We start from the raw sequence: 453,940 nt of genomic DNA, 5'->3' as shown, positions 1-453,940 counted from the left end.
CCCGGGTCACCCTTTTCCTCAAAACTGAGGAGTCAAGCGTCTTTCCCCGATCAATACGGCACTCAGCGCGAGCAACCCGCGTCGGCATTGAGGATGCGGGCCGAAACTGCTCGCGAGGCCGCGCCGATGCAGCGTTTGCGATGCATCGGCAGGCTGCGCGAAACGCGCCGCCAGGTATTCAAGCAGGGCAAATCCCGAGGGCTTGATTCATATGAATTGCGGGCCGAGCGCCGGGCCGCTCCCTAGCCGGCCCGCCTTGGGCGATGTGCTAGCGGCTCAACGCCGCTGGCATCGCCGCCCCCTCGGGGGACCGGCCAGGCTCGCGCGCGTTCAGCGCCGCGAGACTGGACGAGGGGTCAACTGTCACCGGCCGAGATCGCCAGCCGCGCCATGCGATAGCGGATCTGGCGCAGCGACAGACCCAGGCTGGCCGCCGCCGCCGTTCGATTGAAGCGGTGCAACTCCAGCGCGCGCAGCAGGATGGCCCGCTCGACCTCGTCGAGATAACGCGCGAGGTCCGATGGCAGTTCCTCGGGCAGGGACACACCCTCGGCCACCGGCACCGCCTCGACGGGCACGTCCAGCGCGCTGAACTGCGACTCGTTGCGCCCCTCGTCCAGCAGCGTGTCGGGTAGACCCAGATCATCGGCATCGATCCACTCGCCGCCCGCCAGGGCCAGCGCGCGGTGCAACAAGTTCTCCAGCTCACGCACATTGCCGGGGAAGGCATAGCGCGACAAGGTCTGCAGCGCGCCTGCTGTCAGCCGGGGCGCGGGTGACACACCAGCATCCTGGGCGATGCGGGTCAGCACCCGCGTGCTGATGAGGCCCAGATCCCCCAGCCGTTCGCGCAGCGGCGGCACGCGGATCTGGATGACGTTAAGGCGGTAGAACAAGTCCTGGCGGAAGCGCCCGGCCGCGACTTCGGCGGACAGGTCCTTGTGCGTCGCGCTGAGGATGCGCACATTGATGGGGCTCTCCGCCGTGGCACCCACCGGCCGCACCGAGCGCTCCTGGATGACGCGCAGCAGCTTGCTCTGCATGGCCAGGGGCAGATCGCCGATCTCGTCAAGGAATAGCGTGCCGCCATCGGCGACCTGGAAGAAGCCCTCGCGGTCCTCGTTGGCGCCGGTGAAGGCGCCCTTGCGGTAGCCGAAGAACTCAGCCTCCAGCAGGTTCTCTGGAATGGCGCCGCAGTTGACAGCGACGAAGCGATGCTCGGCCCGCACGCCATGGTCGTGGATGGCCCTTGCGACCAGCTCCTTGCCGGTGCCGGACTCACCCTGCACCAGCACCGGCGCCATGCTGCGCGCGACCTTGTCGATCAGGGCCCGCACTGCACGGATGGCCGTCGACTCGCCCACCAGGCGCAGCGCGGTTGCGGGTCCGGCGGCGGGCGCAGGCGCCTCGGCCACGGGGATGGGCTCGGGCAGCACGCGGCCCAGGGCCGAACCGACGACCAGGCGGAACTGACGCAGGTCCACCGGCTTGGTCAGATAGTCGAAGGCCCCCGCCTTCAGCGCCTCGACCGCGTTCTCTGCCGAACCGAAAGCGGTGATGACGATGGCCTTTTCCGTGCGCCCCGCCTGCTCCAGCCAGCGCAGCAGGGCCAGGCCCGAACCGTCGGGCAGCTTCATGTCGGTGATGACGGCGCTGTAGGTCTCGGCCTGCAGATGCTCCAGAGCCTCGGACACCGAACCGGCGCTGTCGATCTCATAGCCCTCGCGCAGCAGGGTCAGCTCATAGAGCGTGCGCAGGTCGGGTTCGTCGTCGACGACCAACAGGCGAGCAGGCGTTGTACTCATGCGGATGGAGGCGTACGCAGGCGCACGCAGAACTCGTTGGCCGCCACGTGGGCGGCGCGGCGGTAGTCGATGTGGGCACCATGGCGCTCACACAGCTCGCGGCAAATATAGAGGCCCAGGCCTGAACCGCGGCTGCGCGTCGAGAAGAAAGGCTCGAAGAGATGGCGCTCGATCTCGGGCGGCACCGGCGGCCCAGCACTGCGCACGACCAGATTGAGCGCCTCGCCGTCGCGGTCCAGCGCGACGCCAATGGCCCCGGCGCCCGGCTCGGCATGTCGGTGGGCGTTGTCCAGCAGATTGACGAGAACGCGGCGCAGATGCTCGGCGTCAAAGAGACCCAGCAGCCCCGCCTCGGCGATCTGCAGCCTGAAGCGGCTGTGCTCACCCGGCCGCACATCGTTGACCCGGGTCCACTCGCTGCAGGTCTGCTGCACGATGGCGCCGACGTCCAGGGCCTGGGTGTCGGGCTGCACACCGGGCGCCAGCTCGCTGACATCGTCCACCAGGCGCTTGAGCCTTTGCACATTGGAGGCCACCATGCGCGTCAACTGCTCGGCCCGCATGCCGGCCACGTCCTCGGCGATCAGCGCATTCGCCTGGGCGATGGCGGCAAGCGGGTTGCGGATCTCGTGCGCAATGCCCGCCGACACCCGGCCCATGGCAGCCAGCTTCTCCTGGCGGGTGCGCGCCAGCAGCTCGCGGTTGTCTTCGACGAAGAGCACGCACAGCTCCTCGCTGCCCTCGCGCTGGCGCGTGAAACGCAGCCGCAGCCGCAAGCTGCGCGTGGCGCCGTTGTCCAGGGCCAGGGTCACATCGAGCTCGGCGCCGGCACCGCCCGCATAGGCCTGCTCCAGCGCCTGGACCAGCGGCTGCCAGTCGACGCGGCCGCGCAGCTGCCAGCTGAGTTCGCCATCGGCCGCGCCGAGCAAAGCATGCGCCGCCGGGTTCATCGCCCGCACGCGGCCGCGCCGGTCGACGACGAGCACGCCCTCCTGCATCTCGTCGATGACGAGGCGGTTCAACTGCTCCTGCTGGCGCGCCAACGCCAGGCTGCCGCGCGCCGCCTTCTCCTCACGAGCCAGGCGGGCGCTGAGCTCGCCGGCCAGCAAGCTGACGGCGAACAAGCCGCTGCCGACCAGGCCGGCCTGGGTCGTCTTGAGGCCCACGTCCAGGCCCGCCAGCCAGGACCAGCCCGCGGCGCCCAGCAAGCCCAGCGTGGCCATGGCGGCGGTCGCCAGCGCCAGCAGACGCGGGCTGAGCACGGCGGCCATCAGCACTGGCATCACAAAGAGGGCGCCGTAGTTCACACCGCTCGGGTCCAGGGCATGCAGCACGCCAAACAGCAGCAGGTCGACGCCGATGGCGCTCCACCAATGCGGGCTGCTGATGCGCGCCAGGCTGCGCGCGGACGCACCGCGCCGCAACTGCGGCAGCAGCCAGAGCGCCAGCGCCGCCAGGGCATAGGAGACGCTCAAGGCCAGCGTCGAGCGCGCGGGCGTCGTGCCCAGGATGGCGGAGATCAGTTGGGCGGCCACCAGGGCCAGGCCCAGCGCTGCCCGCGCCGACAGGAAGGCGCGGTAAAGGCGGTCGAACGAGGCGCTGGCCTCGGCTGGCGGCTCCGCCGACGGCTGCTCGACGAACCAGCTTCCCGCGACGGCCACCTTCAGGCCTGGCCCCCGCGGGCCTCGAAACTGCTGCGATGCGCGGCGCTGCAGAACACGCCGCCCTTGCCCGGCAGGGCCTCGTCGGCCGGCAGATGCATGCCGCATTCAGCGCAGCTCAGCATGGCCTGTGGCGCGGCGGGCTGCTGGGGCTTGCGTGCCTCGGGCTCGCTCGGACGCCCCCGTCGGGCACCCAGCACGAAGAAGAGCACGCCCAGGCCGATCAGCAGCAACAGGTATTTCATGCCCCACCTCCGCTGGCACCGCGCTGCAGGATGACCTCGAGCACGAAGCGCGAACCGGCATAGGACAGCAGCAGCAGGGCCGCGCCGGCGTACAGCCAGCGCGTCGCGCGCCTGCCGCGCCAGCCGTAGATGCGCCGACCGACCAACAGGCCGGTCAGCACCAGCCAGCCCAGCACCGCCAGCAGATTTTTGTGGTCCCAGCGCCAGTGCGGCGTGAACCACCAACCGAGCAGGATGGCCAGGGACAGCACGCCGACGCCGGCGGCGACGAACTGGAAGGTCAGCCGCTCAAGTCGCAGCAGCGGCAGGCCCGCTGGCGTCGACTGTTTGCGGCGCAACTGCGACTCGGCGCGGTTCATCAGCGCCGCATGCAGCACTGCGACGCCGAACAGCCCGTAGGACGCCAGGCCCAGCACCCAGTGCAGCGGCGCCCAGGGCGAGGCGGCCGTCGGCCGGCTCTCACCCGGAAAGCCCCAGGCCAGCAACACGGCCGCCGCTGCCAGCCAGGCCAGCACGCGGCGCACGCTGTGCAGGGGCAGGAAGCGGCTTTCAACCAGATAGACCGTCAGCACCAGCCAGGCCGTCATCGACAGGGCCGGCGCGAAGCCGAAGCGCGCGCCGGGCTCGGCCAGGCCGTAGCCACTGATATCTATATAGAGGGCGACGAACTGGGCCGTCCAGGCCAGGGCCATGGGCGGCACGGAGCGCAGCGGCCGGCGCACGGCCGCATCGGCATCGCCCGCGCGCGAACGCAACAGGCCGACCCAGATATAGCCCAGCAAGGCCAGCACGCTGGCCACCGCCAGTGCAGGGCCCGGCCCGACGGCGCCGACCGTGGCGGCGTCTCCAAGAGGGGCGGGCGATAAACTCATGGCTGCAGTGTACTTTTGGGTTCCGCGCGTTCTGCCGGACTTCCCTCCCCTACCGATGGCATCCACCCTCACCGACCGCCTGAGTCGCCTCGTCAAGACGATGCGCGGGCAGGCCCGCATCACCGAGAGCAATGTGCAGGACATGCTGCGCGAAGTGCGCATGGCCCTGCTGGAGGCCGACGTGGCCTTGCCGGTGGTGCGCGACTTCATCGCCCGCGTGAAGGAGAAGGCCCTCGGCCAGGAGGTTGTCGGCTCGCTGAACCCGGGCCAGGTGCTGGTCTCCGTCGTCCACAAGGAACTCGCCGCGACGATGGGCGAAGGCGTGGCCGACATCAACCTCGCCGCCCAGCCGCCCGCCGTCATCCTGATGGCCGGCCTGCAAGGCGCCGGCAAGACGACGACGACCGCCAAGCTGACCAAGCACCTGATCGACAAGCGCAAGAAGAAGGTGCTGACAGTCTCCGCCGACGTCTACCGTCCGGCCGCCATCGAGCAGCTGAAGACCGTGACCAAGCAGGCCGGCGGCGAGTGGTTCCCGTCCGCGCCCGAGCAGAAGCCGCGCGACATCGCGCTGGCCGCGCTGGACTACGCCAAGCGCCACTACATCGACGTGCTGCTGGTCGACACGGCCGGCCGCCTGGCCATCGACGAAGCGCTGATGGCCGAGATCAAGGAGCTGCACGGCATCCTGAACCCGGTCGAGACGCTGTTCGTCGTCGACGCCATGCAGGGCCAGGACGCGGTCAACACCGCCAAGGCCTTCAAGGAAGCCCTGCCGCTGACCGGCGTCATCCTGACCAAGCTGGACGGCGACTCGCGCGGCGGCGCGGCCCTGTCGGTGCGCCAGATCACCGGCGCGCCGATCAAGTTCGCCGGCGTGTCCGAGAAGATCGATGGCCTGGAGGTCTTCGATGCCGAGCGCCACGCCGGCCGCGTGCTGGGCATGGGTGACATCGTGGCCCTGGTGGAGCAGGTCACGCAGAACGTCGACCTGGCCTCGGCCCAGGCCATGGCCGAGAAGCTCAAGAGCGGCAGCGGCTTTGACCTGAACGACTTCCTGCAGCAGATCGCGCAGATGAAGAAGATGGGCGGCCTGGGCGGCCTGATGGACAAGCTGCCGCAGAACATGATGGGCAACAAGCAGCCCGGCCAGGCCGACATGGATCGCGCCGAGCGCGACATGAAGCGCATGGAAGGCATCCTGCGCGCCATGACCGCCAAGGAACGCGCCCAACCCACGCTGCTGATGGACGGCAAGAGCAAGGCCAGCCGCAAGCGCCGCATCGCGGCCGGCGCCGGCGTGCAGATCCAGGACGTCAACCGCCTGCTGAACCAGTTCGACCAGATGCAGGGGATGATGAAGAAGATGAAGGGCGGCGGCCTCATGAAGATGATGAAGCGCATGGGCGGCATGAAGGGCCTCCCCGGGATGTGATGGCCTGATGGCCTAGGGTCAACCAGCACCCAATCCTTCGTCGGCCTGTCCGGCGTCACAAGTGCTCACACTTGGTCCCAAGGTCCGGGGACAGCTGGCCATGGTCAAGACCCGGCGCTGCCGATAGCGTCGCGCGCATGCTGAATCTTCACCTTCCCCGTGCCGTGGGCGACTGGCTGAGCAACCTCACCGGACAAGGCCGCACCACCCGCCGCGTCGATGCGTCCGACACCGTGATGCACTGGCCGCCCACCGCCGCGCGCGTGCTGGTGAGCGCTGAGCGTCATGCCCACAAATGCCTCGCGCAAGCCCTGGCCCTGGAACACCCCAAGGGCTTCCTGCTGGCCCATGTGCCGCTGCACAAGCTGGTGCGCGTGCCCAAGCAGTACTCCTACCGCGAGTGGCTGTCGCGCACGGGTCTGCTGACCGTCGACTTCGCCCTGTGCGACGAGCACGGCTATGTGCGTTCCGTCGTGCTGCTGCCCATCGCCGAGGACCAGCCCCGCCATTCCCGCAAGCGCGAGCGGCTGCTGCGCGTGCTGGGCGCCACCGAACTGGCCGTCACGCATTGGCAGCGCGAATGGCAGAACGAGGGCAGCGACCGCCTGCGCGACAAGCTTTTCCCCAAGGCGCGCGCGTCCGGCTACTACGCGGACACGCCGCACGCCCACTGAGCTGCGGGCGCCTGAGACCTCAGCGCCTCAGGCGCACTTGGCGTCCTTGCGCAGTTGCAGGACGCGGTGGCGCTCTGAATACTGCTGCTTCGTCGGGCGCTTGCTGTCCTCGGCATCCAGCCGGTCCAGCATCGGCAGGGCCTTGCCGCTCATTTCGCAGCTTGTCGCCAGGTCACCCGTCTTCAGCGCGGCGATAGCCCCATTGAAGTAGATATTGACCAAGGTGCCCGGTTGGTTGGCGGGCAGCGACTGCGCCTCGGCTTGCTTGTACGAGGCCAGCGCCTTGCCGTAGTAGTGCTGGGCCGCCGCCTTGGGGCCGTCGAAACGGTCCTCGGCGCGCAAAGGCCCGACCGAAACGAAGTAGCCCGAATACCGTGTGTCTCGGGTTGCGATATCGGCGAAATCCGCATAGGTCCGGTAGGCGTGCCCCAGCCAGAGCTGATCCTGCTTGGCTTCCAGCATCGGGATGGCCTCGCGCAGCAGCGCGGTGGCGGGTATGGGGCGCACCAAGCCGTACAGGCTGTCGGCCTGGTTCACCTTCACGACGGGGTTGTCGCTGGCCGGCACCATCATGGCGGAACAGCCGGCCAGCAGCAGCACGCCGCCCGCCGCACCGAGATGCCATGTCGTTCGCTTCTTCATCTTGTCCTCCCTCAAGGCAGGCCAAGTATGCCGAGGCGGGCACCGCACGCCGTCCAAGGAAACACCGAGGTGCGCCAGACCTGGCGCCTCAGCTCACTCCAGCAGGGCGCGTGCGAACTCGCGGGCGCTGAAGGTCTCGAGGTCTTCCAGCTTCTCGCCCACGCCGATGAAATAGACCGGCACGGGACGCTCGCGCGCGATGGCCGCGAGCACGCCACCCTTGGCCGTGCCGTCGAGCTTGGTGACGACCAGGCCGGTCAGGCCCAGGGCCTCGTCGAAGGCCTTGACCTGGTTCAGCGCATTCTGACCGGTGTTGCCGTCCACCACCAGCAGCACTTCATGCGGCGCGCCCTCCTGGGCCTTGGTGACGACGCGCTTGATCTTCTTCAGCTCCTCCATCAGGTGGAGCTGGGTAGGCAGGCGGCCCGCCGTGTCGGCAATGACGACATCGGCGCCACGCGCCTTTCCAGCGTTGACCGCATCGAAGGACACGGCCGCCGGATCGCCACCCTCCTGGCTGACGATCTCGACCTGGGCGCGGTCGGCCCAGACGCCGAGCTGCTCGCGCGCGGCGGCGCGGAAGGTGTCGGCGGCGGCCAGCAAGACCTTCTGGTTGGCCTCAGCCAGGTGGCGGGTCAGCTTGCCGATGCTGGTCGTCTTGCCGGCGCCGTTGACGCCCACGACCATCATGACGGTGGGCGTATGGCGGCCGACTTCCAGGCCTTTTTCCAGCGGCGCCAGCAGCTCGGCCAGCGCGTCGACGAGCAGGCCACGCACGGCTTGCGGATCGCTGGCCTTGGCCTCCTTGACGCGGCGCTTCAGGTCATCGAGCAGGAACTGCGTCGCCTTGACGCCGGCATCGGCCATCAGCAGGGCTTCCTCCAGCTCCTCATAGAGCTGGTCGTCGATCTTGGTGCCGGTGAAGACACCGGCAATGCTGCCGCCGGTCTTGCGCAGGCCGGCGCGCAGCCTGTCCATCCAGCTGGCGCGAGGCGGCGTGGCAGGCGCCGCCACGGGCATCGGGGCCGGTGCAGCAACGGCAACTGGCGCGGGGGCCGGTACGGGGACAGCAACAAAAACAGGCGCTGGGGCCGGTGCAACGACGGGGGCAGCCACGGGTGCGGGCTCCGGCGCTGGCTGGCTGGCGGGCTTGGTCACCCAGCCTTCCGGCAGCAGGGCCGGCGCCTCGTCGGCAGGCGCGGGCGGCGGAGGCGTCTTCTTGAAGAAACTGAACATAGGCGGCCATTTTCGCTGGCTCTTTGCACTTCGATGCCGCGCCGCCTGGAAGCCCTCGTTTCAGGGCTTGCTCGACCACCCGGCAAATCGCCGAGAAACTGGATGTTCCAAACTTCGCCTAACCTTGCGCGCTTGTCGGGGGAACGAAGCAAGCATGTTGCAAGAGATCAATACCTGGGCTGACTACCGTTCAAGGGTGCGCGAATTTGATGCCGTGCTGGAGCATGGCAAGGCTGTGGCGTCGGCGCTGGCCGGCATGACGGCCACCACACCGCGCATCGGCTACGGTGCGCAGATCTTCATCAAGCTGCTCTCCCACTGCATCGCGCTGCGCAGCATGGCGGCCGATCCCAACAAGAGAAGCCCACGGGAACTGCTGGATATCCCCTCGATGTGCGCCATCACCCGCTGCGTGGTGGAGGCTCACGATGCCTTCGAATACATCGCCGGGCACGAGGTGACGGATGTCGAGCGCGCGTTTCGCGTGCAACTGTGGGAGCTGCAGGACAAGACCCGCCTGCTGAAGCTGCTGGATCGCGACGACCTGCGCGCCGACATCGCCCGACGCCGCAGGGATCTTGAAGTCCATGAGTTCTTCACTGCCATGCCCACGCGTCTGCAGGCCTTGCTGAGCGAGCGGCTGGCCAAGGGCGATCCGCCGGCCTTCCACCTGAACCAGCGCAAGCGCTGCGAAGCCAGCGGCGTGAATGCCGACTGGCACAGCACCGTCGCGCTGCAGCTGGCGCAGCATGTGCACACGCTGCCGTCGGCCATGCACCAGCTGTTCGAGCTCAAGCCCGACACACCCGAGGCGCTGCGCCAGATGGCTCTGCCGCTGCTGGTCGCCCTGCCCCTGCTCGCCCGTCTCATCCAGGCCATGGAAGTGCTGATTCCCAGCAAGGTGCCCAAGCCGCCCAGCCGCACGGCCCGCACCATGGCGCTGTGGCGCGCTGAGACCGAGGGCAACCCCGGCGTCTAGGCGCGGGGCCGGGTCAGCGCGATGCCTTGTTCAGGTGATAGGTGAACGAAGCCGCGATGCAGAAGGCCAGCGAGTCCAGTGGCAGCCGCTGCGCCAGGTCCAGGACCAGGGCCCGGTTGCCCTCAAAGCGGAAGTCGTGCGGGAACAGCTGCCGGAACGTCGCCACCAGCGTCGTCTGGCAGTTGAAGTACACGGCGACCTGTTCAGGCGCCCGGGGTTTCCACTCGATGCGCACCGTGCTGCCCGCCTTGTTGGGCGTGACATAGGCTGGCTCGCCCCATTTCCAGGTTTCCTCGACAGCACCGACGCCGGGTGTCTGCGCCGCCGTCTTCAGGACCAGCTCACGCAGCGCCAGCATGCGCCGCCGTGCAGTAGGCGGGTAGGCATCAAACCTGGCCAGTACATCGTCACGGCGAAAGGGTGTCATGGAGCGCCCCGGGGTCGGCCCATGAACCACTGCGCGAGCCCGGGCACTGATTTTTTGCACCCGACTTGTCAGCACCGAAAAACTTCGCTTAGAATAGCGGGCTCAGGCGCTTTAGCTCAGTTGGTTAGAGCGATGGAATCATAATCCACAGGTCCGGGGTTCGAGTCCCTGAAGCGCCACCAGAACAAAGCAATAAAAAGAGAAAACGGCCCGAGCACACCTCGGGCCGTTTTCATTTCCGCAGCGCTTTCGTCGAGTTCTCGTCGAAGATGCCTGCTCCCGCAGCAGCCCTCAGAAGCGGCTGCTTCCGCAGCAGCCCTCAGAAGCGGCTGCTTCCGCAGCCACTGGACATGCCATGTACCGCTGTGTTCTTCCCGCCCTCGGCGTAGCCCTCGCCGCCAGCTGCCTCGTCGCCCAGGCGCAGACCCATCGCTCCTTCCCCGCCACCGCACTGCGCGGCGAGTTCATCGTCACGCAATACCCCGACGTGCTGCTGAACGGCAAGCCCGCGCGCCTGGCGCCCGGCAGCCGCATCAAGGGCGACACCAACCTCTGGGTGCCGCCGGCCGGCCTGACGGGCCAGAAGTTCATTGTTCACTACACCGTCGAACCCAACGGCCTGATCATGGACGTCTGGATCCTCAACCCCGCGGAGCTCGCCAACAAGACCTGGCCGACCACGCCGGCCGAGGCCGCGAGCTGGCAGTTCATCCCCGCCAACCAGCTGTGGGTGAAGCCGTGAGCGAAGCGAACTCCAAGAAGGTCTACATCAAGACCTTCGGCTGCCAGATGAACGAGTACGACTCGGACAAGATGGCCGACGTGCTGGGCGCCGCCAAGGGCTACACGCCCACCGACGACCCCGAGCAGGCCGACCTCATCCTGTTCAACACCTGCTCGGTGCGCGAGAAGGCGCAGGAGAAGGTCTTCAGCGACCTCGGCCGCGTGAAGCACCTGAAGGCCAAGGGCGTCATGATCGGTGTCGGCGGCTGCGTCGCCTCACAGGAAGGCGCGGCCATCATCGAGCGCGCGCCTTATGTGGACGTGGTCTTCGGCCCGCAGACCCTGCACCGCCTTCCTGCCATGCTGGAAGCCCGCCGCGAGCAGCGCCGCCCGCAGGTGGACATTTCCTTCCCCGAAATCGAGAAGTTCGACCACCTGCCGCCGGCCAAGGTCGAAGGCGCTTCGGCCTTCGTGTCCATCATGGAAGGCTGCTCCAAGTACTGCAGCTACTGCGTGGTGCCCTACACCCGCGGCGAGGAGGTCTCGCGGCCGTTTGACGACGTGCTGACCGAGATCGCCGGCTTGGCCGACCAGGGCGTCATGGAGATCAACCTCCTCGGCCAGAACGTCAATGCCTACCGCGGCAAGATGGGCGACACGAGCGAATTCGCCGACCTCGCGCTGCTGCTGGAATACGCGGCCGAGATCCCCGGCATCCAGCGCCTGCGCTTCACGACCAGCCACCCCAACGAGTTCAGCCCCCGACTCATCGAGGCCTACGGCAAGATCCCCCAGTTGGTGAACCACCTGCACCTGCCCGTGCAGCATGGCAGCGACCGCATCCTGATGGCCATGAAGCGCGGCTACACGGCGCTGGAGTTCAAGAGCATCGTGCGCAAGCTGCGCGCCATCCGCCCGGATCTGCGCCTGGCCAGCGACTTCATCGTCGGCTTCCCCGGCGAGACCGACGAAGACCATGCCAAGCTGATGAAGCTGGTTCACGACATCGGCTTTGACGCCTCCTTCAGCTTCATCTTCAGCCCCCGCCCCGGCACGCCGGCCGCGGCCTTGGAAGACACGACGCCCTACGAGGTCAAGGTCAAGCGGCTGCAGGAGCTGCAGGCCGCCATCGAGGCCCATGCCATCACCATCTCGCAAGGCATGGTCGGCAAGGTGGAAAAGGTCCTCGTCACCGGCAACGCCCGCAAGGACAGCTCCGAGCTGATGGGCCGCACCGAGTGCAACCGCATCGTCAACTTCCCCGGCTCGCCGCGGCTGATGAACCAGCTCGTCGACGTGCGCATAACGACGGCCTTCGCGCATTCGCTGCGCGGCGAAGTGCTGACCGCCGAAACCATCACCGCCTGATGATGCCCCTGATGCTTCGTATCGCCCTGCTGGCGACGGCGACCTCTGCCCTGTTCCTGAGCGGCTGCTCTTCACCCGCAGCCGGCAAGGAAATCATGGGCTCCATGATCGGGCGTCCCTACACCCCCACCGCCGAGGACAGGGCCCAGCTTCCGACCGACCCCAACTTCAAGCTGCAGCCGGCATCGAGCGGCAAGGCCGTCGTCTACGTCTATCGCAACAGCCAGGTCTTCGCGTCCGCCATGGACTACGAGATCCACATCGACGAGCGGCTGGCCGCCAAGCTGGCCAATGGCCGCTACGTCAGACTGGAGCTGGAGCCTGGCGCGCACGTCCTGCACGCACAGATTCCGCAGTACGTGCCCGATACGCCCGCAGCAGCCGACGACCTGAACAATATCCAGCGCGTGCCCAGGGCAGTCAGGAACCTCAATCTGCAGCCCGGCGAGATCTACATTGCCCGCCTCAACCGTGGCCAGAAGTATGTCGACACCGTCCATGTGTCCAAGAGCAAGGACGTGACGCTGCTGAGCAAGGTTTTCAATCTCGAACCGATCAGCGCCGAGGAGGGGTTGTTTGACATGTCGCGGCTTCAACCGAGCGACAAATAGGTCACCTCAGCGCCTGAAGCTGAGGGCATACCACTGCGGCAAGGCAACGCCAAGTACCAGCAAGGCGTAGCCGGCCATCCGGCCGTCGCGACCCAGCAGGATCAGGGCAACGATGTTGGCCGCCGTGCCGCCGGCCGCGCCCCAAAGCCACAATCGCCGCCAACTCAGAGACTTCGCCTCACGCCGCCACAGCCCCTTGATGGCCCCCGCCAGCAGCGCCGCCAAGCCCCAGGCGGGCGCAAACAAGTTGGCGATATGCCAAAAGGCGTCGAGTGGACTCATTTCGAGAAAGCTTAGGCGGCGGCTGAAAAGGCCGCGAATCCTACAATTCAACCCATGTCGGTCTTTGCTCTCGGCCTGAACCACAACACCGCCCCGCTCGATCTGCGCGGGCGGTTCGCGTTCACCCTCGAGCAACTGGCGCCTTCGCTGACCGGTCTGCGCCAGAAGCTGTCGGGTCCCGAGGCCGCCATCCTGTCGACCTGCAACCGCACCGAGGTCTATGTTGCCGCGCCGTCGGCCCTGGTGCAGCCGGCCATCGCCTGGCTGGCCGACACTGGTGGCGTGCAGGCCGGCGAGCTGCGCGAGCATGCCTATGTGATGCAGGGCAGCGACGCTGCCCGCCACGCTTTCCGCGTCGCGGCCGGCCTGGACTCCATGGTGCTGGGCGAGCCGCAGATCCTCGGCCAGATGAAGCAGGCCGTGCGCGAGGCCGAGAACGCCGGCGCTCTTGGCACGACCCTGCACCAGCTCTTCCAGCGCAGCTTCTCGGTCGCCAAGGAAGTGCGCTCCTCCACCGAGATCGGCGCCCACTCCATCAGCATGGCCGCCGCCGCGGTGCGCCTGGCCGGCCAGCTCTTCGAGGACCTGGCCAAGACGCGCGTGCTGTTCGTCGGTGCCGGAGAGATGATCGAGCTGACCGCGACCCATTTCGCGGCCAGGACGCCGCGCCAGATGGCTGTGGCCAACCGCACGCTGGAACGCGGCGAAAAGCTCGCGACCCATTTCGGCGCCGAGGCCATGCGCCTGGCCGACCTGCCCGAGCGGCTGCACGAATTCGACATCGTCGTTTCCTGCACCGCGTCCAGCCTCCCGCTGATCGGCCTGGGCGCCGTCGAGCGTGCGCTGAAGAAGCGCAAGCACCGCCCGATGTTCATGGTCGACCTGGCCGTGCCGCGCGACATTGAGCCCGAGGTCGCCCAGCTGGACGACGTCTACCTCTACACCGTCGACGAACTCGCCGCCCAGGTGCAGACCGCCGGCGAGAAGCGCCAGGCCGCTGTCGCCCAGGCCGAGGCCATCGTCGAGACCGGCGTGCAGAGCTTCATGCACTGGCTGGACCAGCGCCACACCGTGCCGCTGATCCAGGCCCTGCACGCCCAGGCCGACGACTGGCGCGCGCTGGAGATCGCCCGCGCCCGCAAGCTGCTGGCCAAGGGCGCGGATGTGGACGAGGTGCTGGATGCCCTGTCCAAGGGCATCACCCAGAAGCTGCTGCATGGCACGCTGGCCGAACTGAACAGCAGCGACGGCGAGCAGCGCCTGCAACTGGCCCAGACCGTGTCGCGCCTCTTCCTGCGCGGCAAGCAGTCTTAGCGGCGCTCTCAGCCGCCGCCCGGCGCTGCCTGCGCCGCCCCTGACTGCCTTCCCGTATTGCCGCCATGAAAGACTCCCTGCGCCAGCAGTTCGAACGCCTCGGCTTCCGCCTCGCCGAGCTCGACGCCCTCCTCGCCGACGGCAGCATCGCTGCCGACATGAAGCGCTACCGCGCCGTGACCAAGGAACAGGCCGAGGTGTCGGGCCTGGTCGAGCGCTATCGCCGCTACCAGACGCACGAAACCGATCTCGCCGCCGCGCGCGAGCTGCTGGATGACCCGGAGATGGCTGAGATGGCCCGCGAGGAGATCGCCGCCAACGAAGCCGCGCTGGTCGCGCTGGCTCAGGAACTCCAGCTCGCGCTGATCCCCAAGGACCCTGACGACGAGCGCAACGCCTTCCTCGAAATCCGCGCCGGCACCGGCGGCGACGAATCGGCCCTGTTCGCCGGCGATCTGGCGCGCATGTATCTGCGCTTTGCGGAAGGCCAGGGCTGGCGCACCGAGATCTTGTCCGAGAACGTGTCGGACCTGGGCGGCTACAAGGAGCTCGTGGTGCGCGTCGAAGGCGACGGCGTCTATGGCCGGCTGAAGTTCGAGAGCGGCGGCCACCGCGTGCAGCGCGTGCCGGCGACCGAGACCCAGGGCCGCATCCACACCAGCGCCTGCACTATCGCCGTGATGCCCGAGCCCGACGAGGCCGAAGCCATCACGCTGAATCCGGCCGACCTGCGCATCGACACCTTCCGCGCCAGCGGCGCCGGCGGCCAGCACATCAACAAGACCGACTCCGCAGTGCGCGTCGTCCACCTGCCCACCGGCATCGTGGCCGAATGCCAGGACGGCCGCAGCCAGCACAGCAACAAGGCCAAGGCTCTGCAGGTGCTGCAGGCGCGCATCCAGGAGAAGGAACGCAGCGAGCGCGCCGCCAAGGAGGCCGCCACGCGCAAGGGGCTCATCGGCACGGGCGACCGCAGCGACCGCATCCGCACCTACAACTTTCCGCAGGGCCGGCTCACCGACCACCGCATCAACCTGACGCTGTACAAGCTCGGACAGATCATGGACGGTGACCTCGACGACGTCATCCAGGGCCTGCTGGCCGCACAGGCTGCCGAGCAGTTGGCCGAACTGGAAGCCGGGCGCGCATGACCATCGACGAGGCCCTGGCCCTCGCGCGCCAGCTTGGCGTCGAGCGTGGTGATGCCCAGAGCCTGCTCGGCCATCTGACCGGCCAGAGCCGCGCTTGGCTGATCACTCACGGCGATGCGCCCGTGGACGCCGAAACCGCCTTGCGCCGTCTCGCCGCCGGCGAGCCCCTGGCCCACCTGACCGGCTGGCAACCCTTCCACGGCCTGGAGCTGCAAGTCACTCCGGCCACGCTGATTCCACGCCCGGACACGGAAACGCTGGTGGACTGGGCGTTGGAGTTGCTGGCCGACCTGCCCGGCCAGCCGACGGTCGTCGACCTGGGCACCGGCAGCGGCGCCATCGCTTTGGCCATCAAGGCCGCCTGCCCGCGCGCCCGGGTCGCCGCCGTCGACTTCAGCGCCGGGGCGCTGGCCGTCGCCCGCGCCAACGGTGAGAGGCTCGCGCTGGATGTCGACTGGCGTCTGGGTAGCTGGTTTGAGCCGCTGGCAGGACAGCACTTCGACCTGGTCGTCAGCAACCCGCCCTATATCGCCGGCGACGACCCGCATCTGCCGTCCCTGCACCACGAGCCCCTGACGGCACTGACCCCCGGCGGCGACGGCCTGGCCGATCTGCGCACCCTGGTTGATGTTGCGCCGCAACATCTGAATGCCGGCGGCTGGCTGCTGATGGAGCATGGCTGGGATCAGGCGGATGCCGTGGCGGCTCTGCTCGCCGCCCGTGGTTTCACCCAGGCTACGCTGCGTCGCGACCTGGCCGATCGCCCCCGGGCGAGTGGGGGGCGCTGGGGTGCAACCAGCTGAAACCTCCCCGAAATGTGTGATGTATTGCTGCCAGTTCCTGTTTCCCGTAACTGATCAGCGGGCGTAGTATCAAATCCCGGTGCCACCCGATGCACCGCGCAGGAGACGATCATGGCCCGCCTCGCCAGCGCTGCAGTACTGAGCCTCACTGCCCTTTTCACCGCGTCCGCCCTGGCGGCTGACAGCGATGCCAATCCGCGCTGGCAGGCCCGATTGCAGTTGAGCAGCGTGGACGGCGGCAGCGAAGCCCAGCAGCCCCACCTTGGTGGCTCCCGCGTCCTCAGCGCCAACCTGCTCGGCGACTACTACCTCACCAGCTCCGGCTTCTCCAGCGTGCGCGGCGGCTTGCGTGCCACCGGCGGCCTGCTGATGGGCCCCCTGTCCATGTCGCAGAGCAGTGGCGGCCTGGCCCTGGGCAGCGGCCCGGTCGCCGCCGGCAGGCGCAGCCTGTCGCTGAGCGGCCCGGATGGCTATTCGGTGGACAACGCCAATCTCTCCTATGTCGGCATCGGCTACACAGGCCGTGTAACCGGCGGCGGCCTGGCCTTCAGCGCCGACTTCGGGCTGATGTCAGGCTCCTACGGGGGCCTGCGCCTGGGCCGCAGCAGCGCCCAGGGCTTCGAGGACGCCATGCGCGACCTGCGCTTCAAACCCCTGCTGCAACTGGGTCTGGCTTACAGCTATTGAGAACGGGCGAGGTCCGTCCGGGATAATTGCGGTTTTGCCTTTCCGAGAACTGCAATGAGCGACGTTCAGCAACGCATCGACGACCTGGTCAAGTCCAACCGTGTCGTGCTCTTCATGAAGGGCACGGCCCAGTTCCCCATGTGCGGCTTCTCCGGCCGCGCCATCCAGATCCTGAAGGCCGCCGGCGTCACCGACCTGAAGACCTTCAACGTGCTGGAAGACGAGGAAGTGCGCCAGGGCATCAAGGACTACGCCAACTGGCCCACCATTCCGCAGCTCTACATCAATGGCGAGTTCCTCGGTGGCTCGGACATCATGATGGAGATGTACGAGTCGGGTGAGCTCCAACAGGCCCTGGCCACGGCGTGACCCGCCTTGTCGTCGGGCTGACGGGCGCCACGGGTGCGGCCTATGCGCTGCGCCTGCTGCGCCGCTCGCATGAGCTGGGCGTCGAGACCCACCTCATCGCCACGCCCGCCGGCATCCTCAACGCCCACCACGAGCTGGGCCTGGACCGCTCGGCGCTGGAAGCCGAGGCCGACCATGCCTACGCCCCCGGCGACATCGGCGCCTGCATCGCCAGCGGCAGCTTCGCCACGGCCGCGATGGTCGTGGCGCCCTGCTCGATGAAGTCCCTGGCCGCGATTGCCCACGGCCTGGGCGACAACCTGCTGACCCGCGCCGCCGACGTGACGCTGAAGGAGCGCCGCCGCCTCATCCTGATGGTGCGCGAAACACCCTTCAACCTGGCACACCTGCGCAATATGGTCGCCGTGACCGAGATGGGCGGCATCTGCTTCCCGCCGCTGCCGGCCTTCTATCACCACCCCAAGACCATCGAAGAGATGGTCAACGAGACGGTGGAGCGGGTGCTGGAACTGGCCGGCGTGGCCCAGGCCCAGCCCAAGGCCTGGACGGGTCTCTGAGCCGCCGCACACCATGAAGCTGAGCAAGATCATCTGGTGCATGGTGGGCCTGCTGGCGCTGGACTGCCTGATGCGGATCGCCGCCCTCGCCTACTGGGCATGGGCTCCCGAGGCCGTGCCTGGCATTCCCATGCTCTCCAAGGGCGTGCGCTACCCAGAAGTGCAGGCCATCCTGCTGCTGCTGACGGTGCCGGTGCTGACCGCCATCGCCTGGCCGCCACTGCGATCGCCACACCGCTTTCTCTGGCTGGGCGGCGGCTTGATGCTGCTCGGCCTCGCCGCGTTTGTGCTGGGCCTGTTCCTGTCCTTCAACGTCGTGGGCAGTGGCGTCATCTACTGCGGGCTGGGCCAGGCGCTGATCCAGAGTTCGCGTTCACGCGGCTTGCAGTCCAGCTGAAAGCGCCAAGCCCGGCCCCGGGGCCGAGGCGTCAACGCCGATCAGCGCGGCGATCCCCGTCCAGTTGGACCGTTTGACATCGCGCGGCTCCCGCAAGATGCCGGCATCAACTGCCTCGACAGGTGCGCCATGCTTTCTGGCCTCAACAGCTCCCTGCTCAGCTATCTGAGCCCGCAAGGCCAGGACAGCACAGCGACCAACAACGGCAGCGCCGCCGCCGCCAGCAAGACCGGCTCGCCGACCATCTCGTCGGCCGCCATGCAGCGCGCCGCGGCCACCACCAAATCGGCAACGGCCGTCCACAACCTCAATGTCAGCCAGAAGAAGCTGGGCACCGAGTTGCGCGCCGCCATGGACAAGGCCGGCGTGCATCTGTCGGGCGCCGTCGAGTTCTCGGTGAAGAGCGACGGCAGCGTCGACATCAAAGGCTCGGATGCCGACAAGGCCGCCGCCCAGGCCTTCCTGAAGGCCGATGCCAGCCAGCCCAACTTCGCCACCCGCATTGCGACGCAGGCGCGCGACGCCATGAAGCTGTCGACCAGCATCCAGCAGAGCGCCGCCATCTCGCAGGCGGCCAAGCTCGCCAGGAGCTCGGGCGGCGTGATGTCGCTCTACACCTCGCTGATGCAGCAGAGCGCCAGCACCAGCGTCGTGTTCTCGGTCTCGGCGAACTCGAGTTCGCTGAGCTACCCAGGCTCGCTGGCGACCAACGCCTGACGATCCCGGGCCGCCCTTGGCTCAGGGCTTCTGCACCACCAGGCCGCGACGTTCCAGCAGCGGCTTGATGTCGGGCTCATGGCCGACGAGGTTGCGGAACAGCACCATCGCGTCTTCCGATCCGCCACGCGACAGCAGCTTGGCGCGCAGCGCATCGCCGTTGGCACGCTTCAGGCCGCCATGGGCCTTCAGCCATTCCACCGTGTCGGCATCCAGCACCTCGCTCCAGATGTAGGCGTAGTAGCCGGCCGAATAGCCGCCCATGATGTGGCTGAAGTAGGGCAGGCGGTAGCGCGGCGGCACGGGGCCGAAGGCGATGCCCTCGTCCTTCAGCACCTTGGCCTCGAAGGCCATGATGCCGTCGGCAGCCGGCACCTCGCCGGCCTTGAGTTGATGCAGGCGCTGGTCGACGATGGCCGCGCTCAGATACGAGAGCGTCGTATAGCCCTGGTTGAAGCGCTTGGCGCGCGCCACCTTGTCCAGCAGCTCGCGCGGCATGGGCTCGCCGGTCTTGTAGTGCTTGGCATAGTTGGCCAGCACGCTGGGCCAGTCGGCCCAGACCTCGTTGACCTGCGAGGGGTATTCGACGAAGTCACGCGGTACGCGGCCGAGGCTGGGATACAGGCCCTTGTTGAACATGCCGTGCAGGGCATGGCCGAACTCGTGGAACAGCGTGTTGACCTCGTCCCAGGTCAGCAGCGTCGGCTCACCCGCCGGCGGCTTGGGGATGTTGAGGTGGTTGGCCACGACGGGCTGGGTGCCTTCCAGCGGGTTCTGGCCCACATAGGCGTTCATCCAGGCGCCACCGCGCTTGCTGGGGCGGGCGTAGAGGTCGGCGATGAAGATGGCGAGCTGCTTGCCGTCCTTGTCGAAGACGTCATAGGTGCGCACGTCGTCGCGGTAGACCGGCAGGTCGGTGCGGCGCTTGAAGCTGATGCCGTAGAGCTGGTTGGCTGCGTAGAACACGCCCTTCTCCAGCACGCTGGTCAGCTCCAGATAAGGCTTGAGCTGGCTTTCGTCAAAGCCGTACCTGGCGGCGCGCAGCTTCTCCGAGTAATAGCTCCAGTCCCAGGGCTGCAGCTCGAAGCTGGTCTGCTGCCTGGCCGACTGGTCGGCGTCGATGAGCTTCTGCAGCTCCGCCGCTTCCTGCTTCGCCGAAGCGACGGCGGCCGGGCCCAGCTTGCCGAGCATGGCGTTGACGGCATCGGCCGACTTGGCGGTCTCCTCCTCCAGCACGAAGGCCGCCGGCGTCGCGTAGCCGAGCAGGGCCGCGCGCTCCTGGCGCAGGGCGATCACGCGGGCAATGATGCCCGTCGTGTCATTGGCATTGCCGCGGCTGCCGCGTGCGACCGAGGCCAGGTGCAGACGCTCACGTACGGCACGGTTCTGCAGCTCGGTCTCCTGCGGCTGGATGGTGGTGTTCAGCAGCGTCAGGACGTATTTGCCTTCCAGGCCCTTCTTCTTGGCCACTTCAGCGGCTGCGGAGATCTGGGCTGGCGTCAGGCCGGCCAATTCCTCGGCGCTGTCGACGACGACGGCCGAGTCGTTCACCTCGGCCAGCACGGCCTTGTTGAAGCGCGCACCCAGCGTCGCCAGCTCGGCGTTGATGGCCTTCATGCGCACCTTCTGCTCGTCGCTCAGCTGGGCGCCGGCGCGCACCATGTCGCGGCGGTAGCGCTCGATGAGGCGCTTGCCTTCGGCGTTCGGGGCGGCCTTGTCGCGGGCGGCGTACAAGGTCTCGATGCGGGCGAACAGCTTGGGGTTGAGCTGGATGGCGTCGCGGTGGGCAGCCAGCTTGGCGGCGTAGTCGGTCTGCAGCTGCTGGCGGGCCGGGTTGGCATCGGCGCCGATCAGGCTGAACAGCAGAGTGCTGGTGCGGCCCAGCAGGCGGCCACTCTTCTCCATCGCGATGATGGTGTTGTCGAAGGTGGGCGCGGCGGGGTTGTCGGCGATGGCCTGGATCTCGGCCAGCTGCTCGGCCATGCCCTTGTCCAGGGCCGGGCCGAAGTGCTCGTCCTTCACCTTGTCGAACTGCGGGTATTGCAGCGGCAGCGGGCTGGGTTTGAAGAGCGGGTTGTCCGCAGCCTGTTGGCCCCAGGCCAGGCCGGTGGCGAGCAAGGTGGAGAGGAGAAGAGGCGCGAAGCGTCGGACGGCAGGTTTTGCAGCGTGCATGGGCGACTTGTCTTGTGGACGAAACCGCCAAGCCTAACGCCGCTATCCACCCCAGCCACAAGCCACGCCGGGTAAGCCCTGAGGGCTTTACCCGCTCTTCACTTCTCACCGGGCAGCAGCCACTGCCGCCTGGCGGCAAACACCATGTTCGGATATTCGGGCTTGCCGCGGCTGCCGTTGTAGCGGCCCAGGGCCATGTACATGTCGCCCTTTTCCAGGTCCAGGTAGTGACGCAGGATGACGCAGCCGAAGCGCAGATTGCTCTGCATGTGAAAGAGCCGCGCGGCGTCGCCATCGCCGATCAGCTTGGCCCAGAAAGGCATGACCTGCATATAGCCGCGCGCGCCGGCGATGCTGATGGCGTACTTGCGAAACCCGCTCTCGACCTGCACCAGCCCGAGCACCAGGCTGGGCTCCAGGCCGGCACGCTTGGCCTCGTACCAGACCGTCTCGAGGAACTCGATGCGGATCTGCGTCTCGGTCTTCTTTTTCTTCAGCCGCTCGCTCATGGTGCTCAGCCAGAGCAGATAGGCCAGGCGTTCGTTGTCCTGGCCGACCTCGAACTTCGGCCGCGGCGGTGCGCTTTGCGCGATGGAAGCGCTCAGCGCCGAGCGCATCGAGTCCGCCAGCGGCTCCTCGACCTGGGCGCCCGCCCGCGCCGCCAACGGCGCGGCGAGCAGGCTGGACAACAGAAGCCGGCGCTTCAAAGCTTGAGCAGGCCCTTCAAATGGCCGACCACATCGTTGACCCCAAGCTTGGTGGCCGCCTCGTCGCGGCGGCCCTGGTACTCGACCTGGCCTTCCTTCAGGCCGCGATCGCCCAACACCACCCGGTGCGGCACGCCGATCAGCTCCCAGTCCGCGAACATCGCGCCGGGGCGCTCGCCACGATCATCCAGCAGCACGTCCACGCCCAAGGCCTTCAGCTCGCCGTAGAGCTTGTCGGCGGCGTTCTTCACGTCCTCGCTGCGATCCGCGCCGATGGGGCAGACCACCACCGTGAACGGCGCGATCGCATCCGGCCAGATGATGCCGCGCGCATCGTGGTTCTGCTCGATGGCTGCGCCCAGGATGCGGGTCACGCCGATGCCGTAGCAGCCCATCTCCATCAGGGCCGGCTTGCCGTTCTCGTCCAGGAAGGTCGCATTCATCGCCTTGCTGTACTTGGTGCCGAGATAGAACACATGGCCCACCTCGATGCCACGCTGGATGGCCAGCAGACCCTTGCCGTCGGGCGAGGGGTCGCCGGCGACGACATTGCGGAGGTCCGCGACGACATCGGGCTCGGGCAGGTCGCGGCCCCAGTTCACGCCGGTGAAGTGGAAGTCCACCTCGTTGGCGCCGCAGATGAAGTCGCTCATGACGGCGACGGTGCGGTCGGCAATGATCTTGACGGGCTTGTGCAGGCCGATGGGGCCCAGGTAGCCGGGCTTGCAGCCGAAGTGGTCGACGATTTCGCCGCCGGTGGCGAAGCGGAAGCCGCCCTTCAGGCCTTCCAGCTTGCCGGCCTTGACCTCGTTCAGATCATGGTCGCCGCGCACCAGCAGCAGCCAGACCTGGGTCTTGACGATGTTGCCGTCCTTGTCGAGTTCGTCGGTGGCCAGCACCAGCGATTTCACCGTCTGCGCCAGCGGCAGGCCCAGCAGCAGGGCGACCTCTTCGCAGGTGGACTTGCCCGGCGTGGGCGTCTTGGCCAGGGCCTGCAGGGCGTCGCCGCGCGCGGGCATCAGCGCCACGGCCTCGGCCAGTTCGATGTTGGCGGCGTAGTCGCTGGTCGGGCAGTAGACGATGGCGTCTTCGCCGGTGTCGGCAATGACCTGGAATTCATGCGAGCGGTCGCCGCCGATGGCGCCGGTGTCCGCCGCCACGGCACGGTACTGCAGACCGAAGCGGTCGAAGATCTTGCAATAGGCCGCGTACATGTTCTCGTAGCTGCGGCCGGCGGCGTCCTTGTCACGGTCGAAGGAGTAGGCGTCCTTCATCGTGAACTCGCGGCCGCGCATCAGACCGAAGCGGGGGCGCCGTTCGTCGCGGAACTTGGTCTGGATGTGATAGAAATTTTTCGGCAGCTGGCGGTAGCTGCGCAACTCCTGGCGAGCGATGTCGGTGATGACCTCTTCGCTGGTGGGCTGGACGATGAAGTCGCGGCCATGGCGGTCCTTCACGCGCAGCAACTCAGGCCCCATCTTGTCGAAGCGGCCAGTCTCCTGCCACAGCTCGGCGGGCTGGATGACGGGCATCAGGCATTCGACGGCGCCAGCGGCGTCCATCTCCTCCCGAATGATCTTCTCGACCTTGCGGATGACGCGAAGACCCATGGGCATGTAGTTGTAAATGCCGGCGCCCAGGCGCTTGATCATGCCGGCGCGCATCATCAACTTGTGGCTGACGACCTCGGCATCGGCGGGAGCTTCCTTGAGCGTGGAGATGAAGAACTGGGAGGCTTTCATGGGCGGTACTAAATGCGAAGGCCGGGTGAAAACCCGGCCAAGTCACGACAAAACAGGGAGAAATCTTCGGGTTAGCGAGGGCGCTGTGGCGATCGTGGCCCGATGCAATAATCGAACCAACTAGAGATTTGAGGTTGATTATGCTCGACCGTGAAGGCTTCCGCCCCAACGTCGGCATCATCCTGCTCAACCAGCGCAACGAGGTGTTTTGGGGCAAGCGCATCCGAACGCACTCGTGGCAGTTCCCGCAAGGGGGCATCAAGCACGGTGAAACGCCTGAGCAGGCGATGTTCCGAGAGCTCCACGAGGAAGTGGGGCTCACGCCAGAGCATGTGCGCATCATCGCGAGAACTCGCGACTGGCTGCGCTATGAGGTGCCTGAGCACTTCATCCGCCGCGACGCACGCGGCCACTACCGCGGCCAGAAGCAGATCTGGTTCCTGCTGCAGATGATGGGCCGCGACTGCGACATGAATTTGCGCGCCACCGACCACCCCGAGTTCGATGCCTGGCGCTGGAACGAGTACTGGGTACCGCTGGAAGCCGTCATCGAGTTCAAACGCGGCGTCTACGAGATGGCGCTGACGGAGCTGGCGCGTTATCTGCCCCGCATCAACCACCACAACCGCTATCTGCGGGCAGGCATGCGGCCGGCGCATCGGGAGCGCAACAGCAGCGGGCCCATGCCGCTGGATACCGGCAGCGGGCCGTTGCCCCTGGAGGCAGCCGTGACGCCGCCCGAAGGCGAGTCGCACGACTGAGCGCCGCAACCTGGTTCGTCTAGCGAAGGACCAGGTTGTCCCGGTGAATCAATTCAGGCTCTGCGGCATAGCCCAGCAGCGCCTCGAATTCCGACGATGGCTTGCGCGCGATGAGGCGCGCTTCCGACGCCGAGTAATTGGCCAGGCCACGTGCCAGCTCCACACCTTCGGTCGTCTGCACCGCGATGACATCGCCACGATGGAAGCCGCCCTGCACTTCCACGACGCCAATCGGCAGCAGGCTCTTGCCCTCATCGCGCAGCTTGATCGCCGCACCGGCATCGACCTTGACCGAGCCGCGCAGCTGCAGGTGATCGACCATCCACTGCTTGCGCGCCGCCAACTTCGGCGTGGCCGCATGCAGGGCTGTGCCGATGGCCTCGCCAGCAGCCAGGCGCAGCAGCACATCGGGCTCACGCCCCCAGGCGATGACGGTACCGGCACCACTGCCGGCTGCGCGCTTGGCGGCCAGGATCTTGGTGAGCATGCCGCCACGGCCGATGCTGGAACCCGCGCCGCCGGCCATCAACTCCAGCTCCGGGTCGCCCGCCTGGGCGTTGTCGATGAAGCGGGCGTTGGGGTCCTTGCGCGGGTCGGCCGAGTACAGGCCACGCTGGTCGGTCAGGATGACGAGGGCATCGGCTTCGACCAGGTTGGCCACCAGGGCCCCCAGCGTGTCGTTGTCGCCGAACTTGATCTCGTCATTGACGACGGTGTCGTTCTCGTTGATGACAGGCAGCACGCGATGGGCCAGCAGCGTCAGCAGCGTCGAGCGCGCATTCAGATAGCGCTCGCGGTCGGCCAGGTCGGCGTGGGTCAGCAGCACCTGGGCGCTGGCCATGCCCTGGGCACTCAATTGACTCTCATACATCTGGGCCAGGCCCATCTGGCCGACGGCCGCCGCGGCCTGAAGCTCATGCAGCTCTTTGGGGCGCGTCGCCCAACCGAGGCGCTTCATGCCCTCGGCAATGGCACCGCTGGACACCATCACCAGCTCGCGCCCTTCGCCGGCCAACGCCGCCAGCTGGCGACTCCAATTCGCGATCGCTTCGGCGTCAACGCCGCGGCCCTCGTTGGTGACGAGGCTGGAACCGACTTTGACAACGATGCGGCGCGCGCTGGAGAGCAGGGTCATTCTGTGGCGTTGGGGGACTCGGGCGAGTCGAAACGAACGTCGCGCTCCTCGATCACGCGCTGCTGGGCGGCGACGTGGTCGTAGATGGCGTGGATCAGCGGCTGGCAGCCTTGGCGGGTCAGGGCCGAGATCTCGAAGACCGGGCCCTTCCACTTGTAGCGCTTGATGAAGTCCTTCACGCGGGCGGCACGCTCTTCCTCGGGCACCATGTCCAGCTTGTTCAGCACCAGCCAGCGCGGCTTCGCGTGCAGCTCGGGGTCGTACTTCTTCAGCTCGGCGACGATGGCCTTGGCTTCCTTGACCGGATCGACTTCGGGGTCGAAGGGCGCCAGGTCGACGACATGCAGCAGCAGCCGGGTGCGCTGCAGATGGCGCAGGAACTGGTGGCCCAGGCCAGCGCCTTCCGCGGCGCCTTCGATGAGGCCGGGGATGTCGGCGACCACAAAGCTCTTTTCCGGCGCGACGCGCACGACGCCCAGATTGGGATGCAGGGTCGTGAAGGGATAGTCGGCGATCTTGGGCTTGGCATTGGACACCGCCGTGATCAGCGTGGACTTGCCGGCGTTGGGCTGGCCCAGCAGGCCGACGTCGGCCAGCACGCGCAGTTCCAGCCGCACCTTCTTGATCTCGCCCGGCCAGCCCGGCGTCTTCTGGCGCGGCGCACGGTTGGTCGAGGTCTTGAAATGCAGATTGCCGAAGCCGCCGTCGCCGCCCTTGCACAGCAGGATGCGCTCGCCGGGCTCGAGCAGTTCGCCGATGACGGACTCGGTCTCGAGGTCGGTGATGATGGTGCCGACCGGCATGCGCAGCACGATGTCGTCGGCCGCGGCGCCGAAGCAGTCCGAGCCGCGACCGGCCTCGCCATTGCGCGCCTCATGGCGGCGGGCATAGCGGTAGTCGATCAGCGTGTTGAGGTTGCGATCGGCCTCGGCCCAGACGCTGCCGCCCTTGCCGCCGTCGCCGCCGTCCGGCCCACCAAAGGGGATGAACTTCTCGCGGCGAAAGCTCGCGCAGCCTGCGCCACCGTTACCGGCGGCGACATCGATGGTGGCTTCGTCAACGAATTTCATGGCGGAGGAGCCATCGTAATGGCTGAGGTTGCGACCGATGCGCCGTCGTGTGGCGCAGCAGACTTCAGAAATGACAAAGCCCCGGCGAGCCGGGGCTTGGGCTTTCGGGCGATGTGGCCGCCCGAACTGCTGACCTTAGGCGGCCAGCGGGGTCACGACAACCGTCGAACGGTTGTTGGCGCCCTTGACGGTGAAGCTCACGTGGCCATCGACCAGCGCGAACAGCGTGTGGTCCTTGCCGATGCCGACGTTGACGCCGGGGTGGAACTTCGTGCCGCGCTGACGGACGATGATCGAGCCAGCGGAGATCAGTTCACCGCCGTAAGCCTTGACGCCCAGCATCTTGGGCTTGGAGTCGCGGCCGTTCCGTGTAGAACCGCCGCCCTTTTTCTGTGCCATGTTTAGCTCCTAGAAATTAGCGAAAGAAGAGGGATCAGCCGTTGACCGCGCTGATTTCCAGCTCGGTGTAGTTCTGGCGATGGCCCTGGCTCTTCTTGTAGTGCTTGCGACGGCGCATCTTGAAGATGCGAACCTTGTCGTGCTTGCCGTGGCTGACGACCTTGGCGCTGACCGTAGCGCCGGCGACCAGCGGAGCGCCGACCGTCAGGCCGTCACCGCTGCCAACTGCCAGCACTTGGTCGAGGGTGACCTCAGCGCCAACTTCCGCGTCGAGCAACTCGACCTTGATCTTTTCGCCGGCAGCAACCTTGTATTGCTTGCCGCCGGTTTTGATGACCGCGTACATATTCATCCTTCCGCACCTCGGGGGTGCATTCACCCGGCTCCAGCGGCGTGGCACCCGTCATCAGACTTGCGCCGCCGCCCTCGTCGGGCCTTTTTGTCGGTTTTGGTCTCTCGACAGCCGCACACCAAAGGCGCACGAAATGCAAAGAGCCCACGAGTATACCCTGAGCCCTCGGAGAATGGCAAACGCCACCGCCGCCGAGCCGTATACGTTCACCCAACGGCGCGTCCCCGCCTTGCCGGAGGGCGGGTGGACACCGTTTCTATAATCCGCCATCCCTTGCCTGAGAGTCCAGAGTGCGCGTCGAGACTGCCTCGCCCCCATCCCAAGTCGCCGAGGTACTCGCCCTGCTGGCCGCCGAAATGGCCCAGGTCGACGCCGTTATCGCACAGCGCCTGTCCTCCGACGTGGCGCTGATCGACCAGATCGCCCACTACATCGTGCACGCCGGCGGCAAGCGCATGCGCCCCAAGCTCGTGCTGCTGTTCGCCAATGCGCTGGGCTTCGACAAGCCGACACGCTTTGAGCTGGCCGCCGTCGTCGAGTTCATCCACACGGCCACGCTGCTGCATGACGACGTCGTCGACGAGTCCTCGCTGCGCCGCGGCAAGCCAACCGCCAATGCCCTGTTCGGCAATGCCGCGAGCGTGTTGGTCGGCGATTTCCTGTACTCGCGCGCCTTCCAGATGATGGTCTCGGTCGACCGCATGCGTGTGCTGGAGGTGCTGGCCGAAGCGACCAATGTCATCGCCGAGGGCGAGGTCCTGCAGTTGATGAACATGCACGACCCGGACATCACGGTGGAGAGCTATCTGCGCGTGATCCGTTTCAAAACCGCCAAGCTCTTCGAGGCCAGCGCACGCCTCGGTGCGGTGTTGGCAAACGCCTCACCCGAAGTCGAAGAAGCCTGCGCCGCCTATGGCCGGGGCCTGGGAACGGCCTTCCAGCTCATTGATGACGTGCTGGACTATGAAGGCGACGCCCTCGAACTCGGAAAAAACATCGGCGACGACCTGCGGGAAGGCAAGACGACGCTGCCCCTGCTGATCGCCATGGAGCGCGCGACGCCCGAACAGCGCGCCCTGCTGCGCCACGCCATCGAGGAAGGCGAGCAGGAAAAGCTGCAGGAGATCGTCGCCATCGTGCGCTCGACCGGCGCGCTCGAATCGACTCGCGAAGCCGCCCGCACCGAGGCGCGCCACGCAGCCGACTGCCTCACGCATCTGCCTCCAAACAAGTGGACAGAATCTCTGCTAGAATTCGCAATTCAGTCGGTTGAGCGGCATTCCTGAATGCCCACCAACAGAGAAAACATCGGGGTGTAGCTTAGCCTGGTAGAGCGCTACGTTCGGGACGTAGAGGCCGGAGGTTCGAATCCTCTCACCCCGACCAGTTTTCTGGCACTCCCCTCGGGACGAGGGTTGAGACCGCCGCACAGGGCCACCGTTTGGCCCATAAAACCTGACGTTATCCCTGGAAATCGTTTGCTTCGGACCCGCCTCACGGCTGGCACAATCGGTGGACTCCGCCCTTTCCGTCGTCGACGCCGCCGCTTGTGGAAACACCTCTCGCAGAGCCACTCCAGTCCTCCCTGTCGGGGGTCGCTCGCATGTTGGTACATGCCGGCAAGCTCCAGGCGAAGGCGGCTGAAGATCTCGTCAGGCTGGCGAGAGAAAAGAAGACGAGTTTCGTCAACGCGGTGATCGCGAGCGGCCAGGTCTCCCCTGTCGATCTGGCGCATACGCTCTCCAGTGCGCTGGCATTGCCGCTGCTGGATCTGTCGGCGATGGACCCGCAGCGCATGCCGCAGAACGTCATCGAAGGCAAGCTGGCCCAGCAATACCAGGTCGTCGCCCTTTCCCGGCGCGGCAATCGACTCTTCGTCGGCGGCGCTGATCCCACCGACCTCGAGGTCATCGAGCGCATCAAGTTCGCGACCCAGTTGCAGCCGGAATGGGTCATCGTCGAGCATGACAAGCTGGCCAAGATGCTGACCAGCGCCGGCGCGAGCGCAGCCGAATCGCTGGAAAGCATGGCCGGCGGGGACTTCGACTTCGACATTGCCGAAGAGGATGCGACACCTCAGCAAGAGGCTGCAGAACTGGCCGACGTCGAGGACGCGCCCGTCGTGCGTTTCCTGCAGAAGATGCTGGTCGACGCCATCAATCTGCGCGCCTCCGACCTGCACTTCGAGCCCTACGAATACCACTACCGCGTGCGCTTCCGCGTCGACGGCGAATTGCGCGAAATCACGCAGCCGCCCATCGCCATCAAGGACAAGCTGGCCTCGCGCATCAAGGTGATCTCGCGGCTGGACATCGCCGAAAAGCGCATTCCGCAAGACGGGCGCATGAAGCTGAAGTTCGGCGCCAAGTCCATCGACTTCCGGGTCAGCACCCTGCCCACGCTGTTCGGCGAAAAGATCGTCATCCGTATCCTGGATTCGTCTTCGGCCAAGCTGGGCATCGATGCCCTGGGCTACGAGAAGATCGAGAAGGAGCGCCTGCTGGCGGCCATCTACCGCCCTTACGGCATGGTGCTGGTGACCGGCCCGACGGGTTCCGGCAAGACGGTGTCGCTCTACACCTGCCTGAACATCCTGAACCAGCCCGGCGTCAATATCGCAACGGTGGAGGACCCGGCCGAAATCAACCTGCCGGGCATCAACCAGGTCAACGTCAACGACAAGGCAGGCCTGAACTTCGCGGCCGCGCTGAAGTCCTTCCTGCGCCAGGATCCGGACATCATCATGGTCGGCGAAATCCGCGACCTGGAGACGGCCGACATTGCCATCAAGGCGGCACAGACGGGCCATATGGTCATGTCGACGCTGCACACCAATGACGCGCCCAAGACGCTGACCCGTCTGCTCAATATGGGCGTGATGCCGTTCAACATCGCATCCAGCGTGCTGCTCATCACCGCCCAGCGCCTGGTGCGGCGCCTGTGCGAGAACTGCAAGGCCCCGGCCGACTACCCGCGCGAGGCGCTGCTCAAGGCCGGCTTCGCCGAGGACGATTTCGACGGCAGCTGGAAACCCTACCGCGCGGTTGGCTGCAGCAGTTGCACAAATGGTTACCGTGGCCGTGTTGGTGTTTACCAAGTCATGCCGATCACCGAGGCAATCCAACGCATCATCCTGGCTGAGGGAACGGCGATGGACATCGCCGAGCAGGCCAAGAAGGATGGCGTGCGGGATCTGCGCCAGTTCGGTCTGGTGAAGGTGCGCATCGGCGTTACGACGCTCGAAGAAGTGCTGTCGGCCACCAACGAATAATCAGACTCGAGGAGAGCGCATGGCCACTGCCACCGCTGCAGCAGCAAAAGGCGTCAAGGACTTTGTCTTTGAGTGGGAAGGCAAGGACCGCAACGGCAAGATCGTCAAAGGCGAACTCCGTGCCGGTGGCGAAGCCATGGTCAGCGCCACCCTGCGACGCCAGGGCATTCTGGTCAACAAGGTCAAGAAACGCCGCGTCAGTGGCGGCAGCGCCATCAAGCAAAAGGACATCGCCGTCTTCACGCGTCAATTGGCGACGATGATGCGCGCCGGCGTGCCTCTGCTGCAGGCATTCGACATCGTCGCGCGCGGTGCCACCAATCCTCGCCTGACGCGGCTGCTGAACGACATCCGTCAGGATGTGGAGACAGGTACCAGCCTGTCGTCGGCCTTCCGCAAGCATCCCCTGTATTTCGATGCCCTGTACTGCAACCTCGTCGAGGCCGGCGAGTCGGGCGGTATCCTGGAAGCGCTGCTGGATCGTCTGGCCGTCTACCAGGAAAAGACGGTGGCCATCAAGAACAAGATCAAGTCGGCCCTGACCTACCCGGTCGCCGTCATGGTCGTCGCCTTCATCGTCGTCGCGGTGATCATGATCTTCGTCGTGCCGGCCTTCGAGGACGTCTTCAAGTCCTTCGGCGCAGACCTGCCGGCCCCGACGCTGATGGTCATCGCGCTGTCGAAGTTCTTCGTCTCCTACTGGTGGGCCATCTTTGGCGTCATCGGCGGCGGCATCTACTTCTTCCTGCAGAGCTGGAAGCGCTCCGAGAAGATGCAGAAGCGCATGGACCGGCTGCTGCTGAAGGTGCCGGTGTTCGGCGACCTCATGTACAAGTCCGCCGTCGCACGCTGGACCCGCACGCTGTCGACCATGTTCGCGGCCGGCGTCCCCCTCGTCGAGGCGCTGGACTCCGTGGGCGGCGCCTCGGGCAATGCCGTGTTCCAGGAGGCCACCGAGCAGATCCAGCGCGACGTCTCGACCGGCGCGGCGCTGACCACGTCGATGCAGACGGTGGGCATCTTCCCGACCATGGTGCTGCAGATGGCCTCCATCGGCGAAGAGTCCGGCTCGCTGGATCACATGCTGGGCAAGGCGGCGGAGTTCTACGAGGACGAGGTCGACGAGGCCGTCAAGGCGCTGTCCAGCCTGATGGAGCCCTTCATCATCGTCATCCTGGGCGGCCTGATCGGCGGCATCGTGGTGTCGATGTACCTGCCGATCTTCAAGCTCGGCCAGGTGGTCTGAATGGCGGTGGACACCGGTCTGCTGCTGTCACCCTGGTTCCTCGGCATCTTCGGTCTGTGCATCGGCAGCTTCCTGAACGTCGTCATCCACCGCCTGCCGCTGATGCTGGAGCGGCAGTGGCTGCATGAGTCCGCCGCCCAGTTGACCGATGCGCCCGCCATGGCGCGCGTGGCCAGCGTGCCGCTGCCCGAAGCCGAGAAGCTGGCCAAGGCCGTCGACGCCTACGGCACCAAGATCGAGGCCTTGCCGCCCTTCACGATCGCCTCGCCGCGCTCCCGCTGCCCGCATTGCGGTCACCAGCTGCGTTGGCACGAAAACCTGCCCCTGGTCGGCTGGCTGCGCCTGGGGGGCAAATGCGCATCCTGCAAGGCACCGATCTCCAAGCGCTATCCCCTCGTCGAACTGACCACGGGCCTGGCCTTTGCCGCCCTGTCGTGGCGCTTTGGTGCCCAGCCGACAACGCTGCTCTGGTGCGGCTTCGTTGCCGCACTGATCGCGCTGGCGATGATCGACTGGGACACCACCCTGCTGCCCGACGCCATCAACCAGCCCCTGCTCTGGGCCGGTCTGGCCGCCGCGCTGATGGGCTGGACCATCCCGCTGGACAAGGCCCTGATCGGCGCCCTGGCGGGTTATCTGTCGCTGTGGTCGGTCTACTGGGTGTTCAAGCTCCTGACCAAGAAGGAGGGCATGGGCTACGGCGACTTCAAGCTGCTGGCGGCCCTCGGCGCCTGGCTGGGCTGGCAGATGATCCTGCCCATCGTGCTCGGCGCCTCGGCGATCGGCGCCGTCATCGGCATCATCATGAAGATGAACGCCAAGCTGCGCGAAGGCCGCTATGTGCCCTTCGGCCCCTTCCTGGCGGGTGGCGGCCTCGTCGTGCTGTTTGCCGGCCAGGCGACGGTGCTGGGGTGGTTGGGCTGGGCCTGACGTCTCCATGAGAGTCGGGCTGACCGGCGGCATCGGCAGCGGCAAGAGCACGGTCGCCGGCTTTCTGCGCGAGGCCGGCGCCGCCATCGTCGACACCGATGGCATCTCCCGCACCCTGACCGGCCCGAGCGGCGCGGCCATGGCCGCGATTGCAGAGCAGTTCGGTGCTGGCTTTGTCGGCCCCGACGGCGCCCTGGACCGTGACCGCATGCGCGCCCTCGCCTTCTCTGACACGGGTGCCAAGCGCCGCCTCGAGGCCATCCTGCATCCGCTGATCACCGCTGAAGCCCTGACCCAGGCCGACGCAGTCACATCCCGCCTCGTCGTCTTCGACGTGCCCCTGCTCGTCGAATCCGGTCGCTGGCGGCCCCGGCTGGCCCGCGTGCTGGTGGTCGACTGTTCGACGGAGACCCAGATCGAACGCGTGCTGCAGCGCCCCGGCTGGACGCACGAGCGCGTGTTGGGGGCCCTGGCCGCGCAGACGACGCGCGCGGCCCGCCGCGCGGCCGCCGATGTGGTGCTGCTGAACGACGGCCTGCCCCTTGTTGCGCTCAGAAACGAGGTCCTCGGCCTGGCCGAACGCTGGGGGTGTGGAACAATCGCCCGGCCCTGATTGCAGTCCATCCCGAGGCGCCCTTTGGTCCTGTACGAGTACCCGTTCAACGAAAGCATCCGCACGATGCTTCGCCTCGAACATCTGTTCGACCGTCTCGGAACGCTGATGGCGCGCGAACCCGCGCTGGACCATCACTTCGCCCTGGTCACCTTGTTCGAAATCATGGACGTCGCTTCCCGCGCCGACCTGAAGAGCGATCTGCTCAAGGAGCTTGAGAAGCACAAGGCGCAGTTCATGGCCTACCGTGGCAGCCCCGGCGTCGACGAGGCGCGGCTGGACGAGGTTGTCGCCCGCATCGACGGCGCCTTCGGCCGCCTGAACGCCCTCGCCGGCAAGGCCGGCGCGGCTTTGACCGGCAATGAATGGTTGATGAGCATCCGCAGCCGCATCAGCATTCCGGGCGGCACCTGCGAGTTCGACCTGCCGGCCTACTACAACTGGCAGCAGCTGTTGCCGGTGCGCCGCCGCAAGGACTTGATGACCTGGTCGCAGACGCTGATGCCGCTGGCCGAAGCCCTGCAGGTGCTGCTGGGCCTGCTGCGCGATTCCGGCACGCCGCACAAGGTCGCCGCGACCGCCGGCCAGTTCCAGCAAAGCCTGCCGGCCGGCCGCGTCTACCAGTTGCTGCGCATGCGCATCGACCCCAGCCTCGGCCTGATTCCGGAAATCTCCGGCCACCGCCTGATGATCTCCATCCGACTGATGCGCCAGGACGAGGAAGGACGGCTCAAGCTGGCTGCCGAAGACAGCGGCTTCGAGCTCGCCCTGTGTCAATGAAGCCCGTGAAGACGAATGCCCAAGGCGAACGCCTGGTGCGCTGCCCGCAATGCGGCGGCGACAGCGTGTTCGCCCCCAGCAACAAATGGCGACCCTTCTGCAGCGAGCGCTGCCGCCAGATCGACCTCGGCGCCTGGGCCAGCGAGTCCTTTCGCGTGCCGGCCACGCCGCCCCAGGATCCCGATGAGTTCGGGCCGGACGGCGAGCCACTGATGCATTAGGCGCTGAGCAACTGCCGCGACACCAGTTCCCGCCGCACGGTGGCGGTGTCGGCAAACAGCACGGACTGCCAGCCGCGCGCCCGGGCCGCCTCGACGTTGACCGGATGGTCGTCCAGGAACAGCAGTTCCTCAGGCGGCACGCCAAAGCGACGCTCGGCGATGGCGTAGATCTCGGCGCTGGGCTTGATCTGCTTCACGTGGCTGGAGAACACGCCCGACTCGAACCACTCGGCCAGCGGATGCGTCCTGGCCAGATGGCTGGCATAGGGCTCGGGCATGTTGGACAGGAAGTGCAGCGTGTGCCCGGCAGCGCGCAGATCGCGGATCAGGACGGCGGTGGAGGGGATCAGCATCAGCTCGTCCGGCACGGCACGCACCACGGCCGCGACATCGCCCAGCGGCCAGCCGGTGCGCGCCGAGATGCGTCGCGCCACTTCGTCGGCCCCGATGAGCCCCTGGTCGAACAGACCCCAGTCGCCACCATAGTTCTGGAAGAAGGTCGTCGCCGCGGCCGCGCCCTGCTCCAGCGTCTCGATGCGGTGGGGCCACATGCGCGCAAGGAAGCTGGCGGGATGCCAGCGGAACACCACGCCGCCGAAGTCGAAGACGATCCTCATGCGGACACCAGTCGCTTCAGCAGGCCGGCGGTCGAGCCATCCAGGCCCACCGTGTCGCCCGACTCCAGACGCGGCAGCAGCTGGTTGCACAGCGCCTTGCCGAGCTCCACACCCCATTGGTCGAAGCTGTTGATGCCCCACAAAGCACCGGTGACGAAGACGCGGTGCTCGTAGAGGGCGATCAGGGCGCCGAGCGAGCGCGGCGTCAGCGCCTCCAGCACCAAGGTCGTGCTCGGGCGGTTGCCAGGGAAGCTGCGGTGACGGGACAACACCTCGCGATCCAGCGTGGCCGAAGCCGTCGGCGCCTTCTCGGTCAACGCCTCGGCCGCCGTCTTGCCTTGCATCAAGGCTTGGCTCTGGGCCAGGCAGTTCGCCAGCAGCTTGCGGTGCTGGTCAGCCAGCTTCTCGGCCAGCTCGCCCTCTTTTGCAACGCCTTCGCCATGGTTGGTGCGCTTCACGGCGATGAACTCGACCGGGATCACGTCCGTGCCCTGATGCAGCATCTGGAAGTAAGCGTGCTGACCGTTGGTGCCGGCCTCGCCCCAGACCACCGGCGAGGTGCCCAGCGACAGCGCGTTGCCGTCGAGGTCCACACCCTTGCCGTTGCTCTCCATCTCCAGCTGCTGCAGGTAAGCCGGCAGGCGACGCAGGCCCTGGTGGTAGGGCGCCACGCTGCGGCTCGTAAAGCCGTGGAAGTTGCGGTACCAGATGTCGACCAGGCCCAGCAGCACCGGCAGGTTCACGTCCAGCGGCGCGGTCGCAAAATGCTGGTCCATGGCATGCGCGCCGGCCAGCAGTTCGCGGAAGTTGTCGGCGCCGACGGCGATGGCGATGGGCAGGCCGATGACCGACCACAGCGAATAGCGGCCGCCCACCCAGTCCCAGAAGCCGAAGGCCGTGTCGATGCCGAAGGCCGCGGCAGCCGCGGTATTGCTGCTGGTGGCAACGAAATGGCGTGCCACGTCCGTGCCACCCGCAGCCAGGAACCAGGCCTTGGCGGCTTGCGCATTGGCCAGCGTCTCCTGCGTCGTGAAGGTCTTGGACGCGATGACGAACAGCGTGTGCTTCGCATCCAGACCCGCCAGCACGGGCGCGAGGTCGTGGCCGTCGACGTTGGAGACGAAATGCAGCTTCAGCTCGCGGCGGCCAAAGGCCTGCAGGGCCTGCACGACCATGGCCGGGCCGAGGTCGCTGCCGCCGATGCCGATATGCACGACATCGGTGATCTCACCGCGCTCGCCACGACGCACGCTCTCGGCAAAGGCCAGCATGGCGTCGAGCGACGCCTGCACCTCTGCGTTGAAAGGCGCATCGCTGCCGGCCGGAGCGCGCAGGGCCGTGTGCAGCACCGCGCGGCCTTCGGTGTGGTTGACGGGGTTGCCGCGCAGCAGCGCATCGCGGCGCGCCTCCAGGCCGCAGTCGCGCACCAACTTCAGCAGCAGCGCCAGCGTCGGCGCATCGATGCGGTTCTTGGACAGGTCGGCAAAGACCTCGGGCGCCTGGAAGGACAGCGCGCCGAAACGGCCCGCATCGGCCTTGAAGGCGTCGCGGATGTCGAAGCCGCGACCGCTCGCGGCGTAGTGGGCCTGGAGTTCGGCCCAGACGGGCGATTGGTCGCAGCGCTTCGTCATGGTCAGGCTTGTTGGATGAGCTTGTCGAGCTTGCCGGCGTCGACGGCGAACAGGCGGATGCCTTCGGCCAGCTTCTCGGTCGCCATCGCGTCCTCGTTGAGCGCGAAGCGGAAGGCGGCCTCGTCGAGATGAACAGCCGGCGTGGCGGCGGCCTTGGCCGGATCGAGTGCGCGTTCCAGTTGGGCCTCGGAGGCCTGCAGCTGCGCCAGCAGATCGGGGCTGATGGTCAGCAGATCGCAGCCGGCCAGCGCCTGGATCTGGCCGATGTTGCGGAAGCTCGCGCCCATGACTTCGGTCTTGATGCCGTGCTGCTTGAAGTAGGCGTAGATCTGGCTCACCGACTTCACGCCCGGATCGTTGGTGCCAGCCATCGCGGCCTCGTCCCAAGAGGCACCGGCCGATTTCTTGTACCAGTCGTAGATGCGGCCGACGAAGGGCGAGATCAGCTGCACCTTGGCCTCGCCACAGGCCACGGCCTGGGCGAAGGCGAACAGCAGCGTCAGATTGCAATGGATGCCCTCGCGCTCCAGTTCGGCGGCGGCCTGGATGCCTTCCCACGTCGAGGCCAGCTTGATCAGCACGCGGTCGCGGCCGATGCCGGCAGCTTCGTACAGCGCAATGATGCGGCGCGCACGCGCCAGGGACGTGGCCTTGTCGAAGGACAGGCGGGCATCGACTTCGGTCGACACACGGCCTGGCACGACCTTGAGGATCTCGAGGCCGAAGCGCACGAGGACGTGATCAACGATCTCGTCCAGCGGCTTGCCGCGGTGGGCCTCGACGGTTTCCTTCAGCAGCGGTGCGTAGTCGGGCGACTGCACGGCCTTCAGGATCAGCGAAGGATTGGTCGTCGCGTCGCGCGGGGCGAACTGCGCGAGCTGCAGGAAGTTGCCCGTGTCGGCGACGACGGTGGTGAAGGCCTTGAGTTGGTCGAGCTGGTTCATGGTGGGGCTGTCCTCGGGTCGACTGGATTGACCCGGCGAAGAAACTGCTGCATAGTATTTCACGAAACTTAGTTACACAACGGTTAGCGCCTCCTGTGAAGCGCTGGCCTGGAGACCCCGCAGATGTCCTTTGATCTCGTGTTCTTTGGCGGTACCGGCGACCTGACATGGCGCAAGCTGATGCCCGCGCTGTTCCAGGCCTTCCGGCACGGCAAATTGCCCGAAGGCGGTCGCATTCTCGCCGTCGCGCGTGACGACCAGTCCGACGAGCGCTACCGCGAATGGCTGAAGGAGCGCTTCCGCGAAGTGGACGGCGCCAAGCGTCCCAGTGACGAGGAATTCGAGAAGTTCGCGGACCTCATCCACTACCGCCGCATGGACCTGTCCCAGCCCGAGCATTACCAGGGTCTGAAGGACTGGCTGGATGCCCGCAATGCCGACACCGTCGTGCTGTATCTGGCCACCAGCCCGCATCTGTTCACCGGCATCTGCCAGCAGTTGGGTGCCGTCGGCCTGAACCACGACAAGGTGCGCGTGGTGCTGGAGAAGCCGCTGGGCCACGACCTGGCCAGTGCCCAGGAAATCAACCGTGCGGTACGCAGCGTCTTTGCCGAAAGCCAGGCCTTCCGCATCGACCACTACCTCGGCAAGCCCTCAGTGCAGAACCTGATGGCCCTGCGCTTTGGCAATGCGCTGTTCGAGCCGCTGTGGCGCCGCGAGAGCATCGCCAACATCCAGATCACGCTGGCCGAGCGCCTGGGCGTGGGCACGCGAGGCGCCTTCTACGACGGCACCGGCGCGCTGCGCGACATGATCCAGAACCATGCGCTGCAACTGCTGACCATGATCGCCATGGAGCCGCCGTCCAGCAACGACGCCGACGCCATCCGCGACGAGAAGCTCAAGGTGCTGCGCTCGCTGAAGCCCTTCACGTCCGACAGCGTGGCCCGCGACGTGGTGCGCGGCCAGTACCGCGCCGGCAACATCGAGGGCACCGCGGTCCCGGGCTATCTCGAAGAGGTCAAGGTCCCGCCCGAAAGCACCTGCGAGACCTTCGTCGCCCTGCGCACCGAGATCAACAACTGGCGCTGGGCCGGCGTGCCCTTCTATCTGCGCACCGGCAAGCGCCTGGCCGAGCGCGACGCGCAGATCGTCGTCAACTTCCGCCCAGTGCCGCACAAGATCTTCGCCGGCGGCAGCCAGCCGAATCGCCTCGTCATCAAGCTGCAGCCCGAGGACGGCCTGGAGTTGCAGCTGCTGGCCCAGAAGGGCGCTGGTGCCGGCGAACAGCTGACACCGGTGTCCCTGGACCTGGACTTCGACAAGGCCTTCGCGACGCAGCGCGTCGGCGCCTACGAGCGCCTGCTGCTGGACGCCATCGCCGGCCGCCTCAACCTCTTCGTGCGCAGTGACGAGCAGGAACAGGCCTGGCGCTGGGTTGAGCCCATCCTCGATGCGTGGGCGGCCGACGCCAGCGGTCCGCGCCCCTACTCCGCCGGCTCCTGGGGCCCGGCCGCCGCGAGCGCGTTGGTCGCCAGAGACGGTTTTTCCTGGGCTGAAGAACAATGAGCATCCTCGAGCGCGTCAAGGCGGCCCTGCCCGCCCTCCCTCCGGCAGAACAGCGGGTCGCCAAGCTGCTGCTGGCCGACGCGCGCAGCTTTGCCAGCCTGCCGGTCAGCGAGCTGGCCGACCGCTCCCACGTGTCCAAGCCAACCGTGGTGCGCTTCTGCCGCAGCGTCGGCTATGACGGGCTGGCCGACTTCAAGCTGAAACTGGCCGGCAGCGTCAACGAGGGTGTGCCCTTCGTGCACCGCGCTGTGGACGAGGACGACAAGCCGGCCGACATCATCGTCAAGGTCGTCGACAACGCCGTTGCGGCCCTGCTGCACTACCGCAATGACGCGGCCAGCCATGCCTTCGAGCGCGCCATCGAGGCCCTCGCCGATTCGGCCCGCCACAACAAGCGCATCGAGTTCTATGGCGTCGGCAACTCCGGCATCGTCGCCCAGGACGCGCAGCACAAGTTCTTCCGCCTCGGCGTGAACACCGTCGCCACCAGCGACGGCCATGTGCAGCTGATGAGCGCCACCATGCTGCAGCCGGGCGACTGCGCCGTCATCATCAGCAACTCGGGTCGCAGCCGCGACCTGTTGGACGCGGCCGAAATCGCGCGCAAGAAGGGCGCGACCATCATCATCATCACAGCCAGCGCCTCGCCGCTGGCACAACTGGCGCTGGGCCCCAGCCAGATCCTGCTGGCGGTGGACCACCCCGAAGACTTCGACCGCTACAGCCCCATGGTGTCGCGGCTGCTGCACCTGATCGCGGTGGACATCCTGACGACGGGCGTTGCGCTGAAGCTGGGCCAGCAACTGCGGCCCATGCTGCAGGAGATCAAGAAGAACCTGCGCGCGAAACGCTACGCAGGCTGACTGGACAACCCCTCGTCCGGTCTCGCCCCGCTGAACGCGGGCGCGCGCCCAACCGGTCCCCCGAGGGGACGGCGATGCTCACCGTCTCGAACGGTGAGCACATCACCAGACGGGCCGGCTAGGGGCGGCCCGGCGCTCGGCCCGAAACGTCAGGCGCCTTGGACGCTCACCGGCCAGAACAGCTCCGACACACCATAGACGCGCGCCAGCTCGCGCAGCTTCTCCGGGGCGTCGTCCAGCTTGAGCGTCGCGCCCTGCTCGGTGCATTGGCGAGCAGCTGACAGCAGCAGGCTGAGGGCGGACGAGTCGAAGTCGGTCAGACCGGCTGCAGACAACCTGACCTCACGGCCGGCTGCCGCCAGCACCTGGGCCGCCTCGGCACGCAGGGCCGGCGACATCTGCGCCCAGGCGGCGCGTGCGCCGTCCATGCGCAGCCGCGAAGGCAGCTTCAGACCGCTCATGGCTGTTGCACCCTTCGCGCTGCGCGCTGTCCCGCCAAGCGGGAGCGAGCCCCTTCGGGCGGCTGCGCGGGGCTCATCAGCCCTTGGCGGCCGGTGCGCCGGCCTTGGCGTTCTTGTCGGCCAGGCTCTTGATCAGGCCATCGATGCCGTTGGCGCCGATCTCCTGGGCGAAGCTGTTGCGGTATTGGTCGGCCAGCCAGATGCCCAGCACATTGACGTCGTAGATCTTCCACTCGGCGCCGGCCTTCTCCAGGCGGTAGTCGAGCTGGATGGCGTCACCCTTGCCGCGGATCTCGGTGCGCACGACGACTTCGGTGTCGGTCGGCTGGGCACGCAGCGGCTTCAGGCCGATGGTCTGGTCCTTGACCTGGGTCAGCGCGCCGGCATAGGTGCGCACCAGCAGGGTCTTGAACTCGGCCTGCAGCTTGGTCTGCTGCTCGGGCGTGGCCTGACGCCAGAAGCGGCCAACGGCCGACGCCGTCATGCGCTGGAAGTTGACATGGGGCATCACCTTGGCGTCGACCAGGGCAATGATCTTGTTGATGTTGCCGGCCTGGATCTCCTTGTCGGCCTTGACGGCTTCGATGGTTTCCAGGGACAGCTGGCGGATCAGCTGGTCAGGTGCGCCGGCATCGGCCGCATGGGCGGCGTGCACGAGGCCAAGGCCCAGGGTGGCCACGGTCAGCAGGCGGCGCAGGGAGGTCAGCAAAGTCATGGTGTCGCTTTCTCTGAACAGGGACGGGCACTCAACGCGCCAGCCCGGGGTTTGGTTCACCGCGTCGCCGCGGAGGCGGGTTCGGCGGGCTTTTTCACGCCGATCGCAGGTTCGGATGCGGCGGCCGCCGAAGCGGGCGCCGTCGCGGCCGGTGCCGAAGCCCCACTGCCAGGCACCAGCACCTCGATCTCATCGTCATCATCGAAGCTGCCGCGCCGTTGCAAGTAAGCGTCCCGGTAAAAGGTGTATTTGTCCAGCGCAATGCCATCCAGCATTTCGCCCGCGCGCAGGAAGTTGGAGCGCGTATTGATGAGGCTGAGCGCGGTGATGGCGACCTTCTTGCGGCCATCATCAAAGATCACGCCCGGCGAGGCCTGCCAATCCACCGGCAGCGCCAGCGAGTCGCGCACCGACGACGGACCGAACAAGGGCCAGACGATGTAGGCCCCGGTGCCCATGCCCCATTTGCCCAAGGTCTTGCCGAAGTCCTGGCTGTTCTTTTCCAGACCCGCTTCAGTGGCGATGTCCAGCACGCCGGCCAGCCCCAGGGTCGAATTGACCGCAAAGCGCATGCCCTGCTCGACGCCCGCCTTGAAACGACCTTGCAGGAAGAGATTGATCGCTGACCAGGCGTCACCGATGTTGCCGAAGAAGTTGTCGATGCCGGTGCGCACGGGCGAAGGCACGATCTCGGTATAGGCCGTCGCGACGGGCTTGAGCACGGCCTCATCGAGTTTCTCGTTGAAGGCGAAGACCTTGCGGTTCCAGGACTCCCAGGGGTCCAGCCTCTGGCCCTTGGAACCCATGACCTTGTCGACGGCGCGCTCGATGCGCGAGCCGACGCCCTTCACCGTCTGGCAGCCCGCGAGGCCCAGCGCCAGGGTGAACAGGACCAGCAGTCGAATGACGCGGTTCACGGCTTGCTCCCCGAAGCGGGAACCGCCGCCGGTGCGCTGCCCATGTCCGAAGCCTTGCTGTTGATGAACTGGCCGATGAGGTTCTCCAGCACGACGGCGCTCTGCGTCTGCTTGATGACGTCGCCGGCAACGAGGTTCTTTTCGTCGGCGCCGGGCTCCAGGCCAATGTACTGCTCGCCGAGCAGGCCCGAGGTCAGGATCTTGGCCGAACTGTCCTTGGGGAACTGCGTGTTCTTGTACATGTTCAGCAGCACCTTGGCCTGGAAGGTCTTGTCGTCGAAGTTGATCGACTCGACCCGGCCGACGACGACGCCGGCGCTCTTGACCGCCGCGTTGGGCTTGAGGCCGCCGATGTTGTCGAAGCGCGCCGACACCTGGTAGGTGGCGTCGAAATTGAGGCTGAGCAGGTTGCCGGCCTTGAGCGCCAGGAACAGCAGGGCCGCGCCACCGATCAGCACGAACAGGCCCACCCAGGCGTCATAACGAGAGGATTGCATCCTTCCTTCTCCCTAAATCGAAAACATCATGGCCGTCAGCATGAAGTCCAGGGCCAGCACGGCCAGGGACGACAGCACGACGGTCCGCGTGGTGGCCGCAGACACGCCTTCGGGCGTGGGGCGGCAGGCATAGCCTTGCAGCAGCGCGATGAAAGTCACCGTCACGCCAAACACCAGACTCTTGATGACGCCGTTGCCGACGTCCTTGAACACATCCACGCCGCCCTGCATCTGCGACCAGAAGGCGCCGGCATCAATGCCCAGCAGCGGCACATCCACCAGCCAGCCGCCGATGATGCCAAGCGCCGAGAAGACCGCGGCGAGCAAGGGCATCGCGATGAAGCCGCCCCAGAAGCGCGGCGCCAGCACGCGCTGCACCGGGTCGACGGCCATCATCTCCATGGCGGTGAGTTGCTCGCCGGCTTTCATCAAGCCGATTTCGGCCGTCAGCGAGGTGCCGGCGCGGCCCGCGAACAGCAGCGCGGTGACCACCGGCCCGAGCTCGCGCACCAGGCTCAGCGCCGTCAGCAGGCCGACCGCCTCGCGTGAACCATAGCGCTGCAGCGCATAGTCGCCCTGCAGGGCCAGCACCGAACCGACGAAGAGGCCCGACACGCCGATGATGAGCAGCGAGCGGTTGCCCAGATAGAAGAGCTGCTCGCGCACCAGCACGAAGCGCATCAGCGCTCGAGGCGATGTGGCCAGCAGGGCGCCGAACAAACGCGCGGACGCGCCCCAGTCGGCGAGCAGCTTGCGCACGCCGAGTCCGATATTGGCGGCCAGGCTCATCATGACGCCACCCCGAAATCCTCGGCCACCGGACGGGCCGGTTGGTGGAAGCGCACCGGCCCGTCGGGCTCGGCGCCGACAAACTGGCGCACCAGCGGGTCGTCACTGTGGCGCAGTTCCTCCGGCGTGCCCTGGGCCACGACGCGGCCGTTGGCGACCATGGCCACCTCGTCGGCAATCTCGAAGGTCTCGTGCAGATCGTGCGAGACGATGATGCTGGTCAGCCCCAGCGCATCATTCAGGTCGCGGATCAGCCGGGCGGCGACGCCCAGGGAAATCGGGTCCAGGCCGGCGAAGGGTTCGTCGTAGAGCACCAGGTCGGGGTCCAGCGCGATGGCGCGGGCCAGGGCCACGCGGCGGGCCATGCCGCCGGAGATCTCGCTGGGCAGCAGGTCGCGCGCGCCGCGCAGACCGACGGCATTCAGCTTCATCAGCACCAGGTCGCGGATCATGGCCTCGGGCAGGTCGGTGTGCTCGCGCAGCGGGAAGGCCACGTTCTCGAAGACGCTGAGGTCGGTGAACAGGGCGCCGAACTGGAACAGCATGCCCATGCGCCGGCGCACGGCGTACAAGCCCTGCAGGTCCAGTGGCGCCAGGTCCTGGCCGTCGAACAGCACCTGGCCGCTCAGGGGCCGGAGCTGGCGGCCGAGCAGGCGCAACACCGTGGTCTTGCCGCCGCCCGAGGTGCCGATCAACGCCAGCACCTTGCCGCGCTCCAGCTTCAGGTTGACGCCATCCAGGATCACGCGGTCGCCATAGCCGACGCTGACGTTGCGCAGTTCGATCAGAGGTGCGGTTGCCAATTGATTCACGCGGGCGGGCCGGAGCCGGGGCGGGAGAAAGGGCGCCATGATAGGGGAAACACCAAGGACCCCGGGGAGTCCCCCTCGACAAGCCCGTCAACCCTCCGATACACCCCTGGATTTGGGCGCGGAGCTGTTACGTCTGCTTGCGTCCGTCAACCCTTCGAACGGCCGTTTCGGCCCCGCCAAACGTGCGCCAGTTCACGAATCGCGCTCAGCCCGCGACCAGCGTTCGTTGGTTCGCGACGAGCGGTATCCCGCCCAAGCCCCTCGCCACCAAAATACTGACACCCGCCATGCAAGCCACCACCATGCGCCACCGCCCCCCCTCCCCTGTCAGCCGCGGCTTCACGCTCATCGAGCTGATGATCGCGGTCGCCATCATCGGCATCCTCGCCGCGGTCGCGATCCCGCAGTACAGGGACTATGTAACGCGCAGCCGCCTGGCCGACGCCAGCTCGGGCCTGACGACGATGCGGGCGCAGATGGAGCGCTACTACCAGGACAACCGGACCTATCTCGACACCGGGACCTTCGTTTCGCCCTGCAACAACGCCACCGCGTCTGCCCGCACCTTTGGCAACTTCGTGATCACCTGCAGTACGTTGACCACCACCACGTTCACATTGCTGGCAACAGGCGGCGGTGCCTCCAACGGCTTCAACTACACCATCAACCATCAGGACATACGCGCAACAAACAACACGCAACCCGGCTGGGGCGGCGCCTGCTCCAGCAAGTGGATGATGAAGAAGGGCGACTCGTGCTGACGCGCCGCCATTCGGGCTTCAGCCTCATCGAGCTGATGGTGGCCGTCAGCGTCATGGCCGTCCTGACCGCTGTCGCCATGCCCAACTTCACGACCTGGATCCGCAATGCGCGCATGCGGACGGTCGCGGACGCCCTGCAGTCCGGCCTGCGCCTGGCCCAGGGCGAAGCGCAGCGCCGTACACACAACGTCGTCTTCTTCCTGACTACTAGCAAGGCATGCGACTTGACGGACACGGCCACGGCTGGAGGCCTTTACTGGCAGATTCGCACCGTGCCCATGAACCTGCTGGCCAACGATCCCGCCGAGGTCGTGCAATGCGGCGTGCTCACGGACGTGTCGAGCGGCGTCCAGTTCCAAACATCACCAACAGCACCGCCCACCGCGCTCTGCTTCAGCGGTGATGGCCGCCAGACCACGCTGACGGACCCAACCACCATCGGTGCGAACTGCACCGCCGGCGCCGCCGCCTACAACGTCGTTTCGGCGACGAACGGCGTCGGCGACCGACCGCTACGGGTGCTCGTCAGCCTGGCCGGATCCATCCGGATGTGCGACCCCGGCAAGGCCTCGACGGCACCGGACGGATGCCCATGATGAAACAGCGCTTCATTTCCAGCCGGGGTTTCTCGTTGATCGAGATGCTGGTCGGCATCCTGATCATCTCCTTTGGCCTGCTCGGGCTGATCACGCTGCAGGCCCGTGCGCTGCAGGTCTCGGTCAGCAGCGAGGATTCTCAACGCGCGGCCATCCTGGCCAGCGAGATGGCCGCAACGATGCTCAACCGGAACAGCGTCAACGTCGACGCTGCGGTGGTGGCCGCCTGGGCGGCTCGCGCCTCGGACCCTGCCAGCGGCGGCCTGCCCAATGGCGCCGGCACCGTGTCCGTGACCAACGCAACGACGGCGAGAGTCACCTTGACCTGGACGCCCGTTCAGTCCAACGGCGCCGCCAACGACACGCACAACTACTTCACCGACGTGGTGATCCCGTAATGACGCGCCGATCTCCAGCCGCCGATCGCGGCTTTTCCCTCATCGAGCTGATGGTGACCCTGGCCATCGGCCTGGTGCTGACCCTGGCCATCTCGATGATGGTGGCACGGCAGGAATCGCTGCGGCGCGGCGTGACTTCGGGCAATGACCTGACGAGCAACTCCGCCTATGCCTCCTATGTGCTGGACCGCGAGCTGCGTAGTGCCGGTGCGGGCTTCAGCCAGTCAGCGGCGGAAAACTACGGCTGCTCGTTGAGAGTCTCGAAGAGCAACGCCCAGATCCTGCCGCGCAGCGCTGCCTTCCCGACGCCTTTCGCCTCCGTTCCACAGACCTTCGTGCTGACGCCGCTCGTCGTCCATGCCGGCGCGGGCACCAATGGCTCGGACGTCATCGCGGTGGCCACGGGCAACTCGGGCTTGAGCGAGTCGGCCCTGCCGGTCATTCCCAAGTCGGCTGCGGCGGGCCTCTTGAAGCTGTCCAACACCCTGGGGTTGAAGGGTGGCGATCTGATCCTGCTGGCCCAGCAGGGCGTCGGCTGCATGGTGCAACAGGTGAACACGGGCTTCACCGGTGGTGCCACCCAGACGCTGAACTTCGGCGGCACCTATGCCGCCAACACCATCGGCACCACCGCGCTCACGGGCTTTTCGAATGGCAACGCCTTTGTCTCGGTGCTGGGCAATGTCACCGGCAACCAGCCGCGCTTCTCGCTGATCGGCATCGACGCCAACGCGACGCTGATGTCCTATGACCTGCTGCGCCTGAATTCAGACAGCCCGCAGGCGATTGCGGACGGCGTCGTGGACCTGCGCGTGCTTTACGGCGTGCACACCGTAGTGAGCGGCCCGACACAGGTCGACTCATGGATCGCGCCAACTGCGGCAGGATTTACGGCGGCCGAGTTGACGGCCGACACGGCGGTTGCCCAGAGCCGTCTGCAGAACATCCTCGCCGTGCGCGTGGGGATGATCGTGCGCAGCGATCTGATCGAGAAGACCGACGTCACGCCGTCTTCGCTGACCATGTTCAGCGACCTCGGCAGCGGTCTGGCGTACACCTACACCGTGCCCGCGGGCACGACCAATCAGCGCTACCGCGTCGTCGAGTTCACGGTGCCGCTGCGCAATATCCGCTACTCCCGCTGATGGCCGTGATGATGCGCACCACTTCTTCTTCCCGTCTCCTGCGGCGACAACAGCGCGGCATCGTGCTGATCTTCGCCCTCATCACGCTGGTGATCCTGCTCATCGGTGCGGTCGCGATCTCGCGCTCCATCAATTCGAGCCAATTCGCTGTCGGCAACATTGGCTTCAAGCGCGATCTGACCAACCAGGGCGAGCGAGCCCTGCAGGCCGCCATGGATGCGGTGCGGGCCGGCGGGCAATTGGACACCGTGACAAAACGCAATGCCAACCTGCTGGCCGCCAACTACAGCGCCACGCTGCTGCCCACGAATGCACAGGGTATCCCGACTGCATTGCTGGCGTCGGATACCGCCTTTGCGGCGGTAGGAACGGCAGCTGACATCACTCCTGCCGGCACCGGCGTGACGATCCGCTATGTGATCGACCGCCTGTCCACGGCAGCCGGCGCCTGCACGAGCGCCACCTGCACCATGGTCAACCAGTCGGTCTTTGGCGGGAGCTCCAGCGAATGGATCAATTCCCAGACCAACAGCGGCGCGGCCAACAACGCCAATCCGTCCGCGGTGCCTGAGCAGCCCATCTTCCGCATCACGGTGCGTGTGAAGGGGCCGCGCAACACCCTGTCCTTCTTCCAGTCCACCTTCACCACCAACTGAGCTTGCTCAGGACGTATCGAGGTTTCCCATGAATGCAGTTCGCCTTGTTGTCTTGGTGCGCGGCCTGGCGTTGACTGCCAGCCTCGTGACGCTGGCAGCCACATCCTCCGCGCAGGTCTCGCTGGCGGATCAGCCGGTGTTCACCTCCGTCAACGTGCCGGGCAACCTGGCGCTGGCGCTGTCGGTCGAGTTCCCGACGGCGATCAGCGTGGCCCACCCCTCGCGCACCTACTCGGCGGCGAACACCTATATCGGCTACTTCGACCCCGCGAAGTGCTACTCCTATCGCTATACCGACGGCACCAGCACCGACAACTACTTCTACCCCAACGGCGCGGCCAGCAGCCACGCCTGTTCGGGCAAGTGGAGCGGCAACTTCCTGAACTGGGCGTCGATGCAGACCATCGACCCGTTCCGCTGGGCGCTGACCGGTGGCTATCGCGTCATCGACACGTCCACGCTGACGGTGCTGGAGAAGGCCTGGGCCACCAACCAGGGCAGCACGAGCAACTTCCCCGACAGCACCACCACCACCTCATCGACGGTGTCCGGGGCCACGCCGTATGGCAGCGCGACGAGCTTGTCGACGCGCATCTGGGCGCTGGGCAACAAGATCCGCTTCCAGGTGCCGAGCACGGGCGGCGCCAACAACGCCAGCTTCACGGCGAGGTACTACAACAACAAGACCCAGAGCAATCCGGTGGCGGTCACCCGCAATGAGGGCTACATCAACTACAACATCAACGGTGACTGGCCCGCTGGCGTGAGCACGACCAATATGTCGGCCAACTGGACCGGCACGGTCAAAGCACCGACCAGCGGAACCTACACCTTCAAGATCCGTGGCGACGACGGCGTGCGGCTGACGGTCCGCATCAACGGCAGCGGCACCACCTACACCATCAACGATACCGGGTGGCATGACCAGGGCGCCACCGACTACACCCTCACCGTGCCGGGCGTGAACGCCAATGACACGCTGAACATCACGGCGCAGTTCTACCAGGGTGGTGGCGGTGGCGAGATCAGCCTGCAATGGCAACTCCCCAACACCGCCGTCTACACCAATGTGGGCGGCGGCGGCGCGGTTGACCTCTACGGCACGGCCACTCACTACAACCCGGCCAACGCGCTGGTGGAAGGCACGCTGTACGAGGCCTTTGTACGCGTGAAGGTCTGCGATCCCGCCGGTTCCTCCACCGATCGCGAAGACAACTGCACGCAGTACGGCACGTCCTACAAACCGACAGGCCTGATGCAGAAGTACTCGGACAAGATCCGCTACAGCGCCTTCGGCTATCTCAACGACAGCGACATCAACCGAGACGGCGGGGTGCTGCGCGCCAAGCAGAAGTTCATCGGTCCGACCAGCCCGGTGCCCGGTGGCATTCCGGTGACCAATGCCAAGGCTGAATGGGACGCGACCACCGGTGTCATGGTGACCAATCCCGACACGGCCGACGCGACGGCGACCGGCGTGACCAACAGCGGGGTGATGAACTACCTGAACAAGTTCGGTGAAATCTCGCCCGGCAGCTACAAGACCTACGACCCGGTCGGTGAGCTCTACTACGCGGCCCAGCGCTACTACCGCAACCTCGGCAACGTGCCCGCATGGACGAATAACGCCACCGCCACGCACATCGATGGCTTCCCGGTGATCACCGCCTGGGACGATCCCATCCTGTACTCCTGCCAGCGCAACTTCATCCTGGGCATCGGTGACGTCAACACCCACGCTGACCGCAACCTGCCCGGCGCGACCGGTCTCTCCGAACCCACCAAGCCCACTGAAGTCACCGCCGACACCGGCGTCAACGCCTACGACTGGACCAACCGGGTCGGCGTGCTGCAGGGCAGTGGCCTGGGCACTACGCTGGGCGCCACCCAGCCCTTCGGCGGCTGCTGCACGAACAACGGCGCACTGATGGCCGGCCTGGCTTATTGGGCCAACATCAACGACATCCGCAGCGACAAGGCGGGCATCCAGACCATCCAGACCTATTGGCTGGACGTGCTGGAGTTCCAGGTCTTCAAGCCCTACAACCAGTTCTACCTGGCCGCCAAATACGGTGGTTTCAAGCCGCCCACCGGCTACTCGGATGCCACGGCAACGACCGCGCAGTTCGACAACAGCGCCGCCACCAAGACCTGGTGGACCACGACGTCGGACACCACGCCGGACGGTGCGCCGCGCCCCGACAACTACTACACCGCAGCGCGCGCCGACCAGATGGTGGACGGCCTGACCAAGACCTTCTCCAGCATCGCATCCCAGCTTTCCGCCTATTCGACCTCATTCTCGACGGCCCTGCCGCAGGTTTCGGCGCTGGGTGTCGCCTCCTATTCGACGAAGTTCGACGCGAAGACCTGGACGGGCGAACTGGAAGCCAGCCTGACCACCTTCGACGCCAACACCGGCGAGCCGAGCCTGACGAGCCAATGGACGTTCTCCGGCAAGCTGGACACGCAGGCGGCCGGTACGGGTTGGAGTAACTCGCGCAATATCGTCACCTACGACACGGTGAACAAGGTGGGCGTGAAGTTCCGCAGCAGCGGCGCCGGCAGCATCCCCTCCGCGCAGCTCGGGCTTCTGAACACCTCCTATGTGGCCGGCGACGACTCCGTCAACTATCTGAACTATCTGCGTGGCGAGCGCACGGGGGAGGTCTCGTCCACCACGACCGGCGTGGCCCACGTCTATCGTGACCGCGCCAAGCTGCTGGGTGACATCGTCAACGCCAAGGCACGCCCGGTGGCGGCGCCCGCCGCGCCCTACTCCGCCGTCAACAACCCTGGCTACGACACCTTCAAGACCACCTACGCGAATCGTCAGCCGATGGTCTATGTGGCCAGCAATGACGGCATGGTGCACGCGGTCAACGGCAGCCTGACCGGCACCGACGCAGGCAAGGAAGTCTGGGCTTATGTGCCGGGCGACCTGTTCAACGGCCCGAACGGCACGCCCAGCGTGGACGGCCTGGCGTCGATCGGCAACCCGACCTTCTCTCACCATTTCCTGGTGGATGCCACGCCGCTGACCATCGACCTGGACTTTGGCGGCACCTACGGTGGCAGCGGCACCGCCGACTGGCGCACCATCCTGGTCGCCGGCCTGGGCAAGGGCGGCAAGGCGATCTACGCCTTGGACATCACCGACCCCGCGTCGGTCACGTCGGAAGCGGTCGCCGCGCAAAAGGTGCTGTGGGAGTTCAAGGACGCCGATCTCGGCTACACCTACGGCCAGCCAGTTGTCGTGAAGACCCGCAAGTACGGCTGGGTGGTCGTTGCCGGCTCCGGCTACAACAACACTGACGGCAAGGCCTACTTCTTCTTCATCAACCCGCGCACCGGCGCGCTGCTGGAGAAGGTCGCCGCCCCCTGCCCCGCCCTCACCGGACCGACGGTCGCAGCCTGCTCGGCGACCAACCAGGCCGGCATGGCCCACGTCAACGCCTTCGTGCTGGACCTGACCGACGGCTATGCGGATGCGATCTATGGCGGTGACCTGATGGGCAACCTCTGGCGCCTGGACGTCACCGGCACGGTCGCCGCCACGGCCTACCCGACACCCGTCCGGTTCGCGCGGCTGGTGGGCTCGAACGGCAATGTGCTGCCCATCACCAGCAAGCCGCTGCCGGTCGTGCAGCCCGGCACCAACAACCGCTACATCACGGTTGGCACGGGTCGATTGCTGGATGGGACCGATCTGAGCAACAACCAGGCGCAACGCTTCTTCGCCATCATCGACGGCACCAATGCATCGTTCAGCCACGACGGCACCATCTCCGGCGAGACGCGGGACCTGACCCTCACCACGGGCAACTTCCCGCTGACGGTGTCCAACCTGCTGGAGCTGACCGACCTGAACACCAAGATCCTGCTGAACCTGACGACGCAGGTGGGCTGGTATGTCGACCTGGGCGTCTCCGCGAGCGGCCCGGGCTGGCGCGTGCTGTCCGATCCGACGTCCTTCTACGGCACCGTTGCATTCGCGGCAACGTCCCCGACGTCCAGCGACCCCTGCGCCCCCAACGGCACCAGCCGCATCTATGCAATCGACCTCGGCTCGGGCTATTGCGGCCTGACCGGCGGCGGCAACAACTGCTATGTCAGCAAGACCGACGGCGTGGTCATCGACCTCACCTTCTACAGCGTCAACATCAACGGCGTCGGCAAGTCGGTGCTGCTCGCGGGCAAGGACAACTGCTCCGGCAACAACTGCCAGCCAGTGGAAAAGGTCGGCACGCGCACGCCGGTCAATCTGGGCCTGCAACGCCTGAACTGGCGCGAAGTCCTGATCAACAACTGAGCTGCAATCGCAGCCCCAAAAACAAGGCCGCCCTCGGGCGGCCTTGTTGCTTTTGAGATCCGGAGCGCTCAGCGCGGCAGCGTCGTCGAGCCCATCAGGTATTCGTCCACCGCGCGTGCGGCCTGGCGGCCTTCGCGGATGGCCCAGACCACCAGGCTCTGCCCGCGGCGCATGTCGCCGGCGGCGAAGACCTTGTCGACATTGGTCTTGTAGGCGTTGGCGCCTTCGGTGCTCGCCTTGCCGTTGCCGCGCGCATCCTTGTCGACGCCGAAGGCCTCGAGGATGGTGGCAACCGGCGACACGAAGCCCATGGCCAGGAAAGCAATGTCGGCCTTCAGGATTTGCTCGCTGCCCTCGACCTCGGTCATCTTGCCGCCCTGCCACTGCAGGCGCACGGTCTTGACGCCGGTCAGCTTGCCCTTCTCGCCAATGAATTCCTTGGTGGCGATGGCGAACTCGCGCTCGCAGCCTTCTTCATGGCTGGACGAGGTGCGCAGCTTGATCGGCCAGTAGGGCCAGGTCAGCGGGCGGTCTTCCACTTCGGGCGGCTGGGGCAGCAGCTCGAACTGGGTCACGCTCTTGGCGCCATGGCGGTTGCTGGTGCCGACGCAGTCGCTGCCGGTGTCGCCGCCGCCGATGACGATGACGTGCTTGCCGGCCGCGGTGATCTGGCCCTTGAGCTTGTCGCCGGCGTTGACCTTGTTCTGCTGCGGCAGGAACTCCATCGCGAAATGCACGCCGGCGAGGTCGCGGCCGGGCACCGGCAGATCGCGCGACTGCTCGGCGCCGCCGGTCAGCACGATGGCGTCGAACCGGCTCTTCAGCTCGTCGGCGGTGACGGTTTCCTTGGCCCAGTTGGTGACCTTGCTGCCTTCCGGCAGCGCAGCGACCATGACGCCGGTGCGGAACTCGACGCCCTCGGCCTTCATCTGCTCGACGCGGCGGTCGATGTGGGACTTCTCCATCTTGAAGTCCGGGATGCCGTAGCGCAGCAGGCCGCCGACGCGGTCATTCTTCTCGAAGACCGTGACGCTGTGGCCGACGCGGGCCAGCTGCTGGGCCGCCGCCAGGCCGGCCGGGCCGGCGCCGACGACGGCGACCTTCTTGCCCGTCCGCAGCTTGGGTGGCTGGGCCGTGACCCAACCCTCGGCCCAGGCGCGGTCGATGATGGCGTGCTCGATGGACTTGATGCCCACCGCGTCGTCATTGACGTTCAGCGTGCAGGCCGCCTCGCAGGGCGCGGGGCAGATGCGGCCGGTGAACTCGGGGAAGTTGTTGGTGCTGTGCAGCACGTGAATAGCGTTTTTCCAGTCTTCCGCGCGGCCCTTGTAGACCAGGTCGTTGAAGTCGGGGATGACGTTGTTGACCGGGCAGCCGCTGTTGCAGAACGGCGTGCCGCAGTCCATGCAGCGGGCGCCCTGCTGCTTGGCCTGGTCGACGTTCAGCGCGATGACGAATTCCTTGTAGTTCTTGACGCGAGCGACGACGGGCTCGTAGCCCTCTTCGAGGCGCTCGTACTCCATGAAGCCGGTGACTTTTCCCATGCTTCCTCTCCTCAGGCCTTGGCGGTGACGACCTCAGGCGACTTGGCCTGGGCGATGGTTTGGGCGGCTTCCTTGGCGGCGTTGATCTCGCCCAGGGCACGGCGGTATTCGTTCGGGAACACCTTGATGAACTTGGCGCGCGACTCGGCCCAGTGGTCGAGGATGTCGCGGGCGCGCTGGCTGCCGGTCCAGCGGTGGTGGTCTTCCAGCAGCTTGCGCAGGATGGCCTCGTCGGTCTGGGCCTCTCGGTCCACGCCGTCGACCGCCTTGGTCTTGTGCCAGATGGCCTTGTCGACCGTCGCTTCCTGCTCGTGGGCCGGCAGCAGCTTCTCCAGCGACACCATGCTGGTGTTGCAACGCTTGGCGAAATGGCCGTCCTCGTCATAGACGTAGGCGATGCCGCCACTCATGCCGGCGGCAAAGTTGCGGCCGGTCTTGCCCAGCACGGCGACGGTGCCACCGGTCATGTACTCGCAACCATGGTCGCCCGTGCCTTCGACGACGGCGGTCGCACCGGACAGGCGCACCGCGAAACGCTCGCCGGCCACGCCGCGGAAGAAGGCCTCGCCGCGCGTCGCGCCGTAGAGCGCGGTGTTGCCGACGATGATGTTCTTGGTCGCGTCGCCGCGGAAGTCGATGCTGGGTCGCACCACGACGCGACCGCCGGACAGGCCCTTGCCGGTGTAGTCGTTGGCATCACCGATCAGGTAGAAGGTGATGCCCTGGGCCAGGAAGGCGCCGAAGCTCTGGCCACCGGTGCCTTCCATCTGGATGAAGATGGTGTGGTCGGGCAGGCCCTCGGGCTTGCGGCGGATCAGCTCGCCGGACAGGCGCGCGCCGACCGAGCGGCGCACGTTGGTCACTTCCTGCATGAACTGCACCTTCTCGCCCTTCTCGAAGGCGGGCAGGCACTTCTCGATGAGCTTGACGTCCAGCGCGCGCTCCAGGCCGTGGTCCTGCACATCGTTGTGGATGCGCGCGACGTCCGCCGGAACATTGGGGCGATGGAAGATGCGGGCGAAGTCCAGGCCCTTGGCCTTCCAGTGCGAGATGGCCTTCTTGGTGTCCAGCCAGTCGCTGCGGCCGATCAGTTCGTCGAACTTGCGCACGCCGAGCTGGGCCATGATCTGGCGCGCTTCCTCGGCGACAAAGAAGAAGTAGTTGACGACGTGTTCGGGGCGGCCGGTGAACTTCTTGCGCAGCGCCGGGTCTTGCGTGGCCACGCCCACCGGGCAGGTGTTGAGGTGGCATTTGCGCATCATGATGCAGCCCTCGGCCACCAGCGGCGCGGTGGCGAAGCCGAACTCGTCGGCGCCCAGCAGCGCACCGATGACGACGTCGCGGCCGGTCTTCATCTGGCCGTCGGCCTGCACGCGCACGCGGCCGCGCAGGCGGTTCAGCACCAGGGTCTGCTGGGCTTCGGCCAGGCCCAGTTCCCAGGGCGTGCCGCAGTGCTTGATGGAACTCCACGGCGACGCACCCGTGCCGCCGTCATGGCCGGCAATGACGATGTGGTCGGCCTTGCACTTGGCCACGCCGGTGGCGACCGTGCCGACGCCGACTTCCGACACCAGCTTGACCGACACGTCCGCCTTGGGGTTGACGTTCTTCAGGTCGTGGATGAGCTGGGCCAGGTCCTCGATGGAGTAGATGTCATGGTGGGGCGGCGGGCTGATGAGGCCGACGCCCGGCACCGAGTGACGCAGCATGCCGATGTACTCGGACACCTTGCCGCCGGGCAGCTGGCCGCCCTCACCGGGCTTGGCGCCCTGGGCCATCTTGATCTGGATCTGGTCGGCACTGACCAGATATTCGGTGGTGACACCGAAGCGACCCGAGGCGACCTGCTTGATCTTGGAGCGCAGGCTGTCGCCCTCTTGCAGCTCGTAGTCGGCCTCCATGATCTTGTGGCCGAGCACGTCACCGACCTTGCTGCCACCGGTGATCTTGATGCCCTTGAGCTCGTTGCGGTAGCGGGCCGGGTCTTCGCCGCCCTCACCCGTGTTGCTCTTGCCGCCGATGCGGTTCATGGCGACGGCCAGCGTGGCATGGGCTTCGGTGGAAATGGAGCCCAGCGACATGGCGCCGGTGGCGAAGCGCTTGACGATGTCGGCGGCCGACTCGACCTCTTCCAGCGGCACGGCCTTGGCGGGATCGAATTTGAACTCGAACAGACCGCGCAGCGTCATGTGGCGCTTGCTCTGGTCGTTGATGATCTGGGCGTATTCCTTGTAGGTCTCGAACTTGCCGCTGCGCGAGCTGTGCTGCAGCTTGGCGATGGCGTCCGGCGTCCACATGTGCTCTTCACCACGGGTGCGCCAGGCGTACTCGCCACCGGTCTCCAGCATGCTGTCCAGCAGCGGGTCGTCGCCGAAGGCACCTTCGTGCATGCGGATGGCTTCTTCCGCCACCTCGAACACGCCGATGCCGCCGACCTGGGTAGCCGTGCCACGGAAGTACTTTTCGACGAAGTCCGCCTTCAAGCCGATGGCCTCGAAGATCTGCGCGCCGCAGTAGGACATATAGGTCGAGATGCCCATCTTGGACATGATCTTGGACAGACCCTTGCCCACGGCCTTGATGTAGTTGTAGCGAGCCTGTTCGGCGCTCAGCTTGGCCGGCAGCTCGTCACCCATGGACTCGAGCGTTTCCAGCGCGAGGTAGGGGTGGACGGCTTCGGCGCCATAGCCGGCCAGCACGGCGAAGTGGTGCACCTCGCGGGCCGTGCCGGTCTCGACGACCAGGCCGGCCGTCGTGCGCAGGCCTTCACGCACCAGGTGGTGGTGGACGGCGGACAGGGCCAGCAGCGCGGGGATGGCGATGCGGTCGGCGCTGAGGTGGCGGTCCGTGATGATGAGGATGTTGTGGCCGGTCTTGATGGCGTCCACGGCCGAGGCGCACAGCGAAGCGAGTTGCGCTTCGACACCGGCACGACCCCAGTCGCGCGGGTAGGTGATGTCGAGTTCGCTGGGCTTGAACTTGCCGTTGGTAGGCGCCTCGATGCCGCGCAGCCGCGCCATGTCGTCGAAGTCCAGGATGGGCTGGCTAACTTCCAGCCGCATCGGCGGGTTGATGGCGTTGATGTCCAGCAGGTTCGGCTTGGGGCCGATGAAGCTGTTCAGCGACATCACGATGTTTTCGCGGATCGGGTCGATCGGCGGGTTCGTGACCTGGGCGAAGAGCTGCTTGAAGTAGTTGTACAGCGGCTTGTTCTTGCCCGACAGCACCGCCAGCGGCGAGTCGTTGCCCATGGAGCCTATGCCCTCTTCGCCATTGGCGGCCATGGGGGCGAGCAGGAACTTGATGTCTTCCTGCGTCGTGCCGAAGGCCTGCTGGCGATCCAGCAGCGTCGTCGTGAAGCCGGGGCGGGCCGCGTCGGGCACGCTGATGTCGTCCAGCTTGACGCGGACGTTCTCGATCCACTGGCGGTAGGGGCGCGCGTTGGCGAACTGGTTCTTCAGTTCCTCGTCGTCGACGATGCGGCCCTGCTCCAGGTCGATGAGGAACATCTTGCCGGGCTGCAGGCGCCACTTCTTGACGATCTTGGCTTCGGGAATCGGCAGCACGCCCGACTCGGAAGCCATGACGACGAGGTCGTCGTCGGTGATGCAGTAGCGGGCCGGGCGCAGGCCGTTGCGGTCCAGCGCGGCGCAGACCTGGCGGCCGTCGGTGAAGGCCATGGCGGCGGGGCCGTCCCACGGCTCCATCATGGCGGCGTGGTACTCGTAGAAGGCGCGGCGGCGCTCGTCCATGCCTTCGTGCTGCTCCCAGGCTTCCGGGATCATCATCATGGCGGCATGGGCGAGCGGGTAGCCGCTCATCGTCAGCAGCTCGATGGCGTTGTCGAAGGTGGCCGTGTCGGACTGGTGCTCGAAGCTGATGGGGTAGAGCTTCTTCAGGTCGTCGCCCAGCACCGGCGACTTCATGACGCCTTCACGGGCGCGCATCCAGTTGAAGTTGCCCTTGACCGTGTTGATCTCGCCGTTGTGGCAGACCATGCGGTAGGGGTGGGCCAGCGGCCACTCCGGGAAGGTGTTGGTGGAGAAGCGCTGGTGCACCAGCGCGATGGCCGAGACGACGCGCGGGTCGGCCAGGTCCAGGTAGTACTTGCCGACCTGGTCCGCCAGCAGCAGGCCCTTGTAGATGACCGTGCGGCAGCTCATCGACGGCACGTAGTACTCGCGGCTGTGCGTGAGCTTCAAGGCCTGGATGGCGCTGGAGGCCGTCTTGCGGATGACGTAGAGCTTTCGCTCCAGGGCGTCGGGCACGATGATGTCCGGGCCGCGGCCGATGAAGATCTGGCGAATCACCGGCTCCTTCTCGCGCACGGTCGGCGACATCGGCATGTCGCGGTCCACCGGCACGTCGCGCCAGCCGATCAGCACCTGACCTTCGGCCTTGATGGCGCGCGCGAGTTCCTGTTCGCAGGCCAGGCGGGACGCGTGTTCCTTGGGCAGGAAGATCATGCCGACGCCGTACTCGCCGGGGGGCGGCAGGTTGATGCCCTGCTTGGCCATCTCCTCGCGGTAGTACTCGTCCGGGATCTGGATCAGGATGCCGGCGCCGTCGCCCATCAGCTTGTCGGCACCCACCGCGCCACGATGGTCCAGGTTCTCGAGGATCTTCAGTCCCTGCTGGACGATGTGATGCGCCTTCTGGCCCTTGATGTGCGCCACGAAGCCCAGGCCGCAGGCGTCTTTTTCATTGCCCGGCCGGTAGAGCCCATGTTCGGCAAGGTCTTGGATCTCGGCTTGAATATGCGCGGCGTGGCTCATGGCGCCCTCCTGGAACACAACAGGGCGCGAGATTAATGCAGTGCAGCAAATGCAGCAACTTGATTAAATTAGGGTCAGAGTCAATTATTTAATTCCCAAGACTTCAAAATCAAATAATTGGGGCCACAGTCATGCGCTCGACGTGGAACTTGGTGGCGGCGGCATGAGCGGCACCTTGCGCGGGCGGCCGCGCGGCCGCTTTACCGCAACCTTTGGGTGAACGTCAGCCAGATTCGCCAGGAAAGCCACGCTACCAACAGGCCGCCCACGCAACACGGCTTCGGTGAACTGCGCCTGCTCCAGAGCCGGGGTGCCCTGCCCCATCAGCTCGGCGTAGGCATGTTCGCGTTCGAAGGGCGTGTTTCCGAGTGACCAATACAGCTCATGCTCCGTCACCAGGGGGCTGCGCGTCCGCCCCAGATGGTGGGCAGCACTGGACCAGGGCCATTGCGCAGCCTCCTGGCACAAACCGGCACGGACTGGATTCAGCTCGATATAGCGCATGCAGGCCAACAGATGCCGCTCGCCCTCGATCAGGCCGGCGCGGAATCGCCCTTCCCACAGAGTGCCGCTGCGGTGATGACGAACGTTGAACCACGCCACGTAGCGCCGCCCCAGCGCCTGCATCATGCGGCTGAGCGCGTCGGCTTCGGGAGGCGTCAGCAGCAGATGCAGATGGTTGTCCATCAGCACATAGGCATGGATGGAGACTCTGTACAGCGCCGCGACCTCGCCCAGCGTCGCCAGCATGTGCTGGCGGTCGTGATCGCTGAAGAAGATGGCCTGGCGGTTGTTGCCGCGCAGGATGACGTGGTGGGGCTGACCCGGCAGGATCAGTCGCGGAAGACGGGCCATGGGAGACTCCCTGTCGGCACTGCGGCTTTAAAGAGAAGCGCCCAGGATAATCGACTCCGACCCCAATTTAATGATCGAGCGCTAGAAAAGGCTTTTGCCCGTCAATCTCAGGTGCTCGCGGATGGCAAACCGGTCGGTCATGCCCGCGATGTAGTCGGTACAGGCGCGCTCGGGGTCGCCGCGCTCGGCGAAATCGGCCGGCATTTGCGCCGGGTCCGACGAATAGGCCGCGAAGAGGTCGCGCAAGACCTGCTCGGCACGGCCGCGCGTGGACTGGACCTGGGGATGCCGGTAGAGATTGGCGAACAGGAAGCGCTTCAGCGCCGTGCTCTTGACGCGCATCTCGGCACTGAAACGCAGCAAGGGCTTGTCGGACCGGCGCACGGCCTCGACGTCGGCCGGTGACGCTTCGGCAAGCGCCGCCCGCGTCGCATCGATGATGTCGTAGACCTGGGCCGACAGCATGCGACGGATGGTCTCGAACAGCAGGCGCTTGCCGGCCAGGCCGGGATGGGCGTCCAACGATGCCCGCCAGTGCTCGCGCACCAGCTCGACCTCCAGCAGTTGCTCCAGTTCGATCAGGCCCGAACGCACGCCGTCATCGACATCGTGAGCGTTGTAGGCCACCTCGTCGGCCAAATTGCAGAGCTGGGCCTCGAGGCTGGTCTGTCCGCCATGCAGGAAGCGTGTCGCGATGCCGCCCGGCTCATCCGCTTCTATGAGTTCGGCATTGCGGCGCGAGCAGTGCTTGAGGATGCCCTCACGCGTCTCGAAGCAGAGGTTGAGGCCGTCAAAGTCCGGGTAGCGCTGCTCCAGGCGATCGACCACACGCAGCGACTGCAGGTTGTGCTCGAAGCCGCCGTGGCCTTTCATGCATTCGTCCAGCACGTCCTGCCCGGCGTGGCCGAAGGGCGTATGCCCGAGGTCGTGGGCGAGGGCGACGGCCTCGACCAGGTCTTCGTCCAGGCCCAGGCTGCGCGCGATCGAACGCCCCAGCTGCGCGACCTCCAGCGAATGCGTCAGCCGCGTACGGAACAGATCACCCTCGTGGTTGAGAAACACCTGGGTCTTGTAGACCAGGCGCCGGAAGGCCGTGCTGTGGATGATGCGGTCGCGGTCGCGCTGGAACTCACTGCGCGTTGGCGCAGCCGGCTCGGGAAGGCGACGGCCGCGGCTGCGCGCCGGGTCAGCGGCGTAGGCTGGGCGCGCTGCCGCCATCAGGCCGCTCCGTGGGCGGCCAACGTCTCGACGATGCGCGCATCGGGCACGGAGTGCAGCCCTGCCCGGCCCAGCGCCTCGATGAGCACAAAGCGGATCTCACCGGCCTCGGCCTTCTTGTCTACGCGCATCAGCGACAGATAGCGTTCCGCACCGAGCTTGGGCGGTTGCACCGGCAGCCCTGTCCTCTCGACGAGTTGGCGCAGGCGTTCGACGAAGCCGGCGGGCATCAAGCCCATGCGCTGCGACAGGTCCGCCGCCAGCACCATGCCGCAGCCGACAGCCTCGCCGTGCAACCACGCGCCATAGCCCATGCCGGCCTCGATGGCATGGCCGATGGTGTGGCCGAAATTCAGGATGGCACGCAGGCCCCGCTCACGTTCGTCCTGGCCGACCACGTCGGCCTTGATCTCGCAGCTGCGCCGCACGGCGTACCCCAGCACGGCCTTGTCGCGGGCCAGCAGCGCATCGAGGTTGTCCTCGATCCAGCACAGGAAGCCGGCATCCGCGATCGGGCCGTATTTGATGACCTCGGCCAGTCCGGCACGCAGTTCCCGGTCGGGCAGGCTGTCCAGGGTGTCGAGGTCGGCGATGACACGCTCGGGCTGGTAGAAGGCGCCGAGCATGTTCTTGCCCAAAGGATGGTTGATGGCGGTCTTGCCCCCCACCGACGAGTCGACCTGGGCCAGCAGCGTGGTCGGCACCTGCACAAAGGGCACGCCACGCATATAGATGGCCGCCGCGAAACCGGTCATGTCACCGATGACGCCACCACCCAGCGCAAACAACACGGTCTTGCGGTCCAGCGCCTCGCCCAGCAAGTGGTCGCAGATGCGGTTCAGGCTGGCCCAATCCTTGTGTTGCTCGCCATCGGGCAGCACGACGACATCGACGCGCTTGTAGACAGCCAGCAGGCGCTCGCGCAACCGGGACGCATAAAGAGGCGCCACCGTCTCGTTGCTGACGATGACGGCCGTCGAGGCCTTGGGCAATTGCTGCCAGCTGCCGGCCTCGTCCAGCAGGCCCGATCCGATGCGGATCTCGTAGTCGCGGTCGTCGGGAAGCTGGATGCGGACGGTATCGGTGGCAGGCATGCGGCCAAGTGTAAGAGCCGCCTTGCCGGCCGCCCTCTGCTTCCCGTCAAGCCGGCATCAAAGCGGCTCGGCGCCGACGGTCGCGGCCACGCGCGCCGGGTCGAGCAGGCCCGCCAGTTCCAGTTGCATCAGCGCCATGTTGACCAGGGCGTGCACCGAGGGGCGAGCGCTCTCCAACACATAGTGGGCGCAGCGGCGGTAGAGGGGGTCGCGCTGCTGGTGCAGCTCGCGCAACTTGGCCAGGGGGTCGCGCACCTGCAGCAGGGGCCGCGTGGTGTCATGGCGCAGGCGACGGAACAGGTCTTCGGGCGTCGAGCGCAGATAGAGCACCGTCGCGCCGCCATGCAGCAGTTCGCGATTGCGCTCCCGCAGCACGGCCCCGCCTCCGGTCGCCATCACGCATTCGCCGGCACGTGCAATCAGTTCGGCAATGACTTCGGTCTCGAGGTCGCGGAAGGCGTCTTCGCCGTGGCGCTCGAAGAACTGCTTGATGCTGCCGCCGATGCGCTGCTCGATTTCATGGTCCGAATCGACAAAAGGCACGCCAATTTGGCGTGCCAGTTGTTTTCCGACGGTGGACTTGCCACCGCCGGGCATGCCCACCAAGGCGAACACCTCAGTTGACCTTTTTGCAGTCGGCTGATAGCCCGCCATAAGGGCTGGTGACAAAGGCCGGCGAAGGCGACTCGCTTGCCAGCACATCCGCCGCCACAGGCAGCCAGAGATAGGTGCTCAGATAGGACTCAACGTCGGCCGCAAACGTTGCCTGGCTGAAACCGTCCACAGCCCTCGAGGGCAAGCTCACTGGGACGCCTAGCGGATAGTAGGCTGGGGGACTCAGGACGCCAGCAGCTGTCACGGTGATCTTGTACCGGACCCAGCTTGCCAGGCTTTGCGGGTACTCGAGTTGAAGAATGGCCACGCCATTGGCATTCGTCTTCGTCGAACCCGTCAGGGCGATGGCGACGTCGGATTTGCGCGGATCCAGTTGCTTGTTGCCGTTGACATCCTCACCGGTATCGATGACGCCGTTGCGGTTCAGGTCTTCATTCGGGCAAGTGGCCAGCAGCGTCGTGCTGTTCACGATGGCATTCGTCACAGGATTTGTCACCAGCACCGTGCTGTCACGGAACCACGCCTTCTTGAGGCTATCAAACCCCCACTTGCCCTTGCCGAAGCCACCCAGGTCTAGCGAAGGCGTGATCTGCACATCGGACTTCGGGTTGCCCGCGGAGTCCACGACCAGCACCACATACCGCTTGATATAGGTCAAGCCGGAGCTGCCGCTGGAAATGGTGTTGTCCGTACCAATGGAGATGGAGACAGGGTTCGCAACGATGGTGAGGGTGGTCGTCATCAACGTGCCGCCCGCTGCTGCGCAGTTTGCCGCCGTGTCACTTACGGCGAAATCGCTGGTCTTCCAGCAGGCCTGCACGGTCACACCGTTGGTGGGGCTGCTGACGGCGCCCGGGGAATAAGTGGTCGAAGCTGCTCCCGAAGCGTCCGACAGCACCGTGTTGTTGCCCGAGCCCACGACACCGGTGTTGTTGTCGCCCGTGACGCCAAACAGCACGCGCACATTGGGAACCGGCGCGTTGGCGCTGTCCCGGAAGAAGGCATTGACGGTCACCTGGTTGCTGGTGGTGCCCGTGTTCACGGTTACCACATCGGCGGACAGGTTCAGCGTCTTGGACACCGGGGTCGCAGAATTGGGCACGCCCGTGCTGCCGCCGCCCGAGATCGGCACCGTCACCGTCGAGGTAAGTCCACCGGCCACCGCCGTGATGGCCAGGCTCGTGCCTGGCGCGTTCGGTGCGGTATAGGTGAAGTCGTAGCCGCCGTTCAGATCGGTCTTGCCCGTCGCGCTGGCCACGCCATTGCCCGAAACACTGATCGGCACGCCGACCATCGGGTTGCTGTTGACGTCCGCAAGTTTGTACTGAACCTTGTTGCCCGTGCTGCCCGGGGCAGCCACCGCCGGCACCGGGCTCGCCTGCGCGAAGCGCGCACCAGTGATCTGGAAGGCCGCTGTGCGGGTCAGCGTACCGCTGGTGGCAACCACGGTGACGGTGCGATTCGACCGGTCTTGTCCGATGCTGACCGTACCCGTGACCTGACCGTTGTTGTCGGTCTGGGTCGTTGGCGTCACGATGAAGGCGCTGGTATCGGTCACCGCCAGTTGAACGGGGATGCCGGACAGCGCGCTCCGGTTGCTGTCGACCGCCGTTGCCGTCGCGACAACCGTCCTGCTGCCCGAGTTGTCGATGTTGGTGGCACTCAGCGTCAGCGTCAGGTCATTGGCCTGCGGATTGGTCGACGTCGTGTTCTGGACAACGTTGAACGTGACGGCCCGCGTCAGCGCGCCCGACGTGACGGTGAGGGTCACCGGCCGGACGGACGTGTCCGAACCCTGCGTGACGGTGGCCGTCAGCACGCCCTTCGCGTCTGTCGCCGTTGCACTCGCCGTCACGACTGCGCCGGCATTGGCAGCAACGGTGACCGGGATGTTGCCCACGGTCGCACGGTTGGCGTCGATGGTGGTGACCGTTGCCGTGATCGAGTCGGTGCCCGAATTCGTCATGGTCGACTTGCTCAGCACGACCACCAGGTCTGCCGCGCTGGCCGCACTCGAGGGGCTGGACGCCCCCGTATCGGGGCCGACGACAGGAGTGCCCGCCGATCCACTGCCACCGCCGCCACAGGCGGTGAGAGCAGCGAGGAGCGCGGCTCCCAACAGCGTACGGATGGCACTGCTGCGCCAAATATCAAACTTCAACATCTCTGGTCACTCCCGTGTGCAGCCAAACCAGCCGGACACATCGTCAATTCAGGAATCCTCAGCGGACCGATTGCCGTTCGCTGACAACCTTGGGCGTCAGGAAGATCAGCAATTCGGTTTTCGCCGTCGTGCGCGTCTTGTTCTTGAACAGATTGCCCAACACAGGCACGTCGCCAAGCAGCGGCACCTTGTTGATCGTCTCGCCTTCGTCTTGGGTGTAGATACCACCGATGACGACGGTACCGCCGTTCTCCACCAGCACCTGGGTCTGAACATGCTTGGTGTTGATGGCGTAACCCTGAGGCGTCAGTGTGCCGCGGCTGTCCTTGTTGACGTCCACGTTCAGAATGACGCTGCCTTCGGGCGTGATCTGCGGCGTGACCTCCAGCTTGAGGTTGGCCTTGCGGAACTGCACCGATGTGGCACCGCTAGCCGTGGCGACCTGGTAGGGCAGTTCCTCACCCTGCTCGATCAGGGCCTTGACCTGGTCGGCCGTGATGACGCGGGGGCTGGACACGATCTTGCCCTTGCCGTCGGATTCGAGTGCCGACAGCTCCAGATTCAGGAAACGATTCGCCGTGGCGCTGAACAACGACACTGCAAACGTCTGGGCGATTGCGCCGGCAAAGCTGTCGGACGACACATTGGCGCCAAGGTTGACGAAGTTCGAGTTGTTGTAAGCGCCGGGATTGGCAGCATTGGAGGGCGCCGAGGACCCAGGCTGGTTGGTCTGGTAGGTGACGCCGTTGTAGTTGCTGCCGAAGGTGACGTAGTTGTTGCCACCCACGCTGTAACCCGGAATGCCGCCCTGCTGACCGCGCAGATCGTTGGCACCCAGCTTGACACCCAAGGCCCGTCCGAAGCGGTCATTGGCCTCCACGATCCGGGCCTCAATCAGCACCTGGCGCACCGGAATGTCGATCTTGGCGATCATGCTCTGAATTTCTTCGAGCTTGCTCGGCACGTCGGACACGAAGAGCTGGTTGGTGCGCGGCTCGAAGATGACGCTGCCGCGTGCCGACAGGATGCGAGTACCGGTTCCGGCACCGCTGCCGCCACTAGCACCGCCGCTTCCACCGCCGCTCCCGCTGTTGGCAATGCCCTGACCGGTCAACCCGCCAGCGATATCCTGGGCCTTCACGTAGTTCAGCTGGAATGACTGTGTGCGCAGCGGCTCCAGTTGGGCAATGTCCGCCTTGGCCTGCAAGTCGAGCTTTTCCTTGGTCGCAAGCTCTTCCTTGGGCGCGATCCACAGCACATTGCCGGACTTCCTCAGCCCCAGACCCTTGGCCTGCATGATGATGTCCAGGGCCTGATCCCAGGGCACATCCTTCAGGCGCAGCGTGACGCTGCCGGTCACCGTGTCGCTGGTCACGACGTTGAAATTCGTGAAGTCGGCGATGACCTGAAGCAGCGCGCGCACTTCGATGTTCTGGAAGTTCAGCGACAGCTTGTCGCCGGCGTAGCCAGGACCTTGGGTCAGCTTGTTCGGGTCGACCTTCTGCGGCCTCACTTCCAGCACGAACTGGTTGTCGCTCTGATAGGCGCTGTGCTCCCAGTTGCCCTTGGGCTCGACAACCATGCGGACGCGGTCGCCCACCTGAATGGTCGAGACCGTCTGCACCGGCGTGCCGAAATCGACGACGTCGATCTTGCGCCTCAGGTTCTCGGGCAGGCTGGAACGAAGGAATTCGACGACCAGGCTCTGGCCCTGCTGCTGGATATCGACACCCACCTGATTGCTCGGCAGATTGACGATGACGCGGCCGGCATCGTCAGCACCGCGGCGGAAGTCGATATCGCGCAAGGGCTGAGGCGCAGCGTTCAGGCTCTGGGCGAAATGAACGGGCTCGTTGGGTGCCTGCGTCTGCGCCACGGTGGGCTGTGCGCCCTCCAGGACCAGAACCAGCGCATTGCCTTCCAGCTTGGCGGTATAGCCCGAAGCGTGGCGAAGGTTCAGCACGACCCGGGAACGCTCACCCGCCTGGGCCACGTTGGCCGAACGCAGATTGCCCTGGTTGATGTCGACCTGGTTGCGACCCATGGCGTTCACGACGCCCGGCAGATCGATGGCGATGCGCGGCGGCGTCTGAATGGTGAAACCTGTCGGCACTGCCGCCAAGGGTTCACTCAGTTCGAGACGCACCACATCCACCCCGGCCTGCTGGCTGGTGTTGATTGCGCGTATCTGCGTTTGCGCCCAGGCCGCTGGCACTGCCAGCAGCGTGAACGCGACTCCCAGCAACCAGCCACGGCACATCGACTTGCTCTCCTGCATTGTCCTGTTCATCGTCCCTTCTCCTGTAGCTGGAGGGTACTGGTGCGCTCGATCCACTCGCCCGCAGCGTCCTGGACGACTTCTCGCAAAGTGATTTCGGTTTCGCTGATCTTGGTGATGCGGCCAAAGTTCTGGCCGAGGTAGTCACCACTCTTGACTTGGTAGAGCAGGCTGTCGACACGGAGCAGCGCGTAGCGCCGACCCTCACGCGTGACACTGCCCACCATGGCCACACTGTCCAGCGGATAGGCCTCCAGCGGCTCCTTGCGGCGGTTGATTTCCGCCGTCAGCAAGGAATTCGGCTGAGCAGCCTCCTGCTTGATCGCGACGCTGAGTTTCTGCGGACTGAAAGGGTCCACGCCGGCAGCCGATTCATAGGGCTGGGGCAAAAACTTCTTGGGAGGCACCAACGGCGTGACCGTGGTTTTGGCCTCCTTGCGCTCCTGCTCCATCCATTGGCGAATTTCGTCCATGTCACTGCCGCAGCCCGCCAACGGCAGCACCACCACAAGAGGAATCAGCAAGCGCTTCATTTCTTGGCCCCCGCCTTGGTCGCGGCCTTCTTCTGCTCGGCAACCTCGGCGGCATCGAGATACCGGTAGGTACGCGCCGTCGCCTCCATGCTGAGGGCGGCATTCGCATCACGCGGGCCACCAGGAGCGAGGACGATGAGGTTGTGCAAGGTGACGATGCGCGACAGGTTGGACACGTCGGCGGCGAAGGCGCCGATGTCGTGATAACGGCCGGACACCTTCACGGAGATAGGCAATTCCGCGTAGTAATCCTTGATCAGCACCTGACCGGGGCGGAACAGCTCGAACTGCAGACCGCGGCCAACACCGGCGCTGCTGATGTCGGACAGCAGCGAGTCGATCTCGGCCTTGCCGGGCAGCTGCTTCTCGAGCTGGGTCACGTACTCCTCGACCTGGCTCTTCTGTTTGCGCAGTTCGGGCAGGTTGACGGCCTGGGCCAGCTTGTTGTGATAGTCCTGGCGCAGTTGCGGCTCACGATCGCGCTCGGCGTCGAGACCCGCCTGCACGTCGGCCAACAGGAAGGCATAGCCAGCGCCGGCGACAGCCAGCATGACAACCAGCGAAGCCGCAAGCTTGGGCAGCAGCGGCCACTGGCCCGGTTCCTTGGGATTGAGGCCCTGGAACTGGCTCGCGACGCCGGCGAACCAGGCATTCAGGTCGAATTTGGATGTGGAGGTGGCCATGGCGATCAGCTCTTCTTCGGCGCGGACGCACCCTGCGCTGCCTCACGCGGCGGGGTCTTGATCGAGACCTTCATCGAGAACTCAAGCAGGCGACGCTGGTCACGCGTGTTGGTCGTGACCGCAGCCAGCTTGACTTCGATGAGATCGGGCTTCTCCAGCCATTCGGAGCTGCGCGACACATTGCGCAGGAACTCGGACACGCGCTCATTGGTCTGGGCAAGGCCGCTGATGGTGACGACCTTGGCCTCCTGGCGGATGGACGTCAGATAGATGCCTTCCGGCGCCAGCCGGGCCAGCTCGTTGAGCAGCTGCACCGGCGTGTTGCGATCGGTCTGCAGGTCTTCGACGGCGCGCTGGCGGGCCTTGAGCGACTCGATCTCGGCCTTCAGGTCGGCGATGTCCTTGATCTGGGCTTCGAGCCGCGAGATCTCGTTCTGGATGTACTGGTTGTGCGACTGTTGCTCTGCAGTCATGAACTGCAGCAGCAGATAGGCGGCCACCACCAGCCCGCCCCCGACCAGGGCGGCAAGCCCCAGGCCTGCAAAGAAGGCTGCCTTGCGCCGCTTGCGCCGCTCTTCGCGGTAAGGCAGCAGGTTGATCAAGATCACTGGAAGAACCTCCGCATCGCGAGGCCACAGGCGGTCAGATAGGACGGCGCTTCACGCTGCAGCCTGGACTCCCGCACGGCCGGGCCCATGCCCATGTTCTCGAAGGGATTGACCACCATGCAGGCAAAGCCCGTTAGGTCGGTCACACGCTCCTTCAACCCGGGCAGCGTTGCCGTGCCACCAGCCAGCATCACGTAATGCACCTTGTGATGCGGCGTGCTCGTGAAGAAGTACTGCAGGGCCCGGCCGATTTCCTGGGACAGGCTGTCGACGAAGGGGTTGAGCACGCTGCTCTCGTAATCCTCGGGCAGTTCGTTGGCCAGCTTCTTCTGCTCGGCCTCTTCGAACGAGAAACCGTACTGGCGTGAAATGAGCTGTGTCAGCTGGGATCCCCCAAAGGACTGGTCCCGGTCGTAGAGCAGCTCATCATCACGCAGCACCTTGAGGCTGGTGGTGTCGGCACCGATCTCGAACAGCGCCACGAGGGCATCCTTGCCTTCATTGGGCAGAGCCGCGATGAGGCGGCCCATGGCCATGCGCGACGCATGAGACTCGATGTCGAGCACGACGGGCTTGAGACCCGCAGCCTCGGCCAGGCCCTGGCGGTCCTGCACGCGATCCTTGCGCGACGCGGCGATCAGCACCTCGACGTCACCCACCGACGTGGGGCTGGGGCCGATGACGCAGAAGTCCAGGCTCACCTCATCCAGAGAGAACGGGATGTACTGGTTGGCCTCGGCCTCGACCTGCAACTCGAGCTCTTCTTCGCGCAGCCCGGCGGGCAGCATGATCTTCTTGGTGATGACGGCCGACTGCGGCATGGCCAATGCCGCGTCGCGGGTCTTGCTGCCGCTGCGCGCCACGACCCGACGCACGGCGTCAGCCACTTCGTCGAACTTCTCGATCTGGCCGTCAGCGATCCAGCCCTTCTCAAAGGGCTCGCTGGCAAAACGCTCCAGAACGAATTCACCGTTCTTGGTCTGGCTCAATTCCACCAGCTTGACACTGGACGAACTGATATCCAGGCCAATCAGGGGGGGGTGCTTGCGACCCAAAAGTGCGTCAAGTATTCCCATGCCCTTTGTTCCCCGACACGCGAGTTACGTATCGGACTATTAATAAGTTACTTGAATGCTAGCAGCAAAGCCGTTGACACCGAACGGAAATTCGGCGCCAGCTGGTAACGCCACGTTGCTAAACATACACGATTCAACTGACTTGCAAGCTACTGAAAAACACATGGGAAGCGGTCGTTTGGCACGCGGCCCGAGGCGTCGCTGCGTATACAAGGAGGCTTCACCGCCCCTTCCTATAATCCGCCGCCTCCTCCCAACGCGCCCGCGGGCGCGCCCCGCCGGCTCATGAATGACAAGCCCCGCTCCGCTGCACCCAGTCCTTCGTCCGCCGGCACGCCCCCATCCAGTCCCCTCGCCCGCCTGAGGCCCCGTCTCGGCCGCTGGGCCTTGTGGGGTCTGGGTCTGCTGGCGGGCGGCTTTGTAGCGGTCGCCCTGCTGCTGGGCCTGGGTCTGGCCCTGGCCTATCCCAACCTGCCCGACATCAGCGGCCTGACCGACTACCGGCCCAAGCTGCCCATGCGGGTGCTGTCCAGCGACGGCGTGCTGCTGGGCGAATTCGGCGAGGAGCGCCGCAGCTACCTGCCGATCAAGGAGATCCCGAAGGTCATGCAGGAGGCCGTGCTGGCCATCGAGGACTCGCGCTTCTATCAGCATGGCGGCGTCGACTACCTGGGCGTCATCCGTGCCGGCCTGGCCAACGTCGGTGAATCGCGCAGCCAGGGCGCGTCCACCATCACCATGCAGGTGGCGCGCAACTTCTACCTGAGCACGGAGAAGACCTTCACGCGCAAGATCTACGAGATCCTGCTGGCGCTGAAGATCGAGTCGGCCCTGTCCAAGGAAAAGATCCTCGAGATCTATATGAACCAGATCTTCCTGGGCCACCGCGCGCACGGCTTCGCGGCGGCCAGCGAGATCTATTTCGGCAAGCCCATCGACAAGCTCAGCGTCGCCGAGGCGGCCATGCTGGCCGGCCTGCCCAAGGCACCGTCGGCCTACAACCCCATCAACAACCCCAAGCGCGCCACCATCCGCCAGCAATACATCATCGAGCGGATGTACGAGACGGGCTACATCACCGAGGAGCAGCGCGACGAGGCCAAGGCCGAGAAGCTGCGCATCCGTCCGGTGCAGGAGTCGGTGTCGCATGCCGAGTTCGTCGCCGAGGCGGCGCGCCAGCTGATCTTCAACCAGTACGGCGACGAGGCCTACTCGCGCGGCCTGAACGTCTATCTGACGCTGAACAGCGCCGAGCAGAACACCGCCTATCGCGCCCTGCGCCGCGGCATCCTGGACTACGAGAAGCGCCAGGTCTACCGCGGCCCCGAGGCCTATGCCGACCTGCCCAGCGATGCCAAGGCCCTGGACACGCGCATCGCCGAAGCCCTGGCCGACCACCCGGCCAACGACGAGTTGCTGGCAGCCGTCGTGCTGGACGCCGACCCCAAGAAGGTAACGGCCGTGTTGCAGAGTGGCGACGCCATCACCATCCTTGGCGAGGGCCTGAAGCCTGCCACCTCCGGCCTGTCGGACAAGGGCAATCCCAAGACGCGCATCCGCCGCGGCGCCGTCATCCGCGTCGTCAAGGGTGTCAAGCAGAAGGACGGCAACGAGTGGACCATCACCCAGCTGCCCGAGGTCGAGGGCGCCTTCGTGTCCATGGACCCCAAGACCGGCCAGGTGCACGCCATGGTGGGCGGCTTCGACTACAACAAGAACAAGTTCAACCACGTCACCCAGGCCTGGCGCCAGCCGGGTTCCAGCTTCAAGCCCTTCATCTACTCGGCGGCACTGGAAAAGGGTTTCACGCCGGCCACGATCGTCAATGACGCGCCGCTGTTCTTCGACGCCGGCACGACCGGCAGCCAGCCATGGGAGCCCAAGAACTACGACGGCAAGTTCGAAGGCCCGATGCCACTGCGTACCGCCCTGGCCAAGTCCAAGAACATGGTCTCCATCCGCGTGCTGCACTCCATCGGCGTGAAGTACGCGCAGGACTGGATCACCCGCTTCGGCTTCGAGGCGGAGAAGCATCCCGCCTACCTGACCATGGCCCTGGGCGCCGGCTCGGTCACGCCCATGCAGATGGCCCAGGGCTATGCGGTGTTCGCCAACGGCGGCTACCGCGTCAGCCCGCAGCTCATCAATCGCATCACCGACAACAAGGGACGGCTGCTCTACGAAGCCCTGCCGACGACGCTGGGCGACGACGCCCGTGCCATCGAGCCGCGCAATGCCTTCCTGATGAGCAGCCTGCTGCAGGAGGTCACGCGCAGCGGCACAGCGGCGCGCGCCCAGGCGACGCTGAAGCGCCCCGACATCTACGGCAAGACCGGCACGACCAACGACTCCATGGACGCCTGGTTCGCCGGCTACCAGAAGGACCTGGTCGCCATCGTCTGGATCGGCTACGACCAGCCGCGCAAGCTCGGCGACCGCGAGACCGGCGGCGGCTTGAGCCTGCCGGTCTGGATCGAGTACATGGGCTTTGCGCTGAAAGGCAAGCCGGTCGACGAGATGACGCCGCCGGAGGGCATCGTCAACGTCAATGGCGAGTGGTTCTACGAGGAATACACCAGCGGCAACAGCGTGCGCGAGCTGTCCAACGAACCGACGGCCGTGCCGGGCGCGGCCACCGAGGACGAGAAGAAGTCCATCCTGGACCTCTTCAAGCGGTGACGCCTGTCAGGCGCTGAACTTCAGCGCCTGGCCGGACTGTTCGCTCGCGCACCGGGAGAGGCGCGCCAGGAACTCCTGACCTTCGCGGTCCACCCACTGCGAGCCGTCCCACTTGAAGTGGTAGCCGCCCGAGCGCGCCGCCAGCCAGAGCTCCTGCAGCGGCGGCTGGGTGTTCAGCACGATCTTGCTGCCACCCGGCAAGCTGAGCTCCAGCAGGCCGCCGGTGCGGTGCGTGTCGATGTCCACCACATCGGCCTCGAGCCAGGCATCGATCTGCTCCTCGATACTGGCGAGCAGGGCATAGGCCTTGGCGTGGTAATCGGCGTCGGACAGGGACATAAACTGGGCGGATGAAGAAGACTGCCGTCAGTTTAGGTGCCCTGCTGATCACCCTTGTTGCCCTCATGGGTTGTGGGCAGAAAGGGCCGCTGACCTTGCCCAAGCCGGCGGATGCCGCGTCGGCGCCCGCATCCGCTCCGTCGCGTTAAGCCCGACCCTCTTCCACCGCGTGGCAGGCCACGCGCACGCCCTTGATCTCCAGCAGCGCCGGCCGCTCGGCCTTGCAGCGCACATTGGCCAGCGGGCAGCGCGGATGGAAGCTGCAGCCGCTGGGCGGATTCAGCGGATTGGGCACCTCGCCCTGCACCGGCGTGCGGGCGCGGCCCGTCATGTGGATGTCGGGAATCGCGTCCAGCAGCATGCGCGTGTAGGGATGGCGCGGGCGCGCAAACAGCTCGACCTTGTCAGACACCTCGACGAGACGGCCGAGGTACATGACGCCGACCTGGTCGGCCACATGACGCACGACGGCCAGGTTGTGCGAGATGAAGAGATAGGTCAGCCCCTGCTGGCGCTGCAGATCCTTCATGATGTTGAGGACCTGAGCCTGCACCGACACGTCCAGGGCCGAGGTCGGCTCGTCGCAGACCAGGAACTCGGGCTGGGTCGCAAGCGCCCGCGCAATGGAGATGCGCTGGCGCTGGCCGCCGGAAAACTGGTGCGGAAACTTTTCGGCGTCCGCCGGGTTCAGACCCACCGAGCTGAGCAGTTCGGCCACACGTACGCGTGCCTCGGCGTTGTCGCGCAGCAGGCCATGCTCACGCAGCGGCTCGGCGACGATGTCCAGCACCTTCCAGCGCGGATTCAGCGAGGCATAGGGATCCTGGAAGATCATCTGCATGCGCCGGCGCAGCTTGGACGCCCCGGAGCCGGCCAGCGTCTTGGCAATGTCTTCACCGTCGAAGCGCACCGCGCCGCGTGTCGCGCCATACAGGCCGACGAGCAGGCGCGCGACCGTGCTCTTGCCACAGCCGCTTTCGCCGACCAGGGCGAGCGTCTTGCCGCGTTCGATGCTGAAGGACACACCGTCCACCGCATGCACAAAGGCCTTGGGCTTGCCTTCGACGACGCGGTTCAGCCAAGGCGGCGAGACGTCAAAGATCTTGGCGAGATCCTGGACCTCGACGAGGGGCGCGCTCATTGCGGAGCCTCCACGGTGACGGGGCGCCAGCAGGCGGCGCTCGTGGCACCGACCTCGGCCAGCTCGGGCCGCTCGCTGCGGCAGCGGTCGAAGACACGCGGACAGCGCGGGTTGAAGGCACAACCGGGCGGGATGGCGGTCAGACGAGGCATGGCGCCGTCGATCTGCAGCAGGCGCTCGCGGTCCTCGTCCATGGCCGGGATGGAGCCCATCAGGCCGACCGTGTAGGGATGGGCCGGGCGGTGGATGACGTCGGCCACCGGGCCGATCTCGGCGACACGGCCGGCGTACATCACGGCGACGCGGTCGCAGGTCTCGGCGATGACGCCCATGTCGTGGGTGACCAGCATGACAGCCGCGCCCTGCTCGCGACAGACCTTCTTCAGCAGCGCAATGATCTGCGCCTGGATGGACACGTCCAGTGCCGTGGTCGGCTCGTCGGCGACGATGAGCTTGGGATTGGCAGCCAAGGCCAGCGCAATGACGACGCGCTGGCGCATGCCGCCCGAGAACTGGTGCGGGAAGTGGTCGACGCGCGCCTCGGGCGCCGGAATGCCTGTCGATGCGAGCAGCTCGATAGCGCGGGCGCGCGCCTGCGATGCGGTCAGGTCGAGGTGGGTCGTGATCGTCTCGGTCAGCTGGTGGCCGACGGTGTAGAGCGGGTTCAGCGAGGTCAGCGGGTCCTGGAAGACGGCGCCGATCTCCTTGCCGCGGATGCGGCGCATCTGCGCGTACGGCAGGTTATCGATGCGCCGGCCGGACAGCTTGATCTCGCCGGCAGCAATGCGCCCCGGCGGATCGAGCAGGCCGATGATGGCGGCACCCGTCAGCGACTTGCCGGCACCGGATTCGCCGACGACGCCGAGGATCTCGCCCGGCGCGATGGAAAAGGAGATGTCATCCAGCGCCAGCAGCGTGCCGCGGCGGGTCGGGAACTCCACCCGCAGGTGGCTGACTTCGAGCAGAGGTGCAGTCATCGCAGGCGGGGATTCAGGGCGTCGCGCAGCCAGTCGCCGAGCAGGTTCACGCTGAGGGTGATCAGCACCAGGGTCAGGCTGGGCCAGGCGGTGATCCACCACTCGCCCGAGAACAGATAGTCGTTGCCGTTGCGGATCAGCGTGCCCAGGGAGGGGCTGGTGGCCGGTACACCGACGCCGAGGAAGGACAGGGTCGCCTCGGTGATGATGGCGGAGGCAATCTGGATGGTGGCCAGCACCAGCACGGGGCCCAGCACATTGGGCAGCACATGGCGACGCATGATGCGCAGCGAGCCGACGCCGATGACGCGGGCCGCCTGAACGTATTCCTTGTTGCGCTCCACCAGCGTCGAGCCACGCACGGTGCGGGCGTATTGCACCCAGCCCGTCAGCGCGATGGCCAGCACCAGCACGACGAAGGCCAGCATGTCGGGCGCGTGCGGGAACAGGCTGCGCCCGATGCCGCTGATCATCAGCGCGACCAGGATGGACGGGAAGGACAGCATCACATCGCACAGGCGCATGATGAAGGCATCGATGCGGCCGCCGACGAAGCCGGCCAGCAGGCCGAGGCTGACACCGATCAGGATGGACAGCAGCACCGAGGCGATGCCCACCAGCAGCGAGATGCGCGCGCCATACATCAGGGCCGACAGGATGTCGCGGCCCTGACCATCGGTGCCGAGGCTGTACTTGGATTCGCCGCCTTCGACCCAGGCCGGCGGCTTCAGCGAATCGAGCAGCTCCAGCGTCGCAAGATCAAAGGGGTTGTGGGGTGCCACGAATTCGGCGAGCAGCGCACAGACCAGACAGGTCAACGCGATGGCGGCGGCCAGCATCGCAACCGGCGAAGTCCGGAAGGAATACCAGACGTCGCCGTCGAAGAAACCGCGCAGGGCCGAGGCCGAAGCGGTGGGTTTGGGATCGGCGTCAACGGCCATGGTCAGTGGGCCTTCCCTTCGACACGCAGGCGCGGGTCGACGGCGAAATACAGCAAATCCACGCCGAGGTTGATGACGACGAAGATCAGCGAGATCAGGCAGAGATAGGCCGCCATGACAGGGATGTCGGCGAACTGCACGGCCTGGATGAAGAGCAGGCCCATGCCGGGCCACTGGAAGACCTGCTCGGTGATGATGGCAAACGCGATCAGCGAGCCGAGCTGCAGGCCGGTGATGGTGATGACGGGTACCAGCGTGTTCTTCAGCGCATGGCCGAAATAGACGCTGCGGTTGCTCAGGCCGCGGGCGCGGGCAAAGCGGATGTAGTCGGTGCGCAGCACCTCCAGCATCTCGGCGCGCACCAGGCGCATGATGAGCGTCAGCTGGAAGGCCGACAGCGTGAATGCCGGCAGGATGAGGTGCAGCAGGCCGTCCCGCGTCAGCAGGCCCGAGGTCCACGAGCCGAGGGCGACCACGTCACCGCGACCGAAGCTCGGCAGCCATTTGAGCTCGACGGCGAAGACCCAGATCAGCACGATGCCGATGACGAAATTGGGCAGGCTGACGCCAAACAGGGTGCCCGTCATCAACAACTGGGCGCTCGCCTTGCCGCGTCGCAACGCGGCAAAGACGCCCAGGGGAATGCCCAGCCCGAGAGCAATCAGGCCGGCCACAAGGGCGAGTTCCAGCGTTGCCGGAAAGCGTTCGACGATGAGGCTGGAGACCTTGCGACCCTGGCGCAAGCTGATGCCGAACTCGCCCTGAGCGGCATTGATGGCAAAGCGGGCGAATTGCACCGGAAAGGGCTGATCCAGGCCCAGGTCCTTGCGCAGCGCCACGCGCTGTTCTTCCGTCGCGTCCTGGCCCAGCAGATTGGTGACCGGGTCGCCCACGTACTGGAACAGCATGAAGGCGATGAAGGCCACCGTCAGCATGACGACGAGAGCCTGGACCAGACGGCGAAGGATGAATACCAGCATGAGGACTTCTGAACGGGCGCGTCGTCTGTGCCGCGCGAAGGCGGGATCATGTCTAAGCGCAAAGGCCTCAGCCCCCCGGGGAAGCCCTAGCTGAGGCACCAATGAAAACGGGCCGCTGTCGCGGCCCGTCGGCAGGATGCGAGCGGGGACCGGCCCCGCAAAGCATCAGAAGCGGTGACGCAGGCCCACCATGGCGCCGCCACGCTTGCTGGCACCGTTCAGGAACAGAACTTCACCCTTCAGCTTGGTGTAGTCCGCTTCCAGGTAGGCGTCCGTGCGCTTGGAGAAGGCGTAGTCCAGAACAACCGCGAAGAAGTCAGCCTTCGACTTGGTGTTGGCGTCCGTCGAGAAGCCCAGCGCGTTGCGGAAAGGCACGGCCAGGTTCTGGATGGTGCCGTAGTGGGTCTGCTCGGTCAGCCAGGCGTTGGCGCCGATGTTGAGCTGCGGGGTCAGCTGATACGTCGCACCGAACATGATCATCGTGCGCTTCTTGATGTCGGCCGAGTCGGTGTTGAAGATGTTGGCGCCCAGGATGCCGCTGGTGTAAGCGCCACGGGTCGTCAACGCGATATTGGCCAGCGAGCCTGCGCCTGCGGAGGCCGCAAAAGCTGCCGCGCTGGTCTGGTTCAGCAGCGTGAAGGGGTTCTCAAACTTGTTCTCGCCCCACGAGGCGTGCACATACAGCGGACCGTCGGTGTAGGACGCGCCCAGCACCGTGGCCTTGATCTTCTTGCCGGTCTGCTCGGTGGCCTGCAGGTAGGCGCCACCCGCGCCGAACTTGCCGTCGTTGTAGCGAACCAGGCCGCCAATGGTCTTGTTCGGTTGCGCAGCTGCGGCACCGGACTGGCCTTCGCCAGCGCTCACCTGACCTTCGATGAAGACGTTGCCGAACTGGGCCAGGTACTTGACCATATTGTCCTGACGAGCCGTCATGGACATGCCGATTTCGGGCTTGTAAGCCTCGATATAGGGCGAGTAGCGGAAGGAAGCGAAGGTCGACGTGTAGACGTCGAACAGGATGTTGTACTGGCGACCGAGGCGGATCTGGCCGAGGTCAGCAGATTGCAGGCCCACCCAGGCCTGGCGCCAGAAGTCGGTGGCCGACGAAGGAGCGCCCGTGTCCGAATTCAGGCGGTGCTCCATGTTCACCAGGGCCTTGAGCCCGCCACCCATGTCTTCCGTGACATTGATACCCAGACGGCTCTGCGACATGCCACCAGGGATCAGTTGCTTGTTGGCGACGCCCGGATTGGCATTGCTGGTGTAACGCGCAGCAGCGTCCACGATGCCATACAGGGTCACGCTGGACTGGGCCCAAGCGGAAGAAGTGCAAGCGGCCAGGGCGGCGACTGCCAGAGTGGCTTTTTTCATCAAGGTTGTCTCCTGCGAAGAAAAGTGAACCTTTTCATTCTCAGCGAAGCGCCCTGCCATAACGCCGCGGCTGTTGTTGATTACCCACAGCAATTCCCCTGTCTCCCACGGGACAAATTAACGGCCAAAAGAAAAGCCGCCCGAAGGCGGCTTGGCTGATTCGCAGCGGCCCGCAGGCCGCGTGGGATCAGAAGCTGTGGCGGACGCCGACGTCGTAGCCGGTCGACTTTTGACCGTTGGCCGTGGCGGCAGGTGCGCCACCCAGAGCGAAGCGGGTCGTACCGTCGTTCTTGAGCTGGGCGAACGTCGTGTACAGCGCGGTACGCTTGGACAGGTTGTAGATGTAGCCGAGGGCGAACAGCTTGGGCGTGCCGACCGTGGCGAAGCCGACTTCGCCGCTGGTCTTGGCTTGGCTGTAGGAACCCCACAGCTGGCCTTGGCCCAGAGGAGCCGTCAGCGAAGCCGTCAGGACCTTCTGCTTGCGCGCCAGGTACTTGGACTCGGTGTACGACAGCGACGGGCGGACCACGCCGAAGTCGTAAGCGCCGCCGATAGAGGCCAGCTTGAACTTGTCGCTGTCAGCGGCATTGGACGTGCTGGCGTAGGCGCCCGACACGTGCAGGGGACCCTGCTTGAAGCCCAGACGGACCGACTGGCCCTTGTTGGTGCCCACGCCTTCACCGGCCGACACGTCGACGCCGCCGTAGAAGCCGCCGATGTTGTTCGGCAGGGAGTAAGACGCGAGGTTGTCGGCGCGACCGAAGGAGGTGCCGTTGCCGCTGCCCAGGTTGCTGTACAGCACGCTGACGCTGCCCAGACCGGTGAATGCGGACGGGTCGAAGTCTTCGATGTGCAGGCGCGAGACGGTCTTGTTGCGGCCCAGGCGCACTTCACCGAAGTCGCCGGACAGGCTCACCGTGGCGCGACGGCCCCAAAAGGCGCTGCCGCCGCCGGCCACGCCGGTGTCGACATCCACCTGGGATTCCAGCCAGAAGCCAGCCTTCAGGCCGCCACCGAGGTCTTCAGTGCCGCGCACGCCGAAACGGCTGGTGTTCAAGCCACTGGAGTCCAGCTTCTTCATCGCGAGGCCGCCGGTCTTGACGTACTTCACGTCGGCATCGAGGACGCCGAACAGAGTGACAGACGATTGCGCGACGGCTGCGCCGCCAGTCAGGCCCAGAACGGCCAGGGCAATCAGAGCTTTTTTCATTCAATACTCCTAGGTATTCATCCGAGCCGGGGCTGGGACAGCGCAGCGACTCACCTCCTGTGAGGAAGTGGGCGTATTCCACCAGAGCTTGGGGGCCCTCGGGAATTCACGGATATGAAATTATGTGTTGCCGTTGCTGGACCACAACGTCACCCCTAGTTCACGAATTCTTCATAGCAACACTGCTTAACTGAATGCATCCGCCTGCAAGCACTCTTCATCCGCGCCAACTCAGTTTCAGTGACCGCTGGCTCAGCGCGCTGGATTCCGGCCTGCGCACCGTCTTTGCACCCACCCGCGCCGCGCGCCCGTCGCCGGCGGCGGGCGTTGATGCGCCAAGCCTGAGCCCCGAGCAGATGCGCGAGGCCGGAGCCCTGATGCGCGTCAACCATGTCGGCGAAATCTGCGCCCAGGCCCTGTACCAGTCGCAAGCCCTGTTCAGCCGCAGCGACGACCTGCGTCAGCACTTCGAGACCGCCGCGGAGGAGGAACTCGACCATCTCGCCTGGACGGCCGATCGCATCGCCGAACTTGGCACGCACACCAGCCATCTGGCCCCGCTGTGGTGGGCAGGCGCCTTCGCCTGGGGCAGCCTCGCTGGGCTTGCGGGCGACAAATGGAGCCTGGGTTTCGTCGTCGAGACCGAGCGCCAGGTCGAAGCCCATCTGGCCTCGCATCTGGACCTGCTTCCCGCAGAAGACGAAGCGTCGCGGGCCATCGTCGACCAGATGAAGCGCGAAGAAGCCGAGCATGCCGAAGCCGCCCTCGCGGCCGGGGCCCTGCCACTGCCGGCGCCCATCCAGGATCTGATGCGGGCAGCGGCCAAGGTCATGACGACCGTGGCTCACCGCGTCTGATCAGACCCGGCTCAGACTTCAGCGATCTCGAAGGAGGTGCTGATAGCCGAGGTCTTGGCCAGCATGGCGGTCGCGGAACAGTATTTCTCGTGCGACAACGCCACGGCGCGCTCGACGATCTCTGACTTCAGCCCCTTGCCGCTGACGACAAAGTGGAAATGGATGGCCGTGAAGACCTTGGGATCGCTGGTGGCCCGCTCGGCCTTCAGCGTCACCTTGCAGCCGCGCACATCATGGCGGCCACGCTTGAGGATGAGCACCACGTCATAGGCGGTGCAGCCGCCGGTGCCTGCCAGCACCGTTTCCATCGGCCGCGGCGCCAGGTTGCGCCCGCCCCCGTCGGGGGCCCCATCCATGGACAGCACATGACCGCTGCCGGTCTCGGCAACGAAGCTCATGCCACTCGGGCCCTCGGGACCCAGCCAACTGACCGTGCATTCCATGCTCATCTAGAGTCAAAGCTCCAATTCGTTCACGAAAAATATTGCAGCGCAGCATAACTCGGCGCTAAACTGCCACCCAAGCGAAAACGTTTTCGCACCGATTGTCTCCTCCACCGCCTCCATGGTGGATTCAACCCGAGCTTGCAAGAGCTCGGGTTTTTTTTCGCCGAAGGCAGACAGCGGCGCCGCATGAGGGGTCTCCCCTATCATGCGGCGCCGCAACAAGACTGTTTGGAGACCCGATGAGCTCGCCTTCGCGACGCCGCCCGTCCGCCGCCAAGGTGACGCCCCAGGTGCCCGCGATGCTGCCGCCCGGCAGCAGCTATCTGCAGCGAATTCTGAACGCCCGGGTCTACGACGTCGCCCGCGAGACCCACCTCCACGCCGCCGCCAAGCTGTCCAAGCGCCTGTCCAACAAGGTCTGGCTCAAGCGTGAGGACGAGCAGGACGTCTTCAGCTTCAAGCTGCGCGGCGCCTACAACAAGATGGCGCATCTGTCGGCCGAGCAGCGCGCCGCCGGCGTCATCTGCGCCTCGGCCGGCAATCATGCCCAGGGCGTGGCGCTTTCCGCCAAGAAGCTGGGCTGCCGCGCCGTCATCGTGATGCCGGTGACCACGCCCCAGGTCAAGGTCGACGCCGTGCGCGGCCATGGTGGCGAGGTCGTGCTGTTCGGTGAGAGCTTCACCGACGCCTACGGCCACGCCAAGGAGTTGGAAAGTGCGCAGGGCCTGACCTTCGTCCATCCCTTCGACGACCCCGACGTCATCGCCGGCCAGGGCACCATCGCCATGGAGCTGCTGCGCCAGCATCCCGGCCCCATCGATGCCATCTTCGTCGCCATCGGCGGCGGCGGCCTCATCTCGGGCGTCGCGGCCTATGTGAAGGCCTTGCGCCCCGAGATCAAGATCATCGGCGTGCAGACCACCGACTCCGACGCCATGCTGCGCTCGGTCAAGGCCGGCAAGCGCGTCACGCTGACCGACGTCGGCCTGTTCGCCGACGGTACGGCCGTCAAGCTGGTCGGCGAGGAGACCTTCCGCATCGCCCGCGAGCTGGTGGACGACTACATCGTTGTCGACACCGACGCCGTCTGCGCCGCCATCAAGGACGTCTTCGAGGACACCCGCTCCATCCTGGAACCCTCCGGCGCCATGAGCGTCGCCGCCGTCAAGCAGTACGCCGCCAGAACCGGTGCCAAAGGCCAGACGCTGATCGCCATCACCTGCGGCGCCAACATGAACTTCGACCGCCTGCGCTTCGTCGCCGAGCGGGCCGAGGTCGGCGAGCAGCGCGAAGCCCTGTTCGCCGTCACCATCCCCGAGGCGCGCGGCAGCTTCAAGCGCTTCTGCGAGCTGCTCGGCCCGCGCAGCGTCACGGAGTTCAACTACCGCATCGCCGATTCGGACGTCGCCCACATCTTCGTCGGCATCGCCATCTCCAAGCCCGACGAGGCCGCCAAACTGGCCCGCACCTTCACGAAGGCCGGCTTCGAGACCCTGGACCTGACCAACGACGAACTGGCGAAGCAGCATGTCCGCCACATGGTGGGCGGCCGCAGCGAGCTGGCCCGGCATGAGCGCCTCTACCGCTTCATCTTCCCCGAGCGGCCGGGCGCGCTGATGCGCTTCCTGTCCAGCATGCACCCGGACTGGAACATCAGCCTCTTCCATTACCGCAACCAGGGCGCCGACTACGGCCGCATCCTCGTCGGCATCCAGGTTCCCAAGGGTGACGCGGGCGCGTTGCGCGAGTTTCTCGACGGTCTGAACTACCCCTTCGAAGACGAAACCTCCAATCCGGTCTACCGCTTGTTCCTCGGTTGAGTTGAAATGCGGGGTCTGACAACGCCTGCGCCATGACCGTTGCCCAACAGTCGCTGATCTCCCCCACCGCCAATCCCGAGCTGGAAAAAGCCCTGCGCGACCGCGTCGACCGGCGCTCGGCCATCGCCGGCGGCCTCGGTGAACTGGAACCGCTGGCCGTGCGCCTCGGGCTCGTGCAAAACAGCCTGACGCCGCGCTTCCGCGACCCGGTACTCGGCCTGTTCGCGTCCGACCATGGCATCGTGGTCGACGGCGTCGGCGCCCAATGGGGTCGCCCCACCAAGGACCAGATCCAGATGGCCCTGCACGCCCAGCTGCCGGTGTCGGTCTTTGCCCGGCTGCAAGGCCTGCACCTGACCGTCGTCGACTGCGGCGTGGCCGAGAACCTGCCGCCGCACGCCCGCCTGCTGGCGCGCAAGGTGGCCCACAGCACGCGCAACGCCCGCACCGCCAACGCCATGAGCGTCGAGCAGGCCCACGCCGGCGTACGCGTCGGCATGGAGATCGCCGACAACCTGCCCGGCAACGTGCTGGCCTGCGCGGGCATGGGCCAGGGCTCGTCCGAATGTGCCGCCCTCATCCTGGCGCGACTCTCAGAGCAATCGGTACGCGACTTCATCGTCTCCGGCCCGACCATGCGCCAGGACGACCTGGTTCATCTGCTGGACGTGCTGCAAGGTGCCCTGGCCCGCCACCGCGAGGCCAAGGAACCCATGGACATCCTCGCGGCCTTCGGCGGCCACGAGATTGCCGTCATGGTCGGCGCCATGCTGGTAGCCGCCAGCAAGCGCAGCCTCATCATCGTGGACGGCATCGCCGCCTGCGCGGCCCTCAAGCTCGCATCATTGATCTGCGCCCCGGTGACGGACTACGCGGTGTTCTGCCGCAGCCATGTGCACCGCGGCCTGGACGAAGCCCTCTCGCTGTTCCACGCCTCCGCGCTGCTGGAACTCGGCATGGACAGCGCCGACGGCACCGGTGCGGCGCTGGCCTGGCCCATGATCCGCGCGGCGGCGGCCCTGCTGACCGACCTGCATGAGGTCGCCGAAGCGCGCGTCGCATCGCGTCCCGAACCCGGCACTCACGTGCCGACGCTGGGCGCCTGAAATCGGCTCAGCGCTGCAGGTCCTCGCCGCGCGCCTGTGACGACGGTTGCGCCGGCGGCGCACCGTAGACCGAAGGCATGGTGGCCTGCACCGGCGGCGGCACATTGGCGCGCAGCGGCACGCCCGGCGCACTGTTGGGCGGAGGATTCGGATTGCCGCCCAGCACCACCGGTGAGGGCGCTGCCGGCGCCAGGGCGCCCGTGGCCGCGGCCGCCGGTGGAGCGATCTGCAGCGTCTGGCTGGGCGCCTGGCCCAGGCGGCCCAGGCTGGCGCTGCGTGCATCCACCCTCAACAGCAGCAACTCGCCATCGACCGGGGCGCCGACGCGCACCGTGCGCGCCACGCCATCCACCTCGATCAGCGCCACCCCCTCGCCGGCCTCGGCCGCCTTGGCGTTCTTGGGCGCAACCACACCCAGCAGACGCAGCCGCGTGGAAGCTGGCGCCTCAGGCTCGGGCGTCGCTTCCGCCGCCGTCACGCCGAGCAGGCGGCCCAGGTCGACCGAGCCGCCGCGCGACTCGCCGGCCGACAGCACCGAAGCCGGCATGGGCAAGGGCTTGGCAAGCAACTGCAGGCTCCAATAAGCCACCGAGCCGCCCAGCAGCAGCCACACCGTAAACGACATCGTTCGAGCAAGCATGGCCCATTATGATGGCCCGCTCACCGCTGCCCAGCGCTCCCACGCTCCCAGACATGCGCCGTTCCTCTCTTGCCCGCGGCTTCACGCTGATCGAACTGCTGGTCGTGCTCGTCATCATCGGCGTGCTCGCGGCCCTCGTCGTGCCCAATGTGCTGGATCGCGCCGACGATGCACGCGTCACCGCCGCCCGCACCGACGTCAACATGCTGATGCAGCAGCTCAAGGTCTACAAGCTCGACAACCAGCGCTATCCGAGTTCTGAACAGGGCCTGGACGCCCTCGTGCACAAGCCCACCGCCGGTACGCCGCCGTCGAATTGGAAGCCCTATCTCGACAAGCTCCCCAACGACCCCTGGGGCCACCCCTACCAATACGCCAACCCCGGCGTGAAGGGCGAGATCGATGTCTACAGCTTTGGCGCCGACGGCCGCCCCGGCGGCGAGGGTCGTGACGCCGACATTGGCTCCTGGCAATAAGCCGCGCCGTACGGCCCGCGGCTTCACACTGATAGAGCTGCTGGTTGTCGTTGCGCTGATTGCCATCACCAGCGCCACCATCACGGCAGCGCTGCGCGATCCGATGGAGTTGCAGCTGCAACGCGAGGCCCAGCGCCTGGCCGCCTTGCTGGAGACGGCGCGTGCCGAAAGCCGCGCCTCCGGCCTGGCCGTGCGCTGGATTCCCAAGGGCATCAAGACCGGCGACGACTTCCGCTTCGAAGGCCTGCCGCGCACCATCCAGCTGCCCACGCGCTGGCTGGGCGAGCCCGTCGCCGTGACCATCGAGAACGCGACCGCCGCCAATCCTGGCCTGAGCCTCGGACCCGAGCCCCTCATCCCGGCCCAGCGCCTGCGCCTGCAACTCGGCAGCCAGCACCTGGTGCTGGCGACCGACGGTCTCGCCGCCTTCGACGTCGTCACCCCCCCATGAAGCAAGAACGCGGCTTCACGCTGATCGAGGTCCTCGTCGCCCTCGTCATCGTCGCCATTGCGCTGGGCGCCGGCATCAAGGCCGCCGGATCCCTGGGCAACAACGCCGAGCGTCTCGCCCTGGTCAGCGCGGGCCAGTGGTGCGCCGAGAACCTGCTGACCGAGCTGCGCCTGACCCAGCAATTCCCGGACATCGGCGAATCGCCCTTCGGCTGCGAACAGCTCGGTCGCGCCTACACCGGCAAGCTCAAGGTCAGCCCCACGCCCAACCCGCTGTTCCGCCGCGTCGATGCCGACGTCGTCGACGACCAGGGCCGACCGGTACTCACCCTCTCCACCATCATGGGGAAGTTCTGATCGTGAAGGGACGCGGCTTCACCCTTGTCGAGGTCCTCGTCGCCCTCGTCGTCATGGCGACGATGGCGGCCATGGCCTGGCGCGGCATCGACGCCCTGGTCAGGAGCCGCGAGATCGCCCAGGCCCACCTGGCCCAGACGGCCCGGCTGCAGACCGTGCTGGCGCAGTGGGAGGTCGACCTGCGCGCGCTGCAGGACAGCCACAGCATCGTCGCGCCGATCGCCTTCGACGGCGGCAATCTCGTGCTGACCCGCCAGGCGCCGACCGGCCTGCAGGTCGTCGTCTGGAGCCTGCGCGAGGGCAGCCTGTGGCGCTGGGAGAGCCCGGCCCAGCGCACCGTGCAGGACCTGGAAAACCAGCGCCAGCGCGGCCTGCAGCAGCTGGCCCAGCGCAACCCGGCCCTGCGCGCCTTCGACGGCGTGGCCGGCTGGCAGTTCTATTGCTACTGGGGCAATGCCTGGAGCAACTGCCAGTCCACCGGCGGTGACGCCAACAGCAGCAACAACGGGCCGGTCAACAGCAAGACGCCCACCCAGACGCCCGCCGGCCTGCGCGTGGCCATGCAGTTCGCCCCGGGCAGCGGACTGGCCGGCACGCTGACACGCGAGCTCGAGGTGACGGTCCGATGAGTCCGCCGCGTTCAGTTCAGTTTGCGGTTCCGGGCCGAGCGCTGGGCCGCTCCCGAGCCGGCCCGCTTGGGCGTGTGCTCGCGGCTCGATGCCGCGAGCATCGCCGTCCCCTCGGGGGACGGACCAGGTTCGCGCGCGTCCAGCGCTGCGGGACTGGGCGAGGGGCAGAGCAGAAAGGCGCGGCCCTGCTGACCGCCATGATCATCGTCACGCTGATCGCCAGCCTGGCCGCCGGCATGGTCTGGCAGCAGTACCGCGCCGTGCAGATCGAGGCCGCCGACCGCGCCCGCGCCCAGAGCGCTTGGATCCTGCAGGGGGCGCTGGATTGGGCCCGGCTGATCCTGAAGGAGGACGCCGGCGGCAACCGCAATGGCGGCGCGAAGATCGATCACCTCGGCGAGCCCTGGGCCGTGCCGCTGGCCGAGGCGCGCCTCTCCACCTTCCTGGCCGCGGACAAGAGCGCGGCCAGCGATGACGACGGCCCCGAAGCCTTTCTGTCCGGCAATATCGAGGACGCCCAGAGCCGCTACAACCTGCAGGCCCTGCTGACCGGCCCCAAGGTGCCGGAGGTCGAGCAGCGCGTGCTGGAGCGCCTGTGCAACCAGGTCAACGCCGCGCCGAACACGGCCACCCTCATCATCAACGGCCTGCGGACGGCCTTCCCGGCCCAGGCGGCCAGTGGTGCCAGCGCTCCCGGCACGCCGGCAAGCCAGACGGCCATCAGCGAATCCGGTCCGCTGCGGCCCGCCGGCATCGACCAGCTCGCCTGGCTGGGAGTGGACGAAGCCACCATCAAGCGTCTGCAGCCCTATGTGGTGCTGCTGCCCAAGGCCACACCGGTCAACCTGAACACCGCGCCGCGCGAAGTCATCGCCGCGCTGTTTGACGGCGTCGACCTCGCTTCCGCCGAGCGCCTGGTGCAGGGCCGCAAGGCCCAGCCGCTGCAGGCCGTGGACGACGCCAAGAAGTTCCTGCCCGCCAGCGTCGAGTTCGGCACCGACCGTGCGTCGGTGAACTCGTCCTATTTCATCGTCACCGGCCGGCTGCGCCTGGACGAGCGCCAGCTCGAGCAGCGTTCGCTGATCGAGCGCCAGGGCTCGAACATGGTCGTGCTGGCCCGTGAGCGCATCAACCAGCTGCTGGATCGGTGATTCCTTGAACTTGAACCCGGCTACACATCTTCACCGCCAGCCCCGCGCGCCAGCCGGGAAGGTCGTCGCCCCCTCCTAGAATGCGCCGCCCCCTGATTGCCCCATGAGCACCCTGCTGCTGTTCCTGCCGCCAAGGACGCGCCTGCGCGCCCTGGGCAAAGCCGCGCCTGCCGCGGCCGAGCTGCCACGCACCGACGCGGGGCGCGAATACGACTATGCGCTGACGTCGGACGGCCGCCAGATCACGGCCGAGGGTCGCGCTGCGCCGGCCGGGCTGCCCGCTGCGGACAGCGTCATCGCCCTGGTGGGCGAATCCGAGGTCAGCTGGCGCCGCGTCGAGCTGCCGCGCGCCGGCCGCCAGATGCGTGCGGCCCTGGCCGGCAAGCTTGAAGAGGCCCTGCTGGACGACCCCGACACCCTGCATTTCGCGCTGGAGCCCGATGCGCTCGGCGGCGATACGGCCTGGGTCGCCATCACGTCACGCCCCTGGCTGGCCGATCATCTGGCCCAGCTCGAGGCGGCCCAGGTCTTCATCGACCGCGTCGCGCCCCTGTCCTGGCCCGACGAACTGGCGCGCGGGCATTTCCATGAAGCCAACGGCACTGGCATCGCGCTGCGCTGGAGCCACACCGAAGGCGTCGCGACCCTGCCGCTGGACGGCGGCCTGGCCCGCCAGTTCTTCCCACCCGGCCTCGTGCACGCGGCGCAATGGACGGCGACGCCCGGCGTCGCCACCGCCGCCGAGCGCTGGCTGGGCACCACCGTCACCGTGCAGACCCCCGCCCAACGCGCCCTCGCCGTCGTCGACAGCGCCTGGAATCTGCGCCAGTTCGAACTCGCGCCGCGCGCCCGGGGTGTGCGCGCCTTGCGCCTCGTCACTCGCGGGCTGATGCGCAAGCCCTGGCAGCCGGTGCGCTACGGCCTGGCAGCCCTGCTGGTGGTGCAATTGCTGGGGCTCAACCTCTGGGCCTGGCATCAGCACCGCGAAGTCGCAGCGCGCCGCGAGGCCGTCACGACGACGCTGACCACCGCCTTCCCGCAGGTGCGCGCCGTCCTCGATGCGCCGGTGCAGATGCAGAAACAGCTCGACCTGCTGCGCGCCAGCGCCGGCAGCGTCGGCGAGCAGGACCTCGAAGCCCTGCTGGCGGCCGCCGCTACCGCCTGGCCGGCCGACCGACCGCCCACCGAGGCCCTGGCCTTCGAGCCCGGCCGCCTGACGGTGTCGGGCCAGGGCTGGGCCCAGCCCCAGATCGACAACTTCCGCAACCAGTTGCGCAGCGAAGGCTGGCAGCTGGACGCCAGCGAAGGCAAGCTGACCATCAGCCGCGCCAGCGCCCAAGGACGCAGCTGATGGCCCGTTTCAATTCCAGCGGCGGCGACGGCCTCGCTGCCCAGTACCAACAGGCCAAGGCCCAGGCCCTGGCGCAGTGGCAGGCCCTGGGCGAGCGCGAACGCCTGGCCCTCGGCGCCGTCGGCGTGCTGCTCGGCCTGCTCGTGGCCTGGAGCCTGCTGCTCGCACCGGCCCTGCGCACGCTGAAGACGGCACCTGCCGAGCTCGAAAGGCTCGAACTGCAGTTGCAGCAGATGCAGGCCCAGGCCCAGGAGGCGCAATCCCTGCGCGCCGCAACACCGGTTCCGCCGGACCAGGCGCAGGCGGCGCTGAAGGCCTCCGTCGAACATCTGGGCCCGGCCGCCCGCCTGAGCCTGACCGGCGATCGTGCCGTCGTCAGCCTCAACGGCGTCGCCCCCGAATTGCTGCAGGGCTGGCTGGGTGAGGTGCGCGCCGCCGCGCGGGCCCGCACCGTCGAAGCCCAGTTGACCCGTGGCCCCAAGGGCTATTCCGGCACCCTGGTGCTGAGCCTGGGAGGTGCCTGATGGCCTGGTTCGGCAAAAGAAGCGGTCACACCACGCAGCAGCTGAGCGACTCGGTGCTGGGCAGTGGCAACGCTGCTGGCGGCCGGGCCGTGCGCCACCGCACGCCGCTGCGCTGGAGCGTGGCGGGTGCCCTGGTCGGCGTGCTCGCCGCCCTCATCGTCTTCGCTCCGGCCAGTTGGCTGGCACGCACGCTGGCCTCGGCCACCAACGACCACCTGCTCATCGTCGACACGCGCGGCAGCGTCTGGAACGGCTCGGGCGTGCTGGTGCTGACCGGCGGCGCCGGCAGCCGCGACGCTTCCGCCCTGCCCGGCCGGCTGCACTGGCGCATGAGCTTGAAAGGCCTGGGCCTGCAGCTCGCGGCGCGCCAGGATTGCTGCATCAACGGCGACCTGCTGCTGGGCATCAAGCCCGGCCTGGGCCGCATGGAGATCAGCGTCGACAACCAGTCCGACTGGCTGGCCCGCCTGCCCGCCGGCCTGCTCGCGGGCCTGGGCACGCCCTGGAACACGCTGCAGCTGGGCGGCTCGCTGCGCCTGTCGGCGCGCGAGCTGAAGCTGGAGTCGGTGCAGGGCCGCTGGCGTCAGTTTGGCGAGCTGCAGCTGGACCTGCTCAACCTGTCCTCGCGCGTGTCCACCGTCGCGCCGCTGGGCAGCTATCGCTTCACGGTGACGGCCGACACGGCCAACCCCGGGGTCAGCACGATGCGCCTGTCCACGCTGGAAGGCGCGCTGCAGCTCTCGGGTGCCGGCACGCTGAACACCGGCGGCAAGAGCCGCTTCGTCGGTGAGGCCGGCGCCGCGCCGGGCCGCGAAGAAGCGCTGAACAACCTGCTGAATATCATCGGGCGCCGCCAAGGGGCGCGCTCCGTCTTGACGATCGGATGATCATGAATCTCCCACGCAACGCCGTTGCCGTCGCGATCAGCGCGACGCTGCTGGTCACCGGCACCACCCAGGCCCAGCCCGACAGCGCCACGGTGCAGCGCGGCCGCCCGGGCTCGGGCAAGGGTCCGGCCGTCAAGGCCAGCTCGCCGGTCACGCTGAACTTCGTCAACGCCGACATCGAGGCCGTGACCCGTGCCATCGGCGTCATGCTGGACCGCCAGATCATCATCGACCCGCGCGTCAAGGGCACGATCACGGTCTACAGCGAGCAGCCGGTGTCGGTGCGCGATGCCTATCTGAACTATCTCGCCGCCCTGCGCGGCCTGGGCTTCACGGTCGTCGAAGTGGGCGGCCTGCTCAAGGTGCTGCCAGAACCCGAGGCCAAGCAGCAGGCAGGCACCGTCGTGGTGGAGACGACCAACGCGCGCGGCGACCAGATCCTGACGCAGATCTTTCGCATCCAGCACGAGAACGCCAACAACCTCGTCGCCGTGCTGCGCCCGCTGATCACGCCCAACAACACCATCAACGCCAACCCCGGCAACAACAGCCTGGTCATCACCGACTACGCGGACAACCTGCAGCGCATCGCCAAGATCATCGCGGCCATGGACACGCCGGGCACCAGCGACATCGAGATCGTGCCGCTGAAGAATTCCGTGGCGGCTGACCTGGCGCCGCTGGTGCAGCGCCTGGCCGATGGCGGCGGCGCCGTGGGCGCGGCCGTGCCGGGCCAGAGCAGCAGCGCCGTCAACGTGCTGGTCGACCCGCGCTCCAACGGCCTCATCCTGCGCGCCAGCAACCCGGCCCGCCTGGCCGCCGTGCGCGCCATGGTCGACAAGCTGGACCAGCCCAGCGCCGACAGCGGCGGCAACACCATCCGTGTCGTCTACCTGAAGAACGCCGACGCCACCAAGCTGGCCACCGTGCTGCGCGCGGCCTTCGGTGCGGCCGCCTCGGGCAACAGCAACAGCGGCAGCTCCTCGGGCACGTCCAGCCTCAGCGGCAGCGGCTCGCTGACGGGCGCCTCGAATTCGCTGACCGGCGGCAACGCCAACAACAGCAACACCGGCGGCATGACCTCGGCCGCGGCGACGACGCCGCTGACGCAATCGGCCGGCCCGTCCACCGGCGGCTTCGTGCAGGCCGACCCGTCGACCAACTCGCTGATCATCACGGCGGCCGAGCCGCTGTACCGCCAGGTGCGCGCCGTCATCGAGCAGCTCGATTCGCGCCGCGCCCAGGTCTACGTCGAGTCGCTGATCGTCAAGATCGACAACACCAAGGCCGCCCAGTTCGGTGTGCAGTGGCAGAACCTGTTCGGCAACAAGGGCGACAGCACCATCACCGGCGCCGGCACCAACTTCGGCTCCGGCCTGGCCAACATCATCAATGGCACGGTGGCCGTGTCGACCGGCCGCGGCGGCGTGGGCACGGCGCTGAGCTCGGGCACGGCGCCCACGGGCCTGAACATCGGCATCCTGAAGAAGGTCGGCGACTTCTACACCCTGGGCGCGGTCGCCAACTTCTTCGAGAGCCAGAGCGGTGCCAACGTGCTGTCCACGCCCAATCTGGTGGCCCTGGACAACGAGGAAGCCCGCATCGTCATCGGCCAGAACGTGCCCTTCGTGACGGGCTCCTATGCCAGCAGCGGCGCCTCGACAGGCGGCACGGTCAATCCCTTCACGACCGTGGACCGCAAGGACGTCGGCCTGACGCTGAAGATCAAGAGCCAGATCGGCGAAGGCGGCACGGTGCGCATGGTGGTCTACCAGGAGAACTCCTCCGTGGTGCCGGGCTCCAACAGCACCACCGGGCCGACGCTGGACAAGAGCGCCATCGAGACCTCGGTCGTCGTCGACGACGGCGACATCATCGTGCTCGGCGGGCTGCTGAAGGACGAATACACCGACGGCGACGACGGCGTGCCGGGCCTGTCCAAGATCCCGCTGATCGGCAACCTCTTCAGCAGCAAGAACCGCAAGCGCGTGAAGACCAATCTGATGGTCTTCCTGCGCCCCGTCGTCATGCGCAACGCCGAAGGCGCCAACCAGCTGACGCTGGACCGCTACGAGAGCATCCGCGGCGTGCAGCAGAACAGCCAGCCGCAGAAGAGCCTGGTGCTGCCCGACACCGGCGCGCCAGTGCTGCCCGAACCCAAGATTGCGCCGCCCAACAAGGCCCTGCCGCAGCCCTCGCTGCAGACGCCGCCCCAGCAACAGCAGTCGACGCAGTAAGCGAGCCATGCCCGCGACCCGCCACCCCCTGCCCTATGCCTTTGCCAAGGCCAACACCGTGCTGCTGGAGGACGACGGCAGCACGCTGACGCTGTGGGCCCCGCCCGAGGTGGGTTGGGCGACGCTGTCGGAAGTGCAGCGCCTCTACCTGGTGGACAGGCTTGAATCCGAAGCGGCAGGCCCGCTGGCCGAGCGCATCAACGCCGCCTATGCCGGCAGCGAGAGCAGCGCGGCCGTCGTCGTCGGCGAGGTCGAGAGCGCCGTGGACCTGTCGCGCATGATGCAGGACCTGCCCGCCGTGGAGGACCTGCTCGAGGCCGCCAACGACGCGCCCATCATCCGCATGCTGAACGCGCTGCTGACCCAGGCGGCCAAGGACGGCGCCAGCGACATCCACATCGAGCCCTATGAGCGCGCCTCATCGGTGCGCTTCCGCGTCGACGGCACGCTGCGCGAGGTGGTGCAGCCCAACCGCGGCCTGCACGCGGCGCTGATCTCGCGCCTGAAGATCATGGCCGAGCTCGACATCGCCGAGAAGCGCCTGCCGCAGGACGGCCGCATCTCGCTGCGCATCGGTGGCCGCGCCATCGACGTGCGCGTGTCGACGCTGCCCAGCGCCCATGGCGAGCGCGCCGTGCTGCGCCTGCTGGACAAGAGCGAATCCAAGTTCACGCTGGAAGGCCTGGGCATGGACGGCAATGTGCTGTCGGCCTTCAAGAAGCTGGTCCAGCAGCCCCACGGCATCGTCCTCGTCACCGGCCCCACCGGCTCGGGCAAGACGACGTCGCTGTATGCCTCGCTACAGACTGTCGACACCAGCACGACCAATGTGCTGACCGTCGAGGACCCGATCGAATACGAGCTGCCCGGCATCGGCCAGACCCAGGTCAACAGCAAGATCGACCTGACCTTCGCCAAGGCCCTGCGCGCCATCCTGCGCCAGGACCCGGACGTCATCATGATCGGCGAAATCCGCGACTACGAGACAGCGCAGATCGCCATCCAGGCCTCGCTGACGGGCCACCTGGTGCTGGCCACGCTGCACACCAACGACGCGCCCAGCGCCGTCACGCGCCTGACCGACATGGGCGTCGAGCCCTTCCTCCTCAGCAGCTCCCTGCTCGGCGTGCTGGCCCAGCGCCTGGTGCGGCGGCTGTGCCCCGTCTGCAAGCGCCAGGACGAGCACCAGCGCTGGCACCCGGTGGGCTGCGACGCCTGTGGCCACACCGGCTACAAGGGCCGCACCGGCGTCTACGAGCTGATGGTGGCCGACGACGCCGTGCGCAACCTCATCCACAACCGCGCGCCCGAAAGCCAGTTGCAGGCGGCTGCCGAAGCCGCCGGCCTGCGCTCCATGCGCGAGGACGGCGAGCGGCTGATCAATGCTGGCGTCACCTCGCTGGAAGAAGTCCTTCGGGTCACCCGAGAGTAAGCCGTGCCGGCCTACAAATACGAAGCCCTCACCGACGCCGGCCGCCAGAGCAGCGGCCTGATCGAGGCCGACAACCCGCGCGCCGCGCGTGCCCTGGTGCGGGCCCAGGGCCTGACACCGCTGAGCATCGAGATGGTGCAGCAGCACGGTACCCAGGAGGGCAGCCGCTTCACGCGCCGCGTCTTCAGCCCGACGGCCCTGGCGGTCTGGACGCGGCAGCTCGCCGGCCTGGTTGGCTCCAGCCTGCCCATCGAGCGCGCCTTGACGGCCCTGGCCGACGAAAGCGAAGACACCAAGCAGCGCGAACTCATCAGCCAGCTGAAGGCCGAGGTCAACGCCGGCTCGGCCTTCGCGCGTGCGCTGGCCTTGGCGCCGCGCGAATTCGACGAGGTCTATCGCGGCGTCGTCGCCGCCGGCGAACAGAGCGGCGCCCTCGGCAAGGTGCTGGAAAAGCTCGCCGATGACCTGGAAGAACGCCAGGACCTGAAGGCCAAGCTGATTGGCGCCATGGCCTACCCGGCCATCGTGTCCTTCATCTCCGTCCTCATCGTCATCTTCCTCGTCACCTATGTGGTGCCGCAGATCGCGACGGTGTTCACCGGCTCCAAGCGCGCCCTGCCCGCGCTGACGGTGGGCATGCTGGCCATCAGCGACTTTGTGCGCAGCTGGGGCTGGGCCATGCTCGCCGTCCTCATCGCTGGCGGCGTAGCCCTGCGCTTCGCGCTGAAGGCCCCGGCCTTTCGGCAACGCTTCGACGCTGCCATCCTCGGCCTGCCCCTCATCGGACGGCTGGCGCGCGGCTACAACGCGGCACGCTTCGCCGGCACCCTGGCCATGCTGGCCGGCGCCGGCGTGCCCATCCTGAAGGCCCTGCAGGCCGCGGCCGAGACCCTGTCCAACCGGGCCATGCAGGCCGATGCGCTGGACGCCCTGGTGCAGGTGCGCGAAGGCGCGCCGCTGGGCCTGGCGCTGGCGGGCAAGAAGCGCTTCCCCGGCATCCTGGCCATGTTCGCCCGCCTGGGCGAGCAGACCGGCGAATTGCCCGACATGCTGGGCCGCGCCGCGCGCCAGCTCGGCACCGAGGTGCAGCGCCGCTCCATGGCCGCCGCAACGCTGCTGGAGCCCCTGCTCATCGTCGCGATGGGGGCTGTCGTGCTGCTCATCGTGCTGGCGGTGCTGCTGCCCATCATCCAGCTGAACACCTGGGTGAAATAACCGCAGCGGCGCTGCGGCTAGATCTTGCCGATGGCCTTGAGGAGGCTGGTCACGACCGTCAGGACGACCACGCCCAGGCCGAAGCGCAGCCAGGAGGCATCGCGCGCCTTCAAGGCCTGGCTCAGCCACAGCACGCCCAGGATGAAGAACCAGGCGCTGCGCTGGCTGAGGGCCAGCAGGGCCAGGCCGAGCAACTGGGCGGCGAAACGGCCCCACAGCACCGGCGGCAGCCCGTCATCCGCAGCGCGGCGCACCTCGCTCGGCTGAGGCGCGCGCGCCGTCCTGGCCGACGCGGCCTGCGACGGGCTGGGTTTCTTCGCTTCATTGCGCGCGGCACGCTCGGTGTTCAGCCTTTGCTGACGCGCCGCCTTCATCTGGCCGGCGGTCAGGGCCAGTTGCGGTTCGGGTGGCGGCGCCACCAGCCACCAATCGCCCTGCCGGCGCGCCGGCGCCTGGCCTTTGGCGGCCTGGTTGCGGAAGAGATCGGGCTTGCGGGCTGGACCGGCGCTGCCCGACAAGGCCAGCGCACGCTGCAACAGCGGCTGGCCCTGCTGGGCGTTGACCATGTGCACAAAGCGCGCGTAGCCCACCAGCGTGTCGCGCGTGGCAGCCTGGCCCTGCCAGCTGGCGGCCTGCAGCCCTTGCTGGCCGGCGCGGTGCAGGGCCGCGCGCAGCTTGCGACGCTCCTCGCGAGACACCGAAGGCTTGGCGTTGACCACCACGCCGGTCACTTCCTGGCGTGCGCCGCGCCGCATGACACGCTGCTTGTCGGGATGAGGCGTGAAGCCTTCGTCGCCCAGCACATGATGCACCTGGCGCAGCAGCCGGCCCACGCGCGCAGCGGCCTCGCCCGAAGCCGAGAACGTCAGATCGTCGGCATAGCGCGTGTAGCCAAAACCCAGCTTGCCGGCCAGGCCCGCCAGGCGGCGGTCCAGCTTGCGGCACAGCAGGTTGGTCAGCATGGGGCTGGTCGGCGCCCCTTGGGGCAGCACCCGCTCGTGACCCTTGCCGCCGACGAAGAAGCGCTCGCCATCCACCGTAAGCTCGTCGCAGGCGTTCTCGCTGCACAGCAGGGCCAGCAGGCTGGCCACGGCCTCGCCGTAGCCCAGGCCGCGGAACACGCCCTTGATGCGCGGAAAGTGGATGCTGGGGAAGAAGTCCTTCAGGTCGAGGTTGATGACCACGTCCTGGCCGCAATGCGGCACCGCATTGCTGACGATGCTGCGCCCCGGCAGGAAGCCATGGGCGGCCGCATGGCAGGGCACCTTGGCCAGCAGGTTGTCCAGCACCCAGTACTGGGCGCGCTTCAGGCGCGGCATGGGCGCGGAGATGGTGCGCACGCCGCCGGTCTTCTTGGGCAGGTTGAAGCGCCGGTAATGCGTGCTGCGCGCCACCTCGCGGTGGAAGCACAGGAACTTCAGCTCGGCCAGGCTCAGGCCCATGGCCTGGGCCAGCTCCAGCGGCGTGGTCAGCGCCGGCAGGCCGGCCGCCAGGAGGCCAGCCTTGACAGCTTCGGGGTCGGCCTCGGCGCCCAGGCCGCCGGACACGCCCTCGCCCAGATAGCCGGCCTCGGTCTTGCGCGTCTCGTGCCAGCGCAGCGCACGCTCGTAGCGCTGGCGTTCGCGGGCTTGGGCCCTCGCCTCGCGCTGCTCCCGGGCACGCGCCATGCGTTCCCGGCGCATGGCCTCCAGGGCCGCCTGGGGGTCGCCCTTGACGCGCAGTTCCTCCTGCAACGCGTAGAAGGCCTTGTTCAGTTCCTTCTCGCGCGCCAGCAGCGCGGCATCGATGGTGGGCTGGGCGGCGTCGGCGGGCCAGTAGCCCAGGCGCTGCATCTCGGAGAGGACGACGGCGTCCTTGCTGCTCGCGGCGATGCGGGCCAGCAACTCCATGCGGGTCGGCATGCGCTCTGTCATGCCGTCAGCCCTGAAAAGTTGAGTGCAGTGCGCTTCTCATCGAAGAGCCTGAAAGGCTTGAGGGACGGGGGCTGTCCACTCGACGCCGGGCGCCACCCATAGCGCGCATGCGTTCGAAGCGAACCCCATCGGCATGGCGCTATGGGTGGCAGCCCGGCACAGTGAAGACGGCCCCCGTGGTGCGTAGAACGGCAGTTCACAAGGGCGGCGAAACACCGCCCGGATTGCAAGAGCCCACGCACTGCACTCGCCGGCAGTGTAGCGACGGATCTCGTCATGCCGCCTCCCCTGTTTTTGTGGCTTCGTCCAGCTGCGGCTGGGCCAGCTGGCGCAGCGCCAGCATGTGGGCGCACGGCCCGCGCCGCAGCTTGTTCTGGCTGTAGAAGTTGCAGCCGCAATGGCCATCCTGCAGTTGCTGGTCGGCGTTGAGCACCAGCCGCGGTGCCCAGTGGTGGGCGCCGTCGTTCACCGTGCCCTCGATGAGGGTGCGCGTCGCCTCGCGGCGGATGCCGCCCACCCGCACGCCGCGGGCGTGGACGAGGGCCAGCGCGGCCTCTTCTTCCGGGCTGGCAAAGCGCAGGCTCTCCAGCGGCAGCGGTTCGCGCGACAGCTCGCGCCAGGCATAGCGGCCGCTGGGCAGGTCGAAGATGGCGCGGCCCGCCTGCACCCACAGCGTCATGGCGGCATCCACATCGGCCTGCGGCAACCCCGTGCTTGCGGCCAGTTCGGCCGGTGTGGCCAGCCAGCGGGCCTGCAGGGCCTGGGCCACGGCCAGCTTGCTGGCCTCGCTGACCTCGTGGCGGGCCTGCAGCAGGTCGAACCGGCCGGCGGCCGACCAGTCGTTGGACGTCCAGCCCGACAGGCCCAGCGTCACGGTCACGTCGCCCATCTCGACCACCCAGAAGCTGGGCATGCCCGAACCCAGCAGGTGCACGCGCACGCGGGTGGCCAGCGCAATCAGCCGCTCCAGCGTCAGCAGGCGGCGCCGCCCCCACAGCCGGACGCTGCGCGGCTCGGTCAGCGGTGCACCGACGATGGCGCTGCGCTGCGCCTTCAGCTCGATCCCCCACGGCTCCATCACCAGGCGAGCGGGCTGCCCCGGCGCCAGCTCGAAGCGCAGCGAGCGCGGCCCGGCGCGTTCCTTGCGCTGGCGCAGCAGGCTGCACAGGTTGTGCAGGTCCATGGGATGCAGCTCCAGCACGGTGGCCGGCAGCGTCATCGCGCTGGACACCTGCAGGAAGCCGCGCACCCAGCTGTCGGGCAGGTCGATCTTTTCCTCGTGGAATGCTGGGTCGCCCGCCGTGCTGACGGTGAAGCCGGTCGGATCCACCGCGAAGCGCGTGGCCTTGTAGTCGCGGATCTTCTGGAACTCCTCGAACAGGCTGGCCGAGTAGTCGATGTTGGTGGTGCCGCAGGCCATCTCGCCGACGCGATCGAACACATCGTGCCTGATGCTGACGGCGCAGTAGGTCGATTCGTCCTGGCTGAACGCCTCGAACAACAGCCGCTCCGGATGCACGCTGATGACCGGGTCCAGCACGAACCACATGTCGCGATGGGCCTTGTAGAGCCAGTCGAAGTAACGCTGCCGGGCCTTGTAGAACGGCGCCAGCAGCGACACCTTCTTGTTGCGCAGTGCGGTCAGCTCGGCAGAGACTTCCGCCGACCTGGCCTTCAAGGACTCGGACTGCGCCATGAAGCCGGCCAGCAGCTGGCCCTCGTTGGCCTGCAGCCAGGTCTGGTAGGCGCCCGGGTCGCGACCGCGAAAGCGTTGGTCGCTGACCACCACCGAGTGAAGCGCCGACAGCGCCTCGCGAAACACCAGGTGGGCGTGCGAGTCGCGCCGCAACAGGCCCTCGAACCAGGTCGGCGGGCGCAGGGTGTCGGGCGCAAAGCTGAAGGCCTGCGTGGTGGCCGTGTCGTCCACCGTGCTGGCGCCGTAGTACTTGTAGCGGAATTCCATGGCTCAGTGGGGCTGGACCGCGGGCGGCGTCCAGGTGACGAAGGGCAGCGCCAGCTGCGGGTGACGGCGGCTGATGTCGCGCAGGCCGGCGATGTATTGCGGCTTGTCGGTGAGGCTGGCGGTGACGACCTGGCGGGCGAAGATCTCGGCCACCACGGCAGCCGTCTCGGGCGCCTGGACCTGGGCGCGCAGGAACTCGGTGACGCGCGTCTTGGCCACGCGGCCGCGGTGCACCTGGCTCAGCACGGTCAGCAGATAGGGCGTCAGCGCGCGCAGCTGCCGCGCCAGCGCGGCGGGGTCGTCGGCGGGCAGCTCCAGCAGCCATTGCGTGACGAAGAGCTGCACCTGCGTGCTGGGGTGCTGGCTCAGCCGCGTGAGGCACAGCGCCGCGTCGGCCGCGCTCATGCGGCGCACCAGCCGGGCACGGCCCAGCGCCTGCACCCAAGGTTGCGGGTGGTCCACCCAGGCGATCAGCAGTTCCACGTCCAGCGACTCGTCGGCCAGCCGCTCGCCGAACAGTTGGCGGGTGTAGGCCTGCGCATCGTCGAAGCCGGTGTCGGCCAGCGGCAGCAACTCGGCCGACTGCGCCGGCGTGGGCTGCGCGGGCAGGCTGGCGTCCAGGCCCTGCAGGGCCCAGCTGCGCACGCCCACGTCGGCGTGGCGGGCCAGCGTGGCGAGCTGGCGCAGGCTGTAGTCGCTGGCGGCCAAGCCGGGCAATGCCCAGGCGCCATACCGCTGTGCGCCGGTGCTGCGTGCCTGCAGGGCCCGCCATACGCCGGAGGGGTCGCGCGCCGGGGCGAAGCCGGACAGGTCCTGCGTCAGCCAGCGCAGCACGTCGTCGTGCATGCCCTCGCCGGTCTCGCTCTGGAACAGGGCGGCGTGCAATTGATCGGCCAGTCTCCGGCCCAGCGAAGCGTCGCGCGCGGCCAGCCGTGGCAGCGCCGGCGCCACCGCGGCGCGCACGCTGGCGGCGGGTTGCGTGGCCAGCGCGACGAGCAGGTCCACCTGCTGCGCCAGCACCTCGTCGGGGAAGGCAGCCAGCAGCCGGGCACCGCAGGCGCGCAACTCGCCGTCCTCGGCCGACAGCAGGCGCGTGAGCGTGGCCGGCGGCACTACGGCCAAGCCGGCCGGGTGCAGCAGCAGCCATGTCGTCGCCAGGCGCACGACCGGCACGGACGGGTGATCCAGCAGCGGCAGCAGCTCACCCAGCCCCTGCCAGTCTGAGGCGGCGGCGCCCAAGGGGCCTTGCAGCAGTTGTTCGGCCAGTGCGGCGCCGGCGGCCAGGCCCGGGTCATGCTCGTCGGAGGCCAGCAGGGCCGCCAGCAGTTCACGCAGCAGCGGCTCGGCAGGCGCCAGCAGCGCCAGCCCCCGGCCCTGCCCGCGCACGCGGCCGTCGGCCGCCAGCAGCAGCGCCACGACCAGTTCTGCGTACTGAGCAAACGCGGCCGGGTCGCCGGCCATGTGCATCAGCGCGTGCTCGCGCGCCGGGGCGTGCACGCTGGTTGCCATCAGCACCAGCCAGGGCACTTGCTCTGCGGTGTCGGTGAGCGCCGCCAGGCGGGTGCGCACCACGTCGAACCCCAGCGCCGCGGTTGGCTCGTAGGCGCTTTGCAGCAGGCATGCCACCACGCCAGGGGGCTGCTGCCTCACGAAGTCGGCATGGTCTTGCAAGGCGCGCACCACCACGGCCTGCACCAGCGCGCTGCGGCTGCGCAGGGCCAGTTGCAGCAGGGCCTCGGGGTGCGCGTCCCACATGGCCTGCAGCGCTTCGGGGCGCTGCTCGAAGGGGCGGCGGGTGTCCAGGGGTTGGTAGGTCCACCAGCGGCTGGCGCGGGCGCTGGTTTGCAGCGCGGGCCAGCGCGGCAGCAGCAGCTTGGCCACCAGCAGCCAGCCCGCGCCGCGGTGATGCAGCCGCGTCGTGCGCTCGTAGCTGCGGTTGACATAGGCCCAGCGCTGCTCTTCGCGCGGCGGGGCTTGTTCATCGTCCACCAGGCCCAGCAACAGGCTCACGGCCAGCTCGGGGGCCTGCGGATGTTCCAGCGCCGCCCGGCGGCGCAGCTGGCGCCAGGCGCGCAGCCGGAGGTAGTCGCGGGTCTTCTTGCCGAAGGCCTGGGCCGGCGCACGTGCACCGCCGTGGGCGCGCTCGATCCACGCCCCGGTGTCGGGCGACACGTATCGCCGGCCGCTGGGTTTGCCCAGCACCGGCACGCTGTTCTCGAAGCGCGCGTGCAGCAGGCCTAGAGCCTCGGCATCGCGTCGCATCTCGGCGGCCTTGTAGACATAGCGGACGCCCTGGAAGTAAGGCGCCTGCAAGGGCAGGATTTTCAGCAGCCGCAGCAGCGCGGCGCGGGGCTCGGGCTGCGTCCAGGCCACGTCGTACCAGTTGGTGAGCAACTGGGCCCAGTTGGCGGCGCGCGGTGCCAACTGCGCTTCGACCTGGGCCAGCAGCCCTTCGCCGGGCAGGTCGCTGTTCAGCTCAGCGGCCCAGCCTGGCAGCAGCTTGTCGGCGTCGGCGACGCGCTCGGCCGGTGTCGCCAGCATCAACCACGCCTGGCGTGCCATGCGGCAGGTCGCCGGGCTGCGGCCGCGTTGCGACAGCTGCTGCATGGCCTCCGCGGCACCGGGGTCGCCCAGGCGGCCGATGGCCACGGCCAGGCACAGGTCGAGCAGGTCGTCGCCGCTGCTCAGCAGCTCGACCAGCCGCGGTACCAGGCCGCGCAGCGCCTGCTGTGCCGCACCGCCCGACGCCGCATCGCTGACCTCACCGACCCGCCAGGCGGCGCGCGCACGCCGGGCCGGAGCTTCCAGCTTCCAGCGTGCAGGCTGGAAACGCGCCACCAGCGCGGTGATCGAGGCAGGCACTGCGCGGGCGGGCGGCGGGGCCGCGGGCTTCAGGACGGTGGGTTCGGGCGAAGCGTCGGCCAGGTCCGGGAAGCCTTCATGCGACAGCAGCTGGTCGCCCGCGGCCAGGCGCCGGCAGATGAAGTCCCGCGCCCGGCGTTGCGCTTCGGGCAACTCGCAGGGCCTGGGCGTGAGCGACGATTCCCGCGTGGCCTCCCGCACCGTGACGATGTGGCGCGCCGCGGCCGCTAGGTCCAGCGCCACCAGTTCGACCACGCAGCGTTGTGCCGGATTGCGCGACCGCACCAGCGTCGCACGCGCCATCTTTTGCATCGGGAGCCTCCCTGAGCTCGCTCTTGGACTTGATCAGGGGCGCATGGTAGAGCCGTGCAAGCCCTTGCCGACACTGCCCCCTAGCTTCGAGCCCGCTCAGCTGGCGAGGCGGCGCTCGGCCAGCCTGGCCACGCGCGTCAATCCGAAGCACATGACGAAGTAGCTCAGGGCCAGCGTCAGATAGATCTCCACCGGCTTGACCAGCACCTGGGCATTGATCTGGTTGGCGATGAAGCTCAATTCGGACAGGCCGATGATGGTGCCCAGCGACGTCTCCTTGATGGTCGCGACGAACTGGTTGATCAGCGAGGGCAGCATGTGGCGCAAGGCCTGGGGCAGCAGCACCGAGCGCAGGGCTTGGCTGCGCGTCATGCCCAGCGACATCGAGGCCTGCAACTGGCCGCGCGGCAGGGCCTGCAGGCCGGCGTGCACGATCTCGGCGAGGTAGGCGGCGTCGAAGACGATCAGTGCCATCAGCATGGTCCAGAACTGGTCGGTCTTGTGGCCGGTGACCGTGGGCAGGAAGAAATAGGCCCAGAACACCACCATCAGCAGCGGCGTGCCGCGCACGACCCAGACCCAGGCCGTCACCGGCCGACGCAGCCCCGCGCGCGGGCTGAAGCGGGCCAGGCCGAGCAGCACGCCCAGCGGCAGCGCCAGCACCAGGCCGAGCGTGGCCAGGATGACCGTCAATGCCAGGCCGCCGAGCGGGCCGTGCGGGTACTGGCCAACGAGGAAATACAGCCAGTAGGTGTCAACCAACTCGATCATCGCCGGGCCTCCCGCGGCGACACGTGGTGCTGCGCCCATTGCGCCAGGCCCGTCAGCACCAGCGACACCGACAGATAGGCCACGGTGACAAGGGCAAAGGTCTCGAAGCCGCGGAAGGTCGCGGACTCGACGCGCTGGGCCTCGGTCATCAGCTCGGCCGCGCCGATGACGGTGGCGATGCTGGTGTTCTTCCAGAGGTTCAGCGTCTGCGACAGCAGCGGTGGCAGCGTGATGCGCAGGGCCTGCGGCAGCACCACCAGGCGCATGCCGGCCAGATAGCTGAAGCCCAGGGCCATGGCCGCGTCAAGCTGGGCGCCGGGCACGGCGCGCACGCCGGAGCGGATGTCCTCGGACATATAGGCCGCCGTGTACAGCGTCAGCGCGGCCCAGGCACTGAAGACTTCGATATTGCCCGCATAGACCTGGGCCTTGATGCCGGCCGGCAGCAGTTCGGGCACGCCGAAATACCAGAACAGCATGTGCACCAGCAGCGGCACGCAGCGCACCGCCTCGACATAGCTCTCGCCGACGACGCGCAGTGGCGCCCAAGGCGACAGGCGCAGCAGCGCGATGAAGACGGCCAGCGGCAGCGCGGTCAGCAGCGTCAGGCCGGTCAGCAGCAGCGACAGGCGCAGGCCTTCGAGCAGCCAGCTGAGGTAGTCGCCCTGCAGCAGCGGGGCAAAGGACAGGACGGGCATGGGGTTCACGGACAAACAAGACAGCCGCCGGCCCTCGTGAGGCGGCGGCTGCGATCAATGCGACAGGTGCTTAGCTTTCAACCTTGTCGCTGTCGATCTTGAAGGTGCGCTTGGGGAACTTCAGGCGCGTGTCGGGGCCGTACCACTTGACGAACAGTTTGTCGGCGTCGCCGCCCTTCTCCAGGCCGGTCAGCGCGGCATCGACCTCGGCCTTCAGGCGCTTCTCGCCCTTCCTGATGCCGATGGCCAGCGGCTCGACGCTGATGTTCTGGTCCAGGATGCGGTACTGCGCCGAGGCAGCACCCAGCTTGGCATGCTGGTCCAGCAGCGAGACCTCATCGTTGACAAAAGCCACGCCCTTCCCCTGCTGCAGCGCCTGGAAGGCCTGGGGGCCGGTGTCGAAGGTGACGACGTCGACCTGGGGCACGGCCTTGCGGATGTTGGGCTCCTGGGTGCCGCCCTTGATGGTGACGACCTTCTTGCCCGTCAGCGCGGCGAGGTTCTGGATGCCGCTGTCGGCCTTGACTAGCACCTTCTGGCCGGTGACGAAGGTGGTCAGCGAGAAGTCGATGACGGCCTCGCGCTCCTTGTTGTGCGTGAGGGACGCGGCCAGCAGGTCCACATGACCCTGCTGCAGCTCGGGGATGCGTGCGGCCACGGCGAGCTGCTTGATCTGCAGCTTGACGCCCAGCTTGGCGGCGATGGCGCGGGCCAGGTCGACTTCGTAACCAATGATTTCGCGCGTCTTGGGGTCGATGAAGCTGTTGGGCTCGTCGGTGCCGAGCACGCCGACGACCAGTTCGCCCTTCTTCTTGATGTCGTCGAGTTGGTCGGCGTGGGCGACCTGGACAGCCAGCAGGCCGGTGGCGATGAGGGCCTGGGTCAGCAGGCGGCGGGAGAGGGACATTTCAGCTTCCTTGTGGGATCAACGTGGCCGCACTCTAGGAATCGCATAAGCGCTCGTGAACGACGCTTTTCGCATTTGCTTGTGCGGCAGCGCTTTCATCGAAAAACGTGCAAGCTCAGGTGAAAAACGGGATTGCGCGCGAAGCCTGCCTTCGTATCCTGCGAGGACTACCAAAATTGGCCGCGCCCGACCCGCGGCCCGATTCGTCATGACCGCTCGCCCCCCGCTCGAGGCCCGCCCCGCCGTGCTGGACCTCATCGGCAACACGCCGCTGTTGCCCGTGCAGCGCCTGGATACCGGCCTGTGCCAGCTCTTCCTCAAGCTCGAATCCCAGAACCCCGGCGGCTCCATCAAGGACCGCATCGGCCTGGCCATGATCGAGACGGCCGAACGCGAAGGCCTGCTCAAACCCGGTGGCACCGTCGTCGAAGCCACCGCCGGCAACACCGGCCTGGGCCTGGCCCTGGTGGCCCGCGCCAAGGGCTACCAGGTGGCCCTGGTGGTGCCCGACAAGATGTCCGCCGAGAAGGTGCTGCAGCTCAAGGCCCTGGGCGCCCAGGTGCACCTGACGCGCTCCGACGTCGGCAAGGGCCACCCGGCCTACTACCAGGACGTCGCCGCCCGCCTGGTGCGCGAGATCCCCGGCGCCTGGTATGCCGACCAGTTCAACAACCCCGCCAACCCGCTGGCCCACGAGACGACGACGGCGCCAGAGATCTGGCAGCAGATGGGCCATGACGTCGACGCCATCGTCTGCGGTGTCGGCTCCGGCGGCACCATCACCGGCCTCTCCCGCTATTTCCAGCGCGTGCGGCCGGGCGTCGAGATGGTGCTGGCCGACCCGGTCGGTTCCATCCTGAAGGACTACATCGACACCGGCAAGTTTGGTGACGCCGGCTCCTGGGCCGTGGAAGGCATCGGCGAGGACTTCATCCCGCCCATCGCCGACCTGGGCCCCGTGCGCACGGCCTACAGCATCAGCGATGCCGACAGCTTCGGCACCGCGCGCGAGCTCTACCGCGCCGAGGGCATCCTGGCCGGCTCGTCCACCGGCACGCTGCTGGCTGCGGCCCTGCGCTACTGCCGCGAGCAGACCACGCCCAAACGCGTCGTCACCTTCGTCTGCGACACCGGCACGCGCTATCTGTCCAAGGTCTACAACGACCATTGGATGTTCGACCAGGGCCTGCTGACCCGCCCCCGCCTGGGTGACCTGCGCGACCTGATCTCGCGCCCGGTGACCAGCGGCGGTGTCGTGTCGGTCGGCCCGGACGACACGCTGCAGACGGCCTTCTCGCGCATGCGCCAGGCCGATGTGTCGCAGCTGCCGGTGCTGGACGGCGGCCGCCTCGTCGGCCTGCTGGACGAATCCGACCTGCTGGCCCGCCTCCATGCCGACGCCACGGCTTTTGGTGCCTTGGTACAAAGCGCCATGAACACCGATGTCATCACGCTGGCGCCCAGCGCCTCACTCACTGAACTGAACGAGCAACTGCGCCGCGGCCTCGTCGCCGTCATTGCGGACGACGCCGGCTTCCATGGCCTCGTCACCCGCTTCGACCTCATCAACCATCTGCGCAAGGAGGTCGCGCGATGAGCAGCAGCAGCGACACCCGCCTGGACTTCAACACCCGCGTCATCCACGCGGGCCAGGAGCCCGACGCCGTGACGGGCGCCGTCATGCCGCCCATCTCGGTCAGTTCCACCTACCGCCAGAACGGCCCCGGCGACCACACCGGCTACGAGTACGGCCGCACCCACAACCCGACCCGCCAGGCCTGGGAGCGCGCCGTCGCCGACCTCGAAGGCGGCGTCCAGGCCTATGCCTTCGCCTCCGGCCTGGCCGCGATGGCGACGGTGCTCGACACCCTGCCCGCCGGCGCCCACATCGTCGCGGGTGACGACCTCTACGGCGGCAGCTACCGCCTCTTCGAGCGGGTGCGCAAGCACAGCGCCGGCCTGCGCGTGACCTATGTGGACAGCCGCGACACCGAGGCCGTGCGCGCGGCCCTGCAGCCCGACACGAAGCTGATCTGGATCGAGACGCCCAGCAACCCGCTGCTGCGCCTCTCCGACCTGGCCGCCATAGCCAAACTGGCCCGCGACCACGGTGCCCTGGCCGTGACCGACAACACCTTCGCCAGCCCCTGGGCCCAGCGCCCGCTGGAACTGGGCTTCGACCTGGTCGTGCACTCAGCGACGAAATACCTCAACGGCCACAGCGACGTCATCGGCGGCATTGCCGTCGTCGGCGGTGAACCGCGCCAGGCCGAGCTGCGCGAGAAGCTGGAGTTCCTGCACAACGCCGTCGGTTCGGTGTCCGGGCCCTTCGACAGCTTCCTGGCCCTGCGCGGGCTCAAGACCCTGGCCCTGCGCATGGAACGCCACAACGCCAGCGCTGCCGAACTGGCCACGTGGCTGGCCCAGCAACCGCAGGTCGAGCGGGTGCTCTACCCTGGGCTGGAAAGCCACCCGCAGCACGCCCTGGCCAAGCGCCAGATGCGCGGCGGCGGCGGCATGATCAGCGTGGCGCTGAAGACCGACCTCGCCGGTGCACGCCGCTTCCTGCAGCGCGTCGAGCTGTTCACGCTGGCCGAGAGCCTGGGCGGCGTCGAAAGCCTGATCTCGCTGCCGGCACTGATGACCCATGCCTCCATCCCGCCCGACACGCGGGCGCGCCTGGGCATCACCGACTCGCTGGTGCGGCTGTCGGTAGGTATCGAGGCCGCGGACGACCTGCGTCGCGACCTCGCCACCGCGCTGGCCGTGATCTAGCGGTAGAAGTAGTAGGCCGCCGTGTAGGCCACGCGGGCCTGCTGGCCGAGCTTTGCCGTCGTGCAGGGCTCGGCCGGCTCCACGCCGCCGCCGGTGTTCAGACGCTGGATGCTGCGCACATTGGCGAACACGCCGCTGCCGCTGTTGCTCTTGGCGCTCAGCAGCAGCCAGGGGATGGCGCTCTCCGGCGTCGGGCTGGGCGCGCGCGCCTTCACTTCGCCGACGACCTTGCTGCCGTCCGGCGCCTCCCAGGTCGGACCGGCGTAATGCTTGCCCAGCGGGTTGCTGCGCTGGTCGGCCAGCGTGGCCTCCGGCGCCTTGAACACCCAGCCCGGGCCGCTGCCGTCGGCCTTGTTGGCGCAGTCGTAGATCTGCACCCCACTGGCCAGGGCTTCCATGACGAAGGTCTGGCCGGCGGGCGGCTGCAGGTTCGCCGGTGCCTGGGGCGGCGTGGGCGGGGACGCGCAGGCGGCAAGCACGAGGACGGGAGACAGGGCGAACACGACGCGCATGGAGAAACCTTTCGAGGGCTGAAGGCCGCAGTCTAGAAAGCCGCGGGGGTGGAGTCGCCCCCTATCATCGCCCGCCATGCCAGCCTCGCTTTCCGGTCAGCTCGTCGTCGCCATCTCCTCGCGCGCCCTCTTCGATTTCGAGGCCGAGAACGAGGTCTTCGAGGCCGGCGACGATCATGCCTACATGGCCCTGCAGCAGCAGCGTCTGGACGAGCCGGCCCCGCCCGGCGTGGCCTTCTCGCTGGTCGAAAAGCTGCTGGCCTTCAATGCCGGCGGCGCGCCGCAGGTCGAGGTCGTCGTGCTGTCGCGCAACGACCCCATCTCCGGCATGCGCGTGTTCCGCTCGGCCAAGCACTACGGCCTGCCCATCGAGCGCGGCGTGTTCACGCGCGGCGCCTCGCCGTGGCGCTATCTGAAGCCGCTGTCGGCCCAGCTTTTCCTCTCCACCAACGAGGCCGATGTGCGCCAGGCCCTGGGCGCCGGCGTCGCCGCGGCGCGCGTGATGCCGCTGGCCGCGCGCGCCTCGGCGGCCCATCCCCAGGAACTGCGCATCGCCTTCGACGGCGACGCCGTGCTGTTCTCGGACGAAGCCGAGCAGGTCTTCCAGCGCGACGGCCTGGCGGCGTTTCGCGAGCACGAGCTGCAACGCGCCCACCTGCCGCTGCAGGCCGGCCCCTTCAAGCCCGTGCTCGAAGCCCTGCACCGGCTGCAGCAGTCGCGCGACAGCGGCATGACGGTGCGCACCGCCCTCGTCACGGCGCGCAGCGCGCCGGCGCACGAGCGCGCCATCCGCACGCTGATGGACTGGCAGATCGAGGTCGACGAGGCCATGTTCCTCGGCGGCCTGGCCAAGGGCGAATTCCTGCGCGAGTTCGAACCCGACTTCTTCTTCGACGACCAGGTCGGCCATGTCACCAGCGCCGCGGCCCATGTGCCGGCGGGTCATGTCAGCGCCGGCATCGCGGGCGGCCGATGACCGGATAGCAACGCAGGCTGCGTCTGTGCATGCAGGGGCCTTCTGTGGGGCTCCGGGGAGCATGCCGTGGCGAATCTGGACTTCTTTGCGCCTCCTGCCGGCCAGCCGGCACCTCAGGCCTTCGGCTTCTACTGGGAGATGCTGCACGAGCGCTCCGGAGAAGTCGTCGGCGACGGCTTCAGCCGCGCCACGCTGCCGCAGCTGGAAGCGCGGCCCGGCTACAGCTATCGCATCACGCCACTGAGCCCCCAGGCGCCCCGGGAGGTCGTATGGCCGTCCTGATCGCCACGCTGCTGGACGCCGACGCGCTGGCCTTTGCGGCCGAGCCGGCCATGCTGGGCGTCAGCACCCGGCTGGAGCAGGCGCTGAACGCTCATCTGCAAGACGTCGGCGGCAGCTTCGAGGTGCCGCTGGCCGACCTCGTCGACGCAGCAGACAGCCTCATCCTGGCCCAGATGCTGCTGGCCCAGCTGCCACCGGGCCTGGCGCGCCTGGGCGCGCGCGACGTGGCCGGCAGGACACTCGAAGGCAGCGCCGCACTGTCGGCGTGCGAAGCGGGGTCCGGCGTGCAGGCCGTCTACTACCGCTTCGACCTGGACCTGTTGCGCGAGCGCATGCGCCCGCTCAGGGCAGCAGGCTGAGGCCGAAGCTGCGCTCGACGCACCAGAGCAGCGCGAGAGCAGCGACGGCGCTGGATCCGCCGGGCACGATCCAGCGCCGGTAGATGGTGGCCGAGCGCAGGGCCAGCGCCACCGGCAGCAGCAAAGCGACGACGGCCAACTGCCCCAGCTCGACGCCGAGGTTGAAGCCCAGCAGCGGCAGCACCAGCTCGCTGCCGCGCAGGCCCAGGTCCTTCAGCGGCCCGGCAAAACCCACGCCGTGCACCAGGCCGAAGAGCCCGACCATGCTCCAGCGCGGCCCCGGCACAAAGGGCTTGAGGTTGTCGACGGCAGCCAGCAGCACGGTCAACGCGATCAGCGATTCGATCACGGCGGCCGGTGGATCGATGGCCCCGCTGGCGGCCAGCGCCAGCGTGATGGAGTGGGCCAGCGTGAAGGCGGTGACGAGCTTGAGCGTCTCGGCCAGCGCGGCGCGGCCATTGGCGCGCGGCGCCCAGCCCTTGCCTTCGCGGCGCCAGACAGCCACCAGCAGCAGCGTGACGAGGAAGAGCACATGGTCCAGGCCACTGGCGATATGGGCCATGCCCTCGACGAAGAAGCCGCCGAAGCCGCGACTTTCGAGGTTGAGGCGCTGCGGGCCGGCACCGGGTGTCAGTACCAGGGGCTCACCGGCCGCGCCGGCGAGACGGGCCAGGCCGCGGTGCGCCGTGTCGGTGGTGGCGAAGAGGCGGTAGTCGATGTCCAGCTCATGCACGGCGGCCGGGCAATGCCAATGGCTGACGAGGACGGCATGCATGCCGTCGCTGTGCTGGTCGAGCTGAGGCGTCGGGCGATCCTGGAGCGTGCAGGCCGCGCCATCGGCCGTGAAGCTAACACCAGCGCTCGCCAGAGCCTCGATATCGGGCCAACGCTGGCGCACCTCGCCCCAGCTCAGATTGCCATCGCCATCGGCGTCCAGGGCGAGATCGCGGTCGAGGTCGCGCAGCGCGATGTCCAGGCGCTGCTCGACGTCCGCGCCATCGACGCGGTAGTTCAGATAGGCCTCGCTGGCCTGGTGGGCCTGGGCCGCGCCGCACAGCAGCAGCGTCAGCCACAACAAGCAACGGATCACAGCGCAAAGCTCCGGTCGAGGGCGGCAAGGCGTGCATCCTGCCACCCCTTGGCGCGCAGCGCCCGCGCCAGCTCCTGGCGCGCCGCATCGCCCTCACGGCCGGCGGCCAGGGCGGCACGCAGCAGCAGCACGGCATCGACGGGTTCGCGCTGCATCGCCCAATTGACCTGGGCCAGGCGCAAGGCCTCACGCGGCTGCTGCTCGACGTCGAGGGCGAAGCGGGCCCGCTCGCGTGCATGCTTGCCGGGCTCGCGGCGGTCGGCGGCGGCGAGCCGCTCACGCATCAAGGCGGCGGGCACCGACGCATCACGGCCCAGCTGACGCAGGGCAATGACCTGGCGCAGCAGCAGCGCGTCCGCCTCGGCATCGGCGCTGCGCTCGACCAGCACCAGCGCCTCGGCCGCACGCTGGCGTGCCAGCAGCCAGTCGGCCAGCGCGGCGCGGGTGTAGACCTCGTCCTCGCCGGCCAGCGCCGCGCGGTAGAGGGCGGGCGCCGTGGCCTCGTTGCCGAGGCGCTCGGCCAGCTCGGCACGCATCAGCGCCAGCCAGGGCGCCATGGAGCGGCCGGGGCTCAGCTGGGCCAGGGTCTGCTCGGCGGCGGGGCCCTGGCCCGACAGGCTGGCCAGCTCGGCCAGGCAGGCCGTGGCCGGCACGGCGGCCAGGGGATGCAGCTGCTCGCACAGCGCGCGGGCCTCGGGCAGCTCGGCGCGCAGCTGGTGCAGGGCCGCGGCGTCGAGCAAGGCCTGGGCGCGCTGGTCGGGCGTGAGCTCGCTGCGCGCCAGCAGGCGCTTCAGCTCGGCCAGGGCCGGCTCGAATTCGTGCCGCGCCTGCAGCACGCGGGCGCGCAGCAGCACGGCTTCGGCGGGCGCGTCGGCCTGGCGCCACCAGGGCGCCAGTGCCGCCTGCGCGGCGCCGAGCTCGCGGGGGTCGCCATGCACGCGGGCGCGCTGCAGCGCCGCTCGTGCGGTGACGACAGCCAGCGGCAACTGCGCCGGGTCGCGCGCCAAGGCCGCACGACGCGCGCGCTCGGCGGCGTCGATGCGGTAGGGCAGTCGCTGCACGATCTCGGCGTCGTCCTTCGGCACGAAGGGCTCGGCCAAGACCGTGAGCGGCAGCGCCAGCAGCAGTGCCAGCAGAAGCTTCACAGCGTTTGCGGTTCCTCGGTCTCGCTGACCGAGACCGTCACCGTCGGCAGCGTCAAGGCCTCCGTGGTCTCGTCATCGGTCTTCTGCGCCTTCAGGTAGGCGACGAGTGCGGTGGACGAAGCCACGGCGCTGTCGGGCACCGCGGTGGGCGGGGGCGGCGGCGGGGGCGGTGGGCTGATGATTTCAGTGTCACTGTCACTGCCGCCGCAGGCGGACAGCGCGATCACGGCGCCAACGGCAACCGCGGCAGTCTTGCGGGTCAACATGGCGGCCCCTTTCACTTGGTGCCCGGGATGGGCGTGTTGAGGTAGGGGAAGCTGCTGAGCAGCGGCACGACGGCCTGGTCCACCGCGTCATGCAGCTTGAAGCTGGTCGCGCCCAGCGGCACGGCGCTGGGCTTGCAGGCCGCGCCGAAGCCGAGCTTGTCGGTATCGCCATTGGCCACGCACAGGCCGCCCATGACGGCCACCAGCGAGATGTCGACGACGTCGTCCTTGGGCCGGCGGCCGTTCGGGTAGCCGGCGTTGTCGGAGCCGCCGGCGAGGATGTTGCCGACGATGCCCAGGCGGTTCTGCTGACCGAAGGGCACGGCCGGGATGGCGGTGTTCAGGCGCAGCATTTCGGAGGCCGTCACGGTCTTCTGCTGGTTGACGCCCTTGATGCCGGTCAGGAAGGTCGTGACCAGGTCGTTGCGCGGGAAGTTGCTGGGCGCCGTGTTGGGCAGGGCCAGCGCGATCTCCAGCAGGGCCGGCAGCGTCGGGTTGGTCACGTAGTCGGCGAACTGGGCATCACCCGAGGGCTTGGAGCTGTTGAACTTGTCCTTGTCCTTCAGGCCGATGACGACCTCGTTGACCAGGGGCATGCCCAGGCGCGAGACCTGCACCCAGGCACCGCCGGCCTTCTCGCTGGCCTGGTGGCCCGAGCCCGGCTTGGGATCGAGCAGTCGGCCCTGGCGCAGGCTGGCCGTCGTCCAGCCGCCGATGACGTCGTCGGTGGCGGACTTCAGGCAATCCTTGTGCACTTCCAGCGCCAGCGTGGTGACGTTCTTGTCGCCGATGGTGTTGGGCGCGGCATTGATCAGCGACGGGTCGGTGATGACGGAGACCGGCGCGTTGACAAGGTCGAAGATGGTGCCCAGATTGACGGCGAACGGGTCCTGGCGCTGGCCGACGAAGACCTTGGCCTGGGTGGTGCAACCCGGGATGGTGATGGGGTAGACATGCTTGGCCGCATAGGCCGCGTAGTCGGCGATGGTCTTCTTGCCGATGTTGTCGACCGGCTTGTCGAAGGTCGTCGCACCGCTGGTGGCATGCGCGACCGCCTGGGCCGTGCCGCTGCGGCGGTCGCCGCGCACCACGGTCAGCGTGTAGCTCTCGTTGAGCTGCAGGTTGGCATCCTTGACGTTGGCGACCGCGCCCGACTGGATCAGCGGGATGTTGACCATCTTGCCGCCCACGCTCAGCGAAGTGCCGGCGCCGCTGCTGGACAGCGTGTTCTTGAAGCGGAACTGGAAGGTGATGTGCTCCTTGGCGTCACCGACGTTGTCGATGTGGATCTCATAGAGCGCGTTGGGGTCCATCGAGAAGTAGTTGGGCCCGCCGTAGCCGTCCTGCAGCGGCTGGTAGTTCGCGATCAGCGTCACGTAGCCGGCGCGGGCGTTCTCGTAGCTGTTGAACATGTAGAAGTCCGTCGCATCGACCTTGGGCACGGTCGTGATGAAAGGGGCTTCGCGATGGCTGGAGGCCTGGGCGCCAGCGGCCAGGCAGAGCAGCGCCGTCGCCAGTGCGCTGCGGGTGAGACGAGCATTCATCGAGGGCATCCTGTGGGGCAATGCCGGCTTGGCATCTGGCGGGTGTTACGCGGCCAGTCGCCCCCCGGATTCACCCGATGTGACGAATCGCCTCCCATCCCCCTAGCAACACAATGGCGGCCCTGATCAGGAGAGCCAAATGACCCGCTTCCGTCTTGCCGCGCTCGCCGCGGTCCTGTGCGCCACGAGCGCCTGGGCCGGCACCAGCGGCTTCTATCGCCAGCCCACCCTGCGCGGCGACATCGTCTATCTGGTCGCCGAGGGCGATCTGTGGCGGGTCAATTCGAGGGGCGGCGAAGCCCAGCGGCTGACGACGCACGCGGGCCAGGAAAACCAGCCTGCCGTCTCGCCCGACGGCCAGTGGCTGGCCTTCACGGGCCAGTACGACGGCGGCACCGAGATCTATCTGATGCCGGCCGCCGGCGGCGTGCCCAGGCGGCTGACCTGGGAAGGCGGCGGCATGCGCGTCTGGGGCTTCACGGCCGCGGGCGAAGTCCTCTACACCGGCCTGGATGCCCGCCCCGGTGCCCAGCTCTTCGCCATCGACGTGAAGACCGGCCAGCGCCGCCAGCTGCCGGTCGGCCAGGCCAGCGACGCGGCCCTGGGCGCCGACGGCAAGACGCTCTACTTCACGCGCAGCGGCCTGCGCGGCGACAACGCCCGCCAGTACCGCGGCGGCGCCATCTCGCGGCTGTGGTCGCTGGACCTGGGCGGCAATGCCGAGGCCCGGCCGCTGGTCGCCGAAGGCAACAACGACCGCCGCCCCATGCCCTATCGCGCAGCGGGTGGTGAGCGCATCGCCTTCCTGTCGGACCGCGACGGCACCGTCAATCTGTGGTCGGTCGACGCCCAGGGCGGCAACCTGAGCCAGCACACCACGCACAAGGGCTGGGACATCCGCCACGCGTCCATCGACGGCACGCGGGTAATCTACGCGGTGGGGGCCGACCTCTACCTCGTCGACCTGTCGCAATCCGGCGCGCCGCAGAAGCTCGACATCAGCCTGGGTGGCGACTTCGACCAGCAGCGCGAGCGCTGGATCAAGAAGCCCCAGGACTTCCTGACCGACACGGCCTTCGCGCCCAACGGCGAACGCGTGCTGCTGGCGGCGCGGGGCCACCTCGCCACGCAGGGCGTGCAGGCGCTGCGCCGCGCCGAACTGCCACAGCCCGCCGACGGCCGCTGCAAGAAGGGCGAGTTCAGCAGCGACAGCAAGAGCGTCTTCGCCACCTGCGACTTCAGCGGCGAGACCGAGATCTGGCGCTTCGCCGCCAATGGCACGGGCCAGCCCGAGCGCATCACCAGCGGTGCAACGACCCAGCGCCGGGATCTGCTGCCCTCGCCCGATGGCCGCTGGCTGGCGCACACCGACAAGGAGGGCGCCGTCTACCTGACCGACCTGAAGGCCCGGACGACGCGCGAGATCGCCCGCAGCACGGTGGGCGAGCCGCCGCAGTTGCAGGGCTGGAGCCCCGACGGCCAGGCCCTGGCCTGGACGCTGTCGCTGCGCCAGCCCGACCGCGGCCAGCTGCAGCTCTACAACACGGCCGATGGCCGCACGCACACGCTGACCAGCGACCGCTACGACAGCGCCGCCGCCACCTTCAGCCCCGACGGGCAGTGGCTCTACTTCTCATCCAACCGCAACTTCGCCACCACCGGCGGCGGCAGCCCCTGGGGCGACCGCAACACCGGCCCCTTCTTCGGCTTCCGCGCCAAGCTCTATGCGCTGGCCCTGCAGCCCGGTTTGCGTTCGCCCTTCGCCGCCAAGGACGAACTGGAGTCGGCCAATGACAAGAAGGCGGACGAACAGCGCGCCGAAGACAAGAAGGCCACCGACAAGGCCCCGACCGAACGCAAGCCCGATGACAAGGACAAGAAACCGGCCGCCGACAAGAAGGGCAAGCCGGCCATCCAGTTCGAGGGCCTGGCCGAGCGCCTGTACGAGCTGCCCGTAGCCTCCGGCAGCTATCGCGATCTGCGGGCCGATGGCAAGCGGCTGTGGTTCCTGGACCGCGACCTGGATGGCAAGAGCCAGCTCAAGTCCATTGGCATCGACAACCAGGGCGGCCCGGCCGAGGTGCTGGCCAGCGATGTGCGCAACTACGACATCAGTGCCGACGGCAAGAAGCTGATGGTGGTGCGCAACCAGGGCCAGAACGCGCCCGAGGTGCTGATCGTCGAGGCCGCGCCCAAGCTGCCGACCGACCTGAGCAAGCTGCAAGTGCGCTGGAGCGACTGGCAGATCGCCACCCAGCCGCGCGCGGAGTGGAAGCAGATGTTTGCCGATGCCTGGCGCCTGCACCGCGACCACTTCTATGACAAGGCCATGCACGGCGTCGACTGGACGGCGATGCGCGCCAAGTACGAGCCTTTGGTGGACCGCGTCACCGACCGCTTCGAGCTGGCCGAGCTGATGGCGCAGATGGTCGGCGAGCTGGGCGCCCTGCACAGCCAGGTCGGTGCGGGTGACACGCGGCCCGCGCCGGACGAGCCCGGCCTGGCCGGCCTGGGCGGCCGCTTCTCGCGTGTGCCCGACGGCTGGCGCATCGACGCCATCTACCTGGCCGACCCCGAGCTGCCGTCCGAAGCCCCGCCGCTGGCCGCACCAGGCCTCGGCCTGAAGGTCGGCGACGTCATCACGACCGTGAATGGCCGCCCCACCGCGGATGCGCCGCATCTGCTGGAGCTGCTGCGCGGCCAGGCCGGCCGCCAGGTGCTGGTCGAGGTCAAGCAGGCGGGTGGCAAGACGATGCAGCGCATCGTCACGCCGGTGGCGCAACTGCGCGAGAACCAGCTGCGCTACAACGACTGGCGCTTCAGCCGCGCGCGCGCCGTGGAGCAGACCGGCCAGGGCCGCATCGGCTATGTGCACCTGCGCGCCATGGGCCCGGCCGACATCGCCGACTTCGTGCGCGAGTTCTACGCCGCCAGCGACCGCGACGGCCTCATCATCGACGTGCGCTACAACAACGGCGGCAACATCGACAGCTGGATCCTGGAGAAGCTGCTGCGCCGCGCCTGGGCCTTCTGGCAGCCGCGCTCGCCGGGCGGCGCCCCCGTCTACGCCAACATGCAGAACGTCTACCGCGGCCACACCGTGATGCTGATGAACGAGGACACCTATTCCGACGGCGAGACCTTCGCCGAAGGCTTCAAGCGCCTCCAGCTCGGCCCCGTCATCGGCAAGCGCAGCTCGGGCGCCGGTGTCTGGCTGTCCGATCAGAACCGCCTCCTCGACAACGGCATCATGCGTGCCGCCGAGACAGGGCAGATGGACGCCTCGGGACGTTTCCTCATCGAAGGCGTCGGCGTCACGCCGGACATCGAGGTCGACAACCCGCCACGCGCCACGGCGGCGGGGCAGGACGCGCAGCTGGAGGCGGCACTTGCCGAGCTGAAGCGGCGCATCGCCGCCGAGCCGGTCAAGGAGGTCAAACCGGGGCCCTATCTGCGGCCGGTAAAGCCCTGAGCAACAAGGGAGGCTGCGGCCTCCCTTTTGCATGGAGGGCGAGCCGAACGCCGCCGACCGTGCAGCAATCGACGCTTGCGACTCGCGGCGCTGCTGAAACAGCCTCAATACGCGGCACCATCAGCCCCTCACGCGGCCGCGCGGGCACGGCTGCGTTCGCATCACAAGACTCGAGGAGGGGCCGCATTGACGCACAGCAAGGAAGACATCGCCCTCCGTCGGGCCCATGAAGCCCTGGAGGTCGGCGATGTGGATCAGGCGACCTATCTGGCACGGCAAGTCCTGAAAGAAGCGCAGAGCAGCCGCGACGCACTGGACGAGGGCCGGGCCCTGGCCTGCCTCGCCGACTGCGACCGGCAGCTGTCCTATCTGCGGCGCGCCCAGCGCAACAGCCAGTCCGCCGCTCTCCTGCTGCAGCAGGCGCGGGATCTCCCCGGCGAGGTGATGGCGCTGACGACGTTGTCGCACACCGCCGCTGACCTCGGCCAGGTCGACGAGGCCGTGGAAAGCGCCCGGCTCGCCGTGTCGCTGGCCGAAGGGCTGCCGCCTTCCCACCTGCAGCCGCTGGCCCACAACGCCCTCGGCATCGCACTGCTCTGGTGCCGGGACTTCGCGCGGGCTGAGTCGGCCTTCGAGCGCTCGGCAGACCTCGTCCACGCCGATGAGCCGTCGGCCAGTCCGCTGCAGCCGCTGCTCAATCTCGCCCTGCTGGAGGCCGTGCGCTGCGTGACGCTGCGCTTCGACACTGGCAACGCCCCTTTCGTCTATCAGCTGAACGCGCGGCTGACGGATTGCACCGACATCATCGAGCGCCATGGTGACGACGGCCTGCTGCCCGGCACGACGGCCCCCATGCGCACCCAGTTGCACCTGCTGCGCGGACTGGCCGCCGCCTGGGTGGGAGATCTGCAGACCACCTCCGCAGAGCTGCTGTGGTGCGACGCCTGGAACGCACGCCCGGGCGCGGCGAGCTGGCTGACCGGCCTGCGGCGCTGGCTCGAGGCCGAGGCGGCCTGGTCCTGCGGCGACACCGACCTGGCCCTGGAACTGGGCCGGGAGTTCGTGGCAGCCGCTGCGGAGGCCGAGCACGAGTCGCTGGCCTGCCTGGGGCATCAACTGGTCGCGACGCTGGCCCGTGCGCGCGGAGAAAATCGTATCGAGGCCGACGAATTGCGCCAGCTGCACCAGCGGGAGCAGGCGCTGCGCCTCGAGGCCCTCGACAGCCGGGATCGCGCCCGGGAATGGCAGCTGCAGGCCCGTGCCTCGGCCAACCAGATCGAGCGGCTCGAGTCCCGCTCGCGCATGCTGGAGCGGCTGTCGCTCGAGGACTGCCTCACGCGCATCCCCAACCGGCGCGCGCTGGACCGGCAGCTGACGGTGCGCGCCGCGTCCGGCGATGACGATGCCCCGACCTGCGTGGCCCTCATCGACGTCAATCGCTTCAAGCACATCAACGACAACTTCTCGCACCAGGTCGGCGACCAGGTGCTCAAGGTCGTCGCCGACGTGCTGTCCAGCTCGGTGCGCAGCAGCGATTTCGTCGCCCGGCTCGCGGGCGACGAATTTGTGGTGCTGTTCGGGCACGCCACGCTGCCGGTGGCCGAGCAGATCTGCGCCCGCATGAAGGCGGCGGTCCGCGACCATGACTGGCAGGCCTTCGCGCCGGGCCTGGAGGTCAGCATCAGTGTCGGCCTGGAGCAGGGGCGCAAGGGCGAATCCATGCAGGCCCTGCTGCATCGCAGCGACGCGCGGATGTACGCAGACAAGCGGCGCACGGCCGCCTGAGACGCGCGACACCGGCCGCCAATCGGCCTCGCGCTAGACTTTTGCGCAGGGGACTCCATGGCCACGCGCAGCGACATCCGCTTCATCACATCGTCCGACGGCGTGCAGATCGCTGCCGCCCGCCATGGCGAAGGACCGCTGGTGCTGAAGGCGGCCACCTGGCTGACCCACATCGATCCCGTCGTGCCGGGCACCATCCAGCACGCGCTGATCGACGAGTTCTCGGCCTCGCACACCTATGTGGAATACGACACCCGCGGCTGCGGGCTGTCGCAGCGCCGCGTCGACGATCTGTCGTTCGAGTCCTGGGTGCGCGACCTCGAGGCGGTGGCCGACACCTATGGCCGCGACGAGCCGTTCACGCTGCTGGGTTTCACCTGCGGCGCCGGCGTGGCGGTCGAGTACGCGGCGCGCCATCCCGAGCGCGTGCGCAACCTCATCCTGTTCGGCGGCTTCGCCACGTCCTACTACAGCACCAGCCACCCCGACCCGGCCGTGCGCCGCGAGGGCGACCTGATGCGCGAGCTCGCCGCCGTGGGCTGGGGCAACAGCTCGCCGGCCTTCCGCCAGGTGTTCGTGTCGCGCTTCCTGCCCGATGCCTCGCCCGAGCAATGGGCCGCCTTCGACAAGCTGCAGCGCGAGACCTGCTCGCCGGACGTGGCGGCGCGCTACCTCGATTCGCTCTACGGCATCAACGTCAAGGACGCCGCCCGCCGCGTGCGCTGCCCGGCGCTGCTGCTGCATCCCAAGGACGACCAGATGGTGCCCTTCGAGCAGGGCCGCCGTCTGGCCTCGCTGGTGCCCGGCGCCCGCTTCGTGCCGCTGGAGGGCCGCAACCACATCCCGCTGCCGACCGAGCCCGCCTTCGCCGGCTTTCTGCGCGAAGTGCGCGAGTTCCTGGGCACCGGGCATGAGCCCGCCGCACCCGCACCCCGGCTCACGCCGCGCCAGACCGAGGTGTTGCGCCGCATCGCCGGCGGCGAAACCGACAAGCAGGTCGCCGGCGCACTGAGCCTGAGCCCGCGCACGGTGGAGATGCACGTCGCCAGCGCGCTGAAGACCCTGGGCTGCCGCACGCGCGCCGAGGCCGTGCACCGCGCCACGCGGCTGCGCCTGCTGCAGGACTGACTACCGTGATCGCCCGGTAGGCGGGCCGGGCGCTACCGTAGGGCGCCGACTTGTCGACACGAGGCCCCGCGCGCCACAGTCTCCTCACTCGACGGGAGGCTGAATTGGACGATGCAGGACCGGCGTTGCAGGACGCCCTCAAGGTGCAGTGTTTCGGCTGTGGCACGCTCAACGAGCACGGGCTGCAGATCAAGAGCCGCTGGCAGGGCGACGAGCTGGTGTGCCGCTGGCAGCCGCCGCCGCACTACATCGGCCACCCCGGCGTGGTCTATGGCGGCGCCATCGCCTCGGTGGTGGATTGCCACGCCGTCTGGACGGCCATGGCCGCCCATTGCCGCGACCACGGCATCGCTCTCGGCGCCGGCGCATCGCCGCCAGCCTTCGTCACCGGTCGGCTGAACGTCGACTACCTGCGGCCCGCGGATATCGAGCAACCGCTGGAACTGCGGGCCCATGTGGTGGAGCACAGCGGCCGGCGCAGCACCGTCACCTGCCGGGTGCTGCAGGGCGACGTTGAATGCGCAACGGCCGAGGTGGTCGTCGTGCGGCTAAAGGAGGCCTGAGATGCGCGCCGTCCTTTGCCACGACTACGCCGACCCGCCACGCTTTGCGCTGGCGGAGCTGCCCTCGCCCACGCCCGCCGCTGGCGAGGTGCTGGTGGACGTCCACGCCGCCGCGGTCAGCTTCATGGACCTGCTGATGGCCCAGGGCCGCTACCAGATGCGGCCGCCCCTGCCCTACACACCGGGCAGCGACGCGGCCGGCGTGGTGCGCGCGGTTGGCGCCGGCGTCACCCACCTGCAGCCGGGGGACCGCGTCGCCTGCGGCGGCTGGACCGGCGCCTGGGCCGAGCAGATGCTCGCACCGGCCACGCAGGTGACGCCGCTGCCCGCCGGGGTGGACTTCGAGACCGCCTGCACCGTGCGCTACGCCTACGGCACGGCGCATTACGCGTTGGTGGAGCGCGCCCGGCTTCAACCGGGCGAGACCGTCTTCGTCAGCGGCGCTGCGGGCGGCGTCGGGCTGGCAGCGGTGGACCTGGCGCATCACCTCGGCGCACGCGTGATTGCCGGGGTCAGCACCAGCGAGCGTTCCGAGGTGGCTCGCAGCCGCGGCGCCGACGCCGTGGTGGCCTACGCCGAGGAAGACCTGAAGGCGCGAATCGCCGCGCTGACCGACGGCCAGGGCGTGGACGTGTGCTTCGACAACGTCGGTGGCGACGTGTTCGCCACCATGTCCCGCCTGATGGCCTGGGGCGGCCGGCTGCTGACGATCGGCTTCACCAGCGGCGCCATTCCCTCGCTCGCGGCCAACCTGCCGCTGCTGAAGAACTATTCCCTGGTGGGCGCCTTCTGGGGCGCCTGGGCCATGCGCCACCCCGAGGCCAGCGCCCGCGCCGACGCGCAGCTGATGCAGCTCGTGGCCGAGGGCCGGCTGCGCCCCCAGGTGGCCGCGGCGCTGCCGCTGGCGCAGTTTGACGACGCCCTGACCCAGTTGCGCGACCGGCGCGTACAGGGCCGCATCGTGCTGCGCCTGCGCTGAACGCTGATTCGACGGAGATTCTCGACATGCCCTGGCTCGCCATGCTGTACGCCCTCGCGGCCTACGCCTTCTCCCTGGTCACCTTCGTCGGCGCGATCGGTTTCGTCGGCAACCTGCCGGGGTGGCCCAGGACCATCGACGACGGTGCCACGGCGCCGCTCGCCGAGGCCCTGCTCGTCAACCTCGCGCTGCTGGGACTGTTCGCGGTGCAGCACAGCGTGATGGCGCGGCGCGGCTTCAAGCGCTGGTGGATCCGCGTGGTGCCCGAGTCGGTGGAACGCGCCACCTTCGTGGCCGCGGCCAGCGCGGTGCTGGCGCTGCTGCTGTGGCAATGGCGCGCCATCCCGGCACCGCTGCTGTGGTCGGTGCAGGACCCGACCGGCCGCCTGGCGCTGCAGGCGGTGTTCTGGGCCGGCTGGGCCGTGCTGTTGATCAGCACCTGGCTGCTCGACCACTTCGAGCTGTTCGGGCTGCGCCAGCCCTGGGCCCAGCTGCGCCGGCAGCAGATCGCGGCACCGGTGTTTCGCACGCCGCTGTTCTACCGGCATGTGCGCCATCCGATCTACGTCGGCTTCCTGCTCGCCTTCTGGGCCACACCGCGGATGACGGCCGGCCACGCGCTGTTCGCAGCGGCCAGCACGGGCTACATCCTGGTGGGCATCTGGTTCGAGGAGCGCGACCTGGTCGCGCAGTTCGGCCAGCGCTACCTGGCTTACCGCCGGCAGGTGGGCATGCTGTTCCCGAAACTGCGCCGCCGCGGCGACTAGCCCTTTTGACGGGTTCGGGATCTCAGGCGGCGCGGAAGAAGCGATGCACCGCCGTGGCACGGGCCGCGAAGGCGCCGCTGAACAGGCCCAGCACCGCGCTCACCGCGGCGACGAACCAGACCTCCTGCAGGACATGGGCACCCATGCCGGTGGCGAAGCCCAGGCCGAACTTGGTCATGAAGATGCCCAGCATCAGGCCCATCGGCACCCAGCTGCCAGGCATGCGCACGGCGGCACCTTCCTTGGCCAGACCGCGCGGCGCCAGCAGCGGGCCGCCGAAGAAGACCGCCGCGGCAAAGGCCACCGCCCAGGCCAGCACCGGCACCATGTGCGCACCGAAGGCCGCGGTGACGCCATACAGCGACAGGGCCAGCATGACCAGGGCCACCTTGGCGAGGGTGCCGGGCTGGACGACACGGTCACGTGACTGCCGATAGCCCAGCATCACGAGACCGGCGAGGAGGAAGAAGGGCCAGACGGGGAGGGAAGCAGTCATGGGGGTTCTCCGTTGCGTTGCGATGGAGCGGACTGTGCTGTCGCCTCGATCCCGGCGCGATCCGCTTGCGACGAATCGACAGGGCGGGCCGTGAATCGCGACCGGTGGTCGTGAACGGTGCGGAGCGGCCACCGAATCGCCAGAATGGCGCCCCGAGCAGACAGCAGAACAGTGAGGGACGGGATGAGCACACGTCGCTGGGTGATCCCGGCTTCCTTCTTCAGCATGGTGCTGGGCCTGGCGGGCCTCGGCACGGACTGGCGCGCGGCGGCGCGGCTGTGGGGCCTGCCCGCCTGGGCAGGTGAGGCCGTAATGGCGGTGGCCGCGGCCGTCTGGGTGACGCTGGTGCTGCTGTACGGCCTGAAGTGGCTGCGCCATGGCGCCGAGGCGCGCGCCGAGATCGAGCACCCCATCCAGTGCTGTTTCGTGGCCCTGCTGCCGGTCACGACCATGCTGGTCGGCATGGCGGCGTTTCCACATTCACGCCCCGTTGGAGTCGCGCTGTGCACGGCGGGGTCGATCGGTGCGCTGGTGTTCGGCGCCTGGCGCCACGGCGGCCTATGGCGCGGTGGGCGCAGCGTCAACGCCACCACGCCGGTGATCTACCTGCCCACGGTCGCCGCCAGCCTGGTGTCGGCCATGGCCGCGGGCGCCCTGGGCTGGCCGGAGCTGGGGCAGCTGTTCTTCGGCGCCGGCGTGCTGGCCTGGCTGGCCATGGAGTCGGTCATCGTGAGCCGCCTGCTGACCGCCGAGCCGCTGCCCTTGCCGCTGCGGCCGACTCTCGGCATCCAGCCCGCGCCGCCGGCCGTGGCGCTGCTGGCCTATTCCGCCGTCACCTCCGGCCCGCCGGACCTCATCGCCCACGGGCTGCTCGGCTACGCCCTCGTGCAAGCCCTGACCGTGCTGCGGCTGACGCCCTGGGTGCGCCAGCCCTTCACGGCCGGCTACTGGGCCTACACCTTCGGCGCGACGGCCATCGCTTCCGGCACGATGCGCTTTGCCGCCCGCGGCGACGACCGGGTGTTCGCCATGCTGGCGCCGGTGCTGTTCATCGTGGCGAATGTGCTGGTCGTGAGCCTGTTCATCGCGACTCTCGTGGCGGCGCTGCGGGGACGGCTGTTGCCGCCGCCCGCCCCTACGCCCTGACGAGGCTCAGCTCAGCACGACGCGCGCGAACTTGCGCTTGCCGACCTGCAGCACATGCTCGCCGGCGTCGAGCTTGAGACCCTTGTCAGCGATGACCTCGCCGGAGCGGCGCACGCCGCCCTGCTCGACCATGCGCAGGCCTTCGCCCGTCGACGCGACCAGGCCGGCGGCCTTCAGCACCTGGGCAATGCCCATGGGCGCGCCGCTGAGCTGCACCTCGGGGATGTCGTCCGGAATGCCGCCCTTGGCGCGGTTGTTGAAGTCCGCCTCTGCCGCATCCGCCGCCGCGGCGCTGTGGAAGCGCGCGGTGATCTCCTTGGCCAGCATGACCTTGGCGTCCTTGGGGTTGCGGCCGCCCTCGACCTCGGCCTTCAGCGCGGCGATCTCGGCCAGCGACTTGAAGGACAGCAGCTCGAACCACTTCCACATCTGCACGTCGCTGATCGACAGGATCTTGGCGAACATGGTGTTGGCCGGCTCGGTGATGCCGATGTAGTTGTTCTTGGACTTGGACATCTTCTCGACGCCGTCCAGGCCCTCGAGCAGGGGCATGGTCAGGATGCACTGGGGCTCCTGGCCGTATTCCTGCTGCAGGTGGCGGCCCATCAGCAGGTTGAACTTCTGGTCGGTGCCGCCCAGCTCCAGGTCGGACTTCAGCGCCACCGAGTCATAGCCCTGCATCAGCGGGTAGAGGAACTCGTGCACCGAGATGGGCGTCTGGGCGGCGAAGCGCTTGGTGAAGTCGTCGCGCTCCATCATGCGGGCCACCGTGTACTTGCTGGCCAGCTGGATCATGCCGGCCGCGCCCAGCGGCTCGCTCCATTCCGAGTTGTAGCGGATCTCGGTGCGCGCCGGGTCCAGCACCAGCTTGGCCTGGGCGTAGTAGGTCTCGGCGTTGGCCTGGATCTGCTCCTTGGTCAGCGGCGGGCGGGTGGCGTTGCGGCCGGACGGGTCGCCGATCAGGGATGTGAAGTCGCCGATCAGGAAGATGACCTGGTGGCCGAGGTCCTGCAGCTGGCGCATCTTGTTCAGGACAACGGTGTGTCCGACATGGATGTCGGGCGCCGTTGGGTCCAGGCCCAGCTTGATGCGCAGCGGCACGCCGGTGGCCGCCGAGCGAGCCAGCTTCTTGGTCCATTCCGCCTCCGGCAGCAGCTCGTCCACGCCGCGGCGCGTGACGGCCAGGGCCTCCAGGACGGCATCGGTGATGGGGAATTGGGCAGCAGCGGACATGGGGCATCGTGCCCGGTCACAAGCCGGACAAAATTGTTAAGTTATTGATCCATCGGGGTTAACCGGCATGTCGGGTAGGACAAAGCCGTTAGAATTCACCCTTCGTTTTGGGGGTGTTGTTTCAACACAACCAATCCAGGGATTTTAAGGGCCGCCCACGAGCGGCCTGCGCGTGGAACCGGCTCGGCCGGGATTGCCCCAGCGACAACCCCGGGAAACCGAGAGTGACCGTTCAGTATCGCCTTCAGCAACTCAAGACCAGCCTGCAGCGTGCCGAGGCCTTTGCCGCCAAGCACCCGCGTGCGCTGACGGCGTCCGTCGTGGGCGCCCTGAGCTGTTTTGCCGTGACCGCCTTCGGCATCGCGCCGCTGGCCCCCGATGCCGCCGCCCTGCCCAAGCGCACCCTGGTCGAGACGCTCGCCACGCCCGACATCGAGAGTCAACTCGATGAACTGGCTGCGCACGCCATCGGCCTGACCCGCGCCGAAGCCACGCGCTCCAGCGACACCCCCGACAGCCTGCTCAAGCGCGCTGGCGCCTTCGACCCGGCCGCCGCCGCCTTCCTGCGCACCGACCCGCTGGGCCGCCGCGTGCTGCAAGGCCGAGCCGGCAAGATGGTGCACCTGACGGCCGACGCCTCCGGCCAGGTGCAGAAGATCGTCGTGCGCTCGCCCGCCGAGAAGGTCGAGCAGCAAGGGAGTCACTTCACGCGCCTGACCATCGAGCGCGATGGCAGCCGCTTCACGGCCCGTACCGAGACGGCGCCCCTGCAGGCCCAGGTGGCCCTGGGCAGCGGCAGCATCCGCACCTCGCTGTTCGCCGCCACCGACGACGCCAACATTCCCGACGCGATCGCATCGCAGATGGCCGACATGTTCTCGGGCGACATCGACTTCCACCGCGAACTGCGCAAGGGCGACCGCTTCAGCATCGTCTACGAGACGCTGACGGCCGACGGTGAAGCCATCACCTGGGACGGCGGCGTGGGCCGCCTGCTGGCCGGCGAGTTCACGAACAACGGCCGCACCTACTCGGCCGTCTATTTCAAGGACAGCGCCACCGGCAAGAGCAGCTTCTTCGGCTTCGACGGCACCAGCAAGCGCCGCGCCTTCCTGGCCAGCCCGATGGAGTTCTCGCGCATCACCAGCGGCTTCGCGATGCGCCTGCACCCCATCATGAACACCTGGCGCCAGCACAACGGCGTCGACTACGGCGCGCCGACCGGCACGGCCGTGCGTTCCGTGGGTGACGGCACGGTCGAGATGGCCGGCTGGCAGAACGGTTTCGGCAATGTCGTGCAGGTGCGCCACAGCGGCGACCGCAGCACCGTCTATGCCCACCTGAGCCGCATCGACGTCAAGAAGGGCCAGCGCATCGAGCAGGGCATGAAGCTGGGCGCCGTCGGCATGACGGGCTGGGCCACCGGCCCGCACCTGCATTTCGAGTTCCGCGTCGGCGGCCGCCACATGGACCCGCGCACCATCGCCAAGGCCTCCGAGGCCGTCACGCTGCCGGGCTACGCCAAGTCGCAGTTCCAGCAGACCGTCGCCAGCGTCAAGACCCAGCTGGCCGTGGCCGAGACCATGGATGGCGTCGCTGCCGCTGACTGAAGCTCGTCGGCTCTACATCGGGCTGATGTCGGGCACCTCGCTCGACGGTGTTGACGGGGTTCTCTTCGACGCACAAGCGCTGGCCGTCACCGGCCATGTGCACGCCCCCTTCTCCCACGCGCTGCGCGACGAACTGCTGGCGCTGAACACGCCCGGCGACAACGAGCTGCACCGTGCCGCCCTGGCCGCCAATGGCGTGGCCCGCGCTTATGCCGATGTCGTCTCGCAGCTGCTGGAAGCCACGAGCACGACGCGCAGCCAGGTCGCCGCCCTCGGCGCCCATGGCCAGACCGTGCGCCATCGGCCGGATGGCTTCGACGGCTACACGACCCAGTTGCTGAACGGCGCCCTGCTGGCCGAGCAAACCCATATCGACGTCGTCTGCGACCTGCGCAGCCGCGACGTCGCCTCTGGCGGCCAGGGCGCGCCGCTGGTACCGGCCTTCCATCGCGCCGTGTTCGGCACGGGAGGCCAGGACGGCGCCGTGCTGAATCTCGGCGGCATCAGCAACCTCAGCCTGCTCTTTGCCGACGGACGCACCGGCGGCTTCGACTGCGGGCCGGCCAACTGCCTGATGGACGGCTGGATCGCCCGCCACCGCAACCTGACTTTCGATGCCGACGGCGCCTGGGCCGCCACCGGCCGGGTGCTGCCCGAGCTGCTGGCCGCCCTGCTGGCCGAGCCCTGGTTCGCGCTGCCGCCACCCAAGAGCACGGGCCGCGACCTCTTCCACCTGCGCTGGCTGGATGCCAGGCTGACGCCCGGGCTGGCGGCCGAAGACGTGCAGGCCACGTTGCTGGAGCTGAGCGCTCGCTGCGTCGTCGACGCGCTGAAGGCGCAGATGCCCGACGTCCGCACGCTGATCGCCTGTGGCGGCGGCGCACTGAACGGCCGGCTGATGCGGCGGTTTGCCGAACTGCTGCCCGGCGTTGCGGTGCAGACCAGCGCCGAGCACGGCCTGCCCGTCGACCAGGTCGAGGCCGCGGCCTTTGCCTGGCTGGCGCATTGCTTCGTCACGCGCCAGCCGGGCAATCTGCCGGCCGTCACCGGCGCCGCCGGGCCGCGCCTGCTCGGCGCCCTGTATCCCGCCTAGCCGGCTTCCACTTCCTGCTCAGGGTTGGCGGCCGCGGCCACGCTGTCGCGGGCGTCCAGTTGCCAGAAGATGGCCGCCGAGGCCATGGTGATCAGGGCCATGCTGGCGAAGGTGGCGCGGAAGGTCTGCAGGGTCTGCACGCCATCCATGCCGAAGTGGGCTGTGAAGGCCGCCAGCACCGCGCCCGCCGCGGCGACACCCATGCCCATGGCCAGCATCTGCACCATGGACAGCAGGCTGTTGCCGCTGCTGGCGTTGATGGGGTCGAGGTCCTTCAAGGTCAGCGTGTTCATGGCCGTGAACTGCATCGAATTGACGGCCCCGAAGAGGGCCAGCTGGAGGACGTTGATGACCACCGGCTGCCCCGGGGAAACGAGGGCGAAGCTGGCCATCGTCAGCCCGACCAGCAGGGTATTGACCGTCAGCACACGGCGGTAGCCATGTCGCATGATCAGCGGCGTCGTGATGCGCTTCATCGACATGCTGGCCAGGGCAACGGGCAGCATCATCATGCCGGCCTGGGCGGGCGAGTAGCCCATGACGACCTGCATCAACAGCGGGATCAGGAAGGGCATGCAGGAGCTGCCCAGGCGCGAGAACAGATTGCCCAGCAGGCCGATGCGCAGCGAACCGACCTGGAAGAGCCGAGGTGAAAACAGCGGGTCGGGCCGGCGCAGCGCATGCAGCCAGTAGGCGGTCAGGCTGGCGAGGCCGAAGATCATCAACAGCAGCACCGAGGCCTGACGCAGGCCCAGGCCGGACAGGCCGTCCAGGGCCAGCGACATCGCCACCATGCCGAAGGCCAGCAGCAAATAGCCGGCGAGGTCGAAACGCCCCGTGGAAACCGGCGCCGGCACCGGCATGTAGCGCAGCGTGGCCAGCGCGCCGATGACACCCACCGGCACGTTGATGAGGAAGATCCAATGCCAGGACGCCACCTCGACGAGCCAGCCGCCCAGCGTCGGGCCGATCAGCGGGCCTACCAGGCCGGGAATGGCGACAAAGCTCATCGCCTGCAGGAAGCGCTCGCGCGGGAAGGTCCTCAGCACGACCAGTCGCCCGACCGGCAGCAGCATCGCGCCGCCCGCCCCCTGCACGACGCGCGCGGCGACCAGCATCGTCAGGCTGGACGCCAACGCGCACAGCACCGAGCCGATGACGAACAGCACGATGGCACCGACGTAGACGCGCCGCGTGCCGAAGCGGTCGGCCACCCAGCCGGTGGCCGGGATCAGCATGGCCATGGTCAGCGAATAGGCGACGACGACGGATTGCATGCGCAGCGGGCTCTCGCCCAGGCTGCGTGCCATCACCGGCAGGGCGGTGTTGACGATGGTGGCGTCCAGCGTCTGCATGAAGAAGCCGAGGGCCACCAGCCACAGCAGCATGCGTTGATCGCGTTCCTGGTCCATGCGAGCCTGGGGCAAGTGAGGTGCCGCGAAATGCAAAGAGCCGCCACAAGGGCGGCTCTTCAGCAGCGTTGCGTCGTGCTCAGACCGAGAAGCTGGAGCCGCAGCCGCAGGTCGTCGTGGCGTTGGGGTTCTTGATGACGAACTGAGCGCCCTGCAGATCTTCCTTGTAGTCGATCTCGGCGCCGGTCAGGTATTGCAGGCTCATCGAGTCGATCAGCAGCGTCACGCCGTTCTTCTGCATCTGCGTGTCGTCTTCGTTGACGGCCTCGTCGAAGGTGAAGCCGTACTGGAAGCCGGAGCAGCCGCCGCCCTGCACGAAGACGCGCAGCTTCAGGTCCGGGTTGCCTTCCTCGGCCACCAGGTCACGCACCTTGTCGGCGGCGCTGTCTGTGAAGACCAGAGGCACGGGAATGTCGGAGACGGGGGTATCAAGCACGGCACTCATGGCGAGGCTCCTGTGAATCTGTCCTGAGACGAATATGGGGATTGTCGGCGCAAAAACAAAAGGCCGCTTGAAGCGGCCTTTTGTGTCCAAAGCGTATGAATTAACGCTTCGAGAACTGCTTCCTGCGACGGGCGCCGTGCAGGCCGACCTTCTTACGCTCGACTTCACGCGCGTCACGCGTGACGAAGCCGGCACGGCTCAGTTCGGGCTTCAGGGCGGCGTCGTAGTCGATCAGCGCGCGGGTGATGCCCAGGCGCAGGGCGCCGGCTTGGCCGGATTCGCCACCACCGTGCACGTTCACCTTGATGTCGAAGGCTTCGCCATTGTTCGTCAGCAGCAGGGGCTGCTTGGCGATCATGATCGAGGTCTGACGACCGAAGTAGGTGTCGATGGTCTTGCCGTTGACGATGATCTGGCCCGTGCCCTTCTTGATGAAGACGCGAGCAACCGACGACTTGCGGCGACCAGTACCGTAATTCCAATTTCCGATCATGGCCGTTCCTTAGATCTCGAGAGCCTTGGGCTGCTGGGCGGTGTGCGGGTGCGTGGGACCTGCGTAGACCTTCAGCTTCTTGACCATGGCGTAACCCAGCGGGCCCTTGGGCAGCATGCCCTTGACGGCCTTCTCCAGCGCGCGGCCGGGGTGCTTGGCTTGCATGTCCTTGAACTTCGTGGCGTAGATGCCGCCAGGGAAGCCGCTGTGACGGTAGTACACCTTGTCGGTGGCCTTGTTGCCGGTCACACGGAGCTTTTCGGCATTGACGATGACGATGAAATCACCGGTGTCGACGTGAGGCGTGTAGATGGCCTTGTGCTTGCCGCGCAAACGGAGTGCCACTTCGCTGGCAACACGTCCGAGCACCTTGTCGGTGGCGTCAATCACAAACCACTCGTGCGTCACTTCGGCCGGCTTGGCGCTGAAGGTCTTCATGAGAGTAGCTTTCGCTGTGTCGACCCCTCAAAGAAAGGCCGACGATGTATGGCTGAATACTGCCCGGCCTCGGTGCTGCTTCTAAGCGCAGCCTCTCAACACGGTTCTTTCCCGCAGCCTTTTGACGGAAAAGCCCACGAGTGTACCAGCGCCGCCGATGGTTTGGAAAGGCTCGACGCGTTAACCTTGTCATATCCGCAGACCCGACATGTCCACCCCCCCGCCCGCCCCTCCTGATCCGCCCGCCGAACTCACGGCGGACTGGGTTCACGAGCTGTCGGCCTTCGGCCCGGATCCGAATGTGCCGCCTGCCCCCGCCCCTGCCGAAATCGTCGGCCCGCTGGCCAGCGCCCGGGCCGCACTGGAGCGGCTGTCGACCTGGGTGCCCATCCGGTCCCTGGCGCGGCGCCACCGCCGCCGCATCATCGAGCACCTGCTGGCCCTGGAGCCCCACGACCGCTATCTGCGCTTCGGCTACCCGGCGTCGGACGAGCAGATCCGCAAATATGCGCTGAGCATCGATTTCGCCCGCGACGAGGTGCTGGGCATCTTCAACCGCCGCCTGCACCTGATTGCACTGGCCCACCTGGCCTATGCCCCACCCTTGAATGGCGGCAGCGAATCCGACCGCAGCATGGCCGAATTCGGCGTCTCCGTGCTGCCGCAGTCGCGCAGCCGGGGTCTGGGAAGGCGGCTTTTCGATGCCGCTGCCCTGCACGCCCGCAACCGCGGCGTCGACACCCTCTTCATCCACGCCCTTAGCGAGAACCGGCCCATGCTGCGCATCGCAGCGGCGGCCGGCGCCCTGGTCGAGCGCGACGGCGGCGAATCGGCCGCCTGGCTGCGCCTGCCGCCCGACTCCTTCAGCTCCCAGGTCGAACAGGCCCTGGAGCGTCATCTCGGCGAACTGGATTTCCAGTTCAAGCGCCAGGCCCAGGTGCTCAGCGGGTTCGTCGACAGCGTGGCCGAGGTCAAGGCCCATTTCGAATCTCCCGGACGCGCCGCCAAGGAATAAATGACGGCCTGACAGGCATTTGCAAGCGTCTTGATCCCCTGAGCACGGGGGCATCAGGACTAGCGAGTAATGTCTTTTGGGGACGTTGCGCTTACATTGACCGCCCATTGCGCCGCGAATCCAACAGGTCGGCGTCATCCGCCGAAATCCCTGCAGGGTATGCCGTACGCCATCTATTGGATCGCCGCGCTGGCTGTTTGCGTCCTGGGTCTGGCCATCAGCCTGATCTGGGCGCTGCGTCGCCCCGCGTACGCCAATAAAGGCCTGCCGGCGGAGTGGTCACTCACGGCACGACCGGTGTTCACGACCGACGAGCGGCGCGTCTTCCGCCTGCTGCGCGAGGCCCTGCCCCATCACGTGGTGCTGTCCAAACTGCCCCTGGTGCGCTTCTGCCAGCCGACCGAGGCCAAGGAAGTCCGTTACTGGTTCGACCTGCTTGGCGCCTCCCACGTCACTTTTGCCATCTGCAGCCCCAACGGCCGCGTGCTGGCCGCCATCGACCTGGAAGGCGAGCGCGGCGTGACGTCTCGCGCCCTGCAGATCAAGCATGCCGTGCTGTCGGCCTGCCGCGTGCGCTATCTGCGCTGCGCCATGGACCAGTTGCCCAGCGTCGCCGAACTGCAGCTGCTCGTGCCGCAGAGCAGCAACTCACGCGGCCCGCTGCCGGCACCGGCTGCGACGTCCGGCCTGTCGCGCCGCCGCTCCAGCAGCGGCGAGGACGAGTTCGGCAGCGACTGGGGCCAGTTCTCCCAACCCCTGCCGCTGTGGCAGGACGCCGGTGTCTTCGGTGGCAACAACAACGAAGGCTATGGCGACCGGGAACGCGAACGCGAGCAGCGCTATCAAGCCGCCCGCATGCCGGCGCAGCCCGCGCCGCAGCAGCATCAGCGCCGCCTGCCCCAGCGCAACCTCGACACGACGCGCTACAACCCGCGCAGCCTGCCCGTGCTGGACGACGCCGATGAGGAGGCCATGATGGACGACATCGTCGGTGTCGTCGTCGATGCCCCGCGCTACGCCACCCAACGTCCGCGCAGGGGATAAGCCCATCCCGGCGACACTCGCCGGATGCATCACGCGACCCCTGACCTCAGCTTCGGCGACTTGACGCCGGAGTTCATGCTCGACGCCCTCGATGCCGCCGGCCTGCGCGCCGACGGCCGGCTGCTGCAGCTGAATTCCTTCGAGAACCGCGTGCTGATGCTGCATCTGGAAGACGGCGGTGCGGCCGTCGCCAAGTTCTACCGCCCGGCGCGTTGGAGCGATGCGCAGATCCTGGAAGAACACGCCTTCGCCGCCGAGCTGGCCGCCGCCGAGGTGCCCGTTGCCGCACCCTGGTCGCTGGACGGCGGCTCCACCCTCTTCCACTACCAGGGTCAGCGCCTGGCCGTCACGCCGCGTCAGGGTGGCCGCGGGCCGGAGCTGGAAGACCCGGAAGTGCTGCGCTGGATAGGCCGCTTGCTGGCCCGCCTGCATGGCGTCGGCCGCCAAAAGCCCTTTGCCGAGCGCCTCACCTGGGCCAGTGCCGCGCCAGCCCAGACGGCACGCGACTGGCTGATGGCCAACGACGCCATCCCGCCCGAGATCGCCGCCACCTGGGATGACGCTGCCCAGCGCTGCATCGCTGCCATCCAGGCCGCCTTCGACAGCCTGCCCGACCTGCAATTGACCCGCCTGCATGGTGACTGCCACCCCGGCAACATCCTGTGGACGCCCGACCGCGGCCCGCATTTCGTCGACCTCGACGACGCCGTCACCGGCCCCGCCGTGCAGGACCTGTGGATGCTGCTGCCGGGTTCCAGCGAGGAGCCCGATGCCGCCCGCCGCCTTCTGAATGCCGTGCTGGACGGCTACGAGCAGATCGCCGAATTCGACGACCGCGAACTGCGCCTCATCGAGCCGCTGCGCACGATGCGCATGATCCACCACAGCGCCTGGCTGGCGCGCCGCTGGGGCGACCCGGCCTTTCCCCTCGCCTTCCCCTGGTTCGGCACGCCCAACTACTGGCTGGACCAGGTCGCCAAGCTGCGCGAACAACTGGAGGCGATGAAGCCCAAGGATGCGCCACCCACGCTGGCGCGGGACGAAGACGTGGTGGACTTCGACGGCGACGGCTTCTCCTAACGCCAGGTCGCCGGCGTCTCGTTGGTGTGCACGGTCACGTCGGAGCGGCTGCCGTCCAGCGGACGGATCTCCAGCGTCAGGCCGAACTGCAGGCAGGGGTTCTCGGCCGCAATCGCCGCGGCCTGCTCCAGCGTCTCGGCGACGATGAACCAGTAGCCACCCACCCATTCCTTGGTCTCGGCAAACGGGCCGTCGGTGATGAGGCCGCCCTTGGCGATGACGCGGCAGCCCGTCTCCAGGCGGCTGCCGGGCTTGAGCCTGCCCTGGGCCAGGCCCTGTTCGTACCAGACGTAGAAGGCGTCGACAGCCGCCTGCACGGCCTGCGGGCTGGCGTCGGCATCCCACTGGCCGCGGGACAGCACCAGATAGTCATTCATCGGCATCAAGCAATCTCCTGCAAGTCGGGGCGCATCATCAGGGCAAGGGGCTGGTCAGCACCACGGCATAACCATCGGGGTCGCGCAGCCAGAACTCCCAGTTGCCGTTCTCGCTCCAGCGCCGTGGCCTGACGACGTCGACATTCATCCCCTCGGCCCGCGCGACGGCGGCATCGAAATCCCGCAGTTCGAACCACAGCAGCATGCCGTTGCCATGCGGCAATTCAGGGTCGCCCAGCGGCCCATGGTCGTGGCCGATGTCCCAGCGGTGCAGCTGCAGCACCAGGCGCCCGTCGACGTCGTTGATGCGCTCGTACTCGTCACCACCATGGCCGCTGTGGGCGCCCAGCAGGTGTTGATACCAGCGGCTGCTGGCGGGCACGTCGCGGACGCAGATCAGCGGGGCGAGTTGCATGGCGGCTCTCCACAAGATGCATGAAATGCTAGCGGCACTGGCTGAGCGATTGGCAGAAAATACTGGATATACATACAGTATTGTGCTCTCATTCAAGCTCCGGTTCCTTCCCTCTGACCTGCTTGCTTCCCGGCCATGCTGCCCGCCTCCGTCGCCACTCCCGCCGCTCTTTCAACGCCACCCATGGGCCGCCTGCCGCTGGACGACGTCCGCCTGCAGGGCCGGCTGTGGCGCGGCAGCAGCCTGGGCGCCGTAGCCGATCCGACCCTGCCCAGCGGCTTTACTGCGCTGGACGCCGAACTGCCCGGCGGCGGCTGGCCCACGCGGGCGGCCATCGAGCTGCTGGCGCCGCAATCCGGCGTGCTGGAATGGCGGCTGCTGGCGCCGGCCCTGCAGGCTTGGTGGGCAAGGCAGGCGCTTTCGCCCCTGTCACCAGGCCGACGCTCGCGCCAGGCCGCCGAGCCGGCTCTGCGTTCCTTGCTCCTCATCAACCCGCCGCACACGCCGCATCTGCCGGGCCTGAGCGCCCTGGGCCTGCCGCCGTCGGCCCTGGTCTGGGTGGAAGCCGGCACGTCGGCCCAGGCCCTGTGGGCGGCCGAGCAGGCCATCAAGTCGCGCGTGGCCGTGCTGGCCTGGCTGCCCGAGGCGCGGCCCGAACAGATCCGCCGCCTGCAGGTCAGCGCCCTGAGCTCGGATGCACCCACCTTCCTGATGCGCCCCGAAAGCGCCGCCCGGCAGTCCTCGGCCGCGCCGCTGCGCCTGGTTGTGCAGCCGGGCGAAGGCTGGGATCTGGCCGTGCATCTGCTCAAACGCCGCGGCCCGGCGCACGAGGGCTGGCTGGCCCTGCCAGCCGTGCCGGGTGAGGTCGAGCCGCTGCTGACGGCGGCCAAGCGCAAGCCCCTGCCCGCGCCCGCTCCGGAACCCTTGCCGGCGCCGGTCACACCTTCGACGGAGCGCTCCCATGCGCTGGCTCGCCCTGTGCTGCACGCCTGATGCGCCGGCTGGCGATGTCGACGCACTCGGCTGGCTGGCGCTGAGTTTCACGCCGCGTGTCGCGCGGCTGGAGGAGGCGGTCGTCGCCGAGGTGTCGACCAGCCTGCGGCTGTTCCGCGGCGCGCGGGCGCTGCGCCAGCGGCTGCAGCAGCAGGCCTCACAGGCCGGCCTGGCTCTGGGCGCTATGGCCTGGGCACAGACAGCCGTGGGCGCATTGGCCCTGGCTCGCACCGCCGATACCACACCCGGCCGACTGGGCGAACGCCTGGACGCCCTGCCGCTGTCGGCGCTGACGGCCGCTCACACCCACCACGCCATGCTGGCCCGCCTGGGCTGCACCCGCCTGGGCGAACTGCGCCGCCTGCCGCGCCCGGCCCTGGCGCGGCGCTTCGGCCCGGCCCTGCTGACGGCTCTGGACCGGGCCTATGGCGACCTGCCCGAAGTACACGAATGGCTGAGCCTGCCCGACCGCTTCGATGCGCGGCTGGAGCTGCCTTATCGCGTCGAGCATGCGCCGGTGCTGCTGCATTTCGCCGAGGTGCTGCTGCGCCAGCTCTGCATCTTCCTCGCCGCCCGCCATGCCGGCGTGCGCACGCTGCGCCTGTCCTGGCAGCACGACGCCATGCGCGCGCGGGACGTGGCCGGCAGCGGCGAGATCGACATCGCCACGGCCGACACCACGCGCGACCTGCCGCGCCTGACGCGGCTGCTGGGCGAGCACCTGGCCCGCACGGAGCTGGCGGCGCCGGCCGGCGAGATCCGCCTCAGCGCCGACTCCGTGCTGCCCCTGCAGGAAGCCAGCGTCAGCCTGCTGCCCGGCCCCACCGACCCGGCCGAGCGCACGACGACGAATGCGCTGCTGGAGCGGCTGTCCGTGCGCCTGGGCGCTGATCACGTGCGCGAGGGACGGCTGCGCGAGGATCACCGGCTCGACCATATGCAGCGCTGGCAGGCTTGGCCGGCCCCACCGGCCGCCGCCTCGCGCCGCCCTTCCGGCCCCCAGCCCACCTGGCTCGTCCAGCCGCCGCGGCCGCTGCGCTCCGATGCGCGTGAACAGCCAACCTATTGCGGCCCCCTGAGCCTGGTCAGCGGCCCGCACCGCATCGAGGCCGGCTGGTGGGAAGGCCCAGGCGGCATGCAGGCGCGCGACTACTTCGTGTACCGCAGCGCCACGCGCGGCCTGCTGTGGGTCTATCACGAGCGGCCTTCCTCCACCCCTGCAGCCTCTCCAGGCTGGTTTCTTCATGGAGTGTTCGCATGAGCGCAGCGCAGGGCCGCCCCAAGCAAGCTCGTTCCCGCTTGGCGGGACAGGCCGCAGGCCGAAGGGTGCACCAATGACCCCGCCCATGTCCGATCGCGACGAGAGACTGGCCATGCTGCGCGAGCAAGGCATTGCGTCGGAGGCCGAGTTGCGGCGTGCGGCCGATGGCGGATGGCCTTCTCCATTCCCCGGTTCAGGCGGCGATCTGCCACGCTATGCCGAGCTGCACTGCCTGTCGGCCTTCAGCTTCCTGCGTGGCGCGTCCGAGCCGGCCGAGCTGGTGGAGCGCGCGGTCGAGCTGGGCTACGAGGCCCTGGCCCTCACCGACGAATGCTCGCTGGCCGGTGTCGTGCGGGCGCACAAGCAGTTGCGGGAGATGCGCGAGGCGGCACACCATGCCCTCAAGGAGGAGGCAAAGAAAGCCGGGCTGCCCATTGACGACATCGAGCAACCCCCGCTGATGAAGCTGCTGATCGGCAGCGAATTCCTCGTTCGCGACGACGCCGGCACGCCGCGCTTCAAGCTCGTGCTGATCGCGCAGAACCTCAACGGCTACGGCAACCTCAGCCAGTTCATCACCCGGTTGCGCCGCGCCAGCCCGGTCAAGGGCGAATACACCCTGCCCTGGCGCCAGATCGCGCCCGAGAAGCTGGGCGACTGCCTGGCCCTGCTGGTGCTGCCGCGCGAAGCCCCCGATGCCGAGCTGGCACCGGCCGCGCATTGGGTGCTGCGCCATTTCGCCGGCCGCGCCTGGATCGCCGTCGAGCTGATGCGCGAGGCCAGCGACGCGCTGTGGCTGCAGCGCATGCAGCAGCTTTCCGAAGACACCGCCCTGCCCCTGGTGGCCGCTGGTGACGTGCACTTCCATGTGCGCTCGCGCAAGTCACTGCAGGATGTGATGACGGCCACGCGCCTGGGTCGCACCGTGGCCGAGTGCGGGTTTGATCTGCAGCCGAATGCGGAGCGGCATCTGCGCAGCACTTACCGCATCTCGCGGGTCTATCCGGAAGCGTTGATGCGGGAAACGCTGCAGGTGGCGACGCGCTGCGAATTCAGCCTGAACGAGATCAGGTACCACTACCCCAGCGAGGTCGTGCCACCGGACGTCACGGCCGCTCAACACCTGCGCAACCTGACCTATGCCGGCGCCGAGAAACGCTGGCCCTGGGACGAGCAGGGCGTAGGCGGCGTACCCGACAAATGGAAGCACCGCATCGAGTACGAACTCGATCTGATCGAGGAGTTGGGCTACGAGCACTACTTCCTGACGGTTGGCGAGGTCGTGGAGTTCGCACGCGGCATCAAGATCCTCTGCCAAGGCCGTGGTTCGGCGGCCAACAGCATCGTCTGCTACTGCCTGCATGTCACCTCGGTCGACCCCGACCGCAGCACCTTGCTGTTCGAACGCTTCATCAGCCGCGAGCGCAACGAGCCACCCGACATCGATGTCGACTTCGAGCACGAAAGGCGCGAAGAGGTGATCCAGCACCTCTACAAGAAGTACGGCCGCGACCGCGCCGCGTTGACGGCCGTCGTCATCTGCTACCGCCCCAAGAGCGCCATCCGCGACGTGGGCAAGGCGCTGGGCTTCAGCGAAGAGCAACTGGAAGTGATGAGCCAGGACCACAGCGGCTGGTCCACCCAGGTGCTGCCCGAGGAGCACCGCGTCGAACTGCTGCAGAAGCTGGGCTTGCCGGAGGACGACCCGCGCCTGCTGCAACTCATCACGCTCGGTCGCCAGCTCAATGGGCTGCCGCGCCACCTGTCCCAACACGTCGGTGGCTTCGTGCTGACCGAAGGGCCACTGGAGCGGCTGGTGCCCATCGAGAACGCGACGATGAAGGATCGCAGCGTCATCGAATGGGACAAGGACGACATCGACGAGCTGAAGATGATGAAGGTCGACGTACTGGCCCTGGGCATGCTCAGCGCCATCCGGCGCTGCTTCGACCTCGTCAACCCGATGCGCGGCACGTCCATCGACCTGACCATCCCGGACAACGACATCCCCACCTACGACATGATCTGCAAGGCCGACACCATCGGCGTGTTCCAGATCGAGTCGCGGGCGCAGATGTCCATGCTGCCGCGACTGAAGCCACGCAAGTACTACGACCTCGTGGTCGAGGTTGCCATCGTGCGGCCCGGCCCCATCGAAGGCGGCATGGTGCACCCCTACCTGAAGAATCGCGCGCTGGACCCCAAGGACATCAAGTACCCGAAGGAGGCCTTGAAGGAAGCGCTCGAACGCACCTGCGGCGTTCCCATCTTCCAGGAACAGGTCATGCAGGTGGCCATGATCGCGGCTGGCTTCACTGCGACCGAAGCCGATGGCCTGCGCCGCGCGATGGCCGCATGGAAGCGCCCTGGCGTGCTCGAAAAGTACTACGGCAAGGTCATCAAGGGCATGCGCGAACGCGGCTACGAAGACTCCTTCGCTGAGCAGATCTTCAGCCAGATCAAAGGCTTCTCTTCCTACGGCTTCCCCGAGTCCCACGCCGCCAGCTTTGCCCTGCTGACCTATGTCAGCTCCTGGCTCAAATGCCATGAGCCCGCGGCCTTCCTGTGTGCGCTGCTGAACTCCCAGCCGCTGGGCTTCTACACGCCCAGCCAGCTGGTGCAGGACGCGCGCCGGCATCAGGTCGAGGTGCGCAGCATCGACGTCAACCACAGCAACAAGGACAGCACGCTGGAACTGCGACCGGGCCAGCACCAACCCGCGGTGCGCCTGGGCCTGCGCCTGGTCAGCGGCTTGGGCGACGAGGCGGCCGATCGCATCGAGCAGGCCCGCACTCGCGATGGCGATTTCGCTCACCCGCAGGATCTCGCCTTCCGCGCTCGCCTGACCCAGCAGGACATGCAGCAGCTCGCCGCCGCCGATGCGCTCACCTCACTCGCCGGCCACCGCCGCCAGCAGGTCTGGCAAGCCTCGGCACTGCACGCCATGCCTGAGCTGCTGCAGGGCAGCCTGCTGCCCGAGGACGATCTCGCCCTGCCCGCCGCGCAGGAAGGCGAAGAGGTGCTGTGGGACTACGCCGCCACCGGCCTGACGCTGCGACGCCACCCGCTGGCCCTGCTGCGCCCGCGCCTGGCGAAGGAGGGGCTGCTCAGCGCCCAGCAACTCGACGGCGTCAAGAGCGGCCGACGCGCCAAGGCCTGCGGCATCGTCACCGGCCGCCAGAAGCCGCAGACGGCCAAAGGCACCCTCTTCGTCACGCTGGAGGACGAGACCGGCAACGTCCAGGTCATCGTATGGCCCAAGGTTTATGAAGAACACCGCGGCACCATCCTGGGCGCGCGGCTGCTGGCCGTCGAAGGCGTCTGGCAGCGCGGCGACGGCGATGTGAGGCATCTGCTGGCGCAGGGCTTCATCAACCTCAATCCGTTGCTGGGCAGGTTGCCGACGGAGAGTCGGGATTTCAAATGAGGGTGGTCTGTCGGCGATGGCTCATCCTGCCTTCGCTGAAGGCAACCAAAGCGTCGAGCGCTGATCGAGCCCTTCATAATCAAGATGGCCTCGCTGGTTCGAGGCGCCTAGCTTTCATCATGGATAAATTCTTGCTGCAGCAGCAGGTGCTGGAACGCCTCGCGCAAGACCTGCTGCAAGTCGAACAGGCAGCGCGGACGGCGCATGAAACGGCGACTCACGAAGAGAACATCGCCGAAAACAAATACGACACCTTGGGTCTCGAAGCCGCCTACCTGGCCAGCGGCCAGGCGCGCCGCGCCGAAGCCATCCGCCAGGCAATCGCCAACTGGCGTCAATTCCGCCCGCATGCCTACGACCCCAGCCAGGGCATACAGATCGGCGCCCTGGTCTGCCTGGTCGATGCCGACGACAAGCAGCAACAGCTCTTTCTCGGTCCGGATGGAGGCAGCATGAAGTTGGTGAGCGGCGCCCAGCTCGTCCAGGTCATCAGCCGCGAAGCCCCGTTGGGCAGGGCCATGCTCGGCAAACACGAAGGGGATGAGGTGTCGATACAGATCGCTTCCGTCCGACAGAAGTTTGAGGTGCTGCGGGTTCATTGAGCCACAGCCGCGCTCACGCCGGTGACTTGATCGCGCAACCGCACAGACCTTGCCCATGCACGCATCGACGCCGACACCGCAGGCACCGTTCGCCCTCCCAGGCCCACAGCTGCCGCGGCTCTACACCTTTCGCCGCTGCCCCTACGCGATGCGCGCACGGATGGCGCTGCTGCAAGCCGGGCGCGACTTCGAGGCGGTGGAGGTCAGCTTGCGCGACAAGCCCGCGAGCTTGCTGGCCCTGTCTCCCAAGGCGACGGTACCCGTGCTGCAACTGCCCGACGGCAGCGTGATCGAGGAGAGCTGGGACATCATGCGCTGGGCACTGGCTGCGTCCGATGCGCTGGGCTGGTGGACGCGGGCGCAGTCGCCTGCGAACCTTGACCTGGTGCAGCGAAATGATGGTGACTTCAAGCTTCACCTGGACCGCTGGAAGTACCCCCAGCGCTACGCGAGCGAGACCCTCACGCCAGACGCACACCGCGACAGGGCGCTGGATGTGCTTCTGCGACCACTGGAGGCAAGGCTGCAAGGCACACCCTTCCTGGGCGGCGCCACAGCCTGTGCCACCGAGCTGGCCGTGATGCCCTTCGTCCGCCAGTTCGCCTCGGTGAACCCGGCATGGTTTGCAGCGCTGGACTTGCCGTCGCTAAGGTCATGGCTGAACGGCTGGCTCGTCAACCCGCTGTTCGTTGCTTGCATGGTCAAGTTGCCGGCGGAAGGTGCAAATCGCTTCCCGCCGATCCCGTCGCCCATGCCTTGAGCCGCGGCGCAACCTCATCTCTCGAAATCAACCCACCACCGCTCCAACCTCCCCCGCGCACCCGCCTGCACATTCGCCCTCCCCAATTCGCCGCCGTAATGCGCCATCACCCTCCGGTCCATCAGCCGGAACCACAGCGGCGGCACATAGGCCACCAGCAGCAGGCCGGCATAGCCGCTGGGCAGCTGCGGCGCCTGCGCGAAATGCCGCAGGGCCTGGTAGCGGCGGGCCGGATGGGCATGGTGGTCGCTGTGGCGTTGCAGGTGGTACAGGAACAGGTTGGACATGCGGTGGTTGCTGTTCCATGAATGCTCGGGCGCGCAGCGCTCGTAGCGGCCGTCGGGCCCGCGCTGGCGCAAGAGGCCGTAGTGCTCGATGTAGTTCACCACCTCCAGCAACTGGGCCCCGTAGAACGCCTGCACCAGCAGGAAGGGCAGCACCGCCAAGCCCAGCCAGATGACCAGGCCGGCGTAGAGCACCACCGTCAGGCCCCAAGCCTGCAGGCATTGGTTGCGCCAGTGCCAGGGACCGTGACCGCGGCCAGCCAGACGGTCGCGTTCGAGCTGCCAGGCCGAGCGCAGGCTGCCCCACATGGTGCGCGGCAGGAAGGCCCAGAAGCTCTCGCCCAGGCGCGCGCTGGCCGGGTCCTCGGGCGTGGCCACGCGCCGGTGGTGGCCGCGGTTGTGCTCGACGAAGAAGTGGCCGTACGCCACCGGCGCCAGCACCAGGCGCGACAGCCAGCGCTCCCAGGCAGCGTGCTTGTGGCCCAGCTCGTGGGCGGTATTGATGGCCACGCCATTGATGCCCCCCACCGTCAGCACCAGCCCCATGAAACCCACCACGCCGAGCCCACCGTGCACCGCCAGCCAGGCGCCGAGCAGCGTCAGCCCGAACTGCAGCGGCACAAAGAGCAGCAGCACGAAGAGGTACCAGCGGTCGGCCTCGATCGCGGGCACCTGGGCCTCGGGCGGGTTGCTGCGGTCCTCGCCCAGCAGCGTGTCCAGCAGCGGGATCAACGTGTACATGACGCCCGGCAGCAGCCAAAGCCAGAAGGCGTCGCCGCTGCGCCCGGCCTGCCAGACATTCAGCCACGCCAGCCCCGGGAACAGGCCCGACAGCAGCCAGGCATGACGCTTGGTGTCGCGCCACCGAGTGGGGGAAGGCGCGGGCTCAGGGGCCGACAGGGTGGCAGGCATGACGGCATGCTCGGCCGCCCGCCTGCGGCCGTCAAGGTAGGCGGACGGCGGGTTTACACAGGACCTCGTACGGGCCGGCGCCTGCCGGTGTAAGTTCCGACTGTCCCTGGCCGACCTAACACCAGATCCATCGAAATCGCACCCGCCATGCTGATCAAAACCACCGCCGCCCACGAGCCCCTGTCCAGCGAGATCACGCCACGCCGCGTCTACCTGAACCGCCGCGCAGCACTGGCCGGTCTCGGCCTGGTGGCCACGTCGCCACTGGCCCTGGCCCAGGCCGCGCCGGGCGGCGGCAAGCTGCCAAAGCTGCCAGGTGGCCGCTCGGCCGTGCCCGGCTCGCTCGTCATGGACAAGCTCACCAGCTACAGCGACGCGACCTCGTACAACAACTTCTACGAGTTCGGCACCGACAAGGCCGACCCGGCCGCCAACGCCCACACGCTGAAGCCCCGGCCCTGGACGGTCAGCGTCGAAGGCGAATGCGCCAAACCCGGCCGCTATGACCTGGACGCCCTGCTCAAGCTCGCCCCCATGGAAGAGCGCGTCTACCGGTTGCGCTGCGTCGAGGGCTGGAGCATGGTCATCCCCTGGGTGGGCTATTCGCTGGCCGAGCTGATCAAAAAGGCCGAGCCGACCTCCAAGGCCAAGTACGTCGAGTTCACGACGCTGGCCGACCGCAGCCAGATGCCCGGCCTGCGCTCAGGCGTGCTGGACTGGCCCTATGTCGAAGGCCTGCGCATCGACGAGGCCATGCACCCGCTGGCCCTGCTGGCCTTCGGCATGTATGGGGAGGTGCTGCCCAACCAGAACGGCGCGCCGCTGCGCCTCGTCACGCCCTGGAAGTACGGCTTCAAGTCGGCCAAGAGCATCGTCAAGATCCGCTTCGTCGAGAAGCAGCCCGTCAGCAGCTGGGAGCACAGCGCGCCGCAGGAATACGGCTTCTATTCCAACGTGAACCCCAGCGTGGCCCATCCGCGCTGGAGCCAGGCCACGGAGCGCCGCATCGGCGAGGACGGCCTGTTCGCCAAGAAACGGCCGACGTTGATGTTCAACGGCTATGAGGCCCAGGTCGGGCAGCTCTACGCGGGCATGGACCTGAAGCGCAACTTCTGATGAAGGCCGCGTTGACGCGCGCGCTGCTGCACCCAGCGGCGAAGGTGGTGCTGTTCCTGCTTTGCCTGGGCCCGCTGGCCTGGCTGGTCTACGGCGCCGTCGCCAACCAGCTCGGCGCCAACCCGGCCGAGGCCTTGATCCGGCGACTGGGCGACTGGACGCTGCGCGGCCTGTGGCTGACGCTCACCATCACGCCACTGCGCGAGCTGACCGGCCTCGCCGCACTCGCCAGATTCCGCCGCATGCTGGGCGTGTTCACGTTCAGCTACGCCACCCTGCATCTGCTCGCCTATGGCTGGCTGGACCAGGGTCTGGACCTCGGCGTCATCGCCGCCGACATCGCCAAGCGCCCCTTCATCCTGATGGGCTTCACGGCCTGGGCGCTGATGCTCCCGCTGGCCGCCACCAGCTTCAACAAGGCCATCAAGGCCCTCGGTGCCAAGCGCTGGCAGGCCCTGCATAAGGCCATCTACGCCATCGCCGTCATCGCGCTGATGCACTTCATCTGGATGCGCGCGGGCAAGAACAATTTCGCCGAGCCGGCCGTCTACGGCGTGATCCTTGCCGCGCTGCTGGGGTGGCGCCTCTGGAAGCGCTTGCGCAGGAAATAGCCCCCGGCTGGGATAATCCGGCGCTTTGCCCGGCCTGTCCCATGCCCGACCCCACCTCCATCGACGTTGCCATCCTCGGCGGCGGCCCAGCGGGCTGCAGCGCCGCGTCGTGGCTGGCGCAGCTGGGAATGTCGACGCTGCTGGTCGAGCGCGAGACCCAGCTCTGCGCCGCATTGCGCGGCCTGGATTTCCGCCAGGACTGGGTGCTGGGACAGCCGGCCGCCGCCCTCGCCGAGCTGGCGCTGCACTACGCAAAACAAGTGGAATCCACATCGGGCATCGCGTTGCGCCTGGGCACCAAGGCCGAATCGGCACGCCATGCGGCCGGCGCCTGGACGCTGCAGCTGGCCACCGGCGAGCATGTGCAATCGCGCGCCCTGCTGGTCGCCACCGGCCTGCGCCTGCTGCGCCCGGCGCGCTATTTCGCCGTGCCCCACCCGCGGGTACTGGACGCCACCTCGCTGACGGCCCGCCGCGAAAACCTGGCCCCCGGCAGCGTGCTGCTGCTCGGCGCCGGCGACAACGCCGCCGAGAACGCCCTCTTCCTGGCCGAGCGCGGCTTTGCCGTGACGCTGTGGGCCCGCGGAAGCTGGCGCGCCCAGACCCATCTGGTCTCGCGCGCAGAGGCCCACCCGCGCATCCAGCTGCGCCTGGCCACGCCCCTGCCCGATGCGCTGCGCCCCGATGACAGCGGCGTGACCGTTGGCGATGAGCGCTTTGATGCCGTCGTCGCGCTGCTGGGCTTCGAGCCCGAGCCCTCGGCCTTCACCCTGCTCAGCGAGCACGACCGCCCCCACGCCTTCGTCGCCGGCGACGCCAGCGCCCGCTGGCACCCCTGCGTGCAGACGGCTCTGGCCGACGGCGTGCAGGCCGCCAAGCTCATCGAGCAGGCCCTGCGCCCGGAAGGCCCCGCCGCTGCGCCGCAGCGCTTCAACAACCGCCAGGTCATCCATCTGCAGGGCCTGCGCTTCAAGGCCAACCTGGGCATCCTGGACTTCGAGCGCACCGGCCCCCAGCCCATCCAGGTGGATGCCGAAGTCAACCTCGGCGCCCTGCCCATCGTCGCGCGCGACGCCGACATCGGCCGCGTGCTGGACTACCGCCGCATCCGCGCGGCCATCATCGACGAGTGCACCACCGAGCACACCGACCTGGTCGAAGCCCTGGTGGGCAAGCTCAGCAACCGCCTGATGAGCCTCGCCGGCGTCGTCGGCGTGCGCGTGAAGCTGACCAAGCTCGAAATCTTTCCGGACTGCGAAGTCGCAGTCAGCTCCGAAACTGGAATCTGGTGAACGCCATGTCTGAAGTTGTCGACCTTGACCAAGCCGCCGCCGAGAAGAAGGCTGCGCACGAGATCAACAAGCTGTCCAAGCGCCTGCACCGCCAGGTTGGCCAGGCCATCACCGACTTCAACATGATCGAAGACGGCGACAAGGTCATGGTCTGCCTGTCGGGCGGCAAGGACAGCTACGCGATGCTGGACATCCTGCTCAACCTGCAGGTGCGCGCGCCCATCAAGTTCAGCATCGTCGCCGTCAACCTCGACCAGAAGCAGCCCGGCTTCCCCGAGGAAGTGCTGCCCAACTACCTGCGTTCGCGCGGCGTGGACTTCCATATCGAGAACCAGGACACCTATTCCATCGTCAAGAAGCTCATCCCCGAGGGCAAGACGACCTGCAGCCTGTGCTCGCGCCTGCGCCGCGGCATCCTCTACCGCGTGGCCGGCGAGTTGGGTGCCACCAAGATCGCGCTGGGCCATCATCGCGACGACATGGTCACGACGCTGTTCCTGAACATGTTCTTCGGCAGCCGCATGAAGGGCATGCCACCCAAGCTGGTCAGCGACGACGGCAAGAACGTCGTCATCCGCCCGCTGGCCTATGTGAAGGAGCCCGACCTGGTGCGCTGGGCCGAGCACCGCGAGTTCCCCATCATCCCGTGCAACCTCTGCGGCAGCCAGGAGAACCTGCAGCGCGTGCAGGTCAAGGCCATGATCAACGAGTGGGAAAAGCGCTACCCGGGCCGCATCGACAACATCTTCACGGCCATGGGCAGCATCGTGCCCTCGCACATGATGGACAAGAAGCTCTTCCCCTTCGAGACCATGAAGGCGACGGGCCACGCCGAGCCCAACGGCGACATCGCCTTCGACGACGATGAATCTTGCGCGACGCCTTCGCCGGCCGCTTCGGTGATCACGCTGCAACGCTGATTTACATCCGGGAAATCTGGCGGGGTCAGAATGCCTCCATCGCCAAGATGGAGGTGTTCCATGAACCGCCGCCTGCTCCTGTCCGCCGTCGCTGCCGCGTCGGTCCTTGCCATCACCGGCTGCGCCGGTCCCTACACGGTCTCCGCTGATGTCTCCAGTTATGGCAACTGGCCGGCCGACCGCAAGCCCGGCACCTACGCCTTCGACCGCCTGCCCTCGCAGCAGCAGAGCGAGGAAGCCGCCAAGCGCCAGGAAATTCTTGAGAACGCCGCCAAGGCCGCCCTCGAGAAGGCCGGCTTCAAGCCCGCCGCCGACGCCAAGAGCGCCGACGTCCTCGTGACGCTGGGCGCCCGCGTCACCGCCTACGACCCCGTGCCCTGGGACGACCCGCTGTGGTGGCGCTGGCGCGGCCGCCTGCTCTCGCCGCGCTACGGCTACGCGCCCGGCTGGGGCCGCTTCGGCTGGCGCCAGGATCCCTTCTTCGACCGCCGCTACGACCGCGCCGTGGCCGTGCTGATGCGCGACCGCGCCAGCGGTGAAGCCCTGTTCGAGACCCACGCCAGCAACGAGGGCTTCACGGCCGGCGGCGAATCGACCATCAGCACGCTGTTTGACGCGGCCCTGGCCGAGTTCCCCAAGGTCGAGCCCAAGTCGCACCGCGTGTCCGTTCAAGCAATTCGCTAGCCCGTAGGAGGCGTCCCGCCTGCCCATAATCGCGACTTCGTTCAAACGCAGTCGCAAGGCAGGCATGGCCCTCAATATCGTGATCATGGCGGCGGGCAAAGGGACCCGCATGAAGTCGGCAACGCCCAAGGTGTTGCACAAGCTCGCCGGCCGCTCGCTGCTGGGCCATGTGCTGAAAAGCTGTGAAGCCCTGGCCGCCGACGCCCGCATCGTCATCACCGGCCATGGCGCCGACCAGGTCGAGGCCGCCACCCAGGGCGTCTCGTTCGTGCGCCAGATGCCGCAGCTGGGCACCGGCCACGCCATCCAGCAGGTCGTGCCCGCCCTCGTCGGCGAAGGCACGACGCTGATCCTGAACGGCGACGTGCCCCTCATCGAGACGACGACGGCCAAGGCCCTCATCGAGGCCTGCGCCGGCCACGCCCTCGTGCTGCTGACCGTCGACCTCGCCGACCCCACCGGCTACGGCCGCATCATCCGCGACCCCGATGACGGCGGCGTGCTCGCCATCGTCGAGCACAAGGACGCGACACCGGAGCAGCGCCTGATCCACGAGGGCTACAGCGGCATGATGGCCGCCCCCACCGGCGCGCTGAAGCGCTGGGTCGGCGCCCTGACCAACAACAACGCCCAGGGCGAGTACTACCTGACCGACATCGTCGCCATGGCCGTCGCCGAAGGCCTGCCGGTGCTGGGCATCAAGGCCCACAACGAGATCGAGGTGCTGGGCGTCAACGACCCGGTGCAGCTGTCCCAGCTGGAGCGCGCCTTCCAGGCCCGACAGGCCGAACAGCTGATGCGCGCCGGCGTGCGCCTGGCCGACCCGGCCCGCTTCGATCTGCGCGGCACGCTGACCCACGGCCAGGATGTCGAGATCGACGTCAACTGCGTCTTCGAGGGCGACGTGAGCCTGGGCGACGGCGTGCGCGTCGGCGCCCACTGCGTGATCCGCAACGTCAAGATCGCTGCTGGAGCACGCATCCATGAGTTCACCCACATCGACGGCGAGGCTGCCGGCGCCAGCGTCGGCGAAGGCGCCCTGATCGGCCCCTTCGCCCGCCTGCGCCCCGGCGCCCAGCTCGGCGCGGAAGTCCACATCGGCAACTTCGTCGAGGTCAAGAACTCGACGCTGGCCAAGGGCGCCAAGGCCAACCACCTGGCCTATCTGGGCGACGCCACGGTCGGCGAACGCGTCAACTACGGCGCCGGCTCCATCACCGCCAACTACGACGGCGCCAACAAGCACCGCACCACCATTGGCGACGACGTGCATGTCGGCTCCAACTGTGTCCTGGTTGCGCCCATCTCTATCGGCAACGGCGCCACGATTGGCGGCGGCTCCACCATCACCAAGGAAGTTGCACCCGGTGATCTGGCTGTCGCCCGCGGCAAACAGGTTTCAATTGCTGGCTGGACCCGCCCGACCAAGAAGCGTTGAATAGAGGCGTCGCTGTGACTTAGTTCCGGCGATTGCGTCACGGGGCCCGGGTTGAGGGGAAGCCCGCCGGCCCGGCCCGCCGTTACGATGGCCCTGCCTCACGAAAGCCGCTGTATCCATGGCCCACGAACTCGACTTTGCCGCGCTCTCGCTTGACGATGCCGTCCCGGCCGATCTCGGTGCCTATGAGATCGTCCAGGCGCAAAGTGAAGCCGATGCGCGCAACCGTGCCCTCGAACTGAAGGCCCAGGCCTGCGACAACGCGGCCGAAGCCTGCTGGTATCTGGCCCGCAGCCTCGGTGCCGCACGTGACCTGCCCCAGGACGGCGAAGCCAGCCTGGAACTGCTGTTCCAGCTGATCGGCGCCCTGGCCGACCTGCCCACCGACATCGCCACCGCCCCCCTGCCTGAAGTGGTGGGCGGCCGCGACGACGGCATCACCGAACTCTGCCTGCAACTCGAGGCGGCCCGCGAGGTGACCGAGGAAGCATTGATCGACGCCGAGCTCGCTCCGGCCCGCAGCCAGCACTGCCACTGAACCGAATCGCACCAAGCAAAAGGCGCCCCGAGGGGCGCCTTTTTCATGGCTCAACAGCTTACTGCGGCTGGGCGGGAGCTTGGCTCACCACCGTGGCAGGCGGCAGGGTCAGGCGGTTGTCGACCGCCTTCACGCCATTCGCGGAGGAGGCGACCACCGTGGCGCGCTCCCGGGTCAGGGCATCCGGGGCCTGACCTTCCAGCTTCACGACACCATGGTCGGTGCTGACGGCGATGGGGACGGCGGCCAGCGTCGAGTCGGCGGCCAGGGCGATGCGCACCTTGGCGGTGATGCCGCTGTCCTCAACCACCGGCTGAACCGGCGCTTGCGGCATGGCCTGGGCCAGCGGCGGCGTGCCCGTCGCGGCCGAACTGGCAGCCGTGTCAGGTGTGGCCGAGGCCAGAGGCGCCGTCGTGGGCGGCACGACCTGCGGCGGGGTCACCGTGGCCGGGCCGGCGGCGGTCGGCGGCATCACGATGGGCGCGTTCCCGGGCGGCACGCTCAGGGGCTGGGCCTCCACCGGCGCAGCAGCAACCGTCGTCGGCGGCGGCAGCGTGGCGATCACAGGCGCGGCCGGCGTGATCGGCGCGGAGCGCTGGACCATCTCAGGACGCGGCGAGGGCGTCGGGGCCTGGGCCACCACCGGGCGCGGCTCGACGGCCGGGCGGGTGGTCGTCACGGGCGGGCCCAGGCGAGCCGGCGCGACTTCTTCGGCCGGAGCCGGCGTCGGCGTTGCAGCGGCCACCGTGGTCGTCGCGCTGTCCTGAGCCTGCGACGCGGCGGGCGTCTCAGGGGCGGGCGTCGCGTCGGCCACCTGGGTCGGCTGCTCGGCGCTGCCCACCACGAGGGCGGGCGGCGTCACCGGCGCCTCGCTCGGACGGTTCATCGCCCAGATGGCGACGGCGGCAATGATGGCGGCGCCGGCACCGGCCGGAATCATCCAGCTCATCTGGCGGTCGCGCTGGATCGCGGCGGCCGAAGGTGCCGTAGACACGGTCGGCTGGGGACGGACGAAGACGGGGTCCACGCGCGGCTTCTGCGGCGCTGCCGCCTCGGCATTCAGCGGCGCGTGGATATCAATCTTGGCGCCCGCACCGGTGGGCTTGAATCGCGCCGGACCGATAGCGGGCTTCGCTTGGCCGGACTTCAGCGCGTCGGGCAGATGCTCGGGCTTGGTTTCTTCCAGGTGGCTGGCCCAACCCTCGGCGTGCATCGATTTCGGGAATTTCATATCTGCCTCCAGATCGTCGTGATCGACGTTTGCGGTGGAGACAACTTTGAGGTGACCCGGCCCTGTGCCTTGCCGGTGCAGCGTCCTTAGGCTTGTAGGACAAGGGGACCGGGATGTGAGCGCTTGTTAGCGCTGTGAGGAAACGGGCTTAGAAGCCGCGCACAGGCAACTTCTCGTCACGCTGCAACCAATTGCGTGGCGAGTAGCGACTGGCGCCGTCGGTCACGTGCAGGGTGTAGGCGTGGCGCGACTTGTCGGAGCGGTTGGCCGCCGAGTAATGCGGCAGCAGGCCGTGGAAGACGACCAGGGAACCGGCCTCGACTTCGAGCGGAATGGCCTGCTTGGAGTCGGCTGCCGGCCAAGGCGTGGCGTCGATCTGCTCCATCCAGGCCTTGCGGCCCTCGCGCACAAAGCGCTCGCGCAGCACGCCGCGCTGGCCCTTGTGGCCGCCGGGTTCGGTCCACAGGCAACCGTTCTGCAGCGTCGCGTCTTCCAGCGCGAACCAGAAGGTCGTCACGGTGATGGGATCGCTTTCGAAGAAGCTGGCGTCCTGGTGCCAGCGCACCTCGCCGCCAATGCCGGGCTGCTTGAAGATGAACATGCTCTGCCAGACCTGGGGCTGCTTCAGTCCCAGTTCGGCCGCGACACCGCGCAGGGCCTCGCCCTTGGAGAAGGCGCTGAAGACGGGGTCGAGGTCATGCATGGCATGCCCGATCTTGTTGATGGCCAGTTCCTTGGGTACGCGCAGCTTGCCTTGCGCGTCGAAGGCCTCCTCCTCGAAGAAGCAGCGCATCTGGTCGCCGCTGTCGATGAAGTAGTCGTCGACGTGGCGCTGCTGTTCCTCGGTCGTGAAGACGGGGCGCTGCTCGCCGGGGTCGAAGGCGTCGACAAGGTCCAGGGCGCGCTGGCGCAGCGCGGCAATGTCGGCGGCGGACTTGAAGCCCGGGATGACGAGGAAGCCTTGTTCGGCGTAGCGGGCAGCGTCAATAGTCATGGGGATGCTCAGGGAGTTGTGCGGATTGTGTAGCCGGCGAGAGGCGCCCACAGTGCGCCACCTCAACACCCCGGGAGAGTCCCGATGAAAGCGCTCAAGGTCCTGCTGATCGTTGTCGTCGCGCTGGCCCTGCTCATCGGCGTGGGCGGCCTGCTGCTGTCGCCCAAGTACACCGTCACGCGCACCCTGGTGATCAACGCGGCGCCGGACAAGATCTACGCCCTCATCGCCGACCCGCGCGGCTGGAAGCAGTGGAGCGCCTGGAACCAGCGCGACCCGGCCATGGCCATCGAATACAGCGGCCCGGCCTCCGGCGCCGGCGCCGTCTGGGCCTGGAAGAGCAAGAGCCAGGGCGACGGCCGCATGACCTTCACGACGGCCGAGGCACCCAAGCGCCTGGCCTATGAGCTCTTCTTCCCCGACTTCAACACCACCTCGACCGGCGACTTCCGCCTCGACGCCAACGGCGGTGCGACCCAGGTCACCTGGTCGATGGACGGCGACATGGGCAGCAACCCGATGTACCGCTGGATGGGCCTGTTCATGGACAAGATGGTCGGGCCGGATTTCGATGCGGGACTGGCGAACCTGAAGGCGCTGGCCGAGAAGTAGGGCCTGTTAGCCCTGCGGCGATGGGCCGCGAAGGCCCGCCGCAAGGGGGCCAATCTAGACGCAGCGCGCCGCCCGCACTCGTGTGCGGGCCAGGGCTGCAACAACGAGTGGCCCCTTGCGGCGGGCCTTCCCGAAGGGTTGAGGACAGAAGGGCCGCAGGCTGTGTTGCAAATCCTCGATGGGTATCAACCCAGCTTGCGGTTTGCTGTCGTGCCTGCGACCCTTCTGGCCACAACGCGACCCATCGCCGCAGGGCTAACAGGCCCTCTGAAGAGGCCCGCGGCGCCCAGCAGGATGGCCGCCGCACCCAGCCACTGCAGCGCCGCCAATTCATGCCCCAGGGCCAGCCAGTCGACCCCGATGGCCACGACCGGATAGAGGAAGGACAGGCCGCCCTGCAGGGCGGTCGGCAGGCGCTGCACGCCTGCATACATCAACGCATACATCGCCCCGGTATGCACGGCGCCCAGCACCACCAGCGGCATCCAGCCCCGGGCCGTCTGCGGCAGATGGCCGAAGTCGGCGAAGGGCGCCAGCATCAGCAGGCCCACGGCCACCTGGATCAGCGCGATCAGCGGGGCCGGCATGCCGGCAAGCCGCTTGGTGATGACGGCCGCCACCGCCCACAGCGCCGCGGCGCCCAGGGCCATGGCCACGCCCAGGCCGAAGTCGCCACCGACATAGCCGGCGCTCGGCTTGGCCTGCACGATGAGCACCATGCCCGCGAAGGCCAGCCCCACCCAAGCCAGTCGCCCCACGCTGAGCTTTTCGCCGAAGAACACCACGCCCAGGCCCATCAGCAGGAAGGGCTGCAGGTTGTAGACCGCCGTGGCCACGGCCACCGAGGCGCGGCCATAGGCGCCGAACAGCAGCACCCAGTTCAGCACGATGGCGACGCCGCCCAGCACGGCCAGGCCGAGTTGCGAAGCACTGGGCCGGCGCCACAGCCGCAGGGCCGTGCAGATCAGCGCCAGCGTCAGCAGGCCGAAGCCGCAGCGCCAGAACACCACATCCAGCGGCGCCAGGCCCGACAGCAGCACGAAATAGCCGATGGAGCCCAGCAGGCTCATTGCGCTGCCCATCTCGAGGGCGCCACGGGTGGTGGGGGACACGGTGCTTCCTTGCAATGACGAGGGAGGCCATTGTTCCAAGGCGGCCTTCATCGATACATGCAATTTGCACGGCCATTTGATGACTTGGCAGAATCAGCAACGGAGAATTGCAATCCGGACCTAATCATGATCGATGACACCGACCGCCTGCTGCTGGCTGCCCTGGCCGCCGACGCCCGCGCGCCGCTGAAGGACCTGGCCGAGGCTATTCGGCTGTCGCCGCCGGCCACCTCGGAGCGGCTGGCGCGCCTGAAGGAGCGTGGCGTCATCCGCGCCTTCACCATCGACATCGACCCGCTGGCCCTGGGCTTCACACTGCAGGCTATCGTGCGCGTGCGGCCCATGCCTGGCGCCCTGGCCCAGGTACAGCAGCGCATCGAGGACATGCCCGAGGCGCTGGAATGCGACAAGGTCACCGGCGACGACTGCTTCGTGCTGCGCCTGGCCCTGCGCTCCATCGAGCACCTCGACCAGGCCCTGGATCGCCTGGCCGACTGTGCCCAGACCAGCTCCAGCATCGTCAAGGCCCAGCCGCTGCGCCGTCGCGCGCCGATGCTGAAACTCGCCGGCTGACTTCCTCAATCGACAGCCGTCTTCCCCCCGGAAGCGGTGGCGGCGGCGCCCCCGACGATTGACCCCGGCGTGGCGCAGGCGCAAGGTCCGCAAGCCCCTCCAGGAAAGGACGCGTCATGAAGTCTCTGCTCCACCGCGCACGGCTCTGGCTCGCTGCGCTGCTGTTCGCCCCCACGCTGCTGCTGGCCGCGCCCTACGAGGTCATCGGCGCCATCGGCACGCACCAGACGGGCGGCCCCTTCATCACCAATCTCGGCAACGGCACCTCGCGCTGGGTCACGCCACTGGACTGGACCAACAACAACGCCTTCGCGACCGGACCGGTGTTCTTCATCGCGACCATGCAATGGGTCGGCGGCTCGCCGGTCAATGCCAACGCCATGCAGTGGGACAACGCCGCCGGCATGTTCCGGCAGGGCAATCTGACGGCCGAGGCGGACAACGAGGACCGCTTCATCAAGCTCAGCGATACCGACATCAGCTTTGCGGCGCTGAACCCGGTGTTCGGCATCGGCGCCGGCGACAGCCTGGCGGCCTTCGCCCTCGGCTCGTTTGCTCCCGGCCAGACCCTCAGCGCTGCCATCAATTTCCTGCTGACCGATTCCATCGGCGAGATGTGGTTCAACGGCGTCTTCGTCCAGCAGAAGCTGCCCCTGCCGGGCAGCCTGCCGCTGGTGATCGCCGCCGCGCTGGCCTGGGGCGCAGCACGCACCCGGCGCCGCGCCGGCTGAGCCCGGTCAGCGCAGCGACTCGCGCAGGAAGGCCAGCAGCCGCGGCCAGCCCTCGCCTTGGGCCTGGGCATCCGCATCCGCCTGGCCGCCGAACTTCATGAAGCCGTCGTTGTAGGTCGTCGTCGGCGCCCAGCCGTGGCCCGAGATGGCATGGCCGGCGCGCGGGTAGACCAGGCTCACCGTCTTCAGCCCCGAGGCGGCACGCCTGGCGGCGATGGCCTGCGCCATGCCGGCGGAATCCCAGACCTGGTCGTCGCCACCACCCAGCAGGAAGACCGGTGCGGCGATCTTCTCGACCGGGATGCGAGCGGCCTCCACACGCTCCGGATGTGCCGCGCGGCCCTTGTCCAGCGGGCGGCGGATGATGATGGCCAAGCCCCGCGCCGCGCCGGCAAACTCCTCGCCGAAGCCCTCATACGGCACCCACGGCAGAGCCTGGCCCTTCCACGCGAAGCCGGAGCGCTTGTCGGCCTGCGGCGCCTGGTTGCCCCAGCCCTCCCAGACCACGTCGCTGGGCACGATGGCCGCGACAGCCTTGATCCAGGGCATGCGGCTGGCTGCCGACAGCGCAAACTCCGCGCCCTTGGAGACGCCGTAGACGCCGATGCGGCTGGCGTCCACGCCGGGCTGTTTCGCCAGCCAGTCGCGCGCTTGCTCGAGGCGCACCAGGTCGATATCGACGAAGGAGTCGGGCAGGGCCGGCAGCTCGGGCGGTGTCGGGCCATTGGCGCCCCAGCCCGGCGGCGAGTAGTAGGGCAAGCCGAGCACCGCATAGCCCTGCGAGGCCAGCAGCGGCGCCGAGGTGCGGGCCGCGTTGCTGCCGCCTTCGGAGCCGCCCAGCACGATGAGAGCCGGGCGCTTGGCCGCGCCGCCCTGGGTGGCGAAGCGCGCGCCGGGAAACTCGGCCGGCTCGGTGACGACCACGTCGGCAGCCCGCGGCAGCAGGCGCACCCGCTGCTCGGCCAAAGGCTTGTCACCGTCGAGCAGTTGCAGCACGACCTCGTCGGCGCGCGCCTTGTCCAGCGTCGGCAGAGTCGTCGTGGCGCTGGCCGGTCGCATGGACCAGAACAGGCCGCGAGCATCAACGCGGGCATAGCTGCCTTCGATCGGCGCCTGCGTGTCCACATCGACCCGGCCGGCCGCGTCGGCAACGAAGATGGCCTGCGACTGGAAGGGCCGCGTGCCCCAGTCACTGCTGACGATGCGGCTGGCGCGCAGCGTCAGGCGGGCACCGGGCCTGGCGCCTTCGATGGCCAGGTGCAGCGGGTCGCCCGCGACGACCTCGGGGCCGGGGCGGACGTTCAGCGTCTGTGCGGCCAGTGGCAGGCAGGCCAGCAGGGCGGCGCCGAGGATGAAGGCTTGGCGGTGGGACATCGGGATCTCTGGTTGAGTTGCGATGCCCGCATGCTGTCGACGCCCTCATGCCGCCTCCAGCCGGCCGCGACGAATCGCCAGCCGAAGCGACGGGTGGCGAGGAATCAGCCCGGTTCGGAGACCAGGGCCAGGGCCAGGGCCGCTTCGGTGACGGCGCGGCCCAGCGGCGTGGCCGGGTCGGGCCGGCGCAGTCGCGGCACGGCGCCGCTCAGGTCCAGGCTGCCGACGACGGTGCCCTGGTGCAGCATCTCGTAGCCCACGGCCACGGTCTGCGGCTGGGTATTGCCTTCGAGCAGGTGCACGGAGCGCAGTCCCACCGTCAGCTCGCCGCGGCGGTAGGCCCCCTCGCGGCTGAGCTTGCCGCGACGCATCTGGCCTTCGCCGATCTGCAGCATGGCGGCCGGTGCGCTGCCCCATTTGCAGCTCAACACCCAGGGCTTGCTGTCGGTCAGGCGGCCATTGGCGCTGGCATCCTGGGCCCAGGCTTCGCAGACCGTCGCGCTCTCGCCCGCCGGGCCCTGCCAGCTGAAGTTCAGCGGCGCGCGCAGATTGCCCGGCAAAGGCTCGAACAGGGCCAGCCGGTCGGCGCCGCGCTCGTAACGAACGCGCTGGCCGCTCAGCGAGAAGTCGCCCTTGCGCGACCAGGCCGACTTGCCAAAGCTCTCCTCCGCCACGCCCGCCACGGAAGGCGCCTGGGCCATGCGGGCGTCGCGCCGCTCGGGCGCGCGGCCGTCGCGCGTTGCCGCGCAACCGGCGAGCAGCAGGGCCAGAAGAGCCGGAGCGGAGGCGGACAGGAAGCGATGGCGCATGGGCAGGAACCCGAGTTGTGATGGAGCCCCGACTCTAGGGCCGCGCCGGCTCGGCAGCTGTTACCCGGCGTTGCTTCCGTTAAACACCACACCAGCCATGCTGCGGCCGCAACAAGCCGGCGCTGTCGCCATCCCTGATCACGGGCAAACACCGGGTTGCAGTTGCCACCGCCGGCCCCAGGTCGGCTTGCATCACCACTTGCCTCGCAGCCATGAGCGATACCGCCGTCCCCTCTCTCTACGACTGGCTGGGCGGCCTGCCCGCCCTGCAGCGCCTGACCGAGCGCTTCTACCAGCGCGTCAAGGACGACGCGCAGCTGGCGCCCGTCTTCGCCCACATGAACGGCGAGCATCCAGCCCATGTCGCGGCCTTCCTCGCCGAAGTGTTGGGCGGCCCGGCCACCTACTCGGCCGAGCATGGCGGCCATCCGCACATGGTGCGCCAGCACCTGAACCGCCACCTCAGCCAGGAGCAGCGCCGCGCCTGGGTCGCCCCGCTGCTGGACACCGCCGACGAGCTCGACATGCCCGATGACCCGGAGTTCCGCTCGGCCCTGGTGGGCTATCTCGAATGGGGATCGCGCCTGGCGGTCCTGAACTCCCAGCCCGGCGTGACGGTGGATGCCGACGCGCCGATGCCGAAGTGGGGCTGGGGCGAGGTCAAGGGGCCCTGGCAGGGCTGAGACATGCTGAAATCGCGCGACTTCAGGAGACTCCCATGAAACGCGTGACCGGCATCGGCGGCATCTTCTTCAAATCCAGCGACCCCAAGGCCCTGGGCGAGTGGTACCGCAAGCACCTCGGCCTGGACGTCGAGGCCTGGGGTGGCGTCACCTTCGAACCGGCAGTCGCCGGCGAGCCCGGTGCGGGGTCGACCAACTGGTGCCCCTTCAAGGCCGACTCGACCTATTTCGCGCCCAGCACCGCGCCCTTCATGATCAATTTCCGCGTCGCCGACCTGCACGGCCTGCTCGCCGCCCTGCGCGAGGAGGGCTGCAACGTCGTCGGCGAGCCCCAGGACTCCGAGTTCGGCAAGTTCGGCTGGGTCATGGACCCCGACGGCAACAAGCTCGAGCTGTGGGAGCCACCCGCCGGCTCATAAGCCTTACTGGTTGATGGGCGGCGCCGTGGTCACCGGCTCCGACGCGGCCTCGTCGACGCTGGGCGGCGGGGCCGGCAGGCCGATGCGCGCGATCGCCAGATCGCCGGCGAACTCCGAATAGAACCAGTTGCCGTCCTGCTGCACCAGGCCCTCGGCGGGCGGGGCAAGCTGGGTGTTGGGCTGGCCCTTCAAGGCCACAGCCATGGTGGCAGCCCAGACCGGCAGGGCCAGGCCGCCGCCGCTTTCGCGCTCGCCCAGGGAGCGCGGCTGCGGATAGCCTATCCACACCGCGCCGGCCCGCGTCGCCTGGAAGCCGCAGAACCAGGCATCGATGGCGTCGTTGGTCGTGCCCGTCTTGCCATAAAGGTCCCAGCGGCCGAGCAGGGAACTGGCCCGGGCACCCGTGCCTTCGCGGGCGACGGCGGCGAGCAGCTGCGAGGTCATGAAGGCATTGCGGGCGCTGATGGCCGTCCTCAGCTTGGGCGGCTCGGCCTTCCACAGCACGCTGCCCTGCGCATCCTGCACGCGGTCAATGAGCCAGGCCGTCGGCAGCTGGCCGGCGTTGGCAAAGGCGGCATAGCCCTGCGCCATCTGCAGCGGCGTGACCGAGCCCGTGCCCAGGGCGATGGTCAGGTTCAGCGGCTGCTTCTCCTCGTCCACACCGAAGCGCGCGGCCCAGGCGCGGGCGCGCTGCGGGCCCAGGGCCTGCACCAGGTGGATGGTGACCATGTTCTTGGAGCGGGCCAGGCCCTGGCGCAGCGTCAGCGCCTCCTCGTACTGGCCGTCGTAGTTGCGCGGCGACCAGTCGCCCACCTGCACCTGCTCGTCGCTGACCAGGGTGCCGGCCCAGGCGCCCTGCTCGATGACGGCCGAGTAGATGAAGGGCTTGAAGGCCGAGCCCGGCTGGCGCCAGGCCTGGGTGGCGGAGTTGAACTGGTTGCGCGCGAAGTCGAAGCCGCCGACCAGGGCGCGGATGGCGCCGGTGGCCGGGTCCAGTGTGACGACGGCGCCTTCGGCCTGGGGCGTCTGGCTGAGCGACCACTGCTTGCCCGACTCCAGCACGCGCAGCACGGCGCCGCGCTTGAGGTTGGCGATGGGCTTCAGGGCCTGGCCCTTCCAGGTGATCTTCTCGCCGTCGGCCATGACCAGCTCGGCGGCGTTCTTGTCGACCTGGAGAAGCACGGCGGTGCGCAGCTCACCCAGGTCGGGGTGGGCATCGAAGGCCGCGTCCAGGGCCTCGTCCTGCTCATCACCCTCGGGCAGCTCGACCGTCGCCTCGGGGCCGCGGAAGGGCTGGCGGCGCTCCAGCTCGAACAGCGCATGGCGCAGCGCCTCCTGGGCCGCCGCCTGCTCGGCATAGTTCAAGGTCGTGTAGACAGTCAGGCCACGCGTGTAGGCATCCTCGCCGTAGCGCGTGACCATCTCGGCACGCACCTGCTCGGCGGCATGGTCGGCCACACCGGACAGGCGCTTGGGCCGGCGCACTTCCAGCGGCTTCTCGTTCGCGGCGTCGGCCTGGGCCTGGGTGATCTGGCCCACGGCGACCAGGCGGCCCAGCACGACGGCCTGGCGGCGCTTGGCGCGGCTGGGGTAGAGCACCGGGTTGTAGCCATTGGGGTTCTTGGGCATGCCGACGAGGACAGCAATCTCGCCCGTCGTCAGCTTGTCCAGCGGCTTGCCGAAATAGCGCTCGGCCGCCGCGCCAAAGCCATAGGCCTTGTTGCCCAGCGGGATCTGGTTCATGTAGATCTCGAGGATCTGCTCCTTGGTCAGGTTCCTCTCGATCTTGATGGCCAGCAGCCCCTCCTGGGCCTTGCGCGCCAGGGTCTGCTTGTTGGTCAGGAAGATGTTGCGAGCCAGCTGCTGGGTGATGGTGGAAGCGCCCTGCAGCCGGGTCGGGTGCAGGACGTTGTGCACCATGGCGCGGCCAATGCCGCTGTAGTCGATGCCGGAGTGGGTGTAGAAGTCGCTGTCCTCGACGGCCAGCAGCGCATCCTGCAGCGGCTTGGGGATGTCCTTCAGCGCCACGAAGCGGCGCCGCTCGGCGCCGAACTCGCCCAGCAGCTGGCCGTCGGCGCTGAGCACGCGCAGCGGCTGGTGGGGCTGGTAGTCGGTCAGCGCATCCAGGTCAGGCAGCTGGGCCCAGATCAGGGCCGCGACGATGGCGCCCAGCAGCACGAGGGCCAGCGGCACGCCGACGAGGGCGGCCAGCCAGGGGCGTTGGAGCAGGTACTTCAGCATGGCGCGCATCCTAGGGGCTGGACGCCACCCGGCGGTGTAGGCCGCAAGCTGTTATTTCGCCGCCGCGGCGATGGCCTTCTGCAGGTCCTCGCGCTGCTCGCAGCCCGCCGGGCAGACCTTTTCCAGCACCGCCAGCCGCTCGCGGGCCTTGGCCAGATCGCCCTTCATCACATAGAGCTCGCCCAGGTATTCATTGGCGCCGCGATGGTTGGGATCGATGCGCAGGGCCTGCAGGTACTCGGCCTCGGACTCCGCCAGCTGGGGTGTGGCCTGCTTGCGCAGCGTGTAGCCCATCAGGTTGTGCCAGTCGGCGCTGGCGGCCTGGGGCTGGGCGCGCAGAGCGGCCAGGGCACCGGTCCAGTCCTTGGCGGCGATCAGCCGGCGCGGCGTCGCCAACGGGTCGGCCGCGGCCGGCTTGATCTCGGGCGGCGGGCTCATGTCGGCGGCACCGGCCGAGGCGGCCAAAAGCAGGGCCGTCAGGGCGGTCAGGGCAGCAGCGAAGCGCATCTTGTCTCCTCGTTGTGGGAGCGAGCTTAGCGCCCTCTGCCGGAAGTCACGGCGAGGCGGTTGCCGTCGGGCCCGGCGCAGGCTTCGTCGGCTGATTTCCTACCTTGGTCCGGCGGCTGCTGACCCGGGGGGCGGCGATCTCTAACTTAGCGCCATCGCCACCCACGGAGGAATCCCCATGAAAGCCATCCTGCCCTTGCTGCTGCTCGTCGCCGTCCCCGCCTTCGCCGCACCCGCCAACCCTGACACCTGCCCCCAGGTTGGCGAACAGCTCAGCGAATACCTTGCCAGCGCCAAGCAGCGCATCGGCTCCGACGGCGAGGTGCGCGTCGAATTCGAGGTCGATGCCAGGGGCCGGGCCCAGATCGTGGCGCTGGACGGCACGCGCCGCTACCGCGCACCGGTGCGCATCGCCGTGGACTCGCTGGACTGCCAGCGCGGCGCGCCGGGGCGCTACGTCCTTAACATCCGTTTCGCCGATCCCATGGCCACGATGGCCGCCCTGCCGGCCTCCGCCGCTTCCGCCACCATCGCTCAGGCTTCCCCGACACGGTGATCCTTGCGCTGACCGCCTGCATGCCCCCGCCTTCGCCACACCACGCATTGCTCAGCCCCGCGGCCCTGGCCGTTGCGGCCGGCGCCTGCCTGGTGCTGGCGGGCGGGCTGCTGATGCCCGACCTGGTGAACTGCAAGTTCGCCGGCGAAGACCAGGTCTGCGCCGCCACCCCTTTGCACGGCGTGCGTTCCTGGCTGGCGGTGAGCTTCATGCTCTATATGCTGTGGCTGGCCGCCGCCCTCAGCCAACCCTGGCTGCCGCGCGCCCCGCGCCAGCGCCGCTGGGGCCTGGGTGTGCAGATCGTGGCGCTGACGGTCCTCAGCACCTTCGTCGGCCTCGTCGTGCACCACCGCTTCGGTGGCCCCGACATCAATTTCGCGCCTTACAGCCTGCAGATCCAGGCCACCATCACGGCATGCGTGTGCCTGGCACTCGACTACCACCAGCGCGGCCGCCGCCAGCAGGCCGACGCCGAATCCCTGCGCCTGGATGAGCAGGAACAGGCCCGCCAGCTCGACGCGGCGCGTGCGGCCCTGCTGCAGGCCCAGGTCGAGCCGCATTTCCTGTTCAACACCCTGGCCCATCTGCGCCGCCTGGCCCACACCGACGCCCGGGCCGCACGCGCCATGCTGGCCGAGCTGCGCCTCTATCTCGCCGCCGCCCTGCCAGAACTGCGCCAGGCCGAGACCTCGCTGGCACGCGAGATCGAATTGGTGACCGCCTTTCTGGCCCTGCACCAGCGCCGCATCGGGCCCGAACGGCTGACGCTGCGCTACGAAGTCGCGCCCGGGTTGGGGGATGTCGTCGTCCCGTCCACCTGCCTGCTGACCCTGGCCGAGAACGCCATCAAGCACGGCATCGGCCCGCAGGTGGAGGGCGGCGAGATCTGCGTGCGCGCCCTGCCCGACCCTGACGAACCCGACCTGCTGCGCCTGGAGGTGGCCGACACCGGCGCCGGCATGGGCAGCAGCAGCGGCAGCGGCACGGGCCTGGCCACGCTGCGCGCCCGCCTGGCCTCGGCCTATGGATCGGCCGCACGCCTGAGCCTGCACCTCAACCAGCCGCGCGGCCTCATCGCTCGCGTGCAAATGCCGTGGCGCTGAACGTCGTCTTCAAGCCTGGCGACCTCGGCTGGATGCTGCTCGTGGGCGCCGCTACGCTGGTGGCCAACGGCACGCCGCTGAGCAACGGCATGAGCCTGCTTCAGATGACGAACGCGCTGGCTTTCAATGTGCTGCAGTTCGGCGTGCCGGCCGTGCTGCTGCTGCGCCTGGCGGACGCCCTCGTCGATGCGCGCCGCCTGCCCGCCTGGGTGGCCTATCCGGCCGTCGTGCCCATCACCGTCATCAGCGGCGTCTGGTTCATCGCGCGAGCCCTCTACCCGGTGCTGGGCAAGGTCGACTGGTGGACCGAGGCCAATGACTACGCGCTGGCCAGCACCACCTTGGTCTGGCATGCCCTGGGCGTGACGGTCTATGTGCAGCTGCGCTTCTCGCTGCGCGCCCAGGCGCGGCTGCAGGCGCTGCAGGATGCCGCCGCCCAGCGCGACCGCCAGCTCGCCGCGACCCAGCTGCTGGCGCTGCAGGCACGCGTCGACCCGGCTCTGCTGTCGGAGCGCCTGGCCGCCATCGACGCCGAGCTGGAAAGCGACCCGCGTCGTGGCCAGGCGCGCCTGGCCGCCCTCATCGAGCTGCTGCGCGCGCTGCAGCCCCACGTCGAGGCCGAGGTGTCGACGCTGGCGCGCGAGATCATGGCGCTGCGGGCCTATGCGCGCCTGGTCAGCGCCGACGCCCAGCACACCGAGCGGCTGCACCTCGCCGGCCTGAACGAGGTGGCCGACTGGCCGCTGGCACCCATGGTGCTGTTGCCGCTGGTGCGGCCGCTGCTGGACGAGGGCACGACGCTGTGGAGCCTGTCCCTGCACAGCAGCTCCGGGATGGCGGAGCTGCAGCTGCGCGCCCTGGGGCCCGACCTGACGCTGACCCGGCTCGCCGCCGAGCGCGTGCCGCTGTCGGAGCTGGCCCGACGGCTGCAGGCAGTCCACGGCGATGCGGCCGAACTCGGTCTGTTCATCGAAGATATGCCGCTGTTCAAGCTGAGCTGGCCCCTGCCCCCATGACGCGCATCCTGATCGCCGAAGACGAAGCCCTGCTCGCCGCCGAGATCCGCGAAGAGCTGCTGCGCCAGTGGCCGGAAGGGCAGATCGTCGGCATGGCGCGCGATGGCCACGAGGCGCTGCGCCTGGTCGAGCAGCTGGCGCCCGAGGTCTGCTTCCTGGACGTGCAGATGCCCGGCCTGTCGGGGCTGGAAGTGGCCCAGCTGATCGGCCGCCGCGCCCATGTCGTCTTCATCACAGCCCACGAGCGCTATGCCGTGCAGGCTTTCGACGAGGGCGCAGTCGGCTATCTGCTCAAGCCCCTGGACCCGGTGCGCATGGCCAAGACCCTGCTGCGGCTGAAGGAGAGGCTGACCCTGCCGCCGGCCGACCTGGCCGGCCTGACGGCACGCACGACATCGGCCGCGACCGTGGAGCCGCTGCGCTGGATCACCGTGCAGCGGGGCCGCGAACTGCAGCTCATCACCGTCGAGGACGTGGCCTATTTCCGCGCCGACCACAAATACGTCGCCGTCGTCACCGCCGACAGCGAGGCGCTGATCTCGGTGCCTTTGAAGGAGCTGGTCGCGCGCCTGGACGGCGAGCACTTCTGGCAGGTGCACCGCTCCACCATCGTGAACGCCAAGGCCATCAAGTCGGTGAGCCGGTCCCTGAGCGGCAAGCTCAGCATCGCGCTGAAGGACAGGCCGGAGACGCTGGAGGTCTCGCCCGCCTACGCGCACCGGTTCAAGCAGTTGTGAGCTTGAACAGTTCGGCCGCATTGCCCCAGGCGATGCGCTGCGCGACTTCAGCCGGCAGTTGCCCGAGCCAGCCACGGTAGTCGGCAAACAGGCCCTCGTAATGCTGCCAGCGCGGCGTGACCCAGGTGTCGGAGCCGATCAGGAAGCGCCCTGGATGCTGGGTGAACAAGGTGCGCCAGTCGTCGTTGAGGCGGCCATCGAAAGTGATGCCAGGGCGATAGGACAGCTCGCCGCGCAGGCCCGGGTGCTTGGCCAGCAGCTCGCGCACCCGCGGCAGCGGCTCGCCCGAGATGCCGGAGTGGGCCCAGATCAGGGACGCGCCCGGCGCATGGCCCAGCAGCTTGTCGACGGCGACGTCGTCCACATGTGCCAGCACGGTGAGGCCGCGCTCGCGCGCCAGCTTCATCAACGCAATGGCCGTCGGCCCGTCGGCATGGACACTGTCATAGAGATGGAATTCACCCAGGCCGCGAAAAGGGCCGGCCAGACTGCCGCGCTGGAGCAGCTCCAACACCATCAGCCGGATGCTGTCGTCGTTGAACCAGCCGGTGTAGTCGGCGCGGTTGCGATACAGGCGGATGAAGGGCACCCACTGCGGCCCAGGCTCGGCCACCAGGCGCAGCGTGCCGTCATTGGGCCGGCTGTTGACCAGGGCGCCACGCACGCCGGCGCGCTGCATGCGGGCCAGCACGTCGGCCGGCGGATGCGGCGACTGCGCGTCGTCGTTGTAGTGCAGATGGGCGTCGAACAGCGGGCCCGCGTAGTCAGCGGCACGAGCCGCCCACCCCATGACAGGCAGCCCCGCCAGCAGCAGGGCGCGGCGTTTCAAACAGCCCTTTCCGCAGCCGCAATGAGCCGGCTGATGCGCGACACCGACAAGCCAAGCTGGCCAGCCAGATCCGTCATGGCGACACCGCCCTCGGTATGTGCCAGCCACAAGGCCTGCTCACGGATGCCGCCAGCGCGCTTCATCCAGTCGCCAAAGCCGGCGCGGGACACGCGCCGCGGCGCAATGGCGGCGCCGCGCATGCGGGCAGCGAAATCGGCGTCACCCAGGAAGATCTGCTCGCGCAGCCGCCCCGGCCACAGCTGCAGGCCCGGATCGGAGGCGACGAGGCGGGCGTAGCGCTCGCCGGCCAGCCGGTGCTGCGCCGGCGTCGTGGCCGGCTTGCCCAGCAGATGGGTGTGCAGGCCGTCGACGTCCAGCCAGTCGGGCGCGACCTCCATGCCGGCCAGGGCACGAAAGCTGGAGCCCGCCCAGTCCGCGGCGCCGCGCGCCAGACGCAGGCGCACCGGGTTGAGATCGATGTAGCGGCAGGCATCGAGCAGATAGCGCTCGCGGTCCACCAGCACGGCATGGAAGCGCCCCTGGAAGAGCGGGCCGCTGAAGCCGTGGCGGCGCTGGTGGTGCTGGGTGTAGACGCCGTTCACATGCCGCATCAGCTGCGACAGATTGGCGCGCCGCGTGAACAGCAGCAGGTGGTAGTGGTCGGGCAACAGGGCATAGGCCAGGGCCTGGGCGTCGAAGCGGTGCAGGGCCTGGGCCAGCAGCGACCGCATCTCGGCGCGGTCGGCATCGTCGACAAAGGCAAGCTGCCCGCTCTCGAACGGGCAATGGGCGCCGACCAGATAAACGGCGCCGGCAATCTCCAATCGAGCAGGCCTTGCCATGCGCCACCTTAAGTCTCGCCGCCCGGAATGGCAAGATGGCGGCCTGCCGGCCCCCTCATTCGTCCGGCACGCCCCATGAAAACTCATCAGATCGAAATCCAGAAGTTCAAGGCCGCCGCCAACAACCAGCATGGCCAGGTCCTGTTCAAGGTGGACGCGACGGTCGCGCCCAAGACGCCTGTCGAAGGCATCGAGCCCAGCAGCGTCATCGTCATGACCGAACAGAACGCCCGCGTGCTGATGGCCCTGCTGAAGGCCCAGCTCGCCGAATTCGACAGCAAGAAGCCCAAGAGCCGCCACGGCCGCCCCGGCTGAACTCACGAGCCCCCATGCAATACCCGCAATACAACCCCGCCTCCGACAACCGTCCGCTGGCCGACGAAGAACTCAACGATCTGGACGAGTTGCTCTCGGTCCTGCCCAGCGACAGTGCGATGAACATCGAGGCGCTGGACGGCTATCTGACCGGCCTGCTGCTGTCACCGCAAAGACTGGCCGACCTGCCCGGTGACACCTGGATTCCGGTCGTCTGGGGCGGCGACCAGGAGCCCGATCCCAAGCCTTTTGTCAGCGGCAAGCAGCGCAAGAAGGTGGTCATGGCCGTGCTGCGGCATGTGCAATCCATCGCCATGGCCTGGGAGCACGCGCCCAAGGCCTGGGAGCCGATCTTCAGCTTTGCGGATGGCGAGGACGAGAACACCGAATACGCCGACGCCGAGGACTGGGCCGTGGGTTTTCTGACGGCCGTGGACCTGGCACCCGAGGCCTGGGCGCCCTGGTTTGACGGCGCCGAAACGGGCCCGCTGCTGGCTCCGATCGCCGCCCTGGGTGGTGAAGACGGTCCGCTGGCCGAGGCCTCGGCCGAAGCCCGCGACGAAGCCAGCCGGAAGATTCCTGACGCCATGCTGGCGTTGTGGGCTCTGCGCGAGAAAAGGTAAACATCCCCTTAACGAGGGTGTCTGCAGGTGGTCGCCAGCGCTGGTTTAGGTTAAGTTCAGGCCATGTTCCAGACCGTCCTCGCCGCCACCGGCCTTGCCGTCTGCATCGCCCTGGGTGTGCACATGGCCCTGCCCTACCGCTGGCAGGCGCGGGTGGATGCCGGCGTGGCCGCTGTGGTGTCGTGGGTGCAGCTTCAGATGACCCGCCTGACCGGCTGGCGCCGCCGCCAGCGCCAGACGCGCGCGGCAGCCCTGGAGGCGGAGCGCGTCATCCGCCGCGCCCGCGAGTCGGCCCTGCACGATGCGCGCGACAGCCGCACGGGCGGCGAGTGGGACGGCAACGTCTACCGCCCCAAGAGCTTCGAGAAGCCCAGAAAGCCCCACTGAGCAGCGGCCGAAGACAGCGCCTGCGCGCTGTCTGACGCTCTGCGAAGGACCGCGGCTTGCAAGCCGCGGGCATGATCAGTCCGCGGACTGCTGCAGCTTCCACATCTCCGCATAGCGGCCATTCCTGGCCAGCAATTCGTCGTGCCGGCCGCGCTCGACGATGTGGCCCTGCTCCAGCACGATGATCTCGTGGGCGTCGACCACCGTCGACAGCCGGTGGGCGATGACCAGCACCGTCTTGTTCTGCCCCACCGACTCCAGCTCGGCCTGGATGGCGCGCTCGTTGGTGGAGTCCAGCGCCGACGTCGCTTCATCAAAGATGAGGATGGGCGGGTTCTTCAGCAGCGTGCGGGCGATGGCGACGCGCTGCTTCTCGCCGCCCGACAGCTTGAGCCCGCGCTCGCCGACCATTGTGTCGTAGCCCAGCGGCGTCGCCGCGATGAAGGCATGGATGTGGGCAGCGCGCGCGGCGCCCTCCACCTCTTGCTTGCCGGCGCCGGGGCGGCCATAGGCGATGTTGTAGGCCACCGTGTCGTTGAAGAGCACGGTGTCCTGGGGCACGATGCCAATCGCCTTGCGTACGCTGGATTGCGTGACGGCGCGGATGTCCTGGCCGTCGATGCGGATGGCGCCCGAATCGATGTCGTAGAAGCGGTAAAGCAGCCGTGCCAGCGTGCTCTTGCCCGAACCGCTGGGGCCGACGACGGCGACCTTCTTGCCGGCCGGGATCTCGAAGCTGACGCCGTGCAGGATGGGCCGCACCGGGTCGTAGGCAAAGCGCACGTTGTCGAAGACGACGGATGCGCCCCTGACCTGGAGGTCCTCCGCACCCGGTGAATCGGCCACCTCGCGCTCGCGGTCCAGCAGGCGGAACATCTTCTCGATGTCGGTCAGGGCCTGCTTGATCTCGCGGTAGATCACGCCGAGGAAGTTCAGCGGGATGTAGAGCTGGATCATGAAGGCATTGACCATGACGAGGTCGCCCAGGCTCATGCGCCCGTCCACCACGCCCTGGGTGGCCCGCCACAGCATCAGCACCAGGGCGGTGGCGATGAGGAGCTGCTGGCCGGTGTTCAGCATGGACAGCGTGCGCTGTGACTTCAGCTGGGCCTGGCGCAGCTTCTCCAGGCTCTCGTCATAGCGCGCCGACTCGAAGTTCTCGTTGTTGAAGTACTTGACCGTCTCGTAGTTCAGCAGCGAATCGATGGCCTTGCTGTGGGCCACCGAGTCGAGTTCATTGAGCACCTTGCGGAACTTGGTGCGCCACTCGGTGACGACGACGGTGAAGGCGATGTAGAAAACCAGCGCCGCGATGGTGATGCCAGCAAACCAGACGTCGAACTTGACGCCCAGCAGCGTCAGCACCAGCACCACTTCGATCAGCGTCGGCACGATGCTGTACAGCGAATAGCTGATCAGTGAATGCACGGCCCGGGTGCCGCGCTCGATGTCGCGCGTCATGCCGCCGGTCTGGCGCTCAAGATGGAAGCGCAGGGACAGGTCGTGCAGATGCCGGAACACCTGCAGCGAGATGCTGCGCGCCGTGCCCTCCGTCGCCTTGGCGAAGATCAGCTCGCGCAGCTCCGTGAACAGCGACGTCGACAGCCGCAGCGCCCCATAGGCCAGCAGCAGGCCCAGCGGCACCACCAGCAGGGTCTGGGGCGCACCGGGCTTGAGGTCCAGCGCATCGATGAGGTGCTTGAGCAGGATGGGCACGCCCACATTGCTGACCTTGGCGCCCACCATGAAGGCCAGGGCCAGGGTCACGCGCCAGCGGTAGCGCCACAGATAGGGCAGCAGGCGGCCGACCGTGCCCCAGTCCCCCTGGGCGGCGGGAGCGGCGGTGCCCGTGGCTGGCACGGAGGATGCTGATGTGAGGGATCTCAAGCGCAGGACCGAGAATGTGGATCGATGAATTGTTGCAAGTGGAAGCGATGACCCAGGAATCAAGCCCCGCACCAGGCCAACACCATGCCCGTGAGCTGGTGCTGCGCGTCATGCCCATGCCCGCCGATTCGAATGCCAACGGCGACATCTTCGGCGGCTGGATCATGGCCCAGGTCGACATCGCCGGCTCCATCCTGCCGGCGCGCATCTCGCGCGGCCGTGTCGCGACGGTGGCCGTCAACGAGTTCATCTTCAAGCAGCCGGTCTCCATCGGCGACCTGTTGAGCTTCTACGTGACCGTCACCCGCGTGGGTCGCACGTCCGTCTCGGTGCATGTGGAAGTCATGGCCGAGCGCGACCCCGAGAACCTGCATGTGGTCAAGGTGACCGAGGCCAACCTGACCTATGTCGCCATCGACCGCGAAGGCAAGCCCAGGCCGATCACGATCTGATCGGCGATGGCCTCGGCCCACAGCGCATAGCCGGGCGGGCCGGGGTGGAAGCCGTCTTCGGCCATAAGAGCCGCCGCATTGCGCTGCATGGATTCAGGCATCTGCAGCACGTGGCGCTGCGACTGCCCGGCCACGGATGACATCAGCGCTGCATTGAAGCGCGCCGCCTGGCGGCCGAAGAACCAGCGCAGCGGCTGGGGCAGCAGCGGGAACTCCTGCATGGGCGGCGCCGCGCAATGCACGCTCAGGCGCACGCCGGCGCGCTCGGTCGCCAGGGCATGGATGCGGTCCAGCGCGGCCAGAGCCTGGGCTGGCGCGATCTGGTCGACGACGTCGTTGACGCCCAGGGAGGTGATCAGCACATCGGCCGGCGTGACTTCGGCGGCCTCGAAGGCGGCGAGGGCCTCTTCGCTGCGATGACCGCTGGTGGCGATGACCTGCCAGCCGACGGACTGGCCGAGACGCGTCGCCAGGGCTTGAGCCAAACGGCCGGCCAGCGCTTCGTCCTGGTGACGGGCACCGACTCCAGCGGCGGACGAGTCGCCGACGATGAGCAAGCGCAATGCCGAGCCGCTCGCCGCGCGCGGCCCTGCGGCCTCAGGCAGGCGCAGGGCGGTGGCCCGCACGCGGCGGCCCTGCCAGAGCAGGAGCGGGCCCAACAGCAATTTGGCGACGAGCAACTTCATTCGGCTTTGGCGAGAACGGCTGGGATCAAGACGCGGCGAGTGTACGGAGACGCCATTTTTCAAGGAGGGTTTGGCTCAATGTCGAAATGATTGACAGCTGAGGACTGCGGCTTGGCCGCTGGTGCGCCAAGTCCTTGAATGCAGTGGATTTGTTCAACACGGCACGGGATATGCAGGTCCGATATTGAAGCCCTTCCGGGCCAAGGAGCCGACGATGCGTGCGCCTTTCAACCCCTTGTCCTGGGCAGCAGTCCTGCTGCTGTCGGCCACCTTCAGCGCCGCGAGCCCAGTGCCCGTGGGACTCAGCATCAACGGCTCGGTGACGCTGGACACGGTCAATTCCGCGGCAGCCACGGGTGCGGCGACCCAGGGCGGCCAGCTCAAATACCGCAACGGCGGCAGCGACAGCCTCGCCTCCTTCAGCGGCGCGCCGGCGGGCATTTCGCCGTCGAGCTCCCTGAGCGGAGGCTTGAGCGCGACGGGTGACGGCTTCGGAGCGCAATTCAGCGCGGCCGGCAGCGGCCTGTCATCGGTGGGACCGCTGTTCGTGGACTACGCGCTCAGCCTGACCAACAGCTCGGCCACCGACACCTTCACCATCCTGCTTCGCGGGCTGTATTCGAACGCTGTCAACGCCAGCGGTGCCGACGCCTACGCCCATTCGCTGTGGAGCTTCAAGGACGCCGGCCTGAACGAGCTGGTCGCCACCGAACATTCAGTGGACACCCTCAACACCGGGCCCAGCAACAACTTCAGCTTCGACAGTGTGAGCAACGCCGTCCTGATCACGCTGCTGCCGGGCGCATCGGCGAGCTATACGGCCTTCCAAAGCCTGGTGGGAGGCAGCAGCGACGGCAACTTCACCAGCTTCTTCGACGTCTTCGTCGAGCTTGAAGACATCCGGTCCAGCGGCGTCGTCAACCGCGTGCCCGAGCCGGCCACGCTGGCCCTCACGGCCGTGGCCCTTTGGGCCTTGTTGCGACGGCCCCGCAGGCGCTGAGCGGACACGCGGGCCGCGGCTGCTGCCGGCCCGAGGCCGTTCAGCTTTCGACGGCGGCGCGCTTCTCCAGCCCGGAGCGGAGCGCCCTTCTTTCTCGACACCCCCTGAAAGGCATACCCCATGAAGCTGCGCCCCATCGTTTCGCTGGCCGGCGGATTGCTCGCCAGCCTCGCCGGCTCTTCGGCCATGGCCTGCTCAGGCGCTGAGCCCTATCTCGCCACCGTGTGCATCACGGCAGCCACCTTCTGTCCGCGGGGCTATATGGAGGCCGACGGTCGTTTGCTGTCGATTGCGCAGAACACCGCGGTGTTTTCGCTGATGGGCACGACCTATGGCGGTGACGGCCGCACCACTTTCGCCCTGCCCGATCTGCGCAGCCGGGTACCGGTTGGCGCCGGCATGGGTCCCGGCCCGGGCCTGGCCAATGTCGACCAGGGCGAGGTGGCCGGCGTGGAAAACGTCACCCTGCTGCAGAGCCAGATGCCGATACACAGCCACGTGGCGCAACTGCGGGGTGTGTCGGGCACCGGAACCACCGACACCCCGACCGGCGCTTCACCCGCCCGGCTGGCGCGCTCCAACAACTACAGCGCGGCCGCTACCGACGTCAACATGGCCGCAGGAACCGTCTCGGTCACCTCGGCGGGCGGCGGCTTGCCCTTCTCGGTGCGCAACCCCTATCTGGGCCTGCGCTACTGCGTGGCCATGGAAGGGATCTTCCCCTCGCGGCCCTAGGCGCAAGCAGCGCGCCTGGGCTCAGCTGAACTTCGAAAAGTCCGGCGCGCGTTTCTGGAAGAAGGCCTGGAAAGCCTCCATCGCCTCGGGGCTGCGCAGGCGCGCGCCAAAGATCTCGGCCTCGCGCGTGATGGCGGCCTTGACGGCGTCGCGCTGGGCGTCCCGGATCAGCTTCTTGCTGTCGCGCACGGCGCCCGGGGCCAGCGTGTTGAAGCGTTCGGCGATGCGGCGGGCGTGGTTCAGCACCTCGGAGCCCGGCAGCACGCGGTTGGCGATGCCGCACTCCACGGCCTGCTCGCCGGTGAAGGGGTCGCCCAGCAGCAGCTTCTCGGCCGCACGGCGGTTGCCGATCAGCTGGGGCAGCACAACGCTGGAGGCAAACTCGGGCACCAGGCCCAGGGCCACGAAGGGCATGGCCAGGCGGGCCTCGTCCGAGACAAAGACGAAGTCGCAGTGCAGCAGCATGGTGGTGCCGATGCCGATGGCGGCACCGGTCACCGCAGCGACGACGGGCTTGCCGCAATCGACCAGGGCATGCATGAACTGGAAGGTCGGCGCGTCTTCGCCGCGCGTCGGGCCGGCCATGAAGTCTTCCAGGTCATTGCCCGACGTGAAGATACCGGGCTGGCCCGTGATCAGCACGGCGCGCACGGCCGGGTCGGCGTCCGCCGCACGCAGCGCATCCGCCATCGCCTGGTACATGGCCTGGGTGATGGCGTTCTTCTTCTCGGGGCGGGCGATCTCGATGGTCGCGACGCCATTGACGGTGTAGCTCTTGATGGTCATGTGAGGTCCTTCAAGCAGTGGCCGTCTTCGACTGGAATTGGGTCCAGTGATTGGCCAGGTGCATCAAATGGGCTCGCTCGTACTGCGGCTTGGTCAGCTCGCCGTAGGCGAAATGGGGCCGAAGCGTACCGTTGAATTGGGCGAAAGCATCCATCGCGCCGAGCAGGCGATTCACCGAGATCTTCAGCGCTTGCGATGGGTCCAGCGCCGGGGCGCCGGGAATGGGCTCGTCCAGGCTGTGGCTCATCGCGCCGCGTGCGTTGAACACCGCGAAGGCGGCCGAGCCGATGGAGGAACGGAACCAGGCGCCCTTCAGCGCCGGGAAGCCCTGCATCGAGAACTCGATGCTCTGGGCCAGATGCTGCAGCACTTGGCTGAGGTTCCAGGGGTTGCCCTGGACGACCTTCTCGCTGAACAGCAGGTCCAGCACGGCCTGCTGGGCCTGCTTCCAGCTCGTGAACGTCTGGAGATGGCCCGTACAGGCGGCCAATGGTGTCGCCGCGAGCAACACCGTGGACGATCTAAGAAGCTTGCGTCGATCCATGCTTGGCCATCCCTGTCATGAGCACCCACCCATTGTCGGATAGTGCCTTCCCCAGCGGCCCTCACGGAACTGGCTTTGCCAGGCCGTGGAGGGCGCCCCCTCGAGGGGGCCGGCGCAGCCGGTAGGGGGTGGGCCGGTTACAGCCTTTCGAAGATACCGGCGGCGCCTTGGCCTGCGCCCACGCACATTGTGACCATGCCGTACTTGCCGCCGGTGCGACGCAGATTGTGGATGACCGACGCGGCGCGGATGGCACCGGTGGCGCCCAGCGGGTGGCCCAGGGCGATGGCGCCGCCGTTGGGGTTGACCTTGGCGCGGTCCAGCTCGATCCCCTTGCTGTCGAGGTCGTTCAGCACGGCCAGCGATTGGGCGGCGAAGGCTTCGTTCAGCTCGACCCAGTCCAGGTCCTTGGCCGAGATGCCGGCCATCTTCAGCGCGGCGGGGATGGCTTCGATGGGGCCGATGCCCATGATCTCGGGCGGCACGCCCTTGACGGCGAAGGACACGAAGCGGGCCAGCGGCGTCAGGTTGTAGCGCTTCAGGGCCGCTTCGCTGACGATGATCAGGCCGCCGGAACCGTCGGAGGTCTGCGAGCTGTTGCCGGCGGTCACGCTGCCCTTGGCGGCGAACACGGGCTTGAGCTTGGCCAGGCCTTCCAGCGAGGTGTCGGGGCGGGCACCTTCGTCGAGCTTGACGGTGCGGGTCTTGGTGTTGACCGTGCCGTCCGCCAGGTTGGGCGTGCGCTCGATGACGTCGAAGGGTGTCATCTCGGCATCGAAGTAGCCGGCCTGCATGGCGGCCACGGCGCGGCGGTGCGATTCCACCGAGAAGGCGTCCTGGGCCTCGCGGCTGATCTTCCACTGGGCGGCGACCTTCTCGGCCGTCAGGCCCATGCCGTAGGCGATGCCGATGTTCTCGTCACGCTCGAAGATCAGCGGGCTCAGGGACGGCTTGTTGCCGCCCATGGGGATCATCGACATGCTCTCGACGCCGCCGGCGAACATCACGTCGGCTTCGCCAACGCGGATGCGGTCCGCGGCCATCTGCACGGCGGTGATGCCGGAGGCGCAATAGCGGTTGATCGTCACGCCGCCGACCGTCGGGCCGAAGCCGGCCAGCACGGAGGCGACGCGGGCGATGTTCATGCCCTGCTCGCCTTCGGGGAAGGAGCAGCCGACGATGGCGTCTTCGATCGCCTTGGCTTCCAGGCCCGGGGCTTGCGCCAGGGCGGCCTGCATGACCTTGACGAGCATCTCGTCGGGTCGGGTGTTCTTGAAGTAGCCACGGCCGCTCTTGCCGATGGGCAGACGGGTGGCGGCAACGACGTAGGCGTCTTGGACTTGCTTGCTCATGTTGATTCCTTTTTAGACCTGGGGCTTGGGCACCCAGGCCCAGACAAATTCACACTCGATCGGCTCGATGCCGGCTTCGTCGGTCACGGTCACGGCGACAGTGACTTCACCCTTGATTTCGTTCGCCATCGTAAAGCGCTGCGCCGCCGTCAGATGCGCCTTGGCGACCAGGCCGCCGGTGGCGCGCTTGCGGAAGTTCACCTGCAGCGACTTGCACAGCGGCAGGCAGTCGTCACGCACATTCATGCCCACCACCATGCCGGTGGCGGTCTCGGCGAGCAGCGACATCGCGGCCGCATGCACGCCCTTGATGTGGTTCTGCACCGGGCGCTTGTTGGCGACGCGGATCTCGCTGCGCTCGGGACTGAGCGCAATGAAATCCAGCGATGCCGTGCCGGTGAAGGGCACGGCGCGGCGCAGCGCGAAGTTGCGCGCGGCGCCCCGCAGCGGCCCGGGCAGGCCGTCCAGCTTGGCAAGGGTGCGTTGAAGCCGGTTCACTTGTTGTTCCTAGTCAGTTGAGGACAGAGCTACGCGCTGCGCGCTTCGGTCTGTCCCGCAATGTCATTAGTTTCGAACCGGCTTGCCCGTTTGCAGCATCCCCATGATCCGCTCTTGCGTCTTGGGGTTGTCCAGCAGCGAGCAGAAGTGCTTGCGCTCCAGGGCCATCAGGTATTCCTCGGTGACGAGGGAGCCGGCCTCGACCTCACCACCGCAGACCACGTCGGCAATCGCCGCGGCCAGGTGGTAGTCGTGGGCGCTGACGAAACCGCCGTCGCGCATATTGGCGACCTGGCCCTTGATCGTCGCGATGCCGCTGCGGCCGGCGACGGGGAACAGGGCCTTGTGCGGCGGGCGGTAGCCGGCTTCGGACATGCCGATGGCGGTGGCCGTGGCCACATGCAGCAGCTCGTCCTTGTGCGGCACGATGATGTCGCTGTCGAGCAGGAAGCCGTTCTTCCTGGCTTCGTGGGCCGAGGTCGCGACCTTGGCCGTGGCCGCGGTCAGGAAGCCGTCCTTCAGGAAGCTCAGGATGTCGGCGCCGGCATTGCCAGCGGCGGCCATCTCGGCAGCGCGGCGGGCGATATAGGTCAGGCCGCCACCGCCGGGCACCAGGCCCACGCCGACTTCGACCAGGCCGACATAGCTCTCGACGTGGGCGACACGGCGTGCGCAGTGCACGGCCAGCTCGGCGCCACCGCCCAGGGCCAGGCCGCGCATGGCAGCGATGACCGGCACGGAGGCGTAGCGCAGGCGCAGCATCATGTCCTGCAGCTTCTTCTCTTCCGGCGCGATGCCCTTGCTGCCCATCTTCATGAAGACAGGCATCAGGCTTTCGAGGTTGGCGCCGGCGGAGAACACGTCGTCCGGGCTCCAGATCACCAGGCCCTTGTAGTCGGCTTCGGCGATCTCGACCGCCTTCAGCAGGCCCTCGGTGACAGCCGGGCTGATCAGGTGCAGCTTGGCGGTGATGGACGCGATGACGACCTTGCCGTCCAGCGTCCAGACGCGCACTTCCTCGTTCTTGAAGAGCTCGGTGCCCGACTTCAGCGGGTCGGCGGCGCCGGTGCCCAGCAGGCTTTCCGGGAAGGCCTGGCGTTGGTAGACCGGCAGTTCGCTGCGCGGCTTGAACTTGCCTTCAGCGGCACTCCAAGAACCGGCCGGCGTGTGCACACCACCGGCTTCGGCCACGGGGCCTTCGGTGACCCAGGCCGGCAGCGGGGCGCTGGACAGGGTCTTGCCGTCGGCGATGTCGGCCGAGATCCATTCAGCGACCTGCTTCCAGCCGGCGGCTTGCCACAGCTCGAAGGGGCCTTGCTGCGTGCCGAAACCCCAGCGCATCGCAAAGTCGATCTCGCGGGCCGTGTCGGCCACGGTGTTCAGGTGCACGGCGGCGTAGTGGAAGCTGTCGCGCAGGATGGCCCACAGGAACTGGGCTTGCGGGTTGGTGCTCTCGCGCAACAGCTTGAGGCGGTCGGCCGGGGCCTTCTTGAGCATGCGGGCGACGATCTCGTCGGCCTTCTTGCCGCCGGCGACGTATTCACCCGTGGCGAAGTCCAGGCGCTGGATGTCCTTGCCGACCTTCTTGTAGAAGCCCGCACCGGTCTTCTGGCCCAGGGCGCCCTTCTCGATCAGGCCCGCCAGCACCTTGGGCGTGGCGTAGGTGCTGTAGAACGGGTCGTCCTTCAGGTTGTCCTGCATGGTCTTGACGACGTGGGCCATGGTGTCCAGGCCGACGACGTCCGCGGTGCGGAAAGTACCGCTCGACGCGCGGCCCAGCTTCTTGCCGGTCAGGTCGTCGACGACGTCCACCGTCAGGCCGAACTTCTCGGCCTCGATCATCGTGGCCATCATGCCGGCGATGCCGACGCGGTTGGCGACGAAGTTGGGCGTGTCATGGGCGCGCACGACGCTCTTGCCCAGCGATGTGGTGACAAAGGCTTCGAGCTGGTCGAGGATTTCGGGCTGCGTGGTCGGCGTGTTGATCAGCTCGACCAGGGCCATGTAGCGCGGCGGGTTGAAAAAGTGGATGCCGCAGAAGCGCGGCTTGATTTCTTCGGGCAGCACTTCGGAGAGCTTGGTGATGCTCAGGCCCGAGGTGTTGGACGCGACGATGGCGTGGGGTGCCACGAACGGCGCAATCTTGGTGTACAGGTCGAGCTTCCAGTCCATGCGCTCGGCGATGGCCTCGATGATGAGGTCGCAGCCCTTGAGCAGCTCGAGGTGCTCTTCGTAGTTGGCCTGCTGGATCAGCGACGCCTCAATCGCGTCGCCCAGCGGCGCGGGCTTGAGCTTCTTCAAGCCGTCGACGGCCTTGGTGACGATGCCGTTCTTGGCACCTTCCTTGGCGGGCAGGTCGAACAGCACGACCGGCACCTTGCAGTTGACGAGGTGGGCCGCGATCTGCGCGCCCATCACGCCGGCGCCGAGCACGGCGACCTTGCGGACTTGGAATCGACTCATGGGTTTATCTCCTGGGAATCTGATGAACTTGCGGGACTGACCAGGCGGGCTTGCCCGACTGCTCTGTCCCCAACTGACTTGTTACTCGACGCGGATCCACGTCTGCGTGCGGTAGAAGGGGCCGATATAGCCGCGCATCTCCAGTTTCTTGCCACCGTCCACCGGCTTCAAGCGGGTGCGGTAGGTCTTGCCGTTATTGGGGTCCAGGACTTCGCCGCCGCCCCAGATGCCATCGCCCTCGGCCTTCACGCCGCGGATGATCTGCAGGCCGACGATGGGCTTGTCCTTGCGGTCGTCCGAGCACTTGTCGCACTTGGCGTCGACCGGGTCCTTGGGGTCCAGCAGCTTGTCGATATTGCCCACGATGGTGCCCCCCTGTTCGTTGATGCGGACCAGCGACTTCGCGGTTTTGCCGTCGTCGTCAATGGTCTTCCACAGGCCCACGGGTGAAGTCTGCGCGAACGCAAACGCGGGCAACAGCAGGGCAGCAGCGAACAGGAATTTCATCGGGGGCATCCTTGTCGTCGAGCAGTGTCGAAAGCGGGGGTCAGAACAGGGCTTCTTCCATTTCCATCAGCGGCGCCAGGCCCGCACGGCAGGTGCGGATCAGGCTGGCCGTCTCAGGCAGCAGCTTGGCGAAGTAGAAGCGGGCCGTGGCCAGCTTGGCCGTGTAGAACGGGTCGCCGCTGTCCTTCTTGGCCAGGGCGATCTTGGCGGCCTGGGCGAAGAAGAAGGCGAAGGTCATGTGGCCGACGACGCGCAGGTAGTCCACGGCCGCCGCGCCGACTTCGTCGGGGTTGCCGAAGGCCTTCATGCCGATTTCCTGCGTGAGCTTGTTGACCTTGTCGCCGAGGTCGGCGAGCGGGTTCACGAACTCCTGCATGGCTTCGTTGGTGCCTTCCTCTTCGATGAAGGCGGCGATCTTCTTGCCGAACTTCTTCAGCGTGGCGCCGTTGTTGCCCAGCACCTTGCGGCCCAGCAGGTCCAGCGACTGGATGGTGTTGGTGCCTTCATAGATCATGTTGATGCGCGCATCGCGCACGAACTGCTCCACGCCCGTCTCATGGATGAAGCCGTGGCCGCCGAAGACCTGCATGCAGTGCGAGGTGGCGAGCCAGCCGTTGTCGGTGATGAAGGCCTTGATGATGGGCGTCAGCAGCGCGACTTCAGCGTCGGCTTCCTTGCGCTCGTCCTCGTCGTCGCTCTTCAGCGCCTTGTCGAGTTGCAGCACGGTGTAGCCCTGCAGCATGCGGCCGCCTTCGGCGAAGGCACGGGCCGTCAGCAGCATCTTGCGCACGTCGGGGTGGACGATGATGGGGTCGGCCGGCTGGTCGGGCGACTTGGGGCCGCTCAGGGCACGCATCTGGATGCGGTCCTTGGCATAGGCCACGGCGTTCTGGTAGGCCACTTCGGTCAGGCCCAGGGACTGGTTGCCCACGCCCAGGCGGGCGGCGTTCATCATGACGAACATGGCGGCCAGGCCCTTGTTGGGCTGGCCCACCATGGTGCCGACAGCGCCTTCCAGCGTGATCTGGGCGGTGGAATTGCCGTGGATGCCCATCTTGTGCTCCAGGCCGGTGCAGAAGACGGGGTTGCGCGAGCCGAGCGAGCCGTCGGCGTTCACGTTGAACTTGGGCACGACGAACAACGAGATGCCCTTGCTGCCCTGCGGCGCGTCCGGCAGGCGGGCCAGCACCAGGTGGACGATGTTGTCCGCCATGTCGTGCTCGCCGGCCGAGATGAAGATCTTGGAGCCGGTGATCTTGTAGCTGCCGTCGGCCTGCGGTTCAGCCTTGCTGCGCAGCATGCCGAGGTCGGTGCCGCAGTGGGGCTCGGTCAGGCACATGGTGCCGGTCCACTCGCCGCTGGTCAGCTTGGGCAGGTACAGGGCCTGCTGCTCGGGCGTGCCATGGGCGTGGAGGGCCTCGTAGGCGCCGTGCGACAGGCCGGGGTACATGGTCCAGGCCTGGTTGGCCGAGTTCATCATCTCGTAGAAGAACTGGTTCACCAGATGCGGCAGGCCCTGGCCGCCGAACTGCGGGTCGCAGCTCAGTGCCGGCCAGCCGCCTTCGACGTACTGCTTGTAGGCTTCCTTGAAGCCCTTGGGCGGCTTGACCTCGTGCGTGGTCTTGTCCAGCACGCAGCCTTCGGCGTCGCCGCTCAGGTTGATGGGGGCGATGACTTCGGCGGCGAACTTGCCACCTTCCTCGAGCACCGCGTTGATCGTGTCGGCGTCGATGTCGGCATGAGCCGGCAACATCTTCAGCTCGTCGACGACGTTCAACAGCTCGTGCATGACGAACTGCATGTCACGCATGGGCGGGGTGTACTGGGGCATCGGGTACTCCTGGAACGGTCAGTGGGTCAAGAAAAGGGGTCAGCGCTTGGTGGCGCTGGTCTTGGGGGCCTTGCGGCTCTGCTCGATGTCGAGGCCGGCCGGCGTGGCGTAGAACTGGATGGTTCGGTCGAAACCGAGGCCGGCGCGAGCCAGCGCCCCGGGGATGCGCATGAAGCGCGCGTCGTGGTGCAGGGACAGGATGAGGCCGTGCAGCTCGAAGCAGATCTGCTCGACGTCGGCATCGGCCTTCAGATGGCCTTCGCTGATGGACAGCTGGATGGCCTTCTGCAGCGCCGCATGCCAGGCCTTGACCATGGCGACCAGCGCGTCGCGCACGGGGCCGGGCCGGTCGTCGAATTCGACGGCGCCGCTGATGTAGATGCAGCCGGAGTCCACTTCGACCGACACGCGGCGCACCCAGCGCTCGAACATGGCGCGCAGGCGCGGCAGGCCGCGCGGCTCGCGGATGGCGGTAAAGAAGACTTCTTCCTCGAACTTGGCGTGATACTCGGTCACGACCGCAATCTGCAATTCCTCGCGCGAGCCGAAGTGGGCGAAGACGCCCGACTTGCTCATCTGCGTCACATCGGCGAGGGCGCCGATGGACAGGCCTTCCAGGCCCATGTGCGAGGCCAGGCCAAGAGCGGCCTCGAGGATGGCGGCGCGGGTCTGCTGGCCCTTCTGCAGCGAGCGCGCAACGCGGGCCGGCTTCGCAACGCGCAGCGGGGCGGTTTTCTTGGGCGGCAGGGGCAGCGTGCTCACGGACAGACCAGGCAGGAATAAAACGAACGATCGTTCTATTTTGCAGGTCGCTTCCGTGACAACGCCAGCCTTGCGCCCCCAAATCCTAGGGTGATGTGCCTAATACTGCCACCAACCTAGGGAACACCCGGAGTCGCGGGCTGTCATGGCAGCAAGCTTGAGCGCCGGGTCGCTTCTGAAGTAGTCTCCGGCAGGAGGTTGACTTCTGTGGATGTGCTCCAACTCGATGTCTCCGGCCGGCCCCAGGCCTGGATCACCACCCGCGAAGCGGCCGTGATCTACGCCTGCGACGGCGTCGCCTGGACGCTGGGCGACCCCTGCCAGGTGCTGCGTGGGGGCTGGCAGCGCATCTCCGGGCGCCAGTCGCGTATCGAGGTCCACCCCATCATCGCCGTGCGGGGGGCCGTCCCCAGCCGGGCCTGGCGCCAGGCGCCGGCGCTGACCAACAGCAAGCTGTTCGTGCGCGACCGCTTCGTCTGCGCCTACTGCGGCCACCACTGCCTGCCCGAAGACCTGACGCGCGAGCACATCCACCCGACATCCCGCGGCGGCTACGACAGCTGGATGAACTGCATCACCGCCTGCCGCCCCTGCAACGGCCGCAAGGGCAACCGCCTGCCGGAGGAGGCCCACATGAGCCTGCTCTACCTGCCCTATGTCCCCAGCCTGCACGAGGACATGATCCTGCGCGGCCGCCGCATCCTGGCCGACCAGATGGAATTCCTGCTCGCCAGCGTGCCGCGCAGCTCACGCCTGCATGGCTGATGCCCGTTGACCGTCAACGGTAAAGAGTTGTAGTCGAGGGCATCGAGCCGTCAACGGCAGGACAATTGCCGGCGTTGGGCTGCCGTATCGCCCAAGGAGTACTCGAATGTCCAAGCTCATGACTTCCCTCACCCTGGCTGCCGCGGTTGCGCTGTCGGCCTGCTCGACGACCAGCCCCGACGTCGTCCAGCGTGGTGACGCGCAGCGCCTGTCCCAGATCCAGGACGCCACCGTGCTGTCCACCCGCCCCGTGACCGTCGACGGCACGCAGAGCGGCATCGGCGGCGCGGCGGGCGGCGTGACCGGCGCCATCGCCGGCTCCTCCGTCGGTGGTCGCCGCGAGGGCGCCGTCGTCGGCGTCATCGGTGCCGTGGCCGGCGCCGTCATCGGCAACGCCATCGAGCGCTCCGCCACCAAGGAAGATGCCCAGGAAATCATCGTCCAGTTGCGCAATGGCGAGCGTCGCGCCATCGTCCAGGCCAAGGGCGCCGAAGCCTTCAACAGCGGCGACCCCGTCGTCCTCGTGACGACCGGCGGCAAGACCCGCGTGCAACGCGCTCCGGCTGTCCAACCGGCCCCGGCCGCCAGCAACGGCTGACACGCCACTCGGCGACAGACAATGGCGGGCTTCTGAAGCCCGCCATTTTTCATGTCTGATACCGACAACGAACCCCTGTATGAAGCGCGCCTGTGGCGCGACAACGGCTGGACCGCACAGGTCATCAAGAACGAAGACGACGAAGGCTGGGCCGTCGCCATGTTCAAAGCCGGCGAAAGTGAACCGGCCCTGGTCGGCCCCTGGACCATGGGGCGCGACAAGAAGAACCCCAAGCCCCTGGACGTCAATGCCTTCAACACCCTCGTGAAGACGGCCTCCGAAGTCATCCGCCGCCACGAGCAGCAGCTGCACGCCCAGCTTAACAAGGCCCTCTACGTGGCCCGCGACGGCAACTGGCTGAAGATCTCGCTGGAGATCGTGCCCGCGGAAGACGACCCCTACGCCTGGCTGCGCGCGCATGACGGCGCCGGCGAGCAAATGGCCCAGGTCAAGGTGGGCGCCGGCTTCCGGCTCAGCCAGTCCGCCGCGGAAAACTGGGTGGACAACGGCTTCGAACGCCCCGCCGGAAGGGACTGACTCCATGTCCGGATGCGGCCAGACCCCAGCGGGCTGGTTGCGAAGAATGGCGTCCATCCCTACCAGGAGCACGCCATGTCCTTCCGCATCACCGGGCTGTCCGCCCAACCCTTCGCCCACCTTTTCGGCCTCAGTGACGCCGAGCTCGCCCGCCACGGCGCCCTGCGCCTGATGACGGCCGAGGGCGACCGCCATCCCGACCGCGTCGAATTGCGCCTGGCCCGCCCCGGCGAGGCCGTCCTGCTCGTCAACCACGAGCACCAGGGCGCCGACACGCCCTACCGCTCCCGTCACGCCATCTTTGTGCGCGAGCATGCCGAGGCCACGTTCGACGCCGTCGGCCCACTGCCGATGATGTTGCGCAGCCTGATGTCGCTGCGCGCCTTCGACGCCGACGGCATGATGGTCGACGCCGACATCGCCGAGGGCGACGCCGTCGAAGGCCTGATCGAGCGCCTGCTGGCCCAACCCGAAGTCGACTACGTGCATGCCCACTACGCGCGGCGAGGCTGCTATGCGGCCTTGATCCGGCGCGCCTGATCCCCCGCGGCTTGGGGGCGCCTCCCAGGTTCATGGGACATGGCCTGGAGCGGCGGCAGTTAGATTTCGCCGGACGCTCACCCAAAGGCCCAAAAAATGATGACCAAGACCCGTCTGTCCCTGCTCGCCGCCACCGCCCTGCTGGGCGCTGCCCCTGCCTGGGCCGCGACGCTCTACACGCTGCCCGCAGCGACGGGCGCCCTGGCCACGTCCACGGCCGTGACGGCTGACTTCTCGGCCGGCGCGGGCGCCGGCCTCATCGACTTCACGCTCGCCGGCTACGCCACGCTGGACGGCGACAACTTCTACGTCGACATCCTGCACGTGACGCTGAACGGCCATGAAGTCTTCAGCGGCACCTGGGACCTCGGCGGTGGCGGCGCCAACCGCGTGCTCTTCAATCCCAATGGCGCGACGGTCGGCCCGGTTGCCAACCAGCAGCTGACCATCAGCCTCCCCGTCACCCTGGCGGCCGGCACCAACCACCTCGTCTTCAGCTACGAGAGCCCGACCAGCTTCGAGGGCAGCGGCCGCGCCGGCTTCCAGGATCTCGGCGACGAGGGCTGGGGCCTGAAGGCCGCGGCTGTCACCGGTGCGGTGCCCGAACCCACCAGCGGCGCCCTGCTGCTGGCCGGCCTCGGCCTGACCGGCTGGCTGGCCAAGCGCCGTCGCGGCTAAGCCAGGTCCACGACGGCCAGCGCGGCCTCGTCGCGCGGCAGGGTCTGGACGAGGCGGCCATCCGGCGCGATGACGACGCCCGCGCCGAAGCCGCGCACGCCCGGCTCGTTCAGCGACTCGGGCCAGTTGCTTTGCAGCACCGTGGCGCCCAGCCCGCGCGCCAGGGCTGCGGCCCCGTCGCGATAGGCCTGGCAAAGCCCGGCATCGGCATCGCTGATGTAGCTGGGCCAGAAGATCACGCGCGGCCGCGCATCGTCCGGCACGACGCTCAGCTCGGGCAACAGCGCGTCGCCATCCAGCGTCTCGCGGCACAGCACCGACGTGGCGAGCACGCTGCCAATCGGCAGCCAACCCCGCGCCGCGCCGCGAGTGAAGAAGGTCTCCTCGCTGTCGGTCAGGCCGCGCTTGTGCACGCGGCCCAGCTCATGGCCCGTGGCATCGATGTAGAGGTGGCTGTTGAAGACAACACCCCCCCCCGCCCAGCGTCGGCACGCCGAAGACGGTCGCGATGCCCAGCCGCGCACAAGCCGCGCGGATCTGCGCTTCGGCGTCGGCCAGGGCCTGAGCCTCCAGCAGCTGCGGCATGCGGCGATGGAATCCCGTCAGCGCCAGCTCCGTGCAGACGCAGCCCTCGGCACCTGCCGCCGCGGCGGCCTCCAGTGCACCCAGGATCTCGCGCAGGTTGCCCTGCAGCGTCCAGTGCATGCGCGGCTGGGCAATCGCCCAGCGTGGCACGACCGTCAAGCCGCGATCTCGAACGTCAGGCCGGCGCGCTCCTGCAGGCGGCGCACCAGGGCCAAGCCCATGGCCGCGCCCGGCGTCCAGACGCCACCCGGCGTGGCATCACGGTTCACGTCCTGCACCAGGCACAGGGCCGTCTCGCTGATCAGTTTGCACGTCGAGCCATAGCCGGGGTCGCGATCGCCCTTGACGACGGCGCGCAGCAACTCGCCGCGGGCCGACTTGCCAGTGAACCAGCATTCGTAGTGGCCGGCCTCGCGCGCCGCCTTGTCCGGCCCCTCGCCAGGCTTGGCCAGCACGAAGCGGCGCAGCAGGGCCCGCGTCGGCGTGAAGCCCAGGGCCAGGTTCTGCAGCTTGTTGAAGCGGGCCAGCGCGACCGCCTTCTTGCGGCCCTTGTCGGCCTGGCCGGGCTTGCCGGTCAGCAGCTTCTCGCTGTAGATGAAATCGGTGCCCCAGGGATGGCCACGCAGCGCATTGCTGCGATGCACGTTCTTGGTGTTGATGGTGGCCATGAAGAAGGGGCCGCTCCAGCGATCGGCCCAGTCGTCGAAGTCCGCCCCCTGGCCGCCGGGCTGGCGCGGCCCCTTGAAGCCGGGCGTCAGCGCAAACGGGTTGGCCATGACCTTGATGAGACCGGGCTCCCGACGCACCGCCTCGATGGTCTCCATCATGCTGGCCAGGGTGCCGCCGGAGGCCGTGCCCTTGACGCGCGCGACGCGGCCGCGCACCTCCGGCAGCGGGGCGCCGAAGCGCTTCTGCGCCTCGGCCTGCAGATAGACAACGCCGAGGTCGAAGGGGATGGAGTCGAAGCCGCAGGAGAAGACGATGCGCGCGCCGCTCTTTTGCGCCGCCGGCGTCAGCTTGTCGATCATGCGTGCCATCCACAGTGGCTCGCCGCAGAGGTCGACATAGTCTGTGCCGCCTGCGGCGCAGGCCGTGGCCAGAGGTTCGCCATGCAACTGGTAGGGACCGACCGTCGTGATGACGCACCGCGCTCGCGCCACCAGCGCCTTCAGCGCCGCCGCATCGCTCGCATCGGCCTTCAGCAGCGCGACGGAGGCCGGCAGATGCAGCTCGTCGCGCACCTGGCCGAGCTTGTCGAGATTGCGCCCCGCGATCGCCCAGCGCGCGCCGCCGGCGCCGCTGAGGTGCAGGTACTCGGCGACGAGCCGGCCGGTGAAGCCGGTCGCGCCGAAGACGATCAGGTCGAATTCCCTCTTGTTGTCGCTCACTCGCTCTTGCCCTTCATCGCCATCCACTCGCTGCGCAGCAGCGACAGCGAATGGCAGTCCACATACTCGCCGCCGACAAAGACGACGCCGCGCTGGATGCCCTCGTGCGTGAAGCCGCACTTCTCGGCCACGCGCCGCGACGCATGGTTGTGCACCGACATGCCGCAGGACAGCCGGTTCACCGGCCAGTTCTCGAACAGATAGTCCACCAGCAAGGCGGCCGCCTCGCTGGCCAGCCCCTGGCCTCGCATTGCGACGTCGGCCAGGGTCCAGCCGATCTCGCGCGCCGTCGTGTAGCGGGCCGCGTTGAAGTGCACCACGTCACCGATGACGCTGCCGTCGTGCAGGTGACAGATCAGCAGGCGCTCGGCGTCCTCGTTGGCGAAGCCGTTGTCTTTCCAGCGCTGGTCCACCGCATGCGGCGTCATCATGCGCGAGCCCAGATAGGGGCCTCGCACCTGCGGATCGCCCACCGCACGCTTGAGCCAGGGCAGGTCGTCCTCGGTCACGTAGCGCAAGCCGACGCGTTCGCCTCTCAACATGGATCGGGTCCTCTCCAAACAAAAAAGCCCGGCCGAGGCCAGGCTGCGGGGCATTGTGAATCACCTGAAATACGGCCGTTCGTGGTCGAACAGCAGGCGCTTGGCCAGCTGCCGCCAGGCCGGCGGCGTGCGGTCGCCCAGGCGCACCGTGGCCATGGCATAGGCCTGGCCGCGCAGTTCCGCCGACAGGCCGCGCAGATGCTGCTCGGCCGCGCCAAGGGCCACCGGATTGCGCAGCGCCGCCTGGAAGGCCCGCAGCCGGCTCAGCTCGTCGGCATCCAGGCCCGGCAAGCCGCCGGGGGGCAGCGCCAGCGTCGGCCAGCCTTCGCGCTCGGCCAGGGCGGCGGCCACCCAATAGGACTGGGCGTTCAGCCCCTGGTCGTCGGGCAGGGCACGGGCACGGCCGCGCAGTTCCGCCGAGGCGCCATCGGAGGCGGCAGCCAGGCGCAGCAGATAGGCACCCGGCGGCCCGTCGACCGCGATGGCGCGGTCGGGCTGGCCGGCCGCCAACAGCTCGAAGGCCTGCGGCTGCGAGACCACCGAGCCCGCGCGGACCTGCATGCCGAAGGCTTCCTGCAGGCGGCTGGGCGGCCCGATGCGCTCGGCGCTGGCGTCCAGCGGCTTCTCGCCCAGCAGACGCCGCATGCGGTTGGACTCGATGCTGGCGAAAGGCGCCAGCGCCGGCTCGGTGCGCGCGAGCTCGAAGTCGCGCAACGCGACGCGCCAGTTCGCCGCACCGGCCTCGGCCCAGGCCGCGCCGTAAGCCAGCCACGCATGCGTCGGGAAGCGCGCCAGCCCGGCCTGCATGGCCGCGCCACCCGCGCCGAGGCGTGGCAGGCAGCGCGCGGCCAGGTAGACGGCATCGCCGGTGGCATCAGGCGCCGCGGCGGCGGCACTCAGGCGTGGACACAGGGCCTGACGTTCGTCGGGCGGCATGGTGTCGAAGCGCTCCCGCTGCAGGTCGATGCTGGACGGCTCACGGGCCAGGGCCGCGGCCAGCAGCTTGTCGTGAGCCGGCTGGCCGCGCAGCTGCGACAACCAGCCCACGCGCACCGGCGAACCGCGCTGATCCCAGCGCAGATGGACATCGGCCAGGCGCTCGGCGGCGGCGGCTTCGTCCTTCAGCAGGCCGAGCTGCAGCCCCGGCGCCGCATCGGCCCCGCTGTACAGCACACGGCGCAGCTCGGTTCGTCCCTGCTTGACGGAGACGCTGTGCGGTGGGTCCTCGAAGAAGATGTCGGCATTGCTGGTGGACCAGCGCGGCGCGCCCAGCATGCGCGGCGGCACGGCACCGTTGTCGACGCCATAGCTGTAGGTCAGCTCGACCAGGGGCGCGGCGCCGGCGATGTTGTAGAGCGGGCTGCCCGCGCCATGCTCCAGCGCCACCTCGAAGTTCTCGATGACCGCGCCCTCCTCCGTCTCGGCCTTGACGGCCAGATGGTCGCTGGGCCCGCGGCTGACCGCCGCATGGCCATAGGCCGGCACCGTGACCGTGCCATGGTCGCCCAGCGTCACACGCACCGGCCGGTCCAGGCCATTGAGAACCTGCACCGTGACATCGCCATAGCCGCCGCCAAAGCCCAGCACGCCGGCCACGATGCCGCCCGCCACGGCGACACGCGCCGCGGTGGCCGTCGGGCCCTGGGCGGCGAGAAAGCGCGCCCACAGGCTGGGACGCAGATCGCGCGGGCGCTCGGCGCCGTCCAGCAGCGTCGCGTAGCTGCGCGGCGTGGCAGGCAAGGCGCTGCCGTCGTCGGGTTGCCGGCTGGCCACGCGGGCCTCGGTCGCCAGCAATTCGCCCAGCACCGCGGCCCGCAGCTGGCCGAGGGCCCGCTCGGCCGCATTCATCCAGCCGTCGATGACACCCAGCCAGTCGCCCAGGTTGGCAATTTCGGGCGGGCCGAGCTTCAGCTCGCCCAGGGCCGCGGCCCAGCTGTCGAGCTTGAGCCGCGCCCGCGTGGCCTCGTCCAGCACGACATCGGGCGCCTCGGCATGGACCTGGCGCAGCGCGTGATAGAGGGTCGCCGCGGCATCCAGCACACGCTGGCGGCCCGCATCGCTGACGCGACCGGTGGACTCGACGCGCACGGTGTGCGCCGCCAGGCCGCGCAGGTCGCGCAGATTGGCTGTCGTGTGCTCGGCGTAATGCAGCTGGGCCAGCAAGGCCCGCAACCGCGCCTCACTGCCATCACCCTGCACGCGGGCCAGCGCAAGATGGGCGGCGCGGGCAGCCTGGTCGTGGCGGCGCAGCTTGGCGAGCAACTCGGCGTGTTCCTTGGGCTCCTTGTCGGCGTCGATGCGGCGCCAGCGCCGCACGGCCTCGCCCAGGCTGGCCGGATAGAGGGCAGCCAGGCGCTGGATGCCCTCAGCGGCGCCGGGCAGATCGCCGACGAGCTGGCCGGGTTCGGCCACATGGCGGGTCAGCGCACGGCCCAGGTAGGCACCGCGATAGCGCGGCTGCAGCAGCTCGCCGCCGAAGTGGTCGTCCAGGGCGGCCTGCACGGCGGCCTCGTCCAGTGTCTGGACAGACTCTGGCGTGTCCAGCAAGCGACTCGTGACCTGGCGGCGCAACTTGTCAGCCTGCTCGAACAGCGTCCAGGCACTGCGCTCGTCGACGTCGCTGGCCTGGTAGGCCGCCTTGGCGCGGGCCTCGCGCTCGTGATTCATCGGATGGGTGCGCCACATCAGCGGCACGGCGCTGTCGGCAGCGTCGAACAGGCGGGCCGACCCGCCCTGGGACGGGGGCACGCGGCCATAGGCCTGGTCGTCCAGCATGCGGCCGGTGCGCTCAGCCACACCGGATTGCAGCGCGAACAGGTCGGCGACCCACTGCTCCTTGCCGCGCAGCTCGCCGGCCAGGTCGGCGGCACGGTCCCAGTCCATGTCGGCCGTCTGCAGTTTGTAGAGGGCGTGGATGAGGGCGTCGCTGCCGGTCAGCGCCACGGCCACCGCGTCGGCGCCGTATTCCATCTCGCGGCCCAGGCTGCGCTGCAGCAGCTGAACCCCGGTGAAGACGCTGTCGACCAGGCTGCGGATGGCCCAGACGATGAGGCTGAGCACCCAGCCCACCCAGGCAATGCGGAAGTCGAAGCGGCTCAGGCTCTGCAGGAAGCTGTCCAGCATGTCGCGCTGGGCGACCAGCCGCGCCGCGATCTGCTGGGCCACATAGACCCAGCGGCCCACCGCCATGGCGCGCTGCGCGAAGTGGCCGAACTCGTGCGCGAGCACGGCGCGCAGCTCGCTGCGGTTCAGCACATTGACCAGGCCCAGGCCGATCTCGAGGTTCTTCTTGGTCGGCCACAGCAGGTTCAGTGGCGACAGGTCGTAGAACACCGCCGCGTTGACGCGGGCCGACACCAGCACGCGGTGCGGCCGCGGAGCGCCGACGGCGTCCGCAATCGCATTCAGCTCGACGAAGAGGGTGGGCTGGTCGCTGGACTGGATCTCGACGCTGTGGTCTTCATCGCGACGCTGGCGGAAGAACAGCGCCTTCAGCATGAAGACGGACAGCAGGGCCGCGCACAGCGCCACCAGAAATGCCCAGAAGCCGTCGTTGCGTCCGGCCATGGCGCTCTGGGCCAGCCGCCAGGCCGTCAGCGCAAACCAGCCGGCCAGGCCGAAATAGGCGGCGAGAAAGCCGACCAGTGAGGCGACCGCCAGCCAGGCGCGCAGTTTGTAGCTGCTTGGCGTGGGCGCAAGCACGACGGCCGGCAGCGCGCCGGCGGATGGGGGTTGTTGCAAGAAGTACTCCCTTCAGCGCCGGGGCTCTGCGGCCCCTGGCCCCTGCCAACTTAGAAGTGGATGCCTCGCATCATCTGCTGCAGCGCGATGGCTTCCGGCGACAGTCCGCCGCCCTTGCTCTTGTCACCCTTGGCCGCGTCGCTGTCCGGGAACATGCGGAAGGTCGTGTTCATGACGATCTGCGCGATGCGCGGCGCCGCGGCATGCAGCATCTCGCCCGAGATGCCCAGGCGGGTGGCGATGCGCACCGGCTTGTTGATGCAGGCCTCGGCGATCATGTCGCCAGCCTCTTCGGGCGACAGCGTCGGCACGTTGTTGTAGATCTTGGTGGGCGCGATCATGGGCGTGCGCACCAGCGGCATGTTGATGGTCGTGAACGTGATGCCGGTGTCGGCGAACTCGCTCGACGCGCAGCGCGTCCAGGCATCCAGCGCGGCCTTGGAAGCCACATAGGCGCTGAAGCGCGGCGCGTTGGTCAGCACGCCGATGGAGCTGATGTTGACGATGTGGCCCTTGCGCTTGGCCTGCATGCCGGGCAGCAGGCCCATGGTGACGCGCAGGCAGCCGAAGTAGTTCAGGTCCATGGTCCGCTGGAAATCGTGGAAGCGGTCGTAGCTGGACTCGATGGCGCGGCGGATGGAGCGGCCGGCGTTGTTGATGAGGAAGTCGACGCCACCGAAGTTGGTGGTGCACCACTCGATCAGGTCGGCGCAACCGGCCTCGTCGGCGATGTCGCAGGCGAAGGCATGGATCTGGGCCTGCTTGCCGGCCTTCTCCTTGATCTCCTTGACGGCCTCATCCAGCTTGGCCTGGTCGCGCGCGCAGATCAGCGTGATGGCACCGGCCTCCGCGAACTTGATGGCCGCGGCCAAGCCGATGCCCGAGGAGCCCCCGGTGACGAGCACGACCTTACCGCCGGTCGCGCCCTTCAGCGAGCGGTCGATGAACAGGGCCGGGTCGAGATGACGCTCCCAGTAGTCCCACAGCCGCCAGGCGTAGTCGTTCAGGTCGGGGCAGGCGATGCCCGAACCCTTCAGTGCCGCCTCGGTGTCGCGGCAGTCGAAGCGGGTCGGGTAGTTGATGAAGGTGAACATGTCCTCGGGCAGACCGAGGTCCTTCATGACCGCATTGCGGATGCGGCGCACCGGCGCCAGCGCCATCAGGCCCTTCTTGACGCTCTTGGGGATGAAGCCCATCAACGCGGCGTTGATGAAGAGGTTCATCTTGGGCGCGTGGGCGGCCTTGCTGAAGATGTCCAGCACGTCGCCGACGCGGTAGCCCTTGGGGTCGACGAGGTGGTAGCAGCCGTGGCCCTTGCTGACCTTGTGCGAGATGTGGTCCAGCGCATCGACGACGAAGTCCACCGGCACGATGTTCATGCGGCCGCCTTCCAGGCCGATGCTGGGCATCCACGGCGGCAGGATCTGGCGCATGCGCTGGATTAGCTTGAACACGTAGTAGGGACCGTCGATCTTGTCCATCTCGCCGGTCTTGGAGTCGCCGACGACCATGGCGGGGCGGTACACCGTCCAGGGGCGCTTGCACTCCTTGCGCACGAGCTTCTCGCTCTCGTGCTTGGTCATGAAATAGGGGTGATCGAGGTTCTCGGCCTCGTCGAACATGTCCTCGCGGAACACGCCTTCATACAGGCCCGCCGCCGCGATGGAGCTCACATGGTGCACATGCCCGGCGTCGATGGCCTGGGCGAACTCCACCATGCTGCGGGTGCCCTCGATGTTGACGGCGACCTGCGACTCCACGTCGGCCTCCAGGTCGTAGACGGCGGCGAGGTGGTAGAGGTGGTCGATCTGGCCCTTGAGGCTCTTGATGACGTCGCTGGCGACGCCGAGCTTCTTGCCGGTCAGGTCGCCGTAGACGGGAATCGCGCGGGTCTTGCTGGCGCCCCAGTACTCGAGCAGGTCGGGCAGCTTGCCGGCGCTCTCTTCGCGCATCAGGAAGTAGACCGTGCTGCCGCGACGCGCCAGCAGCTTCTTGACGAGCCGCTTGCCGATGAAGCCGGTGGCGCCAGTGACGAAATACTGCATGTGGGTCTCCTGCTTGTGGATTTGGACGGGTATCGCACTGATTCTTGACCAGGGTTTACAGAGCCCCGCTGGGCACTTTCCCCAGGGGCCATCGTAGAGCGCACTCACTAGGAATGGCCGTGCTGGAGCAGAAGGTGGCCGCTACAGTGCCCGTCGGCAATTCGCAAACTCGCAAGGACACCCCACCATGGTCAAGAAGCTCCAGAAGATGGCTGACAAGAAGAAGGCCTCGGCCGCCACCGGCTTCCCGGCTGGCCTGCTCGACGGCGATGTGGCCAAGAACGTCAAGGACAGCGCCCAGCAGATCTGGGCCGCCGGTCTCGCCTCCTTCGCCAAGGCCCAGGGCGAAGGCTCCAAGGTCTTCGAGGCCCTCGTCTCGGAAGGACTGAAATTGCAGAAGAAGACCCAATCCGCCGCTGAGGAAAAGCTCAGCGCCGTGGCCACCAAGGTCAGCGGCATGGCCGGTGATGTCGGTGCCAAGGCCGGCCAGCACTGGGACAAGCTGGAAAGCATCTTCGAACAGCGCGTCGCTAAGGCGCTCAAGACCCTGAACGTGCCCTCCGCCGGTGACGTGCAGAGCCTGATCAAGCGCATCGACGACCTGGCCGTGTCGGCCGGCCTGAAGAAGGCTGCCCCCGCCAAGGCGGCCAAGAAGGCCGTCGTCAAGAAGGCTGCCGCCGTGAAGAAGGCCGTCGCCAAGAAGGCCCCTGCTGCCAAGAAGGCTGTTGCCAAGGCCGCTGCGCCCGTGAAGGCCGCCGTCAAGACCGTCGCCAAGAAGGCTGCTCCGGCTGCCAAGAAGGCTGCTGCTCCCAAGGCTCCCGCCGCCAAGAAGGCCGCCCCGGCCAAGCGCGCGCCGGCCAAGAAGGCCGCCGCTCCCGCAGCCGCCCCGGCCGCCGAGCAAGCCGCTCAAGCCTAAGCACCGCTAACCCTCTCCGACCATGAGCCAACCTGAGGGACCGAAGGGCCGCTCCCGAGGTCCCTCACCCCCCTCGGGGGGCCTGGCGCGAAGCGCCAGGTTCGGGGGCCGGCCGCGCATCGGTTTGGCCTTGGCGGGCGGAGGCCCACTGGGCGCCATCTATGAAGTTGGCGCCCTTTGTGCTTTGGAGGAGGCCGTCGGCGGCCTCGACTTCACCGCCTGCGACGGCTATATCGGCGTCAGCGCGGGTGGCTTCATCGCCGCCGGCCTGGCCAACGGCATGACGCCGCGCCAGCTCTGCGCCGCCTTCATCGAAAACACCGCCGAGGCACCCGACCGCTTCGACCCCGCCGAACTGCTGCAGCCGGCCTGGGCCGAATTCGGCGAGCGCCTGCGCCTGCTGCCCGGCCTGCTGGCCGACGCCGCCCGGGAGGTGCTGCTGGAAGGCCGCTCCGTGCTCGGCGCCATCGAGCGCCTGGGCCGCGTGCTGCCCACCGGCCTGCTGAGCAGCGAGCGCTTCGGCGAGGCCCTGACCCAGGTCTTCGCCCTGCCCGGCCGCACCAACGACTTCCGCGAACTGCGCCACCGCCTGGTGCTGGTCGCCACCGACCTGGACAGCGGCGACGCCATCCCCTTCGGCACCGAGGGCTGGGACCATGTGCCCATCTCCCAGGCCGTGCAGGCCAGCGCCGCCCTGCCCGGCCTGTTCCCGCCGGTCGAGATCGACGGGCGCCATTACGTCGACGGCGCACTGAAGAAGACGCTGCACGCCTCGGTGCTGCTGGACCGCGGCCTGGACCTGCTGATCTGCCTGAACCCCCTGGTGCCCTACGAGAGCAACCGCATGTCGCCCCGCGACGCGCGCTCGCGCCGCGCGAAAAAGCTGGCCAGCAAGCTCGGCCGACCGGCCATCAAGGCCCTGCAGCCGCGCATCCACCGCCTGGTGGACGGCGGCCTGCCGCTGGTGCTGTCGCAAACCTTCCGCTCCCTGATCCACTCGCGCCTGGCGCTGGGCCTGAAGGGCTATGAGCTGACGCATCCGCAGACCGACATCGTGCTGTTCGAGCCCGATCCGCGCGACGCCGAGCTTTTCATGGCCAACACCTTCAGCTACCGCCAGCGCCGCCATCTGGCCGAGCACGCCTACCAGGCCACGCGCGAGCTGCTGCGCGAACGCGCCACTGTGCTCAAGCCGCAGTTCGAACGTGCCGGCCTGACGCTGCGCGAGGACGTGCTGGCCAACCGTGAGGCCCGCTTGCTGCCCGCGCCGCAGGAGACGCGCATCGAGCAGGCACTGCGCGAATTGCGCGGCTCCCTGACCGTGCTGGAAGCCCGGGTGCGTTAGGCCTCGTCCTCGACCTCTTCCAGGGTCTGCAACTCGACGAGACGGCGGTACAGGCCGCCCTCGATGGCCATCAGCGCCTCGTGCCGGCCGCGCTCCTGCAGATGGCCGTGGTTGAGCACCAGGATCTGGTCGGCTGCGCGGATGGTGGACAGGCGGTGGGCAATCGCCACCACCGTCACGCGGCCATGCAGGGCCGTCAGCGCCTGGCCGACCAGCTGCTCGGTGGCGCTGTCGATATTGCTGGTGGCCTCGTCCAGGAAGAGGATGCGCGGCGCACCGGCCAGGGCGCGCGCCATGGCCAGCAGCTGCTTCTGGCCCGTCGAAACGCGCGCCCCACCCTCGCCGAGCCGGGTGTCATAGCCCTGGGGAAGCGCCGTGATGAAGTCATGCGCGCGGGCGGCCTGGGCTGCATCCTGAATGTCTTCCTCGCTGATGCCTGGCCGGCCCATGGCGATGTTGTCGCGCACGCTGGCCGACATCAGATAGGGCTCCTGCGGCACCAGGCCGACGGCATCGCGAAAGGCCGCATCGGGCACTGAAGCGAGCGCCTGGCCGTCCACCGTGATGCGACCCTGCTGAGCCGTGTAGAAGCGCAGCAGCAGGGACAGCAGCGTGCTCTTGCCGCTGCCGGTGTGGCCCACGATGCCGACAAAGCTGCCGGCCGGAATGTCCACGTCCACGCCATGCAGCACCGGCCGCGCCGGGTCGTAGCCGAACGTCAGCCCCTCGATGCGGATGCTGCCCTGGGCGATGTCGCGGCCATCCTGGACCGGGCCGCGATGCTCGTCCTCTTCCAGCAGCGTACGCACGCGCGACGCCGCCACCATGGCCTGCTGCAGCTGGCCGAACTGCATGGTGATCTGGATCAGCGGCTCCACCACCCGGGCGATATAGCTGAGAAAGGCGTAGAGCAGCCCGACCTCCAGCCCCGACAGCTCGCGCCGGCCGAAGCTGTAGATGACGGTCACGAGCAGCAACACGTTCATCAGGTCCAGGGCCGGGCGCAGCAGCCAGGCGTTGGCACGCAGCTCGGCGATGCGCGAGAGGCGATGCTCGGCATTCGTCGTCTCGAAGCGCTGACCGAAGCGGCCCGCGGCACCGCTGGCCTGCAGCACCGCCATGCCGGCCATGCTCTCGGCCATCTGGGCATTGATGTCGCTGCGCAGTTGCCGCGTGCGCGCGACGGCCGGCGCCGACAGCTTCTGGTAGCCCTTGATGATGAGGACCATGGCCGGCACCAGGGTCGCGACGATGAGCATCAGCCGCCAATCCAGGAAGGCCATGGCCACCAGGGAGCCGATCACGACGATGGTCGAGTCCAGCATCACATACAGCACCTGGCGGTAGAGCTGGTTGACCGCCTCGGTGTCGTTGGTGACACGGCTGACGAGCTGGCCGGTGATGGCCTTGTCGAAGAAAGCCATGGGCAGGGCCAGCACATGGGCGTAGACACGCTCGCGCAGGCGCAGCACCGAACGCCGCGCCACCCCGGCCATGCGCGATAGCTGGGCATAGCGGATCCAGCTCGCCGCCCAGCCCGTCAACATCATCAGCGCCAGCAGCGTCGCCATCTCCATCACGTCGAACTGGCGCGGCAGCAGGTGGTGGTCGATATAGCGCTTGCCGAGGATGGGGGCGAGCACTTCGAGACCCGCTGCAACAACCAACCAGACGCCGCCTTGGATCAGATGGCTTCGCTCGGGCCGCGCCGCATCCAGCAGCAGGCCGACGCTCTTCCAAGGCTTCTCCAGCTTCTTCTCAGGCGGCTTCAAGGCTGGCCTCGATCTGTTGATAGCGCCATTGCGAGGCATACCAGCCGTTCAGCGCCAGCAGTTGCTCGTGAGTGCCGCGTTCGATGACATGGCCCTGCTTCAGCACGATGACCTCGTCGGCATGCATGACGGCCGACAACCGGTGGGCGATGACGATGACGCTACGGTCCGGCCGCGCGGCGCGCAACTCGCGCAGATGGTCGAGGATGGCCGTCTCGGTGCCGGTGTCGACGGCCGACAGCGCATCGTCCAGCACCAGCAGCGGCGCGTCGCTCAGCAGCGCCCGCGCGATGGCGACGCGCTGGCGCTGGCCGCCTGACAGCGTCACGCCGCGCTCGCCGACCTCGGTCGCATAGCCCTCGGGCAGGCGGGCAATGTCCTCGTGCACCGCCGCCAGCCGTGCGGCCGCTTCGACCTCCTCGCGGCTGGCGCCGGGGCGTGCCAGCGCGATGTTGTCGGCCACCGAGGCCGAGAACAGGAAGGGCTCCTGCGGCACCCAGGCGATATGCCCTCGCAGGCTGGCCAGCGGCAGCTCGGGCAGGGCAACACCGCCCAGCGTCATGCGCCCGGCCTGGGGCTCGGCCTGGCGCAGCAGCAGGCGCACCAGCGTCGACTTGCCTGCGCCGGTGGCGCCGACGATGCCCAGGGTGCGGCCGGGCGTCAGCGTCAGGTCCACGCCTTCCAGCGCCGGCCGCTTGGCGCCCGGGAAGCTGAAGGTCAGGCCCTCGGCGCGCAGTTCCGCACGAGGGGGCAACGCGGCATTACCGCGGTCGGCCAGCGTCAGCGGTGCCTCCAGCACCGGCGCCAGGCGCTTCCAGGCCGCGCGGCCGCGCTCCAGCAGGGCCAGCACCCAGCCCGCCGCGAACATCGGCCAGATCAGCTGGCCGAGGTACATCGTGAAAGCCGTCAGCTGGCCGATGCTGATTTCCAGGCGCGCCACCAGCCAGCCGCCCATGGCCAGGGCAATCGCCGTCGCGGCGCTCAGCGTCATGCCGACGGCCGGCTCGTAGGCGGCCTCCCAGCGCTGGGAGCGAAAGCTCGCCTCGGCCGCGCGCTCGGCCAGCTCGCTGAACTGCTGCTCGCTGCGCGACACCAAGCCCAGGGCACGCACGGTGCGCACGCCGGACAGGCTTTCCTGCACCTGCTGGTTGAGGTCGCCAAAGCGGGTCAGCGAGTCCTGTGCCGCCTGATGCAGGTGGTTGGAGATCCACCAGAAGGCCAGCGCCATCGCCGGAAAGGGCAACAACGCGGCGAGACCCAGGCGCCAGTCGATGCCCAGCGTCATCATGGCCAGCACCAGGACCAGGGTCTGGGTGCCGTCAAAGCCCGCCAGCATGGCTTCGCCGGCGGCCTGCTCGACGGTGTCGATGTCGTTGGTGGCCAGAGCCATCAGGTCGCCGGTGCGCTGGGACTGGAAGTAGGCCGGACCTTGCAGTGACAGGCGCCCGTACAGCCGCGTGCGCAGCCGGGCGCCGAGGTGGAAAGCGGCCTTGAACAGCGTCAGCCGCCAGCCCACGCGCAGCAGGTAGATGGCGAGGCCGGCCACGACGAGCAGGCCGAGTTGCTGCAACAGCGCCCTGCCCTGCAGATGGCCGGCGACGAGGGCATCGACGACATGGCCGACCTGGCGCGGGATCCACACCGTCATCGCCGCGATGCAGCTCAGCATGGCGCCAGCGGCCGCGTAAGCGCGCCAGTGCTCGCGCACGAAGGCGGCGAGCATGCGGGACAGGCTGGAGGACGAAGGAGGGGAGGAAGCGGACATCGGGAGAGGCGAGTGTCGCCGGGCCGGCGAGCGCCGAAGTTCTAGGGCGCGAGCTCAGGCCGGTCGCGCGGCACCAGCGCCAGGTAGTCGCTCAGCGGGCCGCCGGCCAGCGGCTTGCACATGACGCGCAGTTCGTTGACCTGATTGCCGATCTGATAGCCGCTGCGGACCCGCGTCTCGACATAGCCCAGCGAGGCCCAGAAGCGCTCGGCGCGCGCGTTGCCGATCACCACGCCCAGCCGCAGCCAGCGGGCGCCCGATTGGCGCGCCCAGGCTTCCAGGCTGTCGTACAGGCGCCGCGCATCGCCCGAGCCGTGGCGCGCGGTCTCGACGATGAAGGTGCTGACGTTCCAGACCGACGGAGCAAAGATGTCGGCGACGAAGTTGGCCAGCGCGGCGATCTCCCCGTCGGCGCGGACATAGCCGATGACCCATTTCTTCGTGTGAGGAATGCCCTCCGGCAACGCCTCCTCGATCTCTTCGCGCGCGTCATCGGGCCGGGCGGGCTCTCCCTGCACGGCGAGGAAGTAGGCCGGGTTGGCCGCAAAGAAGCGCTGCAGCGCCGGCACATGCGCCGACGTCAGCTCGATGGCGACGAGATCGGCGATGGGCGATGCGGGCGGCCCGGATGTCATGCCTGGCTCTGCCAGTAGATGTCTTCGCGAATCTCCACGACCGCGCAGCCCTCGACCAGCTCGAACTCCAGATAACCCGCGTGCTCGGAGAACACGGCGGCCTGGCTGGCCAACGGCCTGACGACGACGAAGGCCGCGTTGATCTTGTGCGTGCAACCGAAGGGGTAGCGCACCTCGACAAAGCGCTCCGGGCTGAAGTCGTAAGCGCTCAAGCCGCGCTCCAGCAACTCGGCCTCGGGCCGGCCGACCTTCAGCGACACCTCGGCGACCCAGTCGCGCAGGACTTCCTTCCAGGGCCGCAAGGGCTTCAAGGTCATCTCGGGACTCATGCGCTTCTCTCCATCCTTGTCAGCGATTGGCAGGCAGCACGGAGTGTCGCCGGAGCACGGACTCACCGGGCTTGATCCAGCACCGCATTGATGAAGCGGGCTTTCTCGTCGCGATAGCGATCGTGGCCCAGTGCCATCGACTCGCGCTTGATCTGGTTGTACTGCTCGACCAGCTCGGGACTGATGCGCAACGCATCGCGAAAGCGCATGAAGAACTCGAACCGCGAGCCCGCCGCCACGACTTGCAAAGCCAAGTCCAGGTCGGTCCTCGGTGAGACCAGCATGCAAAGCTCCGGCGTGCGAAAAGTATCGGGCTTGATGCCATAGCCCGCCGCCTCCAGCATCTCGACCACGCTGGCGTGGCTGGCAGCGGAAACCACGACGCAGATGTCCAGATCGCCCTTGGAAATGGCGCCGGGGATGGAGGAGGCACCGACATGCTCGACACGGGCTTGCGGCAGCAGCGCATGAAGCTCCCGTGCTACCGCGTCGAAGGCGGCATGGGCGTCAGCCTGGTACTGATCCGGGTCGAGCAGTTTCATGGCGACGTCGGCCGCATCGGAAGCAGCCTGAGGCCCGCCCAGGTCAGCAACCCGTTCAACAGCAGCAACTCCAACCCGATCTGATACCCACCCCAGGGCTGACCGAAATCAAGCACCGCACACAACAACGGCGCGGCGACGCAGACACCGATCAACACGCGGGCCGACACCGCCCGCGGCGTGAACATCGCAAACGCGAACAGCCCCAGCAGCGGCCCATAGGTGTAGCCCGCCAGCTTCAGGATCAGGTAGATCATGCTGGCGCTGTCCAGGGCCTTGAAGCCCAGCACCAGGAGCAGGAAAAGCACCGCAAAGCCCAGGTGCACGTGCCGGCGCGTGCGCACGTCCTCGCGCGGGATGCGCAGCAGGTCCAGGCAGGTGCTGGCCGTCAACGCCGTCAACGCACCGTCGGCACTGGGCAGCAGGGCCGACACCAGGGCCAGCACGAAGACGACCTGCACCCAGGCCGGCAGGTGCTGCATGACGACGGTGGGGAAGAGCGCGTCGCCGCTCACGGCCAGGCCATGCTCGCGGGCGTACAGCGTCAGCAGCCCACCCAGCAGCAGAAAGGCTGCGACGACGACCAGCATCAGCACGGCCAGCACGAGCATGTTCTTCTGCGCATCACGCAGCCTGGCCACCGACAGGCTTTTCTGCATCATTTCCTGGTCCAGCCCCGTCATCGCGATGGCGATGAACATGCCGGCCAGCAAGGCCTTGGCCGAGAAGTCGCGGCTCAGCGGGTCGCCGACCCAAATCCGCGACAGGCCAACGGCATCGAGCTGGCCGAAGGCATCGGCGCGCCACAGCAGCGCCGTGCAGACAACGAGGCCGGTCAGCATGCCGGCCGTCTGCAGCGTGTCGGTCCACACCAGCGCCTTCACGCCGCCCTCGACGGTGTAGAGCAGGATCATGGCCAGCACGACCGCCGCGCCCAAGGCGAAGGGCACGCCCAGGGGTGCGAGGACCAGCGTGTGCAGCACCTGCACGACGAGGTAGAGGCGCGCCGTCGCGCCCAGCGTGCGGCTCAGCACGAAGTAAGCCGAACCCAGGCGCTGGGCCGCCGGCCCGAGACGCTCGCCGAGCAAGCCGTAGATGGAAGCGAGCTTGAGCCGGTGATAGGCGGGCAGCAGCACGAGGGCGATGACGGCATAGCCCACCACCTGGCCCAGCGCGATCTGCAGATACGTGAAGCCATTCGCTGCCACCGAACCCGGCACGCTGATGAAAGTGACGCCGGACAGCGACGTCCCGATCATTCCGAAGGCAACGACCGGCCAGGGACTTTCCCTGCCCCCCACATAGAAACCCTCAGCCCCGGAACCGTGCGAGACGCACCTCGCCAGCACCAAAAGGCCAGCGAAATAGGTGAGAACCCCGAGCAAAAGCAGTGCAGGCGACATGGGCCGGGATGATGCCCGAGACACCCCCCTTGAATGCGGTGGATCAAATCGTCACGAAGGATCAATAGCATGCGCCCCGTTTTGGGCAATTTTTACTAACCCGTCATGCAACTGAAAACCCTGGTGTCCCTTCTCGCGGCGGCGTTTGCTGCCCCCGCCGTGCTGGCCTCGACCAGCGGTGTCGTCATCAGCCAGGTGTACGGGGCGGGCGGCAACGCCAACGCCGTGCTGGCGCGCGACTACATCGAGCTGTTCAACGCCGGCTCGACGCCGGTGACGATCGGCGGCTGGTCGGTGCAATACGCGTCGGCCACCGGCACCAGCTGGACCAACAAGACCCTCATCCCGGCGGGCACGGTGCTGCAGCCGGGCCGCTACTACCTGATCGGCGAGGCCTCCGGCGGCGCCAACGGTGCGGCCCTGCCCACGACCGACCTCGACGGCAGCATCAACCTCAGCGGCTCGGCCGGCAAGGTCGCCCTGGTGACCAATGGCACGACGCTGCCCGCCGTCGCCGCGCCGACCGGCGTCGAAGACATCCTCTCCTTCGGTGCTGCAACGCCCGTCGAGGGCAGCCCCGCTGCTGGGCTGTCGGCATCGACCGCCGCGCTGCGCGCTGCCGGTGGCTGCACCGACACCAACAACAACGCCGCCGACTTCACGACCGGCGCGCCCTCGCCGCGCAACAGCGCCACGGCGGCAGTCAGCTGTGGCGCCCCCATCAACCAGCCCATCGTGCCGAGCTGCCCGGACGGCGCCACCGCCTCCGGCACGGCCGGCAGCTTCAACGTGTCGGCCACCGACGCCGACAGCCGCGTCAACGCGGCCAGCAAGGTCGAGGCGCCGACGCCCTGGCCTGCCGGCATCACGCTGGGCAGCTTTGTGCCCGCCGGCGCCGCTGGCGACACGGCCACCCAGGCCATCAATATCGCGGGCAACGTGCCGGCCGGCAGCTACACGCTCAACCTCAAGTGGGACAACGATCAGGCGCAGACGGCCAGCTGCACGTTCAAGGTCAGCGTCACCGGCATCACGGCCATCTACAACATCCAGGGCAATGGTGCGCAGAGCCCCCTGCTCGGCCAGGCCGTGACCACCACCGGCGTGGTCACCAAGCTGACCAACAACGGCTTCTTCCTGCAGGACCCGCTCGGTGACGGCAACCCGGCGACGTCGGACGGCATCTTCGTCTTCACCAGCGTGGCGCCGACGGTGTCCGTTGGCCAGGCCCTCCAGCTGTCCGCCACCGTGGCCGAGTTCAACCCCGGCAGCGCCGCCAACCCCAGCACGTCCACGCGTCCGATGACGCAACTCACCGGCCCGACCAGCATCGTGGTGCAAAGCAGCGGCAACGCCATCGCCCCGGTGGAAGTCGATCTCGCAACGCTGCCGACCAATGGCCTGGAGGCCTTCGAGGGCATGCTGGTCACGCTGCGTGGCCCGTTGACCGTGCAGCAGAACGCCTTCCTGGGCCAATATGGCCAGCTGACCATTGCCGCCGGCCCGCGCCTGAACACGCCCACCAATGTGCTGCGCCCCGGCCCTGACGCGCTGGCCCTGCAGGCCGACAACCAGCGCCGCACCATCCTGCTGGACGACGGCACCAGCCGCCAGAACGTCAACCCGACGCCCTACATTGGCCAGGACAACACCGTCCGCGCCGGCGACACCATCGACTCGGTCACTGGCGTCATCGACTTCGGCCTGGCCACGTCCAGCACCAGCGGCTTCGGTCTGTACCGCATCCAGCCGACGATCGACCCGAGCTTCGCGCGCACCAACCCGCGCACGGCCACGCCCCAGGTCAGCGGCGGCAATGTGCGCATCGCCAGCGCCAACGTGCTGAACTTCTTCACCACCTTCACCGACGGCACCAACTACCTCGGCCAGACCGGCCAGGGCTGCTCGCTGGGCGGCTCGGTGTCCAAGTCCAACTGCCGCGGCGCCGACAACTTCACCGAATTCCAGCGCCAGCGCGCCAAGACGGTGGCCAACCTCTCCGGCCTGAACGCCGACGTCGTCGGCCTGATGGAGATCCAGAACAACGGCGACACCACGGTGCAGCACCTGGTCGACCTGCTCAACGCCCAGCTCGGCGCCGGCACCTATGCCGTCGTGCCGCAACCCGCCCAGGGCTCGAGCGACGATGCCATCCGCGTCGCGATGATCTACAAGCCGGGCAAGCTCACGCTCAACGGCGCGTCCATCTCCGACCCGGCCCCGATCAACAACCGCGCGCCCTTCGCCCAGGCCTTCACGACGCCCAACGGCGCCAAGTTCGCCGTCATCGTCAACCACCTGAAGAGCAAGGGCTCGTGCCCGGGCGCCAACAGCCCCGATGCCGACGACGGCCTGCAGGGCTGCTGGAACGCGACCCGCGTGCAGCAGGCCGTGCAGCTCAAGAGCTTCCTGACCCAGGTGCAGGGCACGACCGGTGCGCAGGACGTGGTGCTGCTGGGTGACTTCAACTCCCACGGCCAGGAAGACCCGATCGACACGCTGACCAACAGCGGCGCCATCGTCGACGCGGTGGCCCACTTCGACCCGACCGACTGGAGCTACATCTTCGACGGCACCTCGGGTCGCCTGGACCACGGTCTCGTCACGGCCGGTCTGCTGTCCAAGGTGGTGTATGCGACCTCGTGGCACATCAACGCCGACGAGCCCATCGTGCTGGACTACAACACCGAGTTCAAGGTCTTCGGCGCCAACACGACCGGCAGCCCCGACTACTACACGCCCACGGCCTACCGTTCGTCTGACCATGATCCCATGGTCATGGGCCTGAACCTGGTCAAGAACATCACCGGCGGTGCGGGCAATGACACTCTCGTGGGCACCGACGGTGATGACATCATCGAAGGCGGCCTGGGCCGCGACACGATGACCGGCAAGGGTGGCAAGAACCAGTTCGTCTACCGCACCGGCGCCGATGGCCTGGACACCATCACCGACTTCAAGCCCGGCCAGGACACCTTGGTGTTCACCGACATGCTGAAGAACGTGGGCATCACCAGCGCCGACCCGCTCGCCAGCGGCCACGTCACCTGCACCAACCAGGCCGACGGCGCCCTGATCGGCTACGACCCTGACGGCCCGACCGGCTCCGCCGCCTCGCGCCCGGTGGTCAAGCTCAAGAGCGTCCTCTGCAGCGCCATCAACGCCACCTCGTTCAAGTTCTGAAAGGCCATAACAACATGAAGTTCCGCCCTCTCCTCCTCGCCGCCGCGGCCACGCTGCTGACCACCGCCGCGCACGCCGACTACCAGTTCAGCGGCGCCATCGATGCCGGCCCGCAAACCGGCCAGGCCTTCACCGGCAGCTTCGACTACGACGCCTCTGGCCTGACCAGCAGTGGCTTCGAAAGCCTCTCTTTGACGGCCTTCTCGCTGGACTTCCTGGCGATGCATTTCTCGCTGAATGCCGCCGCGACGGCCGACTTCCAGGACGGCGTCTTCCTCGGCCTGAGCTACGCCACCTCGGGTGCCGGTTTCGACCTGAGCATGGCCTCTGGCAGCATGGACACAACCGATGCTTACCTTTTCTACAACCCGGTGAACGGCAATCTGAGCAGCGGCGGCTACGTGGTCACGCAGGCCGCGCCGCTGCCCGAGCCGGCTTCGCTGGCCCTGACCCTGGGTGCCCTGGGTGGCGCCGGCTGGTTCTCGCGCCGCCGCAAGGCCGCCTGAGCTTCAGGCCCTCGCGACCAGCCCCGCTTCGGCGGGGCTTTTTGTTTTCAGTAGGTCCGACCACCCTTGAACTGGGCGTGCTGGCGGCGCTGCAGCGTGGTGCTGCGGCTCATGGCCTCGAAGCTGGTGCGCGCATGCGCATGCATGATGGCCAGACCCAGCGCGTCGGCGGCGTCCTTGCCGGGCACGCCGGGCAGGTTCAGCAGGCGCTGCACCATGGCCTGGATCTGCTCCTTCTTGGCCTGTCCATGGCCGACGATGGCCTTCTTCATCTGGGTGGCCGTGTACTCGTTGACGGCGAGTTCGGCCGACACCAGCGCCGCCAGCGCCGCACCGCGGGCCTGGCCCAGCAGCAGCGTGGACTGCGGGTTCACGTTGACGAAGACGATCTCGACGGCGGCGCACTGCGGCTGGTAGCGCGCCGTGACCTCGCGGATGCCGTCGAACAGGATCTTCAGCCGCGCCGGCAGGTCGCCCACGGCGACGGCGCTGGTCTTGATGGTGCCGCTGGCGACATAGGCCAGACGGGACCCCTCGGCGTCAATGACACCAAAACCGGTCGTCTGCAGGCCAGGGTCGATACCCAGAATTCTCATACCGCGCTCCCCACGGGCCGAGCGCCGGGCCGCTCCCTAGCCGGCCCGCTCTGGCGATGTGCTTGCCGGTCGATCCGGCAAGCATCGCTGTCCCCTCGAGGGCTGAGGCCGGACACGGCAAGTCCTGTGGACTTGCCGTGCCTGCCGAAGAGCAGACGCTCTGTCGGCTGCGCGGTCTGCAAGACCGACCGGGCTTGCCCGCGTTCAGCGCGGCAAGGCTGGGCGAGGGGCTCCTTCATGTCACCGGTAGTACCAGTTGGCTGAATGGAAGAGCACGGGCGCTGCAAAGCACAGCACGGCGATGCGGTCGAGCAGGCCGACGGCGCCGGTGATGGAGCTGCGGTTGCCCCAGTACAGCACGCCGGCATCCTTCTTCAGCGCCTTCATGACCAGGCCGCCGAAGCCGGCAGCGCCCGCGGTCAGGAAGGCCATGGCCAGGGCCTGGCCGGCCTTGAAGGGCGTGATCCAGTACAGCAGCAGGCCGGCCAGCGCGCCGGTCAGGGTGCCTATCCACCAGGCCCGCATCGAGTAGCTGCGGCTGATCTGCCGGGCCACCGGGCGGCGGCGCAAGGTGCGGGTGGCGATCTCCTGTGCGATCTGCGAGGCCGCCACCACCATGACCAGGAAGAACAGCAGGAAGGCGCCGCGTCCGGTATTGCCGGGGATGTCCAGCAGCAGCAGGGCCGGCGCATGCGACAGGCCGTAGACGCAGACCATGACGCCCCACTGGATCTTGGCGTTTCGCTCCAGGAAGCGGCGCGGGTCGCCGGCCAGTGCGCTGACGATGGGCAGCACCAGGAAGCCATAGACCGGCAGGAAGACCGTGAACAGGTCGAAGAAGCGCGTGCCGCAGATCATGTACTGGATGGGCAGCAGCACGAAGAAGGCGACGATCAGCGTGCGGTGGTCGCTGCGCTCGGTGTGCACCAGCGTGATGAACTCGCGCAACGCCAGGAAGGAGAACAGCGCGAACAGCAGCGTCGCGCCGAGCGGCCCCGAGATCCAGGCGACCCAGAACATGCAGCCGCCGATCCAGGCGGCGCGCAGGTCACGGCGCACCCGCTCCCAGGCCAGCTGCGACTTCAGGCGTTCGTCCTCGTTCTCGCGTTCGCGCAGCGAGTTCAGGAACAGCCCTACCGTCAGCAGCATCAGGAAGCCGAACAGCACGACGAAGAGCAGCGCCACCTGCTCGCTGGGCGTCAGGGCCTTGAGCCAGCGCATCAGTGGCCCTCCTCTTCGCGGCCGACCCAGTAGGGATCGGGGCGCTGCTCCATGACGGCCTCGCGGGCCCGGCACAGGAAGTCGGCCTTGGTCTCGTCAGGGCGCAACTGGATGGGTGCGCCGAAGGTCACCGTGCACAGGATGGGCACCGGCACGACCTCGCCCTTGGGCATGACACGCTGCACGTTGTCGATCCAAGTCGGGATCAGCTGCACATGCGGGAACTGCTCGGCGAGGTGATAGATGCCGGACTTGAAAGGCTGCGGGTTGCCCTTGTTGGAGCGCGTGCCTTCGGGAAAGATGACCAGGGAGTCGCCGTTGGCGAGCGCCTCGGCCAGCGGCTCCAGCGGGTCCTCGTCGGGCTTGCTGCGCGTGCGGCTGACGTAGATGGCGTTGAAGACCGAGGTCGTCAGCCACCGTTTGAAAGCGCTGGTTGTCCAGTAGTCGCGGGCGGCGATAGCGCGCGTGGAGGCGCGCAGGTCGTGCGGGAAGGCGGCCCAGATCAGGACGAGATCGAAATGGCTCTGGTGGTTGGCGATGTAGATGCGCTGCTCCGCCGTCGGCGGGCAGCCCTTCCAGTGGCCCTGTGCACCCGTGATGAGACGGGCGATGAAGGAGAGCAACTGGCCGGTAAATGCGGCTGGCGTCATGGGGGCGGATTATCAGGGGCCGCCCCCGCACCGGCCCGTGAGAACTTACCAGTCGCCGCCGCCACCGCCTGAGTCGCCGCCGCCGCCGAAATCACCGCCGCCAGCGTCGCTGCCGCCGCCCCAGCCGTCGCCGCTGCCGAAGTCGATGTCACGGCGCGTCAGTTCATCGGCGGCACCGCTGTCGCCGCCGGAGCCGAAGCTGCCGGGCAGATAGCCGCTGCCGCCTGCATTCGTGTCGCGCGGGATGCTGCGCTCGTCATGGCCTTCATGCAGCAGCTTCTCGGCCAGCATGCCGGCGGCCACACCACCCGCCGCGGCCAGGCCCACACCCATCAGGCCGGGACCGCCAGACGTGGGGGGCACGCCCGGGCCATAGCCTTGAGGGCCATACCCCTGGCCGTAGCCGCCGCCCGCGCCATAACTCCCGGCCATGGCGGGCTGGCTTTGCGCGGCGACGCGATTGCGCATCCAGCGCGCGACCAACCAGATGAAGACGATGGCGCCGACGGCCAGCAGCCAGACCGGCACGCCGCCACCGCTGCTGCGCTCGACGGGTGCCGCCCGCATCGGCGGCGGCGCGTCGACAACGGCCGGCGTCGTCGCCGAGGACTTGGCCAGGCCGGCCTGTTCACGCTGCAGCAACTGCTCCAGGGTGCTGAAGCGGGTCGAGTCCGCGAACTTGATGGCCGGGTCCAAGGCGCGGGCGCGGCGCACATGCTCGGCGGCCTCGTTGAACTGGCGCGTGTGGGCCAGGATCTCGGCCAGCACATAGTGGGCGCGCGGGCTGTCGGGCTTGGCCGCGACGACCTCGCGCATCATCTTCTCGGCGCCGGGGTAGTCGCCGCGCTTTACCGCGGCCTGCACCTCGTCCACATTGGGCAGGGCCTGGGCGGTGCTCAGCCACAGGCCGGACAGCAGCGCCATGCACAAGAACAGGAATCGGGGGAACTTCATCGCAACACTCCTCAAGCCAGGTGGCAGTTTGCGCCCCTGAGATGGCACCGGAGCGGCCGGTTTCAAGGCTTTACCTGTAGGACTAGAACCAATAGTCCGACACGCAACGTCCATCGCGAGGCAGATCATCGAAGGAGTCAAGGCCGTCGAAGTGGTCGATGGGAATATTCGCCACCGCGTCGGGCTCGGCCAGACGCAGGTTGACGGCGATGCGGCGCCGGCCTGCCTCGTCGAGCCGCAGCCCTCGCCAATGCGTGGTGCAGCCACAGGTCGGGCAAAAGTGGAACTCCAGTGCCCGACCGCGCACATACGCACGCGTTTCACCGCTGACGTGGATGCCTTCGTCCACATAGTCATAAGCCCAGAGCGTGCCGTAGCGCCGGCAGGCGGTGCAGTTGCAGGCCGTGGCGCCCTCAGGCTGGCCGTCGAAGCGCCAGCGCACGCTGCCACACAGGCAGGAACCTTCGATCATGGTCAGACCTCTCCAGGCACGGGGACCGCATAGACCGGGTCGATGTAGATCTGGCCGCCGAACAGGAATTCCTGGCCGCCGACCTTGGCAAAGCCGAAGCGCTCGTAGAACGCCACGGCACGTACGTTGCGATCGTAGACGCCGAGCCAGAGTGTTCGCGCGCCACGGCGGCGCGCCTCGGCATGCACCGCCTGCATCAGCGCTGCCCCCAGGCCGCGGCCGATGAAACCTTCACCGAGGTAGATGCGCCACAGCTTCAGCGGCGCCGGCCCCGTCACGCAGGCGGGCGGCGCCTCATTCTTGACGATGGCATAGCCGGCCAGTTGGTCGTCCAACCAAGCCAGCAGTACCGCGCAGTCCCTGTCCTGGATGACGGCGACCATGACCTCGGGTTGGAAGTGCTCGGCGACATAGTCGGCGATCTCCTGCGCCTCGCTGATGTCGCGGTAGGTGTCGGTGAAGGCCTGGGCACCGAAGGCGGCGAGCCCGGCGGCGTCCTCAGGCGTGGCAAAGCGGATCTGGGGTGAGGTGTTCATGTGTGGCCCCCATGTTCGCACCCCGAGGTTTCAAACCTGCTCGTAATGGAGCACCGTCGGGAAGGGGTCGTAGAAGTGATGCAGCAGGCGGCGCCACTCCTGATAGCCCTCGGACTTGCGGAAGCCCACCTCATGGTGCTCGACGCTCTCCCAGCGCACCAGCAGCATGTAGTGCTCGGCGCGCTCGAGGCAGCGCTGCAGCTCATGGCCCCGATAGCCGGGCATGGACGAGATGATGCGCCGGGCCTCGGCAAAGGCCGCCTCGAAGGCCGCGCCCTGCCCGGCCCTCACTTGCAGCTGCGCGATCTCGAGGATCACGCGAGCTGCACCGGCTTGGCGCCGAGGCGCTGGATCAGGCCGCTGCTCAGGCGCGTGGCCAGGCCGTAGACGGTCAGCTGCGGGTTGGCACCCAGGCTGGTCGGGAAGATGGAGCCGTCATGCACCGACAGGTTGGCGAGTTGCCAGTGCTGACCGTCCGGTCGCACGACACCGCGATTCGCGTCCGCCGCCATCGTGCAGCCACCCATCACGTGAGCGCTGCCCACGGTGGCGAGGAAAGGCTTCATCGTCAGGCCTGCAATGCCCTTCTTGGCTTCGTCGAGATTGGCATAGCCCGCGGCCTGCTCGTGCACCGGGCGCACGGTCTTGGCGCCGGCAGCGAACTGGATCTCGGCCATGGTCAGGTAGGCGCGGCGCACGCCGTCGAGCAGGTAGTCGCTCAGTGTGTAGTCCAGCACCGGCGATCCATCACCGCGCAGCTTGACCGCGCCGCCGGCCGCATCGGCATGGAAGCCGTCGCGCAACAGGGCGATCATCAGCTGGGTGCGCGGCATGTCCTTGGCGCGCTGGACCAATTCCGCGCCGACACCGCCGCCATTCGTCAGCGCGAAGGCCGGGTGCACGGGCGCCACTTCCAGCTTGTAGCCAATCGGCCCGTCGATGGGACCGGCATGCAGGAAGTGATCGCAGAACACCGACAGCGGCGCGCCCGCCCAGCCGGCCACCTCATGGTCGAACAGGGCGACGCCGCCGGCCGTCGGATGCAGAAAGGTGCGCTTGCCGAGCAGCCCATTGGGGTCGGGGGCGCTCGAGCGCAGCAGCAGGGCCGGCGAGTTGATGGCGCCGCCGGCGACGACGTAGTGCTTGGCGGTGATGCGCACCTGGGCGCCCGTGACGGCACCATCGAGGGCCACCGGTTCGGCGACGAGGGCCGCCACCTTGTCGCCCTGCAGTTCGAACTTCGCCGCGCGCGTCTGCACCAGCATCGTCGCGCCCAGGTCCAGGGCCGCCGGCAGGGTGCTGACCAGCATGGACTGCTTGGCGTTGGTCGGGCAGCCCATGCCGCAGGAGCCGAGGTTCCAGCATCCCTTGACGTTGCGGCGCACGACCTTGGTCGGGATGCCGAGCTTCTCGGCGCCACGGCGCAGCACGTCGTTGTTCTCGTTGGGCTCGGTCAGCCAGTCGCCGATGTTCAGGCGCCGCTCGGCCTGCTCGAACCAGGGCGCCATCGCGGCTTCGTTGAAGTCCTTCAGCCCGAACTGCTCACCCCAGTAGGCCAGCGCATCGGGTGGGGTGCGGAAGCTGCCGGTCCAGTTGATGGTGGTCGAGCCGCCGACGCAGCGGCCCTGCAGGATGTTCATGGCCTGGTCGACCGTCTTGCGGCCGCCGGCTTCCTGGTAGAGCTGCGGGTAGGCGTCGGCCTCGCGCTGCTTGAACTGGCTGCTGGAGCGCAGCGGGCCTTCTTCGACGATGACGATCTTCAGGCCGGCGCGGGCCAGCATCTCGGCGGTGATGCCGGCACCGGCACCGCTGCCGATGATGGCGACGTCGCAGTCCAGCGTGGCGGGCAGGGCCGCGTGCGGGCCGCCGTGCACCTTCCAGCCGCGCTGCAGGCCTTCGAGGATGGGATCGGGCAATGAACTCATGGGATGTCTCGGGGGCCCGCATAGCCGGCCGCCTTCCAGTTGGCCGGCTCGGTGAAGAAGGCGATGGCGTTCAGGTCGCGCAGCGCGTGATAGATCTGCTGGCGGGTGTTGGAGGTGGACACGCGCATGGCGTCGAAGGCCGTGCGGATGTCGTCGGCGCTCGCCTCGGCCCATGGCTTGGACAGGCCGACCAGCGCATAGCGGCCCGCGGCCGTGGCCAGCAGCCCGAGGGCATCGGACAGCTCCTTGCGCGTCGCCGCGGGCAAGGCTGCGATGGAGATGTCCAGGCGAGCGAGCTGGGTGTCCACGCCATCGGCGGGCAGCATGTCACCCAGCACGGCGAGGGCCGAGGCGCGCATCACGTCGCGCGCGCCGGGGCTGAGCTTGCCGTCGACCACGCCGGGCTTGATGAGGGCCACACCGGCACCGGCCATGCCGATGACGACGGCGGCTCCGATGCCTAACTTCAGGAATCCACGGCGCTTCATCACACCACTTTCTTCAACAGGGACAGCAGGCGCTCGAAGGTCGCGCCATAGGGAGGCTGGAACAAATTGGTGCCGGCGAAGCGCGACTGGATGAAGAGGGGCTTCTCCTTGCTGAAGGTGCGAAAGCCCCATTCACCGTGGTACGACCCCATGCCGCTGGCGCCGACGCCACCGAAGGGCTGTTCCTCCTGGCCGAGATGCCAGATGCAGTCGTTGACGGTCACACCGCCGGCATGGGTCTCGCGCATGACGCGGTCGCGTTCGGCACTGTCCTGGCCGAACCAGTACAGGGCCAGCGGACGGTCGCCGCGGTTGACGTGGGCCAGGGCCTCGTCGACCTTGTCGTAGCCGACGATGGGCAGCAGCGGGCCAAAGATTTCTTCCTGCATGACGGTCGCTTCGAGCGGCACGTCCAGCAGCAGGGCCGGCACCAGGCGGCGGTCATCGGGTTGCTCGTCATGGCTGCGCAGCACGCGTGCGCCGCGATCGGCTGCATCCTTGATCAGGCCCTGCAGGCGCGCATGGTGACGCGGCGTAGCCACGCTGGTGTAGTCGGCATTCCCGGTGATGCGCGGGTACATGCGGCGCATCTCGGCCAGGATCTTCTGGCTCAGCGGCTCGACCATCTCCTTGGGCACCAGCAGGTAGTCGGGCGCGACGCAGGTCTGGCCGGCGTTGAAGAGCTTGCCGAAGGCCAGGCGCGAGGCGGTCAGCTCGACATTGCAGCTGCGGTCGACGATGGCCGGCGACTTGCCGCCCAGTTCCAGCGTCACCGGCGTCAGGTTCTTCGCCGCCGCTTGAGCCACGAGGCGGCCGACCGGCGTGGAGCCGGTGAAGAAGAGGTGGTCGAAGGGTAGCTCGGTGAAGGCCTTGCCGACTTCGGCGTCGCCGGTGATGACCTGCATCTCCTCGGGCTGGAAGTGCTCGGCCACGATGCGGGCCATCAGCTCCGAAGTAGCGGGCGTCAGCTCCGAGGGCTTGATCAGCACGCGGTTGCCGGCGGCCAGGGCCGCCACGGCCGGCTCCATCGCCAGGTAATACGGATAGTTCCAGGGCGACACGATGCCGACAACGCCCAGGGGCTGGCGCATCAGCACGTTGCGCGCGGGCAGGAAGTGCAGCGGCGTCTCGACGCGGCGCGGCTTCATCCAGCGGCGCAGGCGCTTGAGGGCGTGCCTGGCGCCGGACTCGACGGTGAAGATGTCGGCCAGCAGCGATTCCTGGCGGGCGCGGTGACCGAAGTCCTGGGCCATGGCGGCCGCGAGGGCGTCACCATGCTTTTGCGTCATCGCGATCAGCCTTTGCAGGCGGTCGCGGCGCACCTCATAGGTGGGCATGCGCTCGGCCTCGTAGGCGCGGCGCTGCGCCGTCAGCGCCAGATGCAGGCGCTCCTGCAGGGCGGTGTCCATGGGCATGTCTCCGGTTCTCGATCTAATGCATCGAGGCTAACCGCAAGAGGGGCCTCCACCATCGGGGGAGGCCCTGGACTAGAGAAGTACGTCTAGAGCCGAATTAATGGCGGAAATGGCGTACGCCGGTGACCACCATCGCGATGCCGCGCTCATTGGCCGCGGCGATGACTTCATCGTCACGCATGGAGCCGCCCGGCTGGATGACGCAGGTCGCGCCTGCATCGGCGAGCACGTCCAGGCCGTCGCGGAAGGGGAAGAACGCGTCGCTGGCCACGGCCGAGCCGACGAGGCTGAGGCCGGCGTGCTGGGACTTGATGGAAGCGATGCGGGCCGAGTCGAGGCGGCTCATCTGGCCGGCGCCCACGCCCAGGGTCATGCCGCCGCCGCAGAAGACGATGGCATTGCTCTTCACGTATTGCGCCACGGTCCAGGCGAACATCAGGTCGTCGAGCTGCTGGGCCGTGGGCTGCAGCGTCGTGACGACCTTGAGGTCTTCCTTGCGCAGGAAATGGTTGTCGGCCGTCTGCAGCAGCAGGCCGGAGCCGACGCGCTTGCTGTCGCCGGCATTGCGGCCCTGGTCCCAGGGGCGGGCGCCGCCCGGCGGCAGCGCGATCTGCATCAGGCGCACATTGGCCTTGGCCTTGAAGACCTCCAGCGCCTCGGCGCTGAAGCTGGGCGCCATCAGCACCTCGACGAACTGCTTGGCAACGAGCTGGGCCGCCGCGCCATCCACCTCGCGGTTGAAGGCGATGATGCCGCCGAAGGCACTGGTCGGGTCAGTCTTGAAGGCCTTGCTGTAGGCCTCGGCCGGGTTGGCACCGACAGCGACGCCGCAGGGGTTGGCGTGCTTGACGATGACACAGGCTGGCGCGTCGAAGCTCTTCACGCATTCCCAGGCCGCATCGGCATCGGCGATGTTGTTGTATGAGAGTTCCTTGCCCTGCAGCTGCTTGCCGGTGACGAGCGAGCCGGGTGCCGGGAACAGGTCGCGGTAAAGCGCCGCGGTCTGGTGCGAGTTCTCGCCGTAGCGCAGGTCCTGCACCTTGACGAAGGTGGCGTTCATCTGCGCCGGGTATTCGGACTTGGCGCCGTCTTCCTGCAGTGCCGACAGGTAGTTGCTGATGGCCGCGTCGTACTGGGCGATGCGGTTGAAGGCGGCGACGGAGGCGGCGAAGCGCGTCTTGTCGCTGGTCTTGCCATTCGCCTTCAGCTCGTCGAGCACAGCAGCGTACTGGGCCGCGTCGGTCAGCACCGTCACGTCCTTCCAGTTCTTGGCCGCGCTGCGCACCATGGCCGGGCCGCCGATGTCGATGTTCTCGATGGCGTCTTCCAGCGTGCAGCCGGACTTGGCCACCGTGGCCTCGAACGGATAGAGGTTGACGGCCAGGATGTCGATGCGCGTGATGCCGTGCTTCTCCATGGCCGCCACATGCTCGGCGGTGTCACCACGGGCCAGCAGGCCGCCGTGGATCTTGGGGTGCAGCGTCTTGACGCGGCCGTCCATCATCTCGGGGAAGCCAGTGTGTTCGGCCACTTCCGTGACCGGCAGGCCGTTGTCGGCCAGCAGCTTGGCGGTGCCGCCGGTGGACAGCAGCTTGGCGCCCAGGGCATGCAGGCCCTTGGCGAACTCGAGGATGCCGGTCTTGTCAGAGACGGAGAGAAGTGCAGTCAGGGCCATGATGATGGTCAGAGGTTATGGTCAGTCAGCTTGCGGCGCAGCGTGTTGCGGTTGATGCCCAGCCATTGCGCGGCCTTGCTCTGGTTGCCGCCGGCCTCGCGCATGACGATCTCGAACAGCGGCTTCTCCACCAGCTTGATCAGCATCTCGTGCATCGAGTGCGGCTCCTGGCCGTCGAGGTCACGGAAAAAGGCTTCGAGGTTGTCGCGCACGCAGGCGTCGATGGGATTGGGCGGATTGTTCTTCTGGGCACTCATGACAGGAGCAGCTTTTCGTTAGGCGGCGCAGGCTTCGTCGGCCCGCGCGTCTTCATCGTCATTGGCCGCCACGGTGGGTGGCAACCGATCATGGGTCTGGCCGAGTTCGTCGAACCAGTCCCGCAGAGCCTGCAACTGCAGGTCGCAGCGCTCCAGGGTGTTCATGTGCTGGCGGAATGCTTCTCCGCCGGGCAGGCCGCGCACGGCCCAGCCGATGTGCTTGCGCGCGCTGCGCACGCCGCTGAGTTCACCGTACAGACCGTAGTGATCATGCAGATGCTCGGTCAGCACGTCACGCGCTTCGGTGACAGTCGGCGCGTCTAGGTGTTCGCCTGTCGCCAGGAAATGGGCCACCTCGCGGAAGATCCACGGCCGTCCCTGGGCCGCGCGGCCGATCATCAAGGCATCGGCCCCCGTGTAGGCCAGCACATCGCGCGCCTTCTCGGGCGAATCGATGTCGCCATTGGCGACGACGGGAATAGTCAACGTTGTCTTTACCGCCGCAATCGTGTCGTACTCGGCCAGGCCCTTGTAGCCCTGCTCGCGGGTGCGGCCATGGATGGTCAGCATGGCGATGCCGGCCGATTCGAAGATTCGCGCCAGCCGCAGCGCATTGCGCTCATCGGCGCTCCAGCCGGTGCGCATCTTCAGCGTGACCGGCACACCGCCAGTCACTCCACTTTTGGCGCAGACGGCCACCACGGCCTCGACGATCTCCAGGGCCAGCGCCTCGTTGCGCATCAAGGCCGAGCCGGCCCATTTGTTGCAGACCTTCTTGGCCGGGCAGCCCATGTTGATGTCGATGATCTGGGCGCCCCGATCGATGTTGTAGGCGGCGGCCTCGGCCATCATGGCGGCGTCGGTGCCGGCGATCTGCACGGCGATCGGCCCCGGCTCGCCCGCGTGATCGGCACGCCGCGAGGTCTTGAGGCTGCCCCACAGCTCCTTGCGCGACGTGACCATCTCGCTGACCGCATAGCCCGCGCCCAGGCGGCGGCAGAGCTGGCGGAAGGGCCGGTCCGTCACCCCGGCCATCGGCGCCACGAAGAGCCGGTTGGGAAGGAGGTGGGGGCCGATTTGCACGAGACGTCTGCTTAAAAAAGAGGCGAGATTGTAGCCATCCGGGGTTTCGGCCTGCCTCCACAATGCCGCCATGGAAGCTTGGCTCGGTCAATTCATCAGCGAGCTGCTTGCCGCCCTGGCCCTGCCCCAGGTCGGGCTGGTGGCCGTCTTCATCATCACTTTCGTCTCTGCCACCCTGCTGCCACTAGGCTCGGAGCCGGCCGTCTACCTCGTCGTCAAGGCGGACCCGAGCATGTTCTGGGCCGTGATCGCCGTGGCCACGATCGGGAACACGCTGGGCGGCGCGACGAGTTGGTGGATAGGCTATGGCGCCGAAAAGGCGGTCGAGGCGGTGAAGCACCACGAGCCCACGCATTCACGGGCAGCGCAATGGCTGCAGCGCTTCGGCCCCAAGGCCTGCGTGCTGAGCTGGCTGCCCATCGTGGGCGACCCACTCTGCGCCGTGGCCGGCTGGCTCAAGCTGCCCTTCTGGCCCTGCGTGGGCTGGATGGCGCTGGGCAAGGGCCTGCGCTTCATCTGCTTCACCGTCGCTCTGATGTACTTCATTCCGGAGACCTGGTTGTCATGACCTCTGCTTACCAAGACCTCGCCGCGCGCCAGCAGCGCCTGCACCACCTCGGCCACCTGCAGGCCATCGCCCAATGGGACCAGGCTGCCAACATGCCGGCCAAGGGCAACGAGGCACGCAGCCTGGCCCTGGCCGAGATGGACGGCCTGCTGCACCAACTCGCCACCGATCCGGCCCTGGCCGGCCTGCTGGACAAGGCCGCCGCCGAACCGCTGGACGAGGGCCAACGCGCCAATCTGCGCGAGATCCGCCGCGTCTGGCGATCCGCCAACGCCCTGCCCCAGGCCTTGGTGGAAGCCAAGAGCCTGGCCAACAACCGCTGCGAGCACGCCTGGCGCAGCCAGCGCCCGGCCAACGACTGGGCCGGCCTGGTGCCCAACCTGCGCGAGGTGCTGAGGGTCGCCCGCCAGGAGGCTGAGCTGCTGTCGCAGATGTCGGGCCTGTCCAAATACGACGCCCTGTTGGACAACTATGAGCCTGGCATGCGCAGCGCCGATGTCGAGGCCGCCTTCGGGCCGCTGCGCGGCTGGCTGCCGGGGCTGATCCGCGACGTGACGGCCAAACAGGCCAGTGAGACCGTCATCAAGCCGGTCGGCCCTTTCCCGACCGCGGCGCAGAAGGCGCTGGGCCTGGACGCCATGAAGCTGCTGGCCTTCGACTTTGCCGCCGGCCGCATGGACGAGAGCACCCACCCCTTCTGCGGCGGCGTGCCCGAGGACGTGCGCATGACGACGCGCTACCGCGAGGATGACTTCCTGCCCAGCCTGATGGGCACCATCCACGAGACCGGCCACGGCCGCTACGAGCAGAACCTGCCGCGCGACCTGCTCGGTCAGCCCATCGCCCGCGCCCGGTCCATGGGCATCCACGAGAGCCAGAGCCTCTCCTTCGAGATGCAGCTGGGCAGCCATCCGGCCTTCGCCGGCCTGCTGTCACCGCTGCTCATCAAGCACTTCGGAGATCAGCCTGCCTTCGAGCCCGGCAACCTGAACAAGCTGCTGACGCGCGTGCAGCCGGGCTATATCCGCGTCGATGCCGACGAGGTGACCTACCCCGCCCACATCCTGCTGCGCTTCGACATCGAGCGCGCCCTCATCGAAGGCCAGGCCGAGGTGGAGGACATCCCGGCCCTGTGGGACGCCAAGATGGCCGAGCTGCTCGGTCTGGACACGCGCGGCAACTTCAAGGACGGCCCCATGCAGGACGTGCACTGGCCGGCCGGCCTGTTCGGCTACTTCCCCTGCTACACCCTGGGCGCCATGTACGCGGCGCAGTGGTTCGCGGCGATGCGCGCCCAGCGGCCCGACCTGGACGCGCAGATCGCGCGTGGCGAGCTGGGTCCGGTGTTCGACTGGCTGTCCACCCATGTCTGGCAGGCCGCCAGCCGCTACGAGACGCCCGAGCTCGTCAAGCGCGCCAGTGGCGAGACGCTGAACCCGGCCCATTTCGAGGCCCATCTGCGCGCCCGCTACCTGGGCGCCTGAAAGACAAACGCCGAGGGTTGAGGCCCTCGGCGTCGTTCAATTCAGGACGGCTGGATCAACCGGCCGTCGTGCCATTGGTCTTGGCGCGATGGATACGCGCGCTCTGGCGGTTCTCGGCGCGCTGCACATGCTTCTGCTCACTCGCATCGACATGGCCGTCGGCTGCTGCGTGGGCTTCGGCGCGGTCCACATGGGCCTGGCCCTGCTCCATGCGGGCGGCCTCGCGCTTGGTCAGCGAACCATTGGCCAGGCCGGCCTCGATGCGCTTTTCCTGGTTCACGTTGCGCTGCACATCGGCCTGCATGCGCTGGCTGGAGGCCGACAGCGGGTTGCCGTTGACGCCGTTGTTCTTTGCCGTCTCGATGTCACGGCTGACCTTGTTCTGGGCGGTGCGCAGCTGCTGGCGTTCGGCGCCGCTGAGATGGCCGTCCTTCATGTCCTTGGCCTGCAGCTTGTCGACCTTGGCTTGCTCACGCTCGAGCAGGCCGGCTTCGCGCGTCGTCAGCTTGCCGTTTTGCAGGCCGTTCTCGATGCGCTGCTGCTGGTTCACGTCGCGCTGCACCGTGGTTTGCGCGGTGACGGGGGTCTGGGCCATGGCGGCGCCGGTCAGCAGGGCAAGAGCGGCGGCGGCGATCAGGGAGGTCTTCATTCGAGGTTTCCTTTCAGCGGGTCAGCAACGGCTGGCCTGTGCTTTCAACGCCGCCCCTGCACCGCCGCCGACGCACAAACCCATGGCTCGGTGAGCGTGCGTAACAAGGAATGACAGCTTGCCGACAGCTTGAGCTGTGGCGCGCAAACAAAAAAAGGGCCACTCCTCAGGGAGCGGCCCAATTCGGTACAACAACGATCTCTCTCTTCAATCCACTGCGCTTCCCCGGCCCCCCGGCCATCTCCACGCGTGGCACCCGGGTTAATCACTTCCCGGATTGAGCCGCTGCACTTCAAACAGCGACCGTGAAGTCATTCTGAACAAATGCCGGCGCGCTGGCATCCCCGCAAGCCCAGGGGTGCCCCGGCTACGGCGTGACGAGCATCACAGCAGCAGCGCCAATCGTTCCAGGATCAGCACGCCAAAGAAGGCCAGGCCGGCAATGACCGTCCATTTCATGATGACCAGACCCATGCGCCGCCAGCGCACCTGGCCGGTGGCAATGGAAACGGCGAAGCACAACACGGCCGCGAACAACAGCAGGCCGATGACGAGGCGGGCGATCAGCATGCGCTCACATCACCAGGCAGGCGCCAGCTCCGCAAAGCCCTTGGGCGCGGCACGGTCGTCATCGAAGCTGACGACCTCGTAGGCGGACTCGTCGGCCAGCAGCGCCCGCAGCAACTTGTTGTTCAGCGCGTGGCCGCCCTTGAAGGAGGTGTAGGCCGCCAGCAGCGGCATGCCGGCGACCTGCATGTCACCGATGGCATCCAGGATCTTGTGCTTGACGAACTCGTCGTCGTAGCGGAGTCCGTCGGCATTCAGCACCTTGTAGTCGTCGACCACGATGGCGTTGTCCATGGAGCCGCCCAAGGTGAGGCCGCGCGAGCGCATCAGGTCGATGTCGGCCGTCATGCCGAAGGTGCGGGCGCGGGCGATTTCCTTCTTGTAGGTGCCTGAGCCCATGTCGAAGACGAAGCTGCTGCCGGTGGCGGCCACGGCCGGGTTGTCGAACTCGATCTCGAAGCTCAGCGTGTAGCCATGATGGGGCTCCAGCTTGGCCCACATCAGCTTCTTGCCCTCGCCCTGGCGCACTTCCACGGCCTTCTTCACGCGCAGAAAGCGCTTGGGCGCGTCCTGCATGACGATGCCGGCCGATTGCAGCAGGAAGACAAAGGCGGCGGCCGAGCCGTCCAGCACGGGCACCTCGTCGGCATTGATGTCGATGATGAGGTTGTCCAGGCCCAGGCCGGCGCAGGCCGACAGCAGATGCTCGATGGTCTGCACCTTGGGACCGCCCGGGTCACCATCGGGGCTGATGGTGGTCGCCATGCGGGTGTCGCTGACCGACATGACGCCGACCGGGATGTCGACCGGCGGGCACAGGTCGACACGGCGGAACACGATGCCGGTGTCGACCGGCGCCGGGCGCAGCGTCAGCTCGACCTTCTGGCCGCTGTGGATGCCGACGCCGACGGCGCGCGTGATCGACTTCAGGGTGCGTTGCTTGACCATGGGCTCGATTGTCCCGGATCAGGCCTCGCCTTTGCGCTCCACGGGCAATCGGAGCGACAGGCGCGTGCCCATGCCCGGCGCGGAGTCGACGCGCAACTTGCCGCCCAGGCGCTGGGCGCGCTTGATCTGGCTCTTCAGCCCGCGGCCATGCTGGATGTTCTGCAGGTCGAAGCCGGCGCCATCGTCCTCGACGCGGATCTCGACATAGCTGCCGTGGTGGCGGGTGACCATGCGCACCCGGCTGGCCTGGGCGTGCTTGAGCACATTGTTCAGCGCCTCCTGCATCAGGCGCAGCACGTGCAGCGCATCGGGCGGCTCCAGCCAGGGCAACGGCGGCAGGTCCTGCACGTCCCAGTCGAGCTTGAGGCCGCCGATCTGCAGTCGCTTGCCCAGGCGGTAGCGCATGGTTGCCAGCAGCGACACCAGATCGTGGCCGACCGGCTCCAGCGAGTCGATGACCAGGCGCAGGTCGTCCACGCATTCGCGCAGCACCTCCACGCATTGCTCATGGGACATGCTGCCCTGCTCCATGGCCACCAGGGCCGACAGCAGCGAGGAACCCAGGCCGTCGTGCATGTCGGCCATGATGCGCTGGCGCTCCAGCAGCAGGGCCTGCTGACGTTCGGCCTCGCGCAGCTGGGCGTTCTGCATCTGCAGCACCGAGACCTGCTCGTCCAGGTCCTCCTGCAGCTGGCTGTTCTCGGCCTGCACCTGTTCGACGGCGCCGACATAGCGCCGCTGCACCGCATGCAGGAAGCTGACCATGACGGCCAGCGTCGCGAAAGGCATCAGGAAGAAATGCTCGGGCCAAGCCCAGCCGGCCAGCACGGCAAGATCATGCGCGCCGATGACGACGCCGGTGATCAACGCGACGGCCATGATGCGCAGCTCGCTGCGGTGTTCACGCCAGGCCAGCCAGGCGACCCAGGCCGTGCCGATGGCGGCGACCGCGGCTGTCACCGCGTACTGCATGACGACCATGTCCAGCTGACGCAGCCACAACGGCATGCTGATCAAGCTGACCAGGACCACGCTGGCGGTCAGCGCCCATTCCAGCCAGGGCGTGCGCCGGCTCGCAAAGCGCAGTGCGAACAGCAGCGCCGTCAGCATGACCCAGCCCATGGAGGCATGGGTGGCCCACCAGAACCAGTCCTGGCCCGCGGGCGAGACCGGCAGGCTGACGTAGTAGTGCAGATTGCGCACCATCCACGCCGCGGCGCCAAGGGCGAAGAGGCCATAGATGCCTTCGTCGGGCCGGCGCAGCCACAGCGTCAGCGCGAACATGCCCAGCACCGCCAGCGTCAGGCTGACGGCCTGGGGCAGGCCGGTCTGGGCGCGCACCCGCCACAGCCAGCGCTTTTCCAGCGAGTCACGCGGACCGACCCAGATACGCGACACGGCGTGGTAGCTGCCTGCCGGCACCGGCAGCGCCACGACGAGGTCCATGCCTTGGGCGCCGATGCCCGGCAGGGGCAGCCAGATGGGCTGCACCCACTGCTCGCGCTCGGCATGCTGGTTGTCCAGCAACAGCTGCCAGCCACTCTCGGTGCGCGCCAACACGGCGGCCGACAGGGTGACGAGGCGGGGCAAATACAGGGCCGTGGTCTCGTCGCCACCGGGAGGCACGTGCACCCGGTACCAGCGCATCTCGTAGCCGCGCGCATCGCTGACCACGGCGGCGCCCGGGCGGGCGCGCACATCGGGCATGACCACGGGCTGCCAGGCCGCATCGGCCTCGGGCGGCAGCAGCTGAGGGGGCAGTTCAAGGCGATCACCGCCCACGGCGCCGTGCTGGCGCAACGCGGCCCACCAGGCATCGAGCTGGGCCCGCGTCCAGGTGGAGGTGGCGAGCTGGACGGGGGCCGAGTCGTCGCCGGCGATGCGCGTGCTGGGCTGGGGCAGGCGCTGCGCCTGCGCAGGCAGACCGGCCAGCATCACCAACGCAAGCAACCAGCCGCGCAGCATCAGGCCGAACTCAGGCATCCCCACCATGTCTCATAGGCATTGACATGGGGCGCGAGCATGCCACAGGGGCAAGCCCCGCCCCAACGCGGTGGCGCCGCTCGTGCCTGCTGCTGCGACCGTTCAGCGGCCGCCCGCAGGCAGATGCTTGTGCGCAGCGTCGCGCAGCTCACGTGACAGGCCGGTGTCGCCCACCGCGCGGGACAGCAGCAATGCGCCCACCAGCGTGGACAGCATGGCCATGGCCTGCTCGCGGCGCTCCGGGGCCGCGTCGGCAGGCATCTGCTCCTGCAGGGTCGCCACGAGGTTGGCCACGCCCTCGGCGAAGACCTGCTTCACGGCAGGCCCGCCGCGCGCTGCATCACCTGCCAGCGCCACCAGCCCACAGCCCGCGCCGAGATGATTGCAATGCGTGTCGGACAGATAGGCCTTGACCCAGGCCTGCAGGCTGCGGTCGGTCTGCTTCTTCCACTGCTCACGGTTGCCCTGCAGCGCGCGCCGCGTGGCCTGGGCGGCCAGGTCGTCCTTGGACTCGAAGTGGCCGTAGAAGCCGCCGCGCGTCAGGCCGGCCGACTGCATCAGGTCGTTCAGCCCGATGCCGTCGAAGCCACGCTCACGAAACAGCTGGGCAGCGCTGTCGAGGATGCGTTCGCGGTTCTCTTCGGCCTGGGCGCGACTGACTTTCATGACGGTCTCCTGGGGGCTTCGGGATGTCGACTTGACGAATTTTATATGTTGAACGACATTTAACTCAATCATGTCGATCGACATGAATAAACGGATTGCGAAGGAATTGCCATGAAGCTCAAGAACGCCGTCGTCTTCATCACGGGTGCCAACCGCGGCCTGGGCCGGGCCTTTGCCGAAGCGGCGCTGGCCGCCGGCGCCGCCAAGGTCTATGCCGCCGCGCGAGACATCACCTCCATCGACCTGCCCGGCGTCGTGCCCGTGGCCCTGGACGTGACCGACGCCGCCCAGGTTGCCGCCGCGGCCGCGCGGTGCAGCGATGTGACCCTGCTGATCAACAACGCCGGCATCTCCCAGGGCTCGGGCGTGCTGGCAGACGACGCCATCGCCACGGCGCGCCGCCATTTCGACACCAATTTCTTCGGCGTCTGGGCCCTGACCCAGGCCTTCGCACCGGTGCTGCAGGCCAACGGCGGCGGTGCGGTGCTGAATGTGCTGTCGGTGCTGAGCTGGGTCACGCTGCCGGGACTCACGCCCTACAGCGCCAGCAAGGCCGCCGCCTGGGCTCTGAGCAACGGCCTGCGCCAGGAGCTCAAGGCCCAGGGCACGCAGCTGACCAGCCTGCATGTCGGCTATATGGACACTGACATGACGCGCGGCATCGAGGCGCCCAAGTCCTCGCCCGCCGAAGTTGCCCGCCTGGCCCTGGCCGAGCTGGAAGCCGGCGCCTTCGAGGTGCTGGCCGACGACATCAGCCGCCAGGTCAAGCAGAGCCTGTCGACGCCGACGCCCGCCTACGCCGGCTGAAGCATCGCCAGGAGAACCGCCATGCTGACCTCCCCTGCCCTGGCCGCGCCGCTGCAGGCGCACGACGACGGCCATCTCGCCGCGGCCCGCCATGCCTTCTCGACGCCGGAGCGCGTGCCGCTGACGGCCGAGGAGCGCGCCGCCCTGGCCGGCCATGCCGAGCCGCCGCTGCGCCACGAAGGCTACAAGCTGGCGCGCTGGACGCTGGGCGCAGGGCCGCGTGTCGTCCTGGTGCATGGATGGAACAGCCGCGGCGCCCACCTGCTCGGCTTCGCGCGGCCGCTGATCGAGGCCGGCTTCTCGGTCACCCTCTTTGACCTGCCGGCGCATGGCGACTCGACCGGCCACGCGGCCAGCGTCGTGCATGCCGGCCGCGCCCTGCGCGCCGTGGTCGCCGACATCGGCGAGGAGGTGCATGGCGTCATCGGTCATTCGATGGGCTCGGCAGCGGCATTGCTGGCCTTTGCCCATGGCTGGCAGGTCAGGCGCAGCGTGCATCTGGCCGGGCCGTCGTCGCTGACGCCGATGGTCAAGGGCCTGGCCGCAGCTCATGGCCTGGGCCCGTCGGACGCTGCGGCCTTTGCCGGGTGGGTGGAGCGTTTCATCGGCACCCGCATCACCTATGTGGACCTGGAGCGCCTGCAGCATGGCCTGCGCCACCCGGGGCTGATCGTCCACGATCCGGCAGACCGCACCGTCGCCTACACCGCGTCCGAGGCCCTGCACGCAGCATGGGCCGGGTCGCGCCTCGAGCCTGTGCACGACCTCGGCCATCGCCGCCTGCTGGCCGATGCCAGCGTCATCGCACGCGGCGTCGCCTTCATTGCCGACGGCCGCGCCTCGTGAGCACCGTACCGCTGCGCTGGCTGCTGACGCTGGCCGCACTGTCGGCACTGGCGACGCTGTCGACCAACATCCTGCTGCCCTCGCTGCCCGTGATCGCGCAGGCACTGGGGGGCGACGCCGCGACGCTGACGGCGGCCGTGCTCGGCGTCTTCCTCGCCGTGTTCGCCTTCGCCCAGCTCATCGTCGGGCCGCTGTCGGATCGCGTTGGCCGCCGTCCCGTGGTGCTGGGTGGGCTGGCCGTCTTCGTGATCGGCAGCGCGGTCGGCGGCGCCGCCGCCTCGCTGCCCTGGCTGCTGACGGGCCGCGTGCTTCAGGCCGTCGGCGTTGCAGCGGCCTCGGTGCTCGCGCGGGCTGCCGCGCGTGACCGCTTCGAAGGCCCGCAGCTCGCCGCCCTGCTCGGCCGCATCATGGTTGTCATGGCAGCGGCGCCGGGCTTCTCGCCGCTGCTGGGAGGCCTGGTGCAGGCTGCCTGGGGTTGGCGGGCCTTGTTCGCCGTGCTGGTGCTGACGGGGCTGACGCTGGCGGCGACCTATGCCCGCATCGTCGGCGAAACGCTGCCGGTCGAGCGCAGGCGTCATCAACCGGCCGCCGCCCTGGCGCGCGGTTATGTGCAGTTGCTCGGAGACGCCCGCTTCATGCGACCGGCGCTCGCGACGGCCGCCATCCTCGGCGCCCTGTTTGCCTTCTTCGGCACCGCACCGCTGGTGCTGGCGCGCGAGTTCGGCTTCAGTGCCCTGCAGGTCGGGCTGTTCTTCGCGACCTCGGTGTTGGTCGTCTTCGCAGCGGGCCAGACCGCGCCGCGATGGGCGGCACGTTGGGGCGGCCCGGCCGTGCTGCGTCTGGGAGCCGCACTTGCCGCAATGGGCGGCCTGACGATGCTGGTCGGCAGCGCGACCGGTCTGGCCGGCTTTGCAGTCGCCGTGGCCATCTTCCTGTTCGGCATGGGCCTGGTATCGCCCACCGGCACCGCCTTGGCGCTGACGCCATTTGCGTCTCAGGCGGGCCAGGCCTCGGCACTGCTGGGCTTTCTGCAGATGGCAGCCGCTGCCTGCATGACGACGGCCGCAGCCACGCTGCCGGGCGCACGCATGGTGGCCTTGGCTCTGGTGCTGACAAGCGGCGGCTTGCTCGCCTTGCTGTCTAGTGCAGCAAGACCCGCTGCCACGGCGACTGCGTCCTGACAAAGCAAAAGGGCGAACCTCGCGGCTCGCCCTTTCTCCATCAGCAGGGACTGATGAATCAGTCCGCTTGCTTGCGCAGGAAGGCCGGGATCTCGATCTCGTCCATGCCGTTGGACGACAGGGCCTCGACCTTGGCGGCAGCGCTGCCCGAACGGCCATGGCGCCAGACGCTGGGCACATTGGCGTTGGCGAAATCACCCAGGCCCAGGCCGACATTGGCCTGCTGCGCCGTCGGCGTGGCCATGGAGACAGCCTGCGTCAGCACGGGCATGGCCATGCCGTCGGTGCCGTTTCGCACCACCTGCTGGGTCTGCACGACCTGCAGCGGAGCCTGCTGGCGGGCACGGCCGGCCGTCAAGCCGGTAGCGATGACGGTCACGCGCAGCGCGTCACCCAGACTTTCGTCGTAGGCGGTACCGAAGATGACATGCGCTTCGTCAGACGCATAACGCTTGATGGCGTTCATCGCGTTGCGCGACTCGCTGAGCTTGAAGTTGCTGCGGCCGGCGGCGATCAGCACCAGCACGCCTCGGGCGCCGGAGAGGTCGATGCCTTCCAGCAGCGGGCAGGCCACAGCGGCTTCGGCGGCCTTGGCGGCACGGTCCGGGCCGGTGGCTTGCGCCGTGCCCATCATGGCCTTGCCGGGTTCGCTCATCACCGTCTTGACGTCTTCGAAGTCGACGTTGACCAGGCCGGGAATGTGGATGATGTCTGAAATGCCGCCAACGGCATTCTTCAGCACGTCATTGGCATGTGCAAAGGCCTGATCCTGCGTGACGTCGTCGCCCAGCACGTCAAGCAGCTTGTCGTTCAGCACGACGATCAGCGAGTCGACATTGGCTTCGAGTTCGGTCAGGCCGGCATCGGCCGCCTTGGCGCGCCGGCCGCCTTCGAAATCGAAGGGTTTGGTGACAACGCCCACCGTCAGGATGCCCATTTCCTTGGCGACGCGGGCAATCACCGGCGCGGCACCCGTGCCGGTACCACCGCCCATACCGGCGGTGATGAACAGCATATTGGCGCCGGCGATGGATTCGCGAATGCGGCTTTCGGCTTCTTCAGCGGCGGCCCGGCCCATTTCGGGTTTGGCGCCAGCGCCGAGACCGGAGGTGCCGAGTTGCAGCAATTGATCGGCCTTGGAGCGGTTCAGTGCCTGCGCGTCGGTATTCGCGCAGATGAATTCAACGCCTTGAACGCCCTGGGCGATCATGTGGTCCACGGCGTTGCCACCGCCGCCACCGACCCCGATCACCTTGATTTGGGTGCCTTGGTCAAACTCTTCGATCATCTCGATGGGCATATCAAACCTCCTACTGCAATTGTGCCGTGGCACTCAAAAAATGAACAGTTGCTGAAACAAATATTTCGTGTTTGGTGTTGGTTCTGGGGGGTCAAAAATTCCCCATGAACCAATCCTTGACCCGGCCGAGCAGGGTTTGCACCGAGCCCGCCTGCTGCGCGGCCTTGAAACCCCGGCTGCGCGACAGTCGCGCCTCTTCCAGAAGCCCCATGACGGTCGCCGAACGCGGGTTGGCCACCATGTCGTAAAGGGCCCCCGAATAGGTGGGCAGGCCGCGGCGGACGGGTTTCAGGAAAATGTCCTCGGCGAGTTCCACCATGCCCGGCATGACGGCCGATCCGCCGGTCAGCACAATGCCGCTGGACAGCAATTCCTCATACCCGCTTTCGCGAATGACCTGATGCACGAGTGAAAAGATTTCCTCGACGCGCGGTTCGATGACGCCGGCCAGGGCCTGCTTGGACAGCATCCTGGGGCTGCGGTCGCCCAGGCCCGGCACTTCCACCTGGTCGGAGGGGTCGGCCAGCAACTGCTTGGCGACGCCATATTCGACCTTGATTTCCTCGGCATCCTTGGTAGGCGTGCGCAGAGCCATCGCGATATCGCTGGTGATCAGGTCACCGGCAATGGGAATGACAGCGGTATGGCGAATGGACCCGCCGGTGAATATCGCGACGTCGGTCGTACCGGCGCCGATATCGACCAGCGCCACGCCCAGGTCGCGTTCGTCGGCGGTCAGGGCGGCATGGCTGGAAGCGCTTGGGTTCAAAACCAGCTGATCCACCTCCAAACCGCAGCGGCGTACGCATTTGACGATGTTTTCGGCCGCACTTTGGGCGCCAGTCACGATATGGACCTTGACCTCCAGCCGGCCGCCGCTCATGCCGATGGGTTCCTTGACCTCGTGGCCGTCGATGACGAATTCCTGCGGTTCGACCAGCAGCAGGCGTTGGTCATTTGGGATATTGATGGCCTTGGCGGTTTCAACGACACGGGTCACATCAACCGGCGTGACCTCCTTGTCGCGCACGATGACCATGCCGGTGGAGTTCTGGCCGCGGATATGGCTGCCGGTGATCCCCGTATAAACCCGGGATATTTTGCAGTCGGCCATCATTTCGGCCTCTTTGAGCGCCTGCTGGATGGACTGCACAGTGGCGTCGATATTGACGACAACGCCGCGCTTGAGGCCGTGAGAGGGCGCCACACCGAGGCCGGCAATGCGCAAATCCCCGCCCGGCAAAACCTCGGCCACGACCGCCATGATCTTGGCGGTCCCAATATCCAGCCCGACGACCAAATCCTTGTATTCCTTGGCCATGTCCGTCCTCAACGTTTTCTATTTACGGGTTTACCCGTGGATTGGGTCGTCACACCGCGCAGCTTGACCGCGTAGCCGTCGGCGTGGCGCAGGTCGGCCGACAGCAGCGGGCTGCGGTAGGTCGCCGTGACCTGGGTGATGGATTGGGCGAAACGGCCGAAGCGCTCGACGACCTCGGCCTCGCTGCCGCGGCCCAATTCAATGACGGCGCCGCTGCCCAGCGTCGCACGCCAGGAACCGCGGCCGGACAGGTCCAGGCGATCGATGCCCTCGCCCAGCTTTTCGGCGGCCGGCGACAGCGCCCGCCACATTTGCAGCATGGCGGCCGCCGACGGCGCCGGGCCTGCCAGCACCGGCAGGGTCTCGTCCTCGACATCGCCGAGATTGGCCTGGAAGACTTCGCCAAAGCTGTTGACCAGGGCGCGCTCGGCCGTGGCTTCGCTGGCCGAGTCGGCACCGTCGACACGCGCTTCCCAATAGGCGGCGGCGCGGTGCTCTTCCAGGTCGACCTTGAGCCGCATCGGCCAGATGCGCGTCAGTTGCGCGTGGCGCACCCAGGGCACGGCCTCGAAGGCGGCGCGCCCGTCCTTCAGATTCATGCTGAGAAAGGAGCCGTGCAGGCGCGGCAGCGCGTTGGCGCGCAGCGAGGCCACGCTGTTGCGGCTGACATCGCCTTCGACCTGGATGGCGCGGAAGTTGAACGCCGGCAGGCGCACCACCCAGCGCAACGCCGCCCAGGCCGCCGTCACCACCAACGCGGCGACGAGCAGCGCCGACACCGCATTCATCAGGCGGACGTCGGACGGCAGCGCAGCGGTGGCGGCGGCATTCATGTTTGCCCCTCGTCTGGCGAGTACGCCAGTCGGTCCCCCGTGGGGACGGCGATGCATGCGGCATCAAGCCGCATGCACATCGCCCGGCGGGCCGGCTCGGGAGCGGCCCAGCGCTCGGCCCGCAAGCGCACTGAGGTGGCGGCGGGTTTCACTGCTTGTCCAACCTCGCTTGGGCCAGCAGCCACAGGCAGAGCTGCGGGTAGTCGATGCCGACGGCCTGCGCGGCCTTGGGCACCAGCGAGTGCGAGGTCATGCCCGGGCTGGTGTTCATCTCCAGCAGGAAGGGCTTCATGTCGGCCTTGCGCAGCATCAGGTCGGCGCGGCCCCAGCCTCGGCAGCCGAGCAGGCGATAGGCCTTCAGCACCATCTGCTGGACCTCAGCCTCGAGGGCAGCCGGCAGGGTGCCGAACAGATACTTGGTGTCGTTGGACACGTATTTGTTCTCGTAGCTGTAGTCGCCGCCTTCGGCGCGGATCTCGACCACCGGCAAGGCGACGGCGTCAGCGCCCTGACCCAGCACGGCGCAGGTGATCTCCGGCCCTTCGATGCATTGCTCGAACAGCAATTCGTCATCGAAGCCCAGGGCCAGTTCGACGGCGCCCTGCATGTCGGAATAGCCCACTGCCTTGGTGATGCCGATGCTCGAACCCTCGTGGGGCGGCTTGACGACGACGGGCAGGCCCAGCTCATCGGGAATCGTGCGGATGCGTTCGCGCGTCAGCTCGGTGCGAGTGAGGGCCAGGTATTGCGGCGTCACCAGGCCTTCGGCGGCCCAGACGCGCTTGGTCATGGTCTTGTCCATGGCCACGCCGGAGGCGGTCACGCCCGAGCCGGTGTAGGGGATGCCCAGCCATTCGAGGGCGCCCTGCAGCGTGCCGTCTTCACCGCCACGGCCGTGCAGGGCGATGAAGGCGCGGTCGAAGCCTTCGTCCTTCAGCGCCTGCAGCGGACGCTCGGCGGGATCGAAGGCATGGGCGTCGACACCGGCAGACGTCAGCGCCGCCATCACGCCATTGCCGCTCATCAGCGACACCGGCCGCTCGGCGCTGTGGCCGCCGAACAGCACGGCCACCTTGCCCAAGGACTTGGTGTCGATGTTCAGGTCGATTGGCGTCTTCGTCATGCGGACGCTCCTTGCGAGAAGTGTTGGGCGACGAGGCGCGGCAGCGTGCTCATCGAGCCGGCGCCCATGCCGATGACAACATCGCCATCGCGCGTCAGCCGGGCCAGCGCGGCCGGCATGTCGGCGACGCCGGCCACGAAGTTCGAGGTGCCGACGGCCTGGGCCAGCGCGGCGCCGGTCGCGCCTTCGATGCGCGCTTCGCCGGCCGAATAGACCTCGGTCAGCAGCACCACGTCGGCGCCCTTCATGACCTTGACGAAATCGGCGAAGCAGTCCCGTGTGCGCGTGTAGCGGTGCGGCTGGAAGGCCAGCACCAGGCGTCGGCCCGGATAGGCGCCGCGCGCGGCGGCCAGCACGGCGGCCATCTCGACCGGGTGGTGGCCGTAGTCGTCCACCAGTTCGAAGCGACCGCCATCGGCCGCCGGCCATTCACCATGCTTCTCGAAGCGGCGACCCACGCCGGAAAAATGAGCCAGGCCTTTCTGGATGGCCTCGTCCGGGCAATCCAGCTCCATCGCGATGGCGATGGCGGCCAGCGCATTGCGCACGTTGTGCTCGCCGGCCAGGTTGAGCAGCACATCCAGGTCGACCGCCTCCTCGCGCTGGCAGATGAAGCGCATCTGCGCACCGGCCAGAGCCTGCACGTTGACGGCCCGCACGCTGACGCCTTCGCTCAAGCCGTAGCTGACGACGGGCCGCTCGATGCGGCCGAGGATGGCGCGCACGCCCGGGTCGTCGGCACAGACCACCGCCGCACCGTAGAAGGGCATGCGGTGCAGGAACTCGACGAAAGCATCGTGCAGCTTCTCGACCGAGTGCCCATAGGTGTCCATGTGGTCCTCGTCGATGTTGGTGACGACGGACAGCACGGGGCTGAGCTTCAGGAAGGAGGCATCGCTCTCGTCGGCCTCGACGACGATGAACTCGCCGCGGCCCAGCCGCGAATTGGCACCGGCGGCATTGAGCTTGCCACCGATGACGAAGGTCGGGTCCAGGCCAGCCTCGACGAGGATGGCGGTGACGAGGGACGTCGTCGTCGTCTTGCCATGCGTGCCGGCAATCGCGATGCCGCGGCGCAGGCGCATCAGCTCGGCCAGCATGACAGCGCGCGGCACCACCGGGATCTGGCGGCCGCGAGCGGCCTGCACCTCGGGGTTGTCGGCAGCGACGGCGGTGCTGGTGACCAGGGCTTGCGCGTCGCCGATATGCGGGGCCGCATGGCCGATCTCGACGCGCAGGCCCAGCGAACGCAGACGCTCGGTCGTTGCGCTCTCGGCCGCGTCCGAGCCGCTGACCGTGAAGCCCAGGTTGTGAAGGATCTCGGCAATGCCGCTCATGCCGGCACCGCCGATGCCCACAAAGTGCAAACGCTGTACGGCGTGCTTCACTTCAACATTCCTTCGATCTCGTCGGCCACGCGGGCGGCCGCGCGGGGGCGGGCCAGGGAGCGGGCCTTCTCGCCCATGGCGAGCAGCGCACCGCGGTCCAGGCCGCACAGCAGTTCATGCAGCTTGGCCGGCGTCAGCTCGGTCTGCGGCAGGTGGATGGCCGCGCCGTGCTGGGCCATGAAGACGGCGTTGTCGCGCTGGTGCGAGGTGGTGCTGACGACCAGAGGCACCAGCACCGCGGCGCAGCCGGCCGCGCAGAGTTCGCTGACCGTGATGGCACCGGCGCGGCAGACGACGACATCGGCCCAGGCCAGGGCCGCCGCCATGTCGTCGATGAAGGGGCGCACCTCGGCCGACAGACCGGCATCGGTATAGGCCTGCCAGACTGCGCCGAGGTGGTCCTGGCCGGACTGATGCAGCACCTGGGGGCGCTGGCCCTCGGGCCACAGCGCGAGCGCCTGCGGCAGCGTCTGGTTGAGTGCGCGCGCGCCCAGCGAGCCGCCCAGCACCAGCAGGCGCAGCGGACCCTGGACGCGATCGGGATCGGCGAAGCGCTCGGCCGGTGCCGGCAGGGCTTCGATCTCGGCGCGCACCGGATTGCCGCTGACGACGGCGCCCGCGGTCGAAGCCGCTGCGGCACCGTCGAAGCCGAAGGCGATCCGGCGCGCAAAAGGCTTCAGGGCGAGATTGCTCTTCAGCATCGCCGCGTCGGCGTTGACCAGCATCAGCGGCCGGCCACTCAGGACGGCCGACAGGCCAGCCGGCACGCAGACATAGCCGCCCATGCCGAGCACCGCTGTCGCGCGGCGCTTGTCATAGACGCGCTTGGCGGCGCCCAGGGATTTGAAGAAGCCGACGATGCCGCGCAGCGTGTGGCCCAGGCCCTTGCCGCGCAGGCCGGCGAAAGGCAGCGCATCGATCTCGATGCCGCGCGCCGGCACCAGGCGGTTTTCCATACCGGCCGGCGTGCCTATCCACGACACCGTCCAGCCGCGGCGCTGCATCTCTTCGGCCACGGCCAGGCCGGGAATGACGTGGCCGCCCGTGCCGGCGGCCATCACGACCAAGTGCCTGTCACTCATGACCGGCCCCCACGCATCATTTGCCGGTTCTCGAGGTCAATTCTCAAGACGACGGCCAGAGCAACGCAGTTCATCAGGATCGCCGACCCCCCAAAGCTCATCAGCGGCAGCGTCAGCCCCTTGGTCGGCAGCGCGCCGAGATTCACGCCCATGTTGATGAAGGCCTGGCCGCCCATCCAGATGCCGATGCCCTGCGCGTAGAGGCCGGCGAACACGCGGTCCAGCGCGATGGCCTGGCGGCCGATCAGGAAGCAGCGGCGGGTCAGCCAGAAGAAGGCCAGGATGACGACGGCCACGCCGGCAAAACCAAGCTCTTCGCCGATGACGGCCAGCAGGAAGTCGGTGTGGGCTTCGGGCAGGTAGTGCAGCTTCTCGACGCTGCCGCCCAGGCCCTGGCCCAGCCACTCGCCGCGGCCGAAGGCGATCAGGCTGTGCGTCAGCTGGTAGGCCTTGCCCTGGGCGTACTTCTCGTCCCAGGGATTCAGGTAGGCAAAGATGCGCTCGCGACGGAACTCGCTGAAGGTGATCATCAGCGTGAAGGCACCAACCAGCACCAGCGTGATCAGCAGGAACATGCGGCCGTTGACGCCGCCCAGGAAGAGGATGCCCATCGCGATGGCCGCGATGACCATGAAGGCGCCCATGTCGGGTTCGGCCAGCAGCAGCAGGCCGACAAAGGCCAGCGAGATGGCCATGGGCGTGACGGCCTGGAAGAAGTTCTCCCGCGCGTCCATCTTGCGCATCATGTAGTTGGCCGCATACAGCGCGATGCCGAACTTGGCCAGCTCGCTGGGCTGGAAATTCATGACGCCCAGCGGGATCCAGCGCCGCGCGCCATAGACGACCTTGCCGACGCCGGGAATCAGCACCGCGACCAGCAGCACCAGCGCCGCGACAAAGACCCAGGGCGCCCAGCGCTCCCAGATGGCAACGGGGATCTGCACGGTGACGAGGCCCGCCACCAGCGCGAAGCCGATGGCGATCATGTGGCGCGTCAGGAAGTGCGTCGGCAGGTATTTGGCGAAGCGCGGGTTGTCCGGCAGCGCGATGGAGGCCGAATAGACCATCAGCAGGCCGAAGGCCATCAGCGCGAGCACGACCCAGACCAGGGTGATGTCAAAGCCCTGCAGCTGGGTCGGGCGGCCGGCCGAGGTCGACACCCAGTCGCGCACCGGCACGCTGGCGTCTTCACCGCCGTCGCGCTTCCACAGCGACTGCAGCTTGGTGGTGAATCCGCCCAGCACCGCGTTCACAAGGTCACCCCACGGTCGTCGGCGAGCTGCTGCACCTTTGCGACGAAGACCTCGGCGCGATGGGCGTAGTTCTTGAACATGTCCAGGCTGGCGCAGGCCGGGCTCAGCAGCACGCTGTCGCCGGACTGCGCCTGCTCCAGGCACCAGGCCGTGGCGGCTTCCAGGGTGTCGTGGCGCTGCAGAGGCACACCGGTGTTCACGAGGGCCGCCTCGATCTGCGGCGCGTCGCGGCCGATCAGGGCGACAGCGCGCGCATGGCGGGCGACACCTTCGGCCAGCGGCGCGAAGTCCTGGCCCTTGCCGTCGCCGCCCAGGATCAGCACCAGCTTGGCCGGCGCGCGGTCGGCGCCCAGGCCCGAGATGGCGGCCACGGTGGCACCGACATTGGTGCCCTTGCTGTCGTCAAAGAACTCGACGCCATCAATGCTGCCGACGGGCTCGACGCGATGCGGCTCGCCGCGGTACTCGCGCAGGCCGTGCAGCATGGGCGCCAGCTCGCAGCCTGCTGCCGTCGCCAGCGCCAACGCAGCGAGTGCATTGGCGGCGTTGTGGCGCCCGCGCACGCGCAGCGCGTCGGCAGGCATCAGGCGCTGGATGATCAGCGGCTCCTCATCGTCGCCCTTGCGCTTCTTGATCGTCGGGTCCAGCTCGCGGGCGCGCACCAGCCAGGCCAGGCCGCCCTCTTCCGTCAAGCCGAAGTCACCCGGCGCCTTCGGTGGATTGAGGCCGAAGCGCACGACACGGCGCGACACGGTGCGGCCGGGCTTGCCGCGCGTGCCCTTGACGAAGACCGGCTGCGGCACCAGGCCCTCGACCTCGGCGTCGTCACGGTTGGAGACGATGACGGACTCGCGACCGAAGATGCGCGCCTTGGCACTGCCATAGGCGGCCATGTCGCCATGCCAGTCGAGATGGTCCTGGGTCAGGTTCAGCACCGCGCCAGCCGTCGGCTCGAAGCCAGCGACGTTGTCGAGCTGGAAGCTGGACAGCTCCAGCACCCAGACCTCGGGCAGGGTTTCGAAGACCGGGCCACGCGGCGGCGGAGGATCGATGGGCAGCGGCGCGTCCTCGTCAGGCAACACGGCAACGGCCTCTTGCTCAGCGCCTTCTTCGACGGGCGCGTCCTCGATGGCTTCCGCTGCAACCTGGGCCGGCGCTTCTTCTTCAACTGGCGCCGGATCGGGCTCCTTGGCCAGGGCCTCGGTCAGGGTGTCCAGCAGCGTCGGGCCGATATTGCCGGCAACGGCCACGCGCTTGCCGGCGCGCTCGGCGAGCAGGCCCGTCATGCAGGTCGTCGTCGTCTTGCCATTGGTGCCGGTGATGGCCAGCACGGCCGGTGCGTAGCCATGCTGGACCTTCAAGGCAGCCAGCGCATCGGCGAACAGATCCAGCTCGCCACGCACGGCCGGACCGTGTTCGTAGACGGCCTTCAGGCGCGCATCCAGCGGCGACAGGCCCGGGCTCTTCAGCACAGCGTTGAAGCCGCTGACCGTCTCGGCCGTCAGCTCACCGGTGATGAAGGCGGCCGTCTCGCCGAGGGCTTCCAGCTGCGGCGGCTTCTCGCGCGAATCCCAGACCGTGACCTGCGCGCCGAAGCGCGCGCACCAGCGGACCATCGCGAGACCGGAGTCCCCGAGGCCCAGCACGAGCGCGCGCTGGTCTTGCAGTTGCGGCAGGTCGAGCTTCATGACTGGCTTACCGCAGCTTCAGGCTGGCCAGGCCGACGAGGCACAGCAGCATGGTGATGATCCAGAAGCGGATGACGACCTGCGTCTCCTTCCAGCCACCCTTCTCGAAGTGGTGGTGCAGGGGCGCCATGCGGAAGATGCGCCGCCCCTCGCCGAACTTCTTCTTCGTGAACTTGAACCAGCTGACCTGGATCATCACGGAGAGCACCTCGGCCACGAAGATGCCGCCCATGATGCCGAGCAGGATCTCCTGGCGCGTGATGACGGCCAGGGTGCCCAGGCCGCCACCCAGGGCCAGCGCGCCGACGTCGCCCATGAACACCTGGGCCGGGTGGGCGTTGAACCACAGGAAGGCCAGGCCCGCGCCGGCCATGGCGGCGCAGAAGATCAGCAGCTCGCCGGCGCCGGGGATATAGGGCAGCAGCAGGTATTTGGAGAACACCGACGAGCCGGTCAGGTAGGCAAACAGGCCCAGGGCCGAGCCGACCATGACGACGGGCATGATGGCCAGGCCGTCCAGGCCGTCGGTGAAGTTGACCGCGTTGCTGGTGCCGACGATGACGAAATAGGACAGGCCCACGAAGCCCCAGACGCCCAGCGGCATGCTGATGGTCTTGAAGAAGGGGATCAGCAGGTCGGCCTTGGGCGGCAGCTCGGTCGAGAAGCCGCTGGACACCCAGCGGAAGAACAGCTGCACGACACCCAGGAAGCTGGTTTCGGACACGCTGAACGCGAGATACAGCGCAGCGAACAGGCCGATCAGCGACTGCCAGAAGAACTTTTCGCGGCTGCGCATGCCCTCGGGGTTCTTGTCGACCACCTTGCGCCAGTCGTCCACCCAGCCCACGGCGCCAAAGCCCATGGTGACCAGCATGACGACCCAGACGAAGCGGTTGCTCCAGTCGAACCACAGCAGCGTCGACACGCCGATGCCGATGAGGACGAGGACGCCGCCCATGGTCGGCGTGCCGCTTTTGGCCAGGTGGGCCTGCACGCCGTAGGCACGCACGGGCTGGCCGATCTTCATCGCCGTCAGGCTGCGGATGACCCAGGGGCCGAAGGCCAGGCCGATCAGCAGGGCCGTCATGGCGGCCATCACGGCGCGGAAGGTGATGTAGTTGAAGAGGCGCAGGAAGCCGAGGTCGGGGTAGAGGCCCTGCAGCCACTGGGCGAGGCTAAGCAGCATGGGAGCCTCCTGATTGCAGTGCAGCGACCACTTGTTCCATCTTCATGAAACGCGAGCCCTTGACCAGGGTCTGGGCCGCGTCGGGTTGTTCGTTCAGGGCCGCGATCAACGCGGCCGTGGTGTCAAAGGCGCGGGCATTCGGGCCATAGGCCGTGGCCGCGTCGCGAGCGGCGCTGCCGGCCGTCCAGAAGTGGGTAATGCCGCGCTCGGCCGCATAGGCGCCGACCTCGCGGTGGAAGGCCGGGCCTTCGTTGCCCACCTCGCCCATGTCGCCCAGGATGAGCCAGCTTTCGCCCGGCATGCCGGCCAGCACGTCGATGGCGGCGCGCACGCTGTCGGGGTTGGCGTTGTAGCTGTCGTCGACCAGGGTGCGGCCACGCGCATCGAGCTTGAGCTCGGAACGGCCCTTGACGGCACGGAAGGCTTCCAGGCCCTGAGCAATCGAGGCCAGCGGCGCACCGGCGGCCAGTGCACAAGCAGCGGCGGCCAGCGCATTGCGCACGTTGTGCTCGCCGGCCATGTGCAGGGCGACGGGTGCCGTGCCGGCGGGCATGTGCAGCTCCAGCGCCCAGTGCGTGCCCATCCAGGCAGCGTCGCCCGTCACGTCGGCCTCGCCGCGCAGGGCGAAGCTCAGATGCGGGCGGGAGCCGGCCAGCTCCAGCCAGATCGGCGCACAGGCGTCTTCGGCCGGGAAGACGGCGCAGCCGCTGCCTGACAGGGCCTCGATGACGGCGCCGTTCTCGCGGGCCACGGCCTCGACCGTCGCCATGAATTCCTGGTGCTCACGCTGGGCGTTGTTGACCAGGGCCACCGTCGGCTGCGTCATCGTCGCCAGCGGCGCGATCTCACCGGGGTGGTTCATGCCCAGTTCGACGACGGCGGCGCGGTGGCTGACCTCGTCGTCATGGCGCAGGCGCAGCAGCGTCAGCGGCACGCCGATGTCGTTGTTGTAGTTGCCCTGCGTGGCCAGGGCCGCATCACCGACCCAGGCGCGCAGGATGCTGGCGATCATCTGGGTCGTCGTCGTCTTGCCGTTGCTGCCGGTGACGGCGATGACGGGCAGTTGCTGCTGGCGGCGCCAAGCGGCGGCGAGCTGGCCGAGAGCCGCCTTGGCGTCCGGCACCAGCAGGCCGGGCAGGCCGGCCTCGGCGAGACCACGCTCGGCCAATGCGGCGACCGCGCCCGAGGCCTTGGCCTGGGCCAGGAAGTCGTTGGCGTCGAAGCGCTCGCCGCGCAGCGCGACGAAAAAGTCGCCGGGCTGCAGGGTGCGCGTATCGCTGTGCACGCGGGCGAAGCCGGTCGCGCCGTCGCCGACCAGCGTCGAGCCGGGCAACAGGGCTTGAGTCTCGGCCAGGGTCAGGAAGTTCACAGACCCGCCCTTTCGAGCAGCGCCGCGCGCGCCTCGCCGACGTCGGAAAAGGGCCGCCGCACGCCGTTCACTTCCTGGTAGTCCTCATGGCCCTTGCCGGCGACGAGCACGATGTCTCGCGGGCCGGCATTGATGACCGCGGCACGGATGGCTTCCTCGCGGGCCTCGATGACGAGGGCGTCGGGCGCGGCCACGGCGATGTCAGCCAGGATCTTGGCGGGCGCCTCGGTGCGCGGGTTGTCGGTCGTGATGACGACGCGGCCGGACAGGCGGGCCGCGATGGCTCCCATCTGCGGGCGCTTGGTCGCATCGCGGTCGCCGCCGCAGCCGAACACGCAGACCAGCTCGCCGCCGCGCGCCTGGGCCAGGCCCTGCAGGGCGGACAGCGCCTTGTCCAAGGCATCCGGCGTGTGGGCGTAGTCGACGACGACCTGCGGCAGTTCGCGGCCATTGCCAACGCGCTGCATACGACCCGGCACCGGCGTCACGCGGCCCAGCACGCGGGCCACGTCGGCCAGCGCATGGCCCTGGGCGCGCAGGGCGCCGGCCACGCCGAGCAGGTTGGCGGCGTTGTAGTCGCCGATCAGGCCGGTCTGCACCTCGACGCCTTCAGCGCCCTCGTGCAGCATGAAGGCCAAGCCCTCGCCGGTGTAGTGCAGGCCGCGGGCCGACAGGCGGGCCTTCATCGGCATATCAGTGCGCTCGACGCCGGTGGTCCATACATCCAGTGCGCTCAGTTCGGCAGCCAGTTCGGCGCCCTTGGGGTCGTCGAGATTGACGACGGCCGCGCGCAGGCCGGGGAAGCTGAACAGCGCCCGCTTGGCCGCCCAGTAGGCGTCCATGGTGCGGTGGTAGTCGAGGTGGTCCTGGGTGAAATTGGTGAACACCGCGACGCGCACCGCGCTGCCGGCCAGGCGGCCTTCGACGATGCCGATGCTGCTGGCCTCGATGGCACAGGCCGAGAAGGCGTCGTCGCGCATGCGGGCGAAGGCCGCCTGCAGCAGCACGGGGTCGGGCGTGGTCAGGCCGTTGTAGTCGAGCTTGGGCGGCTCGCCGATGCCCAGCGTGCCGACGACGCCGCAGCGCTTGCCGAGCTGGGCCGAGGCCTGGGCGATCCACCAGGCCGACGAGGTCTTGCCATTGGTGCCGGTGACGGCGATGACGTCCAAGGTGTCGGTGGGCTTGCCGAAGAAGGTGGCGGCGATCTCGCCGGTGCGGGCCTTGAGCCCGGGCAGCGAGGCCACGCGTGCATCGACGAAGCCGAAGCGCTCGACATCGGCCTCCTCGACCAGACAGGTCGAGGCACCGGCCTCCAGCGCCGCGGCGACGAACTCGCGGCCGTCGCGCGCATAGCCGGGCCAGGCGATGAAGGCATCGCCGGGGCGGACCTGGCGGCTGTCGGTGCGCAGCGTGCCGGTGCACCATTCGGACAGCCAGCGGGCCGCAGCGTCGGGGGATTTGAGGCGGGTCAGCATCAGAAGCTTTCTTCCGTGGCCACGGCTTTTTGGTTGGCGACGATCTGGCTCTTCACGTCCAGGTCGGGCTGCACGCCCAGCAGGCGCAGCGTCTGGGCCGTGACCTGACTGAACACCGGGCCGGCAACCTTGCCGCCGTAGTACACGCCGGCGGTCGGCTCGTCGACCATGACGGCGACGACGATGCGCGGGTTGGTGATGGGCGCGATGCCGACGAACCAGGAGCGGTATTTGTGGCTGGCATAGCCGCGGCCTTCCTGCTTGTGGGCCGTGCCGCTCTTGCCGCCGACGCTGTAGCCGGGCACCTGGGCCTCGGGTGCCGTGCCGCCGGGGCCGGCAGCGGCCTGCAGCATCAGGCGCAGGTCCTGGGTGACCTTGGGCGAGAACACGCGGATGCCGGGCACCGCGTGGTCATGCGGCTGGCGCAGCATGCTGACCGGGACGATCTCGCCGTCGCGCGCAAACACCGTGTAGGCACGCGCCAGCTGGAACAGCGAGGCCGACAGGCCGTAGCCATAGCTCATGGTGGCCTGCTCGATGGGCCGCCAGGTCTTGTAGGGCCTCAGCTTGCCGCTGATGGCGCCAGGGAAGCTGATCTGTGGCCGCTGGCCCAGGCCGATGGCCGTGAACATCTCGTGCATCTCGCGCGGTTGCATCTGCATGGCGAGCTTGGTGGCGCCGATGTTGCTGGAGAACTTGATGACTTCGCGCACCGGGATCACGCCATGCGGCTTGGTGTCGCTGATGACGGCGCCCTGGAAGGCGTATTTGCCGTTGCCGGTGTCCACCAGGCTGTCGGGCGTCGTGCGGCCGGTTTCCATGGACAGGCCGGCGATGAAGGGCTTCATCGTCGAGCCCGGCTCGAAGACGTCGGTCAGGGCGCGGTTGCGCAGCTGCTCGCCATTGAGGTTCTGGCGGTTGCTGGGGTCGTAGCTCGGGTAGTTGGCCAGGGCCAGCACCTCGCCGGTCAGGGCGTCCAGCACGACGACGGAGCCGGCCTTGGCCTTGTTCTCGACCACGGCATCACGCACGCGCTGGTAGGCGAAGAACTGCACCTTGGAGTCGACCGACAGGTCGATGTCGTGGCCGTTGGCGGCCGGCACGATCTCGCCGATGTCCTCGACAACGCGCCCGAGGCGGTCGCGCACGACGGAGCGCGAGCCGTCACGACCCTGCAACTCCTTCTGGAAGGCCAGCTCGATGCCCTCCTGGCCCCGGTCCTCGACATTGGTGAAGCCGACCACATGGGCCGCGGCCTCGCCCTCGGGGTATTTGCGGCGGTACTCGCGGTCCTGGAACACGCCCTTCAGGCCGAGGGCCTTCACCTTGGCCGCGGCCTCGTCATCAGCCAGGCGCTTCAGCCAGACAAAACGAGCCTCGGGGTTGAGCTTGGCGTCCAGCTCCTTGTTGGACAGGCCCAGGGCCTTGGCCAGCTCGCGGCGCTTGTCGGCGTCAGCGTCGACTTCCTTGGGGATGGCCCAGATCGACGGCACGGCGACGCTGGCGGCCAGCACCTGGCCCGTGCGGTCATTGATGCGGCCGCGGCTGGCCGGCAACTCCAGCGTGTGGGCGTAGCGGGCCTCGCCCTGCTTCTGGAAGAAGTCGGTGTTCAGCACCTGCACATAGACGGCACGGGCCAGCAGGCCGAGAAACGCCAGGCCGACCAGAGCGACCAGGAAGCGCGAGCGCCACGGCGGCGTCTTGGACGCCAGCAGCGGGCTGGTCGAGTAGCTGACCGCGCGGGCGCCGGACTGGTTGGCCTTGTTGGCCTTGTTGGATTTGCTCAAGGCGTCACCCCCGAGGCGACGACGGCCGGGCTGATGACGCGCATGCCCAGGCGCTCGCGGGCCACCTGCTCGACGCGCAGATTGGTCGCCTGCGCATGGCGCTCGGCGGCCAGGCGCTCGGCGTCGGCGGCCAGGCGCTGGCCCTCGGCCTTGGCCTTGTCGCGCTCGGCGAACAGGCGACGCGACTCATAGGCGCTGTGCACGAGGACGACGCCGCTGGCCAACACGGCCAGGATGAGGATGAGGTTGAGCTTGGCCATGCGCCTAGTCCCGCAGGGGCGCTGCGGTGCGCTCGGCCACCCGCAGCACGGCGGAGCGCGAGCGCGGGTTGGCCGCCACCTCTTCGGCGCTGGGCTTGATGCGACCCAGCGCGTTCAGGATCAGCGGCGCCGGCTCGGCAAAGGGCGCACGGCGGTCGAAAACCGTCTTGCTGTACCCGGCAATGAAGGTCTTGACGCGGCGGTCTTCCAGCGAGTGAAAGCTGATGACGGACAGCCGGCCCCCCGGCGCCAGCAGGCGCAGCGCGGATTTCAGCCCTTGCTCAAGCTCTTCAAGCTCGCCATTGACATGAATCCGAAGGGCTTGAAAGGTGCGGGTCGCCGGGTCCTGGCCGGGTTCGCGGGTCTTGACCGTGCGAGCCACGAGTTCGCGCAGTTCGTCGGTGCGCGTGAGCGGCGCGCCGGCTTCTCGGCGAGCAACAACCGCCTTTGCAATCTGGCCAGCAAACCGTTCTTCGCCATAGTCTCGAATCACCCGTGCAATCTCGCGCTCGTCGGCGCTGGCCAGGAAGCCCGCGGCGCTCTCGCCGCGCGTCGTGTCCATGCGCATGTCCAGCGGGCCGTCGAAGCGAAAACTGAAGCCGCGCTCGGGGTTGTCGATCTGAGGGCTGGACACACCCAGGTCCAGCAGCACACCATCCACCTGATGCACACCCAGTTCCGCCAGCCGGTCCGCCATGTCGGCAAATGCGCTGTGGACGATGGAGAAGCGCGGGTCGGTGATGGCGGCGGCCGCGGCAATGGCCTCGGGGTCGCGGTCGATACCGATCAGCCGCCCCTCGGGTGCCAGCTTGCTCAGCAGCAGGCGCGAATGACCGCCGCGGCCGAAAGTGCCGTCCACATAGATGCCTTCGGGGCGCGCAAGCACACCGTCGACCGCCTCGTTCAGCAGCACGGTGGTGTGGCGGAACTCGGCGCTCTCGTTCATCTCGCCGGCCATCAGAAGCTGAAGTCCTTGAGCGCGTCGGGCAGCGGGCCGGCCATGGTCTCGGCCTCGTGGGCGGCATGGGCCTCGGCATCCCAGAGTTCGAAGTGGCTGCCCATGCCCAGCAGCATCACGTCGTTCTTCAGCCCGGCGCTCTTGCGCAGCTCGGGCGAGATCAGCACGCGGGCCGCCGAATCGATCTCGACGTCCATCGCGTTACCGAGAAAAACACGCTTCCAGCCGGCCGCCGACATCGGCAGGGCGGCGACCTTGTCGCGAAAACCCTCCCAGGTCGGCCGCGGAAACAGCATCAAGCAGCCGTCGGGATGCTTGGTGACGGTCAGGCGCCCCTGGCAGAGCAGCTGCAGGACCTCACGGTGTCGGCTGGGCACGCTCAGGCGTCCCTTGGCATCTAAAGCCAGGCTGGAGGCCCCCTGAAAGACGATTTCCGACACTTTTCACCACGAAACGACACTTCCTCCCACTTTAAGGCCCGACCCCCACCCGGTCAAGTTTCTGCACAAGTTTTTTCAATGAAATCAAGCACTTAGCCACAGCTGTCAATTTATACAGCCCGCAAAGAAAATACCTTTACGAAATAAGGACTTGCCAGGATATTGCGAAGTGGTGCTTGAAGTGATGTCCACAACGGCATCGCGTTTGCCCCCATGCTTGAAGCGCCGCAGCCACATCACCGAATGGACCGGAGCCATGTCTGACAGGGTTTTGCCGCACAAATCACGGCAAGCCTCGCCGGCTGGCCGCCCAGAATGCATGCGGCCCCATGATTTCTGCTGAAATTTCGTGCTGTTTCAGCCCCTCCTCGCCAAGAACTCAAAACGGGGGCCCCACCGAATACCAAGATTGAGGCAGCCCCCATGAATTTCTTGTCCCATATGCGCATCGGACAACGCCTCACGGCCGGCTTTGCGGTCGTGATCGTTTGCCTGGTCGCGATCACGCTGCTGGGCTACTTCGGCATCCAGACGCTCAACGGCGAGATCAGCCAGCTGATCAGCGGCGACTACAAGACCGTGGCCCTGGCCAACCGCGCCAAGGCGGAACTGGGTGACGCATCGCGCAGCATGATGACGACGCTGATCATGACGGGCGAGGAGCAGATCAAGAAGGAACTGGACAACGTCGCCAGCCTGCTCGCGGCCCATGAGAAGACCATGGCCGAGCTCAAGCCCCTGCTGACCGACGACGCCAGCCAGGAGCAGCTGAAGGCGGTGGAGGAGGCGCGCGCCAAGTTCATGACGGGCCAGGCCGCCTTCGTGAAGACCGTGGCCTCCGGCGACACCGAGGGCGCGCCGCTGAAATACCAGTTCTCGGTGCGCGCCGCCCAGGGCAAATACATGGCCGCGCTGGACAAGCTGGTCGAAGGCCGCAACGCCGCCATGGACGCCGCCGGCGAAAAGTCCAACCGCGTGGCCAGCAAGACGGCCCTGCTGCTGCTGGGCCTGGCCGTGGCCGCCGTCCTCGCCAGCATCATGACCAGCGTGCTGATCACGCGCGGCATCGTCAACCCGCTGCGCGGCGCCGTCGCCGTGGCCCGCAAGGTGGCCTCGGGCAACCTGACCAGCGAGATCGAGGTGCGCAGCCGCGACGAGACCGGCGAGCTGCTGCAGGCCCTGCATGACATGAACGAGAGCCTCAAGGGCATCGTCGGCCGCGTGCGCGAAGGCACCGAATCCATCGCCTCCGCCTCCAGCGAGATCGCCAGCGGCAACCTGGACCTGTCGGTGCGCACCGAGGCCCAGGCCGCGTCGCTCGAGCAGACCCTGTCGGCCATGAAGACGCTGACCGACGCCGTGCAGCAGAACGCCCAGAACGCCCAGCAGGCCAACCAGCTGGCCCAGGCCGCCTCGACCGTGGCCGGCGAAGGCGGTGCGGTGGTGGCCAAGGTCGTGACGACCATGGGCAGCATCGACGCCTCCAGCAAGAAGATCGTCGACATCATCAGCGTCATCGACGGCATCGCCTTCCAGACCAACATCCTGGCGCTGAACGCCGCGGTGGAAGCCGCTCGCGCCGGCGAACAGGGCCGCGGCTTCGCGGTCGTCGCCGGCGAGGTTCGTTCCCTGGCCGGCCGCAGCGCCGACGCCGCCAAGGAGATCAAGCGCCTCATCGGCGATTCGGTCGAGAAGGTGGCCCTGGGCAGCGAACTGGTGGCCAAGGCCGGCAGCACCATGCAGGGCGTGGTGGCGAGCGTGCAACGGATGACGGACATCATGGGTGAGATCACCCACGCCAGTGCCGAGCAGAGCTCCGGCATTGAGCGCGTCACGCATACCATCCATGACATGGACAAGAGCACGCAACAGAACGCCGCGCTGGTGGAACAAGCCGCCGCCGCCGCCGACTCGCTGCGCGCCCAGGCCCATGGTCTCGAAGAAGTCGTCAGCCTCTTCAAGCTGGAAGCGGCGCACTGATCCCCATCCCCCCAAAGATTCAGGAGACTCCATGAAGACGCACAAAGCCATCCGCTGGATTGCCGGCCTCGGTCTGGCTCTCGGCATGGCCAGCACGGCAATGGCCATCGAAGTCGGTGGCCTCAAGTTCGACGACACGGTCAAGGTCGGCGGCAAGGAGCTCAAGGTCAACGGCGCCGGCGTGCGCGTGCGCATCGTCGTCAAGGTCTACTCCCTGGTGCTCTATCTGCCCGAGAAGAAGGACACCACGGCCGGCGTGCTGGACAGCCAGGGCCCGCGCCGCTTCAGCCTCGGCCTGTTGCGCGAGGTGACCGGTGACGAGCTGGGCCAGGCCTTCATGGCCGGCATCACGGCCAACACCGACAAGGCCGAGCGCTCCAAGTTCGTCAACCAGCTCGCCCAGTTCGGCGAGACCTTCGTCAACATCCCCCAGGGCAAGAAGGGCGACGTCATCACGGTGGACTGGATTCCCGACACCGGTACCGTCATGTTCCTGAACGGCAAGCCCATCGGCGAGCCCATGAAGGACATCGCCTTCTACAACGCGATGCTGAAGATCTGGCTGGGCGAAAAACCGGTCGACTCTTCGCTGAAGCCCCAACTGCTGGGCAAGGGCTGACGCTCGTGCGCCACGAAACACGCCATGCCGCCACCGCGACGTGGCGTGTCCGCTTGGGGCGGCCCGAACTCATGGCAGCATGAGCGCCGTCCGGCCGCCCGAAGGCGCTCAGCTCCCGCTTGGCGGGACAGTGCGTCGCGCGATGGGCGCATCCATGAGTTCATCTTGAGTCGCAAGCCCTCGTCCTCGCTCTTTGCCGCCCTGGCCCTTGGCGCCAGCATCGGCCTGTTGCTGCCGGCCCTCATCGTCGGCGGCCTCTTCATCGGCTTGCGCGAATCCAAGGTCGCCGAGCAGGCCCTGCAGCGTGACCTCGACGCCAAGCTCGACGTGCTGGCCAGCAGCCTGCCCGAGCTGCTGTGGAACCTGGACGCCGTCGCCGCCCGCGAGGTCGTCTCGGCCATCGTCAAATCGCCCGAGGTCGTGCGCGTCAGCGTCAGCGACGCTTCGCAAGGCCTGCCCTTCATCGAGAACCACCTGCCCGAGCGGCGCCTGGGCCAGACCCTGACCGGCGAGCGCGACATCCTGCGCGGCTCCACGCGCATCGGCCACATCCAGATCGAGATCGACGACCACCTCAGCACGACGGCCGTGCTGCGCCAGCGCTGGCTCTATGGCGCCACCGTCGGCGGCCAGCTGCTGGCCTCGCTGGCCCTGGTGCTGTGGCTGCTCAATTCCCGGCTCTTCCGTCCGCTGCGCGAGCTCGGCGACTTCGCCAACGATCTGGCCGAAGGCCGCTTCAACGCCACGCTGGAGCACACCCGCCAGGACGAGATCGGCCTGCTGGGCGGCCACCTCGAGCACATGCGCGACGCGCTGCAGCAGCAGTTCGACGCCCAGCGCAATCTCATCGAACGCCTGCGCGGCATGGCCGAGACCGTGCCCGGCGTCGTCTACCAGTTGCGCCTGGCCGTCAACGGCGACTTCAGCTTTGCCTACGTCAGCGAGGCGGTGCGCGAGTACTTCCTGCTCGGCAGCGCCGAATTGAGCCGCAGCGCGGCGCCCTGGTTCGACCGCATCCACCCCGACGACCGTGCCGCCGTGCGCGAGAGCCTGCTGGCCTCGGCGCGCAACCTCAGCCCCTGGCAGCAGGAGTTCCGCACGCCGCAGGCCGACGGCAGCGAGCGCTGGCTCTACGGCAATGCCATCGCCCAGCGCGAGGCCGACGGCAGCGTGCTGTGGCATGGCTTCCTGACCGACATCTCGCGCCAGCGCCGCGATGCGCTGGAGCTGGAACGCTACCGCCACCACCTCGAGGAACTGGTCGAGGCGCGCACCGCCGAGCTGGCCGAGGCCACCCAGGCCGCCCAGGCCGCCAGCCTGGCCAAGAGCGCCTTCCTGGCCAACATGAGCCACGAGATCCGCACGCCGATGAACGCCATCATCGGCCTGACCTATCTGGCCCAGAGCGACACCATCGAGCCCGAGCAGCAGCAGCGTCTGCAGAAGGTGGCCAACGCCGCCGAGCACCTGCTCAGCGTCATCAACAACGTGCTGGACTTCTCCAAGATCGAGGCCGGCAAGGTCAGGCTGGAGCAGCGCGAGTTCACCGTCGGCGAGGTGCTGGACAACATCGCCAACATGACGACCCAGACCGCCGCCGCCAAGCGCCTGCGCGTCGAGACCGACGTCTCACCCATGCTGCGCGGCCGCGTGCTGATCGGCGACCCGCAGCGCATCTCCGAGGTGCTGCTGAACTTCGCCGGCAACGCCGTCAAGTTCACCGACAACGGTTTCGTGCGCCTTGCCGCCCGCCTGGACGAAGGCCCGGGCAGCCTGTCCTTGCGCTTCGAGGTGCAGGACAGCGGCATTGGCATCGCCGCCGACGCGCAGGCCCGGCTGTTCCGTGACTTCGAACAGGCCGACAGCTCGACGACGCGGCGCTATGGCGGTACCGGCCTGGGCCTGGCCATCTGCCGGCGCCTGGCCGAGCTGATGGGCGGCCATGTCGGTGTCGACAGCGCCCTGGGCCGCGGCAGCAGCTTCTGGTTCACCTTGCCTGTCGAGGCCGCCGCCCACGCGCCGGTGGCGCCGGTGGCATCCCCGCGGCCGCATTCGGCGCGCGAGCGCCTGGCCGAGCTGGCCCAGGCCCGCCCGCGCCGCATCCTGCTGGCCGAGGACAACCCGGTCAACCAGGAGGTGGCGGTCGCCCTCATCGGCAGCGCCGGCCTGACGGTAGACGTCGCCGCCGACGGCCAGCAGGCCGTCGACATGGTCCAGGCCGGCGATTACGCCCTGGTGCTGATGGACGTGCAGATGCCGGTCATGGACGGCCTGGACGCGACGCGCACCATCCGCAGCCTGCCCCAGGGGGCCGAGCTGCCCATCCTGGCCATGACGGCCAATGCCTTCGACGATGAGCGCCAGCGCTGCCTGGACGCCGGCATGGACGACCACGTCGCCAAGCCCGTCGTTGCCGAGCAGCTGTTCGCGACCCTTTACGACTGGCTGTCGGGCGCGCGCACGACGGCCAAGGGCAACACGGTCAAGGGCCGCCTAACGACTCTTTGATGAGCCGCCCGGAGCCGGCCTGCAAAGGCCGCGCGTTCATCGGGTAGAGCTTGCCGAAGATGCCGATCTGCTGGGCCGTGGCCGCGACCGGCTGGCGCATGACCATCCACAGCACGCCCTCGCTGCAGGGCGGCGTCGTCAGCGAACCCATGTAGGTGTAGTAGCCGCGCTCCGCGGGCAGCAGCTGGTTCAGGTCGATCTGCACCTGGGCCGCCAGGGCCTCGCCCTTCTCCAGCGGCAGATTGGCCCAGACCGTCTGGATCAGCGGCTGGGGCTTGTTGTCGGCCCCACGCTCCAGCAGCACGGCAACGACGGCCAGCTTGCCCTGGGCGTCCTTGTGCACCAGGTGGGCCACCATGTCGAACTGCTTGCCGTTGACGCGCTCCTCGCTGGGCCGGTGAAAGTGGAACTGCACCAGCTCGTAGCGCCGGCCCATGATGGTCAGGCCGTTGCCGGCCGCCACATTGACCTGGATGGTGTGGCCGTTGTCCTGCACCGAGAAATTGCTGGCGCGGTAGTCGAAGGCGATCTTTTCCTGGTCGACGGCGATGCTCTCGCGGATGTCGATGGGGCTCTGGCGCGTGCCGACGGCACAAAGCTTGTTGTCTGGCGCCAGCTCGGCCCAGTGCTCCGGGCCGATGTCACCGGCATAGCCCCAGTGCACCGGCTTGGCCGCTTCGGCCTTTCCGGGCTTGGTCGGCTTGGCCGTCGCCTTGGCGGTGGCCGTGCCTTCGGCCTTGGTGGACAGGCGGTCCGCCAGGCGCTGGCGCAGCACCTCCACGGGTTCCTTGGGGTCTTCGGCCTGCGCGGCCGCGCAGGCGGCCAGCAGCGCAGTGATCAGCCAGCGCTTCTTCATCATCTCGGTGATTTCGGCAGGCCGCCGCCGGGCTTAAGCGGCAATGGAACGGCGCACGCCATACCAGGACACCAGGCCGATCAGCATCAGCCCGGCGGATGTCACGGCCAGCGCCACCGTCGAATGCATGACCATGGGCACCAGCACGCCCGCCACCAGGCCGTTGGCCGCCGAGCCGATGCTGGCCTGCAACGACGAGGCCATGCCGCGCCGCTCGGGCACCTGGTCCAGCACCAGCAGGGTGACCACCGGCACCATCAGGGCCCAGCCGAAGGAAAACAGCCCGATCAGCGGCAGGGCCCAGAAGGCACTCAGTGGCACGAACAGGTTCAGCACCACGTTGACGACCGACACCGCAACCATGATGCGAAAGCCCCGCATGATCTGGCGCTTCGGGCTCATCTTGCCCGCCAGACGCCCGCTGACCGCCGCGCCGACCATGATGCCGCCGATGGTGCACAGGAAGAGCCAGAAGAACTGCGTGGCCTCGAAATGCAGATGCTCGCCCAGGAAAACCGGCGCGGCCAGCACATAGAGGAACATGCCGTTGAAGGGAATGCCGCTGGCCAGCACCAGCATCATGAACTTGGGGCTGCTGCACAGCCGCCGGTACTCGCGCATCAGCGTGCCGACGTGGAAAGGCTGCCGCATGTTGGCGTGCAGCGTTTCAGGCAGCAGGCGCCAGTTCGACACCAGCAGCGCCGCGCCGACAGCGGTCAGGAACCAGAAGATCGAATGCCAGTCGGCGACCTTGAACAGGAAGCCACCGACCATGGGCGCGATGGCCGGCGCCACGCCGAAGAAGAGGGTCACCTGGGACATGATGCGCTGCGCATCGGCCGGCGGGAACATGTCGCGGATGATGGCCCGCGAAACGACGATGCCGGCGCCCGCCGACATGCCCTGCACCGTGCGCCAGAACACCAGGTGGCCGATGGAGCCCGACAGCGCGCAGCCGATGCTGGCCACCGTGAACGCCGCCAGGCCGATCAGCACCACGGGCCGGCGGCCGAAGCAGTCCGACAGCGCGCCGTGGAAGAGGTTCATGAAGGCGAACCCGAACAGATAGGCCGACAGCGTCTGCTGCATCTCCACCGGCGTGGCATTCAGGGCCGCACCGATGCCGGCGAAGGCCGGCAGATAGGTGTCGATGGAGAAGGGCCCGACCATGGCCAGACAGGCCAACAGCACGGACAGGGCCCAGCGGGGCGCGCGCCAGAGGCGGCTGGCGTCAGGATTCATCGGGGGGTGTGGGGATGAAGTCGGCAGCCGCGGGTTGCGGCTGCCGGCCAGTGTATAGACCCCGACATGCCCGCGCCGTCGCGCGGACGACTGCGCTCGTCGCTCAGGCGAATCCGTGCCGCGACTGGGCCGTCTTGAACTGCGAGATCACGTCGAGCAGGCCGGCCGCCTGCTGCTGCAGGCTCTCGGCCGCGGCCGCGCTCTGCTCCACCAGCGCCGCGTTCTGCTGCGTGCCCTGGTCGATGGACGCGACCGCCTGGTTGACCTGGCCGATGCCGCTGCTCTGTTCGGTGGCCGAGGCATTGATCTCGGCCATCAGGTCGGTCATGCGGCGCACCTGGCTGACGATGTCGCCCATGGTCGTGCCGGCCTCGCCAACCAACTGGCTGCCCGCTGCCACCTTTTCGACGCTGGCGCCGATAAGGCTCTTGATCTCGCGCGCCGCCTGGGCGCTGCGCTGGGCCAGGGCCCGCACCTCGCCGGCGACGACGGCGAAGCCGCGGCCCTGTTCGCCGGCACGCGCCGCTTCCACGGCCGCGTTCAGCGCCAGGATGTTGGTCTGGAAGGCGATGCCATCGATGGTGCCGATGATGTCCGCGATCTTGCGGCTGGAATCGCTGATCTCGCCCATGGTCATGACCACCCGCTGCACGACGTCGCCGCCGCGGCCGGCCACCTCCGTCGCCGCGCTGGCCAACTGGCTGGCCTGGCGCGAGCTCTCGGCCGTCTGCTGCACGGTCGACGTCATCTGCTGCATGGAGGCCGCCGTCTGCTGCAGGGCGCTGGCCTGCTGCTCGGTGCGGCTGGACAGGTCGTGGTTGCCGGTCGCGATCTCTTGGGAGGCGGTGGCGATGCTGTCGGCCGACTGACGCACCCGGCCCACCATGTTGACGAGGCCATCGTTCATGCGCTTGAGCGCCGCCAGCAGCTGGCCGGTCTCGTCCTCGCCGTCGACGACGATGTCGGAACTCAGATCGCCCGCGGCGACCGCTTCGGCCAGGTGAACGGCGCGCTCCAGCGGCCGCGTGATGGCATTGCTCAGCACCCAGCCCAGCGCTACCGCGGCGACCACGGCCGCGACGCTGGCCAGCAGCATCAGCAAGCGATCGCGCCCATAGGCACTCTCGGCATGCTGCACGCGGGCCACGGCCTGCTGCTCCTCGTAGACGATGTAGTCGCCGGTGGCCTTCAGCAGGGCCGCCAGCAACGGCCGGCACTCGGCGTTCATCTTGGCGATGGCGTCGTCACGCTTGCCGTCCAGGGCCATGCCGACGATGGCCAGGGCGACCGGGCCATACTGGGCCTCGACGCGCTCCATCTCGCCAACCAGGGCCTTGTCCTTCTCGCCCAGGTCGCCGGCCTTGGCCAGGGAATCCTTGAGCCGCGCCAGGGACTTCTGCATGTCTTCGTGGGCCTTGATGACCGCCACCTTCTCGACGTCACGGTCGGGCTGGGTCGTCACCAGCACCAGGTTGCGCGCCGCAATGGCGCGCCGCGACGCGGCGTCACGCACATCGTTGGCCATGCGCTCGCGCTGGCCAACCCCATCCAGGTAGTCGGTGAAGCGAGAGTTGGATCGGCTCAGCGAATTCAGGGACAGGCCCGACACCAGCAGCACGACGGCCGCCAGCAGGGCGAATCCGAGCATCAGCTTGGATCGCAGGCGCAGATTGTTCAACTTCATCGCATCACTCCCTTGGGCTTGGCCCGTCGTGGGACGGCATCCGCTTCGGGCCGATCGGATGCCGTGACTTCAACCAGGAACTCCCGGCGATTTCTGAAGGGGAAGGTGTGAGAACTGGCTGGCGCGACCCGCCAGTCCAGACATGCATGGCCCAGGCACCGCCGTTGGCGCCCGCTTGGCCCGATTCGGGACTCGATCCGCAGAGGTCCGGGATCATTGGTTGTTCTCCCCTGCCCGGGCCTCTCACCCGCGGCTGACCTGGAAGCCGATATGGCGATGCTGCGCCAAACCTAACGTCATGACAACGTGAAATCTAGCTATCGCCCCGCTAGATTACCAAGGGAGAAAGGTATGAGAAAGAAAGAGTGAAGCAAGCCGATAGGCCGGATTCTGTGCACCGCCCTCCCCTTGCGGTTCGGACGGCGTGACCGCCATTCCTCTGGGCCGGACATCACTGCCCGGCTCGGTGCCACCTACCCGCCAGCTCTGCGAGCCGCATCAACGCTGGCCTACTTGGTGTTGCTGCGCGTAGAGATTGCCCGTTTCACCTCTGTCGGACTTTCGCCCGACAGAACTCGTCTCTGTTGCTCTGATCCTCGGCTTTCGCCGGGCAGCCGTTAGCTGCTACGCCGCTCTTTGCAGTCCGGACCTTCCTCCAGGGCCTCGTTTCCAAGCTTGCCCCAGCGGCGGTCTGGCTTGCTTCACGGCACGATTATCGCAGCCGCGGGCATCCGGCTTGCCGAGCGAGATGACCATTGAGGAGATCTCGTCATGACTTCACCCGTCAGAACCGGCCAGGCGCAGACCATGGCTCGCCGGGAGTTTGGCGAGCGCTTCCGCCAGCGCTTTGTCGATCCGGCCTTCGATGCCGAGCGCGAGTCACTGGCGCGGCTGGAGCAGATCGCCTGGCAAGCATTCCATGAGGGACGCAAGGCACCCATCACCGTCAAGGCAGGCGTTGGCTTCGCCGATCCCGACTACGACCTTTCCCAGGAGTGGCGCGACCTGCAACTGCGGCTGCAGACAGCGCAGACGGGCTGGGCCGCCGCGCCGGCGCGCGTGCTCGTCATCAACGCGTCGCCGCGCAATGACGGCAGCTGCCCGGGCGAGATGTCCAAGAGCTGGCGCATGACGCAGCTGGCGCGTACGGCCTGCGAGGCCGAAGGCGCCGAGGTGGACCTGCTCGACCTGAGCCGCATCACCAGCGACTACGACCGCCACATCCACCCCTGCAAGGGCTGCGTGTCGACCGCGATGCCGCTGTGCCACTGGCCCTGCAGTTGCTATCCCAACCACGCCAGCGGCCAGACCAACGACTGGATGGCCGAGATCTACGAGCAATGGGTCAAGGCCCACGGCGTGCTCATCATCACGCCGGTGCACTGGTACCAGTCGCCCAGCGTGCTCAAGCTGATGATCGACCGGCTGGTCTGCGCCGACGGCGGCAACCCCGACCCCACGTCCACGCAGGGCAAGAAGGCCAAGCTGGCCAAGGAAATGGAGCTCAAGGGCTGGGACTACCCCAAGCATCTCGAAGGCCGCGCCTATGGTGTGGTCGTGCACGGTGACGTGGCCGGCATCGAGAGCTCGCGCCGCGGGCTGACCGACTGGCTGGAGTGGATGGGATTCGTGGATTCCGGCTTCGGCGCCAAGCTCGACCGCTATGTCGGCTACTACGAACCCTACGCGACCAGCCACGACACCCTGGATGCCGACCCCGACTTCCAGGCCGAGGTGACGCGTGCCGCACGTGCCGTGGCGCGCACGGTCCAGCTGATCCGGCAGGGGCGCGTCCACCACGGTGATGAGGGCCTGCCCAAGCCACGCACGAAGTGAGCTGGCACACTGCTCCGATTCGCGAAAACCGGAGCTCCCGATGAAAGCCGCCAGCATCCTCGACACCATCGGCAACACGCCGCACATCCGCCTACAGCGCCTCTTCGGCGGGGCCGAAGTCTGGGTCAAGTCCGAGCGCAGCAACCCGGGCGGCTCCATCAAGGACCGCATCGCCCTGTCCATGATCGAGGACGCCGAAGCCCGCGGCCTGCTCAAGCCCGGCGGCACCATCATCGAGCCGACCTCGGGCAACACCGGCGTCGGCCTGGCCATGGTGGCCGCCGTCAAGGGCTACAAACTCATCCTCGTCATGCCCGACAGCATGAGCGTCGAGCGCCGCCGCCTGATGCTGGCCTATGGCGCCAGCTTCGACCTGACGCCGCGTGAGAAGGGCATGAAGGGCGCCATCGCCCGCGCCCGCGAGCTGCTGGAGCAGCACCCCGGCTCCTGGATGCCGCAACAGTTCGAGAACGCGGCCAACCCGGCCGTGCACGTGAAGGCCACGGCCCAGGAGATCCTGCGCGACTTTCCCGACGGCCTGGACGTGCTGATCACCGGCGTCGGCACCGGCGGCCACATCACCGGCTGTGCCCAGGTGCTGAAGACCGCCTGGCCGCAACTGAAGGTCTATGCCGTCGAGCCCAGCGCCTCGCCCGTCATCAGCGGCGGCCAGCCCAGCCCCCATCCCATCCAGGGCATCGGCGCGGGCTTCATCCCGGCGGTGCTGGACACGGCCCTGCTGGACGGCGTGATCCAGGTCGAGGCCGAGGCCGCACGCGAATACGCCCGCCGCTGCGCCCGTGAAGAAGGCCTGCTCGTCGGCATCTCCAGCGGCGCGACGCTGGCCGCCATCGCACAGAAGCTGCCCGAGCTGCCAGCGGGCGCGCGGGTGCTGGGCTTCAACTACGACACCGGCGAGCGCTATCTGTCGGTCGACGGCTTCCTGCCGCAGACCTGAGAGCGTCCGGCCTCACTCGGTGTCGTCGTCGACGGCGCCCTCGTTGTCCTTGCGCGCCTGTTTGGCCAGTTCGGCCTTCAGCGGCTTCAGCGACTCGATGAGGTCTTCGGGCGGCTTGGGCGACACCAGGCGCAGGGCCGGCGGCGGCAGGCTGGCCAGATACGGGGGGCCGAAGACATATTGCTGCTCCAGGCGCCCCCCCAGCTGCAAGCCCAGGCCCAGCAGCAGCAGGGCGGCGATGCCGCCGTTCAGGATGCGCCGCGCGCCCGGCCACACCAGGCGGGCATGCCAGGCAATCAGGAAGGCGCCCGCCACCGGCGTCGACAGCGACTCGATGACCATCAGCCGCGGCCAGGAGAAGGCATAGGCGATGCCGGGCAGCACCCATTCCAGCACCTGCAGCGCGACGATGACGAGCAGGGCGCGGCGCAGATGCGTCGTGAAGGGGAAGCGGTGCTGGAAGAGCTGGCTGGCCAGCGACCACAGCCCGGCCCAGGCCAGCACGAAGGCCAGCGGGCCCAGCAGCGGCGAGGCGTAGTCGATCCAGCGCGAATCCGGGTCGACGGCGCTCCAGCGGTCCAGCCACTGGAAGAACAGCATGGACAGCAGCAGCAGCGGCAGCAGGGCCCAATGGCGCACCGGCTGCACGAACAGCGGCTGCTCGGCCGCCAGCGCATCGGCACTGGTGCGCAGGCGCAGCGAGCAGGCCGCCAGCTGGAAGGCGCCGCCCTCGGGCAGCAGGACTTCTTCGCCGGCATGCAGGCGCTTGCCGGCAGCCGAACCGCCGTTGCGGCTTTCCAGCAGCTTCAGCAGCACACCGCCGCTGGCTGCGAGGTGCAGCTCGGCGTGCTCGGCAGCGATATGGCCGTCGTCCAGCACGATGTCGCAGGCCGGCGAGCGGCCGATGCGCACCGGCCAGTGCGTCACACGCTGCACCAGGGCGGCACGGCCGTCGCGGCCCAGCAGCTCGACGACGGCAGCGGCCGGCGCCGCCACGGGGGGCGTCGGCATCACTTGGTCTTGCTGCTCTTGGTCCACGCGAAGCCCTCCAGGTAGTGCGCCGCCAGCTTGAGCGCGTTGTCGAAGCTGACGCCACGGGCGTCGAAGCGGCCCAGGGCGCCCTCGGTGGGCGAGTCCACCGTCGTCACGAGGATGCTGAGGTCGTGCAGGCCTTCCAGCTTGCGGTAGGCGCGCAGGCAGACCACGGCGCGCAGCGGCAGGCCGCCACGGTCGACGAACTGCTCCTTGCAATAAGGCGCCGTGCGTGACTTGTCGGCGCTGCCCAGGCGTTCGTTACGAAAGCTCCCCGTGTATTGGCGCGCAAAGCGCAGCGCACCCAGCTTGGTCCCGTCATAGGCCTCATGCGACATGTCCAGCCAGCCCGTCTGCAGATTGCCGCTGACGAAGAGGGCGTGGTCCATGCGGCACTGCGAGCGTTCGAAGTCCAGGCCTTTGGTGTCGGCCGACGTGCCGCGGCCCCAGCAGCGCATGAAGTCCTGCTTGGGCACCGGCAGGTGGTAGCGGTCGTGGTTGGCGCTCTCCCAGGGCGCCGCCAGGAAGCGCGTGACGAGCTCGTCCTGGTACTTGGTCAGCTGGTCGCGCAGCCGGCCCCAGGCCGCGCTGCGGATGGGTTTGGCGGCGAGGCTGCGCTTGACCAGGCTATCGGCGAACTCGCCCGGCACCAGGAAGCTGACCTGCTGGGCGAACAGCAGCGTCGACACATTGACGCCGACGACGAGGCCGTCCTCGTCCAGCACCGGGCCGCCGCTCATGCCGGGGTTGATGCCGCCGGCGTAGTAGATCAGCGGGTCGAAGCTGCGCTCCACCAGGCCGTTGTAGTTGCCCTCGACGACGGCAAAGGCCACGTCGTGGGGGTTGCCCATGGAATAGATGCGCTCGCCCTTGGCCAGGGGCTGGTTCAGCGGCCGGAAGGCCAGCGCGCCGCGGCCGCGCAGGCCACCGCCCTTGCCGTCGTCCACGGCGCGCAGCAGGGCCAGGTCGCGGCGGGCGTCGAAATCCAGCAGCTCCAGCGCGCCGCCCTGGCCATCGGTCGTCGCATAGCGCAGGCGGTAGCTGTCGGGCTCCAGCGCGAACTGACTGATGACGTGATAGTTGGTGACGATGTGGCCGTCGTTGCTGACCAGGAAGCCCGAGCCCACCGAGGCCTGGCTGTCCTGGGTCTTCAGCAGGGTGCGGATCTGCAGCAGTTGGCCCTTGCTGCGCTCGTACAGGCGCCGTGCGCTGGCCGACACGGTCGGCGGCTGCGGGGCCTGGGGCTGGGCCTGAGGCTGTTGCGGGTTGGGAGCGACGGGCGCGGGCGGCGGCGACTGGGCGCCGGCGGCGATGGCCAGGACGGCAAGCGCCGCACCCAGCAGGGACTTCAGACAGGACTTCAGCAAACGAGACCTCCCGTGGAGGCTGTCGATGCTAGCCGCTTCGGGCGGAAGACCCGATCGTCACCGTAGAAGTCCGCCACCTCATTCAGGGGCCACCAGCCGGGAATGCCGAGCACGGGCAGCGGCGGCAGGTCGGCCGGAGTCAGCCCGGCAGCCAGGGTGGGCGCCTCCAGGCTGTCGACGAAAAGCACCCTCGCGCACAGGTTGCGGCGCGGCGCCAGCAGCTTCTCCAGCAGCGCGTGGCCGACGACAAGGGCTTGCGCCTGTTGCCAGAGTTCACGCCGGGTGACGAAGAGGGTCGTCCAGTCCCGCTCCCGCAAGGCGGCCCGCAGTGCGGGCGGCGCCACCAGCAGCAGGCCGCTCTCGTCCAGCAGCGTCAGCGCGTCACGCAGGGGCCCGCGGCGGCCGGGCGGCGCCGGCGGCGCAGCGAGATGGGCACGGTTCAGGGCCGCCTTGAAGCCAGGATGGCGCAGCCAGACCAGGCCGTTGAAGAGGTCATGGGCGTTGTCGCGGGTCGGCACGCGGCCGGTGGCGGCAACGTGCTGCTCGTAGCCCACGGCCAGCGGGCCTGCCGGCTCGAAGCGTTCGTGGCCCAGGGCCCGATGCACGGGCTGGCCGGCCGCCAGCCGCGCCAGCACCGGCGCGGCCACGTCGCGGTAGGGCTCAAACCACGGTGCCGCCCAGTCGGGCGAAATCATCCGTGACCGAAGCGCACCTGGTTGGGCTGCTTCTCGGGCTGCAGCTGGAAGGCCTGCGGGTGCTTGCGGAACAGCTTGGTGGCCGGCGCGGACTTCGGCAAGAGGCCGGCGTCCTTCAGGGCCTTGGCCGCAGCACCCAGGTCATGCCACTGGCCGTCGGCCAGCTTGGGCAGCAGGGCCAGCACGGCATTGATCTCCTTGGCGGCCGCGACATTGGCGTCCACCGGCTTGGGCTCGGCCTTGGTCGCGGGCTTCGCCGCGGCCGGCGCAGGCGTGGCCTTCGCAGCGGCCGTCACAGCGGGCGCGGGCTTCGCCGCCGCGCTGAGGGTCGGCGTGGGCGCGGGCGTCGGCTTGGGCGCCGCCGCCTTGGGCTCAGCGGCCTTTTTTGCGGCCGGCTTGGGCGTGGCGGCCTTGCGGGCCGGTCGTTCGCGCTTGGCCGAAGGCTTGGGCGCGGACCGCCCGCTGTCATGGGCCAGTTCGTTGAACTGGTCGTAGATCTGGATGACGCCGTCGCCGGTCTTGCCGTACTGGCCGAAGCCGCGCAGCCAGGCGCCCTTCTCGCGCAGCCTCAGCACCAGGGGCGCAAAGTCGCTGTCGGACGACACCAGCACGATGACATCGGGCTTTTCGGTGATGGCGATGTCCATCGCGTCGACAGCCAGGGCGATGTCCGTCGAGTTCTTGCCGATGGCCAGGTTGACGATGGCGCGCAGGCCCAGGCGCTTCATGAAGGCCTGTTGGTGGTGGGCCTGCTCGGCATTGCAGTAGGCGCGGCGGATGTGGACGGCGTCGTAGTCCTTGAAGCACATCTGCAGGGCCTGCTCGATGACGTCGGTGGCGACGTTGTCGAAGTCGACGAGGAAGGCGACTTTCTTGGTCGTCATGCGATCAGTTTCCAATTCAGGGTTTCGCCGCCGCGCAGCGGCTTGAGCTGGGCCTCGCCGAAGGGCACGGCGCTCGGCAGGGTCCAGGGCTCACGCTTCAGCGTGACGGTGCCGGTGTTGCGCGGCAGGCCGTAGAAGTCGGGGCCGTGATGGCCGGCGAAGGCGTCGAGCTTGTCCAGGGCGCCGATGCCCTCGAAGGCCTCGGCGTACAGCTCCAGCGCCGAGATGGCCGTGAAGCAGCCGGCGCCGCAGACCGAGCTCTCCTTCAGCTGGGCGGCGTGGGGCGCGCTGTCGGTGCCGAGGAAGAACTTCGGCAGCCCGGAGCCCGCCGCCTTCAGCAGGGCCTGGCGGTGCTCCTCGCGCTTGAGCACGGGCAGGCAGTAGTAGTGGGGGCGCAGGCCACCGGTGAAGATGGCGTTGCGGTTGTAGAGCAGATGCTGGGGCGTGATGGTGGCGGCCGTGAAGCGGTCAGCCTCGGTCACGTACTGGGCAGCTTCCTTGGTCGTGATGTGCTCGAAGACGACCTTGAGCTCGGGCATGGCCGCGCGCAGCGGCGTCATGACGCGGTCGACGAACACGGCCTCGCGGTCGAAGACATCGATGTCGCCGTCCGTCACCTCGCCATGCACCAGGAAGAGCAGGCCCTCGCGCTGCATGGCTTCCAGCGTCTTGTAGGTCTTGCGCAGGTCGGTCACGCCGGCATCGCTGTTGGTCGTGGCACCGGCCGGATAGAGCTTCAGCGCGACGACGCCGGCGTCCTTGGCCCGCTTGATCTCGTCCGGCGGAGTGTTGTCCGTCAGATACATCGTCATCAGCGGCTGGAAGTCCAGGCCTTCCGGCAACGCGGCCAGGATGCGCTCCCGGTAGGCCACCGCCTGGGCGGCCGTCGTGACCGGCGGGCGCAGATTGGGCATGACGATGGCCCGGGCGAACTGGCGTGCCGTGTAAGGCAGCACGCTGGCCAGCGCCGCCTCGTCGCGCAGGTGCAAGTGCCAGTCGTCAGGGCGGGTGATAGTGAGCTGTAAGGGGGCTTGGGTCATAAAACCGGATTGTCGCCGCCGTGCCCGGTCCGGCTTCAGTCACACTTCGCACCTGTTCGAAATAAGGAGACTGCTTCCTCACATCATGAACAACGCGAAACGCCTGGTCGGCACCCTGGTCCTGTTGGCAGCCTTTGGCGGCGCCCTCTTCTTTGCTTTGCGCAGCAACGAGGAGCACAAGCAGATCGCGCAGGAACAGGCGGCGGTCGCGAGCGCCGAGCCGCTCAAGGGGCTGATCGCCGTCGATGTGGAGGCCTTCTTCAAGGACGAGCGGGTCAGCAAGGTGCTGGCCCAAGGCAAGCTGCCGGTGCAGGTGGCCCGCGTGGGCAGCCGCGACATGGCGGCCAAGGTCGGTGCGGCCGACCAGCCCGACTTCTTCATCGCCAGCGGCGTCGTCGCCGCCAACATGATTGCCGACGCCGCCCGCAAGGCCGGCAAGACGGCCACGCAGACGTCGCCTTTCCACACACCCCTCGTGGTGGCGTCCTGGGAGCCGGTGGCCAAGATCCTGGCCGCCAATGGCATGGCCAAGGCCCAGGCGCCCAAGGTCTACAGCCTGGACATGGAGAAGCTCACGCAAGCCATGCTGGCCAAGCAGCGCTGGCGCGACCTGAAAGCCAGTGGCGACTACGCGGTGTCGCGCAGCGTGCTGGTCAGCACCACCGACATCCGCCGCAGCAACTCCGCCGCCATGTACCTGGCCCTGACCTCGGCCGCGCTGAACGGCGACGTGGTGGCCGACCGCACGGCGGCCCAGAAGTACGCCGCCCAGCTGGCCGAGCTGTTCAAGCGCCAGGGCTTCCAGGAGAACTATGTCAACGGCGCCTTCGACGACTACCTGTCCATCGGCATGGGCAAGACACCGCTGACCTTCATCTACGAGGCCCAGATGGTGGCCCAGGCCCAGAAGGGCGGCATCCGCCCGGAGATGGTGCTGATGTATCCCCAGCCCACCATCGTCAACAAATGGGTGCTGGTGGCGCTGAACGAGCGCGGCAAGCAGCTGGCCGAGTTGCTGTCCACCAACAAGACGCTGCAGGCCGTTGCGCTGGAGCAGGGCTTCCGCACCGGTGACACGGCCGCGTTTGCCGAGGCCACCAAGGCCGCGGGGCTTGCCGTGGACGTGAAACTCAACCAGGTCATCGACCCGCCGGGGTTCGATCTGATGTTTGAAATGATCGACATCGTCAGCCGGGAGATGAACCAGTGATGCGCCGTACCCTGTTGCTGTTGAGCTTCGCGCTGCTGGCCGCCTGCGGCAAGAAGCCCGATGAATCCCCCGCGCCTGCCACAGCACCACCCGCCGCCACCGGCGCGGCGCTGCAGGTGCTCGCCACCAGCGACTTGAAGGACATCGAGCCGCTGGCAGCGCAGATCAAATCTGCTACCGGCGTGGACGTGCAGTTCCGCTTTGGCGGCACGATGGAAAGCACCCAGGAGGTGCTCAGCGGCGACAGCGGCGACAAACCCCGGCCCGACGTGGCCTGGTTCGCCAATGCCAAATACCTGCTCAGCGACGCGGCCGGCCAGGGCAAGGTCAAGCTGCAGGAAAAGATCATGCTGTCGCCTCTTGTCCTGGGCGTCAGCAAGAGCGACGCCGCCCGCAATGGCTGGGACAAGCCCGACGCCAAGCTGACCTGGGCCGACATCACGCGCGCGGCCAAGGCCGGCAAGCTGCAATACGCCCTGTCCAACCCGGCCACCAGCAACCAGGGCTTCATGGCCCTGCTGGGCGTGGTCGCGGCGGCCGGCGGCAAGGGTGAGGCCCTGAGCGCGGCCGACGTCGACCGCGGTGCGATTGCCGACTTCCTGAAGGGCTACAAGATCGTCGGCGACAACTCGACCTATCTGGCCGACCAGTTCATCAAGCTGCAGGGCACGCGCGCCAACGCCTTCATCAACTACGAGAGCTGGCTGCTGAGCCTGAACGCCAGCGGCAAGCTGCGCGAGCCCCTGCACCTGATCTATCCCTTCGAAGGCGTGGTCACGGCCGACTACCCCTTCATGCTGCTCAACGACGCCCGCCGCGCCGACTACCTCAAGGTCGTCGACTACCTGAAGGGCGACGCTGCCCAGCTGTGGCTGGCCAAGCAGACCCTGCGCCGCCCGATGAAAGCCGAGCTGGCTGCGCAGGTGGCCGACATCCTGCCGGCGCGCGGCTTCCAGGTCGAACTGCCGTTTTCGCCCGATCGCCAATTGGCCGACGGCCTCATCGACGCCTACCTGAACGAGTTCCGCAAGCCCATCGCCAGCACCTTTGTGCTGGACACCAGCGGCAGCATGCAGGGCAAGCGCCGCGAGCAGCTCGTCGAGGCCATCCACTACCTGGCCGGCGCCGACGCCACGCTGACCGGCCGTGTCGCCAAGCTGAGCAACCGCGAACGGCTGTGGTTCCTGCCCTTCAGCGACCGTGTGCGCGAGCCGGTGCCCTTCGAGATTCCGGCCGGCAGCAAGGTGGCCAAGGGCGTGCTGCCGCAGGCCGACACCGAGGCCAAGCTGAACGAACTCAAGCGCGTGCGCGACGCCGCCGACGAGCTGCGGATGGCCGGTGGCACGGCCCTCTACGACGCGGTGCTGGCCGGCCTGCAGAACATGCTGGAAGAGCGCAAGCGCAACCCCGACTACCAGTACTCGGTGGTCGCCTTCACCGACGGCAAGAGCAACATGGGCCGCCGCCTGGAGGACTTCAGGCGCGCCTATGAGCAGCTGCCCGAGGACGTGCGCGGCATCCCCGTCTTCATGGTGCTGTTCGGTGAGGCCGATGCGGGCGACCTGAAGGCCCTGGTTGAGATCACCGGCGGCCGTGTCTTCGACGCGCGCAAGACGCCGCTGTATGCGGTGTTCAAGGACATCCGGGCCTACCAATGAACGGTTTGTTCAGATGGCTGAACGCGCCAGCGAACTGGTGCGGCCTGCTGGCGGCGACCGGCGTGCTGGTGCTGAAGGGCCTGGGTTTTCTGGGCGGCTGGGGCCTGGGTGTAGCGGCCCTGGGCTATGTGGTCGGCCTGGTCGGCGGCGCCCTGTGGTGGGGCTGGCCCAGCACCAAGGAAGACGTCTGGGAAGCCCTGCAGTTCGAGGACGAAGGCGATGCCCGCGAGGCCATGGGCCGGGCGCTCAACGGCGTGCGCGGCCTGACCGAGCACAACCCCGGCGGCCGCATTCCGGCGCCGCTGGCCCAGCGCATCCAGCAACTCTGCAAGCGCCTGGAGGCGCTGCTGGACCAGTGGGAGCGCAGCAAGGGCCACCTGAGCCTGCAGGAGACCTTCCATGCCCGCCACATCGCCATCAGCTATCTGCCCCAGGCGCTGAACACCTATCTCAGCATCCCGGCCCAGTTCGCCACCACCAAGCTGCTGGCCAATGGCAAGACGGCGCAAACGACTTTCGAGGGCGTGCTGGCCGAGCTGGAGACCAAGGTCGAGCAGCTCGGCGACGACCTCGCCTCGCAGGACGCCCAGGCCTTCCTGCGCCACAGTGAATTCCTGAACCAGAAGTTCGGCAACAAGGACATCGCATGAACACGACCACGACGACCACGACGACCACCGCAACCGCCGCGCCCACGTTCACGCTGACCCCGCCTGAGGTCATCACGCCGGTGCAGCCGGTGCAGGCCGTCGAGGCCGTGCCGCTGAAGGCCGATGTCGCCGACAAGGTCGACGAGCAGGTCCAGCGCTTCATCGAGGCGCTGGAGAAGGAAGACCTGCACAGCGAGCCCTTCAAGGCCAAGCTGGACAGCGCCTTCCAGCTGGGCCGTCAGGAGATCAGCATCGCCGCCGGCCTGATGCAGGGCAGCCTGATGCAGCGTAACTTCGTCGGCGCGACGGACACGCCGGCCTACAAGGCCATCGCCGCCATCCGCGGCCAGCTCGACGAGCTCAACCCCGGCAAGGACGGTGACCTGCTGCAGCCGCGCAAGCTGCTGGGCATCATCCCCTTCGGCAACAAGCTGGAGGCCTATTTCCGCCGCTTCCAGTCCGCCAGCTCGCAGCTGCAGACGGCCATGACCCAGCTCTACGCCGCCAAGGACGACATCCAGAAGGACGTCATCGACATCGAGGGCACGCGCGCCAAGCTGTGGGATGCGATGCAGAAGCTGGCCGGTGCAGCCCGCTTCGCCCGCGTGCTGGACGAGCGCCTGGCCACGCGCGTGCAGCAGCTGCAGGCCACCGACCCGATGAAGGCCAAGGCGCTGGAGCAGGAGGTGCTGTTCTACGCCCGCCAGAACCTGGCCGACATCCAGACCCAGCAGGCCGTCTGCGTGAACGGCTATCTGGCCCTGGACGTGCTGAAGAAGACCGGCCGCGAAATGATGATCGGCTGCGACCGCGTGGCCACCACCGGCATGAGCGCCCTGGCCGTCGCCCAGACCGTGGCCCGCGCCACCGGCAACCAGATCGAGGTCATGCAGATGCTGCAGGGCGTCAACAAGACCATCGGCGACCTGATCAACCAGACCGGCACGGCGTTGAACCAGCACGTCGACGCGACGGCCGAGTTCTCGTCCAACCCCATGCTGGGCATCCAGCAGATCCAGTCCATGTTCGACCAGACTTTCCAGGCCATGGACGCGATGGACAACTTCCGCAGCAAAGCCATCGAGACCATGGGCACCAACAACAAGCTCATCCAGGAGCAGTTGCAGCGCTCCGAGGGCTATCTGGACCGGGTGCGCCAGCAGCAGGCCAAGGAAGCGGTGGGCGGCACGGCCATCGACGGGCCGGTCAAACTCTAATCCTGCAGATAGCCGGCCAGCAACCCGGTCAGCCAGTCCATGAACACCCTCACCCGCCGCGGCGTGTGGCGGCGCTGGCTCATGACGAGTTGCACCGGCATGGGCGCGGGCTCGTAGCCCTGCAACAGGCGCACCAGGCGCCCGTCCGCCACGGCTGCGCGCATGCCCACACAGGGCGCCTGCACGATGCCCATGCCGTTCAGCGCGGCCACCTCGTAGGCATCCGTGTGGTTGACGCTGACCCGCGCCGGCAGCGCCAGGCTGTGCGAGCGCCCCTCGGCATCCACCCAGTCGAAGCGCGCTCGGCGGTCGGCCCAGGTCTGGCTGTAGTGCACCAGCTCATGGCCCTGGGCCAGCAGGTCTTCGGGCGTCACCGGCGTGCCGCGCCGTGCCAGGTAGGCGGGGCTGGCGACATTCATCATCTTCAGCTCGCCCACCGGCTTGGCGACCAGCATGGGGTCGTGCACGGCACCGACGCGCAGCACGCAGTCGAAGCCCTCCTCCACCAGGTCCACGCGCCGGTCGGTGCAGCTCAGCTCGACCTGCAGGCCCGGGTGCTCGGCCAGGAAACCCGGCAGGGCCGGCATGACCAGGTCCAGGGCCAGGCGCACCGGCAGGTCCACGCGCAGCCGGCCGCCGAGCTGCTGGTCCTGCTGGAACAGCGCCTCGATCTCACCTGCGTCGGCGAGTATTGAGCGGGCGCGCTCGGCCAGCAGCTCGCCATCCGAGGTCAGGCTGACGCGCCGCGTCGTGCGCTGGAAGAGGCGCGTGCCGAGCTGGGCCTCCAGCTCGCGCACCACCTGGCTCACGCGGCCCTTGGGCAGGCCGAGCTCATCGGCAGCCCGGCTGAAATGGGCCAGCTCGGCCACCTGCAGGAAGACGCGCAGCGCATTCAGTTCAAGATTGGATGCCATTCAGAGCACAGTCATTTCAGTTTGTCTAACTTTATCCATTCTGCGCCGAACAATAAATTCTCTCCATCGTCCATCCACCCCGGAGAGAACCATGACTTCTACCCCCATCACCCTGATCACCGGCGGCAGCCGCGGCCTCGGCGCCCAGATGGCCCTGGCCCTGGCCCGCGACGGCCATGACATCGTGCTGACCTACCGTGATGCCGCTTCCAAGGCCGAAGGCGTCGTCGACCAGATCCAGGCCCTGGGACAGCGCGCCCTGGCCCTGCCGCTGGACGTGGCCGATGCCGCCAGCTTTGCGGCCTTTGCCGAGCGCGTGAAGGCCGGCCTGGCGGCCTGGGGCGAGAGCCGCCTGCACGGCCTCATCAATAACGCCGGCGCGGGCGCCCACGCCAGCTTTGCTGAGACCACGCCGGCTCAGTTCGACATGCTGCTGAACATCCATCTCAAGGGTCCCTTCTTCCTGACCCAGGCCCTGCTGCCGCTGCTCGCCGACGGTGCCAGCCTCCTCAACATCTCCAGCGGCCTGGCCCGCTTCACCATCCCCGGCTACGGCGCCTATGCCGCCATGAAGGGCGCCATCGAGGTGCTGAGCCGCTACCAGGCCAAGGAGCTGGCGGCCCGCGGCATCCGCGTCAACACGCTGGCGCCGGGTGCCATCGCCACCGACTTCGGCGGTGGCGCCGTGCGCGACAACGCCGAGCTGAACCGCTTCGTCGCCTCGGTCACAGCCCTGGGTCGCGTCGGCGAGGCCGAGGACATCGGCGGTGCCGCGGCGGCACTGATGCGCCCGGGCGCGGGCTGGATCACCGGCCAGCGCATCGAGGCCTCGGGCGGCATGTTCCTCTGAGCCCGCACCGAGCAGAAGCCCTGCGGCCTCTGCGACGGCTGGCGAAGCAGCATCCGCCTGCATGCGGATGGGCATGAATCTGCGCGGCGGCAGGCCGCGTAGAGGCGGCTATCTCAACAGGAGACCGCCATGACGACCACCCCGACTCAAGTCATCCAGTCCATGTACGCCGCCTTTGGCCGCGGCGATGTCGAGGGCCTGCTCGGCCTGTGCACCCCCGATGTCGAATGGACCATGCTGGGCAGCATCGACCTGCCCTATATCGGCCAGTTCCAGGGCCAGCAGGCCCTGCTGCGCTGGTTCGGCCTGGTGGCCGAGTTCGACGACATCCAGGCCTTCGAGCCGCGCGAGTTCTTTGCCGGCGACGACCACGTCACCGTGCTGGGCTGGGAGCGCACGCGCGCCAAGCCGGGTCAAGGCGTGTTCGAGACGCCCGGGTGCACCTGTTCACGCTGCGCGACGGCAAGGTCGCGCGCTTCGTCGGCATGTACGACACCGCCGCCGTCGAGGTGGCGCGGCGCTTCAAACCTTAAGCCGCGCCGCGGACCTGCTGGCTGCTGAAGTAGGCGACCTTGCGGGCGCGCATCACCTCGCCAAGAGGCCGGTGCGCGGCCAGAGCCTGCCAGGGGTCGAAGACACCGGCCTCGACACGGGCGACGAAGTCGACGTCGGTCGACGGCGCCTCCAGCGTGAGTTCGGCGACATCGACGAAAGGCGCGACGGACTCGGGCCATTCGACGGAAGCGTCTTCCAGCGGCGTGCGCGCCTCGTCGACAAAGAACTGCAGCTGCAGCCGGTACTTCAGCGGCCCGGCGGCGGCCTGGGCGGTGAGGTCGCCGGCCCAGTCGCCATTGACCTCGGCGCGCGGCTTGTGCCCGGCCGGCGGCAGCAGACGGACCTTGACGGCGGCCGGCCCGCAGCTGACGGGCAAGGTGCTGGCGAAGGCCTCGGTGGCGAAGCCGGTGAAGGGCTTGCCTGCGGTGGCCGCCAGCTTCTTGAGTTGCTTGAAGCCACCGACCAGGCCGAAGGTCTTGAACATCCAGCCGATCACCGCGCCCGGGCTGCGGCCGGCTGCCTCGACGAGGCCGAAGAAGTGGCGGCTGTCGGGGAAGGCGAAGGCCACCTGGTTGATCAGCGAGATGTCCTGGTGGTCGGTGCGGCCGCCCAGGGCCGCTTCGCCGTCGACGCCGAAGACCCGCATCGCGAAGCCGCGGATGTCGGGGCGGCGGTTGCTCTGCTTGTCCAGGGCGCCGTTGGACAGGCGCACCCATACCTCATGCTCGCCCGGCGTCGCGAACAGGCCCTGGCGGGCATGCTCGGGCAGGCCGTCCAGCACGCGAAGCCGGCCACGGATGGCGGCCAGGGCCTTGCGGTGCAGGGCGCGGCCGGAGCCATAGCGCTCGTCCTTGCGCTTCTGCATCGCGGCCATCATCTGCGCCGCTGCCGCGTGGCGGGCGGCCTCGTCGGATGAAATGACTTCCTTCCAACCCGTGCCGATCCCAGCCATGGCGCGCTCCGTTGCTCAGTGCTGAAGGATCTTGGCGAGGAAGTCCTTGGCGCGCGGCGAGCGCTCCTCGGGCTTGTTGAAGAAGTCGCTGCTGCTGCAGTCCTCGATGATCTTGCCGGCGTCCATGAAGATGACGCGGTTGCTGACGCGCTTGGCGAAGCCCATCTCGTGGGTCACGCACATCATGGTCATGCCCTCGTGGGCCAGCTGAACCATCACGTCCAGCACCTCGCCGACCATCTCGGGGTCGAGCGCCGAGGTGGGCTCGTCGAACAGCATGACGATGGGGTCCATCGACAGCGCGCGGGCGATGGCCACGCGCTGCTGCTGGCCGCCGGACAGCTGGCCGGGGAACTTGTCCTTGTGCGCCGACAGGCCCACGCGGTCCAGCATCTTCAGCCCGCGGGTCTTGGCGTCGTCCGCCGAGCGGCCCAGCACCTTGATCTGGGCGATGGTCAGGTTCTCGGTCACCGACAGGTGCGGGAAGAGTTCGAAATGCTGGAACACCATGCCGACGCGCGAGCGCAGCTTGGGCAGGTTGGTCTTGGGGTCGGCGATGGAGATGCCGTCGACGACGATGTCGCCCTTCTGGAAGGGCTCCAGCGCATTGACGGTCTTGATCAGCGTCGACTTGCCCGAGCCCGAGGGCCCGCAGACGACGACGACCTCGCCCTTCTGGATGGTCGTCGTGCAATCGGTCAGCACCTGGAAGGCGCCGTACCACTTGGAGATGTTCTTGATGTCGATCATGGCGGACTCGATCTTCAACGGATGATGGCGATCTTCTTCTGCAGGCGGCGCACGAGCTGCGACAGGCCGAAGCAGATGACGAAATAGACGACGGCGGCGACGAGATAGGTCTCGACCGGGCGGTTGAAGTTCTTGCCCGCGACCTCGAAGCCTTTCAGCAGGTCATAGGCGCCGACGGCGTAGACCAGCGAGGTGTCCTGGAACAGGATGATGGTCTGGGTCAGCAGCACCGGCAGCATGTTGCGGAAAGCCTGGGGCAGCACGACGAGTTGCATCGTCTGCCCGTAGGTCATGCCGACGGCATAGCCCGCGTTGACCTGGCCACGCGACACCGACTGGATGCCGGCCCGCATGATCTCCGAGTAGTAGGTCGCCTCGAACAGCGTGAAGGTGATCAGCGCCGAGGTCTCGCCGCCCAGCGGCCCGAGCAGCTTGGGGATGAGCAGGAAGAACCACAGGATCACCATCACCAGCGGGATGGAGCGCAGCGTGTCGACGTAGAGCGCCGCCGGCGCCGACAGCCACTTGTGACTGGACAGCCGCATCATCGCCAGCAGCGTGCCGAGGATGATGCCGCCGATCATGGCGACCAGCGTCAACTGGATGGAGAACCAGAAGCCCTTGGCGACAAAGCTCTGGATGACGCCCCAGTTCAGGAAGGAATAGTCGAGATTCAGCATCACTTGCCTCCCGACTGGCCAGGGATGCGCACCCGCGCCTCGATGAACTTGGCGATGCGGTTGATCGCGAAGGCGGAGACGAAGTACAGCAGCGTCACGGGGATGAAGATCTCCTCGAAGTGCGAGGTCTCTTCAGAGGCCTGCTGGGCGAACTGCGCCAGCTCGGGGATGCTGACCGCGAAGGCCACGGCCGAGTTCTTGACGATGTTCATGCTCTCGCTCGTCAGTGGCGGGATGACGATGCGGAAAGCCATCGGCAGCAGCACATAGCGATAGGTCTGGGGCAGCGTCATGCCGACCGCCTGGCCGGCGTAGCGCTGGCCGCGCGGCAGCGTCTGGATGCCGGCCTTGACCTGCTCGCCGATCCGCGCGCTGGTGAAGAAGCCCAGCGCGAAGACGATCAGCACCGAAGGGGGCAGCGCTTCGCGCAGCACCGGGAAGAGCGACGGGATGACGTGGTACCAGAGGAAGACCTGCACCAGCAGCGGGATGTTGCGGAACAACTCGGTCCAGGCCTCACCAAAGCGCGCCAGCCATTTGTTGGGCGCCGTGCGGATGATGCCGATCAGCGAGCCCACGACCAGTGCCAGCGCCAGGGCCAGCAGCGACACCGTCACCGTCCAGCCCCAGGCATTCAGCATCCATTGCAGATAGGTCTGCTCCTTGCCGCCGGGCCCGAAGCAGCCGGCGACCGCCTCTCCGGTGGCGGTGTCATTGCAGTAGAACTGCCAGTCCCAACTCATGGCCCTCTCCTCAAGCCTTCTATCTAAAGCAAAGCGGGTGCCATGCACCCGCTTTGCGGTCCTTCAAGTCGATACGCGAATCACTTCTTCGCGTAGTCTTCCATCGGCTTGTCGTTCGGATTGGCCCAGGCGTCCTTGGTGGCGGCGGACAGCGGCAGGCCGATCTTGGTGTTGGTCGGCGGGATGGGCTGCAGGAACCACTTGTCGTACAGCTTGGCCAGCTCGCCCGACTTCATCATGCCCTTGATGCTGTCGTCCACGGCCTTCTTGAAGGCCGGGTCTTCCTTGCGCATCATGATGGCGATGGGCTCGACCGACAGCACCTCACCGACGATCTTGAAATCGGCCGGGTTCTTGGACGTGGCGATGTTCTTGGCCAGGATGGAGCCGTCCATGACGAAGGCGTCGGCACGGCCGGAGTCCAGCAGCAGGAAGCTGTCGGCGTGGTCCTTGCCGAACACTTCCTTGAAGTCCACGCCCGTGGCGCGCTCATGCTTGCGCAGGGTCTGCACCGAGGTCGTGCCGGTGGTCGTCGCGACGGTCTTGCCGTTGAGCTGGCCGATGTTGGTGATGCCGGAGTTGGCCTTCACGGCGATGCGCACTTCTTCCACATAGGTCGTCACGGCGAAGGCGACGTCCTTCTGGCGGGCGGCGTTGTTGGTGGTGGAGCCGCACTCCAGGTCCACGGTGCCGTTGACGGTCAGCGGGATGCGGTTGGCCGACGTGACCGGCTGGTACTTGACCTCGATCTTGCTGCCCAGCTGCTTGCGCAGGTCGGCGATGACGCGCTCGCAGACGTCGATGTGATAGCCAACGTACTTGCCGTCACCGATGGTGTAGGACAGGCCGGAGGATTCGCGCACACCCATGGTGATCGCGCCGCTGTCCTTGATCTTCTTCAGCGTGTCTTCGGCATGCACGGCGGAAACGCCGGCCAGCAGGGCCGCGACGAGCAGAACTTTCTTCATGGAGACTCCAACAACAGGAAGTGGGTATCGATAACAGGCGTGAGCAGACCACGCCCGGCCTTCAGCCCGAATACGGGTTTACACGATGCATGCCGAAGCCGGATGAACTCATGCCTGGGACGACAGATAGTCCCACAAAGCCAAGGAGGCTGGTTTTGCCCGGCGCGAAAGCTCGGGCTTCTCGCGGTAGATGCGCAGCTCCATGCTGACGCTGAAAGTGCCCGGCGCGGCGGCCGGCACGAGGCGGCCGCTGGCCAGCTCCTTCTGCACCGAGCTGGCCGGCAGGAAGGCGAAGCCGTGGCCTTCCAGGGCCATGGCCTTCAGGCCTTCGGCCATGTCGGTCTCGTAGATGGCGTCCAGGTTCAGCGCGCAGTCGGCTTCCTTGACGATGAGCTCGACCAGGCGGCCCAGATAGGCGCCCGAGGCATAGCTGAGGAAAGGGATCTTCTGCCCCGGCCGCCCCGGCAGGCGGAACATCGGCTCGCCCTGGCCGTCCGACTTGGCATAGGGCGACAGCGTCTCATGGCCCAGCGACACCATCTGGTAGCGCTCGGGGTCCAGCTGCAGCGGCTGGCTGGCATGGTGATAGACCAGCAGCAGGTCGCAGTTGCCTTCGCTGAGCTGCAGCATGGCGTCGTGCACATTGGCCGCGTTGAGCCGGCACTTGATGGCCCCGAAGCCGCGGCGCAGGCTCATCAGCCAATGCGGGAAGAAGGAGAAGGCCAGTGAGTGCGGCACGGCGAACTCGATCATGTCCTGGTCGGCTGCCTGGTGGCTGCGCAGCATATTGCGCGTCGCCTGCAGATTGCCCAGCAGGTCGACGGCCTGCGCCAGCAGCGTCGCCCCGGCCGCGGTCAGCCGCGTCGGGTAGGACGAGCGATCCACCAGGTCGACCCCCGCCCAGGCCTCCAGCGCCTGGATGCGCCGCGAGAACGCCGGCTGGGTCACGTGGCGCAGCTGGGCGGAGCGAGAAAAGCTTCGCGTCTCGGCCAGGCTGACGAAGTCTTCAAGCCATTTGGTTTCCACCCAGAGCAGTGTAGCCAAGGCGTTCAAGCAGGCTGAGCTTGCAGGGCGACTTGCCTTGACGAGCACCTGCATCGATTGATGCACTGCGGCGTGCATTTGCTTGCGCTTAGGCGTAGTGTGTCCATCACCTTCAGCAGCAAGGAGGTCAGCCATGAGAACCCTCGCAGTCGTCATTGCGTCCGTGGTTACTGCGCTGCCGGCCCAAGCGGCCGACACCCCGGCCACCCACGCCCAGGCCGTATTGCGCGACGGATGCGCCCAGGCCTATGCCAGCCACATCGCCACCTACTACGCCGCTGGCGCCGTAGCGCCGGCCTTCACGGGGGACCGCGCCAAGGGCGACAACCGCTACTACAACGATGCCAAGCCCTGCGACGAAACGCAGTACGCGAGCTATCTGGAAAAGGCGGACCCGGCCACGGTGACCATGGCCTATCCCACCGCCGCGGGCAAAGCCAAGCCAAAGAAGGCCGCCGCCAGCACGACGGCAACGCCCAAGTCGAAGTGAGACGATAGGCCGGCGCCGGCCGGCTGAGGTCGATCTGAACCCGGCTTGGGAAGGCTGGGGGATGTCTATACGCCGTGGCGCACGCGGGCCGCGGCGTTGCATCGCTGTCACGGCAGATGTGAGGGGGCAAAACCCGGCACCACAGCGTAAGCTCCGGCGCCGTCACCCTCACAAGACCGCGCATGAAGCTCCTCTTCCGAGTCCTGACTCTGCTGGCCATACTTGCCCTCCAGGGCTGCGCCTCTCCCAGGTTGGCCGAGTGGCGAGCGGAGTGCGCGAGGAAGTTCCAGGAAGACAGGAGCTGCATTCCCTTCAACGCGACGACCCCGATGTATGAGTTGGCGGCAGACGGCTACAGGGCGCGCACCATCACCGAGTACGGAAAAGACCTGGACCATTGGCTGCCAGGCCAATCGCCCCCGCTGCTCTTCGTGCATGGCCGTGGCAAGGAACCCACCAAGAGTCTTCTGGGCCAGGACGGCTTTGCGGAGGGACAGGCCCTGCTGCGACTGACCGAGCGCGGGCTTCGTCCCAGGATGTTCAACTGGGACTCGGCTGCCATGGGTCTGGACCGCAATGCCCCGCTGTCCAGCATCCCAGCCGCTGCGGCAGAGTTCACCAAGGTGCTGAAGGTCCACGCCGACCTGCGGACGCTGGATCGCAACCTGCCGCGCCCGGTCCTGCTCGTCCACAGCATGGGCGCCCTCGTGATCCAGCGCGTCGTCGAGGACGGCGGCTGGCCCGCGCAGGGCCAACTGTTCGAGCGCATTGTTTTCTCCGAGCCCGATGCCGACCAGGAAGGTCATGAGGTCTGGATGAGCAAACTTGCCCTCCGCGAGGACGTGTGGGTGACTTGGAATCAGGGGGACCTGACGCTCAATTTCGCCTTCGATGCACGCGGACCGGGTGTGCGCCCGCTGGGTCTGGGCGTGAAACCAAACCAACACCTGGCCACAGGGGTGCACTATGTGGATCTGAGCCGCATGGGCTCGCCCTCGCTTGGCTGGTTCAACCATGTCGTCTACGTCTCCTGCAGTTTCGGACCGGCCCCGGCGGTGGACGACTTCATGGGCCGGCTGCTCGCCGGCAAGGCCATCGATCCCGCGAAAGATGACGCTGTACGGGAGGTGGACGCGCACGGTGTGATCCGCCTGAAGGACTGACGACCTTGTCATGTGAAGGGCCCGCTCGTCGGCCAATTGGCCGATGGCGGCCCTCATCGCAAGGCGGCAAACTGCCGGCACAACAATCGCTCAGGGAATCGTGTACGCCATGCCGCTTCACCTGAAGATCCGACCGCGCTGACCCATGTCCTTCCTGCTGATCGACGACCACGCCATGCTGCGGGACGGGCTCGCCCTGCTGCTCAAGAGCGCCAACCCCGGCACCCCCTGCCTGCAGGCCGGCTCGCTGGGCGAAGGGCTGAAGCTGGCCGCCGGGCGCCAGGACCTGGCGCTGATCCTGCTGGATCTGGATTTGCCGGACAGCCGCGGGCCGGGGGGCATTCCGGTGCTGATGGAGCGCTGCCCTTCAGCCCGCGTCGTCATGCTGTCGGCTCATGAAGACACGGCCACGGTCGAGGCCTGCATCGATGCCGGCGCCTCCGGCTTCGTGCACAAGAGCGCCGGCTTCGACGAGCTGAGCGCCGCCCTGGCCATGGTGGCGCGCGGCGGCATCCCGCTGCCGCCGCGCCTGCTGCAGAAGTCGCCCCGCCCCGCCGCCAGCGCCCTGGATCAGCTCAGCGCCCGGCAGCAGGAGGTGCTGCAGCAATTGCTGCGCGGCGCCAGCAACAAGGTCATCGAGCGCCAGCTCGGCCTGTCGGCGTCGACGGTCAAGACCCATCTGGCCGAGATCTTCCGTCGCCTGGGCGCCAGCAACCGCACCCAGGCCGTCGTCGCAGCAGCGGCCCTGGGGCTGCGCATCACGCCCGAGGCAGGCGCACCCTGAAGCGCGAGCCGCTGCCCGGGCGGCTGTCCAGTTCCAGCGGGTGGCGCAGCAGTTGCAGGCTTTGCCTGACGATGGCCAGGCCCAGGCCCCAGCCTGGCGTGCCGCTGGCACTGCTGCCCAGGCGCACGAACTCGTCGAAGATGGCCTCGCGCTGATCGGCCGGGATGCCGGGCCCGGTATCCCACACCTCCAGCCAGACCTGGCCGCGGCGCGGCCGGGCCAGCACCAGCACGCCGCCACGCTCGGTGTGGCGCACCGCATTGCCCGACAGGTTGCGCAACACCTGGGCGATCAGCGTGGGGTCGGTGCGCACCGACAGAGGGGTCGGCCTTATGCGCAGTTCCAGGTCCTTGGCATCGGCCTCGGTGCGCAGATGCAGGGCCAGCTCATCCAGCAAGGGCTGCAGCGGCACTTCGACGACCTTGGCCTTCACGGCGCCCGTGCTCAGCCGCGACAGATCCAGCAACTCGCTCATGAAGCGCTGCAGCCCGTCCAGGCCCTGCTGGGCCCGGTTCAGCAGGCCCTCCTGGTCGGCATCGGTGGCGCGCTGGCGGGCCATGCCCACCATCAGGCTGACGGCCAGGATGGGTTGGCGCAGGTCATGGCTGGCCGCAGCCAGGAAGGCCGACTTCACGCCATTGGCCCGGTGCAAGGCTCGCGTGCGCTGCTCGATGCGCGACTCCAGCAACCGGTTCAACCTTTCCCCGCGCGCCAGTGCCAGCACCAGGCCGCGCAGCCGCCAGACGCCGAACACCATCAGGAAGATGGGCGCCGCGTCGGGCAGCAGCAGATGGCCTTCGATGGAAAGCTGGCCCAGCGAATAGAAATAGTCGTGAAACCCTGCCACCGACACCGCGGCCGCGCCCAGGGCCACCGCCGCCACGATCCAGCCGCGCTGGCGCCAGGCCTGGGCCAGCAGCAGCAGCACGGCAGGCGCCAACAGCAGCAGCAGCGAGGGGTAAAGCCAGCGGCGCGCCAGCACGATGGAGCCGGTGGCCGCCGCCGCGCAGCCCAGCAGCAGCAGCACGGGCGTCAGCCCGTCCGCCAGGCGCCGCAGCGCGCGTGGCTTCACATCGCTGGCCGCCAGTGCCAGGCGAGCCAGCAGATAGGCCGACAGCACCTGGGCGAAGAAGAACAGCAGGTCGGGCCAGGGTTCGGGCAGCGAGAAGCCCTGGTCGAAATAGGCCAGGTTGCGCGCGCAGGCGATGGAGGCCAGCAGCGAGAAACTGCCCAGCACGCCGTCCTCGCGGCGTTGCAGCCACAGCAGCAGCATGGTCAGGGCCAGGGTCAGGGCGACGAGGTTGAGCGCCTGCGGCAGCCGCGACTCCCAGGCGTGGTCCCGCGCGGCATGCTTGCGCACCAGGTCCGAGGGCCCGGCCCACACCCGCGACAGGCCCCCGCGGATGCCGTAGTCCACCACCACTTCCACGTGATTGGAGCCCGGCTGCAGCAGGCCGGCCGGAACCGCCACGACGGCCGGCTCGGGATGTTGTCGCGGCACACGGCCGTGCTGGCTCTGCAGCAGCACGCCGTTGACGCGGATGTCATGATGGCTGGACACCCGCGGCAGATAGAGCGACCAGGCACCGGCTATCGGGCCGGTCATTTCCAGCTGCAGTTCATAGCGCCCGCTGCCCTGCATGGCGCGCCCGCGCAGGCCCCAGGTATCGGGCAGGGCGACGTCGACCGTCGCACCGTCTTCCGCCGTGAAGCGCGCCTGGCGCAGTTCCCGCTCGCCATCGGGCAGGGCCTGCGCCACCAGCATCCACCACAGGCCGCACAGCAGGGCGGCCCATCCTCGCCACAGCCTAGGCCGCATCGCTCTCCCAGGGCATCATCAACGACAGCATCAACAGCTTCTCGAACTCCGGCGCGAAGTTGGCGATGATGGCCTCGGGGTCGGGGCACAGGCCCCGGTCGGTGATGAGGCCGAACTGCACGCGGCCGGCATAGGTCAGGATGCTGACGCCCATGCCGATGTCGCCGGACTGCGGCACCCAGAACATCACCTTCTCCACCGTCGATCCGCAGAACTGCAGGGCCTGGGCCGGGCCCGGCACATTGGTCATGACGGCCGTCGCCTTCTTGGCGAAGAGATTCAGCATGGCGTGCTGCACCGGCTTGATCAACAGGCCGGCCACCGACAGCAGGCCGAAGGCCATCACCGGCTGGAAGCTGCCCTTCAACTCGCTCATGCGCGCCCGCACCGCGAACAGCCGCTCGATGGGGTTGGCGATGCCGATGGGCAGCACCAGCGGCACGAGACCGAAGCGGTTGCCCAGCTGCCAGGCCTGCTCCAGGGGCCGCAGGTTGACCGGCACCATGGCACGGATCTCCTTGCCGGCCGGGTCCTCGCCCTTCTCGGCCAGGTAGCGACCGATGGCGCCGGCCGCGCAGGCCAGCAGCACGTCGTTGATGGACGCCCCCAGGGCCTTGCCGACGGCCTTGACCTCGTCCAGGGCCAGGCTGTCGTCCCAGGCCACGGTCTTGGTCGTGCCGGGCTTGCCCTTGAGGCGCGTCGGCGAGTCGTCGGGCATCAGCGCGAAGGCGGCCACGTCGGACACGGCCTGGTAGCCCATGCGGGCCATCTCCAGCGACGAGTCCATCGGCGTGTCGCCGCGCATGGCCAGGTCCACGCCCTTGGCCATGCCCTTGCCCGTCATGCCGATGGCCTTGACGGTCAGGTTGCTCATGGGCCGCAGAAAGGCGTCGAGCAGCCAGTCGGCCTCCTCGGGTTCCTTGGGCGCACGCTTGGGCGGCGCCTTGCCGCCGTCGGTGATGGACAGCATGACGGCGATCAGGGCGATGCCATCGGCAATGCAGTGGTGGATGCGGGCGATCAGGGCGCTGGTGCCGTCGCCCATGTCCTCGATGAGCTGGAACTGCCACAGCGGATGGGCCGGGTCCAGCGGCTGGGAGCAGAGTTCGCCAACGCGTTCGCGCAGCACCTCGTCACGGCTCTGGCCGCGCAGCGGCAAGGGCACCTCGGCGAGGACATGGCGGGCGATGTCGAAGTCCCTGTCGGTCACCCACTGGGCGCCGAGCAAGGCGTCCTCGACAACCTTCTGCCGGAAGCGCGGGTATTGCAGCAGCCGCTCGGCGACGCGCTCGCGCAGGGCCTGCAGCGTGATGCCGGGGCGGATGGACCAGACCCCGACGATCATCATCAGGTTGGCCTCGGTGTCCATGCGCAGCCAGGCGGTATCCACCTTGGACATGCGTTCGCTGCTCGGGCCCATGTGCCTCCTCGGATTCGTTATTGACCGGGCCTAAACTCGGCGACCCGTCGTTCGATTGTGACCAAGTCGAACCCCTCGAATCAGCCTGGAGAACCCCGTGAGCCTGAAAGACCAATTCGAAGCCGCCGTCGCCGATTCGAAGAACCTGCCCGAGCGGCCGGACAACATGACGCTGCTGAAGATCTACGCCCTGTACAAGCAAGGCAGCGCCGGCGACGTCGATGGCAAGCGCCCCGGCTTCACCGACATGGTCGGCCGCGCCAAGTGGGATGCGTGGAATGAGCTGAAGGGCACGAGCACCGATGAGGCTCAACAGCAGTACGTCGACCTCATCGAATCCTTGAAGTAAGCGGCTCAGCCGCCTGCAAAGCAACCGGCTCAGGCCGGTTTCTTTTTGGTCGCAGCCTTCTTCTTGTTGGCAGCCAGCAGGGTGTCCAGTTCCTTCTCGACCTCGGACTCAATGGTCTTCTTGAAAGCCCCCAGCAGGAAGCCCAGCTGGGCCTTCAGGTCGAAATGGTTGGCCGCCACCGTCAGCTCGCCCTTCACGCCGGAACGCGTGAACTCCACGGTGTCCTCATCCTCGCCTTCGTGCACCGTGCATTCCATGTCGAACTTCTCTTCGACCTGCTCGGCCCACTTCCAGGCGATCTCCCGGGCCTTCTTCAGGCCCAGGTCATGGTCTCGGTGGATGCGGATCTCGGCCATCGGGGGCTCTCCTTTGTCTCGTGCACCCCACTCTAAGCGAGAAGGCCGGCGTCAGCTCCGCCCATGCATTTGCACGCATACTCCCGCGGCGAAAAAAGCCTGGCGCCAAGCCAGCTGAAGTTCAGGGAGGATCCATGCGCCTTGCCGACCCCGATCCGCTATGTCTCGACCCGCTGATGGAAGGGCTGGCGCATTTCCGTGCGCCCGAGCCCGATCATGAGCAGGCGGTCTACTGGTTCCGGGTTTCCGCTGATTCGGGCGATGCCGAGGGCATGGCCATGCTCGCCCTGTGCCAGCTCGAAGGCACCGGCCTGCCGCGCGACCCGGCTCAGGCCCGTGAACGCATGGAAAACGCCGCCGCGGGCGGCAGCCTGACAGCCAAATTCCATCTCGGCCGCATCCTCGTCGGCGGCTGGGGCGGCGCCCCCGATGCCCCGCGCGGCGTGGAGCTCTACACCGCCGCCGCCGCCCAAGGCCATGCCGACGCCACCTTCAATCTGGCCAGCTGCCTGGAAGCCGGCTGGGGCTGCCAGCCCGACCGCCTGGCGGCCAAGGCCCTCTACATGCGCGCCCGCACCATGGGCAGCCCGCTGAAGGCACCGGGCCTGCGCATCCGCGAACGCGAACTGGACGCCGTGCGCGAACTGGCGCGGCGGCTGGAGCAAGGTAGCGAGCTCGCCCACATCATCGAAGAACGCCAGCACGAGATCATGCTGATCCATGACCTGGCCGAGAACCCCAAGCGCAAGGCCATGCTGAGCGCCCGTCAGCGCCGCCGCCTGCTGCGCATCGCCAGCATCGGCGCCCTCCTCACCGGCCTCGGCGCCGCCCTGGCCGGCCTGTTCGGCTGGCGCAAGAATCAATCGCTGGCGCATGATGCCGGCCCCACCTCCATCGGTTGACCATGTCCCGCTCCCTGCCCCTGAATACCCACCTCCTCGATGTCGGCCCCCTCGTCTACGGCTGCATGGCCCTGGGCGGCGACTGGGGCGGGGGCCCGATCACCGAGGCCGATGTGGCCCAGGCCCACGCGGCGGTCGAGGCGGCCCTGGAGATTGGCGTCAAGCTCTTCGACCACGCCGACATCTACCGCCGCGGCAAGGCCGAGGCCGTCTTCGGCGAGCTGCTCAAGCGCGACCCGGGTCTGCGCGCCAAGCTCAGGCTGCAGAGCAAATGCGGCATCCGCTTCGCCGACGACGCCCACGTCGGCCGCTATGACCTCAGTGCCGCCTACATCGAGGAGAGCGTCAACGGCATCCTGCAGCGCCTGGCCGTCGAGCGCATCGACATCCTGCTGCTGCACCGCCCCGACGCGCTGATGGAACCCGCCGAGATCGCGCGCGCCTTCGGCCGGCTCAAGGCGGCCGGCAAGGTCGGCCACCTGGGCGTGTCGAACATGCATGCCGGCCAGATGCGCTGGCTGCAGATGGCCCTGCCCGAACCCATCGTCGCCAACCAGCTGGAGCTGAGCCTGGCCAAGCTCGACGCCATCGACGTCGGCACCACCTTCAACGACCCGCAGGCCGCAACGCGCCCCGGCTGCGTCGCCTGGGCCGGCACGCTGGAATACGCCCAGCGCCACGGTGTGCAGCTGCAGGCCTGGGGCTCGCTGGCCCAGGGCCGCTTCAACGAACCGGCCGCCTCACCCGCCGCCAAGGCCGTGCATGAGATTGCCGAGGCGCACAAGACGACGGCCAATGCGGTGCTGCTGGCTTGGCTGCTGCGGCATCCGGCAGGCATCCAGCCTGTCATTGGCAGCGGCAACGCGGAGCGGATTCAGGCCTGCGCCGATGCGACCAAAATTCAGCTGAGCCGGGACGAGTGGTATCGGCTGTATGTGACGGCGCGGGGGCAGGCGTTGCCGTGAAAGCGGAGCCGCTACAACCTGGCTTCAGCACTGCTGACGCCGAGTACCCGGAGCTGCGTCTGGCCAGTGGCGTTTTGAGCGTCACATTCCAAGACTGGGCGGAACGAACTGTGTGCGTCCAGTTCAAAGAGGTTTGCGCATTCCGTTGGCAAGAGGCGGAGCGGTTGCTGGAAGGGGAGCCCTACGACGGCGCCTGCGAAGTCATGCAATCCGAATGGCTCACGCGCCATATCGAGGCCGGCTCGGTCAATCCAGATTCAGGCTACCGGCACCTGCGATTCAACTTCAACGCTTGCGGTCAGTTGGAGTTGCTCTGCACATCGTTCAGCGTAAATGCTTGACTAAGCCCCAGCAGCCCTCACCATCGGCTGCCTCGGATGCAGCCTCGCCATCATCAACACGTCTTCGTAGACGCCATTGCGCAGGGCATCCGCCCTGAGCCGGCCTTCCAGCTCGAAACCGTGCCGCTCGTAGAGCCGGATGGCCTTGGCGTTGTCGTGATAGACGGTCAGCTCGATGCGCAGGATCTGCGCCCAGTTGTCGGCGTAGTCCAGCAGGCCGGCCATCAGCGCCTGGCCGACGCCCTGGCCCTGGGCCGCCTTGGCGACGGTGATGCCCAGCGACATCACGTGCCGCCGGCGCACAGCGGGGCCAACGGGATGCAGGCCCGCCAGGCCCACCACCTGGTCGTCCAGCACGGCAGCCAGCACGAGCTCGCTGGAACCTGCAGCCGGAGGATTCATGCCGGCGATGCGCTGGGTCCACATCTCCTCGCTGGCGAAGGGCAGTTGCAGGGTGCCGCCAAAGACATCGGGGTCGCTGAACTGTTCAGCGATGGCGGCGGCGTCAGCGGGTTTGACGCGTCGCAGGGTCAGCTTCATCGACAGGGCCTCCTCCAAGGCCCTTCAATGTAGCGCGGCGCTCCTCGCGCGGCAGCGGCTTCAACTGCTCGACCGCAGCGTGAAACTTCACCCAGTCGCGCCCCTCACGCTCGAACAGGCGCATGAAGGCCGGCACCAGTTCGTCGTAGGCCGACAGGATGGCGAAGCTGGCGTTGTTGGCGCGCTGGAACCAGGCCTCGTAGCCCGGTGCCTCGGTGAGCGCGCGCTCGCGAAGCTCGGCCATGACGGCCGCCTTGCCCGCGGCGCGCGACTCGGCCGGGCCGGCATAGACGGCCTTGAGCTTCTCCCGGCCCTCGCGCGCCAGCGCCAGGAAGCGCGCCCGCCGCTCGCGGCCGGCCTCGAAGGCGGCCAGGGCCTCGGGCTTGCCCACCAGCCATTGCCGCGCGCCCAGCAACTCGACGGCGCTGGCGTAGGCCTCGTTGAAGCCGGTGTCGTCGCTGGTGTAGACGCGCTGGTGGGTCAGCTCATGGAAGATCATGGCCGCCAGCTCGCCCTCGGGATAGCGGATGAAGGTGTTGAGCAGCGGGTCGCCGCCCAGCCAGCGGCTCCAGCCCAGCGACGAATAGGCCGGGATGGGCTGGACCTGCACTTCCCAGCCCTCGGCCTTCAATGCATCGGCGTGGGTTTGGGCGGCGTCGCGATCGAACCAGCCCTGGTAGCCGGCGCAGCCCATGATGGGATAGCACCAGGTCTTGAGCGTCAGGCCGAACTCGGGTGCCGCGACGATGTTCCAGACCACGGCCGGCCGCTTCAGGTCGGCATAGCGGCGGTAGCTGTTGTTGTCGGGCAGGGCCAGCTCGCGGCTGGCGTAGTCGCGCATCTGCTGCGAGAGCCTCAGCCGCTCGGCCAGGTCGGGCGGCGTGGCCGGGTCGGCCAGCCAGTCCGGCACCGGCCTGGCCGCACGCATGATGCCGAGGTGGCCGCCCGCGGCCTGGCTCCAGTGGCTGAGAGCGCTGCAGCCGCTCAGGGACAGCGCAGCAACGGCGATGAGCAGGGCGCGGGATGAGATCAAGCGGATTCGCGACGGGGTGGAGCCGTGATTGTCACCACCCACGTCGCCGGCGAAGTAACCGCTCGTCCTCAGCGCACCACCACCGTCAGCACGGTGCCCGCGGGCACGCGCACGCCACGGCGCACATAGCGCGTCGCGCCGGCAGCCACCTGGTCGTCCAGATAGGTGTGGCCGGTGCTGCCGAAGCGCGTCACGCCGCTGACAGGCGCCACCTTGCGGGCATTGGCCTGCTGGGCCGTGTCGACGCCCATCAGCCAGAAGCCCTCCCACTGCACCTGCGGGAAGCCGTAGCCCCAGGGCGCGTGGCGCTGCGGCATGCCGCCGAACACGCTGCTGCCCAGGCGCTCCCATTCGTCGGCCAGGCCTTCACCGCCGGCACGCTTGATCAGGGCGTCCAGGCAGGCGTAGCTGTCGTCGCCGCAATCGCTGACGAGCTGCTTGGTCCAGCCACTGCCGAAGCGTCGGTTCAGGAAGGCCGCCAGGCTGCCGCCCGCGGCGTAGTTGGTGCTGCTGGAGCTTTCCAGCCAGTCGGTCATGGACGTGATGCCACCCGAGCGCAGATAGGCGGGCAGGCGCGAGTTGACGATCTTGTTGATGCCCGGTGTGACGGTCTCGGCCAGCAGGTCTTCGGTGGCCATGGCCGAGCTCTCTTCCAGCCAGTCGTCATGCAGCACGCCGCGCTGGATGGTGCGCTGGTGGTAGTTGACCATGTGGGTCAGCTCGTGCACCAGGGTGGAGGCGTAGAAGCTCGGGTTGCCGGCCAGGCCGCTGCCGCTGACGAAGAAGGCCAGGGCCTCGTTCGAGTTCGCATAGCGCGCGCTGCGCCAACGGTAGGAGTTGTTGAGGCCGTAGAAATAGCCCGCAACATCGTTGCTGGAGCCCATGTGGTTGGTGACGACGATGTTGACGTCCTGCTGCTGGGCCGGGGTTTCCTGGACCAACCAGGACCGCTTGCCCACCTCGGTGCCGCCCCAGACGTCGCCCAGCAGCGCAATGACACGCGCAAAGCCACCCTGGTCGCCGCAGAAGCTGCGCTTCAGGGGCTCGACGTGGGCCGCCTCGACGGTGTGGGCCGTGGTCAGCTCTTGGTCCACCCAGAAGACCAGGCGACGGCCCGTGGCACCGATGCTGCAGGTGCTGAGCACGCTGGCCGTGAAAGGCACGGGCTTGGTCTCATCGTCGTAGAGGTCGTTCCAGATGCGCGTGCTGCCGACATCGCCCGCCGCAAGCGCGCGGCGACGCGGCTCGGTGGCGGCGCGCGCTACAGGCTGCGCACCGTGCAGATCATCCAGCGCCTGCCGCTGCTGCAAGCCGCGCGAGCGCGCATGGCCTGCATCGAGGCGGCTCACGCCGGCGCCCGTGTCCGCGCCGTCAGCGGCCAGCATGCGGGTATTCGGTGCGGCAGCGAGGCTCGCCGCCGCGGGCAGGCCGCTCTTGGGCAGCTCGGTGGCATCGACGCTCTGGCCGTTGCTGAAGACCAGGGTCACCGCCTGGCCCGCCTGCACGCCACCGATGTCCACGTCGACCAGCTGGGACGCGGTGCCGGCATTGCGCATCCGCCAGACGCCGACACCGCTGCCGGCATAGCGGCCATCGGCGGCGACGCCGCAGTGCAGGCCGCTGCAGCCCGGCTGCAGGATGGTGCTGGCAGCCCGCACCACGGGCGCGGGCTGCGCTTCGACCTGCACGGTGGTGCTGGCACGCACCGTGACGCCGGCACTGTTCTGGGCCACCGCCGTGGCCGTGAAGCTGCCGGCCTGGACAAAGCGCCGCTCCACGCTGACGCCGTCGGCCGTCGTGCCGTCACTGAATTCCCAACGCCACGTGACGCCGGACTGGCTGTCACCGCCGATGAACTGCACGTATTCGCCAGCGTAGAGCTGGCTGGACGAGGCGCTGACGCGCAGCACCGGGTCGGCCACCACCGGTGCCGGTGTCGGCGGCGTCGGCGGTGCGGGGGTGGGCGTGCTGCCTCCGCCGCCCCCGCCTCCGCAGGCGGTCAGCAGCAGCAATGCACTGGCCGCCGCCACATGGCGCAGCCCAGCCTTGAATTGGCTTGTCATGGTTCTTCCCTGTCTTTTGTCATAACGGCCCTGCGCCACGGCAGGCGGCCCTACGGCGCGCATTGTGCAAGCGCTGCTGGCACGCCAAATAGTTCGCCGCCCCTAGCTCAGGCGTTAAGAATCACCTCGGCGCCCGGATAGCGCTCTCATGCGGCCTCGACCTGCACCAGGCAGTCGTAGAAGGCCGGCGCATTGCCCATGTCGGTCAGGCGCTGGTGGGTGACCTCGTTGACATTCGTGCCCTGCACGCCGAGCTTGCGCCACCACACACCCAGGCCGTTGACGACACCGGGGCGGGCGCGCTTGCTGACCTTGAGCGTCGCAACATAGCGGCCGCGGTCGTTGAACGCGGCCACACGGGTGCCATCGGCGAGCTGGCGCGCGGCGGCGTCGTCGGCATGCATCTCGATGATGGGCTCGCTCTCGATGTCGCGCAGGCTCTTCACGTTGACGAAGCTGCTGTTCAGGAAGTTGCGCGCCGGCGGCGAGATCATGGCCAGCGGATAGCGAGCGGCCAGTTCGGGTGAGGTCTGCACGCTCTCGTAGTTGGGCACGAAGTCCGCGCCGCCCGCCTGTGCCCGGCCGTTGGGGGTGCGGAAACCGCCCTGGGCAAACGGCGCCTCGGGAATCGGCAGCGGCTGCCAGCCCTGCTCGCGCAGCAGGGCCATGTCGATGTCGGCCGTGAAGGCCTGAGCGGCCAGCTCCTCGTCGCTGTCGCTGAAGGCCGGGTCGGTCAGGCCCATGGCGGCCGCGAGCTCGCGGAAGATCTGGGTGTTGGTCTTGGCCTCGCCCAGCGGCGCGATGGCCGGCTGGTTCATCAGCACATCGGTGTGGCCGTAGGAGGTGTGCACGTCCAGATGCTCGAGCTGGGTCGTGGCCGGCAGCACATAGTCGGCCAGGTCGGCCGTGTCGGTCATGAAGTGCTCGAGCACGACAGTGAACAGGTCTTCGCGCTGGAAGCCCTTGACCACCTTGGGCGACTCGGGCGCCACAGCGACCGGGTTGCTGTTGTAGACGACCAGGGCTTCGATGCGCGGCCCGAACTCGGGCGAGGCGGGCGCCAGCAGCGCGTCACCGATGGTGCTCATGTTGACCATGCGCGGGTTGCGGCCGGCCAGCAGGTCCGGGCGTTCGAGGTTCGCGTTCTTGAAAGGCGCGTTCCAGCCCGAGGCCGACAGCAGCGCGCCGCCGCTTTCATGGCGCCAGGCGCCGGTCAGGCAGGGCAGCAGCGCAATCAGGCGCACCGCATTGCCGCCGCCGCGCACACGCTGCAGGCCGTAATTCATGCGGATGGCCGCGGGCTTGATGGTGGCGTAGTCACGCGCCAGGCCGCGCACTTCGTCCGCCGTGATGCCGCAGACCTCAGCCGCGCGCTCCGGGGGCCAGGCCAGGGCCTTGGCACGCAGTTCGTCCCAGCCGTCCACGTGGTGGTCGATGTAGTCCTGGTCCAGCCCATCGTTCTGGATCAGCTCATGCATGAGCCCCAAGGCGAGCGCGCCGTCGGTGCCGGGCAGCACGGCGATGTGCTGGTGGCATTTGTCGGCCGTCTCGGTCTTGCGCGGGTCGATGCAGATCAGCTTGGCGCCTTCGCGCTTGGCTTGGTTGGCATAGGTCCAGAAGTGCAGATTGGAGGTGATGCTGTTGCTGCCCCAGATGACGATGAGCTTGGCGCCGGCGAAGTGGCGCGTGTGCATGCCCAGCTTGTGGCCGTAGGTGGCCGCCAGGCCTGCGCCGCCGGCCGAGGCGCAGATGGTGCGGTCCAGGCGTGCGGCACCGAGGGCGTTCCACAAGCGGCCGGCCATCGCCTCGCCCTGGATCAGGCCCATGGTGCCGGCATAGCTGTAGGGCTGGATGGCTTGCGGGTCGGGGATCGCCTTCAGCTTCGCGGCGATATCGGCCAGGGCTTCGGCCCAGGTCACCTGAACAAACTGGGGCGCCTCGGTCTTCTTGCTGACGCGCTTGAGCGGATGCAGCAGGCGCTCGGCGTGATAGGTGCGCTCCGGGTAACGCGAAACCTTGGTGCACAGCGCCCCGTGGGTGTTGGGATGCTCGGCACGGCCCTGCACCTTGATGACGCGTTCGTCCTCGACGGTGACCTGCAGGGCGCAGGTGTCGGGGCAGTCGTGGGGGCAGGCGCCAAAGACAGTACGGGTGGTCATGGAGATCGCGAGGCCGGAAATACAACCCCGCGATTCTCTCAAGACGCGCCGCCCGGCTCAGCGGCGGTTCAGGAAGTCCACCAGGCGCGGGATGGTTTGGGCCGGCGCCTCTTCCATCAGCCAGTGGCCTGAGCCCTGGATGACGACGCCTTCGACCTGGGCATCGACCAGCTTGGCCTGTTCGATCAGGAAAGTGCCGGAAGCCTTCTCGCCCGTCAGCACCAGCATGGGCTGCTGCAGCTTGACCTGGGCGAAGCCGTCGAAGTCGGCCGCATCCTGCTCGAAGGCCTTGAAGTAGCCGAAGCCTGCCTTCATGCCACCCGGCTGGGCATAGGCCGCGGTGTAGAACTGGCGGTCGGCCTCGGACAGCGAGCGCGCCTTGTCCGCCGCGAAGTCGTTCCAGAAATGCTCGAAGTAGATGCGCTCGCGGCCAGCCACCAGTTGCAGCGCGGTCTGGCCGTGGAAGTGGAAATGCCACAGGTCGCGCAGCAGCCAGACGTTCTTCCAGTCGCCGACGCCGGGCAGGAAGGCATCCATCAACACGATGCTTTCGACCTCGTCGGGGAACTGGGCCGCGTAGGCGTAAGCCACCATCAGGCCGATGTCGTGGCCGACGATCTTGACCTTGCGGTGGCCCAGGCCCTTGACCAGGGCGTGAACGTCCTGGGCCAGGGTCTTCTTGTCGTAGCCGCTGTCGGGCTTGGCTGAGCCGCCGGCACCGCGCAGGTCTGGCGCGATGACGACGCGGCGGTCTGCGAGCTTGTCGATCAAGGGCCGCCACATCCGGCTGGTCTCGGTGTAGCCGTGCAGCAGCACGACCGGGGTCTCGCTGCCGGCACCGGCCTGCAGGTAGTGCAGCTGCACGCCGTTGGCGGCGGCGCTGCGGTCTTCGATGGTGGCGGCAGTCACTGAACTCGCGCCGACGGCGAGCAGCAAGGTGGCGACGGCTGAAATGAAGCGCTTCATGGTGCTCTCCTCAAAGTTGGCTCATGCCGCCGTCGACGATGATTTCCGTGCCGACGATGAAAGCCGACTCGGGCGCGGACAGGTGCAGCACGGTGGAGGCGATCTCTTCGACGGTGCCGAAGCGTCCCAGCGGCACCTGGCTCTGGATCTGGGCGGCCACCTGCTTCAGCGTCTCGTCATCGAAACCCAGCTTGCCGTACAGCGGCGTGGCGACCGGGCCGGGGCTGACGACGTTGACGCGGGCGCCTTGCGGCAGCAGCTCGGCCGACAGCGTCTTGGCCATCGAGATCAGCGCGGCCTTGCTGGCGGCGTAGATGGCCGAATTGGGCATGCCGATGTGGGCGTTGATGGAGCCGTTCAGCACGATGGACGCGCCGCGGGCCAGCACCGGGCGCAGGGCCTGGATCAGGAAGAAGGCGCCCTTGGCATTGGTGTTGAAGGTGCGGTCCCAGAGGTCTTCGCTGGCGTCAGCCAGGGAGGCGAACTCGGCCATGCCGGCGTTGACGAAGACGGCATCCAGCGAGCGGCTGGCCGCGGCGAGGTGAGCGCCCAGGGCGCGGGCGCCGAGCACGTCGGAGGCGTCCAGGGCGACCAGCTCGAAGCCTTCGGCGTCGTGGGCCTTGCCCGGACGGGCGGTGACGATGACATGGGCGCCTTCGGCCTGGAAGGCGCGGGCGGCGGCCAGGCCGATGCCGGAGGTGCCACCGGTGACGAGGACGGTCTTGTTGGCGAAGCGAGTAGACATGATGGTTTCCTTTCGAGTCGGGTGGAGCGGCTTGTTTGCCGTGGACTCGATACTCGGCTTCGGCCCCCCTTTTTGACGTCCGGCCGTCTTGGCCCACTCGTGCAAGGTTTTCGAACATCCCATGCTCAGCGATGAAGAAATCCAGTTGATGGAAGCGATTGGCGAGAGCGGCAGCCTGACGCGGGCCGCCGCCAGCCTGGGCAAGGCGCCGTCCACGGTGTCGTACACGCTGCGCCAGATCGAGGGCCGCTTCGACGCCCTGCTCTTCGACCGCCGTCGCTACCGCATGCAACTCACACCCGCCGGCGCCCTGCTGGTGCGCGAGGCCGCGCGGCTGCGCGACGACATGCAGAGGCTGACCCGGCGCGTCACCCAGGTGGCCAAGGGCTGGGAGGACAGACTCTGGATCGTCACCGACGAGATCATCGAGTTCGACTCGCTGTTGCCGCTGGTGCAGGACTTCGACAAGCTGGATTCAGGTGTGGGCCTGCGCATCACGCACGAGGTGCTGGGCGGTACCTGGGAAGCCCTGGCCGAGGGCCGGGGCGACCTCGTCATCGGCGCCACCAACGAGCCGCCGGCCGGCATCAATGTGCAGTGGCGCGAGCTGGGGCAGATGCACTGGGTCTATGCCGTGTCGCCGCGCCATCCGCTGGCCAAGGTCAAGGGCCCGCTGACAGCCGAGCAGATGCAGGCGCATCGCGCCGTCGTCGTGGCCGACACCTCGCGCCGCGGCGAGGGCCGGGCCTATGGCCATGGCGCCGGCCAGGCCAGGCTGGCCGTGCCCAGCATGGCTGCCAAGATAGCCGCCCAGCGGGCTGGCCTCGGCGTGGGCTGGTTGCCCGAGGCCCGCGTGGCTTCGCTGCTCCAGCGCGGCGAGCTGGTGCAGAAGACGGTCGCGGTGCCGCGCGAGCCCAACACGCTGTATGTCGGCTGGCGGGCCAGCGACGGCCGCGCCCTGGCCTGGTGGCTGGAGAAGCTGGGCGAGGCGCGGCTGGCGAAGCGCCTGGTCGAAGGCGTGGACCGTTACAGCTGAGGCAGCTGGCTGCGAAAGCCGATGGCGAAGCGGTTCCAGGCATTGATGGTGGTGATGGCCAGCGTGAGGTTGACGAGTTCCGCCTCGCTGAACTCGGCTTTGGCGAACTCATAGTCGGCATCGCTGGCATGGCCTTGGGTCACCTGGGTCAGGGCCTCGGTCCAGGCCAGAGCGGCTTGCTCGCGCGCAGAGAACAGATTCGTCTCGCGCCAAGCCGGCAGCACATGCAGGCGGCGCTCGCTCTCGCCGGCCTTGCGGGCATCGCGGCTGTGCATGTCCAGGCAGAAGGCGCAGCCATTGATCTGCGAGGCACGCATCTTGACGAGCTCGATCAGGCTGGGCTCCAGGCCGAGCTTGCCGACACTGCCCTCCAGGGTCAGCATGGCCTTGATGGCGGCGGGTGAGGCGTTGTAGAAGTCGATGCGGGCGGTGCTCATGGGATGCTCCAGGGGTTGCGTTGGGGTGAGCGAATGGTGAGCGCGCCCCGCCGCCGCCAGCAGTCCAATCCCGACCATTTCGACCAGTCCACCGGATGGATCTCCACATCGTCATCGATCCCGCCCAGCCGCGCGGCGAGCAGTTGCTGCGCCAGTTGCGCGGCCTGATCCGCAGCGGGCGGCTGGCCACCGGCGCCCAGTTGCCACCGACGCGGCTGCTGGCCGAGCAGCTGGGCCTGGCGCGCCAGACCGTGGCCGAGGCCTATGAGCGGCTGACGTTGGAGCAGCTCATCGAGGCGCGCCGCGGCCGCGGCAGCTTTGTGCGGGCGCTGCCTGCGGCTGAGCCCGAGACCCCGCCGGTCGCACCACCGCGCTTTGCCAGCGCCGCGCGCATCGCCGCCTTCGAGCAACTGCCCGTGCCGCTGCTGCGCTTTGTCGACAACCCGCTGGCCCGCTTCGACTTCGTCGGTGGCTCGCCCGACCCGGCCCTGTTCCCGCACGAGGACTGGCGCCGCCATCTGCACGCGGCGCAGCGCCAGTTGGGCCAGGGCAGCGCCCATGCGTCGCCGGGCGGCCTGCCGGCCCTGCGCGAAGCGATTGCCGAGCATGTGGCCTATGCGCGCGGCGTGCGCTGCTCCCCGGCCGATGTCATCGTCACCCAGGGCGCGCAGCAGGCCTTTGACCTGCTGGTGCGCGTGCTCGTCGGCCCGGGCGAAGTCGCCGCCGTTGAATCACCCGGCTATCCGCCTGTGCAGGCGCTCCTGCAGGCCCAGGGCGCGCGCATCGCGCCGGTGCCGGTGGACGACGAAGGCCTGGTGACCGACGCGCTGCCCGCCGGCGCCCGCCTGGTCTACACGACGCCGGCCCACCAGTTTCCGCTTGGCGTGGCGATGAGCGCGGCGCGGCGGCGGGCCCTGCTGGCCTGGGCCTCGCGCGAAGGCACCGTCATCATCGAAGACGACTACGACAGCGAATTCCGCTTCGAGGGCCAGCCGCGCGACAGCCTGCAGGGGCTGGACGGCGAAGGCCGCGTCGCCTTTGTCGGCAGCTTCTCCAAGACGCTGGCGCCATCGCTGCGCCTGGGCTATGTCATCGCGCCGCCAGCCCTGCGCGAGGCGCTGCTGAATGCCCGCCACCTCACCGATGTGCACGGCCCGCTGTTGCTGCAGAGCGCCCTCGCCCGCTTCATGCAGGAAGGCGCCTACCGCCGCCATCTGCGCCGCTGCATGGCCGAGTACGCGCGCCGGCGCGAGCGGCTGATGGCGGGCTTTGCCGGGCCGCTGGCGCCCTGGCTGAGGCTGCTGCCGGCCGAGGCCGGCTTCCACCAGGCCGCGCTGTTCAAACCCGGCCTCGCGATGGACGCACCGCAGTTGGCCGCCCTGGCCAGGCGCGTGGATGTGGGTCTCTATCCTCTGCAGGTGTTTGCGCCCGAGCACAACGGTCTGCTGATGGGCTTTGGCCGCGTCACGCCCGAGGGCATCGACGCGGCGATCGCACGCATGGCCGACCTGTTGTCCTAGGCGGCGGGCAGGGTCAGCCGCGCGATGCAGCCGCGCGGCGCCGCCGGCAGCAGCTCGGCGCTGCCGCCATGGCGCTCGGCGATCTCGCGCACGATGGCCAGGCCCAGGCCGCAGCCCTCGCCCGTGGTCGCGCCGCGCACGAAGCGCTCGAAGGCCCGCTCACGCAGTTCGGGTGTGAGACCGGGGCCGTTGTCCTCGACGTCCAACCACACATCGTCGCCGGCGCGGCGCAGCCTGACGGTGATGGTGGCGCCGGCGCCGGCATAGCGCAGCGCGTTGTCGATGAGATTGACCAGGGCCTCGCGCAGCAGCAGCTCGACGCCCTGCACGCTCGAGCCCTCGTCAACCACCTCCACACCCAGGTCGCAGCCTGCGGCCAGCGCGCGCGGCACCCATTCGGCGGTGACCTCATGCACCAGGCGGCCACAGTCCACCGGCCCCCAACCCTGGGCAGCCACGGCCTCGGGCTCGGCGCGGGCCAGCACCAGCAGCTGCGACACCAGGCGGGCACCGCGCACGGCGCTCTCGTGTACGCGCTCCAGGCGCTGGCGCAGGGCGGGATCGGTCGTCGCCTCAAGCGCAAGCTCGGTCTGGCTTTTCAGCCCGGCGAGCGGCGTGCGCAATTGGTGGGCCGCGTCGCTGATGAAGCGGCGCTGCGTCGCCAGGCTGTGCTGGACCTGGCCGAGCAGTTCGTTGACGGCACCCGCCAGGGCGCTGACCTCGGGCGGGGCGGCACGCAGTTGCACGGGGTCGAGCGCATCGGCGCGCCGGCCTTCGACCTGCTGCTGCAGCTCGGCCAGGGGCTTGAGGCCTTTGCGGATGCCGGCCCAGACCACCATGCTCATCAACGCGATCAGCAGCGACAGCGGCAGGGCCGTGTCCAGCAGCATGCGCCGCGCCAGCAAGTCGCGCGGCGCGCTGGAGCGGGCGATCTGCACGCGCAGCGTCGAGTCGGCCGCGCCGGCCGCGCCGAGGTGCAGGTCCAGGGACACGACACGCATGGCCTCGGGCACCGTCGTGTTGAAGTACACCGGCTCGTTCAGCGCCGGTTGCCTCGGCGGCGGCGGCATGCGCGCGTCGCCCAGTAGCAGTTGGCCCGGCGGCGAGCTGACCATGTACATGACGCGGTCATCGGGGTCGGCGGCCAGGATGTCCTGGGCCGAACGCGGCAGGTCGACGAAGAGGCCGCTGGCCGTGGGCTTGATCTGGCGGGCCAGGGCCCGGGCGGCCTGCAGCAGGCTGGTGTCGACCAGCTCGTCGGCGTGCCGGCTGGCCAGGCGGTAGGCGCCGAAGGCGGCGACCAGCCACAGCACGATCTGCGGCAGCAGCAGCCACAACAGCAATTGCCGATGCAGCGAGCGGCTGTTCACGGCGAGCTGGTCGCTTCCAGCAGATAGCCCAGGCCGCGCACGGTGCGCACGGCCAGGCCCGAGCCTTCGAGCTTCTTGCGCAGGCGGTGGATGTAGACCTCGATGGAACCGCCCTCATCGGCGCCCCAGGCCTCGACGATCTGGGCCTTGGTGACGACACGGTCGCGCTCGGCCACCAGCAGGTCCAGCAGCGACCATTCGCGCGGGCTCAGCTCCAGCGGTTCGCCGCCGATGCTGGCGCGGCGCGCGGCGCGGTCGATGCTCAGGCGGCGCAGCTGCTGGTTTTGCGAGGCCGGCCGGCCGCGGCGCATCAGCGCATGCAGGCGTGCTTCCAGTTCGGGGAAGTCGAAGGGCTTGGTCAGGTAATCGTCGGCACCGGCCTGCAGGCCGGCGACGCGGTGCTCCAACGCGTCCAGCGCCGTCAGCACGAGGATGGGCAGGGTGCGGCCGGCCTCGCGCACGCGCTTGAGCACCGTCAGGCCGTCCACCAGGGGCAGGCCGAGGTCCAGGATGGCGATGTCGAAGTCCTGCTTCTTCAACAGGTATTCGGCCACGGCGCCGTTCTCGGCCCATTCGACCTTGAACGCGGCGTTCAGCAACTGCTGCTGCAGGGCGTCGGCCAGCAGGGTGTCGTCTTCGGCAAGCAGCAGGTTCATGGCGCTCACTTTAGCGGTGGCGGCCCTTATGGTTAATCCGATATTAAGTTTCTTAATAGTCGGTAATGATGCCGGGATGCTCCGCGCCTGCCTCCTCACGGCGATCTCGACGTCCCTGCTTGCCGCCACGGCCCAGGCCGGCACGCCGACGGACGTCGTGCATTGGTGGACCTCGCCCGGCGAGATTGCCGCCAAACAGTCGCTGGCCGAGGCCTACCGCGACGCCGGCGGCCAGTGGCGCGAACTGGGCGTCGGCGCCTCGGAGCAGGCGCGGGCCATCGTGTTCGAGCGTATCGCCGCCGGCAACCCGCCGATGGCCGCGCAGTTCAACCCCTCTCGCGCCCTGGTGAAGCTGGTACGCGAAGGCCGGCTGAATGCCATCGACGAGGTAGCCGCCCAGGGCCGCTGGGCTGACGTGCTGCCGACCGTGTTGCTGGACGCCATGAAAGTGGACGGCCATGTCTATGCCGCCCCCATCAGCATCCACATGCCGACCTGGCTGTGGAGCTCCAAGGCGGCGCTGGCCAAGGCCGGCATCAAGGCCGAGCCGCGCAGCATGGATGAGCTGTTCACGGCCCTGGACAAGCTGAAGGCTGCCGGCCTGATTCCGCTGGCCCATGGTGGCCAGCCCTGGCAGGACCTGAACCTCTTCATCGCCCTGCTCGCCAACCAGGGTGGACGCGACCTGTATCTCGCCGTGCTGCGCGACCGTGATGTGGCCGCCGTGCAGGGCGAGGCCCTGCGCCAGGTGCTGCTGAGCTACAAGAAGCTGCGCCGTTATGTGGACCCCGCTTCACCCGGCCGTGGCTGGGCCGACACGACGGCCCTGCTGGTCAGCGGCCGCGCCGGGCTGCAGTTCATGGGTGACTGGGCCAAGGGCGAGTTTGCCCAGGGCGGCCAGCAGCCCGGCCGCGATTACGGCTGCGCGCCCGGCCTGGGCGCGCGCTCGCCCTATATCGTCAGTGGCGACGTGCTTGTATTTCCCAAGGACAAGGACGGCAGCGTCCGGCCCGCGCAGGCGCTGCTGGCCCGCGTCGCCACGGCGCCGGCCACCCAGCTCGCCTTCAGCGCCCGCAAGGGCTCCGTGCCGGTGCGCACCGACCTCGACACCCGCACGCTGGACGCCTGCGCACAGGCCGGTGCCGCGGCGCTGCGCGATGCCGGCCGGCTGGTGGGCAACACCGAACTGCTGCTCGCGCCGCCGCAGCTGACGGCGCTGCAAAACGCCGTCAGCGACTATTGGAACCGCGACATTCCCGTGCAGACGGTGCAGCAGACCCTCGCCAAGATCTTGCAGGACAACACAGACAACCGGAGACAGCCTTGACCCGCGTACACATCCAGGACCTCAGCATCCGCTTCGGCACCCACGACGTCATCAAGAACCTCGACCTCGACGTCAACAGCGGCGAGTTCCTCGTGCTGCTGGGTCCGTCGGGCTGCGGCAAGTCCACGCTGCTGCACACCATCGCCGGCCTGAACCCCGTCACCGGCGGCAGCATCCACATCGGCGAGCAGGACGCAACGAATGCCGAGCCCAGCCAGCGCGGCGTGGGCATGGTGTTCCAGAGCTATGCGCTGTACCCCACGATGACGGTGAAGGAGAACCTCGCCTTCCCGCTGAAGATGGCCAAGACGCCCAAGGCCGAGCTCGAGAAGCGAGTGGCTGCGGCGGCGGACATGCTGCAGCTCGGCCCCTTGCTGGACCGCCGGCCCAGCCAGCTGTCGGGCGGCCAGCGCCAGCGCGTCGCCATCGGCCGCGCCGTCGTGCGCGAGGCCAAGGTGCTGCTGCTGGACGAGCCCCTGTCCAACCTCGACGCCAAGCTGCGCACCGACCTGCGCCGCGAGCTCAAGCTGCTGCACGCGCGCCTGGGCAACACCATGATCTACGTGACCCACGACCAGGTCGAGGCCATGACGCTGGCCACGCGCATCGTCGTCATGCACCAGGGCGTCATCCAGCAGATCGGCACGCCGGCCGAGGTCTACGACAAGCCGAAGAACCTGCGCGTGGCCGGCTTCGTCGGCTCGCCGGCCATCAACCGCATCGAGGGCCAGGTCGGCGAGGGCGGCCTGTTCGTGTCGCCGGCGCTGAACCTGCCGCTGCCGGCTGCGCTGGCTTCGCGTCAACAGGGCGAAGTGCTGACGCTGGCCGTGCGGCCCGAGAACGTGCGCCTGGGCGCCGACCAGCCCTTCGCCGCCGAAGTCCAGCTCGTCGAGCCGCTGGGCAACCAGCATGTGGTGTGGATGAACTCGGGCGGCACCACCCTCTCGGCCGTGCTGCCGGGCCAGCCGGAAGTTGAGGATAGCGCGCGCGTGAGCTTCGGCCTCGACGCCCTCAAGACGATGTGGTTCGATGCGGCGGGAGATCGGATCGAAGCCTGACGCGCCAGACAGGACTCAACCGGTTGTCAGCCGCACGCGGCCCGCAGCCGCCGACTCCTGCAAGGGCGCCTGCAGCAGGCGCGCCAGGGCGTCGGCATCGTCCACGGCAGCGTTGTGCACCAGCACCCAGCGGTTGCGCCCCTGCGCCTTGGCTTCGTACAAGGCCAGGTCGGCCAGGCTGACCAGGGCGGGCCAGGGCTGGCGCGGGGCCGTCGGCAGGAAGGGCAGGCAGACGGCCCCCAGCGAACAGGTGACCGGGATGGGCGCAGCGCCATCGACCTCGAAGGCCGATGCATTGACTGCCTGGAGCACGCGCGCGGCGACCTGCTCCGCATGCTCGACCCGCTCCAGGCGCGCGACAAGCAGGAACTCTTCGCCGCCCCAGCGCACCAGCAGGTCGGTCTCGCGTGTGATGGCCTGCACACGTCGCGCAAATGTCTTGAGCACGGCATCGCCGGTCGCATGGCCATGCTGGTCGTTGATGGCCTTGAAGCGGTCGACATCGAAAAGATAGACACCCAGGGTGGCTTGCGGGTGGTTGCGCCGCGTGCGCGCCAGCAGGGCCAGCTCGCGGCCGATGTGCTGCTCGAGAAAACGGCGATTGCCCAGGCCGGTCAGACTGTCCAGCAGGCTGAGGCGCTCGTACTGCTGGGCGAGCTTGCGCTTGGACCGCCATTGCAACGCGACCAGCAGCGTCACCGCCAGCAGCAGCAGGAAGAGCGCGATGAAGGAGTTCTGGCGCTGGGCCGCAGTGGCTTCCCGCTCCCGCTGCAGTTCATCCTGCTGCGCCAGCACCAGCGTCTTGAGTTCCGATTCGCGCTGCAGGCGCTTGAGCTCCACATTGGACGCGGCATGCGAGCCGCGACGGCGGAGCTGGGGCTCGAGCTTGTCGGTGAACAGGGCCACCAGCCCCTTCAAGCCGGCCAGCGAAACGGCGCCGTCCTCGCTGCGCGACAGCCGCCGGTAGATGTCGATCTGCACCTCGGTGGCGGTGTCCGGCTTCAACGCCAGACAGGCCGACAGGGACTGGCCGGCATGCCAGTGCCGCTGCGCGAGCTGGCGGTAGCAGCTCAGATACTGATGAACGGTCGGGCTGGTGGCCTCGGACCGCACCGCATTCGCGGCGGCCAGATGGGCCTTGGCCCGCTCGACCTTTCCGAGCTCGGCGGCGGTGAAGGCCGCGAAGCTGGTGGCATCCTCGCGATAGGGGCTGGGCTCGGCGGCGACGCGCTCGAAATGCGGCAGCGCGAGCTGGGCCTGGCCCAGATGCAGCAGATAGGCGATGCCCTCGTTGAACTCGGTCAACATCACGTCGTCCTTCAGCTGGGACTTCTCGTCCTCGCTGGTAGCCGACTGCAGCAGGCGCAGCTTCTTGTCGCGCGTCGCGCGCAGCAGCTCGATGCCCTTGCGGACATAGCCGTCGTCGCCGTTGACGATGTAGCTGGTCGCCGTGTCGACCATGATCTCGCCGAGCAGCTCGGCGTTCTCCACCGGCACCAGGGACAGGGCGGCCTCGAAGTTCTCGAAGGCACCGGCGATGTCGCCGTCCTGCGACTGTCGCCAGGCCACGTCGCGCAGGATCTGGGCCGCGGCCCCCAGGTTCCCCTGCCCGCGTGCCTCGTCGGCCAGGGCCACCAGCTGCGGCAGCTGCTCCGAAGCGGCCGGCAGGCTCGCCTGGATGCAGTATTCGCGATAGCTCATGTCTTCGCGCAGCGGTGGATGGGTGTGACATTGCTCCACGGCCTCGGCCATCCGATGCGCGCCGAACAGCTCCAGGAAGCGCATGCGCTGCAGCCGGTAGATTTCGGCGACCGTCTGCGGCTGGGCAAGCCGTTGCTGCAACCAGGCCAGGTGGGCATCAATGCCTTCCAGGTCCTGGTAGGCCTTGGGCAGCGGCGGCAGAGCGCGCACCTCGGCAATGCGCGGCAGAGGCTCGGCCGCAGGGGCAGCGGCCGAAACTCTGGCGGTGGCCAGCAAGGCCAGGGTGGCCCAGACCGACGTCTGCAGCGCGCACCGCATGGCAGCCCGGCAGGTCAGGACGACGTGCCGGAGAGCTTGGACATGAAGCATTGGAAGAGCGGCTTGCAGGCGCGCGGGAGACGGCGAATCCGCCAATCTATCCCGGCCACCGCCCACACGACCGTCAGCCTTGCTGCGCCGGCATCGAAAACCGGTAATCCAACCGAAGGCGGCTAGCGCGCCGGCACCGAGAACCGGTAGTCCAGGCCCAAGGCCACGTTGTCGGCCTTGAACTGGCCGCCGCCGGCGCTGCGGGCCTCGACACGGCCGACGCTGAGATTCAGGGCCAGACGCTCGTCCAGCAGCCAGCGCACACCGGCACTGGCCTTGGCGGACTTGCCGTGCACATTGGCGCCGGCCATCAGCTGGCCGAAAGCCTGCAAGCGCTCACCCGGCCCGGCCAGCGTCTGCACGCCCAGGCCACCCAGGATCTCGGCATAGCCCGGATAGCCCAGGTAGGCGTTGTAGGCCGCCGAGGCCTGCAGGGGCAGGTACCAGCGCTCTCCGGCCGGAATGTCGAGTTGCAGGCCCACCATCTGCAACGCCGGCCTGTCCACGCCGCGGTAGCTGAGATGCAGGTCGGTCTGGTGCAGCACCGACAGGCGCAGTCCTTCGTAGCGGGCCGGGCCGGTGGCCTCGCCGCTGCCGCCGGAACGCAGGTGCTGGGTCAGGCTCAGGCCCCAGGTCTGGTTGCGCGAGCTGCCTTTGGGCGCCGTCATGTAGCCGAGCGACAGCGACAGGCCGAGGTCGCGTGTCAGTGCGTACTCGGCGGACAGCTTGGGAACCACGAGCAGGCCGGAGTGGGTGTCGATGACCTCCGACGAATAGCCGCCCGAGCCCAGGCCGAGCTGGCCATACAGGGTGACGTCGCGCGAGACGCGCCAGCGCTGGCCCACGCCGCCCAGCAGCTGGTTGTACAGCGGCAGGCCGTGATAGCCCATGCCCAGGGACGCGAACCAGTAGCTGTCGGCGCCGAAGAAGTGGGCGTACTGCAGGTCGGCCAGGCTGATCGTGCCCTTGTTGGAGCCCTGGGGAGAGCGCTGGCGGTAGTTGTCCAGCGACAGCGTCAGCATGTTCTCGCCCATCTCGGCGCTGGCACGGCGATCGTCCGCTGCCGACAGGGGCTGGCCCTGGCGGCCGAACGGCCCCGTCAGATAGCTGAAAGGCACCTCCAGCATCACGCTGGCCTGGGTGCCATCGATGATGGCCTGGCGGAATTTCAGCCGCGAGACCGTGGCGCCCAGCGTGAAGTCGCCGAAGTCATAGCCCAGGCCGGCATAGCCCCTGGCAAAGCCGCCGCTGCCCGACAGCAGCTTGCTGTGTTCGACGCTGCGCCCGCCGCCGCCGCCGCCGGCCGACAGGCCCGCCATCGCAAACACCGGTCCGGCGATGGGCCGCCTGACATGCACGCCGAGGTCGGCAGCGACGAAGCCCCCATAAGCGCCTCGCACGAGAGGCGCATAGAAGCCACCGCCGAGATAGACCCCGTCGAAGACCTTCTGGTAGGCGTGAAAACCCATCAGGTCGATGGGCCGGTCGCCGGGCACCTTGACGGTCTGGTACTCGAACGTCAGCAGGGCTTCGTTGCGGCGCAGCTCGCTCGCCTCGGCGGGTGACGCTGCGGAGGATTGAGCCGATGCCGCGGCACTGGCGGCGCACAGGCACAGGGCGATCAGAGGCTCGGGAGTCGCGAAGAGTGAGGACAAGATTCGGTGCGGCGTCAAAGCGCTCGAAGAAACGGCGCGCATGGTCTCATGAACGACGACGCCTTCGCCGTATCGCCCCTGCGCAGGCAGTTTTTGGCAGTTTGACGGCGCCTGCTTGCCCCTGGGCAGCGACAGCTCCGAAACTGTCATCAAAACTTGCTGCAATCGCCGGCCCTTAGCAAGACGGGCCCCCGACCCGCCGAGATCCATCGCCATGCCCGAACGCCCTCTCCTTGCGCGCCTGCTGACCACACTGGTCCTGACCCTGCCCATGCTGGCGGTCGCCCAGAGCAGCGACGCCTCCTTGTCCGCTGCCGAGCAGCGGGCACAGCGCGAAGCGGAACGGGTGTTCAGCGTCATCAAGTTCCACACCATCCGCAGCAAGCCGGCGGTGGAACCGGCCAGCAAGCCGGCGCGTGCACCAGCGCCGGCCCCCACGGCAGCGCGTGTCGCGCAGCAGCCCCGCCCCGCAGCGGGTCCGGCCAGTGCAGTTGCGGCCGTCGCAGAACCCGCCGAGCCCAACGCCGGCGCGGCTGCGGCTTCGACCGATGCCCCCAAGCCAGCCGCCGCCGCCGTCACCTCGCCCGCCCCTGCGCTCACTGCACCGGTGGAGCCAGCGGTCGTTGCCACGCCGGCACCGGAAACAGAACCGGAAGCCGACGATCCGGAGGAGGTGCCCCTGCGCCTGCAGAGCTTCGTGCCCCCGGTCGTTACACCGGCACTGCAGGCCACCTTGGGCGCGGGCGAGCGCAATGTCCGCGTGAAGCTCACCGTCGAGACCGACGGCCGGGTCAGCCAGGCAGAAGCCGCCGCCGGCGTGCCGCGCCGCCTGGCCCGGCCCGCCGTCGATGCCATCCTGCAATGGCGGTTCGCGCCGCTGCCTCAGGCCCGCACGGCCGAAGTCGAGATCGCCTTCCGTCGCGACTGAAGTCGCTTACGGCGTTGCCGAAGCGGCTGGAGCCGCCGGCAGCGTCCAGGCAAAGCCTTCGACGCCCTTGGAGAAGGCGTCCATGGTTTCCTTGTAGGGGCTGTCGTTCGGCCCCTTGAGCAGCACGATGAGGCGGTAGCCGCCGTTGACGGCCACGTAGCTGATGGAGCGCAGGCCATTGGGCAGCTTGCCTTCGTAGCGGGCGCCCTCCACACCGCCCAGCGGCACCGGCTTGGCAGCGTCGCGGGTCAGCTTCTTGTCGAAGGGGTTGCCGAACTTCACGGCACCGTCGAGAGCGTCATAGGGCTTGGCCGGGTCGGGCTCGGCATAGCTCCACACCACGATGAAGACGGCCTTGGGATCGTCGGTGCGCGAATACACCGCCATGCCGGTGGGCTTGCCGGCCTTGTCGGGCTTTTCCTCGCGATTCACTTCGCCCACACCGTCCGGCGCCTTGAAGCTGCCGAAAGAGGTCTTCACTTCGAGGGCGTGGGCAGTGGCCGTGGCGCAGAGCAGGCCGAGGGTCAGGGACAGGGCGGAGATCAGTCGTTGCATGGTCAGCCAAGGCGTTGCGTGAGATGGCGACGCGAGGTCCGCCGCTCCGCCGCCATCCGCGCGGAACGGCAGTCCCGACGCGATCAGTTTTCCTTGTAGATGCGCACCCAGTCGACCAGCATCTTGGCCGGCACGGGCGTCGTCGCATCCGGCGCGCCGGGCCAGTCGCCGCCGACGGCCAGGTTGAGGATGACGAAGAAGGGCTTCTCGAACACCCAGGTGCCACCAGCCGGCAGGGAGGACGGCGTCAGGCGGTGGAAGTCGACGCCGTCAACCTGCCAGATGATCTCGTTGGGCCGCTTGATGAGGGTGTAGGTATGGAAGTCGCCATCCACGGCTTTGCCGAAGTCATAGGGCTTGCCGATGCCCTGAGCACCCGAGTAGCCGGGACCGTGCAGGGTGCCGTAGGTGGTGTTCGGCGTCTTGCCGATGAATTCCATGATGTCGATCTCGCCCGACTTCGGCCAGGGGTTGGTGGCGATGTCGGTGCCCAGGGCCCAGAAGGCCGGCCAGATGCCCTGGCCCGAAGGCAGCTTCATGCGCGCCTCCACCTTGCCGTAGGTGAAGCCGACCTTGCCGTTGGTGTGGATGCGGGCCGAGGTGTATTCGCAGGGCTTGTTGTTCCAGCAGGGACCGGGATTGGTCGCCTTCTCGGCCGTGATGACCAGCATGCCGTTGCCGTCGGTCTGCGCATTGCGCGCATTGGACGTGTAGTACTCGTACTCGTGGTTGCCCCAGCCGCCGTTCTCGGCGTTGCCGAGGTCGTAGTTCCAGTTGGCGACCTTGGGCACGGTGCCGGCGGCATCGTTGAACTCGTCGCTCCAGACCAGGGTCCAGGTGCTTGGCGCAGGAGCGGGGGCCGGTGCGGGCGCTGGAGCCGGTGCGGGTGTCGGTGCAGGCGCGGGGGCAGCGGGCGCGGCGGTGGCCGTACCACCGCCACCACCACAGGCGGTCAGCACGGCGGCGATGACGGGCAGCGCGTGGCGCCAGGGGTTGGGAGCCGCGGTGATCTTCTTCATTTCTGTCTCCATATCGTTCTTGTCAGGCGTGGTGCCTTCCCAAGTGGGCGCCGCGGAACTGGCTTTGCCAGGCCGCTGGCGACGCCCCTTGTGGGGCTGAGGCCGGACACAAAGAGTCCTGAGGACTCTTTGCGCCTGCCGAAGGACAAGGCCTCTGGCCTTGGCACGGCGAAGCCGGTAGGGGTGGTCTCATCAACCGCGCCAGTCGCGCAGGAAGTCGCGGTACCACTCGGCGCTGGCTTTCGGCGTGCGCACCTGGGTCTCGTAGTCGACGTGCACGATGCCGAAGCGCTTCAGATAACCGCTGGCCCATTCGAAGTTGTCCATCAGGCTCCAGACCATGTAGCCGGCCATGGGCACGCCCTGCTGCATGGCGCTGGCCACAGCGGCGATGTGGTCGCGCAGGTAGGCGATGCGATCGTCGTCCTGCACGCGGCCGCGCTCGACGGTCTGGTCCTTGAAGGCGCCACCGTTCTCGGTCACGTAGACCGGCGGCAGGCCGGGGTAGTCGCGGTGCAGCAGGCAGAGCAGGTCATCCAGGCCCTGGGCATAGATCTCCCAGCCCATGTCCGACACCGGCAGGCCGCGCTCCTCGGGCTTCCAGTCGGCGCCGCTGGCCGACACGACCGAGCGGGTGTAGTAGTTGACGCCGAGGTAGTCCATCGGTTGCGCGATGGCCGCCATGTCGCCGGGGTGGACCACGGGCGCGTCGGCGCCGAGTTCGGACAGCACCTCCTCGGGGTAGCTGCCCTTGAACAGCGGGTCGGCATACCAGCGGCGGCCGCGGGCGTCGGCCATGGCGGCGGCGGCGATGTCCTCGGGCATGGCGGTGGCCGGCACGGTGGACGACAGGTTGAGCACGATGCCGAGCTGGCTCTTGGCGCCGTCGGCACGCAGGGCCTGCAGGGCCAGGCCGTGGCTGAGCAGCAGATGGTGGCAGACCTGGGTGGCGATCTTGCGGCTCTTGATGCCGGGGGCGAAGTTGCCCTGCTCGTTGCCGAGCACGGCCACGACCCAGGGTTCGTTGTGCGTGGTGATGGCATCAACGCGGTCGCCGATGCGGGCCTGCACATGGCGGGCGTAGTCGACAAAACGGTGCACGGTGTCGCGGTCGTTCCAGCCGCCGCGGTCCTGCAGGCCTTGCGGCAGGTCCCAGTGGTTCAGCGTCGCGAAAGCCTGGATGCCGCGCTTCTTGAGACCGTCGACCAGACGCTCGTAGAAGTCCAGCCCCTTGGGGTTGAACTCGCCATGGCCCAGGGCCTGCACACGCGGCCAGGCGATGGAGAAGCGGTAGCAGTTGACGCCCAGCGACGCGATCAGGTCCAGGTCTTCCTCGAGGCGGTTGAAGTGGTCGCATGCCACTTCGCCATTGCTGCCGTCGGCAATGGCGCCGGGCTGCTTGCAGAAGCGGTCCCAGATGGACTCGCCCTTGCCGTCCACATGGGCGGCTCCCTCGATCTGGAAGCTGCTGGTGGCCACGCCCCAGATGAAATTGGGCGGGAACTGGCGGTGCAGGGGAGCTTGGGACATGGGCGTTCTTTTTCTTTACTTGACGGCGCCAGCCGTGAGGCCTGCGATGAGCTGGCGCGACGAGATGACGAAGAGGAAGAGCAGGGGCAGGGTCGCGATGGCCGAGCCGGCCATCAGCGCGCCCCATTCGGTGCTGGTGGTGCTGAAGAGGCTGCGCAGGGCCAGCGGCAGGGTGTAGTTCTCGGCCGTGCGCATGACGATCAGCGGGTTCATGAAGTTGTTCCATGAACTGATGAAAGTGATCAGCCCGAGCGTGCCGAGGGCCGGCTTCATCAGCGGCAGCGCGATGCGCCAGTAGATGCCGAGCTCGCTGCAGCCGTCGATGCGCGCCGCATTGATGAGCTCGTGCGGCACCGTGCTGGCCGCGAACTGGCGCATCAGGAAGATGCCGAAGGCGCTAGCCGCGCCGGGGATGTAGAGCGCGCGGTGGGTATCGATCCAGCCCAGCGCGTCCATGACCATGAAGCTGGGAATCATGTTCATGAAGGCCGGCACCATCATGGTCCCCATGACGAGGGCGAACAGGACCTTCTTGAAGCGGAACTCCAGCATGGCGAAGGCATAGCCGGCCATGGAGCAGAACAGCAGGGTCAGCGCCGTGGACATCAGGCCGACATACAGGCTCCAGCCGACGTTCTTCCAGAACGGCAGGCGCGTCGTCAGCACCTTGATGTTGTTCAGCAGTTCGTCGCTGAACCACAGCGGCGGCGGCACATTGAAGATGTCGGTGCGCGACTGGGTCGCGAACACGAACATGAAATAGAACGGCGCCAGCATGATCAGCGCACCGACGCCGACGATGGCATAGGCCAGCAGCCTGGACGTCAGCGCCGCGGAGGCGCCTTTCGCGCTGGGCGCTTCACGACGCAGTGGCAGCACAGCGCTCATGCCTGCACCCTCCGGTCCGCAAAGGCCTTGTTGGTCAGCCAGGTCAGCAGGGCGATGACGCCGAACATGATCCAGGCCAGGGCGCTGGCGCCGCCGAAATCGCTGAAGTCAAAGGCCTCGCGGTAGAGGTACATGGCCACCGTCATGGCCTGCTGGTCGGCGCCACCCTTGCCATTGGTCAGGATGAAGGGCTCCTCGAACAACTGCAGGCCGCCGATCAGCGACAGCGTGACGCCGAACAGGACCATGGGCTTGAGGCTGGGCAGGGTGATGCGCCAGAACTGCTGCCAGGCATTGGCGCCGTCGAGCTTGGCGGCCTGGTAGAGATCGTTGGGGATGGTCTGCAGGGCCGCGAGATACAGCACCACGTTGAAGCCCACATAGCGCCAGAACACGATGATGGCCACGGCCGGCTTGACGGCATCCGGCGAGCGCATCCAGTTGATGTGCTCCATGCCGAACAGCGCCTCCAGCGCCTGGTTGACCAGCCCATAGTCGGTCGAGAACAGCGAGCCGAACAGCATCGCGATGGCGACGGTGGACGTGATGTAGGGCAGGAAATAAGCGCCCGAGAACAGGCCGCGCCAGCGTCCGAAGCTCCGATGCAGGAAGACGGCCAGCGGCAATGCCACGAGGTGCTGGGGCGCGCCCGAGGCGAAGGCCAGCCACAGCGTGTTGCGCAGCGCCTTCCAGAACCAGCCGTCGGTCAGCGCAAAGACGAAGTTGTCGAGGCCGACGAACTTCATCGAATCGATGCCGCTGGTGGGCTCCCAGGACTGGAAGGACAGCCAGGCCGAGAACAGCAGCGGAAACAGGCCGAAGACAGCGAACAGGATCAGAAAGGGGCTGACCAGCAGGTAGGGCGCCCAGCCCGCGGGGATGCGCACTCTCATCGGTTCGCTCGGTGAACCAGCAGGGCCTGGGCGTCTTCCAGGGCCTTGGGGATGGGCTTGCCGTACTCGAGCACGTTGTCGAGTTCGGCGTTGATGACCTCGTCGGCGAACTTGTGCTGCTTGTGCATCTTGACGACGGGGATGCGCCGCGCGGCGTCGCGCCACAGCAGGCGCGCATGCTGGCCGCCCAGGAAGGGCACGGGCTGGTCGAAGAAGGCGTCCTGCTGCGCGTCCAGCAGAGCCGGGAAGGCATCCTGGGACTTGAAGGCCTCGAGCTGGCGCGCGCGGTCCAGGGTCAGCTCCTGCACCAGTTGCCAGGCCAGCTGCTTCTTCTCCGGCGCCGAGCGTCGCGGGATGGCGTAATAGGTGCCGCCGTAGGAGCAAAAGGTGTTCTCGGGCAGTTGGGCTACGCGCCATTTGCCGGCCGTCTGCGGCGCCACCCAGTTGGCCATCTGGCCGGCCATCCAGCCGCCCGACAGCTCGGTGGCCAGGCGGCCGCGCTTGAGCATCTCGGCCCAATCGTTGAACCAGACCTCGACGCGCGCGTCCAGCTTCTGGCGCCTGACCTTCTGCGCCAGCTCGAAGGCGCGCACGAAGCGCGGCGACGTGATCTGCGGCCGCCCCTGGTTGTCGAAGAACTGGCCCTCGCCCGCCGGCGTGCCGCCGCGCACGATGATGTCCTTGAGCAGGCGCACATCGCCGATCAGGTAGGCGCCGGTCTTGGCCTTGAGCTGCAGGCCGGCGTCGACGTACGACTCCCAGGACTGCGTCAGGTCGGCCTCCTTGAGCCCGGCCTGGGCCAGCAGGTCGGTGCGATAGAACAGCGAGCCGGGGCCGATGTCGGTGGGCAAGGCGACGATGGCGCCCTCGCGGTTGCGGGCCGTCTCGATGGCGAAGGACACGAAGCGGTCCTTGAAGCGCTCGGCGCCGAAGGCCGGGGCCGACAGATCCTCCAGGCCCGTGCCGAGCGAGAACCGCCCGAGATAGCTGGTCTCCAGCGCGATGACATCCGGCAGATGGCCTGAGGTCGACAGCGCCGTCGTCATGGCGGTGTGGTGGTCGTCGTACTGGCGGCTGATGACCTCGGTACGGATCTCGGGATGGCGTTGGTTCCAGCCCTTCAGCACGTCCTTGGCGATGACATCGACCAGTGGAAAGGCCGCCACCGACAGCGGCGGCTGCTCCTTGGCATGCCCCAGGCCCGCCGCACTGCCGAGGGCGGCCGCGAGCAGGTGGCGACGGGGAAGGGAAAGCTTGTCTCGCATAGTTCTGAAAGCGCTTTCAAGATTGTGCTTCTTGCTGGTGCAGCGCCCCAGCCGCACAAACCCTAGGACAACTCCGGACGAAGGCTCGACCTCCCTAGAAACCCGCGTCAGCAACGTTTTGACACCCTTGCTCCGGGTTTTCACCGGTGACGCAAAAATCACTGGTGGCAAAGTGGTATTCAAGAGGTGGTAGCAGTCACAAACTGGATGCATACCAGTTAGAACCAGCTCCAAGAGCCTGCTCGGAGAGGCAGGCCAGCCGCCGGAGAGCCCCCGTTGGGACTCTTCTTTTCAACGAGCTCTTGCAAAGCACAGGACGTCTCACCCATGAAGCAGCCCTCCACCAGCATCCCGATGCATCAACTGCGTCGCCTGGCCGCCATCACCGCGACCGCCTTCGCGCTCGGCGCCAGCGCCACGGCGGCCCTGGCCCAGACCTATCCCGCCTGGGCGCCGGACGTCTACTACACGGCCGGCACCATCGTCAGCTACCAAGGCCACAACTACAAAGCCCTGGTCAACCAGACCGACTACTCCAGCACCGGCTGGAACCCGACCAATGCGTCGCTGTGGACCGACCTCGGCACCATGTCCGGCCCGGCCCCCTCGCCCGCCCCGACCCCGGCTCCCACACCCGCCCCCACGCCGGCCCCGACGCCCGCCCCGACTCCTGCTCCCGCGCCGAGCGGCACCTGTGCGCCGGTGTGGGTCGCCGCCACCGCCTACAACGGCGGCGCCATCGCCAGCAAGGGCACGACCAACTACAAGGCCAACTGGTGGACCCAGGGCAATGACCCCGCCACCAACAACGGTCCCACCGGCTCCGGCCAGCCCTGGACCTCGCAGGGCAACTGCACGACCGGCCCGGCACCGGCCCCGAGCCCGGCTCCCAGCCCTTCGCCGAGCCCGAGCCCCTCGCCTTCCCCAAGCCCGGCCCCCTCGCCCGCACCGGCGCCCGGCCTGAGCGATCCGAACGCCAAGTCCGCCAACCAGAACGGCCGCGCCTACACGGTCTACTACCCGAGCTGGAGCGACAACTGGTTCGATGCCACCGGCAAGTCGATGAACGAGGTGTTCGCGCTCAGCAACTTCGCCCGCATCCCGGCCAACTACACCCATGTGGTCGCAGCCTTTGCCCAGCCCAACTTCAGCTGGGGCGGCATGGCGGCCAACAACTGGTCGGGCACCGGCATCAACTTCAACGGCCGGCCGTCGGACATCAAGGCCGCCATCGACGTGCTGCACGCCCGCAACATCAAGGTCATCCTGGCCGTGGGCGGCGCGACCTACAACAGCTGGGGCACGCTGTCGGCCGAAGGCAATGCGGGCAGCGGCCCGACCATCACGGCCCTGTCCAACATCCTGAAGGACGTGGGCTTCGACGGCCTGGACGTGGACTATGAAGTCGACGGCATCACGACGGACGCCTATGCCGGCGCCGTCAAGGCCATGCGCAAGGCGGTCGACCTGGCCGGCGGCGGACGCATCCTGACGGTGGCCGCCTGGTCGTCCGGTTCGGACTGCACCGGCGCGACGGGCAGCGACCCGCAGTGCTCGGGCGTGGGCATCAGCTACTGGGGCGGCAAGGCCGGCGGTGAACGCCTGCTGGTCAACGCCTACCCGGCGCTGAAGACGGCCTTCAACATCGTCAACATCATGAGCTACGACGCTCGCTACGAGCACTACGACGGTGTGACGGCCTGGAAGTCCTACCGCCAGCTCTTCCCGAGCAGCACCATCGTGTCCATCGGCTTCGAGACCGCGCCCGAAGGCTGGGCCGGTGGCCAGCTGGTGGTGAACAACGCCGACGCGCAGTGCACGGGCTCCGTCATCCTGCAGAACAGCTACGGCGCCAACATCAACCAGGCCTACTCGGTGGAGCGCTACCTGAACGCGGTGATCACCAGCACCTCGGCCAACAAGAACCCGCGTGACGGTGCCATGCTGTGGCAGGCCCTGAAGACGTCCAGCGGCAGCTGCGGCGGTGCGGCCCTGGCCTCGCCGGGCTCCATCGGCAAGAAGGCCGCCGGCCTGCTCAACCTCGTCGACGACCCGGCGCTGCAGAACGCGCCCTGGAAGTAAGCAGCTCGCCTGAGCTGAACCGCCGCCGCACCGGCCTGCCGGGCGGCGGCCTCTTCCGTTTTTCCATCCCTCTCACGGAGAACACTCCATGATCTCGCGCCCACCCCTGCCGCGCGCGGCCACGCCGTGGCTGCTCGCCGGTGCGCTGGCCTTCAGCGCCCCCGTATTCGCCCAAACCTACCCCGCCTGGAAGGCCGACACCTACTACACGGCCGGCACGGTCGTGAGCTACAACGGCCACAACTACAAGGCCCTGGTCAACCAGACCGACTACGCCAGCACCGGCTGGAACCCGACCAACGCGTCGCTGTGGACCGACCTCGGTGCGGCTTCCGGCCCGGCGCCTTCGCCCGCCCCGACGCCGGCGCCCACGCCTGCACCGGCGCCTGCTCCCACCCCGGCCCCCGCGCCCGCTCCGACGCCCGCACCCAGCCCCGCTCCGGCACCGAGCGGCAACTGCGCGCCTGTGTGGGTTGCAGCCACCGCCTACAACGGCGGTGCCATCGCCAGTAAGGGCACGACCAACTACAAGGCCAACTGGTGGACGCAGGGCAATGACCCCGCCACCAACAACGGCCCCACCGGCAGCGGCCAGCCCTGGACCTCGCAGGGCAACTGCAGCGGCGCCCCCAGTCCGGCACCGTCGCCCGCACCCGCGCCTGCTCCCACACCCGCGCCGACTCCGGCCCCCACGCCAGCGCCAACGCCTGCACCTTCGCCGTCACCCAGCCCGGCTCCCGCGCCGGCCGGCAAGCACCAGTTGATCGGCTACTGGCACAACTTCACCAACCCGTCGGGCCCGACCTTCCCGATCAGCGATGTGCCGGCGGCCTATGACGTCATCGTCGTGGCCTTCGCCGACGACGGCGGCAACGGCGCCATCACCTTCAACCTCGACGGCGGTTCGGGCGGCGAAGCGCGCTTCATCGCCGACATCGCCGCGGCCCGCGCCAAGGGCAAGAAGGTGGTGCTGTCCTTCGGCGGCCAGAACGGCACGGTGACGTTGAACAACTCGATGCAGGTGACGAACTTCGTCAACAGCGTCGAAGCCATCCTGCGCAAGTACGGCTTCGACGGCATCGACATCGACCTGGAAAGCGGTGCCGGCGTGTCCTGGGGTGCGGCCGTGCAGACCAACCTGGTCACCGCGGTGAAGCAGCTCAAGGCCCGCATCGGCAGCAGCTTCTATCTGTCCATGGCGCCGGAGCACCCGTATGTACAGGGCGGCTACGTGGCCAGCAGCGGCATCTGGGGCGCCTACCTGCCCATCATCGACGGCCTGCGCGACGAGCTGTCGGTGCTGCATGTCCAGTACTACAACAACGGTGCCGTCTACACGCCCTACTCCACGCAGGGCCTGGCCGAGGGCAGCACCGACATGCTGGTGGCCGCCAGCCGCATGCTGATCGAAGGCTTCACGACCAACAACGGCACGGGGTCCTATGTCTTCCGCGGCATCCGCCCCGACCAGGTCGCCTTCGGCCTGCCGTCGGGCCCGTCGTCGGCCAATTCGGGCCAGGCCAGCGTCGCCACCATCACGGCGGCGCTGAACTGCCTGACCAAGCTGACCCAGTGCGGCGCCATCAAGCCGCCGGTGGCCTATCCGAGTCTGCGTGGCGTCATGACCTGGTCCATCAACTGGGATAAGAAGGATGGGCAGTCGTTCTCGAACGGCGTCAAGAACGCCCTGAACGCCCTTCCCTGAAGCCCCTCGCCTAGTCTGGCCCGGCTGAATGCGGGCCAGCCTAGTCGGTCCCCCGAGGGGACGACGATGCTCGCGGCATTGAGCCGCAAGCACATCGCCTTCGCGGGCCGGCTAGGGGCGGCCCGGCGCTCGGCCCGAATACGTTCAGTGAAACCCCTCCTGGGGTCCACCCGTCCCTGAGTTCTGGCACACGCCTGTGTTGCCGTTTCGGTGCTCGTCCGCTTAATCTTGAAAGCGCTTTCAGTCGGCGCGGTAAATCGGCGGTGAGCACCTCAACCCTGGAGACTTCCATGAGATTGCTTCGTCCCCTCGCCGCGCTGCTCGCCTTCGGGCTGGCCGGCACCGCCTTCGCCCAGAGCAAGGTCGTCGGCTACATCCCTTCGTACAAGGGCCTGCGCGCCGTCGCTGACCGCACGGACCTGACCAAGCTCACCCACATCAACCTCGCCTTCGCCAACCCGGCGCCGGGCGGCAGCTTCCTCAACGGCGGCAACCCGGCCTGCATGGAAGCCGCCACAGGTGCCGACATCAGCTATGTGGTGCAGAAGGCCCATGCGGCCGGCGCCAAGGTGCTGGTGTCGCTGGCGGGCGGTGTCATCCCGAGCTGCGCCGGCAACTGGCAGGCCCTGCTGCAGTCCGGCAGCCGCGCCACCGTCGTCAACAACCTGGCGCAGTTCGTCAACACCTTCGGCCTGGACGGCGTCGACGTCGACATCGAAGGCACGCTGCTGACGGCCATCGACAACGCCGGCAACTACACGCCCTTCATCCAGGCCCTGCGCAGCGCCCTGCCAGGCAAGCTGGTCACGGCCGCCACAGCCACCTACGAGGGCGGCATGGTGCCGGTGTCGTCGCTGGCCTCCTTCGACTTCGTCACGCTGATGGCCTATGACGCGGTCGGGCCCGGCTGGGGCACGGTGGGCACCGAGCACTCGACCTATTCGATGGCCCAGAGCCATATCGCGACCTGGCAGGCGCGTGGCCTCAGCAAAGAGAAGCTGGTGCTGGGCCTGCCCTTCTATGGCTATGGCTTCAACGGCTATGCGGCCAACTACGGCTTCGCCGACATCGTCAACCAGTTCGGCGCGGCCGCGGCCCAGACCGATCTGATCGGCACGCTGTGCGCGAGCTGCGCCTACATCACCTACAACGGCATCCCCACCATCAAGGCCAAGACACGGCTGGCGATGCAACAGGGCTCGGGCGTGATGATCTGGGAGCTGTCGCAGGACGGCACCGGCGCCAACAGCCTGCTGGCGGCCGTGCGTGCCGAGATCGGCAGCAACCCGCCGCCCACCGGCGTGGCGACCGTCTACCAGGATTGCAACTACGGCGGCTACTCGGCGCCGCTGCCCGAGGGCAGCTACACGCTCAGCCAGCTGCAGTCGCGCGGCGTGCGCGACAACGACCTGTCCTCGCTGCGCGTGAACGCCGGCTACCAGGTGCAGCTGTTCGACGGCGACAACTTCAGCGGCACCAGCGTGACCCGCACCGCCGACACCGGCTGCCTGGTCGACCAGGCCTTCAACGATCGCGCCACCTCGCTCATCGTTTCCAAGACCGCCACGGCATGGTCCAAGCAGATCGAGGCCGAGAACTTCAGCAACCAGAGCGGCGTGCAGACCGAGGCCTGCAGCGAGGGCGGCCTCAACGTCGGCTGGATCGACACCGGCGACTGGATGGCCTACGCCAACATCAACTTCCCGACCAGCGGCAGCTACCGCGTCGAGTACCGCGTCGCCAGCGTCAGCGGCGCCAAGCTGTCCCTCGACCTCAACGCCGGCGCCATCCAGCTCGGCCAGGTCAGCATCCCCGCCACCGGCGGCTGGCAGAACTGGACCACGGTCTCCCACACCGTGACCATCAATGCGGGCACCTACAACGTCGGCGTCTACGCACCGGCAGCCGGCTGGAATCTGAACTGGATCAAGTTCACCAAGCTCTGAGCGAAGTACTCGGAGCACTTTCCCACCCACCCTCGGAGACATCCCATGAACCTCTTGCGATACATCGCTGCGGCCTTGCTGGCCGCGGCCAGCAGCCTGGCCCACGCCCAATGGCAGCTCGTCTGGAGCGACGAGTTCAACGGCAGCATCGGACCCAACTGGGTGTTCGAGACCGGCGCCGGCGGCTGGGGCAACAACGAGCTGCAGTACTACCGCCGCGAGAACGCCACCATCGAGAACAACGCACTGGTCATCACGGCCAAGCGCGAGGACTTCGGCGGCGCCGCCTACACCTCGGCGCGCATGAAGACCCAGGGGCTCAAGACCTTCAAGTTCGGCCGCATCGAAGCCCGCATGAAGCTGCCGGCCTTCCTTGGCGCCTGGCCGGCGTTCTGGATGCTGGGCGCCAACCTGCCCCAGGTCGGCTGGCCGGCCTCCGGCGAGATCGACATCATGGAGCACATCAACGACGAGCAGAAGGTCTACGGCACCATCCACTGGCAGGACAACAACGGCCAGTACGCCCAGTACGGCGGCAACCTCGCCACCAGCGTGACCGACTGGCATGTCTACGCCGTGGAGTGGGACACCAATGCCATCCGCTGGTATGTGGACGGCACCAAGTACCACGAGGCCAACATCGCCAACGGCGTCAACGGCACCGATGAATTCCAGAAGGACTTCTTCCTGCTGCTGAACTTCGCCGTCGGCGGCAACTGGCCGGGCTTCAACGTCAACACCGCCGCCCTGCCCGCCAAGATGTATGTGGACTATGTGCGCGTCTACGCCCCGGCCGGCAGCGGCGTGGCCACGGTCTACCAGGACTGCAACTACGCCGGCTACGCGGCCGCCCTGCCCGAAGGCAGCTACACCCTGGCCCAACTGCAGTCGCGCGGCATCCGTGACAACGACCTCTCGTCGCTGCGCGTCAACGCCGGCTACCAGGTGCAGCTGTTCGACGGCGACAACTTCACCGGCGCCAGCGTGACCCGCACCGGCGACACCGGCTGCCTGGTCGACCAGGCCTTCAACGACAAGGCCACGTCCATCATCGTCTCCAAGGTCACCGCGGCCTGGTCGCGCCAGATCGAAGCCGAGTCCTTCAACGCCATGGCCGGCGTGCAGAACGAGGCTTGTTCGGAAGGCGGCCAGAACGTCGGCTACATCGACACCGGCGACTGGATGGCCTACAACAGCGTGACCTTCCCCACCAGCGGCAGCTACCGCGTCGAGTACCGCGTCGCCAGCGCCAACGCCGGCGGCACGCTGTCGCTGGACCTGAACGCCGGCAGCATCCAGCTCGGCCAGGTGGGCGTGCCCGGCACCGGCGGCTGGCAGAACTGGACCACGGTCTCGCACACCGTCAACATCAATGCCGGCACCTACAACGTCGGCGTGTATGCGGCCCAAGGCGGCTGGAATATCAACTGGATCAAGTTCACAAAACTGTGAGCCCCTTGCCCAGTCTCGCTCGCTGAACGCGGCGAGTCTGGTCGGTCCCCCTGGGGGACGGTGATGCTCGCGGCATTGAGCCGCGAGCACATCACCAGAGCGGGCCGGCTAGGGAGCGGCCCGTCGCTCGGCCCGCGTTCTTGCACTACGGCCGCGGACGAGAAGAACAACAGCCAGCCAAGTCCCACGCGCAGCCGCGCCTACACTCGCGGCTTCGCCTCGCCATTGCCGATGAACGCCAAGACTCCCGCCAAGAAAGCGCCTTCAAGCCGACCCGACGGCGTCGTCACGCTCGAGCAGGTGGCGGAGCTGGCCGGTGTGTCGCCAAGCACCGTGTCGCGCATCCTGAACGGCACCGCTGCCGTCAGCCAGGCCAAGAAGGACGCCGTGCAGGCCGCCATCCAGGAGCTGGGCTTCCGGCCCAACCCCGTGGCGCGTGGCCTGGCCGGTGGGCGCACGTTGAGCGTCGGCGTCGTCACCCAGATCATCTCCAGCCCGTTCTACGGCGAAGCCTTGCTGGGCATCGAGCGCGAGCTCGAGCGGGCGGGCTATGTGCCGCTGTTCGTGTCCGGCAACTGGCATGAGGACGACGAGAAGAAAGCGATCGAGACCCTGCTGTCGCGCCGCGTCGATGGCGTCATCGTGCTGGCCGGCCGCATCTCGGATGCCGAGCTGACGCGCGTCTCCGACAACCTGCCCGTCGTCGTCGTCGGCCGCCAGCTGTCCGGCCCCCAGCTGTTCAGCTTCAGCTTCGACAACCGCGCCGGCGCCCGCCTGGCCACCCAGCATCTGATCGAACAAGGCCATCGCCGCATCGCCTTCATTGCCGGCGACCTGATGCACGACGATGCCGTCGAGCGCCAGAACGGCTACCTGGACGCCCATGCCACGGCCGGCATCCCGGTCGACCAGGGCCTCATCGTGCAGAGCGACTACACGGAAGCCGGCGGCATGCTGTCGGTAACACGTCTGCTGGAGCGCGACGCTCATTTCACGGCCCTGTTCGCCTCCAACGACCAGATGGCCATCGGCGCCTGCCTGGGCCTGCACCGGCGCAACCTGCGTGTGCCGGACGACGTCTCCCTGGTCGGATTCGACGACCTCATCATGGCGCGCTACTCCATGCCGCCGCTGACGACGGTGCGCCAGTCGGTCTACGAGATCGGCGTCGAGGCCGCCACGGCCATGCTGGAGATGCTGCGCGGCGGCAAGCCCAAGGCCCAGCTACCGGAGCCTGAGCTCGTCGTGCGCGAGAGCACGCGCCGAATGCAGCGCTAGCTGTATTGGTATTTGCGGCCGAGCGCTGGGCCGCTCCCGAGCCGGCCGCGTTGGGCGATGTGCTTGCCGGTCGATCCGGCAAGCATCGCCGTCCCCTCGGGGGCTGAGGCCGGACCCGCAGAGTCCAGTGGACTCTGCGTGCCTGCCGAAGAGCTGCGGCGCTGTCCGCAGCGCGGTCTGCAAGACCGACTAGGCCGACCCGCGTTCAGCGCGGTCGGACTGGGCGAGGGGCGGACTGTTGTTCCGCTCGGGTAAACCATGTGGCCGATCCTTGGGGCGCGACGCATGATTATTTGAAAGCGCTTTCATTGCTTTCCAAGAGTCATCGCTTTTCAACCCAGAACTACCCCTAGCTCTGCCGTTCTTGTGCACCGCAACCTATGGGAGCGGTCACATGAACCCAGTTCCGGCGTGGTTCAACCTCAGCCTCGATCTGCGTTGCCGCCAAGCCGCAGACCGAGGGTGTTGCCTAGGTTGAAAGCGCTGCCATTCGCGTATTCTTGAAAGCGCTTTCAGCTCGTCATCGAGCATCACTCGACAAGATTCATAACTCTGGAGACAAGTGAATGAGACAGCCTCGTCCTGCCCTTCGCCTCACAACCCTGGCCACGGCCAGCGGCCTGCTGTTTGCCGGCGCCGCGATGGCCCAAAGCCCCGGGAATCCCAACGCCGGCCCCACGCCGGTCACCTCGGTGCCGCAGGCGCTGGCCAGCACGACGCAGCTGGAAACGGTCATCGTCACGGGTATCCGCAAGTCCCTGGAGACCTCGGTCAACCTGAAGCGCTCGTCTTCCGGTCTGGTCGACGGCATCGTGGCCGAAGACATCGGCAAGTTCCCCGACACCAACCTGGCTGAATCGCTGAGCCGCATCTCCGGCGTGTCCATCGACCGCAGCAACGGCGAAGGCACCCGCATCACGGTGCGCGGCATGGGCCCCGACTTCAACCTGGTGCTGCTGAACGGCCGCCAGATGCCGGCCTCCAGCATCGACGGCAGCGCGCCCAGCTCGCGCTCCTTCGACTTCTCCAACCTCGCTGCCGACGGCGTCGCGGCCCTGGAGGTCTACAAGACCAGCCGCGCCAGCAGCCCGACCGGCGGCATGGGTGCCACCATCAACATCCGCACGCCGCGCCCGCTGGACACCAAGGAAACCATCGCCCAGGTCGGCGTCAAGCTGGTCAACGACCAGTCCGCACGCCGCCTGCCCGGCGAAGAGCAGGGCAAGAGCGCCACGCCTGAGCTGAGCGGCATCTACAGCACGCAGACCAACGACGGCACCTTCGGCATCGCGCTGATGGGCACCTACCAGGTGCGTGACTCCGGCTACTCGCAAGCCAACGTCAGCAGCGGCTGGAAGACCTTCGACGGCATCCAGGACAACGACTGGGGCGGTACGCACGCCGTCTGGGGCGGCCTGCCCCCCGCATCGCAAGCGACGGAAATCAAGAACCGTCCGGCCATCGGCTCCATCTACAGCGTGCCGCAGAACCTGAACTACTCGTTCACCGGCGTGCATCGCGAGCGCCTGAACGGTCAGCTCGTCATGCAGTTCAAGCCCACCAAGGACCTGCTCGGCACGCTGGACTTCGTCATGTCGGAGCAGAAGTTCCGCCAGCGCCGCAACGACATCTCCGCCTGGTTCAACTACGGCGGCCAGTTCGGCGAATACCAGACCGGCTCGCCCTCCTCGCCCATCATCTACGGCGAGCACATGACCAACTCCGACGTGGCCATGGGCGCGTCGCGCATCCAGACCAAGAACAAGAACCAGCAGATCGGCCTGAACATCAAGTGGAAGGCCGCCGATGCGCTGAGCTTCGACATCGACGCCCACCACTCCACCGCCACCTCGGGTGCCGATGATCCGCTGGGCACCTCGGTCACGCTGGCCACGGCCTCGCTGAACCGCGGCGACACCTCGGTCGATTTCAGCAACAAGTTCCCGGTCCTGATGATCAAGGGCGGCGCGCTGGATCCGACCAAGCAGGAGCTGCAGGGCTCGGTGTTCGGCAACAGCTACCAGAAGAACCAGGTCGACCAGGTGCAGACCAAGGGCAACTGGAAGATCAACGAAGACAGCAGCCTGGACTTCGGCCTGTCGCTGACCAACGTCAAGAACCGCTCGGCCTTCGCCAACGTGCAGCGCGACACCTGGGGCGCCAACGCCGCCGGTGGCCCCGCCGCCATGCCCGACGACATCTGGCACGCCGACTCGATCAGCAAGTACTTCAGCCGCATCCCGGGCTCGGGTGACTCGCGCCTGTTCAACAACTTCTTCTATTTCAACTTCGAGGACCTGCGCGCCGCAGCCATCAAGGCCCTGGGCTCGGACCAGCTGCTGAAGGCCTCCTTCGACTGGCAGGACGACTTCCGCACGACGGAAAAGTCGCGCGCCGTCTTCGGTCAGTACAACCTGGCCTGGGAATGGGGCGTGCCTTTCGAGGCCGCCATCGGCGCCCGCTATGAGCACACCAAGGTGAGCTCGCCCTCCATCGAGAAGATCCCCGTGTCCGTGGCCTGGGTGGCCGCCAACGAAGTGCCCATCAGCTTCAGCGGCACCCGCTCTGCGGAGCGTGGCGGCAAGTACGGCTACTTCCTGCCGTCCGTCGACTTGAGCACGGATGTGACACCGGACACCAAGCTGCGCGTCAGCTACGGCCAGACCATCGGCCGTCCGGGCTGGAACGCCATCCAGGGTGGACAGAAGCTGGATCCGCTGGCCCGCGTCGACGGCGCCTCCGGCTCGGTGGGCAACCCCGACCTGAAGCCGCTGCACTCGAGCAACCTCGACTTCTCGGCCGAGCACTACTACGCCAAGAGCAGCTATGTCGCGGCGAGCTACTTCCGCAAGTCCATCAAGGACTACAACGAAGCCGTCATCGACAACGTCAACCTGTTCGGCCTGCACACGCCGATCGGCAGCGCGATGTACAACCAGGCTGTGACGGTCGGCGGCTGCGGCACCGATTCGAATTGCATCCGCCAGTACATCTTCACGAACTACGCAAACGCCCCGGGCGTCAGCGGCACGCCGGGCACCTCGCTCGGCACCATCACCGCCCAGCCCAACGATCCGCTGCTGATGTTCAAGCTGGGGACCTACATCAACAACCAGCGCACCAGCAAGCTCAACGGCATCGAGCTGAACGCCCAGCACATCTTCGGCAACAGCGGCTTCGGCGTGTCGGCCAACTTCACCAAGGTGCGCTCCAACCTCAACTACGACAACAACAAGGCGGGCGCGCAGACCGATGTGCTGGTCGGCCTGGGCGACTCTGGCAACCTGGTCGGTTTCTTCGAAAACGAGACCTTCACGACCCGTCTGGCCTACAACTGGCGCGGCAAGTTCCTGGCCGCCAACTTCGGCGGCACGGACGGCGCTCAGCCCCTGTACGTGGAGCCCTATGGCCAGCTTGACCTGAGCGTGGGCTACAACGTCACTTCGCATCTGCGCCTGCAGTTCGAAGCCATCAACCTGACGGACGAGTACACCCGTACGCATCTGCGCAACGAGAACCAGGTCGGTGCCGTCACCCAGCTGGGCCGTCGCGTCATGATCGGCGCACGCTACAAGTTCTAAGCGAAAGCCTCGGGGCCGGCCGCAGCCGGCCCTCAAGGAAAGTCGGGACTCGCCCGCTCTTCCTTGTGAGGCACAGTCTGGTTCGGCGGTGCTTGCGCTCTGAGGCGCCGTCCTTGTTCGCCGTTTGGCGAGGCCGCGCAAGCGGCCCTTTTTACTTCTGGGAACCAGATCGTGAACGACAGACTGCGTGAGGTGATGGTGCTGGGCGGCGGCTCGGCGGGCTGGCTGGTGGCCGGTCTGCTGGCTGCCGAACACGCCGACCTGAAGATCACCCTCATCGAATCCAGCGACGTGCCGACCATCGGCGTCGGCGAGGGCACCTGGCCCTCCATGCGTGACACCCTGCGCAAGATCGGCCTGTCCGAGCCCGACTTCATCCGGCGCTGCCAGGTCTCGTTCAAGCAGGGCTCGCGCTTCGACAGCTGGGCCCGCGGCGACGCCGGCGCGGCGGGCGACCGCTACTACCACCCCTTCATGCTGCCCGTCGGCTACGGCGATGCCGACCTCGTGCAGGCCTGGCTGGCCACGCTAGGCCAGCGCCCTTTCGCCGACGTCGTCAGCCCCTCGGTCCAGGTCTGCGAGGCGGGCTGCGCACCCAAGCAGGTGCAGACCCCCGACTTCGGCGCCGTCGCCAACTACGCCTATCACTTCGACGCCGGCCTGTTCGGCCAGATGCTGCGCGAGCACGCCATCGAGAAGCTCGGCGTCCGCCACGTCATCGACCATGTCGAGGCCGTGCTGACCCATGAAAACGGCGACATCGCGGCCCTGCAGACCCGCGAGCACGGCTCACTGGCTGCCGACCTTTTCATCGACTGCTCCGGCATGGCCTCCCGCCTCATCGGCCAGCACTTCGGCGTGGCGCTGAAGAGCGAGCGCGACGTCCTCTTCAACGACGCCGCCCTGCCCGTTCAGGTTCCCTACGCCCAGGCCGACGCGCCGCTGGCCTCGGTCACCATCGCCACCGCCTGGGCCAAGGGCTGGATCTGGGACATCGGCCTGCCATCGCGGCGCGGCGTCGGCTGCGTCTACTCGCGCACCCATGCCAGCGAGGACGAGGCCCAGGCCGCGCTGCAGGCCTACCTGGATGCCACCGGCGCGCCCGCCGAACGGCCCACGCCGCGCTCCATCCGCTTCGACCCCGGCTATCGCGAGCAGTTCTGGGTGCGCAACTGCGTCGCCATCGGCCTGTCCAGCGGCTTCATCGAACCGCTGGAGGCTTCGGCCCTGGCCATGGTCGAGCTGTCCGCCCAAAGGCTGTGCGACGAGCTGCCCATGACCCGCGCCAGCATGGACGCCGTGGCGCGGCGCTTCAATGACGACTTCGCCTACCGCTGGGCCCGCGTCATCGACTTCCTGAAGCTGCACTACGCCTTGAGCCAGCGCGACGACAGCGACTACTGGCGTGCCCATCGCGACCCGGCCACCTGGCCCGAGCGCCTGCGCGAACTGCTGCCGCAGTGGCAGCTGCGCGCCCCGGCCCGCCACGACTTCGGCCGCATCGACGAGGTGTTCCCGTCGGCCAGCTATCAATACGTGCTGTACGGCATGGGTTTCCGCCCTGACGCCCAGCCACTGCTCCCCGCCAAACTACAGGCTGCCCAGGCCGCCTTCGACGAGGCCGCCCGCCAGGCCCGCCGCTTCGTGCCCGCCCTGCCGAGCCACCGCAGCCTGATCGCCCATATCCACAAGACCGAGACATGACCCGCCCCGCCCTGCTCGACAACGCCACCCATCGCCATCTGCGCATCCGCACCGAGCGTTCTGCCGCCCTCGGCGACGCCCGCCAGTCGGCCCTGGCCCTGCCGGCCGAGTTCCGCCAGCTGCAGGCCCACTTCCCCATCGTCTTCCAGCTCGTGGAGGGCGACGCCGCCAATGCCGGTTTTCAGCCCGTGGCCCTGTTCGGTCTGGAGGAGGGCCAGAACCTGTTCCTGAAGAACGGCAACTGGGATGCCCCCGTCGTGCCCATGGCCCTGCAGCGCGATCCCTTCATGATCGGCCGCGCTCCCGACGACACCCTGCAGCTGCACATCGACATGGACAGCCCACGCATCGTGCGGCCGGAGGAAGGCGAAGTCGGCACCGCCCTCTTCATGCCTCACGGCGGCTTCAGCGACTATCTCGACCATGTCGTGCAGCTGATGGAGCATCTGCACGCCCAGGCCCAGCACCTGCCGGCCTTCATCGACGCACTGACCCGCCACCAGCTGCTGGAGCCCTTTGTCATCGACATCGAGACGGCGAGCGGGGAACCGGGCAGCCGCCTTTCAGGCCTCTTCACCATCCACGAGGAGCGCCTGGCCGCCCTGCCCGGTGCAGCCCTGGAGACGCTGGCGCGCGAAGGCCATCTGCTGCCCATGTACATGCAGATCGCGTCGCTTCAGCAACTGCAAGGCCTGGTCGAGCGACACAGCCGGATCTGAACATGCAAGCAGTACCGGACTGGAACGGGCCTTTCGACCCGAACAAGCTGCCGGCCGCATTGCTGACCGGCGACCGCCCCCATGTCGTGCGCGGCGGGTTCGCCCACTGGCCGGTGGTGCAGGCGGCACGCCAGTCCGACGAGGCCCTGGCCCGCTATCTGATGGGCTTCTACCAGGGCATGCGCATCGGCCTCTTCCAGTTGGCCCCTGAAGCCCGCGGCCGCGTCTTCTACACCGACGAGAGCCTCACCGGCTTCAACTTCTCGCGCTACAGCGCGACGCTGGACCAGGTCCTCAGCGGCCTGCTGGGCCTGGCAGCAACGCCCGAGCCACCGGCCCTCTATGTCGGCTCGACGACGGTGGACGCCGTGCTGCCCGGCTTCCTGGAGGTCAACGCCATGGGCCTGGGCGAGCGCGACGCCCTGATCAGCCTGTGGCTGGGCAACCGCACCCGCATCGCTGCCCATTACGACCTGCCCGACAACCTCGCCGTCGTTGCCGCGGGCCGGCGCCGCTTCACGGTCTTCCCGCCCGAGCAGATCGCCAACCTCTACATGGGGCCGCTGGACCCGACGCCGGCCGGACAGCCCGTCAGCCTGGTGGATTTCGAGCAACCCGATTTCGAGCGCTTCCCGCGTTTTGCCCAGGCGCTGGAGGCCGGCATGGTGGCCGAGCTCGGCCCCGGCGACGCCATCTTCATTCCCAGCATGTGGTTCCACCACATCGAGGGGCTGGAGCCGGTCAACCTCTTGATCAACGCCTGGTGGCGGCAGACGCCCGACTTCGTCGACTCGCCGCTGGCCACGCTGCGCCTGGCCCTGATGACGCTGCGCGACCTGCCCGAGAAGGAGCGCCGCGTCTGGCAGCACCATTTCCAGCATTTCGTCTTCGACGCCGACGACACGACCTGGGCCCACATCCCCGAGGCCGCCCGCGGCCTGCTCGGCCCCATCGACGACACCCTGTCGCGCCAGGCTCGCGCGCAACTTTTGACACAGTTGAAAAGATGAACACTTCCACCTCACCGTTCAACCGCGTCGTCATCGCCGGTGGCGGCACTGCCGGCTGGATGATGGCCGCGCTGATGAGCAAGCTGCTCGGCAAGCGCCTGGACATCAAGCTGGTCGAGTCCGAGGAGATCGGCACCGTCGGCGTCGGCGAGGCCACCATCCCCGCGCTGCACACCTTCCACAATCTGCTCGGCATCAACGAGGCCGAGTTCATGGCCGCGACCAACGCGACCTTCAAGCTCGGCATCGCCTTCGAGGGCTGGAAGGACATAGCCCAGGATTACTTCCACTCCTTCGGCAGCACGGGCAACGACCACTGGAGCGCCGGCTTCCAGCATTTCTGGCTCAAGGGCCGCGCCGAAGGCCTGGCCAAGACCTACACCGACTACAACCCGGAAACGGTGGCGGCCTACGCCAACCGCTTCGCCCACTTGCCACGCAGCGGCCTGAACTACGCCTACCACCTGGACGCCGGCCGCTACGCCAAATACCTGCGCGTCATGAGCGAGAGCTATGGCGTGCAACGCATCGAGGGCAAGATCGCGGCCGTGCTGATGGACGGCCCGCAGGGCAAGGACGGCGACATCACCGCCCTGAAGATGCAGGACGGCACCCGCATCGACGGCGACCTCTTCATCGACTGCACGGGTTTCCGCGCCATGCTGATCGGCGAGGCCCTGGGCGTGGGCTACGAGGACTGGTCGCACTGGCTGCCCTGCGACCGCGCCGTCGCCGTGCAGACGGCCTCGGTGCGCGAGGCCTGGCCCTACACGCGCTCCATCTGCCACCCCTTCGGCTGGCAATGGCGCATCCCGCTGCAGCACCGCGTCGGCAACGGCCTGGTCTACAGCAGCAAGGAACTCAGCGACGCCGACGCGCCCGAGGTGCTGAAGAAGAACGTCGAGGGCGAACTGCTGATCCAGCCGCGCGTCCTCAAGTTCACGCCCGGCCAGCGCCACAAGGTCTGGGAGCGCAACTGCATTGCCGTCGGCCTGGCCAGCGGCTTCATCGAACCGCTGGAATCCACCAGCATCCACCTCATCCAGCGCACCGCCATCCGCCTGATGCAGCTCTTCCCCACCGGCGGCATCAACCCCGCCGACGTGGCCGAGTTCAACCTGCAATGCGAGCGCGAGCTGATTCACATCCGCGACTTCATCATCCTGCATTACCACGTCACCGAGCGCAGCGACTCCAGCCTGTGGAACCATGTGCGCACGATGGAAGTGCCCGCCACGCTCAAGCACCGCATCGAGATGTTCCGCGAGAGCGGGCGCGTCTTCCGCCCCAGTGATGAGCTGTTCGCCGAGAATTCCTGGGTCCAGGTCATGATGGGCCAGGGGCTGATCCCCCAGAGCTACCACCCCGTGGCCGACCTGATGGGCAAGCAGGAGCTGAGCAACTTCCTCGGCGACATCCACACCAAGGTCTCGCGCACCGTCGCCGGCCTGCCCAGCCACCAGGCCTATGTCGAGCAGCTTTGCGCCCCCTACCGCAACGCGACGACGGCCCAGCTGGCGGCCACGCCGCTGCTGCGGGCTTGAAAGCCCCACAACAGACCCGACATTTCCAGGCATCGATAATTGCGCCCATCATGAAGCTCAACCACACGGCCCAAGCCCGCATCACTCCCTGAGGCGTCTTCGACCGTGTTCGGAAGGCGCAAAGCCTTCCGGTTCAGCCAACAGCAACCCCGGCAGGCTCGCACCTCCCGGGGTTTTGTTTTTCTGATCCCTGAGTTCAAACCATGCGTACCCGCACCTTCGACAAGCTGATCGCCACGATTCCCGAGCGCCGGAGCGCGGCTTTGTCGCGTCTGCGCTTCGGCGTCCTGCCTTTGCGCTAGCCCTGCCAGGTGGTTCCACCGGGGGCTGGCAACAGTCACCGCATCAGGAATCCACCATGAACTCGAAATCGAACAACCTTCGCAACCTGCGCAACATCGGCGTCATCGCCCACGTCGACGCCGGCAAGACCACGACCACCGAACGCATCCTGTTTTACACGGGCGAAAACCATCGCATCGGCGACGTCAACGACGGCAACACCGTCATGGACTACGACCCCCAGGAACGCGCACGCGGCATCACCATCCACAGCGCGGCCACGACCGTGCATTGGCAGGGCACGCAGATCAACCTGATCGACACGCCCGGGCACATCGACTTCAACATCGAGGTCAAGCGCTCGCTGCGCGTGCTCGACGGTGCTGTCGTCGTCTTCGACGGCGTGGCCGGCGTCGAACCCCAGACCGAGACCAACTGGCGCCTCGCCGACGAGTACCGCGTGCCCCGCATCGCCTTCGTCAACAAGCTGGACCGCACCGGTGCGGACTTCCTGCGCGTCGTTTCGATGATGCAGGAGCGTCTGGGTGCGCGCGTGCTGCCGCTGCAGCTGCCCATCGGCGCCGAGGCTGAGTTCCGCGGCGTCGTGGACCTGCTCGCCATGCAGGCCCTGATCTGGGACCGCGACGATGCCAAGGCGCCCCTGCGCGTGGCCGACATTCCTCCTGAGCTGATGAGTGCCGCCCAGGCGGCCCGCGCGCGCCTGGTCGAAGCCGTGGTCGAACGCGACGACGCGCTGCTGGACGCCTGGCTGCGCGGCGAGAGCCCGTCGGTCGAGACCCTGCGCGCCGGCCTGCGTGCCGCCACCGTCGCGAACGAGCTCGTACCCGTGCTGGCGGGCTCGGCCTTCCGCAACCGCGGCGTCGAGCCGCTGCTGGATGCCGTGCTGGCCTATCTGCCCGCGCCCGGTGAAGCACCCGGTGCGGTGGATACCCACGGTCCGCTGTCGGCCCTGGCCTTCAAGCTGACCGCCGACGACCACGGCGCCATGGTGTTCGTGCGCGTCTACAGCGGCACGCTCAAGCGCGGCGACACGGTCTTCAACGCCAGCACCGGCAAGGCAGAACGCGTGGCGCGGCTGTACGAGATCCATGCCGACCAGCGCGTCGAACGCGACGAACTCGTCGCGGGCGACATCGCGGGCGTCGTCGGCTTGAAGGACGTGCTGACCGGCCACACGCTGGCTGCCACCAAGGATGCGCCGGTGCTGGAAAGCATCGCCGTGCCCGAGGCCGTCATCGACGTTGCCATCGAAGCGCGCCATCAGGAAGGCACCGCGGCCCTGGCCAAGGGCCTGGGTGTGCTCGTCCGCGAGGACCCTTCCCTGCGCCTGCGCCAGGACGCCGACTCGGGCCAGACGCTGTTGTCCGGCATGGGTGAGCTCCAGCTCGAAGTCGCTGTGGAAAAGCTGCGCTCACGCTTCGGCGTGGAAGTGCAGGTGGGCCGTCCTCAGGTCGCCTACCGCGAGACCATCGCGGCAGCGGCCGAGGTCCATCACCTGCACCGCAAGCAAAGCGGCGGCCCCGGACAGTTCGCCGAGCTGACGCTGCGCGTGGCGCCCTTGGCTCGCGGCAGCGGCATCCGCTTCGCCAGCACCGTGGTGGGTGGCGCCATTCCGCGCGAGTTCATCCCGGCGGTCGAAGCGGGCATTCGCAAGGCTGCGCAAGCGGGTCCGTTCGCGGGCTACCCGCTGGTGGACTTCGAGGCCACGCTGGTCGACGGCAGCGCCCATGTGCGCGACTCGTCGGCCCTGGCCTTCGAGCTGGCGGCGGCGCATGCGCTGCGCGAAGCGGTACTGAAGGCCTCGCCCGTGGTGCTGGAGCCGGTGATGGCCGTTGAAGTCATCACGCCGGCCGAGGCCCTGGGCGACGTCATTGGTGACCTGCTGCGCCGGCGCGGCCATGTGCAAGGCCAGGATGCACGCGGCAACGCGGTCGTCGTGACGGCGCATGTGCCGCTGGAGAAGATGTTCGGCTACATCGGCCATCTGCGCGCCCTCAGCTCGGGCCGCGCGCAGTTCACGATGCAGCTGGACCATTACGCCGAAGTGCCGGCGCGGGCGGCCTTGGCCGCCTGAGCCAGGGATGGGGTGTGTCGGCCGGAACGGGCCGGCCGCCCCATCTTCTTTTCAGGCTGGCCGGGTGTTCACCGCCAACTGGGCGGCAAAGGCCCGCTGGTAGGCGGGCCGCGCCTCGGCGCGCGCGACATAGGCCGCCAGGCGCGGGAACTCGTCGAGCAGGCCCGTGGAGCGCAGCCTGAGCAGCACATGCACCATCATGAGGTCGCCGGCGCTGAACGCCCCGTCCAGCCACTCGGCATCGCCCAGCCGTGCCGACAGCTGCTCCAGCCGCGTGCGGACCCGGGCCTCGAGGATCGGCAAGCGCTCGGCGTGCCAGGGCTTGTCGCGCTCGAACAATCGGGCCATGGTCAGTTCCAGGATGGGCGGCTCCACCGTGCTCAGCGCGGCAAACATCCAGCTGACGGCCCTGGCACGGGCCTGGGTGTCCTCCGGCAACAGCCCCGGATGCTGCTGGGCGAGATGCAGCACGATGGCGCCGGTCTCGAACAGCGCCAGCCCGTCTTCCTGCAAGGTCGGAATCTGGCCGAAAGGGTGCAGCGCCATGTGCGCCGGCTCCTTCATGGCGCCGAAGGACACGAGACGGACCTCGTAGGCCTGGCCCAGTTCCTCCAGGGCCCAGCGGACGCGCGTGTCGCGCGCCAGCCCCTTGCCGCCGTCGGGTGAACGTTCAAATGCCGTGATCGTGGGGGTCATGGTGTGGCCTGCTGGGTGGGTGTACCAGGACGACGGATGGTGGGGGCTCGAATCGACATCCCGCATCCAAATATTCAGGCCGCGCGCGGCGCGTGAGCGGCATTCATGCGCCCGCGCAGGGCTTCGGCCTCGCCGGTCCGCCCCAGGGCCTCGGCCGCGCGGATGGCCAGCAGATAGGCCCGCCGCGTCGCGCGTTCCTGCAGATTGGCCTGGGCCCAGGTCCAGGCGCGCTGCGGGTCGCGGCCGGGGCCGAGGTAGAACTCGGCCGCGTGGTCGGCAAAGGCCTCGGGGTGGCGGCTCAACAGCATTTCGTAGCGGCGCCGCGCACCGGCGATCTCATCCCGGCCGCGAGCCTCCTGGCCTTGGCGGGCATGCAATTCGCCGAGCAGGGCCAGGGCTTCGGGCTCGTCGGTGTGGATGACCACGGGCAGCAGCCGGGCTTGCGCGGCCGCCAGGTCGCCGCGGGCCATGTCCAGCTCGGCCAGGTGGATGCCTGCTGCCGCGTAGGCAGGCACCAGGCGCAGCGCCTCGGCGTAGAAGGTCGCGGCCCGCGCCGCATCGCCCCCCTGCTCCGCCCACATCAGCCCGCGTGCAAAGGCGATGGTTGCGGCCGGGAAAGGCAGGGTCGTGTCGAGCGCTTGCAGCGCCTGGGCGTAGGACCGGTCTGCATCCTCCAGTTCTCCCAAGGCAGCCTGGGCCCGGGCCAGGGCACAGAGGCTGGCAAATCCGGAGCGTCGCGCCGCTTCCGCCTGCAGGCTCGGCAAGGCCAGGGCGGCGCGCCCGGTCGCCACCCACCACGGCGCACGCTGGGCCGGCGTGGCCTGGGCCGCCTCGAGCTCGGCCCCGGCCGCCGTGAAGCGGTGAGCCGCCATCAACGCCTGAGCGCGGCGCAGCCCGTCGGCGTCGGTCTTCGCGATGGCAGCGGCGCGGTCCAGCAGGGCGTAGTCGGCACTGAACTGCAGGCGCAGCAGCCACAGCTCCAGCGCAGCGGGATCGTCGCCCTGCTGCTGAATCTGCTGATCCAGATTGGCGAGGGCGATGGCGCCATCCGTCGTGGCACGGGGCTCGGTTGTGGCGCAGCCAGCCAGCAGGCAGGCGGCGGCAATCAGGGACAGGAATTTCATGGCGGGGACAGGAAGGGGAAGTCGACGGTGGAGTGCTCGCGATCGTCCTGGGTGACGCCGTCGTCGGCGACATCGGGCGTGCCGCGGATCAGCAGCGAGCGGAAGACCGCGTTGACGTTCTGCAGCGGTGTGCGCCCCCCGCAATCCGCGAGCGGCGGGCCGAAGGCGCTGCGCTCGACAGCGAGGTAATGCAGGCAGCGTGTCTGGCGGCTGTCCACCCAGAGGCGGTCGTCGGCCAGCAGCTCGGCCAGGCGCTGGTAGCGCTTGGGTGAGGCGTCGGCGGCATCGGCCAGCCACTGGTTGCCCGCCACGCCGTCGAAGCTGTCGTACAGCGCCAGGTTGCGGGCTATCTCGGTCGCGAAGCCGGGCCAGCCGGCCGGGTCGGCGCGGTTGTAGGCCTCCTTCAGCAGGTTGGCGATGTCGTCCTCGCCGACGGTGGCCAGCAGGGCGTTGCCGGTGAGGGCCCGCCCCATGCGGTCGATGGGTGGGCCGGGCGGCGGCATGCCCTGGTCGGCCGGCACGGCCTGGCGGCGTTCGGTTCGCCCCCAGACCGCCAGCAGCGGGCCGCCGGCGTTGACCAGTTCGAGATCCACCGACACGACCAGGGCCGAGGTCGTCCAGCCCGCCAGGAAATTGCGCGCCGGGCCACCCTGGGTTTGCTGCCACAGCATAGGAATGCGCTTCAGCGTCTCGGCGTCGAAGCGCCGGAAGCCGCTGGCATCCTGCGGGGCCTGGCCGGCCCGGATCGCGTCGCCCGCGGCGTTCAGCGCGCTGCGGGTGCCACGCACATTGTTGAAGTAGGGGTCGTCGCGCAGGCCGGCAAAGACGCGCATGCGTCCGTCGCGGCTGACGCGCCCCTTGGGTCTGCCCACGTCGCCCTTCAAGCGATCGCGCGAACCGGCCCAGCATTCGGCCAGGCCGGCCGTATCGAACTGGCAGACCAGCCTTGTGCTCGCCCCCGTGGCGCCGACCCGTGCGCCGCTGTCGACATGGAAGACGTATTGCACCTGGTCGGAGAAGCGCTTGCCGACGATGTCCATGACCAGGTTCAACCGCTTGCCGTCGGCCGAGGTCCAGGCCAAGAGATCACCGATGTCGGCTGCGGGGTCGGCGATGACGGTGGGCGTGTCGAGATGGTCGGCGGCCCGCGCGTTCAGGGCCAGCGCGGCGAGCAGGCAGAGAACCAGGCGCTTCATGAGAACAACCCATTCATCGCGTCGACCGCGGCCATGCCGGCCAGCTCATCGACGCGCCCCTGCTGCAGCGTCTGCGCGGCGATACGGCCCAGCAGCCCGTAGGCAGCCTGCGCCGGCGCGCAGCCCAGGCTGACGCGGCGCACCCCAACGGCTGCCAGGGCCGCGACGCTGGGCGCGCCGGGGTAGCCGGCATAGGCGTTCAGCGGTTTGTCGATGGCGCGGGCCAGACGGGCCAGGCCCCCCACATCGCCCAGGCCGGGCACGAAGATGCCGTCGGCGCCGGCCTCGGCATACAGGCGCGCGCGGCGCAGCCCATCGTCGAAAGCGTCGGTGAGAGGCGCGAGGAAGACGTCGGTGCGAACGTTGATGAAGAGGCCGAGCGAGCGCAGCGCCGCGATGCGCTCGCAGGCGATCTGCGGACCGACCGGCAGGCCATCGGCGCCCAGCCCGTCCTCGATATTGAGGCCGGCCACGCCCAGGGCCGCCAGCTGCCGGGCGAAGTCCAGCACCTCGGCGGTCGTCGCGCCCTGGCCACGCTCGATGTCCACGGTGACGGGCACGCTCACCACGCGGCAGATGCGCGCCACGGCGGCCAACAGCTTGGCGCGCGGCAGGCGCTCGCCATCGGCATAGCCGAGCGACCAGGCCATGCCGGCACTGCTGGTGGCGATGGCGGCGCTGCCGGCCTGCTCCAGCAGGCGCGCGCTGCCGGCGTCCCAAGCGTTGACGAGGACCAGGGGAGCGGGGCCCTGGTGCAGGCGATGCAGCAAGGCTGCTGAAGCGGTCATGGAGATCTCCGGCGAAAGGGTTGGCATGCCGCGCAGACTAGGCATCAGGGCATCAAAAAACTTGGCAAAAACTGCGATGCACCCATCGCTAAGATGCCGCCATGACCTCCCCTGCGCTCCTGCCGGCCGCGGCTCGCGCCTACCTGCCGAGGCAGCGCGGCAGCGGCCTGAAGCTGATGCACTGCCAGTGCCGTGCCGGTGCGCACGACCGTGCCCAGGACGAGGAACACGCGGCCTTCTCGATCACGCTGGTGGACCGCGGCCAGTTCACCTACCGCACCCGCGCCGGCGGCGCCGTGCTCAGCCCCGGCTGGCTGATGCTGGGCAATACCGGCGACGGCTATGCCTGCTCCCACGAGGAAAGCGATGGCACGGGCGATGACTGCACGGTACTGTCCCTGTCGGCGGAATTGCTGGACGACAGCCTCGAAGCCCTGGGGCAGGGCGGCGCCAGAACCCGCTTTGAGCGGGCCTGCCTGCCGCCCTCGCCCCGCGTGGCCGGACTCTTCCGCGCACTGGACGCCGATGCCGGCGAGGGTTTTGCACTGGAAGAGGCCGCGCTGTCCATCGTGGCCCAGGTGCGCCGAGCCTTGCTGGACGGCGAGGCCCCGGCCGCCATGCCGCGCCAGGACGAGCGCGCCCGTGCCGCGGCGCAATGCATCGAGGCGCGCAGCGCCGAGGCCCTCAACCTGGATGAGGTCGCCCAGGCCGCCGGCCTGAGCCCCTTCCATCTGCTGCGGGTGTTCCGCCAGTCCATCGGCGTGACGCCGCACCAGTACCTGATGCGCATGCGACTGATGCATGCGCTGCGCCTGCTGCGCGACACCCGCCAACCCGTGACCGACGTGGCCTACGACACCGGCTGGGCCGACCTGTCCAACTTCAACAAGGCCTTCCGCCGCGAATTCGGCTGCTCGCCACGCAGCCTCAGGAAGGCCGATCGGCGGCAGCTGCGGCTGGGGGTTTGAGGCTTTTCAGCCCGGTCGGCCGACCTTCGCCGGCAAGCTGGGGCAAGAAAAAGGCCATGCGCGGCAGGACTTGAATCGACATCCTCCGTCCCTATAATGCGTGTCTGCTAGCACTCAACGCATTCGAGTGCTAACGAAATCGGGCCGATTCCAGGGCCCCTTTTTTCAGCGCGCCGCGATGTCACGGCCGCTCCAGTTCCAACTCTCAAGGAGATTCCATGAAGCTGCGCCCCCTGCACGATCGCGTGATCGTTCGCCGTCTGGAGCAAGAAACCAAGACCGCCTCGGGCATCGTCATCCCCGACAACGCCGCCGAGAAGCCGGATCAAGGCGAAGTCCTGGCCGTCGGCCCGGGCAAGCGCAACGACAAGGGTGAGTTCGTGGCCCTGAACGTGGTCGTCGGCGACCGCGTCCTGTTCGGCAAGTACTCCGGCCAGACCGTCAAGGTCGACGGCGACGAACTGCTGGTCATGCGCGAAGAAGACCTCTTCGCGGTTGTGCAGAAGTAATGGCTTGCGGGACAGACCGAAGCGCGCAGCGCGAGCTCTGTCCCCAACTGACTCAGAGAATTCGACTCTGACCCCAATTTAAGTATCCGGAGAATCAAATGGCAGCAAAAGACGTGATCTTTGGCGGCGAGGCCCGTGCCCGCATGGTTGAAGGCGTGAACATCCTGGCCAATGCGGTCAAGGTGACCCTGGGCCCCAAGGGCCGCAATGTGGTGCTCGAGCGCTCCTTCGGCGCTCCCACCGTGACCAAGGACGGCGTGTCCGTGGCCAAGGAAATCGAGCTCAAGGACAAGCTCCAGAACATGGGCGCCCAGATGGTCAAGGAAGTCGCTTCCAAGACTTCTGACAACGCCGGTGACGGCACCACCACCGCCACCGTGCTGGCTCAAGCCATCGTCCGCGAAGGCATGAAGTACGTGGCCGCCGGCATGAACCCGATGGACCTGAAGCGTGGCATCGACAAGGCTGTGCAAGCCCTGGTCGCCCAGCTGAAGGCCGCCTCCAAGGCCACCACGACCTCCAAGGAAATCGCCCAGGTCGGCACCATCTCCGCCAACAGCGATGCCGACGTCGGCCAGATCATCGCCAACGCGATGGACAAGGTTGGCAAGGAAGGCGTCATCACCGTTGAAGACGGCAAGAGCCTGAACAACGAGCTGGACGTCGTCGAAGGCATGCAGTTCGACCGCGGCTACCTGTCGCCCTACTTCATCAACAACCCGGAAAAGCAATCCGCGATCCTGGACAACCCCTTCGTGCTGCTGTACGACAAGAAGGTGTCCAACATCCGCGACCTGCTGCCCACGCTGGAAGCCGTCGCCAAGGCCGGCCGTCCGCTGCTGATCATTGCCGAGGAAGTCGAGGGCGAAGCCCTGGCGACCCTGGTGGTCAACACCATCCGCGGCATCCTGAAGGTTGTCGCCGTCAAGGCTCCTGGCTTCGGCGACCGCCGCAAGGCCATGCTGGAAGACATCGCCATCCTGACGGGCGGCAAGGTCATCGCCGAAGAAGTCGGCCTCTCGCTCGAGAAGGTCACGCTGGCTGACCTGGGCCAGGCCAAGCGCGTCGAAGTGGGCAAGGAAAACACCACCATCATCGACGGCGCCGGCGCTGCAGGCGACATCGAAGCCCGCGTCAAGCAAGTGCGCATCCAGATCGAGGAAGCCACCAGCGACTACGACCGCGAGAAGCTGCAAGAGCGCGTGGCCAAGCTGGCCGGCGGCGTCGCCGTCATCAAGGTCGGTGCTGCCACCGAAGTCGAGATGAAGGAAAAGAAGGCCCGCGTGGAAGACGCGCTGCACGCCACCCGTGCCGCCGTTGAAGAAGGCATCGTCGCCGGTGGCGGCGTGGCCCTGCTGCGTGCCAAGCAATCCGCTGGCGAGATCAAGGGCGACAACGCCGATCAAGACGCCGGCATCAAGCTGGTCCTGAAGGCCATCGAAGCCCCGCTGCGCGAGATCGTCTACAACGCCGGTGGCGAAGCCTCCGTCGTCGTCAACGCCGTGCTGGCCGGCAAGGGCAACTACGGCTTCAACGCCGCCAACGACACCTATGGCGACATGATCGAAATGGGCATCCTGGACCCGACCAAGGTGACGCGCACTGCCCTGCAGAACGCCGCCTCCGTCGCTTCGCTGATGCTGACGACCGAGTGCATGGTTGCCGAGGCCCCCAAGGAAGAAGCCGCCGGCGGCGGCATGCCGGGTGGCATGGGCGGCATGGGTGGTATGGGTGGCATGGACATGTAAGTCCTCGCCCGGCGATCCATTCGCTGGAATGACAAAGGGGCTGCGCGAGCAGCCCCTTTTCTTTTGGCTTCTGAAACTCAGTCGCTCGTGGCCCGCGCCGCCGAGCGCGTCAGCGTGTAGGTCAGGCCGATGCCGACGGTGGCACCGGTGGTCTGGCGCACCAGCGGGCTGGCGCGGTTGGCCGCGCCCGCCACGCTGTCGATGCGGCCGATGGCAAACAGCCGCAGATCGGGCGTCAGCTGATGCGACACGCCGCCCTTGAGCCGCCATGCGATCAGACCCGAGCGGGCCGCATAGGCCGGCCGATCCGGCAGGACCTCGCCGGGCTCGACGGTGTAGTACATCGACCCGAGACGGCGATCGCCGAACAGCAGGCCGGCGCTGACGCCATAGCTCCAGCCCGCCAGCTGGCGCCGCTCCAGCGACAGCTCGGGCTCCAGGCTCATGCCACGGTGGTGGCGCAGGTCGCTGGCCTCGAACACGCCGCGCACCGGCACCTCGAAGCTCAGGCGGTTGGCCGCGTCGCGGCCGTTCAGATACCAGCGCGCCACCGGCCCGAATTCAACCAGCGACGGCAGGCGCGCCATGCCCTCGCGCGCCCGCAGCGACTTGCCGCCGGCGCTCAGCGAGCCCGCGAACGACACGTCCAGCTCGAAGCTCTCGGTGCGGATCGCGCGCAGCCCCGCGCCCTCGTTGTCGGCCCTCAGCACCTTGCCGCGGTAGACCACATAGGGCAGCACCAGCGTGCGGCTGACCTGCTGATCAGCACCCGGGTAGGCCTGCTGGGACAGCGTGCCGGCGGCCAGGCCCAGCTCCCACAGCGGCAGGTCCGGCTTGGCAGGGGCAGCTTCATCCGCATGCACGAAGGTGGCCGCGCAGGCCAGGCTGATTCCGAGGAGGCGACGCTTCATGGGCGAGGAACAGGTGGTGACGGCGCGCATCATGCCTGCACCACGGCCAGCCAGGCTGCGGCGAAGCGTTCGGTGTCGCACAGCGGGCTGGCGGCCATGCGCTGGCGCAGGCCGGCGCGCAGCATGGCCAGGCCCGGCCGATCGGCGGCCCAGCGCGCCGCCAGGCGCACATAGTCCGCCTCGTCCGCCGCCACCCAGTCCGCGGCCAGACCCAGGGCCTGCAGGAAGCTCAGCCCCTGGCGCGAGATCGGCGCTGCCCCGGGCAGGGTCAGCACCGGCACGCCCATCCACAGCCCGTCCAGCGTCGTCATGCCACCGCCATAGGGCAAGGGATCGAGGGCGATGTCGACCTGGCCAAAGGCAGTGAAGTAGTCGGCCAGCGAACCCGGCCCCTGCAGGTCCAGCCGCGATGCATCGCCCGGCCAGCGCTCCAGCAGCGCGGCGCGCCCGGCCTCATGCTGCAGGCCCGAGGTCTTCAACAGCAACCGGCTGCCGGGCACGGCCTCCAGCACGCGCGCCCACAGCGCCAGCACCTCGTCATTGAGCTTGTGCAGGGCGTTGAAGCTGCCGAAGCGGAGCGCCCCTTCGCGCACAGTCACCGCCGGCGCCTCGGCCGGTGGCGCATAGACCGTGAAGCTGTCGGGCAAGCGGTGCAGGGCTTCGACGAAACCCGCCTCGGCGCCCGACGGCAGCAGCCAGCGGTCGCCGATGAAGCCGTCGATGGCTGCCAGCCCGGTGCTGCCCGCATAGCCCAGCCAGCTGAACTGCCGCGGCGCGGGCCGGCGCGCGAACACGCCCAGGCGATGGCCGCCCGTGTGGCCGTTCAGGTCGACCAGCACGTCGATGCCATCGGCCGCGATGCGCTGGGCCAGGGCTTCGTCATCCCATCCTCCCACTTGCAGCCAGTGCGGCGCGGCCGCACGCAGACGCTGTGTCACGGCGTCGTCGGCACTCTGGCTGGCGTAGACGAAGAGCTCACAGCGCCGCGCCAGCGCCGGCAGCCAGGCTTCGGCCAGCCGCCCCACCGGATGGCTGCGCAGGTCGGACGACACCAGGCCGACGCGCAGCGGTCCTGGCGCACGCAGCGGCCGCACCACGGCCGGCGCCGCCACCACCTCACCCAAAGCCAGGGCCTCGGCCCGCAGTGCGGCCGACTCGTCGGCATGCCGCTGGCGATAGGCGCGCAGCAGCAGGCGGTCGCTGCGTGCCGTCGGCAGTGCCGGCTCGAGTTCGATGAGGCGGCTCAGCACGGCATCGGCCTCGTCCAGCCGGCCCTGCTGCTTCAGCGCATGCGCCAGATGGCCCAGCGCGCGAGGCGACGCCGGCTCATCCTGCAGCGCCTGACGGTAGGCCTGGACGGCTTCGGCATGCCGCCCCTCACGCAGGCGCAGCCCGCCCAGATTGGCCAGCAGCGCTTCCCGCCGCTCACCGGAGACGCCGGCGGCGAGGGCCGCCGTCAGCACCGCCTCGCCGCGTTGCGGCTTCAGCACGGCCAGATTGCAGGCGGCCTCGGCATGGCCGGCGTCAAGAGCCAGCACGGCCTCGAAGGCCTCCACCGCAGCGGCGGCATCGCCCGTTTGCTGCAGCAGATTGCCGAGATGGAAGCGGTAGCCGGTATCCGCCGGCGCCAAGGCAGAGGCCTCGCGCAGCCTTGCCACGGCGAGCTCAGGGCGTCCGGCTGCCGCCCAGGCCGTCGCGGCATGCCCGCGCAGACTCGCGTCGCCGGGCCGCGCCGCCATGGCCTGCTCGAAGGCCCGCCCGGCCTCCTCGTGGCGGTCCAGGGCCAGCAGCGCCCGCCCGCGGTTGCCCAGGGCGGCGACCAGGCCGGGCTGCAAGGCCAGGGCCCGGTCGAAAGCGGCCAGGGCCTCGGCGGGCTGAGCCAGTGCCAGCAGCGCATTGCCCAGGTTGTTGTGGGCGCCCGACAGCCGCGGCTGCAGGCTCAGCGCCCGCTCGTAGGCCGCGCGGGCGTCGCTCCAACGACCCCGCCCGGCCAGCAGGGCGCCCAGATTGGCCGCCAGTTCGGCGTCGCGCGGCAGCAGGGCCAGGGCCTGCTCCAGGGCCGGCAGCGCGTCCTCGCCCAGCATCTGCTGGGCCACGGACAGGGCCTTCCACAGGTCGCCATCCCGAGGGTTTTCAACGAGCAGGCCACGAGCCTGGGCGGCCATTTCGGCATGTCGTCCAGCCTGGAAAAGCGTGAAAAGGTTCTGAAGTGCAGCGTTTGCCATGCGGTTGAGGGGTCAGTAAGCGGGGGCAACACGTCGGGACGCACCAGCTCGGCGCCGGATAATCTCATTACGCACCTGCCTCGCGTCCATGCCTTTCAGCCCGCATCCTCATCAACTGCTAGACCACGCGCTGACCGAAGCCGGCCCGCTGGCGCGCGACCTGCTCAACAGCATGCAGGACGAGCTCGACGCCCAGCCCCAGCACTACCCGCTGCGCGAGGGCTGGCGCAAGGTGCGCGCGCATTTCGTGACCGACTTCGAAGGCAAGCTGATCGAGCTGCTGCAGGCCGGTCGCCGTGGCGAGGATCCCTTGCACCGCGCCCCCGCCCAGCTGGGTGGCCTGGAAAGCCTCAGCCTCGTCGACGAGCAACAGGCCCTGCAGGACGTGGCCATTGCCCACGTCACCAAGGCGGCCGAGGAAACCAGCCGGGCCGAGCTGCACCAGATCGGCAACTTCTTCGCCGCCCTGCGCGGCATCGCGCGGGCCCGCGAGCGCGACAACCCGCTGCGCCCCGCCCTGTTCGCCCACGCGCTGCATCATGCACTGGCCTCCAGCCCGCTGGGTGCCCAGGCCCAGTACGAGCTGATGCGCATCGCCTCGGCGCCGCTGGCCCGGGCCCTGAACCGCCTTTATGTGCAGGCCTGCGCCACCCTGCGCGCCGCTGACATCAGCGACATGGTGGCCTCCCATGGCCGCGCCCAGACCGACCCGCTGGCCCACCAGCGCCTGGCCGCTGCCCGCGGCATCGGCATGCGGCCCACCAACCACGGCACCCTGGACGGCCTGTCGCGCCGCGTAGACGCTGTCAATTCCAGGCCCCAGGGCCTGGTTTCGCACGGCCCCGTGACCCAGCGCGACCCGCTGGCCCCCGCGCCCTTCGTGCGTTCGACGGGGCCGGACATGCTGAGCCGGCTCTACGACCAGATCCTGGCCGACCCGCGCCTGCTGCCGCCGCTGAAAGCCTTGCTGGCGCGGCTGCAGATCGCCGTCGTGCGCCTGGCCCGCAGCGACGCCATGCTGCTGCGCCGCCAGGACCATCCCACCTGGGCGCTGCTGAATCGCGTCGCCGCCCACGGCATGGTGTTCGAGCGCGCCGACGACCCGCGCCTCGTCGAGTTCCTGCGCTTCATGGAGGGCGAGGCCCTGCTGCTCGTCGACGCGCCGACGCCGACCGCCCTGCTCTTCCAGCAGGTGCTGGCCCGCGTGGACGCCCATATCGATCAGCAGGCCCGCCAGAGCAGCGAACGCAATGCCGTCGCGCTGGCGGCGCTGGAGCGTGAGCAGTTGCGCAGCGACTGGCGCGAGCTGATCCGCGAGCAAATCGACCATCAGATCTCCGGTGCGCCGCTCGGGCCGCGCATGCACCGCTTCCTGCAGACGGCCTGGGTCGACGTCATCGTGGCGGCCATGGTGCGCCACGGCCGCGACTCGCGCGAAGCCCATGCCGCGATGGAGATCGTCGACGGCGTGCTGGACAGCCTCACGACACCGCGCGACCTCGCCGATCGCGAGGCTCTGCGCATGCGCCTGCCCGTCCTCATCGAGAGCCTGGTCAGCGGCTGCGACAGCATCCAGCTGTCCGAAGCCAAGCGCGAGCCGGCCCTGTCCGAACTGATGGGCCAGCATGCCCGGCTGCTGCGGGGCCTGCCGGCCCTGGACCCGGCCGAGCGCCGCCCCGCCGCGCCGCCGGCCGCTGCGCCCAGCGCCGGCGCTGCCGGCAGCGCTGCCCCCGCCTCGGCCGACGAGATCGTGCGCCGCCTGATGGAGGAGCGCGACTCCCAGATCCCGTCGCACTGGCTGAGCGCCGACGTCGACCGCGGCGAACTGCCCACCGTGCCGGTGCAGCTCTACAACGAGCACGATTCGCCCGACGCCCGCGCCGCCCTGCAGCGCTGGATCGACAGCCTGCAGATCGGCCGCTGGTTCCACCTCTTCATCCAGGGCGACTGGCATACCGCCCAGATCGCCTGGATCAGCGAGGGCCGCCAGTTCCTGCTCTTCGTCGGCCGCGATTCCGACGAGCGCCTGCCGCTGACCCGCCGGGCCCTGGAAGCCCTGCTGTCCAACGGCCTCATCACGGCACTGGAAGACGACAACGTCGTCCAGCGCGCCGTCGACACGCTGATGAGCGACCTGGGCGGCTGAAGCCCCGTTCAGCCCAGGCCGGTCTCGATCAACCGGGCCACCCGCTCGGGCTGCTCATGCAGCAGCCAATGCGTGCCGCCCGGCACACGCTCGATGCGCAGCTCGGGCACATAGGCTTCCAGCCCGTCGAGCAATGACGGTGGCAGGGCCGTGTCGACCTCGCCCCAGATCACCAGCGTCGGCACCCTCACCGTGACCAGTTCAGGCGGCAGCTGCACGGCCGCGGCGCCCGGATCGCCGGCCGTGGGCGGCCGCAGCGGCGAGGCCCGGTAATAGTTCAGCGCCCCGGTCAGGCCACGCGACCACACCTCGCGGTAGCGCGCGCGCTCTGCCTCGTCCAGCCAGGCCTCGCTGCCGCCCTGGTGGGTCAGCAGCTCGAACAGGCGCGCAAAGTCGTTGGCCGCATAGACGGCTTCCGCATCCGGCGCGGCCAGGTCATTCATGTAGGCGCTGGCCGCCTGCTGGGCCGGGTTGCGGGCCAGCTCGCGCAGGAACAGGGCCGGATGGGGCGAATTGATGATGACCAGGCGCTGCAGCAGCTCAGGCCTCTGGGCCGCCATATTCCACGCCAGGGCGCCGCCCCAATCGTGGGCGATCAGCGCATGCAGCGGCCCTGACCCGGTCTGGGCCACCAGCGCGGCCAGATCGGCCACCAGATGCTTGGCGCGGTAGGCCGCCACGTCGGCGGGCGCGCTGGACTCGCCGTAACCGCGCAGGTCCGGCGCCAGGCAGCGCCAGCGCTGGCCGAAGCCGGCCATGACGGCCTCCCAGACGAAGGACGCCTCGGGAAAGCCGTGCAGGAACAGCAGCCGCGGCGCATCCACCGGGCCGCAGGCGCGGCAGGCCAGCGTGACGCCGGGCGCCGTCGTGAAGCTCAGCCGCTCAAGCGTCGGCGGCGGCAGGTTCAGAGGCAGGGGCGGCATGGGTCCACTCGTGCAGGGCCAGGGCGACGTCGCCGACGCCGCTCTTCTTCAGCGCCGAGAACAGGGTCACTGCAATGTCCGAGTGCTCCGTCGACAGGCCGGCCAGGAACTCCGTCGTGCTGCGCAGGATGGCATCGGCTTCCTTGCGGTTGAGCTTGTCGGACTTGGTCAGCAGCACCAGCAGCTTGATCTCGCCGGTGGCGATGCGGGCGGCGACGAATTCCAGCAGTTGCTTGTCCAGGTCGGTCAGGCCCAGGCGGGAATCCACCATCAGCACGACGCCCGACAGGCTGCGCCTGACCTCCAGGTAGTCGGCCATGACCTTCTGCCAGCGCAGCTTGGCCGACTTGTTGACGGCCGCATAGCCATAGCCCGGCAGGTCGGCGAAGAGGGCGTCGGCCCTGTCCTTGGGCCCCAGCTCAAAGAGGTTGATGTGCTGGGTGCGGCCCGGCGTCTTGGACGCAAAAGCCAGCCGTTTCTGCTGGGCCAGCGTGTTGATGGCCGTGGATTTACCGGCATTGGAACGGCCGACAAAGGCAATTTCCGGCAGCTCGGTGGCGGGCAGATGGACCAGCTGGCTGGCGGTGGTCAGGAAGCGCGAAGTGTGCGTCCAGGCCAGGGCCAGCTTCTCGGTCATGGGTGCCGAGGCGGTGGCCTCAGGGATTTCGTTGGTCATGGCAGGGTCGGACGCTGTGATTCAGCATTGTAAAATTCTCGGGTTGCGCCCTTTGAGACCTCAAAAATCCATGAAGACTGTCGCTCTCCTCCTGTCGAGTCTGATGCTGGCCGCCACGGCTCACGCAAATGAGCCCGCCGCTGCCCCGGCCAAGCCCGACCTCGGCAAGGGCGGCACCATCTCCTCCCAGGTCTGCGCCGCCTGCCACACCGCCGACGGTTCGCGCGGCAGCCCCGCCAACCCCATTCTGCAGGGCCAGCACGCCGAATACCTGGCCAAGCAATTGGCCGAGTTCAAGTCCGGCAAGCGCAAGAACGCCGTCATGAGCGGCATGGCCGCCCCGCTGTCGGAAGAAGACATGCGCAATGTCGCTGCCTTCTATGCCTCAAAGACCGCCAAGCCCGGCTTCGCCAAGAACAAGGACAGCGTCGCCCTGGGCGAGAAGATCTACCGCGGCGGCATCGCCGAACGCAATGTGCCGGCCTGCGCCGGCTGTCACGGCCCGACGGGCTCGGGCATCCCGGCCCAGTACCCGCGCATCGGTGGCCAGCATGGCGACTATGTCGAGGCCCAGATGACGGCCTTCCGTGCCGGCAGCCGCGCCAATGGCCCGATGATGATGACCATCGCCGCCAAGATGAACGACAAGGAAATCAAGGCAGTGTCCGACTACATTGCAGGCCTGCGCTGAACCTCACGCAAGCCTTGAGGAACAAAGGCCGGTGACTTCCACCGGCCTTTTTTATTGCTGTTGATGCCCTGATGTCCGCCTCCGCCGCCCGCTCCTCGCCCGCCCGAGAACTGCTGGACCTGCTTGCGTCCATGCGCTTCGCCATCACGCTGCTCAGCGTGATCTGCATCGCCTCGGTCATCGGCACCGTGCTGCGCCAGAGCGAACCCATGGGCAACTACGTGAACCAGTTCGGCCCCTTCTGGGCCGAGGTGTTCGGCCGCTTGAGCCTGTACACGGTCTACAGCGCGCCCTGGTTTCTCGTCATCCTGACCTTCCTGGTCGTCTCCACCAGCCTGTGCATCGCCCGCAACGCGCCCAAGATCCTGGTCGACCTGAAGAGCTACAAGGAAGGTGTGCGCGAGCAGTCCCTGCAGGCCCACCACCACAAGGCCATCGGCGAGTTGCACAGCAACACGGCCATGGCCCTGGCCGAGATCGGCAAGGCCCTGTCCCAGCTGGGCTGGAAGGCCCGCGTGCAGCAGCGCGAGAACGGCACCATGATTGCGGCCCGCCGCGGCGCGGCCAACAAGATCGGCTATCTGTCGGCCCACTCGGCCATCGTGCTGATCCTCATCGGCGGCGTGCTGGACGGCAATGCCATGGTCAAGCTGGCCATGTGGGTGCAGGGCAAGCAGCTCTACACCGGCGCGGGCTTCGTGTCCGACATCAAGCCCGAACACCGCCTGTCCACTGGCAACCCGAGCTTCCGCGGCAATGTGTCGGTGGCCGAGAACCAGCGTCAGGGCATCGCCGTGCTGAGCCTGCCCAGCGGCGTGGTGCTGCAGGACCTGCCCTTCGACATCGAGCTGAAGAAGTTCAGGGTCGACTACTACCCCACCGGCATGCCCAAGAGCTTTGCCAGCGACATCGTCATCCATGACGGCACGACGCTGCGCGAAGCCACGGTCAAGGTCAACGAGCCCGTCATCCACAACGGCCTGGCCATCTACCAGAGCAGCTTCGAGGACGGCGGCAGCAAGCTCGAGCTCCAGGCCCGGCCGCTCGCCAGCACCGGCACGCCGGTCAAGATCGCCGGCCGCGTCGGAGCCAAGCTGGCTTTCGGCGACCAGACGCTGGAGCTGGACGGCCTGCGGGTCATCAACGTCGAGAACCTCGCCGGCGACAGCAATGCCAGTGGCGCCGATGTGCGCAAGGTCGACCTTGGCGAGTCCCTGGGCAAGCATCTGGGCAGCGGTGCCAAGACCAGCAGCGAAAAGACCCTGCACAACGTCGGCCCGAGCTTCAGCTACAAGCTGCGCGACGCCGCCGGCCAGGCCCGCGAGTACAACAACTACATGCTGCCCGTCGAACTGGACGGCCAGAAGGTCTTCCTCGCCGGCGTGCGCGACACGCCGGCCGAGAACTTCCGCTATCTGCGCATGCCGGCCGACGAGAACGGCGAGCTGGACGGCTGGCTGCGCCTGCGCCAGGCCCTGGCCGACCCGGTCCTGCGCGACAGCGCCGCCCAGCGCTATGCCACCGCTGCCACTCCCCCCAACCAGCCGCAGCTGACGCCACAGCTCAAGCTCACCGCCCAGCGCGCGCTGACCCTCTTCTCGGGCGCCGCCGCCAAGCCGGGCGATGAGGTGAAAGGCGGCTTGCCGGCGCTGTCGCAATTCATCGAGCGCGACGTGCCCGAGTCCGACCGCCAGCGCGTCTCCGAGGTGCTGCTGCGCATCCTCAACGGCAGCCTGTTCGAGCTGCACCAGCTGGCCCGCGAGCGTGCCGGCCTCGAGCCGGCGAGCACCGATACTGCCAGCCAGGGCTTCATGACCCAGGCCGTGCTGTCGCTGTCCGACAGCCTCTACTACCCCTCGCCGGCCCTGCTGCAGCTGCAGAACTTCGAGCAGGTCCAGGCCAGCGTCTTCCAGGTCGCGCGTGCCCCTGGCCAGAAGCTGGTCTATCTGGGCGCCCTCTTGCTCATCGTCGGCGTCTTCGCCATGCTCTACATCAAGGAGAGGCGGCTGTGGGTCTGGATCGCCCCCAGCGCCGACATGGGCGGCTCGCAGGTGCGCATGGCCATGTCCAGCACGCGTGAATCGCCCGACAACGCTAAGCTCTTCGCTCAGCTCAAGGCTGCAGTGCTCAAGGACCACGAATGAACACGACCACCTTCGACCTGCCGCGCCGCCATGTGCTGCAGCGCCGGGACGTCTTCGACTGGCTGTTCGCCGCCCTCGTCGTGCTCGGCGGCGGCTATGCCTTCAGCCGCTACAGCGCCAGCATGGACGGCTATGAGAAGGGCATCCTGCTGTGCGCCATGCCGGCCCTGGTCGCTCTCGGCTGGTTCTGGAAGCCGCTGCGCCTGCTCAGCCTGGCTGTGGGTGCCGCCACGCTGCTGGCCATCGGCCTCTATGCCCAGCACACCGACGGCTTCGGCGCCGACCTGGCCGCCGGCGAGAAGGTCTTCTGGCTGAAGTACATGCTGTCCAGCCAAAGTGCCATCTTGTGGATGAGCCTGTGCTTCTACCTGAGCACCCTCTTCTACTGGGGTGGCTTCTTCACCGGCGCCGGCCGCCACAGCATGGCCGAGACGGTGGGCTCCAAGCTGGCCTGGGGCGGCGTCTTCATGGCCCTGGTCGGCACCCTGGTGCGCTGGTACGAGAGCCACCAGATCGGCCCCGACATCGGCCACATCCCCGTCAGCAACCTCTACGAAGTCTTCGTGCTGTTCTGCTGGCTGACCACCACCTTCTACCTCTACTACGAGGCCCGCTTCGCGACGCGCTCGCTGGGGGCCTTCGTCATGCTGGTGGTCAGTGGGGCTGTCAGCTTCCTGCTCTGGTACACGGTGGCCCGCGAGGCCCAGGAGATCCAGCCCCTGGTGCCGGCCCTGCAGAGCTGGTGGATGAAGATCCACGTGCCCGCCAATTTTGTCGGTTATGGCAGCTTCGCGCTGGCGGCCATGGTGGCCCTGGCCTATCTGCTGAAGACAGCCACGAACGCAGCTTTGTGGAAGGGCCTGGTCGCCATGCCCGTCGGCATCGTCGTGCTGATCCTGGCCGTGCGCTTCGGCGCCAATGTCGACGCTGCGACCGCCACCGGCCTGACCGGCTGGGCCTACAAGATCGCCGGCGTCGCCGTCTTCCTGGCCATTGCCGTCGCGCTGCGCAGCCGCCTGAGCGCCCGCCTGCCCGAGCTGACCCAGCTCGACGACCTGATGTATAAGGCCATCGCCCTGGGCTTTGCCTTCTTCACCATCGCCACCATCCTGGGTGCCTTCTGGGCCGCCGAGGCCTGGGGCGGCTATTGGAGCTGGGACCCCAAGGAGACCTGGGCCCTGATCGTCTGGCTGAACTATGCGGCCTGGCTGCACATGCGGCTGATGAAGGGCCTGCGCGGCGCCGTGTCGGCCTGGTGGGCCCTGGTCGGCTTGCTGGTGACCACGTTTGCCTTCCTTGGCGTCAATATGTTCCTCTCCGGCTTGCACAGCTACGGTACGCTGTAGCGCATGCTTGAAGCGCCGGATCGCGAGCCCTGGACCCAGGCCGCGCCGGCCATCGCGGCGGCCCTGCCCGATCTCTGCTTCCTGATCGGTCCCGACCTGCGTTTCAGCGCTTGCAACCACCTCGACCACGCCGACCTGCACGCGCCCTGGGCGACGCTGCAAGGCCGCCCGCTACAAAGCGTCGGCCCGCCCGACCTGGCCCAGCGCTTCGCCGCCGCCTGCACCGCCAGCCCCCAGCGTCTGCGCTATGCCCTGCACACCCAGGCCGGCCGCCTGGCGCGCTTCGAGGCCAGCATCTCTCCCCTGCCGGACGGCGCCGGCTGGCTCTGCATGGCTCGCAACCTCGGGCCTCTGGACGCCGAACAGGCCCGCTATGCCCGCGCCATGCAGGGTGCCGCCGATGGCCTGTGGGAATGGGACATCGCCGCCCACAGTGAATACCTGTCGCCTCGTGCGCTGGCCTTGCTGGGCAGGCCAGGCCCCTTGGCCGAACAGCTGCACGCCGACGACCAGGGCCCCTGGCGGGCCGCGCTGCAATCGCATCTGCAGCACGGCGCGCCACTGGACATCGATCTGCGCCTGGCTGGGTCTGCACCACGCTGGCTGCGCTGCCGAGCCTGGACCGAACGCGACGCCCGCGGCCAGCCGGCCCGCGTGCTGGCCACGCTGTCCGACATCACCCTCGCCAAGTTCACCGAGCAGGCTCTGACCGACAGCCAGGCCAAGTTCCGCGCCCTCTTCCACACCGTGCCGGTCGGCATCGCGCTGTTCGATGTCGCCAGCGAAACCGTCATCGAATCCAACGACGAGCTCGGCCGCCTGCTGGGCTGGCCGACGCTGTCTGTCGTCGGCCAGACCGCCAAGGCGCTGGGCATGGCGCCGCTGCCGGGCATGGACGGCCGCACCGAGATCGATGACCGCGAACTGCGCCCGCATTCGGGCTGCCAGCTGCATGCCAAGCTGGTGGCCGAACCGCTGGAGCTGGGTGGCCGCTCGCTGCTGCTCTGCGTCGTCGTCGACATCTCGGTGCAGATCGACGCCGAGGCCGCGCTGTCGGCGCTGGCCGAGCAGCTGATGGACCAGGAAAGGCGCACCACCCAGCGCCTGGCCCAGGCCCTGCACGACCAGCTCGGGCAGAGCCTGACGGCCCTGCGGCTGATGCTCGACCTGGATGCCGCCGGCTCGCGCGAGCAGGCCCGCGCCCTCATCGCCCAGGCCCTGCGCGAGGTGCGCCAGGTCCTCGTCGATCTGCGCCCGCCGCTGCTGGAGGAAGAAGGCCTGGCGGCCGCGCTCGAAAACGAGATCGTCCAGCGCCGCGCCCTGCACCCGGACGTGCGCCTGTCGCTGGACATCGAGGAGGTGCTGTTGACGCAGCGCTGGCCGGTGCAGGTCGAGTACGCTCTGTTCATGATTGCCCGCGAAGGCCTGGAGAACGCGCTGCGCCATGCCCGACCCAACCAGGTCGGGGTGACGCTCTACGGCTTCCCGGACGAGATCGAACTCGGCGTGGCCGACGACGGCAGCGGCCTGGACGCCGACTTCGAACGCCGCCCCGGCCACCTCGGCCTCATCGGCATGCGCGAGCGCGCCCGCGCCATCGGCGCGAGGCTGGAACTGGGGCCAGGCGAGGGCGGCGGCACTCAACTCACCCTGCGCTGGCAAGCACCGGAATGACCCAGACCGCCCGCATCTACCTCGTCGACGATCACGCCATGGTGCGCCAGGGCCTGCGCGCCCTGCTGACCGAGGCCGGCCATGAGGTCGTCGGCGACAGCGGCGACATCACCGCCGCCCTGGCCGAGCTGCAGCAGCTGACGCCCGACATCGTCCTCGTCGACCTGTCCATCGGCCCGCGCTCCGGCATGGAGCTGCTGACCGAGCTGCAGCGCCGCCACCTGCCCATCCGGCCCCTGGTGCTGACCATGTCGGCCCAGCCGCGCCATGTCGGCATGGCCCTGAAGCTCGGCGCCTGCGGCTATGTGCTGAAGGGTTCGCCGTCGGAGGAGCTGCTGCAGGCCATCGAAGCCCTGCGCGCCGGCCGCAGACACCTCGGCCAGGGCGTCGCCGAACTGGCCGCCCGGGCGCTGGCTGAAGGCGCGGGCGACGACCCCTTTGCCAGCCTGTCGGTGCGCGAGCGCCAGGTCGTCACCATGGTGGTCGACGGCCATTCCAGCACCGAGATCGCCACCGCCCTGCACCTGTCGCCCAAGACGGTGGACAGCTACCGCAGCCGGCTGATGGCCAAGCTCGGGGCGCCCGACGTCACCGCACTCGTGAAACTGGCAATCCGTCACGGCCTCGTCAACAACGACGCCTGAGCCGCGCCGACCTAGGCGCCCTGACAACCGACATCAAGAACTCCCGGCATCGTCCAGGGGGGTGGGAACCTAGATTGCCTACCCATGAATGCCGCCGAACTCCCTCTGGACGAAGCCCAGCGCCTGCAATGCCTGGCCGAACTCGGCCTGAGCGAGCCGCCGGCCGAACCGGAGCACGACGCGGTGCTGGATGGCCTGGTGCGCTGCGCGGCCCATCTGCTGGGGTTCCCGATTGCGCTGATCAGCCTCGTCGGCGAGCGCCGCATGTGGTTCAAGGCCCGCTACGGCACCGACGCCATCGACTGCGAACGTGACCCGTCCTTCTGCGCCCACACCATCCGCGGCAAGACCCTCTTCGAAGTGCCTGACGCCGCGGCCGACGCGCGCTTCGCCAGCAACCCCTGGGTCATCGGCGAAACCCGGTTGCGCGCCTATGCCGGCCTGCCCATCCGCCTCGGCAATTTGACCCTGGGCGCCCTGTGCGTCGGCGACACCGTGCCGCGCCGCCTGGACGCCGTCCAGGCCACGCTGTTGGTCGACATCGCCAAGGCCGTCGAGGCCTGGTTCGCCCACCGCCGCGAGCATGTCGACCTGCTGGCCAGCCAGGCCCGGCTGCAGGCCCAGGCGGAATTGCTGGGGCGCCTCAGCAGCGAGACGCCCGGCCTGCTGTTCCAGTACCGCAGCCAGCCCGGCGGCAGCGGCGAACTCGGCTTCGTCAGCGCCCAGGCCGAGCACATCTTCGGCCCCGTGGCGCCATTGCGGCCCGAGGGCCTGCGCGTCTTCGCCGAGCGCGTCCACCCCGAGGACCTGCCCGGCCTGCTGAACGGCATGCGCGAGGCCGAGGCCCGCCAGCAGCCCTGGCAGCGCCTGTTCCGCGTCCACCTGCCCGGTGCCGCCAGGCCCACCTGGCGCTCCGGCCGCGCCAGCCCCTCGCTGCAGGCCGACGGCAGCGTGCTCTGGCACGGCTTCATCGCCGACGTTGACGAGCACATCGAGATCGAGAACCTGCGCCGCGACAAGCTCGCTGCCGAGGAGGCCAGCGCGGCCAAGAGCGCCTTCCTGTCGCGCGCCAGCCATGAACTGCGCACGCCGCTGAACGCCGTCATCGGCTTCAGCCAGCTGCTGCTGCTCAGCCAGGACGAGCCGCTGGCCCCACGCCAGCAGGAGCGCATCGAATGGGTGCTGGACTCGGCCAAGCGCCTGCACCAGCTCGTCGACGGCCTGCTCGATGTCGACCGGGCCCAGCAGGGCCGGCCGTCGGCCACCGACGCCGAGCCCGGCGGCACCCGCACCGTCACCCTGCTGTATATCGAGGACGAGCCGCTCAACACCCTGCTCGTTCAGGAAGCCCTGCGCGACCGCAGCGACTGGCGCGTGCTGCACGCCGCCGACGGCAGCGCCGGCCTGGCCCTGGCCAAGGCCCAGAGGCCCGAGGTCGTGCTGACCGACATCAACCTGCCGGGCTTGTCGGGCCTGGACGTCGTCCGGGGGCTGCGCGCAGACGCGGCCCTGGCCGGCACACTGTGCATCGCGCTGTCCGCCGACGCGACGCCCGGCCAGATCGACCGCGCCATGCAGGCCGGCTTCGACGACTACTGGACCAAGCCGCTGGACATCCTCGCGCTCGCCGGCCGTCTGGCCGACGCCCTCATGCGCCACGGCCACTGAACCGAATGCTTCTCAGGGAGAGAACATGATGACTGCCACCACGACGAACCCCAGGTTCGCAGCCCCGCCCCACAAGCCGCGTGTGATCTGGCGCCCGGCCACCACCACGGCCCGCACGCCCGCCGAGCGCGCCTGCCTCATCCATCTGCTCGTCGTCGACGACGATGTAGCCGTCATCGAGTACCTGGGCCAGCTGCTGAAAGGCTTCGCCCAGGTCAGCTTCGCGACCACCGGCGAAGACGCGCTGCGCCTGGCCGAACAGCACCGCCCCGACCTCGTGCTGCTGGACGTCGACCTGCCTGGTCTCGGCGGCTTCGAGGTCTGCCGCCGCCTGCGCGCCACGCCGGGCCTGGCCGAACTGCCCATCATCTTCGCAACCTCGCACGCCGATGCCGGCACCGAGGCGAGCGCCCTTGAGCTGGGCGCCGACGACTTCCTGCGCAAGCCTTTCGACGACGTGCAGGTGCTGGCGCGGCTGCGCACCCAACTGCGCGCCGCCGCCGAGCGCCCGGACAAGCCCGAGGCCAGGTCCGCCAGCCGCACCCGCATCCTCATCATCGACGACGACGCCACCAGCATCCAGCTGGTGCGCAGCCTGCTGGCCGATGTCGGTGAATGCCATTTCGCGCTGAACGGCACCCAGGCCCTGAGCCTCGTCGGCGAACTCAAGCCCGACCTCATCCTGCTGGACATCGACCTGCCCGACAGCGACGGCTTCCGCATCTGCAAGAAGCTGCGCGCCGACCCCGCCCTGGGCCAGGTGCCCATCATGTTCCTGACCAACTCCCACACCATCGGCCATGAGGCGCGGGCCCTGGCCCTGGGCGGCGACGACTTCGTGCGCAAGCCCTTCAGCGCGCCGGTGCTGTGCGCCCGCGTGCGCCGCCTCGTCGACCGCAAGCGCTCGCTGGAGCACTACCTCGACCAGGTCGACCACCGCCACCGCCAGATCAGTGACGGCCGCGTCGCCGCCGTCGTCGAGGCCTGCAAGGACGCCATCGTCGCGGCCGACACCCAGGGCCGCATCGTCATGGCCAATGCCGCCGCCTGCGGCCTGCTCGGCATGCAAGCGCAAGCCGTGGACGGCGCCCGCCTGGCCGAGCTGCTGGTCTGCGACAGCCATGGCCACGACTGCGTCTGCGGCGCCAACGGCCAGCACATCCCCGTCGAGGTCAGCACCTCCACCCAGGGCGAAGGCGCCGACGCGCTGACCATCCACGTGCTGCGCGACACCCGCGAACGCGACCGTGCCCTGGCCATGGCGCGCCGCCAGACCGAGGCCGCCGCCGCGCGTCGCGCGACCACCTCCATGCTGTCCTACATCGCCCACGAGATCGGCAACCCGGTCAACGTCATCAAGGGCTTTGCCCAGCTGATGCAGGCCGAGCGCCTGAGCGCGGGCCAGGCCGACAAGCTCGCCCACATCCTCGAAGCCGTCGGCCACCTGTCCAGCCTGCTGGCGGACGTCACCGACGTCGCCAGCATGGAGTCGGGCCAGTTCCACGTCGAGCTCAAGGATGTCGAGCTCAGGGCCCTGACCGAGCAGGCCTGCGAGCCGGCCGCCGCCCAGGCCGCCGCCGCCGGCATGCAGCTGCGCGCGACGGCGGCCGCAGCACCCGTCCGGGTGCGAGCCGACGCCCGGCGCCTGCGTCAATGCCTGGACAACCTGCTGTCCAACGCCATCAAGTACGCCCGCGACGGCCAGCGCATCGAGGTCGAACTCGAGACGCGCGGCGACCAGGTCGCCCTGGCCGTGCAGGACCACGGCTGCGGCCTCAGCGAAGACCAGCTCGCCCATCTCTTCGAACCCTACAACCGCCTCGGCCGCGCCGGCGGCGGCATCCCCGGTACGGGCCTGGGCCTGACGCTGACCCGCGACCTCGTGCAGGCCATGGGCGGCCGGCTGGAGGTGCAAAGCCAGCCCGGCCAGGGCTGCCGTTTCGAAATCCTGCTGGCCGCCAGCCAGCCCACAGACAACCCTGGTTGACTCGCCCCTACCGTGCGGCCCCACAATGGGTCGCGCCATGCCCTTGACCCTGCCCAGCACCATCCACCCCGCGGCGCCCAGCGCCCTGGCCAGCCGGCTCGACAGCCTGCTGCCGGCCCTGTCGGACGCGCGCGTGCTGCTCGTCGATGACGACCCCGGCATGATCCAGATGCTGGGCCGGCTGCTGTCGGGCTACAGCCAGCTGCGCTTCGCGATGGACGGCGTGCAGGCCCTGGCCATCGCCCAGACTTGGCAGCCCGAACTGGTGCTGCTGGATGCCGAGATGCCGGTCATGGACGGCTTCGAGGTCTGCCGCCGCTTGAAGGCCGACCCGCTGCTGGCCGAGGTGCCCGTCATCTTCGTCACCCAACACACCGATGCCCGCGTCGAGGCCGCCGTCTTCGAGCTGGGCGCGGCCGACTTCGTCGCCAAGCCCGTGGCCGGCCCGGCCCTGCGCGCCCGCGTCGCCATGCAGCTGCGCCTGCACCGCACCGCCCAGCGCCTGTTGCGCCTGTCCCGCCGCGACCCGCTCACCGGCCTGGCCGAGCGCAGCCAGTTCGACGAGGAGCTGGACCTGGAATGCCGCCGCGCCCGCCGCAACGGCCAGCCTCTGGCGTTGCTGCTCGCCAGCCTCGAGGGTCTGGCCGCCTACCGGGAACGCCACGGCCGCGCCGCCGCCGACAACGCGCTGCGCCACGTTGCCGGGCTGGCCCAGCAGGCCCTGCAGCGGCCGGCAGATCTGGTCGCCCGCCACGGCGACGAAGTCTTCGCGCTGCTGCTGCCCGACACCACCGGCGCCGGCGCCGTTGCGCTGGCCGCCCGCCTGCAGCAGTCCCTCGCCAGCGACGGCGAGCTGGCGCTGGCCATCGGCATCGGCCTGCTGCTCGGTGACGGCGACCCGGCCGCCGCCGCAGCGGCTGCCCTTGCCGCCGCGCAGTCGGCGGGCCCGGGCCGCGTCTACATCAGCGCGGCCGCCCCGGACGGCCACGAAGCACCGTTCGCCACATGAAGCTGCCCGCCCCCGACACCTGGCCCGCTGAGCTGGACACGCGCCGGAGCCTGCTGCTCGTCGACGACGACGCTGCCAGCGTGCAGGTGCTGGCCCGCATGCTGAACGGCCTTGGCGAGGTGCGCTTCGCGCTGTCCGGCGAAGACGCGCTGCGCCTGGCCCGCGAGAGCCCGCCCGACCTCATCCTCGTCGACGCCGAGATGCCCGGGCTGTCGGGCTTCGAGGTCTGCAGCACGCTGCACGCCGACCCGCTGCTCACCGACGTGCCCGTCATCATCATCACGGGCCACACCGAGGTCGCCGTCGAGGTGGCCGGCTTCGCGGCCGGGGCGGCCGACTTCATCCGCAAGCCGCCGGTGGCCGAGGTCGTCGTCGCCCGCGCCCGCACCCAGTTGCGCCTGAAGGCCCTGGGCGACGCGCTGCGCGCCTCGGCGTTGACCGACGGCCTGACCGGCCTGGCCAACCGGCGCCGCTTCGACCAGGACCTGCGCATCGAATGCGAGCGCGCCCGCCGCGGCCACGACAGCGTCGCCCTGCTGCTCGTCGATGTCGACCACTTCAAGCGTTTCAACGACCACTACGGCCATGTCGCCGGCGACGCCTGCCTGCGCCAGATCGCGTCAGCCATCCGCGCCAGCATCCGCCGCCCCGCCGACCTGGCCGCACGCTATGGCGGCGAGGAGTTCGCCGTGCTGCTGCCGCAGACCGATGCGGCCGGCGCCCGCGCCATGGCCCAGCGCATCGTCGACGCCGTCGCCGCCCTGGCCCTGCCGCACGCCGGCGCGCCGCAGCCCTGCCTCGTCAGCGTGTCGGTCGGCTGGGCCGCGGTGCGGCCCGACGCGGACGGCGAGGTGGTGCAGACGCGCGGCGAGTCCCTCATCGAGAGTGCCGACCGCGGCCTCTATGCCGCCAAGGCCGCGGGCCGGGGCCGTGTCGGCGAAGCCAACGAGGCGCATGCCGACGCCTGATCGCCAGTCAGGCAAGCCTTGCAAGAGCGGCGAAGATGGCGCATCGCCAGACAAGGCATCGACATGCTGCTGACCTCCTGTTTCACCTCACCCTTGCGCCGCTGGGTCGCCGGGCTGTTGGCGGGCCTGGCCGCCTGCGCAACCCAGGCCGCGCCCCTGGTCATCGCCGTCGGCGACTCGACGCTGTTCGCGCCCATGCAGCTGGCCGCCCAGGAGGGCTACTTCGCGGCCGAGGGCCTGGAGGTGCAGGTCATCGGCTGCGTCAACGGCCGGCGCTGCCTCAAGCACCTGACCGATGGCGAGGCCCAGGTTGCGACCGTGGCCGACACGCCCCTGGTCTTCGCCCTGCACGCCGGCCATCGCTTCGACATCATCGCCACCTTCGGCAGCTCGGCGCGTGACGCTTCGCTGATCGCGCGCACCGACCGCGGCATCAGCAAGCCGGCCGACCTCGCCGGCAAGCGCATCGGCGTCGTGCGCGGCACCAGCGCCCACTACTTCACCAATGTCTTCCTGCTCGTCAATGGCGTGCCGCGCGACTCGGTCAACCTGGTCTTCATCGACCCCAACCGCGGCGGCGACCCGCTGCTGCGCGGCGAGGTCGATGCCGCCGGCCTCTACCGCCCCGCTGGCCCCCACACGCTGGAGCAGCTCGGGGCCAAGGGCGTGCAGCTGCCCACGCTGCGCCCCTATACCGTCATGGTCAACCTCGTCGCCCAGCCCGGGCTCAGCCAGGACACCCTGCTGCGCCTGCTGAAAGCAACGCGGCGCGGCGTGGCCCTGATCAACGACCAGCCTGCCCGCGCCCACGAACTGCTGGCGGCGCGCTGGAAGGTCGACGTCCGCAACGCGGCCAGCCAGCTCGACGGCTACGACTTCCGCCTCGGCCTGGACCAGAACCTGCTGTCGACGCTGGAAGCCGAATCGCGCTGGGCCATCCGCGAAGGCCTCGTTGAGGGTCGGACGGTGCCGGACTATCTCGAGCTGATGCGAGTCGAGCCGCTCAGGGCTCTCGATCCCCGCGCAATGACCATCATCAAGTAGCCGACATGCGCCTGCGTCCCGCCCTGATGACCTGCGTGGTCGCGGCGCTGCTGGTGGTCGGCGCGCGGCTGACCAGCATTGCCATCGAGCGCCAGGCCTCGGCCATGAACGACGCCCAGCGCGAGACGGTCGAGGTCATTGCGCGCGACGCCGCCGGGCTGCTGGTGCTGACCCAGGACTACGGCCTCTACCGCAGCGAGCGTGCGGCGCGGCAATGGAACCTCGTGCACCAGCGCCTGAGCCGCGCCCTGCACGACTACGCCGCGGCCGACGCCGCCAGCGCCGAGCAGGTCGAGGACCTGCAGGACACGGCCCGCAATCTGCCGCAGATCTTTGCCGCGCTGCGCCAGGCCTCGCAGATGCCCGTCGCCGATCTCGACGGTGCCGCGCGCCGCGAGACGCTGACCGACCAGCTCGTCAACGAAACCCGCCGCGTCAGCGACGGTGCCTTCGAGCTGTCGCGCGATCTCGTCGAGGCGCGGCGCCGCGATGCGACGCGCCAGCGCTGGCTGGCGGTGATCACGCAGACCACGCTGCTGGCGCTGACCTTGCTGCTGGCCGGCCTGTTGCTGCGCCGCGTGCTGGCGCCCATCGACAGGCTGCGCAGCGTCGCCAAGGCCGTCGAGGGGGGCGACCTCGCTGCCCGCAGCGAGCTCAAGAGCGGGGACGAACTGGGCCAGCTGTCCCAGGCCCTGGATGCGATGACGGCCGCACTGCAGCAGCGCGATGCGGCCCTGCGCGACAGCAACCGCCAGCTCGAGCGCAACGAGGCCTTCCTGGAACGAGCCGGCCAGATGGCGGGCGTCGGCGGCTGGGAGCTGGACCTGGTCAGCAACCGGCTCAGCTGGACGGCCCAGACCCATGCCATCCACCACTTGCCGCCGGGCGGCGAACTGGACACCGACGCGGTGCTGCGCAGCTTCATGCCCGACTCCGAGCACAGGCTGCGCGAGGCCATGGCCCGGGCCGCCAGCACCGGCGAGGGCTGGGACCTGGAGCTGGAGCTGCTGGCGCCGGACGGTCAGCTGCGCTGGCTGCACTCCGTCGGCGCTACCGAAAGCGAGGCCGGCCGGGTGGTGCGCATGGTGGGCGCGGTACAGGACATCACCGAGCGTCGCGCCACGGCCGACACCCTGCGCCGCGCCATGCAGGCGGCCGATGCGGCGAGCGCCGCCAAGAGCGACTTCCTGGCCAATATGAGCCACGAGATCCGCACGCCGATGAATGCCGTCATGGGCCTGAGCTTCCTGCTCGAACGTACCGATCTGGACACCGGCCAGCGCGACCTGCTGGCCAAGATCAGCAGCGCCAGCCGCTCGCTGCTGGATGTCATCAACGCGGTGCTGGACCTGTCCAAGATCGAGGCCGGCGAGATGGTGCTGGAGGCCACGCCTTTCGACCCGCAGGCGCTGCTGCGCGACGTCGCCAGCCTGTTCCAGCCCCAGGCCGAGGCCAAGCGCATCGCGCTGACCCTCGACCTCGACACCGCCCTGCCACCGCTGCTGCTGGGCGACGCGGCGCGGCTGCGCCAGATCATCGGCAATCTGGTGTCCAACGCCATCAAGTTCACCGCCGAAGGCGAGGTGAGCGTCAGCCTGCGCTGCGCCGACGTCCAGGCGCGCCCGCTGCAGTTGGAACTCGCGGTGCAGGACAGCGGCATCGGCATCCCGGCCGAGGCGCTGTCACGCCTCTTCACGCCCTTCACCCAGGCCGACAGCTCGACCTCGCGCCGCTATGGCGGCACCGGCCTGGGACTGTCCATCGTCAAGCAGCTGTGCGAGCTGATGGGCGGCCAGGTCGGCGTCAGCAGCAGCCCCGGCGCGGGTACCCGCTTCGTCGTGCGCCTGCCCTTCGAGCCGGCCCAAGGCCTGAGCCTGGCCACGCGGTCGCTGAGCCTGCTGCTGGCCAGCGACGACGTCACCCAGCGCGATGCGCTGCAGCGGCTGTGCATCGACCTCGGCTGGCAGGTGGAGCCGCTGGGGGACGCCATGGCACTGGCTGCGCGCCTGGACCGCCCGGCACCCGACCTCGTGCTGCTCGACCACCGCCTGCTGCAGAGCGTGGCGACGGCAGAGCAGCAGAACCTGCAGGCTCGCCTGGCCGGGTGGCCCTGCGTGCTGATGAGCCGCAGTGCCGGCGTGGGCCAGCTGCGCCTGCCCGCCGATGTCTCCGCCCTCTTCGACGCCGTGCAGGTGGCCCTGGCCGGGCACGACGCGCCCCTGCCCCTGCTGGCCAACGCGCGCGGCGCCACGACGGTGCAGCGCCTGCCCGGCGTGCGCGTGCTGGTGGCCGACGACAGCGCCATCAACCTCGAGGTGGCCCAGCGCATCCTGGCGCAGGAGGGCGCCCTCGTCACGTTGGCCCAGGACGGTGCCCAGGCCGTGGCACGGCTGCGCGCCGAGCCGGCCGGCTTCGACGCCGTGCTGATGGATGTGCAGATGCCGGTGCTCGACGGCCTGGCCGCGGCGCGCAGCATCCGCGACGAACTCGGCCTGCAGCAACTGCCCATCGTCGCGCTGACCGCCGGCGCCCTGCTCAGCGAGCGCCAGCGCGCACTGGACGCCGGCATGAACGGCTTCATCAGCAAGCCCTTCGACCCTGCCGGCCTCGTGCAGCTGCTGCGCGAGCATATCGAACGCGCCCAGGGCCGGAGCCTGCCGGTCGCGGCCCGCAGCGGCGACACGCCGGCGGACCGCAGCTGGCCCGATCTCGAGGGCGTCGACAGCGACGAGGCCAGCCAGCGCCTGCAGGGCGATGTGGACTTCTTCGCCCGGCTGCTGGAGCGTCTGCTGGACGAGTTTGCCGACCTGGCAACACCGGCGCCGCTGGACGCCGCGCAGGCGGCGGCGCGACTGCACAAGCTCGGCGGCGGCGCCGGCCTGCTGGCAGCCCGGGCGCTGCGCGAGGCCGCCATGCGCGGCGAGACCCACGCCCGTGCGGGGGACGACTTCAGCGCCGACCTGGCAGATGTTGCGCGGCAACTCACCGCACTGACAGCACAGGCTCGCCCCTGGCTGCAAAGCCGCCGCAGCGCCGCGGCGCCGGCTACGGCAGGCCCCCTGGACGCCCAGGCCCTGGCGCGGCTGAAGCAGGCGCTGCAAGCCCAGGACCTGGCCGCGCTGGACCTGTTCAAGCCGCTAGCCCCGGCGCTGCGCGCGGCCTGTGGCGAGACCGGCTTCGAGCGACTGAGCCGGGCGCTGGACCGGCTGGACTTCAACTCAGCCTTGAGCGAGCTCAGCCCTGCTGGCGCCGCACCAGCTTGACGCGGTACATCGCCGCGTCGGATTCGCGCAGCACCTGCTCGCTGTCGACCTGGTTGGGGTCCAGACAGGACACGCCGACGCTGGCACCGGCGTAATCGATGGCACCGTCACCCGCCGCATGGTGGCCCACCGTGGCCAGGGCCAGGCGTTGCTGCAGCAGGCGCGCGGCCACGGCGCCATCCTCGCCGAGCTTGGGCCCCAGGCCGATGACGACGAACTCGTCGCCGCCCATGCGCGCCAGCACGTCGCCACCGCGCAGCGCCGCCTGCAGGCTGGCAGCCACGGCGCACAGGAACTCGTCGCCGGCGTCGTGGCCGCGCGTGTCGTTGATCTGCTTGAAGCCGTCCAGGTCGATGGCGCCGGCCAGCAGCCAGCTGCCGGTGCGCTGGGCCAGGGCGCGCAGGCGCGTCAGCTCCAGCATCAACGCACGACGGTTCAAGAGGCCGGTCAGCGAGTCGGTCAGGGCCTGGGTCTTGAGCTCGGCGTTCAGCCGCTGCAGCTTCTCGACGAGACGCTCACGCTCCACATGCTGCTCGATGAGGCGGGCGAACAGGCTGAGTACATGCTCGGCCGCCGGCGTCATGGGCCGGCGCTGCGAGCTGGCCGCGCACAGCGTGCCGTAGAGGGCCCCCTCATCGGTACGCACCGGCGTGCTGACATAGGTCTGAATGCCGAGCTCGCGCGCCGCGCCGGAGTCGCCCCAGATGCCGGCCACATCGTCGGTATAGGGCCGGTTCTCGTCCAGCGCCCGCTTGCACAAGGTGTCGCCCCAGGGCACCGACAGGCCTTCGGGAATCTGCAGCTCCTTGGAGTTGCGCGCATAGACGACATGCTGCAGGCCCTCGGCGAGGTCGATGGTCGTCAGATAGGTCGACTCCAGGCCCGTGACGGCCTCCAGCATCTCCAGCAGCGGGCGGGTCAGGTCTTCCAGCGTGCGGGCGGAGGAGACGGAATCGGAGAGCTGGGCGAAGAAGGAGTCCATGGCCGGCGGCGAGTGACGACCGACCGACTGTAGACAGCCCGCAGCCAGGTTGCCAAGAGACATGGATTGAGGACCAGCCCCCCGCGAACGGTGCAGGACGGAGGTTCTAGGGGTCGACGCTGGCCGAGCCCGACGCGCAGCATGCCTCGCGCCTCGACAAGGAGTTGCCATGCCGTCCCGATACGCTGCCACGCTTGCCGCCATGATGGTCTGCACGGCCGCGCCGGCCGCCACGCTGTCCGCGCAGGGGCTGCTGGCGGCCGACAACCCGAACGACGTCGCGCTGATCGAGTTCGAGACCAGCGCCGCCGCCGCCCTCGACGCCCAGACCTGGAGCTTCGGCGGGGGCGTCAATGCCGCCGGCCAGGCCGTCGCGGCGGGCGGCTTCGATCCCTATGTGTCGCTGTTCGCGGGCTGGGGCGGTGCAGCCACCTTCCTGGTCTCGAATGACGACGGCCTGTGCCCGCCCGGTACGGCCGCGCCCAGCTGCGCCGATTCGACGCTGCACGTCGGCTCCCTGCCGGCGGGGCGCTACACGATCGCCATCAGTCAGCCCGCCAACTTCTCCTTCGCCGAGAACCTGGGCAGCGGCACGCTGGGCGACGGTTTCATCGGACTGGCGGCGAGCTGGTCCGGCGGCGCCTGCGCGGCCAGCTGCAGCAGCGCCTATGCGGTCGACATCACCTCGACCGCCCTCGTGCCCGAACCCGGTGCAGCGCTGCTGCTGGCGCTGGGCCTGTTGACGCTGGCGCTGCGCCGGCACGTTTGACGCGATCCCTCGAAGGAGACTTTCATGCGACTGCTGTCCACCCTCGCCTGCGCCGCGCTGTCGGTCCTGGCCCTCACGCCCGCGCTGGCTGCCACCAAGGCGGCGCTGGTCGAATCGGTGCTGCCGAGCCGGCCCTTCCAGGACTCGGCCAACGGCAGCGCCAACTACGTCACCGTCGGCCCAACCACCGCCGGCAGCACGCTGGGCGTCACCTCGATCACGCTGACCAACCTCGGCTCCACCGACCGCACGATCTTCGTCTTCGCCCCCGTGCTGGCCGGCGGCCAGATCTGCGGCAGCACCAACGTCATCGGTGGCAGCACGCCGCGTTTCTACGTCCATGTGCCGGCCAACCAGACGGTGCACCTCACGTATCCGACGCCGTTGGTCTACCCCGGCGTGGGCGGCCAATCCTGCGTAGCCTTCGGCGGCGCGCAGAGCGTCGACATCTCGGTGAACGGTTTCCTGAACTGAGCCCGAGCCGCTTGACTCAGTCCACCGGGAGCGCCGTCTCGTACTTGACCTCGCGCAGCACGACGTTGCTGCGCACACTGCTCACGCCCGGCAGCTTGAAGATGTGCTGCTGCAGGAAGAGGTCGTAGGCCTTCATGTCGGCCGCGACGACCTTGATGACGTAGTCGGCCTCGCCGGTGATGGCATGGCATTCGATGATCTCGCGCCGCGTGGACACCAGCTGCTCGAATTGCTCCACCGCGCCTTCGCTGTGCCGCACCAGGCTGACGTTGGCCAGCACCAGGATGGACAGGCCGATCTTCTCCCGGTCCACCAGCACCACCTGGCCGCGGATGACGCCGCGGTCCTCCATGTCCTTGACGCGCCGCCACACCGGCGTGGCCGACAGGCCAACCTGCTCGGCCAGGGCCTGGGTCGACAGCCGCGCATCGGCCTGCAGGGCCTCCAGGATCTGCAGGCTGGCGCGGTCGAGTGGGTTTTGTTCCATGAAATGCCTCTTTGGAGAAGAATCATCTCATTGGGCCGGCGCCAACCCGGCATTGAGGCAAGTTCTTCCGCCGCCGGGAGGGAAGAATTCCTCGCCCCCAAGGAGACCCTTCGATGGCCGACACCCCCGTCACGCCCAGCCTGCGCCCCTACCAGCTCAGCGACAACCTCGCGGCCGACGGCGGCGCCGTCTTCCTGACCGGCACGCAGGCCCTGGTTAGGCTGCTGCTGGCGCAGAAAGCACAGGACGAGCGCGCCGGGCTGAACACGGCCGGCTTCGTCTCCGGCTACCGCGGCTCGCCGCTGGGCATGGTGGACCAGCAGCTGTGGAAGGCCAAGAAGTTCCTCGAGAAGGCCCACATCGAGTTCCTGCCCGCCATCAACGAAGACCTGGCCGCCACGGCCTGCCTGGGCGTGCAGCGCGTGGCCCTGGACCCGCAGCGCACCGTCGATGGCGTGTTTGCGATGTGGTACGGCAAGGGGCCGGGCGTGGACCGCTCGGGCGATGCGCTCAAGCACGGCAATGTCTACGGCACGTCGACGCAGGGCGGCGTGCTCGTCGTCTGTGGCGACGACCATGGCTGCGTGTCCAGCAGCACACCCCACCAGAGCGACCAGGCCCTGCAGGCCTGGAGCATGCCGCTCGTCCACCCCGCCAATGTGGCCGAGTACCTGGAGTTCGGCCTGTACGGCTGGGCGCTGAGCCGCTTCTCGGGCGCCTGGGTCGGCTTCAAGGCCATCTCGGAGGTCGTCGAGAGCGGCATGACGGTGGACCTGGACGCCGTCGGCCTGAACTTCGACCACGCCGTTGACTACACGGCGCCGACGAATCTGCACATCCGCTCCGTCGACCTGCCCTCGCTGGAGCTGGAGTCGCGCCTGGCGCACAAACTCGACGCGGTGAAGGCCTTTGCCAAGGTCAACAGCATCGACAAGCACATCGTCACCAGCCCGGCCGCGACGCTGGGCATCGTGACCGTGGGCAAGGCGCATTACGACTTCATGGAAGTGCTGCGCCGCCTCGACCTGGACCCCAACGCGCTGGCCGCGGCCGGCGTGCGCGTCTACAAGGTCGGCCTGGTGTTCCCGCTGGAGCCGACGCGCATCACCGAGTTCTGTTCCAACCTGACCGACGTGCTCGTCATCGAGGAGAAGGGCCCGGTCGTCGAGCGCCAGATCAAGGAACTGCTCTACCACCTGCCGGACTTCCAGCGCCCGCGCGTCGTCGGCAAGACGGACGAGCATGGCTGCGCGGTGCTGAGCGCCCTGGGCGAGCTGCGCCCCAGCCGCATCATGGGCACGGTGGCCGACTGGCTGGCGCGCCTGAACCCCGCCCTGGACCGCCGCCATCTCGTCGTCGACTTCCTGACGCCCCAGCTGCTGTCCAACGCCGCCGACGCGGTGCGCCGCCAGCCCTATTTCTGCTCCGGCTGCCCGCACAACACCAGCACCAAGCTGCCCGAGGGCTCGCAGGCCCTGGCCGGCATCGGCTGCCACTTCATGGCGAGCTGGATGGAGCGCGGCACGTCGGGCCTCATCCAGATGGGCGCCGAGGGCGTGGACTGGGCGGCGCACAGCCGCTTCACCAAGGAGAAGCACGTCTTCCAGAACCTGGGCGACGGCACCTACTACCACTCGGGCTATCTCGCCATCCGCCAAGCCATCGCGGCCAAGACCAACATCACCTACAAGATCCTCTACAACGACGCCGTCGCGATGACCGGCGGCCAGCCGGTGGACGGCCAGACCAGCGTGCCGCAGATCGCGCGCCAGGTGGAGGCCGAGGGCGTCAAGCGCCTGGTCGTCGTGTCGGATGAGATCGGCAAGTACGACGGCCATCATGGCCTGTTCCCGGCCGGCACCACTTTCCACGACCGCAGCGAGATGGACGCCGTGCAGCGCGAGCTGCGCGAGATCGAAGGCGTGACGGTGCTGATCTACGACCAGACCTGCGCCGCCGAAAAGCGCCGCCGCCGCAAGAAGAAGGAATTCCCGGATCCGCCCAAGCGCATCTTCATCAACGAGGCGGTCTGCGAAGGCTGCGGCGACTGTGGCGTGGCGTCGAACTGCCTGAGCGTGGTGCCCGTCGAGACCGACTGGGGCCGCAAGCGCGCCATCGAGCAGAGCAGCTGCAACAAGGACTTCTCCTGCGTCAACGGCTTCTGCCCCAGCTTCGTGTCGGTGCACGACCCGGTGCTGAAGAAGAAGGCCGGCGCCAGCTACACGGCGCAGGACCTGGCGCGCGAACTCGCCGCCATCGCACCGCCCGCGCCCTGGCAGTGGACGGGGCCGTTCGACCTGCTGGTCACCGGCGTGGGTGGCACCGGCGTCGTCACGGTCGGCGCCCTGGTCTCGATGGCCGCCCACCTCGAAGGCAAGCAGGCTTCGGTGCTGGACTTCATGGGCTTTGCGCAGAAGGGCGGCGCGGTGCTGAGCTTCGTGCGCGTGGCGCCGACGCTGGACCTGCTCAACCAGGTGCGCATCGACACCCAGCAGGCCGACGTGCTGCTGGCCTGCGACATGGTGGTCGGCGCCTCGCCCGACGCGCTGGGCACCGTCAAGGCCGGCCGCACCGTCATCCTGGCCAACACGCACGAGCTGCCCACGGCCGGCTTCGTGCGCAACCCGGATGCCTCGCTGCAGGGCGACTCCCTGCTGGCCAAGATGAAGTTCGCCGTCGGCGAGCACGGTGCGCTGGACACGATTGATGCGCAGGACATCTCGCAGCGCCTGATGGGCGACACCCTGCCCAGCAACATCATCATGCTGGGCGCCTGCTGGCAGCGCGGGCTGATTCCCGTCAGCGAGGCCGCACTGATGCGCGCCATCGAGCTGAACGGCGTCGCCGCCGAAGCCAACAAGACGGCCTTCGCGCTCGGCCGCCTGTCCATCGCCGCGCCGGATGCCATCCAGCGCCTGGCTGGCGACGTCAATGTGGTGAAGCTCTTCAACTTCGACCAGCTCGACGGCCCCGATGGCCTGATCGAGCGCCGCGCCCAGTTCCTGACCGACTACCAGGACGCCGCCTACGCCCAGCGCTACCGCACCCTGGTCGAGCGGGTGCGCGCCGCCGAGTCGGCTCTCGGCAAAGGCCAGCGCCTGACCCAGGCCGTGGCCCGCTACTACGCCAAGCTGCTGGCCATCAAGGACGAGTACGAGGTGGCGCGCCTGTACACCGATGGCCGTTTCGAGAAGGCCATGAAGGACCAGTTCGAGAACTGGGAGCGCCTGTCCTTCCACCTCGCCCCGCCGCTGATCTCCAAGCCCGGCGCCGATGGCCGCGCGAAGAAGATCGAGCTGGGTAGCTGGACCTTCACGGCCTTCAAGTGGCTGGCCAAGTTCAAGGGCCTGCGCGGCGGCATGCTGGACATCTTCGGCAAGACCGAGGAGAGGCGCATGGAGCGCCAGTTGATCGTCGACTACGAGAAGCTGGTCGCTGAGATCCTGGCCTCGTTGACCGCGGACAACCTCAACACCGCCGTCGAACTGGCCCGCCTGCCCGAGAAGATCCGCGGCTATGGCCATGTCAAGCATGCCAACGTCATCTCGGTGAAGAAGCAGTGGCAGTCCCTGCTGGACCGCTTCCACGGCCGCGCGGTGGAGGTCGTGGCTCAGCCGGTGGCGATGCCGGTGCGGGTCAAGGGCGTGGCGGAGCTGTGATCTCGCCGAGTGCCTATGCTGGGAGCCATGTCGCCCCCCACATTCAAAGGCAATAAAGCGAACCTGCCCAGCAAGCCCTGCGCCGCTTGCGGGCGTGAGATGACCTGGCGCAAGGCTTGGGCGAAGAACTGGGCCGACGTGAAATTCTGCAGCGAGCGCTGCCGCCGCGACGCCAAAGGCAAACGCGATGCGTGATCTCGTGCTGGTGCTGGGCGACCAGCTGGACCTGGATGCGGCGGCGTTCGACGGCTTCGACGCCTCGCGGGACGCCGTGTGGATGGCCGAAGTCGGGGAGGAGTCCACCCACGTCTGGAGCAGCCAGCCGCGCATCGCCTTGTTCCTGGCCGCCATGCGGCATTTCGCTGAAAACCTGCACGAGGCCGGGTGGCCCATGCACTACCGGCGGCTGGACGACCCCGCCACGCTCGGCAGCCTGGGCGCGCAGCTGGTCCATGACATCGCGAGGCTGAGGCCAAGCCGCGTCGTGCTGACCCACCCGGGCGACTGGCGCGTGCTGCAGGCGCTGCAGGCAGCGACGGCCGCGCAGGGTGTGCCGCTCGACGTCCGCGAAGACCGCCACTTTTTCACCACGCCGGCCGAATTCGCCGCCCACGCCGCCACGCGCGGCGACCGCGGCTTGCGCATGGAGTTCTTCTACCGCGAGCAGCGCGAGCGCTTCGGCATCCTGATGGAGGGGCGCGAGCCGCTGGGTGGCCGTTGGAACTTCGACACCGAGAACCGCCGCGCCTTCAGCTCCGACGGCCCGGGCTTCGACCTGCCGCAGCCGCCGCGATTCGCGCCGGACGCCATCACGCGCGAAGTCATCTCGCTGGTGCGCGAGCGCTTCGGCGGCCACCCCGGGCGGCTGGACAGCTTTGCCTGGCCGCTGACGCGTTCGCAGGCCCTGCAGGCGCTGCAGGCCTTCGTCACAGAGCGCCTGCCGCTGTTCGGCCCCTACCAAGACGCGATGTGGCCGGGCGAGCCGTGGCTGTACCACGCGCAGCTGTCTGCCGCGCTGAACCTGAAGCTGCTGAACCCGCGCGAAGTCATCGCCGCCGCTGAAGCCGCCACGCGCGCCGGCCGGGTACCGCTGGCGAGCGGTGAAGGCTTCATCCGCCAGATCCTCGGCTGGCGCGAATACGTGCGGGGCATCTACTGGACCGGCATGCCGGGCTACGCCAGCCTGAATGCCCTGGACGCGCACGAGCCGCTGCCGGCCTGGTACTGGACGGGCGAGACCGACATGGCCTGCCTGCGCGACGCCATCACGCAGACGCTGGAGCACGGTTACGCCCACCACATCCAGCGTCTGATGGTGACCGGCCTGTACGCGCTGCTGCTGGGCGTCGAGCCGTCTCAAGTGCACGGCTGGTACCTGAGCGTCTATGTGGACGCCGTGGAGTGGGTGGAGCTGCCGAACACCTTGGGCATGAGCCAGTACGCCGATGGCGGCCTGATGGCCAGCAAACCTTATGCCGCCAGTGGCCAGTACATCGCGCGCCAAAGCCCGCATTGCCGTGGCTGCCGCTACCAGCCGCAGCAGCGAACCGGCGAGCGCGCCTGCCCGTTCACGACGCTGTACGTGGACTTCCTGGTGCGCCACGAAACGCGCCTGAGCGGCAACCCGCGCATGACCGGACCGCTGCAGCAACTGAGGCAGTTGCCGGACGACGAACGCCGGCGAATCCGCACCCAGGCGGCTCAGATCAGGGAGGACCAAAGTCGCGCGCCGAGCGTCGAGCCCGATCCGACAGCGGCACGGCATGCGCGCTGACAGGCACGGCGACGCTGACGTCCTATCTTGACGCATGACCGTCAATCAAGGATCAGCACCATGACCATCCCACAGCAGCATCAGGCTACCCAGGACATGAGTCCCACCCACCCGGACGCCCACAACGCCGACACGCGCCACGACCTGGCCGGCGGCGATGCGGTGCAGAAGATCCGTGACGTTGTCGACAAGGCCGACACCTGCTTTCTCATCACCCACGGCGGCGTGCGCCCGATGGGCGTGCGCGAATGCGACGAGGACGGCAACCTCTGGTTCCTGAGCGACAGGCACAGCAACAAGAACGCCCAGATCGAAGCCAACGGCGAGGTTGAGCTGTACTTCCAGGCCTCCGGGCATTCGGGCTTCCTGCACCTGACCGGCCAGGCCATCGTGCTGCACGACCGCGCGCTGATCCAGAAGCTGTGGACCCCGCTGGCCCGCGTGTGGTTTCAGCAGGGCCAGGACGACCCCTGCATCAGCGTCATCCGCGTGCGTCCGGTTCAGGGACAGTATTGGGACAACAAGCACGGCGACGCCGTGGCCGGCATCAAGATGCTGGTCGGCGCCGCGCTGGGGAAGCAGTACGACGACGGCGAGGTCGGCAATTTGCGTCCCTGAGCGGGCCGCGGTCCGGGCGATCAGCCCAGCACGTCCGCTTCCAGGGCCGCGCTGTCGAAGTCGTGGCTCAGCCGGTGCGCGTCAATGGCGTGGCTGAGCTGTGAGCCTCGCTGGCTCGTCAGGCCAGGTGCGGCATCGTTCGCGAACGGCGAACTGCGCCAGCGACCACCAATGCCCCCAATAGCACCAGCGCGCCCGTGGCCGGCTCCGGAACAGGTGCTGCGAACGCAGCACTCGAGACGCTCCAATTGCTCGACAGGGAGGTCAGGACGAAATCGTCCAGAAACTTCTCCCCTGCGGCGCATGACGGTTTGTACGCATAGTCAGCGCAATTGCCGAGAACGGGCGCGGCAGCCAGATCCCCTTCCAATCGCAATGACGCGGGCAGGCCAGTCAGATACAGGCTGCCCGATGTCAAACCTGTCAGATTGAACTCGATTACCGCGTGGTGGGTCGCGAGATCAACCTGGACCGTGCCTCCTGCAATGTTGGCCGACAGCAGGTTGCCCAGCATGCCATCCAGCATCCTGATATCCAGGTTTCCTTGAGCTGCAAAACTCTGCGTGAAACTGCCGTCCTGAAGCACAGCACCCAGGCTGGCCATGGTGGACTGCATGTCAACCGATAGCGCCACCGTCTTGCCCCACATGAACGGGCCTCCGACGGGACCAATGACCGCCCGCCCCGGCGCATCGGTCTGGAAGCTCAGCGCACCAGGACCGGCCCCTGGTGCCGCGCCGTAGCTAAACGTCGTCGACAGCCAGCCGCCTGCCAGCCCATCCACATGGAGAGGTTCAGCCATGCAGGCCTGGGCCGCGCACAACGCGGCGAAGGCAATCGAGTACTTCTTCATATTCATCCTCCCTGCGAGTCCACCGAACTCGGCTTTAGTTGCCGGCGCAACCATAGCCGATGCAGGACACCCCACGGCAAACCGCCGGGTGCAAGCGTGGGAGGCCCGGGCGCCCTCCCGCCCCTCAATTCCTCCGCGCCAGATCGCATCCCAGCAGCGCCACCCAACCCAGCACGGCCAGCTCGATGGCCCGCTGGCTGAGGCCGACCAGCGGTGACGCCGGCGTCAGCGTCAGCAGTCCCACCCCGGTTACAGCGGCCGCGGCATAGCCCAACTGGGCCAGCATGCCGCCGCCCGAGGCGCGCGCCAGCAGCGCCAGGAAGCCTGGAGCCAGCGCGTAACCCAGTCCGCCGACCGTGTTGTGGATGACCTGGGACAGGCTGGGCTCGGCCGGCCGGCAGCCCGGGTCGCAGGGAAATTGCGAAGCCGCCACATAACCCGCCGCATAGACGGCAAGCCCGATCAGCCCGAGCGTCGCGCCGGTCGAGCGCGGCATCGCCTTGAAGGCCAGCACGCAGAAGGCCAGCAGGCTCAGCCCGGCCGGCAGGAAGCCCAGGCGGCGCGCCCACCACTCGTAGGGTGCACCGCTGGCACCCAGCTCGCTGATGAATTGCGACAGATGGCTGTAGCCGGGCGTCAAGGCGCCCAGCACGACCGTCATCAGCAGGATGGCAACTCCGCTGAGCAGGGCGGTGACGACGAGCCAGACGCGCACGGCCGGCATCAGACCGGCTCGGCCCAGCCGAGAGCCGCCATGTCGGCCGTGCGGTGCTTGTCGTCGCCCAGCATGATGAAATCGTCCAGCTGCGGCGGCTTCACCGCCGTGCCGGCCAGCATGGCATGGGCCTGGCCACGGTGGTGGGTCTGGTGCATGAACACGTGGGCCAGCACCCGCCCCAGCGGCTCGCGCGGGCCGTTTTCAATGCCGGCACCGCGGTCGAAGGCGACGATGTTCTCCTCATCGCCCGGCTGCAGGCCTTCACAGAAGGCGATCAGTCGCTGGTCGCTCTCGTCCTGTCGCGCCGCCAGCTCGCCCGCCGTTTTGGCGGGCACGTAACTCGCCCAGATGCCCCGCATCGCTGCATCGCCCTGCAGGGCGGCGATGTAGTAGTGGTCGACGTTGAGCACATGGTTCAGCGTCAGCGCCAGGCTGGGGAAGAAGCTGGTGCGCGGTGCATGGAAGTCGGCGTCGGACAACGTGGCCACGGCGGCCAGCAGGCGACGGTTCATGAGGCGGTTGGCGCGGGCCTGGATCAGAAAGAGGTTCATGGCGCGCGATTGTGCGCGGCCGGCTGAGGCCACGGGCGGGTGACGGCGCCGTCCGGACATGCTTCAATGGGCCGCATACCGACAAGACGAGAGCGACAGCTTGCGCATCGGAGACGGCTATACCGGGCCAGAGATGGTCAGCACCACCGCGTGGATCGCAGCGGCCGCGGTGCTGTCCATCGGCCTTGCGCTGACGGCCGGTGCCGTCATCTGGCAGCAACAGCGCGCCGGCGTCGAGGCCCGAGGCCTGCAGGAACGCCAGGTCGAGCGCCTTCAGGGCGATGTCGTCAAGCGACTGACCATGCCGGTCTATGGCCTCAAGGGTGCGCGCGGCGCGCTGGCGGCGCTGGAAGGCAGGTTCACGCGGGAGGCCTTCGACGCCTATGTCGAATCGCGCGACCTGCCCAAGGAGTTCCCGGGCGTGCGCGGCTTCGGCTTCATCGAGAAGGTGGCGCGCAGCGACCTCGACAGCTTTGTGGCGGCCCGGCAGCGCGAGGGCTCCACGGGCTTCCGGGTGCATGGCACGGGCACCGACCCGACGCTCTACGTCGTCACGCAGATCTCGCCGTTCTCGCGCAACTTCGCGGCCTGGGGCATCGATTCGGGCGCCGAGCCGGTACGCCGCGAAGCCATCGAGCGGGCCATCGACACCGGCGAGGCCTCGCTGTCCGCGCCGGTACGCCTGGTGCAGGACCCGCTGAAGGGGCCCGGCTTCATGATGCTGGTGCCGGTCTATCGACAGGGGCACGACCCGGGCACGGCGGTGCAGCGCCGCGCCGCCCTGCTGGGCCTGCTGTATGCGCCGCTGGTGGCCAACGAACTGCTGCATGGCGTGGCGGAGCCGGCAGCGCCGCTGCTGGACCTGAAGCTGTCCACACGCGCCGCGAACGGCGAGTTCAAGCCTCTGCTGGCCCTGCGCGAGGGACAGTCCCTGAGCCTCGAAGAGGCGGCCGAATACTCCCTGGCCGACGCGCCGTCTGTCGAGTCCGTGTCCTTCTCGGTCGCGGGGCGCGAGTTCATGCTCGAGAGCGCCCTGACCCACGATGCCACCCTGAGGCTGCTCGGCCTCTCCGGCATCGGCCTGGAGCTGGGCGGCGCGCTGCTGAGCCTGCTGCTGGCCGTGACCGTCTATCTGCTGGCCGCCGGGCGGGCCCGCGCCGAGCAGATGGCGCGCGGCATGACGGCCGACCTCGCGCGCCTGGCCCGCGTGGCCAGCCACACGACCAACGGCGTCCTCATCACCGACCCCGAGCGTCACATCGTCTGGGTCAACGACGGCTTCACGCGCCTGAGCGGCTACGCCAGCGCCGAGGCCCTGGGCCACCTGCCCAGCGAACTGCTGCACTCCGAGCTGACCGATGCCGACACCGTGCATGGCATGCGCGAGGCCATGAACGTGGGCCTGGGCTGCAAGGTCGAGCTGATGCACCGCGCCCGCGACGGCCGCGACTACTGGGTGGACATCGAGATCCAGCCCCTGCACGACGACAGCGGCACCTTGACCGGCTTCATGATCATCGAGTCCGACATCACGGCACGCAAGCAGCTCCAGGCCCAGGCCGACGAGGCGCGCCAGAGCCTGCAGGACCTCTACGACAACGCCCCTTGCGCCTATTACGCGCTGGACCAGAACGGCCGCTTCCTGCAGATCAACGCCCTCGGCCTGAACTGGCTGGGCTGCACGGCCGAGGAGTTGATCGGCCAGGCCACACCGGCCGACTTCTTCGACGCCGAGGGCCGCAAGCTGTTCAGCGAGGCCTTCCCCCGCTTCAAGCGCGAAGGGCGGGTCTCCGGCCTGGAGTTCGACGTCACCGGCCGCCATGGCCAGACCCGCCGTGTCAGCCTGTCGGCCAGCGCCGTCTACGACGCCGACGGCCGCTATCTGCGCAGCCGCTCGGTGATGTTCGACATCAGCGAGACCCACCGCATCCGCCAGCAGTTGCATCAGCTGACCCTGGACCAGGAGGCCATGCTGGAAAGCGACCTCGTCGGCATTGCCAAGCTGCGCGGCCGCCTGACGGTCTGGCGCAACCACGCGCTGGAGCGCATGTTCGGCTATGGCGACGGCGAGCTGCTGGGCGTGCCGGCGCGCCAGCTCTATGCCGACGACACCTCCTACGAAACCCTGGGCGCCCTGGCCTATCCGCAGCTCAAGGCCGGCGGGCGCTTCCGCACCCAGCTGCAGATGCGACGCAAGGACGGCTCGCTGATCTGGGTCGACCTGGCTGGCGTCGAGCTGCCCGGCAGCGACGGCGCCTCGCTGTGGATGATGGTGGACATCACCCAGAGCAAGGCCCACGAGGCGCGCATGGAGCGCGCCGCCCTGCATGACGCGTTGACCGGCCTGCCCAACCGCCTGCTGCTGGGCGACCGCCTCAAGCAGGCCATTGCCGGCGCCGAGCGCAGCGGCCATGTCTTCGCCCTGGCCTATCTCGACCTCAACGGCTTCAAGCAGATCAACGACAGCCATGGCCACGACGCCGGTGACGAGGTCCTCAAGGCCGTCGCGGCCCGCCTGCATGCCGGCCTGCGCGCCAGCGACACCGTGGCCCGGCTGGGCGGCGACGAATTCGTGGTGCTGCTGACGCCGGCCGCGGCGTCGACCGATGCCGAGCCGGTGCTGAACCGGCTGCTGGACGCGCTGATGCAGCCCATCACGCTGAGCAGCGGCGTGCAGGTGTCCGTGGGCAGCAGCCTGGGCCTGGCCCATTTCCCGGTCGACGGCGCCACGCCGGACGCGCTGATGCGCCATGCCGACGAGGCCATGTTCGCCAACAAGCGCGCCGGCCGGGCCCGCGCACGCACAAGTTAGGAAGTGTTTCAGCCGGGGCGTATTCACGCCCGCGGCATCCTGTCCGCCGACCGGTTGTAACCAGTTTCCTCAGCTTGGGGCATCATGCGCGCCCATGCTGACCCGCCGCCAAGCCCAATTCGCCCTGGCCAGCCTCGCGCTGCCGGCCAGTTTCGCCCGTGCCCAGGAGCGCCGCGCCATCGTGCTCGGCCAGTCCGTGCCGTTGACCGGCCCGGCGGCCCAGCTCGGCCTGCAGATGCAGCTGGGCGCCAAGGCCTACTTCGACGCCGTCAACGCCGCCGGCGGCGTGGGCGGCCTGCCCATCGTGCTGAAGACGCTGGACGACGGCTACGAGCCGGCGCGCTGCAAGGCCAACACCGAGAAGTTCATCCAGGAGGATGTCTTCGCGCTGTTCGGCTATGTCGGCACGCCGACCTCCATGGCCGCCCTACCGCTGTTCAACGCCGCCAAGATCCCCTTCATCGCGCCCTTCACCGGCGCCGAAGCCCTGCGCGACCCCTTCAACAAGCTGATCTTCCACGTCCGGGCGAGCTACTACGACGAGACCGAACTCATCGTCAAACAGCTGACCCAGCTGGACCTGAAGAAGATCGCCGTCTTCCACCAGAACGACGCCTACGGCCAAGCCGGTCTCAAGGGCGTCGTGCGTGCGCTGGAGAAGCGCGGCCTGCAGCCGGTGGCCGTCGCGACCGTGGAGCGCAACAGCGTCGACGTGGCCGCCGCCATCAAGACGCTGGTGCCGGCCCAGGCCGAGGCCATCGTGCAGATCAGCGCCTACAAGAGCTGCGCCGCCTTCATCCGCGAGGCCCGCAAGGCCGGCTACTACGGCCAGTTCTACAACGTCTCCTTCGTCGGCACCCAGGCCCTGGCCGATGAGCTCGGCAAGGACGCCGCCGGCATCGTCGTCTCCCAGGTCATGCCCTCACCCTTCGGCACCGCCGTCGGCCTGGTCAACGACTACCAGCTGGCCCTGCACAAGGCCGACGCCAAGGCCGAGCCCAACTACACCAGCATGGAAGGCTATGTGGCCGCCCGCGTCATCGTCGACGGCCTGCGCCGCCTCGGCGGCCGCCTCAACCGCGACGCCCTGATCGCGGCGCTGGAAGGCCTGGCCGGCTACGACGCGCGCGGCTACCGCCTGAGCTTCTCGGCCACCAAGCACGCCGGCTCCAGCTTCGTCGAGCTGTCCATGCTCACCGGTGACGGCAAGGTCAAGCGCTAAACGGCTGGCTAAGGGCTCGGGACAAGCAGGGCGGCTTCTCTCGGCCAGGAGCAGCCACTCGCCAATGGCTTCTTAAGGATAGGCTTGCCATTCCTGAGGAGTACGTAGGGCCACGAGCTCAATTCGGAAGTTCGGCCCATCAGCTCTCGAAACTTCAGGACTTGAATTGTTCTCCATGGGATTCCTTGGGTTGCTGCTTATGGCAGCGATTCCCATGCTTGCGATCTGCACGACAGCCGGCTTGGTACTCAAGATAGCTGTGGGCCTCTTCAACCTAACCAGGGCATCGATCCGCTTTGATGCAAGCCTCGGATCGGTAGCAAGGCTTGTACTGCTGACTTGGGCTGCGGCGGTGGCCCTCGTCGCCGCTTGTATGGCTCTGAGCCAATGGCTGCCCCAAGACTCTGGAAACGCCGTATTGAGCTTCTACCCGTTGTTTCAACACATCGGGAGCGTGGCGCTTGCCTGCTGGTTTTTGGTTCGTCGAAGCCGCGCAAAGGACGCAAGTGACGGAAGAATCCCCACGAGGACCCGCGTCCTTTGGGCGCTTTCCGTCGCGATGACACCGTATGTGATTCTGGTCGCCGCATCGAGCGTCCGGACCGGGGGCCAGCTCCCTGTGTTGGCCCCCAGCAGCGAAATCGAATTGGAAATTCTTGGAGTTAGGCCTTATCCGGATGCCAAGTTCGAACTCGGATATGCGTTCGCGCACGGTTTCACCAGAGTTGATCTGAACGGAAACACCTATCGCCAGGTGCTGCCGGGCATCGTCTTCAAGTCAGCTCAGGAAGGCCTGGCGCCTACCTACAAAGTCGTAGTCGATCAGCGATCCACGCGTTGGCTACCAGCAGCGTGGCAGGGCTTGGTTTCAAGCGGAACGGTTCAGTTATTTGAGAGGAACCGAGGCGTCAAACTAGCCTCCTTCTCCATGCCCCGCGACGGGTGGCCGGGGGATCAAGCGGGCGCATGGCTCGCGAAGTTGCTGAACCCCGATCCGCCGGGGGCCCGGCGGCGGAACTTCGACGTCAGCAGTTCTGCTCAAGTTGAATTGGTCGCTCCAAATGCCCTCCTTGAGCCGGCCGAACGCGCAGCCGCATGGCCAAGGCTTGTGGGTTGCCCACAAGACGCACTGCAATCCAAACGGTCCGCGGACTACGGCGAAGCGGAATTGCGTATTTGGAGCTGGTTGCTGTTGATGCCGCGGGGCATCTTCGAGGTGCACTGTTCGCAGCATGCCGTTCTTTTGTTGGGCTCTTTGGGGCAAACGGACCTGCAAGTTATTGGTATCGATCCATCCGGAACGGTTTTCGCTCGCGGGTCTGTTCGCAACGACAAGCTGAGGCTGGGCTACGAGGTCCACCACAAGAAGATCGTTGCCATGAAAGATTCGAAAGAACAACTGGTGATTCGGTTGGCCTACTTCCCTGTCACCTCGTCCGCAGTCAAACCGACTCCCGCAGCGCACGAGGTTGAATTCACCATCCCCTGGGCAGCGATCCTCGCCCCACCACCGACAGCCGCACCCCTCACCCCCGCTCATCCTTCGGCGAGTCCATGACGATGTAGCTCGTGATCATGCTGACCTGCGGCAGGCCGCCCAGCACGTCGGCATGGAAGCGCTTGTAGGCCGGCAGGTCGGTCACCTCGACGCGCAGCAGGTACTCGAAGGCCCCCGTCACGTTGTGGCACTCGCGCACCACCGGGCAGTCGCGCATGGCCTGCTCGAAGCCCAGCTGCTCGTCCAGGGTGTGGCGCGACAGGCCGATGGCCACGTAGGCGACGAAACCCAGGCCCAGGCGGGCCGGGTCCAGCACGGCCCGGTAGCCCTTGATGACGCCCAGCTTCTCCAGTTCCTGCACCCGGCGCAGGCAGGCCGAGGGGCTCAGGGCGATGCGCTGGGCCAGCTCCGCATTGGTCACCCGACCGTCCTTGACCAGCTCGCGCAATATCTTGTCGTCAATGGCATCCATGGCCGCAGATGATTGCACAAGACAAGCGGCTGACACCGCACAACGCAAGCCCATTCGACGCTTCTCTGCCTAGAGTTGCGCGCCATGGAAACCAGTGCCACCCTCATCGCCCTGACGGGCTTCGCCTTCGTCACCTCCATCACGCCCGGCCCCAACAACCTGATGCTGCTGGCCTCGGGCACCAACTTCGGCTGGCGGCGCAGCCTGCCCCATCTGCTGGGCATCAGCTTTGGCTTTGGCGTCATGCTGGCCCTGGTCGGCCTTGGCCTCGGCCAGGTCTTCACGCGCTACCCCGGCCTGCATGACGGCCTGAAATGGGCCAGCCTGGCCTATCTGCTCTATCTGGCCTGGAAGGTCGCGACGGCCGCCCCGCCCAAGGCCGACGGGGCGCAGGCCGCCGGCAAGCCCATGGGTTTCGGCGCCGCGGCACTGTTCCAGGTCGTCAACCCCAAGGCCTGGGCCATGGCCCTGACCGCCGTGACGGCCTACAGCGAACTCGGCACCGCGGCCATGACGGCCGTCTTCGTGCTCGTCAACCTGCCCTGCTGCGGCTCCTGGGCCCTGCTGGGCGAACAGATGCGCCGCTGGCTGCACCGCCCGCGCGCGCTGCAAGCCTTCAACTGGGGTGCAGCAGCCCTGATGGTCGTGTCGGTACTGCCGCTGCTGAAGAGCTGATCGGGCCTATCATCGGGCTGCCATGCCAGCACACTGAGGCGTTAGCCCGGGCCGGCCATGGTCCTGCCAGCTTCGGGAGACAACTCTGGCCCAGCTCGCCGCTCGCGCCACGCCCCCTGTCCGGGCCTTGCTGCCCGGGCTGTTGTTCGCCGCCTCGCTCGCGCTGACGCTGGGCCTGGCGACCTGGTCCCTGCAGCGCAACGCTGCCGAGCGCCTGACCTTGCTCGAACACCGCGCCGAAACGCTGCGCCAGGCCCTGGCCCGCAGCGTGCGCGGCCAGCTCGACCTGCTGCCGGCCCTGCGCCTGGCGGCCAGTGGACCGGTACCCCTGGATGACGCACGCTTCTCGCGCTATGCCGACAGCGTGCTGGGCTCGGGCCGCTATCCGGGCTTGATCCTGAGCTTCGTCGCCGACCGCGTCAGCCCCGACGGGCTGGCGGCCTATCTGCAGCGCGTGCACGCCGACCGCAGTGCCGACCCCGCCGGCCACCCCAGCTTTGGCGTCCAGCCCCCCGGCGAGCGGCCCGAGTACATGCTGCTGCGCCACCAGTTCCCGGCCGACCCGACCAACGACGGCTACGACCTCTACGACCCCGCCCAGCCCTACCGCCCGGCCGTCGAGCGCGCCATCGCCGTGGGCGACCTGGTCGCCACCCCGCCGCTGCTGCTGGCGCGTGACCGCCATCGGCCCAGCCATCCCGAACTGACCAGCATCGTCGTGCGCGCTGCCTTCTACCGCGATGGCCGCCTGCCGGCCGGCCGCGAGGAGCGGCGGGCCGCCGCCAGCGGCGTGGTCGGCATCGCCTTCCGCAGCGCCGAACTCGTGCGCAGCGCCCTGCCGGCCGACCTGGCCGCCCGCGTGCGCGTGACCGACGCCAGCAATCCCTTGCCGGTCTATGACAGCGAGCCGGGCGCCGCCCTGACCCCGCCGGCGGTCAGCTTCGACCTGCCCGTGGCCGACCGCCACTGGCGCGTCGAGCTGACGCCACCGGTCATGGCCTGGTGGCAGCATGCCGACGAGGCGACCTGGGCCCTGCTCGCCCTCGGCCTCGTCAGCGCCGCCGCCCTGGCGACGCTGGCCCTGCGCCCCACCGCCGCCGTGCCCAACGCCGCGGCGCCGCCCGGGGAGGCCCGCTGGCGCCTGCTGTTCGAGCAAAGCCATGAGGCCGTGCTCAACACCCGGCCCGGCGGCGGCATCGTGGCGGCCAACCCGACCGCCTGTGCCCTCTTTGGCCGCAGCGAGGCCGAGCTGCGGGCCGCCGCGCGCGCCGACATCCTCGACCTGGCCGACCCGCGCCTGGCCGCGCTGATGACCGAGCGCGCCACCCGCGGCCAGGCCCAGGGCCGGCTGCGCATGCGGCGCCGCGACGGGCGGTCCTTCGAAGCCGACATCAGCGTCGTCACCCAGCTCGACAGCCAGGGCCGCGAGCTTGCCAGCGTCATCGTGCGCCCTGTCGAGTCCGACGAGGAACAGGTGCTGGCCGACTGGAACTAGACCCGGCTGTCAGCGGACCTGCTCCGGCTGGCGCGCAGGGCCCAACGCCGCTTCAGCCAACGCCAGCCCCAACTCGACGCCAGCGCGATGGACACCAACAAGGTCGCACTCAGCAGCAGCGCCCTCGCCTTGGCCCAACGGCCCGCCTGCTCGAACGCGTCATCGAACGCCGCGTACAGGCCCTGGCCGCGACACACCGCCACGGCGTGCGGGCATCGGTCCGCATCTTCGGAACGCGCGATGCGGGGATCCGCACAAGCCGGGTTCGTCGCGTTTTGCTCGACCAGGCAGTCCCAGCGCCGCTGACTCGCTTCCACCGCAGCCAAGATGGCGCGTTCCTCCATGACCTGCAGACCTGCCCAGGCTGCCAGCAGCAAGAGGGGGAGGCCGAACAGCAGCCGCCCGCGGCCTTTCACGCCGGCTCCACCGTCACGCTGACACGCAACGTCGCCACGCCGCCGCCGCGCAGCACGCCGCGCAATGGCGCCACGTCGGCATAGTCGCGCCCCCAGGCCAGCGTCACGTGGTCCAGGCCTGCCGGCACGGCATTGGTCGGGTCCAGGGCCAGCCAGCCTTGCTCGGGGCACCAGAGTTCGGCCCAGGCATGGGAGGCATCGGCGCCGACCAGCTTGGGCGCACCCGGTGGCGGGCGCGTCAGCAGATAGCCGCTCACATAGCGCGCCGCCAGGCCCAGGGAGCGGCAGGCCGCGATGAAGACATGGGCGAAGTCCTGGCAGACACCGCTGCGCTGGGCCAGGGCGTCGGCGGCGCGCGTCGCCACCGTCGTGCTCTGGGGCAGATAGCGCAGGTCGGTGTGGATCTGGTGCATCAGCGTCAGCCCGCCCGCCGCCACCGTGCGGCCGGGCGTGAAGGCGCGGCGGGCATAGGTAGCCAGGGTCGCATCCGGGGCGGCATAGGTGGAGGCCAGCGCGAACTCGTCGGCCTCCTGCAGGGCCCGGCCGGCACGGTAGCGCAGGCCACGCGCGGCCGACTCCCAGTCGGGGCCACGCAGGGCGTTGGGCGGCGGGCGGTCCTGCAGCTCAACGACGAAGCGGCTGTCGACGACCAGCTTCTCGTGCACGCGCGCATGGCCGAAGCTCAGGTGGCGGTTGCCCCAGGGATCGCGGCGCAGATGGCGGACCAGCTCGCTGGCGTCCAGCTCCAGGCCCTCCACGCCCCAGCCGTCGGGCAGGGGGTCGATATTGAGCTGCCAGCCGCTGGCGTCCTGCCAGGGCGTGTCCTGGGGCGCCAGGCACGCGGCGTGATGGGCCCATTCCACCGAGTCGTCGTAGGTGTATTCGGTGACGTGATGAACGCTGAGCTTCACTGCCATACGCGTTGCTCCGCGCCGATGACGTGGGCGAAATAGCGCTGGCTGATCAGGCTGGACAGCTCGCCCGCCTGGGCCGCCGCGCGCTGCAGATGCTCGACCAGGGTCGCCCCCGGCCCGACCAGTTCGGCCAACGGCCAGGCCTCGGGCATGGGCAGGTCGGCGGCGATGTCGGCCGCCCAGCCCGGGTCGTGGCGAGCCAGCTTGGCGAAACGCTCGCGCATGGTGCGCGCCACCCAGCCGAGCGAGCGCGGGTTGTCGGTGTCGTGCACCAGCAGATGCAGCAGGGGCGCCGCCTCGCGCCGGGCCTGGAACTGGGCGCGGTAGGTGATGGTCGAATCGAACACGCCGAGCAGCAGCGCGAAGCCGTCCTCCGTCAAGGCCAAGCCTTGCTCGAAAGTCTCCGCCAGCACCTCGGCATGGAAGGACAGGCGCTCGAGCTGGCGGCCGATGGACAGCAGGCGCCAGCCGTCGTCGCGGGTCATGCGGTCGGTCTGGGCGCCGGTGATGGCGGCCAGATGGGTGTCGGCGCGGGCCAGCACATTCAGCACATCGGTGACCGAGGCGTTCGGGCCGGGGCGGTCCAGCACGGCGCGCAGATGCTGCTCGAACTGCGCCGCCGTCTCGTGGATGAGGCGCCAGGCCTCGGGCGACAGGCGCTCACGCAGGGCCTGGGCGCAGCCTTGCACGGCGCGCAGGTTCCAACCCACGCTGGTGACACCGGAGCCCGGCAGCAGCGCCGTCAGCAGGGCGCGCTCGAAACCACGTGGGTCCTCCTCGGCCTGCGGCGCATCGGCGCCGACCAGGCCGTGGCGGCGCGCCAGCGCGTCCAGCAGCGGCAGCATGGGCGGCGGCATGGCGCCGCGCTGCACCATGACGCTGGCTTCGATGACGTAGCGGGCCAGGCGGGCGCTGTTCTCGGCGCGCTCGGTGTAGCGGCCCAGCCAGAACAGGTTCTCGGCGGCGCGGCTGGTGACGGTCCAGTGCACATCGCGCAGGTCGGTGGCCTGCAGGGGCTGGGCCAGCAGGCTGGTCGGGTCGACCTCGCCATCGGTCATGACCCAGGTGTCGGCGCTCAGCGAGCCGCGCTGGATCGACAGCCAGGCATCGGCCAGCGGGTCGCGGCGCGGCGCCACGCGGGTCAGGCCGCCGGGCAGCACCTTCCAGCCGCCCTCGCCGTCGGTCATCGCGAAGACGCGCAGCACGGCCACGCGCGGTTCCAGCGCGCCGCGCGTCCAGACCGGCTGCTTGGTGGGCTTGACGCGGGCCTGCAGCGTGTAGGCCGTGGGATCGGCGTCGATGCGCAGGGCCAGGTCGTGCAGCTGGCCGTCATTCAGCTCTGCGGCGACGATGGGAGCGAAGCTGCGTGTCGTCGTGCTGGCCGAGAAGGTCGGCACGACGATGAACTCGGCCAGGCGCGGGCGCAGCGCCGCCCAGGCGCTCTCCTCGCCGCACCACCAGCTCTGAATGGCCGGCAGCTTGAGTTCCTCGCCGAGCAGGGCTTCGGCCACGCCGGGCCAGAACGCGGCCAGGCCGGGGCTTTCCAGCCAGCCCGAGCCCGGCGCGTTGGCGATGATGACCTCGCCGGCCCGCGCGGCCTGCAGCAGGCCGGGCACGCCGAGGATGGAGTCGGGGCGCAGCTCCAGCGGGTCCAGCCAGGTGTCGTCGACGCGGCGCAGCAGCACATGCACGCGCTCCAGGCCGGCCAGGGTCTTCAGATAGACCTTGTCGGCGCGCACCGTCAGATCGGCGCCCTCCACCAGCGTGATGCCGAGGTAGCGGGCCAGGAAGGCCTGCTCGAAATAGGTCTCGTTGCGCGGTCCCGGCGTCAGCAGGGCGACGCGGCTGCGCTCACCGGCGGGCGACAGCTGGGTCAGGGCCTGGATGAAGTCGCGGTAGCTGGCCGCCAGGCGCTGCACGGCCATCTGGCGGAAGGCCTCGGGGAATTGCTGGGCAATGATGAGGCGGTTCTCGAGCACATAGCCCAGGCCCGAGGCCGCCTGGGTGCGCTGGCCGACCACCCACCAATGGCCATCGGCGCAGCGCGTCAGGTCGAAGGCCAGCACATGCAGGTGCACGTCGCCGCGCGAAGCGCTGCCGTGCATGGCGCGCAGGTATTGCGGATGGGCCAGCACCAGCGATGCGGGCAGCAGGCCCTGCTGCAGCAGGCGGCGCTCGCCATAGGTGTCGGCCATGACGGCATCCAGCAGCCTGGAGCGCTGGATGATGCCGGCCTCGATCTCGCGCCACTCGTCGGGCTCGATGAGCATGGGCAGCAGTTCCAGCGGCCAGTGGCGGGCCAGGGCGATGCCCTCGCCGTCCTGGCCGGGCAACGGCGGGCCGTCGCTGTGCACGTTGTAGCTGGCGCCGTCTTCCATGACGCGGCGCTGCACGCGCAGGGCCTTGGCCGACAGCTCCTGCCAGCCGGCCGAACCGCCGGCGGCGAAGAAGCGCTTCCAGCGCTCGGTCAGGCCGGCCTGCGGCTCGCCGGGCTGGTTGACCTGGCCGGTCAGCTCGTAGAAATGGCCGTCGCGGCTGCGCAGGGCGGCCGACAGGGCCATCGCCAGCGGGTCGGGGGCCAGCGCCTCCTCGGGTTCGTCGGGAAGCAGGCTCCACTGGCTGGGAGTGAGCTCAGACATGGGCGAGGCGGGTCGAGGCGGTCATGCGGCGCTGAGAAGGCGAAAGCGCATTGTCGAGCAATGTCCGCGCCAGCCGCCCTTGCGCAAACACCGACGGCGCATACTGGCCACCCCTTTTTGTGCCTCGGAGATCTGTCTCATGCAGCAACGAGTTCTGAAGTGGAGCCTGGGCCTGGCGGCCCTGGCAGTGGCCGGTGGCCTGTTCGCCCAGGCCAATGGCCTGACCCGCACGGTGGTGGGCCGGGGCGATGTGTCGGTGGCGGGCCGCGAGGCCGTCGTCGCCAAGGTCGAGGTCGCCGCGGGCGCGCGCTCCGGCCGCCACACGCATCCTGGCGACGAGATCAGCTATGTGGTCGAAGGCCAGGTCGAACTGCTCATCGACGGTCAGCCGCCGCGCGCCGTCAAGGCCGGCGAGTCTTTCGTCATCCCGGCCGGCACGGTGCACGAGGCCCACAACGTCAACGACGCACCGGTGCGCCTGATCGGCGTCTACGTGGTCGAGAAGGGCAAGCCGCTGGCGTCGCCCGCTCCCTGACGCGGGGTCAGGAAGGCCCGCAGCACGCGCTCCGCCGCCTCGGCGTCGTCGCGCCACGCCCCGTGGCCGACGTTGGCCAAGCGTTCGAACTGCACCCACTGAGCGGGCAGCGCGGCCACGATCTCCTCCGCATCCTGCGGCGGCGTGACGGGGTCCTGCTCGCCGGCCATGACCAGCACCGGGCACTGCACCTGCGACAGGCCCGGGCGCAGGTCCATGTCGCGCAGCTCGGTGCGGGTGTGGGCGTACAGGATCTCGGGCTTGAACATCATCCAGCCGCCGGCATTCGGGTTCTTGGGCTGGGTGTTGTAGAGGTGGCGGCAGTGCTTCTCGTAGACCGCCCAGCTCGCCGGGCCGGGGTTCTCCCAGAACTCGCGCGTGGCCGCCGCCGCGTCGGGGCCACCGAGGGCCCCGAAGCGTTCAATCTTGCGCTCCAGCCCGAAGTGATGCGAGGTGCTGGACAGCACGACCTTGCTCGGATGCTCGGGGTGGCGGGCCAGATAGCGCTGGGCCACGAAGCCGCCGAAGCTCTGGCCCAGCACGATGGGCTTGGTGACGCCCAGGGCATCGCACAGCTTCACGACGTCGTCGGCGAAGACGTCCAGCACCCACTCGTCAGCCGGCCGCGGGTCGCTGCGGCCATGGCCGCGCTGGTCGTAATAGACGACCTGGCAGAGGTCGGTGAAACGGCTGAAGAAGGGCCGGAAGGCGGTGTGGTCGAAACCCGGGCCGCCGTGGATGAGGATCAGCGTCGGCTTCTCGCGCAACTCCGGGCCGTTGGGCTCATAGCCCAGGCCTTCGATGTCGACGAAAAGGCGGACGCCGGGTTCGATCTCGATACGCATCCGGTCAGGATACTTTGCGCAGGTCCAGCGTGAACGGGAACTCCAGACTTCGTTGCGGCTCTTTCACTTCGACTCGGCCCGGCGAATGGCCGATGGCGGCAAAGCGCGCCAGGCGGCGGCTTTCGGCTTCATAGGCATTGACCGGCAGCGTCGCGTAGTTGCGGCCGCCCGGATGGGCGACGAAGTAGCGGCAGCCGCCCAGGGACTTCTGCTGCCAGGTGTCGACCAGGTCCACCGTCAGCGGCGCATGGATGCCGATGGTGGGATGCAGGGCCGACGGCGGCAGCCAGGCGCGGTAGCGCACACCGCAGACGAACTCGCCGACGCGGCCGGTGGGCTGCAGCGGCACCGGCTGGCCGTTGACCGTCACGCGGTGGCGCGGGTCGACGAGGCCGCTGACATGCAACTCCAGGCGCTCCATCGAAGCGTCCACATAGCGCACCGTGCCGCCGGACGAACCTTCTTCGCCCATGACATGCCAAGGCTCCAGCGCGCCGCGCAACGTGACGTGCACGCCGCGCGAGGCGAACTCGCCATACTTGGGGAAGCGGAACTCGTAGTGGGGCGCGAACCAGGCCGCGTCCATCGCATAACCCGCCTCGTTCATGTCCTGCATGACGTCGGCGAAGTCGTCGCGGATGAAGTGCGGCAGCAGCCAGCGGTCGTGCAGCTCGGTGCCCCAGCGCACCAGCGGCGCGCGGTAGGGCTGCTTCCAGAAACGCGCGATGAGGGCACGCAGCAGCAACTGCTGCACGATGCTCATGCGTGCGTGCGGCGGCATCTCGAAGGCGCGCAGCTCCAGCAGGCCCAGGCGGCCGGTGGCCGAGTCGGGCGAGTAGAGCTTGTCGATGCAGAACTCGCTGCGGTGGGTGTTGCCGGTCACGTCAACCAGCACATTGCGCAGCGTGCGGTCGATGAGCCAGGGCGCGGCGTTGTCACCCAGCTTGTGGATCTCGCCGAGCGCAATCTCCAGCTCACGCAGCTGGTCGTTGCGCGCCTCGTCCACGCGCGGCGCCTGGCTGGTGGGACCGATGAAGAGGCCGCTGAACAGATAGCTCAGCGAAGGATGGTTGTGCCAATAGGCCAGCAGCGACGCGAGCAATGACGGCCGGCGCAGGAAGGGTGAATCGGCCGGCGTGGCGCCGCCCAGCACGAAGTGGTTGCCGCCGCCGGTGCCGCTGTGGCGGCCGTCGATCATGAACTTCTCGCTCGACAGGCGGGTCAGGCGCGCGGCCTCGTAGAGGAACTCGGTGTGGTCGACCAGCTCGCCCCAGTTGTGGGCCGGGTGGATGTTGACCTCGATGACACCGGGGTCGGGCGTGACGGCCAGCAGCTTGAGGCGCGGGTCGCGCGGCGGCGGGTAGCCCTCCAGCACGATCTTGAAGCCGGTCTCCTCGCAGGCCGCCTCGACGGCTGTCAGCAGCTCCAGGTAGTGCTCGAGCTTCTCGAGCGGCGGCATGAAGATGTAAAGCACGCCGCTGGCTTTGCCCTTGCCTTCGGCGGCGGGTCCGTTGGCGCGGCGCGGGTCACGGGCCTCGACGCACAGGGCGGTGCGCGTGATGCCGGCTGCGCTTTCGAAACGTTCCGGCTCGCTCAGCAGGTGGACACCGCCCACGCCGCCCTGGCCCGCCGGCGCGGTCGCCCCACCGGCCACACCACCGGCCTTGAGCAGCCCCGGCGTCGGCCCGCCGGACGTGATGCCCATGGTCTGGGCGCGCAGCGTTGCCGCGGCGGGCAGCATGCCGCGCGGTGCAAACGGGTCCTGCTCGATCAGATAGGGGTAGTCGCCCTTGCTGACCCAGGGCAGGGAATCCAGTGGCAGGCGCCAGCCCATCGGCGAGTCGCCGGGGTGCAGATAGAGGCGCTCGTCACGCAGGAACCACGGCCCGGTCTGCCAGCGCGTGCCGGCCAGCGTCGGCGAGTCACCGCTGTGGCGCAGCGGCAGCACATGGCCGACGACATGGGACAGGCCCTGGTCGAAGATGCGGCGCAGGCGCACGCGCTCCATCTCGTCGTCCAGCCGCGAGTCGAAGGGGTCGACATTGACGGGCAGGCGGCGCTCGCGCCAGAGGTAGTAGAAGGTGTCCTCGTAGGCTGGCCGCACATGGGCGTCGGTCAGGCCAAGCCGGCGCGTCAGCGCGGCCATGAAGGTCCTGGCATCCTCGCTGGTGTAGGCGTGGCCCTCGCTTTCGTTGGCGAACCAGTCGGGGTTGCGCCAGCAGGGCTGGCCGTCGGCCCGCCAGTAGATGGACAGGGCCCAGCGCGGCAGCTGCTCCCCCGGATACCACTTGCCCTGGCCGAAATGCAGGAAGCCGCCCTGGCCGTATTCGTCGCGCAGCCTGTGCGTCAGCTGCTGGGCATAGATGCGCTTGGTCGGGCCCAGGGCCTCGGTATTCCATTCGGGCGCGTCGCGGTCGTCGATGGCCACGAAGGTGGGCTCGCCGCCCATGGTCAGGCGCACATCGCCGGCCACCAGCTCGCCGTCGACCTGGTCGCCCAGCTTCAGAACCTCAGCCCATTGGTCCTCCGTATAGGGCTTGGTCACTCGCGGCGACTCGTAGATGCGCGTGACGCTCATCTCGTGGTCGAACTCGACCTCGCTCTTGTCGACGCCGCCGGAGATCGGCGCGGCGCTGCCCGGCGTGGGCGTGGCGGCCAGCGGGATGTGGCCTTCGCCGGCCATCAGGCCCGAGGTCGGGTCCAGGCCCACCCAGCCAGCGCCGGGCAGATAGACCTCGCACCAGGCGTGCAGGTCGGTGAAGTCGACCTCGGTGCCACTGGGGCCGTCGAGCGCCTTCTCGTCGGGCGTCAGCTGGATCAGATAGCCCGACACGAAGCGTGCGGCCAGGCCGAGGTGGCGCAGCAGCTGCACCAGCAGCCAGCCGGAGTCGCGGCAGGAGCCCGAGGCCTTGTGCAGGGTCTCCTCGGGCGTCTGCACGCCAGGCTCCATGCGGATCAGGTAGGAAACGCTGTTCTGCACCCGCTGGTTCAGCTCGACGAGGAAATCGATGGTGGCGCGCTCGGTGCGGGGAATGTCCTTCAGATAGGCGGCCAGCAGCGGCGTGGGCGCCTCGACCTGCAGATAGGGCGCCAGCTCGATGAGCTGGGCCTCGTCATAGCTGAAAGGGAACTTCTGCGCGTGGGGCTCGAGGAAGAAGTCGAAGGGGTTGTAGACCGCCATCTCCGCGACCAGGTCCACCGTGACGGTGAACTCGGTCGTCTTCTCAGGAAAGACCAGCCGCGCCAGGTAGTTGGCGAACGGGTCCTGCTGCCAGTTGATGAAGTGGTTCTCGGGCTCGATGCGCAGCGAGTAGCTCAGCACCGGCGTGCGGCAATGCGGCGCCGGACGCAGGCGCACGACCTGGGGGCCGAGGCTGACGGGACGGTCGTACTTGTAGCGGGTGACGTGCTTCAGGGCGACGTGGATGCTCATACCAGGAAGTCCTTGCCGATGCGTTCGCCCAGATCCGACACCTCGGCGAGGAAGCCATCCAGGAAGGGGTGCAGGCCCTCGGCCAGGATCTCATCGATGCTGCCGAAGGCCAGCTTGGCTTCCAGCCGGCCGACCCGGCGCAGGGTCTCGCCAGACTGCGGGTTGGCCACGCGCTTCAGGTTGGCCAGCATGCGCGTGATGCAGTGGGACAGCGAGCGCGGCATGTCCGGCCGCAGGATCAGCAGCTCGGCGACCTTGTCGGGCTGGATGACGTTGCTGTAGACCTTGCGATAGATCTCGAAGCCCGACACCGAGCGCAGCACGGCCGACCAGTAGTAGAAGTCGCGCGCGGCGTCATGCCCGGCGTCCTCATGTCCCGTCTGCGTCTGCTCCTGGCGATAGAACTTCACGTCCAGCAGCCGCGCCGTGTTGTCGGACCGCTCCAGGAAGGAGCCGATGCGGATGAAGTGGAAAGCCTCGTCCTGCAGCATGGTCCCCACCGTCACGCCGCGCGACAGATGGCTGCGGTACTTGACCCATTCGAAGAACTGCGAGGGGTCGCGCTGCAGCGCGCCTTCGCGCAGCAGGCGGCGGAACTCCAGCCAGGTCTGGTTCATGGTTTCCCAGACCTCGGTCGTCAGCGAACCACGCACGGCCCGCGCGTTCTCGCGCGCGGCGCGCAGGCAGTTGAAGATGGACGACAGATTGCTCTCGTCGGCCACCATGAACTCCATGACGTTGCGGCCATTGATCGTCGAATACTTGCCGCCGTAGAGGGTGTTCAGCTCCGAGATGGACACCAGGCTGCGCCAGGTCTGCTCGGACTCGTCGGCCGACTGGGGCTGAAGGGAGGTCTGGTAGGCGATGTCCAGAAGACGGGCCGTGTTCTCGGCCCGCTCGATATAGCGCGACATCCAGTAGAGGTGGTCAGCGGTTCTAGAAAGCATCTGCTTGTCTCCCTCAGTCTTCCAGCACCCAGGTGTCCTTGGTCCCGCCGCCTTGGCTGCTGTTGACCACGAGTGACCCCTCCTTCAATGCCACGCGCGTCAGCCCACCGGGCACCATGCGCACGCTGGCGCCCGACAGCACAAAGGGTCGCAGATCAATATGACGCGGCGCTATACCGCTCTCGACAAAGGTCGGGCAGGTCGACAGCGACAGCGTCGGCTGGGCGATGTAGTTGCCTGGGTTGGCCAGCAGCCGGGCGCGGAAGGCCTCGACCTCGTCCTTGGTTGCCGCCGGCCCGACCAGCATGCCGTAGCCGCCGGCGCCATGGACTTCCTTCACCACCAGTTCGCTCAAGTGCGCCAGCGTGTAGGCCAGGTCTTCCTTTTCGCGGCAGACATAGGTCGGCACGTTCTGCAGGATGGGCTTCTCGCCGAGATAGAACTCGATCATCTTCGGCACATAGGGGTAGATGGACTTGTCGTCCGCGATGCCGGTGCCGATGGCGTTGGACAGCGTCACCTTGCCGGCCTTGTAGGCCCCCACCAGGCCGGCGCAGCCCAGCTGGGAATCGGCGCGGAAGACCTGCGGGTCGAGGAAGTCGTCGTCCAGGCGGCGGTAGATGACGTCCACGCGCTTGGGGCCGCGCGTGGTGCGCATGTACACAAAGCCGCCGTCGACGAACAAGTCCTGACCCTCGACCAGCTCGACGCCCATCTGCTGGGCCAGGAAGGCATGCTCGAAGTAGGCCGAGTTGTACATGCCCGGCGTCAGCACGACGACGGTCGGGTCGGACACACCCGAGGGCGCCACGCTGCGCAGGGTGTCCAGCAGCAGGTCGGGGTAATGCGCCACGGGGGCCACCGGATGCTGGGTGAACAGCTCCGGGAAGAGCCGCATCATCATCTTGCGGTTCTCGAGCATGTAGCTCACACCGCTGGGCACGCGCAGGTTGTCTTCCAGCACGTAGTAGTGGCCGCTGCCGTCGGCATGGCCGGCGCGCACGATGTCGACGCCGGCGATGTGGCTGTAGACACCGCCGGGCACGTCCACGCCCATCATCTCGGGGCGGAACTGGGCGTTCTTCAGGATCTCGTCGGCGGGCACGATGCCGGCCTTGAGGATCTCCTGGTCGTGATAGACGTCGTGGATGAAGCGGTTCAGCGCCGTCACGCGCTGGGCCAGGCCGGCCTGCATGGACGTCCACTCGGACGCCGGGATGACGCGCGGGATCAGGTCGAAGGGGATGAGTCTCTCGGTGCCCTCGCCTGAATCCTTGTCGCCATAGACCGCGAAGGTGATGCCCACGCGCCTGAAGATCAGCTCGGCCTGCTCGCGCCGCTCTCGCATCAGGGATTCGGGCTGGTCGGCCAGCCAGCGGGCGTAAGACTCGTAATGCGCGCGGGTGGTGGGCCCCGCGGCGTTCATCTCGTCAAAGGCGGTCTGCATCGTCGCTCCTGTTCCCTGCCTGGCGACGCAAGTTCCGCGCCCGCGCAAGAAAGAAGCTCCTGGTGCGTGCACGCACGACTTGCGTGCATGCCGCCCGGTGCGTGGGCGGCATGCACGGTTGTACACCGGCTTTGAGCGTCAGAAACGCAGTTGCAACCCTGTACTCGCCGACCGACCGGCCTGGGGGGCCAGCTCGCGGATGGTCGGCACGGCGGTGGCGTTGTAGGCCAGCTTGTTGCCCAGGTTGTCCAGCTTCAGATACCAGAGGGCATCGACTTTGTCCCAGTGCAGCTGGCGGGCGACCGACAGGCGCACGGTGCCGTAGCCCGGCGTGGGCGAGTCGAATTCGGCCACGCGGGTCTGGCGGGCGGCGCCGCGCCATTCCAGCCTGCCCGACCAGTCGCCCTGTTTCGCCTCCAGGCCCAGCATGGCGCGCAGCGGTGCCAGGCGCGGCAGCGGTTCGCCGGTGGCACGGTTGTCGCCGCGCACCGCGTCCAGCTGGCTCAACAGGGCGATGGCGGGATGGATCTGCCAGCGGCCTTCGAACTCGATGCCGCGCAGACGTGCCGGCACGGCCTGGAAGTTGTAGACCGGCACCGCCTCGCCGTCGTTGTCGGCCATCTCGCCGGTGGCTTGCAGCGCGATGTAGTTGGCGAAGCGGGTCTCGTAGACGTTCACGTGGACGTGGCTGCCGTCGCCCTCCCATTTCAGGCCGACGTCCAGGCCCTTGGAGCGTTCCAGGCCCAGGCTGGGGTCGCCGCGCTCATAGGCGGCGCTCGCCAGGTGCAGGCCGTTGGCGAACAGCTCGTAATAGGCCGGCGCACGCTCGGTGCGGTTCAGGTTGGCGCTCAGGCTCCAGGCCTGGTTGAGCGGCAGCACGCCGCTCAAGGCCAGGCTGAAGGGCTTGAAGCGGCGCGAGGCCGGCGCACCGAAACGATCGCCGCCTTCCGAATCCACCGTCACGCGTTCGGTGCGGGCGCCGGCCGACCAGTCCACGCCACCAAGCTTGGCCTGCTCCAGCACGAAGACACCGGTGTTGCGGGTGCGCGTGCTGGGCACGAAGGCTTCCTCGCCCAGGGCCGAAAAGTCCAGGGACTCGGTCTGCAGGCCGACCAGGCCCTTGACCGGGCCCATCGGCGTAGGGATTGCCGCATGCTCGACCTCGACGCGGCCGTCGGTGCCGGTGCTCTTGAAGGTCGTGCCGACCTCGCCCGTGCCCTCCACCTCCTGGTGCTCGTAGCGGTTGCGGCTGGCCTGCCAGCTGATGCGGTGGATGGGGCCGTCGGTCGTCGCCCATTCGCCCGCCGTGGCCAGGCGTTGGCGCTGCATGCGGATGGTCACATCCTCCTCGGCCGTGGTGCCGTAGTTGGTGTGGAAGTCGTCCACCGACACGCCGGCATAGCCGCCCTGGAAGAACACCGAGCCGCCGACGGCGCCGCCATGGCTGCGCGCGGCGGAGTTGCGCACGCTGGTGCGGCTTTCGCCCTCGCTGTCGAAACGCGGGGTGCGCTGGTCATCGGCATCGCGGCCGGACAGGTCGACATGCCAGCCAAAGCCCGAGTGGGCCTGGCCGCTGCCGCCGTCCAGCACGACGGCGCCGCTCTTGTCGCGCGTGGCGCCGCCCAGGCGCACCTCGGCCGCGCCGCTGAGGCCGTTGATCAGCGTGCGCGGGATGCGGTTGTCCAGGGTGTTGACAACACCGCCGACGGCATTGCCACCGTACAGCAGGGCCGCGGCGCCGCGCAGCACCTCGACCTTGTCGATGACCAGCGGGTCGATGGCCACGCCATGGTCGAAGCTGAGGTTGGACGCATCCACCGACGCGCCCGAGTTGCTGAGGATGCGCACCCGGTCGCCGTCCAGGCCACGGATGCTGGGCCGGCTGGCGTTGGGACCGAAGTTGGTGGCGGCCACACCGGCCAGGCCCTGCAGGGTGTCGCCGAGGTTGGCGGCGCGGGTCAGCACGAGCTGGTCGCCGCCCAGGGAGTCGCTGGGCTGGGCCAGCACCTGGCTTTTCAGCGGGTTGCCGGTGACGACGACCTTGTCGAGGGATTCGGCGGGATCGGCATGGGCCGCAAAGGAAACAACGAGAACACAGGCGGCCGCGATGGGCGCCAGGGCAAAGGAACGCATGGAGGTACTTCCACAAGAAAACGCAAACACCCGCGCCAGCTTCGGGCGCGGGAAGGCTTGGAGTTCAGGCGGAAGCGGGTGGCGCCCGGGCGGGCGGCAGGCCGAGGCTGACGGCGCGCGGGGGGCTGCCACGGGCCACCAGCGGGGCGGCATGGGTGGCGTCGCCCGCCACCAGGGCCACCGGCTCGGCGGTCGGGGCGCCCGTGCCGAGGTCGGCAGCGGTCAGGCAGAGGTCGCAATGGACCAGGTGGGCGATGCCATCATCCTGGCGCTCGCCGTTGACGTGAGACAACGCGTGCACCCCTGCCATCGCTTGCGCGAGGGGCAGGAGAAAGGCCAGCCAAAGCAGCCAGCGTTGAGCGACACGACGCACGTTCACGGCCGCAATCCTAAACTCAGGCCCTTACAGAGCCTGAAGTCACCCTCTCATGAAGCTCATCGACACCATCCTCGCCGACGCCCCCGCCATCACGGCCATCCGCCGTGACCTGCACAAGCACCCGGAACTCTGCTTCCATGAGGAGCGCACCGCCGACGTCATCGCCAAGGCGCTGACCGACTGGGGCATCCCCGTCCACCGCGGCCTGGGCACCACGGGCGTCGTCGGCATCGTCAAGAACGGCACCTCCGACCGCGCCGTCGGCCTGCGTGCCGACATCGACGCGCTGCCGATGACGGAGCGCAACCAGTTCCCGCACGCCAGCTCCTATCTCGGCCGCATGCATGCCTGCGGCCACGACGGCCACACCGCCATGCTGCTGGCCGCGGCCAAGCACCTGGCGACGAACCGCAACTTCGACGGCACGGTCTATCTCGTCTTCCAGCCCGCCGAGGAAGGCGGCGGCGGCGCCCGCGAGATGATCAAGGACGGCCTGTTCGAGAAGTTCCCGATGGAGGCCATGTTCGGCGCCCACAACTGGCCCGGCATGAAGGCCGGCCAGTTCGCGCTGAAGAGCGGCCCGGTGTTCGCCAGCAGCAACGAGTTCAAGATCACGCTGAAGGGCAAGGGCTCGCATGCCGCCATGCCGCATCTGGGCATCGACCCGGTGCCAGCGGCCTGCCAGCTCGTGACGGCCTTCCAGACCATCGTCAGCCGCAACAAGCGGCCCATCGACCCCGGCGTCATCTCCGTCACCATGATCCATGCCGGCGAGGCCACCAATGTCGTGCCCGACACCGTCGTCATGGAAGGCACGGTGCGCACCTTCACGCTGGAGCTGCTGGACCTGCTGGAGCGCCGCATGAAGGACATGACGGAGCAGCTGGCCGGCGCCTTCGAGCTGCAGGCCGAGTTCGAGTTCCGCCGCAACTACCCGCCCACCATCAACCACCCGGCCGAGACCGAGTTCGTGCGCCAGGTGCTGACCGACATGGTCGGCGCGCCCAATGTGCAGGAGTTCGAGCCGACGATGGGCGCCGAGGACTTCAGCTACTACCTGCTGGAAAAGCCCGGCTGCTATTTCCTGATCGGCAACGGCGAAGGCGAGCACCGCATCGGCGGCCACGGCATGGGGCCCTGCACCCTGCACAACCCGAGCTACGACTTCAACGACGAGCTGATCCCGCTCGGCGGTTCCATGTGGGTGCGCATGGCTGAGGAATGGTTGGCCCCTCGCCCAGCCGAGCCCCGCTGAACGCGGGCTCGTCTGGTCGGTCCCCCGAGGGGACGGCGATGCTCGCGGTATTGAACCGCGAGCGCATCGCCAGAGCGGGCCGGCTAGGGAGCGGCCCGGCGCTCGGCCCGCATAAAGCCGAAGGACAAATGAAATGAGCCAAGAACAAATCATCCAGGACACCCGCGACTGGGTCGTCAAGGCCGTCATCGGCCTCAACCTCTGCCCTTTCGCCAAGGCCGTCCACGTCAACGACCGCATCCGCTATGTCGTCAGCGAAGCCACCGAACCCGAGGCCCTGCTGAAGGACCTGGCCCGTGAGCTGCTGGCCCTGAACCGCACCGACCCGGAAGAGATCGACACGACCCTGGTCATCCACCCGAACGTGCTGACCGACTTCCTGGACTTCAACGACTTCCTGGACGCCGCGGACGGGCTGGTGGAAGAACTCAAGCTCGACGGCATCCTGCAGATCGCCGACTTCCATCCCGGCTACCAGTTCGACGGCAGCGAGCCCGACGACATCGCCAACTACAGCAACCGTTCGCCCTATCCCACGCTGCACATCCTGCGCGAGGACAGCATCGAGCGCGCCGTCGAGTCCATGCCCGACACCGCCTCCATCTACGAGAACAACCTCGAGACGCTGGACAAGCTGGGGCATGAGGGCTGGCGCCGACTCGGCCTCAAGGGCTGATTCAGCGTTGCGGGCCGAGCGCCGGGCCGCTCCCTAGCCGGCCCGCCTTGGGCGATGTGCTTGCCGGTCAATCCGGCAAGCATCGCCGTCCCCTCGGGGGACCGGCTGGGCTCGCCCGCGTTCAGCGGGAGCGAGCCCAGACGAGGGGCTCACTCCTTCACCCATGAGAAGGCGCCGCCGCCTTTCTTGGGCGAATTGGCGCGTGTGCGCAACACCGCGTCGAAACCGCTCTTGCCGCCGTTCCAGATGGCTGTCAGCAAGCTGACAACATCATCGCGGGTATAGGCGTCCAGGTCGCCGCGAAACTGCTTGATGGCTGCGGCCAGCATGTCGCGCGGCAGCTCCTGGTGGCTCGCGAGCACCAGGAACATCGCGGCATAGAGATCACGCCAAGCCCCACACAAGGCCTGGATGCGGCGGAGCGCCTGGGCCGGCGCTCCGCGGTGACCCGGCAGCAGCCAGGCCAGCTCGTCGGGGCCCTCGTCTTGCACGTCATCGGCCATCGCAGTCTCCTCGTGCCGCTCGCTGGCAGCTTGATTTATCACAGCGCTCGCCTAGTGTCAGTCATTTATCACCCAAAGCGTGCAGCAAACCACGCAATGAGTGCATTTGGAGGCGACCTGACGGCTCAGTCATGCGGCAAACTCCGCGGTTGCTCCCGTGTCCCCTGCCGCCATGCAACCCAAGACCCTCGCCCTCATCGACGACGACGCTGAGTACTCCGAGTTCCTGACCCAGTATCTGCAGGAGCAGCAGGGCATCGCGGTCAGCCGCTTCGACGACAGCAATGCGCTGCTGGCCTCGCCTGAAGCCTTCTCCTTCGACTTCTATCTCGTCGACCTGATGCTGCCCGGCGTGAATGGTGTGGAGCTGATCAAGATCCTGCGCCGCCGCACCGATGCGGGCGTGGTCGTCGTGTCGGGCCGCCTAGGCCCCGAGGTCTTCCGCGAGGTCATCACGGCCGGTGCCGACATGTATCTCGTCAAGCCGGTGCAGTTCGAGCAGGTGTCGCTGGCGATTGCCGCCGTGCAGCGCCGCGTCGCCAAGCCCTCGGCCGCCGATGCGGTCTGGAAGCTGGACCGCGCCAGCGGCGAACTCGTGGTGCCCGACGGCACCCGCATCCAGCTCAGCGAGGCCGACCGCCAACTGCTGGAATGCTTTGCCCAGGCCAATGGCGAGCCGGTCACGCGCGAGGCGCTGCTGAACAAGCTCGGCCGCGAAGTACCCGACGGCGAAGCCGATGACGGCCTGTCGGCCACCATCTACCGCCTGCGCCGTCGCATCGAACGCGCCACGCCGACGCTGGTGCCGCTGCAAAGCAAATCGCGCGTTGGCTATGTCTTCCGCGCGCCCCTGCAGCTGATCTAGGGCCTGTTAACGCCACGGCAGTGGGTCGCGTTGTGGCCAGAAAGGCCGCAGGCCCGACCGCAAACCGCAAGCTGGGTGTCGACCCAGCGAGGATTTGCAACACAGCATGCGGCCTTTCTGGCCACAACCCTTCGGGAAGGCCCATTGCCGTAGCGTTAGCAGGCCCTACTTTCTCCTGAACGCGCCTGGTGCCAGCGGCTCCAGGCTCAAATGTCCGAAGGCCTCGCTGGCCCCGGTGAAGAACAGCCCGCCCGGGCGCAGCCGCTCCAGCAACCGCTCGACCAGGGCCTGGGCCGTGCGTGCATCGAAGTACGGCAGCACATGGCGCAGCAGGATGGCGTCGAAAGGCCCGAGTTCGTCGACCGGTCGACGCAGGTCCAGGCGCAGGAACTCGACCCGCTCACGCAGTGCCGCCTGCATCTGCACCAGCCCCACCGAGCCCGCACTGGCGCGCAGGCCGTAACGCCGCATGCGCTCGGGCGTCACATGGCGCAGCCTGTCTTCCGAGTACAGCGCCTCGACGGCGCCGCGCAGCGCCCTCTCGCTGACATCGCTGCCCAGCACCGACCAGTCCGCGCCGATGCGTCCGGCCTGCTGCAGGTCCGACAGCAGCATGGCGAGGCTGTAGGCCTCGTCGCCGAAGGCCGTGGCCGCGCTCCACAGGCGCAGGCGCTGCGGGCGCAGCCGGCTCAGCTCGGACTCCAGCAGGTCGAAATGCTGGGGCTCGCGAAAGAAGTGGCTTTCCAGCGTCGTCAGCAGGTCCAGGGCAATCTGGAACTCGGTGGCGCCATCCGCGCTGCCGATGAAGGCGACATAGGCCTCGTAGCTGTCCAGACCGAGGCGCTGCAGGCGCGGCGCCAGGCGCAGCGCCACGCCGGCCTTCCTGGCCATCGACAGGCTCAGCCCCAGAGACGCCTCCATCAGAGCCGCCAGCTGCTCATAGGCGGATTGCTGCAAAACCGGCCAGGTCATCGATAGACGACCCTCAGCCCGGCTCGCGGACGGTGGACGCGATCATGTCACCCAGGCCCAGGGCCCGGCAGGCATGGACGAGAGCATCGCTGGCCCGGGTCACCCGCAGGCGTTGGCCGCGAGCGCTCAGCGCATGGGCCAGGGCGAGCAGGCTCTGGGCACCCGCGGCATCGAACTGCTCGACGGCCGACCCATCCAGTTCGATGGCCGCGCCCTCGCCAGCCTCGTGTTCCAGCGCGGCCAGCCACTGCGAGCGCAGCTCCGCGGCCGTGTAGATGCTGACCTCCATGGGCAGGCTGCCCCACGAAATACTGCTGCAGGAGGGAAAGGTGGCCGACATGGGTGCAAGCCTAGAACCACCCTCCCCGCCAGGATGCGGGGAATTCTTGATGCGGCCTGTCGGGCGGCTTCCAGACCCTCTTCAGACGGTCGCTTCGGCCGTCTTCAGCACCACCGCATTGCGGCCGCCGCGCTTGGCCTCATACAGGGCCGCGTCGGCGCGGTCGATCAGCGGCCTCACATCGGCATCGTCCGGCGAGGCCAGGCTGACGCCGACGCTGATGGTCAGCTTGCCGACCTCCGGGAAGTTGGCCGCCTCGACGGCGGAGCGGATCTTCTCCGCCGCCATGACGGCCTCCAGCGGTCCGGCCAGCTCGGGCAGCAGCACGGCGAATTCCTCACCGCCGAAACGCGCCGCGACGTCGGTCACGCGCACCGCGTTCTGCAGCATCTGGGCCACCAGGCGCAGTACCGCGTCGCCGGCCGGGTGGCCATAGGTGTCGTTGACGCGCTTGAAATGGTCGATGTCCACCAGCAGCAGGCCGTGCACGCGGCCATTGCTGGCGCCGTAGCGGCGGTCCAGAGCCTGGGCCTCGGCGAGGCGGGCGTCCAGGCTGCGGCGGTTGTGCAGACCGGTCAACGGGTCGCGCGTGGCCAAGTGCTCCAGGGCCGCGTTGGCGGCCTGCAGTTCGGCGGTGCGCTGCTGCACCTGGGCTTCCAGCGTCGCATTGGTCTTTTGCAGCTGCTGTTCGGTGTCGAGCAGGGAGCGCGCCATGGACTGCATGGCATCGCTGAGCTGGGCCAGCTCACGGGCGGCGGGCTTGGCCGGGAACTCGGGGATGCGGCGCTCGGCTTCCACGCGCTGGGCGATGCCGGCCAGCTGTTCCACGGGCCGGCTGACACGGCGTGCCAGCAGCAGGGCCGACAGCGTCAGCGCGGCGGCCACCATGAGGCCCAGCAGCACCAGCTCGCGGCGCAGGTCCTGCACCGGGCGCATGGCCTGGTCCAGCGGCTGGCGGGCGATGATGCGCCAGCCCAGTTCGGCATTGGTGCGCGCCTGCAGCGGCGCCTCGCTGGTCAGATAGTCCTTGCCGTCGCCGAAGCGCAGCGCGCCTTCGAAGCGGCCGTTGGCCAGGGCCTTGGGCAGCACCGGCTCGCCGGCCGCCTGGGCCACCTTCAGGGCCTCGGGATAGAGGATGCGGCCCTGGCGGTCCAGGATGAGGGCGTCGATGCCGCTGCCGGGCTGCAGCCGCCGGGCCGTACCGTCCACGATGCCGGTGATCCAGCGCCAGTGCGCGTGGGCGCCGACGACGCCGCGCAGCCGGCCGTCCGCGTCGCGGATGGGGGCGGCGAAATCGATGAAACGCGTGGGTTCGCCATTGGGCTGGGCCGGCAGCATGGTGGCCAGCAGCTTGGCCTCGTGCACGTCGCCAACGTAGACGCGCTCGCGGCCCGCGATGAACCAATCGCGCTGGGCCACCGAGCGGCCGGTCAGCATGCCGCCGGTGGCTTGCAGCACCGTGCCATCCGGCGCGGCCACACCCATCCAGGCGAATTCATCGTGCAGGGCCTGGCGGCGGTCCAGGGCCTCGCGCACGACCGCGGCGTCGAGCTGGCCGTCGACGAGATAGGGCGCCAGGCTCAGCAATTCGATCTCGCGCTCGCGGTCGCGCAGCTGGGTGGCCAGCAGCTCGGCGGCAGACTGGGCCGTCGCGCGCACAGCGGACTGCTGGGCCGCGAACAACTCATCGGTGGCGACACTGCCGAGATAGCCGCCCACGGCGGCCAGGATGGCCAGGGCCAGCCCCCCCAGCACGAGGCTGAGCTGGCTGCGCAGACTGGGCGGCCCTTTCTTCACAACGACGGCGGGCGAACTGTTGACGCGGTCCATGGGGCCGGCAGCGTAGCCGGCCCACAGCATGGCGTGGCGTGAATTCGAGCAAGGTAGGGGGGCAAAGTCGTGTCAGTCGTCACGGTCAAGGCCCGGTGAGCGCAATCAATCCGCCTGTGGCAGGCTCAACCGCATGACGGTGCCCAGCGGGCCGGTGCGCAGCAGCTCGGCGGTGCCGCCATGCATGTCCATCACGCGGCGCACGATGTACAGGCCCAGGCCATGGGCCGACTCGGTCCCACCGGTGCCGCGGGCACCACGCGTGAAGAGCCGCGGCAGCAGCTCGCGCGGGATGCCCGGGCCGGCATCGGCCACCTCGAACTGCAACACCGCGGGTTCGTCGAAGTCCATCACATGCAGGGTCACGGGGCTGACGCCGGGCGCGTACTTCAGCGCGTTGGACAGCAGGTTGCGCAGGGCCAAGCGCAGCAGGCTCATGTCCATCAACGCCGTGCGCGTGGCGGTGTGGCGGTGGATGACGACGCGGTCGCGCTGCTCGCGCGGCAGGTCGGCAATCGTCACGGCGATCAGCGTGTCGATGTCGGCATCCTCGCGGGCGATGCGGCCGCCACCGGCCAGCAGGCTGGCCGCGGCCAGGGTGTTGTCGACGCCGGCCAACACCGTGCCCAGCACGGCCTGGGCCCGCGTCAGCCTTTCCTGGGCCTGGCGCTCGCCGCGGCCGGCCAGGCTGGCCGCGGCGCTCTGCAGGGCGGCACTGGCGTTGTTCAGCGGCTGGCGCACCTCATGGGCCAGCACGTCCAGCATCTCGGAGCGCTCGTGCAGCAGCTGGTCCAGCTCCTGCACATGGCGTTCGGTCTGGCGGCGCATGCGCTGCTCGTGGGCCAGTTCGGCGCTGCGCTGCAGGTCCTCGGTGATGTCGTCGACCAGCGCCAGGGCCCGCAGCGGCTGGCCGGCGGCGGTGTATTCGGCCACCGCCGAGACCAGCACATCGCGCAGCCGGCCATCGGCGCAGATCAGCTGCACCGGGCAGTCGCTGACATGGCCATCGCGCCACATGGCCGGGCGGTAGACCTCGCGCACCTGCTGCGACGACTCCGGCGTCATGAAGTCGTCCATGGCCCGGCCGATGACCTGCTGGCGCTTGTAGCCCAGGCGCTCCAGCCAGCGGTCGGACACGCTGAGCACGCGGCCCGCCGCATCGACCGAGTGCATCAGCGCGGGCGTCGACTCGTACAGGGCGCGCAGGCGCTGGCGGTTGTGCTCCAGCTCGACCGCGGCGCGGTGGTGTTCGGTGACGTCCTGGAAGGCGCCCACCAGCCGCACCGGCACGCCGTCCTGCCAGTCCACCTGCCCCTGCGAAAGCACCCAGATCTCGCGGCCCTTGGCCGTCACCAGCGGCAGCTCCAGGCTCCAGGGATCGCCATGCTGCATGCCGCGCTGCACCGCGGCCTGGATGGCGGCGCGCGCCTCGGGCTTGTAATAGCCGATCGCCTCGTCCAGCGTGGGGACGTGGCCGGGCTCGAGATCGTGGATGCGGCAGGTCTGGTCGCTCCAGACCACGGCCTCGGTCTGCAGGTCCAGGCTCCAGCCACCGATGCCGGCGACACGGCCGGTGCGGTCCAGCAGGGCCTTGCTCTCGCGCAGTTCACGCTCGGCGCTGATGCGGTCGGTCACGTCCTCGACGATGCCGACATAGCCGCGCAGCCCGCCGTCCGGCGCCGTCAGCGGCTGGGCGCGTGCCCAGACCTGGCGCACGCCCTGGCCGTTGCCGCCGCGCCGCAGCCGGTAGCGCATCTCGAAGGGATGGTGCTGGGCGACGCAACGCTGCCAGTGCTCCAGCACCGAGGTCCTGTCCTCGGTGGCCAGGGTGGCCGACCAGCCCTCGCCGAGTGCCGCGCGCGCCGACAGGCCGCAGATGCGCTGCCAGTTGGCGTTGGTGAAGATGAAGTGACCCACCGCATCGGTGCGGAAGATGCCCAGTGGCGTCGTCTCCGCCAGCACGCGAAAGGGCTGCTCAGCGTCCCCAGCGCCGGCCAGCCCCAGGGCGCGCTCGCGCATCATCAGCGCCTCGGCGGCTGCGTCGGCCAGGCGGGTCAGGGCCTCGCGCTGGGCGTCGCTCAATTCGCGCGGCTTGAAGTCGACGACGCACAGCGTGCCCGGGTGGCTGCCATCGTCCAGGCGGATGGGCACGCCGGCATAGAAACGCAGCGGCGGGCTGGCCAGCACGTCAGGGTGGTCGACGAAGCGCTCGTCCAGGCGCGCGTCGCGCACCTCGAACAAGCCATCGGCCAGCAGGGTGTGGGCGCAGAAGGTCAGAGCCCGCGGCGTCTCGCTGCGGCCGAAACCGACGGCCGCCTTGAACCACTGGCGCCTCTCGTCCAGCAGGCCCAGCAGGGCCACCGGCGTGCCGCAGATCTGCGCGGCCAGGGCGGTCAGGTGGTCGAACAGCGGCTCGGGCTCGGTATCCATGACGGCCAGCGCGGCCAGTCGGGCCAGGCGGCGGTCTTCATCTTGTGGCGGGGGGGGAGTCACCATGGTCGACAGCTTAGGGCAGGTGTGCGGCAAGATGGCGTCATGCAGGACGATGTTGATGCACTGATCTCACGCGTCAACGCCGGTGATGCCGGCGCCCGGGACGCCTTGTTCGCTACCGCCTATCCGGCGTTGCGCGAGCTGGCCAGCGCTCGCCTGCGCGACGCCGGCGCGCACGCCGGCGGCCTGCACACCACCCAGCTGGTGCACGAGAGCTATCTGCGCCTGGCCCGCAGCGCCCGGCTGCAGCCCCAGAGCCAGCGCGAGTTCTTCGCCTATGCGGCCCGCGTCATGCGCGAGTTCATCGTCGACACGCTGCGCCGTCCGCGCGCCGGCGAGGCACTGACGCTGGACACCCGCGTCGAGCTCGACCTGCCCTCCGACGCCGACGAGGTGCTGCGCGTGCACGAGGCCCTGGACGCGCTGCAGGCCGCCGAGCCGCGCCTGGCGCAGGTCGTCGAGATGCGCTACTTCGGCGGCTACACCGAGGCCGAGATCGGCGAGACCCTGGGCCTGACCGAGCGCACCGTCAGGCGCGACTGGGAGAAGGCGCGCATCCTGCTGCTGGCGCTGCTCCGCTGACGATGCCACTCGACGTCGCCCTGCTGAACCGCCTCAGCATCCTGCTCGACGAGGCCCTGGACCTGCCCGAGGCCGAGCGTGCCGCTTGGCTAGCCCGCCAGCCCGAGGAGCTGCGCGAGGAACTGGCCCGCATGCTGGCCGACCAGGCCCGCGTCGCCGACGGTGCCCTGGCCACCCTGCCGCGCCTGGCAGCGCCGGGCTCCGGCGCGCGCGCCGGCGAGAAGCTCGGCCCCTACCGCCTCGTCGAGGAGATCGGCCAGGGCGGCATGGGCTCGGTGTGGCTGGCCGAGCGGGCCGACGGCGCCTATGAACGCCGGGTCGCGCTGAAGCTGCCGCGGCGTGCCTGGAACGACGAACTGGCGGCGCGCCTGGAGCGCGAACAACGCATCAGCGCGCGGCTGGAACATGCCCATATCGCCCGCCTCTACGACGCCGGCCGCGACGACAAGGGCCGCCCTTTCATCGCGATGGAATATGTGGCCGGCCTGCCCATCGACGTCCACGCGCGAAACCTGACCCTGCGCGACCGGCTGGCGCTGATGCTGCAGGTGCTGGGCGCCGTCGCCTATGCCCATGCCCAGGGCGTCATCCACCGCGACCTCAAGCCCAGCAATGTGCTGATCGCCGCCGACGGCACACCGCGTCTGCTGGATTTCGGCATCGCCGAGCTGCTGGGCGACGAGGCCGGCGACAGCTCGCACACGCCCCGCCATGCCGCGCCCGAGCAGATCGCCGGTGGCCGCGCCGATGCGCGCTCCGACGTCTACAGCCTGGGGGTGCTGCTCTACCAGCTCGTCACCGGCGAGCTGCCCCTGCCCGGCCAGCCGCCGCGCCTGCCGGCCGCTCTGCTGCCCCAGCCTGACCGCGCCGAGCTGGAGGCCATCCTGGCCCGCGCCCTGCAGCCCGACCCGGCGGCCCGCTACGGCAGCGCTGCCGAGTTCGGCGCCGACCTGCAGGCCCACCTGGACGGCCGGCCCACCATGGCCCTGCCCGATTCGGGCTGGCGCTCGCTGCGCCGCCTGCTGCACCGCCACCGGCCCTGGGCCTGGGGCGGCGGCATCGCCCTGCTGGCACTGACGCTGGGCGTCGGCGTGGCCTGGCGCCAGGCGTCCCTGGCCGGCGACGCCGCCCACCGCGAGGAGGCCGCGCGCCGCCTGGTCAGCGATGTCGTGCGCGCCAGCGCCAGCGGCCAGGGCGACGGCGCCCAGGGCCTGTTCCAGCACAGCACCGAGCTGCTGGAGCAGCGCTTTGCCGACCAACCCCGGCAGCGTGCCGAACTCTATGCGGCCATCGGCGCGGTACTGAGCCGCATGGGCGCCTTCCGCCTGGCCTCGGACATCGGCGCACGCGAGATCACGGCTCTGGCCCAGTCCGAGGCGCCGCCCCAAGCCCTGGGCGAGGCACAGCGTGTGCTGGCCCGCAGCCTGCTGGACGCGCGCGACCCGGCTGCCGCCGAGAAGGCCGCCCGTGCCGCCCTCGAGGCTTCACCCGACATGCAGGCGCGCATCCTGCTGGCCCGCGCCCTGATGCGCCGCCTGGCCGTGCCCGAGGCCCGCAGCGCGGTGCAGGACCTCGAGGCCCGCCAGCCCGAAGGCATGGACGCCGCCTGGACCGAGTCGCTGAAGGCCCAGCTGGCCTGGCTGGCCAACCAGCGCGACGAGTCCACCCGGCTGCATGCTTCGGCGGTGACGCGGGCCCAGCAGCACGCGGCCAGCGCGCCGCTGGATGTCGTCACCATCGAGTTCGCAGCGACCGAAGCAGCCATGCAGTCGCCCGACCGCGCCCTGGCCGACCGCTACCTCGGCCAGGCCCTGGCGACCCTTCACGAGCTGGGCGGCGAACACCGCATCCGCGAGGCGCTGATGGCCTCGGTCTTTGCCGCGGCCCGCTTCACGGCCTTCTTCCAGATCAGCGGCGACGAGGCGCTGAAGACCATCCAGGACAGCCGCGTCCGCCTGCACGAGCTGGTGCAGCGCGGCCTGCCGGTGGCGACCGAGATCGAGGCGCAGGTCGACCTCTGGGAGGCGACGGCCCTGGCGCGCATGAACCGCAATGCCGAGGCCCAGAAGCTGCTGGCGCGCAGCCTGCCGGCCCTGGACGCCTGGGCGCGCACGCCCACCGAGAGGCTGCGCCTGGGCCATACCCTGGGCGAGGTCAACGAAGGCCTGGGCCGCTATGCCGAGGCCGACCGCGGCTACCAGATGGCCCTGCAGGCCCGCATCGACGGCGGCATGGCGAGGCACCCGATGACGGCCTTCCAGTACAGCACCGCGGCCGAGAACCTGGCCAAGGCGGGCCGTGTCGACGCAGCCCTGGCCCTGCTCGACAAGGCGCCGCATTTCGACGCGGTGAAGGGCGACGGCACGGTCGACCCCGAGCGCTACAACCACCTGATGGACGTCTCGCGCGCCCGCATCCTGCTGGACGCCGGCGACGCGGCTGCGGCCCTCAAGGTCGTGCCCGAGGCCTGGTTTCACCCCGGCACTGACCGCATCAGCCAGTACGACGCCCAGACCGCCCTGGCCGTGCGCGGCGAGGCGCGCTGCGCGCTGCAGCAATGGCGGGCCGGCGCCGACGATCTGACGCGCAGCCTGGCCCTGGCCCGCACGACGCGCGCCGACAGCGGCCCCGACGACCCCGCCGTGGCCCGCCTGCTGGCCGCCAGCGGCCTGTGCCAATGGGGCCTGGGCGAGAAGCGCGCGGCCACCGACCTGGCGCGCCGGGCCCGCGGCATGGCCGACGCGCGGCCCGAGGTGGGCGACTACTACCGCGCGCCGCTGTTGAAGCTGGAAGCCGCCCTGAAGCGCTGATACGGCATTGCGCGCGCGGCGCATGCGGCGTAGCGTCGCCGCTTTGCCGCTTCGGGAGGAAGGCCATGCTCAAAGCCTGTGCATTGCTGTTGTCGGCTCTGCTGCTCGGGCCGGCCCGGGCCGATGTCGTCAGCGACTGGGCTGAGGCCACGCCCAAGGTGCTTCTGAAGTCGCCCCGCGGCCAAGTGCAGCCGGCCACGCTGCTGACCGACCTGGCCATGTTCAATGCGCTGAACGCCATCACGCCGCGCTACCAGGCCTATGGTCCAGCGCCGGCCCCGGTGCCGGACGCCTCGCCCGATGCCGCGGTCGCCTCGGCCGCCCGCGTCGTGCTCGGCAGCGTGCCGGGGGCCGACCAGGCCCTGCTGGACAAGACCTACGAGGCCTCGCTGAAGGCCGCCACCGATGCCAGCGCCCGCGCCAGGGGCGTGGCCCTGGGCCGGCGTGTCGCCCTGGCCCTGCTGGCCCTGCGCGCCGACGACAGCTATGCCCGCGTCGAGCCGCCCAAGGTTGACGCGGCACCTGGCATCCACGTGTTGACGCCAGAGTACAAGCAGGAGTCGGGCGTTGGCCTGGCCAGGCTCAAGCCCTTCGGCATCAAGGACGTGGCGGCCTACGACCCCGGCCCGCCGCCGGCCGTCGGCAGCGCCATCGCGCTGCGCGACCTGGCCGAGGTCAAGGCCGTGGGTGGCCGCGTCAGCACGCAGCGCACCGGCGAGCAGTCGGTCATCGCGCTGTTCTGGAATTCCGGCGAGGGTGAAGACGCGGTGGCGATGCTCAAGGCCCTGGCCGAACACCTCAAGGCCACGCCGCTGGAGTTCGCCCGCATGCTGGCCTTGATGGACATGGCCGACCTGGACTCGCGCATCGTCTATGTCGGGCTCAAGACCAAATACCGACACTGGCGGCCCTACAACGCGCTGCGAGGCGCCTTTGCCGATGCCAAGCTGCTCGATGCGGCCTGGGAGCCGCTGATCCACACACCGCCCAACAGCGACTACCCCTCGGGCGGCGCTGTGGGCGGCGGCAACCTGCAAACCCTGCTGGCCGCCTTCCGCGGCAACAGCCAGGCGCCGCTGGTGTGGGTCAATTCAACGCTGGCGATGACGCGCAGCTGGGCCACGCCCGAGGCCATGGGCCAGGAGCTGGCCAATTCACGCGTCTGGAGCGGCGTGCACTTCCGCAACTCGATCGACGTGGGCTACCGCCTGGGCCAGAAGGTCGCCGAGGAAGTGCTCGCGACGCAACTGCGCCCCCTGCCCTGAGGTCAGCTCAAGGCGCGGCTCGCCCCAGGTTGCGCAGCCAGAAGGCCTCGTACTTGCGGTGCCAGCCGGCCGGCTTCACGACGCCGCCCAGGGCGTGCACGCCGTCCGGGTCGAGGTAAAGCTCCACCAGCGCATCCTTGCCCGAATCCAGCAGCTCGCGGTAGACGTTGACTGTGTCCTGGTAGAGCACATTGGGGTCCTGCATGCCGTGCACCAGCAGCAGCGGATGCTTGAGCCCTTTGGCCAGCGGCAACAGCGAGTATTTGCGCAGCACCGGCTTGGTCCGATCCGTCGCCTTGCCGATGGTGCGGCCGCTGTACCAGCTGTTGTAGTTCTCCCATTCCGTCGGGCCGGCACCGGCGATGCCGGCGGCGAAGACGTCGGGCCGCGTGTACATCGTGTACTGGGTCTGGAAGCCGCCGAAGCTCCAGCCGTTCAGGCCGATGCGGCGGGCGTCCACGCCGTATTGCGCGGGCAGCAGCTTGGCCAGGTCTTCCAGGTCCTCGGCCTGGGGCTCGCCGGCGCGTTCCCAGTTGGCATCGGAGAACTTGCGGCCGTAGTTGCTGTGGCCGCGCGGGTCCACGGCGACGGTCACATAGCCGTACTTCGCAGCCATGTACTGGCCGAACAGATAGGCCGTGTTCTGGAAGCTGTCGACCTCGACGATGTGGCGGTCATTCAGCGGGCCGCCATAGACATAGACGATGGCCGGGCGCTTGTCGCTGGCCTTCCAGCCGGCGGGCTTGAAGACATAGGCCTCGATGCGGTCGCCATGGCGGTTGGCGTAATTGAAGCGCTCGGGCTGCAGCAGCTTGAGCTGGGCCAGGGCCTTGTCGCTGCTGTCGGTCAGCGTCTTCGGCGCCGTCTTGCCGTCGGCGGCCAGCAGCTTGAGCTCGGGGCGCTGGGCCCAGTTGCCGGCATTGGCGGCCACCCAGCGGCCGTCTTCGGACGAGGTCGCCGCGCGGTGGTATTCGCCCGCGCCACCCAGGGCTTGCGTCGCGCCGCTGGCCAGGTCGACGCGCAGCACATTCATGGCCGCCGTGTCACCCTGGTTGGCCAGCACGAACATGGCCTTGCTGTCGGCCGTGAAGCCGACCACCTGGTTGGCCTCGAACTCGCCCTTGACCAGCGGACGCAGGGCCTTGCTCGCCACGTCGATGGCATAGGGCTGGCGCCAGCCGCCTTCGTCCAGCGTCAGCACCAGGGTCCTGGCGTCGGGCGTGAAGCGGGGCTTGAGGACATTGACGACCTCGTGGCCGACATCGCCGCGGCGCTCCAGCACCATCTCGGGCTTGGCGCTCTCGTCGGCGTTGCCCAGATACACGCGCAGCAGCTCCTTGTCGCGCTCCCAGGTCGTGAAGGCATAGCGGCTGCCATCGCGGGCCCAGGCCACGTCGCTCATCTCGAACCAGACGTCGCCGCCTGCGTTGGTGAACACCGGATCGGCCTGCTTGCGCGGCGCGGTGTCGCCCATCGGCACCTGGCGGATGTACAGCGCCAGCGGCTTCTCGCTGCGCTTGTCGTCCGACACCTCGCGGTTGACCTTCTTGGCCGTGGCCCAGCGCTCGCTGTAATTCATGATCTCGACCTGGCGGCCGGGCGGGGCCGGCTTGTCGTCGGCCGTCTTCAGCGGCGCCTTGGCCACGAGCGACATCCAGCGGCCATCCTCGCTGACGACGGTCTGGTCGATCTTGTATTTCTTCTGCTGCTCGTCGTCACCGTGGATGAGTTCGCGGTTGACGACCTGGATGCCGGCCTGCTTGAAGCTGGTGCGCAGCACGCGGGTGTCGTCGGTGAAAAGCGCGCCGCCGTCGTCGCCGGTGTAGGCCACCAGCTTCAGGTCGCGCTGGGTGGCGATCAGCGGCGTCGGCGCCTTTTCGTCGGCCTTCCAGCGGTAGAGGCCACCGCGGTACTGGAAGACCAGCTCGTCGACCTTGTGGGCCCAGACGAACTGGGCCGCACCGGGGTAGAGGTCGCTGGGCTTGAGCTTGTCGCGGGCCAGCTTCTTCTTCAGCTCGTCGCGCAGCTCCCAGGTTTCCTTCTCCTTGTCGTCCTTCTTGTCGGCGGTGGAGGCGGCTGACGCGGGTGCAGCGGCCGGCACCGGCTTGCCGGCGCGCCTGGCGGCCAGCGCGGCCATGGCCTGCTTCTCGGCCTCGGCATCGGCCTTGTCGGCGGCCTTCTGGGCGTCGTCCTTGGCCTTCTTCTCGGCCAGTTCCTTCTTCAGGATGGCGAGCTGGGCGTTCTCCCACTGCGACAGGTCGACCTTCTCGCCGCGCAGATAGGCCTGCTGCGCCACCTCGCGGGCCTGGCGCTCGGCGAATTCGTCGTTGCGCTGCTTGAGCTTCCTGTCGAAGCGCTCCAGGTCCTCGGGCGAGTCGAAGGCGGCCATGACCTGGGGCGAGGTGATGCGCGTCGTCTTGCCCGTCTTGGTGTCATGCACCCAGAGGTCGGTGCCCGGCTCGCCGAAGGGGCTCCACAGATAGGCCAGGTAGCGGCCGCTGCGACTGAAGGCGGCGTCCTTGGCGTTCTCGCCGCGATAGGGCTCGGCGCGGAAGATCTGCTCGAGGCTGGGAACGGCTGCGGCCGACGGCGTCTGGGCCTGCAGGGGGGCTGCGGCCGACAGGGTCAAGGCGAGGGCCAGACTGCCCAGGGCAGCGAAGGTCACGGGCTTCAAGGGGGTCTCCTGAATGAGGGCCTGTTGGCGCTATGGCAATGGGTCGATTGCCGCAGCACCCGCAAGCTCACCCCTAGGGTTAGGGGCGGCGAATTTTAGGGAAGGGACCGCACCTGCCCATTCGTCACGGCAGACATTTACTGTTGGCTGCCTCTTGCAACGATCAGCCCGACAGAGGAATTCGATGGCCATCCAGACCCAGCCCTTTCGTTTCGAACTCGACGGCACGACCCTGGCGGGCCTGCTGCATCTTCCGGTTGTCGGCGCCCCACGCGCCATGGCCGTGCTGACCGGCCCGCTGACCAGCGTCAAGGAACAGGCTGCCGGCGCCTATGCCCGAGCCCTGGCCGAACGCGGCATCGCGGCACTGGCCTTCGACCATCGCGGCTTTGGCGAAAGCGGCGGCCAGCCGCGTCAGGTCGAGAACCCGGTCGCCAAGGCCGAGGAGGTCAGCGCCGCCGCTGCCGCCCTGCGCGACACCCCGGGACTGGCCCGCCTGCCGCTGCTGGGCATCGGCGTTTGCGCCGGTGCCGGTTATATGGCCCGGGCCGTGGCCGACGACCTCCATTTCCAGGCCTATGGCGGCGTGGCGGGCTATTACAGCAACCCCTCGCCGCAAAGCCTGCAGGCCGCCGAACCTGCCTTGGCGCGCGCCCGTGCCGCTGACGCGCGCTGGCGAGAGACCGGCGAAGCGTCGACCATCCCGGCCGTTGCTCCTGAAGGCGGCGACGTGGGCATGCCCATGCGCGAGGCCTATGAGTACTACGGCACTCCGCGCGGCGCCGTGCCCGGCTATGTGAATGCCTATGCGCTGCAGTCCACGCTCCACACGGCTGGCTTCGACGCCGTCGGCGCCGCGCCGCGCATCCGCGTACCGGCCCTGGTCGTGCACTCAGAGCACGCGTTGGCGCCATCGCTGGCGCGCCGCTTCATCGCCGGCCTCGGAGGGCCTCACGGGGACCTGTGGCTGGCATCCATCGGCCAGATCGACTTCTACGACCAGCCCGCGCTGATCAACGCCGCCTGCGATGCGATGCTGGGCTTCTTCGAGAAGCAGGGCGTGCTTCCCGCGCCATGAAAAAGGCCGGCAAATGCCGGCCTTGTCGGGTCACGCCGGCGCTTCAGCGCGGCTGACGGCGGCGAGCCACCAGGCCCAGCAGGCCTGCACCCGCGAGCAGCAGCGCGTAGGACGAAGGCTCGGGCACCGGTGCCGTCGTGTTGCCGACCAAGCGGACCGCATCGATCTCTTCCCAGGCGTTCAGATCGTGGTCGCCGTTCACGTAGATCTTCAGGCCCACCGTCTTGAAGGCGGTCTGGTTCCAGCTGAGGCTGAAGTCAACCGGTGCACCCGCCACGCTGGTGTCCGTGCCGGTCCAGACGGTGTGCAGACCACCCTGCGCGTCGATGGCATCGACCTGGTAGACAAAGCCGTTGCCATAGGTCTCGCGGACGACCGCACCGGTCGAATAGGTCGGCGTGGCGAAGCCCAGGGACAGGAATTCCAGCGAACCGTTCTTGGGTGCGGCCGCCCAGGCAGTGCCGATGTCGCCATAGGCAAAGGTATCGGGTGCGCCCAGGGCCTGGGCAGCGGCCCAGGTTCCCGTGCCCCACTGGGTGGAAAAGCCGAGGACGGAAGAAGCCCATTCATCGGTCGCGGCGGCATGCGCGCTGCCCATGCTGGCCAACAGTGCGGCGGTGGCCAAAAGAAGCGGGGAACGAAGGCGCATGGTGAGGATTCGATGGGCGATGACGATGGGGCGCGTTTGTACCGGCGCGCACGGCGCTCCCTCAATCCCGCATTCAGGCGACAGCGCGACGGTCGATCCGCGTCGCTACTGGGGTAGCGGCTGGCCCGAGTGCACCGACTTGCGCCACAGTGCCACGCCCACATGGATGGCCAGGCCGAGGATCAGAAGCACCACCGCACCCAGCACCCAGACCACCCAGGCCAGCACCGTGACGCCGCTGGACAGCCACGGCAACGTACCCACGAGGGCTTGCAGCTGAGGCGTCAGCGTCTCGACCGTCGACACCAGCCAGTCCGCCACCACGGTGGGCAGCCAGTCCCTGAGCGAGTCCGGCAGGCTCCATCCTCCCGTGCCGACATGGCCCGCATGGGCCAGCAGGCCGGCGAGGAAGGAATGAATCGCCACCACCAGGCCCGACCACAGGGCCAACAGCAGCAAGACCAGCACCCAACCCACCAGGAACGCCATCACAACCTCCAGCCATCGAACGCCGCAGTGTGCGCGGCCCTGGCGAGGCCTGGAATAGGCCTGCGGCTCAATGAAGCTTCAGCAAAACCGAAGCTGGGCCTTCCCGCTCGCAACGGGAAGCGCCCCGCTCAAACCGACCTGACCTGAGCACCGACCAGGGTTGCGATCTTTGCCGCGGCAATGGACGCGTCGACATCGATCTTCGTGCTTCCCAGGTAGACGTTGACGCCCTCGGAAATCCGCAGCAGCACGGTCCATTCGTCCGGCCTGTCCTCGTCGATCGACCGCTCGACGTCCACCGACAGGACCTTGTCGAAGCTGCCCACGACCCTGCCCTCGCGAAGGACCAGTCGAAGGCGCTGATCCAGCAGCACCGACCGCCCCTTCCAATGGAACTCCACCCGGGAGTCCTCCAGCGGAACCAGGAACGCCTCGGCTGAACCTTGTACAGGCGCCAGGGAGCGCCAGAACGAGAGCCATCGCGTGCGCCATGAAGAAGGCTGGCGTTCAGACGAACTCATGCGCCGCTCCGGCTCAGCCCACCCGCGCCAGCACCGGCTTCAGCGCCACCCCCGTGTGGCTGCCGCTGGCCACCACCTGCTCCGGCGTGCCTTCGATGACGACGCGGCCACCCGCATCGCCGCCTTCCGGCCCGAGGTCCAGCACCCAGTCCGCCTCGGCGATGACGTCGAGGTCATGCTCAATGACGACGACGGAATGACCGCCCGCCACCAGGCGGTGCAGGACCCGGATCAGCTTCTCGACGTCAGCCATGTGCAGGCCCACGGTTGGCTCGTCCAGCACATAGAGCGTGTGCGGCGCCTTCTGGCCGCGGCGCGTGACGTCGTCGCGCACCTTGACCAGTTCGCTCACCAGCTTGATGCGCTGGGCCTCGCCGCCCGACAGCGTCGGCGAGGGCTGGCCCAGGGTCAGATAGCCCAGGCCGACGTCCTTCAGCAACTGCAGCGGGTGGGCGATGGAGGGCATGGAGGCGAAGAACTCCACGGCTTCGTCGACCTCCATGGCCAGCACGTCGCCGATGCTCTTGCCGCGCCAGCTGACGCCCAGGGTCTCGGGGTTGAAGCGCTGGCCATGGCATTGGTCGCAGGGCACCTTCACATCCGGCAGGAAGCTCATCTCGATGGTCTTCATGCCCTGGCCTTCACAGCCCGGGCAGCGGCCCACGCCGGTGTTGAAGCTGAAACGCGCCGGCGCATAGCCGCGCGCCTTGGACTCCAGCGTCTCGGCGAACAGCTTGCGGATGGCGTCCCAGAAGCCGATATACGTGGCCGGGCAGGAGCGCGGCGTCTTGCCGATGGGGGTCTGGTCGACCTCCAGCACGCGGTCCACCTGGGCATGGCCTTCGATGCCCTCGCAGCCCGCCCACTTCGTCGGAGCCTTCCTCAAAGGCACGGCGATGGCCATGTTGGCCAGCAAGACGTCACGCGCCAGCGTGGACTTGCCCGAGCCCGACACGCCCGTCACGGCCACGAGGCGGTGCAGGGGCACATCCACCGTCACGCCCTTGAGGTTGTGCAGGGCCGCATTCAGCACGGTCAGCTTGGGGGCGTCGGGATCGATGGCGCGGCGTTCCTGCAGCGGGTGGATCAGCGGATGGGCCAGCATGCGGCCCGTCGTCGATTCGGGCTGCAAGGCGAGCTGCGCCGCCGTGCCTTCGGCCACCACGCGGCCGCCGCGTTTGCCGGCGCCCGGGCCGATGTCGATGATGTGGTCGGCGCGGCGGATGGTGTCTTCATCATGCTCGACGACGACCAGGGTGTTGCCCTTGTCGCCCAGCGTGGACAGGGCCTTGAGCAGGATCTGGTTGTCGCGCGGGTGCAGGCCGATGGTGGGCTCGTCCAGCACATAGCAGACGCCCTGCAGATTGCTGCCGAGCTGGGCCGCCAGGCGGATGCGCTGGGCCTCGCCGCCCGACAACGTGGGCGCGGCGCGATCCAGGGTCAGATAGCCGAGGCCGACTTCTTCCAGGAACTCCAGCCGGCCCAGGATCTCGCTGACGACGTCGCGGGCGATGTCGGCATCGCGGCCCTGCAGGTCCAGGCCCTTCACCCATTCACGGGCTTCGCCGACGCTCCAGGCGGCGACGTCGCCGATGCCCTTGTCCTCGAACTCGACGGAGCGCGCCGTCGGGTTCAGCCGCGTGCCGTGGCAATCCGGGCAGACGGCGTCGGTCAGGCCTTCGACCTCGGCCTCCTCGGCCGGGAAGCTCTGCTCGCGGCCGCGGTTGTCATCACTCTGCACGCTGTCGTCCAGGGCCTTGCGCTGCTCGCGGGTCAGCGCCAGCCCGGTGCCGACGCAGCCGGTGCACCAGCCATGCTTGGAGTTGTAGGAGAACAGCCGCGGGTCCAGTTCGGGGTAGCTGGTGCCGCAGACCGGGCAGGCGCGCTTGGTCGAGAAGACCTTGACCGAGCCGACGCCGGCGCCGGTCGCGCCGCCTTCCACCGACAGACCGTCCAGAGGCGCCAGCAGATGCAGCACGCCCTTGCCGGCATCCAGGGCCTTGGCCAGCAGCTCGCGCAGTTCGGCCTCACGCTCGGGTTCGATGACGAGGTCGCCGACCGGCAGCTCCAGCGTGTGTTCCTTGAAGCGGTCGATGCGCGGCCAGGGCGAGGTGGGCAGGAATTCGCCGTCCACGCGCAGATGCGTGTGGCCGCGCCCCTTGGCCCATTTGGCGAGGTCGGTGTAGACGCCCTTGCGCGCGACCACCAGCGGCGCCAGCAGGCCGACGTGCTGGCCGCGGTAGTCGCGCATCAGTTGGGCGGCGATGGACTCGACGCTCTGCGGCCGCACCGGTGCGCCGTCGTTGACGCAATGCTGCACGCCCAGCTTCACATAGAGCAGGCGCAGGAAATGCCAGACCTCGGTCGTCGTCGCGACCGTGCTCTTGCGGCCGCCGCGCGACAGGCGCTGCTCGATGGCGACGGTGGGCGGGATGCCCCAGACCGCATCGACCTCGGGCCGGCCGGCCGGCTGCACGATGGAGCGGGCGTAGGCGTTCAGCGATTCAAGATAGCGGCGCTGGCCTTCATTGAACAGGATGTCGAAGGCCAGCGTGGACTTGCCCGAACCCGACACGCCGGTCACGACATTGAACTTGCCGCGCGGGATGTCGACGCTCAGTCCCTTCAGGTTGTGCTCGCGGGCGTTGACGATCTTGATGGCCTCGTCGGCCTGGCGGCGGGCCTTGATGAGTTGCTGCAGCGGCCGGCCTTCCTCCACGGCCATGGCCGGGCGGTCCATGTGCAGGGCGTAATCGCGCAGCGCCGCGGCGGTGTGCGAGGTGGCGTGCTTGGTGATGTCCTCGGGCGTGCCGACGCAGACCACCTCGCCTCCACCCTCCCCGCCTTCGGGGCCGAGGTCGATGAGCCAGTCGGCGGCACGGATGACGTCGAGGTTGTGCTCGATGACCAGCAGGGAATGGCCGGCCGTCAGCAGCTTGCGCAGGGCGCGCATCAGCTTGGCGATGTCGTCGAAGTGCAGGCCGGTTGTCGGCTCGTCGAACAGGAACAGCGTGCCCTTCTTGGCGACGCCGAAGCGCGGATTGGACGCCGCCTCGGCCAGGAAGCCGGCGAGCTTGAGGCGCTGGGCCTCGCCGCCCGACAGCGTCGGCACGGGCTGGCCCAGGCGCACATATTCCAGGCCGACGTCGACGATGGGCTGCAGCTTGGTCAGCACGGCGCGATGGTCGCTGAACAGGTTCACCGCTTCGGCGACCGTCAGCTCCAGCACGTCGGACACGCTCAGGTCGCGATCCTTCAGCGCGAGCTTCACGTCCAGCATCTCGGCGCGGAAGCGCTTGCCGTCGCAGTCCGGGCAGCGCAGATAGACGTCGCTGAGGAACTGCATCTCGACATGCTCGAAGCCCGAGCCGCCGCAGGTCGGGCAGCGGCCATCGCCAGCGTTGAAGCTGAACATGCTGGCGGTGTAGCTGCGCTCGCGCGCCAGCGGCGTATCCGCCATCAGTTTGCGGATCTCGTCCCAGGCACCGACATAGCTGGCCGGATTGGAGCGCGCCGTCTTGCCGATGGGCGACTGGTCGACAAACACCGCGTCCGCCAGATGGTCGGCGCCCAGCAGGCGCTCGTGGGCGCCGGGCGTCTCCGTGGCCTTGCCGAACTGGCGGGCCAGGGCCGGGTAGAGCACGTCCTGCATCAGCGTGCTCTTGCCCGAGCCCGACACGCCGGTGACGACGACCAGGCGCTGCAGCGGGAACTCGACCGACACATCCTTCAGGTTGTGCTCGCGCACGCCTTCGAGGATGAGCTTGGGCGTGGATTCGTCCACCAGGCGCTTCAGGCCCATGCCCACATGCCTGCGACCGCCCAGGTAGGCGCCGGTCAGCGTGTCAGCGGAGCGGATCTGCTCGGGCGTGCCGTCGAAGACGATCTGGCCGCCGCGCTCGCCGGGGCCGGGGCCCATGTCGATCAGGCGGTCGGCCGCCAGCATGACGGCCGGGTCGTGCTCGACGACAACCAGGGTGTTGCCGGCATCGCGCAGGCGCAGCATGGCCTGGTTGATGCGGCCCATGTCGCGGGGATGCAGGCCGATGCTGGGCTCGTCCAGCACGAACAGCGTGTTGACCAGCGAGGTCCCTAACGCCGTCGTCAGGTTGATGCGCTGCACCTCGCCGCCGGACAGGGTGCGGCTCTGGCGGTCCAGCGTCAGATAGCCCAGGCCGACATCGCAGAGATAGCGGCTGCGGTGGCGGATCTCGTCCAGCAGCAGCTTCAGCGCCTCGTCCAGCATGGTGCTGGGCAGTTGCAGGCCGTCGACGAAGTCGCGCAGGCGCTGGATGGGCAGCTGCATCAGGTCGTGCAGGGACAGTCCCGGCAGCGACTCGACCTGCTCAGGCGACCAGTCGACGCCGACAGGCAGGAAGCGTTGAACCGCCGGCAGGGCCGCATCGGCCAGCACCTTGCTGCCCACGCGCCACAGCAGTGCCTCGGTCTTCAGCCTGGCGCCGCGGCAGGCCGGGCACTCGGTATAGCTGCGGTATTTGGACAAGAGCACGCGGATATGCATCTTGTAGGCCTTGCTCTCCAGGTAGTCGAAGAAGCGCTTGACCCCGTACCACTGCTTGTTCCAGTTGCCGTTCCAGTTCGGCGTGCCGTTGATGACCCATTCGCGGTGGGCCGGGCTCAGCTCCTTCCACGGCGTGTCGCGCGGGATGCCAGCCTCGCCGGCGTACTTCAGCAGGTCGTCCTGGCAGTCCTTCCAGGCCGGCGTCTGCATCGGCTTGATGGCACCGTTGCGCAGGGTCTTGCGATCGTCCGGAATGACCAGGCCGAGGTCCACGCCGATGACGCGGCCGAAGCCACGGCAGCTGTCGCAGGCGCCGAAAGCCGAGTTGAAGGAGAACAGCGCCGGTTGCGGGTCTGCATAGCGGATGTCGCTTTCGGGACAGTGCAGGCCGGTGCTGAATCGCCAAAGTGTGGCGCCATCGTCACCGACGTGAACATTCACCCGACCCATGCCGCGCTTCAAACAGAGCTCGATGGCTTCCATGGCACGCTGCTTGTCAGCACCCTGGATGCGGAAGCGGTCGGCCACCACGTCCAACACTTTCTTACCCTCGACCTCGCGCTCGCCTTGCACGCGGGTGAAGCCACTGGCGGACAGCCATTGCTGCACCTGCTCGGCCGATGTGTTGCCAGGCAGCTCGACCGGGAAGCTCAGCACCATCCTGGGGTCCTGCTCAGCCTCGGCGCGGGCCATCAGCTCCACATAAATGCTCTGCGCCGTGTCATGCCTGACCGGCAGCGCCGTCTTGCGATCAAAAAGCTCGGCCGCACGGGCGTAAAGCAGCTTCAGATGGTCGTTGAGCTCCGTCATGGTGCCCACCGTGGAACGGCTGGTGCGCACAGGATTGGTCTGGTCGATGGCGATGGCCGGCGGCACGCCGTCCACCTTGTCGACTGCCGGGCGGTCCATGCGATCGAGGAATTGACGTGCGTAAGCGGAGAAAGTCTCCACATAGCGACGCTGGCCCTCGGCATAGAGGGTGTCGAACACCAAGCTGGACTTGCCCGAGCCGCTCGGGCCCGTCACAACCGTCAGCTCGGCCGTGCGCAGATCCAGGTCGAGGTTCTTGAGGTTGTGCTGGCGGGCACCTCGGATGCGGATCAGACCTTCAGACTCAGACGACATGGCGGGGGGCAAAACGACAAAGGCGAGCAGTGTAGGTAGCCGTGTTGACGAAAACTGTCAGCACGCGCGACGACAAGCGGTCGATTCAAGCGACATGAGCGGCTCAAGACTCACCGCATTTGTGGGGCATGCGGTTGCGCTGCGGCGCTCGCTGAGGCAACAATGGGTCACGGCCCCTCGGGGTCTCATAAGAACAAGCTGACACAAGGACATTGGGGATGGACAAGTCGACGTTGCCCGAGCCGGCACAGATGCTGGTTCCGCTGTGGCTCAATGCCGCTTCCGACGGTGCAGGCGTTGACGCGCCGGAACCCGGCGAAGGCAGCGCCGCGCGGGGCCAACGGCAAGCCCAGGTCCTGCTGGTCGAAGACAACCACATCAACCAGGTTGTCGCCCTCGAATTCCTTGCGCTGATGGGCGTCCAGGCCCGCCTGGCCAAGAACGGCCTCGAAGCCCTGGCCGCCTGCGCCGAATCCGCACCTGACCTCGTGCTGATGGACATCCAGATGCCCGGCATGGACGGCCTGGAATGCGCCCGCCGCATCCGCGCCCAGCAGCGCGAAGGCAAGCTGCCCAACTTCCCCATCCTCGCGTTGACGGCCCACGCGCTGGACGCCGACGTCGCCGCCAGCCTCGAGGCCGGCATGGACGAGCACCTGACCAAGCCGCTGGACTTCGCCGCGTTGCGCACCCGGCTGCAGCGTTGGCTCAAGCTGCCGATGGCTAGCTAGCCCCTCGTCCAGCACGCCGCGCTGAACGCAGGCGCGCTAGCCGGTCCCCCGAGGGGACGGCGATGCTTGCCGGATTGACCGTCAAGCACATCGCCCTAGGCGGGCCGGCTAGGGGCGGCCCGTCGCTCCCCGGCTTGCCGGGTCGACCGGCAAGCACTCATCAATTCAATTCGGCGCGGCTGGAACGTAGACGTAGCCGACGTTTCTGACTGTCTTGATGACTTCAGGCTTGTCGGGGTTGCGTTCGACCTTGCGTCGCAGGCGCATGACGCGCAGGTCGATGCTGCGGTCGAAGACGTCCCAGCCGCGGTTGTGGGCCTGTTCCATGATCTGGTCGCGGTTCAGCGGCCGGTTGGGGTGACGCGCAAACAGGGCCAGCAGGTCGAACTCGGCCGCCGTGATGTCGATCTCCTCACCCGCCGCGCCGAACAGCTTGCGCTGGGCCATGTCCAGTGAACAGGGGCCGAAGGCAATGCGCTCGGGATCGGCGCTCACCGGCGCCGGTGCGGCCGTGACCTGCAGGCGGCGCAGCACGGCACGCACACGGGCCAGCAGTTCGCGCAGCTCGAAGGGTTTGGCGATGTAGTCATCGGCTCCCACCTCCAGGCCGACGATGCGGTCGATGGCCTCGCCGGCCGTCGTCAGCATGACCAGGCCCAGGCGCGGGTGGCTCTCGCGCAGGGCGCGCGCCAGCGACAGGCCGTTCTCGCCCGGCATGTTGATGTCGAGCACGGCCACATCGGGCACCCGCTCGGCAACACGGGCACGGGCGTCCGCCGCGTTTTCGGCCTGCATGACCGTGAAGCCATTGCGGCCGAAGTACTCGGCCAGCAGTGCGCGCAGTTCGGGCTCGTCGTCGACGAGCAGCACGGTGGTCGGGGCGGAGGTGTCTGACATGGCCACGAATCATAGGCAGGCGCCGCCGGCCGCGGCGGAATGCTGAAACAAACGCAACACAAGCGGCGGGCGATGAAGCAGCGCTGAAACCGGCGCCTTCCACAGTAGCGGCACCGAACACCGGAGACCGCCATGAACTACCGCAGCGACAACCCCTCGACCGACTGGCCGGACACCATGGTCGCCATCTACCGCAGCGAGGCCTTCGCCGAGGACCTCGACGACCTGCCCGCGCCGCCGCCCCCGGCCTGGCACCCCCTGGAACGCCTCGTCGCGGCCCTGCCGCTGCTGTGCGTCTTCGCCCCCGTCTTTGATGCGTACATGAAATAGCCCCTCGCCCGGTCTCGTCCCGCTGGACGCGGACGAGCCCAGTCGGGACCACGCTGCGGCCAGAGGCCGCAGCGCTTCGGCAGGCACGGCGAGTCCTCAGGACTCACCGTGTCCGGCCAAAGCCCCCGAGGGGACGGCGATGCGTGCAGCTTCGAGCCGCACGCACATCGCCCCACGCGGGCCGGCTAGGGAGCGGCCCGGCGCTCGGCCCGCAAGCCCCCGTCCAACGAAAGCACCAATCACCATGACCCCCGAACAGATCCAGCTCATCCGCGACAGCTTCGAACCCCTCAAGCCCCTGGCCCCTACCGTGGCCGAGGCCTTCTATGCCCAGCTGTTCGCCCGTGACCCGGCCCTGCGCGTCCTCTTCCGCGGTGGCGACATGGGCGAGCAGGGTGCCCGCCTGATGCAGATGCTGTCCGCCGCCATCGATCTGCTGGACCGCCCGCATTCGCTGACGCCCGTGCTGCTCAAGCTCGGCCAGCGCCATGCCGGCTACGGCGTCGTCGAGGCCCATTACGCCAGCGTCGGCGCGGCCCTGCTGGACACGCTGTCGGCCGGCCTGGGCCAGGGCTTCACGGCCGAGGTGCGCGACGCCTGGACGACGATGTACGGGCACGTTGCCAGGACCATGCAGGAGGGGGCCTCCACCGAGGCCCTGGCGGCCTGAGCGTCACTATCATCGGCCGCGCCTAGGGAGAGGCCCAGGAGCGAGCCGAATGACAGAAACCTTGCACTTCCACCCCGCGCCGGACGCCGGCGTGGGCGAACTCGGCAGCGTGCTGCAGGCGACGCTGCCGCTGCTGTCGCAGCTGCTGGAAGCCGTGCCGGCCCGTGTCGTCGTCATCGACCTCAACGAGCGCTTCGTCTGGGCCAACCACGAGTTCTTCAAGTTCACCGGCCTGCATCCCAAGCAGGTGCTGAACCAGCCCATCGCCCGCATCCTCGGTGACGCGGCCTATGCCAGCTACGCCGCCGTGCGCCAGCGCCTGGCCACGGGCCAGACCGTCGCCTGGGAGGGCTGGACCGAACTCGCCGGCGTGGGCCGGCGCTATATGCGTGAGCACCTGGTGCCGGTGGACGTGCGCGACGGCGTGCCCCAGGCCACCGTGGCCATCAGCCTGGACCTGACCGAGCTGAAGCAGCGCGACGCGGAGCTGTCGGCCAAGGTCGCGCAGCTGGAAGCCACCGAGGCGCTGAAGTCCTCCATCTTCGACAACGCCATGGCCGCTCTGGTCTCCACCGACGAGACCGGTCATGTCGTCGAGTTCAACCCCGCGGCGGCGGCCATGTTCGGCATCGCGCGCGAGCAGGCCATCGGCCGCTCGGTGGCCGACGTGATGATCCCGCCGCGGCTGCGCGCCGCGCATGGCGCCGGCATGGCCCGGGTGACGGCTGGCGGCGAGCAGCGCGTCATGGGCCGCCGCGTCGAGATGCCGGCCCTGCGCGCCGACGGCAGCGAATTCCCGGTCGAGATGCTGCTGTGGCGCACCGACGTGGCCGGCCAGGCTTTCTACACGGCATCGTTTTTCGACCTGTCGGAACGCCAGACCGCCCAGGGCGAGATCGAGCGCCAGCGCGAGGCCCTGCGCCAGAGCGAGAAGCTGACCGCCATGGGCAGCCTGCTGGCCGGTGTCGCCCATGAGCTGAACAACCCACTGTCCATCGTCATGGGTCGGGCCGCCCTGCTGGCCGAAAAGATGGCCGGCGACCCGCGCGCCGCCGACGCCCAGCGCATCCACGAGGCCGCCGAGCGCTGCGGCCGCATCGTGCGCACCTTCCTGAACATGGCGCGCAGCCGCCCGGCCAACCGCAGCGAGGTGGCGCTGAACGACCTCGCCACGGCCGCCGTCGACATGCTGGGCTATGTGCTGCGCAGCCATGGCATTGCCGTCACGCTGGACCTGCTGCCCGGCCTGCCGCCCGTCAAGGCCGACGCCGACCAGATCGGCCAGATCGTCCTCAACCTCATCGTCAACGCCCAGCAGGCCCTGGGGGCGCGCGACAACGGCCGCCGCCTGACCGTCTCCACCGGGCTGGCGCCCATGACCGACGGCGACCGCCGCCGCGTGCCGCGCGTCTGGCTGCGCGTGCGCGACAACGGCCCCGGCATCGAGCCCGAATTGCACGAACGCATCTTCGAACCCTTCTTCACGACCAAGGTCGAAGGCGTGGGCACCGGCCTGGGCCTGGCCGTGTCGCGCTCGATTGCCCGCGACCACGGCGGCGAACTGACGCTGCAGGACGACGGCAGCGGGGCCTGCTTCTGCCTGCAGATGCCGGTCAGCGGGGAACCGGAAGCCAGCGAGGCCGAGCCTTCGCCCCTGCCTGCCGCCGACGAATGCAGCGCCCGCGTGCTGATCGTCGACGACGAGGCAGAGATTGCCGAGCTGATCGGCGAGATGTTGTCGGGCGCCGGCTACGAGGTCATGACGGCCGAGTCCGGCGCGGTGGCCCTGGCCATGCTGGCCGAGGCGCGCTTCGACGCCATCGTCAGCGACCTGCACATGCCCGACATCGATGGCGCCCAGCTGTGGCGCGAGGTCAAGGCCAGCCAGCCGACATTGGCGCGGCGCATGCTCTTCGTCACCGGCGACACCTTGTCGCCCATCGCGCGCCAGTTCCTCAGCGAGGCGCGCTGCGACAGCCTCAACAAGCCCTTCTCCAAGCAGGAGCTGCTCGGCCGCGTGACAGCCCTGCTGAGGCCCTGAGCTTCCCGATAATCCGGCGCACAACGACGACGGAGACAAGCTCATGAAGCGACGCACGCTGCTGCCCGCGCTGCTCAGCCCCTGGCTGGCCCAGGCCCAGGGCGGCAAGCCTCAGGTCTGGATCGTGCCTTTCCCGGCCGGCGGCGGCACCGACGCCTTCGCCCGGCCGCTGACGGCGCAGCTGACGCGCCAGCTGGGCCGCCAGGTCCTCATCGACAACAAGGGCGGTGCCGGCGGCACCGTCGGCGCCACCATCGCGGCCAAGCTGCCTGCCGACGGCAACAACTTCTTCATGGGCGCCGTCCACCACACCATCGCGCCGTCCATGTACCCGCGGCTGGACTACCGGCTGGAAGACGACTTCATCCCCGTCGCCCTGCTGGCCAGCGTGCCCCAGGTCATCGTCGTGCACCCGGGCCAGGTGCCTGTCGGTGATCTCAAGGGCCTGCTGGCCACCGTGCGCGCCAAGCCGGGCCGGCTGAACTACGCCTCGGCCGGCAATGGCACCTCCCACCATCTGGCGGGCGAGCTGTTCAAGCTCAACACCAAGACCTTCATCACCCACATTCCCTACCGCGGCGCCGGCCCCGCCCTGCAGGACCTGATCGCCGGCCAGGTCGACCTGATGTTCGACGGCCTGGGCTCCTCGGCCACCCACATCAAGGGCGGCCGCATCAAGGCCCTGGCCGTGGCGGCGCCCAGGCGCGCCGTCGGCTTCCCCGATGTGCCGACCGCCGCCGAGGCCGGTGTGCCGGGCTACGAGGTCTCGACCTGGTATGGCCTGTGGGCGCCCAAGGGCACGCCGCGCGAGGTCGTGGGCAGCATGCAGGCCGAACTGCGCAAGGCTTTCGCGACCGATGACATCCGCAACATCTGGCATGGCCTGGGCGCCGAAACGCCCAATCTCTATGGCGACGCCTTCGGGCAATTCGTCAGCGCCGAGATGAAGCGCTGGGCGGAAGTCGTCAAGCGCTCCGGCACCAAGATGGATTGAGCCGACCATGAACCTCTACTCGGCTCTGCGCGCCGGTTTCCCGGCCGATCTCGACGCCACCGCCATCGACCATGACGGCGCCCTCTACCGCTGGCGCGACCTGGACAACGGCAGCGCCATGCTGGCCAACTGGCTGCACAAGCTGGAGCTGCCGGCCGGCAGCCGCGTCGCCGTGCATACCGACAAGAGCGTCGAAGGCCTGATGCTCTACCTGGCCGTGCTGCGCGCCGGTTTCGTCTATCTGCCGCTGAACCCGGCCTATCACGCGGCCGAGCTGGAGCATTTCATCAGCGACGCCGCGCCGGGCGTCGTCGTCTGTTCGGGCCAGCACTTCGGCTGGGTCAGCAAGCTGGCCTTCCAGCGCGGCGTGCGCTGGGTCTTCACGCTGAACGACGACCGCACGGGCACCCTGCTCGATCGCGCGGCCCAGATGCCGCTCGCCCACGAACCCGTCGAGCGCGCCGACAGCGACCTGGCCGCCATCCTCTACACCAGCGGCACCACCGGGCGCAGCAAGGGCGCCATGCTCAGCCACGGCAATCTGCTGTCCAACGCCCGAACACTGAAGGACTATTGGGATTGGCAACCCGACGACGTGCTGCTGCACGCCCTGCCCATCTTCCACGTCCACGGCCTGTTCGTCGCCTCGCATGGCGCGCTGCTGAACGGCAGCAGGATGCTGTGGTTCAACAAGTTCGAGGCCGGTGCCGTCGCACGCCGCCTGCCCGAGGCCACCGTCTTCATGGGTGTGCCCACCCTCTATGTGAGGCTGCTGCACGAGAAGACGCTCGAGACCCAAAACATCCGCCTCTTCATCAGCGGCTCGGCGCCCCTGCTCATCGAGACCTGGCGCGACTGGCAGGACCGCACCGGCCACCTCATCCTGGAGCGCTACGGCATGAGCGAAACGCTGATGCTGACGTCCAACCCCTGCCGCCCCGAGGAGGGTGAGCGCATCGGTGGCACCGTCGGCCCGGCCCTGCCCGGCGTCGGCCTGCGCATCGTCAACGACGACGGCGAGGCCTGCGCCGTCGACGAGATCGGCCATGTGCAGGTGTGCGGCCCCAATGTGTTCAGCGGCTACTGGCAGATGCCCGAGAAGACGGCCGAAGAGTTCACGGCCGACGGCTGGTTCAAGACCGGCGACGTCGGCCGCGTCGACGCGAAGGGCTATCTGACGCTGATCGGCCGCAGCAAGGACCTCATCATCAGCGGCGGCTTCAATGTCTACCCGGCCGAGATCGAGGGCTTCCTGAACGAGCTGCCCGGCGTGGGCGAATCGGCCGTCATCGGCGTGCCGCATCCGGACTTCGGCGAGGCCGTCGTCGCCGTCGTCACGCCGGCCGGCCAGCCCGATCCCGAGGCGCTGATCCAGGCCCTGAAGGACCGCATCGCCGGCTTCAAGGTGCCCAAGCGCATCCTCGTCGCGGCCGAGCTGCCACGCAACGCCATGGGCAAGGTGCAGAAGAAGCTGCTGCGCGAACAACACGCCGGGCTGTTCTGCGAGAAATAGCACCGCACGCGGCCGGGGCTGCAGCGCAAAATGAGCCGCAACCCCTGCCCCCGATGAGCGACGCCAACCCGCCCGCCGAGCCCCTGCGCCAGGCACGCCGCCGCCGCTGGCGCGAGCGCGCCCTGCTGCTGGCGCCCACCCTGGCCTTTGGCTCCGTCGTGCTGACCATCTGGGCCGTGGTGGGCTGGTATGCCGTCGAAAAGCCGCGCGAGCTGCTGGCCCAGCAGCGCCAGGAGCTCTCCACCGGCGTGCGTGCCGTCGCCATGCAGACCGAACCGGTGCTGCGCCAGGCCGAGAGCGCCCTGCGTGTCGTCGACCTGTGGCTGATGACGCGGCGCGGTGACCGGCCGCTGGCCGACGCCATGCTGCGCCAGTTCGTCGACAGCGTGCGCAGCGGCTCACGCCATCTGGTCGACATCGTCCTGGTGTCGCCCACGGGCAAGGTGCGCCGGCTGCAGGCGGGCACCGACGACGACGATGCCAGCATTGCCGGCACCGCGGCCTTCGGCGAGATCGCTGGGCTGGTGCCCGAAGGCATTTCCCTGGGCCTGCCGCTGCGCCTGGGCGGCCGCGCCGATGACGGTCGGCTGCGGCTGCCGCTGCTGATGCGGCTGTCGCGGCCGCTGGACGACTACGAGTTCGTCATGGCCACCATCGACCTGCAGCGCCTGCACGACGCCCAGGCCCTGTTCGTGCAGGTGCCGCCGGCCTCCCTGGTCATGCTGCGCGCCGACGGCCTGGCCCTGTCGCGCCGCCCCGAAGTGCCGGGCTTCGTCGGCCGCAACATCTTCGAGCAGTTCCCGGCCGCGCGCCGCGATCTCAATGGCGTCGAAGGCTTCTACACCAGCAGCGGCGCGACCACCGACGGCCGCCTGCGCGTTGGCGCCTTCGTCACCCTGCCCGATTACCACCTCAAGCTGATGCTGTCCGGCACCGAGGAGGATGTGCTGCTGCCCTTCTCGCGCCAGCGCAGCGCGGTGCTGGCCGCCGCCGCCCTGGCCACGCTCGGCCTGGTGCTGCTGGCCCGCTGGCTCGGCCAGCTGCAGCGCGCCGCGCGGCTGCGCGAGGCGACGCTGCAGACCACCAGCAATGCCATGCCCCTGGGCCTGTTCCGCACCGACGAGACCGGCCGCATCGTCTATGTGAACGACAGCTATCTGCGCGTGCACGGCCTCAAGCGCGAGGAGGTCGAATGGGGCTGGACGACGCTGGTGCAGCCCGAGCAGCGCGACATGCTGATCCAGCGCTGGAAGCACCAGATGGCCACCGGCGAGCCCATCGACATGGTGCGCAAGATGAAGCGCGGCGACGACGGCCGCATCCGCTGGATCGCGGTGCGCACGGCGCCGCTGTATTTCGACGGCAAGGTGGCGGGCCAGTCAGGCACCGTCGAGGACGTGACCGAACGCGGTGAGCAGGAGAAGGCCCGCAAGACGCTGGCGGCGATCTTTGACATGACGCCCGACTTCGTCTGCCAGGCCACCGAGCAGGGCGTGGTGACCTACCTCAACCCGGCCGCCCGCGCCCGCCTGGGCATGGCCGCGGATGCGCCGCTGGACAACGCCCACATCACCGACTATTTCTCGGCCGAACAGCTCGCCCAGTACGAGAAGTTCGTGCTGCCAGAGGCCATGCGCCAGGGCCACTGGCGCGGCCGCGCCAGCGTGCAGCTGGGCAGCACGCGCGTGCCGGTGGACTGCCTCATCATCATGCACCGCGACGTGCGCGGCCGCATCGAGACCATCTCCGTCATCCTGCGCGACATGTCGGAGCAGGTGCGCGCCCAGCGCGAGCGCGAGCGCAGCGAGGCCATGCTGCTGGCCGTCGCCCACACGGCGCGGGCCCAGTTCCTCGTCGGCGACACCGAGGGCCGCGTGATCTTCTTCAATGCCGCTTTCGAGGAGCAGCGCCGCGTCCAGCTCAAGGACTGGGTGGGCCGGCCGTTGGCCGATCTGTTCGGCGCCCAGTGCTACACGTGCCGCGAGCCGCTGATCGCCGCCGCCCTGGCCGGCGAGACGCGCCGCCTGGACATCACCGACGGCAACGAGCGCGATGGCCGCCGCTTCGACGTGCAGTACGCGCCGCTGCGCGTGCAGAGCGGCGACATCGAAGGCCTGATCGCCATCGAGGTCGACGTGACCGAGGCCCGCCGCGAGGAGGCCCGGCTGCGCCTGGCCTCGCAGACCGACGCCCTGACGCAGCTGCTCAACCGTGCCGGCTTCGAGGAAGGCGCCCGCGACCAGCTGGCCGGCGTCGCGGGCCAGCGCCTGGCCCTGCTCTACCTCGACCTGGACAAGTTCAAGCCCGTCAACGACCAGCACGGCCACCCGACCGGCGATGCGCTCTTGAAGGCCGTCGCCCTGCGCCTGCGCCACGCGCTGCGCCCCAACGACCTGGCGGCCCGCCTGGGCGGCGACGAGTTCGCCGTGCTGCTGCCGCAGATCCACGAGGTCCATGCCGCGGCGGCCGTGTCGGCCAAGCTGCTGCAGGCCATCAGCGCGCCGTATCACATCGGCGAACTGGAGCTGGAGATCGGCGTCAGCATCGGCTACTGCGTCGCCACGACGGGTGAGGTCACCCTGGAGCAACTGGTGGAGAAGGCCGATGCCAGCCTGTATGAAGCCAAGCGCGCCGGGCGTGGCTGCTACCGGGGCACGGAACTCTAGGCGGCGACGCCGTTCTTGATCTCGCCCAGGGCCATCTGCAGCACCCGCGCGTCGCTGCTGGCACGGTGGCGGGTCAGGCGCTGGCGCTGGCGCACGACGTCGACAACGCCGCGCCAGCGCAGGGCCTCGGCCTCGTTGAGCAGGCCGCGCAGATCGTCCAGCTTGAAGCGCAGCGCCAGGCCGGCGGCGTCATAGAGGCGGGACAGCCAGGAATAGTCCTGGCCCCAGCCATCGCAGTAGACGGTCTGGCCGGCCAGGCGGGTGTTGAGCTGCTCGGCCATCCAGCGCACCGACTTGCCATGGCGCAGCAACAGCTCCCGGCTGATGCCGTGCAAGGCCTCGGCGCTGGCGTCCCAGTGCTGCCACTCGGGCTCGGGCACGATGAGGCCGCAGAACAACGCGCCCTCGCCACTGCAGAAGCCGATCTCGATGGGATAGCTGCCACGGCCAAAGCCCGAGGCTTCGATGTCGAGAATGGCCGGCAGCTGCATGCTGCCGAGTATGAATCGGCCGGATGCGGAAGTTACACAGGGTTGTCGATCACCTGCTCGCTCTCGAACAGCTGCAGCGCCGCGCGCCCGACCTGGCGCGTATCCCAATAGGCATAGGCGCCGACACCGGCCGCCCCCACCAGCGGTACCCAGCGCGACAGCGCCCGGCTGGCGGCCTTCTTGCCCAGGTGCACGCCGACCGCCTCGGCCACGCGTTGCAGCAGCAGTTGCGCCGCCGGGCGCACGACCACGCGCTCGCCGACCCGCACGCCCAGATCGCGCAGCGCCTGAGCCGCCGTGTGGCGGAACAGGCACCACAGCATCTGCGCGGGGCCGAGCTCGGCACTGCGCCCGTAGATGGCGGCGATGTCGGCCACCAGCTGGCGCTGGATATGCCAGACGGCCAGCATCTCCGGCGCAATCGTGGCCCAGCCCAGCGGACCGGGCGGCAGGGCCAGCGTGCCCGCGGCCAGGCCCGCCTTGGTGGCAGCACCCTCAATGGCACGCGTTGCCGCATCCCGCGGCCGCGCGGCCGGCGCGCAGTCCGCCAGCGGCGGTTCCGCCACCAACGCGAGAACTTTTTCACCCAGATTGCCAGTGACAGCCATGACCGTTCCGCCTTACGCTGCACCGCGGCGTCGCGATGCGAGGCCACAGGATGACACAAGACCGCCCTTTCGAGCCGACTCGTCCGCCTCCGGGAGCAACAGCATGCGATTTCTGAATGACCTGCGTATCGGTCGCCGCCTCGGGCTCGCCTTCGCACTGTCCATCATGTTCAGCGTGTTGCTGGCCGGCTATGCCCGGACCCAGCTGCACCAGATCAACGCGGCGCTGGAGCTGATGGTGGAGGACCGCATGGTCAAGGTCCAGCAGCTCGAGGCCATCAAGGACCATGTCAACGAGATCGCGCAATCGGTGCGCGACCTCGTCATGCTGGCCGACGAGGCCGGCAAGAAGAAGGAGCTGGCCGACGTGACGGCCGCGCGCACGCAGATCGTCGCGCTGGAGAAGAAGCTGGAAGGCATCCAGGACAGCCAGGGCCGCGCCCTGCTGGCCGCCGCCGCGCAGGCGCATGCGCCCTACGACGCCTCCATCCAGCGCGTCATCGATCTTGGCATGAAGAACGAGACCGACGCCGCACGCGAGCTGCTGCTGACGGACACCCGCACCCACCAGGGCAAGTATTTCGCGGCCCTGGAGGCGCTGGTGGAATTCCAGAAGGCCTTGATGCACGAGTCGGCCAAGGCCACCGATGACAAGGTCGACTTCGCCGCGGTCGCCGTACTGGTGGCGGCTGCGTTGGCCGTGGCTGTGGGCGCGGCCCTGGCGCTGCTGATCACGCGCTCCGTCGTCAACCCCATCGACCAGGCCGTGACCGCCGCGCAGACCGTCGCCTCCGGCGACCTGCGCCTGCGCCTGGACACCAGCCGCAAGGACGAGCCCGGCCAGCTGCTGTGCGCGCTGCAGAAGATGAACGACGCGCTCGTGACCGTCGTCGGCACGGTGCGCGGCAATGCCGACAGCGTGGCCACGGCCAGCGGCCAGATCGCCGAGGGCAATGCCAGCCTCAGCCAGCGCACCGAGGAGCAGGCCAGCAGCCTGGAGGAGACGGCCGCCTCCATGGAGGAGTTGAGCGCGACCGTGAAGCACAACACCGACACGGCCCGCCAGGCCGCGCAGATGGCCGACAGCGCGGCGCGCGTGGCGGAGGCCGGTGGCCAGGTCATGGGGCAGGTCGTCAGCACCATGGACCAGATCACGACCAGCTCGCGCAAGATCGCCGACATCATCGGCACCATCGACGCCATTGCCTTCCAGACCAATATCCTGGCCCTGAACGCCGCCGTGGAGGCAGCCCGTGCCGGTGAGCAGGGCCGCGGTTTCGCCGTCGTGGCAGGCGAGGTGCGCACGCTGGCGACACGCAGCGCCGAGGCGGCGCGCGAGATCAAGTCGCTGATCGGCGCCAGCGTCGAGCGCGTCGACGCCGGCAACAAGCTGGTCGGCGAGGCCGGCCGCACGGTCGACGACGTCGTGACCCAGGTCCGGCGCGTGGCCGACCTCATCAGCGAGATCAGCGCGGCCAGCGGCGAACAGAGCAAGGGCATCGGCCAGATCGGCGAGGCCGTCAACCAGCTCGACCAGGTCACCCAGCAGAACGCCGCCCTGGTGGAGGAGAGTGCTGCGGCAGCCGAGAGCCTGCAGCACCAGGCCCGCCAGCTGGCCGAGACGGTGGCGGCCTTCAAGCTGGACGCCGCGACGACATGAAACGCATCCAGATCATCGACTCCCACACCGGCGGCGAGCCGACCCGCGTCGTCATCGACGGCTTTCCCGATCTGGGCGGTGGCCCCATGGCCGAGAGGCGAGAGCGCCTCGCCCGGGAACACGACGCGTATCGCCGCGCCACGCTGCTGGAGCCGCGCGGCAGCGAGGTGCTGGTCGGCGCCCTGCTCTGCACGCCGCAGGATCCCGCCCACACGGCCGGCGTCATCTTCTTCAACAACGCCGGCTACCTCGGCATGTGCGGCCACGGCACCATCGGCCTCATCGCGACGCTGCGGCACCTGGGGCGCATCGAAGCCGGGGAACACGTCATCGAGACGCCGGTCGGCAACGTGCGCGCGACCCTGCACCAGGACGGCCGGGTCAGCGTGCGCAATGTGCCGGCCTATCGCCTGGCTGCGGGCGTCAGCGTGACGCTGCAGACACCAACGGGAGGCCAGACCGTCACGGGCGACATCGCCTGGGGCGGCAACTGGTTCTTTCTCTGCGCCGACCATGGCCAGGCCGTGGCGCCCGCGCACGTGAACGCCCTGACCGACTATGCGGCCATGGTGGGCGAGGCCCTGCACGCCCAGGGCCACCGCGGCAGCGACGGCGCTGTCATCGACCACATCGAGCTGTTCGCCGATGTCGACCCCGCCCTGGCCGACTCGCGCAGCTTCGTGCTCTGCCCGGGCCGCCAGTACGACCGCTCGCCCTGCGGCACCGGCACCAGTGCCAAGCTGGCCTGCCTGGCCGCCTCGGGCAAGCTGGCGGCCGGCGAGGTCTGGCGCCAGGCCAGTGTCATCGGCAGCGTCTTCGAGGCCTGGTACGAAATGGATGCGGCCAGCATCGTGCCCACCATCCGCGGCCAGGCCTTCATCAGCGCGGAGGCGACGCTGCTGATCGCGCCAGATGACCCGTTCGGCTGGGGCCTGCCTGCAAGCTAGGGAGATTCACCCTCGCTATCGAGGGCATTGACACTTTGAAAAGACAGGGCGGCGGCCGTGGCGGCAGACTTGCGACAAGTCCATCGAGACCTGTTGTCGCGCATGTTGTCCGTGCCCGCCCTCTCCCTCGAAGCGCCGCCCGTGCTGCGCGACCTGCTGGCACGCGCCGACGTGCACTTCAACGGCCATCGCCCCTGGGACCTGCGCGTCAACAACCAACGCCTGTATCGCCGCCTGCTGACGCAATGGTCGCTCGGCGCCGGCGAGTCCTATGTCGACGGCGACTGGGACTGCGAGCGCCTGGACATGATGTTCGAACGCCTGCTGCGCGCCGAACTCGACCGCACCGCCCCCGGCCTGGCCAGGCTGCAGCTCGTCCTGGAGAGCCTGCGCCAGCGCCTCTTCAACCGACAGAGCGTGGAGCGCGCCCACCAGGTCGGCGAGCACCACTACGACGCCGGCAATGACGTCTTCGAGGCCATGCTGGACTCGCGCATGATCTATTCCTGCGCCTACTGGGCCCAGGCCGACACCCTCGAGCAGGCGCAGGAACACAAGCTGGCCATGATCTGCCGCAAGCTGGAGCTGCAGCCCGGCGAGACCCTGCTGGACATCGGCTGTGGCTGGGGCGGCCTGGCGCAATATGCCGCCGAGCACCATGGCGTGCGCGTCACCGGCATCACCGTCAGCAGGGAGCAGCTGGCCCTTGCAGAAGCCCGCTGCACCGGCCTGCCGGTCACCCTGCTGCTGCAGGACTACCGCGCCCTGCAGGGCCGCTTCGACAAGATCGTCTCGGTCGGCATGTTCGAGCATGTGGGCCTGAAGAACTACGCCACCTACTTCGACACCGTCCGTCGCCTGCTCGCACCCGACGGCCTCTTCCTGCTGCACAGCATCGGCGTGGACCGCCGCGCGCCGCACACCGATCCCTGGATCGAGCGCTACATCTTCCCCAACGGCAAACTGCCCTCGCCCGCCGAGCTGGGCAACGCGCTGGAGGGCCGCTTCATCATCGAGGACTGGCACAACTTCGGTCCCGACTACGACCGCACGCTGATGTGTTGGGCCGAGCGCTTCGAGGCCGCCTGGCCACGCCTGGCGCCACGGTATGACGAGGGCTTCAGGCGCATGTTCCGCTACTACCTTCTGAGCTGCGCCGGCTTCTTCCGCTCGCGCCAGGGCCAGCTCTGGCAGCTGGTGCTGAGCCGGCCCGAAAGGCGCGGCGTCTACCGCTCTTTCCGGCCCTAGAAAGCTCTACAGCGCGACGGTGCGGCCGACGAACAGGATGGGGCCGGTGGGCTTGCCGATGGGCGAGCCGGCCTCGGGCTCCAGGGTGATCTCGAACAGTTGCTGGGCGCCCACGGCGGGCAGGCGGGTGACGGGCATCTGCACGGTCTGGCCGACGCGCACCAGGCCCAGCGACGTCGGCCCTGGCGCGCCCTGCGGCTTGGTCCAGAACTGCAAGGCGCGGCCCGGCGGCACCGGCGGCGTCTCGCCCACCGGCACCAGGCGCAGCGTGCCGCCGGCCTGCACTTCCACCACCCAGCCGGCGGCATGGCGCTCATCGGGGCTTTCCAGCACGGCAACGAAGCGTGCGCCGTCGGCCGCCGGCAGCGGTGCGATCAGGCGCAGGGCCAGCAGCAGCGACGCGGCCACGCCGACCGCGCTGAGGCCTTGCCAGAAGCGCAGGCCCTGCCACCAGGGCGTGCGCGCCTCGGCCGCCTTGCGCGGCGGCTGGCGGCCGTCCAGCGCAAGCGACAGCCGCCTCCACACCGCGGTCGTCGGCTCGGCCGCTGCCACCTGGGCGCTGAGGGGCAGCATCCGGTCCTGCCAGGCATAGACGTCGGCGCGCAGCGCGGCGTCGTGCGGGAGCGCGGCGGCCACGGCGGCATGATCCTCCGCACCCAACGTGCCGAGCACGTACTCGCCCGCGGCGGCATCGCGTTCGGCAGGATCGCGCAGATCGATCACGACAGGCACTCCTTCAGGCTCGCCAGGCCGCGCTTGATCCACGACTTGACGGTGCCCAGCGGCGTGTTCAGCCGCACCGCGATCTGCTCATGCGTGTAGCCGTCGACAAAGGCGTGCACGACGCAGGCGCGGCGCGGCGCGTCCAGGCGCTGCAGGCAGCGCTCCAGGCTGTCGGCGTCGAGGCCGCGCCCCTCATCGGCGCCATCGTCACGCTGCTGGGCGTCGGACAAGGCAGTCAGCTCGGTCACGTCCATCAGCTGCAGGCGGCCAGGCTCGCGCACGGCCTTCAGCGCCGCGTGGCGAACCACGGTGTAGATCCAGCCGCGCGCCGAACCCAGCGCAGGCTCGAAGGTGCAAGCGTGGTCCCAGACCTGCATGAAGGCGTCGTGCAGCACGTCCTCGGCCCGCTCGCGATCGCGCACGATGCGCTGCGCCACGCCCAGCAGCCAGCGCGCCTCGCGCTCGTACAGGGCCCGCAGCGCAAAGCGCTCGCCCCGCGCGCAGGCGAGCAGCGCAGCTTCATAGTCGAAAGGCGGGGTGTCCAAGTGCGGCAGAGGTGGGATCAAGTCCGCGTGGACTCTAGCCTGCGCCGGAGACAAGCCGCAGATGTGTTTGCGGGCCGAGCGCCGGGCCGCTCCCTAGCCGGCCCGCGTACGGCGATGTGCTTGCCGGTCGAACCGGCAAGCATCGCCGTCCCCTCGGGGGGCCGGTCAAGGTACTCCTTGGACGAGGGGCCTCAGGTCAGGCGGCTTTCCAGAAGATGTAGTCGGCCTGGTACTTGACGATCTCCTTGCGCCCCGCACTGCCGGCATCGCACGGCAGCGCCGGCGCCACGCCGCCTTGCGTAGCCACGCGCTGCACATGGGTGACGTCCATCATGGCGCCCGGTGCGGAGGCCGGGTTGGCCTTGACCAGTTGCAGCGGGATGCTGCCCTGCGCCGCCGGAGCCACGGCCAACTGCGTGCCGGTGATCCTGGAGCCGTCATTGGACGCCCAGGTGGCCGGCGGGCCGAAATAGCTGCCCAACCTGGCGCCGGCGCGGCTGTTCAGATCGGCCCTGGGGCCGACGAAGGCCCATTCGAAGGCACCGGGCGTATTGGCCTTGGCGCGGCATTCATAGGTGATCTCGCCCACGCCCACGGTCTCCATGGCGACGCGGTGGCCCGCCGGCACCTTGACGGCATCGGGCAAGGCGGCTTGGCTGAAGACGGGGGCCGGGGGCGACATGCCGGCGCAGGCCGACAGGCCGAGGACGCTCGCGAGGACCAGGGCGGAAGAGGACATCTTGTGCATGCTGTATCTCCATGAAGAGAAGGTTGGAACACGGTGTGGCCGCAGCTCACCCCTTCACTAGCCGCCAGCGGCGCGTTTGGATGCAGTGGCTGCAAAAATATTCCCTCCCATGGCCTGGGACTTTCCTGGTGGCCGCCGCGCCGGCTTGCGCGCAGCATGGCCAGGCCCTGAAGTGCCTGGAGCCGCCATGCCCCGCATCCGCCTGCTGCTGCCCGCCCTCGCCCTGGCCGGTTCAACCGCGCTGGCCGAGGCCCCGCCGGCCAAGGTCGCCACCTGCCAGGCCTGCCACGGCGTGGCCGGCGTCAGCATCGCGCCCGACATCCCCAACCTAGCCGGCCAGAAGGCCACCTATCTGGCCCGCCAGCTGGAGGCCTTCAAGGCCGGCACGCGCAAGAACGACCTGATGGCCGCCATGGCCGCGCAGCTGTCACCCGACGACATCAAGGCCCTGTCCGCCTACTGGAGCAGCCTGCCGCCCGCGCCGGCCGACGCCACGGCCATGGCGCCGCATGCGGCCACCGTCTCGGCCATGACCCTGCCCAAGGACTTCCCTCAGGCGTTCGTTGAATACCAGCGCGACCAGGACGAGACCAACAAGACGCTGACGCTGCGCTATGCCAACAAGCTGGCCGTGGACGCCGCGCGCGCCGGCAAGCCCCTGCCCGAAGGCTCCGTCCTGCTGACGGTGAACTACACGCCACAGGTCGGCACGGACGGACGCTGGACGCCCGGCGCCGTCAAGAACTATGTCGGCATGGAGACCCGCGCCGGCTGGGGCGAGGCCATCCCGCCGCTGCTGCGCAATGGCAACTGGAACTACGGCGTCTGGAGCGCCGACGGCACGCCCCGCCTGGCCCTGCAGCAGCCACGCTGCCTGGCCTGCCACCAGCCCAAGTCGGCCGACAGCTATGTGTTCACGCTGGCGGCGCTGAAGGGTGCCGGACGCTGAGTCACCAGGGCTCGCGCCTGACGGCGGCGCCGGCGCGCAGCGTGTTGTGCACCTCGGCGACCGCGTCGGTCTCGTTCAACAGCTGTTCGATGGCCGCCGCACCGGCGCTTGATTCAACGCGCGCCCGGTAGCGCACGTCCCGCGCCGCCAGGCCCACGCCGTCGAACTCCGCCTCGGCCACCACCTCGACCGCATCCAGCACCAGGCCGAGCCGGCGCGCCTCGCGGTAGAGGTCGTTGCAGTAGCAGGTAGCCAGGGCCAGCATCAGGAACTCGCCGCCGTTGACCGTCGAGCCACCGTCGGGCCTGGCGGCCACGTCCAGCGGCCGTGCGGGCCCCGCCGTCTGCACCTCGACCTCGTGGCGAGTGCCGGTGGCGTGGCCGACGCGGGCGGCAATGCGCATGGACTGTCGGCCTCAGAGCTTGAAGGTCGCGACCAGCTCGGTCAGCCGGCGCGCCTGTTGCTTCAGGCTCTCGGCCGCGGCAGCGGCTTCCTCCACCAGGGCGGCGTTCTGCTGCGTGACCTGGTCGAGCTGCATGACGGCGTCGCCCACCTGGTCGATGCCCGTGCTCTGCTCGCGGCTGGCGGCGCTGATCTCGCCGATCAGCGTGTTGACCTGGCGCACCTGCTGCACGACGTCGGTCATCGTGCGGCCGGCGTCCGCCACCAGTTGGCTGCCCGCATCCACGGTCTCGACGCTGGCGCCGATCAGCGACTTGATCTCCTTGGCCGCCTCGGCGCTGCGCTGGGCCAGCAGCCTCACCTCACCGGCCACGACGGCAAACCCTCGACCCTGCTCGCCCGCGCGCGCCGCCTCGACGGCCGCGTTCAGCGCGAGGATGTTGGTCTGGAAGGCAATGCCGTCGATGACCCCGATGATGTCGGCAATGCGCCGGCTGGCCTGGCTGATGCGGTCCATGGTCTGAACGACCTGGCCCACCACCTCGCCGCCGCGCTCGGCTACGTCCATCGCGCTGGTGGCCATCTCGGTGGCTGCACGAGCCGTCTCGGCGTTCTGCTTCACTGTCGCGGTCAGCTGCTCCATCGTCGCAGCTGTCTCCTCGAGGTTGCTGGCCTGCTCCTCGGTGCGCTGGCTGAGGTCGGCGTTGCCGCTGGCGAGCTGGCCTGTGCCCGTCGAGATGGACTCGGAGCTTTCACGCACCTGGGTGACGATCTGGGACAGCTGCTCGTTCATGCGACCCAGGGCGTCCATCAGCTGCCCGATCTCGTCGCGGCCGGCCGCTTCGATGCGCGAGCCCAGATCGCCTTGCGCCACGGCCTCAGCCACAGCCACCGAGCGCGCCAGCGGCCGCGTGATGGAGCGCGACACCCACCACGCAAAGCCCACCGCCGCCAGCGTCGCCAGCACCGTCAGCGCGATGATCTTCAAGGTGCTGAACTTCACCAGCTCGTCCGCGTCGCGCACGGCGTCGTTCATCAGCGACTCCTGGTGGTCGGACAGCGCCTCCAGCACCTTCAGATACTCCAGCTGCGCGCTGCGCATGCGGTCCTTCAACTGGGTGCGGGCCTCGTCCAGCTGGTTGCCTCGCACCAGCTTCAGCAGCGCGTCCAGCTCGGTCACGAACAGGTCGCGATGCTTGTAGACGTCGTTGAGCTTCTGCTGGCCGACGCCGCTGTTGTCGACCATGTCGTCCAGCTTCTTCAGCGTCGGCCCGGTCTTGGCGCGCGAATCCTGCATCTGCAGCAGCTCGCGCTCACGGTCCTCGGGCTTGTCGAAGATCAGCAGGTTGCGGGCGATGCGCGCCTGCAGGTTGACCTCGTCCTTGATGTCGCCCACCAGCTGCACCTTCACGTAGCGATCGGACGTGATCAGCTTGAGCGACTGGTTGATGGTGGACAGTGCAGACGCCGACATCAGGCTGTTCAGGCACAGCAGGGTCACGCAGATGCCAAAGGCGATGGCCAGACGCTTCGCGATCCGCAGATTGGACAGAAACGGCATGCTTACCTCCCAGTCAAGCAGCCGCCAATGTGCATGCTATGGACGCATTAGTAAAGCGAGTCGTTTCATTCGTCGCCGCGGCCGATATAGGCGCGGATGGCGGTGATGCGCCCGTCGGCATCAAGGTCGAACACGTCGACGACGTAGATCGTGTCGCGGCCATTGATACCTATCTTCAGCTCGGCCGCCGCACCGCCGTCGCGCTCGTAAGCGGCCAGCACCTCGATGGAAAGACTCTCGACCGAATCGAAGTTCTTGCGCGTCTCTTCCAGGGCCGCGGCCTTGCCGACGACGCGGATATTCCAGTCACGCAGGGTGATGGCGTCGGCGAACATCGCGTCCACGGCCGTCAGGTCGCGGGCGGCGTAGGCGGCCAGGTAGGCGCGCACGAGGTCGAGTTTTGCTGTCATCACCAGGTGTCCACAAAACGGTGGCTGTCGAGAGGCCGGATGATGGCCGAGGCGAGGCCGCGCGCGAGCCAGGACCGAGTCTCGGCGGGATCGATGACGGCGTCGATCTCCAGCGTCGCCGCGAGGTTCATCGCCTCGCCATTGCTGTATTGCTGGGCGACGAGGCGCTGGAACAGGGCTTCCCGTTCGGGGCCGGCCGGCAGGGCCTCCAGCTCCTTGCGAAAGCCCAGCCTGACGGCCCCCTCCAGGCCCATGGCACCGAACTCGCCGGTGGGCCAGGCGATGCTGCACACCGGCCGGTGCAGGCCACCCGCGGCCATCGCCATGGCGCCCAGGCCATAGCCCTTGCGCAGTACGACGGCAAAGAAAGGCACGCGCAAGGCACCGGCCGTGACGAAGAGGCGGCTGACATGGCGGACCTGGGCCTTCGCTTCGGCATCCGGTCCGACCATGAAGCCCGGCGTGTCGATGAGGCTGACCAGCGGCAGGCCATGGGCATTGCAGAGCTGCATGAAACGGGCCGCCTTGTCCGCCGCGTCGGCGTCGATGGCGCCGCCCAGGTGCAGCGGGTTGCTGGCCAAAACACCGACCGGGCGCCCCTCGATGCGCGCCAGTGCGGTGTGGATGCCGGCACCAAAGCCGGTGCGCAGCAGGAGCACGCTGGCTTCGTCGAACAAGGCCGGCAGGACGGTGCGGCTGTCGTAGACGCGCAGCCGGTTCTCGGGCACGACATGGCGCAGCGCCCGCGCATCGGGCGCCGTCCACTGAGTCACGCGCCCCTGGAAGAAGGACAGATAGTGCCTGGCGGCCACCACCGCGGCCACCTCGTCGGGTACCAGCACGTCGATGACGCCATTGGCATGCTGGACGCTCGCCGGGCCGATCTGCTCGGCCTTGAAGACACCCAGGCCGCCGCCCTCCACCATGGCCGGTCCGCCCATGCCGATTTGGCTGGCCCGCGTAGCGATGATGACGTCGCTGCAGCCCAGCAGGGCCGCATTGCCGGCAAAGCAGCGGCCGGCGGCGATGCCGACGACGGGCACGCGGCCGCTCAGCGCGGCATGGCTGGCAAAGGTCGGCACATGCAGGCCGGCGACGACTGGCATGTCGGTGTCGCCAGGCCGGCCACCGCCTCCCTCGGCGAACAGCACCAGGGGCAGCTGCTGCTCGGCCGCGATGCCCAGCATGCGATCGGTCTTGGCGTGGTTGCGCGCGCCTTGTGTGCCGGCCAGCACGGTGGCGTCATAGGCCATGACGACGGTGCGGGACTTCTCCTCGCCGAAGTCGCGGCCGTTGACGGCGCCTATGCCGGTCACGATGCCGTCGGCCGGCGTGTTGGCGATCAGGTCCTCGGGCCTGCGGCGGCGCGACTGGGCGGCAACGGCCAGGGCGCCGTATTCGATGAAGCTGCCCTCGTCGCAGAGGTCGGCGATGTTCTCGCGCGCGCTGCGCAGACCCTGGGCATGGCGCTTGGCCATGGCGTCGGGGCGCGCCGCGTCTTGCGTGAAGGCGACGCGGTCAAGCAGGCGCTGCAGATCGGGACGGATGCGGTCGGGGTCGAGGGCCTGAGCCTCGGTGACGGTCGTCGCCGCTTCGTCGGTCGGCTCCAGGCTCAGCAGCAGCTCACCGGCGTTGACGAACTGGCCCGGCGCGACGGCGAGCGCGGCAACGCGCCCGGCCCGCGGCGCGGCCAGCACATGCTCCATCTTCATCGCCTCGAGCACGGCCAGCTCGGCGCCGGCGGCGACGACGTCGCCGACCGCCACGCTGAACTGAAGCAGCCGGCCCGCGGTCGGTGCGCGCAGTTGCTGGGGATCAGTCTCGACAGCTGACGGCTGCAGCGCGGCCAGATGCTCTTCCAGCCAGCCCGTGTGCAACTCCGCCGGCGCCAGTCTCTCGGCCAGGCGGCGCAGCAGGCCCATATTGGTCGGCAGACCTTCGATGCGGGTTTCGGCCAGCGCACGCTGCGAGCGCCTCAGCGCGTCCTCGAAGCGCGCTCCACGCACGACCAGCTTGGCCAGCAAGCTGTCGTACTGCGGCGAAGTCGTCATACCCGTCAGGCCGTGCGTGTCGACGCGAACGCCGGGCCCGGCGGGCAGGTCAAAGCGGTCCAGCCGGCCGCCGCCCTCGGCGTTGATGCGCCACTGGATGGCAAAGCCCTGCACGGCGGGGGACTTGTCCAGGCCCAACTCGGCCAGACGCCGTCCGGCGGCGACCTCGATCTGCAACTGCACCAGGTCCAGGCCCGTGACCTCCTCGGTGACGGTGTGCTCGACCTGCAGCCGCGGGTTGGTCTCGATGAAGACGAAGCCGCCGGCCGCCACATCGACGAGGAACTCGAAGGTGCCCAGGCCCCGATAGCCCACGGCCTGGGCCATGTGCAGCGCGGCTTCGACCAGGCGGCCGCGCAGGGCCTCGTCCAGCACCGGGCTGGGCGCCATCTCGACCAGCTTCTGGAAGCGCTGCTGCAGCGAGCAGTCGCGTTCGCCGAGGGCGATGACATGCTGGCCGTCGCCGATGACCTGGACCTCGATGTGCCGCGCACCACGCATCAGGCGTTCGACATAGAGGCCGTCGACGCCAAACGCCGACAGAGCCTCGGAGCGGCAGCGCTCGAAAGCCGCAGGCAACTCGTCCGCATTCAGCACGGCTCGCATTCCGCGACCACCGCCACCACCCAGTGCCTTCAGCATCAGGGCGCCGTGCGCGGCCAGAAAGGCCTGGGCCTCTTCCCGCGTGACGGCACCCCGGCTGCCGGCCAGCACCGGCACGCCGCACTCCCCGGCCAACGCCCGGGCGCGGGCCTTGTCACCAAACAACTCGAGCTGCTCTGGCATCGCGCCGATGAATGCCAGACCGGCCGCCGCACAGGCCCGTGCAAAGTCGGCACGCTCGCTCAAGAATCCATAGCCTGGGTGGACGGCGTCGCAGCCTGTGCGCTTCGCGATCGCCACCAGGCCGTCGACGTCCAGATAGGCCGCCGGCCCGCTGGCCGGCAGCGCGACGACCTCGTCGGCCATCGATGCCGGTGAGTCATCCGCCGAATGCACGGTGACGCTGGCAATGCCGAGATCCCGCAGGGCGCGCAGCACGCGCAGCGCGACCTCCCCGCGGTTGGCGACGAAAACTTTTGTGAAGCTGGGCATGGTTCATCCTATGCGGCAGCCTGACCCCGCCCTGTCCGCGGGATGACACCCACACGAAACCTGGCTTCGCGCCAGGACAATCCCGGCCCCATGAACCGACTCCAGCAAATGGCGGCCCGCATCCCCGAGGGCTCGGCCGTCCTCTTCCTCATCCAGGTCTTCGCGACGCTGGGCTTCGCCGTCCTGCAGTTCACGCTGACGCTGTACACGACCCGCCACCACGGCTTCACCAGCGAACAGGCCGCGCTGATCACCGGCGTGTTCGGCGCCTTCAACTACGGGCTGCACCTGTTCGGCGGCTATCTGGGCGGGCGCTTCCTGAGCAACCGCAACCTCTTCGTCGGCGGCATGCTGCTGCAGGTGCTGGGTTGCGGCACGGTGGCCGGCGGCAGCCTGGAAGGCCTGTACTGGGGCATGGCCCTGTTCCTGACCGGCAGCGGCCTGAACGTGACCTGCGTGAACATGATGCTGACCCAGCGCTTCACGCCCGAGGACGACCGCCGCGAGGCCGCCTTCCTGTGGAACTACGCCGGCATGAATGTCGGCTTCTTCATCGGCTTCACGGTCTCGGGCGTGTTCCAGCTCAGCGAGGACTACCACTCGCTGTTCTGGTTTGCCACCCTGGGCAATGCCGCCGCCATCGTCGTCGCGCTGATCTTCTGGCGCACCCTCGCCGACCGCAACACGCCCCTGCGGCAACGGACCGGCGCGGACTTCTGGGGCCGCTTCGCCGTCGGCACGGCCATCCTCGTCGGCCTGGTGCCGCTGCTGGTCTGGCTGCTGAAGCAGCCGGGCGACACCGCCATCGGCATGAAGGCCTTCTGTGCCCTCGTCGCCATCGCCCTCATCGTCATCACGGTGCGCCACCCGGTGCCGGCCGAAAAGCAGCGCATGCAGGCCTATCTGGTGCTGACCCTGGGCTCGCTGGTGTTCTGGTCGCTGTATCAGATGGCGCCCAACGGCCTGCAGCTCTATGCGGTGGGCAATGTGCTGATGAATGTCTGGGGCGTGCCGGTGGCGCCGCAATGGGTGCAGAACATCAACACCGTCACCATCGTCATCGGCGGCCCGCTGCTGGCCTCGCTGTTCGCGCGCTGGCGCGCCAGCGGCTGGCCGGTGGACATCCCGATGCAGTTCGCCGCGGCCATCTTGCTGATGGGCCTGGGCTTTCTCGTGCTGCCCATCGGCATCCACTTTGCCGACGGCACCGGCAAGTCGGACTTCTTCTGGCTCTTCCTCAGCTATGTGCTGCAGAGCGTGGGCGAACTGCTGATCTCGCCCATCGGCTACGCCATGATCGGCCGCCTGGCACCCAGGCAGTACCAGGGCATCATGATGGGCAGCTGGATGCTGGTCACCGGCCTGGCGTCGCTGTTCGCCGGTGACTTCTCGGGCATGGTGTCCCAGCCGGTGGACGGCTCGCCGCTGACGACCAACCCGCAGTATTCAGCACTGTTCACGCAGCTGGCCGTGGGCAGCCTGGTCACGGGCGCCGCGGTGTTTGCGCTGCGCCCGTGGCTCAGGAAGCTGATCGACGGCGAGCGCGCCTGATCCACGTCAACGCATCTGCCAGCTCAGGCTGACAAACCAGCTGCGGCCGCGCGGGTCGGCGTAGGTCGGGTCGAAGGTCGACAGGAAGTAGTAGGACTGGTTGGAGAACGGCGGGGCGGTGTTCAGCAGGTTCTGCACGCCGGCACGCACGCTGAGCTGCTTGCTGAAGCGCCAGCTGCCACTCATGTCCCACAGCGAATAGGCCTTGACCTTGCGCGGCTGGGTATCGGGCAGGTAGCTGTCGTCGGTGTAGCGTGAGAAATAGCTGTTGCCGACGGTCAGCGACAGTGAACCGAAGTCCCAGTCGCCCGACACGCGATGACGCCAGCGCTGGATGACCTGGTCCTGCAGGAAGCGGCCGGCGTTCTCCAGATAGGGCTCGGCAGGGCCGAACTGGCGCTTGTATTCATGCACATACGTGCCGCTGAAATTCAGGCCCACGCGGCCCATGTCGCCAGCGGCCGAGCGCCAACGCGCGTCCAGGTCCAGGCCCGAGGTCTTGAGCCCGCCCTGGTTCTCCTTCTTCAGGATCAGCGTCGGGTAGTCGTCGGCCGGGTCGCGCAAGATGTAGCTGGCATAGCGCGTCGGGCTCTCCAGGATGATCTTGCCCGACAGGTCGCTGATGACGTCGGTCTTGGTGATGCGCCAGTAGTCCAGGCTGATGGTGCTGTCCTTGACGGGCTCGAAGACGATGCCGCTGGAGAACTGCTTGCTCTTCTCGGGTTTGAGGTTGGGGTTGGAGACCTTCTGCGTCGGGTACTGGTCGAAGGCGTCATAGACGCTGTCGTAGAGGAAGGCCGGGCTGGTGCCGTAGCTGGTCGGTCGATACAGCTCGCTGAAGCTCGGCGCGCGGAAGCCCGTGCCGGCGGAGGCGCGCAGCACGACAGCCTTGCTGGGCTGGTAGCGCAGGCCCAGCTTGGGGTTCACCGAGCTGCCGACGTTCTCGTAGTGGTCGGCGCGCAGGGCAGCCTGGATCTCCAGGGTCTTGGTGACGGGCGCATTCAGCTCGGCATAGGCCGAGGCGATGTTGCGGCCATAGCTCGTCGCAACCAGGGCCGGCGCGGTGCCCGAAGAGTCGCGGTCGCCGCCGATGTTGTTGCCGACCAGCAGAGCCGAAGGGGTGAACTTCTGCGTCTCGCGGCGCAGCTCGGCGCCCAGGGCAAGACCGAGCTCGCCGCCTTCCAGCTGGGCCAGGGTGCCGGTGATCTTGAAGTCCAGGCCCGAGGTGGCGCCCTCGCCGCGGCGGGCCACGTCGTCGATGCGTAACGACTGGATCAGTGACTGGCTGCTCGCCGGCGACGGGCCGAAGGGGTTGATCTGGCCGGCCTTCACCGCGGCCAGCAGCTCGTTGAACTTGAAGTAGCCGTCGACGTAGCGGTCCTTGACCTTGTTGACCGCATAGCTGGCGCCGGCCGTGTAGTCCCAGTCGCCGAACAACGTGCCCTTGGCGCCGACGACAACGCGGTTGGCATCGCTCTGCACTTCGTTCGTGCGGTTGCCCAGCTCCGTTGCGCGGAAGCGCACCTCAAACGTCCGCGAGTCGTTCACGGGCTTGGGCAGGAAGGGGTTGACCGCCGCCCAGGTCACGCCGCTCAGCGTCGTCGGGTTGGGCGACAGCACATAGGTCGTCTCGGCGCGTGCCAGCAGGGCCTCGGCAAACAGCTGGTGGCCGCCGCCGACGTCGACGACGCCGCGCGTCAGGAAGGAGGTCTTGTCGGCCTTGGGATAGATCTCGGTGTCGGCCATGTAGTCATAGCCGCAGGCCTCGGAGCCGATGGCCGTGGGCGCGTAGACGGAGGCCGGCGGGTTGCAGGCCGGTGCGAACAGGTTGACCGTGCGCTGGGTGTAGGGCTTGCCGTTGAAGGTGTAGCCGGCAGCGTTGATGGCGGCGAGCTGGGCCGCGCGCGTGGACGCCGTGCCAGACAGGCGGATGTTGCCGGGGAAGGGGCGGCTGGACAGGTAGTAGGGCACGGTCTCGGTCAGCGGGCGCTCCTGGATGAACTTTCGCTGCGTGGAACGCAGGGCGTCCAGGCGCTGCACGTCCAGCGTCGCGAAGACGTTGTAGCCATCCTTTGCCAGCTCGCCCACGCCACCGCTGACGGTGAAGGTCTTCTTGCCCGCGCCGCCTTCCTGGGTGCCGGCGTAGTAGGCGTTGAGGTCCAGGCCGGTGTAGTCCTGGCGGGTGATGAAGTTGATGACGCCGCCGATGGCGTCGGTGCCGTAGATGGCTGACGCGCCGTCCTTCAGCACCTCGACGCGCTGGATGGCGCCGGCCGGGATGCTGTTCAGGTCCACGCCGGCCGAGTCGCCGGGCGAGGCGAAGTTGGCCAGGCGGCGGCCGTTCAGCAGCACCAGCGTGCTGCTCACGCCGATGCCGCGCAGGTTGGCGCCGTTGAAGCCGCGCTGGCCGCCGGTGTTGTCGGTGATGGAGGCACCATCACCGAGGTTGGCCGCGGCGGCGCTGATGTTCTTCAGCAGCTCGGCGGCCGTCGTCACGCCAGCTTTGGCGATGTCCTCGCGCTTGATGGTCTGCACCGGCAGCGCGGTCTCGGCGTCCACGCGCTTGATGCTGGATCCGGTGATCTCGACGCGTTCGAGTTTCTGGTCTTGCTGTGCGTAGGCGGGCAGTGCGATGACACAGAGCAGGGCGGCGTGCGCCAGCGGGTGCCGGGTGAAGGAGCGGGTCATGAGGGCCTCTGTTTTGAATGGGTGGGAGCGGATGCCTTTCAGGTTAGGGAGGCGGTGCAGGGCTTGCCTATGGGGTTTCGGTGGGGCGGTCGCTTGCACGCAAATGCGCGTCGCTTCTCGGCAAGCATGCCGGGTGGGCCTGCAACAGCGCTTGCGTTGATGCGACATGCAATTGCGTTGCTGGTGCTTGGCGCACCGCTTTGAGGCCTAACCCGCTGGCTGCTGCGGCGCGGTGCTGCCAAGATCGGCGTCATGAGATTCCTGACCCGCCTCACCCTGGTCGCGCTGTGGTGCGCCACCACCGCCCACGCCGGCACGGCCATCGTCATCGGTGGCGCCTTGAAGAACGACAACGAGGCCGTCTGGGCCCGCATCGTCGAGGAGGCCGGTGGCGCCGGCGCGCCCATCGCCGTGTTCGCCACCGCCGCCGCCAACCCCGAGCGCAGCGCCGGCCTCATCGTGGCCGCGCTGAACCGCCATGGCGCCAATGCCGAGGCGATTCCGGTCGCACCGCGCCAGAAGGACATCGACCTGCAGGCCAACCTCAACGACCCCAAGCTGATCGCCAAGGTCGCCGCGTCCAAGGCCGTGTTCTTCTCGGGCGGCGCCCAGGAATACATCGTCGACACCCTGCAACCCAAGGGCGAGCCGACCCAGATGCTGAAGGCCATCTGGCAGGTCTTCGACGGCGGCGGCGTGGTGGCCGGCAGCAGTGCCGGGGCGGCCATCATGAGCCGCATGATGTTCCGCGACGCTGGCGACAACATGCAGATCCTGAAGGGTCAGTGGCGCGAAGGCCGCGAGTACGACCGCGGCCTGGGGTTCGTCGGTCACGACCTGTTCGTGGACCAGCACTTCCTGAAGCGCGGTCGCATCGGCCGCATGCTGCCGGCCATGCGCGCCTTCGGCTACACCCTGGGCCTGGGCGTGGAGGAGAACACCGCGGCCGTCGTCAAGGGCAGCGAGGTCGAGATCGTCGGCGCGCGCGGTGCCCTGCTGGTGGACCTGTCCGAGGCCACGGCCGACGCCAAGCTGCCCGCCTTCAACCTGCGCGGCGCCCTGCTCAGCTACCTGGACCGCGGCGACAGGCACAACCTCAAGACCGGGGTGACGACGCCCGCGGCCCACAAGCTGCGCGACCAGAAGATCGACCCGGCCGCGAGCGACTACAAGCCCTATCTGCAGAACGAAAACTACTTCCTCGACATCCTGGCCGACAACACCATCGTGACCGCCATGGCCCAGTTGCTGGACGGCCGCGCGCCCGAGGTGCGCGGCTTGGCTTACCGCGTCAGGCCCAGGCCCAACGATCTGTCGCCCGAGCTGGGCTTCGAGTTCCGCCTCTACAAGGGCCCCGGTCTGGTCGGCTGGTTCAGCGGCGCGCTGGGCGGGGAGGACTACACCGTGCTGAAGGCGCGCCTGGACGTCATTCCCGTGCGCATGGCCGCTCCGCTCTTCACGCCCCTGGCGCCGAACTGACATGCGCAGCGTCCACCATGAACTGCCGGCCGCCAGCGCCGGCACGCAGCGCCATGTCCGCAGCCTGCACTTCGGCCGCGGCGAGTCGGGCCGCAAGGTTTACATCCATGCCGCCCTGCATGCCGACGAGGTGCCGCCGATGCTCGTTGCGCAGGCCCTCATCGAGCGGCTGTCGGCACTCGAGGCGGCCGGTGCGATTGCCGGCGAGATCGTCCTCGTGCCCATGGCCAACCCCATCGGCCTCGCGCAGGATGTGCAGGGCACCGCTTTTGGCCGCTTCGACCTCGGCACGGGCGTCAACTTCAACCGCCAGTTCAAGCACCTGACGGCGGCGCTGATCCCGCTGGTCGAGCCGCTGCTCGGCGCTGATGCCGCGGCCAACACTCGAACGATCCGCGCAGCCTGCCTCCAGCTGCTCCAAGCCTGGCAGCCCATGAGCGAAGCCGAAGCCCTGAAGCGCCTGCTGCAGACCCTGGCCATGGACGCCGACCTGGTGCTGGACCTGCATTGCGACAACCAGGCCGTCATGCATGTCTACACCGGGACGCCGCAGACCGAGGCGCTGCAGCCGCTGGCCGGCTGGCTCGGCGCCCAGGCCCTGCTCTACAGCGCGGTGTCGGGCGACGACCCCTTCGACGAAACCATCTCGCGCATCTGGTGGGAGCTGGCCGCGCATTTCGACGGCCGCTTCCCCATCGAGCGCAACGCCTGCCTGGCCGCCACCGTCGAACTGCGTGGCGAGACCGAGGTGTCGCATGAACTCGCCGAGCACGATGCCGACGCGCTGCTGACTTATCTGCGCCATCTCGGTCATGTCGATGGCCTCGCGCCACCCGCGCCCCCGGCATGTGAGCCCACGCCGCTGGAAGGCGTCGAGCCCATCACCGCGCCCACGAGTGGCATCGTCGTCTTTGCCAAGGCACCGGGCGACTGGGTGGAGGCCGGCGAACTCGTCGCCGAACTCATCGACCCGCTGACCGACACGCGCACGCCGCTGCAGGCCCACACGAGCGGCCGCTGCTTTGCCCGCAGCGCCCGCCGCTACGCAACCCGCGGCATGCGGCTGTGCAAGATCGCCGGCGCCGTTCCCTACCGCTCAGGCAGATTGCTCTCGCCATGAAGCTGCGCCTGCCCAACACCTATGTGCTGTTGTTCGCGCTGCTGGCGCTGATCGCAGCCGCCACCTGGGTCGTGCCCGGCGGGCGCTTCCAGACCGAGCTGGTCAACGGCAAGACGCTGATCGTCGCTGGCAGCTTTCACCTCATAGCCGCCAAGCCGCAGGGGCTCACCGCGCTGTTGACGGCGCCGATCAAGGGCTTTGTCGAGGCGGCGCTCATCATCGGCTTCGTTCTCATCGTCGGCGGCGCCTTCGCGGTGCTGCAGCGCACCGAGGCCATCGATGCGCTGATCAAGTCCGTGGCCCGTGCCCACAGCCGCTCGGCCCTGGTGCGCGTGGCCGTCATCCCGGTCTTCGTCACGCTGTTCTCGCTGGGCGGCGCGAGCTTCGGCATGGCGGAGGAAGCCATTCCATTTGTCTTGATCTTCATCCCGCTGGCCCTGGCGCTGAAACTGGACACCCTGACCGGCGTCGCCATTCCCTTCGTCGGCTCGCAGGTGGGTTTCGCCACGGCCTTCCTCAACCCCTTCAACGTCGGCGTGGCCCAGGGCATTGCCGGCGTGCCGATGTTCTCGGGCCTGGGCTACCGCGCCCTGTGCTGGGTCATCGCCACGGCCGTCACCATCGCCTTCCTGATGTGGTGGGCGGCACGCATCAAGCGCGACCCGACGCTGAGCCCCAGCTACGCGATGGACCAGGAGCGCCGCAAAACCCTGGACCTGGCCAGCTTCGAGGCCTTCACCGGCATGAGCGGCCGCCACCGCGCGGTGCTGTGGCTGTTCGCCGCCACGCTGGCCGTGATGATCGGCGGCGTCGTCAAGTACGGCTGGTACATCGAGGAGATCGCCGCCCTCTTCCTCGTCATGGCCGTGGCCGTGGGCGTGGTGGCGCGGCTGTCGGCGGACGACTTCATGGCCGCCTTCCTGCACGGCGCGCGCGACCTGGTCGGCACGGCCCTGGTCATCGCGCTGGCCAAAGGCACGGTCATCCTGATGCGCGAGGGCCAGATCATCGACACGCTGCTGAATGCGCTGGCGCCGCTGGTGGCGTCCAGCACGCCGGTGCTGGCCGCGCAGAAGATGTTCGCCATCCAGTCGGTCATCAACTTTTTCATCCACTCCGGCACCGGCCAGGCCGCGCTGACCATGCCCATCATGGCGCCGCTGGCCGACCTCGTCGGCGTCACGCGCCAGACCGCCGTGCTGGCCTTCCAGTTTGGCGAGCTGACCACGCCCATCATCCCGACCTCGGGCATCACCGTCGGCGTGCTGGCACTGTCGGGCGTGCCCTTTGGCCAGTGGGTGCGCTGGATGCTGCCGCTGCAGGGCCTCTACCTCGTGATGGCCCTGGCCCTGCTGGCCTTCCCGGCCCTGACAGGCTGGGTACAGTGAGGCCATGACGCCTCCTGTCCGCCGCATCGGCCTGCTGCTGGAGCCGGGTTTCCCGCTGCTCGCGCTGGCCGCCGTGGTGGACAGCCTGGAGGCCGCCAACGAACTGCAGGACGAGGCCCGCTATCGCAGCGAGGCGCTGTCGATGAACGGCGGCATGGTCAACGCGCAAGGCGGTGTGAGCGTGCAGACCCTCGGCGCGACGCCTCCCACTGATTGGCATGCCGTCTTCGTCATCGCGGCCGAGCCCTCCACTGCCGACGCCGCCACGGTCGCCCTGCTGAAGCGCTGGGCCACTGATGGCGTCGTGCTCGCTGGCCTCGCCGCTGGCGCTGCCTCGCTGGCGGCAGCCGGCCTGCTCGATGGCCAGCGCGCCTGCGCCGACTGGCTGCTGCTGGACGGTCTGGCCGATGCCCACGCCGGCGTCGCCTGGACCCAGGGCTTGTGGGACATCAATGCCGCGGGCGACCGCCTCAGCGCCGCCGGGACTGCAGCGACCGACCTGTGCTGCGCCTGGCTCACCAGCCAACATGGCGAACGCCTCGGCCAGGAGCTGCAACAGGCCATGGGCCTGGCGGGCCTGCGTCCGCGCGACGAACGCCAGCGCGGCGGCTACAGCGAGCAGCGCGGCGCCGGCAGCCCCAAGCTCGCCGAGGCCCTGGCGTTGATGGAAGCCAATCTCGGCGAGCCGCTGCCGACCGAGGAAGTCGCCACGCTGGTGGGCGTGTCTCGCCGCCAGCTGGAGCGCCTCTTCAAGCAGCACCTCGACACCCTGCCCTCGCGCCACTACCTGGAGCTGCGCCTGGCGCGTGCCCGGCGGCTGCTGCAGCAGAGTTCGCAGTCCATCCTGCAGATCGGCCTGAGCTGCGGCTTCTCGTCGGGCCCGCATTTCTCCAACGCCTACCGCGCCCACTTCGGCCGCACGCCGCGCGACGAGCGCAGCCAGCGCGCCCAGGCCTGGCGCGCCGAACCCTCTTCCGGAGACCGCCCATGAACTCCCTGCTGCTGCGCCCCGTGGCGGCGGCCGACCTGCCCGACCTCGTGCGCATGGCCGCGGCCAGCGCCGACGGCATCAGCTCGCTGCCCAACGACGAGGCCAAGCTGCGCGGGCGCATCGCCGCCTCGCTGCAGTCCTTCGCCAGCCCCGATGACGCCAGCGGCGAGGAGACCTATCTCTTCGTGCTGGAAGACGCAGGCCGCAATGGTCGGGTCGTCGGTTGCTCGGGCATCGCCGCCAGCGCCGGCTTTTTCGACCGCTTCTACAGCTACCGCAACGAGTTCGTCGTGCACGCCAGCACGGCCCTCGGCGTGTCGCAGCGCATGCACACCCTGCACCTCTGCCATGACCTGACGGGCACCACGCTGTTGACGTCCTTCTACCTGGAGCCCGACTACGAGAACGGCCCCGCGGCCCAGCTGCTGTCGCGGGCACGCCTGCTCTTCATCCGCGACAACGCGGCGCGCTTCTCGGAGCGCATCGCGGCCGAGAGCCCCGGCATCACCGATGCCGCCGGCCAGAGCCCCTTCTGGGACGCCGTCGGCCGGCGCTTCTTCGGCATGGCCTACCCGGAGGCCGAGGCCATCATCGGCGGCCGCAGCCGCGCCTGCATCGCCGACCTGATGCCGCCCTCGCCCATCTATGTGGCCCTGCTGCCCGAGGCCGCGCAATGGGCCCTGGGCCAGTTGCATCCGGTGGGCGAACTGCCCTTCTCGGTGCTGCAGGACGAGGGCTTCGACGCCGACACCTATGTCGACATCTTCGACGGCGGGCCGACCGTGGAGGCACCGCTGGCGTCGCTGCGCAGCGTGAGGCTGGCGCGCGAGGTCATCGTTCAGGACGACCCCAGCGGCCCACGCGAATGGGCTTTGGTGGCCTGCACCGAGCGGGCGCGCTTTCGCGCCGTGCTGGCGGAGGTGGGCCACGACGTGGACGCGGCCACCGCGGCGCGCGTGGGCGCACAGCCGGGTGAGCGCCTCGTCGTGACGCCGCTGCAAACGGAGGTGGCGGAATGAGCACGGTGCAAGTGACCCAGGAGGCGGCCGGCCTCCGGCTGACGGTGAACAGCGCCAGCGCCCTGCTCGTGCCCCGCATCGGCATGCAGTTGCCGCGCTACCACTTCCGCCTCGGCCGCGTCGTGCATGCCGCCGCGGAGCTGGACCTGTTCCGTGTGCAGACCACGCTGCTGCTCGGCAACGACCACACCGGAGCCGCCGAGCTGACGCAGTTGCAGCCGACGCCCGAGTTGCCGCAGCTCATTACCGCGGCCCAGCATTTGCTGCGTGAACGGCCCGATGAGTTCGGCGACACCCTGGTTAGCGAACTTCCCGGCTGGCGCGACGAGCAAGGCCGATCGCCCTTCTGGCAGGCCCTGGGTGCGCGCTTCTACCCCGGCAATCCGGCCGAAGCCGAGGCCCGTCTGGGCCCCGAATGGCGCAGCCATCTCGCAGCCCTGCTGCCGCGCCAGACGGTTTATCTGTCCTTCCTCGGCGAGGTTGCGGAAAGCCGTGTGCTGGACGCGCCTGACGCACACAAGCCGGTGCTGACGGCATTGAAAGCAGCAGGCTTCCAGCCGCCTGTGCACGCCCGCATCGACGACGGTGGCCCGGTGCTGGCCTGGCGAATTTCCTAAGGGGCCACCCGCCCGGGACATTCCCGAAGCCGGCACAGCGACGCAAGTCGGCGTCGCCCCGCTGCAAGTCGCCACCTTCCGCCGACACCACCCCGTCACTACCGTGCGCTTCAGGGTCCGAGGCCGCCATTCCGGCGCCGCCCTCCTCCTCTGGAGTGCACATGAAGAAATCAGTCGTTGGCATCCTGTTGTGCGGCGCGCTGGCTGCGCTTTCCCTGCCGGCTGCGGCCGGCAAACTCTTCCTCTCCGGTGGCGCCTATGAAGACGCCAACACCGACCTCTTCGTCAACGGCCTGCGCAAGGCCACCGGGCGCGACACGGGCTTCACGCCCAACATCAACAGCACCAGCAACTGCGGCACCAACTGGGCCACCACCGCCTGCCCGCGCATCGCCGTCATCACGGCCGCCAAGGACAGCTACGCCACCGGCCTGGACGCCTTCAACAACGACATCCCGGCCAGCGGCTCCACGCCGCTGAAGCGCGGCTACTACAACCTCTTCCAGACCCACGGCTTCAGCCCGAAGTTCATCACCGCCCACGTCGACAACTACGGCGTGCACACCAGCAGCAGCACGCCCGAAGGCCAGGCCAACATCGCCATCCTGAACCAGGCCGACGCGGTGTGGTTCGTGGGTGGTGACCAGGCCAAGATCATCCGCACCCTGCTGACCGACAGCGGCGCCGACACGGCCCTCGCCGCGGCGCTGCGCAGCCGCTGGAGCAATGGCGGCGGCAGCATCGTCATCGCCGGCGACTCGGCCGGCAACCACGCGCTGAACGTCAAGATGCATGCGGCCGGCGTCAGCTACGGCTACCTCTACTACGGCGCCGACCTGCCCGACACCCCCGTCACCGGCTACGCCTCCCTGGGCGACACGCGCGACGGCCTCTCGGCGCTGCGTTACCTGGAGAACGGCGCCACGATGAAGGCCCTGGGCTATCTGCCTGCCGGCATCCTCAGCGACACCCATTTCGACACGCGCTCGGGTCGCCTCGGTCGTCTCGCTGCGGCTCTGCGCGATCTTGGTGTGGCCCAGGGCTTTGGCGTGGACGAGAACACCGGCGTGGTTGTCGACACGTCAGCACAGACCGCGACGGTCTATGGCGCCAACAAGCTGCTCATCGTCGACACCGCGGCGGCCAGCGTGCAGACGGGCAGCTACTACAAGGTCAATGGCCTGCGTGTCAGCCTGCTGACGCCGGGCGACAAGTACAACTGGTCGAGCAAGGTCGTGACCAGCAGCAAGAGCGCCATCGGCACGGCCTACTACTACGGCAGCGCCTACAACTCGGCTGACATCTTCGCGGCGTTGGAAACCTCCAAGTCCCTGACCCGCACCGTTGACCAGACGCCGACGGTCAACGTCGGCACGGCGCCGGTGCCCGTCTACAGCAGTGGCCCCAGCTACCCGAGCGGCTCGCCCGTCATCCACCTGCGCTTCACGCGCGATGCGACCAGCAAGGGCTACTACGGCAGCGGCAAGTACACGGTGGACAAGGTCAAGGTCGACATTTACTGAGACACATGCCGGGGCGAAAAGCCGATGCGCGTCAAGCCGCGGCAGGGTAGGCTGCGCGCATGACGCCCGCCCGCCCTGGCTCCCGCCTGCCGCGCCGCTCGATGCTCGGCTTGCTGGCCGCCCTGGCCTGGGGCAGGGCGACCGCACAGACAGCGGAACCGGCGACGGGTGGCCCCAAGCGCGTCGTCTTCCTGGCCCAGGACTTCCGCAACGGCGGCATCACCACGGTCTACCGGGGCTTCGAGCAGGCCTGCCAGGAACTCGGCTGGGCCCTGAGCATCGTCAACGGCAAGGGCGACAAGGCCACGATCCGGCGCTCCTTCGACGAGGCCCTGAAGGCTGGCGTCGACGGCATCGTGCTGGGTGGTTTCGACGAGGGCGATGTGGCCGACCGGCTGGCCACATCCACTCGCCCGCTGCCGGCGCTGGTGGGCTGGCATGCGTCGGCGCGCCACGGGCCGACGCCTTATCTGTTCGCCAACGTCAGCACCGATCCCCTCGTCGTCGCCGACATGGCCGCAGCCCTGGTCACGCCCGCGCCGGGTGCCCAGGCGGGTGTCGTCATCTTCAACGACGGCCGCTTCGACATCGCCAACGTCAAGACCCTGCGCATGCGCGACGCCCTGTCACGCTGTGCCCGCTGCGAACTGCTGGCCGTCGAGGACCTGCCCATCTCCAGCGCCGCCAAGGAGATGCCGGCCGCGCTGGAGAAACTGCAGCAGCGCTTCGGCAGGCGCTGGACCCATGTGCTGGCCATCAACGACGTCTACATGGACTCCATGCACTTCCCGCTGCAGGCCCTGGGCCGCGGCGACGTCGTCGGTATTGCCGCGGGAGACGGGTCGCGCACGGCCTTGAGCCGCATCCGCTCCGGTCGCTCCCAGCAACTGGCCACCATCGCTGAACCCACGGGCCTGCAGGGCTGGCAGCTGGCCGACGAGCTGAGGCGGGCCTTCGCCAGGCAGGCGCCCAGCGGCCGCGTCGCCCGGCCGATTGCGGTCACGACAGAGCTGCTGCGACAGCTCGGCCAGCTGGAGGTCGATGACCTGCTGCCCTACCGCGCCGAGTACCGCCAGCAATGGTCGGCCAGCCCGCCCAGCGCGGCGAAATCGCCTTAGCGATGGGGCCCGGTGGCTGCCTTGCCGGCGTGTAAGCAGCACAAAGTCCTACAGCCACGCACTGCCACGAAGGCCATCGTTCAGGGGCGCTCACGGTTGAGCAGTGCAGGTCTCAGGCATGAGAACCCCGTTTCGATTGAAGCTGCCGAACTGGTTCGGCGACCCCGACCACCATCTGCTGCGGCCGCTGGCCGCCGTGCTGCCGCTGTGGCGGCGCATCGCAGGGCTGCGCCCGGCGCCGAAGGCCACACCAAGAGCACGGCCGCCCAACGGCAAGCCGACGCGGCCATGAGCGGCTTCTGGATCTCCACGCCCCATTCCCAGGAGCCGCGCATCGTGCTGGTCCGCTGGCGCGCCTGGGAGGTGCAGGTCCCGAGCTATGACGCGCCAACCTGGCATCTCGTCGGCTATATCGAGGACGAGCACGCCGCCAAGATCTCTTCGGCGGTGGCCTTCGTGCACATCGACACCGAAGAAGTGACGACCAAGACCGGCCGCACCTATGCGCTCAAAGGTCCGTCCAGCATTGATGCTGATGCCGCCCATCTCTGGGACAGCTGGCGCAAGCAGCATGGCGCCGTCGTGCTGCGGGAGGTGACGACGGACATCCTGGATGGGCGGCAGCCAGTGGCGGTGAACCTGCTCCATCCGCCTGGCTAGACGAACTCATCCGCACTGCCCCACATACCCACAAGCCGTGCAGAAATCGCAACCGTCCTTGTGGATCATGGTCGCGTTGCCGCACTCGGGGCAGGGTTTGCCGGCCTGGACTTGCAGCGTGCCGGCAGCCGCAGCGAGCTTGGGTGCCGGCGTCTGCAGCAGGCCCATGTCGGTCAGCGGCTGGCCGGCTTCGTCGAGGATGCCGAGCATGGCGTAGCGGTGGATGACGAGACGCGCCACATAGGCCACCGTCGACGGCCAGATCTGCTGGCGGCGTTCACCACTGAGTGAGGGCACCGGTGCCATGAAGTGGCCCAGCGGCTCGCCGACATTGAGCAGCTTGCGCAGCTTCATGGCGATCCAGCCGGGATCCATCACGCGCATGTCCAGCGACAGCAGGCGAGCCAGGCCGTCCAGCGCCTTGGGGTAGTTGCCGGAGAAGCCCATGGCGCAAGGCCGCGTGACCGCGCCGCCGTCGGGTGTGGGCAGCACGACCTCCTTCAGCGTCAGCGTGAACTGCTCGTTCGTCGCCGGGTTGTCCACGTCCACGGCCCAGGCCAGCGTGCCGGACACGCCGGTGCGCGGCTCGTTGCGGCTGAACATCGCGTCCACCACAGGCGTGGCGCCGCCCTCGGCCAGCGCGCCGAGCTGCTCACAGCGCCAGCGGATGACGGCGGCCGTCGCGGCGACGACGCCGGGGAAGAGGCGCTTCTCGCCGCTGGGCGGCATCGGCATCTCGAAGGCGCGCTCCTCGGCCACGGTCGCGAGCGCATCGAGCTTGAGGCGCAGCCAGGCGGCATCGTTGGTGCGCAGGTCCATCGACAGGGTCTTGGCCAGGGCCGACAGGCCGCGCGGCTGCTCAGCGCCATTGACCCAGACCTCGAAGGGCAGGTTGCGGCCGAACAGGCCGGCGTCGGGGCCTTCCAGCGGCAGCTCGCCGATGAAGAGGGCGAAGTCGCCGTGCGGGTGCTGGATCAGATAGCTCCAGGCCGGGTTGCCGCCGGGCATGTCGGGGCGGCTGGGCCAGCGCAGCGAGGCGACGACGGCGTTGGGCAGGCGCTCGACCCTGAGGCGTTGGTTGGTGCCATCGACTTCGGCGCGCAGGGGCTCCGGCTGCTTGACCTCGGGTGTCACGCTCAGCACCGAGCCCAGCACACTGTTGGGCCGGTAGGTGGCCAGGCCTTTCAGCTTGCTCTGCCAGGCCTGGATGTAGAGGTCCTGGAAGTCCTCGTAGGGGTAGTCGGCCGGCACATTGACCGTCTTGCTGATGGACGTGTCGATATAGGGCGCGACGGCCGCGACCATGGACGCGTGATCGGCCGCGCTCAACTCCAGCGCGGTGACGAAGGCCTCGCTGAGCGGCGCATCCGTGCCGAACAGATGGCGGTACAGGCGCCAGGCATGGTCTTCGACCTGGTACTCCTTGAAGCCGCCGCCCTCGGTCTGCGGCAGGCGCTTCTTGCGCGTGTAGGTCCAGGAGAAGGCCGGCTCGATGCCGTTGCTCGCGTTGTCGGCAAAGGCCAGGCTGATGGTGCCGGTGGGTGCAATGGACAGCAGATGGGAATTGCGCAGTCCTTGCGAACGGATCTTGTCCTTGAGCCCTTGCGGCAGGCGCGACGCGAAGCTGCCGCCGGACAGATAGAGGTCGGCATTGAAGAGGGGGAAGCTGCCGCGCTCGGCGGCGAGGTCGCTGGACGCGGAATAAGACGCATCGCGCATGACCTCGCTGATGTGGCTGGCCATGTCGCGGGCCTCCTGCGTGTCGTAGCGCAGGTTCAGCATGACGAGGGCATCGCCCAGGCCGGTGAAGCCCAGGCCGACGCGGCGCTTGTTGCTGGCCTCCTGGGCCTGCGCCGGCAGAGGCCAGGGCGTCACGTCGAGCACGTTGTCCAGCATGCGCGTGGCCACGGCCACGACCTCGGCGAAGCCGGCTTCGTCGAACACCGGTTTGGCGCTGAAGGGATCGCGCACGAAGCGCGTCAGGTCGATGGAGCCGAGGCAGCAGCAGCCATAGGGCGGCAAGGGCTGTTCAGCGCATTGCCCCGTGACCAAGCCATTGAAGATGACAGTGTTGCCGTCCGACTGGGTCGTGTCGTAGACCGGTTCCATGCCAGCCGCTTCGATGGACGTGATCTTCGCGGCGAAGCGTTGGCTCTTGAGCAACGCCTTGTCCTGGACCCAGGCCTCGTATTTCTCACGCTTGGCCGGCAGCAGGAAGCCGACCTCGCGCATGAAAACCTCGCGCGACTCTCCATCAATGATCAGCTCATGCAGCGTCTGGCAGACATAGTCGCGCCGGCCACCATGGCCATCCGGCAGGCTGCGCTCGCCGCCCTGGCGGCGCTCGTGGATGCGGGAGAACACGCCGAAGTTGGCGAGCAGCACTTGCACGTCCTGCAGCAGGCGTCGATGAATGGACGACAGCCGCACTGAGCAACTCTGGCTGAACGACGACACGTTGACGGTGCCATCGGTCTGGAACAGCCCGCGCAGATAGCCGCGCATGCAGTCCTCGCTGCCCTGCCAGATCACCTCGGGCACCGCCAGCTTGGTCTTGGCATTGAAGCCGTACGCATCCAGCACGCGGGCCAGCATCACCGAACGGATCATGACGAGATTGCGCTCAGCCACAGCGACCGGCTTGACGTGGTACTCACGCGGCGCATGGGCGATGCCGGCAATCAAGCCGTTGACGAAGCCGGCGATGCCGTCGGCAAGTTGGCGCTCTTCGTTCCACAGATTGACCACCGCGGCCTGCTCACCTTTGCCGCGATTCGTGAAGTGGCCATCGCCAGTGATCACCCCGAGCAGCGTGCCCAGCGCTTCGCTGCCTTGAGCACCAAACTGGCCTTTGCCGGATTGCACCCACAACTCATCACCCGGCTTCAGCTCAGACAACTTGAGCTTGCCGCGTGCCGTGTAGAACTCGTGCCAAGCCGTGGCCTTGATCTCATAGCCTTCGGCCGTCGTGACCTTGAAAACCTCGGCTTGGCCGGCGCTCAGGAATGCTGGCACGGCAGTTCGAACCACGACGCCTCGCTCATCGGCTCCCAGCGCGCGCCGGTCCACGGTGCATTCCAGCGCCGCGCCGTTGGCCTGCAGCCAAGCGATGGGCACGAGGCCATGTTGGGTCGCCAGCCGCGTATCGCCCGTCACGCAAGGGTTGGTCGCCGCAATCGTCTCGCAGTAATGCAGGTTGTTGTCGGCATTGATGCGGTCCAGGAAGAGCACGCCCGGTTCGGCGTGGTCGTAGGTAGAGCGCATGACCTGGTCCCACAGCTCGCGGGCGCGCACCTTGCGGTAGACCCATTGGCCGTCGCCGCGCTGGTAGGCGCCCGCCTCGATCTGCTCGGCGCTGGGCTGCGCGCGGTGCGCGAGTTCCACCGTGCCGTCGGCTTGCACCGCTTCCATGAAGGCGTCGGTCACGCCGATGGAGATGTTGAAGTTGCGCAGGTCGCCCTCGTCCTTGGCATGGATGAAGGCCTCGATGTCGGGGTGGTCGCAGCGCAGCACACCCATCTGCGCGCCGCGGCGGCTGCCGGCGCTCTCGACCGTCTCGCAGCTGCGGTCGAAGACGCGCATATAGCTGATGGGGCCGGAGGCATGGCTGCGCGTCGAGCCCACCCAGGCGCCCATGGGGCGGATGCGGCTGAAGTCATAGCCCACGCCGCCGCCGCGGCGCATGGTCTCGGCGGCTTCGGTCAGGGCCGTGTAGATGCCGGGCACGCCGTCCTCGGGTGTGGCGATGGAGTCGCCCACCGGCTGCACGAAGCAGTTGATGAGGGTCGCCGACAGCTCGGTACCCGCGGCCGACATGATGCGGC

The 453,940-nt window shown here is 68.3% G+C and carries 402 protein-coding genes, 2 tRNA genes, 1 other RNA gene and 2 pseudogenes (1 of these 407 only partly in view); 197 read left to right on the top strand and 210 right to left on the bottom strand.

What is annotated here, in order from left to right:
* Positions 1-356 precede the first annotated feature (356 nt).
* From ACS5PN_RS21275 to ACS5PN_RS21260, 4 genes are read right to left on the bottom strand one after another with little or no spacing between them, the layout of a single operon-like run.
* The gene (locus tag ACS5PN_RS21275; protein ID WP_439466010.1) at positions 357-1,805 is read right to left on the bottom strand and encodes a sigma-54-dependent transcriptional regulator; all 1,449 of its coding nucleotides are present in this window, start codon (positions 1,803-1,805) and stop codon (positions 357-359) included.
* A complete protein-coding gene (locus ACS5PN_RS21270; RefSeq protein ID WP_439466009.1) occupies positions 1,802-3,466 on the bottom strand; it encodes a sensor histidine kinase in 1,665 nt (554 codons plus the stop codon). Before ACS5PN_RS21270 ends, ACS5PN_RS21275 begins: the two co-directional genes overlap by 4 nt.
* 2 nt (positions 3,467-3,468) lie before the next feature.
* A complete protein-coding gene (locus ACS5PN_RS21265) occupies positions 3,469-3,711 on the bottom strand; it encodes a PP0621 family protein (RefSeq protein ID WP_439466008.1) in 243 nt (80 codons plus the stop codon).
* Complete coding sequence (locus tag ACS5PN_RS21260; protein WP_439466007.1) at positions 3,708-4,583, bottom strand: cytochrome C assembly family protein; 876 nt, start codon at positions 4,581-4,583, stop codon at positions 3,708-3,710. The genes ACS5PN_RS21265 and ACS5PN_RS21260 overlap by 4 nt, the downstream gene beginning before the upstream one ends.
* A gap of 55 nt (positions 4,584-4,638) precedes the next feature.
* Here ACS5PN_RS21260 and ffh point away from each other — a divergent pair, with 55 nt between their 5' ends.
* Positions 4,639-6,018 carry a signal recognition particle protein gene (gene ffh / locus ACS5PN_RS21255; protein ID WP_439466006.1) on the top strand — a complete coding sequence of 460 codons (1,380 nt, stop codon included), beginning with the start codon at positions 4,639-4,641 and terminating at the stop codon, positions 6,016-6,018.
* A 137-nt stretch (positions 6,019-6,155) separates the two neighbouring features.
* Positions 6,156-6,692, top strand: a complete 537-nt coding sequence (locus ACS5PN_RS21250) for a hypothetical protein (protein ID WP_439466005.1) — start codon at positions 6,156-6,158, stop codon at positions 6,690-6,692.
* 27 nt (positions 6,693-6,719) lie between these two features.
* On the opposite strand, the gene ACS5PN_RS21245 is transcribed toward ACS5PN_RS21250, so the two are convergent.
* Together ACS5PN_RS21245 and ftsY are read right to left on the bottom strand one after the other, a co-directional pair.
* Positions 6,720-7,334, bottom strand: a complete 615-nt coding sequence (locus ACS5PN_RS21245) for a hypothetical protein (protein WP_439466004.1) — start codon at positions 7,332-7,334, stop codon at positions 6,720-6,722.
* Between the two features lie 93 nt (positions 7,335-7,427).
* Positions 7,428-8,570, bottom strand: a complete 1,143-nt coding sequence (ftsY, locus tag ACS5PN_RS21240) for a signal recognition particle-docking protein FtsY (RefSeq protein WP_439466003.1) — start codon at positions 8,568-8,570, stop codon at positions 7,428-7,430.
* Positions 8,571-8,724: 154 nt separating this feature from the next.
* On the opposite strand from ftsY, the gene ACS5PN_RS21235 reads away from it, so the two are divergent.
* On the top strand, positions 8,725-9,549 hold the full coding sequence (locus ACS5PN_RS21235; protein WP_439466002.1) for a hypothetical protein: 825 nt from the start codon (positions 8,725-8,727) through the stop codon (positions 9,547-9,549).
* 13 nt (positions 9,550-9,562) lie between these two features.
* On the opposite strand, the gene ACS5PN_RS21230 is transcribed toward ACS5PN_RS21235, so the two are convergent.
* The gene (locus ACS5PN_RS21230; RefSeq protein ID WP_439466001.1) at positions 9,563-9,976 is read right to left on the bottom strand and encodes a DUF1801 domain-containing protein; all 414 of its coding nucleotides are present in this window, start codon (positions 9,974-9,976) and stop codon (positions 9,563-9,565) included.
* 105 nt (positions 9,977-10,081) lie between these two features.
* Between ACS5PN_RS21230 and ACS5PN_RS21225 the strand changes: the two genes are divergently transcribed.
* The 4 genes from ACS5PN_RS21225 to ACS5PN_RS21210 all read left to right on the top strand — a co-directional run bounded on the left by ACS5PN_RS21225 (position 10,082) and on the right by ACS5PN_RS21210 (position 12,678).
* A tRNA-Met gene (locus tag ACS5PN_RS21225) sits at positions 10,082-10,158 on the top strand.
* 173 nt (positions 10,159-10,331) lie between these two features.
* Positions 10,332-10,718, top strand: coding sequence for a hypothetical protein (locus ACS5PN_RS21220; protein WP_439466000.1), 387 nt, complete (start codon positions 10,332-10,334; stop codon positions 10,716-10,718).
* Positions 10,715-12,067 carry a tRNA (N6-isopentenyl adenosine(37)-C2)-methylthiotransferase MiaB gene (gene miaB, locus ACS5PN_RS21215; RefSeq protein ID WP_439465999.1) on the top strand — a complete coding sequence of 451 codons (1,353 nt, stop codon included), beginning with the start codon at positions 10,715-10,717 and terminating at the stop codon, positions 12,065-12,067. The genes ACS5PN_RS21220 and miaB overlap by 4 nt, the downstream gene beginning before the upstream one ends.
* A 2-nt stretch (positions 12,068-12,069) precedes the next feature.
* Positions 12,070-12,678 (top strand): hypothetical protein, encoded by a 609-nt coding sequence (locus ACS5PN_RS21210; RefSeq protein WP_439465998.1) that lies wholly within the window; start codon positions 12,070-12,072, stop codon positions 12,676-12,678.
* 6 nt (positions 12,679-12,684) lie between these two features.
* Here ACS5PN_RS21210 and ACS5PN_RS21205 read toward each other — a convergent pair whose 3' ends face one another.
* Positions 12,685-12,924 (bottom strand): hypothetical protein, encoded by a 240-nt coding sequence (locus ACS5PN_RS21205; RefSeq protein WP_439465997.1) that lies wholly within the window; start codon positions 12,922-12,924, stop codon positions 12,685-12,687.
* Between the two features lie 90 nt (positions 12,925-13,014).
* On the opposite strand from ACS5PN_RS21205, the gene hemA reads away from it, so the two are divergent.
* From hemA to ACS5PN_RS21165, 8 genes are all read left to right on the top strand, one after another.
* Positions 13,015-14,274 carry a glutamyl-tRNA reductase gene (hemA, locus tag ACS5PN_RS21200; protein WP_439465996.1) on the top strand — a complete coding sequence of 420 codons (1,260 nt, stop codon included), beginning with the start codon at positions 13,015-13,017 and terminating at the stop codon, positions 14,272-14,274.
* A gap of 65 nt (positions 14,275-14,339) precedes the next feature.
* Positions 14,340-15,425: a peptide chain release factor 1 gene (prfA, locus tag ACS5PN_RS21195; RefSeq protein WP_439465995.1), complete on the top strand. Its 1,086-nt coding sequence runs from the start codon at positions 14,340-14,342 to the stop codon at positions 15,423-15,425.
* Complete coding sequence (gene prmC / locus ACS5PN_RS21190; protein ID WP_439465994.1) at positions 15,422-16,228, top strand: peptide chain release factor N(5)-glutamine methyltransferase; 807 nt, start codon at positions 15,422-15,424, stop codon at positions 16,226-16,228. Before prfA ends, prmC begins: the two co-directional genes overlap by 4 nt.
* Before the next feature lie 111 nt (positions 16,229-16,339).
* The gene (locus ACS5PN_RS21185) at positions 16,340-16,915 is read left to right on the top strand and encodes a hypothetical protein (RefSeq protein ID WP_439465993.1); all 576 of its coding nucleotides are present in this window, start codon (positions 16,340-16,342) and stop codon (positions 16,913-16,915) included.
* Positions 16,916-16,969: 54 nt separating this feature from the next.
* Positions 16,970-17,284 carry a Grx4 family monothiol glutaredoxin gene (gene grxD, locus ACS5PN_RS21180; protein WP_439465992.1) on the top strand — a complete coding sequence of 105 codons (315 nt, stop codon included), beginning with the start codon at positions 16,970-16,972 and terminating at the stop codon, positions 17,282-17,284.
* Positions 17,281-17,841: a UbiX family flavin prenyltransferase gene (locus tag ACS5PN_RS21175; protein WP_439465991.1), complete on the top strand. Its 561-nt coding sequence runs from the start codon at positions 17,281-17,283 to the stop codon at positions 17,839-17,841. Before grxD ends, ACS5PN_RS21175 begins: the two co-directional genes overlap by 4 nt.
* Before the next feature lie 13 nt (positions 17,842-17,854).
* A complete protein-coding gene (locus ACS5PN_RS21170; protein WP_439465990.1) occupies positions 17,855-18,238 on the top strand; it encodes a hypothetical protein in 384 nt (127 codons plus the stop codon).
* Positions 18,239-18,367: 129 nt separating this feature from the next.
* Positions 18,368-18,955, top strand: a complete 588-nt coding sequence (locus ACS5PN_RS21165; RefSeq protein WP_439465989.1) for a hypothetical protein — start codon at positions 18,368-18,370, stop codon at positions 18,953-18,955.
* 21 nt (positions 18,956-18,976) lie between these two features.
* Here ACS5PN_RS21165 and ACS5PN_RS21160 read toward each other — a convergent pair whose 3' ends face one another.
* The 3 genes from ACS5PN_RS21160 to ACS5PN_RS21150 all read right to left on the bottom strand — a co-directional run bounded on the left by ACS5PN_RS21160 (position 18,977) and on the right by ACS5PN_RS21150 (position 23,576).
* Positions 18,977-21,127, bottom strand: coding sequence for a M3 family metallopeptidase (locus tag ACS5PN_RS21160; RefSeq protein WP_439465988.1), 2,151 nt, complete (start codon positions 21,125-21,127; stop codon positions 18,977-18,979).
* A gap of 98 nt (positions 21,128-21,225) precedes the next feature.
* Positions 21,226-21,834 carry a lytic transglycosylase domain-containing protein gene (locus tag ACS5PN_RS21155; protein WP_439465987.1) on the bottom strand — a complete coding sequence of 203 codons (609 nt, stop codon included), beginning with the start codon at positions 21,832-21,834 and terminating at the stop codon, positions 21,226-21,228.
* A complete protein-coding gene (locus ACS5PN_RS21150) occupies positions 21,831-23,576 on the bottom strand; it encodes a proline--tRNA ligase (protein ID WP_439465986.1) in 1,746 nt (581 codons plus the stop codon). Before ACS5PN_RS21150 ends, ACS5PN_RS21155 begins: the two co-directional genes overlap by 4 nt.
* 140 nt (positions 23,577-23,716) lie before the next feature.
* On the opposite strand from ACS5PN_RS21150, the gene ACS5PN_RS21145 reads away from it, so the two are divergent.
* The gene (locus tag ACS5PN_RS21145) at positions 23,717-24,337 is read left to right on the top strand and encodes an RNA pyrophosphohydrolase (protein WP_439465985.1); all 621 of its coding nucleotides are present in this window, start codon (positions 23,717-23,719) and stop codon (positions 24,335-24,337) included.
* A 19-nt stretch (positions 24,338-24,356) separates the two neighbouring features.
* On the opposite strand, the gene proB is transcribed toward ACS5PN_RS21145, so the two are convergent.
* The 4 genes from proB to rplU all read right to left on the bottom strand — a co-directional run bounded on the left by proB (position 24,357) and on the right by rplU (position 27,287).
* Positions 24,357-25,472, bottom strand: a complete 1,116-nt coding sequence (proB, locus tag ACS5PN_RS21140; RefSeq protein ID WP_439465984.1) for a glutamate 5-kinase — start codon at positions 25,470-25,472, stop codon at positions 24,357-24,359.
* The gene (gene obgE, locus ACS5PN_RS21135; protein WP_439465983.1) at positions 25,469-26,542 is read right to left on the bottom strand and encodes a GTPase ObgE; all 1,074 of its coding nucleotides are present in this window, start codon (positions 26,540-26,542) and stop codon (positions 25,469-25,471) included. Before obgE ends, proB begins: the two co-directional genes overlap by 4 nt.
* A gap of 135 nt (positions 26,543-26,677) precedes the next feature.
* Positions 26,678-26,941, bottom strand: a complete 264-nt coding sequence (gene rpmA, locus ACS5PN_RS21130; RefSeq protein ID WP_119043685.1) for a 50S ribosomal protein L27 — start codon at positions 26,939-26,941, stop codon at positions 26,678-26,680.
* 34 nt (positions 26,942-26,975) lie between these two features.
* Positions 26,976-27,287 (bottom strand): 50S ribosomal protein L21, encoded by a 312-nt coding sequence (gene rplU, locus ACS5PN_RS21125; RefSeq protein WP_025564359.1) that lies wholly within the window; start codon positions 27,285-27,287, stop codon positions 26,976-26,978.
* Between the two features lie 296 nt (positions 27,288-27,583).
* On the opposite strand from rplU, the gene ispB reads away from it, so the two are divergent.
* The 8 genes from ispB (at position 27,584) to ACS5PN_RS21085 (ending at position 34,354) form a co-directional block, all read left to right on the top strand.
* Positions 27,584-28,579, top strand: coding sequence for an octaprenyl diphosphate synthase (ispB, locus tag ACS5PN_RS21120; RefSeq protein WP_439465982.1), 996 nt, complete (start codon positions 27,584-27,586; stop codon positions 28,577-28,579).
* A gap of 23 nt (positions 28,580-28,602) precedes the next feature.
* A tRNA-Pro gene (locus ACS5PN_RS21115) sits at positions 28,603-28,679 on the top strand.
* Positions 28,680-28,896: 217 nt separating this feature from the next.
* Positions 28,897-30,564: a type IV-A pilus assembly ATPase PilB gene (gene pilB / locus ACS5PN_RS21110; protein WP_439465981.1), complete on the top strand. Its 1,668-nt coding sequence runs from the start codon at positions 28,897-28,899 to the stop codon at positions 30,562-30,564.
* Between the two features lie 19 nt (positions 30,565-30,583).
* Entirely contained in the window at positions 30,584-31,810 is a 1,227-nt protein-coding gene (locus ACS5PN_RS21105; RefSeq protein ID WP_439465980.1) for a type II secretion system F family protein, read from the top strand.
* Positions 31,811-32,740, top strand: a complete 930-nt coding sequence (locus tag ACS5PN_RS21100; protein ID WP_439465979.1) for a prepilin peptidase — start codon at positions 31,811-31,813, stop codon at positions 32,738-32,740.
* A gap of 7 nt (positions 32,741-32,747) precedes the next feature.
* Positions 32,748-33,353: a dephospho-CoA kinase gene (coaE, locus tag ACS5PN_RS21095; RefSeq protein WP_439465978.1), complete on the top strand. Its 606-nt coding sequence runs from the start codon at positions 32,748-32,750 to the stop codon at positions 33,351-33,353.
* Positions 33,354-33,377: 24 nt separating this feature from the next.
* Positions 33,378-34,133, top strand: a complete 756-nt coding sequence (gene zapD / locus ACS5PN_RS21090) for a cell division protein ZapD (RefSeq protein ID WP_439465977.1) — start codon at positions 33,378-33,380, stop codon at positions 34,131-34,133.
* On the top strand, positions 34,130-34,354 hold the full coding sequence (locus ACS5PN_RS21085; protein ID WP_439465976.1) for a DNA gyrase inhibitor YacG: 225 nt from the start codon (positions 34,130-34,132) through the stop codon (positions 34,352-34,354). The genes zapD and ACS5PN_RS21085 overlap by 4 nt, the downstream gene beginning before the upstream one ends.
* On the opposite strand, the gene ACS5PN_RS21080 is transcribed toward ACS5PN_RS21085, so the two are convergent.
* Genes ACS5PN_RS21080 through tal form a run of 3 tightly spaced genes read right to left on the bottom strand, consistent with a single transcriptional unit; the run spans position 34,351 to position 37,546 of the window.
* Positions 34,351-34,971, bottom strand: coding sequence for an HAD family hydrolase (locus ACS5PN_RS21080; protein ID WP_439465975.1), 621 nt, complete (start codon positions 34,969-34,971; stop codon positions 34,351-34,353). The genes ACS5PN_RS21085 and ACS5PN_RS21080 overlap by 4 nt on opposite strands.
* Positions 34,968-36,602 (bottom strand): glucose-6-phosphate isomerase, encoded by a 1,635-nt coding sequence (gene pgi / locus ACS5PN_RS21075; protein WP_439465974.1) that lies wholly within the window; start codon positions 36,600-36,602, stop codon positions 34,968-34,970. The genes ACS5PN_RS21080 and pgi overlap by 4 nt, the downstream gene beginning before the upstream one ends.
* A gap of 2 nt (positions 36,603-36,604) precedes the next feature.
* Positions 36,605-37,546 carry a transaldolase gene (gene tal, locus ACS5PN_RS21070; RefSeq protein WP_439465973.1) on the bottom strand — a complete coding sequence of 314 codons (942 nt, stop codon included), beginning with the start codon at positions 37,544-37,546 and terminating at the stop codon, positions 36,605-36,607.
* A gap of 123 nt (positions 37,547-37,669) precedes the next feature.
* Here tal and zwf point away from each other — a divergent pair, with 123 nt between their 5' ends.
* Together zwf and ACS5PN_RS21060 are read left to right on the top strand one after the other, a co-directional pair.
* The gene (zwf, locus tag ACS5PN_RS21065) at positions 37,670-39,115 is read left to right on the top strand and encodes a glucose-6-phosphate dehydrogenase (RefSeq protein ID WP_439465972.1); all 1,446 of its coding nucleotides are present in this window, start codon (positions 37,670-37,672) and stop codon (positions 39,113-39,115) included.
* Between the two features lie 2 nt (positions 39,116-39,117).
* Entirely contained in the window at positions 39,118-39,978 is an 861-nt protein-coding gene (locus tag ACS5PN_RS21060; protein WP_439466387.1) for a MurR/RpiR family transcriptional regulator, read from the top strand.
* 149 nt (positions 39,979-40,127) lie between these two features.
* Here the strand turns inward: ACS5PN_RS21060 and ACS5PN_RS21055 are convergent, their stop codons facing one another.
* The 6 genes from ACS5PN_RS21055 to ACS5PN_RS21030 form a co-directional block, all read right to left on the bottom strand.
* Positions 40,128-40,439: an STAS domain-containing protein gene (locus tag ACS5PN_RS21055; protein WP_439465971.1), complete on the bottom strand. Its 312-nt coding sequence runs from the start codon at positions 40,437-40,439 to the stop codon at positions 40,128-40,130.
* Positions 40,440-40,515: 76 nt separating this feature from the next.
* Complete coding sequence (locus ACS5PN_RS21050) at positions 40,516-41,154, bottom strand: MlaC/ttg2D family ABC transporter substrate-binding protein (RefSeq protein WP_439465970.1); 639 nt, start codon at positions 41,152-41,154, stop codon at positions 40,516-40,518.
* A gap of 56 nt (positions 41,155-41,210) precedes the next feature.
* Complete coding sequence (locus ACS5PN_RS21045; protein ID WP_439465969.1) at positions 41,211-42,071, bottom strand: MlaA family lipoprotein; 861 nt, start codon at positions 42,069-42,071, stop codon at positions 41,211-41,213.
* Entirely contained in the window at positions 42,068-42,568 is a 501-nt protein-coding gene (gene mlaD / locus ACS5PN_RS21040; RefSeq protein WP_439465968.1) for an outer membrane lipid asymmetry maintenance protein MlaD, read from the bottom strand. The genes ACS5PN_RS21045 and mlaD overlap by 4 nt, the downstream gene beginning before the upstream one ends.
* A gap of 12 nt (positions 42,569-42,580) precedes the next feature.
* A complete protein-coding gene (gene mlaE / locus ACS5PN_RS21035; protein WP_439465967.1) occupies positions 42,581-43,360 on the bottom strand; it encodes a lipid asymmetry maintenance ABC transporter permease subunit MlaE in 780 nt (259 codons plus the stop codon).
* Positions 43,357-44,208 (bottom strand): ABC transporter ATP-binding protein, encoded by an 852-nt coding sequence (locus ACS5PN_RS21030; RefSeq protein ID WP_439465966.1) that lies wholly within the window; start codon positions 44,206-44,208, stop codon positions 43,357-43,359. The genes mlaE and ACS5PN_RS21030 overlap by 4 nt, the downstream gene beginning before the upstream one ends.
* Before the next feature lie 248 nt (positions 44,209-44,456).
* On the opposite strand from ACS5PN_RS21030, the gene ACS5PN_RS21025 reads away from it, so the two are divergent.
* Genes ACS5PN_RS21025 through ACS5PN_RS21000 form a run of 6 tightly spaced genes read left to right on the top strand, consistent with a single transcriptional unit; the run spans position 44,457 to position 52,037 of the window.
* On the top strand, positions 44,457-44,930 hold the full coding sequence (locus tag ACS5PN_RS21025) for a type IV pilin protein (protein ID WP_439465965.1): 474 nt from the start codon (positions 44,457-44,459) through the stop codon (positions 44,928-44,930).
* Complete coding sequence (locus ACS5PN_RS21020; RefSeq protein ID WP_439465964.1) at positions 44,924-45,526, top strand: GspH/FimT family pseudopilin; 603 nt, start codon at positions 44,924-44,926, stop codon at positions 45,524-45,526. Before ACS5PN_RS21025 ends, ACS5PN_RS21020 begins: the two co-directional genes overlap by 7 nt.
* Positions 45,526-45,924 carry a type IV pilus modification PilV family protein gene (locus tag ACS5PN_RS21015; RefSeq protein WP_439465963.1) on the top strand — a complete coding sequence of 133 codons (399 nt, stop codon included), beginning with the start codon at positions 45,526-45,528 and terminating at the stop codon, positions 45,922-45,924. The genes ACS5PN_RS21020 and ACS5PN_RS21015 overlap by 1 nt, the downstream gene beginning before the upstream one ends.
* Positions 45,924-47,069 carry a PilW family protein gene (locus ACS5PN_RS21010; protein ID WP_439465962.1) on the top strand — a complete coding sequence of 382 codons (1,146 nt, stop codon included), beginning with the start codon at positions 45,924-45,926 and terminating at the stop codon, positions 47,067-47,069. The genes ACS5PN_RS21015 and ACS5PN_RS21010 overlap by 1 nt, the downstream gene beginning before the upstream one ends.
* The gene (locus ACS5PN_RS21005; protein ID WP_439465961.1) at positions 47,069-47,725 is read left to right on the top strand and encodes a pilus assembly PilX family protein; all 657 of its coding nucleotides are present in this window, start codon (positions 47,069-47,071) and stop codon (positions 47,723-47,725) included. The genes ACS5PN_RS21010 and ACS5PN_RS21005 overlap by 1 nt, the downstream gene beginning before the upstream one ends.
* Positions 47,726-47,753: 28 nt before the next feature.
* Positions 47,754-52,037: a PilC/PilY family type IV pilus protein gene (locus tag ACS5PN_RS21000; protein ID WP_439465960.1), complete on the top strand. Its 4,284-nt coding sequence runs from the start codon at positions 47,754-47,756 to the stop codon at positions 52,035-52,037.
* 68 nt (positions 52,038-52,105) lie between these two features.
* On the opposite strand, the gene ACS5PN_RS20995 is transcribed toward ACS5PN_RS21000, so the two are convergent.
* The 12 genes from ACS5PN_RS20995 to ACS5PN_RS20940 form a co-directional block, all read right to left on the bottom strand.
* The gene (locus ACS5PN_RS20995; RefSeq protein ID WP_439465959.1) at positions 52,106-53,581 is read right to left on the bottom strand and encodes a glutamate synthase subunit beta; all 1,476 of its coding nucleotides are present in this window, start codon (positions 53,579-53,581) and stop codon (positions 52,106-52,108) included.
* A gap of 11 nt (positions 53,582-53,592) precedes the next feature.
* Positions 53,593-58,356, bottom strand: a complete 4,764-nt coding sequence (locus ACS5PN_RS20990) for a glutamate synthase-related protein (RefSeq protein ID WP_439465958.1) — start codon at positions 58,354-58,356, stop codon at positions 53,593-53,595.
* 129 nt (positions 58,357-58,485) lie between these two features.
* Entirely contained in the window at positions 58,486-59,211 is a 726-nt protein-coding gene (locus ACS5PN_RS20985) for an REP-associated tyrosine transposase (protein WP_439465957.1), read from the bottom strand.
* An 81-nt stretch (positions 59,212-59,292) separates the two neighbouring features.
* A complete protein-coding gene (locus ACS5PN_RS20980; protein WP_439465956.1) occupies positions 59,293-60,429 on the bottom strand; it encodes a deoxyguanosinetriphosphate triphosphohydrolase in 1,137 nt (378 codons plus the stop codon).
* Positions 60,429-61,523 (bottom strand): 3-dehydroquinate synthase, encoded by a 1,095-nt coding sequence (gene aroB / locus ACS5PN_RS20975; RefSeq protein WP_439465955.1) that lies wholly within the window; start codon positions 61,521-61,523, stop codon positions 60,429-60,431. The genes ACS5PN_RS20980 and aroB overlap by 1 nt, the downstream gene beginning before the upstream one ends.
* 57 nt (positions 61,524-61,580) lie before the next feature.
* Entirely contained in the window at positions 61,581-62,177 is a 597-nt protein-coding gene (locus tag ACS5PN_RS20970; RefSeq protein WP_439465954.1) for a shikimate kinase, read from the bottom strand.
* Positions 62,140-64,302, bottom strand: a complete 2,163-nt coding sequence (locus tag ACS5PN_RS20965) for a hypothetical protein (protein ID WP_439465953.1) — start codon at positions 64,300-64,302, stop codon at positions 62,140-62,142. The genes ACS5PN_RS20970 and ACS5PN_RS20965 overlap by 38 nt, the downstream gene beginning before the upstream one ends.
* Positions 64,303-64,360: 58 nt before the next feature.
* Positions 64,361-66,580 carry a type IV pilus secretin PilQ gene (gene pilQ / locus ACS5PN_RS20960; protein WP_439466386.1) on the bottom strand — a complete coding sequence of 740 codons (2,220 nt, stop codon included), beginning with the start codon at positions 66,578-66,580 and terminating at the stop codon, positions 64,361-64,363.
* Positions 66,581-66,588: 8 nt separating this feature from the next.
* Positions 66,589-67,113, bottom strand: coding sequence for a pilus assembly protein PilP (locus ACS5PN_RS20955; protein ID WP_439465952.1), 525 nt, complete (start codon positions 67,111-67,113; stop codon positions 66,589-66,591).
* Complete coding sequence (locus ACS5PN_RS20950; RefSeq protein ID WP_439465951.1) at positions 67,110-67,796, bottom strand: type 4a pilus biogenesis protein PilO; 687 nt, start codon at positions 67,794-67,796, stop codon at positions 67,110-67,112. The genes ACS5PN_RS20955 and ACS5PN_RS20950 overlap by 4 nt, the downstream gene beginning before the upstream one ends.
* 5 nt (positions 67,797-67,801) lie before the next feature.
* Positions 67,802-68,404, bottom strand: a complete 603-nt coding sequence (locus ACS5PN_RS20945; RefSeq protein WP_439465950.1) for a PilN domain-containing protein — start codon at positions 68,402-68,404, stop codon at positions 67,802-67,804.
* Positions 68,401-69,480: a pilus assembly protein PilM gene (locus ACS5PN_RS20940; protein ID WP_439465949.1), complete on the bottom strand. Its 1,080-nt coding sequence runs from the start codon at positions 69,478-69,480 to the stop codon at positions 68,401-68,403. Before ACS5PN_RS20940 ends, ACS5PN_RS20945 begins: the two co-directional genes overlap by 4 nt.
* Before the next feature lie 285 nt (positions 69,481-69,765).
* Between ACS5PN_RS20940 and ACS5PN_RS20935 the strand changes: the two genes are divergently transcribed.
* Positions 69,766-72,159 carry a penicillin-binding protein 1A gene (locus tag ACS5PN_RS20935; protein WP_439465948.1) on the top strand — a complete coding sequence of 798 codons (2,394 nt, stop codon included), beginning with the start codon at positions 69,766-69,768 and terminating at the stop codon, positions 72,157-72,159.
* A 6-nt stretch (positions 72,160-72,165) separates the two neighbouring features.
* Here ACS5PN_RS20935 and cyaY read toward each other — a convergent pair whose 3' ends face one another.
* Positions 72,166-72,498 carry an iron donor protein CyaY gene (cyaY, locus tag ACS5PN_RS20930; protein WP_439465947.1) on the bottom strand — a complete coding sequence of 111 codons (333 nt, stop codon included), beginning with the start codon at positions 72,496-72,498 and terminating at the stop codon, positions 72,166-72,168.
* 11 nt (positions 72,499-72,509) lie between these two features.
* On the opposite strand from cyaY, the gene lptM reads away from it, so the two are divergent.
* Positions 72,510-72,647 (top strand): LPS translocon maturation chaperone LptM, encoded by a 138-nt coding sequence (gene lptM / locus ACS5PN_RS20925; RefSeq protein ID WP_439465946.1) that lies wholly within the window; start codon positions 72,510-72,512, stop codon positions 72,645-72,647.
* Here lptM and ACS5PN_RS20920 read toward each other — a convergent pair.
* The 6 genes from ACS5PN_RS20920 to ACS5PN_RS20895 form a co-directional block, all read right to left on the bottom strand.
* Positions 72,644-73,639, bottom strand: a complete 996-nt coding sequence (locus ACS5PN_RS20920) for an ABC transporter ATP-binding protein (protein WP_439465945.1) — start codon at positions 73,637-73,639, stop codon at positions 72,644-72,646. The two genes, lptM and ACS5PN_RS20920, sit on opposite strands and share 4 nt — an antisense overlap.
* Positions 73,636-74,616: an ABC transporter ATP-binding protein gene (locus ACS5PN_RS20915; protein ID WP_439465944.1), complete on the bottom strand. Its 981-nt coding sequence runs from the start codon at positions 74,614-74,616 to the stop codon at positions 73,636-73,638. Before ACS5PN_RS20915 ends, ACS5PN_RS20920 begins: the two co-directional genes overlap by 4 nt.
* The gene (locus ACS5PN_RS20910) at positions 74,613-75,557 is read right to left on the bottom strand and encodes an ABC transporter permease (RefSeq protein ID WP_439465943.1); all 945 of its coding nucleotides are present in this window, start codon (positions 75,555-75,557) and stop codon (positions 74,613-74,615) included. Before ACS5PN_RS20910 ends, ACS5PN_RS20915 begins: the two co-directional genes overlap by 4 nt.
* 2 nt (positions 75,558-75,559) lie before the next feature.
* On the bottom strand, positions 75,560-76,537 hold the full coding sequence (locus ACS5PN_RS20905; protein ID WP_439465942.1) for an ABC transporter permease: 978 nt from the start codon (positions 76,535-76,537) through the stop codon (positions 75,560-75,562).
* Between the two features lie 165 nt (positions 76,538-76,702).
* Complete coding sequence (locus tag ACS5PN_RS20900) at positions 76,703-77,908, bottom strand: porin (protein ID WP_439465941.1); 1,206 nt, start codon at positions 77,906-77,908, stop codon at positions 76,703-76,705.
* Between the two features lie 187 nt (positions 77,909-78,095).
* Entirely contained in the window at positions 78,096-79,118 is a 1,023-nt protein-coding gene (locus ACS5PN_RS20895) for a porin (RefSeq protein ID WP_439465940.1), read from the bottom strand.
* 194 nt (positions 79,119-79,312) lie between these two features.
* Here ACS5PN_RS20895 and coq7 point away from each other — a divergent pair, with 194 nt between their 5' ends.
* The gene (gene coq7 / locus ACS5PN_RS20890; protein ID WP_439465939.1) at positions 79,313-79,975 is read left to right on the top strand and encodes a 2-polyprenyl-3-methyl-6-methoxy-1,4-benzoquinone monooxygenase; all 663 of its coding nucleotides are present in this window, start codon (positions 79,313-79,315) and stop codon (positions 79,973-79,975) included.
* A gap of 11 nt (positions 79,976-79,986) precedes the next feature.
* Here the strand turns inward: coq7 and ACS5PN_RS20885 are convergent, their stop codons facing one another.
* Complete coding sequence (locus ACS5PN_RS20885; protein ID WP_439466385.1) at positions 79,987-80,418, bottom strand: OsmC family protein; 432 nt, start codon at positions 80,416-80,418, stop codon at positions 79,987-79,989.
* Between the two features lie 242 nt (positions 80,419-80,660).
* Between ACS5PN_RS20885 and ilvA the strand changes: the two genes are divergently transcribed.
* Complete coding sequence (ilvA, locus tag ACS5PN_RS20880; protein ID WP_439465938.1) at positions 80,661-82,241, top strand: threonine ammonia-lyase, biosynthetic; 1,581 nt, start codon at positions 80,661-80,663, stop codon at positions 82,239-82,241.
* A 32-nt stretch (positions 82,242-82,273) separates the two neighbouring features.
* Entirely contained in the window at positions 82,274-83,347 is a 1,074-nt protein-coding gene (locus ACS5PN_RS20875) for a nicotinate-nucleotide--dimethylbenzimidazole phosphoribosyltransferase (RefSeq protein ID WP_439465937.1), read from the top strand.
* A 7-nt stretch (positions 83,348-83,354) separates the two neighbouring features.
* Here the strand turns inward: ACS5PN_RS20875 and ACS5PN_RS20870 are convergent, their stop codons facing one another.
* Positions 83,355-83,987, bottom strand: a complete 633-nt coding sequence (locus ACS5PN_RS20870; RefSeq protein ID WP_439465936.1) for a hypothetical protein — start codon at positions 83,985-83,987, stop codon at positions 83,355-83,357.
* 53 nt (positions 83,988-84,040) lie between these two features.
* On the opposite strand from ACS5PN_RS20870, the gene gspG reads away from it, so the two are divergent.
* From gspG to gspF, 11 genes are all read left to right on the top strand, one after another.
* Positions 84,041-84,463 (top strand): type II secretion system major pseudopilin GspG, encoded by a 423-nt coding sequence (gene gspG, locus ACS5PN_RS20865; RefSeq protein ID WP_439465935.1) that lies wholly within the window; start codon positions 84,041-84,043, stop codon positions 84,461-84,463.
* On the top strand, positions 84,435-84,914 hold the full coding sequence (locus tag ACS5PN_RS20860; protein WP_439465934.1) for a pilus assembly FimT family protein: 480 nt from the start codon (positions 84,435-84,437) through the stop codon (positions 84,912-84,914). The genes gspG and ACS5PN_RS20860 overlap by 29 nt, the downstream gene beginning before the upstream one ends.
* Positions 84,911-85,270 carry a type II secretion system minor pseudopilin GspI gene (gene gspI / locus ACS5PN_RS20855; protein WP_439465933.1) on the top strand — a complete coding sequence of 120 codons (360 nt, stop codon included), beginning with the start codon at positions 84,911-84,913 and terminating at the stop codon, positions 85,268-85,270. The genes ACS5PN_RS20860 and gspI overlap by 4 nt, the downstream gene beginning before the upstream one ends.
* 2 nt (positions 85,271-85,272) lie before the next feature.
* Entirely contained in the window at positions 85,273-85,899 is a 627-nt protein-coding gene (locus ACS5PN_RS20850; protein WP_439465932.1) for a PulJ/GspJ family protein, read from the top strand.
* 74 nt (positions 85,900-85,973) lie between these two features.
* Positions 85,974-87,050 carry a type II secretion system minor pseudopilin GspK gene (gspK, locus tag ACS5PN_RS20845; RefSeq protein WP_439465931.1) on the top strand — a complete coding sequence of 359 codons (1,077 nt, stop codon included), beginning with the start codon at positions 85,974-85,976 and terminating at the stop codon, positions 87,048-87,050.
* A gap of 103 nt (positions 87,051-87,153) precedes the next feature.
* Positions 87,154-88,401: a type II secretion system protein GspL gene (gspL, locus tag ACS5PN_RS20840; protein ID WP_439465930.1), complete on the top strand. Its 1,248-nt coding sequence runs from the start codon at positions 87,154-87,156 to the stop codon at positions 88,399-88,401.
* On the top strand, positions 88,401-88,925 hold the full coding sequence (gene gspM, locus ACS5PN_RS20835) for a type II secretion system protein GspM (protein ID WP_439465929.1): 525 nt from the start codon (positions 88,401-88,403) through the stop codon (positions 88,923-88,925). Before gspL ends, gspM begins: the two co-directional genes overlap by 1 nt.
* Positions 88,925-89,812 (top strand): type II secretion system protein N, encoded by an 888-nt coding sequence (gspN, locus tag ACS5PN_RS20830; protein ID WP_439465928.1) that lies wholly within the window; start codon positions 88,925-88,927, stop codon positions 89,810-89,812. Before gspM ends, gspN begins: the two co-directional genes overlap by 1 nt.
* Before the next feature lie 2 nt (positions 89,813-89,814).
* Positions 89,815-92,049, top strand: a complete 2,235-nt coding sequence (gene gspD, locus ACS5PN_RS20825) for a type II secretion system secretin GspD (RefSeq protein ID WP_439465927.1) — start codon at positions 89,815-89,817, stop codon at positions 92,047-92,049.
* A gap of 7 nt (positions 92,050-92,056) precedes the next feature.
* Positions 92,057-93,481: a type II secretion system ATPase GspE gene (gene gspE / locus ACS5PN_RS20820; protein WP_439465926.1), complete on the top strand. Its 1,425-nt coding sequence runs from the start codon at positions 92,057-92,059 to the stop codon at positions 93,479-93,481.
* A gap of 3 nt (positions 93,482-93,484) precedes the next feature.
* Complete coding sequence (gene gspF, locus ACS5PN_RS20815; RefSeq protein ID WP_439465925.1) at positions 93,485-94,696, top strand: type II secretion system inner membrane protein GspF; 1,212 nt, start codon at positions 93,485-93,487, stop codon at positions 94,694-94,696.
* Positions 94,697-94,713: 17 nt separating this feature from the next.
* On the opposite strand, the gene ACS5PN_RS20810 is transcribed toward gspF, so the two are convergent.
* From ACS5PN_RS20810 to ACS5PN_RS20785, 6 genes are all read right to left on the bottom strand, one after another.
* Complete coding sequence (locus ACS5PN_RS20810; RefSeq protein WP_439465924.1) at positions 94,714-96,609, bottom strand: reverse transcriptase family protein; 1,896 nt, start codon at positions 96,607-96,609, stop codon at positions 94,714-94,716.
* A 274-nt stretch (positions 96,610-96,883) separates the two neighbouring features.
* The gene (locus ACS5PN_RS20805) at positions 96,884-98,572 is read right to left on the bottom strand and encodes an SWIM zinc finger family protein (protein WP_439465923.1); all 1,689 of its coding nucleotides are present in this window, start codon (positions 98,570-98,572) and stop codon (positions 96,884-96,886) included.
* A 3-nt stretch (positions 98,573-98,575) separates the two neighbouring features.
* Entirely contained in the window at positions 98,576-101,746 is a 3,171-nt protein-coding gene (locus ACS5PN_RS20800) for a hypothetical protein (protein ID WP_439465922.1), read from the bottom strand.
* A gap of 96 nt (positions 101,747-101,842) precedes the next feature.
* Positions 101,843-102,517 (bottom strand): amino acid ABC transporter permease, encoded by a 675-nt coding sequence (locus tag ACS5PN_RS20795; RefSeq protein WP_439465921.1) that lies wholly within the window; start codon positions 102,515-102,517, stop codon positions 101,843-101,845.
* Positions 102,514-103,215 (bottom strand): amino acid ABC transporter permease, encoded by a 702-nt coding sequence (locus ACS5PN_RS20790; RefSeq protein WP_439465920.1) that lies wholly within the window; start codon positions 103,213-103,215, stop codon positions 102,514-102,516. Before ACS5PN_RS20790 ends, ACS5PN_RS20795 begins: the two co-directional genes overlap by 4 nt.
* 70 nt (positions 103,216-103,285) lie before the next feature.
* The gene (locus ACS5PN_RS20785) at positions 103,286-104,122 is read right to left on the bottom strand and encodes an ABC transporter substrate-binding protein (RefSeq protein WP_439465919.1); all 837 of its coding nucleotides are present in this window, start codon (positions 104,120-104,122) and stop codon (positions 103,286-103,288) included.
* 208 nt (positions 104,123-104,330) lie between these two features.
* On the opposite strand from ACS5PN_RS20785, the gene ACS5PN_RS20780 reads away from it, so the two are divergent.
* Both ACS5PN_RS20780 and ACS5PN_RS20775 read left to right on the top strand, forming a co-directional pair.
* Positions 104,331-105,719 (top strand): pyridoxal-phosphate dependent enzyme, encoded by a 1,389-nt coding sequence (locus tag ACS5PN_RS20780; protein WP_439465918.1) that lies wholly within the window; start codon positions 104,331-104,333, stop codon positions 105,717-105,719.
* Positions 105,716-106,897, top strand: coding sequence for a trans-sulfuration enzyme family protein (locus tag ACS5PN_RS20775; protein WP_439465917.1), 1,182 nt, complete (start codon positions 105,716-105,718; stop codon positions 106,895-106,897). Before ACS5PN_RS20780 ends, ACS5PN_RS20775 begins: the two co-directional genes overlap by 4 nt.
* Here the strand turns inward: ACS5PN_RS20775 and ACS5PN_RS20770 are convergent.
* Complete coding sequence (locus tag ACS5PN_RS20770; RefSeq protein ID WP_439465916.1) at positions 106,894-107,409, bottom strand: DUF3455 domain-containing protein; 516 nt, start codon at positions 107,407-107,409, stop codon at positions 106,894-106,896. The genes ACS5PN_RS20775 and ACS5PN_RS20770 overlap by 4 nt on opposite strands.
* Positions 107,410-107,485: 76 nt before the next feature.
* On the opposite strand from ACS5PN_RS20770, the gene ACS5PN_RS20765 reads away from it, so the two are divergent.
* From ACS5PN_RS20765 to ACS5PN_RS20755, 3 genes are all read left to right on the top strand, one after another.
* Positions 107,486-108,385: a 5'-nucleotidase gene (locus ACS5PN_RS20765; protein WP_439465915.1), complete on the top strand. Its 900-nt coding sequence runs from the start codon at positions 107,486-107,488 to the stop codon at positions 108,383-108,385.
* A 66-nt stretch (positions 108,386-108,451) separates the two neighbouring features.
* Positions 108,452-108,667: a hypothetical protein gene (locus ACS5PN_RS20760; RefSeq protein ID WP_439465914.1), complete on the top strand. Its 216-nt coding sequence runs from the start codon at positions 108,452-108,454 to the stop codon at positions 108,665-108,667.
* Positions 108,655-109,026 carry a hypothetical protein gene (locus tag ACS5PN_RS20755; protein ID WP_439465913.1) on the top strand — a complete coding sequence of 124 codons (372 nt, stop codon included), beginning with the start codon at positions 108,655-108,657 and terminating at the stop codon, positions 109,024-109,026. The genes ACS5PN_RS20760 and ACS5PN_RS20755 overlap by 13 nt, the downstream gene beginning before the upstream one ends.
* Here ACS5PN_RS20755 and ACS5PN_RS20750 read toward each other — a convergent pair.
* Genes ACS5PN_RS20750 through ACS5PN_RS20735 form a run of 4 tightly spaced genes read right to left on the bottom strand, consistent with a single transcriptional unit; the run spans position 109,010 to position 113,071 of the window.
* A complete protein-coding gene (locus tag ACS5PN_RS20750; protein ID WP_439465912.1) occupies positions 109,010-110,104 on the bottom strand; it encodes a HupE/UreJ family protein in 1,095 nt (364 codons plus the stop codon). The two genes, ACS5PN_RS20755 and ACS5PN_RS20750, sit on opposite strands and share 17 nt — an antisense overlap.
* An 8-nt stretch (positions 110,105-110,112) precedes the next feature.
* Positions 110,113-111,261 (bottom strand): hypothetical protein, encoded by a 1,149-nt coding sequence (locus ACS5PN_RS20745; RefSeq protein ID WP_439465911.1) that lies wholly within the window; start codon positions 111,259-111,261, stop codon positions 110,113-110,115.
* On the bottom strand, positions 111,258-111,527 hold the full coding sequence (locus ACS5PN_RS20740; RefSeq protein WP_439465910.1) for a hypothetical protein: 270 nt from the start codon (positions 111,525-111,527) through the stop codon (positions 111,258-111,260). The genes ACS5PN_RS20745 and ACS5PN_RS20740 overlap by 4 nt, the downstream gene beginning before the upstream one ends.
* An 11-nt stretch (positions 111,528-111,538) precedes the next feature.
* Entirely contained in the window at positions 111,539-113,071 is a 1,533-nt protein-coding gene (locus tag ACS5PN_RS20735) for a DUF4331 domain-containing protein (RefSeq protein ID WP_439465909.1), read from the bottom strand.
* Between the two features lie 139 nt (positions 113,072-113,210).
* Here ACS5PN_RS20735 and ACS5PN_RS20730 point away from each other — a divergent pair, with 139 nt between their 5' ends.
* The 6 genes from ACS5PN_RS20730 to mddA all read left to right on the top strand — a co-directional run bounded on the left by ACS5PN_RS20730 (position 113,211) and on the right by mddA (position 121,765).
* Positions 113,211-116,543 (top strand): S41 family peptidase, encoded by a 3,333-nt coding sequence (locus ACS5PN_RS20730; RefSeq protein ID WP_439465908.1) that lies wholly within the window; start codon positions 113,211-113,213, stop codon positions 116,541-116,543.
* Between the two features lie 186 nt (positions 116,544-116,729).
* Positions 116,730-118,328, top strand: a complete 1,599-nt coding sequence (locus tag ACS5PN_RS20725; protein WP_439465907.1) for a diguanylate cyclase domain-containing protein — start codon at positions 116,730-116,732, stop codon at positions 118,326-118,328.
* A gap of 57 nt (positions 118,329-118,385) precedes the next feature.
* Positions 118,386-119,456 (top strand): alpha/beta fold hydrolase, encoded by a 1,071-nt coding sequence (locus ACS5PN_RS20720; protein WP_439465906.1) that lies wholly within the window; start codon positions 118,386-118,388, stop codon positions 119,454-119,456.
* A 104-nt stretch (positions 119,457-119,560) separates the two neighbouring features.
* On the top strand, positions 119,561-120,019 hold the full coding sequence (locus tag ACS5PN_RS20715) for a PaaI family thioesterase (protein ID WP_439465905.1): 459 nt from the start codon (positions 119,561-119,563) through the stop codon (positions 120,017-120,019).
* Position 120,020: 1 nt separating this feature from the next.
* A complete protein-coding gene (locus tag ACS5PN_RS20710) occupies positions 120,021-120,998 on the top strand; it encodes an NADPH:quinone oxidoreductase family protein (protein WP_439465904.1) in 978 nt (325 codons plus the stop codon).
* Between the two features lie 26 nt (positions 120,999-121,024).
* A complete protein-coding gene (mddA, locus tag ACS5PN_RS20705; RefSeq protein WP_439465903.1) occupies positions 121,025-121,765 on the top strand; it encodes a methanethiol S-methyltransferase in 741 nt (246 codons plus the stop codon).
* Positions 121,766-121,787: 22 nt separating this feature from the next.
* Here the strand turns inward: mddA and ACS5PN_RS20700 are convergent, their stop codons facing one another.
* Positions 121,788-122,261, bottom strand: coding sequence for a DUF6622 family protein (locus tag ACS5PN_RS20700; RefSeq protein ID WP_439465902.1), 474 nt, complete (start codon positions 122,259-122,261; stop codon positions 121,788-121,790).
* 183 nt (positions 122,262-122,444) lie between these two features.
* On the opposite strand from ACS5PN_RS20700, the gene tehA reads away from it, so the two are divergent.
* Positions 122,445-123,407: a dicarboxylate transporter/tellurite-resistance protein TehA gene (tehA, locus tag ACS5PN_RS20695; RefSeq protein WP_439465901.1), complete on the top strand. Its 963-nt coding sequence runs from the start codon at positions 122,445-122,447 to the stop codon at positions 123,405-123,407.
* Between the two features lie 6 nt (positions 123,408-123,413).
* Here tehA and tyrS read toward each other — a convergent pair whose 3' ends face one another.
* The gene (gene tyrS, locus ACS5PN_RS20690; protein ID WP_439465900.1) at positions 123,414-124,640 is read right to left on the bottom strand and encodes a tyrosine--tRNA ligase; all 1,227 of its coding nucleotides are present in this window, start codon (positions 124,638-124,640) and stop codon (positions 123,414-123,416) included.
* Between the two features lie 224 nt (positions 124,641-124,864).
* On the opposite strand from tyrS, the gene ACS5PN_RS20685 reads away from it, so the two are divergent.
* The gene (locus ACS5PN_RS20685; RefSeq protein WP_439465899.1) at positions 124,865-126,250 is read left to right on the top strand and encodes a M23 family metallopeptidase; all 1,386 of its coding nucleotides are present in this window, start codon (positions 124,865-124,867) and stop codon (positions 126,248-126,250) included.
* Entirely contained in the window at positions 126,228-127,343 is a 1,116-nt protein-coding gene (locus tag ACS5PN_RS20680; RefSeq protein ID WP_439465898.1) for an anhydro-N-acetylmuramic acid kinase, read from the top strand. The genes ACS5PN_RS20685 and ACS5PN_RS20680 overlap by 23 nt, the downstream gene beginning before the upstream one ends.
* Here the strand turns inward: ACS5PN_RS20680 and mdtD are convergent.
* The 4 genes from mdtD to rplM form a co-directional block, all read right to left on the bottom strand.
* On the bottom strand, positions 127,340-128,755 hold the full coding sequence (gene mdtD, locus ACS5PN_RS20675) for a multidrug transporter subunit MdtD (RefSeq protein ID WP_439465897.1): 1,416 nt from the start codon (positions 128,753-128,755) through the stop codon (positions 127,340-127,342). The genes ACS5PN_RS20680 and mdtD overlap by 4 nt on opposite strands.
* Positions 128,756-128,834: 79 nt before the next feature.
* The gene (gene erpA, locus ACS5PN_RS20670) at positions 128,835-129,200 is read right to left on the bottom strand and encodes an iron-sulfur cluster insertion protein ErpA (protein ID WP_439465896.1); all 366 of its coding nucleotides are present in this window, start codon (positions 129,198-129,200) and stop codon (positions 128,835-128,837) included.
* A 100-nt stretch (positions 129,201-129,300) separates the two neighbouring features.
* Positions 129,301-129,693, bottom strand: a complete 393-nt coding sequence (gene rpsI / locus ACS5PN_RS20665; protein WP_119043835.1) for a 30S ribosomal protein S9 — start codon at positions 129,691-129,693, stop codon at positions 129,301-129,303.
* 9 nt (positions 129,694-129,702) lie between these two features.
* Entirely contained in the window at positions 129,703-130,131 is a 429-nt protein-coding gene (gene rplM, locus ACS5PN_RS20660; RefSeq protein ID WP_056203159.1) for a 50S ribosomal protein L13, read from the bottom strand.
* A 208-nt stretch (positions 130,132-130,339) separates the two neighbouring features.
* Here rplM and ACS5PN_RS20655 point away from each other — a divergent pair, with 208 nt between their 5' ends.
* The 3 genes and pseudogenes from ACS5PN_RS20655 (at position 130,340) to ACS5PN_RS20645 (ending at position 133,270) form a co-directional block, all read left to right on the top strand.
* Entirely contained in the window at positions 130,340-131,146 is an 807-nt protein-coding gene (locus ACS5PN_RS20655; RefSeq protein ID WP_439465895.1) for a GNAT family N-acetyltransferase, read from the top strand.
* A gap of 69 nt (positions 131,147-131,215) precedes the next feature.
* Positions 131,216-131,737 (top strand): annotated as a pseudogene (locus ACS5PN_RS20650) (DUF2726 domain-containing protein); the annotation flags it as partial.
* Between the two features lie 477 nt (positions 131,738-132,214).
* Positions 132,215-133,270 (top strand): serine/threonine protein kinase, encoded by a 1,056-nt coding sequence (locus tag ACS5PN_RS20645; protein ID WP_439465894.1) that lies wholly within the window; start codon positions 132,215-132,217, stop codon positions 133,268-133,270.
* On the opposite strand, the gene ACS5PN_RS20640 is transcribed toward ACS5PN_RS20645, so the two are convergent.
* Both ACS5PN_RS20640 and ACS5PN_RS20635 read right to left on the bottom strand, forming a co-directional pair.
* Positions 133,267-133,653: a YciI family protein gene (locus ACS5PN_RS20640; protein ID WP_439465893.1), complete on the bottom strand. Its 387-nt coding sequence runs from the start codon at positions 133,651-133,653 to the stop codon at positions 133,267-133,269. The two genes, ACS5PN_RS20645 and ACS5PN_RS20640, sit on opposite strands and share 4 nt — an antisense overlap.
* A gap of 31 nt (positions 133,654-133,684) precedes the next feature.
* Positions 133,685-134,062 carry a VOC family protein gene (locus ACS5PN_RS20635; RefSeq protein ID WP_439465892.1) on the bottom strand — a complete coding sequence of 126 codons (378 nt, stop codon included), beginning with the start codon at positions 134,060-134,062 and terminating at the stop codon, positions 133,685-133,687.
* Between the two features lie 135 nt (positions 134,063-134,197).
* Here ACS5PN_RS20635 and ACS5PN_RS20630 point away from each other — a divergent pair, with 135 nt between their 5' ends.
* From ACS5PN_RS20630 to ACS5PN_RS20610, 5 genes are all read left to right on the top strand, one after another.
* The gene (locus ACS5PN_RS20630; RefSeq protein ID WP_439465891.1) at positions 134,198-135,055 is read left to right on the top strand and encodes a translesion DNA synthesis-associated protein ImuA; all 858 of its coding nucleotides are present in this window, start codon (positions 134,198-134,200) and stop codon (positions 135,053-135,055) included.
* Positions 135,024-136,316: a Y-family DNA polymerase gene (locus ACS5PN_RS20625; RefSeq protein ID WP_439465890.1), complete on the top strand. Its 1,293-nt coding sequence runs from the start codon at positions 135,024-135,026 to the stop codon at positions 136,314-136,316. Before ACS5PN_RS20630 ends, ACS5PN_RS20625 begins: the two co-directional genes overlap by 32 nt.
* 85 nt (positions 136,317-136,401) lie before the next feature.
* Positions 136,402-139,743, top strand: a complete 3,342-nt coding sequence (locus tag ACS5PN_RS20620; RefSeq protein ID WP_439465889.1) for an error-prone DNA polymerase — start codon at positions 136,402-136,404, stop codon at positions 139,741-139,743.
* A gap of 119 nt (positions 139,744-139,862) precedes the next feature.
* Positions 139,863-140,345, top strand: coding sequence for a GreA/GreB family elongation factor (locus ACS5PN_RS20615; protein WP_439465888.1), 483 nt, complete (start codon positions 139,863-139,865; stop codon positions 140,343-140,345).
* A 55-nt stretch (positions 140,346-140,400) separates the two neighbouring features.
* Entirely contained in the window at positions 140,401-141,105 is a 705-nt protein-coding gene (locus ACS5PN_RS20610) for a glutathione S-transferase (RefSeq protein WP_439465887.1), read from the top strand.
* Between the two features lie 14 nt (positions 141,106-141,119).
* Here ACS5PN_RS20610 and ACS5PN_RS20605 read toward each other — a convergent pair whose 3' ends face one another.
* On the bottom strand, positions 141,120-142,301 hold the full coding sequence (locus ACS5PN_RS20605; RefSeq protein ID WP_439465886.1) for an alkane 1-monooxygenase: 1,182 nt from the start codon (positions 142,299-142,301) through the stop codon (positions 141,120-141,122).
* Positions 142,302-142,448: 147 nt separating this feature from the next.
* Here ACS5PN_RS20605 and msrP point away from each other — a divergent pair, with 147 nt between their 5' ends.
* The 8 genes and pseudogenes from msrP to ACS5PN_RS20565 all read left to right on the top strand — a co-directional run bounded on the left by msrP (position 142,449) and on the right by ACS5PN_RS20565 (position 148,900).
* Entirely contained in the window at positions 142,449-143,417 is a 969-nt protein-coding gene (gene msrP, locus ACS5PN_RS20600; protein WP_439465885.1) for a protein-methionine-sulfoxide reductase catalytic subunit MsrP, read from the top strand.
* Positions 143,418-143,428: 11 nt separating this feature from the next.
* Positions 143,429-144,028: a sulfite oxidase heme-binding subunit YedZ gene (locus ACS5PN_RS20595; protein WP_439466384.1), complete on the top strand. Its 600-nt coding sequence runs from the start codon at positions 143,429-143,431 to the stop codon at positions 144,026-144,028.
* A gap of 41 nt (positions 144,029-144,069) precedes the next feature.
* Positions 144,070-144,768: pseudogene (locus ACS5PN_RS20590) on the top strand (FAD-dependent oxidoreductase); the annotation flags it as partial.
* Between the two features lie 153 nt (positions 144,769-144,921).
* Positions 144,922-145,320 (top strand): dihydroneopterin aldolase, encoded by a 399-nt coding sequence (locus ACS5PN_RS20585; protein WP_439466383.1) that lies wholly within the window; start codon positions 144,922-144,924, stop codon positions 145,318-145,320.
* Positions 145,321-145,325: 5 nt separating this feature from the next.
* Entirely contained in the window at positions 145,326-146,240 is a 915-nt protein-coding gene (ttcA, locus tag ACS5PN_RS20580; protein ID WP_439465884.1) for a tRNA 2-thiocytidine(32) synthetase TtcA, read from the top strand.
* 60 nt (positions 146,241-146,300) lie between these two features.
* Positions 146,301-146,924, top strand: coding sequence for a DUF4136 domain-containing protein (locus ACS5PN_RS20575; protein WP_439465883.1), 624 nt, complete (start codon positions 146,301-146,303; stop codon positions 146,922-146,924).
* A gap of 64 nt (positions 146,925-146,988) precedes the next feature.
* On the top strand, positions 146,989-148,362 hold the full coding sequence (glmU, locus tag ACS5PN_RS20570; protein ID WP_439465882.1) for a bifunctional UDP-N-acetylglucosamine diphosphorylase/glucosamine-1-phosphate N-acetyltransferase GlmU: 1,374 nt from the start codon (positions 146,989-146,991) through the stop codon (positions 148,360-148,362).
* A gap of 118 nt (positions 148,363-148,480) precedes the next feature.
* Positions 148,481-148,900, top strand: coding sequence for a hypothetical protein (locus tag ACS5PN_RS20565; protein WP_439465881.1), 420 nt, complete (start codon positions 148,481-148,483; stop codon positions 148,898-148,900).
* 58 nt (positions 148,901-148,958) lie between these two features.
* Here the strand turns inward: ACS5PN_RS20565 and ACS5PN_RS20560 are convergent, their stop codons facing one another.
* Positions 148,959-150,131 carry a BON domain-containing protein gene (locus ACS5PN_RS20560; RefSeq protein WP_439465880.1) on the bottom strand — a complete coding sequence of 391 codons (1,173 nt, stop codon included), beginning with the start codon at positions 150,129-150,131 and terminating at the stop codon, positions 148,959-148,961.
* A gap of 148 nt (positions 150,132-150,279) precedes the next feature.
* Complete coding sequence (locus ACS5PN_RS20555) at positions 150,280-151,125, bottom strand: phytanoyl-CoA dioxygenase family protein (RefSeq protein ID WP_439465879.1); 846 nt, start codon at positions 151,123-151,125, stop codon at positions 150,280-150,282.
* A gap of 84 nt (positions 151,126-151,209) precedes the next feature.
* Between ACS5PN_RS20555 and ACS5PN_RS20550 the strand changes: the two genes are divergently transcribed.
* Positions 151,210-151,737, top strand: a complete 528-nt coding sequence (locus ACS5PN_RS20550; RefSeq protein ID WP_439465878.1) for an SRPBCC family protein — start codon at positions 151,210-151,212, stop codon at positions 151,735-151,737.
* 185 nt (positions 151,738-151,922) lie between these two features.
* Here ACS5PN_RS20550 and ACS5PN_RS20545 read toward each other — a convergent pair whose 3' ends face one another.
* On the bottom strand, positions 151,923-152,849 hold the full coding sequence (locus ACS5PN_RS20545) for a DMT family transporter (RefSeq protein ID WP_439465877.1): 927 nt from the start codon (positions 152,847-152,849) through the stop codon (positions 151,923-151,925).
* Positions 152,850-152,975: 126 nt separating this feature from the next.
* Between ACS5PN_RS20545 and ACS5PN_RS20540 the strand changes: the two genes are divergently transcribed.
* Together ACS5PN_RS20540 and ACS5PN_RS20535 are read left to right on the top strand one after the other, a co-directional pair.
* Positions 152,976-153,422 (top strand): Lrp/AsnC family transcriptional regulator, encoded by a 447-nt coding sequence (locus ACS5PN_RS20540; RefSeq protein ID WP_439465876.1) that lies wholly within the window; start codon positions 152,976-152,978, stop codon positions 153,420-153,422.
* Positions 153,423-153,538: 116 nt separating this feature from the next.
* Positions 153,539-154,153, top strand: coding sequence for a hypothetical protein (locus ACS5PN_RS20535; RefSeq protein ID WP_439465875.1), 615 nt, complete (start codon positions 153,539-153,541; stop codon positions 154,151-154,153).
* 6 nt (positions 154,154-154,159) lie between these two features.
* Here the strand turns inward: ACS5PN_RS20535 and ACS5PN_RS20530 are convergent, their stop codons facing one another.
* Positions 154,160-155,527 (bottom strand): acyl-CoA thioester hydrolase/BAAT C-terminal domain-containing protein, encoded by a 1,368-nt coding sequence (locus ACS5PN_RS20530; protein WP_439465874.1) that lies wholly within the window; start codon positions 155,525-155,527, stop codon positions 154,160-154,162.
* A 104-nt stretch (positions 155,528-155,631) separates the two neighbouring features.
* Positions 155,632-156,336, bottom strand: a complete 705-nt coding sequence (locus ACS5PN_RS20525; protein WP_439465873.1) for a hypothetical protein — start codon at positions 156,334-156,336, stop codon at positions 155,632-155,634.
* Between the two features lie 212 nt (positions 156,337-156,548).
* On the opposite strand from ACS5PN_RS20525, the gene ACS5PN_RS20520 reads away from it, so the two are divergent.
* Positions 156,549-157,019 carry a group II truncated hemoglobin gene (locus ACS5PN_RS20520; RefSeq protein WP_439465872.1) on the top strand — a complete coding sequence of 157 codons (471 nt, stop codon included), beginning with the start codon at positions 156,549-156,551 and terminating at the stop codon, positions 157,017-157,019.
* A 35-nt stretch (positions 157,020-157,054) separates the two neighbouring features.
* Positions 157,055-157,438, top strand: coding sequence for a VOC family protein (locus ACS5PN_RS20515; RefSeq protein ID WP_439465871.1), 384 nt, complete (start codon positions 157,055-157,057; stop codon positions 157,436-157,438).
* 3 nt (positions 157,439-157,441) lie between these two features.
* On the opposite strand, the gene ACS5PN_RS20510 is transcribed toward ACS5PN_RS20515, so the two are convergent.
* Together ACS5PN_RS20510 and ACS5PN_RS20505 are read right to left on the bottom strand one after the other, a co-directional pair.
* Positions 157,442-159,679 (bottom strand): penicillin-binding protein 1A, encoded by a 2,238-nt coding sequence (locus ACS5PN_RS20510; protein ID WP_439465870.1) that lies wholly within the window; start codon positions 159,677-159,679, stop codon positions 157,442-157,444.
* A gap of 51 nt (positions 159,680-159,730) precedes the next feature.
* Complete coding sequence (locus ACS5PN_RS20505; protein WP_439465869.1) at positions 159,731-160,186, bottom strand: tetratricopeptide repeat protein; 456 nt, start codon at positions 160,184-160,186, stop codon at positions 159,731-159,733.
* A 178-nt stretch (positions 160,187-160,364) separates the two neighbouring features.
* On the opposite strand from ACS5PN_RS20505, the gene ACS5PN_RS20500 reads away from it, so the two are divergent.
* From ACS5PN_RS20500 to ACS5PN_RS20485, 4 genes are read left to right on the top strand one after another with little or no spacing between them, the layout of a single operon-like run.
* On the top strand, positions 160,365-160,742 hold the full coding sequence (locus ACS5PN_RS20500; protein WP_439465868.1) for a hypothetical protein: 378 nt from the start codon (positions 160,365-160,367) through the stop codon (positions 160,740-160,742).
* 20 nt (positions 160,743-160,762) lie between these two features.
* Entirely contained in the window at positions 160,763-161,845 is a 1,083-nt protein-coding gene (locus ACS5PN_RS20495) for a sensor histidine kinase (protein ID WP_439465867.1), read from the top strand.
* On the top strand, positions 161,836-162,861 hold the full coding sequence (locus tag ACS5PN_RS20490; RefSeq protein ID WP_439465866.1) for a hypothetical protein: 1,026 nt from the start codon (positions 161,836-161,838) through the stop codon (positions 162,859-162,861). Before ACS5PN_RS20495 ends, ACS5PN_RS20490 begins: the two co-directional genes overlap by 10 nt.
* The gene (locus ACS5PN_RS20485; protein WP_439465865.1) at positions 162,858-163,598 is read left to right on the top strand and encodes a LytR/AlgR family response regulator transcription factor; all 741 of its coding nucleotides are present in this window, start codon (positions 162,858-162,860) and stop codon (positions 163,596-163,598) included. The genes ACS5PN_RS20490 and ACS5PN_RS20485 overlap by 4 nt, the downstream gene beginning before the upstream one ends.
* On the opposite strand, the gene ACS5PN_RS20480 is transcribed toward ACS5PN_RS20485, so the two are convergent.
* Together ACS5PN_RS20480 and ACS5PN_RS20475 are read right to left on the bottom strand one after the other, a co-directional pair.
* Complete coding sequence (locus tag ACS5PN_RS20480) at positions 163,585-164,427, bottom strand: amidohydrolase family protein (RefSeq protein WP_439465864.1); 843 nt, start codon at positions 164,425-164,427, stop codon at positions 163,585-163,587. The genes ACS5PN_RS20485 and ACS5PN_RS20480 overlap by 14 nt on opposite strands.
* A complete protein-coding gene (locus tag ACS5PN_RS20475) occupies positions 164,424-165,269 on the bottom strand; it encodes a transposase (protein WP_439465863.1) in 846 nt (281 codons plus the stop codon). Before ACS5PN_RS20475 ends, ACS5PN_RS20480 begins: the two co-directional genes overlap by 4 nt.
* A 75-nt stretch (positions 165,270-165,344) precedes the next feature.
* Between ACS5PN_RS20475 and ACS5PN_RS20470 the strand changes: the two genes are divergently transcribed.
* The 3 genes from ACS5PN_RS20470 to ACS5PN_RS20460 all read left to right on the top strand — a co-directional run bounded on the left by ACS5PN_RS20470 (position 165,345) and on the right by ACS5PN_RS20460 (position 166,594).
* The gene (locus tag ACS5PN_RS20470; protein WP_439465862.1) at positions 165,345-165,584 is read left to right on the top strand and encodes a hypothetical protein; all 240 of its coding nucleotides are present in this window, start codon (positions 165,345-165,347) and stop codon (positions 165,582-165,584) included.
* Between the two features lie 14 nt (positions 165,585-165,598).
* Positions 165,599-166,207, top strand: a complete 609-nt coding sequence (locus ACS5PN_RS20465; protein WP_439465861.1) for a UPF0149 family protein — start codon at positions 165,599-165,601, stop codon at positions 166,205-166,207.
* A gap of 63 nt (positions 166,208-166,270) precedes the next feature.
* Positions 166,271-166,594 (top strand): hypothetical protein, encoded by a 324-nt coding sequence (locus ACS5PN_RS20460; protein ID WP_439465860.1) that lies wholly within the window; start codon positions 166,271-166,273, stop codon positions 166,592-166,594.
* Positions 166,595-166,669: 75 nt separating this feature from the next.
* Here ACS5PN_RS20460 and ACS5PN_RS20455 read toward each other — a convergent pair whose 3' ends face one another.
* Entirely contained in the window at positions 166,670-168,454 is a 1,785-nt protein-coding gene (locus ACS5PN_RS20455; RefSeq protein ID WP_439465859.1) for an ABCB family ABC transporter ATP-binding protein/permease, read from the bottom strand.
* A 74-nt stretch (positions 168,455-168,528) separates the two neighbouring features.
* Between ACS5PN_RS20455 and ACS5PN_RS20450 the strand changes: the two genes are divergently transcribed.
* Entirely contained in the window at positions 168,529-168,933 is a 405-nt protein-coding gene (locus tag ACS5PN_RS20450; protein ID WP_439465858.1) for an acyl-CoA thioesterase, read from the top strand.
* Here ACS5PN_RS20450 and ACS5PN_RS20445 read toward each other — a convergent pair.
* A complete protein-coding gene (locus tag ACS5PN_RS20445; protein ID WP_439465857.1) occupies positions 168,885-169,619 on the bottom strand; it encodes an SGNH/GDSL hydrolase family protein in 735 nt (244 codons plus the stop codon). The genes ACS5PN_RS20450 and ACS5PN_RS20445 overlap by 49 nt on opposite strands.
* Positions 169,620-169,833: 214 nt before the next feature.
* Between ACS5PN_RS20445 and ACS5PN_RS20440 the strand changes: the two genes are divergently transcribed.
* Together ACS5PN_RS20440 and ACS5PN_RS20435 are read left to right on the top strand one after the other, a co-directional pair.
* The gene (locus ACS5PN_RS20440; protein WP_439465856.1) at positions 169,834-170,619 is read left to right on the top strand and encodes a PEP-CTERM sorting domain-containing protein; all 786 of its coding nucleotides are present in this window, start codon (positions 169,834-169,836) and stop codon (positions 170,617-170,619) included.
* Positions 170,620-170,739: 120 nt separating this feature from the next.
* Complete coding sequence (locus ACS5PN_RS20435; RefSeq protein ID WP_439465855.1) at positions 170,740-171,354, top strand: phage tail protein; 615 nt, start codon at positions 170,740-170,742, stop codon at positions 171,352-171,354.
* A gap of 21 nt (positions 171,355-171,375) precedes the next feature.
* On the opposite strand, the gene ACS5PN_RS20430 is transcribed toward ACS5PN_RS20435, so the two are convergent.
* The 8 genes from ACS5PN_RS20430 to ACS5PN_RS20395 all read right to left on the bottom strand — a co-directional run bounded on the left by ACS5PN_RS20430 (position 171,376) and on the right by ACS5PN_RS20395 (position 180,088).
* Positions 171,376-172,140: an enoyl-CoA hydratase gene (locus ACS5PN_RS20430; protein WP_439465854.1), complete on the bottom strand. Its 765-nt coding sequence runs from the start codon at positions 172,138-172,140 to the stop codon at positions 171,376-171,378.
* Positions 172,141-172,150: 10 nt separating this feature from the next.
* Positions 172,151-172,684 (bottom strand): DUF1569 domain-containing protein, encoded by a 534-nt coding sequence (locus ACS5PN_RS20425; protein ID WP_439465853.1) that lies wholly within the window; start codon positions 172,682-172,684, stop codon positions 172,151-172,153.
* Positions 172,685-172,821: 137 nt separating this feature from the next.
* Positions 172,822-174,036, bottom strand: a complete 1,215-nt coding sequence (locus ACS5PN_RS20420) for an acetyl-CoA C-acyltransferase (protein ID WP_439465852.1) — start codon at positions 174,034-174,036, stop codon at positions 172,822-172,824.
* Positions 174,037-174,048: 12 nt separating this feature from the next.
* A complete protein-coding gene (locus ACS5PN_RS20415; protein ID WP_439465851.1) occupies positions 174,049-174,534 on the bottom strand; it encodes a DUF4442 domain-containing protein in 486 nt (161 codons plus the stop codon).
* Positions 174,535-174,600: 66 nt separating this feature from the next.
* The gene (locus ACS5PN_RS20410; RefSeq protein ID WP_439465850.1) at positions 174,601-176,997 is read right to left on the bottom strand and encodes a 3-hydroxyacyl-CoA dehydrogenase/enoyl-CoA hydratase family protein; all 2,397 of its coding nucleotides are present in this window, start codon (positions 176,995-176,997) and stop codon (positions 174,601-174,603) included.
* Between the two features lie 81 nt (positions 176,998-177,078).
* The gene (locus ACS5PN_RS20405) at positions 177,079-177,504 is read right to left on the bottom strand and encodes a DUF2147 domain-containing protein (RefSeq protein WP_439465849.1); all 426 of its coding nucleotides are present in this window, start codon (positions 177,502-177,504) and stop codon (positions 177,079-177,081) included.
* A 40-nt stretch (positions 177,505-177,544) separates the two neighbouring features.
* Positions 177,545-179,335, bottom strand: coding sequence for an acyl-CoA dehydrogenase C-terminal domain-containing protein (locus ACS5PN_RS20400; protein WP_439465848.1), 1,791 nt, complete (start codon positions 179,333-179,335; stop codon positions 177,545-177,547).
* 39 nt (positions 179,336-179,374) lie between these two features.
* A complete protein-coding gene (locus tag ACS5PN_RS20395) occupies positions 179,375-180,088 on the bottom strand; it encodes a TetR/AcrR family transcriptional regulator (protein WP_439466382.1) in 714 nt (237 codons plus the stop codon).
* Positions 180,089-180,304: 216 nt separating this feature from the next.
* Between ACS5PN_RS20395 and ACS5PN_RS20390 the strand changes: the two genes are divergently transcribed.
* From ACS5PN_RS20390 to ACS5PN_RS20370, 5 genes are all read left to right on the top strand, one after another.
* Positions 180,305-180,862, top strand: a complete 558-nt coding sequence (locus tag ACS5PN_RS20390) for an HNH endonuclease (RefSeq protein ID WP_439465847.1) — start codon at positions 180,305-180,307, stop codon at positions 180,860-180,862.
* A gap of 118 nt (positions 180,863-180,980) precedes the next feature.
* Positions 180,981-181,460 carry a glycine zipper domain-containing protein gene (locus tag ACS5PN_RS20385; protein ID WP_439465846.1) on the top strand — a complete coding sequence of 160 codons (480 nt, stop codon included), beginning with the start codon at positions 180,981-180,983 and terminating at the stop codon, positions 181,458-181,460.
* Positions 181,461-181,511: 51 nt separating this feature from the next.
* Positions 181,512-181,997: a hypothetical protein gene (locus ACS5PN_RS20380; RefSeq protein ID WP_439465845.1), complete on the top strand. Its 486-nt coding sequence runs from the start codon at positions 181,512-181,514 to the stop codon at positions 181,995-181,997.
* Between the two features lie 75 nt (positions 181,998-182,072).
* Positions 182,073-182,537 carry a DUF1203 domain-containing protein gene (locus ACS5PN_RS20375; RefSeq protein WP_439465844.1) on the top strand — a complete coding sequence of 155 codons (465 nt, stop codon included), beginning with the start codon at positions 182,073-182,075 and terminating at the stop codon, positions 182,535-182,537.
* Positions 182,538-182,636: 99 nt separating this feature from the next.
* Positions 182,637-183,215 carry a PEP-CTERM sorting domain-containing protein gene (locus ACS5PN_RS20370; protein ID WP_439465843.1) on the top strand — a complete coding sequence of 193 codons (579 nt, stop codon included), beginning with the start codon at positions 182,637-182,639 and terminating at the stop codon, positions 183,213-183,215.
* Here the strand turns inward: ACS5PN_RS20370 and ACS5PN_RS20365 are convergent.
* From ACS5PN_RS20365 to ACS5PN_RS20340, 6 genes are read right to left on the bottom strand one after another with little or no spacing between them, the layout of a single operon-like run.
* Positions 183,212-183,628 (bottom strand): hypothetical protein, encoded by a 417-nt coding sequence (locus ACS5PN_RS20365; RefSeq protein WP_439465842.1) that lies wholly within the window; start codon positions 183,626-183,628, stop codon positions 183,212-183,214. The genes ACS5PN_RS20370 and ACS5PN_RS20365 overlap by 4 nt on opposite strands.
* 10 nt (positions 183,629-183,638) lie before the next feature.
* Positions 183,639-183,950, bottom strand: a complete 312-nt coding sequence (locus tag ACS5PN_RS20360) for a nitrilase-related carbon-nitrogen hydrolase (protein ID WP_439466381.1) — start codon at positions 183,948-183,950, stop codon at positions 183,639-183,641.
* Between the two features lie 5 nt (positions 183,951-183,955).
* On the bottom strand, positions 183,956-185,188 hold the full coding sequence (locus ACS5PN_RS20355) for a saccharopine dehydrogenase family protein (RefSeq protein WP_439465841.1): 1,233 nt from the start codon (positions 185,186-185,188) through the stop codon (positions 183,956-183,958).
* The gene (locus ACS5PN_RS20350; protein ID WP_439465840.1) at positions 185,185-185,730 is read right to left on the bottom strand and encodes a GNAT family N-acetyltransferase; all 546 of its coding nucleotides are present in this window, start codon (positions 185,728-185,730) and stop codon (positions 185,185-185,187) included. Before ACS5PN_RS20350 ends, ACS5PN_RS20355 begins: the two co-directional genes overlap by 4 nt.
* Positions 185,731-185,790: 60 nt before the next feature.
* Entirely contained in the window at positions 185,791-189,471 is a 3,681-nt protein-coding gene (locus ACS5PN_RS20345; protein ID WP_439465839.1) for a M48 family metalloprotease, read from the bottom strand.
* Positions 189,472-189,521: 50 nt separating this feature from the next.
* The gene (locus ACS5PN_RS20340) at positions 189,522-191,516 is read right to left on the bottom strand and encodes an SDR family oxidoreductase (RefSeq protein ID WP_439465838.1); all 1,995 of its coding nucleotides are present in this window, start codon (positions 191,514-191,516) and stop codon (positions 189,522-189,524) included.
* Between the two features lie 187 nt (positions 191,517-191,703).
* On the opposite strand from ACS5PN_RS20340, the gene ACS5PN_RS20335 reads away from it, so the two are divergent.
* A complete protein-coding gene (locus tag ACS5PN_RS20335; RefSeq protein WP_439465837.1) occupies positions 191,704-192,432 on the top strand; it encodes a phasin family protein in 729 nt (242 codons plus the stop codon).
* 124 nt (positions 192,433-192,556) lie between these two features.
* Entirely contained in the window at positions 192,557-193,777 is a 1,221-nt protein-coding gene (locus ACS5PN_RS20330) for a patatin-like phospholipase family protein (RefSeq protein ID WP_439465836.1), read from the top strand.
* Here ACS5PN_RS20330 and ACS5PN_RS20325 read toward each other — a convergent pair.
* From ACS5PN_RS20325 to ACS5PN_RS20300, 6 genes are all read right to left on the bottom strand, one after another.
* Positions 193,774-195,549, bottom strand: coding sequence for an ABC transporter ATP-binding protein (locus ACS5PN_RS20325; RefSeq protein ID WP_439465835.1), 1,776 nt, complete (start codon positions 195,547-195,549; stop codon positions 193,774-193,776). The genes ACS5PN_RS20330 and ACS5PN_RS20325 overlap by 4 nt on opposite strands.
* Entirely contained in the window at positions 195,536-197,314 is a 1,779-nt protein-coding gene (locus tag ACS5PN_RS20320; protein ID WP_439465834.1) for an ABC transporter ATP-binding protein, read from the bottom strand. The genes ACS5PN_RS20325 and ACS5PN_RS20320 overlap by 14 nt, the downstream gene beginning before the upstream one ends.
* 41 nt (positions 197,315-197,355) lie before the next feature.
* A complete protein-coding gene (locus tag ACS5PN_RS20315) occupies positions 197,356-197,949 on the bottom strand; it encodes a GNAT family N-acetyltransferase (protein WP_439465833.1) in 594 nt (197 codons plus the stop codon).
* Positions 197,946-198,278, bottom strand: coding sequence for a hypothetical protein (locus tag ACS5PN_RS20310; protein ID WP_439465832.1), 333 nt, complete (start codon positions 198,276-198,278; stop codon positions 197,946-197,948). Before ACS5PN_RS20310 ends, ACS5PN_RS20315 begins: the two co-directional genes overlap by 4 nt.
* Positions 198,279-198,340: 62 nt before the next feature.
* Positions 198,341-198,820, bottom strand: a complete 480-nt coding sequence (locus ACS5PN_RS20305; RefSeq protein WP_439465831.1) for a GrpB family protein — start codon at positions 198,818-198,820, stop codon at positions 198,341-198,343.
* Positions 198,817-200,223, bottom strand: coding sequence for a sodium:solute symporter (locus ACS5PN_RS20300; protein WP_439465830.1), 1,407 nt, complete (start codon positions 200,221-200,223; stop codon positions 198,817-198,819). Before ACS5PN_RS20300 ends, ACS5PN_RS20305 begins: the two co-directional genes overlap by 4 nt.
* 105 nt (positions 200,224-200,328) lie before the next feature.
* Between ACS5PN_RS20300 and ACS5PN_RS20295 the strand changes: the two genes are divergently transcribed.
* Positions 200,329-203,406, top strand: a complete 3,078-nt coding sequence (locus ACS5PN_RS20295; protein WP_439465829.1) for an ExeM/NucH family extracellular endonuclease — start codon at positions 200,329-200,331, stop codon at positions 203,404-203,406.
* A 14-nt stretch (positions 203,407-203,420) separates the two neighbouring features.
* Positions 203,421-203,912, top strand: a complete 492-nt coding sequence (locus ACS5PN_RS20290; protein WP_439465828.1) for a PEP-CTERM sorting domain-containing protein — start codon at positions 203,421-203,423, stop codon at positions 203,910-203,912.
* A 47-nt stretch (positions 203,913-203,959) separates the two neighbouring features.
* Here the strand turns inward: ACS5PN_RS20290 and ruvC are convergent, their stop codons facing one another.
* The 13 genes from ruvC to dusB all read right to left on the bottom strand — a co-directional run bounded on the left by ruvC (position 203,960) and on the right by dusB (position 215,184).
* Positions 203,960-204,508 carry a crossover junction endodeoxyribonuclease RuvC gene (gene ruvC, locus ACS5PN_RS20285; RefSeq protein ID WP_439465827.1) on the bottom strand — a complete coding sequence of 183 codons (549 nt, stop codon included), beginning with the start codon at positions 204,506-204,508 and terminating at the stop codon, positions 203,960-203,962.
* 240 nt (positions 204,509-204,748) lie between these two features.
* Entirely contained in the window at positions 204,749-205,729 is a 981-nt protein-coding gene (locus ACS5PN_RS20280) for a phosphatidate cytidylyltransferase (protein WP_439465826.1), read from the bottom strand.
* Positions 205,729-206,379: a lysophospholipid acyltransferase family protein gene (locus tag ACS5PN_RS20275; RefSeq protein WP_439465825.1), complete on the bottom strand. Its 651-nt coding sequence runs from the start codon at positions 206,377-206,379 to the stop codon at positions 205,729-205,731. The genes ACS5PN_RS20280 and ACS5PN_RS20275 overlap by 1 nt, the downstream gene beginning before the upstream one ends.
* 45 nt (positions 206,380-206,424) lie before the next feature.
* Positions 206,425-207,333 carry a tetratricopeptide repeat protein gene (locus ACS5PN_RS20270; RefSeq protein WP_439465824.1) on the bottom strand — a complete coding sequence of 303 codons (909 nt, stop codon included), beginning with the start codon at positions 207,331-207,333 and terminating at the stop codon, positions 206,425-206,427.
* Between the two features lie 82 nt (positions 207,334-207,415).
* Entirely contained in the window at positions 207,416-207,805 is a 390-nt protein-coding gene (locus ACS5PN_RS20265; RefSeq protein ID WP_439465823.1) for a GFA family protein, read from the bottom strand.
* A gap of 2 nt (positions 207,806-207,807) precedes the next feature.
* Positions 207,808-208,341, bottom strand: coding sequence for a GNAT family N-acetyltransferase (locus tag ACS5PN_RS20260; RefSeq protein WP_439465822.1), 534 nt, complete (start codon positions 208,339-208,341; stop codon positions 207,808-207,810).
* 30 nt (positions 208,342-208,371) lie between these two features.
* Positions 208,372-208,659 (bottom strand): antibiotic biosynthesis monooxygenase family protein, encoded by a 288-nt coding sequence (locus ACS5PN_RS20255; RefSeq protein ID WP_439465821.1) that lies wholly within the window; start codon positions 208,657-208,659, stop codon positions 208,372-208,374.
* Positions 208,656-210,266: a GMC family oxidoreductase N-terminal domain-containing protein gene (locus ACS5PN_RS20250; RefSeq protein WP_439465820.1), complete on the bottom strand. Its 1,611-nt coding sequence runs from the start codon at positions 210,264-210,266 to the stop codon at positions 208,656-208,658. Before ACS5PN_RS20250 ends, ACS5PN_RS20255 begins: the two co-directional genes overlap by 4 nt.
* Positions 210,263-210,754, bottom strand: a complete 492-nt coding sequence (locus ACS5PN_RS20245) for a hypothetical protein (protein WP_439465819.1) — start codon at positions 210,752-210,754, stop codon at positions 210,263-210,265. The genes ACS5PN_RS20250 and ACS5PN_RS20245 overlap by 4 nt, the downstream gene beginning before the upstream one ends.
* On the bottom strand, positions 210,754-212,163 hold the full coding sequence (locus tag ACS5PN_RS20240; protein WP_439465818.1) for a coniferyl aldehyde dehydrogenase: 1,410 nt from the start codon (positions 212,161-212,163) through the stop codon (positions 210,754-210,756). The genes ACS5PN_RS20245 and ACS5PN_RS20240 overlap by 1 nt, the downstream gene beginning before the upstream one ends.
* A gap of 103 nt (positions 212,164-212,266) precedes the next feature.
* Entirely contained in the window at positions 212,267-213,844 is a 1,578-nt protein-coding gene (gene purH / locus ACS5PN_RS20235; RefSeq protein WP_439465817.1) for a bifunctional phosphoribosylaminoimidazolecarboxamide formyltransferase/IMP cyclohydrolase, read from the bottom strand.
* Between the two features lie 8 nt (positions 213,845-213,852).
* Positions 213,853-214,101: a helix-turn-helix domain-containing protein gene (locus ACS5PN_RS20230; protein ID WP_439465816.1), complete on the bottom strand. Its 249-nt coding sequence runs from the start codon at positions 214,099-214,101 to the stop codon at positions 213,853-213,855.
* 18 nt (positions 214,102-214,119) lie between these two features.
* The gene (gene dusB / locus ACS5PN_RS20225; RefSeq protein WP_439465815.1) at positions 214,120-215,184 is read right to left on the bottom strand and encodes a tRNA dihydrouridine synthase DusB; all 1,065 of its coding nucleotides are present in this window, start codon (positions 215,182-215,184) and stop codon (positions 214,120-214,122) included.
* A 70-nt stretch (positions 215,185-215,254) separates the two neighbouring features.
* On the opposite strand from dusB, the gene ACS5PN_RS20220 reads away from it, so the two are divergent.
* On the top strand, positions 215,255-215,752 hold the full coding sequence (locus ACS5PN_RS20220) for a YqaA family protein (protein WP_439465814.1): 498 nt from the start codon (positions 215,255-215,257) through the stop codon (positions 215,750-215,752).
* Positions 215,749-217,236 carry a carboxypeptidase M32 gene (locus tag ACS5PN_RS20215; protein ID WP_439465813.1) on the top strand — a complete coding sequence of 496 codons (1,488 nt, stop codon included), beginning with the start codon at positions 215,749-215,751 and terminating at the stop codon, positions 217,234-217,236. The genes ACS5PN_RS20220 and ACS5PN_RS20215 overlap by 4 nt, the downstream gene beginning before the upstream one ends.
* 55 nt (positions 217,237-217,291) lie before the next feature.
* Here ACS5PN_RS20215 and ACS5PN_RS20210 read toward each other — a convergent pair whose 3' ends face one another.
* The 5 genes from ACS5PN_RS20210 to ACS5PN_RS20190 form a co-directional block, all read right to left on the bottom strand.
* Complete coding sequence (locus ACS5PN_RS20210) at positions 217,292-217,885, bottom strand: hypothetical protein (RefSeq protein ID WP_439465812.1); 594 nt, start codon at positions 217,883-217,885, stop codon at positions 217,292-217,294.
* 384 nt (positions 217,886-218,269) lie between these two features.
* Entirely contained in the window at positions 218,270-218,455 is a 186-nt protein-coding gene (locus ACS5PN_RS20205) for a hypothetical protein (RefSeq protein WP_439465811.1), read from the bottom strand.
* A 9-nt stretch (positions 218,456-218,464) separates the two neighbouring features.
* Positions 218,465-219,400: a UDP-3-O-acyl-N-acetylglucosamine deacetylase gene (lpxC, locus tag ACS5PN_RS20200; protein ID WP_439465810.1), complete on the bottom strand. Its 936-nt coding sequence runs from the start codon at positions 219,398-219,400 to the stop codon at positions 218,465-218,467.
* 18 nt (positions 219,401-219,418) lie between these two features.
* Positions 219,419-221,383 (bottom strand): ATP-binding protein, encoded by a 1,965-nt coding sequence (locus tag ACS5PN_RS20195; protein WP_439465809.1) that lies wholly within the window; start codon positions 221,381-221,383, stop codon positions 219,419-219,421.
* A 102-nt stretch (positions 221,384-221,485) separates the two neighbouring features.
* A complete protein-coding gene (locus tag ACS5PN_RS20190; RefSeq protein WP_439465808.1) occupies positions 221,486-222,049 on the bottom strand; it encodes a TetR/AcrR family transcriptional regulator in 564 nt (187 codons plus the stop codon).
* Between the two features lie 111 nt (positions 222,050-222,160).
* Between ACS5PN_RS20190 and ACS5PN_RS20185 the strand changes: the two genes are divergently transcribed.
* Genes ACS5PN_RS20185 through ACS5PN_RS20175 form a run of 3 tightly spaced genes read left to right on the top strand, consistent with a single transcriptional unit; the run spans position 222,161 to position 224,883 of the window.
* On the top strand, positions 222,161-222,856 hold the full coding sequence (locus ACS5PN_RS20185) for an SDR family oxidoreductase (protein ID WP_439465807.1): 696 nt from the start codon (positions 222,161-222,163) through the stop codon (positions 222,854-222,856).
* Between the two features lie 21 nt (positions 222,857-222,877).
* On the top strand, positions 222,878-223,702 hold the full coding sequence (locus ACS5PN_RS20180; RefSeq protein ID WP_439465806.1) for an alpha/beta fold hydrolase: 825 nt from the start codon (positions 222,878-222,880) through the stop codon (positions 223,700-223,702).
* On the top strand, positions 223,699-224,883 hold the full coding sequence (locus ACS5PN_RS20175; RefSeq protein ID WP_439465805.1) for a Bcr/CflA family efflux MFS transporter: 1,185 nt from the start codon (positions 223,699-223,701) through the stop codon (positions 224,881-224,883). Before ACS5PN_RS20180 ends, ACS5PN_RS20175 begins: the two co-directional genes overlap by 4 nt.
* A gap of 58 nt (positions 224,884-224,941) precedes the next feature.
* Here ACS5PN_RS20175 and ftsZ read toward each other — a convergent pair whose 3' ends face one another.
* The 15 genes from ftsZ to ACS5PN_RS20100 all read right to left on the bottom strand — a co-directional run bounded on the left by ftsZ (position 224,942) and on the right by ACS5PN_RS20100 (position 242,346).
* Positions 224,942-226,183, bottom strand: coding sequence for a cell division protein FtsZ (gene ftsZ, locus ACS5PN_RS20170; protein WP_439465804.1), 1,242 nt, complete (start codon positions 226,181-226,183; stop codon positions 224,942-224,944).
* 91 nt (positions 226,184-226,274) lie between these two features.
* Positions 226,275-227,504 carry a cell division protein FtsA gene (gene ftsA / locus ACS5PN_RS20165; protein WP_057296799.1) on the bottom strand — a complete coding sequence of 410 codons (1,230 nt, stop codon included), beginning with the start codon at positions 227,502-227,504 and terminating at the stop codon, positions 226,275-226,277.
* Between the two features lie 8 nt (positions 227,505-227,512).
* Positions 227,513-228,337 carry a cell division protein FtsQ/DivIB gene (locus ACS5PN_RS20160; RefSeq protein WP_439465803.1) on the bottom strand — a complete coding sequence of 275 codons (825 nt, stop codon included), beginning with the start codon at positions 228,335-228,337 and terminating at the stop codon, positions 227,513-227,515.
* A gap of 148 nt (positions 228,338-228,485) precedes the next feature.
* On the bottom strand, positions 228,486-229,460 hold the full coding sequence (locus tag ACS5PN_RS20155) for a D-alanine--D-alanine ligase (RefSeq protein ID WP_439465802.1): 975 nt from the start codon (positions 229,458-229,460) through the stop codon (positions 228,486-228,488).
* Complete coding sequence (murC, locus tag ACS5PN_RS20150) at positions 229,457-230,848, bottom strand: UDP-N-acetylmuramate--L-alanine ligase (RefSeq protein WP_439465801.1); 1,392 nt, start codon at positions 230,846-230,848, stop codon at positions 229,457-229,459. Before murC ends, ACS5PN_RS20155 begins: the two co-directional genes overlap by 4 nt.
* On the bottom strand, positions 230,845-231,930 hold the full coding sequence (murG, locus tag ACS5PN_RS20145) for an undecaprenyldiphospho-muramoylpentapeptide beta-N-acetylglucosaminyltransferase (RefSeq protein ID WP_439465800.1): 1,086 nt from the start codon (positions 231,928-231,930) through the stop codon (positions 230,845-230,847). The genes murC and murG overlap by 4 nt, the downstream gene beginning before the upstream one ends.
* Complete coding sequence (gene ftsW / locus ACS5PN_RS20140; RefSeq protein WP_439466380.1) at positions 231,927-233,108, bottom strand: putative lipid II flippase FtsW; 1,182 nt, start codon at positions 233,106-233,108, stop codon at positions 231,927-231,929. Before ftsW ends, murG begins: the two co-directional genes overlap by 4 nt.
* Positions 233,109-233,179: 71 nt before the next feature.
* On the bottom strand, positions 233,180-234,871 hold the full coding sequence (gene murD / locus ACS5PN_RS20135) for a UDP-N-acetylmuramoyl-L-alanine--D-glutamate ligase (protein WP_439465799.1): 1,692 nt from the start codon (positions 234,869-234,871) through the stop codon (positions 233,180-233,182).
* Positions 234,872-234,878: 7 nt separating this feature from the next.
* On the bottom strand, positions 234,879-236,057 hold the full coding sequence (gene mraY, locus ACS5PN_RS20130) for a phospho-N-acetylmuramoyl-pentapeptide-transferase (protein ID WP_439465798.1): 1,179 nt from the start codon (positions 236,055-236,057) through the stop codon (positions 234,879-234,881).
* Positions 236,047-237,417 carry a UDP-N-acetylmuramoyl-tripeptide--D-alanyl-D-alanine ligase gene (locus ACS5PN_RS20125; protein WP_439466379.1) on the bottom strand — a complete coding sequence of 457 codons (1,371 nt, stop codon included), beginning with the start codon at positions 237,415-237,417 and terminating at the stop codon, positions 236,047-236,049. Before ACS5PN_RS20125 ends, mraY begins: the two co-directional genes overlap by 11 nt.
* Positions 237,418-237,422: 5 nt before the next feature.
* Complete coding sequence (locus ACS5PN_RS20120) at positions 237,423-238,901, bottom strand: UDP-N-acetylmuramoyl-L-alanyl-D-glutamate--2,6-diaminopimelate ligase (RefSeq protein WP_439465797.1); 1,479 nt, start codon at positions 238,899-238,901, stop codon at positions 237,423-237,425.
* Entirely contained in the window at positions 238,901-240,688 is a 1,788-nt protein-coding gene (locus tag ACS5PN_RS20115) for a peptidoglycan D,D-transpeptidase FtsI family protein (protein WP_439465796.1), read from the bottom strand. Before ACS5PN_RS20115 ends, ACS5PN_RS20120 begins: the two co-directional genes overlap by 1 nt.
* Entirely contained in the window at positions 240,685-240,948 is a 264-nt protein-coding gene (ftsL, locus tag ACS5PN_RS20110; RefSeq protein WP_310263624.1) for a cell division protein FtsL, read from the bottom strand. Before ftsL ends, ACS5PN_RS20115 begins: the two co-directional genes overlap by 4 nt.
* 4 nt (positions 240,949-240,952) lie before the next feature.
* Entirely contained in the window at positions 240,953-241,894 is a 942-nt protein-coding gene (gene rsmH, locus ACS5PN_RS20105; protein WP_439465795.1) for a 16S rRNA (cytosine(1402)-N(4))-methyltransferase RsmH, read from the bottom strand.
* 11 nt (positions 241,895-241,905) lie between these two features.
* Positions 241,906-242,346: a division/cell wall cluster transcriptional repressor MraZ gene (locus ACS5PN_RS20100; protein ID WP_439465794.1), complete on the bottom strand. Its 441-nt coding sequence runs from the start codon at positions 242,344-242,346 to the stop codon at positions 241,906-241,908.
* Positions 242,347-242,769: 423 nt separating this feature from the next.
* On the opposite strand from ACS5PN_RS20100, the gene ACS5PN_RS20095 reads away from it, so the two are divergent.
* The 3 genes from ACS5PN_RS20095 to ACS5PN_RS20085 all read left to right on the top strand — a co-directional run bounded on the left by ACS5PN_RS20095 (position 242,770) and on the right by ACS5PN_RS20085 (position 247,453).
* Positions 242,770-244,326 (top strand): methyl-accepting chemotaxis protein, encoded by a 1,557-nt coding sequence (locus ACS5PN_RS20095; RefSeq protein ID WP_439465793.1) that lies wholly within the window; start codon positions 242,770-242,772, stop codon positions 244,324-244,326.
* Positions 244,327-244,357: 31 nt separating this feature from the next.
* Positions 244,358-244,945 carry a chalcone isomerase family protein gene (locus ACS5PN_RS20090; RefSeq protein ID WP_439465792.1) on the top strand — a complete coding sequence of 196 codons (588 nt, stop codon included), beginning with the start codon at positions 244,358-244,360 and terminating at the stop codon, positions 244,943-244,945.
* A 165-nt stretch (positions 244,946-245,110) separates the two neighbouring features.
* Positions 245,111-247,453, top strand: a complete 2,343-nt coding sequence (locus ACS5PN_RS20085; RefSeq protein ID WP_439465791.1) for an ATP-binding protein — start codon at positions 245,111-245,113, stop codon at positions 247,451-247,453.
* Here ACS5PN_RS20085 and ACS5PN_RS20080 read toward each other — a convergent pair.
* The 4 genes from ACS5PN_RS20080 to rnpB all read right to left on the bottom strand — a co-directional run bounded on the left by ACS5PN_RS20080 (position 247,428) and on the right by rnpB (position 251,938).
* Positions 247,428-248,312, bottom strand: a complete 885-nt coding sequence (locus tag ACS5PN_RS20080; RefSeq protein WP_439465790.1) for a carbonic anhydrase — start codon at positions 248,310-248,312, stop codon at positions 247,428-247,430. The two genes, ACS5PN_RS20085 and ACS5PN_RS20080, sit on opposite strands and share 26 nt — an antisense overlap.
* Before the next feature lie 30 nt (positions 248,313-248,342).
* On the bottom strand, positions 248,343-249,551 hold the full coding sequence (locus ACS5PN_RS20075; protein WP_439465789.1) for a multidrug effflux MFS transporter: 1,209 nt from the start codon (positions 249,549-249,551) through the stop codon (positions 248,343-248,345).
* A 103-nt stretch (positions 249,552-249,654) separates the two neighbouring features.
* The gene (locus ACS5PN_RS20070; RefSeq protein ID WP_439465788.1) at positions 249,655-251,235 is read right to left on the bottom strand and encodes a methyl-accepting chemotaxis protein; all 1,581 of its coding nucleotides are present in this window, start codon (positions 251,233-251,235) and stop codon (positions 249,655-249,657) included.
* 363 nt (positions 251,236-251,598) lie between these two features.
* An RNA gene (rnpB, locus tag ACS5PN_RS20065) (RNase P RNA component class A) lies at positions 251,599-251,938 on the bottom strand.
* Positions 251,939-252,006: 68 nt separating this feature from the next.
* On the opposite strand from rnpB, the gene ACS5PN_RS20060 reads away from it, so the two are divergent.
* Together ACS5PN_RS20060 and cysK are read left to right on the top strand one after the other, a co-directional pair.
* Positions 252,007-253,071 (top strand): flavodoxin family protein, encoded by a 1,065-nt coding sequence (locus tag ACS5PN_RS20060; protein ID WP_439465787.1) that lies wholly within the window; start codon positions 252,007-252,009, stop codon positions 253,069-253,071.
* Between the two features lie 40 nt (positions 253,072-253,111).
* Positions 253,112-254,029, top strand: a complete 918-nt coding sequence (gene cysK, locus ACS5PN_RS20055; RefSeq protein ID WP_439465786.1) for a cysteine synthase A — start codon at positions 253,112-253,114, stop codon at positions 254,027-254,029.
* Positions 254,030-254,041: 12 nt separating this feature from the next.
* Here cysK and ACS5PN_RS20050 read toward each other — a convergent pair whose 3' ends face one another.
* From ACS5PN_RS20050 to pyrC, 5 genes are read right to left on the bottom strand one after another with little or no spacing between them, the layout of a single operon-like run.
* Positions 254,042-255,040 carry an FHA domain-containing protein gene (locus ACS5PN_RS20050; RefSeq protein WP_439465785.1) on the bottom strand — a complete coding sequence of 333 codons (999 nt, stop codon included), beginning with the start codon at positions 255,038-255,040 and terminating at the stop codon, positions 254,042-254,044.
* Positions 255,040-256,428: a S1 family peptidase gene (locus ACS5PN_RS20045; protein WP_439465784.1), complete on the bottom strand. Its 1,389-nt coding sequence runs from the start codon at positions 256,426-256,428 to the stop codon at positions 255,040-255,042. The genes ACS5PN_RS20050 and ACS5PN_RS20045 overlap by 1 nt, the downstream gene beginning before the upstream one ends.
* Positions 256,422-257,123: a DUF3025 domain-containing protein gene (locus tag ACS5PN_RS20040; RefSeq protein WP_439465783.1), complete on the bottom strand. Its 702-nt coding sequence runs from the start codon at positions 257,121-257,123 to the stop codon at positions 256,422-256,424. The genes ACS5PN_RS20045 and ACS5PN_RS20040 overlap by 7 nt, the downstream gene beginning before the upstream one ends.
* Entirely contained in the window at positions 257,120-258,007 is an 888-nt protein-coding gene (locus ACS5PN_RS20035; protein ID WP_439465782.1) for an NYN domain-containing protein, read from the bottom strand. Before ACS5PN_RS20035 ends, ACS5PN_RS20040 begins: the two co-directional genes overlap by 4 nt.
* Positions 258,004-259,047 carry a dihydroorotase gene (gene pyrC, locus ACS5PN_RS20030; RefSeq protein ID WP_439465781.1) on the bottom strand — a complete coding sequence of 348 codons (1,044 nt, stop codon included), beginning with the start codon at positions 259,045-259,047 and terminating at the stop codon, positions 258,004-258,006. Before pyrC ends, ACS5PN_RS20035 begins: the two co-directional genes overlap by 4 nt.
* Before the next feature lie 85 nt (positions 259,048-259,132).
* Between pyrC and ACS5PN_RS20025 the strand changes: the two genes are divergently transcribed.
* Genes ACS5PN_RS20025 through ACS5PN_RS20010 form a run of 4 tightly spaced genes read left to right on the top strand, consistent with a single transcriptional unit; the run spans position 259,133 to position 263,782 of the window.
* Positions 259,133-260,257: a hypothetical protein gene (locus ACS5PN_RS20025; protein WP_439465780.1), complete on the top strand. Its 1,125-nt coding sequence runs from the start codon at positions 259,133-259,135 to the stop codon at positions 260,255-260,257.
* Positions 260,257-261,915, top strand: a complete 1,659-nt coding sequence (locus ACS5PN_RS20020; protein ID WP_439465779.1) for a substrate-binding and vWA domain-containing protein — start codon at positions 260,257-260,259, stop codon at positions 261,913-261,915. The genes ACS5PN_RS20025 and ACS5PN_RS20020 overlap by 1 nt, the downstream gene beginning before the upstream one ends.
* A gap of 5 nt (positions 261,916-261,920) precedes the next feature.
* Entirely contained in the window at positions 261,921-262,565 is a 645-nt protein-coding gene (locus ACS5PN_RS20015; RefSeq protein ID WP_439465778.1) for a hypothetical protein, read from the top strand.
* Entirely contained in the window at positions 262,562-263,782 is a 1,221-nt protein-coding gene (locus ACS5PN_RS20010) for a toxic anion resistance protein (protein WP_439465777.1), read from the top strand. Before ACS5PN_RS20015 ends, ACS5PN_RS20010 begins: the two co-directional genes overlap by 4 nt.
* Here the strand turns inward: ACS5PN_RS20010 and ACS5PN_RS20005 are convergent.
* Positions 263,779-264,696 (bottom strand): LysR family transcriptional regulator, encoded by a 918-nt coding sequence (locus ACS5PN_RS20005; RefSeq protein ID WP_439465776.1) that lies wholly within the window; start codon positions 264,694-264,696, stop codon positions 263,779-263,781. The genes ACS5PN_RS20010 and ACS5PN_RS20005 overlap by 4 nt on opposite strands.
* A 91-nt stretch (positions 264,697-264,787) precedes the next feature.
* On the opposite strand from ACS5PN_RS20005, the gene ACS5PN_RS20000 reads away from it, so the two are divergent.
* Both ACS5PN_RS20000 and ACS5PN_RS19995 read left to right on the top strand, forming a co-directional pair.
* Positions 264,788-265,546 (top strand): SDR family NAD(P)-dependent oxidoreductase, encoded by a 759-nt coding sequence (locus tag ACS5PN_RS20000; protein ID WP_439465775.1) that lies wholly within the window; start codon positions 264,788-264,790, stop codon positions 265,544-265,546.
* Between the two features lie 129 nt (positions 265,547-265,675).
* A complete protein-coding gene (locus ACS5PN_RS19995; protein ID WP_439465774.1) occupies positions 265,676-266,107 on the top strand; it encodes a nuclear transport factor 2 family protein in 432 nt (143 codons plus the stop codon).
* Here the strand turns inward: ACS5PN_RS19995 and ACS5PN_RS19990 are convergent.
* The 6 genes from ACS5PN_RS19990 to ACS5PN_RS19965 form a co-directional block, all read right to left on the bottom strand.
* Positions 266,076-267,053 carry a catalase gene (locus ACS5PN_RS19990; protein WP_439465773.1) on the bottom strand — a complete coding sequence of 326 codons (978 nt, stop codon included), beginning with the start codon at positions 267,051-267,053 and terminating at the stop codon, positions 266,076-266,078. The two genes, ACS5PN_RS19995 and ACS5PN_RS19990, sit on opposite strands and share 32 nt — an antisense overlap.
* A 15-nt stretch (positions 267,054-267,068) precedes the next feature.
* Positions 267,069-267,803, bottom strand: a complete 735-nt coding sequence (locus tag ACS5PN_RS19985; protein WP_439465772.1) for an amino acid ABC transporter ATP-binding protein — start codon at positions 267,801-267,803, stop codon at positions 267,069-267,071.
* A gap of 14 nt (positions 267,804-267,817) precedes the next feature.
* Positions 267,818-268,483, bottom strand: coding sequence for an amino acid ABC transporter permease (locus ACS5PN_RS19980; protein ID WP_439465771.1), 666 nt, complete (start codon positions 268,481-268,483; stop codon positions 267,818-267,820).
* A complete protein-coding gene (locus ACS5PN_RS19975) occupies positions 268,483-269,226 on the bottom strand; it encodes an amino acid ABC transporter permease (protein ID WP_439465770.1) in 744 nt (247 codons plus the stop codon). The genes ACS5PN_RS19980 and ACS5PN_RS19975 overlap by 1 nt, the downstream gene beginning before the upstream one ends.
* 80 nt (positions 269,227-269,306) lie before the next feature.
* Positions 269,307-270,194 (bottom strand): amino acid ABC transporter substrate-binding protein, encoded by an 888-nt coding sequence (locus ACS5PN_RS19970; protein ID WP_439465769.1) that lies wholly within the window; start codon positions 270,192-270,194, stop codon positions 269,307-269,309.
* Positions 270,195-270,302: 108 nt separating this feature from the next.
* Positions 270,303-271,220, bottom strand: a complete 918-nt coding sequence (locus ACS5PN_RS19965; RefSeq protein WP_439465768.1) for a LysR substrate-binding domain-containing protein — start codon at positions 271,218-271,220, stop codon at positions 270,303-270,305.
* 151 nt (positions 271,221-271,371) lie between these two features.
* On the opposite strand from ACS5PN_RS19965, the gene ACS5PN_RS19960 reads away from it, so the two are divergent.
* From ACS5PN_RS19960 to ACS5PN_RS19950, 3 genes are all read left to right on the top strand, one after another.
* Positions 271,372-271,728, top strand: a complete 357-nt coding sequence (locus ACS5PN_RS19960) for a hypothetical protein (RefSeq protein WP_439465767.1) — start codon at positions 271,372-271,374, stop codon at positions 271,726-271,728.
* A gap of 182 nt (positions 271,729-271,910) precedes the next feature.
* Entirely contained in the window at positions 271,911-272,891 is a 981-nt protein-coding gene (locus ACS5PN_RS19955) for an alpha/beta hydrolase (RefSeq protein ID WP_439465766.1), read from the top strand.
* Between the two features lie 145 nt (positions 272,892-273,036).
* On the top strand, positions 273,037-273,675 hold the full coding sequence (locus tag ACS5PN_RS19950; RefSeq protein ID WP_439465765.1) for a LuxR C-terminal-related transcriptional regulator: 639 nt from the start codon (positions 273,037-273,039) through the stop codon (positions 273,673-273,675).
* On the opposite strand, the gene ACS5PN_RS19945 is transcribed toward ACS5PN_RS19950, so the two are convergent.
* Together ACS5PN_RS19945 and ACS5PN_RS19940 are read right to left on the bottom strand one after the other, a co-directional pair.
* Positions 273,650-275,494, bottom strand: a complete 1,845-nt coding sequence (locus ACS5PN_RS19945; protein WP_439465764.1) for a sensor histidine kinase — start codon at positions 275,492-275,494, stop codon at positions 273,650-273,652. The genes ACS5PN_RS19950 and ACS5PN_RS19945 overlap by 26 nt on opposite strands.
* Positions 275,484-276,893 carry a wax ester/triacylglycerol synthase family O-acyltransferase gene (locus ACS5PN_RS19940; RefSeq protein WP_439465763.1) on the bottom strand — a complete coding sequence of 470 codons (1,410 nt, stop codon included), beginning with the start codon at positions 276,891-276,893 and terminating at the stop codon, positions 275,484-275,486. The genes ACS5PN_RS19945 and ACS5PN_RS19940 overlap by 11 nt, the downstream gene beginning before the upstream one ends.
* A 118-nt stretch (positions 276,894-277,011) precedes the next feature.
* Here ACS5PN_RS19940 and ACS5PN_RS19935 point away from each other — a divergent pair, with 118 nt between their 5' ends.
* Positions 277,012-277,263, top strand: a complete 252-nt coding sequence (locus ACS5PN_RS19935; RefSeq protein ID WP_439465762.1) for an acyl-CoA-binding protein — start codon at positions 277,012-277,014, stop codon at positions 277,261-277,263.
* A gap of 29 nt (positions 277,264-277,292) precedes the next feature.
* Here ACS5PN_RS19935 and ACS5PN_RS19930 read toward each other — a convergent pair whose 3' ends face one another.
* Positions 277,293-277,619 carry a polyhydroxyalkanoic acid system family protein gene (locus ACS5PN_RS19930; protein ID WP_439465761.1) on the bottom strand — a complete coding sequence of 109 codons (327 nt, stop codon included), beginning with the start codon at positions 277,617-277,619 and terminating at the stop codon, positions 277,293-277,295.
* Positions 277,620-277,753: 134 nt separating this feature from the next.
* Between ACS5PN_RS19930 and ACS5PN_RS19925 the strand changes: the two genes are divergently transcribed.
* From ACS5PN_RS19925 to ACS5PN_RS19915, 3 genes are read left to right on the top strand one after another with little or no spacing between them, the layout of a single operon-like run.
* Positions 277,754-278,521, top strand: coding sequence for a tetratricopeptide repeat protein (locus ACS5PN_RS19925; protein WP_439465760.1), 768 nt, complete (start codon positions 277,754-277,756; stop codon positions 278,519-278,521).
* Positions 278,522-278,523: 2 nt separating this feature from the next.
* Entirely contained in the window at positions 278,524-279,486 is a 963-nt protein-coding gene (locus ACS5PN_RS19920) for an aldo/keto reductase (RefSeq protein ID WP_439465759.1), read from the top strand.
* Complete coding sequence (locus tag ACS5PN_RS19915; protein WP_439465758.1) at positions 279,483-279,827, top strand: hypothetical protein; 345 nt, start codon at positions 279,483-279,485, stop codon at positions 279,825-279,827. The genes ACS5PN_RS19920 and ACS5PN_RS19915 overlap by 4 nt, the downstream gene beginning before the upstream one ends.
* Here the strand turns inward: ACS5PN_RS19915 and ACS5PN_RS19910 are convergent, their stop codons facing one another.
* The 6 genes from ACS5PN_RS19910 to ACS5PN_RS19885 all read right to left on the bottom strand — a co-directional run bounded on the left by ACS5PN_RS19910 (position 279,828) and on the right by ACS5PN_RS19885 (position 287,333).
* On the bottom strand, positions 279,828-280,367 hold the full coding sequence (locus ACS5PN_RS19910; protein WP_439465757.1) for a GNAT family N-acetyltransferase: 540 nt from the start codon (positions 280,365-280,367) through the stop codon (positions 279,828-279,830).
* Positions 280,333-281,400: an aminopeptidase gene (locus ACS5PN_RS19905; RefSeq protein ID WP_439465756.1), complete on the bottom strand. Its 1,068-nt coding sequence runs from the start codon at positions 281,398-281,400 to the stop codon at positions 280,333-280,335. Before ACS5PN_RS19905 ends, ACS5PN_RS19910 begins: the two co-directional genes overlap by 35 nt.
* A gap of 68 nt (positions 281,401-281,468) precedes the next feature.
* On the bottom strand, positions 281,469-283,463 hold the full coding sequence (locus ACS5PN_RS19900) for a M30 family zinc metallopeptidase (RefSeq protein WP_439465755.1): 1,995 nt from the start codon (positions 283,461-283,463) through the stop codon (positions 281,469-281,471).
* A 146-nt stretch (positions 283,464-283,609) separates the two neighbouring features.
* On the bottom strand, positions 283,610-285,622 hold the full coding sequence (locus ACS5PN_RS19895; protein WP_439465754.1) for a molybdopterin-containing oxidoreductase family protein: 2,013 nt from the start codon (positions 285,620-285,622) through the stop codon (positions 283,610-283,612).
* Between the two features lie 57 nt (positions 285,623-285,679).
* Complete coding sequence (locus ACS5PN_RS19890) at positions 285,680-286,588, bottom strand: alpha/beta fold hydrolase (protein WP_439465753.1); 909 nt, start codon at positions 286,586-286,588, stop codon at positions 285,680-285,682.
* Positions 286,589-286,598: 10 nt separating this feature from the next.
* Positions 286,599-287,333 carry an SDR family oxidoreductase gene (locus ACS5PN_RS19885; RefSeq protein WP_439465752.1) on the bottom strand — a complete coding sequence of 245 codons (735 nt, stop codon included), beginning with the start codon at positions 287,331-287,333 and terminating at the stop codon, positions 286,599-286,601.
* Between the two features lie 121 nt (positions 287,334-287,454).
* On the opposite strand from ACS5PN_RS19885, the gene ACS5PN_RS19880 reads away from it, so the two are divergent.
* The gene (locus tag ACS5PN_RS19880; protein WP_439465751.1) at positions 287,455-288,369 is read left to right on the top strand and encodes a LysR substrate-binding domain-containing protein; all 915 of its coding nucleotides are present in this window, start codon (positions 287,455-287,457) and stop codon (positions 288,367-288,369) included.
* On the opposite strand, the gene ACS5PN_RS19875 is transcribed toward ACS5PN_RS19880, so the two are convergent.
* Positions 288,360-288,806, bottom strand: coding sequence for a carboxymuconolactone decarboxylase family protein (locus tag ACS5PN_RS19875; protein WP_439465750.1), 447 nt, complete (start codon positions 288,804-288,806; stop codon positions 288,360-288,362). The two genes, ACS5PN_RS19880 and ACS5PN_RS19875, sit on opposite strands and share 10 nt — an antisense overlap.
* Before the next feature lie 95 nt (positions 288,807-288,901).
* Between ACS5PN_RS19875 and ACS5PN_RS19870 the strand changes: the two genes are divergently transcribed.
* Positions 288,902-290,326, top strand: a complete 1,425-nt coding sequence (locus tag ACS5PN_RS19870; protein WP_439465749.1) for a PLP-dependent aminotransferase family protein — start codon at positions 288,902-288,904, stop codon at positions 290,324-290,326.
* Here ACS5PN_RS19870 and ACS5PN_RS19865 read toward each other — a convergent pair.
* Both ACS5PN_RS19865 and ACS5PN_RS19860 read right to left on the bottom strand, forming a co-directional pair.
* The gene (locus ACS5PN_RS19865) at positions 290,323-291,696 is read right to left on the bottom strand and encodes a sensor histidine kinase (protein ID WP_439465748.1); all 1,374 of its coding nucleotides are present in this window, start codon (positions 291,694-291,696) and stop codon (positions 290,323-290,325) included. The genes ACS5PN_RS19870 and ACS5PN_RS19865 overlap by 4 nt on opposite strands.
* Complete coding sequence (locus tag ACS5PN_RS19860) at positions 291,693-292,352, bottom strand: response regulator transcription factor (RefSeq protein ID WP_439465747.1); 660 nt, start codon at positions 292,350-292,352, stop codon at positions 291,693-291,695. Before ACS5PN_RS19860 ends, ACS5PN_RS19865 begins: the two co-directional genes overlap by 4 nt.
* Before the next feature lie 76 nt (positions 292,353-292,428).
* Between ACS5PN_RS19860 and ACS5PN_RS19855 the strand changes: the two genes are divergently transcribed.
* Together ACS5PN_RS19855 and ACS5PN_RS19850 are read left to right on the top strand one after the other, a co-directional pair.
* On the top strand, positions 292,429-293,679 hold the full coding sequence (locus ACS5PN_RS19855) for an ABC transporter substrate-binding protein (protein ID WP_439465746.1): 1,251 nt from the start codon (positions 292,429-292,431) through the stop codon (positions 293,677-293,679).
* A complete protein-coding gene (locus ACS5PN_RS19850; RefSeq protein WP_439465745.1) occupies positions 293,676-294,737 on the top strand; it encodes an ABC transporter ATP-binding protein in 1,062 nt (353 codons plus the stop codon). The genes ACS5PN_RS19855 and ACS5PN_RS19850 overlap by 4 nt, the downstream gene beginning before the upstream one ends.
* A 15-nt stretch (positions 294,738-294,752) precedes the next feature.
* Here the strand turns inward: ACS5PN_RS19850 and ACS5PN_RS19845 are convergent, their stop codons facing one another.
* Positions 294,753-296,756, bottom strand: a complete 2,004-nt coding sequence (locus tag ACS5PN_RS19845; protein ID WP_439465744.1) for a diguanylate cyclase domain-containing protein — start codon at positions 296,754-296,756, stop codon at positions 294,753-294,755.
* A gap of 173 nt (positions 296,757-296,929) precedes the next feature.
* Positions 296,930-298,462: a hypothetical protein gene (locus ACS5PN_RS19840; RefSeq protein WP_439465743.1), complete on the bottom strand. Its 1,533-nt coding sequence runs from the start codon at positions 298,460-298,462 to the stop codon at positions 296,930-296,932.
* A 214-nt stretch (positions 298,463-298,676) separates the two neighbouring features.
* Here ACS5PN_RS19840 and ACS5PN_RS19835 point away from each other — a divergent pair, with 214 nt between their 5' ends.
* Positions 298,677-299,390, top strand: coding sequence for an energy transducer TonB (locus tag ACS5PN_RS19835; protein ID WP_439465742.1), 714 nt, complete (start codon positions 298,677-298,679; stop codon positions 299,388-299,390).
* A 6-nt stretch (positions 299,391-299,396) separates the two neighbouring features.
* Here the strand turns inward: ACS5PN_RS19835 and ACS5PN_RS19830 are convergent, their stop codons facing one another.
* The 6 genes from ACS5PN_RS19830 to ACS5PN_RS19805 all read right to left on the bottom strand — a co-directional run bounded on the left by ACS5PN_RS19830 (position 299,397) and on the right by ACS5PN_RS19805 (position 305,540).
* Complete coding sequence (locus tag ACS5PN_RS19830) at positions 299,397-299,945, bottom strand: hypothetical protein (protein WP_439465741.1); 549 nt, start codon at positions 299,943-299,945, stop codon at positions 299,397-299,399.
* A gap of 83 nt (positions 299,946-300,028) precedes the next feature.
* Positions 300,029-300,964 carry a glycoside hydrolase family 16 protein gene (locus tag ACS5PN_RS19825; RefSeq protein WP_439465740.1) on the bottom strand — a complete coding sequence of 312 codons (936 nt, stop codon included), beginning with the start codon at positions 300,962-300,964 and terminating at the stop codon, positions 300,029-300,031.
* Between the two features lie 192 nt (positions 300,965-301,156).
* Complete coding sequence (locus tag ACS5PN_RS19820; RefSeq protein ID WP_439465739.1) at positions 301,157-302,494, bottom strand: GH1 family beta-glucosidase; 1,338 nt, start codon at positions 302,492-302,494, stop codon at positions 301,157-301,159.
* Between the two features lie 15 nt (positions 302,495-302,509).
* Complete coding sequence (locus ACS5PN_RS19815) at positions 302,510-303,382, bottom strand: carbohydrate ABC transporter permease (protein WP_439465738.1); 873 nt, start codon at positions 303,380-303,382, stop codon at positions 302,510-302,512.
* Positions 303,379-304,275: a carbohydrate ABC transporter permease gene (locus tag ACS5PN_RS19810; RefSeq protein ID WP_439465737.1), complete on the bottom strand. Its 897-nt coding sequence runs from the start codon at positions 304,273-304,275 to the stop codon at positions 303,379-303,381. The genes ACS5PN_RS19815 and ACS5PN_RS19810 overlap by 4 nt, the downstream gene beginning before the upstream one ends.
* Positions 304,272-305,540 (bottom strand): ABC transporter substrate-binding protein, encoded by a 1,269-nt coding sequence (locus tag ACS5PN_RS19805; RefSeq protein ID WP_439465736.1) that lies wholly within the window; start codon positions 305,538-305,540, stop codon positions 304,272-304,274. Before ACS5PN_RS19805 ends, ACS5PN_RS19810 begins: the two co-directional genes overlap by 4 nt.
* A gap of 327 nt (positions 305,541-305,867) precedes the next feature.
* Here ACS5PN_RS19805 and ACS5PN_RS19800 point away from each other — a divergent pair, with 327 nt between their 5' ends.
* The 11 genes from ACS5PN_RS19800 to fusA all read left to right on the top strand — a co-directional run bounded on the left by ACS5PN_RS19800 (position 305,868) and on the right by fusA (position 324,938).
* A complete protein-coding gene (locus ACS5PN_RS19800; protein WP_439465735.1) occupies positions 305,868-307,622 on the top strand; it encodes a glycosyl hydrolase family 18 protein in 1,755 nt (584 codons plus the stop codon).
* Between the two features lie 88 nt (positions 307,623-307,710).
* Entirely contained in the window at positions 307,711-309,327 is a 1,617-nt protein-coding gene (locus ACS5PN_RS19795; protein ID WP_439465734.1) for a chitinase, read from the top strand.
* A gap of 290 nt (positions 309,328-309,617) precedes the next feature.
* Positions 309,618-311,273 carry a carbohydrate-binding protein gene (locus tag ACS5PN_RS19790; protein ID WP_439465733.1) on the top strand — a complete coding sequence of 552 codons (1,656 nt, stop codon included), beginning with the start codon at positions 309,618-309,620 and terminating at the stop codon, positions 311,271-311,273.
* 45 nt (positions 311,274-311,318) lie between these two features.
* A complete protein-coding gene (locus tag ACS5PN_RS19785) occupies positions 311,319-312,725 on the top strand; it encodes a carbohydrate-binding protein (protein ID WP_439465732.1) in 1,407 nt (468 codons plus the stop codon).
* A gap of 231 nt (positions 312,726-312,956) precedes the next feature.
* The gene (locus ACS5PN_RS19780; protein WP_439465731.1) at positions 312,957-314,003 is read left to right on the top strand and encodes a LacI family DNA-binding transcriptional regulator; all 1,047 of its coding nucleotides are present in this window, start codon (positions 312,957-312,959) and stop codon (positions 314,001-314,003) included.
* Positions 314,004-314,569: 566 nt separating this feature from the next.
* Complete coding sequence (locus ACS5PN_RS19775; RefSeq protein WP_439465730.1) at positions 314,570-317,584, top strand: TonB-dependent receptor; 3,015 nt, start codon at positions 314,570-314,572, stop codon at positions 317,582-317,584.
* 171 nt (positions 317,585-317,755) lie between these two features.
* Entirely contained in the window at positions 317,756-319,288 is a 1,533-nt protein-coding gene (locus tag ACS5PN_RS19770) for a tryptophan halogenase family protein (protein ID WP_439465729.1), read from the top strand.
* Positions 319,285-320,007 (top strand): SapC family protein, encoded by a 723-nt coding sequence (locus tag ACS5PN_RS19765; protein WP_439465728.1) that lies wholly within the window; start codon positions 319,285-319,287, stop codon positions 320,005-320,007. The genes ACS5PN_RS19770 and ACS5PN_RS19765 overlap by 4 nt, the downstream gene beginning before the upstream one ends.
* A gap of 2 nt (positions 320,008-320,009) precedes the next feature.
* Positions 320,010-321,017 carry a cupin-like domain-containing protein gene (locus ACS5PN_RS19760; RefSeq protein ID WP_439465727.1) on the top strand — a complete coding sequence of 336 codons (1,008 nt, stop codon included), beginning with the start codon at positions 320,010-320,012 and terminating at the stop codon, positions 321,015-321,017.
* Positions 321,014-322,561 (top strand): tryptophan halogenase family protein, encoded by a 1,548-nt coding sequence (locus ACS5PN_RS19755; protein ID WP_439465726.1) that lies wholly within the window; start codon positions 321,014-321,016, stop codon positions 322,559-322,561. Before ACS5PN_RS19760 ends, ACS5PN_RS19755 begins: the two co-directional genes overlap by 4 nt.
* Positions 322,562-322,919: 358 nt before the next feature.
* Positions 322,920-324,938 (top strand): elongation factor G, encoded by a 2,019-nt coding sequence (fusA, locus tag ACS5PN_RS19750; RefSeq protein ID WP_439465725.1) that lies wholly within the window; start codon positions 322,920-322,922, stop codon positions 324,936-324,938.
* Between the two features lie 51 nt (positions 324,939-324,989).
* Here the strand turns inward: fusA and ACS5PN_RS19745 are convergent, their stop codons facing one another.
* From ACS5PN_RS19745 to ACS5PN_RS19730, 4 genes are all read right to left on the bottom strand, one after another.
* Positions 324,990-325,634, bottom strand: coding sequence for a glutathione S-transferase family protein (locus ACS5PN_RS19745; RefSeq protein WP_439465724.1), 645 nt, complete (start codon positions 325,632-325,634; stop codon positions 324,990-324,992).
* A 74-nt stretch (positions 325,635-325,708) separates the two neighbouring features.
* A complete protein-coding gene (locus tag ACS5PN_RS19740) occupies positions 325,709-326,758 on the bottom strand; it encodes a hypothetical protein (protein WP_439465723.1) in 1,050 nt (349 codons plus the stop codon).
* Entirely contained in the window at positions 326,755-327,954 is a 1,200-nt protein-coding gene (locus tag ACS5PN_RS19735) for a hypothetical protein (protein ID WP_439465722.1), read from the bottom strand. The genes ACS5PN_RS19740 and ACS5PN_RS19735 overlap by 4 nt, the downstream gene beginning before the upstream one ends.
* Positions 327,951-328,742, bottom strand: coding sequence for an isocitrate lyase/PEP mutase family protein (locus ACS5PN_RS19730; RefSeq protein ID WP_439465721.1), 792 nt, complete (start codon positions 328,740-328,742; stop codon positions 327,951-327,953). Before ACS5PN_RS19730 ends, ACS5PN_RS19735 begins: the two co-directional genes overlap by 4 nt.
* Before the next feature lie 101 nt (positions 328,743-328,843).
* Between ACS5PN_RS19730 and ACS5PN_RS19725 the strand changes: the two genes are divergently transcribed.
* The 3 genes from ACS5PN_RS19725 (at position 328,844) to groL (ending at position 331,967) form a co-directional block, all read left to right on the top strand.
* Positions 328,844-329,710, top strand: coding sequence for a helix-turn-helix domain-containing protein (locus ACS5PN_RS19725; RefSeq protein WP_439465720.1), 867 nt, complete (start codon positions 328,844-328,846; stop codon positions 329,708-329,710).
* A 218-nt stretch (positions 329,711-329,928) separates the two neighbouring features.
* Entirely contained in the window at positions 329,929-330,219 is a 291-nt protein-coding gene (locus ACS5PN_RS19720) for a co-chaperone GroES (protein ID WP_056202831.1), read from the top strand.
* Between the two features lie 98 nt (positions 330,220-330,317).
* The gene (groL, locus tag ACS5PN_RS19715; protein ID WP_439465719.1) at positions 330,318-331,967 is read left to right on the top strand and encodes a chaperonin GroEL; all 1,650 of its coding nucleotides are present in this window, start codon (positions 330,318-330,320) and stop codon (positions 331,965-331,967) included.
* Between the two features lie 77 nt (positions 331,968-332,044).
* On the opposite strand, the gene ACS5PN_RS19710 is transcribed toward groL, so the two are convergent.
* Both ACS5PN_RS19710 and ACS5PN_RS19705 read right to left on the bottom strand, forming a co-directional pair.
* Positions 332,045-332,878 (bottom strand): MipA/OmpV family protein, encoded by an 834-nt coding sequence (locus tag ACS5PN_RS19710; protein WP_439465718.1) that lies wholly within the window; start codon positions 332,876-332,878, stop codon positions 332,045-332,047.
* A 29-nt stretch (positions 332,879-332,907) separates the two neighbouring features.
* On the bottom strand, positions 332,908-335,043 hold the full coding sequence (locus ACS5PN_RS19705; protein ID WP_439465717.1) for an O-linked N-acetylglucosamine transferase family protein: 2,136 nt from the start codon (positions 335,041-335,043) through the stop codon (positions 332,908-332,910).
* A 148-nt stretch (positions 335,044-335,191) separates the two neighbouring features.
* Here ACS5PN_RS19705 and ACS5PN_RS19700 point away from each other — a divergent pair, with 148 nt between their 5' ends.
* The gene (locus tag ACS5PN_RS19700; protein WP_439465716.1) at positions 335,192-337,249 is read left to right on the top strand and encodes a DUF1631 family protein; all 2,058 of its coding nucleotides are present in this window, start codon (positions 335,192-335,194) and stop codon (positions 337,247-337,249) included.
* Between the two features lie 8 nt (positions 337,250-337,257).
* Here ACS5PN_RS19700 and ACS5PN_RS19695 read toward each other — a convergent pair whose 3' ends face one another.
* Both ACS5PN_RS19695 and yihA read right to left on the bottom strand, forming a co-directional pair.
* The gene (locus ACS5PN_RS19695) at positions 337,258-338,172 is read right to left on the bottom strand and encodes an alpha/beta fold hydrolase (RefSeq protein WP_439465715.1); all 915 of its coding nucleotides are present in this window, start codon (positions 338,170-338,172) and stop codon (positions 337,258-337,260) included.
* Complete coding sequence (yihA, locus tag ACS5PN_RS19690) at positions 338,132-338,848, bottom strand: ribosome biogenesis GTP-binding protein YihA/YsxC (protein WP_439465714.1); 717 nt, start codon at positions 338,846-338,848, stop codon at positions 338,132-338,134. Before yihA ends, ACS5PN_RS19695 begins: the two co-directional genes overlap by 41 nt.
* A gap of 70 nt (positions 338,849-338,918) precedes the next feature.
* On the opposite strand from yihA, the gene ACS5PN_RS19685 reads away from it, so the two are divergent.
* The 11 genes from ACS5PN_RS19685 to ACS5PN_RS19635 all read left to right on the top strand — a co-directional run bounded on the left by ACS5PN_RS19685 (position 338,919) and on the right by ACS5PN_RS19635 (position 355,286).
* Entirely contained in the window at positions 338,919-339,539 is a 621-nt protein-coding gene (locus ACS5PN_RS19685) for a c-type cytochrome (RefSeq protein ID WP_439465713.1), read from the top strand.
* Positions 339,540-339,610: 71 nt separating this feature from the next.
* Positions 339,611-341,683: a cytochrome c biogenesis protein ResB gene (locus ACS5PN_RS19680; RefSeq protein WP_439465712.1), complete on the top strand. Its 2,073-nt coding sequence runs from the start codon at positions 339,611-339,613 to the stop codon at positions 341,681-341,683.
* The gene (ccsB, locus tag ACS5PN_RS19675) at positions 341,680-343,029 is read left to right on the top strand and encodes a c-type cytochrome biogenesis protein CcsB (protein ID WP_439465711.1); all 1,350 of its coding nucleotides are present in this window, start codon (positions 341,680-341,682) and stop codon (positions 343,027-343,029) included. Before ACS5PN_RS19680 ends, ccsB begins: the two co-directional genes overlap by 4 nt.
* A gap of 3 nt (positions 343,030-343,032) precedes the next feature.
* Positions 343,033-344,703 carry a PAS domain-containing sensor histidine kinase gene (locus ACS5PN_RS19670; protein WP_439465710.1) on the top strand — a complete coding sequence of 557 codons (1,671 nt, stop codon included), beginning with the start codon at positions 343,033-343,035 and terminating at the stop codon, positions 344,701-344,703.
* The gene (locus tag ACS5PN_RS19665; protein ID WP_439465709.1) at positions 344,700-345,347 is read left to right on the top strand and encodes a response regulator; all 648 of its coding nucleotides are present in this window, start codon (positions 344,700-344,702) and stop codon (positions 345,345-345,347) included. Before ACS5PN_RS19670 ends, ACS5PN_RS19665 begins: the two co-directional genes overlap by 4 nt.
* 84 nt (positions 345,348-345,431) lie before the next feature.
* Positions 345,432-347,015: a response regulator gene (locus tag ACS5PN_RS19660; RefSeq protein WP_439465708.1), complete on the top strand. Its 1,584-nt coding sequence runs from the start codon at positions 345,432-345,434 to the stop codon at positions 347,013-347,015.
* A gap of 28 nt (positions 347,016-347,043) precedes the next feature.
* On the top strand, positions 347,044-349,002 hold the full coding sequence (locus ACS5PN_RS19655; protein WP_439465707.1) for a response regulator: 1,959 nt from the start codon (positions 347,044-347,046) through the stop codon (positions 349,000-349,002).
* A gap of 37 nt (positions 349,003-349,039) precedes the next feature.
* Positions 349,040-350,011, top strand: coding sequence for a GGDEF domain-containing response regulator (locus ACS5PN_RS19650; protein ID WP_439465706.1), 972 nt, complete (start codon positions 349,040-349,042; stop codon positions 350,009-350,011).
* Complete coding sequence (locus tag ACS5PN_RS19645; RefSeq protein WP_439465705.1) at positions 350,008-350,979, top strand: diguanylate cyclase domain-containing protein; 972 nt, start codon at positions 350,008-350,010, stop codon at positions 350,977-350,979. Before ACS5PN_RS19650 ends, ACS5PN_RS19645 begins: the two co-directional genes overlap by 4 nt.
* A gap of 63 nt (positions 350,980-351,042) precedes the next feature.
* Positions 351,043-352,023, top strand: coding sequence for an ABC transporter substrate-binding protein (locus ACS5PN_RS19640; RefSeq protein ID WP_439465704.1), 981 nt, complete (start codon positions 351,043-351,045; stop codon positions 352,021-352,023).
* Between the two features lie 5 nt (positions 352,024-352,028).
* Complete coding sequence (locus tag ACS5PN_RS19635) at positions 352,029-355,286, top strand: ATP-binding protein (protein ID WP_439465703.1); 3,258 nt, start codon at positions 352,029-352,031, stop codon at positions 355,284-355,286.
* On the opposite strand, the gene ACS5PN_RS19630 is transcribed toward ACS5PN_RS19635, so the two are convergent.
* Entirely contained in the window at positions 355,258-356,268 is a 1,011-nt protein-coding gene (locus tag ACS5PN_RS19630) for a sensor domain-containing diguanylate cyclase (protein WP_439465702.1), read from the bottom strand. The genes ACS5PN_RS19635 and ACS5PN_RS19630 overlap by 29 nt on opposite strands.
* A gap of 169 nt (positions 356,269-356,437) precedes the next feature.
* Between ACS5PN_RS19630 and ACS5PN_RS19625 the strand changes: the two genes are divergently transcribed.
* Entirely contained in the window at positions 356,438-357,037 is a 600-nt protein-coding gene (locus tag ACS5PN_RS19625) for a DVUA0089 family protein (protein ID WP_439465701.1), read from the top strand.
* A gap of 24 nt (positions 357,038-357,061) precedes the next feature.
* Entirely contained in the window at positions 357,062-357,511 is a 450-nt protein-coding gene (locus ACS5PN_RS19620; protein ID WP_439465700.1) for a hypothetical protein, read from the top strand.
* A 16-nt stretch (positions 357,512-357,527) separates the two neighbouring features.
* On the opposite strand, the gene ACS5PN_RS19615 is transcribed toward ACS5PN_RS19620, so the two are convergent.
* Positions 357,528-357,998, bottom strand: a complete 471-nt coding sequence (locus ACS5PN_RS19615) for an Lrp/AsnC family transcriptional regulator (protein ID WP_439465699.1) — start codon at positions 357,996-357,998, stop codon at positions 357,528-357,530.
* A 113-nt stretch (positions 357,999-358,111) separates the two neighbouring features.
* Between ACS5PN_RS19615 and ACS5PN_RS19610 the strand changes: the two genes are divergently transcribed.
* From ACS5PN_RS19610 to ACS5PN_RS19595, 4 genes are read left to right on the top strand one after another with little or no spacing between them, the layout of a single operon-like run.
* Positions 358,112-361,657 (top strand): indolepyruvate ferredoxin oxidoreductase family protein, encoded by a 3,546-nt coding sequence (locus ACS5PN_RS19610; protein ID WP_439465698.1) that lies wholly within the window; start codon positions 358,112-358,114, stop codon positions 361,655-361,657.
* Between the two features lie 27 nt (positions 361,658-361,684).
* Positions 361,685-361,852, top strand: coding sequence for a DUF2256 domain-containing protein (locus ACS5PN_RS19605; protein ID WP_439465697.1), 168 nt, complete (start codon positions 361,685-361,687; stop codon positions 361,850-361,852).
* Complete coding sequence (locus tag ACS5PN_RS19600) at positions 361,845-363,431, top strand: cryptochrome/photolyase family protein (protein WP_439465696.1); 1,587 nt, start codon at positions 361,845-361,847, stop codon at positions 363,429-363,431. Before ACS5PN_RS19605 ends, ACS5PN_RS19600 begins: the two co-directional genes overlap by 8 nt.
* 60 nt (positions 363,432-363,491) lie before the next feature.
* Positions 363,492-364,049, top strand: a complete 558-nt coding sequence (locus ACS5PN_RS19595) for a pyridoxamine 5'-phosphate oxidase family protein (protein WP_439465695.1) — start codon at positions 363,492-363,494, stop codon at positions 364,047-364,049.
* A 118-nt stretch (positions 364,050-364,167) separates the two neighbouring features.
* Here the strand turns inward: ACS5PN_RS19595 and ACS5PN_RS19590 are convergent, their stop codons facing one another.
* The 3 genes from ACS5PN_RS19590 to ACS5PN_RS19580 form a co-directional block, all read right to left on the bottom strand.
* Positions 364,168-364,902, bottom strand: a complete 735-nt coding sequence (locus tag ACS5PN_RS19590) for a PEP-CTERM sorting domain-containing protein (RefSeq protein ID WP_439465694.1) — start codon at positions 364,900-364,902, stop codon at positions 364,168-364,170.
* A gap of 124 nt (positions 364,903-365,026) precedes the next feature.
* Positions 365,027-365,626, bottom strand: a complete 600-nt coding sequence (locus ACS5PN_RS19585) for a DUF998 domain-containing protein (protein ID WP_439465693.1) — start codon at positions 365,624-365,626, stop codon at positions 365,027-365,029.
* Positions 365,626-366,171, bottom strand: coding sequence for a DinB family protein (locus tag ACS5PN_RS19580; protein ID WP_439465692.1), 546 nt, complete (start codon positions 366,169-366,171; stop codon positions 365,626-365,628). The genes ACS5PN_RS19585 and ACS5PN_RS19580 overlap by 1 nt, the downstream gene beginning before the upstream one ends.
* Positions 366,172-366,271: 100 nt before the next feature.
* Between ACS5PN_RS19580 and ACS5PN_RS19575 the strand changes: the two genes are divergently transcribed.
* From ACS5PN_RS19575 to ACS5PN_RS19565, 3 genes are all read left to right on the top strand, one after another.
* Positions 366,272-368,983: a CHASE domain-containing protein gene (locus tag ACS5PN_RS19575; RefSeq protein ID WP_439465691.1), complete on the top strand. Its 2,712-nt coding sequence runs from the start codon at positions 366,272-366,274 to the stop codon at positions 368,981-368,983.
* A gap of 94 nt (positions 368,984-369,077) precedes the next feature.
* Positions 369,078-370,205, top strand: coding sequence for an ABC transporter substrate-binding protein (locus tag ACS5PN_RS19570; RefSeq protein WP_439465690.1), 1,128 nt, complete (start codon positions 369,078-369,080; stop codon positions 370,203-370,205).
* 199 nt (positions 370,206-370,404) lie between these two features.
* A complete protein-coding gene (locus tag ACS5PN_RS19565; protein WP_439465689.1) occupies positions 370,405-371,763 on the top strand; it encodes a hypothetical protein in 1,359 nt (452 codons plus the stop codon).
* Here ACS5PN_RS19565 and ACS5PN_RS19560 read toward each other — a convergent pair.
* Positions 371,732-372,175 (bottom strand): Lrp/AsnC family transcriptional regulator, encoded by a 444-nt coding sequence (locus ACS5PN_RS19560; protein WP_439465688.1) that lies wholly within the window; start codon positions 372,173-372,175, stop codon positions 371,732-371,734. The two genes, ACS5PN_RS19565 and ACS5PN_RS19560, sit on opposite strands and share 32 nt — an antisense overlap.
* 84 nt (positions 372,176-372,259) lie before the next feature.
* Here ACS5PN_RS19560 and ACS5PN_RS19555 point away from each other — a divergent pair, with 84 nt between their 5' ends.
* Positions 372,260-372,850 carry a LysE family translocator gene (locus tag ACS5PN_RS19555; RefSeq protein WP_439465687.1) on the top strand — a complete coding sequence of 197 codons (591 nt, stop codon included), beginning with the start codon at positions 372,260-372,262 and terminating at the stop codon, positions 372,848-372,850.
* 127 nt (positions 372,851-372,977) lie between these two features.
* Positions 372,978-374,345, top strand: a complete 1,368-nt coding sequence (locus tag ACS5PN_RS19550; protein WP_439465686.1) for a CHASE domain-containing protein — start codon at positions 372,978-372,980, stop codon at positions 374,343-374,345.
* Here the strand turns inward: ACS5PN_RS19550 and ACS5PN_RS19545 are convergent.
* The 3 genes from ACS5PN_RS19545 to ACS5PN_RS19535 are packed head-to-tail and all read right to left on the bottom strand — an operon-like array spanning position 374,342 to position 378,314.
* Positions 374,342-374,761, bottom strand: coding sequence for a hypothetical protein (locus tag ACS5PN_RS19545; protein WP_439465685.1), 420 nt, complete (start codon positions 374,759-374,761; stop codon positions 374,342-374,344). The two genes, ACS5PN_RS19550 and ACS5PN_RS19545, sit on opposite strands and share 4 nt — an antisense overlap.
* Entirely contained in the window at positions 374,758-375,678 is a 921-nt protein-coding gene (locus tag ACS5PN_RS19540) for a transglutaminase family protein (RefSeq protein WP_439465684.1), read from the bottom strand. The genes ACS5PN_RS19545 and ACS5PN_RS19540 overlap by 4 nt, the downstream gene beginning before the upstream one ends.
* Entirely contained in the window at positions 375,669-378,314 is a 2,646-nt protein-coding gene (locus tag ACS5PN_RS19535) for a circularly permuted type 2 ATP-grasp protein (protein WP_439465683.1), read from the bottom strand. Before ACS5PN_RS19535 ends, ACS5PN_RS19540 begins: the two co-directional genes overlap by 10 nt.
* A 139-nt stretch (positions 378,315-378,453) precedes the next feature.
* Between ACS5PN_RS19535 and ACS5PN_RS19530 the strand changes: the two genes are divergently transcribed.
* A complete protein-coding gene (locus tag ACS5PN_RS19530) occupies positions 378,454-378,849 on the top strand; it encodes a cupin domain-containing protein (protein WP_439465682.1) in 396 nt (131 codons plus the stop codon).
* Here ACS5PN_RS19530 and ACS5PN_RS19525 read toward each other — a convergent pair.
* The 6 genes from ACS5PN_RS19525 to ACS5PN_RS19500 all read right to left on the bottom strand — a co-directional run bounded on the left by ACS5PN_RS19525 (position 378,804) and on the right by ACS5PN_RS19500 (position 388,033).
* Positions 378,804-379,694 carry an alpha/beta fold hydrolase gene (locus ACS5PN_RS19525; RefSeq protein ID WP_439465681.1) on the bottom strand — a complete coding sequence of 297 codons (891 nt, stop codon included), beginning with the start codon at positions 379,692-379,694 and terminating at the stop codon, positions 378,804-378,806. The genes ACS5PN_RS19530 and ACS5PN_RS19525 overlap by 46 nt on opposite strands.
* A 4-nt stretch (positions 379,695-379,698) precedes the next feature.
* Positions 379,699-383,127 carry a DUF2126 domain-containing protein gene (locus tag ACS5PN_RS19520; protein WP_439465680.1) on the bottom strand — a complete coding sequence of 1,143 codons (3,429 nt, stop codon included), beginning with the start codon at positions 383,125-383,127 and terminating at the stop codon, positions 379,699-379,701.
* Positions 383,124-384,074, bottom strand: coding sequence for an alpha-E domain-containing protein (locus tag ACS5PN_RS19515; RefSeq protein ID WP_439465679.1), 951 nt, complete (start codon positions 384,072-384,074; stop codon positions 383,124-383,126). The genes ACS5PN_RS19520 and ACS5PN_RS19515 overlap by 4 nt, the downstream gene beginning before the upstream one ends.
* Before the next feature lie 13 nt (positions 384,075-384,087).
* Positions 384,088-385,521 (bottom strand): circularly permuted type 2 ATP-grasp protein, encoded by a 1,434-nt coding sequence (locus tag ACS5PN_RS19510; RefSeq protein WP_439465678.1) that lies wholly within the window; start codon positions 385,519-385,521, stop codon positions 384,088-384,090.
* A gap of 138 nt (positions 385,522-385,659) precedes the next feature.
* Positions 385,660-387,654 (bottom strand): TonB-dependent receptor, encoded by a 1,995-nt coding sequence (locus tag ACS5PN_RS19505; protein ID WP_439465677.1) that lies wholly within the window; start codon positions 387,652-387,654, stop codon positions 385,660-385,662.
* Positions 387,655-387,718: 64 nt separating this feature from the next.
* Positions 387,719-388,033 (bottom strand): hypothetical protein, encoded by a 315-nt coding sequence (locus tag ACS5PN_RS19500; RefSeq protein WP_439465676.1) that lies wholly within the window; start codon positions 388,031-388,033, stop codon positions 387,719-387,721.
* A gap of 49 nt (positions 388,034-388,082) precedes the next feature.
* Between ACS5PN_RS19500 and ACS5PN_RS19495 the strand changes: the two genes are divergently transcribed.
* Both ACS5PN_RS19495 and ACS5PN_RS19490 read left to right on the top strand, forming a co-directional pair.
* Entirely contained in the window at positions 388,083-389,288 is a 1,206-nt protein-coding gene (locus ACS5PN_RS19495; protein WP_439465675.1) for a M20 aminoacylase family protein, read from the top strand.
* A 133-nt stretch (positions 389,289-389,421) separates the two neighbouring features.
* On the top strand, positions 389,422-389,964 hold the full coding sequence (locus ACS5PN_RS19490) for a DUF1415 domain-containing protein (RefSeq protein WP_439465674.1): 543 nt from the start codon (positions 389,422-389,424) through the stop codon (positions 389,962-389,964).
* 149 nt (positions 389,965-390,113) lie between these two features.
* Here ACS5PN_RS19490 and ACS5PN_RS19485 read toward each other — a convergent pair whose 3' ends face one another.
* A complete protein-coding gene (locus ACS5PN_RS19485; RefSeq protein WP_439465673.1) occupies positions 390,114-390,467 on the bottom strand; it encodes a hypothetical protein in 354 nt (117 codons plus the stop codon).
* Positions 390,468-390,639: 172 nt separating this feature from the next.
* On the opposite strand from ACS5PN_RS19485, the gene ACS5PN_RS19480 reads away from it, so the two are divergent.
* Positions 390,640-391,332, top strand: coding sequence for a response regulator transcription factor (locus ACS5PN_RS19480; RefSeq protein WP_439465672.1), 693 nt, complete (start codon positions 390,640-390,642; stop codon positions 391,330-391,332).
* A gap of 165 nt (positions 391,333-391,497) precedes the next feature.
* Here the strand turns inward: ACS5PN_RS19480 and ACS5PN_RS19475 are convergent, their stop codons facing one another.
* The 4 genes from ACS5PN_RS19475 to ACS5PN_RS19460 all read right to left on the bottom strand — a co-directional run bounded on the left by ACS5PN_RS19475 (position 391,498) and on the right by ACS5PN_RS19460 (position 396,970).
* Complete coding sequence (locus tag ACS5PN_RS19475; protein ID WP_439465671.1) at positions 391,498-392,304, bottom strand: CheR family methyltransferase; 807 nt, start codon at positions 392,302-392,304, stop codon at positions 391,498-391,500.
* A 13-nt stretch (positions 392,305-392,317) separates the two neighbouring features.
* Positions 392,318-392,644, bottom strand: coding sequence for an STAS domain-containing protein (locus tag ACS5PN_RS19470; RefSeq protein WP_439465670.1), 327 nt, complete (start codon positions 392,642-392,644; stop codon positions 392,318-392,320).
* Between the two features lie 81 nt (positions 392,645-392,725).
* Positions 392,726-394,474, bottom strand: coding sequence for a sensor domain-containing diguanylate cyclase (locus ACS5PN_RS19465; RefSeq protein WP_439465669.1), 1,749 nt, complete (start codon positions 394,472-394,474; stop codon positions 392,726-392,728).
* Between the two features lie 105 nt (positions 394,475-394,579).
* Positions 394,580-396,970 (bottom strand): PAS domain S-box protein, encoded by a 2,391-nt coding sequence (locus ACS5PN_RS19460; protein WP_439465668.1) that lies wholly within the window; start codon positions 396,968-396,970, stop codon positions 394,580-394,582.
* Between the two features lie 39 nt (positions 396,971-397,009).
* Between ACS5PN_RS19460 and ACS5PN_RS19455 the strand changes: the two genes are divergently transcribed.
* The 3 genes from ACS5PN_RS19455 to ACS5PN_RS19445 all read left to right on the top strand — a co-directional run bounded on the left by ACS5PN_RS19455 (position 397,010) and on the right by ACS5PN_RS19445 (position 401,624).
* Positions 397,010-397,549, top strand: a complete 540-nt coding sequence (locus tag ACS5PN_RS19455) for an ECF-type sigma factor (RefSeq protein WP_439465667.1) — start codon at positions 397,010-397,012, stop codon at positions 397,547-397,549.
* A gap of 2 nt (positions 397,550-397,551) precedes the next feature.
* Positions 397,552-400,359: a protein kinase domain-containing protein gene (locus ACS5PN_RS19450; protein WP_439465666.1), complete on the top strand. Its 2,808-nt coding sequence runs from the start codon at positions 397,552-397,554 to the stop codon at positions 400,357-400,359.
* 65 nt (positions 400,360-400,424) lie between these two features.
* Positions 400,425-401,624, top strand: a complete 1,200-nt coding sequence (locus ACS5PN_RS19445) for a vanadium-dependent haloperoxidase (protein ID WP_439465665.1) — start codon at positions 400,425-400,427, stop codon at positions 401,622-401,624.
* Positions 401,625-401,631: 7 nt separating this feature from the next.
* Here ACS5PN_RS19445 and ACS5PN_RS19440 read toward each other — a convergent pair whose 3' ends face one another.
* Positions 401,632-404,289: a S9 family peptidase gene (locus tag ACS5PN_RS19440; protein WP_439466378.1), complete on the bottom strand. Its 2,658-nt coding sequence runs from the start codon at positions 404,287-404,289 to the stop codon at positions 401,632-401,634.
* A 193-nt stretch (positions 404,290-404,482) separates the two neighbouring features.
* On the opposite strand from ACS5PN_RS19440, the gene ACS5PN_RS19435 reads away from it, so the two are divergent.
* Positions 404,483-405,376 (top strand): alpha/beta hydrolase, encoded by an 894-nt coding sequence (locus ACS5PN_RS19435; RefSeq protein WP_439465664.1) that lies wholly within the window; start codon positions 404,483-404,485, stop codon positions 405,374-405,376.
* Positions 405,377-405,419: 43 nt separating this feature from the next.
* Here ACS5PN_RS19435 and ACS5PN_RS19430 read toward each other — a convergent pair whose 3' ends face one another.
* The 4 genes from ACS5PN_RS19430 to uvrA all read right to left on the bottom strand — a co-directional run bounded on the left by ACS5PN_RS19430 (position 405,420) and on the right by uvrA (position 412,682).
* On the bottom strand, positions 405,420-406,025 hold the full coding sequence (locus ACS5PN_RS19430) for a PEP-CTERM sorting domain-containing protein (protein WP_439465663.1): 606 nt from the start codon (positions 406,023-406,025) through the stop codon (positions 405,420-405,422).
* A gap of 105 nt (positions 406,026-406,130) precedes the next feature.
* Positions 406,131-406,514: a hypothetical protein gene (locus ACS5PN_RS19425; protein ID WP_439465662.1), complete on the bottom strand. Its 384-nt coding sequence runs from the start codon at positions 406,512-406,514 to the stop codon at positions 406,131-406,133.
* 128 nt (positions 406,515-406,642) lie between these two features.
* A complete protein-coding gene (locus ACS5PN_RS19420; protein ID WP_439465661.1) occupies positions 406,643-407,035 on the bottom strand; it encodes a hypothetical protein in 393 nt (130 codons plus the stop codon).
* Between the two features lie 13 nt (positions 407,036-407,048).
* A complete protein-coding gene (gene uvrA / locus ACS5PN_RS19415) occupies positions 407,049-412,682 on the bottom strand; it encodes an excinuclease ABC subunit UvrA (RefSeq protein ID WP_439465660.1) in 5,634 nt (1,877 codons plus the stop codon).
* A 218-nt stretch (positions 412,683-412,900) separates the two neighbouring features.
* Here uvrA and ACS5PN_RS19410 point away from each other — a divergent pair, with 218 nt between their 5' ends.
* Entirely contained in the window at positions 412,901-413,413 is a 513-nt protein-coding gene (locus tag ACS5PN_RS19410) for a response regulator (RefSeq protein WP_439465659.1), read from the top strand.
* A gap of 165 nt (positions 413,414-413,578) precedes the next feature.
* On the opposite strand, the gene ACS5PN_RS19405 is transcribed toward ACS5PN_RS19410, so the two are convergent.
* A complete protein-coding gene (locus ACS5PN_RS19405) occupies positions 413,579-414,310 on the bottom strand; it encodes a response regulator (protein ID WP_439465658.1) in 732 nt (243 codons plus the stop codon).
* Positions 414,311-414,442: 132 nt separating this feature from the next.
* Between ACS5PN_RS19405 and ACS5PN_RS19400 the strand changes: the two genes are divergently transcribed.
* The 6 genes from ACS5PN_RS19400 (at position 414,443) to ACS5PN_RS19375 (ending at position 422,524) form a co-directional block, all read left to right on the top strand.
* Positions 414,443-414,640: a hypothetical protein gene (locus ACS5PN_RS19400; protein WP_439465657.1), complete on the top strand. Its 198-nt coding sequence runs from the start codon at positions 414,443-414,445 to the stop codon at positions 414,638-414,640.
* 244 nt (positions 414,641-414,884) lie between these two features.
* On the top strand, positions 414,885-415,310 hold the full coding sequence (locus ACS5PN_RS19395) for a globin family protein (protein ID WP_439465656.1): 426 nt from the start codon (positions 414,885-414,887) through the stop codon (positions 415,308-415,310).
* 49 nt (positions 415,311-415,359) lie between these two features.
* The gene (locus tag ACS5PN_RS19390) at positions 415,360-417,351 is read left to right on the top strand and encodes a hybrid sensor histidine kinase/response regulator (RefSeq protein WP_439465655.1); all 1,992 of its coding nucleotides are present in this window, start codon (positions 415,360-415,362) and stop codon (positions 417,349-417,351) included.
* A gap of 43 nt (positions 417,352-417,394) precedes the next feature.
* Positions 417,395-418,345: a Bug family tripartite tricarboxylate transporter substrate binding protein gene (locus ACS5PN_RS19385; protein WP_439465654.1), complete on the top strand. Its 951-nt coding sequence runs from the start codon at positions 417,395-417,397 to the stop codon at positions 418,343-418,345.
* A 7-nt stretch (positions 418,346-418,352) separates the two neighbouring features.
* Positions 418,353-419,858, top strand: a complete 1,506-nt coding sequence (locus tag ACS5PN_RS19380; protein WP_439465653.1) for a malonate--CoA ligase — start codon at positions 418,353-418,355, stop codon at positions 419,856-419,858.
* A gap of 53 nt (positions 419,859-419,911) precedes the next feature.
* Positions 419,912-422,524 carry a diguanylate cyclase domain-containing protein gene (locus ACS5PN_RS19375; protein ID WP_439465652.1) on the top strand — a complete coding sequence of 871 codons (2,613 nt, stop codon included), beginning with the start codon at positions 419,912-419,914 and terminating at the stop codon, positions 422,522-422,524.
* On the opposite strand, the gene ACS5PN_RS19370 is transcribed toward ACS5PN_RS19375, so the two are convergent.
* Both ACS5PN_RS19370 and ACS5PN_RS19365 read right to left on the bottom strand, forming a co-directional pair.
* On the bottom strand, positions 422,521-423,015 hold the full coding sequence (locus ACS5PN_RS19370; protein WP_439465651.1) for a hypothetical protein: 495 nt from the start codon (positions 423,013-423,015) through the stop codon (positions 422,521-422,523). The genes ACS5PN_RS19375 and ACS5PN_RS19370 overlap by 4 nt on opposite strands.
* Positions 423,016-423,047: 32 nt before the next feature.
* Positions 423,048-423,623, bottom strand: a complete 576-nt coding sequence (locus ACS5PN_RS19365) for a hypothetical protein (RefSeq protein WP_439465650.1) — start codon at positions 423,621-423,623, stop codon at positions 423,048-423,050.
* A gap of 103 nt (positions 423,624-423,726) precedes the next feature.
* Here ACS5PN_RS19365 and ACS5PN_RS19360 point away from each other — a divergent pair, with 103 nt between their 5' ends.
* The 3 genes from ACS5PN_RS19360 to cfa all read left to right on the top strand — a co-directional run bounded on the left by ACS5PN_RS19360 (position 423,727) and on the right by cfa (position 427,478).
* A complete protein-coding gene (locus ACS5PN_RS19360) occupies positions 423,727-425,283 on the top strand; it encodes a methyl-accepting chemotaxis protein (protein ID WP_439465649.1) in 1,557 nt (518 codons plus the stop codon).
* Entirely contained in the window at positions 425,280-426,230 is a 951-nt protein-coding gene (locus tag ACS5PN_RS19355) for a 4-hydroxyproline epimerase (RefSeq protein WP_439465648.1), read from the top strand. The genes ACS5PN_RS19360 and ACS5PN_RS19355 overlap by 4 nt, the downstream gene beginning before the upstream one ends.
* Positions 426,231-426,332: 102 nt before the next feature.
* Positions 426,333-427,478 carry a cyclopropane fatty acyl phospholipid synthase gene (gene cfa / locus ACS5PN_RS19350; protein ID WP_439466377.1) on the top strand — a complete coding sequence of 382 codons (1,146 nt, stop codon included), beginning with the start codon at positions 426,333-426,335 and terminating at the stop codon, positions 427,476-427,478.
* A gap of 6 nt (positions 427,479-427,484) precedes the next feature.
* Here the strand turns inward: cfa and ACS5PN_RS19345 are convergent, their stop codons facing one another.
* The 3 genes from ACS5PN_RS19345 to ACS5PN_RS19335 all read right to left on the bottom strand — a co-directional run bounded on the left by ACS5PN_RS19345 (position 427,485) and on the right by ACS5PN_RS19335 (position 429,494).
* Positions 427,485-428,201, bottom strand: a complete 717-nt coding sequence (locus ACS5PN_RS19345) for an anti-sigma factor (protein WP_439465647.1) — start codon at positions 428,199-428,201, stop codon at positions 427,485-427,487.
* Positions 428,198-428,746, bottom strand: a complete 549-nt coding sequence (locus tag ACS5PN_RS19340; protein ID WP_439465646.1) for a sigma-70 family RNA polymerase sigma factor — start codon at positions 428,744-428,746, stop codon at positions 428,198-428,200. Before ACS5PN_RS19340 ends, ACS5PN_RS19345 begins: the two co-directional genes overlap by 4 nt.
* A 196-nt stretch (positions 428,747-428,942) precedes the next feature.
* A complete protein-coding gene (locus ACS5PN_RS19335) occupies positions 428,943-429,494 on the bottom strand; it encodes a DUF3455 domain-containing protein (RefSeq protein ID WP_439465645.1) in 552 nt (183 codons plus the stop codon).
* A 187-nt stretch (positions 429,495-429,681) separates the two neighbouring features.
* Between ACS5PN_RS19335 and ACS5PN_RS19330 the strand changes: the two genes are divergently transcribed.
* Positions 429,682-430,443, top strand: coding sequence for a cytochrome P460 family protein (locus tag ACS5PN_RS19330; RefSeq protein ID WP_439465644.1), 762 nt, complete (start codon positions 429,682-429,684; stop codon positions 430,441-430,443).
* A 1-nt stretch (position 430,444) separates the two neighbouring features.
* On the opposite strand, the gene ACS5PN_RS19325 is transcribed toward ACS5PN_RS19330, so the two are convergent.
* The 4 genes from ACS5PN_RS19325 to ACS5PN_RS19310 form a co-directional block, all read right to left on the bottom strand.
* Positions 430,445-430,846, bottom strand: coding sequence for an OsmC family protein (locus tag ACS5PN_RS19325; protein WP_439465643.1), 402 nt, complete (start codon positions 430,844-430,846; stop codon positions 430,445-430,447).
* 12 nt (positions 430,847-430,858) lie between these two features.
* Positions 430,859-432,406 carry a methyl-accepting chemotaxis protein gene (locus ACS5PN_RS19320; protein WP_439465642.1) on the bottom strand — a complete coding sequence of 516 codons (1,548 nt, stop codon included), beginning with the start codon at positions 432,404-432,406 and terminating at the stop codon, positions 430,859-430,861.
* Between the two features lie 65 nt (positions 432,407-432,471).
* A complete protein-coding gene (locus tag ACS5PN_RS19315) occupies positions 432,472-432,816 on the bottom strand; it encodes a nuclear transport factor 2 family protein (protein ID WP_439465641.1) in 345 nt (114 codons plus the stop codon).
* Positions 432,816-435,962, bottom strand: coding sequence for a carboxyl transferase domain-containing protein (locus ACS5PN_RS19310; RefSeq protein WP_439465640.1), 3,147 nt, complete (start codon positions 435,960-435,962; stop codon positions 432,816-432,818). Before ACS5PN_RS19310 ends, ACS5PN_RS19315 begins: the two co-directional genes overlap by 1 nt.
* A gap of 90 nt (positions 435,963-436,052) precedes the next feature.
* Between ACS5PN_RS19310 and ACS5PN_RS19305 the strand changes: the two genes are divergently transcribed.
* Positions 436,053-437,513: a peptide MFS transporter gene (locus ACS5PN_RS19305; RefSeq protein ID WP_439465639.1), complete on the top strand. Its 1,461-nt coding sequence runs from the start codon at positions 436,053-436,055 to the stop codon at positions 437,511-437,513.
* Between the two features lie 6 nt (positions 437,514-437,519).
* On the opposite strand, the gene ACS5PN_RS19300 is transcribed toward ACS5PN_RS19305, so the two are convergent.
* Positions 437,520-440,201, bottom strand: a complete 2,682-nt coding sequence (locus tag ACS5PN_RS19300; protein WP_439465638.1) for a TonB-dependent receptor — start codon at positions 440,199-440,201, stop codon at positions 437,520-437,522.
* A 252-nt stretch (positions 440,202-440,453) separates the two neighbouring features.
* On the opposite strand from ACS5PN_RS19300, the gene ACS5PN_RS19295 reads away from it, so the two are divergent.
* The 10 genes from ACS5PN_RS19295 (at position 440,454) to ACS5PN_RS19250 (ending at position 450,116) form a co-directional block, all read left to right on the top strand.
* A complete protein-coding gene (locus tag ACS5PN_RS19295; protein WP_439465637.1) occupies positions 440,454-441,680 on the top strand; it encodes a cyanophycinase in 1,227 nt (408 codons plus the stop codon).
* A gap of 1 nt (position 441,681) precedes the next feature.
* Positions 441,682-442,800 carry a succinylglutamate desuccinylase/aspartoacylase family protein gene (locus ACS5PN_RS19290; RefSeq protein ID WP_439465636.1) on the top strand — a complete coding sequence of 373 codons (1,119 nt, stop codon included), beginning with the start codon at positions 441,682-441,684 and terminating at the stop codon, positions 442,798-442,800.
* On the top strand, positions 442,797-444,188 hold the full coding sequence (locus ACS5PN_RS19285; protein WP_439465635.1) for a YfcC family protein: 1,392 nt from the start codon (positions 442,797-442,799) through the stop codon (positions 444,186-444,188). Before ACS5PN_RS19290 ends, ACS5PN_RS19285 begins: the two co-directional genes overlap by 4 nt.
* Before the next feature lie 4 nt (positions 444,189-444,192).
* Entirely contained in the window at positions 444,193-445,179 is a 987-nt protein-coding gene (locus ACS5PN_RS19280; RefSeq protein WP_439465634.1) for a GlxA family transcriptional regulator, read from the top strand.
* A complete protein-coding gene (locus ACS5PN_RS19275; protein ID WP_439465633.1) occupies positions 445,176-446,198 on the top strand; it encodes an arginine N-succinyltransferase in 1,023 nt (340 codons plus the stop codon). Before ACS5PN_RS19280 ends, ACS5PN_RS19275 begins: the two co-directional genes overlap by 4 nt.
* Positions 446,195-446,815, top strand: coding sequence for an arginine N-succinyltransferase (locus tag ACS5PN_RS19270; RefSeq protein WP_439465632.1), 621 nt, complete (start codon positions 446,195-446,197; stop codon positions 446,813-446,815). Before ACS5PN_RS19275 ends, ACS5PN_RS19270 begins: the two co-directional genes overlap by 4 nt.
* A gap of 161 nt (positions 446,816-446,976) precedes the next feature.
* Positions 446,977-448,338, top strand: coding sequence for a cyanophycinase (locus ACS5PN_RS19265; RefSeq protein ID WP_439465631.1), 1,362 nt, complete (start codon positions 446,977-446,979; stop codon positions 448,336-448,338).
* Between the two features lie 59 nt (positions 448,339-448,397).
* Positions 448,398-449,456 carry a substrate-binding domain-containing protein gene (locus ACS5PN_RS19260; RefSeq protein ID WP_439465630.1) on the top strand — a complete coding sequence of 353 codons (1,059 nt, stop codon included), beginning with the start codon at positions 448,398-448,400 and terminating at the stop codon, positions 449,454-449,456.
* Between the two features lie 118 nt (positions 449,457-449,574).
* Complete coding sequence (locus ACS5PN_RS19255) at positions 449,575-449,748, top strand: hypothetical protein (RefSeq protein WP_439465629.1); 174 nt, start codon at positions 449,575-449,577, stop codon at positions 449,746-449,748.
* Positions 449,745-450,116, top strand: a complete 372-nt coding sequence (locus tag ACS5PN_RS19250) for a hypothetical protein (RefSeq protein ID WP_439465628.1) — start codon at positions 449,745-449,747, stop codon at positions 450,114-450,116. The genes ACS5PN_RS19255 and ACS5PN_RS19250 overlap by 4 nt, the downstream gene beginning before the upstream one ends.
* Before the next feature lie 6 nt (positions 450,117-450,122).
* Here ACS5PN_RS19250 and ACS5PN_RS19245 read toward each other — a convergent pair whose 3' ends face one another.
* Positions 450,123-453,940: the 3' portion of an LAGLIDADG family homing endonuclease gene (locus tag ACS5PN_RS19245; RefSeq protein WP_439466376.1), read on the bottom strand. 196 nt of this gene lie beyond the right edge of the window; the window shows 3,818 of its 4,014 coding nt (coding positions 197-4,014); its start codon lies off the right edge, out of view; its stop codon occupies positions 450,123-450,125.

The organism is Roseateles sp. NT4 (assembly GCF_051857475.1).
Classification (GTDB): Bacteria; Pseudomonadota; Gammaproteobacteria; order Burkholderiales; family Burkholderiaceae_C; genus Pelomonas.
The sequence above is the reverse complement of the archived record's forward strand: the minus strand, read 5'-3'. Positions and strand labels throughout refer to the sequence as shown.

Bases quoted from the DNA above. Each gene is read 5' to 3' on its own strand.
- ACS5PN_RS20160 (WP_439465803.1), bottom strand. From the start codon at position 228,337: ATGAATGCCGCCGCCACCGCTGCGCTGCCGTCCGACGTCCGCCTGATG.
- ACS5PN_RS19960 (WP_439465767.1), top strand. From the start codon at position 271,372: ATGAGAACCCTCGCAGTCGTCATTGCGTCCGTGGTTACTGCGCTGCCG.
- ACS5PN_RS20270 (WP_439465824.1), bottom strand. From the start codon at position 207,333: ATGAAGTTCCCCCGATTCCTGTTCTTGTGCATGGCGCTGCTGTCCGGC.
- ACS5PN_RS20870 (WP_439465936.1), bottom strand. From the start codon at position 83,987: ATGCTTGCTCGAACGATGTCGTTTACGGTGTGGCTGCTGCTGGGCGGC.
- ACS5PN_RS19740 (WP_439465723.1), bottom strand. From the start codon at position 326,758: ATGAAATTCCTGTCCCTGATTGCCGCCGCCTGCCTGCTGGCTGGCTGC.
- ACS5PN_RS20790 (WP_439465920.1), bottom strand. From the start codon at position 103,215: ATGCCCGTCCTGTCCTTTGCCCCGCTGCTGCAGGGCGACTACCTCAGC.
- ruvC (WP_439465827.1), bottom strand. From the start codon at position 204,508: ATGAGAATTCTGGGTATCGACCCTGGCCTGCAGACGACCGGTTTTGGT.
- ACS5PN_RS20120 (WP_439465797.1), bottom strand. From the start codon at position 238,901: ATGCTGACCCGCCTCAAATCCCCCGACGCTGCGGCCCGCTGGCTGTCC.
- ACS5PN_RS19920 (WP_439465759.1), top strand. From the start codon at position 278,524: ATGTCCCGCTCCCTGCCCCTGAATACCCACCTCCTCGATGTCGGCCCC.
- gspM (WP_439465929.1), top strand. From the start codon at position 88,401: ATGGCCCGTTTCAATTCCAGCGGCGGCGACGGCCTCGCTGCCCAGTAC.
- purH (WP_439465817.1), bottom strand. From the start codon at position 213,844: ATGGCCCTGACTGCACTTCTCTCCGTCTCTGACAAGACCGGCATCCTC.
- grxD (WP_439465992.1), top strand. From the start codon at position 16,970: ATGAGCGACGTTCAGCAACGCATCGACGACCTGGTCAAGTCCAACCGT.
- ACS5PN_RS20000 (WP_439465775.1), top strand. From the start codon at position 264,788: ATGACTTCTACCCCCATCACCCTGATCACCGGCGGCAGCCGCGGCCTC.
- ACS5PN_RS19360 (WP_439465649.1), top strand. From the start codon at position 423,727: ATGCGATTTCTGAATGACCTGCGTATCGGTCGCCGCCTCGGGCTCGCC.
- ilvA (WP_439465938.1), top strand. From the start codon at position 80,661: ATGAGCTCGCCTTCGCGACGCCGCCCGTCCGCCGCCAAGGTGACGCCC.
- rplU (WP_025564359.1), bottom strand. From the start codon at position 27,287: ATGTACGCGGTCATCAAAACCGGCGGCAAGCAATACAAGGTTGCTGCC.
- ACS5PN_RS20510 (WP_439465870.1), bottom strand. From the start codon at position 159,679: ATGCTGAAGTACCTGCTCCAACGCCCCTGGCTGGCCGCCCTCGTCGGC.
- msrP (WP_439465885.1), top strand. From the start codon at position 142,449: ATGCTGATCAAAACCACCGCCGCCCACGAGCCCCTGTCCAGCGAGATC.
- mlaD (WP_439465968.1), bottom strand. From the start codon at position 42,568: ATGCAATCCTCTCGTTATGACGCCTGGGTGGGCCTGTTCGTGCTGATC.
- ACS5PN_RS20950 (WP_439465951.1), bottom strand. From the start codon at position 67,796: ATGGCCACCTCCACATCCAAATTCGACCTGAATGCCTGGTTCGCCGGC.
- hemA (WP_439465996.1), top strand. From the start codon at position 13,015: ATGTCGGTCTTTGCTCTCGGCCTGAACCACAACACCGCCCCGCTCGAT.
- ACS5PN_RS20795 (WP_439465921.1), bottom strand. From the start codon at position 102,517: ATGATCGAGTTGGTTGACACCTACTGGCTGTATTTCCTCGTTGGCCAG.
- ACS5PN_RS21160 (WP_439465988.1), bottom strand. From the start codon at position 21,127: ATGCACGCTGCAAAACCTGCCGTCCGACGCTTCGCGCCTCTTCTCCTC.
- cfa (WP_439466377.1), top strand. From the start codon at position 426,333: ATGTTGTCCGTGCCCGCCCTCTCCCTCGAAGCGCCGCCCGTGCTGCGC.
- ACS5PN_RS19525 (WP_439465681.1), bottom strand. From the start codon at position 379,694: ATGCGTATCGAGATCGAACCCGGCGTCCGCCTTTTCGTCGACATCGAA.
- ACS5PN_RS19250 (WP_439465628.1), top strand. From the start codon at position 449,745: ATGAGCGGCTTCTGGATCTCCACGCCCCATTCCCAGGAGCCGCGCATC.
- pilQ (WP_439466386.1), bottom strand. From the start codon at position 66,580: ATGCAGGAGAGCAAGTCGATGTGCCGTGGCTGGTTGCTGGGAGTCGCG.
- ACS5PN_RS20905 (WP_439465942.1), bottom strand. From the start codon at position 76,537: ATGCTGGTATTCATCCTTCGCCGTCTGGTCCAGGCTCTCGTCGTCATG.
- ACS5PN_RS19485 (WP_439465673.1), bottom strand. From the start codon at position 390,467: ATGGCCGATGACGTGCAAGACGAGGGCCCCGACGAGCTGGCCTGGCTG.
- ACS5PN_RS19585 (WP_439465693.1), bottom strand. From the start codon at position 365,626: ATGCCGGCCGTGCGCGTCTGGCTCGTCGTCACCGCCCTGCTCAGCGGA.
- ACS5PN_RS20995 (WP_439465959.1), bottom strand. From the start codon at position 53,581: ATGGGAAAAGTCACCGGCTTCATGGAGTACGAGCGCCTCGAAGAGGGC.
- ACS5PN_RS19685 (WP_439465713.1), top strand. From the start codon at position 338,919: ATGAAGACTGTCGCTCTCCTCCTGTCGAGTCTGATGCTGGCCGCCACG.
- ACS5PN_RS19885 (WP_439465752.1), bottom strand. From the start codon at position 287,333: ATGTCTACTCGCTTCGCCAACAAGACCGTCCTCGTCACCGGTGGCACC.
- ACS5PN_RS19700 (WP_439465716.1), top strand. From the start codon at position 335,192: ATGCCTTTCAGCCCGCATCCTCATCAACTGCTAGACCACGCGCTGACC.
- tyrS (WP_439465900.1), bottom strand. From the start codon at position 124,640: ATGTCCGCTGCTGCCCAATTCCCCATCACCGATGCCGTCCTGGAGGCC.
- ACS5PN_RS19470 (WP_439465670.1), bottom strand. From the start codon at position 392,644: ATGTCGGCCACCTTTCCCTCCTGCAGCAGTATTTCGTGGGGCAGCCTG.
- ftsZ (WP_439465804.1), bottom strand. From the start codon at position 226,183: ATGCCCATCGAGATGATCGAAGAGTTTGACCAAGGCACCCAAATCAAG.
- ACS5PN_RS19795 (WP_439465734.1), top strand. From the start codon at position 307,711: ATGATCTCGCGCCCACCCCTGCCGCGCGCGGCCACGCCGTGGCTGCTC.
- proB (WP_439465984.1), bottom strand. From the start codon at position 25,472: ATGACCCTGCTCTCCAGCGCGCGCCGCATCGTTGTCAAAGTCGGTTCC.
- ACS5PN_RS19395 (WP_439465656.1), top strand. From the start codon at position 414,885: ATGACCCCCGAACAGATCCAGCTCATCCGCGACAGCTTCGAACCCCTC.
- rpsI (WP_119043835.1), bottom strand. From the start codon at position 129,693: ATGATCGGAAATTGGAATTACGGTACTGGTCGCCGCAAGTCGTCGGTT.
- ACS5PN_RS19970 (WP_439465769.1), bottom strand. From the start codon at position 270,194: ATGAAGAAAGTTCTGCTCGTCGCGGCCCTGCTGGCCGGCGTTTCCGCC.
- ACS5PN_RS20700 (WP_439465902.1), bottom strand. From the start codon at position 122,261: ATGACTGCTTCCCTCCCCGTCTGGCCCTTCTTCCTCCTCGCCGGTCTC.
- ACS5PN_RS19990 (WP_439465773.1), bottom strand. From the start codon at position 267,053: ATGGCTGGGATCGGCACGGGTTGGAAGGAAGTCATTTCATCCGACGAG.
- ACS5PN_RS20515 (WP_439465871.1), top strand. From the start codon at position 157,055: ATGAAACGCGTGACCGGCATCGGCGGCATCTTCTTCAAATCCAGCGAC.
- ACS5PN_RS20090 (WP_439465792.1), top strand. From the start codon at position 244,358: ATGAAGACGCACAAAGCCATCCGCTGGATTGCCGGCCTCGGTCTGGCT.
- ACS5PN_RS19475 (WP_439465671.1), bottom strand. From the start codon at position 392,304: ATGACCTGGCCGGTTTTGCAGCAATCCGCCTATGAGCAGCTGGCGGCT.
- ACS5PN_RS19775 (WP_439465730.1), top strand. From the start codon at position 314,570: ATGAGACAGCCTCGTCCTGCCCTTCGCCTCACAACCCTGGCCACGGCC.
- ACS5PN_RS20385 (WP_439465846.1), top strand. From the start codon at position 180,981: ATGACTTCCCTCACCCTGGCTGCCGCGGTTGCGCTGTCGGCCTGCTCG.
- prfA (WP_439465995.1), top strand. From the start codon at position 14,340: ATGAAAGACTCCCTGCGCCAGCAGTTCGAACGCCTCGGCTTCCGCCTC.
- ACS5PN_RS20260 (WP_439465822.1), bottom strand. From the start codon at position 208,341: ATGAACACCTCACCCCAGATCCGCTTTGCCACGCCTGAGGACGCCGCC.
- ACS5PN_RS19975 (WP_439465770.1), bottom strand. From the start codon at position 269,226: ATGAGTTGGGACTGGCAGTTCTACTGCAATGACACCGCCACCGGAGAG.
- ACS5PN_RS20375 (WP_439465844.1), top strand. From the start codon at position 182,073: ATGTCCTTCCGCATCACCGGGCTGTCCGCCCAACCCTTCGCCCACCTT.
- ACS5PN_RS19265 (WP_439465631.1), top strand. From the start codon at position 446,977: ATGAAGAAATCAGTCGTTGGCATCCTGTTGTGCGGCGCGCTGGCTGCG.
- tehA (WP_439465901.1), top strand. From the start codon at position 122,445: ATGAGCACACGTCGCTGGGTGATCCCGGCTTCCTTCTTCAGCATGGTG.
- gspI (WP_439465933.1), top strand. From the start codon at position 84,911: ATGAAGCAAGAACGCGGCTTCACGCTGATCGAGGTCCTCGTCGCCCTC.
- ACS5PN_RS20500 (WP_439465868.1), top strand. From the start codon at position 160,365: ATGAAAGCCATCCTGCCCTTGCTGCTGCTCGTCGCCGTCCCCGCCTTC.
- ACS5PN_RS20425 (WP_439465853.1), bottom strand. From the start codon at position 172,684: ATGGATCGACGCAAGCTTCTTAGATCGTCCACGGTGTTGCTCGCGGCG.
- ACS5PN_RS20010 (WP_439465777.1), top strand. From the start codon at position 262,562: ATGAACACGACCACGACGACCACGACGACCACCGCAACCGCCGCGCCC.
- ACS5PN_RS20540 (WP_439465876.1), top strand. From the start codon at position 152,976: ATGATCGATGACACCGACCGCCTGCTGCTGGCTGCCCTGGCCGCCGAC.
- gspE (WP_439465926.1), top strand. From the start codon at position 92,057: ATGCCCGCGACCCGCCACCCCCTGCCCTATGCCTTTGCCAAGGCCAAC.
- ACS5PN_RS19645 (WP_439465705.1), top strand. From the start codon at position 350,008: ATGAAGCTGCCCGCCCCCGACACCTGGCCCGCTGAGCTGGACACGCGC.
- ACS5PN_RS20985 (WP_439465957.1), bottom strand. From the start codon at position 59,211: ATGGCCCGTCTTCCGCGACTGATCCTGCCGGGTCAGCCCCACCACGTC.
- mlaE (WP_439465967.1), bottom strand. From the start codon at position 43,360: ATGATGAGCCTGGCCGCCAATATCGGACTCGGCGTGCGCAAGCTGCTC.
- pgi (WP_439465974.1), bottom strand. From the start codon at position 36,602: ATGACGAAGCGCTGCGACCAATCGCCCGTCTGGGCCGAACTCCAGGCC.
- ACS5PN_RS21230 (WP_439466001.1), bottom strand. From the start codon at position 9,976: ATGACACCCTTTCGCCGTGACGATGTACTGGCCAGGTTTGATGCCTAC.
- ACS5PN_RS19900 (WP_439465755.1), bottom strand. From the start codon at position 283,463: ATGACAAGCCAATTCAAGGCTGGGCTGCGCCATGTGGCGGCGGCCAGT.
- murG (WP_439465800.1), bottom strand. From the start codon at position 231,930: ATGAGTGACAGGCACTTGGTCGTGATGGCCGCCGGCACGGGCGGCCAC.
- ACS5PN_RS19365 (WP_439465650.1), bottom strand. From the start codon at position 423,623: ATGGCTGTCACTGGCAATCTGGGTGAAAAAGTTCTCGCGTTGGTGGCG.
- ACS5PN_RS19285 (WP_439465635.1), top strand. From the start codon at position 442,797: ATGAAGCTGCGCCTGCCCAACACCTATGTGCTGTTGTTCGCGCTGCTG.
- ACS5PN_RS20465 (WP_439465861.1), top strand. From the start codon at position 165,599: ATGCAATACCCGCAATACAACCCCGCCTCCGACAACCGTCCGCTGGCC.
- ACS5PN_RS21265 (WP_439466008.1), bottom strand. From the start codon at position 3,711: ATGAAATACCTGTTGCTGCTGATCGGCCTGGGCGTGCTCTTCTTCGTG.
- ACS5PN_RS20205 (WP_439465811.1), bottom strand. From the start codon at position 218,455: ATGCTGATCGCCCGCCTCGTCATCGGCCTGCTGTTGTTCGCGGCCGTG.
- aroB (WP_439465955.1), bottom strand. From the start codon at position 61,523: ATGCCTGCCACCGATACCGTCCGCATCCAGCTTCCCGACGACCGCGAC.
- ACS5PN_RS21145 (WP_439465985.1), top strand. From the start codon at position 23,717: ATGCTCGACCGTGAAGGCTTCCGCCCCAACGTCGGCATCATCCTGCTC.
- ACS5PN_RS20450 (WP_439465858.1), top strand. From the start codon at position 168,529: ATGACCCAGGAATCAAGCCCCGCACCAGGCCAACACCATGCCCGTGAG.
- ACS5PN_RS20040 (WP_439465783.1), bottom strand. From the start codon at position 257,123: ATGATTTCGCCCGACTGGGCGGCACCGTGGTTTGAGCCCTACCGCGAC.
- groL (WP_439465719.1), top strand. From the start codon at position 330,318: ATGGCAGCAAAAGACGTGATCTTTGGCGGCGAGGCCCGTGCCCGCATG.
- ACS5PN_RS19385 (WP_439465654.1), top strand. From the start codon at position 417,395: ATGAAGCGACGCACGCTGCTGCCCGCGCTGCTCAGCCCCTGGCTGGCC.
- ACS5PN_RS19310 (WP_439465640.1), bottom strand. From the start codon at position 435,962: ATGCCCAGCTTCACAAAAGTTTTCGTCGCCAACCGCGGGGAGGTCGCG.
- ACS5PN_RS19930 (WP_439465761.1), bottom strand. From the start codon at position 277,619: ATGGCCGAGATCCGCATCCACCGAGACCATGACCTGGGCCTGAAGAAG.
- ACS5PN_RS20400 (WP_439465848.1), bottom strand. From the start codon at position 179,335: ATGCCCCAGTACACCCCGCCCATGCGTGACATGCAGTTCGTCATGCAC.
- ACS5PN_RS20420 (WP_439465852.1), bottom strand. From the start codon at position 174,036: ATGAGCAAGCAAGTCCAAGACGCCTACGTCGTTGCCGCCACCCGTCTG.
- rpmA (WP_119043685.1), bottom strand. From the start codon at position 26,941: ATGGCACAGAAAAAGGGCGGCGGTTCTACACGGAACGGCCGCGACTCC.
- ACS5PN_RS20460 (WP_439465860.1), top strand. From the start codon at position 166,271: ATGTTCCAGACCGTCCTCGCCGCCACCGGCCTTGCCGTCTGCATCGCC.
- ACS5PN_RS21015 (WP_439465963.1), top strand. From the start codon at position 45,526: ATGAAACAGCGCTTCATTTCCAGCCGGGGTTTCTCGTTGATCGAGATG.
- ACS5PN_RS20610 (WP_439465887.1), top strand. From the start codon at position 140,401: ATGCACGCATCGACGCCGACACCGCAGGCACCGTTCGCCCTCCCAGGC.
- ACS5PN_RS20245 (WP_439465819.1), bottom strand. From the start codon at position 210,754: ATGAAGCGCCGTGGATTCCTGAAGTTAGGCATCGGAGCCGCCGTCGTC.
- ACS5PN_RS19420 (WP_439465661.1), bottom strand. From the start codon at position 407,035: ATGAGTTCGTCTGAACGCCAGCCTTCTTCATGGCGCACGCGATGGCTC.
- ACS5PN_RS19615 (WP_439465699.1), bottom strand. From the start codon at position 357,998: ATGGAACAAAACCCACTCGACCGCGCCAGCCTGCAGATCCTGGAGGCC.
- ACS5PN_RS19910 (WP_439465757.1), bottom strand. From the start codon at position 280,367: ATGAAGCTGACCCTGCGACGCGTCAAACCCGCTGACGCCGCCGCCATC.
- ACS5PN_RS20240 (WP_439465818.1), bottom strand. From the start codon at position 212,163: ATGGACACCGCCCTGCAGGAGCGCCTGCATCTGGCGCTGACGGCGCAG.
- ACS5PN_RS19260 (WP_439465630.1), top strand. From the start codon at position 448,398: ATGACGCCCGCCCGCCCTGGCTCCCGCCTGCCGCGCCGCTCGATGCTC.
- ACS5PN_RS19950 (WP_439465765.1), top strand. From the start codon at position 273,037: ATGTCCTTCCTGCTGATCGACGACCACGCCATGCTGCGGGACGGGCTC.
- rplM (WP_056203159.1), bottom strand. From the start codon at position 130,131: ATGAAGACCTTCAGCGCCAAGCCGGCCGAAGTGACGCACGAGTGGTTT.
- erpA (WP_439465896.1), bottom strand. From the start codon at position 129,200: ATGAGTGCCGTGCTTGATACCCCCGTCTCCGACATTCCCGTGCCTCTG.
- ACS5PN_RS19925 (WP_439465760.1), top strand. From the start codon at position 277,754: ATGCGCCTTGCCGACCCCGATCCGCTATGTCTCGACCCGCTGATGGAA.
- ACS5PN_RS19320 (WP_439465642.1), bottom strand. From the start codon at position 432,406: ATGCCGTTTCTGTCCAATCTGCGGATCGCGAAGCGTCTGGCCATCGCC.
- ACS5PN_RS19510 (WP_439465678.1), bottom strand. From the start codon at position 385,521: ATGCAGACCGCCTTTGACGAGATGAACGCCGCGGGGCCCACCACCCGC.
- ACS5PN_RS19805 (WP_439465736.1), bottom strand. From the start codon at position 305,540: ATGCGAGACAAGCTTTCCCTTCCCCGTCGCCACCTGCTCGCGGCCGCC.
- rsmH (WP_439465795.1), bottom strand. From the start codon at position 241,894: ATGAACGAGAGCGCCGAGTTCCGCCACACCACCGTGCTGCTGAACGAG.
- ACS5PN_RS20970 (WP_439465954.1), bottom strand. From the start codon at position 62,177: ATGGCGGGCTATCAGCCGACTGCAAAAAGGTCAACTGAGGTGTTCGCC.
- ACS5PN_RS21185 (WP_439465993.1), top strand. From the start codon at position 16,340: ATGGCCCGCCTCGCCAGCGCTGCAGTACTGAGCCTCACTGCCCTTTTC.
- zwf (WP_439465972.1), top strand. From the start codon at position 37,670: ATGTCCTTTGATCTCGTGTTCTTTGGCGGTACCGGCGACCTGACATGG.
- ACS5PN_RS21000 (WP_439465960.1), top strand. From the start codon at position 47,754: ATGAATGCAGTTCGCCTTGTTGTCTTGGTGCGCGGCCTGGCGTTGACT.
- ACS5PN_RS19655 (WP_439465707.1), top strand. From the start codon at position 347,044: ATGACTGCCACCACGACGAACCCCAGGTTCGCAGCCCCGCCCCACAAG.
- ACS5PN_RS20155 (WP_439465802.1), bottom strand. From the start codon at position 229,460: ATGACGAAGACGCCAATCGACCTGAACATCGACACCAAGTCCTTGGGC.
- ACS5PN_RS20340 (WP_439465838.1), bottom strand. From the start codon at position 191,516: ATGCAGTATTTCGTCACTGGCGCCACCGGCTTCATCGGCAAGCGGCTC.
- coq7 (WP_439465939.1), top strand. From the start codon at position 79,313: ATGCATCCGCCTGCAAGCACTCTTCATCCGCGCCAACTCAGTTTCAGT.
- ACS5PN_RS20980 (WP_439465956.1), bottom strand. From the start codon at position 60,429: ATGGCGGCAGCGCGCCCAGCCTACGCCGCTGACCCGGCGCGCAGCCGC.
- ACS5PN_RS20315 (WP_439465833.1), bottom strand. From the start codon at position 197,949: ATGACATCCGGGCCGCCCGCATCGCCCATCGCCGATCTCGTCGCCATC.
- ACS5PN_RS19765 (WP_439465728.1), top strand. From the start codon at position 319,285: ATGACCCGCCCCGCCCTGCTCGACAACGCCACCCATCGCCATCTGCGC.
- ACS5PN_RS19305 (WP_439465639.1), top strand. From the start codon at position 436,053: ATGAACCGACTCCAGCAAATGGCGGCCCGCATCCCCGAGGGCTCGGCC.
- ACS5PN_RS20070 (WP_439465788.1), bottom strand. From the start codon at position 251,235: ATGAAGTTGAACAATCTGCGCCTGCGATCCAAGCTGATGCTCGGATTC.
- gspL (WP_439465930.1), top strand. From the start codon at position 87,154: ATGAGCACCCTGCTGCTGTTCCTGCCGCCAAGGACGCGCCTGCGCGCC.
- ACS5PN_RS20785 (WP_439465919.1), bottom strand. From the start codon at position 104,122: ATGTCCCTCTCCCGCCGCCTGCTGACCCAGGCCCTCATCGCCACCGGC.
- ACS5PN_RS19355 (WP_439465648.1), top strand. From the start codon at position 425,280: ATGAAACGCATCCAGATCATCGACTCCCACACCGGCGGCGAGCCGACC.
- ACS5PN_RS19255 (WP_439465629.1), top strand. From the start codon at position 449,575: ATGAGAACCCCGTTTCGATTGAAGCTGCCGAACTGGTTCGGCGACCCC.
- ACS5PN_RS19875 (WP_439465750.1), bottom strand. From the start codon at position 288,806: ATGAGCACCGCCCGCATCGACTTCTACAACGCCTCACCCGCCGCCATC.
- ACS5PN_RS20265 (WP_439465823.1), bottom strand. From the start codon at position 207,805: ATGATCGAAGGTTCCTGCCTGTGTGGCAGCGTGCGCTGGCGCTTCGAC.
- ACS5PN_RS20305 (WP_439465831.1), bottom strand. From the start codon at position 198,820: ATGAAACTGCTCGACCCGGATCAGTACCAGGCTGACGCCCATGCCGCC.
- ACS5PN_RS21250 (WP_439466005.1), top strand. From the start codon at position 6,156: ATGCTGAATCTTCACCTTCCCCGTGCCGTGGGCGACTGGCTGAGCAAC.
- ACS5PN_RS20680 (WP_439465898.1), top strand. From the start codon at position 126,228: ATGGCGTCGCTGCCGCTGACTGAAGCTCGTCGGCTCTACATCGGGCTG.
- ACS5PN_RS19725 (WP_439465720.1), top strand. From the start codon at position 328,844: ATGACCTCCCCTGCGCTCCTGCCGGCCGCGGCTCGCGCCTACCTGCCG.
- ACS5PN_RS19760 (WP_439465727.1), top strand. From the start codon at position 320,010: ATGCAAGCAGTACCGGACTGGAACGGGCCTTTCGACCCGAACAAGCTG.
- ACS5PN_RS20605 (WP_439465886.1), bottom strand. From the start codon at position 142,301: ATGCCTGCCACCCTGTCGGCCCCTGAGCCCGCGCCTTCCCCCACTCGG.
- ACS5PN_RS20485 (WP_439465865.1), top strand. From the start codon at position 162,858: ATGACGCGCATCCTGATCGCCGAAGACGAAGCCCTGCTCGCCGCCGAG.
- ACS5PN_RS20775 (WP_439465917.1), top strand. From the start codon at position 105,716: ATGAGCAGCAGCAGCGACACCCGCCTGGACTTCAACACCCGCGTCATC.
- cyaY (WP_439465947.1), bottom strand. From the start codon at position 72,498: ATGTCCCTGTCCGACGCCGATTACCACGCCAAGGCCTATGCCCTGCTC.
- ACS5PN_RS20435 (WP_439465855.1), top strand. From the start codon at position 170,740: ATGAAGCTGCGCCCCATCGTTTCGCTGGCCGGCGGATTGCTCGCCAGC.
- ACS5PN_RS20625 (WP_439465890.1), top strand. From the start codon at position 135,024: ATGCGCTGGCTCGCCCTGTGCTGCACGCCTGATGCGCCGGCTGGCGAT.
- ACS5PN_RS20275 (WP_439465825.1), bottom strand. From the start codon at position 206,379: ATGACGCCAGCCGCATTTACCGGCCAGTTGCTCTCCTTCATCGCCCGT.
- ACS5PN_RS20990 (WP_439465958.1), bottom strand. From the start codon at position 58,356: ATGAGCCACGCCGCGCATATTCAAGCCGAGATCCAAGACCTTGCCGAA.
- ACS5PN_RS20520 (WP_439465872.1), top strand. From the start codon at position 156,549: ATGAGCGATACCGCCGTCCCCTCTCTCTACGACTGGCTGGGCGGCCTG.
- ACS5PN_RS19825 (WP_439465740.1), bottom strand. From the start codon at position 300,964: ATGAAGAAGATCACCGCGGCTCCCAACCCCTGGCGCCACGCGCTGCCC.
- ACS5PN_RS20525 (WP_439465873.1), bottom strand. From the start codon at position 156,336: ATGCGCCATCGCTTCCTGTCCGCCTCCGCTCCGGCTCTTCTGGCCCTG.
- ACS5PN_RS19720 (WP_056202831.1), top strand. From the start codon at position 329,929: ATGAAGCTGCGCCCCCTGCACGATCGCGTGATCGTTCGCCGTCTGGAG.
- ACS5PN_RS20645 (WP_439465894.1), top strand. From the start codon at position 132,215: ATGCATCACGCGACCCCTGACCTCAGCTTCGGCGACTTGACGCCGGAG.
- ACS5PN_RS19480 (WP_439465672.1), top strand. From the start codon at position 390,640: ATGCAACCCAAGACCCTCGCCCTCATCGACGACGACGCTGAGTACTCC.
- ACS5PN_RS19595 (WP_439465695.1), top strand. From the start codon at position 363,492: ATGACCATCCCACAGCAGCATCAGGCTACCCAGGACATGAGTCCCACC.
- ACS5PN_RS20250 (WP_439465820.1), bottom strand. From the start codon at position 210,266: ATGAGTTCATTGCCCGATCCCATCCTCGAAGGCCTGCAGCGCGGCTGG.
- ACS5PN_RS20720 (WP_439465906.1), top strand. From the start codon at position 118,386: ATGGCCACGCGCAGCGACATCCGCTTCATCACATCGTCCGACGGCGTG.
- ACS5PN_RS19955 (WP_439465766.1), top strand. From the start codon at position 271,911: ATGAAGCTCCTCTTCCGAGTCCTGACTCTGCTGGCCATACTTGCCCTC.
- ACS5PN_RS20800 (WP_439465922.1), bottom strand. From the start codon at position 101,746: ATGCAAAAGATGGCGCGTGCGACGCTGGTGCGGTCGCGCAATCCGGCA.
- ACS5PN_RS19530 (WP_439465682.1), top strand. From the start codon at position 378,454: ATGCAGCAACGAGTTCTGAAGTGGAGCCTGGGCCTGGCGGCCCTGGCA.
- ACS5PN_RS19590 (WP_439465694.1), bottom strand. From the start codon at position 364,902: ATGAAGAAGTACTCGATTGCCTTCGCCGCGTTGTGCGCGGCCCAGGCC.
- ACS5PN_RS20915 (WP_439465944.1), bottom strand. From the start codon at position 74,616: ATGACTGCACCTCTGCTCGAAGTCAGCCACCTGCGGGTGGAGTTCCCG.
- ACS5PN_RS21055 (WP_439465971.1), bottom strand. From the start codon at position 40,439: ATGAGCGGTCTGAAGCTGCCTTCGCGGCTGCGCATGGACGGCGCACGC.
- ACS5PN_RS19540 (WP_439465684.1), bottom strand. From the start codon at position 375,678: ATGGCAGTGAAGCTCAGCGTTCATCACGTCACCGAATACACCTACGAC.
- ACS5PN_RS19620 (WP_439465700.1), top strand. From the start codon at position 357,062: ATGCGACTGCTGTCCACCCTCGCCTGCGCCGCGCTGTCGGTCCTGGCC.
- ACS5PN_RS19465 (WP_439465669.1), bottom strand. From the start codon at position 394,474: ATGGACCGCGTCAACAGTTCGCCCGCCGTCGTTGTGAAGAAAGGGCCG.
- ACS5PN_RS19275 (WP_439465633.1), top strand. From the start codon at position 445,176: ATGAACTCCCTGCTGCTGCGCCCCGTGGCGGCGGCCGACCTGCCCGAC.
- ACS5PN_RS21030 (WP_439465966.1), bottom strand. From the start codon at position 44,208: ATGGCGCCCTTTCTCCCGCCCCGGCTCCGGCCCGCCCGCGTGAATCAA.
- ACS5PN_RS21170 (WP_439465990.1), top strand. From the start codon at position 17,855: ATGAAGCTGAGCAAGATCATCTGGTGCATGGTGGGCCTGCTGGCGCTG.
- ACS5PN_RS20810 (WP_439465924.1), bottom strand. From the start codon at position 96,609: ATGACAGAGCGCATGCCGACCCGCATGGAGTTGCTGGCCCGCATCGCC.
- ACS5PN_RS20770 (WP_439465916.1), bottom strand. From the start codon at position 107,409: ATGCGCGTCGTGTTCGCCCTGTCTCCCGTCCTCGTGCTTGCCGCCTGC.
- lpxC (WP_439465810.1), bottom strand. From the start codon at position 219,400: ATGGTCAAGCAACGCACCCTGAAGTCGATCACGCGCGCCGTCGGCGTC.
- ACS5PN_RS19425 (WP_439465662.1), bottom strand. From the start codon at position 406,514: ATGGCGTTCCTGGTGGGTTGGGTGCTGGTCTTGCTGCTGTTGGCCCTG.
- ACS5PN_RS21245 (WP_439466004.1), bottom strand. From the start codon at position 7,334: ATGAAGAAGCGAACGACATGGCATCTCGGTGCGGCGGGCGGCGTGCTG.
- ACS5PN_RS19730 (WP_439465721.1), bottom strand. From the start codon at position 328,742: ATGACCGCTTCAGCAGCCTTGCTGCATCGCCTGCACCAGGGCCCCGCT.
- ACS5PN_RS20230 (WP_439465816.1), bottom strand. From the start codon at position 214,101: ATGAGTGCCCAGAAGAACAATCCGCCCAATCCCATCGACGCCTGCGTG.
- ttcA (WP_439465884.1), top strand. From the start codon at position 145,326: ATGTCTGAAGTTGTCGACCTTGACCAAGCCGCCGCCGAGAAGAAGGCT.
- ACS5PN_RS20405 (WP_439465849.1), bottom strand. From the start codon at position 177,504: ATGAAATTCCTGTTCGCTGCTGCCCTGCTGTTGCCCGCGTTTGCGTTC.
- ACS5PN_RS20900 (WP_439465941.1), bottom strand. From the start codon at position 77,908: ATGAAAAAAGCCACTCTGGCAGTCGCCGCCCTGGCCGCTTGCACTTCT.
- ACS5PN_RS19945 (WP_439465764.1), bottom strand. From the start codon at position 275,494: ATGCGGCCTAGGCTGTGGCGAGGATGGGCCGCCCTGCTGTGCGGCCTG.
- ACS5PN_RS20210 (WP_439465812.1), bottom strand. From the start codon at position 217,885: ATGAAGACCTCCCTGATCGCCGCCGCCGCTCTTGCCCTGCTGACCGGC.
- ACS5PN_RS20875 (WP_439465937.1), top strand. From the start codon at position 82,274: ATGACCGTTGCCCAACAGTCGCTGATCTCCCCCACCGCCAATCCCGAG.
- ACS5PN_RS19580 (WP_439465692.1), bottom strand. From the start codon at position 366,171: ATGAACCTCTTTCTGATCCAGGCCCGCGCCAACCGCCTCATGAACCGT.
- ACS5PN_RS21210 (WP_439465998.1), top strand. From the start codon at position 12,070: ATGCCCCTGATGCTTCGTATCGCCCTGCTGGCGACGGCGACCTCTGCC.
- mddA (WP_439465903.1), top strand. From the start codon at position 121,025: ATGCCCTGGCTCGCCATGCTGTACGCCCTCGCGGCCTACGCCTTCTCC.
- obgE (WP_439465983.1), bottom strand. From the start codon at position 26,542: ATGAAATTCGTTGACGAAGCCACCATCGATGTCGCCGCCGGTAACGGT.
- ACS5PN_RS20655 (WP_439465895.1), top strand. From the start codon at position 130,340: ATGTCCACCCCCCCGCCCGCCCCTCCTGATCCGCCCGCCGAACTCACG.
- ACS5PN_RS20530 (WP_439465874.1), bottom strand. From the start codon at position 155,527: ATGTCCCACCGCCAAGCCTTCATCCTCGGCGCCGCCCTGCTGGCCTGC.
- ACS5PN_RS20535 (WP_439465875.1), top strand. From the start codon at position 153,539: ATGAAGTCTCTGCTCCACCGCGCACGGCTCTGGCTCGCTGCGCTGCTG.
- ACS5PN_RS19830 (WP_439465741.1), bottom strand. From the start codon at position 299,945: ATGCAACGACTGATCTCCGCCCTGTCCCTGACCCTCGGCCTGCTCTGC.
- gspN (WP_439465928.1), top strand. From the start codon at position 88,925: ATGGCCTGGTTCGGCAAAAGAAGCGGTCACACCACGCAGCAGCTGAGC.
- ACS5PN_RS20475 (WP_439465863.1), bottom strand. From the start codon at position 165,269: ATGGCAAGGCCTGCTCGATTGGAGATTGCCGGCGCCGTTTATCTGGTC.
- ACS5PN_RS20730 (WP_439465908.1), top strand. From the start codon at position 113,211: ATGACCCGCTTCCGTCTTGCCGCGCTCGCCGCGGTCCTGTGCGCCACG.
- ACS5PN_RS19270 (WP_439465632.1), top strand. From the start codon at position 446,195: ATGAGCACGGTGCAAGTGACCCAGGAGGCGGCCGGCCTCCGGCTGACG.
- ACS5PN_RS19855 (WP_439465746.1), top strand. From the start codon at position 292,429: ATGCTCCGCGCCTGCCTCCTCACGGCGATCTCGACGTCCCTGCTTGCC.
- ACS5PN_RS20780 (WP_439465918.1), top strand. From the start codon at position 104,331: ATGACCGCTCGCCCCCCGCTCGAGGCCCGCCCCGCCGTGCTGGACCTC.
- ACS5PN_RS21150 (WP_439465986.1), bottom strand. From the start codon at position 23,576: ATGAAAGCCTCCCAGTTCTTCATCTCCACGCTCAAGGAAGCTCCCGCC.
- ACS5PN_RS19325 (WP_439465643.1), bottom strand. From the start codon at position 430,846: ATGCGCATTGCCGCCCGCGTCGGCCACGCCACCGGCACTCGCCACGAG.
- ACS5PN_RS19520 (WP_439465680.1), bottom strand. From the start codon at position 383,127: ATGAGCATCCACGTCGCCCTGAAGCACGTCACCCGCTACAAGTACGAC.
- murD (WP_439465799.1), bottom strand. From the start codon at position 234,871: ATGAAGCTCGACCTGCCGCAACTGCAAGACCAGCGCGCGCTCGTGCTG.
- ACS5PN_RS20615 (WP_439465888.1), top strand. From the start codon at position 139,863: ATGGATAAATTCTTGCTGCAGCAGCAGGTGCTGGAACGCCTCGCGCAA.
- ACS5PN_RS19605 (WP_439465697.1), top strand. From the start codon at position 361,685: ATGTCGCCCCCCACATTCAAAGGCAATAAAGCGAACCTGCCCAGCAAG.
- ccsB (WP_439465711.1), top strand. From the start codon at position 341,680: ATGAACACGACCACCTTCGACCTGCCGCGCCGCCATGTGCTGCAGCGC.
- ACS5PN_RS20310 (WP_439465832.1), bottom strand. From the start codon at position 198,278: ATGAGTCCCGAGATGACCTTGAAGCCCTTGCGGCCCTGGAAGGAAGTC.
- ACS5PN_RS19845 (WP_439465744.1), bottom strand. From the start codon at position 296,756: ATGCGGTGCGCGCTGCAGACGTCGGTCTGGGCCACCCTGGCCTTGCTG.
- ACS5PN_RS20640 (WP_439465893.1), bottom strand. From the start codon at position 133,653: ATGCCGATGAATGACTATCTGGTGCTGTCCCGCGGCCAGTGGGATGCC.
- tal (WP_439465973.1), bottom strand. From the start codon at position 37,546: ATGAACCAGCTCGACCAACTCAAGGCCTTCACCACCGTCGTCGCCGAC.
- ACS5PN_RS20550 (WP_439465878.1), top strand. From the start codon at position 151,210: ATGAAAGCGCTCAAGGTCCTGCTGATCGTTGTCGTCGCGCTGGCCCTG.
- ACS5PN_RS21105 (WP_439465980.1), top strand. From the start codon at position 30,584: ATGGCCACTGCCACCGCTGCAGCAGCAAAAGGCGTCAAGGACTTTGTC.
- ACS5PN_RS19630 (WP_439465702.1), bottom strand. From the start codon at position 356,268: ATGGACTCCTTCTTCGCCCAGCTCTCCGATTCCGTCTCCTCCGCCCGC.
- ACS5PN_RS20740 (WP_439465910.1), bottom strand. From the start codon at position 111,527: ATGTTGACCCGCAAGACTGCCGCGGTTGCCGTTGGCGCCGTGATCGCG.
- ACS5PN_RS20410 (WP_439465850.1), bottom strand. From the start codon at position 176,997: ATGAGTCGATTCCAAGTCCGCAAGGTCGCCGTGCTCGGCGCCGGCGTG.
- cysK (WP_439465786.1), top strand. From the start codon at position 253,112: ATGAAAGCCGCCAGCATCCTCGACACCATCGGCAACACGCCGCACATC.
- ACS5PN_RS19490 (WP_439465674.1), top strand. From the start codon at position 389,422: ATGAGCCAAGAACAAATCATCCAGGACACCCGCGACTGGGTCGTCAAG.
- ACS5PN_RS19705 (WP_439465717.1), bottom strand. From the start codon at position 335,043: ATGGCCGCCCAGGCTCGTGGCCTGCTCGTTGAAAACCCTCGGGATGGC.
- ACS5PN_RS21050 (WP_439465970.1), bottom strand. From the start codon at position 41,154: ATGACTTTGCTGACCTCCCTGCGCCGCCTGCTGACCGTGGCCACCCTG.
- ACS5PN_RS20710 (WP_439465904.1), top strand. From the start codon at position 120,021: ATGCGCGCCGTCCTTTGCCACGACTACGCCGACCCGCCACGCTTTGCG.
- ACS5PN_RS19330 (WP_439465644.1), top strand. From the start codon at position 429,682: ATGCCCCGCATCCGCCTGCTGCTGCCCGCCCTCGCCCTGGCCGGTTCA.
- ACS5PN_RS20190 (WP_439465808.1), bottom strand. From the start codon at position 222,049: ATGAAAGTCAGTCGCGCCCAGGCCGAAGAGAACCGCGAACGCATCCTC.
- ACS5PN_RS20080 (WP_439465790.1), bottom strand. From the start codon at position 248,312: ATGATGAAGAAGCGCTGGCTGATCACTGCGCTGCTGGCCGCCTGCGCG.
- coaE (WP_439465978.1), top strand. From the start codon at position 32,748: ATGAGAGTCGGGCTGACCGGCGGCATCGGCAGCGGCAAGAGCACGGTC.
- ACS5PN_RS19820 (WP_439465739.1), bottom strand. From the start codon at position 302,494: ATGTCCCAAGCTCCCCTGCACCGCCAGTTCCCGCCCAATTTCATCTGG.
- ACS5PN_RS20020 (WP_439465779.1), top strand. From the start codon at position 260,257: ATGCGCCGTACCCTGTTGCTGTTGAGCTTCGCGCTGCTGGCCGCCTGC.
- ACS5PN_RS21165 (WP_439465989.1), top strand. From the start codon at position 18,368: ATGCTTTCTGGCCTCAACAGCTCCCTGCTCAGCTATCTGAGCCCGCAA.
- ACS5PN_RS20445 (WP_439465857.1), bottom strand. From the start codon at position 169,619: ATGAAGTTGCTCGTCGCCAAATTGCTGTTGGGCCCGCTCCTGCTCTGG.
- ACS5PN_RS21010 (WP_439465962.1), top strand. From the start codon at position 45,924: ATGACGCGCCGATCTCCAGCCGCCGATCGCGGCTTTTCCCTCATCGAG.
- ACS5PN_RS21085 (WP_439465976.1), top strand. From the start codon at position 34,130: ATGAAGCCCGTGAAGACGAATGCCCAAGGCGAACGCCTGGTGCGCTGC.
- ACS5PN_RS20755 (WP_439465913.1), top strand. From the start codon at position 108,655: ATGGCCGTCCTGATCGCCACGCTGCTGGACGCCGACGCGCTGGCCTTT.
- ACS5PN_RS20060 (WP_439465787.1), top strand. From the start codon at position 252,007: ATGACTTCACCCGTCAGAACCGGCCAGGCGCAGACCATGGCTCGCCGG.
- ACS5PN_RS20035 (WP_439465782.1), bottom strand. From the start codon at position 258,007: ATGACGACCAAGAAAGTCGCCTTCCTCGTCGACTTCGACAACGTCGCC.
- ACS5PN_RS20885 (WP_439466385.1), bottom strand. From the start codon at position 80,418: ATGGAATGCACGGTCAGTTGGCTGGGTCCCGAGGGCCCGAGTGGCATG.
- ACS5PN_RS19880 (WP_439465751.1), top strand. From the start codon at position 287,455: ATGCTCAGCGATGAAGAAATCCAGTTGATGGAAGCGATTGGCGAGAGC.
- ftsA (WP_057296799.1), bottom strand. From the start codon at position 227,504: ATGGCCAAGGAATACAAGGATTTGGTCGTCGGGCTGGATATTGGGACC.
- ACS5PN_RS19660 (WP_439465708.1), top strand. From the start codon at position 345,432: ATGAATGCCGCCGAACTCCCTCTGGACGAAGCCCAGCGCCTGCAATGC.
- ACS5PN_RS20470 (WP_439465862.1), top strand. From the start codon at position 165,345: ATGAAAACTCATCAGATCGAAATCCAGAAGTTCAAGGCCGCCGCCAAC.
- ACS5PN_RS20005 (WP_439465776.1), bottom strand. From the start codon at position 264,696: ATGGCATCCAATCTTGAACTGAATGCGCTGCGCGTCTTCCTGCAGGTG.
- ACS5PN_RS20430 (WP_439465854.1), bottom strand. From the start codon at position 172,140: ATGACCATCAAGAGCTACACCGTCAATGGCGTCGCGACCATCGAGATC.
- ACS5PN_RS19380 (WP_439465653.1), top strand. From the start codon at position 418,353: ATGAACCTCTACTCGGCTCTGCGCGCCGGTTTCCCGGCCGATCTCGAC.
- yihA (WP_439465714.1), bottom strand. From the start codon at position 338,848: ATGACCAACGAAATCCCTGAGGCCACCGCCTCGGCACCCATGACCGAG.
- ACS5PN_RS19505 (WP_439465677.1), bottom strand. From the start codon at position 387,654: ATGCGTTCCTTTGCCCTGGCGCCCATCGCGGCCGCCTGTGTTCTCGTT.
- ACS5PN_RS19890 (WP_439465753.1), bottom strand. From the start codon at position 286,588: ATGAAGCGCTTCATTTCAGCCGTCGCCACCTTGCTGCTCGCCGTCGGC.
- ACS5PN_RS19745 (WP_439465724.1), bottom strand. From the start codon at position 325,634: ATGACCCCCACGATCACGGCATTTGAACGTTCACCCGACGGCGGCAAG.
- ACS5PN_RS20335 (WP_439465837.1), top strand. From the start codon at position 191,704: ATGGTCAAGAAGCTCCAGAAGATGGCTGACAAGAAGAAGGCCTCGGCC.
- ACS5PN_RS19640 (WP_439465704.1), top strand. From the start codon at position 351,043: ATGCTGCTGACCTCCTGTTTCACCTCACCCTTGCGCCGCTGGGTCGCC.
- ACS5PN_RS19995 (WP_439465774.1), top strand. From the start codon at position 265,676: ATGACGACCACCCCGACTCAAGTCATCCAGTCCATGTACGCCGCCTTT.
- ACS5PN_RS19870 (WP_439465749.1), top strand. From the start codon at position 288,902: ATGGATCTCCACATCGTCATCGATCCCGCCCAGCCGCGCGGCGAGCAG.
- ACS5PN_RS20300 (WP_439465830.1), bottom strand. From the start codon at position 200,223: ATGTCGCCTGCACTGCTTTTGCTCGGGGTTCTCACCTATTTCGCTGGC.
- fusA (WP_439465725.1), top strand. From the start codon at position 322,920: ATGAACTCGAAATCGAACAACCTTCGCAACCTGCGCAACATCGGCGTC.
- ACS5PN_RS21275 (WP_439466010.1), bottom strand. From the start codon at position 1,805: ATGAGTACAACGCCTGCTCGCCTGTTGGTCGTCGACGACGAACCCGAC.
- ACS5PN_RS19445 (WP_439465665.1), top strand. From the start codon at position 400,425: ATGCTCAAAGCCTGTGCATTGCTGTTGTCGGCTCTGCTGCTCGGGCCG.
- ACS5PN_RS19790 (WP_439465733.1), top strand. From the start codon at position 309,618: ATGAGATTGCTTCGTCCCCTCGCCGCGCTGCTCGCCTTCGGGCTGGCC.
- ACS5PN_RS19860 (WP_439465747.1), bottom strand. From the start codon at position 292,352: ATGAACCTGCTGCTTGCCGAAGACGACACCCTGCTGGCCGACGCCCTG.
- ACS5PN_RS19680 (WP_439465712.1), top strand. From the start codon at position 339,611: ATGTCCGCCTCCGCCGCCCGCTCCTCGCCCGCCCGAGAACTGCTGGAC.
- ACS5PN_RS19405 (WP_439465658.1), bottom strand. From the start codon at position 414,310: ATGTCAGACACCTCCGCCCCGACCACCGTGCTGCTCGTCGACGACGAG.
- ACS5PN_RS20940 (WP_439465949.1), bottom strand. From the start codon at position 69,480: ATGGGAATACTTGACGCACTTTTGGGTCGCAAGCACCCCCCCCTGATT.
- ACS5PN_RS20370 (WP_439465843.1), top strand. From the start codon at position 182,637: ATGACCAAGACCCGTCTGTCCCTGCTCGCCGCCACCGCCCTGCTGGGC.
- ACS5PN_RS19600 (WP_439465696.1), top strand. From the start codon at position 361,845: ATGCGTGATCTCGTGCTGGTGCTGGGCGACCAGCTGGACCTGGATGCG.
- ACS5PN_RS20935 (WP_439465948.1), top strand. From the start codon at position 69,766: ATGAATGACAAGCCCCGCTCCGCTGCACCCAGTCCTTCGTCCGCCGGC.
- ACS5PN_RS20620 (WP_439465889.1), top strand. From the start codon at position 136,402: ATGTCCGATCGCGACGAGAGACTGGCCATGCTGCGCGAGCAAGGCATT.
- ffh (WP_439466006.1), top strand. From the start codon at position 4,639: ATGGCATCCACCCTCACCGACCGCCTGAGTCGCCTCGTCAAGACGATG.
- ACS5PN_RS20075 (WP_439465789.1), bottom strand. From the start codon at position 249,551: ATGAATCCTGACGCCAGCCGCCTCTGGCGCGCGCCCCGCTGGGCCCTG.
- ftsY (WP_439466003.1), bottom strand. From the start codon at position 8,570: ATGTTCAGTTTCTTCAAGAAGACGCCTCCGCCGCCCGCGCCTGCCGAC.
- ACS5PN_RS19455 (WP_439465667.1), top strand. From the start codon at position 397,010: ATGCAGGACGATGTTGATGCACTGATCTCACGCGTCAACGCCGGTGAT.
- ACS5PN_RS20380 (WP_439465845.1), top strand. From the start codon at position 181,512: ATGTCTGATACCGACAACGAACCCCTGTATGAAGCGCGCCTGTGGCGC.
- ACS5PN_RS20050 (WP_439465785.1), bottom strand. From the start codon at position 255,040: ATGCCGACGCCCCCCGTGGCGGCGCCGGCCGCTGCCGTCGTCGAGCTG.
- ACS5PN_RS19295 (WP_439465637.1), top strand. From the start codon at position 440,454: ATGAGATTCCTGACCCGCCTCACCCTGGTCGCGCTGTGGTGCGCCACC.
- ACS5PN_RS19610 (WP_439465698.1), top strand. From the start codon at position 358,112: ATGGCCGACACCCCCGTCACGCCCAGCCTGCGCCCCTACCAGCTCAGC.
- ACS5PN_RS20735 (WP_439465909.1), bottom strand. From the start codon at position 113,071: ATGAATGCTCGTCTCACCCGCAGCGCACTGGCGACGGCGCTGCTCTGC.
- ACS5PN_RS21025 (WP_439465965.1), top strand. From the start codon at position 44,457: ATGCAAGCCACCACCATGCGCCACCGCCCCCCCTCCCCTGTCAGCCGC.
- ACS5PN_RS19670 (WP_439465710.1), top strand. From the start codon at position 343,033: ATGCTTGAAGCGCCGGATCGCGAGCCCTGGACCCAGGCCGCGCCGGCC.
- ftsL (WP_310263624.1), bottom strand. From the start codon at position 240,948: ATGGCCAAGCTCAACCTCATCCTCATCCTGGCCGTGTTGGCCAGCGGC.
- ACS5PN_RS19835 (WP_439465742.1), top strand. From the start codon at position 298,677: ATGCCCGAACGCCCTCTCCTTGCGCGCCTGCTGACCACACTGGTCCTG.
- ACS5PN_RS19785 (WP_439465732.1), top strand. From the start codon at position 311,319: ATGAACCTCTTGCGATACATCGCTGCGGCCTTGCTGGCCGCGGCCAGC.
- ACS5PN_RS20290 (WP_439465828.1), top strand. From the start codon at position 203,421: ATGAAGTTCCGCCCTCTCCTCCTCGCCGCCGCGGCCACGCTGCTGACC.
- ACS5PN_RS20630 (WP_439465891.1), top strand. From the start codon at position 134,198: ATGCTGCCCGCCTCCGTCGCCACTCCCGCCGCTCTTTCAACGCCACCC.
- ACS5PN_RS20215 (WP_439465813.1), top strand. From the start codon at position 215,749: ATGACCTCTGCTTACCAAGACCTCGCCGCGCGCCAGCAGCGCCTGCAC.
- ACS5PN_RS19625 (WP_439465701.1), top strand. From the start codon at position 356,438: ATGCCGTCCCGATACGCTGCCACGCTTGCCGCCATGATGGTCTGCACG.
- ACS5PN_RS20765 (WP_439465915.1), top strand. From the start codon at position 107,486: ATGCCAGCCTCGCTTTCCGGTCAGCTCGTCGTCGCCATCTCCTCGCGC.
- ACS5PN_RS19400 (WP_439465657.1), top strand. From the start codon at position 414,443: ATGAACTACCGCAGCGACAACCCCTCGACCGACTGGCCGGACACCATG.
- ACS5PN_RS19370 (WP_439465651.1), bottom strand. From the start codon at position 423,015: ATGCAGCTGCCGGCCATTCTCGACATCGAAGCCTCGGGCTTTGGCCGT.
- ACS5PN_RS20565 (WP_439465881.1), top strand. From the start codon at position 148,481: ATGGCCCACGAACTCGACTTTGCCGCGCTCTCGCTTGACGATGCCGTC.
- ACS5PN_RS19560 (WP_439465688.1), bottom strand. From the start codon at position 372,175: ATGGATGCCATTGACGACAAGATATTGCGCGAGCTGGTCAAGGACGGT.
- lptM (WP_439465946.1), top strand. From the start codon at position 72,510: ATGAAGAAGACTGCCGTCAGTTTAGGTGCCCTGCTGATCACCCTTGTT.
- ACS5PN_RS21100 (WP_439465979.1), top strand. From the start codon at position 31,811: ATGGCGGTGGACACCGGTCTGCTGCTGTCACCCTGGTTCCTCGGCATC.
- glmU (WP_439465882.1), top strand. From the start codon at position 146,989: ATGGCCCTCAATATCGTGATCATGGCGGCGGGCAAAGGGACCCGCATG.
- ACS5PN_RS20805 (WP_439465923.1), bottom strand. From the start codon at position 98,572: ATGGAATTCCGCTACAAGTACTACGGCGCCAGCACGGTGGACGACACG.
- ACS5PN_RS19390 (WP_439465655.1), top strand. From the start codon at position 415,360: ATGACAGAAACCTTGCACTTCCACCCCGCGCCGGACGCCGGCGTGGGC.
- ACS5PN_RS19755 (WP_439465726.1), top strand. From the start codon at position 321,014: ATGAACACTTCCACCTCACCGTTCAACCGCGTCGTCATCGCCGGTGGC.
- ACS5PN_RS20320 (WP_439465834.1), bottom strand. From the start codon at position 197,314: ATGTCCGCTTCCTCCCCTCCTTCGTCCTCCAGCCTGTCCCGCATGCTC.
- ACS5PN_RS21080 (WP_439465975.1), bottom strand. From the start codon at position 34,971: ATGAGGATCGTCTTCGACTTCGGCGGCGTGGTGTTCCGCTGGCATCCC.
- ACS5PN_RS19565 (WP_439465689.1), top strand. From the start codon at position 370,405: ATGGCAGCGATTCCCATGCTTGCGATCTGCACGACAGCCGGCTTGGTA.
- ACS5PN_RS20505 (WP_439465869.1), bottom strand. From the start codon at position 160,186: ATGCGCTTCGCTGCTGCCCTGACCGCCCTGACGGCCCTGCTTTTGGCC.
- ACS5PN_RS20295 (WP_439465829.1), top strand. From the start codon at position 200,329: ATGCAACTGAAAACCCTGGTGTCCCTTCTCGCGGCGGCGTTTGCTGCC.
- gspG (WP_439465935.1), top strand. From the start codon at position 84,041: ATGCGCCGTTCCTCTCTTGCCCGCGGCTTCACGCTGATCGAACTGCTG.
- mdtD (WP_439465897.1), bottom strand. From the start codon at position 128,755: ATGGACCAGGAACGCGATCAACGCATGCTGCTGTGGCTGGTGGCCCTC.
- ACS5PN_RS19535 (WP_439465683.1), bottom strand. From the start codon at position 378,314: ATGTCTGAGCTCACTCCCAGCCAGTGGAGCCTGCTTCCCGACGAACCC.
- ACS5PN_RS20440 (WP_439465856.1), top strand. From the start codon at position 169,834: ATGCGTGCGCCTTTCAACCCCTTGTCCTGGGCAGCAGTCCTGCTGCTG.
- ACS5PN_RS19665 (WP_439465709.1), top strand. From the start codon at position 344,700: ATGACCCAGACCGCCCGCATCTACCTCGTCGACGATCACGCCATGGTG.
- ACS5PN_RS19940 (WP_439465763.1), bottom strand. From the start codon at position 276,893: ATGTCCAAGGTGGATACCGCCTGGCTGCGCATGGACACCGAGGCCAAC.
- ACS5PN_RS20350 (WP_439465840.1), bottom strand. From the start codon at position 185,730: ATGTTGAGAGGCGAACGCGTCGGCTTGCGCTACGTGACCGAGGACGAC.
- ACS5PN_RS20955 (WP_439465952.1), bottom strand. From the start codon at position 67,113: ATGAAGCGCTTGCTGATTCCTCTTGTGGTGGTGCTGCCGTTGGCGGGC.
- ACS5PN_RS20575 (WP_439465883.1), top strand. From the start codon at position 146,301: ATGAACCGCCGCCTGCTCCTGTCCGCCGTCGCTGCCGCGTCGGTCCTT.
- ACS5PN_RS20965 (WP_439465953.1), bottom strand. From the start codon at position 64,302: ATGTTGAAGTTTGATATTTGGCGCAGCAGTGCCATCCGTACGCTGTTG.
- ACS5PN_RS19410 (WP_439465659.1), top strand. From the start codon at position 412,901: ATGGACAAGTCGACGTTGCCCGAGCCGGCACAGATGCTGGTTCCGCTG.
- ACS5PN_RS19555 (WP_439465687.1), top strand. From the start codon at position 372,260: ATGGAAACCAGTGCCACCCTCATCGCCCTGACGGGCTTCGCCTTCGTC.
- ACS5PN_RS19515 (WP_439465679.1), bottom strand. From the start codon at position 384,074: ATGCTTTCTAGAACCGCTGACCACCTCTACTGGATGTCGCGCTATATC.
- ACS5PN_RS19290 (WP_439465636.1), top strand. From the start codon at position 441,682: ATGCGCAGCGTCCACCATGAACTGCCGGCCGCCAGCGCCGGCACGCAG.
- pyrC (WP_439465781.1), bottom strand. From the start codon at position 259,047: ATGACCCAAGCCCCCTTACAGCTCACTATCACCCGCCCTGACGACTGG.
- ACS5PN_RS19635 (WP_439465703.1), top strand. From the start codon at position 352,029: ATGCGCCTGCGTCCCGCCCTGATGACCTGCGTGGTCGCGGCGCTGCTG.
- ACS5PN_RS19815 (WP_439465738.1), bottom strand. From the start codon at position 303,382: ATGAGCGCTGTGCTGCCACTGCGTCGTGAAGCGCCCAGCGCGAAAGGC.
- pilB (WP_439465981.1), top strand. From the start codon at position 28,897: ATGTTGGTACATGCCGGCAAGCTCCAGGCGAAGGCGGCTGAAGATCTC.
- ACS5PN_RS19280 (WP_439465634.1), top strand. From the start codon at position 444,193: ATGACGCCTCCTGTCCGCCGCATCGGCCTGCTGCTGGAGCCGGGTTTC.
- ACS5PN_RS19315 (WP_439465641.1), bottom strand. From the start codon at position 432,816: ATGACAGCAAAACTCGACCTCGTGCGCGCCTACCTGGCCGCCTACGCC.
- ACS5PN_RS19895 (WP_439465754.1), bottom strand. From the start codon at position 285,622: ATGACCACCCGTACTGTCTTTGGCGCCTGCCCCCACGACTGCCCCGAC.
- ACS5PN_RS21260 (WP_439466007.1), bottom strand. From the start codon at position 4,583: ATGAGTTTATCGCCCGCCCCTCTTGGAGACGCCGCCACGGTCGGCGCC.
- ACS5PN_RS19375 (WP_439465652.1), top strand. From the start codon at position 419,912: ATGAGCGACGCCAACCCGCCCGCCGAGCCCCTGCGCCAGGCACGCCGC.
- ACS5PN_RS19695 (WP_439465715.1), bottom strand. From the start codon at position 338,172: ATGCCGCCCCTGCCTCTGAACCTGCCGCCGCCGACGCTTGAGCGGCTG.
- ACS5PN_RS19650 (WP_439465706.1), top strand. From the start codon at position 349,040: ATGCCCTTGACCCTGCCCAGCACCATCCACCCCGCGGCGCCCAGCGCC.
- ACS5PN_RS19985 (WP_439465772.1), bottom strand. From the start codon at position 267,803: ATGATCGACATCAAGAACATCTCCAAGTGGTACGGCGCCTTCCAGGTG.
- ACS5PN_RS19980 (WP_439465771.1), bottom strand. From the start codon at position 268,483: ATGCTGAATCTCGACTATTCCTTCCTGAACTGGGGCGTCATCCAGAGC.
- ACS5PN_RS19430 (WP_439465663.1), bottom strand. From the start codon at position 406,025: ATGCGCCTTCGTTCCCCGCTTCTTTTGGCCACCGCCGCACTGTTGGCC.
- ACS5PN_RS19300 (WP_439465638.1), bottom strand. From the start codon at position 440,201: ATGACCCGCTCCTTCACCCGGCACCCGCTGGCGCACGCCGCCCTGCTC.
- ACS5PN_RS19810 (WP_439465737.1), bottom strand. From the start codon at position 304,275: ATGAGAGTGCGCATCCCCGCGGGCTGGGCGCCCTACCTGCTGGTCAGC.
- ACS5PN_RS20180 (WP_439465806.1), top strand. From the start codon at position 222,878: ATGCTGACCTCCCCTGCCCTGGCCGCGCCGCTGCAGGCGCACGACGAC.
- ACS5PN_RS20555 (WP_439465879.1), bottom strand. From the start codon at position 151,125: ATGACTATTGACGCTGCCCGCTACGCCGAACAAGGCTTCCTCGTCATC.
- ACS5PN_RS20280 (WP_439465826.1), bottom strand. From the start codon at position 205,729: ATGCGCTGGCTCAAGGCCCTGACGCCCAGCGAGCAGGTGGCGCTGCTC.
- ACS5PN_RS20195 (WP_439465809.1), bottom strand. From the start codon at position 221,383: ATGCCTGAGTTCGGCCTGATGCTGCGCGGCTGGTTGCTTGCGTTGGTG.
- ACS5PN_RS19710 (WP_439465718.1), bottom strand. From the start codon at position 332,878: ATGAAGCGTCGCCTCCTCGGAATCAGCCTGGCCTGCGCGGCCACCTTC.
- ACS5PN_RS21235 (WP_439466002.1), top strand. From the start codon at position 8,725: ATGTTGCAAGAGATCAATACCTGGGCTGACTACCGTTCAAGGGTGCGC.
- mraY (WP_439465798.1), bottom strand. From the start codon at position 236,057: ATGCTGCTTAGCCTCGCCCAGTGGCTGCAGGGCCTCTACCCCGACCTC.
- ACS5PN_RS21005 (WP_439465961.1), top strand. From the start codon at position 47,069: ATGGCCGTGATGATGCGCACCACTTCTTCTTCCCGTCTCCTGCGGCGA.
- ACS5PN_RS19450 (WP_439465666.1), top strand. From the start codon at position 397,552: ATGCCACTCGACGTCGCCCTGCTGAACCGCCTCAGCATCCTGCTCGAC.
- ACS5PN_RS20025 (WP_439465780.1), top strand. From the start codon at position 259,133: ATGAACAACGCGAAACGCCTGGTCGGCACCCTGGTCCTGTTGGCAGCC.
- ACS5PN_RS20920 (WP_439465945.1), bottom strand. From the start codon at position 73,639: ATGAGCGCGCCCCTCGTCGAGGTCCAGGATCTCGCCAAGATCTTTGAC.
- ACS5PN_RS19800 (WP_439465735.1), top strand. From the start codon at position 305,868: ATGAAGCAGCCCTCCACCAGCATCCCGATGCATCAACTGCGTCGCCTG.
- ACS5PN_RS21220 (WP_439466000.1), top strand. From the start codon at position 10,332: ATGTACCGCTGTGTTCTTCCCGCCCTCGGCGTAGCCCTCGCCGCCAGC.
- ACS5PN_RS20185 (WP_439465807.1), top strand. From the start codon at position 222,161: ATGAAGCTCAAGAACGCCGTCGTCTTCATCACGGGTGCCAACCGCGGC.
- ACS5PN_RS19735 (WP_439465722.1), bottom strand. From the start codon at position 327,954: ATGAAGCGCCTGGTTCTCTGCCTGCTCGCCGCGCTGGCCCTGAACGCG.
- ACS5PN_RS19435 (WP_439465664.1), top strand. From the start codon at position 404,483: ATGGCCATCCAGACCCAGCCCTTTCGTTTCGAACTCGACGGCACGACC.
- ACS5PN_RS20910 (WP_439465943.1), bottom strand. From the start codon at position 75,557: ATGGCCGTTGACGCCGATCCCAAACCCACCGCTTCGGCCTCGGCCCTG.
- ACS5PN_RS19570 (WP_439465690.1), top strand. From the start codon at position 369,078: ATGCTGACCCGCCGCCAAGCCCAATTCGCCCTGGCCAGCCTCGCGCTG.
- ACS5PN_RS19335 (WP_439465645.1), bottom strand. From the start codon at position 429,494: ATGCACAAGATGTCCTCTTCCGCCCTGGTCCTCGCGAGCGTCCTCGGC.
- ACS5PN_RS20095 (WP_439465793.1), top strand. From the start codon at position 242,770: ATGAATTTCTTGTCCCATATGCGCATCGGACAACGCCTCACGGCCGGC.
- ACS5PN_RS20560 (WP_439465880.1), bottom strand. From the start codon at position 150,131: ATGAAATTCCCGAAATCGATGCACGCCGAGGGTTGGGCCAGCCACCTG.
- ACS5PN_RS19460 (WP_439465668.1), bottom strand. From the start codon at position 396,970: ATGGTGACTCCCCCCCCGCCACAAGATGAAGACCGCCGCCTGGCCCGA.
- ACS5PN_RS20635 (WP_439465892.1), bottom strand. From the start codon at position 134,062: ATGCAACTCGCCCCGCTGATCTGCGTCCGCGACGTGCCCGCCAGCAGC.
- ACS5PN_RS20220 (WP_439465814.1), top strand. From the start codon at position 215,255: ATGGAAGCTTGGCTCGGTCAATTCATCAGCGAGCTGCTTGCCGCCCTG.
- uvrA (WP_439465660.1), bottom strand. From the start codon at position 412,682: ATGTCGTCTGAGTCTGAAGGTCTGATCCGCATCCGAGGTGCCCGCCAG.
- ACS5PN_RS20495 (WP_439465867.1), top strand. From the start codon at position 160,763: ATGCCCCCGCCTTCGCCACACCACGCATTGCTCAGCCCCGCGGCCCTG.
- ACS5PN_RS19495 (WP_439465675.1), top strand. From the start codon at position 388,083: ATGAAGCTCATCGACACCATCCTCGCCGACGCCCCCGCCATCACGGCC.
- prmC (WP_439465994.1), top strand. From the start codon at position 15,422: ATGACCATCGACGAGGCCCTGGCCCTCGCGCGCCAGCTTGGCGTCGAG.
- ACS5PN_RS19780 (WP_439465731.1), top strand. From the start codon at position 312,957: ATGAACGCCAAGACTCCCGCCAAGAAAGCGCCTTCAAGCCGACCCGAC.
- ACS5PN_RS20895 (WP_439465940.1), bottom strand. From the start codon at position 79,118: ATGAAAAAAGCTCTGATTGCCCTGGCCGTTCTGGGCCTGACTGGCGGC.
- gspD (WP_439465927.1), top strand. From the start codon at position 89,815: ATGAATCTCCCACGCAACGCCGTTGCCGTCGCGATCAGCGCGACGCTG.